Origin of the sequence: Streptacidiphilus sp. BW17 (assembly GCF_041262485.1) — a bacterium.
In the GTDB taxonomy this organism is placed as follows: Bacteria; Actinomycetota; Actinomycetes; order Streptomycetales; family Streptomycetaceae; genus Streptacidiphilus.
This window is the reverse complement of sequence record NZ_JBGCCR010000003.1, coordinates 57,672-390,834: the sequence shown is the minus strand read 5'-3', so window position 1 is coordinate 390,834 and position 333,163 is coordinate 57,672. Positions and strand designations below refer to the sequence as shown.

Annotated in this window: 287 protein-coding genes, 4 tRNA genes, 2 pseudogenes and 2 riboswitches (1 of these 295 running past the window's edge); of the genes and pseudogenes, 138 read left to right on the top strand and 155 right to left on the bottom strand. The window is 70.9% G+C overall.

The annotated features are described in order from the left end of the window. Positions 1 to 261: 261 nt before the first annotated feature. Positions 262 to 1,143 (bottom strand): fumarylacetoacetate hydrolase family protein, encoded by an 882-nt coding sequence (locus tag ABH940_RS05780; RefSeq protein WP_370104529.1) that lies wholly within the window; start codon positions 1,141 to 1,143, stop codon positions 262 to 264. 267 nt (positions 1,144 to 1,410) lie between these two features. Between ABH940_RS05780 and ABH940_RS05775 the strand changes: the two genes are divergently transcribed. Continuing rightward, positions 1,411 to 3,714, top strand: a complete 2,304-nt coding sequence (locus ABH940_RS05775) for an FdhF/YdeP family oxidoreductase (protein WP_370104527.1) — start codon at positions 1,411 to 1,413, stop codon at positions 3,712 to 3,714. 193 nt (positions 3,715 to 3,907) lie between these two features. On the opposite strand, the gene ABH940_RS05770 is transcribed toward ABH940_RS05775, so the two are convergent. After that, positions 3,908 to 5,323 carry an NlpC/P60 family protein gene (locus tag ABH940_RS05770; RefSeq protein ID WP_370060916.1) on the bottom strand — a complete coding sequence of 472 codons (1,416 nt, stop codon included), beginning with the start codon at positions 5,321 to 5,323 and terminating at the stop codon, positions 3,908 to 3,910. 411 nt (positions 5,324 to 5,734) lie between these two features. Here ABH940_RS05770 and ABH940_RS05765 point away from each other — a divergent pair, with 411 nt between their 5' ends. Both ABH940_RS05765 and ABH940_RS05760 read left to right on the top strand, forming a co-directional pair. Next, positions 5,735 to 6,907: an anion permease gene (locus ABH940_RS05765; protein ID WP_370060918.1), complete on the top strand. Its 1,173-nt coding sequence runs from the start codon at positions 5,735 to 5,737 to the stop codon at positions 6,905 to 6,907. A gap of 31 nt (positions 6,908 to 6,938) precedes the next feature. Beyond that, positions 6,939 to 7,160 (top strand): hypothetical protein, encoded by a 222-nt coding sequence (locus ABH940_RS05760; RefSeq protein ID WP_370060920.1) that lies wholly within the window; start codon positions 6,939 to 6,941, stop codon positions 7,158 to 7,160. A gap of 124 nt (positions 7,161 to 7,284) precedes the next feature. Here the strand turns inward: ABH940_RS05760 and ABH940_RS05755 are convergent, their stop codons facing one another. After that, entirely contained in the window at positions 7,285 to 8,427 is a 1,143-nt protein-coding gene (locus ABH940_RS05755) for a DUF3533 domain-containing protein (RefSeq protein WP_370104525.1), read from the bottom strand. Positions 8,428 to 8,557: 130 nt separating this feature from the next. Further along, positions 8,558 to 9,415: an enoyl-CoA hydratase/isomerase family protein gene (locus ABH940_RS05750; RefSeq protein ID WP_370104523.1), complete on the bottom strand. Its 858-nt coding sequence runs from the start codon at positions 9,413 to 9,415 to the stop codon at positions 8,558 to 8,560. 12 nt (positions 9,416 to 9,427) lie between these two features. On the opposite strand from ABH940_RS05750, the gene ABH940_RS05745 reads away from it, so the two are divergent. Together ABH940_RS05745 and ABH940_RS05740 are read left to right on the top strand one after the other, a co-directional pair. Further along, on the top strand, positions 9,428 to 10,216 hold the full coding sequence (locus ABH940_RS05745) for a polysaccharide deacetylase family protein (protein ID WP_370104521.1): 789 nt from the start codon (positions 9,428 to 9,430) through the stop codon (positions 10,214 to 10,216). 5 nt (positions 10,217 to 10,221) lie between these two features. Beyond that, complete coding sequence (locus ABH940_RS05740; protein WP_370104519.1) at positions 10,222 to 11,430, top strand: hypothetical protein; 1,209 nt, start codon at positions 10,222 to 10,224, stop codon at positions 11,428 to 11,430. Between the two features lie 25 nt (positions 11,431 to 11,455). On the opposite strand, the gene ABH940_RS05735 is transcribed toward ABH940_RS05740, so the two are convergent. Further along, positions 11,456 to 12,895 carry an FtsW/RodA/SpoVE family cell cycle protein gene (locus ABH940_RS05735; RefSeq protein WP_370060930.1) on the bottom strand — a complete coding sequence of 480 codons (1,440 nt, stop codon included), beginning with the start codon at positions 12,893 to 12,895 and terminating at the stop codon, positions 11,456 to 11,458. 288 nt (positions 12,896 to 13,183) lie between these two features. Beyond that, positions 13,184 to 15,637, bottom strand: coding sequence for an endopeptidase La (gene lon / locus ABH940_RS05730; RefSeq protein ID WP_370104517.1), 2,454 nt, complete (start codon positions 15,635 to 15,637; stop codon positions 13,184 to 13,186). 116 nt (positions 15,638 to 15,753) lie between these two features. Between lon and ABH940_RS05725 the strand changes: the two genes are divergently transcribed. The 11 genes from ABH940_RS05725 to ABH940_RS05675 all read left to right on the top strand — a co-directional run bounded on the left by ABH940_RS05725 (position 15,754) and on the right by ABH940_RS05675 (position 28,215). Continuing rightward, the gene (locus tag ABH940_RS05725; RefSeq protein WP_370104515.1) at positions 15,754 to 16,473 is read left to right on the top strand and encodes a spermidine synthase; all 720 of its coding nucleotides are present in this window, start codon (positions 15,754 to 15,756) and stop codon (positions 16,471 to 16,473) included. A 209-nt stretch (positions 16,474 to 16,682) separates the two neighbouring features. Then, the gene (locus ABH940_RS05720; RefSeq protein WP_196192708.1) at positions 16,683 to 17,411 is read left to right on the top strand and encodes a response regulator transcription factor; all 729 of its coding nucleotides are present in this window, start codon (positions 16,683 to 16,685) and stop codon (positions 17,409 to 17,411) included. After that, positions 17,408 to 18,628, top strand: coding sequence for a sensor histidine kinase (locus ABH940_RS05715; RefSeq protein WP_370060937.1), 1,221 nt, complete (start codon positions 17,408 to 17,410; stop codon positions 18,626 to 18,628). Before ABH940_RS05720 ends, ABH940_RS05715 begins: the two co-directional genes overlap by 4 nt. A 223-nt stretch (positions 18,629 to 18,851) precedes the next feature. Beyond that, entirely contained in the window at positions 18,852 to 22,706 is a 3,855-nt protein-coding gene (locus ABH940_RS05710) for a multifunctional oxoglutarate decarboxylase/oxoglutarate dehydrogenase thiamine pyrophosphate-binding subunit/dihydrolipoyllysine-residue succinyltransferase subunit (RefSeq protein ID WP_370060939.1), read from the top strand. A 141-nt stretch (positions 22,707 to 22,847) separates the two neighbouring features. Next, complete coding sequence (locus ABH940_RS05705) at positions 22,848 to 23,786, top strand: SAV_915 family protein (protein ID WP_370104513.1); 939 nt, start codon at positions 22,848 to 22,850, stop codon at positions 23,784 to 23,786. Beyond that, entirely contained in the window at positions 23,779 to 24,078 is a 300-nt protein-coding gene (locus ABH940_RS05700; protein WP_370104511.1) for a DUF6317 family protein, read from the top strand. Before ABH940_RS05705 ends, ABH940_RS05700 begins: the two co-directional genes overlap by 8 nt. Continuing rightward, positions 24,075 to 25,346 carry a WXG100 family type VII secretion target gene (locus tag ABH940_RS05695; RefSeq protein ID WP_370104509.1) on the top strand — a complete coding sequence of 424 codons (1,272 nt, stop codon included), beginning with the start codon at positions 24,075 to 24,077 and terminating at the stop codon, positions 25,344 to 25,346. The genes ABH940_RS05700 and ABH940_RS05695 overlap by 4 nt, the downstream gene beginning before the upstream one ends. A 130-nt stretch (positions 25,347 to 25,476) precedes the next feature. Beyond that, positions 25,477 to 25,884: a hypothetical protein gene (locus tag ABH940_RS05690; protein ID WP_370060950.1), complete on the top strand. Its 408-nt coding sequence runs from the start codon at positions 25,477 to 25,479 to the stop codon at positions 25,882 to 25,884. 50 nt (positions 25,885 to 25,934) lie between these two features. Further along, a complete protein-coding gene (locus tag ABH940_RS05685) occupies positions 25,935 to 26,114 on the top strand; it encodes a DUF6104 family protein (RefSeq protein ID WP_196192713.1) in 180 nt (59 codons plus the stop codon). A gap of 179 nt (positions 26,115 to 26,293) precedes the next feature. Beyond that, positions 26,294 to 27,202, top strand: coding sequence for a DUF4097 domain-containing protein (locus ABH940_RS05680; RefSeq protein WP_370060953.1), 909 nt, complete (start codon positions 26,294 to 26,296; stop codon positions 27,200 to 27,202). Then, complete coding sequence (locus tag ABH940_RS05675; RefSeq protein ID WP_370060955.1) at positions 27,199 to 28,215, top strand: helix-turn-helix transcriptional regulator; 1,017 nt, start codon at positions 27,199 to 27,201, stop codon at positions 28,213 to 28,215. Before ABH940_RS05680 ends, ABH940_RS05675 begins: the two co-directional genes overlap by 4 nt. A 116-nt stretch (positions 28,216 to 28,331) precedes the next feature. Here the strand turns inward: ABH940_RS05675 and ABH940_RS05670 are convergent, their stop codons facing one another. Together ABH940_RS05670 and ABH940_RS05665 are read right to left on the bottom strand one after the other, a co-directional pair. Further along, complete coding sequence (locus ABH940_RS05670; RefSeq protein ID WP_370060957.1) at positions 28,332 to 29,294, bottom strand: zinc-binding dehydrogenase; 963 nt, start codon at positions 29,292 to 29,294, stop codon at positions 28,332 to 28,334. A gap of 124 nt (positions 29,295 to 29,418) precedes the next feature. Further along, positions 29,419 to 30,615, bottom strand: a complete 1,197-nt coding sequence (locus ABH940_RS05665) for an NADP-dependent malic enzyme (protein WP_370060959.1) — start codon at positions 30,613 to 30,615, stop codon at positions 29,419 to 29,421. A 629-nt stretch (positions 30,616 to 31,244) separates the two neighbouring features. Here ABH940_RS05665 and ABH940_RS05660 point away from each other — a divergent pair. Continuing rightward, entirely contained in the window at positions 31,245 to 31,814 is a 570-nt protein-coding gene (locus tag ABH940_RS05660) for a CGNR zinc finger domain-containing protein (protein WP_370060961.1), read from the top strand. A gap of 48 nt (positions 31,815 to 31,862) precedes the next feature. On the opposite strand, the gene sodX is transcribed toward ABH940_RS05660, so the two are convergent. After that, complete coding sequence (gene sodX / locus ABH940_RS05655) at positions 31,863 to 32,336, bottom strand: nickel-type superoxide dismutase maturation protease (RefSeq protein WP_370060963.1); 474 nt, start codon at positions 32,334 to 32,336, stop codon at positions 31,863 to 31,865. Between the two features lie 172 nt (positions 32,337 to 32,508). On the opposite strand from sodX, the gene sodN reads away from it, so the two are divergent. Further along, a complete protein-coding gene (gene sodN, locus ABH940_RS05650; protein WP_196192719.1) occupies positions 32,509 to 32,904 on the top strand; it encodes a superoxide dismutase, Ni in 396 nt (131 codons plus the stop codon). Positions 32,905 to 33,001: 97 nt separating this feature from the next. Here the strand turns inward: sodN and ABH940_RS05645 are convergent, their stop codons facing one another. From ABH940_RS05645 to ABH940_RS05630, 4 genes are all read right to left on the bottom strand, one after another. Next, entirely contained in the window at positions 33,002 to 33,499 is a 498-nt protein-coding gene (locus tag ABH940_RS05645; RefSeq protein WP_370060966.1) for a hypothetical protein, read from the bottom strand. Between the two features lie 329 nt (positions 33,500 to 33,828). Then, positions 33,829 to 35,781 (bottom strand): putative Ig domain-containing protein, encoded by a 1,953-nt coding sequence (locus ABH940_RS05640; RefSeq protein ID WP_370104507.1) that lies wholly within the window; start codon positions 35,779 to 35,781, stop codon positions 33,829 to 33,831. 387 nt (positions 35,782 to 36,168) lie between these two features. Next, positions 36,169 to 37,557, bottom strand: a complete 1,389-nt coding sequence (locus tag ABH940_RS05635; RefSeq protein WP_370060970.1) for an FAD-dependent monooxygenase — start codon at positions 37,555 to 37,557, stop codon at positions 36,169 to 36,171. 174 nt (positions 37,558 to 37,731) lie between these two features. Further along, positions 37,732 to 39,333 (bottom strand): Na+/H+ antiporter, encoded by a 1,602-nt coding sequence (locus tag ABH940_RS05630; protein WP_370104505.1) that lies wholly within the window; start codon positions 39,331 to 39,333, stop codon positions 37,732 to 37,734. A gap of 121 nt (positions 39,334 to 39,454) precedes the next feature. On the opposite strand from ABH940_RS05630, the gene ABH940_RS05625 reads away from it, so the two are divergent. From ABH940_RS05625 to ABH940_RS05610, 4 genes are all read left to right on the top strand, one after another. Beyond that, complete coding sequence (locus tag ABH940_RS05625) at positions 39,455 to 39,724, top strand: UBP-type zinc finger domain-containing protein (RefSeq protein WP_370060974.1); 270 nt, start codon at positions 39,455 to 39,457, stop codon at positions 39,722 to 39,724. A gap of 29 nt (positions 39,725 to 39,753) precedes the next feature. Continuing rightward, the gene (locus tag ABH940_RS05620; RefSeq protein WP_370060976.1) at positions 39,754 to 40,242 is read left to right on the top strand and encodes an N-acetyltransferase family protein; all 489 of its coding nucleotides are present in this window, start codon (positions 39,754 to 39,756) and stop codon (positions 40,240 to 40,242) included. 261 nt (positions 40,243 to 40,503) lie between these two features. Further along, a complete protein-coding gene (locus ABH940_RS05615; protein ID WP_196192725.1) occupies positions 40,504 to 40,917 on the top strand; it encodes an anti-sigma regulatory factor in 414 nt (137 codons plus the stop codon). Positions 40,918 to 40,945: 28 nt separating this feature from the next. Further along, positions 40,946 to 42,082 carry an RNA polymerase sigma factor SigF gene (locus ABH940_RS05610; RefSeq protein WP_370060979.1) on the top strand — a complete coding sequence of 379 codons (1,137 nt, stop codon included), beginning with the start codon at positions 40,946 to 40,948 and terminating at the stop codon, positions 42,080 to 42,082. A 13-nt stretch (positions 42,083 to 42,095) separates the two neighbouring features. Here ABH940_RS05610 and ABH940_RS05605 read toward each other — a convergent pair whose 3' ends face one another. Continuing rightward, positions 42,096 to 42,521 (bottom strand): hypothetical protein, encoded by a 426-nt coding sequence (locus ABH940_RS05605; RefSeq protein WP_370104503.1) that lies wholly within the window; start codon positions 42,519 to 42,521, stop codon positions 42,096 to 42,098. Positions 42,522 to 42,664: 143 nt separating this feature from the next. Here ABH940_RS05605 and ABH940_RS05600 point away from each other — a divergent pair, with 143 nt between their 5' ends. Together ABH940_RS05600 and ABH940_RS05595 are read left to right on the top strand one after the other, a co-directional pair. Further along, complete coding sequence (locus tag ABH940_RS05600; RefSeq protein ID WP_370060983.1) at positions 42,665 to 43,612, top strand: diacylglycerol kinase family protein; 948 nt, start codon at positions 42,665 to 42,667, stop codon at positions 43,610 to 43,612. A gap of 336 nt (positions 43,613 to 43,948) precedes the next feature. Continuing rightward, entirely contained in the window at positions 43,949 to 44,200 is a 252-nt protein-coding gene (locus ABH940_RS05595; RefSeq protein ID WP_030257455.1) for a WhiB family transcriptional regulator, read from the top strand. A 361-nt stretch (positions 44,201 to 44,561) separates the two neighbouring features. On the opposite strand, the gene ABH940_RS05590 is transcribed toward ABH940_RS05595, so the two are convergent. The 6 genes from ABH940_RS05590 to ABH940_RS05565 all read right to left on the bottom strand — a co-directional run bounded on the left by ABH940_RS05590 (position 44,562) and on the right by ABH940_RS05565 (position 55,567). Next, positions 44,562 to 48,398: a Pls/PosA family non-ribosomal peptide synthetase gene (locus ABH940_RS05590; protein ID WP_370104541.1), complete on the bottom strand. Its 3,837-nt coding sequence runs from the start codon at positions 48,396 to 48,398 to the stop codon at positions 44,562 to 44,564. A gap of 278 nt (positions 48,399 to 48,676) precedes the next feature. Continuing rightward, complete coding sequence (locus ABH940_RS05585; protein WP_370061853.1) at positions 48,677 to 50,128, bottom strand: sensor histidine kinase; 1,452 nt, start codon at positions 50,126 to 50,128, stop codon at positions 48,677 to 48,679. A gap of 606 nt (positions 50,129 to 50,734) precedes the next feature. After that, complete coding sequence (locus tag ABH940_RS05580; RefSeq protein ID WP_370060986.1) at positions 50,735 to 52,267, bottom strand: glycoside hydrolase family 3 protein; 1,533 nt, start codon at positions 52,265 to 52,267, stop codon at positions 50,735 to 50,737. Positions 52,268 to 52,307: 40 nt separating this feature from the next. Further along, positions 52,308 to 53,138 carry a carbohydrate ABC transporter permease gene (locus tag ABH940_RS05575; RefSeq protein WP_370060988.1) on the bottom strand — a complete coding sequence of 277 codons (831 nt, stop codon included), beginning with the start codon at positions 53,136 to 53,138 and terminating at the stop codon, positions 52,308 to 52,310. Next, on the bottom strand, positions 53,135 to 54,187 hold the full coding sequence (locus tag ABH940_RS05570) for a carbohydrate ABC transporter permease (RefSeq protein ID WP_370104501.1): 1,053 nt from the start codon (positions 54,185 to 54,187) through the stop codon (positions 53,135 to 53,137). The genes ABH940_RS05575 and ABH940_RS05570 overlap by 4 nt, the downstream gene beginning before the upstream one ends. Before the next feature lie 90 nt (positions 54,188 to 54,277). Further along, positions 54,278 to 55,567, bottom strand: coding sequence for an extracellular solute-binding protein (locus tag ABH940_RS05565; RefSeq protein WP_370104499.1), 1,290 nt, complete (start codon positions 55,565 to 55,567; stop codon positions 54,278 to 54,280). 508 nt (positions 55,568 to 56,075) lie between these two features. On the opposite strand from ABH940_RS05565, the gene ABH940_RS05560 reads away from it, so the two are divergent. The 4 genes from ABH940_RS05560 (at position 56,076) to ABH940_RS05545 (ending at position 59,748) form a co-directional block, all read left to right on the top strand. Further along, the gene (locus ABH940_RS05560) at positions 56,076 to 56,849 is read left to right on the top strand and encodes a GntR family transcriptional regulator (protein WP_196192732.1); all 774 of its coding nucleotides are present in this window, start codon (positions 56,076 to 56,078) and stop codon (positions 56,847 to 56,849) included. 150 nt (positions 56,850 to 56,999) lie between these two features. Beyond that, positions 57,000 to 57,269 carry a DUF3311 domain-containing protein gene (locus ABH940_RS05555; protein ID WP_370060995.1) on the top strand — a complete coding sequence of 90 codons (270 nt, stop codon included), beginning with the start codon at positions 57,000 to 57,002 and terminating at the stop codon, positions 57,267 to 57,269. Further along, entirely contained in the window at positions 57,266 to 58,888 is a 1,623-nt protein-coding gene (gene mctP, locus ABH940_RS05550; protein WP_370104497.1) for a monocarboxylate uptake permease MctP, read from the top strand. Before ABH940_RS05555 ends, mctP begins: the two co-directional genes overlap by 4 nt. Before the next feature lie 95 nt (positions 58,889 to 58,983). Continuing rightward, on the top strand, positions 58,984 to 59,748 hold the full coding sequence (locus ABH940_RS05545; RefSeq protein WP_370104495.1) for a histidine phosphatase family protein: 765 nt from the start codon (positions 58,984 to 58,986) through the stop codon (positions 59,746 to 59,748). A 44-nt stretch (positions 59,749 to 59,792) separates the two neighbouring features. Here the strand turns inward: ABH940_RS05545 and ABH940_RS05540 are convergent, their stop codons facing one another. Then, positions 59,793 to 60,383 (bottom strand): hypothetical protein, encoded by a 591-nt coding sequence (locus tag ABH940_RS05540; protein ID WP_370061002.1) that lies wholly within the window; start codon positions 60,381 to 60,383, stop codon positions 59,793 to 59,795. A gap of 160 nt (positions 60,384 to 60,543) precedes the next feature. On the opposite strand from ABH940_RS05540, the gene ABH940_RS05535 reads away from it, so the two are divergent. The 3 genes from ABH940_RS05535 (at position 60,544) to ABH940_RS05525 (ending at position 64,868) form a co-directional block, all read left to right on the top strand. Further along, entirely contained in the window at positions 60,544 to 61,059 is a 516-nt protein-coding gene (locus ABH940_RS05535; protein ID WP_370104494.1) for a GNAT family N-acetyltransferase, read from the top strand. Between the two features lie 143 nt (positions 61,060 to 61,202). After that, a riboswitch (cobalamin riboswitch) is annotated at positions 61,203 to 61,337 on the top strand. Positions 61,338 to 61,470: 133 nt separating this feature from the next. Further along, positions 61,471 to 63,834: a ribonucleoside-diphosphate reductase subunit alpha gene (locus ABH940_RS05530; protein ID WP_370104492.1), complete on the top strand. Its 2,364-nt coding sequence runs from the start codon at positions 61,471 to 61,473 to the stop codon at positions 63,832 to 63,834. Beyond that, positions 63,834 to 64,868, top strand: coding sequence for a ribonucleotide-diphosphate reductase subunit beta (locus ABH940_RS05525; protein WP_370061008.1), 1,035 nt, complete (start codon positions 63,834 to 63,836; stop codon positions 64,866 to 64,868). The genes ABH940_RS05530 and ABH940_RS05525 overlap by 1 nt, the downstream gene beginning before the upstream one ends. 67 nt (positions 64,869 to 64,935) lie before the next feature. Here ABH940_RS05525 and def read toward each other — a convergent pair whose 3' ends face one another. The 7 genes from def to ABH940_RS05490 all read right to left on the bottom strand — a co-directional run bounded on the left by def (position 64,936) and on the right by ABH940_RS05490 (position 71,867). Further along, a complete protein-coding gene (gene def, locus ABH940_RS05520) occupies positions 64,936 to 65,541 on the bottom strand; it encodes a peptide deformylase (protein ID WP_370061010.1) in 606 nt (201 codons plus the stop codon). Between the two features lie 155 nt (positions 65,542 to 65,696). Further along, positions 65,697 to 66,659, bottom strand: coding sequence for a tetratricopeptide repeat protein (locus ABH940_RS05515; protein WP_370104490.1), 963 nt, complete (start codon positions 66,657 to 66,659; stop codon positions 65,697 to 65,699). Between the two features lie 130 nt (positions 66,660 to 66,789). Then, positions 66,790 to 68,154 (bottom strand): HD-GYP domain-containing protein, encoded by a 1,365-nt coding sequence (locus tag ABH940_RS05510; protein ID WP_370104489.1) that lies wholly within the window; start codon positions 68,152 to 68,154, stop codon positions 66,790 to 66,792. A 50-nt stretch (positions 68,155 to 68,204) separates the two neighbouring features. Next, positions 68,205 to 69,593, bottom strand: a complete 1,389-nt coding sequence (locus ABH940_RS05505) for an HD-GYP domain-containing protein (RefSeq protein ID WP_370104540.1) — start codon at positions 69,591 to 69,593, stop codon at positions 68,205 to 68,207. Positions 69,594 to 69,898: 305 nt separating this feature from the next. Further along, complete coding sequence (rsrA, locus tag ABH940_RS05500) at positions 69,899 to 70,201, bottom strand: mycothiol system anti-sigma-R factor (RefSeq protein ID WP_370061016.1); 303 nt, start codon at positions 70,199 to 70,201, stop codon at positions 69,899 to 69,901. Then, complete coding sequence (locus ABH940_RS05495; protein WP_370061019.1) at positions 70,198 to 70,971, bottom strand: sigma-70 family RNA polymerase sigma factor; 774 nt, start codon at positions 70,969 to 70,971, stop codon at positions 70,198 to 70,200. The genes rsrA and ABH940_RS05495 overlap by 4 nt, the downstream gene beginning before the upstream one ends. Positions 70,972 to 71,102: 131 nt before the next feature. Further along, positions 71,103 to 71,867 carry an SOS response-associated peptidase gene (locus ABH940_RS05490; protein WP_370104487.1) on the bottom strand — a complete coding sequence of 255 codons (765 nt, stop codon included), beginning with the start codon at positions 71,865 to 71,867 and terminating at the stop codon, positions 71,103 to 71,105. A gap of 248 nt (positions 71,868 to 72,115) precedes the next feature. On the opposite strand from ABH940_RS05490, the gene ABH940_RS05485 reads away from it, so the two are divergent. From ABH940_RS05485 to ABH940_RS05455, 7 genes are all read left to right on the top strand, one after another. Continuing rightward, entirely contained in the window at positions 72,116 to 72,826 is a 711-nt protein-coding gene (locus tag ABH940_RS05485) for a M50 family metallopeptidase (protein ID WP_370061023.1), read from the top strand. A 101-nt stretch (positions 72,827 to 72,927) separates the two neighbouring features. After that, a complete protein-coding gene (aroA, locus tag ABH940_RS05480) occupies positions 72,928 to 74,247 on the top strand; it encodes a 3-phosphoshikimate 1-carboxyvinyltransferase (RefSeq protein ID WP_370061025.1) in 1,320 nt (439 codons plus the stop codon). A gap of 10 nt (positions 74,248 to 74,257) precedes the next feature. Beyond that, a complete protein-coding gene (gene rsgA / locus ABH940_RS05475; RefSeq protein WP_370061027.1) occupies positions 74,258 to 75,289 on the top strand; it encodes a ribosome small subunit-dependent GTPase A in 1,032 nt (343 codons plus the stop codon). Positions 75,290 to 75,414: 125 nt separating this feature from the next. Further along, positions 75,415 to 75,738, top strand: a complete 324-nt coding sequence (locus ABH940_RS05470) for a multidrug efflux SMR transporter (RefSeq protein ID WP_370061029.1) — start codon at positions 75,415 to 75,417, stop codon at positions 75,736 to 75,738. Between the two features lie 77 nt (positions 75,739 to 75,815). Next, complete coding sequence (gene hisN / locus ABH940_RS05465; RefSeq protein ID WP_370061031.1) at positions 75,816 to 76,610, top strand: histidinol-phosphatase; 795 nt, start codon at positions 75,816 to 75,818, stop codon at positions 76,608 to 76,610. 106 nt (positions 76,611 to 76,716) lie between these two features. Next, the gene (locus ABH940_RS05460) at positions 76,717 to 77,379 is read left to right on the top strand and encodes a DedA family protein (protein WP_370061033.1); all 663 of its coding nucleotides are present in this window, start codon (positions 76,717 to 76,719) and stop codon (positions 77,377 to 77,379) included. 100 nt (positions 77,380 to 77,479) lie between these two features. Continuing rightward, positions 77,480 to 77,899, top strand: a complete 420-nt coding sequence (locus ABH940_RS05455) for a Fur family transcriptional regulator (RefSeq protein WP_370061035.1) — start codon at positions 77,480 to 77,482, stop codon at positions 77,897 to 77,899. 22 nt (positions 77,900 to 77,921) lie between these two features. On the opposite strand, the gene ABH940_RS05450 is transcribed toward ABH940_RS05455, so the two are convergent. The 4 genes from ABH940_RS05450 to ABH940_RS05435 form a co-directional block, all read right to left on the bottom strand. Further along, positions 77,922 to 79,925 carry a tetratricopeptide repeat protein gene (locus tag ABH940_RS05450; RefSeq protein ID WP_370061037.1) on the bottom strand — a complete coding sequence of 668 codons (2,004 nt, stop codon included), beginning with the start codon at positions 79,923 to 79,925 and terminating at the stop codon, positions 77,922 to 77,924. A gap of 407 nt (positions 79,926 to 80,332) precedes the next feature. Continuing rightward, a tRNA-Met gene (locus ABH940_RS05445) sits at positions 80,333 to 80,406 on the bottom strand. 196 nt (positions 80,407 to 80,602) lie between these two features. After that, a tRNA-Met gene (locus ABH940_RS05440) sits at positions 80,603 to 80,679 on the bottom strand. 72 nt (positions 80,680 to 80,751) lie between these two features. After that, complete coding sequence (locus ABH940_RS05435) at positions 80,752 to 81,615, bottom strand: UPF0182 family protein (RefSeq protein ID WP_370061040.1); 864 nt, start codon at positions 81,613 to 81,615, stop codon at positions 80,752 to 80,754. 141 nt (positions 81,616 to 81,756) lie between these two features. Here ABH940_RS05435 and ABH940_RS05430 point away from each other — a divergent pair, with 141 nt between their 5' ends. Further along, positions 81,757 to 82,296 (top strand): PPA1309 family protein, encoded by a 540-nt coding sequence (locus ABH940_RS05430; RefSeq protein WP_370061042.1) that lies wholly within the window; start codon positions 81,757 to 81,759, stop codon positions 82,294 to 82,296. 259 nt (positions 82,297 to 82,555) lie between these two features. On the opposite strand, the gene ABH940_RS05425 is transcribed toward ABH940_RS05430, so the two are convergent. The 4 genes from ABH940_RS05425 to ABH940_RS05410 form a co-directional block, all read right to left on the bottom strand. Continuing rightward, a complete protein-coding gene (locus ABH940_RS05425; protein ID WP_370061044.1) occupies positions 82,556 to 83,647 on the bottom strand; it encodes a PDZ domain-containing protein in 1,092 nt (363 codons plus the stop codon). Between the two features lie 42 nt (positions 83,648 to 83,689). Next, positions 83,690 to 83,875 carry a hypothetical protein gene (locus ABH940_RS05420; protein WP_370061046.1) on the bottom strand — a complete coding sequence of 62 codons (186 nt, stop codon included), beginning with the start codon at positions 83,873 to 83,875 and terminating at the stop codon, positions 83,690 to 83,692. 149 nt (positions 83,876 to 84,024) lie between these two features. Further along, positions 84,025 to 84,468: a molybdenum cofactor biosynthesis protein MoaE gene (locus tag ABH940_RS05415; protein ID WP_370104485.1), complete on the bottom strand. Its 444-nt coding sequence runs from the start codon at positions 84,466 to 84,468 to the stop codon at positions 84,025 to 84,027. Between the two features lie 77 nt (positions 84,469 to 84,545). After that, a complete protein-coding gene (locus ABH940_RS05410) occupies positions 84,546 to 85,901 on the bottom strand; it encodes an NAD-dependent epimerase/dehydratase family protein (RefSeq protein ID WP_370061051.1) in 1,356 nt (451 codons plus the stop codon). 134 nt (positions 85,902 to 86,035) lie between these two features. Here ABH940_RS05410 and ABH940_RS05405 point away from each other — a divergent pair, with 134 nt between their 5' ends. Next, complete coding sequence (locus ABH940_RS05405; RefSeq protein ID WP_370061053.1) at positions 86,036 to 87,619, top strand: zinc-dependent metalloprotease; 1,584 nt, start codon at positions 86,036 to 86,038, stop codon at positions 87,617 to 87,619. Positions 87,620 to 87,669: 50 nt separating this feature from the next. Next, complete coding sequence (locus tag ABH940_RS05400) at positions 87,670 to 88,203, top strand: NUDIX hydrolase (protein ID WP_370061055.1); 534 nt, start codon at positions 87,670 to 87,672, stop codon at positions 88,201 to 88,203. 14 nt (positions 88,204 to 88,217) lie between these two features. Here ABH940_RS05400 and ABH940_RS05395 read toward each other — a convergent pair whose 3' ends face one another. Further along, a complete protein-coding gene (locus ABH940_RS05395; RefSeq protein ID WP_370061057.1) occupies positions 88,218 to 88,784 on the bottom strand; it encodes a M48 family metallopeptidase in 567 nt (188 codons plus the stop codon). A gap of 304 nt (positions 88,785 to 89,088) precedes the next feature. Between ABH940_RS05395 and ABH940_RS05390 the strand changes: the two genes are divergently transcribed. Both ABH940_RS05390 and ABH940_RS05385 read left to right on the top strand, forming a co-directional pair. Next, entirely contained in the window at positions 89,089 to 90,150 is a 1,062-nt protein-coding gene (locus ABH940_RS05390; RefSeq protein WP_370061060.1) for a ThiF family adenylyltransferase, read from the top strand. 61 nt (positions 90,151 to 90,211) lie between these two features. Beyond that, on the top strand, positions 90,212 to 91,567 hold the full coding sequence (locus ABH940_RS05385; protein ID WP_370061062.1) for an ABC1 kinase family protein: 1,356 nt from the start codon (positions 90,212 to 90,214) through the stop codon (positions 91,565 to 91,567). Between the two features lie 118 nt (positions 91,568 to 91,685). On the opposite strand, the gene ABH940_RS05380 is transcribed toward ABH940_RS05385, so the two are convergent. The 4 genes from ABH940_RS05380 to ABH940_RS05365 form a co-directional block, all read right to left on the bottom strand. Then, positions 91,686 to 92,018, bottom strand: a complete 333-nt coding sequence (locus ABH940_RS05380; protein WP_370061064.1) for a hypothetical protein — start codon at positions 92,016 to 92,018, stop codon at positions 91,686 to 91,688. Next, positions 92,015 to 92,365: a WhiB family transcriptional regulator gene (locus ABH940_RS05375; RefSeq protein WP_370061066.1), complete on the bottom strand. Its 351-nt coding sequence runs from the start codon at positions 92,363 to 92,365 to the stop codon at positions 92,015 to 92,017. Before ABH940_RS05375 ends, ABH940_RS05380 begins: the two co-directional genes overlap by 4 nt. Positions 92,366 to 92,513: 148 nt before the next feature. Next, positions 92,514 to 92,972 (bottom strand): hypothetical protein, encoded by a 459-nt coding sequence (locus ABH940_RS05370; protein WP_370061068.1) that lies wholly within the window; start codon positions 92,970 to 92,972, stop codon positions 92,514 to 92,516. 210 nt (positions 92,973 to 93,182) lie between these two features. After that, positions 93,183 to 95,465 carry an ATP-dependent DNA helicase UvrD2 gene (locus ABH940_RS05365; RefSeq protein ID WP_370104483.1) on the bottom strand — a complete coding sequence of 761 codons (2,283 nt, stop codon included), beginning with the start codon at positions 95,463 to 95,465 and terminating at the stop codon, positions 93,183 to 93,185. 155 nt (positions 95,466 to 95,620) lie between these two features. Between ABH940_RS05365 and ABH940_RS05360 the strand changes: the two genes are divergently transcribed. Beyond that, positions 95,621 to 95,872, top strand: coding sequence for a mycoredoxin (locus tag ABH940_RS05360; RefSeq protein ID WP_370061072.1), 252 nt, complete (start codon positions 95,621 to 95,623; stop codon positions 95,870 to 95,872). A gap of 67 nt (positions 95,873 to 95,939) precedes the next feature. Here the strand turns inward: ABH940_RS05360 and ABH940_RS05355 are convergent, their stop codons facing one another. Both ABH940_RS05355 and ABH940_RS05350 read right to left on the bottom strand, forming a co-directional pair. Further along, positions 95,940 to 96,419, bottom strand: a complete 480-nt coding sequence (locus tag ABH940_RS05355; protein WP_370061857.1) for a UTRA domain-containing protein — start codon at positions 96,417 to 96,419, stop codon at positions 95,940 to 95,942. Between the two features lie 162 nt (positions 96,420 to 96,581). Continuing rightward, positions 96,582 to 96,791 (bottom strand): annotated as a pseudogene (locus ABH940_RS05350) (GntR family transcriptional regulator); the annotation flags it as partial. A 127-nt stretch (positions 96,792 to 96,918) separates the two neighbouring features. Here ABH940_RS05350 and ABH940_RS05345 point away from each other — a divergent pair. Beyond that, on the top strand, positions 96,919 to 97,380 hold the full coding sequence (locus tag ABH940_RS05345; protein WP_370061074.1) for an ATP-binding protein: 462 nt from the start codon (positions 96,919 to 96,921) through the stop codon (positions 97,378 to 97,380). Positions 97,381 to 97,485: 105 nt separating this feature from the next. On the opposite strand, the gene nudC is transcribed toward ABH940_RS05345, so the two are convergent. Together nudC and ABH940_RS05335 are read right to left on the bottom strand one after the other, a co-directional pair. Beyond that, entirely contained in the window at positions 97,486 to 98,394 is a 909-nt protein-coding gene (nudC, locus tag ABH940_RS05340) for an NAD(+) diphosphatase (protein ID WP_370104538.1), read from the bottom strand. A 100-nt stretch (positions 98,395 to 98,494) separates the two neighbouring features. Further along, positions 98,495 to 99,919, bottom strand: a complete 1,425-nt coding sequence (locus ABH940_RS05335) for a dipeptidase (RefSeq protein WP_370104481.1) — start codon at positions 99,917 to 99,919, stop codon at positions 98,495 to 98,497. Between the two features lie 182 nt (positions 99,920 to 100,101). Here ABH940_RS05335 and ABH940_RS05330 point away from each other — a divergent pair, with 182 nt between their 5' ends. Then, on the top strand, positions 100,102 to 101,058 hold the full coding sequence (locus tag ABH940_RS05330) for an endonuclease/exonuclease/phosphatase family protein (protein ID WP_370104479.1): 957 nt from the start codon (positions 100,102 to 100,104) through the stop codon (positions 101,056 to 101,058). Positions 101,059 to 101,100: 42 nt separating this feature from the next. Here the strand turns inward: ABH940_RS05330 and ABH940_RS05325 are convergent, their stop codons facing one another. From ABH940_RS05325 to ABH940_RS05310, 4 genes are all read right to left on the bottom strand, one after another. Next, the gene (locus ABH940_RS05325) at positions 101,101 to 102,288 is read right to left on the bottom strand and encodes a PP2C family protein-serine/threonine phosphatase (RefSeq protein WP_370061083.1); all 1,188 of its coding nucleotides are present in this window, start codon (positions 102,286 to 102,288) and stop codon (positions 101,101 to 101,103) included. A 163-nt stretch (positions 102,289 to 102,451) separates the two neighbouring features. Then, a complete protein-coding gene (locus ABH940_RS05320; RefSeq protein ID WP_370104476.1) occupies positions 102,452 to 105,835 on the bottom strand; it encodes an ATP-dependent helicase in 3,384 nt (1,127 codons plus the stop codon). A 147-nt stretch (positions 105,836 to 105,982) separates the two neighbouring features. Then, positions 105,983 to 109,393, bottom strand: a complete 3,411-nt coding sequence (locus ABH940_RS05315) for an ATP-dependent helicase (protein WP_370104473.1) — start codon at positions 109,391 to 109,393, stop codon at positions 105,983 to 105,985. 228 nt (positions 109,394 to 109,621) lie between these two features. Next, entirely contained in the window at positions 109,622 to 109,960 is a 339-nt protein-coding gene (locus ABH940_RS05310; protein ID WP_370061089.1) for an MGMT family protein, read from the bottom strand. Between the two features lie 269 nt (positions 109,961 to 110,229). On the opposite strand from ABH940_RS05310, the gene ABH940_RS05305 reads away from it, so the two are divergent. Further along, on the top strand, positions 110,230 to 113,019 hold the full coding sequence (locus ABH940_RS05305; RefSeq protein WP_370061091.1) for a flippase-like domain-containing protein: 2,790 nt from the start codon (positions 110,230 to 110,232) through the stop codon (positions 113,017 to 113,019). 141 nt (positions 113,020 to 113,160) lie between these two features. Here ABH940_RS05305 and moeZ read toward each other — a convergent pair whose 3' ends face one another. The 5 genes from moeZ to ABH940_RS05280 all read right to left on the bottom strand — a co-directional run bounded on the left by moeZ (position 113,161) and on the right by ABH940_RS05280 (position 119,661). Continuing rightward, the gene (moeZ, locus tag ABH940_RS05300) at positions 113,161 to 114,339 is read right to left on the bottom strand and encodes an adenylyltransferase/sulfurtransferase MoeZ (protein ID WP_370061093.1); all 1,179 of its coding nucleotides are present in this window, start codon (positions 114,337 to 114,339) and stop codon (positions 113,161 to 113,163) included. Positions 114,340 to 114,460: 121 nt separating this feature from the next. Beyond that, positions 114,461 to 115,372 (bottom strand): NAD-dependent epimerase/dehydratase family protein, encoded by a 912-nt coding sequence (locus tag ABH940_RS05295; RefSeq protein WP_370061095.1) that lies wholly within the window; start codon positions 115,370 to 115,372, stop codon positions 114,461 to 114,463. Positions 115,373 to 115,521: 149 nt separating this feature from the next. After that, positions 115,522 to 116,595 carry a hypothetical protein gene (locus tag ABH940_RS05290; RefSeq protein WP_370104471.1) on the bottom strand — a complete coding sequence of 358 codons (1,074 nt, stop codon included), beginning with the start codon at positions 116,593 to 116,595 and terminating at the stop codon, positions 115,522 to 115,524. Between the two features lie 281 nt (positions 116,596 to 116,876). Beyond that, positions 116,877 to 118,376 (bottom strand): glycosyltransferase, encoded by a 1,500-nt coding sequence (locus tag ABH940_RS05285; RefSeq protein WP_370104469.1) that lies wholly within the window; start codon positions 118,374 to 118,376, stop codon positions 116,877 to 116,879. A gap of 298 nt (positions 118,377 to 118,674) precedes the next feature. Beyond that, on the bottom strand, positions 118,675 to 119,661 hold the full coding sequence (locus ABH940_RS05280; RefSeq protein WP_370104467.1) for an alpha/beta fold hydrolase: 987 nt from the start codon (positions 119,659 to 119,661) through the stop codon (positions 118,675 to 118,677). Positions 119,662 to 119,720: 59 nt separating this feature from the next. Between ABH940_RS05280 and ABH940_RS05275 the strand changes: the two genes are divergently transcribed. The 4 genes from ABH940_RS05275 (at position 119,721) to ABH940_RS05260 (ending at position 121,543) form a co-directional block, all read left to right on the top strand. Further along, on the top strand, positions 119,721 to 119,933 hold the full coding sequence (locus ABH940_RS05275; RefSeq protein WP_370061101.1) for a hypothetical protein: 213 nt from the start codon (positions 119,721 to 119,723) through the stop codon (positions 119,931 to 119,933). Between the two features lie 154 nt (positions 119,934 to 120,087). Further along, positions 120,088 to 120,729 (top strand): TetR/AcrR family transcriptional regulator, encoded by a 642-nt coding sequence (locus ABH940_RS05270; protein WP_370061104.1) that lies wholly within the window; start codon positions 120,088 to 120,090, stop codon positions 120,727 to 120,729. A gap of 152 nt (positions 120,730 to 120,881) precedes the next feature. Further along, complete coding sequence (locus ABH940_RS05265; RefSeq protein WP_370061106.1) at positions 120,882 to 121,109, top strand: DUF3107 domain-containing protein; 228 nt, start codon at positions 120,882 to 120,884, stop codon at positions 121,107 to 121,109. Between the two features lie 161 nt (positions 121,110 to 121,270). Then, positions 121,271 to 121,543 (top strand): hypothetical protein, encoded by a 273-nt coding sequence (locus ABH940_RS05260; protein ID WP_370104465.1) that lies wholly within the window; start codon positions 121,271 to 121,273, stop codon positions 121,541 to 121,543. A gap of 175 nt (positions 121,544 to 121,718) precedes the next feature. On the opposite strand, the gene ABH940_RS05255 is transcribed toward ABH940_RS05260, so the two are convergent. After that, positions 121,719 to 122,489, bottom strand: a complete 771-nt coding sequence (locus ABH940_RS05255; RefSeq protein WP_370104463.1) for a ferritin-like fold-containing protein — start codon at positions 122,487 to 122,489, stop codon at positions 121,719 to 121,721. Positions 122,490 to 123,011: 522 nt separating this feature from the next. Between ABH940_RS05255 and ABH940_RS05250 the strand changes: the two genes are divergently transcribed. From ABH940_RS05250 to ABH940_RS05225, 6 genes are all read left to right on the top strand, one after another. Then, on the top strand, positions 123,012 to 125,972 hold the full coding sequence (locus ABH940_RS05250; RefSeq protein WP_370104461.1) for a DEAD/DEAH box helicase: 2,961 nt from the start codon (positions 123,012 to 123,014) through the stop codon (positions 125,970 to 125,972). Between the two features lie 256 nt (positions 125,973 to 126,228). Continuing rightward, complete coding sequence (locus ABH940_RS05245) at positions 126,229 to 127,113, top strand: alpha/beta fold hydrolase (RefSeq protein WP_370061114.1); 885 nt, start codon at positions 126,229 to 126,231, stop codon at positions 127,111 to 127,113. Between the two features lie 187 nt (positions 127,114 to 127,300). Further along, entirely contained in the window at positions 127,301 to 127,489 is a 189-nt protein-coding gene (locus ABH940_RS05240) for a hypothetical protein (protein ID WP_370061116.1), read from the top strand. Positions 127,490 to 127,573: 84 nt separating this feature from the next. After that, positions 127,574 to 128,212, top strand: a complete 639-nt coding sequence (locus ABH940_RS05235; RefSeq protein WP_370061118.1) for a DUF6758 family protein — start codon at positions 127,574 to 127,576, stop codon at positions 128,210 to 128,212. A gap of 96 nt (positions 128,213 to 128,308) precedes the next feature. After that, positions 128,309 to 129,166, top strand: coding sequence for a PHP domain-containing protein (locus ABH940_RS05230; RefSeq protein ID WP_370061120.1), 858 nt, complete (start codon positions 128,309 to 128,311; stop codon positions 129,164 to 129,166). 108 nt (positions 129,167 to 129,274) lie between these two features. Continuing rightward, positions 129,275 to 129,751, top strand: a complete 477-nt coding sequence (locus tag ABH940_RS05225) for a hypothetical protein (RefSeq protein WP_370061122.1) — start codon at positions 129,275 to 129,277, stop codon at positions 129,749 to 129,751. Between the two features lie 56 nt (positions 129,752 to 129,807). Here ABH940_RS05225 and ABH940_RS05220 read toward each other — a convergent pair whose 3' ends face one another. Together ABH940_RS05220 and ABH940_RS05215 are read right to left on the bottom strand one after the other, a co-directional pair. Then, the gene (locus tag ABH940_RS05220) at positions 129,808 to 130,422 is read right to left on the bottom strand and encodes a suppressor of fused domain protein (protein ID WP_370061124.1); all 615 of its coding nucleotides are present in this window, start codon (positions 130,420 to 130,422) and stop codon (positions 129,808 to 129,810) included. 64 nt (positions 130,423 to 130,486) lie between these two features. After that, entirely contained in the window at positions 130,487 to 131,437 is a 951-nt protein-coding gene (locus tag ABH940_RS05215) for a DMT family transporter (RefSeq protein ID WP_370104460.1), read from the bottom strand. Between the two features lie 132 nt (positions 131,438 to 131,569). Between ABH940_RS05215 and ABH940_RS05210 the strand changes: the two genes are divergently transcribed. The 4 genes from ABH940_RS05210 to ABH940_RS05195 all read left to right on the top strand — a co-directional run bounded on the left by ABH940_RS05210 (position 131,570) and on the right by ABH940_RS05195 (position 135,422). Then, positions 131,570 to 132,097: a hypothetical protein gene (locus tag ABH940_RS05210; protein ID WP_370061128.1), complete on the top strand. Its 528-nt coding sequence runs from the start codon at positions 131,570 to 131,572 to the stop codon at positions 132,095 to 132,097. Between the two features lie 158 nt (positions 132,098 to 132,255). Continuing rightward, positions 132,256 to 133,647 (top strand): magnesium transporter MgtE N-terminal domain-containing protein, encoded by a 1,392-nt coding sequence (locus ABH940_RS05205; RefSeq protein WP_370061130.1) that lies wholly within the window; start codon positions 132,256 to 132,258, stop codon positions 133,645 to 133,647. Then, positions 133,631 to 134,152, top strand: coding sequence for a DUF1003 domain-containing protein (locus tag ABH940_RS05200; protein WP_370061132.1), 522 nt, complete (start codon positions 133,631 to 133,633; stop codon positions 134,150 to 134,152). The genes ABH940_RS05205 and ABH940_RS05200 overlap by 17 nt, the downstream gene beginning before the upstream one ends. 115 nt (positions 134,153 to 134,267) lie before the next feature. Next, positions 134,268 to 135,422, top strand: a complete 1,155-nt coding sequence (locus ABH940_RS05195) for an Mrp/NBP35 family ATP-binding protein (RefSeq protein ID WP_370061134.1) — start codon at positions 134,268 to 134,270, stop codon at positions 135,420 to 135,422. A gap of 155 nt (positions 135,423 to 135,577) precedes the next feature. Here ABH940_RS05195 and ABH940_RS05190 read toward each other — a convergent pair whose 3' ends face one another. The 5 genes from ABH940_RS05190 to sigE form a co-directional block, all read right to left on the bottom strand. After that, positions 135,578 to 136,267, bottom strand: coding sequence for a hypothetical protein (locus ABH940_RS05190; RefSeq protein WP_370104458.1), 690 nt, complete (start codon positions 136,265 to 136,267; stop codon positions 135,578 to 135,580). Positions 136,268 to 136,422: 155 nt separating this feature from the next. Beyond that, positions 136,423 to 136,887 carry a sec-independent translocase gene (locus tag ABH940_RS05185; RefSeq protein WP_370061138.1) on the bottom strand — a complete coding sequence of 155 codons (465 nt, stop codon included), beginning with the start codon at positions 136,885 to 136,887 and terminating at the stop codon, positions 136,423 to 136,425. A 141-nt stretch (positions 136,888 to 137,028) separates the two neighbouring features. Next, on the bottom strand, positions 137,029 to 138,405 hold the full coding sequence (locus ABH940_RS05180) for a S1C family serine protease (protein WP_370104456.1): 1,377 nt from the start codon (positions 138,403 to 138,405) through the stop codon (positions 137,029 to 137,031). Between the two features lie 244 nt (positions 138,406 to 138,649). Next, complete coding sequence (locus ABH940_RS05175; protein ID WP_370061142.1) at positions 138,650 to 139,642, bottom strand: anti-sigma factor; 993 nt, start codon at positions 139,640 to 139,642, stop codon at positions 138,650 to 138,652. Beyond that, on the bottom strand, positions 139,639 to 140,361 hold the full coding sequence (sigE, locus tag ABH940_RS05170; protein ID WP_370061145.1) for an RNA polymerase sigma factor SigE: 723 nt from the start codon (positions 140,359 to 140,361) through the stop codon (positions 139,639 to 139,641). The genes ABH940_RS05175 and sigE overlap by 4 nt, the downstream gene beginning before the upstream one ends. A 348-nt stretch (positions 140,362 to 140,709) precedes the next feature. Here sigE and ABH940_RS05165 point away from each other — a divergent pair, with 348 nt between their 5' ends. After that, entirely contained in the window at positions 140,710 to 141,312 is a 603-nt protein-coding gene (locus ABH940_RS05165) for an O-methyltransferase (protein ID WP_370061861.1), read from the top strand. A gap of 139 nt (positions 141,313 to 141,451) precedes the next feature. Here ABH940_RS05165 and ABH940_RS05160 read toward each other — a convergent pair whose 3' ends face one another. After that, positions 141,452 to 141,619: a DUF3117 domain-containing protein gene (locus tag ABH940_RS05160; protein ID WP_370061147.1), complete on the bottom strand. Its 168-nt coding sequence runs from the start codon at positions 141,617 to 141,619 to the stop codon at positions 141,452 to 141,454. A 356-nt stretch (positions 141,620 to 141,975) separates the two neighbouring features. Between ABH940_RS05160 and ABH940_RS05155 the strand changes: the two genes are divergently transcribed. Then, the gene (locus ABH940_RS05155; RefSeq protein WP_370061149.1) at positions 141,976 to 142,776 is read left to right on the top strand and encodes an enoyl-CoA hydratase-related protein; all 801 of its coding nucleotides are present in this window, start codon (positions 141,976 to 141,978) and stop codon (positions 142,774 to 142,776) included. Between the two features lie 30 nt (positions 142,777 to 142,806). Here ABH940_RS05155 and ABH940_RS05150 read toward each other — a convergent pair whose 3' ends face one another. Both ABH940_RS05150 and ABH940_RS05145 read right to left on the bottom strand, forming a co-directional pair. Continuing rightward, entirely contained in the window at positions 142,807 to 143,376 is a 570-nt protein-coding gene (locus ABH940_RS05150) for a DNA-3-methyladenine glycosylase I (protein ID WP_370061151.1), read from the bottom strand. Next, positions 143,373 to 143,864 (bottom strand): DivIVA domain-containing protein, encoded by a 492-nt coding sequence (locus ABH940_RS05145; protein ID WP_370061153.1) that lies wholly within the window; start codon positions 143,862 to 143,864, stop codon positions 143,373 to 143,375. Before ABH940_RS05145 ends, ABH940_RS05150 begins: the two co-directional genes overlap by 4 nt. 86 nt (positions 143,865 to 143,950) lie before the next feature. On the opposite strand from ABH940_RS05145, the gene folP reads away from it, so the two are divergent. Further along, positions 143,951 to 144,826 (top strand): dihydropteroate synthase, encoded by an 876-nt coding sequence (gene folP, locus ABH940_RS05140; RefSeq protein ID WP_370061155.1) that lies wholly within the window; start codon positions 143,951 to 143,953, stop codon positions 144,824 to 144,826. A gap of 28 nt (positions 144,827 to 144,854) precedes the next feature. On the opposite strand, the gene ABH940_RS05135 is transcribed toward folP, so the two are convergent. Then, positions 144,855 to 145,679 carry a TIGR00730 family Rossman fold protein gene (locus ABH940_RS05135; RefSeq protein WP_370061157.1) on the bottom strand — a complete coding sequence of 275 codons (825 nt, stop codon included), beginning with the start codon at positions 145,677 to 145,679 and terminating at the stop codon, positions 144,855 to 144,857. Positions 145,680 to 145,769: 90 nt separating this feature from the next. Next, on the bottom strand, positions 145,770 to 146,870 hold the full coding sequence (dapE, locus tag ABH940_RS05130) for a succinyl-diaminopimelate desuccinylase (RefSeq protein WP_370061159.1): 1,101 nt from the start codon (positions 146,868 to 146,870) through the stop codon (positions 145,770 to 145,772). Between the two features lie 238 nt (positions 146,871 to 147,108). Between dapE and ABH940_RS05125 the strand changes: the two genes are divergently transcribed. Both ABH940_RS05125 and ABH940_RS05120 read left to right on the top strand, forming a co-directional pair. After that, positions 147,109 to 148,131, top strand: coding sequence for a heavy metal transporter (locus ABH940_RS05125; RefSeq protein WP_370061161.1), 1,023 nt, complete (start codon positions 147,109 to 147,111; stop codon positions 148,129 to 148,131). 334 nt (positions 148,132 to 148,465) lie between these two features. Beyond that, positions 148,466 to 149,155 carry an ATP-binding protein gene (locus ABH940_RS05120; RefSeq protein ID WP_370061163.1) on the top strand — a complete coding sequence of 230 codons (690 nt, stop codon included), beginning with the start codon at positions 148,466 to 148,468 and terminating at the stop codon, positions 149,153 to 149,155. A 239-nt stretch (positions 149,156 to 149,394) separates the two neighbouring features. Here ABH940_RS05120 and dapC read toward each other — a convergent pair whose 3' ends face one another. Next, positions 149,395 to 150,543: a succinyldiaminopimelate transaminase gene (dapC, locus tag ABH940_RS05115; RefSeq protein ID WP_370104454.1), complete on the bottom strand. Its 1,149-nt coding sequence runs from the start codon at positions 150,541 to 150,543 to the stop codon at positions 149,395 to 149,397. A gap of 27 nt (positions 150,544 to 150,570) precedes the next feature. Then, positions 150,571 to 150,897 carry a ferredoxin gene (gene fdxA / locus ABH940_RS05110; RefSeq protein WP_196192807.1) on the bottom strand — a complete coding sequence of 109 codons (327 nt, stop codon included), beginning with the start codon at positions 150,895 to 150,897 and terminating at the stop codon, positions 150,571 to 150,573. Positions 150,898 to 151,141: 244 nt separating this feature from the next. Between fdxA and ABH940_RS05105 the strand changes: the two genes are divergently transcribed. The 4 genes from ABH940_RS05105 (at position 151,142) to ABH940_RS05090 (ending at position 154,358) form a co-directional block, all read left to right on the top strand. Next, positions 151,142 to 152,032 (top strand): GNAT family N-acetyltransferase, encoded by an 891-nt coding sequence (locus ABH940_RS05105; protein ID WP_370104452.1) that lies wholly within the window; start codon positions 151,142 to 151,144, stop codon positions 152,030 to 152,032. A gap of 86 nt (positions 152,033 to 152,118) precedes the next feature. Further along, positions 152,119 to 152,967 (top strand): transglutaminase family protein, encoded by an 849-nt coding sequence (locus ABH940_RS05100; protein WP_370061170.1) that lies wholly within the window; start codon positions 152,119 to 152,121, stop codon positions 152,965 to 152,967. A 66-nt stretch (positions 152,968 to 153,033) separates the two neighbouring features. After that, entirely contained in the window at positions 153,034 to 153,681 is a 648-nt protein-coding gene (locus ABH940_RS05095; protein ID WP_370104450.1) for a TetR/AcrR family transcriptional regulator, read from the top strand. Continuing rightward, positions 153,678 to 154,358 carry a VC0807 family protein gene (locus ABH940_RS05090; RefSeq protein WP_370104448.1) on the top strand — a complete coding sequence of 227 codons (681 nt, stop codon included), beginning with the start codon at positions 153,678 to 153,680 and terminating at the stop codon, positions 154,356 to 154,358. Before ABH940_RS05095 ends, ABH940_RS05090 begins: the two co-directional genes overlap by 4 nt. A gap of 15 nt (positions 154,359 to 154,373) precedes the next feature. Here ABH940_RS05090 and ABH940_RS05085 read toward each other — a convergent pair whose 3' ends face one another. The 4 genes from ABH940_RS05085 to ABH940_RS05070 form a co-directional block, all read right to left on the bottom strand. Next, positions 154,374 to 154,979 (bottom strand): response regulator, encoded by a 606-nt coding sequence (locus ABH940_RS05085; RefSeq protein WP_370104447.1) that lies wholly within the window; start codon positions 154,977 to 154,979, stop codon positions 154,374 to 154,376. After that, on the bottom strand, positions 154,976 to 156,166 hold the full coding sequence (locus ABH940_RS05080) for a sensor histidine kinase (protein WP_370104445.1): 1,191 nt from the start codon (positions 156,164 to 156,166) through the stop codon (positions 154,976 to 154,978). The genes ABH940_RS05085 and ABH940_RS05080 overlap by 4 nt, the downstream gene beginning before the upstream one ends. A gap of 155 nt (positions 156,167 to 156,321) precedes the next feature. Then, complete coding sequence (locus ABH940_RS05075) at positions 156,322 to 157,038, bottom strand: ABC transporter permease (protein WP_370061181.1); 717 nt, start codon at positions 157,036 to 157,038, stop codon at positions 156,322 to 156,324. Between the two features lie 2 nt (positions 157,039 to 157,040). Beyond that, on the bottom strand, positions 157,041 to 158,027 hold the full coding sequence (locus ABH940_RS05070) for an ABC transporter ATP-binding protein (protein WP_370104443.1): 987 nt from the start codon (positions 158,025 to 158,027) through the stop codon (positions 157,041 to 157,043). A gap of 522 nt (positions 158,028 to 158,549) precedes the next feature. Here ABH940_RS05070 and ABH940_RS05065 point away from each other — a divergent pair. The 8 genes from ABH940_RS05065 to ABH940_RS05030 all read left to right on the top strand — a co-directional run bounded on the left by ABH940_RS05065 (position 158,550) and on the right by ABH940_RS05030 (position 169,740). After that, positions 158,550 to 158,744: a hypothetical protein gene (locus tag ABH940_RS05065; RefSeq protein WP_196192814.1), complete on the top strand. Its 195-nt coding sequence runs from the start codon at positions 158,550 to 158,552 to the stop codon at positions 158,742 to 158,744. A 74-nt stretch (positions 158,745 to 158,818) separates the two neighbouring features. Then, the gene (mshB, locus tag ABH940_RS05060; RefSeq protein WP_370061186.1) at positions 158,819 to 159,733 is read left to right on the top strand and encodes an N-acetyl-1-D-myo-inositol-2-amino-2-deoxy-alpha-D-glucopyranoside deacetylase; all 915 of its coding nucleotides are present in this window, start codon (positions 158,819 to 158,821) and stop codon (positions 159,731 to 159,733) included. Beyond that, entirely contained in the window at positions 159,730 to 160,269 is a 540-nt protein-coding gene (locus tag ABH940_RS05055; protein WP_370104441.1) for a DUF6113 family protein, read from the top strand. The genes mshB and ABH940_RS05055 overlap by 4 nt, the downstream gene beginning before the upstream one ends. A 147-nt stretch (positions 160,270 to 160,416) precedes the next feature. Continuing rightward, on the top strand, positions 160,417 to 162,834 hold the full coding sequence (locus ABH940_RS05050; protein ID WP_370061190.1) for a hypothetical protein: 2,418 nt from the start codon (positions 160,417 to 160,419) through the stop codon (positions 162,832 to 162,834). Positions 162,835 to 163,349: 515 nt separating this feature from the next. Continuing rightward, positions 163,350 to 165,230, top strand: coding sequence for an ABC transporter substrate-binding protein (locus ABH940_RS05045; protein ID WP_370061192.1), 1,881 nt, complete (start codon positions 163,350 to 163,352; stop codon positions 165,228 to 165,230). Between the two features lie 165 nt (positions 165,231 to 165,395). Next, positions 165,396 to 166,343, top strand: a complete 948-nt coding sequence (locus ABH940_RS05040; protein ID WP_370061195.1) for an ABC transporter permease — start codon at positions 165,396 to 165,398, stop codon at positions 166,341 to 166,343. A gap of 3 nt (positions 166,344 to 166,346) precedes the next feature. After that, positions 166,347 to 167,267: an ABC transporter permease gene (locus ABH940_RS05035; RefSeq protein WP_370061197.1), complete on the top strand. Its 921-nt coding sequence runs from the start codon at positions 166,347 to 166,349 to the stop codon at positions 167,265 to 167,267. After that, positions 167,236 to 169,740, top strand: coding sequence for a dipeptide ABC transporter ATP-binding protein (locus ABH940_RS05030; RefSeq protein ID WP_370061863.1), 2,505 nt, complete (start codon positions 167,236 to 167,238; stop codon positions 169,738 to 169,740). Before ABH940_RS05035 ends, ABH940_RS05030 begins: the two co-directional genes overlap by 32 nt. 237 nt (positions 169,741 to 169,977) lie before the next feature. Here the strand turns inward: ABH940_RS05030 and ABH940_RS05025 are convergent, their stop codons facing one another. From ABH940_RS05025 to ABH940_RS04995, 7 genes are all read right to left on the bottom strand, one after another. Further along, positions 169,978 to 171,081 carry an ABC transporter ATP-binding protein gene (locus tag ABH940_RS05025; protein ID WP_370061199.1) on the bottom strand — a complete coding sequence of 368 codons (1,104 nt, stop codon included), beginning with the start codon at positions 171,079 to 171,081 and terminating at the stop codon, positions 169,978 to 169,980. After that, a complete protein-coding gene (locus tag ABH940_RS05020; protein WP_370061865.1) occupies positions 171,074 to 172,132 on the bottom strand; it encodes an ABC transporter ATP-binding protein in 1,059 nt (352 codons plus the stop codon). The genes ABH940_RS05025 and ABH940_RS05020 overlap by 8 nt, the downstream gene beginning before the upstream one ends. 19 nt (positions 172,133 to 172,151) lie before the next feature. After that, positions 172,152 to 173,180 (bottom strand): ABC transporter permease, encoded by a 1,029-nt coding sequence (locus ABH940_RS05015; protein WP_370061202.1) that lies wholly within the window; start codon positions 173,178 to 173,180, stop codon positions 172,152 to 172,154. Further along, complete coding sequence (locus ABH940_RS05010; RefSeq protein WP_370061204.1) at positions 173,173 to 174,096, bottom strand: ABC transporter permease; 924 nt, start codon at positions 174,094 to 174,096, stop codon at positions 173,173 to 173,175. Before ABH940_RS05010 ends, ABH940_RS05015 begins: the two co-directional genes overlap by 8 nt. A gap of 96 nt (positions 174,097 to 174,192) precedes the next feature. Continuing rightward, positions 174,193 to 175,839, bottom strand: a complete 1,647-nt coding sequence (locus ABH940_RS05005; RefSeq protein ID WP_370061206.1) for an ABC transporter substrate-binding protein — start codon at positions 175,837 to 175,839, stop codon at positions 174,193 to 174,195. A 443-nt stretch (positions 175,840 to 176,282) separates the two neighbouring features. Continuing rightward, positions 176,283 to 178,187 carry a translational GTPase TypA gene (gene typA / locus ABH940_RS05000; RefSeq protein ID WP_370061208.1) on the bottom strand — a complete coding sequence of 635 codons (1,905 nt, stop codon included), beginning with the start codon at positions 178,185 to 178,187 and terminating at the stop codon, positions 176,283 to 176,285. Positions 178,188 to 178,545: 358 nt separating this feature from the next. After that, positions 178,546 to 180,288 (bottom strand): ABC transporter family substrate-binding protein, encoded by a 1,743-nt coding sequence (locus ABH940_RS04995; RefSeq protein WP_370061210.1) that lies wholly within the window; start codon positions 180,286 to 180,288, stop codon positions 178,546 to 178,548. Between the two features lie 237 nt (positions 180,289 to 180,525). On the opposite strand from ABH940_RS04995, the gene ABH940_RS04990 reads away from it, so the two are divergent. The 4 genes from ABH940_RS04990 (at position 180,526) to ABH940_RS04975 (ending at position 184,529) form a co-directional block, all read left to right on the top strand. Further along, on the top strand, positions 180,526 to 180,810 hold the full coding sequence (locus ABH940_RS04990) for a hypothetical protein (protein WP_370061212.1): 285 nt from the start codon (positions 180,526 to 180,528) through the stop codon (positions 180,808 to 180,810). Positions 180,811 to 180,908: 98 nt separating this feature from the next. Beyond that, on the top strand, positions 180,909 to 181,745 hold the full coding sequence (locus tag ABH940_RS04985; protein ID WP_370061214.1) for a hypothetical protein: 837 nt from the start codon (positions 180,909 to 180,911) through the stop codon (positions 181,743 to 181,745). A gap of 49 nt (positions 181,746 to 181,794) precedes the next feature. Beyond that, on the top strand, positions 181,795 to 183,768 hold the full coding sequence (locus ABH940_RS04980) for a fumarate reductase/succinate dehydrogenase flavoprotein subunit (protein WP_370104439.1): 1,974 nt from the start codon (positions 181,795 to 181,797) through the stop codon (positions 183,766 to 183,768). Continuing rightward, on the top strand, positions 183,765 to 184,529 hold the full coding sequence (locus tag ABH940_RS04975; protein WP_370061218.1) for a succinate dehydrogenase/fumarate reductase iron-sulfur subunit: 765 nt from the start codon (positions 183,765 to 183,767) through the stop codon (positions 184,527 to 184,529). Before ABH940_RS04980 ends, ABH940_RS04975 begins: the two co-directional genes overlap by 4 nt. 115 nt (positions 184,530 to 184,644) lie before the next feature. On the opposite strand, the gene ABH940_RS04970 is transcribed toward ABH940_RS04975, so the two are convergent. The 7 genes and pseudogenes from ABH940_RS04970 to ABH940_RS04940 form a co-directional block, all read right to left on the bottom strand. Continuing rightward, complete coding sequence (locus ABH940_RS04970) at positions 184,645 to 187,113, bottom strand: SpoIIE family protein phosphatase (protein ID WP_370061867.1); 2,469 nt, start codon at positions 187,111 to 187,113, stop codon at positions 184,645 to 184,647. Positions 187,114 to 187,477: 364 nt separating this feature from the next. Next, on the bottom strand, positions 187,478 to 190,180 hold the full coding sequence (locus tag ABH940_RS04965; protein ID WP_370104436.1) for a SpoIIE family protein phosphatase: 2,703 nt from the start codon (positions 190,178 to 190,180) through the stop codon (positions 187,478 to 187,480). Positions 190,181 to 190,435: 255 nt separating this feature from the next. Next, complete coding sequence (locus tag ABH940_RS04960; RefSeq protein ID WP_370104435.1) at positions 190,436 to 190,909, bottom strand: (deoxy)nucleoside triphosphate pyrophosphohydrolase; 474 nt, start codon at positions 190,907 to 190,909, stop codon at positions 190,436 to 190,438. A gap of 28 nt (positions 190,910 to 190,937) precedes the next feature. Beyond that, positions 190,938 to 191,513 (bottom strand): winged helix-turn-helix domain-containing protein, encoded by a 576-nt coding sequence (locus tag ABH940_RS04955; protein ID WP_370061225.1) that lies wholly within the window; start codon positions 191,511 to 191,513, stop codon positions 190,938 to 190,940. A 790-nt stretch (positions 191,514 to 192,303) separates the two neighbouring features. Continuing rightward, entirely contained in the window at positions 192,304 to 192,942 is a 639-nt protein-coding gene (locus ABH940_RS04950; protein ID WP_370061227.1) for an RNA polymerase sigma factor, read from the bottom strand. Positions 192,943 to 193,268: 326 nt separating this feature from the next. Continuing rightward, a pseudogene (locus ABH940_RS04945) lies at positions 193,269 to 193,700 on the bottom strand (RpiB/LacA/LacB family sugar-phosphate isomerase); the annotation flags it as partial. Positions 193,701 to 193,838: 138 nt separating this feature from the next. Continuing rightward, on the bottom strand, positions 193,839 to 194,840 hold the full coding sequence (locus tag ABH940_RS04940) for a LamG domain-containing protein (RefSeq protein ID WP_370061230.1): 1,002 nt from the start codon (positions 194,838 to 194,840) through the stop codon (positions 193,839 to 193,841). A gap of 358 nt (positions 194,841 to 195,198) precedes the next feature. Between ABH940_RS04940 and ABH940_RS04935 the strand changes: the two genes are divergently transcribed. Next, positions 195,199 to 195,558: a hypothetical protein gene (locus ABH940_RS04935; protein WP_370061232.1), complete on the top strand. Its 360-nt coding sequence runs from the start codon at positions 195,199 to 195,201 to the stop codon at positions 195,556 to 195,558. A gap of 235 nt (positions 195,559 to 195,793) precedes the next feature. Here ABH940_RS04935 and ABH940_RS04930 read toward each other — a convergent pair whose 3' ends face one another. The 3 genes from ABH940_RS04930 to ABH940_RS04920 form a co-directional block, all read right to left on the bottom strand. Further along, positions 195,794 to 196,063: a Txe/YoeB family addiction module toxin gene (locus ABH940_RS04930; protein ID WP_370061235.1), complete on the bottom strand. Its 270-nt coding sequence runs from the start codon at positions 196,061 to 196,063 to the stop codon at positions 195,794 to 195,796. Then, positions 196,060 to 196,320 (bottom strand): type II toxin-antitoxin system Phd/YefM family antitoxin, encoded by a 261-nt coding sequence (locus tag ABH940_RS04925; protein ID WP_370061237.1) that lies wholly within the window; start codon positions 196,318 to 196,320, stop codon positions 196,060 to 196,062. The genes ABH940_RS04930 and ABH940_RS04925 overlap by 4 nt, the downstream gene beginning before the upstream one ends. 172 nt (positions 196,321 to 196,492) lie before the next feature. Then, a complete protein-coding gene (locus tag ABH940_RS04920; RefSeq protein WP_370061240.1) occupies positions 196,493 to 197,035 on the bottom strand; it encodes a Pycsar system effector family protein in 543 nt (180 codons plus the stop codon). A gap of 293 nt (positions 197,036 to 197,328) precedes the next feature. Here ABH940_RS04920 and ABH940_RS04915 point away from each other — a divergent pair, with 293 nt between their 5' ends. Together ABH940_RS04915 and ABH940_RS04910 are read left to right on the top strand one after the other, a co-directional pair. Next, positions 197,329 to 198,096, top strand: coding sequence for a hypothetical protein (locus ABH940_RS04915; protein WP_370061242.1), 768 nt, complete (start codon positions 197,329 to 197,331; stop codon positions 198,094 to 198,096). A gap of 53 nt (positions 198,097 to 198,149) precedes the next feature. Further along, positions 198,150 to 203,333, top strand: coding sequence for a tetratricopeptide repeat protein (locus ABH940_RS04910; RefSeq protein WP_370104433.1), 5,184 nt, complete (start codon positions 198,150 to 198,152; stop codon positions 203,331 to 203,333). Positions 203,334 to 203,502: 169 nt separating this feature from the next. Here the strand turns inward: ABH940_RS04910 and ychF are convergent, their stop codons facing one another. Then, the gene (gene ychF / locus ABH940_RS04905; protein ID WP_370104431.1) at positions 203,503 to 204,576 is read right to left on the bottom strand and encodes a redox-regulated ATPase YchF; all 1,074 of its coding nucleotides are present in this window, start codon (positions 204,574 to 204,576) and stop codon (positions 203,503 to 203,505) included. 153 nt (positions 204,577 to 204,729) lie between these two features. Between ychF and ABH940_RS04900 the strand changes: the two genes are divergently transcribed. After that, a complete protein-coding gene (locus ABH940_RS04900; protein ID WP_370104429.1) occupies positions 204,730 to 205,239 on the top strand; it encodes a DUF6542 domain-containing protein in 510 nt (169 codons plus the stop codon). Between the two features lie 26 nt (positions 205,240 to 205,265). Here ABH940_RS04900 and ppgK read toward each other — a convergent pair whose 3' ends face one another. Both ppgK and ABH940_RS04890 read right to left on the bottom strand, forming a co-directional pair. Next, a complete protein-coding gene (gene ppgK, locus ABH940_RS04895) occupies positions 205,266 to 206,012 on the bottom strand; it encodes a polyphosphate--glucose phosphotransferase (protein ID WP_370061251.1) in 747 nt (248 codons plus the stop codon). Positions 206,013 to 206,049: 37 nt separating this feature from the next. Continuing rightward, entirely contained in the window at positions 206,050 to 207,027 is a 978-nt protein-coding gene (locus tag ABH940_RS04890; RefSeq protein ID WP_370061253.1) for a 4-hydroxy-3-methylbut-2-enyl diphosphate reductase, read from the bottom strand. 148 nt (positions 207,028 to 207,175) lie between these two features. Between ABH940_RS04890 and ABH940_RS04885 the strand changes: the two genes are divergently transcribed. From ABH940_RS04885 to ABH940_RS04870, 4 genes are all read left to right on the top strand, one after another. Beyond that, complete coding sequence (locus ABH940_RS04885; RefSeq protein WP_370104427.1) at positions 207,176 to 208,567, top strand: APC family permease; 1,392 nt, start codon at positions 207,176 to 207,178, stop codon at positions 208,565 to 208,567. A 54-nt stretch (positions 208,568 to 208,621) separates the two neighbouring features. Next, the gene (xseA, locus tag ABH940_RS04880) at positions 208,622 to 209,842 is read left to right on the top strand and encodes an exodeoxyribonuclease VII large subunit (protein ID WP_370104425.1); all 1,221 of its coding nucleotides are present in this window, start codon (positions 208,622 to 208,624) and stop codon (positions 209,840 to 209,842) included. Between the two features lie 75 nt (positions 209,843 to 209,917). Beyond that, on the top strand, positions 209,918 to 210,208 hold the full coding sequence (locus ABH940_RS04875) for an exodeoxyribonuclease VII small subunit (protein WP_370104423.1): 291 nt from the start codon (positions 209,918 to 209,920) through the stop codon (positions 210,206 to 210,208). A gap of 116 nt (positions 210,209 to 210,324) precedes the next feature. Next, entirely contained in the window at positions 210,325 to 210,927 is a 603-nt protein-coding gene (locus tag ABH940_RS04870; RefSeq protein WP_370104421.1) for a malonic semialdehyde reductase, read from the top strand. A gap of 118 nt (positions 210,928 to 211,045) precedes the next feature. On the opposite strand, the gene ABH940_RS04865 is transcribed toward ABH940_RS04870, so the two are convergent. Next, positions 211,046 to 211,594 (bottom strand): DUF4245 domain-containing protein, encoded by a 549-nt coding sequence (locus tag ABH940_RS04865; RefSeq protein WP_370104419.1) that lies wholly within the window; start codon positions 211,592 to 211,594, stop codon positions 211,046 to 211,048. A 207-nt stretch (positions 211,595 to 211,801) separates the two neighbouring features. Between ABH940_RS04865 and glpX the strand changes: the two genes are divergently transcribed. Further along, positions 211,802 to 212,842: a class II fructose-bisphosphatase gene (gene glpX / locus ABH940_RS04860; RefSeq protein ID WP_370104417.1), complete on the top strand. Its 1,041-nt coding sequence runs from the start codon at positions 211,802 to 211,804 to the stop codon at positions 212,840 to 212,842. Between the two features lie 187 nt (positions 212,843 to 213,029). Here the strand turns inward: glpX and ABH940_RS04855 are convergent, their stop codons facing one another. From ABH940_RS04855 to ABH940_RS04845, 3 genes are all read right to left on the bottom strand, one after another. Next, positions 213,030 to 213,383, bottom strand: coding sequence for a WhiB family transcriptional regulator (locus ABH940_RS04855; protein ID WP_370061269.1), 354 nt, complete (start codon positions 213,381 to 213,383; stop codon positions 213,030 to 213,032). A gap of 215 nt (positions 213,384 to 213,598) precedes the next feature. Continuing rightward, complete coding sequence (locus tag ABH940_RS04850) at positions 213,599 to 214,834, bottom strand: serine hydrolase domain-containing protein (RefSeq protein WP_370061272.1); 1,236 nt, start codon at positions 214,832 to 214,834, stop codon at positions 213,599 to 213,601. Between the two features lie 140 nt (positions 214,835 to 214,974). Continuing rightward, positions 214,975 to 215,730 carry a DUF1707 domain-containing protein gene (locus tag ABH940_RS04845; protein WP_370104415.1) on the bottom strand — a complete coding sequence of 252 codons (756 nt, stop codon included), beginning with the start codon at positions 215,728 to 215,730 and terminating at the stop codon, positions 214,975 to 214,977. A 159-nt stretch (positions 215,731 to 215,889) separates the two neighbouring features. Here ABH940_RS04845 and ABH940_RS04840 point away from each other — a divergent pair, with 159 nt between their 5' ends. From ABH940_RS04840 to ABH940_RS04825, 4 genes are all read left to right on the top strand, one after another. Next, the gene (locus tag ABH940_RS04840) at positions 215,890 to 217,545 is read left to right on the top strand and encodes a fumarate hydratase (protein ID WP_370104413.1); all 1,656 of its coding nucleotides are present in this window, start codon (positions 215,890 to 215,892) and stop codon (positions 217,543 to 217,545) included. Between the two features lie 48 nt (positions 217,546 to 217,593). Further along, positions 217,594 to 217,725: a hypothetical protein gene (locus ABH940_RS04835; RefSeq protein ID WP_370061278.1), complete on the top strand. Its 132-nt coding sequence runs from the start codon at positions 217,594 to 217,596 to the stop codon at positions 217,723 to 217,725. 98 nt (positions 217,726 to 217,823) lie between these two features. Beyond that, complete coding sequence (locus ABH940_RS04830; RefSeq protein WP_370061280.1) at positions 217,824 to 218,414, top strand: Uma2 family endonuclease; 591 nt, start codon at positions 217,824 to 217,826, stop codon at positions 218,412 to 218,414. A 57-nt stretch (positions 218,415 to 218,471) separates the two neighbouring features. Further along, complete coding sequence (locus ABH940_RS04825) at positions 218,472 to 219,857, top strand: class II fumarate hydratase (RefSeq protein ID WP_370061282.1); 1,386 nt, start codon at positions 218,472 to 218,474, stop codon at positions 219,855 to 219,857. 12 nt (positions 219,858 to 219,869) lie between these two features. Here ABH940_RS04825 and ABH940_RS04820 read toward each other — a convergent pair whose 3' ends face one another. Together ABH940_RS04820 and ABH940_RS04815 are read right to left on the bottom strand one after the other, a co-directional pair. Next, the gene (locus tag ABH940_RS04820) at positions 219,870 to 221,882 is read right to left on the bottom strand and encodes a glycosyl hydrolase family 18 protein (protein WP_370104412.1); all 2,013 of its coding nucleotides are present in this window, start codon (positions 221,880 to 221,882) and stop codon (positions 219,870 to 219,872) included. A 151-nt stretch (positions 221,883 to 222,033) separates the two neighbouring features. Next, entirely contained in the window at positions 222,034 to 222,372 is a 339-nt protein-coding gene (locus ABH940_RS04815) for a tetratricopeptide repeat protein (RefSeq protein ID WP_370061286.1), read from the bottom strand. A 257-nt stretch (positions 222,373 to 222,629) separates the two neighbouring features. Here ABH940_RS04815 and ABH940_RS04810 point away from each other — a divergent pair, with 257 nt between their 5' ends. From ABH940_RS04810 to ABH940_RS04800, 3 genes are all read left to right on the top strand, one after another. Then, positions 222,630 to 223,661, top strand: coding sequence for an isopenicillin N synthase family dioxygenase (locus tag ABH940_RS04810; RefSeq protein ID WP_370061288.1), 1,032 nt, complete (start codon positions 222,630 to 222,632; stop codon positions 223,659 to 223,661). A 343-nt stretch (positions 223,662 to 224,004) separates the two neighbouring features. Then, on the top strand, positions 224,005 to 225,444 hold the full coding sequence (locus tag ABH940_RS04805; RefSeq protein WP_370061290.1) for a hypothetical protein: 1,440 nt from the start codon (positions 224,005 to 224,007) through the stop codon (positions 225,442 to 225,444). Between the two features lie 219 nt (positions 225,445 to 225,663). Continuing rightward, a complete protein-coding gene (locus tag ABH940_RS04800; protein WP_370104410.1) occupies positions 225,664 to 227,172 on the top strand; it encodes a cytosine permease in 1,509 nt (502 codons plus the stop codon). A 73-nt stretch (positions 227,173 to 227,245) separates the two neighbouring features. Here the strand turns inward: ABH940_RS04800 and ABH940_RS04795 are convergent, their stop codons facing one another. Beyond that, the gene (locus ABH940_RS04795; RefSeq protein WP_370061294.1) at positions 227,246 to 228,202 is read right to left on the bottom strand and encodes a LysR family transcriptional regulator; all 957 of its coding nucleotides are present in this window, start codon (positions 228,200 to 228,202) and stop codon (positions 227,246 to 227,248) included. 138 nt (positions 228,203 to 228,340) lie between these two features. Here ABH940_RS04795 and ABH940_RS04790 point away from each other — a divergent pair, with 138 nt between their 5' ends. After that, positions 228,341 to 229,585 (top strand): MFS transporter, encoded by a 1,245-nt coding sequence (locus ABH940_RS04790; protein WP_370104408.1) that lies wholly within the window; start codon positions 228,341 to 228,343, stop codon positions 229,583 to 229,585. A 13-nt stretch (positions 229,586 to 229,598) separates the two neighbouring features. Here the strand turns inward: ABH940_RS04790 and ABH940_RS04785 are convergent, their stop codons facing one another. Continuing rightward, positions 229,599 to 230,567, bottom strand: coding sequence for a pirin family protein (locus ABH940_RS04785; protein WP_370104407.1), 969 nt, complete (start codon positions 230,565 to 230,567; stop codon positions 229,599 to 229,601). Positions 230,568 to 230,632: 65 nt separating this feature from the next. Next, on the bottom strand, positions 230,633 to 231,535 hold the full coding sequence (locus tag ABH940_RS04780; protein WP_370061300.1) for a LysR substrate-binding domain-containing protein: 903 nt from the start codon (positions 231,533 to 231,535) through the stop codon (positions 230,633 to 230,635). A gap of 122 nt (positions 231,536 to 231,657) precedes the next feature. Here ABH940_RS04780 and ABH940_RS04775 point away from each other — a divergent pair, with 122 nt between their 5' ends. Beyond that, entirely contained in the window at positions 231,658 to 232,212 is a 555-nt protein-coding gene (locus ABH940_RS04775) for a peroxiredoxin (RefSeq protein WP_370061302.1), read from the top strand. An 11-nt stretch (positions 232,213 to 232,223) separates the two neighbouring features. After that, complete coding sequence (locus tag ABH940_RS04770; RefSeq protein ID WP_370061304.1) at positions 232,224 to 232,754, top strand: alkyl hydroperoxide reductase; 531 nt, start codon at positions 232,224 to 232,226, stop codon at positions 232,752 to 232,754. 159 nt (positions 232,755 to 232,913) lie between these two features. Here the strand turns inward: ABH940_RS04770 and ABH940_RS04765 are convergent, their stop codons facing one another. The 4 genes from ABH940_RS04765 to ABH940_RS04750 all read right to left on the bottom strand — a co-directional run bounded on the left by ABH940_RS04765 (position 232,914) and on the right by ABH940_RS04750 (position 238,259). Next, positions 232,914 to 234,431, bottom strand: a complete 1,518-nt coding sequence (locus ABH940_RS04765; RefSeq protein WP_370104405.1) for an AI-2E family transporter — start codon at positions 234,429 to 234,431, stop codon at positions 232,914 to 232,916. Positions 234,432 to 234,774: 343 nt separating this feature from the next. After that, positions 234,775 to 235,431, bottom strand: a complete 657-nt coding sequence (locus ABH940_RS04760; protein ID WP_370061308.1) for a lytic transglycosylase domain-containing protein — start codon at positions 235,429 to 235,431, stop codon at positions 234,775 to 234,777. A gap of 492 nt (positions 235,432 to 235,923) precedes the next feature. Continuing rightward, positions 235,924 to 237,246 (bottom strand): PhoH family protein, encoded by a 1,323-nt coding sequence (locus ABH940_RS04755; RefSeq protein WP_370061310.1) that lies wholly within the window; start codon positions 237,244 to 237,246, stop codon positions 235,924 to 235,926. A 221-nt stretch (positions 237,247 to 237,467) separates the two neighbouring features. Beyond that, the gene (locus ABH940_RS04750) at positions 237,468 to 238,259 is read right to left on the bottom strand and encodes an isoprenyl transferase (RefSeq protein ID WP_370061312.1); all 792 of its coding nucleotides are present in this window, start codon (positions 238,257 to 238,259) and stop codon (positions 237,468 to 237,470) included. Between the two features lie 92 nt (positions 238,260 to 238,351). On the opposite strand from ABH940_RS04750, the gene mgrA reads away from it, so the two are divergent. Then, entirely contained in the window at positions 238,352 to 239,392 is a 1,041-nt protein-coding gene (mgrA, locus tag ABH940_RS04745; protein ID WP_370104403.1) for an L-glyceraldehyde 3-phosphate reductase, read from the top strand. Between the two features lie 259 nt (positions 239,393 to 239,651). Further along, positions 239,652 to 241,205: a chitinase gene (locus tag ABH940_RS04740; protein WP_370104400.1), complete on the top strand. Its 1,554-nt coding sequence runs from the start codon at positions 239,652 to 239,654 to the stop codon at positions 241,203 to 241,205. Positions 241,206 to 241,280: 75 nt separating this feature from the next. Here the strand turns inward: ABH940_RS04740 and ABH940_RS04735 are convergent, their stop codons facing one another. Beyond that, entirely contained in the window at positions 241,281 to 241,679 is a 399-nt protein-coding gene (locus tag ABH940_RS04735; RefSeq protein WP_370061318.1) for a RidA family protein, read from the bottom strand. 111 nt (positions 241,680 to 241,790) lie between these two features. Here ABH940_RS04735 and ABH940_RS04730 point away from each other — a divergent pair, with 111 nt between their 5' ends. Both ABH940_RS04730 and ABH940_RS04725 read left to right on the top strand, forming a co-directional pair. Further along, positions 241,791 to 243,062, top strand: coding sequence for an alanine racemase (locus tag ABH940_RS04730; RefSeq protein ID WP_370104398.1), 1,272 nt, complete (start codon positions 241,791 to 241,793; stop codon positions 243,060 to 243,062). A gap of 17 nt (positions 243,063 to 243,079) precedes the next feature. Next, positions 243,080 to 244,714: an amidohydrolase family protein gene (locus ABH940_RS04725; protein WP_370061320.1), complete on the top strand. Its 1,635-nt coding sequence runs from the start codon at positions 243,080 to 243,082 to the stop codon at positions 244,712 to 244,714. A gap of 3 nt (positions 244,715 to 244,717) precedes the next feature. On the opposite strand, the gene ABH940_RS04720 is transcribed toward ABH940_RS04725, so the two are convergent. Beyond that, complete coding sequence (locus ABH940_RS04720; protein WP_370104396.1) at positions 244,718 to 246,118, bottom strand: cellulase family glycosylhydrolase; 1,401 nt, start codon at positions 246,116 to 246,118, stop codon at positions 244,718 to 244,720. Between the two features lie 137 nt (positions 246,119 to 246,255). On the opposite strand from ABH940_RS04720, the gene ABH940_RS04715 reads away from it, so the two are divergent. From ABH940_RS04715 to ABH940_RS04705, 3 genes are all read left to right on the top strand, one after another. After that, on the top strand, positions 246,256 to 246,894 hold the full coding sequence (locus ABH940_RS04715) for a hypothetical protein (protein WP_370104394.1): 639 nt from the start codon (positions 246,256 to 246,258) through the stop codon (positions 246,892 to 246,894). A 25-nt stretch (positions 246,895 to 246,919) separates the two neighbouring features. After that, entirely contained in the window at positions 246,920 to 248,137 is a 1,218-nt protein-coding gene (locus ABH940_RS04710; RefSeq protein ID WP_370061871.1) for a pyridoxal phosphate-dependent aminotransferase, read from the top strand. Positions 248,138 to 248,296: 159 nt separating this feature from the next. Beyond that, positions 248,297 to 248,644 (top strand): hypothetical protein, encoded by a 348-nt coding sequence (locus tag ABH940_RS04705; RefSeq protein WP_370061326.1) that lies wholly within the window; start codon positions 248,297 to 248,299, stop codon positions 248,642 to 248,644. Between the two features lie 91 nt (positions 248,645 to 248,735). Here the strand turns inward: ABH940_RS04705 and ABH940_RS04700 are convergent, their stop codons facing one another. Next, the gene (locus tag ABH940_RS04700) at positions 248,736 to 250,553 is read right to left on the bottom strand and encodes a phosphoenolpyruvate carboxykinase (GTP) (RefSeq protein ID WP_370061328.1); all 1,818 of its coding nucleotides are present in this window, start codon (positions 250,551 to 250,553) and stop codon (positions 248,736 to 248,738) included. A 200-nt stretch (positions 250,554 to 250,753) separates the two neighbouring features. Between ABH940_RS04700 and ABH940_RS04695 the strand changes: the two genes are divergently transcribed. The 3 genes from ABH940_RS04695 (at position 250,754) to ABH940_RS04685 (ending at position 253,772) form a co-directional block, all read left to right on the top strand. Continuing rightward, complete coding sequence (locus ABH940_RS04695; protein WP_370061330.1) at positions 250,754 to 251,416, top strand: hemolysin III family protein; 663 nt, start codon at positions 250,754 to 250,756, stop codon at positions 251,414 to 251,416. An 89-nt stretch (positions 251,417 to 251,505) separates the two neighbouring features. Beyond that, the gene (locus ABH940_RS04690) at positions 251,506 to 253,140 is read left to right on the top strand and encodes an MFS transporter (protein ID WP_370104392.1); all 1,635 of its coding nucleotides are present in this window, start codon (positions 251,506 to 251,508) and stop codon (positions 253,138 to 253,140) included. Then, on the top strand, positions 253,137 to 253,772 hold the full coding sequence (locus tag ABH940_RS04685; protein WP_370061334.1) for a TetR family transcriptional regulator: 636 nt from the start codon (positions 253,137 to 253,139) through the stop codon (positions 253,770 to 253,772). Before ABH940_RS04690 ends, ABH940_RS04685 begins: the two co-directional genes overlap by 4 nt. A gap of 186 nt (positions 253,773 to 253,958) precedes the next feature. Here ABH940_RS04685 and ABH940_RS04680 read toward each other — a convergent pair whose 3' ends face one another. The 5 genes from ABH940_RS04680 to ABH940_RS04660 form a co-directional block, all read right to left on the bottom strand. Continuing rightward, positions 253,959 to 255,962, bottom strand: a complete 2,004-nt coding sequence (locus ABH940_RS04680) for a thioredoxin domain-containing protein (RefSeq protein ID WP_370061336.1) — start codon at positions 255,960 to 255,962, stop codon at positions 253,959 to 253,961. 46 nt (positions 255,963 to 256,008) lie between these two features. Then, a complete protein-coding gene (locus ABH940_RS04675; RefSeq protein WP_370061339.1) occupies positions 256,009 to 257,640 on the bottom strand; it encodes a hypothetical protein in 1,632 nt (543 codons plus the stop codon). A gap of 226 nt (positions 257,641 to 257,866) precedes the next feature. Continuing rightward, the gene (locus tag ABH940_RS04670) at positions 257,867 to 259,420 is read right to left on the bottom strand and encodes a flavin-containing monooxygenase (RefSeq protein ID WP_370061341.1); all 1,554 of its coding nucleotides are present in this window, start codon (positions 259,418 to 259,420) and stop codon (positions 257,867 to 257,869) included. Between the two features lie 180 nt (positions 259,421 to 259,600). Then, a complete protein-coding gene (locus tag ABH940_RS04665) occupies positions 259,601 to 260,617 on the bottom strand; it encodes an aldo/keto reductase (RefSeq protein ID WP_370061343.1) in 1,017 nt (338 codons plus the stop codon). An 87-nt stretch (positions 260,618 to 260,704) separates the two neighbouring features. Further along, positions 260,705 to 262,333: a peptidoglycan-binding protein gene (locus ABH940_RS04660; protein WP_370061345.1), complete on the bottom strand. Its 1,629-nt coding sequence runs from the start codon at positions 262,331 to 262,333 to the stop codon at positions 260,705 to 260,707. A gap of 246 nt (positions 262,334 to 262,579) precedes the next feature. Between ABH940_RS04660 and ABH940_RS04655 the strand changes: the two genes are divergently transcribed. Beyond that, entirely contained in the window at positions 262,580 to 263,986 is a 1,407-nt protein-coding gene (locus ABH940_RS04655) for a glutamate decarboxylase (protein WP_370061347.1), read from the top strand. 7 nt (positions 263,987 to 263,993) lie between these two features. Here ABH940_RS04655 and ABH940_RS04650 read toward each other — a convergent pair whose 3' ends face one another. From ABH940_RS04650 to mca, 3 genes are all read right to left on the bottom strand, one after another. Continuing rightward, on the bottom strand, positions 263,994 to 265,100 hold the full coding sequence (locus tag ABH940_RS04650; RefSeq protein WP_370061349.1) for a HoxN/HupN/NixA family nickel/cobalt transporter: 1,107 nt from the start codon (positions 265,098 to 265,100) through the stop codon (positions 263,994 to 263,996). 133 nt (positions 265,101 to 265,233) lie between these two features. Then, entirely contained in the window at positions 265,234 to 265,449 is a 216-nt protein-coding gene (locus tag ABH940_RS04645; RefSeq protein ID WP_370061351.1) for a hypothetical protein, read from the bottom strand. 12 nt (positions 265,450 to 265,461) lie between these two features. After that, positions 265,462 to 266,349, bottom strand: a complete 888-nt coding sequence (mca, locus tag ABH940_RS04640) for a mycothiol conjugate amidase Mca (protein WP_370061353.1) — start codon at positions 266,347 to 266,349, stop codon at positions 265,462 to 265,464. 107 nt (positions 266,350 to 266,456) lie between these two features. Here mca and ABH940_RS04635 point away from each other — a divergent pair, with 107 nt between their 5' ends. Beyond that, positions 266,457 to 266,954, top strand: coding sequence for a DUF4307 domain-containing protein (locus ABH940_RS04635; protein ID WP_370104390.1), 498 nt, complete (start codon positions 266,457 to 266,459; stop codon positions 266,952 to 266,954). A 119-nt stretch (positions 266,955 to 267,073) separates the two neighbouring features. Continuing rightward, on the top strand, positions 267,074 to 267,571 hold the full coding sequence (greA, locus tag ABH940_RS04630) for a transcription elongation factor GreA (RefSeq protein WP_370061357.1): 498 nt from the start codon (positions 267,074 to 267,076) through the stop codon (positions 267,569 to 267,571). Positions 267,572 to 267,641: 70 nt separating this feature from the next. Here the strand turns inward: greA and ABH940_RS04625 are convergent, their stop codons facing one another. The 3 genes from ABH940_RS04625 to ilvA all read right to left on the bottom strand — a co-directional run bounded on the left by ABH940_RS04625 (position 267,642) and on the right by ilvA (position 270,957). Beyond that, entirely contained in the window at positions 267,642 to 268,508 is an 867-nt protein-coding gene (locus ABH940_RS04625) for an ABC transporter permease (RefSeq protein WP_370061359.1), read from the bottom strand. Next, complete coding sequence (locus ABH940_RS04620) at positions 268,505 to 269,581, bottom strand: ATP-binding cassette domain-containing protein (protein WP_370061362.1); 1,077 nt, start codon at positions 269,579 to 269,581, stop codon at positions 268,505 to 268,507. Before ABH940_RS04620 ends, ABH940_RS04625 begins: the two co-directional genes overlap by 4 nt. A gap of 158 nt (positions 269,582 to 269,739) precedes the next feature. After that, entirely contained in the window at positions 269,740 to 270,957 is a 1,218-nt protein-coding gene (gene ilvA, locus ABH940_RS04615; protein ID WP_370061364.1) for a threonine ammonia-lyase, read from the bottom strand. 82 nt (positions 270,958 to 271,039) lie between these two features. On the opposite strand from ilvA, the gene ABH940_RS04610 reads away from it, so the two are divergent. Continuing rightward, entirely contained in the window at positions 271,040 to 271,540 is a 501-nt protein-coding gene (locus ABH940_RS04610) for a MarR family winged helix-turn-helix transcriptional regulator (protein ID WP_370061366.1), read from the top strand. Between the two features lie 58 nt (positions 271,541 to 271,598). Here ABH940_RS04610 and ABH940_RS04605 read toward each other — a convergent pair whose 3' ends face one another. Both ABH940_RS04605 and ABH940_RS04600 read right to left on the bottom strand, forming a co-directional pair. Then, positions 271,599 to 272,762, bottom strand: coding sequence for a cystathionine gamma-synthase (locus ABH940_RS04605; protein ID WP_370061368.1), 1,164 nt, complete (start codon positions 272,760 to 272,762; stop codon positions 271,599 to 271,601). 66 nt (positions 272,763 to 272,828) lie between these two features. Further along, positions 272,829 to 273,572 carry a phosphotransferase gene (locus ABH940_RS04600; RefSeq protein ID WP_370104388.1) on the bottom strand — a complete coding sequence of 248 codons (744 nt, stop codon included), beginning with the start codon at positions 273,570 to 273,572 and terminating at the stop codon, positions 272,829 to 272,831. A 116-nt stretch (positions 273,573 to 273,688) separates the two neighbouring features. On the opposite strand from ABH940_RS04600, the gene ABH940_RS04595 reads away from it, so the two are divergent. After that, entirely contained in the window at positions 273,689 to 273,979 is a 291-nt protein-coding gene (locus ABH940_RS04595; RefSeq protein WP_370061372.1) for a hypothetical protein, read from the top strand. A gap of 9 nt (positions 273,980 to 273,988) precedes the next feature. Further along, positions 273,989 to 275,014, top strand: a complete 1,026-nt coding sequence (locus ABH940_RS04590; protein ID WP_370061374.1) for a septum formation family protein — start codon at positions 273,989 to 273,991, stop codon at positions 275,012 to 275,014. 91 nt (positions 275,015 to 275,105) lie between these two features. Here ABH940_RS04590 and ABH940_RS04585 read toward each other — a convergent pair whose 3' ends face one another. Next, on the bottom strand, positions 275,106 to 276,311 hold the full coding sequence (locus ABH940_RS04585; protein WP_370104386.1) for an Ig-like domain-containing protein: 1,206 nt from the start codon (positions 276,309 to 276,311) through the stop codon (positions 275,106 to 275,108). A 251-nt stretch (positions 276,312 to 276,562) separates the two neighbouring features. After that, a complete protein-coding gene (locus ABH940_RS04580) occupies positions 276,563 to 276,907 on the bottom strand; it encodes a hypothetical protein (RefSeq protein ID WP_370061377.1) in 345 nt (114 codons plus the stop codon). Between the two features lie 114 nt (positions 276,908 to 277,021). On the opposite strand from ABH940_RS04580, the gene ABH940_RS04575 reads away from it, so the two are divergent. Further along, entirely contained in the window at positions 277,022 to 277,267 is a 246-nt protein-coding gene (locus tag ABH940_RS04575) for a hypothetical protein (protein ID WP_370061379.1), read from the top strand. A 418-nt stretch (positions 277,268 to 277,685) separates the two neighbouring features. On the opposite strand, the gene ABH940_RS04570 is transcribed toward ABH940_RS04575, so the two are convergent. Beyond that, a complete protein-coding gene (locus tag ABH940_RS04570) occupies positions 277,686 to 279,077 on the bottom strand; it encodes a cystathionine beta-synthase (RefSeq protein ID WP_370104384.1) in 1,392 nt (463 codons plus the stop codon). Between the two features lie 313 nt (positions 279,078 to 279,390). Between ABH940_RS04570 and ABH940_RS04565 the strand changes: the two genes are divergently transcribed. The 3 genes from ABH940_RS04565 to ABH940_RS04555 all read left to right on the top strand — a co-directional run bounded on the left by ABH940_RS04565 (position 279,391) and on the right by ABH940_RS04555 (position 282,879). Then, complete coding sequence (locus ABH940_RS04565) at positions 279,391 to 280,446, top strand: SGNH/GDSL hydrolase family protein (RefSeq protein ID WP_370104382.1); 1,056 nt, start codon at positions 279,391 to 279,393, stop codon at positions 280,444 to 280,446. A 77-nt stretch (positions 280,447 to 280,523) separates the two neighbouring features. Then, positions 280,524 to 281,744: an acetyl-CoA C-acetyltransferase gene (locus tag ABH940_RS04560; RefSeq protein ID WP_370061385.1), complete on the top strand. Its 1,221-nt coding sequence runs from the start codon at positions 280,524 to 280,526 to the stop codon at positions 281,742 to 281,744. 418 nt (positions 281,745 to 282,162) lie between these two features. Continuing rightward, positions 282,163 to 282,879, top strand: a complete 717-nt coding sequence (locus ABH940_RS04555; RefSeq protein WP_370104380.1) for a hypothetical protein — start codon at positions 282,163 to 282,165, stop codon at positions 282,877 to 282,879. 165 nt (positions 282,880 to 283,044) lie between these two features. Here ABH940_RS04555 and ABH940_RS04550 read toward each other — a convergent pair whose 3' ends face one another. Continuing rightward, entirely contained in the window at positions 283,045 to 283,224 is a 180-nt protein-coding gene (locus ABH940_RS04550) for a hypothetical protein (RefSeq protein WP_370061389.1), read from the bottom strand. A 257-nt stretch (positions 283,225 to 283,481) separates the two neighbouring features. Here ABH940_RS04550 and ABH940_RS04545 point away from each other — a divergent pair, with 257 nt between their 5' ends. Next, complete coding sequence (locus ABH940_RS04545; protein WP_370061873.1) at positions 283,482 to 283,706, top strand: DUF4287 domain-containing protein; 225 nt, start codon at positions 283,482 to 283,484, stop codon at positions 283,704 to 283,706. A gap of 65 nt (positions 283,707 to 283,771) precedes the next feature. Here ABH940_RS04545 and ABH940_RS04540 read toward each other — a convergent pair. Beyond that, positions 283,772 to 283,853, bottom strand: a tRNA-Leu gene (locus tag ABH940_RS04540). A 332-nt stretch (positions 283,854 to 284,185) separates the two neighbouring features. Between ABH940_RS04540 and ABH940_RS04535 the strand changes: the two genes are divergently transcribed. Then, a complete protein-coding gene (locus ABH940_RS04535) occupies positions 284,186 to 284,944 on the top strand; it encodes an ABC transporter ATP-binding protein (RefSeq protein WP_370061391.1) in 759 nt (252 codons plus the stop codon). 35 nt (positions 284,945 to 284,979) lie between these two features. Further along, on the top strand, positions 284,980 to 287,532 hold the full coding sequence (locus ABH940_RS04530; protein ID WP_370061393.1) for an ABC transporter permease: 2,553 nt from the start codon (positions 284,980 to 284,982) through the stop codon (positions 287,530 to 287,532). 175 nt (positions 287,533 to 287,707) lie between these two features. Here ABH940_RS04530 and ABH940_RS04525 read toward each other — a convergent pair whose 3' ends face one another. The 7 genes from ABH940_RS04525 to ABH940_RS04495 form a co-directional block, all read right to left on the bottom strand. Beyond that, the gene (locus tag ABH940_RS04525; protein WP_370061395.1) at positions 287,708 to 289,075 is read right to left on the bottom strand and encodes an NAD(P)/FAD-dependent oxidoreductase; all 1,368 of its coding nucleotides are present in this window, start codon (positions 289,073 to 289,075) and stop codon (positions 287,708 to 287,710) included. A gap of 383 nt (positions 289,076 to 289,458) precedes the next feature. Then, positions 289,459 to 290,358: an exopolyphosphatase gene (locus ABH940_RS04520; protein ID WP_370104537.1), complete on the bottom strand. Its 900-nt coding sequence runs from the start codon at positions 290,356 to 290,358 to the stop codon at positions 289,459 to 289,461. Between the two features lie 2 nt (positions 290,359 to 290,360). Further along, positions 290,361 to 290,993 carry a DUF501 domain-containing protein gene (locus ABH940_RS04515; RefSeq protein ID WP_370104535.1) on the bottom strand — a complete coding sequence of 211 codons (633 nt, stop codon included), beginning with the start codon at positions 290,991 to 290,993 and terminating at the stop codon, positions 290,361 to 290,363. 73 nt (positions 290,994 to 291,066) lie between these two features. Beyond that, positions 291,067 to 291,513 (bottom strand): septum formation initiator family protein, encoded by a 447-nt coding sequence (locus ABH940_RS04510; protein ID WP_370061397.1) that lies wholly within the window; start codon positions 291,511 to 291,513, stop codon positions 291,067 to 291,069. Positions 291,514 to 291,614: 101 nt separating this feature from the next. Then, the gene (eno, locus tag ABH940_RS04505) at positions 291,615 to 292,895 is read right to left on the bottom strand and encodes a phosphopyruvate hydratase (protein ID WP_370061399.1); all 1,281 of its coding nucleotides are present in this window, start codon (positions 292,893 to 292,895) and stop codon (positions 291,615 to 291,617) included. A gap of 194 nt (positions 292,896 to 293,089) precedes the next feature. Beyond that, positions 293,090 to 293,821 carry a transglycosylase family protein gene (locus ABH940_RS04500; protein ID WP_370104378.1) on the bottom strand — a complete coding sequence of 244 codons (732 nt, stop codon included), beginning with the start codon at positions 293,819 to 293,821 and terminating at the stop codon, positions 293,090 to 293,092. Then, positions 293,821 to 293,978: riboswitch (cyclic di-AMP (ydaO/yuaA leader) on the bottom strand. Its footprint overlaps the gene before it by 1 nt. A gap of 289 nt (positions 293,979 to 294,267) precedes the next feature. After that, complete coding sequence (locus tag ABH940_RS04495) at positions 294,268 to 295,191, bottom strand: GntR family transcriptional regulator (RefSeq protein WP_370061403.1); 924 nt, start codon at positions 295,189 to 295,191, stop codon at positions 294,268 to 294,270. A 137-nt stretch (positions 295,192 to 295,328) separates the two neighbouring features. On the opposite strand from ABH940_RS04495, the gene ABH940_RS04490 reads away from it, so the two are divergent. Next, positions 295,329 to 295,544, top strand: a complete 216-nt coding sequence (locus ABH940_RS04490) for a hypothetical protein (protein ID WP_370061405.1) — start codon at positions 295,329 to 295,331, stop codon at positions 295,542 to 295,544. A 33-nt stretch (positions 295,545 to 295,577) separates the two neighbouring features. Here ABH940_RS04490 and ABH940_RS04485 read toward each other — a convergent pair whose 3' ends face one another. Then, on the bottom strand, positions 295,578 to 296,837 hold the full coding sequence (locus tag ABH940_RS04485) for a cytochrome P450 (protein WP_370104377.1): 1,260 nt from the start codon (positions 296,835 to 296,837) through the stop codon (positions 295,578 to 295,580). Positions 296,838 to 296,971: 134 nt separating this feature from the next. Here ABH940_RS04485 and ABH940_RS04480 point away from each other — a divergent pair, with 134 nt between their 5' ends. Next, complete coding sequence (locus ABH940_RS04480; protein WP_370104375.1) at positions 296,972 to 297,766, top strand: SDR family oxidoreductase; 795 nt, start codon at positions 296,972 to 296,974, stop codon at positions 297,764 to 297,766. Positions 297,767 to 297,945: 179 nt separating this feature from the next. On the opposite strand, the gene ABH940_RS04475 is transcribed toward ABH940_RS04480, so the two are convergent. Next, complete coding sequence (locus tag ABH940_RS04475) at positions 297,946 to 298,947, bottom strand: LLM class F420-dependent oxidoreductase (protein ID WP_370104373.1); 1,002 nt, start codon at positions 298,945 to 298,947, stop codon at positions 297,946 to 297,948. Positions 298,948 to 298,993: 46 nt separating this feature from the next. On the opposite strand from ABH940_RS04475, the gene ABH940_RS04470 reads away from it, so the two are divergent. Together ABH940_RS04470 and ABH940_RS04465 are read left to right on the top strand one after the other, a co-directional pair. Then, positions 298,994 to 299,824 carry a hypothetical protein gene (locus tag ABH940_RS04470; protein WP_370104372.1) on the top strand — a complete coding sequence of 277 codons (831 nt, stop codon included), beginning with the start codon at positions 298,994 to 298,996 and terminating at the stop codon, positions 299,822 to 299,824. Between the two features lie 107 nt (positions 299,825 to 299,931). Beyond that, on the top strand, positions 299,932 to 300,603 hold the full coding sequence (locus tag ABH940_RS04465; protein WP_370061415.1) for a hypothetical protein: 672 nt from the start codon (positions 299,932 to 299,934) through the stop codon (positions 300,601 to 300,603). On the opposite strand, the gene ABH940_RS04460 is transcribed toward ABH940_RS04465, so the two are convergent. The 9 genes from ABH940_RS04460 to ABH940_RS04420 all read right to left on the bottom strand — a co-directional run bounded on the left by ABH940_RS04460 (position 300,590) and on the right by ABH940_RS04420 (position 312,847). Further along, the gene (locus tag ABH940_RS04460; RefSeq protein ID WP_370061417.1) at positions 300,590 to 301,303 is read right to left on the bottom strand and encodes an endonuclease V; all 714 of its coding nucleotides are present in this window, start codon (positions 301,301 to 301,303) and stop codon (positions 300,590 to 300,592) included. The genes ABH940_RS04465 and ABH940_RS04460 overlap by 14 nt on opposite strands. A gap of 58 nt (positions 301,304 to 301,361) precedes the next feature. Next, positions 301,362 to 302,405, bottom strand: a complete 1,044-nt coding sequence (locus ABH940_RS04455) for a MazG family protein (protein WP_370104370.1) — start codon at positions 302,403 to 302,405, stop codon at positions 301,362 to 301,364. A 108-nt stretch (positions 302,406 to 302,513) separates the two neighbouring features. Further along, the gene (locus ABH940_RS04450) at positions 302,514 to 303,242 is read right to left on the bottom strand and encodes a SurA N-terminal domain-containing protein (protein WP_370104368.1); all 729 of its coding nucleotides are present in this window, start codon (positions 303,240 to 303,242) and stop codon (positions 302,514 to 302,516) included. Positions 303,243 to 303,354: 112 nt separating this feature from the next. Beyond that, positions 303,355 to 304,314: a hypothetical protein gene (locus tag ABH940_RS04445; RefSeq protein ID WP_370104366.1), complete on the bottom strand. Its 960-nt coding sequence runs from the start codon at positions 304,312 to 304,314 to the stop codon at positions 303,355 to 303,357. Positions 304,315 to 304,425: 111 nt separating this feature from the next. After that, positions 304,426 to 308,010, bottom strand: a complete 3,585-nt coding sequence (gene mfd / locus ABH940_RS04440; protein WP_370061425.1) for a transcription-repair coupling factor — start codon at positions 308,008 to 308,010, stop codon at positions 304,426 to 304,428. A gap of 95 nt (positions 308,011 to 308,105) precedes the next feature. After that, positions 308,106 to 308,366 carry a hypothetical protein gene (locus ABH940_RS04435; protein ID WP_370061427.1) on the bottom strand — a complete coding sequence of 87 codons (261 nt, stop codon included), beginning with the start codon at positions 308,364 to 308,366 and terminating at the stop codon, positions 308,106 to 308,108. 26 nt (positions 308,367 to 308,392) lie between these two features. Beyond that, on the bottom strand, positions 308,393 to 309,430 hold the full coding sequence (locus ABH940_RS04430; RefSeq protein WP_370061429.1) for a hypothetical protein: 1,038 nt from the start codon (positions 309,428 to 309,430) through the stop codon (positions 308,393 to 308,395). Positions 309,431 to 309,585: 155 nt separating this feature from the next. Then, on the bottom strand, positions 309,586 to 311,784 hold the full coding sequence (locus tag ABH940_RS04425) for an SUKH-4 family immunity protein (protein WP_370104364.1): 2,199 nt from the start codon (positions 311,782 to 311,784) through the stop codon (positions 309,586 to 309,588). 7 nt (positions 311,785 to 311,791) lie between these two features. Then, a complete protein-coding gene (locus tag ABH940_RS04420) occupies positions 311,792 to 312,847 on the bottom strand; it encodes an SMI1/KNR4 family protein (protein ID WP_370061433.1) in 1,056 nt (351 codons plus the stop codon). Between the two features lie 208 nt (positions 312,848 to 313,055). Here ABH940_RS04420 and ABH940_RS04415 point away from each other — a divergent pair, with 208 nt between their 5' ends. Further along, positions 313,056 to 313,541 (top strand): YwqJ-related putative deaminase, encoded by a 486-nt coding sequence (locus ABH940_RS04415; protein ID WP_370104362.1) that lies wholly within the window; start codon positions 313,056 to 313,058, stop codon positions 313,539 to 313,541. 55 nt (positions 313,542 to 313,596) lie between these two features. Beyond that, positions 313,597 to 314,085, top strand: coding sequence for an SUKH-3 domain-containing protein (locus ABH940_RS04410; RefSeq protein WP_370061437.1), 489 nt, complete (start codon positions 313,597 to 313,599; stop codon positions 314,083 to 314,085). Positions 314,086 to 314,143: 58 nt separating this feature from the next. Here ABH940_RS04410 and ABH940_RS04405 read toward each other — a convergent pair whose 3' ends face one another. Both ABH940_RS04405 and ABH940_RS04400 read right to left on the bottom strand, forming a co-directional pair. Next, positions 314,144 to 314,512 carry a GntR family transcriptional regulator gene (locus tag ABH940_RS04405; protein ID WP_370061439.1) on the bottom strand — a complete coding sequence of 123 codons (369 nt, stop codon included), beginning with the start codon at positions 314,510 to 314,512 and terminating at the stop codon, positions 314,144 to 314,146. Between the two features lie 36 nt (positions 314,513 to 314,548). Continuing rightward, positions 314,549 to 315,901 (bottom strand): sensor histidine kinase, encoded by a 1,353-nt coding sequence (locus ABH940_RS04400; protein ID WP_370061441.1) that lies wholly within the window; start codon positions 315,899 to 315,901, stop codon positions 314,549 to 314,551. Positions 315,902 to 316,245: 344 nt separating this feature from the next. Here ABH940_RS04400 and ppc point away from each other — a divergent pair, with 344 nt between their 5' ends. Both ppc and ABH940_RS04390 read left to right on the top strand, forming a co-directional pair. Next, on the top strand, positions 316,246 to 318,945 hold the full coding sequence (ppc, locus tag ABH940_RS04395) for a phosphoenolpyruvate carboxylase (RefSeq protein ID WP_370061879.1): 2,700 nt from the start codon (positions 316,246 to 316,248) through the stop codon (positions 318,943 to 318,945). A gap of 182 nt (positions 318,946 to 319,127) precedes the next feature. Beyond that, entirely contained in the window at positions 319,128 to 320,960 is a 1,833-nt protein-coding gene (locus ABH940_RS04390; RefSeq protein ID WP_370061443.1) for a hypothetical protein, read from the top strand. Positions 320,961 to 320,988: 28 nt separating this feature from the next. Here ABH940_RS04390 and pth read toward each other — a convergent pair whose 3' ends face one another. The 5 genes from pth to ABH940_RS04365 all read right to left on the bottom strand — a co-directional run bounded on the left by pth (position 320,989) and on the right by ABH940_RS04365 (position 325,397). Next, entirely contained in the window at positions 320,989 to 321,561 is a 573-nt protein-coding gene (gene pth / locus ABH940_RS04385; protein ID WP_370061445.1) for an aminoacyl-tRNA hydrolase, read from the bottom strand. Positions 321,562 to 321,687: 126 nt separating this feature from the next. After that, entirely contained in the window at positions 321,688 to 322,287 is a 600-nt protein-coding gene (locus tag ABH940_RS04380) for a 50S ribosomal protein L25/general stress protein Ctc (protein WP_370061447.1), read from the bottom strand. A 221-nt stretch (positions 322,288 to 322,508) separates the two neighbouring features. Then, a complete protein-coding gene (locus ABH940_RS04375; RefSeq protein WP_370061449.1) occupies positions 322,509 to 323,489 on the bottom strand; it encodes a ribose-phosphate diphosphokinase in 981 nt (326 codons plus the stop codon). A gap of 226 nt (positions 323,490 to 323,715) precedes the next feature. After that, positions 323,716 to 325,179 (bottom strand): bifunctional UDP-N-acetylglucosamine diphosphorylase/glucosamine-1-phosphate N-acetyltransferase GlmU, encoded by a 1,464-nt coding sequence (gene glmU, locus ABH940_RS04370; RefSeq protein WP_370104360.1) that lies wholly within the window; start codon positions 325,177 to 325,179, stop codon positions 323,716 to 323,718. 146 nt (positions 325,180 to 325,325) lie between these two features. Further along, positions 325,326 to 325,397, bottom strand: a tRNA-Gln gene (locus ABH940_RS04365). Between the two features lie 230 nt (positions 325,398 to 325,627). Between ABH940_RS04365 and ABH940_RS04360 the strand changes: the two genes are divergently transcribed. Beyond that, a complete protein-coding gene (locus tag ABH940_RS04360; RefSeq protein ID WP_370061881.1) occupies positions 325,628 to 326,629 on the top strand; it encodes an acyl-CoA desaturase in 1,002 nt (333 codons plus the stop codon). Between the two features lie 37 nt (positions 326,630 to 326,666). Next, the gene (locus ABH940_RS04355) at positions 326,667 to 327,347 is read left to right on the top strand and encodes a TetR family transcriptional regulator (RefSeq protein WP_370061883.1); all 681 of its coding nucleotides are present in this window, start codon (positions 326,667 to 326,669) and stop codon (positions 327,345 to 327,347) included. 131 nt (positions 327,348 to 327,478) lie between these two features. On the opposite strand, the gene ABH940_RS04350 is transcribed toward ABH940_RS04355, so the two are convergent. Together ABH940_RS04350 and ABH940_RS04345 are read right to left on the bottom strand one after the other, a co-directional pair. Continuing rightward, entirely contained in the window at positions 327,479 to 327,847 is a 369-nt protein-coding gene (locus tag ABH940_RS04350) for a glyoxalase (RefSeq protein ID WP_370061453.1), read from the bottom strand. Positions 327,848 to 327,867: 20 nt separating this feature from the next. Continuing rightward, positions 327,868 to 328,647 (bottom strand): methyltransferase domain-containing protein, encoded by a 780-nt coding sequence (locus ABH940_RS04345; RefSeq protein ID WP_370104359.1) that lies wholly within the window; start codon positions 328,645 to 328,647, stop codon positions 327,868 to 327,870. A 114-nt stretch (positions 328,648 to 328,761) separates the two neighbouring features. Here ABH940_RS04345 and ABH940_RS04340 point away from each other — a divergent pair, with 114 nt between their 5' ends. The 4 genes from ABH940_RS04340 (at position 328,762) to ABH940_RS04325 (ending at position 333,163) form a co-directional block, all read left to right on the top strand. Further along, a complete protein-coding gene (locus ABH940_RS04340) occupies positions 328,762 to 329,259 on the top strand; it encodes a MarR family winged helix-turn-helix transcriptional regulator (protein ID WP_370061457.1) in 498 nt (165 codons plus the stop codon). A gap of 194 nt (positions 329,260 to 329,453) precedes the next feature. Further along, positions 329,454 to 330,398, top strand: a complete 945-nt coding sequence (locus ABH940_RS04335) for an SGNH/GDSL hydrolase family protein (RefSeq protein ID WP_370104357.1) — start codon at positions 329,454 to 329,456, stop codon at positions 330,396 to 330,398. Positions 330,399 to 330,491: 93 nt separating this feature from the next. Next, positions 330,492 to 332,321: a phosphatidylglycerol lysyltransferase domain-containing protein gene (locus ABH940_RS04330; RefSeq protein WP_370061461.1), complete on the top strand. Its 1,830-nt coding sequence runs from the start codon at positions 330,492 to 330,494 to the stop codon at positions 332,319 to 332,321. 116 nt (positions 332,322 to 332,437) lie between these two features. Beyond that, positions 332,438 to 333,163, top strand: a complete 726-nt coding sequence (locus ABH940_RS04325) for a hypothetical protein (protein ID WP_370104355.1) — start codon at positions 332,438 to 332,440, stop codon at positions 333,161 to 333,163. Next, positions 333,157 to 333,163, bottom strand: the 3' portion of a protein-coding gene (locus ABH940_RS04320; protein WP_370104353.1) for a LuxR C-terminal-related transcriptional regulator. 809 nt of this gene lie beyond the right edge of the window; only the last 7 of its 816 coding nucleotides appear in the window; the start codon falls outside the window, past its right edge; it ends in the stop codon at positions 333,157 to 333,159. The genes ABH940_RS04325 and ABH940_RS04320 overlap by 7 nt on opposite strands.

Below are 333,163 nucleotides of genomic sequence, written 5' to 3'. Positions count from 1 at the left end.
GGGGCGGGCGGCTGCCGCTCGAGTAGTACCCCCGGGGGCGCGGGGAACTGCGCGACACACCACACACAGTGGCTTGTCGCGCAGTTCCCCGCGCCCCTAAATAGTGCAACGCCTGCTCGCGCCCACGCGGCGGAGCCGCATATCAGCACAGCCCCGCGCCCCCGAGGTAGTGCAACTACCCCCTGCAGCCCGCCTGCTCGCGCCCACGCGGCGGAACCGCATATCAGCACGGCCCCGCGCCTCTAGGGCGTTGCCCCGGGGTCAGGCCTTGCCGAGCACCTGGCGCTGGCTGCCGAGGCCGTCGATCTCGAGGGTGAGGACGTCGCCCGGGTTGAGCCACGGCTGGTTCGGGAGGCCCATGGCCACGCCCGCCGGGGTGCCGGTGTTGACCACGTCGCCCGGGTGGAGGGTCATGAACTGGCTGAGGTACCAGATGACATGGCGGACGCCGAAGATCATGTTCGACGTCGAGCCGTTCTGGCGGACCTCGCCGTTGACCGTCAGGCGGAGTCCCAGTGCCTGGGGGTCCGGGATCTCGTCGGCCGTGACCAACCAGGGGCCCATGGGGTTGAAGGTGTCGCAGGACTTGCCCTTGTCCCAGGTGCCCCCGCGCTCCAACTGCCAAGCGCGCTCGGTGACGTCGTTGGTGATGGTGTAGCCCGCGATCACCGCGTCCGCGTCCTCCGGGGAGTCGAGGTACCGGGCGGTCGCGCCGATGACCACGGCCAGCTCGATCTCGTAGTCCGTCTTCTCACTGCCGCGCGGGACCAGGACCTCGTCGTCGGGGCCGACGACACAGTCGCTGGACTTGAGGAAGACCACCGGCTCAGCCGGGATCGGCTGGCCCGCCTCCTCCGCGTGGTCGCGATAGTTGAGGCCGATACAGACCACCTTGCCCGGGCGCGCCACCGGCGCGCCGACGCGCTCGCCGCCGCGACCCTGGCCGCCTGCCAGGGCGAGCCGCGGGAACTCGCCCGCCTCCGCGCGCGCGGAGATCTCCGCGCGGCGCTCGGGCGTGAGCCCAGCGAGGAACGCGGCGTCGATGTCCGGCGTGAGCGCGGACAGGTCGAAGGCACTCTCCGCGTCCGCGGCGAGCAGTGCGGGGCGCTCGGCGCCCGTCGGTCCTATGCGCAGGAAACGCACCTGCGATCACCCACTTTGCGATCGGGACGGTCCGGTCGCCCACCGTCGCTCGGAGAAAGAGCCCTACTTCTATCAAACTGTAGGATCACCCGACCATGGGCCGACCGCCATACGGACGGGTAACAACGGCTCCTACCTGCACAAATCCAAAAATCGCCGCCTGCGCTGAATAGAACGATTCACTCATACGGCGGGAGATGGAAGGATGTCCCCAGTCTCAGGACGAGGACCGTGCAGGGCGGCCCACAGGGCGAAAGGTGGAGCGCAATGGCGCGCAAGGCTCCCGTGACCGATCCGGCGCAGGACGCGCCCGCGACCGGTCAACCCCAGCACGCCGCCGCGGGCATCCCCGCCCTGCGGCACACCACGCAGATCGCCGCCGCGCAGATGGGCCTGCCCCGCGCGGTGAAGACGCTGCTCAAGCTGAACCAGCCGAACGGGTTCGACTGCCCCGGCTGCGCCTGGCCGGAGCCGGACCACACCCACACCGCCGAGTTCTGCGAGAACGGCGCCAAGGCCGTGGCCGAGGAGGCGACGGTGCGCCGCGTCGGTCCCGAGTTCTTCGCCGAGCACTCTGTGGCGGACCTGGCCGAGCGCAGCGGCTACTGGCTGGGCCAGCAGGGCCGGCTCACCGCGCCGATGCTGCTGGAGGAGGGCGCCACCCACTACACGCCCCTCTCCTGGGACGACGCGCTGCAGTTGGTCGCGGACGAGCTCAAGGAGCTGGACGACCCGGACCAGGCCGCCTTCTACACCTCCGGCCGGACGTCCAACGAGGCGGCCTTCGCCTACCAGCTCTTCGCCCGCCAGCTCGGCACCAACAACCTGCCGGACTGCTCGAACATGTGCCACGAGTCCTCCGGCTCCGCGCTGGTGGAGACGCTGGGCGTCGGCAAGGGCAGCGTCCATCTCAAGGACCTCTACCAGGCCGACCTGATCATCGTGGCCGGGCAGAACCCGGGCACCAACCACCCGCGGATGCTCTCCGCACTGGAGCGGGCCAAGCGTGCGGGCGCGACGGTCGTCAGCGTCAACCCGCTGCCGGAGGCGGGGCTGGAGCGGTTCAAGAACCCGCAGACTCCGCGCGGTCTGGTCAGCGGGACCAAGCTGACCGACCTGTTCCTGCAGATCCGTCTCGGAGGCGACCTGGCGCTGTTCCGCGCGCTCAATCTGCTGCTGCTGGAGGCCGAGGACAAGAACCCTGGCACGGTCCTGGACCGCGACTTCATCGAGAGGCACTGCGGCGGCTTCGAGGAGTTCGCCGCCGAGGCGCGGCAGACCGACTGGGACGAGGTCCACGCGGCCACCGGCCTGCCGGACAGTCAGATCCTGGAACTCTCCGAGCTGGTACTGAAGTCGGAGAAGATCATCGTTTGCTGGGCCATGGGCCTGACGCAGCACCAGCACTCTGTGCCGACCATTCGTGAGGTCGTCAACTTCCTGCTGCTGCGCGGCAATGTGGGCAGGCCGGGTGCCGGTGTCTGCCCCGTCCGCGGGCACAGCAACGTCCAGGGCGACCGGACCATGGGCATCTTCGAGCGGCCCGCTGCCGCCTTCCTGGACGCGCTCGGCAAGGAGTTCCACTTCGACCCGCCGCGCGAGCACGGGCTCGACGTGGTGGACACCATCCGCGGGATGCGGGACGGCAAGGTGAAGGTCTTCTTCGCCATGGGCGGCAACTTCGTCGCGGCCACCCCCGACACCGAGGTCACCGAGCAGGCGATGCGCGGCTGCCGCCTGACGGTGCACGTGTCGACCAAGCTGAACCGCTCGCACGTGGTCACCGGGACGCGCGCGCTGATCCTGCCCACGCTCGGCCGGACCGACCAGGACCGGCAGGCCTCCGGACCGCAGCAGGTCACCGTCGAGGACTCGATGGGCATGGTCCACGCCTCGCGCGGCTCGCTCCGGCCGCCCGCGCCGGACCTGCTCTCCGAGGTCGCCATCGTCTGCAAGCTGGCCCGGCGCACCCTCGGCCCCAAGAACACCGTGCCGTGGGAGGACTTCAACGCCTCCTACGGCAACATCCGCGACCGGATCGCCCGGGTCATCCCCGGCTTCGAGAACTACAACACGAAGATCCTGACGCCCGGCGGCTTCGCCCTCCCGCACGGCCCGCGCGACACCCGCGCGTTCCCGACGACGACGGGCAAGGCCAACTTCACCGTCAACGCGATGACCGCGCCGGTCGTCCCCGAGGGCCGCCTGCTGCTGCAGACACTGCGCTCGCACGACCAGTACAACACCACCATCTACGGCCTGGACGACCGCTACCGCGGCATCACCGGCGGACGCCGGATCGTGCTGCTCAACGCCGAGGACGCGGCGGCTCACGGCCTGACGGAGGGTCAGTACGTGGACCTGGTCAGCGAGTGGAAGGACGGCGTCGAGCGGCGCGCGCCGCACTTCCGGGTGGTGCACTACCCGACGACGCGCGGCTGCGCGGCCGCGTACTACCCGGAGACCAACGTCCTGGTCCCGCTGGACAGCACGGCCGACACCAGCAACACGCCGACCTCGAAGTCCGTGGTGATCCGCCTGGAGCCGGACTCGCAGCCCGACGCGGGCTAGGCCCTGTCGTCAAACTCGCGTCGGATCAGCCCGGGTTGTCTGGTGCGGCCAGCTGCAAGGCGGAGGGTCGCCCTCGTACTGGGCCGTACTTGGGCGATCCGACAACGCAGCAGAAGGGCGTACCAGGCAAGCCGGGCCCGGCGGGAGTTTGACGACAGGGCCTAGGCCCCTGGGCCGTCCCGACGCGGGTGCCTCAGAGGATCGCGGAGGGCGAGCCCGTCACCGACGGTGACGGGCTCGTCGACGGGCTCCCGCTCGGCGACGGCGAAGGCGAGGTGGAGGGCGAACCCGACGGCCACCCGGACGGCATGCCGGTCGGCAGACCCGTGGGCGAACCCGACGGGCTGGGCTTCGGCGTGGGCCGGGGCGTCGGCTTGGGCGTGGGCTTCGGCGTCGGCTTCGGTGTGTTCGAGGGCAGGGTCGGACCGATCGGCACCGGGCCGGTCGATCCGGGCGGCGCGGACGGCAGGGTGTAGGTGCCGCCGATCGACGGGTTCTGCGGGTCGGGCCGGACCGCGCCGAGGATCGGGTCGACGGCCATCGGTTCGATGTCGACGAACGCACCCGGATGCGGCGCCTCGACGACCATGCCGCCGCCGATGTACATCGCGACGTGGCTGGCGTCCTGGAAGTAGACGATCAGGTCGCCCGGGCGCAGCTCGTCGAGCGGGACATGGGTGAGGTCGGCCCACTGCATCTCGCTGGTGCGCGGCATGGTCGTCCCCGCGTGCAGCCAGGCCTGCGAGGTCAGACCGGAGCAGTCGTAGACGTCGGGCCCGTCGCCGCCCCAGACGTAGGGCTTGCCGAGCTGCTCGAAGGCGAAGGCGATGGCCTGCGCACCCTCGGCCGACGGCTTGGCGCCCTGGTTGCCGAGGACGCCGGAGGCCAGCAGCGCCAGCTGGGCGGCGTCGGCCTCCTTCAGCTCCAGCAGTGAGAGCTCCTGGCGCTGGGCGCCGGTCAGGCCGGAGACCAACTGCTCGACGCCGGTCAGCTGCTTGGTGATGCCGTCCTTCTGCTTGCCCTGCTGGGCGAGGAGTTGGGCCACGCGCTGCCGGGCCGCCTCGGCCGCTGTCTGCGCCTTGGCCAGGACCTCCTCGTCGGCGTGGAGCTTCCTGAGCAGCGACGCCTGCGACTGGGAGGCCGCGTCCAGCAGTTCCTTGCCGTGGAGGGCCGCCTGCGGGTCGTCGGCGAAGATCAGCTGTGCCAGCTGTGAGAAGCCACCGGCGGCGTACTGCTGCTGGGCCATCTCACCGGCGATCGCCGTTCCCGCGTCGACCTGGGCCTGGGCGCCGGCCAGCTGGACGTCCAGCTTCTGCACACCGGCCTGCGCCTGCTGCAACTGTGCGCCGAGCGAGTCGTACTGCTGGGTGGCCTGCTCCATCTGCTGGTAGAGCGCGCGCAGGTGGTCGAGGATCGGCAGCAGTGCCTGCTCGGCCTGGGTCAGCGTGACCGTCCCGGCGGGCAGGACCGTCGAAATCCCTCCGGCCGTGCCCGGGTGGGGCGCCACGGCGGCGCTCGCGCTGCCTGCGGCGGGAATGACGGCGAGTGAGGCGGCCGCGAGCATCAACCCGCAACGCAGCACCCCGCGCAGCCAAGGACGACGTTCCATGCCCCCGATACCCAACACCAGCCCGCCCCTTCGTCAGCCGCACACTGCGGCTCCGCCCCCACGACCGACCGATCGCCCGCCTACGGACAACCTCGGCGATCCTCCCATGTCCCACTGACACGCGGCAGGGGGCGTCAACGATTCTGAGGCCGCTCACACCTGGCCCTGTCACGTGATGACGGCCACCAGGTGAATGTGACACATCCCTCATACGGCGGTGCCAGAAATTGTCCTGGGACGATCGAATGCCAGGCAGCGCAAGGACCCAGTTCACACACGAAGATCAACAACGGGTGGTTTTGTCATGCTTCGGCACACTCGTCAACTCTGGATAGTCCGTCAGTTCACCTTCCGTTCATCCGGGCTCCCTACGGTCACGCTCGACCACCCCGCTGAGACGATTGTTTGGGCATGGAACACATCTCGTTCCTGGTGACCGCCGTAGTGATCACGGCTCTCGCCTTCGACTTCACCAACGGTTTTCACGACACGGCCAACGCGATGGCCACCTCGATCGCCACCGGGGCGCTGCGACCCAAGGTCGCTGTCGCCATCTCGGCGGTGCTGAACCTCTGCGGTGCCTTCCTGTCGGTCGCGGTCGCCAAGACGATCTCCGGCGGCATCATCGACGAGAAGGCGGGCATCCAGCCCCAGGTGGTCTTCGCCGCTCTGATCGGCGCGATCGTCTGGAACCTCGTCACCTGGCTGCGCGGCATCCCGTCCAGCTCCTCGCACGCCCTCTACGGTGGCCTGCTGGGCGCGACGGTCGTCTCCGTCGGCATGCACGGCGTGCACTTCGACGTGGTGGCCACCAAGATCCTGATCCCGGCCGTCGCCTCCCCGATCGTGGCGGGCATCGCCGCCTGGGGTGCGACCAAGTTGTCCTACCGCCTCACCGCCAAGGGCGACCAGGAGGTCACCCGCAAGGGCTTCAAGGTCGGCCAGGTCGCGTCGGCCATGCTCGTCTCGGTCGCGCACGGCACCAGCGACGGCCAGAAGACGATGGGCGTCATCACCCTGACCCTGATCACCGCCCACTCGCTGGCCCCCGGCTCCAACCCGCCGCTCTGGGTCATCCTGGCCGCGGGCATCACCATGGGGCTCGGCACCTACATCGGCGGCTGGCGCATCATCCGCACGATGGGCAAGGGCATCACCGAGGTCGACGCCTCGCAGGGCTTCACCGCGCAGACGGCGGCGGCGACGGTCATCCTCACCTCCTCGCACATGGGTTACGGCCTGTCCACCACCCACGTCTGCTCCGGCGGCATCATGGGCGCGGGCAAGGGCAAGGTCGGCGGCGCGGTCCACTGGAACACCGTGCGGAAGATGACGTACGCGTGGGTCCTGACGCTGCCGGCCGCGGGTCTGGTCGGTGGCGTGGGCGTGCTGCTGGCCGACCAGGGCGCGTGGGGCCAGATCGCCCTCGGCCTGATCGGCGCGGGCATCGCGGCGTGGATCTACGTGGCCTCCCGCGGCCAGCAGATCAGCGCGGCCAACGTCGTCGCCGAGGACCCGCTGACCGTCGGCACGGCAGCCGGGCAGCCGGCAGTCGCCTCCCCGTCGCCCGTGATCGCGGCCTGAGTCGGGCTTCGGCCGAAGGAGTAGCAGCACGATGAACATCAACTGGGCTGCCCTGGGCAGCACGTTCGGGGTCAGTGTCGTGATCGCCGTGGCGGTGGTCGGGGCGTTCTGCGTCGGCGTCAGCGCACTGGCCCGCCGGGAGCGGGTCTCCGGCGGCGGAGCGGGGGCGCTGTCGCTGGGCACGGCGGTCCTCAGCTTCGCGCTGTGCGCGAGCGCGGTGGGCTACGGCCTGTACCTGATCGCCGGCGGCTGAGCAGCAGCCCTGCGGAGCGGGCACAGCTGCAGGGCGCGGTAGCCGCACCATTCAGGGGCGCGGCGCGCTGCTGATGTGCGGCTCCGCCGCGTGAGCGCGACAAGCCTCCCTGGGCGGACGGTCCTCAATGGACAGGGCTGTCCGCACCTGGCGGTTGCTCGCGTAGTTCCCCGCGCCCCTGTTGTGCGCGCTCGCTCCCGTGCGATTCGCTCAGCCCGGGGCGACCGCCCCGGGGGCGGAGGGAGGCGGCGAGCATCGTCGCGGCGACGCCGACCACGCTCCAGACGACGAGGACCAGGACGGGCCGGAGGATCGTCCCGGCGTGGAAGTACGCGACGACGCGGTTCAGGTCCGTGCCCGCGCCGTTCGGGAGCCAGGGGCCGATGGCCCGCCAGAAGGACGGCAGCAGCGGGGGCGGGAAGACGCCGCCGGCGCTCGGGTTGCCCAGGATGACGAAGAGCAGCACCGCGATCCCGATGCCGATGACGTCGAAGAAGCACTGCAGCGCCATCGTCACCGCGCCGACGCCGAAGACCACCAACGTGCCCACGCCCCAGAGCGCGACCACGCTCCCCGGCAACGCGCCGAGAACCGGGCCCGCGATCACCGCCCCGCCGAGACCCGCTGCGACGGAGTACAACAGCAGCGAGCCCAACCGGATGACCGCGCGTCGCGGATTCGCGGGCCGGGTGCCCGCGCTGATGCCCAGCAGCGAGGCGACCAGGTAGCCGCCGACGCACCAGCCGATGGCGAGGTAGAAGCCCGACAGCCCCTCCGCGTCCCCGGATGCCAGCGGAACCACGTCGGTCACGGCGACAGTGCGGCCCTGCCGCTGCTCGGCGGCGGTGACGACCTGGGTGACCGCGGTCGCCAGCGCGGGACCGGCGGCGTTGGCGACCAGCAGGCGGTCCTGGGTTCCGGTCGGATTGACGACCAGCGCGGAGTAGATCTTCTGCGTCCTGATCCGGTCGACGGCCGTCGGCTCGTCGGCGACCGGACTCGCGTCCAGCTCCTGCCTGGGCAGGGCGTTGAGCCCGGCCACCGTCTGCGCGCTGACCTGCGGCGGCGCGACGACGCCGATCGAGGCCCGGTGCGGGTACGGGTGATGCAGCGCGCCGATGTAGGACACGATGAAGCCGAACTGGAGCAGCAGCACTGCCACCACCAGCATCGCCGTCCGGCCGTTGACGGCGTCCCTGAGCTCCCCGAGGAAGCCCCGCTGTCCGGTCGCCCCCGCTCGCCCGCTCGCGCTCAGTCCACTGGCCATGTGGGGTCCGTTCGTCCGTTGCTCTGCACTGGATCATGAAACGGACATCAACCTACATATCCCACTTTTCAGCACGCCGGAGCCACGCCGACGAACCCGACGCCCCGTCAGCCTGCCTGCCCGCTCAACCTCAGAACCTGGGCGCGCGCCGCTCCAGGAACGCGGCGAGGCCCTCCCGGACGTCCGGAGTGGTCCGGGAGGCGCGCTCCCAGGAGGCGACGGCCACCTGCGGGTCGCCGCCGCCCACGGTCGCGTCGACGACCGCCTTGACCGCGCCCTGCGTCTGCGCCGAGCGGGAGGCGAGGGTCCGGGCGAAGGCGAGCGCGCGGTCGGCCAGGGCCCCCGCGTCGTCCGCGACCTCGTCGACCAGACCGAAGGTCAACGCCTGGTCCGCCGTCACCAGTTCGGCGGAGTAGAGCAGGTATTTCGCACGGGCCGGGCCGAGCAGCCGGGCCAGGCGGGCGGTCGGTACCGACGGATAGACGATGCCGAGCTTCGCCGGAGTGATGCCCAGGCGCGCGCCGCGCGCGGCGAACCGCAGGTCACAGGCGACGGCGAGCTGGCAGCCACCGCCGACGCACGGGCCGTCGATCACGGCCAGCGTCGGATGCGGGAACTCGGCCAACGCGGTCTCGGCGGCGACGTTGACGGCGTGGTAGGCGTCCGCGGCGTCCGGGCTGCCGTAGACGTCGGCCAGCTCGGCGATGTCCGCGCCGGCGGAGAACGCCCCGCCCGCGCCCGCGAGCAGCAGCACCCGGACGCCCGGCTCCTCCGCCAGGCGGGCGAGCATCCCCGGGATCGCGGCCCACATCGTCCGGGTGAGCGCGTTCCTCTTCTCCGGCCGATCGAGCGTCAGAACGGCGACGCCGTCCTCCCCGAGGGCGAGCCGGAGGCCCGGGACGGAGTACGGCAGGTCCTTGCGTTCGGCGGTCAGCACGCCTCGATCATCCGTCAGATGCTCGCCGCGCGGATATGTGACCTTCTGCATATCGTCGGGACGGTGAGCCCCCTGGATCGACGTGCCCTCCTCTGCGGCGCCGCGCTCGGCGCAGCCGGCACCGTGCTCAGCGCCTGCGCGAACGGCACGGACGCCCGCCCGTCCCCGACCGGATCACGCGCATCCACCGCACCGGGCGCGTCCGGCGCGCCGGCGACGCATGCCGCCACGGCGTCCCAGGCGCTCGCCGACCTGCCCTTCGAGATCCAGTCAGGGCCGACGACCACCGACCGGGTGGCGCTCACCTTCCACGGCCAGGGCGATCCGGCGATCGCCCGCAGCGTGCTCGCCGAGGCCGAGCGCGCGCATGCCCGGATCACGGTGATGGCCGTCGGCAGCTGGCTGGACGCGTACCCCGAGATGGCGAAGCGGATCCTGGACGGCGGCCACGAGCTCGGCAACCACACCCAGAACCACCTGGCGATCTCCTCCCTCTCCCCCGACCAGGCGTACGCCGAGATCGACCGTTGCGCCCAGCGGCTGCGGCAGCTGACCGGCTCGATCGGGACGTGGTTCCGGCCGTCCCAGGCGCAGGACTGCACCGCGTCCGTCTCCGCCCAGGCACGCCGCGTCGGCTACACCCACTGCCTCTCCTACGACGTGGACTCGCTCGACTGGCAGGACCCCGGCACCGCCGCGGTGACCCGGACCGTGCTGGAGAAGACCCGGGCCGGGTCCGTCGTCTCGATGCACTTCGGGCACACCGGCACCGTCGCCGCCCTGCCCGCGATCCTTGCCGGCCTGCACCAGCGCGGACTGAGCGCGGTCACGACCTCGGAGCTGCTGAGCTGATGCCGATGCGCACCCCTCGCCGCCTTGCCACCGCCTTCGCACTGGGCGCCGCCGCGCTGCTGGTCACCACCGCCTGCTCGTCCGGCGGCGCCTCGACGCAGGACGCCGCGCAGAAGCTCGGCGGAGCTGCGGCGCGCGAGGCCGCCGAGGCCGCGGCCGCGGGACAGAGCCGGGACCCGAACGCCCTCCCGGGCATGCCCCCGCTGCTCTCCCCCACCGACCTCTACGCCGCCGACCGGCCGAACCAGCTCTCACCGGTGGTCAAGGACTTCCCGTCCCGGATCTACGTGCCCAACACGCTCTCCGACACGGTCACCGTGATCGACCCCGCCACCTACAAGGTGCTCGACACCATCCAGGTCGGCAACGAGCCGCAGCACGTGGTCCCCTCCTGGGACCTGAAGACGCTCTGGGTCAACAACGACCTCGGCAACACCCTCACCCCGATCGACCCGGCCACGGGCAAGGTCTCGGGCCGGACGCTCGACGTGCACGACCCGTACAACCTCTACTTCACCCCGGACGGCAAGTACGCGATCGTCATGGCCTCGGCCGACCACCAGCTGGTCTTCCGCGACGCGCACACCATGAAGGTGGTCAAGGCCGTCCCGTCCCAGTGCGACGGCGTCAACCACGCGGACTTCTCGCCGGACGGCCGGTACTTCATCGTCTCGTGCGAGTTCTCCGGCGACCTGCTCAAGATCGACACGGAGAAGATGGCGATCACTGCCGAGCAGAAGATCCCGTTCCAGGGCTCGATGCCGCAGGACGTGAAGATCTCCCCGGACGGCAAGGTCTGGTACATCGCGGACATGGTCGCCAACGGCGTCTGGGAGATGAACGGCGACACCTTCTCCAAGCCGACGCTGCTGAAGACCGGCGCCGGTGCGCACGGCCTCTATGTCAGCCGGGACTCGAAGTCCCTGTACATCTCCAACCGCGGCGAGGGCTCGGTCTCGGTGCTGGACTTCGCCACCGGCAAGCTGCTCCACAAGTGGTGGATCCCCGGCGGCGGCAGCCCCGACATGGGCGGTGTCTCGGCCGACGGCAAGGTGCTGTGGCTCTCCGGCCGCTACAACGGCGTCGTCTACGCGATGTCGACGACCGACGGGAAGCTCCTCGCGGAGATCCCCGTCGGCGAAGGTCCGCACGGGCTCTGCGTCTACCCGCAGCCCGGCCGGTACTCCTTGGGCCACACTGGCATCTTCCGCTGAGGGCCCCGGGCACACCGGACGCGGGTCAGCCGGCCTGCTCCATCTCGGCGCGGGCGGCAGCGATCTCCTCTGCGGAGATGGTCAGCGTCTCGTCCGGAGCCGGCTTCGGCTCGAGATCGGCCCGGCCGGAGGCGTCGCTGAGCTTGATCAGCAGGGCGACCATGATCCAGTTCGCCACGGTCGACGAACCACCCTGGGCGAGGAACGGCAGCGCCTTACCGGTCTGCGGGATCAGTCCGATGACACCACCGGTGACGACGAAGACCTGCAGCAGCAGGGCCGAGGCCAGACCGGCCGCGAGCAGCTTGCCGAACGGGTCGGTCAGCCGGACGGCGGTGCGCATGCCGCGCTGCGCCAGGAGCAGGTAGAGCACCAGCACGACCATGATCCCGGCGGTGCCGAGTTCCTCGCCGATCGTGGACAGGATCCAGTCGCTGCGGCCGGCGAAACCGATCAGCCAGGAGTCGCCCTTGCCCAGACCGGTGCCGAGCAGTCCGCCGTGTCCCAGGCTGAACAGCGACTCCGCGAGCTGCGGCGAGGAGCCCTGCGGCGGGGAGGGGTTGTAGTAGGCGAAGGGGTCGAGCCAGTTGGTGATGCGGTACTTGACGTGCGAGACCAGGGTTCCCGCCGCGACCGAGCCGCCCACGGCCATCAGCGCACCGAGGACGACCCATCCGGTCCGCTCGGTGGCCACGTAGAGCATGATGATGAAGGCACCGAAGAAGATCAGCGAGGTACCGAGGTCCGATTCGAAGACCAGGACGACCAGGCTGACCGCCCAGACGACCAGGATCGGACCCATGTTGCGCCCGCGCGGCAGTGCGATGCCCATGAACCTGCGGCCGACCAACGCGAGCGCGTCGCGGTTGGCCATCAGGTAGCTGGCGAAGAAGACGATCATGGTGAGCTTGGCGAACTCACCGGGCTGGACCTGGATCGGGCCGAGGATGACCCAGCGTCGGGCGCCGTAGGTGTCCGCGCCGAAGAAGGCGGGCGCGACCAGCGCGATCAGCGAGACCGCCATCAGCAGGTAGGTGTAGCGCGCGAGCATCCGGTGGTGCTTCACGAAGTAGATCACCGCGCCGAAGACCATGATCGCGATCGCGGTCCACATGATCTGGTTCGGCGCCATGGCCGTGGAGTTGTAGACCTTGATGTACGACGCGTCGAGCCGGTGGATCAGGACCAGGCCCAGCCCGGTCAGCACGACGGCTATCGGCAGGATCACCGGATCCGCGTAGGGCGCCCAGAACCGCACCATGACGTGCGCCAGCACCGCCAAGGCGCCCAGGCCCACGACCTGGAGCACGAAGCCGCTGGGCAGGGTGCCGTTCAGCCCCAGCTCGGCGGTGGCATCGGCGAAAGCACAGACGACGACCGCGAAGAGGAGCAGCATCAGCTCCAGGTTCCGCTTGCGTTTCGCTCCCGGTGCCACGGCTGCGCTCCGCGAGCTCCGTGCGCCCATCTTCTGCACCCACCCAACACTCTGCGACGTTCCGACTCCTGCGCTCCGCGCTCCTGGCTCGGAGAACCGTGGCATTGTCGCAGGTCTCGTTCGGAGGTGGGAACGCGCACGGGCCCGTTCCGGTTCTCTGGCGGGCAACACTGTGACGGAGTCGACGTCTGCCAGGGCCTCACCTTTGACGCGGTGGCGAACCATGCAGCACACAAGGGGCGCGGGGCTCCGCTGATATGCGGCCCCGCGCCCCTTGGTAGTTCGACTCCCTGCGGCAACAACAGCGCGTCACCGCCGTCAGGCGGCCAGCGGCTCCGGCTTGCTCAGCGACACGGCAGGCTCCAGCGCCAGATCCAGCACCTGACGGACGTCACCGACCGCGTGGACGGTGAGGCGCGCCAGGACCTCCGCCGGGACGTCGTCCAGGTCCGCCTCGTTGCGGGAGGGGATCAGGACCGTCGTGATCCCGGCCCGGTCCGCCGCCAGCAGCTTCTGCTTGACGCCGCCGATCGGCAGCACCCGCCCGGTCAGCGAGACCTCGCCGGTCATCGCGACATCCGGTCGGACCTTCCGCCCGGACAGCAGGGAGGCCAGGGCCGTGGTCATCGTCACACCCGCGCTCGGGCCGTCCTTCGGGACCGCGCCCGCAGGAACGTGGATGTGGACGCCGCGCTCACGCAACGTGGTGACCGGCAGTTCCAGCTCCGCTCCGCGCGAGCGCAGGAACGAGAGCGCGATCTGCGCGGACTCCTTCATCACCTCGCCGAGCTGGCCGGTGAGCTGCAGTCCGGTGCCGCCCGTCTCCGGGTCGGCCAGCGACGCCTCGACGAAGAGCACGTCGCCGCCCGCGCCGGTGACCGCCAGGCCCGTCGCCACGCCCGGCACCGCCGTGCGCCGCTCCTCCGGCTCCTGTGCGTGCTCCGGGGTGAACCGGGGACGGCCGATCAGGCCGCGCAGGTCCGCCTCGCCCACGGTGCGCGGCAGTTCCGCGCCCGCCTCGCCGAGCTCGTTCTGGGCCGCGACCTTGCGCAGGATCCGCCCGACCGCGCGCTCCAGCGTGCGGACGCCCGCCTCACGGGTGTACTCGGCGGCCAGCTTGCGCAGCGCGTCCTCGGCAAGGACGACCTCGTCAGCGCCCAGACCGGCACGCTCCAGCTGACGCGGGAGCAGGTGGTCACGGGCGATGACGACCTTCTCGTCCTCGGTGTAGCCGTCGAGCCGGACCAGCTCCATCCGGTCCAGCAGCGGCTCGGGGATCGCCTCCAGCACGTTGGCCGTGGCCAGGAAGACCACGTCCGACAGGTCGAGCTCGACCTCCAGGTAGTGGTCGCGGAAGGTGTGGTTCTGCGCCGGGTCCAGGACCTCGAGCAGCGCCGCCGCCGGGTCGCCCCGGTAGTCCGAGCCGACCTTGTCGATCTCGTCCAGCAGCACCACCGGGTTCATCGACCCGGCCTCCTTGATCGCCCGCACGATGCGGCCCGGCAGCGCGCCGACGTAGGTACGCCGGTGGCCGCGGATCTCCGCCTCGTCACGGACACCGCCGAGCGCGACCCGGACGAACTCGCGTCCCATCGCCCGCGCCACGGACTCGCCCAGCGAGGTCTTGCCCACACCGGGCGGACCGACCAGCGCCAGCACCGCTCCCCCGCGACGCCCGCCGACCAGGCCGAGCCCACGGTCCGAGCGCCGCTTGCGCACGGCCAGGTACTCGACGATCCGCTCCTTGACGTCGTCGAGGCCGAAGTGGTCCGCGTCCAGCACGGCACGCGCTCCGGCGATGTCGTAGGCGTCCTCGGTGCGGTCGTTCCAGGGCAGCTCAAGGACGGTGTCCAGCCAGGTGCGGATCCAGCTGCCCTCGGGCGAGGCGTCGCTGGAACGCTCCAGCTTCTCGACCTCCTTGAGCGCGGCCTCACGGACCTTCTCGGGCAGGTCGGCGGCCTGCACGCGGGCGCGGTAGTCCTCCTCCTCGGAGTCCGGCTCGCCGTTGAGGTCGGACAGCTCCTTGCGGACGGCCTCCAGCTGGCGGCGGAGCAGGAACTCCTTCTGCTGCCTCTCCATGCCCTCCTGGACGTCCTTGCTGATGGTCTCCTGGACCTCCGCCTCGGCGAGGTGGTCCTTGAGCAACTGCAGCGCGTAGCCGAGCCGGGCCACCGGGTCCAGCTCCTCCAGGACGCGCAGCTTCTGCTCGGTGGTGACGAAGGGCGCGTAGCCGATGTTGTCGGCCAGCTCGGAGACGCCCTCGATCTGCGCGAACCGGTCCACGACCTGCCACGCGCCGCGCTTCTGCAACCACGTCGTGGTCAGCGCCTTGTACTCCTTGACGGTCTCCGCGATCGCGCCCGGCAGCGGCGACGGCACCTCGGGCTCGTCGGCCGGCACCGCCTCCACCCAGAGGGCGGCGCCCGGGCCCGTCGTGCCCGTGCCGATGCGGACCCGGCGCACACCGCGGACGAGCGCGGCCGGGTCGCCGTCGGCCAAGCGGCCGACCTGCTCCACCGTCGCCAGCGTGCCGATCGCGCCGTAGGCGCCGTCGACGCGCGGCACCAGCAGCACCCGCGCCTTGCGGGCGCCCGCCACCGTACGGATTCCCGGCGCGTGCGCACCGGTCTCCCGGACCGCCGCCTGCGCGGCCTCCACGGCGGCACGGACATCCTGGTCGGACAGGTCGAGCGGGACGACCATGCCAGGGAGGACCGCATCGTCGTCGAGCGGCAGCACCGGCAGGGTGAGCGTTCCTGAAGTCGAAGCCATGATCTCTCCACGGTCATGCAAGTTGAGTTACCTGCACTAAAGGTTCATGACCCCACTATTGTTCCCCGGCGCATGTTCGCTCTGAGCGATCAGGCGTATCGGGCACGATAGGACCCATGTCCACGCATCACCACGACGCCGCGCACCCCGAGCACGCCGGCCCCGACGAAACGCCGGAACTGCTCGACCGCCGCGAGGGCCCGTTCGGCGAGGTCGCCCTGCGCCGCCGCGGCGCGGATTTCGAGATCATCGCCAACGGCACCTTCCTGATGGACACCTCCGACGGGCGCTCCGAGCGCCTCCTCATCAGCGCCGCCCTGGACGCCCTGGATTCCCCACGCGGGGCACACGTGCTGATCGGCGGACTGGGCGTCGGCTTCTCGCTCGCCGAGGCCGCGCAGGACAAGCGCCCGGGCCGGATCACCGTGGTGGAGCGGGAGAAGGCGATCATCGACTGGCACACGCAGGGTGACGCCCCGCTGGCGCCGTTCGCCGGAACAGGTCACACCGATCCGCGTATCGAGATCGTCAACGCCGACCTGCTGGACCACCTGCGCACCACCGAGCACCGGTACGACGCGCTCTGCCTCGACATCGACAACGGTCCCGACTGGACCGTCACCGAATCCAACGACTCCCTCTACAGCGAGGCCGGCCTGGACCTTCTTGAGCAAACACTTGCTGATGAAGGTGTGCTCGCGGTGTGGAGCGCGGCACATTCGCGCACCTTCGAAGCACGTCTTCGCGCCCGATTTGCCCGAATCGAAGTCATCGAAATCCCGGTACAGGTGGAACGAGGCGTTCCTGATGTCGTGTACCTGTCCTCGCGCGTCTAGTTAACGCACGGTATGGTCCTTGCCCGTGCCACCCCTCGAAGGGTCGGTTTATCCGACGACGGCCTGCCACAGCGGGCCCAGGGTCCGTACGCTGCGAGCAGTGGCGGACTGAGCGAGTCGGGGGTGGGGCACCGTACCGAAGACGACCCGGCGGCCCGAGATTCAGTTCGGGCCGGAGAACGCGAGGCCCTGGGGGCGGTGGCGTGACCGTGACGGATGTACAGCAGCAGACCAACAACGGGCTGGGTAACCAGCGCCGAGTGCTGGTAGTCGAGGACGAGCCGACGATCGCCGAGTCGATCGCGGCCAGACTCGGCGCCGAGGGCTTCCGCGTCGCGGTCTCCCACGACGGGCCGACGGCGGTCGACTGCTTCCAGACCTGGCAGCCCGACCTGGTCGTGCTGGATGTGATGCTGCCCGGCTTCGACGGGCTGGAGGTCTGCCGCCGGATCCAGGCGCAGCGCCCGGTCCCGGTGCTCATGCTCACCGCACGTGACGACGAGACGGACCTGCTGGTCGGCCTCGGCGTCGGTGCGGACGACTACATGACGAAGCCGTTCTCCATGCGCGAGCTGGCGGCCCGCGTCAACGTGCTGCTGCGCCGCATCGAGCGCGCCCAGCTGGCCGCGCGGACGCCGATGGGCGGCACGCTGCGCCTCGGCGAACTGGAGATCGACCACGTCCAGCGTCGGGTCCGGGTCACCGGCGAGGATGTGCACCTGACCCCGACCGAGTTCGACCTGCTGGCCTGCCTGGCCCAGCAGCCGCGCGCGGTGCTCACCCGGGAGCAGCTGCTGGCCGAGGTCTGGGACTGGACCGACGCGTCCGGCACCCGCACCGTCGACAGCCACGTCAAGGCGCTGCGCCGGAAGATCGGCGCCAACTGGATCCGCACCGTCCACGGCGTCGGCTACGCGCTGGAGTCCCCCGCACCGTGAGCAGGAGTGTTCCCGCACGTCGGCGCGAACTCCCGCACCAGCCCCCGCAGCCACCGAAGGCGGCGGGAGGCCGGGACGCGCACGCCAGCCGCGCGGAGCGCTTCTGGGCCGGGCTGCGCCCGTTCGACCCGCTCCGCTCGGTCAAGGCCAAGCTGAACGTGCTGGTCCTGGCCTCGGTCTGCATCTCCACGCTGATGGTGGTGCTGGCGCTGAACTCCTCCACCCAGATCCGGGTGGTGATGATCTTCTCGGTGATCGCCTCGCTGCTGATCACCCAGCTGCTCGCCCACGGCATGACCGCCGGGCTGCGCGAGATGACCGCCGCCGCGCGGGCGATGGCCGCCGGCGACTACACCCGCCGGGTGCACACCCGCTCCCTGGACGAGGTCGGCGAGCTCGCCCACGCCTTCAACACCATGGCCGACGACCTGGACGCGGCCGACCGCCAGCGCCGCGAGCTGATCGCCAACGTCTCCCACGAACTGCGCACCCCGATAGCCGCACTGCGCGCCGTGCTGGAGAACGTCGTCGACGGCGTGGTGGAGCCGAAACCGGCCACCATGGCCGCCGCGCTGGAGCAGACCGAGCGGCTGGGCCGCCTGGTCTCCCATCTGCTGGACCTGTCCAAGCTCGCCGACGGGGTGGACGCGCTGGAGCTGCGCGGCTTCGACGTCGAGCCGTTCCTGGCCGGGGTGCTGCGCGGGCTGACCGTTGACGGCTCCGTCTCCGGCGGCGCGAGCAAACGCCGCACCGACGTCTCGCTGCGCCTGGACGTCGCCGACGGGCTCACCGCGCACGCGGACCCGGAGCGCCTGCACCAGGTCGTCGCCAATCTGGTCGACAACGCCTGCCGGCACAGCCCACAGGACGGCACGGTCACCGTACGGGCCCGCTCGGCCGGTTCCGGCGGCCTGGTCGTCGACGTCGCGGACGAGGGCCCCGGCATCGCCCCCGAGGACCGGACCCGGGTCTTCGAGCGCTTCGGCCGCGGCAGCTCGGCCACCGCGCAGGGGCCCGGCGCGGACGGCGGCACCGGTCTCGGTCTGGCCATCGCCCGCTGGGCGGTCGAACTGCACCGCGGCGCCATCGCCGTCGCCGACTCACCGAAGGGCTGTCTGATCCGCGTCGAGCTCCCCGGCCCGCGCCGCGAGCCGCGCGAGGGGCGCGACCTGCGCGATCCCTGGGAACCGGCGATCCTCCCGCACATGCACCCGTGAGCCGAAAGTATGCCCGATTCGCCGGGTTTCGACCGCACGAACAGCCTCTCGTTCTCCCCAACCGCGCCCGACTTCTAACCTCTCGTTTCGGCCATTGTTTGCGGCCGGACTGTGATCTGGGCGACGCTTGCCGTGCGGGACCTGCGCGGACGTGCGGCGGAGGCGTAGCCTTACTACCCGCTGTCCACCATCCACACGGAAGCGGAAGAGGGCGGTTGCCGCCGTGTCTCCACAGTCCCCACACACCAGCTCACCTGCCACCTCGGCCGAGCCCGGCCCCGGCGCCGCGTTCGGTCCGAACGAGTGGCTCGTGGACGAGATCTACCAGCAGTACCTCCAGGATCCGAACTCGGTCGACCGGGCCTGGTGGGATTTCTTCGCCGACTACAAGACCAGCCACGCCAAGAAGGCGGGTGCCACCGCCGTCGCCGCGACCGGGACGCCCACGACGCCCCCGGTCCCGGCTGCCGCTGCGGTACCCGCCCCGGCTCCGGCTCCGGCTGTTGCTCCCGCGCCCGTAGCCACTCCGGCTCCGGCCGCTGCTCCCGCGCAGCCGGTCGCCGCGGCTCCCGCCGCCCCCTCCGTTGCAGAGCCGCTGACCCAGCTCCCTGCGACCCCTGCCGCGCCCACCCAGCGCGTGCCCGCCACTCCGGCCACCCCGGCCGAAACCGCTAAGGACAGCACCAACGTGACCGCCCCCGCCGAGGCACCGTCAGGACCCGAGCTCGTCGCGCTGAAGGGCCCGAGCGCCCGGATCGTGGCGAACATGGACGCCTCGCTCTCGATGCCGACCGCGACCAGCGTCCGCGCCGTCCCCGCGAAGCTGCTGATCGACAACCGCATCGTCATCAACAACCACCTGAAGCGCGCCCGCGGCGGCAAGGTCAGCTTCACCCACCTCATCGGCTACGCCATGGTCCAGGCCATCAAGGCGATGCCGGCGATGAACCACGGCTTCCAGGAGAAGGACGGCAAGCCCTTCCTGGTCAAGCCCGAGCACGTCAACCTCGGCCTGGCGATCGACCTGACCAAGCCGAACGGTGACCGCCAGCTCGTGGTGGCCGCGATCAAGAAGGCCGAGACCCTCGACTTCTTCGGCTTCTGGCAGGCCTACGAGGACATCGTCCGCCGCGCCCGCCAGAACAAGCTCACGGTCGACGACTTCTCCGGCGTCACCTGCTCGCTGACCAACCCCGGCGGCATCGGCACCGTCCACTCCGTCCCGCGCCTGATGCCCGGTCAGGGCACCATCCTGGGCGTCGGTTCGATGGAGTACCCGGCCGAGTTCCAGGGCGCCTCCGAGGAGACGCTGGCGGGCATGGGCATCTCCAAGGTGATGACGCTGACGTCCACCTACGACCACCGGGTCATCCAGGGCGCCCAGTCCGGCGAGTTCCTGCGCACGATCCACCAGCTGCTGCTCGGCCAGGACGGCTTCTACGACAAGATCTTCGAGTCGCTGCGGATCCCCTACGAGCCGGTCCGCTGGGCGACCGACGTGGCCCGCACCCACGACAACGAGGTCAACAAGACCGCCCGCGTGATGGAGCTGATCCACTCCTTCCGCGTCCGCGGTCACCTGATGGCCGACACCGACCCGCTCGAGTACAAGCAGCGCAAGCACCCGGACCTCGACGTCCAGGCGCACGACCTGACGCTGTGGGACCTGGAGCGCGAGTTCGCGGTGGGCGGCTTCGCCGGCCACACCATGATGAAGCTGCGCGACATCCTCGGCGTGCTGCGCGACTCGTACTGCCGTACCGTCGGCATCGAGTACATGCACATCCAGGACCCGAAGCAGCGCCGCTGGATCCAGGCCCGCGTCGAGCGCGGCACCGACCGTCCGGAGCGCGAGGAGCAGCTGCGCATCCTGCGCCGCCTCAACGCCGCCGAGGCGTTCGAGACCTTCCTGCAGACCAAGTACGTCGGCCAGAAGCGCTTCTCGCTGGAGGGCGGCGAGTCCGTCATCCCGCTGCTGGACGCGGTGCTGGACTCGGCCGCCGAGGCCCGCCTGGTCGAGGCCGTCATCGGCATGGCCCACCGCGGCCGTCTGAACGTGCTGGCCAACATCGTCGGCAAGTCCTACGCGCAGATCTTCCGCGAGTTCGAGGGCAACCTCGACCCGAAGTCGATGCACGGCTCCGGCGACGTGAAGTACCACCTCGGCTCGGACGGCACGTTCACCGGCCTGGACGGCGAGACCCTCAAGGTCTCCCTCGCGGCCAACCCGTCCCACCTGGAGGCGGTCGACCCGATCGTCGAGGGCATCGCCCGCGCCAAGCAGGACATCCTCGACAAGGCCGGCGACTCGTTCGACGTCCTGCCGATCCAGATCCACGGCGACGCGGCCTTCGCGGGCCAGGGTGTCGTGGCCGAGACGCTGAACATGTCGCAGCTGCGCGGCTACCGCACCGGCGGCACCGTGCACGTGGTGATCAACAACCAGGTCGGCTTCACCGCCGCCCCGGCCGCCTCGCGCTCGTCGATGTACTGCACCGACGTGGCCCGCATGATCGAGGCCCCGATCTTCCACGTCAACGGCGACGACCCGGAGGCCGTGGTCCGCGTAGCGCGGCTCGCCTTCGAGTTCCGCCAGGCGTTCCACAAGGACGTCGTGATCGACCTCATCTGCTACCGCCGCCGCGGTCACAACGAGGCCGACAACCCGTCGTTCACCCAGCCGCTGATGTACGACCTGATCGACAAGAAGCGCTCGGTGCGCAAGCTCTACACCGAGGGTCTGATCGGTCGCGGCGACATCACGCTGGAAGAGGCCGAGCAGGCGCTCAAGGACTACCAGGACCAGCTGGAGAAGGTCTTCGCCGAGGTCCGTGAGGCCTCCGGCACGCCGGCCCAGCCGGTCTCCGAGCGTCCGCAGGCGACCTTCCCGGTCTCGGTCGGCACCGGCATCTCCCAGGAGATGGTCAAGCGCATCGCCGAGTCCCAGGTCGCGCTGCCCGAGTGGCTGACGGTCCACCCGCGTCTGCTGCCGCAGCTGCAGCGCCGCGCGGCGATGATCGAGGACGGCACCATCGACTGGGCCATGGGCGAGACCCTCGCCATCGGCTCGCTGCTGATGGAGGGCCACCCGGTTCGCCTGGCCGGCCAGGACAGCCGTCGTGGCACCTTCGGCCAGCGCCACGCGGTGCTGATCGACAACAAGACCGGCGAGGACTACACCCCGCTGCTCTACCTGACGCAGGACCAGGCCCGCTACACCGTCTACGACTCGCTGCTCTCCGAGTACGCGGCGATGGGCTTCGAGTACGGCTACTCGCTGGCCCGCCCGGACGCGCTGGTGATGTGGGAGGCGCAGTTCGGCGACTTCGTCAACGGCGCGTCCACCGTCATCGACGAGTACATCGCCTCGTCCGAGACCAAGTGGGGCCAGAACTCCGGCGTCACGCTGCTCCTCCCGCACGGCTACGAGGGCCAGGGCCCGGACCACTCGTCCGCCCGCCCGGAGCGCTTCCTGCAGCTGTGCGCGGAGAACAACATGACGGTCGCCATGCCGACGCTGCCGTCGAACTACTTCCACCTGCTGCGCTGGCAGACGCACAACCCGCACCACAAGCCGCTGATCGTCTTCACCCCGAAGTCGATGCTGCGTCTGAAGGCCGCGGCGTCCAAGGCAGAGGAGTTCACCCAGGGCGGCTTCCGCCCGGTCATCGGCGACTCGACGGTCGACCCGGCGAACGTGCGCAAGGTCGTCATCACGGCCGGCAAGTTCTACTACGACCTTGCCGCCGCCCGCACCGAGCGCGGCATCACCGACACGGCGATCGTCCGCGTCGAGCGGCTCTACCCGCTCCCGGTCAACGAGCTCCAGGAGGAGCTCAAGCGCTACGGCACCGACGTCCAGTACGTCTGGGCCCAGGAGGAGCCCTCCAACCAGGGCGCCTGGCCGTTCATCGCGCTGAACCTGGTGGACCACATCGACGTCGTCGTCGGCCCCTCCGCCAGCCGCCAGCGCCTCCGCCGCGTCGCCCGCCCTGCCTCCTCCGCCCCGGCGGTCGGCTCGGCCAAGCGCCACGCGCAGGAGCAGCAGCAGCTGATCGACGAGGTGTACACCCTCTGATCAGCCGCTGGTGACATCCACCTGATGCGCTGAAGGGACCCGGTACCCCAGTTGGGGTGCCGGGTCCTTTGCTTTTGCCCGGTCACACCCCCGACCCACCTTTCCGACGCGAGCCGGTAGCATCGTTTCGGCTAAAGTGAGATGTACACGACACCGGGGGGCCGGATGGCCGGGGAAAGACCTACTGCGTACTGGACGTGGCAGCTGGAACTGCCCACTGGCGACGTCGTGCGCAGCAGCGTGGATGCGGTCCTCACGGTGGTCTTCCTCTTGGGCCGCGAGCACCTCGCTGTCGCTGTGCCGCACATGACCGTCCGTGCCGGTACGGTCTCCGCGGAGTTTGCCGTGCATGGGAGTTCCCTGGCCGAAAACGCGGCTCGCATCGCGGAAGAGCTACAGAACGCCGGTGGTGACTCCTCGGACCGCGGGGTGAGCATCCTCACTGACTGTGTCGGCACATGGGTCGACGCAGACGGTGAGTCACATCGCGAACCGCTGCTGACTCGCGTCCGTGCGGAAGCGCAGGACGGACGGTTGTCCATCGCCGTCGCTGCTTTCGGCGACGCCTTCCTCCCCTGGGATCTGTCCGGCGCACCGCAGCCGGCGGTCTACCAGCGCAACGCCCCACGTCTGGCCGCCGCCCTGGCGGCGATCACGGTGGCGCTGCGTTCACCGATCCACCCTGGTGACGAAACGGCACTGGCCCTGCCCACTGCGGGCGGAGCGGTGAACCGGCTCAACGCGGACGGTGAAGTACTGGACCTGACCGTCCCCCTTGCACGGCTGACGTCGAACACTCCGCTCTTCGTTCCGACGCACCCCAGCGACGATCAGATGGTCTTCGAACTGCTGGGCAGCCCCGAGGGCCCGGTGCCCGTCGCCTTCACATCCTTGGACATCCTCATCGAACGGCTGGGAACTGCGCAGCCGTGGGCTGCCGTGCGCGCAGAAAGGTTCATCACCCTAATGGATCGCCTCGGAGCCCCTCCGGTCCGCCTCGACCCGCCGGTAGTGCCAGACGCACGCCGTTGGATGGCGGACGATGTGCTGGCCTATGAGGAGGAGTTCAGTCGTGGGTAACAGCTATCAGGTCGTGTTGGCGGATTTGGCCGCCATGGCCAAGACGTACCACTCACAAGCGGACCACTACCGCTCCCTGAAGGTCCAGGTCAGCCCACCTCTGGTGGACGGCAGCGACCCAGGGTTCAACGACGCGCTGCAAACCATCATGGACTCACTCGACTCACTCCACACCAAGATGGCGGACAAGATCGACGACCACGGCGACAAGCTCAGCTACACACACGACTCCTATCAGCGTCGCGACGTGGACGTGCACGGGGTCTTCGAAGATCTGATGCCGGACTCATGAGCCCGGGAAGCGACAACTGGATCGGTGGCGACTTCACCGGCCTCCAGCACATGGGCGCCACACTGACCGGCGCCGTTGAGGCACTTCAGTCGGTGGTCGCCCCACTCGACAGCGGAGTTGACTCGCTGGTGAGCTCGGCCGGTTGGCAGGGTGACGCGGCCACCAGCTTCCGGAAGGCCTGGACAACGGACTCGATCACAGCGGGCGGCTTCTCCGATCTGGTCGGCTCGGTTGGGAAGACCCTGAGCAGTCTGGGCGACTCCCTCTCATCGCTCAACGACGCGCTTTACAACGCGGCGCAGACCGCGAAGAGCAAGGGCCTCCAAGTCGGCCCACACGGCGAACCGCTGACGACGGTGGCGAACGCGAGCGACCCCGCGCTCAACGAGTACACCCAGGTCTACGACGCGATCACGGTGCAGGCGCAGAACGCTCGGGTCAAAGCGGCGGAGGCTCTGCAGGGGTTCTACGCGGACATCGACCCGGACCAGCCGATGCAAACGAGCGACAAGATGACGGTCGCCGCCTTCCTCCGAGATCTGTATGCCACAAGAGACGACCGCAAGAGCGTGGCGGCCGACAAGGCGAACGAGGAGTTGGCTGAAGCCAAGAAGTCTCGGGACGCCGCCCAAGCAGCACTCAAGACCGAAGTCTCCTCGCTCGGCAAGAAGATGCAAGGCGTCCGCACAGACCTGAGCTCGTTCAAGGACTACAAGTCGGCTGTCACGGACTTCAAGGCGAGCGAGACCAAACTGGCTGCGGCGCTGGACAGTCGGAACGCCTTCTCGAAGCTCGTCAACTTCAAGACCGGTGACCTCGACGGCCTGAGCGAGTTGCTGTCCAAGTTCAAGTACGCGCCGGACTTCCTTAAGGACATCCCGGATTTGGACGTTGCCGCGGCGCTGACTGGCTCGGGATTCGAAGCAATAAAGGACCACGACGAAGGTTGGTCATGGACCCACTCGATCCTGGTGGACGGGGGTGCGGCCGTGGGCGGTGTGGTGGCTGGGGTTGCGCTCGTTGCAGCCGCCCCTGAAGAACTGACCGGTGCAGCCTATGTGACCGCGACTTCTTTGGAGCTCGCGGGTGCAGTCGCTGTCGGCGTCGGCATCGACAAAGCGGTACACGAGCACTGGAGCGAGGACATCCACGACCATGGGGTCGTAGGCGGGCTGGCTCACGGGAGCTGGAACGTCCTCAAGCGAACCGGAAAATCTATGTGGGGCGATGTGACGGGAGCATGGCATGGAATCACCGGCCTCTTCTGACGAGTACGCGCAGTACGCACCAAGTCCCTTGTCAGTACAGTTTGTCGGTACCACCTGGGTGGATCGGGGACCGGCGTACTGGACTCGGCGAGTCCTGCTCACCCTCGTGCGCGGGTTCATGGTCTTTCTCATGGCATTGCTGGCCGGGTCGATCTTCTACGGGATGAGCACCGAGCACCTGTCGCTGGGGACTCGCGTGCTCCTCTCCGTCGGCATGACAGTTCTGATCGCCGTGGGCTTCGCTTTCGGCGTTCGGGAATCGATCCTGATCAACCGGACCACGCTGACCCCCGAAGAGTGGCGCGAGCACCGAAGCGAGCTCCGGCGCCGCCTCCCTTGGCCGGTCAAGCTGATGATGAACTCCATCGTCCTGATCGCTCTGCTCCCGATTGTCGGGCCGTTCGTCTTGGGCTTCGCGCTCTCGTGGATCCCTGGCACCACGCTCGGTCGGGAGCTGCCGGCCGAGCGCGGTGCCCGCGCCCGCCTTGCGGCGGATCAGCAGCGCTACGACCGACTCTTTCACCGTGAGCCCGCCTGAGCTGTCGTACCCTTCGGGCGAGGACTTCAGTGAGAGGAAAAGCAACAGCCGTGTACTTCACCGACCGTGGCATCGAGGAGCTGCAGAACCGCCGGGGCGAGGAGGAGGTCAGCTTCGACTGGCTGGCCGACCGGCTGCAGGAGTTCGTGGACCTGAACCCCGAGTTCGAGGTGCCGGTGGAGCGGCTGGCGACGTGGCTGGCACGGCTCGACGACGAGGACGACGAGTAGCGGCTCAGGCGGTACCCGACTCATCCCCGAGGCGACCCCGACACGATCCCGGACGCGACCCTGAGATTCGCGATATAGCTTGACTCCTGGCGAGTGCGATATATCGTGAGGAGCAGAAGGCCGCGCCCGGTTCGGCGCGGTGCAGCCGCGGCTACGCCGCACGCATCGGGGAGACCGGTATGTCGGAGCACTGGACGATCAGCGAGCCCCAGAAACTCGTCTTCGACGAGGCGGTACGACGCCTGCGGGTGCGTACGGTCGCCGGCGCGGTCAACGTGGTCGCCGGTGAGGGCCCCGCGCGGGTCGAGGTCACCGAGATCGAGGGGCCGCCGCTGCTGGTGAGCCTCGAGGACGGCGAGTTGCTGGTCACCTACGAGGACCTCAAGGTGAAGGACTTCCAGTGGAAGGCCCTCGGCCGCTGGATCGAGGGTCTGCGGCAGAAGCGCCGCGTCGTGGTCTCCCTGGTCGTGCCGGCCGACGTCACGGTCGAGCTCGGCTCCGCCTCGTCCGACGCGGTGGTGTCCGGGGTGACCGGACGAGTCCACGCGAACACCGCCAGCGGCGATCTGACGCTGGTTCGGGTGAGCGGCCCGGTCGACGCCAACACGGTTTCGGGTGCGGTGGAGGCGCACGGCACCTCCGGCGGGCTTAAGATCAATACCGTGTCCGGCGCGCTCACCGTCTTCGCCGGTACCAGCGGCGCGCTGAAGGCCAACTCCGTCAGCGGCGCGATGACGGTCGACCTCGACCGTCCGACGGCCGCCGACGTGGAGCTGACCAATGTCTCCGGCGAGGTGGCCGTACGCATCCCCGCTCCGGCGGACGCCGAGGTCAGGGCCGACACGACGAGCGGCGACATCTCCTCCTCCTTCGACCAGTTGCAGGTCGGTGGCATGTGGGGGGCCAAGCGCATCACCGGAACGCTGGGCAAGGGCACCAGCCGTGTGAAGATCACCACGGTTTCCGGGTCCGTCGCCGTCCTGCGTCGCCCCACCGACGAGGACGACTCCGTGCAGGACACCCCCCAGGACGCCACTCCCGACTCCCCGCTCGCGATCGACTTCCAGAAGGGGGCTGACGAGGCATGAGCCGCCCTGTCTTCGCTCACGGACGCCTGCGTCTGTACCTGCTCAAGCTGTTGGACGAGGCCCCGCGCCACGGCTACGAGGTGATACGCCTGTTGGAGGAGCGCTTCCACGGCCTCTACGCGCCCTCCGCCGGAACGGTCTACCCCCGGCTGGCCAAGCTGGAGCAGGAGGGCCTGGTCGAGCACTCGGTCGAGGGCGGCCGCAAGGTCTACCGGATCACCGAGGCCGGTCGCGCCGAACTCACCTCCCGCGCGGCCGAGTTGGCCGAGCTCGAGGCCGAGATCCACGACTCGGTCTCACAGCTTGCCGACCAGATCCGTGAGGACGTCCGCGACTCCGCGCAGAATCTGCGCGAGGAGATGCGGACCGCCGCCCGGGAGTCGCGCCGTCAGGTGCGCTTCGGGGACGAGACCTGGCGTGCCGACCGCGAGTCCTGGCAGCGTGCCAAGGATGAGTGGCGCGTCGCCAAGGAGCAGGCCAAGGAGCAGACGCGGGAGGCCAAGGAGCAGGCCCGGTCCGCCCGTGAGGAGGCCCGCGAGGCCAGGGAGCAGGCCCGCGCGGTGCGCGAGCAGGCCCGTCGCGAGGCGAGCCGGATCGGCGATCAGATCCGCACCCACATCAAGAGCGGTGACTGGCCCACCGGCCTGTCCGAGGGCCTGTCCGAGTTGACCCGCACCTTGAGCGGCCTGGCGGATCCGAGCCGTTGGACTCCCCCGGGCGCCCAGACCGGCGCGTCGCACAGCGCTCCCGGCGCTCCCGAGGACCGGAAGCCAGGCCCGGACGAGCCGGTCGACTTCGGCAAGGCCGACCAGGCCGACGAGCAGCCGGCGGACCTGCCCGGGTGGGCGAGCGTCGACCCGGCGGGCGAGCCGCTGCGCGAACTGAGCGGCCTGCTCGACCGGTTCCGCGACGAGGTACGCGACCACGCGCGCGACGCGGGCGTCACCGCGGACAGCCTGCAGCGCGCCCGGTCCGCCCTGGCGGACGCCGCAGCACGACTGCGTCGGCGGTAACTCCTAAGACCAGCCCGGGGGTTAAGGCCGATCGGCCAGGGACGTGGGGCCCTGGCCGATCGGTCCCACCGCATCGCGACGCGAGCGTCACCGCGCCGCACCCCGCCACAGCCGTCCTACGGCTCCAGGACGATCTTTCCGAAGAGGTCGCCCTTCGCCATCCGCGCGAAGCCCTCGCGTGCCTCGGAGAGCGGCAGCACCGAGTCGACGACCGGGCGCACCCCCGCCGTCCGGCAGAAGTTGAGCAGGCCGGCCAGCTCCTCCTTGGTCCCCATGGTCGAGCCGACCACCTTGAGCTCCAGGAAGAAGATCCGGGTCAGCTCCGCCGCAGGCGGGTTGGGTCCGCTGGTGGCACCGGAGATGACCAGCGTCCCGCCGGGCCGGAGCGACTTGATCGAGTGCGACCAGGTCGCCGCGCCGACGGTCTCCATGACGGCATCGACGCGTTCGGGCAGCCGGGCCCCGCTGGGGAACCAGGCGTCGGCGCCCAGTTCGACCGCACGGGCGCCCTTGGCCTCGTCGCGGCTGGTCACCCAGACCCGCAGACCTGCGGCCTTGCCCAGCACGATGAGCGCCGTGGCCACGCCGCCGCCCGCGCCCTGGATCAGGACGGTGTCGCCGGGCTTCACGCCCGCGTTGGTGAAGAGCATCCGATACGCCGTCAGCCACGCCGTCGGCAGGCAGGCCGCCTCCGCGAAGGAGAGCTCGGCGGGTTTGGGCAACAGGTTCCAGGTCGGAACGGCGACCTTCTCGGCGAAGCTGCCCTGGTAGTGCTCGGTCAGGATGGACCGCGGCTCCTTGGGCCCGACGCCGTGACCGGTCTGGCCGATGACGGAGTGCAGGACGACCTCGTTGCCGTCCTCGTCGACGCCCGCGGCGTCACAGCCGAGGATCATCGGCAGCTTCTCGGCGGGGAGCCCGACCCCGCGCAGCGACCACAGATCGTGGTGGTTGAGGGAAGCGGCCTTGACGGTGACGATGCTCCAGCCGGGCCTCGCCTCGGGCTCGGGGCGCTCCCCGAGCTCGAGACCGCTCAGCGGGTCGTCCGGTGCGATACGGGCGGCATAGGCGGCGAACATGCCATGACCCTAGAACCGCGCGCGACCGTCGCGGAACCGCGCCACGATGTGATCTACGGCTCCGCGACGGTCGCGGGGTGTGCGTGCTAGGACGCCAGGGCCCATCTGACCCTGGCGCACAGCGTCAGGCGCGGGCGACGCCCTCGGCGCGGGCGGCCTCGGCGACCGCCTTGGAGACGGCCGGGGCGACCCGCGGGTCGAACGGGCTCGGGATGACCATGGCGGCGGACAGCTCGTCACCGACCAGCTCGGACAGCGCGGTGGCCGCAGCGATCTTCATGCCCTCCGTGATGCGCGAGGCGCGCACCTGGAATGCGCCGGCGAAGATGCCGGGGAAGGCCAGCACGTTGTTGATCTGGTTCGGGAAGTCCGAGCGCCCGGTGGCCACGACCGCCGCGTACTTGTGCGCGACGTCCGGGTGCACCTCGGGGTTCGGGTTGGCCATGGCGAAGATCATGCAGTCCTTGGCCATGGTCGCCACGACGTCCTCCGGCACGGTGCCGCCGGAGACGCCGATGAAGACGTCGGCGCCGGCCAGCACGTCGGCCATCGAACCGGTCAGGCCACCGCGGTTGGTGAGCTCGGCGATCTCACGCTTGACGTCGGTCAGGTCGGTGCGGCCGACGTGGACCACGCCCTTGCGGTCGCACAGGGAGACGTCGCCGATGCCCGCGCCGACCAGGATCTTGGCGATGGCGATGCCCGCCGCGCCCGCACCGGAGATGACGGCGCGCAGGTCGGCCAGGGTGCGACCGGTCAGCTTGGCGGCATTCCGCAGCGCGGCCAGGGTGACCACGGCGGTGCCGTGCTGGTCGTCGTGGAAGATCGGGATGTCGAGGGCCTCCTGCAGGCGGCGCTCGATCTCGAAGCAGCGCGGCGCGGAGATGTCCTCCAGGTTCACCCCACCGAAGGACGGCGCGAGCCGGACCACGGTCTCGACGATCTCGTCGACGTCCTTGGTGTCCAGCGCGATCGGCACCGCGTCGACGCCGCCGAACTGCTTGAACAGGATCGCCTTGCCCTCCATGACCGGGAGGGAGGCCTGCGGGCCGATGTCACCGAGGCCGAGCACGGCGGTGCCGTCGGTGACGACCGCGACCACGTTGGAGGTCCAGGTGTAGTCGTGGACCAGCTCGGGCTGCTCGGCGATGGCCGTGCAGACCCGGGCGACGCCCGGGGTGTAGGCCAGGGAAAGGTCGTCCGCGTCACGCACCGGAACGGTCGCGCTGATCTCCATCTTGCCGCCGCGGTGCAGGGCGAAGGCGGGATCGATCGGATCCTTCTCGTCGAGGGGACGGGGACTGATGATCTCGGCTGCCACGAGGACCTCTTCGTCGTCGTTCTGTGAGGGTTGGTATGTCTGGTGATGCGTCTGATGCGTCCGGTTCGGTGCCGATCTCGACACTAGTCGCGGCGCCGGCGCCACAGCTTCGTCTTTTCGTCCCCCAGGTTCGGGGTCCATGCTCGGTCGCGTCGTGAGATCCGCCCGCACAAGACGGGACGCGAACCAGCAAATATGAACGAATGGGACGAACAGTAAAAACACCGCGCGCGGCGAGAGGCCGGGTTGCGGACCGGTGCCTCGGATCCGGAGCGCTGTCGTGCTTCCGGTCCTGCACACCGCCCGGATCGGTGCCGATCCGGTGGGCCTACTCGACTGACGGGGGTCACCCGTGAGCTGATTTTGGCACAGTCGCCTCGATCCTGGGCAATGAGGCCGCTCGAGATTCGGTCTTGTTCATCACATGTTCCGTTCAACCGCCATACTGCGGACGCTGTCCGCACCCGGAGGTACGCGCATCGGAACCGATCGTAATACCCTGGCTGAGAGTACAGTCATTACCAGCGAGTACCACCCGGCACCACACTGCGCCCACCACGCGGTACCACCGACGGCAGTCGGTGCCGGTCTGTCAGCTTTCACGGGCCACGGACACCTCGGGACGACTCATGGAACTCACCACCTACGCGGAGTTCGCCGTCAGGCTGGTCAACACCGAGGAACCCGAGCGCGGCAAGGACGTACTCACCACGGTCGACGAGGTCCGCCGCCTGTTCAGCGCGGGCGGCCGGGGCACGAAGCTGGTCGAGGTGGCGGACGTCCCGCAGCTGCGGGCGGTCCGGAACCGCCTGCGGTCGGTCTTCGAGTCCGCGGCGGAGGGCGACCAGACGCGCGCCGTCGACATGCTCAACGAGCTGCTGATCGAGTACCCGGTCAGCCCGGTCATCTCGGGCCACGGCTACCTCGACGAGAACGGCCGCCCGCTGTGGCATATGCATCTGGCGGAGAACGCCTCGACCGCGACCTCGCTGTACGCGGCACTGGCCAGCATGGGCCTGGCGATGCACCTCACCGCCCACGGCGCGGACCGTCTCGGCATCTGCCAGGCGGCGCCGTGCCGCAACGCGTATCTCGACACCTCCACCAACCGCAGCCGCCGCTACTGCAGCGACCGCTGCGCGACGCGCGCGAACGTCGCGGCGTACCGCGCGCGGAAGCGCGAAGCGGCTTCCGCGTGAAGACGCACTACCGCCGATAGTCGCACTTTCAGGGGCGCGGGGCTCTGCCTACAGGCTCGGCAGGCGGCGGAAGTCGCCGAGGCGGCGGGACATCGCGTACGGCATGGCGCGGAGCGCCGGTTGCCACCAGGTGGACGGGGCGAGCCAGGCGAGGCGTGGGGCGTAGCGGAGCAGGACGCGGCCGAGGACCAGGTCCTCCGGCACCGGGCCGTAGTCACGGCTGTCGCTCTCGACGGCGCTGTTGTCGGAGAGGAGCCACCACCCGCCCGGGCGACGTTCCACCGCACGCTTGACCACGATCAGGTCCTGGCGGAGCGGGTGCTGCGCCACCACCACCGCCCCCGGCCGAAGTCGCGCGCCGTAGTGGCAGATCAGGCGATCGCCATGGGACAGCGTGGGCGCCATCGACGGTCCATCGACGACCAGCACGCCGAACCGACCGGTGACCGACCCGCCCTCCGGTGGCTCCTGTGGCAGCCGCAGCTGCGGCTGCCCGCCGGGTTCACCCATCCGCTCGGCCATTCCGTTCATCCTCGCCCACCGCTCGGGACCCGTTCGATTCCATCTTCGCAAGCCTGCGGGGCAAGTCCACCTCTCTTCTACGACCTTTGCCCTAAGCCTCCGGGGCGGACGCGAGTCCGACGCCTTTCGGCGGTAACCTCCTCCTGGGAAGACGATCACAGGAAGGACTCCCATGTTCTCTCGGCTGTTTGCACCGCGGGTCACTGTCCACGCTCACTGCGACCTCCCGTGCGGCGTGTACGACCCCGCTCAGGCGCGCATCGAGGCTGAGTCGGTCAAGGCCGTCCAGGAGAAGTACCAGGCCAACGAGGACCCGCACTTCCGCGCTCGCGCGACCGTGATCAAGGAGGAGCGCGCGGAGCTGGCGAAGCACCACGTCTCCGTGCTGTGGAGCGACTACTTCAAGGCTCCGCACTTCGAGAAGTACCCCCAGCTGAGCCAGCTGGTGAACGACACCCTGAAGGCCCTGTCCGCGGCCAAGGCCTCCACCGACCCGGCGACGGGCCAGAAGGCGCTCGACCTGATCGCGGAGATCGACAAGATCTTCTGGGAGACCAAGAAGGCCTGAGTCCACGGACTCTGAGGCTGAGACTTGTCCGCGAAGGGCCCGACCGAGCAATCGGCCGGGCCCTTCGTCGTTCCCGCGCGGCAGGCGCCTTCGCGCGTCAGCCGACGACGACCGTGACCGTGTAGGTGCCCTGGCCGTCCGTGCAGCGGCGGGCCTCGCCGCAGGAGGTGCGGGTCTCGGTGATGGTGACCGTCCCGGCCTGGCGGGCCACGAAGCGGGTGGTCTTGGTGCCGCAGCCACTGCCGGGGTGGCAGTCGGTGCCAGGGCCGATCTCGGGCAGCCCGAGCGGCGACAGGTCGGCGGCGTTGGAGACGTGCGGCGTACTCCAGGTGATGTTGTGCATGGTCAGCAGGACGGAGCCGCCGACGGGCACGTGAATCGTGGTGCCCTTGGCGTTCTCGTCGAGCTTGACCACCGTGCCGGTGGGCGTCGTGCCGCCGCTCGTTCCGGCCCCGGAGGCGGAGGCGGACGGAGACGCGACGGCGGTCGCGGAGCCGGACGCCGAGCCCGTCGCCCCGGTGGACGAGCCGGAGGACGAGCCGGAGGACGAACAGCCGGCCAGTGCCAGGCCTGCGGCGAGACCGAGGGCCGCCACCGCGACAAGACTGCGCTTCGACGACCGCGGAGCGGACGGGCTCGAAGCCCCGGGCGTACCAGCGTCAGAAGTACGGGCCTTGGTCATGTGCTTGCTCCTCTGTGCGGGCAGTATCCACTTCACGGACAACTGCCGATTGGATGCGCAGGCCTGCGCATCGGTTCCCCTCCCACTCCCTCTTTCTCCTGCGTCTCAGCAGATCAGCCGGATGAGTCGGATCACTCGGGCCGGGCCGGAGGCACCCCCCTCGAGTGCCTCCGAACCCCGGGACGCAGGCCGAGGGCCGGCCAGCGGCCGACCCCCGGGTGGTGCTGGTGACTGACTGGACGTCAGGAGACGTTCAGCGCGGTGTCGTCGAGGACGAAGCTGGTGTTCGCCGCACCGTCCTGGGTGCCCGTGAAGGTGATGGTCACGGACTTACCGGCGTAGGAGGAGAGGTCGAAGCTCTCCTGGCTGTAGCCGGTGTTGGCGTCCAGGTTGGAGAAGGAGCCGACCGTGTTGCCGTTCACCGTGACGACGAGGGTGTCGTGCGCGGTGCCGTCGGTCTGCGTGGTGTCGATGTGCTGCCAGTAGCTCAGCGTCGCCTTGCAGCCGCTCGGGATCGTCACCGTCTGGGAGACGGTGTCGGTGTGGGCGGTGCCGTAGCCGTCGAGCCAGGCGTCCCAGCTACCGGCGTGCGCCGGCTCCTGGGAGGAGTTGTTCAGCACGCCCGCGGTCGTGGTCCACGGGGCGGCGGCGCCGGTCTCGAAGCCCGGGTTGCCGAGCAGTTGGGCCGAGGTGCAGCCGGTCGGGGCGGCGGCCACGGTCCAGGAGAAGGTGGCGGTGCCCTTGGCGCCGGTGCCGTCGGTCACGGTGACCGTCACCGAGGAGGTGCCCGCGGCGGTCGGGGTGCCGGAGATCAGACCGGTCGAGGAGTTGATCGACAGGCCGGCTGGAAGACCGGTCGCTGCGTAGGCGAGGGTCTGACCCGTGGCCGAGTCCGACGCGGTGACCTTCAGCGAGGCGGCGGTGCCGACGGTGCCGGACTGGCCGGCCGGGGTCGTCACCGTGACGGTGTTGCCACCGGTGCCGCCACCGTGGGTCAGGATCGTGTGGGAGATGGCGCAGGAGTTGGTGTCGTTCGACCAGCTGGCCTGCTCGGCGAAGGAGCCGGTGCCCATGGTGACGTTGGCGGCGCCGCCGGCGGTGCCCGGCTGCAGCCAGGCGCACTCGTCCGAGTTCTCCTGGCCGTTGTAGGACGAGCCGGAGACGTGGTTGGTCCAGCCACCCGCCGGGTACGTGTCCGACATCATCTCGTGCCACTCGTGACCGAGGGTCATCGTGTAGCCGTCGAGCTCACCGGCGGACGCGCCGTTGACGAAGCCCACACCGCAGTTCTGGCCGGCGTCCATGTTGTAGGGCTGGTTGGAGAAGGCGATGTCGCCGTAGGGCGAGGTCGCCGCACCACCGCTGAGGCTGGTGTCGCCGTTCCAGTCGTGCCAGGCGCAGTAGCCGGTGTTCGGGTCCTGGTAGCCGTCCGGGTCGGTGCCGTGCGGCGACAGGATGACGTAGTACGCATAGCGGTTCGACGCGGAGGACGTGTTGCCGAAGTGGCCGGCGGCCTTGATGGCCTCCTGGGCCAGCTGGTTGCCGGTCGCGTTGCTCGGCTCGGCGGCCGAGTTGTCGTACCAGACGCCGGAGAGAACGCCGCCGCTCTGGTAGGGGACGAAGCTGGCGTTGCTCGGGCAGCTCGTCGCACCGGAGACGACGCTCGCGCCGTCGCACCACTGGGTCAGGTCGGCCGACCAGGTCTCGCCACCGGTGCCGATGCCCTTGAACATCTCCTGGGCGACCGGGGCCGCGCCGTCGACGTCGCCGGTGAAGGTGGAGTCACCCTTGGCGTTGGTGCCCTGGGTGCCCCACTGAGTACCGTCGAAGACCAGGTAGACCTTGACGTGGCCGTCCATGACGCCGACGCCGTCGGTGCCGCCGCCGTAGGAGAGGGTCTCCTGGCCGGTGGCCGCCGCGGTCGCCTGGTTCGCGAGGCGCTTGCGCTGCTGGGCCTCGTACTGCTTGAGGGCCGCGGCCTTGCTCGCGTTCAGCGAAGAGCTGTACGGGTTGAACTCGTTGTTGATGGTGGCGTTGCTGCCGACCATGGCGGCGTTGTGGTGCGCCTGGCCGGAGTCGTGGTGGCCACCGCTCGCGGCCATCGCCGGGGAGGCGGCGAAGGAGAGCCCTGCCGCGGCGAGGGACAGCGAGGCTATGCCGGCCAGCGCCGCGCCTCTGAAGCGGGTGTTGCGCATGTGGGGAGCGTTCCTCTCTCGTCGCGGGCGCTGTGGAGACCGCTCGGGGATGACCCTCGCGTGCTCAGCTGGAGCGCCCGCTTGCCCTGGGAGAACCGAAGACGTCAGACCAGCTCGCACACACCAACTCAGATGCAAACCATGCGAGTTGGCATACTGTCACCACTTGTTGTGGTGCTCTCCGTCTTCGTGGGGGACAGCAAAGCAGGGTTGTCGAATTTGGGTCAACAGGCGTCTCACAGGAAGAAATCACAAGGCGACTCACACCTGACCCGCGAGTGAACAAACGGCGAGCTCAGCGCGGTCTGACGCGCGTAGCCCGCCGCTCAGTGGTTTCTTGCCCCGCCCCTTGGGGGATTGTCGCTTCGTGTACGCCTATGGCAGATATCAAGCCTGGGAATGCACCGCATGCGCACGGGCCTTGTCCGCAACGGGCCGGGGCTGCTCGCTGACGATCTCCGACAACAGGCAAGCGGGGAGCGGGTACAGCGGCAGGTCGATCGCCTCGGCCTGCCGGGTGGTCAGGCGGTCGAAGAAGCCGCGCATCATCCGGCTGCAGAGCATCCGGTAGATCCGGTTGCGCTGCCGGAGCCTGCCCGCCGTGGCGGGGGCCAGGAACGGTCCGGCTCCCCTGCCCTGCTTCTGGCATCCCGTCACGTACGGGCGCATCCGCTCCTCGTAACGGCGGAAGGCCGTAGCCACGGCAGCCGCCGGTTCCGAACCGGCGCCGAGCTCCCTGGCCAACTCCCCGGCCAGGACGTATGCGCCGACCACCGCGAGGCCGTTGCCGAGGCCGCCGGGCGCGGGCGCCCAGGCCGCGTCGCCGAGCAGCACCACGCGCCCCTGCGACCAGCGGTCCATCACGATCTGGCTGATCGAGTCGAAGTAGAAGTCCGACGCCGTCCCGACGGACCGCAGCACCGCCGGGACGGCGGACCAGGACGCGTCGGCGTAGCGCTCGCGGACGATCTCCCGCTGCCCGGTCACGTCCCGGTGGTCGTAGCGGAGTCCCGGCTCGTGGAAGACCAGCATCGCGCCGTCCTCGCCCAGGGTGTTGGCGAGCCCGACCATCCGCCCGGGGTCGTTCCAGATCACCCCGGAGTCGCGCAGCCCGAGCGAGGCCGCCGGCTCGCCGGACGGATCGGTGGACAGCTCGCCGGACGGATCGGTGGACAGATCGGTGGAGAAGGTGGCGAAGAACCAGCCGGAGTCGCGACGGAAGCGGGACTCCTCGCCGAAGACCAGCCGCCGGGTCACCGAGTGCATCCCGTCCGCGCCGACGACCAGGTCGAACTCGCGGGTGGGGCCGTGCTCGAACTCGACGGTGACACCGTCCGCATGCTCGGTCAGGGTGCGGATGGAGTCGCCGAAGACATAGTGGGCGAACGGCAGACTGGCCTCGTAGAGGGTCCGGGCCAAGTCGCCACGGGTGACCTCCAGTTCGCCGCTCATGAAGGAGGCCGGCAGCCGCAGCCGCTCGCGGCCGTCCGGGTCGAGCAGCACCTGCTCGCCCATCCCGGTGTCCAGACCGCGCAGGGTGGTCAGGACGCCCATCCGCTCCAGCACCGTGCGGTGCACGGACCCGCGGTAGTCGACCGCGCCGCCGCCCTCGCGGAACGTCGCGGCGCGTTCCACGACGGTGACGTCGTGGCCGCAACGCCCCAGCCAGAGCGCCAGGGCAGGCCCGGCGATGCTGGCGCCGGAGATCAGGACCCGGAGGGCGGGAGTGGTGGCGCCTGTCGCAGGGGTGTGCTGCTGCATCGTGTGCTGCTGCATGGTTCACCTCGTCCGTCGTACGCGGCCTCGGCTGCCGCGCTCCGGAACGAGCGTCGCCCGCACCGCTGACCGCGCCCTTGCCGCACGCTGACCGCCGGGGCACCGGGCCCGCACCGCACACATCCGCACCCGCACCCGCATCCGCACCCGCACCCGCACCCGCGCGGCTGCCGCTCACTCCTCGACGTGGACCATCAGCGCCTCCTCGAAGTCCAGTTGACGCACCAGCCGCCGCAACGTCTCGTCGTCGATCCGCTCCTCCCCGCGCAGCCGGTCCAACGCCTGGCGCTCGGCGGCCAGCGTCTCCCGGGTCAGGCGGCGGTAGGCGCTGTCCACCGACTCGCCGGTGGACTCGTGGACGGGTGCGCCCATCCGCTCCCAGACGGCGTTGCGCCTGTGGTCCAACAATCGGCGCAGCCGTGCCTCCAGCGCCTCGGGCAGGCGGTTGCGCGGGTCCTCCAGCAACTCGTCCAGCCGCGCCTCCGCCGCCGCGCTGGCCTCGTACTGGGCCTGGGCCTCGCGCAGCGTCTCGGTCTGCCGGTCACGCTGCGGCAGCGGGAGCCGCTGCACCAGCCACGGGAGGGTGAGCCCCTGCACCAGCAACGTGCCGATGACCAGTGTGAAGACCAGGAAGAGCAGCAGATCCCGATCCGGGAAGGGGGATCCGTCGTGGGTCGTCTCCGGAATCGAGAAGGCCACCGCCAGCGAGACCACACCACGCATCCCCGCCCAGGCGACGATGAACGGGCGCGTCCACGAGGGCCGTCCCTCCCGTTCCAGGATCCGTTTGCTGAGCAGGCCCGGCAGATAGGTCGCAGGCCAGGACCAGACGAACCGCAGCCCGATCAGGGCGACCAGCAGCACCACCACCCAGACCGTCAGCTGCCCGACCGACCAACCGCCCACCTGCCGTACCACGACCGGCAGCTGGAGGCCGATCAGGGCGAAGACGGACGACTCCAGCACGAACGAGACCATGGCCCAGACCGACTCCTCCTGGAGCCGCACCGCGAAGTCCACGCAGTTCGCGTAGTGACCGAGGTAGAGGCCGACCACCACGACCGCGATCACGCCGGACGCGTGCAGCGCCTCCGCCGCCGCATAGGCGGCGAACGGGACCAGCAGCGAGAAGGTGTTGAGCAGCAGCGGATCCCGGAGCCGGGACCGCAGCCACTGCAACGGCAGCATCAGGACCAGCCCGACCGCCGTCCCGCCCAGCGCGGCCAGCAGGAACTCCCCGAGCGCGCTGCCGAACGAGAACCCCTCCCCCACGGCCGCCGCGACCGCGACCCGGTAGACGGTGATCGCGGTCGCGTCGTTGACCAGGCTCTCGCCCTGGAGGATCGAGACCAGTTGGGCCGGCAGTCCGACCTTGCGGGCGATCGCCGTCGCGGCCACGGCGTCCGGCGGCGCGATCACCGCACCGAGGACGAACGCGGCCGCCAGCGGCAGCGACGGGATCAGCGCGTGCGCGACCAGGCCCATGGTCACCGTGCAGAACAGCACGTAGCCGATGGAGAGCAGCAGCACGGGCCGCCGGTTCCGGCGCAGGCTGCGGAACGACGCGTCCTGCGCCGCCGAGTAGAGCAGCGGCGGCAGGACCAGCGGCAGCACGACGTCCGGCGCCAGCGTGTAGTCGGGCACCCCCGGCAGATACGCGGCACCCAACCCGACGACGACCAGCAACAGCGGCGCGGAGAGCCCGAAACGGCGGGCCACGCCCGCCACGGTGGCGCTGCCCGCCACCAGCACCAGCAGCGCACTCGGTCCGCTCACGGCGTCCTCACTCCTGGCGTCCTCACTCCCGGCCCGGTGCGACGCGATGTCCGAATCGTCCCGTCGTCCTCACCGGCTCACAGAACCACACGGGAACCGTCGACCGCCGTACCCTGAGGCCATGTCCCCCGCACGCGCCTGTCCGCACCTCGCCGAACTGCCGCACGAGGAGCCGACGCAGCTCAGCTCCACCTGCGAGCACTGCCGCGAGCTGGGCCAGCGGCCGGTCGCCCTGCGCAAGTGCCTGCAGTGCGGCCACATCGGTTGCTGCGACTCGACCCCGGGCCGCAGGGCCAGCGAGCACCACGCGCAGACCGGGCATCCGGTGATGCGCAGCTTCGAGCCGGGCGAGGGCTGGCGCTGGTGCTTCGAGGACCAGCGGCTGGTGTGAACGCCCCTCCGGCGTTTTAGGCTTCAAGAATGATCCGACCCGCAACGCCCGACGACGTCGCCGAGATTCACGCCATGGTGCGGGAGCTCGCCGACTACGAGAAGTCACTGCCCGAAGCCAAGGCCACCGAGCAGCACCTCCATGACGCCCTCTTCGCCGAGCACCCCGCCGCCTTCGCCCACGTCGCGGAGGACATCGAGGACGGAGCGGCCCGCACGGTCGGCTTCGCGCTCTGGTTCCGCAACTACTCGACGTGGACCGGCGTCCACGGCATCTACCTGGAGGACCTCTACGTCCGCCCGGACTCGCGCGGCGGCGGTCACGGCAAGGGGCTGCTGGCCGAGCTGGCGCGGATCTGCGTCGAGCGCGGCTACGGCCGACTGGAGTGGTCAGTGCTGGACTGGAACGAGCCCTCGATCGCGTTCTACAAGGCACTGGGCGCGGCGCAGATGGAGGAGTGGACGGTCCACCGACTCACCGGCACCGCGCTGGAGTCCCTGGCGTCACAGGCGCACTGAGCCACCGGCGTCCGGCACGTACGGGTTTTCCCTTCCCGGGACAAGATTCGGTCACCCCCATTGCCACGGTGCGTATATGGAGACCTACTATGAGTCACCACAGGGGCCTCGCTCCCAGGATGGGCGACACGACGCACGGGATCGCGATAGCGTCACCGGTCACGGGCCGGTGAGCCCGTCGCTCCCCGGCACGAGCCAGGCAGCAACGCCCGGCGAAGGCAACAGCACAGCTCCACCCAACAGCACAGCACGGAGGTGAGGGTGTCCCAGATCGACGGCGAGCCCGACGCGCAGGACTTCGTCGAGGTCCGACTGCCCGCGGCGGGTGCCTACCTCTCGGTTCTGCGAACCGCGACGGCCGGTCTTGCGGCGCGGCTGGACTTCACGCTGGACGAGATCGAGGACCTGCGCATCGCGGTCGACGAGGCCTGCGCGATCCTGCTCCAGCAGGCCGTGCCGGGCTCGGTCCTCAGCTGCGTGTTCCGCCTGGTCGGCGACTCGCTCCGGGTGACCGTGTCGGCGCCCACGACCGACGGCCGCGCGCCCGAGCGCGACACCTTCGCCTGGACGGTGCTCTCCGCACTGGCCGGCGAGGTGGAGTCGACGGTCGAGCCGGACCGGACGGTGACCATCAGCTTGCACAAGAAGCGCGGTGCCGGCCCCGGCCAGCCATGACGCGAGGAGACGGGAGCGGGGGATCGCGGTGAGAGACCTGAACCACAAGCCCGGAGCCGACCGGGCCGTCGTGCCCGCGCAGGCGGACGCAGGCGACCAGCAGCAGACGGAGGCAAGGGTGTTCGCGGACGATCCCGAACGCGCCGACGCGGCGCGGGCGTTCGTGGCGGAGTCCGACGCGCCCGAGCAGAAGGACGCGACCGACGAGACCGACGAGTTCGACCTCGCAGCCGAGGACGACGACGCGGCCGACCCGGACGTCGACGCGGAGAGCGACGTCGACGGCGAGGTCGAGGTCGTCGAGGTCCAGGTCGAGGTCGAGGTCCAGGGAGACAGCGACAGTGAGGCGCGCAAGCCCGCCGAGGCGTGGGGTCCGGGCGTCCGGGTCCCCGGGCCGCAGCGGCACGGTGCGCCGGACCGCGAGGCCGCACGGGCGCTCTTCGTCCGTCTCGCGTCGCTGCCCGACGGCTCACCGGAGCGGGTGGAACTGCGGAACCAGCTGGTGCGGATGCACATCCCGCTGGTCGAGCACCTGGCCCGCCGCTTCCGCAACCGCGGCGAGCCGCTGGACGACCTGACCCAGGTCGCCACCATCGGCCTGATCAAGTCGGTGGACCGGTTCGACCCCGAGCGCGGCGTGGAGTTCTCCACCTACGCGACTCCGACCATCGTCGGCGAGATCAAGCGCCACTTCCGCGACAAGGGTTGGGCGGTCCGGGTCCCCCGCCGTCTGCAGGAGCTGCGGCTGGCGCTGACCACGGCGACGAGCGAGCTGTCGCAGCGGCACGGGCGCTCCCCGACCGTCCACGAGCTGGCCGAGCATCTGGGCATCTCCGAGGAGGAGGTGCTGGAGGGCCTGGAGTCCGCCAACGCGTACAGCACGCTCTCGCTCGACGTGCCGGACACCGACGACGAGTCCCCCGCCGTCGCGGACACCCTGGGCGCGGAGGACGACGCGCTGGAGGGCGTGGAGTACCGCGAGTCGCTCAAGCCGCTGTTGGCTCAGCTGCCGCAGCGCGAGCAGCGGATCCTGGTGCTCCGGTTCTTCCGGAACATGACGCAGTCGCAGATCGCGTCCGAGGTCGGCATCTCGCAGATGCACGTCTCCCGGCTGTTGGCCCGCACGCTCGCCCAGCTCCGGGAGAAGCTCCTCATCGAGGAGTGAGGTTCAGCTGCTCTCACCGACCCGAGGGCCACAGCGCAGCCGTGGTCCTCGGGTGCAGCAGCAGAGCGACGCCGAGCAGGCCGGCGACGCCGATCGCCACGCCCAGCGCGAGCTGGGATCCGCCGTTCTGGACGGTGAACCAGGTCACCGCGAGGCAGAGCGTGTCGATCATGACGGCCGGACTGCGGCCCCACTTCTGCAGCTTGAGCAGCGCGCGACCCGCGGCGAGGGGCAGCAGCCCCATCAGCAGCAGGATGCTCCCGGCGTACTCGGCCATGCCGACACCGGTCTTGGCGGTGGCCGACAGCGGGCCGACCATCACGAAGATGCCGTAGGCAGCAATGATGACGCCCTGGGCAAGAGAGAAGCAGGCCCCGACAATCAACGTCCAGGGACGGACGGCAGCGGGGCTGGCGGTCACAGTGGCATTCGCGGTCACCGCACCAGGCTAGCTCGTGCCTCACGGACACCTTCTCCTGGGCAGGCAGTTGCACTGCCTCGCGTGCCGAAGGCCCCATACCCCTGGGCAGGGCAACCGCGTGCGCGTGCGAGACCTGTAGGTCCTATAGGTAATCTGTGGCCATGCGTGCCCTCCTGGTCGTCAACCCGAAAGCGACTACCACCAGCAGTCGGACCAGGGATGTTCTGACGCACGCCCTTGCCAACGACCTCAAGTTGGACGTCGCCGCGACCGGCTACCGCGGGCACGCGCGAGACCTCGCGCGCGAGGTCTCGCGGTACGGCTCGCACGATCTGGTCGTCGCCCTCGGCGGGGACGGGACCGTGAACGAGGTCGTCAACGGACTGCTCCACGACGGCCCCGGCGAACACCTGCCCAAACTAGCCGTCGTGCCGGGCGGGAGCACCAACGTCTTCGCGCGGGCGCTCGGGCTGCCCAACGATCCGGTCGAGGCCACCGGGCAACTGCTGCAGGCGCTGAGCGAGAAGCGGTCGCGCTCCATCAGCCTCGGGCGCGCCGGAGGCGAGGGGCTGCCGGACCGGTGGTTCACCTTCACCGCGGGGTTCGGGTTCGACGCCGGCGTGGTGGGCCGGGTCGAGGAGGCGCGGCGCAGCGGTCGGCGGTCGACGCACTCCCTCTATGTCGGGCAGGCGGTGCGCGCGTTCGCCGGGGAGCGGCGGCGCCGGAAGGACGGTCCGATCACTTTCCGTGCCGACGGGACGGAACCGGTCGAGGGCCTGGCGGTGTCCATAGTCTCCAACACCTCACCGTGGACCTACCTGGGGAACCGACCGGTCTACGCCTCGCCCGAGGCGGGGTTCGACACGAACCTCGACCTCTTCGGCATGACCCGGATGTCACTCCTCCAGACGCTACGCACGATCCCGCAGCTCCTGGACTCGACGGGGGTCGGTCCGCACGGCAAACACGTGGTCGCTTACCACGATCTGGCCGAATTCACCTTGCATTCGCAGGAACCGCTGCCATTCCAGGTCGACGGGGACCACCTTGGAGAGCGGAAGACCATCAGCTTCACAGGTGTATCTCGGGCACTGCGTGTGATTGTGTGAACGGAAGGGCCATCTGGCCTTGTTCTCGAACGCGCGAGTGCCTTCACTCCATCGAAGTACTGGGTGTGACCCAAGCGACACCGACGAATCAAAATTTCCTACCCGAAGGGGGTTGTATCCGGGGTCGAGGTTTGCGAACCTTTACCTGGCGATCGGGACAGTCCGTTACCGGAACCCGCCTGAGTCGCCCGAATCCACTGCAACGCCGCGAGCACCCGCGCGCCGACTCACCCGTCGGCCCTGCGCCCGCCCATGGGTTCGTGAAAGCGTTCACATTCACAAGCTGCCATTGACGCAGGTGGGGCACCCCCTGCCTTTTAGAGGAGTTGGACAATCATGGACTGGCGCCACCGTGCCGTCTGCCGGGAAGAGGACCCCGAGCTGTTCTTCCCGATCGGCAACACTGGCCCCGCCCTGCTGCAGATCGAGGAGGCGAAGGCCGTGTGCCGTCGCTGCCCCGTGATGGAGAGCTGCCTGCAGTGGGCGCTGGAGACCGGCCAGGACGCGGGCGTCTGGGGTGGCATGAGCGAGGACGAGCGTCGTGCGATGAAGCGTCGCGCCGCCCGCAACCGCGCTCGTACCGCCTGACACGCTGCGTAGTCGCAAGGCCTGCACCGCCTGCACCATCCTGCACCTGTACCACCTTTGATCAACTTGTGATCGAGTGCCGTGGCGTTTCCGTCACCACAACGTTGTGACCGCGCTCCGCACTTTCCAAAGCAACGCACACCCGTTGCGTTGCTCACCGGCCCCGCGGATTTGATACCGTCGGAGCCGAGGGCAGTCGTTCGTGCCGTGCACAGAGCGCAACCCTCACACCAGAGCCCCTGCTCCGGCCGACTCCCCCCGACGGCCGGAGCAGGTCAAGAGGCCCTGCCGAACCTCCCCCCCGTTCGGCAGGGCCTCGCTTTGTCTTCAGGCCCTTCCGCGGCGTCCCCCGCCGCCGCGGTCAGGCCCAGCGGCGGACCGGGTTGCCCAGCCAGCGCGTGCCGGCCGGGACCGACTCGCCGCGCATCACCAGCGAGGACGGGCCGACCACGGCCCCCTCTCCCAGCGTCGCGCCGAGCAGCACGATCGAGTGCGGGCCGACGGTCGCGCCCGCCTCGACGTCAATCAGGTCCATCCGCATCAGCCGGTCGTGGAAGAGGTGGGTCTGCACCACCACACCGCGGTTGACGGTGGCTCCGTCGCCGATGCGGATCAGGTCCGTCTCCGGGAACCAGTGCGACTCGCACCAGACGCCGCGGCCGATCTCGGTGCCGAGGCTGCGCAGCCAGGCCGTGAAGAAGGGGGTGCCGATCAACGAGCCGCCCAGCCACGGCATGGCCAGCTCCTCGACGAAGGTGTCGAACAGCTCGTTGCGCCAGACGAACGAGGACCACAGCGGGCGCTGGCTCTCGCGGAACCGGCCCATCAGCAACCACTTGGCCGCGGTGGTGATCAGACAGGCCGTCACCCCGAGAAGCAGTAGCAGCACCCCGGCCAGTGCGGCACAGAGCGTCAGGCCGTCCCAGTCGAACAGCGCCTGGAGTCCGGTCGCCGCCATGTCGCCCAGCAGCACCGCGATCAGCACCGGCAGCAGTCGGCACAGCTCGACGCAGGCGCGGGCCAGGACCAGTCGGCGCGGCGGGTCGTAGGTGCGGGCGGTGTCCTCGCCGCCCTCCACCACGCGCTGGACGCGCATGCCCGGACGGCCCAACCAGGAGCTGCCGGGCTCGGCGCCGGCGGGCGCGTCGGAGAGCACGCCGACCAGCGAGTCGTCGAGCAGCGCCCGGCCGGGCGCGACGATGCCGGAGTTCCCGACGAAGGACCGCTTTCCGACGCTGGACACGCCCAGCCGCAGCCAGCCGCCGCGGCTGGCGAAGGAGCCGACCATGCTGTCGTCGGCGAGGAAGGCGTGGTCGTCGACGCGCATCAGGCCGGGCAGGCCGATCACGGTCGAGGCCTCGACCTTGCGTCCCACCTTGGCACCGAGCGCGCGCAGCCACAGCGGTGTCAACAGGCTCGCGTAGAAGGGGAACAGGATGACCCGGGAGGAGGCCATCAGCCCGTGGACGGCCCAGACGCAGAAGCCGACCCTGCCGTGGGCCGGATGCAGCCCCGGCTTGATCGGGACGGACAGCACCCGGACCGTCACCACCACGCAGAGGGCGTAGACCAGCATCGTGACGACCGCGAGCGGCACCGACGCCAGCACGAGCCGGTCGAAGACGCCGCTGTAGGAGGGGTCGGTCCCTATCAGCACCCAGAGCGCGTAGACGGCGGGCAGCGCCGAGACCAGCGCAAGCAGTTGGAAGCCGGGCAGGGCCAGGGTGTAGGCGACGTTCCAGAAGCGCGAGCGCCGGTGCGCGGGCGCCGGCCACTGCTCCTCGAACGGCACGGGACGCTCGTCCGCCCGGGCCGGGTTGCCGTGGACGCGGGTGTGGGGCGGGACCTTGCCGACCACGCAACTGCCCGGCAGCACCTCGGCGTTGTAGCCGATCTCCGCGCCGGGCATCAGCATGGTGCGGGTGCCGACGCGGGCGTCGCGTCCGATCCGGACGGTGCCCAGATGCAGCAGGTCTCCGTCGAGCCACCAGCCCGCGGCGTCGACCTCGGTCTCCACCGCGCAGCCGTCGCCGTAGACGGCCATGCCGGTGACCGGGGGCATGCTGTGCAGGTCGACGTCGTCCCCGACCCGGCAGCCGAGCCAGCGCGCGTACCGGCGGGCCAGCGGAGTGCCGAGCACGGAGCCGATGTTGAACGCGCCGACCAGCCGCTCGGCGGTCCACAGCCGCAGATGGGCCGCGCCCGCGCGGCGGTAGCTGCCGGGTTTCAGACCGGCCGTCAGCAGCCGCGCGCCGAGCGCGCCGATCAGGGCGCGCCCGAAGGCGCTGGAGAGCACCAGCCAGCCGCCGCCGATCAGCCACCAGGAGGTGTACGGCGCCCAGGGCAGCGGCCCTATGACGTCGTCGACCGCCGCCAGCGCCAGCACCCAGCGCAGACCGGTGACCGTGAACAGCACGGCCAGCACCACGGCCTGGTAGAGCCCGACCCAGCGCGGCACCGGCCGCACCTCGCGGTGCTCGGCCACGTCGTCGGCCTGGCCGTCGTAGTGGTCGGCCAGGTCCTGGAGCCGGGGCTGCTGGTAGAGGTCGGCGACGGACGCGCCGGGGTAGCGGTCCCGCAGCAGCGAGACGAGCTTGGCGGCGGCGAGGCTGGTGCCACCGAGGGCGAAGAAGTCGCCGTCCGGGCCGGCCGGGACGCCGAGCACGGCCTGCCACTGCTCGGCGAGCCAGGCGGCGGTCCCGTGCAGCGGTCCGCCGGTCACGCCCGCGCCGGCGTCTCCGCCGGACAGCGGCCAGGGCAGCGCCTTGCGGTCGACCTTGCCGGAGGTGCGGGTGGGCAGTTCGGCGACCACGGCCAGCACCGGTACCAGCGCCTGCGGCAGCCGGTCCAGCAGCAGGGTGCGCAGGGCGGCCAGATCGAGCGAGCCGTCCGGGCCCTGCGCGGGGATGCCGGAAATCGGTGCCTCGGGCACCAGATAACCGACCAGTACCTGCCCGCCCGCGGGCGTCTCCTTGACCGCCGCGGCGGCGGCGCGGACGCCGGGCAGTGCCTGCAACGCCGCGTCGACCTCACCGAGTTCGATGCGTCGGCCGCCCAACTTGACCTGCTCGTCGGCACGACCGACGAAGACCAGTCCCTGCGGGTCGGCACGCACCAGGTCACCGGAGCGGTAGACGCGCTCGGGTCTGCCGTGCCAGGGCATCGCGCCGAACTTCTCGGCGTCCTTGGCCGGGTCGAGGTACCGGGCGGTGCCGACGCCGCCGATGACCAGCTCGCCGACCTCGCCCCAGGGCACCGGCCGGTTCTGCTGGTCGACCACCGCCAGCTCCCAACCGTCCAGCGGCGCACCGATCCGGACGGGCTGTCCGGCCCGCATCAGCGAGGCGCAGGCGACGACGGTGGCCTCGGTCGGGCCGTAGGTGTTCCAGAACTCACGCGCTGGCACGTCGAGTCGCTCGACGAGCTCGGCCGGGCAGGCCTCGCCGCCGACGATCAGCAGCCGCACCCGGTCCAGCGCCTCGGCGGGCCAGAGCGCGACCAGGGTCGGCACGGTGGAGACGACGGTGATGCCCTTCTCGACCAGCCACGGGCCGAGGTCGGTCCCGGCCTTGACCAGTGCGCGCGGTGCGGGCACCAGGCAGGCGCCGTGCCGCCAGGCCAGCCACATCTCCTCGCACGAGGCGTCGAAGGCGACCGACAGACCCGCCAGCACCCGGTCGCCGGGGCCGAGCGGAGCCTGGCGCAGGAAGAGCCGGGCCTCCGCGTCGACGAAGGCGGCGGCGCTGCGGTGGGTCACCGCCACGCCCTTGGGTCGGCCGGTGGTCCCGGAGGTGAAGATGATCCAGGCGTCGTCGCCGATCCGGGGCGCGCCCGGCTCGCCGCCGGTGGGGCTGGGACCTGGCCAGACCTCCAGGCCACCGTCCTCGCCCGCGCCCATGACGGCGCAGACGCCCGCGTCGGTCCAGATCATCTCGGCGCGCTCGTCCGGGTCGTCGACGTCCACCGGCACGTAGGCCGCACCGGCGCGCAGCGCGCCCAGGACGGAGAGGTAGAGGCCGGGCGTGCCGCTGGGCACGCGGACGCCGACCCGGTCACCCGGTCCGATGCCGACGCCGGCCAGCCCCGCCGCGATTCCGTCGATCTCCCGCAGCAGCTCGCGGTAGCTCAGCACGGTGCCGCCCGCGTCGAGCGCGGGCGCGTCGGGGTGGTGCCATGCCGTCTCGTCCAGGATGTCCATGAGGGTCCGGGCAACTGCCGGGTCCGCCAACGGCCAGACCGCGCCCGTCTGCCAGGCCGGAGCCAGGACGGTGCCCACGCCGTATACGGCGTGGCTTGAGGGCGCGATGAAGTTCTGTTGTTCCACGTATGTTCTCGCCAGGCGTCGGGTGGTGGTCCTGAGCGGCGCCGACGAGATCATCGTGTGATCGCCGCTGTGGCACCTGGCACGTTAGACGAGCCAATATCCCTTTTGGTTGGGGCCTTAAAGGTGAGTAACCGGTTAAAACCGTCCGACAGTCAATCAAACGGGATTTCGAGTATTACCTTTGTGCCGCCACCGGGTGCCGGGGCCATGTCGAAGCGTCCGCCCAGTTCGCCCGTCGCCAGTGTACGGACGATCTGCAGCCCCAGATTTCCCGCCGTGTGCGGGTCGAATCCGTCCGGCAGACCGGAGCCGTCGTCGGTGACGGTGATGTGCAGCACACCGTCCGCCCTGCTGGCCTCGACCTCGACGGTACCGCCCGCTTTGGGACCGTATGCGTGCTCCAGGGCATTCTGCAGGATCTCGGTAAGGATCATCGACAGCGGAGTCGCCACCTCGGCCGAGAGGATCCCGAAACTGCCGGTCCGGCGGGCGGTGACGCGGCCGTCCTGTGACAGTTCCATCACCATCGCCAGCACCCGGTCGGCGATCTCGTCGAAGGCCACGTGCTCGTCCAGCGCCATCGACAACGTCTCGTGCACGATGGCGATCGAGCCCACCCGGCGCACCGCCTCGTCGAGCGCGCCCCGGGCCGCCTCGGAGTCGAGTCGGCGCGACTGGAGCCGCAGCAGCGCGGCGACGGTCTGCAGGTTGTTCTTGACGCGGTGATGAATCTCACGGATCGTCGCGTCCTTGGTCATCAGCTCGCGCTCACGACGCCGCAGTTCGGTGACGTCGCGGAGCAGCACCAGCGAGCCGATGTGCTCGCCCTTGGGCTTGAGCGGGATGGCCCGCAGCTGGACGACCGCCTCGGGGTGCTCGACCTCGGTGGTCCGCGGGGCCCAGCCACTGGCCAGCTTGACCATCGCCTCGTCGACGGCGCCCTTGGTGGGCGGGATCAGGTCCGCGGTGGTCCGGCCGAGGTGCAGGCCGACCAGGTCCGTGCTGAGGCCGAGGCGATGGTAGGCGGAGATGGCGTTGGGGCTGGCGTAGGTGACCACGCCCTCGGCGTCCAGCCGGAGCAGGCCGTCGCCGGCGCGCGGCGAGGCGTCCATGTCCACCTGCTCGCCACGGAAGGGAAAGGTGCCCGCGGCGATCATCTGGGCCAGGTCGGACGCGCTCTGCAGGTAGGTGAGCTCCAGCCGGCTGGGCGTGCGGACGGTCAGCAGGTTGGTGTTCCGCGCGATCACCCCGAGCACGCGCCCCTCGCGCCGGACGGGAATCGACTCCACCCGAACGGGTACGTCCTCGCGCCACTCCGGGTCACCCTCACGGACGATCCTGCCCTCGTCCAGCGCCATGTCCAGCAGCGGGCGGCGGCCGCGCGGGACCAGGTGGCCGACCATGTCGTCCTGGTAGGAGGTCGGGCCGGTGTTGGGCCGCATCTGCGCCAGCGAGACGTAGCGGGTGCCGTCCCTGGTCGGCACCCAGAGCACGAGGTCGGCGAAGGAAAGGTCCGAGAGCAGCTGCCATTCGGAGATGAGTAGGTGGATCCACTCCACATCGGCGGGTTCCAGCGCGGTGTGGTGGCGCACCAGCTCGTTCAGGGAAGGCATGCTGCGAGCGTATCCCCAGGCAGGGGGAAGGACTCCGTGCGACCAGCCGGTGAACAGCACGCCTACCCTGACCGCGACCTCTGCCTTCCCCGGCTTTCCCGGTCCACTGGTCTGGACAATGGTGAATGGTCTAGTCCACAATCGAGGCAGCACCAACGGAGCGACGAACCTGCGCTATCTGCCCTGACCGCGCGGCTGCCGCTCCCCCACCGTCGGCCGAACCCGTCCCGCGTCCCGGGCCCGCACACCCGCCACGCAGGCGACGGCGTCCTCCTCCGACGAGGCCGAAGGCCGCGGCGCGCCGCGACGGGTTGAGGGTCCCGTCGCGACACCCGCGGCCTTTTGCATGCCCGTTCCGCATCGGCCGGGTGGCCATCCCTCTTGTCCCGACGGTCATGTGACTGGAATTCAGCACACAGGAAAGCTCGAAGCCGGGGAATTCTGAAATGACCCCGACAAGAGATTGCCCCGGAGAATTCCCAGGGAATTCCCAGGACAGCACCAGTCCGGAAAACGGCGCAGGGCACGGGAATTCACCCGTGCCCTGCGCTCCCCTCCTTGATTCCCCCCTGCTCCCGCCGCGGGCGGGAGCCGCTCTCACTGGTGTGCCGTCGGCTGCCCTGTCAGCACCTCCACCGCGGCCAGGCCGCAGACGCGCGCCGCGCCGTGGGTGGCGATGTGCAGCGCGCCGCGCGCGGAGGCCCGTGGGACACCCATCTCGACGACGGCGGTGTCCGGCCGGCCGGCGAGCACCCCGTCCAGCGCTCGCGACATCCACGCGTGCCGGTGCAGGTCGCGCACCACGACGACCAGCGGCCGTCCGGCCGACTCGCGCCGGATCCGTTCGACGAGCGCGGGCAGCAGCTCCGGCGTGGCGTCGTCCGGGCCGACGCTCTCGGCGTGCGTCCCCGGGAAGCGGGCGGCGAGCATCCCGGCCACGCCCCAGGGCGTCTGGTCGCCGACGGCGATGTTCGGCACCGGGCTGAACGAGAGCACGTACGGCCGCTCGGTCACCGGGGCGAAGCCCGCGCCCGGCTGCCGGGTCACCCGCAGCGCCCGCCGTGCCGCGCGCAGGCCGATGGCCAGGTCGGGCGCGAGCCGACCGCTGGCCGCCCCCTGCTCGGCGGTCCACTCCCCCAACTCCCGTACCCGGGCGGCGGCCTCGGCCAGGCGCTGCTCGGGCAGTTCGCCCTCGCGCACCGCGGCCACCAGCGCGTCGCGCAGGTGCAGCACGGTCTCCTCGTCGGCCAGCCCGCCGCCGACGCAGATCGCGTCCACGCCCGCGCCGACCGCCAGCACCGTGCCCCGGGCCACGCCGTAGGTGTCGGCGATGGCGCCCATCTCGATGCCGTCGGTGACGATCAGCCCCTGGTAGCCGAGGCCGCCGGCGGACGGCGCGAGGCGGAGCAGGTCGACCACCGCCCGGCTGAGCGTGGCCGGGCGATCGCCGTCCAGCGCCGGGACCATGATGTGAGCGGTCATCACGGCCTTGGCGCCGGCGGCGATCGCGGCCTTGAACGGGACCAGGTCGCGCGAGCGCAGCAGGTCCACGTCGATGTCCACCACCGGAAGGCCCAGGTGCGAGTCGACGGCGGTGTCCCCGTGCCCGGGGAAGTGCTTGGCGCAGGCGGCCACGCCGACGGACTGCAGCCCCTCCACCCACGCGGCGGTGTGCCGCGCGCACAGGTCCGGGTCGGCGCCGAAGGAGCGGACGCCGATGACCGGGTTGTCGGGGTTGGAGTTGACGTCCGCCGAGGGCGCCCAGTTGTAGTTGACGCCGCACTCGGCCAGCGCCCGGCCCAGCTCGCGGGCTACGTCCCGGGTCAGCGCCGGGTCGTCGACCGCGCCCAGGGCCAGGTTGCCCGGCCAGGACGAGCCGTTGCCGGCCTCCAGGCGGGTGACGTCGCCGCCCTCCTCGTCGATGGCGACCAGGACGTGCGGGTTCTCCCGGCGCAACTCGGCGGTGAGCGCCGCCAGTTGCTGCGGGTCGGTCACGTTGCGGGCGAACAGGGCCACCGAGCCGAGGCCCTCGCCGAGATGGCGTCGCAGCCAGTCCGGCGGCGTGGTCCCGACGAAGCCGGGCTGCAGCACCGTGAGCGCGTCGCGGTGCAGTCGGTCGTTCCGGTCCATCGTCCGGATCGATGATGGTTCGAGGATCCCCACGTCCACGTCAGCCCTTCACCGCGCCGGCCGTCAGGCCGCCGACGGCCCGACGCTGCATGATCATGAACAGCACCAGCACCGGCAGCGCGAACAGCGTCGAGGCCGCCATGGTGGCTCCCCAGTCGCTGCCGAACACGCTCTGGAACTGGGTCAGCCACAGGGGCAACGTGTAGTGGGCGGGGTCCTTGTTGAGCACCAGGACCAGCGGGAACTCGCCCCACGCGGTGATGAAGCCGAACAGCGAGGTGGCCATCAACCCCGGTGCCAGCAGCGGGAAGATGATCCGCCAGAAGGCGCCGAACCGGCTGCAGCCGTCGATCAGGGCCGACTCCTCCAGCTCCTTCGGGATCGCCGCGACGAAGTTGCGCAGCGTCCAGATCGTGAAGGGCAGCACCATCATCATGTAGAAGAGGAGCAGCGGGAGGATCTCGTTCAGCATGTTCGCGTCGCGGACGATCATGTAGATGGCGATCTGCATGACGGCCCAGGGGGCCATCTGCGCCACCATGATCATCAGGATGAACGCCTTGCGCCCGCGGAACCGCATCCGGGCCACGGCCACCGAGGCCAGCAGCGCGATCACCAGCGCCGCCAGCACCGCGCCGACGGTCGCGGTCAGGCTGTTGACCCAGTAGTCGCCGAAGAACTGCGCGTGCATCGCGGTGGTGAAGTGCGCCAGCGTGGGACTGGTGGGCACCCAGACCGGCGTGCTGCTGATGATCTGGTTGTTCGGCTTGAACGCCGTCGTGACCATCCAGTAGACGGGGAAGACGAACACGATGGCCAGCACCGACGCGAGGGCGTTGAAGGTGATCCGGCTGACGAGCGAGGACTTCACAGTTCGTCCTCCTGCTTCAGGATGATGCGGAAGTAGTACGACATCATCAGACAGAGCATGACGATGGTGACGACGGCCACCGCGGCGCCCATCCCGTAGGACTGTTGGCCGACGCCGACCAGGTAGGCGTAGACCGGCAGGGTGGCGGTGCTCCCCTGCGGCCCGCCACCGCTGATCGCCAGGACCTGCGGCAGTGCGCCGAAGATCCAGATGATCTCCAGGAAGGTGGTGGAGAGGAAGAACGGCTTGAGGATCGGGAAGATGACCGAGCGGAAGATCCGCCAGGCATCCGCGCCGTCGAGCCGGGCCGCCTCGTAGAGCTCGGTCGAGATGGTGGTCAGACCGGCGTAGAGGTTGAACGCCACGAAGGGGATGGACTGCCAGACCAACAGCAGGGCGATCACGGTGAAGGCCGAGAACTGGCTGTTGAGCCAGTCGTAGTGGGCCATGCTCTTCCAGCCGAGCTGGGAGAGCAGCCAGTCGACGACGCCGTAGTTCTGGTCGAAGAGCCACTGGAAGACGGTGGTCCCGGCCAGTACCGGCATGGCCCAGGCGAAGACCAGGGCCAGCGAGAGCACGAACCGCATCCTGCTGCCGAGGCGGTTGAGCAGCAGGCCGACCAGGCTGCCCAGCACCATGATCAGGAAGACGTTGACGGCGGTGAACAGGACCGACCGCTCGACCGAGTGCCAGAAGTCCGAACTGCTGAGGATCGTCTGGTAGTTCTGGAAGCCGTTCCACTCGGTGACGTGCTGGATCAGCTCGAACGCGTTGAGCCGCTGGAACGAGATGAGGATCTCGCGGATCGCCGGGTAGACCAGGAAGATCGCGGTCGCCGCCAGCGCCGGGAGCAGCAGCAGGTACGGGGTGATCCCGTCGTTGCCGGTGTCTCTCCGCTTCCCGCCGAGCTTCCCGCCGAACCGGGGCCGGAACCTGCCCGCGGTTCCGTTCCCTCCGGTCCCTCGTGCCTGGTCGCCGGAGTGCTCCGGCGACCCGACCGCGGTCCCTCCGTCGTCCCGGAGCTGAGCCGGCGCTCCCTTGGATGGCATGGCGATCTGTCTCACCTTCGTCAGGCTCTACTGGTTCAGCGGGCGGAGCTGTCCGCCCGGCCGAGGCAGGGCGGACAGCTCCAGGAGGTGCTACTGCTGCTGGTTCAGACGCGAGGCGATCTGCGCGTCCGCAGCGGAGGCGGCGGCGGCCGGGTCCTTGCCCTCGAGGATCGGGGTCAGGAAGAGCGTGGTGATCGGGTTCGGCGTGTTCTCCACGTTCGCCCAGGTCGGGACGAGCGGGGTGTAACCGGCGTACGGCGCGGCCTTCTCGTAGGCCTCGGCGTAGGCGTTGCCCGCCAGGGCGGCGTAGTCGGCCTGGTTGTTCGGCAGGAAGCCGGAGTCCTTGGCGAACATGGACTCGTTCTTGTCGCTGAGGGCGACCTTGAGGAAGCTCTCGGCCAGCGTCTTGTTTTGGCTGTTCTGCGAGATGGCCAGGTTGGAGCCGCCCATGAAGGTCTTGGCCGGCTGGGACGCGCTGGCGCCCGGGATCGGGAACCAGCCGATCTGGGAGGCCAGTGCCGGGCTGTCCTTGGTGACGGTCGCCGCCTCGTAGCCCATGGCGATCATCGCGCCCACGTTGCCCTTGGCGAAGACGTCGGCCTGGGCCGGGTGCGCCTCGTCCTGGTCCTTGGGAGCGCTGCCGAAGGACTGGAGCTGCTTGAACTGGTTGGCCGCCTGCAGTGCCTGCGGGCTGTTCAGGCCGCCGGTCCAGGAGGAGCCGCTCTGGGTGGCGATGGTGGCGCCGGCGTCCTGAAGGAAGCCGTCGAAGGCGTACCAGTCCTGGCCGGGCAGCCACATCGCGGAGGAGACGCCCGCGGTGGACTTCAACTTGGTCAGGTCGGCGATGAAGTCGGTCATCGTGGTCGGGGTGGAGGTGATCCCGGCCTTGGCCCACAGCGCCTTGTTGTACATGACCGCGCGCCCACCGGCGTACCACGGGGCGGCGTACTGCTTGCCCTGGTACAGCGTGGAGTTGGTGAACGACTGGGTCCAGTTGTCACCGCCGATGGAGGACTTGACCGAGGTCAGGTCCATCAGGCCACCACTGGCCGCGTAGAACGGGGTCTGGGTGTTGCCGATGTCGATGACGTCCGGCGGGGTGCTCTCCGAGAGGGCGGTGGTGACCTTCTGGGTGATGCCGTCCCACTGCTGGACGACGATGTTGAGCTTGGCGCCGGGGTTGGCGGCCTTGAAGTCCGCGGTGACGCTGCTGACCCAGTCGGGCGGGTTGTCACCCGTCATCAGCCAGACGGTGAGAGTCTTTCCACTCGCGGCGCTGCTCGAGCCGCCGCTCCCAGAGGAGTTGGAGCTGGAGCTACATGCGGCCACCGTGGCCAGCACGGCCGCGGTCCCTATTGCGGCGATAAGTCGACGGTTCACGCCATCCTCCTGGGATGCCCGGATTGTCCCCCATCCGTTCCGGTACGACTCCCTGCACGGAGCAGGTCGAGGGCGCCGCTTCCCAGCGATGGGTCGGGGGTTGTTGATTGGTCGCTGTGTGGTTTAGACCAGTGCCTGGAGCTTGGCCTAGACCAAAGATGACTGTCAACGGGTTGCCACGAGAAGAACGGGAGCCGTTACCAAGCCGACACCAGCCATGCCCCGCGGCGTGATCGATTGGTACACCCACTGACCTGGACCGGTCGGGCCCGCCCGAATCGAGGGTCTTGCCAAGAACGGCGTTTGAGGTCTAGACCATGCTGGTACACCTGGCCTGGACCAATCCGCGCGGGAGACCCCACTCCCCCGAGGGAACGGGCTCGCACGCCAGGTGCCGCGCATGCCCTCGCCGGGGCGGACGTGTCACCATGAGTGCCGCACGCGCGGCGACCACAGCGCCACACGGACCATCAGACACACCAACAGGGGACAGGAAGCAGGAGCGGTGATGACGACCGATGGAGGCCAGGGGACGGCCTCGGCGGAGGAGGCCCAGGCGGGGGCGTCCACCGCTCGCGTCCCGAAGTACTACCGCCTCAAGCGCCACCTGCTGCAGATCACCCAGACGCAGGCGCCCGGCACGCCGGTCCCGCCGGAGCGGACGCTCGCGCTGGAGTTCGAGACCTCGCGGACCACCGTCCGCCAGGCGCTGCAGGAGCTGGTGGTCGAGGGGCGGCTGGAGCGGATCCAGGGCAAGGGCACCTTCGTCGCCAAGCCCAAGGTCTCCCAGGCGCTGCAGCTCACCTCCTACACCGAGGACATGCGCGCCCAGGGCCTGGAGCCCACCTCCCGGTTGCTGGAGGTCGGCTACGTCACCGCCGACGACCGGCTGGCCGAGCTGCTGGACATCCGCCCCGGCGGCCGGGTGCTCCGGGTGGAGCGTCTACGCCTGGCCAATGGCGACCCGATGGCCATCGAGACCGCGCACCTCAGTGCCAAGCGGTTCCCCGCGCTGCGGCGGAACCTGGTCAAGTACAACTCGCTCTACACCGCGCTCGGCGAGGTCTACGGCGTCCACGTGGCCGAGGCCGAGGAGACCATCGAGACCTCCCTGGCCACCCCGCGCGAGGCGGGCGTCCTCGGCACGGACGTCGGCCTGCCGATGCTGCTGCTCTCCCGCCACTCCTTCGACGCGGACGGCGAACCGGTCGAATGGGTCCGCTCCGTCTACCGCGGCGACCGCTACAAGTTCACCGCCCGCCTCCGCCGCCCCGAGGCCTGAACGGCCACTCTCTGCTCGAGAGGCAGTTGCAACCCCAGGGACGCGGGACTCTGGGTGTTGCACCCTCCCGCACTGGTGACGTGAGCGCGGCGAGGGTCTAGATTCCCTTGGTCAACAGATCGTCAAAGTTGCCAGGGGGAGCCACCGTCCATGCCCGAATCCGACACCGCAACAACCCTGCCGCTCGTCACACCCGTCAGGGTGACCTGCGCCGTCCTGCTCGTCGCGCCCTTCGTCGCGCTGCTCTGGGTCAGCTCCTATTCACGGCTGACTCCCGCCTTCATCGGGATCCCCTTCTTCTACTGGTACCAACTCCTCTGGGTGATCCTCTCCGCGCTGCTGACCGGCGTCGCCTATGTCCTGTTCACCCGTGAGGAGAAGCGCCGCAAGGCCGAGGCGAAGGCAGGTGCCGCCAAGTGAAGACCAACTGGACCTCGTTGACGGTCTTTCTGCTGTTCTTCGTGCTCGTCACCGCCGTCGGCTTCGTGGCCGCCCGCTGGCGCCGCGCACAGGACGCGAACCACCTGGACGAGTGGGGCCTGGGTGGGCGCGGCTTCGGAACCGTGGTCAGCTGGTTCCTGCTCGGTGGCGACCTGTACACCGCGTACACCTTCATCGCCGTTCCCGCGCTGGTCTACGGCGTCGGCGCGGCCGGCTTCTACGCCGTGCCGTACACGATCGTCGCCTGGCCGCTGGTCTTCCTCTTCCTGCCCCGGCTCTGGTCGGTGGCGCGCAGCAAGGGCTACGTCACCCTGGCCGACTTCGCGCGCGGACGCTACGGCAGCAGGAGCGTCGCGCTCGCTGTCGCGGTGACCGGGATCGTCGCGACCATGCCCTACATCGCGCTGCAACTGGTGGGCATCCAGGCGGTCCTGACGACCATGCACGTCGGCGGCAGCAGCGGCTGGAGCAAGGACCTGCCGCTGCTGATCGCGTTCGCCGTGCTGGCCGCGTACACCTACAGCTCCGGTCTGCGGGCGCCCGCGCTGATCGCGTTCGTCAAGGACACTCTGATCTACATCGTGGTGCTGGTCGCGATCATCTACATCCCGATCCGGCTGGGCGGTTACGGCCACATCTTCCACGACGCCGCCACCGCGCTCTCCGCCAAGAACCCGACCACCGGCAAGCCGCGGGGCAGCCTGGTCTCCGGGCCGTCCGCGCAGTGGACCTACGCCACCCTCGCGCTCGGCTCGGCGATGGCGCTGTTCATGTACCCGCACTCGGCGACGGGCGTGCTGGCCGCCAAGAACCGGCTCACGGTGCGCCGCAACCTGGCCATCCTGCCCGCCTACTCGCTGATGCTGGGCCTGCTGCTGATGCTGGGCTTCATGGCCATCTCGGCGGGCGTCGGCAAGGGCGTGACCGGCTACGACAAGAACCTGGCCATCCCGCAGCTGTTCCAGCAGATGTTCCCGAGCTGGTTCGCGGGGGTCGCCTTCGCCGCGATCGGGATCGGGGCGCTGGTCCCGGCCGCGATCATGTCGATCGCCGCCGCCAACCTGTTCACCAGGAACATCTACAAGGAGTTCCTCAAGCCGAGCGCGACCCCGGCCCAGGAGGCCAAGGTCGCCAAGCTGGTCTCGCTGGTGGTGAAGTTCGGCGCACTGGCCTTCGTCCTCACCCTGGACCAGTCGTTCTCGGTCAACTACCAGCTGTTGGGCGGGATCTGGATCCTCCAGACGTTCCCGGCCATTGTCGGCGGGCTGTTCACCCGGTGGTTCCACCGCTGGGGGCTGCTGGCCGGCTGGGCCATCGGCATGGCCTACAGCACCTACGAGACCTGGGGCATCCCCGCCGCCGGCAAGCCCGGCTCGCACTTCGGCGGCAACACCGTGAACATCCCGGGCATCGGGCAGATGGGCTACATCGGCCTGATCGCGCTGGTGCTCAACCTGGCCGTCGCGGTCGTGCTGACCGTCGGGCTGCGGCTGGTCAAGTCGCCCGAGGGCGTCGACGAGACGGTCCCGGCCGACTACGTCGCCGACGTGGACGACACGGAGCACTCCGAACCGGTGATCGCCCCCGTCACCACCTGATGCGCCCTTAGAACGGGCCGCGCACTCCCGCACACTGGGGGCGCGGCCCGTTCTGCATTCCCGCGGCGGGCCAGTCGATCCCCAGGGGGCCCGACGTGGCACTGACCGAGCACTATCCGAAGGCGCAGCGGACGGCTCCGCGCCGGCTCTTCCCGGGGCTGCCGGGGCCGCTGACGCTCACCGCCGTCCGGCACGGCCAGAGCACCGCCAACGCCGCCTTCCAGGCCGCGGAGGCGGTCGGCGCCCTGGACGTCGGCATCACGTGCCGGGACGCGGACCTCTCGCTCACCACGCTGGGCCGCGCGGAGGCCCGCGCCCTCGGCCGCTGGCTGGCCACCCGCTCGGAGGACGGCGTCCCGCAGAGCCTGTGGGTCTCCCCGTACCTGCGCACCCAGGAGACCGCCGAGCTGGTCGTCGAGGAGCTGGACCGGGCCGGGCTGCCGCTCCCGGAGATCTGCACCGACGAGCGGCTCCGCGACCGCGAGCTGGGCGTGCTGGAGATGCTGACCTCGGCCGCGATCGAGCTGCGCCACCCGCAGGAGGCCGCCCGCCGCCGCCTGCTCGGCGAACTGCGCTGGCGCCCGCCCGGCGGCGAGTCCCTCACCGACGTGGCCCAGCGCCTGCGCAGCGCGCTCCGCGACCTCTACGAGGGGGAGAGCAACCGCCGGGTCCTGGTCGTCGCCCACGACGCGGTGGTCATCCTGCTCCGCCACGTCATCGACGACCTCCAGGAGGGCGAGCTCCAGGAGCTGACCGAGGGCGGCGCGGTCCGCAACACCTCGGTCACCCGCTGGATCCGCGACGCCAAGGGCGCCCTCGCCCTGGACTGCTGGAACGAGCGCCCCCACCTGGAGGGTTAGGCGTGCGGGTCAGGTGTTCTGACTGACCCGCGAGGCAGTCGGGGTCACCGGGAGTGCCTGCTGGTCACCCGGAAGTAGAGCGGGTCGGTGACCCCGACCGGCCAGGCCTGCGTCGTCGTGCCGGACGGCGCGCCCTTGGCGGGCTTGGTCTGGAGCGGCGCGTAGGCGACCGCCAGGGAGAGCCAGTCCCCCGTCGGCGCGCTGCGGGTCAGCCGCATCCGCAGCGTCAGCGCCGCCGTGGCACCGGGCCGGAGGCTCAGTCCGTTGCGCGGGCCCACCTCGCCCGCGAGCTCGCCGAGCGCGGCGTCGACCCCGACCGCCCGCCACCGTCCGGCGAGCCAGGTCTCCAGCCGCAGCGCGTCGACGCGCAGCGTGCGGGACCGCGCGCCGTAGACGAGCACCGGCTTGAGCTGCCCGCAGGCCGCCCGGGTGCGGTTGTGCAGCGTCAGCCGCAGCGTCGACCAACCCGCGCCGCGCACGTAACCGCGGTGGACCCCGGTCAGCGTGACCGCGATCGGGTTGGGCTGCGCCGCCCCTGCGCAGATCGGGGCGGTCTTGGCGGCTATGGTCTCCTTGCCCGCCGTCGCCGCGTTCGCCTGCGTCGTCGTCCCCGCCAGCAACGCGGCCGCGGTCATGACGGGGAGACAACCGAGTATCAGGGCGCGGCTGCTGCGCCCTTTCGCATCACGCTTCGCTTGGTACATCACTCAACGAACATGGCACGTCACCCTCTGCCGCGCCGCTCGGCGCACCCCCGCACGGAGCAACCGGGGAGAGGTCAGGCAGACTTCAAGGATGAGCATCATCGTCCGCCCCGCCCTGCCCGACGAGTACGACGCCGCAGGTCACCTCGTTGCCGAGGCCTTCATCCACGACGGTCACACCGAGCGGGACGGCGACTACGCCAAGCTGCTGCGCGATCCGGGCGACCGGGCCGAGAAGGCGGAGTTGCTCGTCGCGGTGGACGAGGAGACGGGCGCGGTCCTCGGCTCGGTGACCTTCGCCCCGCCCGGCTCCCCCTACGCGGACCTGGCGCAGGGTCAGGAGGGCGAGTTCCGGATGCTGGCCGTCTCCCCGGACCCGGCCGCCCGCGGACGCGGCATCGGCGAGCTGATGGTCCGTGCCGTGATCGACCGCGCCCGGGAGCTCGGACTGCCCCGGATCGTCATGTCATCACAACAGCAGATGGCTTTCGCGCACCGGATATACGGGCGTCTCGGCTTCGCCCGGACCCCCGAACGCGACTGGTCGCCGATCCCCGGCATGGTCCTCTTCACCTACGCACTGGAGCTGTCCGGCTCGCCTGCGTGATGCCCGCAGGCAGGAGCCGCGACGCCTCAGCCGGTGCCCGGAGTGCGCCGCAGCAGTGCTCCAGCGGGGCAGCCGAGTGATCGAACGGTTACTCGAACGAATCACGCCGCGACACAACATCTGGTGGTGCGTGACGCACCTGCCCCTAGATGTATGCTCATGCTCGCTGTCGAAGCAGGGGAACCCGGTGCGATTCCGGGACTGCCCCGCAACGGTGAGCGGCTGCCGATCCGGCCTGTCCGCGAGTCCGATGACCTGCCGTCAGCGCGTCCTCGGCCTGCCCGGCCGCGGGCGCTGCAACCGGGCCTCGTGGGTGGGCCGACGGGCTGCTTCGCGCTGCTCTGCTCCCGCCTGCCTTCTCACGCGACCCGTGCCTCAGCCACCGGCCGCCAACGAGGAGCGTGCGCGTACATGACGGACATCGCCGTCCCCACCCTGCCCCAGCCCACCCGTGAGCCCGACGCCCGTGGTGGCGCCGCCGACGCTCCCGGCACCGCGCTGCTGGTCACGCTCACCGAGCGGTCCGCAGACCTGACCCAGGTCGACCCGGGCCGCGTCGCCGCCGCCGCGCTGCGTGGCCGCAGCGCCCAGGCCGACTACGCGGAGCTGCGCGGGCTGGCCATCGGGGCCGCCGCCGCGCTGATCGCCGAGGACCCGCAGTACTCGCGTCTGGCGGCCCGGCTGCTGGCCGAGGAGGTCCGCGAGGAGGCGGCTGGTCAGGGCTCGTCCTGCTTCGCCGAGTCCGTGGCCGTCGGCCACCGCGAGGGTCTGATCGGCGACGCCACCGCCGCCTTCGTCGCCGCGCACGCCGACGCACTGGACGCCGTCGTCGACCAGCAGGCCGACGACCGCTTCGAGTACTTCGGCCTGCGCACGCTCTACTCCCGCTACCTGCTGCGCCACCCGATCACCCGTCAGGTGATCGAGACGCCGCAGCAGTTCATGCTGCGGGTGGCGTGCGGGCTGGAGGTCGGGGGCAACGAGAAGTCGGTGGCCGAGGTCGCCGAGCTGTACGGGCTGATGAGCCGCCTGGAGTACCTGCCCAGCTCGCCGACGCTGTTCAACTCCGGCACCCGGCACCCGCAGATGTCCTCCTGCTACCTGCTGGACTCGCCGCTGGACGAGCTGGACTCGATCTACAGCCGCTACGCGCAGATCGCCCGGCTCTCCAAGCACGCGGGCGGCATCGGTCTGTCCTACTCCCGGATCCGCTCGCGCGGCTCGCTGATCCGCGGCACCAACGGCCAGTCCAACGGCATCGTCCCGTTCCTGCGCACCCTCGACTCCTCCGTCGCCGCGGTCAACCAGGGCGGTCGCCGCAAGGGCGCGGCCTGCGTCTACCTGGAGACCTGGCACGCCGACATCGAGGAGTTCCTGGAGCTCCGCGACAACACCGGTGAGGAGGCGCGCCGCACGCACAACCTCAACCTGGCGCACTGGATCCCGGACGAGTTCATGCGCCGCGTCGAGACCGACGGCGACTGGTCGCTCTTCTCCCCCGGCGACGTCCCCGAGCTGGTCGACCTGTGGGGCGCCGAGTTCGACGCCGCCTACGTCAAGGCCGAGCAGGACGGCAAGGCCGTCCGCAGCATCCCGGCCCGGACCCTGTACGCGCGGATGATGCGCACCCTGGCCCAGACCGGCAACGGCTGGATGACCTTCAAGGACGCCTCCAACCGCGCCGCCAACCAGACCGCGCTGCCCGGCCGCACGGTCCACTCCTCGAACCTCTGCACCGAGATCCTGGAGATCACGGACGACTCCGAGACGGCCGTCTGCAACCTGGGTTCGGTCAACCTCGGGGCGCACGTGCTGCCGAACGGCGAGATCGACTGGGAGCGCCTGGACGCCACCGTGCGCACCGCGGTGACCTTCCTGGACCGGGTCATCGACATCAACTTCTACCCGACCCCCGAGGCGGGCACGTCCAACTCCCGCTGGCGCCCGGTGGGTCTGGGCATGATGGGCCTGCAGGACGTCTTCTTCAAGCTCCGCCTGGACTTCGACTCCGCCGAGGCCAAGGCGCTCTCGACGAAGCTCTCCGAGCGGATCATGCTGGCCGCCTACGAGACCAGCTGCGAGCTGGCCGAGCGCTTCGGCCGGCACGCCGCCTACGAGGAGACCCGCGCCGCCCGCGGCAAGCTGCACATCGACCACTTCGACGTGGCCCCTGCCTGGCCGGAGCGCTGGGACGCACTGCGCGCCCGCATCGCCGAGACCGGCCTGCGCAACGCCCTGCTGCTGGCCATCGCGCCGACCGCGACCATCGCCTCCATCGCCGGCGTCTACGAGTGCATCGAGCCGCAGGTCTCCAACCTCTTCAAGCGGGAGACCCTCTCCGGCGAGTTCCTCCAGGTCAACCCGTACCTGGTGGCCGACCTGAAGAACCTCGGCCTCTGGAATGCGATCACCCGCGAGGAACTGCGCGAGGGCAACGGCTCCGCCCAGGAGATCACCGACCTGCCGGAGGACTACAAGCGCCTCTACCGCACCGCCTGGGAGCTCCCGCAGCGCGCGCTGATCGACCTGGCCGCCGCCCGCATGCCGTACCTGGACCAGAGCCAGTCCCTCAACCTCTTCATGGCCGCGCCCACCATCGGCAAGCTCAGCTCGATGTACGCGTACGCCTGGAAGGTCGGCCTGAAGACCACGTACTACCTGCGCTCCCGCCCGGCGACCCGGATCGCCCGCGCGGCCACCGCCCAGGCGGTGCAGGAGACGGAAGCCGTCGCCTGCTCCCTGGAGAACCCTGAGTCCTGCGAGGCCTGCCAGTAATGACCAGCACCGCCGACACGAGCACCACCCAGAAGAAGAACATCCTCGACCCGGGCTTCGAGCTGACGCTCCGCCCGATGCGCTACCCGGACTTCTACGAGCACTACCGGAACGCGATCAAGAACACCTGGACCGTGGAGGAGGTCGACCTCCACTCCGACGTCGCCGACCTGGCCAAGCTCAGTGCCGGTGAGCGTCACATGATCGGCCGGCTGGTCGCGTTCTTCGCGACGGGCGACTCGATCGTGTCCAACAACCTGGTGCTGACGCTGTACAAGCACATCAACTCCCCGGAGGCGCGGCTCTACCTCTCGCGCCAGCTCTTCGAGGAGGCCGTGCACGTCCAGTTCTACCTGACCCTGCTGGACACGTACCTGCCCGACCCGGAGGACCGCACGGCGGCCTTCGCGGCGGTGGAGAACATCCCGTCCATCCGCGAGAAGGCGCAGTTCTGCTTCCGCTGGATGGACAGCGTCGAGAAGATCGACCGGTTGGAGTCCAAGGAGGACCGCCGCCGGTTCCTGCTCAACCTGATCTGCTTCGCGGCGTGCATCGAGGGCCTGTTCTTCTACGGCGCCTTCGCGTACGTCTACTGGTTCCGCAGCCGCGGCCTGCTGCACGGTCTGGCGACCGGCACCAACTGGGTCTTCCGCGACGAGTCCATGCACATGGACTTCGCCTTCCAGGTCGTCGACACGGTCCGGGCCGAGGAGCCCGACCTGTGGGACGAGGAGATGGGCGAGCGGGTGACCGCGATGCTGGAGGAGGCCGTCGAGGCCGAGCTCCAGTTCGCCGGCGACCTGTGCGGTGAGGGCCTGCCCGGCATGAACACGGACTCCATGCGGGAGTACCTGCAGTGCGTCGCCGACCAGCGCCTGGCCCGCCTGGGCCTGCCGGTCCGCTACGGCTCGGAGAACCCGTTCGCGTTCATGGAGCTGCAGAACGTCCAGGAGCTGACCAACTTCTTCGAGCGCCGGGTCTCCGCGTACCAGATGGCCGTCGAGGGCTCGGTCTCCTTCGACGACGACTTCTAGTCACCCGGCTGGTCACAACGGAGGGCGTTCACCCACGCGGGTGAACGCCCTCCGTTCCGTCATGCTGTCACTCGTTCGGAACGACCTCGTACCGCGGCGTCAGCTCCGCCATCTGCCGCAGCGCGTCCTTGCGGTCCCGCTTGGAGAGCCGGTCGATGTAGAGGTACCCGTTCAGGTGATCCGTCTCGTGCTGCAGGCAGCGCGCGAAGAAGCCGGTGCCCTCCACGACGACGTCCTTGCCGTCCTTGTCCTGGCCGCGCACGACGGCGAAGTCCGGCCGCGGCAGCTCGGCGTACGCGCCGGGCACGGAGAGGCAGCCCTCGTTGCCGTCGTCGAGGTTCCGCTGCGCCGGGTCCAGGTCGTCCAGCACCGGGTTCACCAGGACGCCGATGTGACGCACGTTGTCGTCGTCCGGGCAGTCGTAGACGAAGACCCGCTGTGCCACGCCGATCTGGTTGGCGGCGAGGCCGACACCCTCGGCGGCGTACATGCTCACGAACATGTCGTCGATCAGCGCCTGCAGCTCCGGCCCGAACTCCGTCACCGTGGCACACGGGTGATGCAGGACCGGGTTCCCGACCACCGTGATCGCCCGCACGGTCCCGCGCGAGGTGTCCGGCTCCTCACCGACGACCTGCTGCGGCTCGGCGGCTTCCAACTGCTGTTCCGACATGCTCTCGCCTTCAACTCTGCTCAGCTACTCGCTCAAAGGGTAACCACCTCAGGGGCGCGAGGAACTGCGCGAGGCACTGCGCGAGCAACCACCCACGCACCTGGCAGGCCGAACGTGCCGGACCATCCGCCCAGGGTGGTTTCGGACAAAGCCCCTCAGCAGACCTCTTCCAGGTCCCGGTACGCCCGCCGCGCAGGCGACTGCGCCACCCACCGGTCGAGCAGCTGCTCGACCAGCCCGGCCGGAGCGGCGACGCCGCATTCGCGTTCGGGGACCCACAGTTCCCCCTGCGCGTGGTGGCTCAGCCGTCCCAGCGGGCCGTCGTCGTGGGGGTCGTGGGCGTCGCTGTGGCCGTCGTCCGAGGCCATCCGGCTCTCACTGCAGGCCCGGCAGAGCAGCCGCACCGAGGAGGTCCAGTCCTCCGCCGCGTAGCCGGCCTCGGAGACGATCCGCTCCAGCGCGTCACGGTCACTCTCGGTGCTCGCCTGCAGCAGCACCACATGCGTCGGCACGGGTGAGGGCGCCCACAGTTCGATCTCGTCGAAGACCGGGTAGGGAACCCCGTCCGCGACCCGCTCGCCGTGCGGCGAGCCGTCGTGCAGCACGACCTCGCCCCATCTGCGGCCGGAGGACGGCAGCGGGATGCTCAGCACCTCGACGCGTGCCGGGTCCAGGCGTCTGCCCCAGACGACCTCGGACTCGCCCTCCGGCGACAGTCTGACCGGCGTCATGCCGTAGTCGATCCGGACCGGACCGTCGCCGGGCGGGACGCGCAGGCCGTACGCCTGCCACGCGCGGCGGGCCAGCGCCCAGTCCTGGAGGGCGGTCGCTGCGATGCCCAGGTTCCACCAGTCCGGCGCGCCGGTACCGGTGCCACGGTCCAGCAGCGCCACGGCGCGCAGACCGGCCGCGCGGGCCTGGTCCCAGTCCCGGCGGAACTTGTGCAGCAATGCCAGGTTGAACCAGGAGTCGGACAACCACGGCTCCAGGTCCGTCGCCCGGACCAGGAGTGCTCCCGCGTCGTCGAGCCGACCGTCACCGATGAGCGTGAAGGCGCGGTCGGTGGTCTGCCGCCAGGTGGCGGACGGCCTCTGCCGTGCTCGATTGAAGATCTTCACCTCAGCCTGCCGCTTGTCGGTCCCCTGCACTGTCGCGTGCACATGTGGCGTTGCTTCATCCATAGGTCGACACATGGACCCGCAAGGCCCTGCATCAGCATCCAACCATGAGCGCACCCTCGCTCGCTGCCTACCCAGGCATCCTTTGGCAAACACGGGCCAATGCCTCGACCACACGGGGTTCGTACTCCTGCGCGGTCTCCTCCCGCAACTGCACGAGCACCTCCTCGCGCCGGGCCGGTCCCGGGTCGTCGCACGCCAGGTCGTCGAAGGCGTTGGCAACGCGGACAATGCGCGCGGCAAGCGGGACATCACCGTCCCGGGTGCCGTCCGGACGACGGTAGGGCTCGGCCAGCCGGGCCACGATCTCGGCGACTTCGGGCGGAACGCCGGTCCTGCGGATCACCTCGCTGCCCAACTGCCCGATCCGCCGCTGCTCCGCCCGCGAGAGCAGGGCCGTCGCGCCGCCGGGAATCGGGTCCACCAACGAGAGTTGGCCGATGTCGTGCATCAGCGCCGCGTACTCGAGCAGCAGCAGTTCGCCTTCGGTCAGCGCGAGTTCACGTCCGACCCGGCAGGCCAACAGGGTGACGCGCTGCGCGTGGCCCGGCAGGGTGTATCCGGCGACCTCGGTGGCGCGGGCCAGGCTCGCGATGGTCTGCCGCTGGGTGGCCCGGATCGCGGCATAGCGGCGGAAACCCGCCTGGGTCAGCAGCAGCGGCACGGAGAAGAGCGGCAGCGCCCAGAGCCCGATCTCTCCTGCCGCGATGGCGATCACGACACCGGTCGCGACTATCGCCGAGCCGATCCGCAGCAGCGCGCAGCACTCGTCGCGCAAGGCGTGCGCGAATCGCGCGCCGGAGTGCGACCCGGCCAACAGCGCCGCCAACCCCATGTCGGTCAGCGCCGCGACCCCGGCGCACAACGCGAGATAGGCGCCGTTGGCCGGACCGTGCTCCAAGCCGTACCGCAGCAGCATCCCCCGGTTGTAGAAGGGCTGGAACAGCAGCGCGGCCACCCCGACCGAGAGCACCCGCCGGGCCACCGAGTCCCAGCACGGCTGCCGCCCCCGCGCCACCCTCGGCACCATGCCGACCATCGCCGCACCCGTGGTCACCACCACGACCTGCGCCACCCCGTGATGCGTCCGCTCCCCCGCCAGCGCGCCGAGCAGCGCGTACGCCAGCGCAGCCGCCGCGCCGAGCGGTGCCTGCACCCGGTCGCCCGGCAGCGTCGTCCGCAACAGCTCGCCGACCGCCACCAACGTCCCGAAGCCCAGGGCGATCCACGCCTCGACGAAGCCGTAGACCGCGAGCCAGACGCCCGACGCGAGGACGAGCAGCACCGCGGCGGCGTAGACGGCCACGACCCGACGCGGCAGTCGGCCGACCCGCGCCGCATCGACGGTGGCCGGCGCACCGGCGCCCCCGCTGCGCCGACCGCTCCTGCCGCGCGTCGACACGGCCTGCTGCATCGGCACAGCCGGTCTGCGCACCTCCCACTCCTGCGCCAGGCCCCCCCGTGCCAGGGCCCGATCACGACGACTCAACGCGCCACCCTGGTGGCCGCGTTCTTCACCCCGGCGGCACCCGCGCCCGAGGCACCGGCCCCGGCCGGACGCCTCGGCTCGCGGATGCCGAGCGGCACGTCCGGGGCGTCCTCGTCGGCCGCCGTCGGAGCCGCCGGCTGCCAGCCGTGGCGACGCACCGCACGCACCAGCGCCTCCACCATCACCGGGTCGAACTGGCTCCCGGCGCACCGCTCCAGCTCCACCACCGCCTCGGTGACCGGCCGACCGCGCCGGTACGACCGGGTGGACGTCATCGAGTCGAAGGCGTCCGCCACCGCGATCACGCGGGCGAACTCCGGGATCTCCTCCCCCGCCAGGCCGGTCGGGTAGCCGCGCCCGTCCATCCGCTCGTGGTGGTGCAGGATGCCCTCGCGCGCCTCGCCCAGGAAGCCGATGCCGCGCACCATCTCGTGCCCGAAGGTCGGGTGCAGCTGCACCGCCTCGTGCTCGTCGTCGGTCAGCGGACCGTTCTTGCGCAGCACCCGCGTCGGCACGCCCAACTTGCCGATGTCGTGCAGGATCCCGGCCACCCGCAGCGAGGCGACACGCTCCTCCGCCATCCGCAGCTCCCGCGCCATCAGCACCGACGCGCGGCTGACGCGCTCGCTGTGGCCCCGGGTGTACTCGTCCTTGATCTCCACCGCCTGCACCAACGCGCTGACCGTCGCCTGGTGCGCGGCCTCCTCCTGCTGGAACTGGGCGTAGACCCACGAGGACACCGTCAGCGGCAGCAGCACGAGCACGGCAGCCAGGCCGCCGTAGGAGCTCCAGAGGACGGCCATCATCAGCCCGATCAGCCCGTACCCCAGGCAGGGCAGCAGCGATCGGAGCAGCGCTCCGCGCCACACCGTGTAGGGGTCCGCCCGCTCCGCGGCGACCCTGATCCCGCCGACCAGCAGCGCCGTCACCACGCAGAACGCCAGCGCGGCGAGCAGCGTCGGCCCCAGCACCTCAGGGAACTGACGCCGGGTCAGCTCACTGCTGCCACCGGTCGCATCGAACACCTCGGCCGCCGCGCAGGCGGCCAGCGCCAACTGCGCCGCGTTCCAGGCACGCCGCAGCGCACGCGGCGGCTCGGCGGGCGCGAGCACCGCGCCCAGCACCGGCACAAGCGCCGCCGCCCCGGGCCGCAGCAGGGTCGCTGCCGCGAGCAGCACCGGGAAGAACGCGGTCCATCGCGTCTGCGTCTCCACCCCGCCTGCGGCGCTGAGCGCCTGACGCCGCACCAGCCACTCGCACGCGACGTACAGCGCGGCCAGCACGAGCACCTGGCTCCACGGGCCGCCGCCCACCCCGAGCTCCAGCGGGCAGACCAGCGCCGCCGTGATCACCGCGACCGCGTAGCAGCGCCCCACGAGCCCCAGAGGTTCCCCGCCCCCGCCCGCAGTCGAGCCCGCGATCTCCGCATCCGCCACCGACTCCGACTCCGCTCCGCCTTCGCCAGGTCCGGGCCTCAGTTCATCGCACAGCGCCCGCACAGGGGCAGACGTTCCACGAAAAACTCCACGATCGGGTGACTGGATACCCCTGGGCCTCCGGTTTGAAGCACGCGATGCGGCACGTTTTCTTCACACCGGGGAGGGGCCAGTTTTTCGCTTCCGCAGGGAGTTGCAATCGCACGGGGCGTGGGGCTCCGCCGAGCGGAACCCCACGCCCCTGAACAGTGCGATTACTCCTGCGCGGTCGGGCGGGCGAGCAACTCGCCCTCCACCGGCAGCCCCGCACGGATCCGCTCGATCCGCGCCAGCACCTTGCCGCGGAGATCCGCCGGCGCGGTGTCACAACCGCAGGACCGCTTCACCAGGGCCTTGATCGCCTGCTCCAGACCGTACTTGTCGAGGCAGGGCGAGCACTCGTCCAAGTGCTCGCGCAGTCGGGCGCAGTCGCCCTCGCCCATCTCGTTGTCGAGGTACTCGTAGAGGTGGTCGAGTACGTCGTCGCACGAAGTGTCGTGGTGGTTGCCGCAGCTCATGAGTCCGCGCCTTTCCGGTCATCCCCCGCACCGCTCCCGGCCGGGACCAACCCGCGGTCACGGGCGTAGTCCTCCAGCAGCGACCGCAGTTGGCGGCGTCCGCGGTGGAGGCGGGACATCACCGTTCCGATGGGTGTCCCCATGATGTCGGCAATCTCCTTGTACGCGAAGCCCTCGACGTCCGCGAGATACACCGCGATCCGGAACTCCTCCGGGATCGCCTGCAGGGCTTCCTTCACGTCGCTGTCCGGGAGGTGGTCCAGCGCCTGCGTCTCCGCCGAGCGCAGGCCGGTCGACATGTGCGACTCGGCCCGTGCCAGCTGCCAGTCCTCGATCTCGTCCGCACCGGTGCGCTGCGGCTCGCGCTGCTTCTTCCGGTAGGAGTTGATGAACGTGTTGGTCAGGATGCGGTACAGCCAGGCCTTGAGGTTGGTGCCCTCACGGAACTGGTGGAACGAGGCGAACGCCTTCGCGAACGTCTCCTGCAGCAGGTCCTCCGCGTCCGCGGGGTTGCGGGTCATCCGCAACGCAGCGGAGTACAGCTGGTCCAGGTATGCCAAGGCGTCCCGTTCGAAGCGCTGCACGCGCTCCGTCTCGGTCTCCTCGGTGTCCTTCGCGGCGACCGGACCCACCTCCTCGGCGCTGAATGGCTTGCTCGCCAAGGAGACTATCGGGCTCGGAGAGGAATCGCCCGCGACGGGCCATGCGGCCCAGCCAAGGAACGACTCCGCCGCGTCCTCCGGGCGGGCCTGGCATGCGGCTGCGACCATGAGCTGCCTTCCACTGACGTGTTCGATCCTGACAGTGGCGACAACCAGCGGGCCCGGCTGTTCATTCCCCGACCGGACCTCACGTCGTCAGCGGGTCCCGCCCTCGGAGGAGCGTCCTCGGAGGTGCCTCCTCAGAAGAGCGTTCCGGCCTCCTCCGGCTCGGGTTCGACCCGCTCCAGCAGTTCGGGGGCGTTGTTGCGGAAGTTGCCGACCGCCGGGCCGATCGGACGGAGCTCCATCAGTCCCGGAGCCGGTGGTGCCAGCAGCGCGGCGAGTTCGTCCTCTTCGGTGAGCGACCGGTCCAGCCAGTCGTCCCAGCGGTCGCGCGGCAGGATCAGCGGCATCCGCGGATGGACGTGCGCCAGCTCCTCCTCCGCGGCGACGGTGATGACCGTGCAGGTGGTGAGCCAGGCCGCCGGGTCGTCCTCGGGGATGTTCCGGTCCCGCCAGAACTCGTAGAGCCCGGCGAAGGCGACCTCCGCGCCGTCCTTCGGTGTCACGTAGTACGGCTGCTTCTTCGGTGCCTTCTCCCCGGGGCGCTTCTCGGGGGTGTGCCACTCGAAGTAGCCGTCGGCGGGGAGCAGGCAGCGACGGGTGCTGAAGGCGCGGCGGTAGGCGGGCTTCTCGTGGACGGTCTCGCTGCGCGCGTTGAACATCTTCACGCCGACGCCCGGCTCCTTGGCCCAGGACGGCACCAGGCCCCAGCGCAGCACCCGCAACTGCCGGACCGGGTCCGGCCCCTGCTCGCGTATCGGCCGCTCCAGGACCGCGAAGACGTCCTTGGTCGGCGCGACGTTGTAGTCCGCCGCGAGGGTCTCCTTCGGGTCCCACGAGGCGACCTCGAAGAGCTCGACCAGGTCCTCGGGCTTACGACTCGACGCGTACCGTCCGCACATGTGTCCCACCTTGCCAGGTCGACGCTCCCGGCCGGGGACCGGTCCCAACCGCCGGACCGCCACCGGCTGCCCAGCAACCGGTACCCGCCGCCCGGTTCCCGGTACACCGCCCGAACCGGGAACTGGTCGCGCGGCGTCCCCTTGTGCGAGGCTGCACGCCTCGCTCGGAGCCTTGTTCGGTGCGTCGTTCGGCGCCGCGGTCCATGGCCCGCCGTCCCCGTCCCCGTGTCCCCCGGAGTGCAGTCCGCATGCAGCCCCACAGCATCAGCCAGGTCTGGGACCAGCTGACCGGCACCCAGGCCCTGCCCAGCGGAGCCGTGATCTGGGCCACGGCCGCCGTCGCCCTGCTCGCCGTGGGCTGGCGGATGGTGTGGCAACTGAGCCGCAACGTGGTCACCATCGCTCACGAGGGCGGCCACGCCCTGGTCGCGCTGCTGATGCGGCGTCGGCTGCACGGCATCCGGCTGCACTCCGACACCAGCGGCCTGACCGTCTCCTCCGGCAAGCCGCACGGCCCCGGCATGGTGCTGACCGCTGCCGCCGGATATGTCGCGCCCTCGCTGCTGGGCCTGGGCGGGGCGTGGATGCTCGCGGCCGGACACACCACGGGCCTGCTCTGGGCGGTCGTGGCGCTGCTGCTCTGCGTGCTGATCGAGGTGCGCAACGCCTACGGCGTGCTGACGGTGCTGCTGACCGGCGGGCTCTGCTTCGCCGTCTCCTGGTTCGGCAGCGCGCAGCTGCAGGGCGCGTTCGCCTATCTCTGTGTCTGGTTCCTGCTGCTGGCGGGCGTGCGGCCGGTGCTGGAGCTGCAGACCAAGCGCGCCCGTGGCCAGGCCCGTGACTCGGACGCGGACCAGCTGGCCCGGCTCACCCGCCTGCCCGGCCTGTTCTGGGTCGGCGTCTTCCTCGCGGTCTCCCTCGGCTCCCTGCTCGTCGGTGCCCGCTGGCTGATTCCCTGAACCAACCCGGGCCGGCCCATCAGCCCGGCCCATCGACCGAACCCGTCGGCCCAGCCCGCCGTTCTGAACCGAACCGGGCGCGGACCGTAAGCTTTGTGACCATGACCGAGCTGCACTGGCCTGCCCCGACCGCGACCGATCCCGTCGACGCGGTGGTCACCGTGCCCGGATCCAAGTCCGCGACCAACCGTGCGCTGGTGCTTGCCGCCCTCGCCGCGCAACCCGGCTACGTGCGCCGCCCGCTGCGCAGCCGCGACAGCCTGCTGATGGCCGACGGCCTGCGCGCCTTGGGGGTCGGCGTCGAGGACACGCTCAACTCCACCAGCGGCGTCAGCGGCGGCGGCGACGCCTGGCGGGTGCTGCCCGCGCCGCTCGGCGGCCCGGCCCGGATCGACGTCGGCAACGCCGGCACGGTGATGCGCTTCCTCCCTCCGGTCGCCGCCCTCGCCGACGGCGACATCGCCTTCGACGGCGACCCGCGCTCCCACGAGCGCCCGCTCGGCGGCGTGATCGACGCGCTGCGCGCCCTCGGCGCCCGGATCGAGGACGGCGGACGCGGCGCGCTGCCGCTGACCGTCCACGGCACCGGCGGCCTGGTCGGCGGCACGGTCACCGTGGACGCGTCCAGCTCCTCGCAGTTCGTCAGCGCGCTGCTGCTCTCCGGTCCCCGGTTCCAGCACGGCGTCGAGGTCCGCCACGTCGGCGAACCGGTGCCGTCGCTGCCGCACATCCGGATGACGGTCGAGATGCTGCGCGCCGCAGGCGCCCAGGTCGACGCCCCCGAGGACGGCGGTGAGCCGGACGTCTGGCGCGTGACTCCGGGCGCGCTGCTCGGCCGCGACGTGGTGGTCGAGCCCGACCTCTCCAACGCCGCGCCGTTCCTGGCCGCCGCCCTGGTCACCGGCGGTACCGTCACCGTCCGTGACTGGCCCGAGCGGACCAGCCAGCCAGGTGACCAGCTCCGTGACCTCTTCACCCGGATGGGTGGCTCCTGCGAGCTGACCGAGGAGGGCCTCCACTTCACCGGAACCGGCCGCGTCCACGGCATCGACGCCGACCTGCACGCGGTCGGCGAGCTCACCCCCGTCGTCGCGGCCGTCGCCGCGCTGGCCGACTCGCCGTCGACCCTGAGCGGCATCGCCCACCTGCGGATGCACGAGACCGACCGCCTGGCCGCCCTGGCCCGCGAGCTGAACGCGCTCGGCGGCGACGTCACCGAGACCGAGGACGGCCTGCGGATCAAGCCGCGCCCGCTGCGCGGCGGTGTCTTCCACACCTACGAGGACCACCGGTTGGCCACGGCCGCTGCCGTGCTCGGCCTGGTCGTGCCGGGCGTGGAGGTGGAGAACGTGGCGACGACCGCGAAGACCCTGCCCGACTTCCCCGATCTCTGGGCAGGCCTGCTCGGAGCGAAGGGCTAGGGGCCCCGCCATGCGCCGCTACGGCAAGGACGCCGACGAGGACGACATCCGCAACCGCCCCTCCCGGCGCGGTTCCCGCCCTCGCACCCGGATCCGCCCGACCCACGAGGACGCCGCCGAAGGCATGATCCTCACGATCGACCGGGGGCGCTTCACCTGCCTGATCGACGCGGGCACCAAGCGCGAACGCGAGATCACCGCGATGAAGGCCCGCGAACTGGGCCGCAAGGGCGTCGTCGTGGGCGACCTGGTCGCCCTGGTCGGCGACCTCTCCGGCGAGGCGGGCTCGCTGGCCCGGATCGTCCGCGTCGAGGAACGCACCTCCGTGCTGCGCCGCACCGCGGACGACGACGACCCGTACGAGCGGATCGTCGTCGCCAACGCGGACCAGCTGGCCATCGTCACCGCCCTCGCCGACCCCGAACCGCGCCCACGCCTGATCGACCGCTGCCTGGTCGCCGCGTACGACGCGGGCATGGAACCGCTCCTGGTCCTGACCAAGGCCGATCTCGCTTCGGCGGAACCGATGCTGGAGACCTACGCCCCGCTGGGCGTCCGGTATGTGGTGACCAGTCGGGACGAACTCGCCGGAGAGGGCGCGGAGGCCGTCCGCGAGCTGCTGCGCGGGCTGGTCACGGTCTTCATCGGCCACAGCGGCGTCGGCAAGACGACCCTGGTCAACGCGCTGGTCCCGGACCACCAGCGCCTCACCGGCCACGTCAACGCGGTCACCGGCCGCGGTCGGCACACCACCACGTCGGCGCTGGCGCTGCGGCTGCCGGCGAAGAAGGGCGAGGAGACGGGTTGGGTGGTCGACACCCCGGGCTTCCGGTCCTTCGGCCTCTCCCACATCGAGCCGTCCCGCGTGATCCACGCCTTCCCGGACCTCGAACCGGGCACGGAGGGCTGCCCACGTGCGTGCTCGCACGACGAACCTGACTGCGCGTTGGACGCGTGGGTGGCCGACGGCCACGCGGACCAGGCCCGGCTGTACTCCCTCCGCCGCCTGCTCTCCACCCGCGAGGCCCGCGAAGGGGACTGAGAGTCAGTTCCACCCCCAGGGGCCCCGTGCCCCTGAGGTAAGCGCAACTGCCCCGGATGCCAAAAGTGCACCGCTCGCTGATCATGGAAGCCGAGTGATCATTCCCTCAGCGAGAGGTGCACTGCGTGGCCTGGGTGTTCGTGGTCGTCGCCGGGATCCTGGAAACAGGTTTCGCCATCTGCCTCAAGCTCAGCGACGGATTCTCCAAGGTCTGGCCCACCGTCGGGTTCGCCTGCTTCGCACTCGGCAGCTTCGGTCTGCTGACCCTCTCGCTGAAGACCCTCGACGTCGGCCCCGCCTACGCCGTCTGGACCGGAATCGGCGCCGCCGGGACCGCCGTGGTCGGGATGATCTGGCTCGGTGACCTGGTCTCCGCGCTCAAGTTGGTGTCCATCGGTCTCGTCCTGATCGGCGTCATCGGACTCCAGCTCAGCGGCTCGGGCCACTGAACCCCCGCTGAACTCCCACGCGCCGCGCGCGGCCACGCGCTGGCCCCGCACCCCCCACGATCGTTACTGTTCGGGGCATGGCCGACTACTCCGACGATCTGCGCCTTGCCCACGTTCTGGCTGACCACGCCGACTCGGTGACCCTCGAGCGCTTCCGTGCGCTGGACCTCACCGTGGAGACCAAGCCGGACCTCACCCCGGTGAGCGACGCGGACAAGGCCGTCGAGGACCTCATCCGCGGCGACCTGCACCGGGCCCGTCCACGCGACTCCGTCCTGGGCGAGGAGTACGGCACCACGACCGGCCAGAGCCCGCGCCGTTGGGTGATCGACCCGATCGACGGGACCAAGAACTTCATCCGCGGCGTCCCGGTCTGGGCCACCCTGATCTCCCTGGTGGAGCTGGGCCCCGGCGGCGAGCAGCCCGTCGTCGGCCTGGTGTCGGCGCCCGCACTGGGTCGGCGTTGGTGGGCCGCGCGCGGCACCGGCGCGTTCACCGGCCGGAGCCTCACCCGCGCGGCCAGGATCCGGGTCTCCGAGGTGTCCCGTCTCGAGGACGCCTCGTTCTCCTACTCCTCCCTCAGCGGCTGGGAGGAGCGCGGCAAGCTCGACGACTTCCTCGACCTCACCCGCGCCTGCTGGCGCACCCGCGCCTACGGCGACTTCTGGTCCTACATGATGGTCGCCGAGGGCGCGGTCGACATCGCCGCCGAGCCCGAGCTCAGCCTCTGGGACATGGCCGCCAACTGCGTCATCGTCGAGGAGGCCGGCGGCCGTTTCACCGGCCTGGACGGCATCCCGGGTGTCCGCAGCGGCAACGCCGTCGCGAGCAACGGCCTGCTGCACGGCGAGGCACTGAGCCGCCTCGGGTGACGCACCGTCGGGTGACGCACCGTCGGGTGACGGCTGATCCACTCCTTACCCCTGGGGACGGTACGGTACGAACGTCCGTTCTTGCCCTCCTGCCTGAGGACTGCCTGTGTCCTGGATCAGCGACCACCTGATGGGGCTCAACGCCACGCTGGTGCTGATCGCCGTGTTCCTGCTGCCCGCGCTGGAGTCGAGCGTCTTCCTCGGCTTCGTCATCCCGGGCGAGACCGCCGTCGTGATCGGCGGCGTGACGGCCTTCAACGGGCGGACGGCGCTGTGGGAGGTACTGGTCGCGGCGATCCTCGGCGCGGTGATCGGCGACAGCATCGGCTACGCGGTCGGCAAGCGCTGGGGCGACACCCTCCTGGGACGTCTGCCGGCCAAGGTGATCAAGCCGTCCAGCGTCCGGCAGAGCAAGGAGCTGATCCAGCGTCTCGGCGGCAAGGCCGTCTTCGCCGGTCGCTTCGCCGCCGCCCTGCGGGCCCTGGTCCCGGGGCTGTGCGGAGTCTCCGAGATGCCGTACCGGACGTTCCTGACCTGGAACATGCTCGGCGGCGCGCTCTGGGCGACCGGCTTCTCGCTGCTCGGCTACTTCGCGGGCGCGGGCTGGCACCAGGTGGAGCACTACGCCTCGGTGGCGAGCTGGATCTTCGTCGGCGTGATCGTCGTCGCCCTGGCCGGGCTGATCCTGCTCAAGCGCCGCGCTGAGAAGAAGGCGGAGCAGTGGCTGGACACCCCGAAGGCGACCGAGGCCGAGCAGTCCACCGTCTGAGCCGTCCCGCTCAGCAGCCGCTCTGCGCGGCCTGGACGTGGTCCATTTCACGATTCGGGCCATCTCCGTACGGCATCCAACCCCTTGATACCCTCATCGCATGAGTGACCTGCTGGAACGTCTTCGTACCCGCGGCTGGCGGCTGACCGCGCAGCGGCGGGTCGTCGCGCAGGTCCTGGACGGTGACCACGTCCACTTCACCGCGGACGAGGTGCACGCGCGCGCCGTCGAGCTGCTGCCGGAGATCAGCCGGGCCACCGTCTACAACACGCTCGGCGAGATGGTCGGCCTCGGCGAGGTCCTCGAAGTCAGCACGGACGGCCGGGCCAAGCGCTACGACCCGAACGCGCACCACGCCCACCAGCACCTGGTCTGCCAGTCCTGCGGGACCATCCGCGACGTCCATCCCTTGGGTGACCCGCTCGGCGCGCTGCCGACGGCCGAGCGCTTCGGCTTCGCGATCTCCGGCGTCGAGGTCACCTACCGCGGCCTCTGCCCGGACTGCGCCGCCAAGGCCTGACGTCGCCGGACAGGCCCGAGCCTTACGCCGACAGCTCCGCACGGAGTGCCGCAAGCAGCCGCTCCGCGCGCTCCGTCACCGCCTCCGGGCCCAGCTCCGCCGCGCGCACGCACCAACCGCGCGCCTCCCGCAGCTCACCGCGGCGTGCCGCGATCAGCGCCAACCGGAGCGCCGCGCGTCCGTGTCCGGCCTCCGCCGCCGCCGCGTACCACCGCATCGCCTCGGACTCGCCGCCCTCGCGCGCCAGCAGCAGGCCGAGGTTGAACGCGCCGCTGCGGCTGCCGCCCTCGGCCGCCCGCCGGTACCAGTGCTCAGCCTCACGGACCTCACCACGCTCCGCCGCGCGCACACCGATCCGGACGGCCGCCCGGCCGTGGCCCGCCTCCGCCGCCCGTCGATACCACTGCTCCACGTCCTCGCCGCGCAGCCCGGTCTCGTCCTCGCGTCGCTCCAGCAGCACCGCCAGCCGGAACGCGCCCTCCGCCGAACCTCCGTCAGCAGCCTGCCGGTAGCGGACGATCGCGGTGCCGAAGTCACCACGCCGCTCCTTGGCGACGCCGAGCTGCAGCGCCGCCGCCGCATGGCCCTCGGCCGCCGCGCGGGCGTACCACGCCTGGGCCGAGTGGAGCTCGCCGCGCTCGGAGTGGAGGATGCCGAGGTTGTAGGCGGCATCGACCGAGCCGGCCTCGGCGGCCTTGGAGAACCACGGCTCCGCGCCGGGGGTGTCGCCGCGCTGGAGCAGCATCACGGCCAGCGCGTTGCTGGCCTCCCGGTGCCCTGCGTAGGCGGCCCGGCGGTACCACTGCTCCGCCGTGGCCTCCTTGCCCTGCGCGGCGGCCATCAGTCCGAGGTTGAACGCGCCGTTGTGGTCCCCGGCCTCCAACGCGGTGCGGTACCACTGCTCGGCCATCTCGGTCTCGCCCCACTCGTCGTGGAGCGCGCCCAGCGCGTTGGCGGCGTTGCCGTCACCCGTCTCCGCGGCCTCGCGCCACCAGTCGGCCGCGCCGACGGCGTCGCCCTGGTCCCGGAGCAGGAAGCCCATGGCGCAGGCCGCGCGGGTCTCCCCCGCCTGGGCGGCCTGGCGGTACCAGCGGGCGGCCTCCTCCCGGTCGCCGCGCGCCTCCAGCAGGCTGCCCAGCCGCAACGCGGCTGCGGCGTGGCTGCGCGCCGCCGCCTGTCGGTACCACGGCTCCGCGCCGGAGGGGTCCTTCACCGTCTCGCGCAGACGGCCCAGCCGGTAGGCGGCCTCGCGATGGCCGACCTCGGCCGCCACGCGGAACCACTTCTCGGCCCGGACGGAGTCGCGACGGTGTTCGAGCAGGTCCCCCAGGGCGTAGGCACCGCCGGTGTGGCCCTGCTCGGCGGCCTGGAGCAGCCAGTACTCCGCGCCGGGCTCGTCACCGTGGTCGCGCAGGTGCAGGCCGAGCGCGTGCGCCGCGGGCGCGCTGCCGGCCACCGCGGCGGCTCGCCACCACTGTCCGGCCTCCTCGCGGTGGCCGCGCTGGTGCAGCAGCACCCCGAGGTTGTTGGCTCCCGCCCGCAGCCCGGCCGCCGCCGCGCGACGGAGGTGGGACTCGGCCGCGTCCAGGTCCCCGCGTCTCAGCAGCAGCGCACCGAGCAGGCTGGCCGCGGCGGCATCGCCCTCGTCGGCGGCCTTGCGGTAGCGGGCCTCCAGCGCGCTCTCCTCCTGCGCGGCGAGGACGGACTCGAAGCTCCCCACGGCTGTCGGCGGCTCGCACGCGGGCTGGTCGTCGAACCGACCGATCCGGTGGAGCGGGCCCGGCGCCGAGTCGGCGGCGTCCGCCTCGCCAGGATGGGTAGGCGCGGCGGGACCGGAAGCGTCGGCGAGGTCGGTGGGATCGGCGAGGTCGGTCGCACGGCCCGGGCCGGAAGGCTCTGTCAGGGCCGTCAGGCGAAACCTGACGGAGGACCAGACGGAGGACGTCGACTGGGCGACGACGGGCGCGGCGAGGTCGGGGGCCGACGCCTCGTCCTCGTCCGGCTGGGCCTCGTCCGCTCGCTGCATCGGCAGCTGCCCCGCTTGCTCGGCCCCTACTGGGCCTCCCGCCTTTACCGACATGTCGACTCCCGCGTCCGCCGGGGCTGCGGGCGCCCCCGGTACGCAATCTCCCCCATCGAGCTCATCGTGGCACCATCCGCAACCCGCGTACACCTGGTATACCGCAGCTTGCGAGGCTACTTCAGCGCTTTGTCGATTTCGCGACACGTCTACTGTGAAACATTCGTGCGAGACCCTGACGCCCTCGGCCCCATGACGTCCCACAACGTCCGGTGAGCCCCCACCTTCCCCACCGCGGACGGCATAAGACTGCGCGTCAGATTCCGTACCCGTTCGGACGAGCAGGCCACACGGGCCTCGCCCGGACGGGCGCACGAAGAAGGCCCGGTGCTTGCACCGGGCCTTCTTCTTCGTAGCGGGGACAGGATTTGAACCTGCGACCTCTGGGTTATGAGCCCAGCGAGCTACCGAGCTGCTCCACCCCGCGTCGTTGTGTCTTAACCGTACGACATCCAGGGTGATCAGAGCAAATCGCTATAGCCCCGAGGTGAACGGCAGGATCCCCGCACGGGAGAGCCGGGCATGCAGGAGCCGGATGGGCGGGAATCGGGCATGCGGGGGTCGGGCATGCGGGGGTCGGGCATGCAAGAAGGCCCGGTGCCATGGGCACCGGGCCTTCTTTTTGGTAGCGGGGACAGGATTTGAACCTGCGACCTCTGGGTTATGAGCCCAGCGAGCTACCGAGCTGCTCCACCCCGCGTCGTTGTGTCTTAACCATAGCACGGGCCCGGCGTCGCCCCTGACCAGCCCCGCAGCGCCACTCGGCGGCCGCTCAACCGAGATAGCCGACCAGCGTCGGATACAGCCCGTCGACCAGCACCTCGCACAGCCCCAACAGCAGCAGCCCGGTCACCGCCGGCAGCCAGCGGCGGCGCACCGGCACGGCCAGGAACAGCGCCGCACAGATCAGCGCCACGACGCAGAGCAGCGACTTGGCCTGCAGCCAGGCGGTCAGCTCACGCGGACCGAGCTCCGCGGCACGCCCGACCACGTCGAAGCGATCGAGCCAGTACGCGACGGCCTTGAGTGCGAGCAGCAGCGCCAGCAGCAGCGACATCTGCACCCGCGCCGCGTCCGTACTCCGTCTTCGCCGATCCTGGAGCTGGAGCCCGCCGTAGAGGTAGTGCACCGCCCCCGAGGCCACCAGCGAGGCGAAGGCGGCGGCGAAGCCGAAGTCCACCAGGAACCGGTACCAGGGCACGGTCGTCAGGTAGAAGCTGTAGTCCAGGTGGAAGTACGGATCCCGCGCCCCCCAAGGGACCTGGTGCACCGTCTCCTGCCACAGCTCGGCATGCGTCGCCGCCGCCGCGCCCGCCAGGACGCCGGGCACCCCGGCGACCGTGGCCAGCAGCATCGGCTTGCGCCCGACGACCAGCTGCCGACACGGGTCCAGGCTCACCTGCTCGGGTGACATCACACTGAGCGGCTGCCGCAGCCGGTGCGCCAGCCAGCAGTTCACCCCGACCATGACCGCCATCACCGAACCGAACACCAGGAACAGGAACAGCTGTCCCCAGGTCGGGGCCACCAGCACGACCAGCGCCGCAAGCACCACGCCGCCCGAGATCGCCGAGGCCAGTGGCAGCACCCGGGGTCGACGCCGGGTCGGGCCTGGCGTCGGCATCTGGAAAACCACGGCGGATCCTCGGGCTCGTCGTCGTTCGGTGCGGGCGGGGCGTTCGGAGCGGTTCGGTGCGGGCAGAGCGGTACAGCGGTCGGTATGTCCAACTCCGACGACGATTATTTGAGTTCCCGGCGACGTGTGAGGATAGGTTCCATGTCCGACGCCACTCCCCCCGCCGCCCGCCCGCTGACCCGCGCCGCGCTTGAGATCGACGAGTACGTCGCAGGCCTGGGCTGGGACCAGCCCGCCCGCCTCTTCGCGCTGGTGGACACCTCGCACCTGCTGGCCGACGAGCCGGCCCTGGCCCGCCAGCTCGGCCTGGAGCCGGGCGCGGAGGGCGAGCTCACCCCGATCGAACAGGAGGAGCTGCCGCGCGGCGCGAAGCTGGACGAGTTCCTCGGCACGATCGCCTGGCCGGACGCGGTCGCGGGCTGCGCGCTGGTCGTCGAGCGCCTGTTCCTGCCGCCGTCGGCGGAGTCGAGCATGCCCAAGGGCAAGAGCGAGAAGGAGCTGTCGGCGTTCGTCGCCCAGCATCCGGAACGGCAGGAGGTCCGCATGACCGTCGCGGTCCTCCGCGACGGCACCCGCGAGACGGCACTCCGCCTCCGCGAGAAGGACTCCCCCCGCGAGGTCCTCACCGGCCCCGCCCTCGTCCCCGGCCTCGCCGACGCCCTCCTGACGACGTTCAGCTGACCGCCTCCGGCGCCACCAGGGGCGCGGGGCTCTGCCGATATGCGGCTCCGCTGCGGGGCGCGAGACACCACCCTGTGCGGATGGCCCTGAACGTTCGGTGCTCCACCTGCGTGGGATGGGGGTCCCCCCGCCGAAGGCAGGGGGATTGTCGGCGCCCACGCGGCGGAGCCGCAGCGCAGCAGAGCCCCGCGCCCCTGAGGTGTTGCAGCTACCTCGCTTGCAGAATCTGAACCGCTGAGCGCGTCAGAGCTACTTGCTGCTACTTGCTGCTACAGCTCGGCAGCGCCGCCGTGTCCCCGGTGCGGATGTCCGCGAGCGCGGCGAGCGCGCCCTTGAGCGTCGTCTCCTTGACGAGCGTCAGGCCCGACGGCGTCGCCGACGCCGCCTCCGCACAGTTGTCCGCCGGAGTCATGAAGTACTGCGCCCCGGCGTTGCGCGCAGCGATCATCTTCATGCTGATGCCGCCGATCGGCCCGACATTGCCCTGGTCGTCGATCGTCCCGGTCCCGGCGACGAACTTCCCGTCGGTGAGGTTCGTCGGCTGGAGCTTGTCGATGATGCCCAGGGCGAACATGAGCCCGGCGCTCGGGCCACCGACGTCGCCCAGGTTGATCTCCACGTCGAACGGGAAGGTGTGCTCGACGTCCGGCTGGATACCGACCATCGCCTTCTTGGTGCTCGGGTTCTCCGCCGTGGTGACGGTGACCTGCTGCTCCACCGCCGCACGCTGCGCCGCCGTCTCGGTGACGTCCGAGCTCTTCTGCACCGGGATCACCGTGAAGACCACGTTCTGCCCGGGCTGGTGCTTGGTGACCAGCGCGCCGACCTGGTTCGGGTCGGTGACCGGCGTGCCGTCCACCGCGACGATCACGTCGCCCGCGTGCAGCTTGCCGATGGAGGGGCTGTCCTCGACCACGGCCGCGACCACGACCTCCGCCTCGACCTTGTAGCCGAGTTGGGTCAGCGCAGCGGTCCTCGCGCTGTCCTGCGAGGAGGAGAACTCCTCGGCATTCTGCTGCTGGGCCTGCTGCTCGGTCTGGCCTTCGGGGTAGAGGGTGTCGTGCGGGACGATCGCCATGCTGCTGTCGAACCAGCCGGCGAGTGCCGAGATCAGGTTCGGCTGGTAGTCCGCGCTGCTGACCTCGACCGTGGTCATGTTGAGGTTGCCCGACGTCGGGTAGGTCTTCTGACCGTTGATCACGATGACCGGCTTGCCGTTCTGGTCGCCGAGCGTGTTGTACGTCGGCCCGGGACTCATCTCCGCGTAGGGCGCGGGGACGAGCAGGGCGACGCAGAACAGCGCTATCAGCAGCAGCGTGGAGGCGAGCATCGTCGCGGAACGGCGTGGCATGGCACGACAGTACGGGACGCGATCGCCGTCGCGCCCCCTGGACTACGCTTCCGGCCCGTCAGCCTTGCGTTCCATCGCCTCGCGGAAGCGCTCGTAGCCCTGCAGCGAGTCGTAGTCGCCCGTAGTACGGGTCCGGGACGACCAGGTCACCCAGAGCGCGGCCAGGACCCCGCCCACCAACGGGATGATCCACCAGGCGAGCACACTCATGTCGTTCTCCCAGCTCATCGTGGTATCAGCAGACTAGCCGTTGATACGCACAACGATCAGCGAACAGCCCCGGTCACGCGCGACGACTTCGTCCGAGCCGGCAGGTTCTCATCGCCTTCTCACCGGCTCGTCCGACATGATCGCGCCTGCGGGCCCGGCCCCGCGACTCAGCAGGCTGCGACCCACTCGTCGGTGCCGTCGGCGAAGCGCTGGTGCTTCCAGATCGGCACGTCGTGCTTGAGCGTGTCGATCAGCTTGCGGCAGGCCTCGAAGGCCTCACCCCGATGGGCGCAGGAGACGGCCACGATCACCGCGACGTCGTTGATCTCCAGCAGCCCGACGCGGTGCACGGCGGCGAGCGCGAGCACCTGGTGGTCGGCGCAGATCTTCTCCGCGATCCGCCGCAGCTCGTCCTCCGCGGTCGGGTGAGCGCTGTACTCCAGGGCGGTGACGCCCTTGCCCCCGTCGTGGTCCCGCACGGTGCCGACGAAGATGTCGGTGCCACCCGCGGCGTCGTGCTCGACGGCCGCGTACACCTCGTCGAGCGAGAGAGGGGTGTCGCGCAGCGCGAGCAGACGGATCGGGTCGTCGTTGGTGCTCATGCCGTCCATGATGGCGGATCGGCCGCCGGGTTCAACCCCCTGATTCCGCATCGTGACACTGGACTTCCGCGAATTCGGCTCCGCACTCAGCCGCGTCGCCGCTTCCGGGCCCGCCGGACCAACGCCGCGGTGCCGACCAGTGCGACCGTCGCACCCGCGGCACCCAGGCTGGTCGCCGCGTCCTTGCCACTGAGCCGACGCCCGGCGACCGCGTGGTTGCCGGAGACCTGGGTCAGCAACTCGGCCAGGACCTGGTCGTTGCCGTAACGGGGACGCCAGCCTGCCTCGTGCAGCCGACTGCCGGAGACCACCCACGGGTACATCGTGTAGGCCAGGTCGCCCGCGGGGGCCGGGGTCAGGCCGAGGCGGTGCAGCCGGGCGGCCGTGCCGAGGGCGAGGGTGGCGGGCAGCTCCATCCGTCGGATGCCGGTGATCTGCTCCACCTCCTCCTGCTCCAGCCAGCCGTCGCAGCCGACCGTGACCTCCCCCTCCACCAGGCCCAACACCGCGTACTCCAGCGCCGCGGTGAGGTCGTCGACATGGCAGAACTGCCAGCACGGCCGGGATCCCGCCACCACCAGCAGTCGTGGTGCCTCGAAGTGCCGGGTCAGCACGGTGTCCACGCCGGGGCCGACCACCACGGCCGGGCGCAGCACGGTCACCGAGAGGCCGGGATGGACGTGGGGTGCGCGGGCGGCCAGGCGCTCGATCTCCAGCAGGTCCCCGACCAACGTGGCCTCCTCGGTGGCGCGCAGCGGCGCGTCCTCCGCCAGCGGGACCTCGTTGTCGGCGAGCGCGCCGTAGACCATCGCCGAAGTGCAGAGCACCACCCGGTGCACACCCGCCGCAGCGGCGGCGGTGATCACCGTCTGGGTGCCGCGCACGTTGTAGGCCGACCGCGCCTTGGGATCGGACTCCATGCCGAGGTCCAACGCGAGGTGCACCACCACGTCGACTCCGGCCAGCCGCTCGGCGACGGCCGGGTCGCGCACGTCCAGCACCCGCCACTGGACGCCCTTGGTCTCGCCACGGCGTTCGTCGATCGCCAGCACCCGACGGACGCCCTGGGACTCGGCCAGGCGTCGGACCAGGCGCTCGCCCATGCCCGAGGCCGCGCCGGTCACGGCGACGACCAACGACGGACCGTCGTAGGCGGGGCTTTCGATCTCCGGCTCGGGACGCGGGGCCACCACGACGGCCGACGCGCCCGCGACCGAGTCCGGGACAGCGTCCTGCGCTTCCCACTGCACGGCGTCCGGCGCATCCAGCGGCACGTCCTTCGCCGCGTCCTCCGCCATGCCGTCCTGGAGTTCCTCGGCGGCTTCCGGCGCGGCCGCCGTGGCGTCCTCGTACTCGGCGGCCGGTTCGGTCCCGTCCGCGCCCGCCGGGCCGCCCCGGTCGCCGGTCAGCCCAGAGCGAAAGTGCGAAGCTGGGGAACTCACCGGCTACCCTCCACGGTTAGTTTTGATGCGTACGTAAGTGTCACGTACCGGTCCATCCTGCCCGAGCCCAGGGCATGGCGGTGCACCAGGCACCCGCTGTGTTTCCGGCGCGGCCTATCAGATCGAGGCGACTCGTGAGCGACAACCCCTTCGGCTTCGGCCTTCCCCCTGAGGAGCCCGAGGAGGGCAAGGGGGGGAAGCAGGGCGGCTCCGGCGGCTCTGGCGACACTGGTGGCTCCCAGGAGTCCGGCAAGGGCGACAAGCCTGGCGGCGACAACCCCGGCGGTGACAACCCGTTCGGCTTCGGCCTTCCCGGTTTCCCGGGCATGCCCGGCCTGCCCGGCGGTCCCGGCGGCGCGGGCGGGTCCGGCGACAATCCCTTCGCGGCACTGTTCGGCGGCATGAACCCCGGCGACATCGGCGCTGCCTTCCAGCAGCTCGGCCAGATGCTCTCCTTCGACGGCGGCCCCGTCAACTGGGAGCTGGCCAAGAACATCGCCCGCCAGGCGGTCGTCCAGGGCACCGGCGAGGAGGGGTCCAAGGACCGCTCCGTCTCGCAGTCGGAGCAGACCGCCGTCGCCGAGGCGATGCGTCTGGCCGAGCTCTGGCTCGACTCCGCCACGGCGTTCCCGACGGGCGCCACCTCGGCCACGGCCTGGAGCCGCGCCGAGTGGATCGAGGCTACCCAGCCCGTCTGGCAGGAGCTGGTCGACCCCGTCGCCGAGCGCGTCGGCGCGGCCATGGGCGGCGTCGTGCCCGAGGAGATGCAGGCCATGGCCGGCCCGCTGCTCGGCGTGATGCGCTCCATGGGCGGCGCCATGTTCGGCACCCAGATCGGCCAGGCGCTCGGCGCGCTCGCCGCCGAGGTGCTGAGCTCGACCGACATCGGCCTGCCGTTGGCCCCGGTCGGCAAGGCGGCGCTGCTGCCCCAGAACATCGAGACCTTCGGCGACGGCCTCTCCGTCCCGGCCGACGAGGTGCGGCTGTACCTGGCCCTGCGCGAGGCCGCGCACCAGCGCCTCTTCATGCACGTGCCGTGGCTGCGCCAGCACCTGTTCGGCGCGGTCGACGCGTACGCGCGCGGCATCAAGGTCGACACCTCCCGCCTCGAGGATCTGGTCGGCCAGATCGACCCGACGAACCCCGAGTCACTGCAGGAGGCGATGAGCGGCGGTCTCTTCCAGCCCGAGGACACCCCCGAGCAGAAGGCCGCACTGGCCCGACTGGAGACGGCGCTGGCACTGGTCGAGGGCTGGGTCGACGCGGTCGTCCACGCCGCCGCCTCACCGCACCTGCCGCACGCCGCCGCGCTGCGCGAGACGCTGCGCCGCCGTCGCGCCTCCGGCGGCCCGGCGGAACAGACCTTCGCCACGCTGGTCGGCCTGGAGCTGCGTCCGCGCCGGCTCCGCGACGCCTCCCGCCTGTGGGCCTCGCTGGCCGACGCCCGCGGCACCGACGGCCGCGACGACCTCTGGGAGCACCCGGACATGCTCCCGACCGCAGCCGACCTGGACGACCCGGACGGCTTCGTGCACGGCGGCGACGCCCCGGAGCTGTCCGAGGGCGGCATCGACTTCACCAAGCTGGACGAGTTGCTCAACGAGGCCGCTGGCGGCCGGCCCAAGCAGCAGCCGGAAGACGCCGACAGCGAAACGGACGGCAAAGACAGCGGGGACGACGTGGATGGCGACGACAAGAAGTCGGACGGGGACAAGTGAGTTCCTCCCTTCACGTGACTCTCGGTGACTCGACTCTTCACACGGACGCGGTGCGCGTCCTGACCGACTGGGACGCGCCTGACGCGGAGCAGGACCTGCTCCGCCACGACTATCTGGACCACCTGGCCGCCCGCGCGGACGGCGTCTGGCGCAGCTGCCGTCCGGCGCACATCACGGCCAGCGCGCTGGTCGTCGACGCCGAGCGCGGCCGGGCGCTGCTCACCCTGCACCCCAAGGTCGGGCGCTGGCTCCAACTCGGCGGCCACTGCGAACCGGAGGACAGCACCCTCGCGGAGGCGGCGCTCCGCGAGGCCCGCGAGGAGTCGGGCATCGACACCGGCCTGACCCTGCTCGGCGACGGTCCGGTCAAGCTCGACCGCCACGCGGTGCGCTGCGCGGGCAAGGACGCCCCGGAGAACACTCACCTCGACGTGCAGTACCTCGTCCTGGCCCCGACGGGAGCCGTCGCCGAGATCAGCGACGAATCCCTGGATCTCCGTTGGTTCGACCTCTCCGAGCTCCCCGACCCGACGGACGACTCCGTCCGCGCCCTCGCCCGCCGGGCACAGTTGGCGCTGGCCTGATCCATAAGACAGGCCTAGTGGTCGCAGCCTTCCCGCGGAGCGGGGAGGCGGGCGGCGACGACGCCCTCGAGGTACCCGCGGGCCCGTTCGGTCCGCGGGTACGCGTCCAGCAGGGCCCAGAAGCGGCGCCCGTGATCGGGCACCAGCAGGTGGGCCAACTCGTGCAGCAGGACGTAGTCGACGACGTACTCCGGCATCCCCTGCAGGCGGTGCGAGAGCCGTATCGTGCCGTCGGAGGGGGTGCAGGAACCCCAGCGCGTGTTCTGGTTCGTCACCCAGCGGACGGTTCGCGGCCTGGCCCGGCCGCCGAGGTACTTCCGGGACAGCTCGCCAGCGCGCTCGGCCAGCTCGTCGTCACCGCGCGGCTGCTGCTTGCTCTCCCTGGCGTCCAGGCGGTCCAGCATCTGGGCCACCCAGCGCTTCTCCTCCGCCTCCGACATCCGCGCCGGGATGAGGATGACGGTGCGTCCGTCCTCGCGGTAGGCGGACACGGTGCGGCTTCGCCGAGTACTCCTGCGCACCTCGACGGCCTGCGCCGCGGACCGGCTCTTGGCTGCTGCCAGAACAGACCTGCGCGGCACAGCAGGACGTTCTTCCGAACCCGCAGCCACGTCGGAGACGCTACCTGCCGATGCTGACAAATGTCCCGACCTGCTGGCCGAAAATCTCCTATCGGGTGGTCATCACCACATCGGGAATATGCCTAACTCCGAGCAAAACCGGACCAAGTGGCGCCGCACAGCACCCCATGATCGTCGATCATCGGACAATATCCACAGCCCTGTGGATAACTTTTCGCGCTTGTCGCATCCCCGCGCGACGATGCTGCTCCCACCTCCCGGCGGCCCGACGCCGGAGACCTCACGCGAGGGAACGGAGCCAACGATGCGCCCCTGCCTCAAGCCCGCCCTGCGCCGAGCCTGGCGCGACCGCGAGACCCTCCAGTTCGGTGTCGGTCCGGGGCACGGCGGCGTGCTCGCCGCCTGCCCCGAGGAGGCCGAGTTCCTCGACCTCCTCGACGGCACCCGCGAGTTCCCCGCGCTCGTGGCCGAGGCGGCGCGGATCGGGATCAGTCAGGATCGGGTGGACGAGCTGCTGAGCGGGCTGCGCGCGTGCGACGCCCTGGACGACAGCACGACACACCGCCCACTGCTCTCGCTGCCACCCGGTGAGCGGGCCAGGCTCGCCCCGGATCTGGCCGCCCTCTCCCTCGCCAGACCCGGCCCGGGCGCGGCCCCTGCGGCGCTGCTGGCGCGACGGAGGGCGCGGGTCGAGGTGCGCGGCGCCGGCCGCGTCGGAGCGGCCGTGGCATCGCTCCTCGCCGCGGCCGGGGTGGGGAGGGTCCGCGTCCGGGACAGCGGTCGGGCGCTGCCCGAGGACGCCTCCCCCGCCGGGTTGCGTCCCCATGACGCCGGGCGGCTGCGCACCGATGCGGCCCGGGCCGCCGTACGCCGGGCCGCGCCCGGCCAGCCCGACGAGACGGCCGGCGCCCAGCGCCCGCCCGATCTGGTCGTGGTCGCACCGCGCGGCCTGCCCGATCCGGAGCTCGGCCAGGCGCTGCAACAGGCGGCACTGCCGCATCTCTACGCCGGGGTCGTGGAGACGGTCGGTTCGGTGGGCCCACTGGTGCTCCCCGGGGTGAGCCCCTGCGGGCGGTGCCGGTCCTGCCACCGTTCGGACGCCGACCCGAGCTGGCCGCTGCTGCTGGCCCAGCACTGCAGCAGCCGGAGCGGGCTGGGCAGCGGCCCGGGTGCCGCCTGTGACGCCACGCTGGCCGCCACGGTCGCGGCAACCGCCGCCATGCACGCGCTGATCTTCCTGGACGGTGGCACACCGCCTAGCCTTGGCGGGTGGGTCGACATCTCGATGGTCGACGGCTCTATGCGCCGTCGCCCGCTCGATCCCCACCCCGATTGCGGCTGTTGCTGGCATGCGGGGGCAGAATGACGAGGACCAGGCGCGACGCCGGCAGGGCGTCGGCAACCGCCCTTGAGGCTGGGAGGCATCCGTGAGCGATCTTCCGCGGAAGGCAGTGACCCGCACCGCCAAGCTCGCTGCCCTGCCGCTGGGGATAGCCGGACGCGCAACCCTCGGCCTGGGCAAGCGGATCGGCGGGCGTCCCGCCGACGTCGTCGCCGCCGAGCTCCAACAGCGCACGGCCGACCAGCTGTTCAAGGTCCTGGGCGAGTTGAAGGGCGGGGCCATGAAGTTCGGCCAGGCCCTGTCCGTCTTCGAGGCCGCCCTCCCGGAGGAGGTCGCCAGCCCCTACCGGGCCGCCCTGACGAAGCTTCAGGAGGCGGCCCCGCCGATGCCTGCGGCCTCCGTGCACGCCGCCCTGACCGAGCGGATCGGGCCCGACTGGCGGGAGTTGTTCTCCTCGTTCGAGGACAAGCCGGCCGCCGCCGCATCCATCGGCCAGGTGCACCGGGCGGTCTGGCACGACGGCCGCGAGGTCGCGGTCAAGGTGCAGTACCCGGGCGCGGGCGACGCGCTCCTCTCCGACCTGACCCAACTCGGCCGGGTCGCGCGGCTGATCGGTCCGCTGATCCCCGGTCTGGACGTCAAGCCGCTGATCGCCGAGCTGCGCAACCGGATCGCCGAGGAGCTGGACTACGCCCTGGAGGCCGAGTCCCAGCAGATCCACGCCGAGGAGTTCGCCGACGACCCGGAGATCCGGGTCCCGGCCGTGGTCCACCATGCCGACCAGGTGCTGGTCACCGAGTGGCTCGAAGGCATCCCGCTGTCGGAGATCATCGCCTCCGGCAGCCAGGAGCAGCGCGACCGCGCGGGCAAGTTGCTGGCCCGGTTCCTCTTCGCCGGTCCCGCGCGCACCGGCCTGCTCCACGCCGACCCGCACCCGGGGAACTTCCGGCTGGTCGTCGACGACGGCCCTGCGGAGGGCTGGCAGCTCGGCGTCCTGGACTTCGGCACGGTCGACCGGCTGCCGGAGGGCCTGCCGGTGCCCATAGGGGCCGCGTTGCGGATGGCGCTGGCGGGCGACGCCTCCGGGGTTCTGGAGATGCTGCGCCAGGAGGGCTTCGTCAAGCCCACCATCGACCTGGACCCGGACGCGGTGCTGGACTACGTGCTGCCGATCATCGAGCCGGCCGCGGTGCCGGAGTTCCGCTTCACGCGCAGCTGGATGCGCGCCCAGGCGGCCCGGATCGGTGATCCGCGCTCCCCCGCCTACGCGCTGGGTCGGCAGCTCAACCTGCCTCCGTCCTACCTGCTCATCCACCGGGTCACCCTGAGCACCATCGGCGTGCTGTGCCAGCTGGACGCGACCGCGCCGTTCCGCGACGAACTCCTCGACTGGCTCCCCGGCTTCGCCGGAGAGCCGGACGCCGACCAGGACAGTCCCTGAGTCACCGTTCGCCGATCGCGGCCGGAAAGCCCTCGGGCCCGCCCCCGTTGCGGGAGCGGGCCCGATCGATGTCTGCTGTGTACTTCTGAACTCAGTTGTTGCAGCTACTGCTTACTGCTCAGAGAAGAGCGCCGGCCAGAGCGCGCCGCGCACGGAGCGTGGCGCGCTCGGCCCTTCGCTTGAGTCGGAGCGCGCGGACAATTCGTTCGCGGTCCGCGACGTCCAGGCGTTCTTGGTGTTGGACTCGAGCCAGGGCTTCGGGCATGAGTTGCATTGCGAGGGTCCTGTTCTGGGTGTTCTCGACGCGGCTTGTGCTGCGGGGGCGCTGATCGGCGGGACGGTTCATCGAAGGGACCTGCTTGTCGGTGGTAGGGACGGGGTGGTTGCGAAGATCTCCGGACGGATCGGCGATCTCGCGAATGGAGTCGCGCAGCGCGCTTGCCGCGGTCACACCAGAGCCTCGTTCTTGCGCGGACGGCCACGCGGCCGCTTCCGGGCCACCACCACGCCCTGGACGAAGAGCTCCCCACCCCAGACGCCCCACGGCTCACGCCGCTCCAGCGCACCGGCGAGGCAGGCGGCCTTCACCGGGCAGGCGCCGCAGAGGGTCTTGGCGTACTCGACATCGGCCGGGGTCTCGGCGAAGAAGACCTCGGGGTCGAGGGTCCGGCAGGGGATCGGGACGCCGAGCGTCTCGGCCTCCTCGAAAGCGGTGAGCTGCATCAGGGATACCTCCGGGGGGTGGGAGTCGTCGAAGTGGTCGGCAGGGGCTGCGGACGGGGCGTGTGGGCTGGTCACCGATGACACGTTCGCGTCGTCTTCCTCTTGTGAGTCGATGTGCTCTGACTGGCTGTTGCGTTCGGACTGGTCTGCCCGGAGCAAACAGAAGGGCCGCGGATCCCGATTCGGGATTCCGCGGCCCTGGAAGTGCCGACCTGATGCAGGTTCAGGTTCGTTCTATCCAGGGACGTGGGCCGCGGAAGGCCCGCATCGTGATCGCCTGTGCGGCGATCTGGTGCTGCAGGTGCTGCGTGTGCTTCTGGCTGGCAAAGGACTGCTGGTGCTTGATCGAGCCGGCTCCGGCACCCGCGACGTCGCCATAACCGCCGGGGAAGGCGGCCAGCAGTGCTACGGATGCCTCGGTCGGTCGCTCGTCACGGCGCGCATCCCAGGCTCCGGAGCCATTGCCGACAAGGGCAGCGGCCGGGCGCACACGGGTGGCGTCGGCACCAGCACCGACGGAGGACAGACCCAGACCCTCGAAGCCCAGACCCTCGAAACCGAGAGCCTCGAAGCCGAGAGCTTCGGAACCACGAGCATCGACAGCGGTGGCGTCGAGGCAGGGCATGCCGAGGGCTTCGGCGGCCAGGGTCCGCCCAGTCAGTTTGGTGATCATGGTCTTCACAATGTCCGCCTCCCTTCGACGTGCTCGGGGTCTGCTGGCGTCGCAGACCCGCTGGTGGTCAACTTCCTTCGTCCTGCTGTGCGCAGTCAGTCGTGCTGCCACGACTGCTGGTGCAGCAGAGATGCCCGCTACAGGTGGGACCTGAGTGGGCCAGGTCTCGTTTCCTTGACCTTGCTGGCACGCTAGTAGGCTCCGCACTGCGCGCGCAAACTATTTTTCAGGCGAGTCTTCAGGTGATCCTTCAGAGGTGCCGTTCTCGTCCCACAGGTCCGAGATGTCCCCCTGATCGGGCCGTTCCGACGGTGTGGCCGCCGGGTCGACTCCCCCGCACAACGACAGCACGGCGTCCCCGTACTTGTCCAGCTTCGCGCGGCCGACACCGGAGATCTGGCCGAGCTCCCCAGCCGAGCCGGGCGGCTGCTCGGCGATCGCGATCAGCGTGGCGTCGGTGAAGACGCAGTACGCGGGCAGCCCCTGCTCGCGCGCCTCCCGGCTGCGCCAGTCGCGCAGGCGCTCGTACAGGGCCTCGTCCAGGCTCGACGGGCACTCCTCGCAGCGGCGCAGCTTGCGCTCCACCGCCTCGGTCAGCACCCGTCCGCAGACACGGCACTTGATCGGCGACCTGGACCGGGACGCGCGCCCCTCGCGTCCGGCCCCTGCCGCACCCGCGCGCCCCGTGCCCCGAGCGCCGCCGCGCGTGGCCGATCCCGGACGCAGGCCGTCCAGGAACCGCGAGGGGTTGCGCGAGGCGCGCCCGCCGGGTGAACGGGCCAGTGCCCAGGAGAGCCCGAGGTGCTCCCGGGCCCGGGTGACACCGACGTAGAGGAGGCGGCGCTCCTCCTCGACCTGCTCGTCGGTCTTGGCGTAGGTGATCGGCATCATCCCCTCGGTCAGACCGACCAGGAACACCGCATCCCACTCCAGGCCCTTGGCCGAGTGCAGCGAGGCGAGAGTGACGCCCTCCACCGCCGGGGCGTGCTGGGCCGCCGCACGGGCGTCCAGCTCGGCGACGTACTCGGCGAGGTCGGCGGGCTGCTGCGCCGCGTGCCGGGCGGTCTCGAAGTCCTCGGCCAGCCGGACCAGCGCGGCCAGCGACTCCCAGCGCTCGCGCACCGCGCCCGACCCCGACGGCGGCTGCGGGGTGAAGCCGCGCGAGGAGAGGACGGCGCGGACCTGGTCGGCCAGCCGCTCCGGCGTCTCCTCCAGCAGCGGGTCGACCGCGCCGCCCCCGGCCCGGGCCGCGCCGCGCAGCAGCATGCCCGCCTCGCGCACCTCGGGCCGTTCGAAGAACCGCTCGGCGCCGCGCAGCTGGTAGGCGATGCCCTGGTCGGCCAGGGCCTGCTCGTAGACCTCGGACTGGGCGTTGACCCGGAACAGCACCGCGACCTCGCTCGCCCGCACGCCGGAATCCAGCAGCGCGCGGATGCGCTTGGCCGTGCCCTCGGCCTCGGCGGGCTCGTCCGGGTACTCGACGTAGGCCGGCTCGGGACCCGGGTCACGCTGGGAGACCAGCTCCAGCCGGTGCTGGGCGGCCTGGCCGCGGGCCTGGGAGAGCAGCCCGTTGGCGAGATGCACCACCTGGGGGCTGGACCGGTAGTCGCGGACCAGCTTGATCACCTCGGCGTCGGGATGCCGGGCCCGGAAGCCCAGCAGGTAGTCCGGGGTGGCGCCGGTGAAGGAGTAGATCGTCTGGCTGGCGTCGCCGACCACGCAGATGCTGGAGCGCGGGCCGAGCCAGAGGTCGAGCAGCCGCTGCTGGAGCGGCGAGACGTCCTGGTACTCGTCCACGACGAAGTGCTGGTACTGCGACCGGACCTGCTCGGCGACCTCCGGCCGCTCGTCGAGCACACCCACCGCGAGCAGCAGCACGTCCTCGAAGTCGATCACCCCGCGGTCGCGCTTGAGCTCCTCGTAGACCTTGTAGACCTGGCGGATCTCGGCCGGGTCGCGCGGGGTCTCCCGACCGGCCTTCACCGCCGCGGCCGGGTAGTCCTCGGGAACCGTCTGGGTGACCTTGGCCCACTCGATCTCACCGGTGAGGTCGCGCAGCTCGGTGCGCTCCAGCCGGAGCCGGCAGCGCCCGGCGGCCTCGGCGACCAGCTGGACCTTGCGCTCGATCAGCCGGGGCAGCTCCCCGCCGATCACGCGCGGCCAGAAGTACTGGAGCTGGCGCAGGGCGGCGGCGTGGAAGGTGCGTGCCTGGACGCCCTCGACGCCGAGCTGGCGGAGCCGCCCGCGCATCTCCCCCGCCGCGCGGGCGGTGAAGGTGACCGCGAGCACCCGCTGCGGCTGCATCACCCCGCTGCGGACGCCGTAGGCGATCCGGTGGGTGATGGCGCGGGTCTTGCCCGTGCCCGCACCCGCGAGCACGCAGACGGGCCCCTGCAGCGCCGTGGCGACGGCCCGCTGCTCCGGATCGAGCCCGTCGAGGACGGCCTCGGCGTCGCGCGGTGCGGTGGGGAAGGGCGATGCGCCCGGGAGCTCTGCCTGCATGCCGCCCATCCTCTCAAGCCGCAGCGACAACCCGGGCCACGTTGTCCACAGGCCCGGTGTGCTGATACGACCAGCGCCCGAAGGCCAGGGAATCCCGAGCGGTCGCACGACGTTGGATCCTGCGGCAGCAGCCTCAGACCGAAGGAGCGAAAGCGATGTCCGCGACAGTCACCATGTACAGCACCACCTGGTGCGGCTACTGCCAGCGCCTCAAGTCGCAGCTGAAGCGCGAGGGCATCGCGTTCAACGAGATCAACATCGAGCAGGACCCGGAGTCCGCGAACTTCGTCGAGAAGGTCAACAACGGCAACCAGACGGTCCCGACCGTGCTGGCGATCTCGTCCACGGGTGAGCAGACGGTGATGACCAACCCGTCCCTCGCCCAGGTCAAGGCTGCCCTCGCCTGAGACCGTCCGGCAGGCGCTCAGCGCCGCCGCAGGGCCCTCGGCCGCGTACCGCGCAGCCGAGGGCCCTTCAGATTTCCGCGGGCGCGCCCAGGTTCCCGATCCCGCCGAGAGATGCGAGCGAACCGTCCAGGCCGCTGAGCGAACCGAGCGAGTAGATCAGCCGGTTGCGGTCCGCGGAGTAGCGCGTCTCGGTCACCCGGACCGGGCCCGACTCGGTGTACCCGGTGCGGAGTTGGACCAGCAGCGGCACCCCGGGACCGGCCTGGAACCACTGCGCCTCCTCCGGGTTGGGCATCCGCGCGCACAACTCGTCCACGCAGCCGGTCTCCACGTGCCCGGCGTCCGCAAGCGCGACCTCGTCCCCGCCGACCACCGGGTCGGGGGCCATCAACGCGGTGCTGGCGGCCAGCCCGACCGGATAGTGACTCTCCTCGACGGACCACGGTTCGCCGTCCATGTAGCGAAGCATCCGACGCAGCACCACGGCCTCACCCGGTTCGATCCGTAGGCGATCGGTGATGTCAGTGGTGGCCCGTACGATCAGCATCTGAAAGTCGGATGTCAATTTCCGACCGGCTGCGGCAGCTTCTTCGGCATAGGCTGCAAAGGCGGACCGAAGGGGGGTTCCAGGGCTTCCGAGTTCGGGATCACCCGGTGCACGATAGGCGTGATGATCCAGCACAGGGTGGTCCTTGAGATAGGTGCCTTTTCCTTGCACCCGAACCAGCAGACCCTCATTGACCAGAACATCAACGGCAAGTCGGACAGTATTACGAGCAACCCCGTACTGGTTCTCCAACTCGCTTTCCACCGGGAGCGGCGTACCGCCCTGCCACTCCCCACCCATGATCCGCCGCCGTAGATCGGCAGCGAGTCGCTGATATTTGGGGGCCTGCCCTGGCCCTCGGGAAATGTTCACCCCGAGAATGTAGCCATTCCACTTGCGCGGCCTCGGGGAAACGAGCCAACATCGGTCAAGGCTGGCTCGATCCGGATAATCCCAACTACTTGCGCCGCACCACGATCCTGCCCCGGAGGCACGAACGATGAACGACCGGAGAGCCTGGGCGGCTATCGCCTCCTTCCCGCCGCACCCGCGGAACGTGCGGCATGCCCGCCGGATCACCAGGACCGCGCTGGCCGCCTGGGGTGCGAGCGAACTGGTCGACAGCGCCGAGATGGTGGTCTCCGAGCTGGTCACCAACGCCCTGCGGTACGGCAGCGGCCCGGTCGATCTGACGCTCGCGCTGACGGAGGCGGGCCTCCGGATCTCCGTCACCGACGAGGGCACGTCGCTTCCCACGACCCGCGACGCCGAGCCGGACGCCCAGGGTGGCCGTGGGCTCCACATCGTCGAACTGCTGGCGAAGAGCTGGGAGGTGATCGTCCGCCTGACCGGTAAGACGGTCACCTGTGTGCTGGAGCTCGACCAGTGCGATCCACACCAGCGTCTGGCGCACGTGGAACCCGTGACAGCGTTCCACCCTTCGAGTGAAGCCAGCGCGTGAAGCGAAGCGGGGGCGCGGGGAGGGAAGTTGCAACACGCCAGGGGCGCGAGGAACCTCCCCGCCCGCCCCACTGGGAGTGGCGCAACTTCCCGTCTGCCGAAGGCCCTACCAGCTGACGTCCGGGAGCGCGCCGCCGTACCAGAGTTCGACCAGGCGGCGGGCGATGGAGATGCCCGAGGGCGGGAGCGTCGTCCCGTTCTGCATACCGGTCAGCAGCTCCTCGCGGGTGAACCAGCGGGCCTCGTCCAACTCCTCGCCGTCGACGCGGATCTCCGCGCCGCCGTCGCGCATGTCCGCGCGGGCCATGAAGCCCAGCATCAGGCTGGAGGGGAAGGGCCAGGGCTGCGAGGCCACGTACTCCACGGAGTCGAGGTCCACGCGGACGCCGGCCTCCTCGGAGACCTCGCGGGCCACCGCCTGTTCCAGGGACTCCCCCGGCTCCACGAATCCGGCCAGGGTCGAGTACCGACCCTCCGGCCAGAGCGCCTGGCGGCCCAGCAGCGCGCGGTCCTGGTCGTCGGTGACCAGCATGATCACCGCGGGGTCGGTGCGCGGGTAGTGCTCACGGGCGCAGGACGTGCAGCGCCGCACGTGGCCCGCCGCAGCGACGTCCGTCGCGTGCCCGCACTGCGCGCAGAAGCGGTTGGCCTGGTGCCAGTTCTCCAGCGCCACCGCGTGGACCAGCAGGCCGGAGTCGCGGTCGCCGAGCACGCCCCCGACCTCGCGCAGGCCGGCCGGCCGCTCGGGGCCGTCCAGGCGGCCGGGCAACTGGGCGCAGGCGACGGCGAAGTACGCCGCGCCGTCCTCGCCGCAGCCGAGGAAGTAGCGCTCGCCCTCGTCGGGTGCGTCGAAGGTCGACAGCAGTACCAGTTCGGTGCCCTGCTCCGTGTCGGCGACGAAGGCCTTGCCCTCGCTTATCGCCAGCACCCGGGTGCTGGGGTGGCTCCAGGCGGCGGCGAGCCACGGCTCGTCCAGCCGGTGCTCGGCTGCGCGGTCCACGCCGGCGCGCGACAGCGCGAGCGGGCGGTCGAGGTGCTGCTGCTCCTGCTGCGGATCCTGCTTCTGCTGCTTCTGCTGCTTCTGCTGCTGAACCGTCACGGTTCGTCCCCCCTGGTCAGTTGGCGGCGTTGCTGGTGGTCCAGTGCGCGGCGAGGTCGGCCCACAGATAGGCAGAGGCCTCCACGCCCTTGTCGAGCAGGGCCAGCTCGACCTTCTCGTTGATGGAGTGCCATCCGTCGGACGGGATGGAGATGCCGAGGAAGAGCACCGGCGCCCCGAGCACGTCCTGCAGATCGGCCGCAGGCCCGGATCCACCCTCACGGGTGAAGCGGATCTCCTGCTCGAACGCGCGACCCATCGAACGGGCAAGCGACTGCAGCGCCGGGTGGTCGAGCGGCGTCAGGCAGGGACGGGTGCTGCCGCGGAACTCGATCTCGTGCCGGATGCCCGGCGTGACCTGCCCGGCGACCCAGTCGGTGACCGCCTGACGGACCTTGTCCGCGTCCTGGCCGGCGACCATCCGGAAGGAGAGCTTGAGGTGCGCCTCGGCGGGGACGATGGTCTTGCCGCCGGGGCCGGTGTAGCCGCCCCAGATGCCGTTGACCTCGGCCGTCGGGCGGGCCCAGATCCGCTCCAGCGTGGTGAAGCCCTCCTCCCCCTGGGTGGCACGGGACTTGGCGACGCCCAGCCAGACGTCCTCGTCGAAGGGCAGCTCGGCGAAGAGCTCCCGCTCACGCTCGGTCAGCTCGATCACGCCGTCGTAGAAACCGGGGATGTCGACCCTGCGGTCCGCGTCGTGCAGTGCGGCGACCAGGCGGGCCGCCTCGTCGGCGGGGTTGGGCACGGCGCCACCGAAAGAGCCGGAGTGGATGTCGGTGTCCGGGCCGTAGAGGCTGATCTCCGCGTCGGCGAGGCCGCGCATGCCGGTGCAGACGCTCGGGGTGTCCGCGGCCCACATGCCGGTGTCCGAGATGATGACGACGTCGGCAGCCAACCGGTCCGCGTGACGGCGGATCAGGTCGCCGAAGTTGGGCGAGCCCGACTCCTCCTCGCCCTCGATCAGCAGCTTGAGGTTGACGGCGGGGGCGGTCCGGCCGGTCGCGGCCAGGTGGGCCCGGACACCGAGGGTGTGGAAGAAGACCTGGCCCTTGTCGTCGGCGGCGCCGCGTGCGTACATCCGGCCGTCGACGACGGTCGGCTCGAACGGGTCGGTGTCCCAGCCGTCCTCACGCGCGGCGGGCTGGACGTCGTGGTGGCCGTAGACGAGCACGGTCGGCGCGGCGGCGTCCCCCGACGGCCACTCCGCGAAGACGGCGGGGAGGCCACCATCGGCTGTCTCCCATACCTCGGCGACCGGGAAGCCGGTCTCCCTGAGCTTGGCCGTGAGCCAGTCCGCCGACCGGCGGACCTCGCCCTCGCGGTCCGGGTCGGCCGAGACCGAGGGGATGCGCAGCCAGTCCGCGAGATCGTCGCGGAAGGCGGCACTGTGCTGGGCGATGTACGCACGGACGACGCTGTCCGGGGCTTCGGTGGTGCTCATGGCACCCACCCTAGTTCGAAGCCTGCACGCTCCGGGAACCGCCCGACGGCTGAGACCTGCCCGTCCGTGTGCCCGGACGGGCGTCGGGGCGGGTGTCCGCCTGGGCGGGCGTCCTGGCGGGCGTCCGGGCGGGTTCGACGAGGTGAGCGCGGCGGGGTGCCCCGCTGGCGTAGGTTCGACCCGTGAGCCAGCTGCGCGTCGCGACCTTCAACCTGCTGCACGGCCAAGCCATGACCCCGGACGGGAGGCCGCTCCCCGACCTCGTCTCCGGAGCCGACCCCGGCGCCCCGCTGGCGGAGGCCGTCGCCGGACTCGACGCGGACGTGCTCGCGCTGCAGGAGGTCGACCGGTACCAGCCCCGCTCGGGCCTGGTGGACCAGGCCGCGGTCGCGGCGAAGGCGATGGCCGCGCAGGACTTCCGCTTCGCCGCCGCGGTGGTGGGGCGTCCCGCACCGGTGGCCGGCTGGGTCCACGCACCGGGCGGGGCGTCGCTGCGCGTCTACGGCCCCGACGACACTGCCCGGGACACCGACCAATCCGCCTACGGCACCGCGCTGGTCACCCGGCTGCCGGTGCTGCACTGGCGTGCCCGGCGTTTTCCGGCCGCGCCCTTCGGACTGCCGCTGCGGGTGGCCGGGCGACGCGGGCTGACTCCCGTGCCGGACGAGCCGCGTGCCGCGCTGGCGGCGGTGCTGGACGGACCGAACGGGCCGATCACCGTGCTGGCGGCGCACCTGTCCTTCGTGCCCGGCTGGAACATGGGCCAGCTGGCCGGGATGCGGCGCTGGATCTCCGACCTGCCCGCGCCCTACCTCCTGCTCGGCGACTTCAACCTGATCGGGCCGGTACCGCGCACCGTGCTGGGCGGGGCGTCGGTGGTCGACCGCAGCCGGCTCCGGGTGCGGCGGCGGACCCACCGCCCGACGACCAGCCCGCACCGCAGGCTCCAGGGCTGGCGCGATCTAGCCCGGACGCCCACGTATCCGGCGCACCGACCCGCGGTGCAGTTCGACCACGTGCTCGCGGTGGGCGTGCCGCGCAGCGCGGTGGCGTCGGTGCGGACCCCGACGACGGGGGTGTCGGACCACCGGCCGCTGGTGGTGGACCTCCGCCTCGGCGGTGACTGGGCGGGGCACTAACCGCGTCAGGGCCTGTCCGGCGGGACTTTCCGGGCCCGGACCTCACCCCTGCGGCGTCGCCCGGTCGTTGACCACACGCGGGTGGACCACCGAGCGGGCCGCCACCGCGGCGCCCGCGGTGGGCACGGGCGCGTACTGGAGCAGCAGCATCGCCGCGTCGTCGCCGAGTTGGTGGCCGACGTGCCTGCGGACGTCCTCGTGGATGCGGTCCAGCACCTCGGACGGAACGTCCGAACTGGCGCAGTCCGGGACCCGCTCCGCCAGCGGGTAGAAGACACCCCAGCTGTTGCGCGCCTCGATGACCCCGTCGGTGTAGAGCAGCAGCCGGTCCTCGGCCTGCAACGGGAGCTGCAGGATCGGCGGGGCGACGTCCTCGGGTTCCAGGACGCCCAGCGGCGGGACGTTGGCGGGCGGGTCGAGGAAGCGCACCGGGGCACCTCTGCGGAGCAGCAGCGGCGCGGGGTGACCGCAGTTGACGATCTCCACCACCGAGTCGGCGCGGAGTCCGATCAGCACCAGGGTCACGAACTCCTCCTCGCTTCCCTCGTGCTCGTCACCGTTCTCGTGTAGCGCGCGGCCGAGGCTGTCGGCGAGCCAGGAGGCGACCCGGTCCAACGCCTGCTCCTGGTGCGCGGCTTCGCGGAACGCGCCCAGGATGGCCGCCGCCGTCTCGACCGCCGCCAGGCCCTTGCCGCGGACGTCGCCGATGACCGCGCGCACCCCGTAGCGGGTCTGCACCACTTCATAGAGATCCCCGCCGATCCGGGCGTGGGCGGCGGCTGCGGCGTAGTGGACGGCGGCCCGGACCGGGCCGATCCGCTCGGGGATGGAGCGGAGCAGGATCCGCTGGGCGACCTCGGAGACCAGCCGGGCGTCCGCGAGGGCCCGCTCCTGGCGGTTCCGCAGCAGCACGCTGGTCGCGCCGATCGCGCTGATCAGGATGATCGCCAGCACCGACGCCGTGTGGACCGACTGCGACAGCGTCCGGTCCTCGGCGGCGATGCCGAAGGCCTCGCCCACCGTGACCGCGCCGACGGCCAGCGGGAACCAGATGCTGTTGCTGACCACGGCCGCGAGCGCCGGGCCTGCGGTCAGCGCGGGCTCGAAGGTGACGTTGGGGTTGTTGCTGGCGCGGTCGAGGATGAAGACCAGGATCACCCCGACGAACGGCAGCAGCAGAATCGCACGACCCCAGCGGCTGTGGAGGCGGAACCTTCCGGCGGCAGTCAACGTCGTCTCTCCTGCGGGCGCTGTGCAACGAAGGATGGGTGTCGAGTCGGGCAGCCCGAGGACGGGTGCCCCCTCCCGCGGCCGAATTAGTTCAAAGTTGGATCGAAGTTGACTGGTTAATGACCCCACATTAGGCGCGAATTGGACAGACCGCACCGTCCTTTCACGAATCCCCGGTGGTCACGTCAGCGACTCCGTCCTCGCTCGGGGCGACGGCGCCGATCAAGGCGGCCAAGCCCTTGCGGTCCGGAAACGAATCAGGACGCACCACAGTGCCGCTTCGAACATACAGAAATGCGGCGCCGACGCGATCAAGAGGAACGCCCTGCTGCTCGGCCCAGGCCAACCGGTAGACCGCCAACTGCAGCGGATCGGCCGTCTCGCGCTGGTTGGTCTTCCAGTCGACGACCTCGAAACCACCGTCGTCGGTCGCGTAGACCGCGTCGATACGTCCACGGATCACCCGCCCCGCCAGCATCAACTGGAACGGCGCCTCGACCGTGACAGGGGTGCGCGAGGCGTACTCGCTGCGTAGGAAGGCCTCCTTGAGCTGGGCGAGATCGCGTTCGTCGGCGATCCCCGAGTCGTCCGCGCCCGGCAGTTCGTCCTCGCCAAGGAGCAGCAGCGGCTCGACCGCGAGCCGGGACTCCACCCAGGCGTGGAACCGCGTGCCGCGCCGCGCGGCGGGCTGCGGCGGACGCGGCATCGGGCGGGCCAGCTCGCGGGCGAAACCCGCCGGATCGGCGGCGACGCGCAGCAGTTGGGAGGCGGAGAGCGAGCGCGGCAGCGGCACGTCGCGCACCCGGCTGCGGGAGCGGCGCAGCTCCCCGGCGAGCAGCTCCAGATCCCGGTCCCAGGAGGCGACCAGACGTCGCTCCTCCGGTGTCTCCAGCGGGGGCTCCGGCGGCAGTTCGCCCGCCGCTCCGGTCAACGGTCCGGTCGCCGGTCCAGGTGAGAGGCCTGGTCCGGCGGCGGGCCCGTTCCCGGTTGCGGGTTCACCCGCGACGGCGCCGCTCGGGGACCAGGCCCAGCGCGGCCCCGCCAGCACCCGTTCGCCCGCCGCGCGGCGCGCCCGCTGGGCCGGGAGGTCCAGCGGCAGCGGCCAGGCGTGCTCGACGTCCGTGTCCAGCGCGGGGTTGGCCGCGCCGGGAGCCGGTGCCTCGGCCCAGGCCTCGATCTCGACACCGGACCCGGGACGCTGCTCGCCGAACTCGCGCAGCGCGGTCAGGAACGCGGACGGTCCGCGCGGGCGCTTCTGCGTCGGGCCCCACCAATGGCCGGAGGCGTAGAGCTGCGCACGCGGGCGGGTGAAGGCGACGTAGCCGAGGCGCAGCTCCTCCGTGGCGGAGTGGTGCTTCATCTCGGTGTCGAAGGCGGTCAGTCCCTTACTCGTCCACTGTGGGTCGGCGGCCAGCGAGGCCGCGTCGCCGCGCAGGGCGTGCGGCAGCACCTCGGGGCGCGAAGTCCACTTCTCCCGCCCGGTGTTGCTCGGGAAGGCACCCTTGACCAGGCCGGGGACGAAGACGACGTCCCACTCCAGGCCCTTGGACTTGTGCGCGGTGAGCACCTTCACGGTGTCCTCGCCGCCCGGAAGCGTGTTGTCGAGGCCCCGGTCGTACTCCTGGGCCGTGCGCAGGAAGCCGAGGAACGCGCCGAGCGACGGGTCGCCGTCCAGGTCGGCGAAGCCGGCGGCGATGTCGAGGAAGGCCGAGAGCGTCTCGCGGCGGCGGGCGGCCAGCGCGTGCGGGGAAGCGGAGAGTTCGACCTCCAGGCCGGTGACCGCGAGCACCCGGTGCAGCACGTCCATCAGCGGCTCAGCCAGCACCCGGCGCAGCTCGCGGATCTCCGCCGCGAACCGCTCGAAGCGCAGCGCGGCCTGCTCCGAGAAGGGCAGCTCCGGCTCCCCGGCCTGGCCCGGGTAGAGGAAGGACTCGAGCCCATCGGCCAGGGAGACGATCTCCGTCGGGTCCGCCTCGGCCACGGCTTCGCTGAGCTTGTCCCGCTCCCCCGGCGCTGCGGACGCGACGCGGACCAAGTCCCGGGCGCGGCGGCCGAGCAGGGCCAGGTCACGCGGACCGATCCGCCAGCGCGGACCGATCAGCAGCCGCACCAGCGCCGCGTTGGCCGTCGGGTCCTGAAGCACCTCACAGGTGGCGACCAGGTCGGCGACCTCCGGCAGGTGGAGCAGCCCGGACAGACCCACCACCTCGACCGGGACGTCGCGCGCCACCAACGCGGCGTGCACATCGGGGAAGAGCTCCCGCCCGCCGCGGCAGAGCACGGCGATCCGTCCGGGCGACGTGCCCGTGCGGACCAGGTGCGCGACGGAGTCGGCGACCCAGGCGACCTCCGCCTCGTGCGACTCCAGCAACGCGCCGCGCAGCCCCCCGGCCTGCTCCTCGCCGCGAGCGGGACGCAGCGCCTCGACGCCCTCGTGCATGGCCCGCAACGGCGACGCCAGCTCGTTGGCGAAGGCCAGCAGCCGCCCGCCCGAGCGACGGTTCTCGCTGAGTGCGTAGCGCGCGGCGGAGGTGTCGTCGGCATGGCGGAAGTGGCGCGGGAACTCGTCCAGGTTGGCGACGGACGCGCCACGCCAGCCGTAGATGGCCTGACAGGGGTCGCCCACCGCGGTGACGGGGTGTCCGGTGCCGTCACCGAAGAGGCCGGAGAGCAGCAACCGCTGGGCGACGGAGGTGTCCTGGTACTCGTCGAGAAGGACGACCCGGTACTGCTCGCGCAGCAGCGCGCCGACCTCGGGCCGGGTCTGCGCGAGCCGGGCACAGGCGGCGATCTGGTCGCCGAAGTCCATCAGCCGGGCCTCGCGCTTGCGAGCGCGGTAGCGGGTGACCAGCTCGGTCAACTCACGCCGGGCCATGGCCGCGGCGGGGACCTTGCGCAGCTCCTCGTTGCTGAGCTTCACCGAGGCGAGCTCGTCGAGCAGCGCCGTGTCGAACCCGACCAGCCGCTCGGGTTCGACCAGGTGCTCGGCGAGCTCACCGTCGAGCTTGACCAGCTTGGCCACCAACGAGGAGACGCCGTCGGTCAGCGCCGGGAACGGGCCCGGCGCCTGCCGCAACACCCGCGCGGCGAGCTGGAACCTGGTCGCGTCGGCGAGCAACCGGACGTCCGGCTCCAGGCCGATGCGCAGGCCGTGGTCGGTCAACAGCCGCCCAGCGAAGGCGTGGTAGGTGGAGATCTCGGGCTCGCCGGGATCGTCGCCATGGTGTCCGCCCGGCCCGTGCAGAGCCTCGGCCGGCTCGGCGGAGGCACCGATCCCGGCCAGGGCCAGCGCCTTGCGGACGCGCTCGGACAGCTCGGCGGCGGCCTTGTTGGTGAAGGTCAGCCCGAGCACCTGGTCCGGCCGGACCTGCCCGGTGCCGACCAGCCAGACGACACGCGCCGCCATCACCGTCGTCTTGCCCGACCCCGCGCCCGCGACGATCACCGCCGGGGCGAGCGGCGCGGTGATCGCGCGCAGCTGCTCGGCGGTGAAAGGGATCCCGAGCAGCTCCTTGAGCTCCTCGGGACCGGAGAGGGGTCCAGGCATGCGGTCCACGCTAGCGGGGACGACTGACAGATCCCGAAGAAACGGAAGGGAACTCTCTCACATCCCACTCACGTCGTCCGGGCTCGTAGCCGGGGTGGGCCCCGGCCGGACGCCAGTCGCTCCTCGCCCGGCTACTCCATCGCCTGGCTACTCCACCACCTGGCGGCCCTCCGGCCGGGCCGAGCAGCTGCCGTGGAAGGAACAGTGGCCGCACTGGTCACCGGTCGTCGGCACGAACCGCTCGTTGACGATCCGGTCGGCCGCCTCGACCAGCAGGCCCTCGATCCACTCGCCGCCCTCGGTGAGCGAGGCCTGGCTCTGCACCTTGGGCGCGTCCGGAGCGGTACGGGACGCCTGCTGACGCAGCTGGACCAGCTCCGCGCCGCCGGGACCCGGTCGGTCACCGTCGAAGACGTCGTCCACCGCGCCCTCCCGGACCGCGAGTTGATAGACGCCCAGCTGCGGATGGGCCCCCCCCTGCGCCGCGGTCACCGTCCTGCGGCCGGTCTTGAAGTCGACCACGTACGCCGCGCCGGTCGACGCCTCCTGCTCGACCCGGTCCATGGTGCCGCGGATGCGGACCGCGTACGGGCCTGCCTTGAGCTCGACGTCGAAGGGCTGCTCGGTGGCCACCGGGACCCGGCCCCGCTCGGCGACATGCCAGGTCAGGAACCGTTCAAGCGCGGCGCGCGCCTCGCCCTTCTCCTGCTCGGACTTCCACGGCGCGTCGAAGGCGAGCGCGTCCCAGACCCGGTCCAGCCGGGCCATCAGCACGTCCAGGTCGGCCGGGGTCCGGCCGGCGCCGACCTCCTCGGCGAGCACGTGGACGACGTTGCCGAAGCCCTGCGCCCCGCTGGACGCCTCCTGCGCCCGGACCTCGCGGCCGAGGAACCACTGCAGCGCGCACGCGTCGACGGACTCCAGCGCGCTGCCGGACAGTTCCACCGCACGCTCGGGATCGCGGACCGGCACCTCGTTCTCGGTCGGGTCGGCCATGCCCCACCAACGGTGCGGGTCGGCGGCCGGGACCAGCGGAAACCCGTCGTCGTCGGTCAGCGAGACCAGCCTGGCCAGCCGCTCGGCCGCGGCCTCGCGCAGCCTCGGCGAGGCATCCGCGTCGACGGTGGTGGCCCGCAGCTCGGCGACCAGCGCGGCGACGGCCAGCGGACGGCGCGGCCGGTGACCGATGTCGTCGACCCGGACCTCCGGGTGGCGACTGCCGTCCGCACGCTGCCGGTACAGCTCGCGCAGGAAGCGGGACGGCTCGTCCCCGTCCTCGGCCGGGGCCTGCACCGCCGTGACCACCAGCCGCTCCTTGGCACGGGTGACGGCGACATAGAAGAGGCGTCGCTCCTCGGCGAGAAGCGCCGTGGACGGCATCGGCTCGGCCAGTCCGTCCTGCCCGATCCGGTCGGCCTCCAGCAGCGAGCCGCGACGGCGCAGGTCCGGCCAGAGGCCCTGCTGCACTCCGGCGACGACGACCAACGGCCACTCCAGGCCCTTGGAGCGGTGCGCGGTCATCAGCCGGACGGCATCGGGGCGAACCAGACGGCCGGAGAGGGTGTCCGCGGCGATGTCCTGCTGCTCCAGCTCGGCGAGGAAGTTCAACGCGCCGCGCGGGCCCTCGGCGTGGGACTCGGCGCGTGCGGCCGTCTCGAACAGTGCGCAGAGCGCGTCCAGGTCCCGGTCGGCGTTGCGTCCGGCGGCGCCACCGCGCAGCGCCCCACGTTCCAGGCGTTCCCGCCAGGAGGAACTCGCCTCCCAGAGCGCCCAGAGCGCTTCCTCGGCGCTCACACCGCTGAGGAGCAGCTCGCGCACCTTGCGCAGCAGCAGACCCAGCTCGCGCGCGCGGCGGGCGGGCTGACCGGCGAGCAGCACCAGACGCTCGGGCTCGGCCAGCGCCTCGCGGATCAGCAGCTCCGCGCCGCGGACGGCGTGTTGGCGCTCCGGCGGGAGCGCGCGGAGCTCGGTGCGCTCCTCCTCGCGCAGGAGTCGGCCCAGCCGCCGCAGGTCGGCGCCGTCCAGCCCGCCGAGCGGGCCGGTGAGCAGGTTCCGGGCGACCTCCGGAGTCAAGGGGTCGTCATCCACCGGCACCGGACGCGCCGGAGCCTCGCCCGACGGGTCGTCGTCCGGAGCCTCGGGGGCTTCCGCAAGCACGTCCTCAGGCAGCGGCAGCCCGGCCGCGCGTCGGCGGGCGCGGACCGCGCCGACCGCGCAGACGCGCAGCGCGGCGAGCAGCGGGGCCACGGCGGGCTCGGCGTGCAGTGGCAGGTCGTCGCCGTCGATGTCGACCGGGACGCCCGCCGAGGTCAGGGCCCGGCGCAGCGACGGGAGCGAGCGGGCGCCCGCGCGGACCAGCACCGCCATGTCGCTCCACGGCATGCCCTGCTCCAGATGCGCGCGGCGGAGCAGGTCGGCGATGTTGTCCAGTTCGGCGCCGGGAGTGGGGAAGGTGAGAATCTCGACCGTCCCGCCCTCGCGGGAGGGCAGCAGCCCACGGTGCTCCGCGAGCGCTGCGGCGGGCAGTCGGCCCGTCGGCAGCCGCTCCGCCAGCACCCGGCTCGACGCGAGCAGTCGCGAGCCCGCGCGCCGCGAGACGCGCAGCACCTCGACCGGCGCCGGCGAACCGTCGGCCTGCGGGAACGCGTGCGGGAAGTCGAGGATGCCGTTGACGTCCGCGCCGCGGAAGGCGTAGATCGACTGGTCCGGGTCGCCGACCGCGACCAGCTCCCGCCCGTCCCCCGCGAGCGCCCGCAGCAACCGCACCTGCGACGGGTCGGTGTCCTGGTACTCGTCGACGAAGACCACCCGGAAGGTGCGCCGCAGCTCCGCGCCCACCTGCTGTTCCTCGGCCAGCAGCACGGCGCGGTGGACCAGCTCGGCGTAGTCGAGCAGGCCCTGGCCGTCCAGGACGTCCAGGTACTCGCCGAGGAACGACGACGCCGCCTGCCAGTCCGGGCGACCGACCTGGGCCGCGAAGCGCTCCAGCGCCGTGTCGTTCAGGCCCAGCTCGCGGGCACGGGCCAGCACCGCACGGACCTCGTCGGCGAAGCCGCGCGTGGTCAGCGCCGCACGCAGCTCGGTAGGCCAGGCCGGACCGCCCGCGCGTCCGCTGCGGGCGTCCTCCGCACCGCCGGCCAGCAGCTCGCGCACCATGACGTCCTGCTCCGGGCCGGAGAGCAGCCGCAGCGGCTCGGCATAGAGGTCGGGCTCCTGGTGCGCGCGGAGCAGGGCGTAGCAGAAGGAGTGGAAGGTCGTCGCCTGCGGGGCGACCGCGCCGCCGACCCGCGCGGTGATCCGGTCCCGCAGCTCGACCGCGGCCTTGCGGCTGAAGGTCAGGACCAGGATCTCCTCGGCCGGGACGCCCTCGGCGATCCGGGTCGCTACCGCCTCGACCAGGGTCGTCGTCTTGCCCGTGCCCGGACCGGCCAGCACCAGCAGCGGACCGCCCCGGTGGTCCACCACGGCCTGCTGGTAGCGGTCCAGGACAGGCGGCACCACGGGCGCGACGGGCTCGCGCACCAGGCGGTACGCGCCTGCGGGGACAGAGGTGGTCATGGGCGTGATCCAGGGGAGAACAGCGGGCGGTGCGACGAAACGGCGTACACCGGAACGGCGCGCGCCTCACGCACTCCGTCCGGTGACGAGCCTACGATCCTGCCCCGACAACCCCACCTTTGTCCCCCGCTTCGCGGGATCGATCAGCCCCACCGGCGCCACGCAACCCCACCGGTGCCACCCCAGCGCGGTATGCGGCTCCGGATGCGGCGCCGTGCCCCGCTCACCTCAGCGGGAACGGCCGTCCCAGCGGGCCTGCCGCAGATCGACGCGCGGCATGTGGTCCGCGCCGGCGTGACGCAGCGGAGTGCCCTCCACTCTGTACTGCTCCAGTGCGCGCAGCTCGTGCCCCGGCAGCAGCCGCCCGTCCGCACGGATCACCCGCCACCACGGGACCGCTCCGCCGTAGAGCGCCATGACCCGTCCCACCTGACGAGGGCCCCCCTCACCGACGAATTCGGCCACGTCGCCGTAGGTCATCACCCGTCCGGCCGGAATGAGTTCCGCCGCCTCCAGCACACGCTCCGCATACGGCGGAATCCCGGCCCCAGGCTCCTCTTCGTTCACACCCGGCATTCTGGCGCATGCCCCTGACAGCGACGAGAGCGGAACGTGAGAACGGTGCGTGGGAACACGGTGCGAACGGCGACACTGACGAGTGGCAGCACAAGGGAACGTCCTCGCTCACCCGGCCGGGGGAATGTAGCATCCGGCTGGGGTCGGCACGGGGACACCTCACCGCCGCGCGCTCGATCCGACCATGCCACCCTTGAATGACCTGAGGGGACCCTGAGGGGACGATGGCGGGCGGACGGACAGAAGGCATACAGGTAGAGATGACCGGATCGAGCGCGAGCGCGGATCAAGGCGCCGGCGCGACCAGCGGCACGCCCGGATTCGGGGCACCGCCGACCGAGCCGGGTCAGTCCAGCACGCCCGCGCGACCCTCCGTGCTGCAGGAACCGGTCACCGACGACCCGGTGCCCACGGAGCCGCCCTCCGAGCCGGTCGCCCCTGTCGCGCCCGCGACGCCCGCTCCCACGTCGGCCGGTGTCGACCTGGTGAAGCGTTCCGCCACGGCGACAGCGGTCACCCCGAGCGCGCGCGGGAAGGGCGGGCACCACCTCGTGCACCGCGGCGCCCGCCACGAGGCCCCGCACGGGTCCGAGCAGGGCAGCGTCGCCATCGACGAGCCACTGCTCTCGGCGCGCGCCCACCGTCCCTCGGACCTGATCCGGTTCCTGCTCGGCCTGCTGGGCATCGCCGCCGTGCTGGTGCTGACCAGCGTCGCCAAATCCACCACGACCGGTCTGACCAGCGACATCACCTCGGGCGCGACCAAGCTCCCCAGCGTCCTGGTCACGCTGACCAGCTTCTTCTCCACTGCGGCCGTCCTGGTCGTGCCCGTCGCCTTCGCGGTCGAACGGCTGATCAAACGGGACGGCCTGCGCGTCGCCGACGGCGTGCTCGCCGCCGTACTGGCCCACGGGCTCTCGCTCGGCATGGACGTCTGGGTGATGCATGCGGCGCCCTCGCAGATCCGCGACGCGCTGACCATCAACAACCAGACCGACGCCGTCCACGGCTATCTGACGCCCGTCATCGCCTACATGACCGCGGTCGGCATGGCCAGCCGACCACGATGGCGGGTCGCGCTGTGGACGGTCGTGCTGCTGGACAGCGTCTCCCAACTGGTCGGCGGGTCCACCACCCCGCTCTCCATCGCGATCACCATCCTGCTCGGCCTGACCGTCGCCTACGGCACCCTCTACGCGGTCGGCAGCCCCAACGTCCGGCCGACCGGCGAGCACCTGCTGGCAGGTCTGCGCAAGGTCGGCTTCGACCCGATCAGCGCCCACCGCTCCCCCGACGGCCCCGAGGGCACCCGGCGCTACCTGGTCGTCCAGCAGGTCGGCCCGCCGCTGGACGTCCACGTCATCGACCGGGAGCAGCAGGCCTCCGGCTTCTTCTACCGGATGTGGCGTCGACTGCGGCTGCGCGCCGTGGCCACCCGGTCCAGCCCGCAGTCGCTGCGCCAGGCGCTGGAGCAGGAGGCGCTGATCGCCTACGCGGCCAACGCCGCAGGCGCCCACTCGCCGCACCTGATCGCGACCTCGGAGCTGGGCCCGGACGCGATGATCCTGGTCTACGAGCGGATCGAGGGCCGCGGCTTCGCGGACATCCCGGACGACGGGATCACCGACAAGATCCTGCGCGACACCTGGACCTCCGTCCGCACCCTCCACGACCGCCGGATCGCGCACCGCCAGCTGACCTCCAAGGCGCTGCTGGTCACCGAGGACGGCAGCACCTGCCTGGTCAACCTGGCCGGTGGCGACATCGCGGCCGGTGACCTGGCGCTGCGCATGGACGTCGCCCAGCTGCTGACCACCTTCGCGCTACGGGTCGGCGCCGAACGCGCGGTCACCTCGGCGACCGAGGTGCTGGGCACCAGCCGGACCGCCGCTGCGCTGCCGATGCTCCAACCGGTCGGCCTGAGCCGGTCGACCCGGCAGGACCTGGGCGCCTACCACCGCCAGCGCAAGGCGGAGGTCCAGGCCGCCCGGGACGCGCACATCGCCTCCGGTGCGAAGCTGGAGGAGGCGCTGGAGGTCCACCCGGACCCGACCGACCTGCTCTCCCAGATCCGCGAGGAGATCCTCCAGCTGGTGCCGCAGGCCCCGGTCGAGCCGGCCAAGCTGGAACGGCTGCGGCCGAAGACGCTGATCAGTCTGATCGCCGGTGCGTTCGCCGCCTACCTGCTGGTCGGCCAGCTGACCAACAACCCGCTGGCCAAGGTCGCCCACGCGCAGTGGGGCTGGATCGCGGTGGCCGTCGGCGCCTCGGTGGCCAGCTACGTCGGCGCGACGATGAGCCTCTCCGGCTTCGTCCCCGAACGGCTGCCCTTCGGGCGCACCTTCGCCGCCCAGGTGGCCGGCTCCTTCGTGAAGCTGGTGGCTCCGGCGGCGGTCGGCGGCGTGGCGCTCAACGCCCGGTTCCTGCAACGGGAGGGTGTCCGCCCGGGCCAGGCCGTGGCCTCCGTCGGCGCCTCACAGCTGGTCGGCCTGGGCATGCACATCCTGTTGCTGCTGGGCTTCGGCTTCATCGCGGGTACGGCCAACAGCTCAGACGTGCCGTCGGCGCGCACGGTGATCACCGTGCTGCTGATCGCGGCCGTGGTGGTGCTGATCGTCGCCGCGATCCCGCGGCTGCGGCGCTGGGTCGTGCTGCAGCTGCGCACGCTCTTCATCGGCGTCATCCCGCGCATGCTCGACCTGCTCCGCACCCCCTCCAAGCTGGCGACGGGCTTCGGCGGGATCATCCTGGTGTCGATCGCGTTCATCGCCTGCCTGGACGCCTGCGTCATGGCGTTCGGCGGCTCGGCGGGCTTCGCGGCCATCGCCGTCGTCTACCTCGCGGGCAACGCGGCGGGCTCGGCGGTGCCGGTGCCCGGCGGCATCGGAACCATCGACACCGCCCTGATCCTGCTGCTCACCAGCGCAGCGGGCGTCCCGGCGCTGATCGCCGGACCGGCGGTGCTGATGTTCCGCATCCTGACGTTCTGGTTCCCCGTCCTGCCGGGGTGGCTCTGCTTCAGCTATCTGCAGCGCAAGGGTGCCCTGTAGGCAGAGGGGACGTTGCAAACGTCCAGGGGCGCGGGGAACTGCGCGACAAGCCATCCTGTGTGGTGACTCGCCGAACGAGCAGGGCCATCCGCATGTCGGTGGTTGCTCGCGCAGTTCCCCGCGCCCCTGAGAGGTTCAGGCTTAGTAGGTCGGCTTCTCGGGCTCGATCTGGTTGACCCAGCCGATGACGCCGCCACCGACGTGGACCGCGTCGGCAAAGCCCGCGGAGTGCAGGACGGCGAGGACCTCGGCCGAGCGGACGCCGGTCTTGCAGTGCAGGACGATCTTCTTGTCCTGCGGCATCTTCTCCAGCGCGTTCCCCATCAGGAACTCGTTCTTCGGGATCAGCGTCGCGCCCGGGATGCTGACGATCTCGTACTCGGCCGGCTCACGCACGTCGACGAGGAAGATGTCCTCGTCGGTGTCCTGCCACTCCTTCAGCTGCTTCGGGGTGATCGTGTTGCCCACCGCCGCCGCCTGCGCCTCCTCCGAGACGACACCGCAGAACGCCTCGTAGTCGATCAGGTCGGTGACCGTCGGGTTCTCGCCGCAGAGCGCGCAGTTCGGGTCCTTGCGGACCTTGACCGTGCGGTACTGCATCTCCAGGGCGTCGTAGATCATCAGGCGGCCGACCAGCGGCTCACCGATGCCCGCGAGGAGCTTGATGGCCTCGTTGACCTGGATCGAACCGATCGAGGCGCACAGCACGCCCAGCACGCCGCCCTCGGCGCAGGAGGGGACCATGCCGGGCGGCGGGGCCTCCGGGTACAGGCAGCGGTAGCACGGGCCGTGCTCGGCCCAGAACACCGACGCCTGACCGTCGAAGCGGTAGATCGAGCCCCACACGTAGGGCTTGCCCAGCAGCACGGCCGCGTCGTTGACCAGGTAACGAGTCGCGAAGTTGTCCGTGCCGTCCACGATCAGGTCGTACTGGGCGAAGATCTCCTTGACGTTGTCGACGTCCAGGCGCTCCTCGTGGAGGATCACGTCCACGTAGGGGTTGATCTCCTTGACCGAGTCCCGGGCGGACTCGGCCTTGGAGCGGCCCACGTCGGACTGGCCGTGGATGATCTGGCGCTGCAGGTTCGACTCGTCGACGGTGTCGAACTCCACGATGCCCAGCGTGCCGACACCGGCGGCGGCCAGGTACATCAGGGTGGGCGAGCCCAGACCGCCGGCGCCCACACAGAGCACCTTGCTGTTCTTCAACCGCTTCTGCCCGTCCATCCCGACATCCGGGATGATCAGGTGGCGGGAGTACCTGCGGACCTCGTCCACGCTGAGCTCAGCAGCGGGCTCAACCAGGGGTGGCAGCGACACGGGGGACTCCGGTGGTGGTCAGACGGTGTGGTCTCTCGCCCAACAGTGCCACGCGCGGGCGTATTCCAGAGCCTCTGGTCCAGCGTGCGAGACACCGCGTGAGACGGATCACGCCCCGCCGTCAGACCCGACAGGCGGTCTCCATCCAGATGTCGGCCAGCGACTCCTCCAGGGGGACCCGCGGACGCCAGCCCAGACGCTCCCGGGCGGTACGGATGTCGGCCTGGCGCCACAGGACTTCGAGCGGGCGGTCCGCCGCGTCCGCGCCCGGGATCGGGCCGCGGCTCTCCTCCATCAGGCGCCCCTCGAAGCCCGAGGCCCGGACCAGCAGCGCAGCCGCGTCGCGCATCCGTACGCCCGAGCCGCCGCCGATGTTGATCACGCCCGTCGCCGCCGAGACCGCGGCCGACTGGACCGCCCGCGCCACGTCCCTGACGTCGACGAAATCTCGGAATGCGGACAGGTCCGCGGTACGGATGTGCGGCTCGCCGCGTTCCAGCGCCCGGCGCAGGCCCTCGGACAGGCGACCGAAGAGGGAGCCCGCTGGGACGCCCGGGCCGACCACGTCGAAGATCCGCAGGACCACGGCGTCCAGGCCGGAGGAGAGTGCGAGCTCCGTGCCCGCGAGCTTGGTGACGCCGTAGGGGCCGACCGGCCGGGGCTCGGCGGTCTCCGCCGTCGCCGTGCCGATCGGGACCGGGCCGTACTCGGCCGCCGAGCCGACGTGGACGAGCCGCGCCGGATCGTGGCTCCGCCGGATCGCCTCGCAGACGGTGGCGACCGCCTGGGTGTTGGCCCGGACCAGATCGCGCGGGGAGCCGTAGGTGGCTCCGGCGCAGTTGACCACCACGCGCGGCATCACCGCGTCGAGGAACCGGGCCAGCGCGCCGGGGCTCCCGGCAGCCAGGTCGAAGCGGATGTCCGCGGAGTCACGCCGGCCGAGGACGGTGACCTGGAGCTCCGGGTCGGCGAAGAGTCGGTCGGCGACGCGGCGGCCGATGAAGCCGTCGGCGCCCAGCAGCAGCACCCTCATCAGGTGGTCCTTCCGTTGTGCAGGTTGATGCTCGGTGGTTGGGATCGGGCACGCCCGAAGCAGGGGCGGGTCCGAAGCGGAGGGTCGGCGCGGGCACAGGGACGGCTCACGCCGCCCTGCTCGGCCCCACCGGTCCGTGACAGGTGCGCTCAGGCCCGATGCCCTGCCCGGCGCTGGGGTCGCCACCCGTCCGGACGCGCGGTCCGGTGCTCGGGTCGGACGGTGCCGACGGGACCGTCGGGCGCGCGGTGGGAGACAGGGCGGTGGGAGACGGGGCTGAGCAGGGTGGTCCAGGCGCAGGAAGCCACCACCGCGATGGCGAGCCCGCAGGCCCAGGCGACGAGGCCCGCGTGCCCCGATATCGCCCGGGCGGTCGCAGCCCCGACACAGGCCAGGGCCAGCACACCGAAGCCGGAGGGGCTCCGGCCACAGCGTCGGAGGAGGAACGCGAACAGCAGCGCCACCCCGGCCAGCCCCTGGGCCAGCCACGACGCGGAGGTGAGCCCCCACGCCCCGGTCTGCGCCAGCTGCGCCGCCTGCCCGTGCCCGCCGTGCCCGACGTAAACGGACTCCAGCACCGAGGCGGTGGCGGTGAGACCGGCGAGCAGGCCGAGGAAGCACAGGACCGTGATCGGCAGCACCGGCCGCATCCGCGACCGGAACTCGCGCGTCGAGCGGGCCTGGAGGTGACTGCCGCCGATATGGCGGAACCAGCGGGCGCACCCCTCCGCCACACCAACGCCGAGAGCCAGCGCGATCTGGGCCGCGCCGACCGGTTGGGCCAGGGCGAGCAGCGCTCCGACACCCAGCGCGAGGGCGCCGCGCGTCGCCCAGGAACCCCGGCGGGCAGCGCCGCCGAACGCGGGCACGAAGGCAACCGCTGCCGTGTAGACAACGATCGGCACGACCAGCGGCAGTGGCAGGCCCAGCCCGGCGACAACCCGGAGCAGCAGCGCGGGCAGCAGGAACAGCAATCCGGCTGCGGCTGCGGGAAGCAGTCGGCGCTGCGTCGGGGCCTCGTCCTGCTCGGGTGCCAGCGCATGGCGCGGCACCCGGGCGTACAGCTCCTCGGCGAGCGAGAAGACGTCGGAGTGGCGGTAGCGCCCGGCCGTGCTGGGCCCCACGCCGTCGCGTTCCAGCTCCACGGCGATGTCGAGCGGGTCCACCGCGTCGGCGTAGAAAGATCGGTGACGCTCCATCAGCGCGTGCACCGGGTCGGCCACCCCGCGCGGACGCGGCGGCGCGGCCGGACGCGGAGACGGTCGCTGCAATGCGGCGTGACGCGCAGGCCCCGGACGGGCTGCGGAGCCGCCGGGGGCCACAGCCGCCGGCCCGCCCCCTGCGTCACCTCGCGCGCCGCCCTGCGCAGCGCGCCGGGACGCGTGACCACCCTGGGCACCGCGTGACGCGCCGTTGGCGCCGCGCTCCTGTGCCCCGCGTCCCTGGGCGCCGCGCCCGCGCCCGCCCGGGCTCTGGCCGCCTCCGTGGGCGGCATGACGACGTGTCACTGTGCGGGCACCCCCTTCGGGATGGCGCCGACCCAGTACTCGGCGGGGCGGCTGAACGGCTGGGCGACCGGTTCGGGCGCGCTCTGCGGGACCTCCGCGGCCAGCTCCAGGTAGAGCGTGCGGAACGCGTCTATGGCCGGCTCGACGGCGTAGAGCTCCTGGGCGCGTTGCCGACCGGCGTTTCCCAGCCGGACGCGACGCTCCTCGTCGCCGAGCAGCGCGGAGCAGGCGGCAGCGAGCGCAATGGGATCGCCGGGCGGGACCAGCAGCCCCGTCGGACCGAGCAGCTCGCGTGCCGCGCCGACGTCGGTGGCGACCACTGGACGGCCACTGAGCTGCGACTCGGCGAGCAGGTGTGGACGGACGCCCTCGGTGCCCGCGAAGACCAGGACGGTGGCGTCCTCGTGGACCGTACGCAGGCGCTGGGACGTGCTGTCGAAGCCGTCGAAGGAGACCGCCTCGGTGACGGCGTCGCCGAACAGGTCGTGGGCCAGCTCGCGGCAGTGCCCCTGGTAGGCGGCGGCACCGGACGGTGCTGTCCGGCCGTACACCCGGAGCTCGGCCTCCGGCTGCTCCTCGCGCACCAGCGCGAAGGCGCGGAGCATCGGCTCCAGCCCACCGCACGGCTCCATCGCTCCGAGCCAGGCGAGGGTGGGACGCTCCGGCTCGGCGCCGACGGGCGGCCGATCGGCCAACGGCGTGGCCTCGTAGACGACTCGGATCCGCTCCCGCTGGGCCCCGCAGTGCTCCTGCCAGCGCTGGTCGAAGGCGCTGCCCGGGGTGATCACCCCGGCCTGGGCGTAGCCCTCGCCCGCGAGAAGGCGATGAAAGGCGAGCATCAGCGCCCGCACCGGGTGGCGGTAGCGCGAGGCGCGGTATCCGCGGTAACGCTCGCGCAGATGCAGACTGTGCTCGGTCAGCAGGAAGGGCAACCCGAGCTGACGCTTCGCCACCAGGGCGGGGAGTGCGGCGGCCGACCCGCCCACGACATGGCAGACGTCAGCTCCGGCCAGCGCGGCCCTCCCGGCCCGCCCCTGGTACCAGGGCAGGGAGAGCGGACGCAGCGCCCGTTCGAGCAGATCGGCGGCGACCAGGACGTCGTGGAGCAGTGGGACACCGGCGTCACCGGCCCCGGCCGCTATCACCGCGCCTGACCCCAGCCACGCGTGCTCCAGCGATCGGACGGCAGCGCCGGACCGCAGCAGGGCGGCGAGCCCGCCCCCGCGCCCGGCCTCCGCGAGGGCGTACAGCGCGGGCCCGAACCCGGCTGCCGCGCGAGCGGGGTTGGTGTCGACCAGCGTGCGGACCAACTCGCCGTACGCGGCGAGGGCCCGCCCTCTCCGGCCACCCCAGGGAGGCGTGGCTCGCCTCCTCTCCCCTACGCGGACTGCGTCGGCGGTCGAGAGCCGGAGGAACTCGTGCTCCGCCAGGGAGCCGACCAGGCGCTCGCCCCATGCATCCGTGGCGGCACTCTCTGTGACCAGTGCGATGCGCATGGGACCTCCGGCCCGAAAGGATGGACGACGTCAGCGTGCGGGAGAGAGCAGACGGAGAGGCCTCACCCGGTCGACCAGCCCGACCGCAGACTCCCCCACCACGCGTGCGGCCGCCGCGCAGAACCCCTGCTCGGGGGACGCGTGTTCGGCCAACGCCAAGAAACTACGTCCCGCCGCTGACAGAGCGTCGGCCTTCCCGGGCGCTACCACCCGAAGGAGTGAAGCGCGACCACACTCCGTCCCGAACTGCCGCCGAACCCCCTCCAGCAACGGGTCTCAGCCGCCGGTCCGCACGGGCTCACTCACCACGCGCGCTCTGCGGCTGCCCGTCGATCCCCGTGCCGATCTTCGTATTGATCTTCGTATTGATCTCGGTCAGGAACTCCACGAAGCGGTCGGCGACCAGCTCCGGGTACTCCATCATCGCGACGTGACCGGCCTGCGGCAGCACCAGCAGCCGGGAGTCGCCGAAGGCAAGCGAGGCACGCCGCGCCATCCGGTAGCCGACCAGCTTGTCCCGCAGCCCGTAGACCAGCAGCGTCGGCGCGGTCACCCGCTCCGCCTGCCGCCACAGCGCCTGCTCGCCGCGCTCGGTGTACGCGCGGACGATGCCGCGGGCGCTGCGCGAGAGCACGTCCAGCGCGTACGGAAGCTGCGCACGGCGCCGGTACTCCGCGACCATCAGCGCCCGGCGCTCCGGCGGGATCCGTCCCGGGTCGCCGTAGCAGAGCTCCAGCAGCGCCCGGGTCTGGTGCTCGACCGCCCGACCGCGCGAGGCCCGGCGGATCAGACCCGCGGCTCCGGGCATCGCCAGCAGGGTGGTGGGCAGGGCGGTCCGCTGCGGCGGCAGCTCCGGCAGGGCGGGCGAGATCAGCGTCAGCGTCCGGACCAGGTCGGGCCGGAGCGCGGCCAGGCGGGTCGCCACCGCGCCGCCGAGGGAGTTGCCGAACAGGTGCACCGGGCCGCGCCCGGTGAGCTCGATGAAGTCGCCCACCGCGCGCACGTGCGCGCCGAGAGAGAGGTCGGCGTCGTCCGGCGGCGGGGACTGGCCGAAGCCGGGCAGGTCGACCGCCTGCCCGTCGACCGTGTCGGCCAGCCCGGCCATCAGCAGTTCCCAGTTGCGGGTGGAGCCGCCCAGGCCGTGCACGAAGAGCGCGGGAGGCAGGTCCGCGCGGCGCGGCGGCTGCGCCTCGGCGAAGAGCGGACTCCCGGCGACCCGCAGCTCGTACAACCCGTCGCTGCCGGCGGCGGTCTCGGCCTCGAACGTCTCGCGCAGTCCACTCATGAGGACGATGCTAGGAGGCAGCGCCGTTACAGCATCGAGACCCACGCCGGGGAGGCAGCATGTCCGAACTCAACGAGGCCGCGCTCGACTCCCTCGCCGTGATCGAATCGGACGATTCGGAGGGGCTCACGCCCGTGGAAGAGAACGAGACAGAGCAGAGCACGAGCTTCGAGGAAGACGATCTCGCCCTCGAGTCGCCCGAGGCCGACTCCGTCGAGCAGAAGGTCGGTGTACCGATCGGGGACGACGAATACCCCGACGAGTTCCGGTGACCCCACCTCTTGTGGAATCCTCACAAGCCGGAGACCGTACTTTCTGGTCGCGACCTGCGGCGCTGGGGATTACCCACAAGTAGGATGGCGATCAAAGAGTTCCAGCACGGCCCGGGTCCGCCCCGGAGCCACGTATCGCCCAGTGAGGAGCACCGTGACGGCCATCCAGGACACGGCTGAGCGCCCCCGCGGCACTCGCCTGCCGCGCAGTGCCCGCCGCAACCAGCTGCTGGGCGCCGCCCAGGAGGTCTTCGTCGCCCAGGGGTACCACGCGGCGGCGATGGACGACATCGCGGAGCGCGCCGGCGTCAGCAAGCCCGTGCTCTACCAGCACTTCCCCGGAAAGCTGGAGCTCTACCTGGCGCTGCTCGACAAGCACTGCGACGCGCTGGTCGACGCGATCCGCGACGCGCTGGAGTCGACCACCGTCAACAAGAACCGAGTCCTGGCCACGACCGAGGCGTACTTCGCCTATGTCGCCTCGGAGTCGGGCGCGTTCCGGTTGGTCTTCGAGTCCGACCTGACGAACGAGGAGGCCGTGCGCGAGCGCGTCGAGCGCGTCACGCGCGACACCGCGACGCTGGTCAGCAAGGTGATCGCGGAGGACACCGACCTCCCCGAGGAGGAGGCCATGCTGCTCGCCGTCGGCGTCTGCGGCCTCTGCCAGATCACCGCCCGCTTCTGGCTCGCCCAGGGCAGCACCATCCCGCAGGACGAGGCGGTCCGCCTGGTCTCCAGCCTCTCCTGGCGCGGCCTCAAGGGCTTCCCGATGCACGGGGGCGACGGCGCGCACTGAGGGTCGCGCCGCAGCGCAGGTCGTGAGCTGGGGGCGAGCGCCCTCGGAATGATCGCGCAAGCCGTATCGTTGGCCCGGTACGGCACGCGGCCGGGTTGGCCGACCGCGTGTGAACGACGAACGCCTGTTGATGGGGCCGGAGGGACGAAGCCGTGGAGGTCAAGATCGGCGTGCAGAACGCGGCTCGGGAGATCGTTCTCGAGAGCGCGCAGTCTGCCGACGAGGTCGAGAGCGCGGTCGCCGCGGCGCTGAGTGGCACCGAGAAGCTGCTGAAGCTGTCCGACGAGCACGGCCGCAAGGTCCTGGTCCCGGCCGAGCGCCTGGCGTACGTCGAGATCGGCGAGCAGGCGCCGCGGAAGGTCGGCTTCGGCACGCTCTGACCCGCCGTCGGGATGACGTGAGACGCCCCGGTCTCCTCCTCAGGGAGGAAACCGGGGCGTTCTGCGTGTCCGGGCAGGTTGGGGGTATGGCGCGGACGGGTTCTGGGTAGGGCTTCTGCAGCAGCACAGGGTTCGGACAGGCAGCGCGGAGGAGGCCCGGGATGGTCGTCGAGTTGATCGCCTTCACTCTGGTCGGCCTGGCGATCGGCGTGGGCGCGGCGGTACTGCTCGCGGATCTCTTCCCGGCGCCGAAGATCGTGACAATCCTGACCGGACTGTGCTCGGCCCTGCTGTTGGGCGGGATCGCCCACACCGCGTTCGGGGCGGGCCACCCCGTCGAGACGGTCGCCTGCGCGGCGATCGGCTCCGGCCTCCTCGTCTCCGTCCTCGCCCGCCCCGACAAGCGCTCAACCCACCACCCGCGCCACGCCTGATCCCCACCGAGGGACGTTGCACGACGCAGGGGCGCGAAGCGCTGCGTGGGAACCACTGACGAGCGAATGGCCCCGAACGTTCGGGGCTCTACCTCTCAGAGTGGCTTGTCACGCAGTTCCTCGCGCCCCTGGGTCGGGCAACCACCTGCGGGAGCGAAAGCCCCATGCCGCAGAACTACGACGCCAGGCCCAGCGCAGCCATGCGGCGGGTGTGGGCCTCGGTGATGCGGTTGAACATCTTGCCGACCTCCACGAGGTCGAACCCGCGGACCTCGACCCCGCCGATCAGCAGGTTGCTGAGCGCGTCCCGCTCCGCGACGACCCGCTGGGCCTGGCTGAGCGCCTCGCCCATCAGGCGGCGGCCCCACAGGGCCAGCCGGCCACCGATCCGCGGCTCCGCTGCGATCGCCTCGCGGACCTTCTCCACCGCGAACTCCGCATGGCCCGTGTCGGCCATCACGCCGAGGACCAACTCGCGGGTGTCGTCGTCCAGGCGGACCGCCACCTCGCGGTAGAAGTCCGCCGCGATCGAGTCGCCGACGTACGCCTTGACCAGGCCCTCCGCCCAGTCCGCCGGAGCGGTCATCCGGTGGAAGGAGTCCAGCGGCTCGGCGAACGGCGTCATCGCCGCCGTCGGGTCCTCGCCGATCTCGGCGAGCCGGTCGCGCAGGCGGCGGTAGTGCCCGAACTCCGCGGCGGCCATACCCGCCAGCGCGGCCTTGTCCTCCAGGCCGGGGGCCAGCTTCGCGTCCTCCGCAAGGCGCTCGAACGCGCTCAGCTCGCCGTAGGCCAACGCACCGAGCAGGTCGACCACGGCCGCGCGGTACTCCGGGTCGGCCGAGCAACTCGCCCAGTCGCCGATCGACGGGTACGTCTCGGCCTGGGCGTCGGCGCTGCCGGTGGAGGTGTCGGTGGACTGGTCCTTGGGGGCTTCAGGCGTCTCCATACGCCGCACCTTAGTGGCCGTGGACGACCTCGGAATGCACGGAAGCGGGCAGGAACACGTCCGATGTCGTCCGCGTCACATGTTCGATCTTCGCCTTGACGGTATGGTGGTAGTGAAGTTCGGCGTAATGCATCATCTGGATGCGCGCCGGCCTCACGTACGCGGATGCCCGGTCGGTCGCACGATCGGCTCCGACCGACCCCGCAGTGGCCGAGCGAGGGCCGCCGCAGACCGCGCAGTCGCGGTCCCGCGCCGGGCCTCCATCAACGCCTTCCACTGTGCTCCGTCGCGTCCGCTCTCCCCAGGGGATGCAGCGACGCCGCAGCGCGTGGAAAAGCCATGAGGTAGCCGGTAGTGGTCAGCGCCCCCGTCCAGGACGGGTGCCCGGCCGCCCCCGCGATCGGCCGCACCACTTCCGGAAGAGGCACAGCCCTGACTACGTTCCGTGAACTCGGAATCCTTTCCGAGACCGCAGAGGCCCTCGAGGCCGTCGGTATCATCACTCCCTTCCCGATCCAGGAGATGACCCTGCCCGTGGCCATGACCGGCCACGACGTCATCGGCCAGGCCAAGACCGGCACCGGCAAGACCCTGGGCTTCGGGCTTCCCATCATCGACTCCGTCCGCGTCGCCGCCGACGTGGACGCCGGCCGCATCACCGCCGCCGAGGTCCCGACCGCGCCGCAGGCGCTCGTCGTCGTCCCGACCCGCGAGCTCTGCACCCAGGTCACCAACGACCTGCTGGTCGCCGGCAAGGTGCGCAACGTGCGCGTGCTGTCCATCTACGGCGGACGCGGCTACGAGACCCAGATCGAGGCGCTGGAGCGCGGCATCGACGTGATCGTCGGCACGCCGGGCCGTCTGCTCGACCTGGCCCGTCAGCGCAAGCTGAACCTCTCGGCCGTCCGCACCCTGGTGCTGGACGAGGCCGACGAGATGCTCGACCTGGGCTTCCTGCCCGACGTCGAGAAGATCATCGACATGCTGCCGACGCAGCGCCAGACCATGCTGTTCTCGGCGACCATGCCGGGCGCGGTCATCAGCCTGGCCCGCCGCTACATGAACCGCCCGACGCACATCCGCGCCACCGCGCCGGACGACCAGGGCGCGACGGTCGCGAACACCTCGCAGCACATCTACCGCGCCCACTCGCTCGACAAGGTCGAGATGGTCGCCCGCCTCCTGCAGGCCGAGGGCCGCAACCTGGCGATGGTCTTCTGCCGGACCAAGCGCACCACCGCCGACGTCGCCGAGCAGCTGACCAAGCGCGGCTTCGCGGCCGGCGCGGTCCACGGTGACCTGGGCCAGGGCGCGCGCGAGCAGGCGCTGCGCGCGTTCCGCAACGGCAAGGTCGACGTGCTGGTCTGCACCGACGTGGCCGCGCGTGGCATCGACGTCGAGGGCGTCACCCACGTGGTGAACTACCAGTGCCCCGAGGACGAGAAGACCTACCTGCACCGCATCGGCCGCACCGGCCGCGCGGGCGCGTCGGGCACCGCGGTCACGCTGGTCGACTGGGACGACATCCCGCGCTGGCAGCTGATCAACAAGGCGCTCGAGCTGTCGTTCAACGACCCGGAGGAGACCTACTCGTCCTCCGCGCACTTCTACGAGCAGTTGCACATCCCCGCCGGGACCAAGGGCATCCTGCCGCGCGCCGAGCGCACCCGCGCCGGTCTGGACGCGGAGGAGATCGAGGACCTCGGCGAGCCGGGCGGCGGCCGTCGCCGTCCCGCCCGCGACGCGGGCGGACGCGGTCGTGACCGTGACCGCGAGAAGGACCGGGATCGCGAGAAGGACCGGGATCGCGAGAAGGACCGGGACGAGGACCGTCCGGCCGGTCGCCGCGAGCGGAGCCGTCGTCGCACCCGTGGTGGTGCGACCTCCGGCGCCGAGGTCGAGACGCAGGCGCAGGCCACGACCGTCGAGCCCGCAGCCGCCGTCGAGGGCGGCGAGGCCGTGGACAGCGCGCCCAAGCGTCGTCGTCGCCGCACCCGCAACAGCGCGGACGGCCCGGCGGACGCGGTCCAGGCCGCGGCCACCGCGACGCCCGAGGCACCGGTCGTCGAGGCCGTCGAGGTCGAGGCCCAGGCCGAGGCACCGACGGTGGCTGCGGAGGCCACCGAGGCGCCGGCCCCGCGTCGCCGCACCCGCGCAGCGAAGGCCACCGCCACTCCGGTCGCCGAGGCCGTGACTGAGGCCGTCGAGGTCGCTGCGCCCGTGATGGAGGAGGCCGTCGAGGCCCCCGCACCGCGTCGCACCCGCGCAAAGAAGGCCGCTGCGACCCCCGAGGTGGAGGTTGCCGAGCAGCCGGTCGCGACCGAGGAGCCCGCCGAGGCTCCGACCCCGCGTCGCCGCACCCGCGCTGCCAAGGCCACCGCCACGCCGGTCGCCGAGGCCGTGGCTGAGGCCGTCGAGGTCGCTGCGCCCGTGGTGGAGGAGGCCGTCGAGGCCCCCGCACCGCGTCGCACCCGTGCGAAGAAGGCCGCTGCCGCTGTGGTCGAGGCGCCGACGGCTGCGGAGGCAGCGGACGCCCCCGCGCCGAGCCGCCGCACCCGGGCCAAGAAGGTCGCCGCCCCGGTGGCGGACACCGCTGTGGTCGAGGCTCCGGTCGAAGCTGCTCCGGTCGAGACGCCGCAGCCCGAGGCGGAGGCTCCGGCCCCGCGCCGCCGCACCCGCGCCACGAAGGTCTCTGCGACTGAGGTTGCCGAGGCCGTCGAGGTCAGCGCGCCCGTGGCGGGGGAGGCCGTCGAGGCTCCCGCGCCGCGCCGTGCTCGGGCGAAGCAGGCGACCGCTCCGGTTGCCGAGACGGAGCAGATCGAGACCCCGCAGGTCGAGGAGGCTCCGGCCCCGCGTCGCCGTGCCCGCGCTGCCAAGGCCACTGCCGCCCCGGTCGCAGCGGCCCCGGTCGCGGAGACCGTGGTCGTCGAGGCTGCGGAGGCGGAAGAGGCCCCCGCGCCGCGCCGCCGGTCCCGGGCCAAGAAGGCCGCTGCCGCTCCGGTGGCGGAGACCGTGGCCGTGGCCGTCGAGGCCCCGGTCGCGGCGGCCGAGCCCCGGGTCACGCAGCCCGAGGTCGCACAGCCCGTCGCCACCGCGTCGGCCGTCACGCCGCGCAAGCGTCGCCGGGCGACCTCCGCGGTGACGGACGCGGCGGCCAAGGCCGCTGGGCAGGACGCGCCGCAGCCCGTCGCCGAGCCGGAGCCCGGGCCGGAGACCACGTCCGTACCCGCGCCGCGCAAGCGTCGCCGGGCGACCTCCGCGGTGACGGACGCGTCCGCGAAGGCCCGTCAGGTCGTCACCGAGCCTGCGAGCACCGGGGACGTCCCGTCGCAGCGCGCGTCCGCGCCGGCCAAGGCCGCAGCGGGCTCGGTGGACGAGGCGGAGCCGCCCAAGCGCAAGCGTCGCAGCGTCCGCCTCGCCGAGGCCGCCGCTGCCACCGCGGCCGCCGAGGCGGCGGCCACGGGTCGCAAGGCGCGCGCGTGACACCGCGTCAGTAGCCGACCCGGCGAACACATCAGGCGCGGCGGCGCGTCGCAGGCCCCAGGGCTTGCGGCGCGCCGCCGCGCTTTTCTGCGTGCGCGGCACCCGATCCTGTTTGCTCCTTCTTGCTCCCGCTTGCTCCCGCTTGCTCCTTGGCGCTGCCGGGACGCGCCCCGTGCGCCACGTCGTCGTCAGCCGTGCTGGTTAGGCTCGGAGTGAGGGCAGCAACCGCACCCGCACCGCCAGGAGGACCCGACCGATGAGCACCCCGCCGTTCCTGACCCTGCCCGGCTGCGCCCGCGCCGTCCGCCTGGAGACGGCCCGTGGCTCGTTCGCCGCGCTCCATGCGGTGCCGCAGGGACGTCCCCCTGCTGCGACCGCGCTGCTGGTTCCCGGATTCACCGGCAGCAAGGAGGACTTCATCGCGCTGCTCGAACCGCTCGCCCAGGAGGGCGTGGAGGTCCTCGCCGTCGACCAGCGCGGCCAGTACGAGACGGGCGGACCGGACGACGTCGACGCGTACGCGCTGGAGGAGCTCGGCCTGGACCTGCTGGGGGTGACCGCCGAGCTGAAGAGCGCGGCTCCGGAACGCCCGCTGCACCTGCTCGGCCACTCCTTCGCGGGGTACGTCGTCCGCGACGCGGTCCTGCGGGCGACCGGATCCCCCCTTCCCTGGGCATCGTTGACGCTGCTCAGCACCGGACCGGCCGCACTGGAGGACGCGGAGACCGAGCGGGCGAAGCTGCTGCTCGCAGCACTGCCGACGATGTCGCTGGAGGAGATCTGGCGTGCGATGAAGGACATGGAGGAGGCCTCCGGAGCGACGCCCGAGCTGATCGCTCCGGAGGTCGCGGAGTTCCTGCACCGGCGTTGGGTGTCCAACGTCCCTTCCTCGATGACGGCGATGGCCCGGCAGTTGATCGCCGAACCGGACCGCGTGGACGGACTCGCCAAGGTCGCACTGCCCAAACTCGTCCTGTCGGGCGAGCGCGACTACGCGTGGCCGGTGGAGCTCCAGGCGCAGATGGCGCTGCGGCTCTCCGCCGAGCACATCGTCGTTCCCGGCGCGGGGCACTCGCCGAACGCGGAACGCCCGGAGGGCACGGCGGTGTCGCTGTCGGCGTTCTGGTCGAACGTCAGCTGACGTTTCGTCAGGGATACCGCACTTCACGTGGGAACAGGGGAATAGGCGCGCCCCTCCCTTCGTTCCTTCTGGACGGACAGACTCGCGCGGCGTGCGGGGAGCTTCGTCACCGACCTTTAACGGCCCGGTGACCGCGACGAAGCAGGCCGGACCGAGTCTGGTTGTCCGAAGAGGAAGGGAGACGCCCGTGCACTTCGAAATCCTCCGCCTGAACGAGACCGACGGCCGCGCCCAGAATTCCGTGATCGCCGAGGCGAGCGCGGTCCGCGACATCATCGACCGCGCCGCCGCCAGCGGCGCACGCCTCTACATCCGCCCGCACGTACGCCCGCTGGAGACCCCGGCCACGACGTCGGCGGCGCTGCCCGGCGCGTGAGGCCCGCGCGGGCTTCAATGCGCCGTCCCTCGGGCGGGTGATCGTCCTTGACGAGGCGGGTCCGAGGGAGGACCGTGGTCGTCTATGAGGGGCGAGCCCAGTTGCCCTAGGTGCGGGGGCCGAGTCCGCGCCCCGGGGTTGTTCACGGACACCTGGCAGTGCGACGCCCACGGCACCGTCTATCCCTTGCAGCCCATCGTGCCTCCCAGCGTCGAGGCACTGGGCGCGGCGGTGGCGCGAGCCGAGGTTCCCGTCTGGCTGCCCTGGCCGCTGCCTGTCGGCTGGCTGTTCACCGGGATCGCCCACGCGGGCAACGACGTCTCCGGCACGCGGGCAACCGCTGTCGCCTGCTCAGGCCCGGGCCCGCTCGGCGGGCCGGGCGAGCTGCTGCTGATCGCCGAGGAGCTCGGCGTGGGCTTGGGCGCGCGCTACGCGGGGCTCTCCGGCCCGGACCCGGGCGAGGCGATCGCCGTCCATCGCGCACCACACGCCAAGGTGCACGCGGCCGGTCGGCCGACCCCGCTCTGGCACGTCCCGGACGCGCCGGACGACCGCGCGGTCTTCGTGGGCGAGGCACGCGGGCTCTGGCTCTGGGCCGTGATCTGGCCGGAGCGGTCGGGCCTGCTGATGTACGACGAGCTGGTCCTGACGGACCTCCGGGACGCGGGCGCGGAGCTGGACCTGTTGCCCTGCGGGGCGCTGTCGCCCCGGCTCCTGAAGTAGGTGCAACGCGCCTGGGGGCGCAGCTTCCCAGGTAGCAAACGTGCTCCCGTACCCTGGCGTTGAAGACCGTCCCCCTCGTGCCAGGAGTTCCCGCCCGTGCGCATCGATCTGCACGCACACAGCAACGCCTCCGACGGGACCGACTCCCCCGCCGAGCTGGTGCGGAACGCCGTCCTCGCCGGGCTCGACGTGGTCGCGCTGACCGATCACGACACCACCGGCGGTTACGCGGAGGCGTTCGACGCCGTGCGCGGCACCGCGCTGACGCTGGTGCCCGGGGCGGAGCTGTCCTGCCGGGTCGAGGGGATCTCGATGCACATGCTGGCGTACCTCTTCGACCCGGAGGAGCCCGAGTTCGCGCACGAACGCGAGCTGGTCCGCACGGACCGGGTGCGGCGCGCGCAGGCGGTCATCGAGCGGTGCGCGGAGCTCGGCGCACCCATCACGTGGGAGCAGGTGCGCCGGATCGCCGGTCACGGCGCGGTCGGACGGCCGCACATCGCCTCCGCGCTGGTCGAGGCGGGCGTGGTGGACAGCGTGGACCAGGCGTTCACCGCCGACTGGCTGGCGAACGGCGGCCGGGCCGACGTGCCGAAGCGGGAGACCGATCCGGTCGAGGCGATCCGCCTGGTCCGCGCGGCCGGCGGGGTGCCGGTGTTCGCGCACCCGGGTGCGTCCAAGCGCGGGCGGACGGTGTCGGACGCGACCATCGCCAAGTTGGCCGCCGCCGGGCTCGCCGGGCTCGAGGTCGACCACATGGACCACGACGACGAGACCCGCATGCATCTGCGCGGGCTGGCGGCGGAGCTGGGGCTGCTGGTCACCGGTTCGTCGGACTACCACGGCTCCCGAAAGACCGTCAGGCTCGGTGCGGACACGACCGATCCGACCGTCTACGAGGCCCTGGTCGCCCAGGCGACGGGCGCGGCGCCGGTCTCGGGCAAGGACCGCTGAAGTCGGGCATGCAGGCGGCTCCCCGGAGCCGCAGGCGGACTGCTAGCCTCTGGGCTTCTCTGCGAGCGCCACGAGACGCGCTCGCGTTCTTTCTGGGGTGGACAGTTCGTGGCAATCCGTCGCGCAAAGCAGAAGCAGCAGGTCATAGAGAAGCTGTCGCAGGTGGCTCCGGCCGGTGAGACCTTCATCGCCTGTGTGCACGTGGAAACCGGGCCGAGCCCGTGGCTCAACGCCGTCTTCGACGAGATCCCGCTTCTCGGCCTGATCGTCGCGTTCACGCGGAAGTTCTACTTCCTGACGCTGACCAACACCTCGATCGTGGTCAACTCGGCCAGCCGGTGGACCAACCGGCCGGGCGAGGTCGTCATGGCGTTCCCGCGCGAGGCGTTCCCGGTGAGCAACATAAAGCGGGCGTCGGTATGGAGCTCGATGTACGTCCAGCTCAACCCGGGCAGCAAGCCGACCCGGCTCAACATCCACCGTTACTGGCGGTCCGAGATGGACCAGCTGCTGGCGGTGCTGCCGCAGGCCCAGATCCCGGGTCAGGGCCAGCCGGCGCAGATGCCGAACCAGGCCCAGTACTAGGGACAGGCCCAAGCCCCTCGGCGCCGGCCAGTCGGCGCCGGTCAGTCGGTGAGCGGTCAGTCGGTGAGCGGTACGGACGTGCGGGCGGGGTCCCGGAGGTCCGTACCGTGCCGGAGCCAGCGTTCCTGGAGCTCGGCGGCGCCGTGCACGCGCTTGTACGCGGCCTCGTTCGGCGTCATCGGGAGCAGCGGCAGGAAGCGGACCGGGTCGGCCGGCTCGGGCAGGTCCAGGTCCTCGACCAGGCCGCCGGGCTCGGCCACCAGGAAGCCGGTGAACGGCGCGCCCGGCCACAGCGGATCACCCAGGTCGAGCGACGCGCCGGGGGCTACCACCAATCCCTCCACCTGCGGCGATGCCGCCAACGTGGCCAGCGGGCGGAGCAGTTCGTCGCGGCCTCCGCGCACGGTGACCACCAGCTCCGCGCGCGGACCGCTGACGGGGTCGGCGACGGCACTGGTCGGATCGGCCATCGGCGCGGTGGACATGCCGAGCGTGGCGTAGCGGTAGAGGCCCTCGGCCTGCGGGAAGCGCAGCACCTCGATCCGCTCGGTGCCCAGGAAGGTGACCGAGGCGCGGCCGTCCGGCTCGCCGAAGGTGCTGATCAGGCGGGCTTCGACGGCGGCGAGGACGGCGTCCGGCTGGTCGGTTCCGAAGGCGTGCGGCAGTGACATGGATCAGAGCCTAATGCCGTGTCCGGCGCGCCCTGCGGCCCGTCGGCCCCGCAGCCCGTCGGGATCAGGAGGCTCCCGCCCTGCGTCCGGCGCGGACGATCAGGAGCAGGCCCGCCAGGATCATCGCCACCGCCGGATAGACCGCGACGGGCGGCAGTTGGCCCAGCCAGACCGCGGCGATCAGGGTGGCGCCAGGGGTCTCCAGCAGGATCGCGGTCGAGACGAAGGACGGGCCGAGGGTCCGCACCACCCGGTTGCTCAGCGAGTGCCCGAGGAACTGCGCGCACCCGGTCAGCAGCACGATCTGCCACCACGCCGTGGCGCTGTAGCCGGTCAGCGACTGCCCGGAGAGCAGGCAGGCCACCAGCAGCAGCACGGCCGTCGTGGCGTAGCAGACAAAGGTGTACGCCGTGGTGCTGACGGTGCGTCGGACCTCGCTGCCGAGCAGGAAGTAGGCGGAGGCCGCCATGCCCGCGCCCAGCGCGAGGACGTCGCCGAGCACGGCGCGGGAGCTCAGCGTCAGGTCGAAGCCGGTCAGCAGCACGACGCCCGCGAAGGCGAGGCTGATCCCGACCCAGACGATCCGCGGCGGCCGGTGGCCACGCAGCCGCAGGTAGAGCGTGGTCCACAGCGGCGTGGCGGTGCAGAGCGCGGTGGACGTCGCGACGTCGGTCAGCCGGAGACTCGGCAGCCAGAGCGCGAAGTGCAGCGCGAGGAACGCGCCCGCCGCGAGCGAGAGCAGCACCGAACGCCGCGTCATCGCCCGGAGTTCGGCGCGATGGCGGAGCAGGGCGATCGGGGCGAGGACGCCGGTGGCGATGCAGTTGCGCCAGAACGCGATCGCCACGGCGGGCGCGGCGATGGCGCTGATCAGCGGCGCGGAGAAGGCGACGCCGCTGACCGCGAGGGCGAGCAGCAGGAAGTCGATCCTCGGCACGGCGGCGAGGTCCGGCGTCGCGGAAACCGTTGCGGAGGCCGTCCCCGACGCGGGCGCGGTCTCGGCGGTGCTCGTCACGTGCTCTCCTCAAGGTGTGCCCCTGAGGACCCGAGCAGGGTAAGGGGCGTAGTGATGGTACGGGAATGACCCGTTCCGGAGCCATGACCGTCCACCCTCTGGGACCTCGCCGGAACGCCATACCCTGTGTCCATGACTGCTGAGCCGAGTGCCTCGCTGCTGGACCGCGCCCTGGTGGAGGAGGCCGCCAAGAAGTCCGGCCTGCTCTGGGTGCGCCAGGGCGACGGCCGCGACCGCGCGCTGTGGCACGCGTGGGTGGACGGCGCCGTCGTCGTGGTCGGCGACGGCGGCGAGCAGCCGCTCCCGCCCCAGCTGCAGGACGGCGCCGAGGTGGTCGTGACGCTGCGCAGCAAGGACAAGTGGGGTCGCCTGGTGGCCTTCACCGCGCGGGTCGAGACGATGAGCCCGCGCGGCGACGCGTGGGAGGCCGCCGTCGAGGAGCTGAAGTCCAAGCGCCTGAACGCCCTCGACCACGACGGTGTCACCGACCGCTGGGCCACGGAGAGCCGTGTGCTGCGGCTGGTCCCGCAGGGGTTCAGCGTCGAGCGGCCGGGCGCGATGCCCGACTCCGCGCACACCGCCGCCCCCGTGCCGACGAGCGCGACGACGCGGCGGCCGATCCCCAAGGCGCTGCCGCGACTGCTCTTCCGTCGGAAGTAGCTCCGCAGCCGGGGCTGAGCTGAACCCTCGGTCCACGCCACAGCTCGCCAGGTAGCCTGAACGCCTGAGCCTGCGTATGGGATCCGCTAAGACCGTGGCCTCGGTGGTCGTGTCCGTCGGGCGCGGGAGCAAGTCGGGAGAAGTCGGGAGGTCAGTGGGTGAGCGGGAGCACCTCTCGCGTGTTCGTCTCGCACCTGTCGGGCGTGGCGGTGTTCGACCCGAACGGCGACCAGGTCGGCCGGGTGCGCGACGTGGTTGTGTCGCTGCGCCTGCGCAGCCAACCGCCACGGGTGCTCGGCTTCGTGGTCGAGGTCGTGGGCAAGCGGCGCGTCTTCCTGGCGACGAACCGCGTCACCAGCGTCGAGTCCGGCCAGGTGCTGATGACCGGCGTGATCAACCTGCGCCGCTTCGAGCAGCGCCCGACCGAGACGCTCTGCCTCGCCGAACTGCTCGACCGCCGCGTCGCGCTCAATCCCGGCACCCCCTACGGCGAGGCCGGTGAGACGGTCACCGTGCTGGACGTCGGCATGGTCCGGGTGCGCGGGCGCGAGTGGGAGATCGACAAGGTCTTCGTCGAGAAGGGCAAGGCCGGGCGGCTGCGGCGGCGGGGCGAGGCGCTGACGGTCGAGTGGTCGGCGGTCACCGGTTTCGCGCTCCGCGAGGAGGACCAGGGCGCGGCCAACCTGCTCGCCACCTTCGACCAGCTGCGCGCTGCCGACCTGGCCAGCGTGCTGCACCACCTCTCCCCCAAGCGTCGTGGTGAGGTCGCCGCCGCGCTGGACGACGAGCGCCTCGCCGACGTCATGGAGGAGCTGCCCGAGGACGACCAGGTGGCCATCCTCGCGGGCCTGCACCAGGAGCGCGCCGCCGACGTCCTGGAGGCGATGGACCCGGACGACGCCGCCGACCTGCTCTCCGAACTCCCCGGTGACGAGGCCGAGAACCTGCTCCAGCTGATGGAGCCCGAAGAGGCCGCCCCGCTGCGCCGCCTGCTCAGCTACGAGGAGCACACCGCCGGTGGTCTGATGACCACCGAACCCGTCGTGCTGCCCCCGAACGCCACCGTCGCCGAGGCGTTGGCGAAGGTCCGCAACGAGGACCTCAAGCCCGCGCAGGCCTCCGTCGTCTACGTGTGCCGCCCGCCGCTGGACACGCCGACCGGCAAGTACCTGGGGCTGGTCCACTTCCAGCGGCTGCTGCGCGAGCCCCCGTACACGCTGCTCGGCGGGCTGGTCGACCACGACCTGGACCCGCTCGCGCCGGACACCGAGCTGCCGCGGATCACCAGCTGGCTGGCCACCTACAACATGGTCTGTGTGCCGGTGGTCGACGAACTGGGCAACCTGCTCGGCTCGGTGACCGTCGACGACGTCCTCGACCACCTGCTGCCCGACGACTGGCGCGAGGGCGTGCTGCACGCGGGCGACGACTGGAACCGCCGGAACGACACGGCAGTCCAGGACGACGCGGCAGAGCAGGACGACGCGGCAGACCAGGACGAACAGGACGACCAGGAGAGGGTGGTGGGCGCTCATGGCCGCGTCCGTTGAGAGCAAGCGTCCACGGCTGGACCAACCGCGGCGTCGTCGCGCCCTGGTGACACTGCCTCAGCCCGACCCCGACGCCTTCGGCCGGTTGTCGGAGCGGTTCGCCCGGTTCATGGGCACCGGACGGTTCCTGGTCTGGATGACCGTGCTCATCCTGATCTGGGTCGCCTGGAACGTCTTCGCCCCGCCGTCGGTGCGGTTCGACGAGTACCCCTTCATCTTCCTGACCCTGGTCCTCTCGCTCCAGGCCTCCTACGCGGCCCCGCTGATCCTGCTCGCGCAGAACCGGCAGGACGACCGCGACCGGGTCAACATGGAACAGGACCGCGACCGGTCCAACCGCACCGTCGCCGACACCGAGTACCTCACCCGCGAGGTCGCCGCACTGCGCCAGGGCCTCGGCGAGGTCGCCACCCGCGACTTCCTCCGCTCGGAGCTGCAGCAGCTGCTCAAGGAGCTGGACAACGGCCGCCGCCCGTACGAGGAGCGCGACGAGGAACTCGTCTGAACCTGCGGCCGCGAAACTGTGGCCACAGACCTGCGGCCGGGCTGACCTGCCGATGTGACCCGCTGCACGCTACTGACGGGTCAGCGGGCCCGCCCCGCCGCCGTACCATTCCGTTATGGCTTCCGACACACAGGCGACCCCCATCGAGGAGTCCGTGCACGCCGCCCTGGCGACTGTGCAGGACCCAGAGATCAACCGGCCCATCACCGAGCTCGGGATGGTGAAATCGGTCGCCGTCGACGAGGCGGGCGCGGCCAAGGTCGCCGTCTACCTCACGGTGTCCGGCTGCCCGATGCGGGAGACCATCACCAACCGGGTCAGCGACGCGGTCGGTCGCGTGCCCGGCATCTCCTCGGTCGAGGTCGAGCTCGACGTGATGAGCGCCGAGCAGCGCAAGGAGCTGGCAACGTCGCTCCGCGGTGGCCAGGCCGAGAAGGAGATCCCCTTCGCCAAGCCCGGCTCGCTGACCCGCGTCTACGCGGTCGCGTCCGGCAAGGGCGGCGTCGGCAAGTCCTCGGTGACGGTCAACCTGGCCGCGGCGCTGGCCGACCAGGGCCTCAAGGTCGCCGTGGTCGACGCCGACATCTACGGCCACAGCGTGCCGCGCATGCTGGGCGCGGAGGGCCGCCCGACCCAGGTCGAGAACATGATCATGCCGCCGTCGGCGAACGGCGTGAAGGTCATCTCGATCGGCATGTTCACCCCGGGCAACGCCCCGGTCGTCTGGCGCGGCCCGATGCTGCACCGCGCGCTGCAGCAGTTCCTGGCCGACGTCTACTGGGGCGACCTGGACGTGCTGCTGCTCGACCTGCCGCCCGGCACCGGCGACATCGCCATCTCGGTGGCCCAGCTGGTCCCGAACGCGGAGATCCTGCTGGTCACCACCCCGCAGCAGGCCGCGGCGGAGGTGGCGGAGCGGGCCGGCACGATCGCGCTGCAGACGCACCAGACCATCGTCGGCGTCATCGAGAACATGTCGGGCATGCCGTGCCCGCACTGCGGCGAGATGGTCGACGTCTTCGGCACCGGCGGCGGCCAGACCGTCGCGGACGCGCTCACCCGCGCGACCGGCGCGAAGGTCCCGGTCCTCGGCAACATCCCGATCGACATCCAGCTCCGCCAGGGCGGCGACGAGGGCAAGCCCGTCGTCCTCTCCGACCCGGACTCCCCGGCGGGCGCGGCGCTCCGCGCGATCGCCACGAAGCTGGGCAACCGCCAGCGCGGCCTCTCGGGCATGTCGCTCGGACTGACGCCCAAGAACAAGTTCTGACCGGCCGGGTCGTTTCCCCGACCCGCCACGCCGCCACTCACAACGCCGACCGCTCCCCTGACCTGCGGGGGAACGGTCGGCGTTCATCGTCAGACGCGTCGCGAGGGCGGTCGCGAGGGCTGTCGCGAGGGCGGTCGCGAGGGCGGTCGCGAGGGCTACTGCCCGTACGACCCGAGGTCGGTGACCGTGGTGAAGCCGAGGCCGTAGGCGCTGACGCCGCGGCCGTAGGCGCCGAGGTGGACGCCGGGGGCGTCCCCGGCGAGGACCCAGCCGTACTCGGACTCGCGGTAGCGGAACGCCTGCGGGGTTCCGTTGACCGGGAGGGTGAGCGAGGACCAGGCCGGGCCGTCGATGTCGTCGGCGAGGTCCCAGGCGAGGGCGGTCTGCTGGTCGAGCCAGTCCTGACGGAGCGTCCGCTCCATCGGGGCGTGCTCGGTGGCGGCCAGGAGTCCCGAGCCGGCCAGCCAGGCGGCGGAGGCGATGGAGGTGGCCTCCAGCATGCCGGTGCCGTCGTCCAGGCGACGGGCCGTACGGCTGGCGACCGTCACCACGACGGCGAAGCGTCGGCCCTCGGACGGATCCTGGGAGAGGTACGAGCGGACGGGCTCCTCGCCGTGGCCCAGCGAGCCGTAATCCACGACCCTGCCGTCCGGCGAGGTGCCGACCGTGCCGAACCAGCGGCGGCCGGTCCAGGCGTCGTCCAGGCCGTACCAGGGGAACTCCGCGTCCGGGAAGCCCGGCGCGATGGCCGTGGCACCAGCCGTCGCACCGGCAGTACCGCCCGACGCCGCTGCGGCGTTCTCCCCCATGACGGCGTCTCCCACGGCGTGGCTCGTGGCGTCCATACCGGCCTCCTCTTCCTGGTCCGCCCCGGCAGAACCATACCGGGGAGGAGGGAGGCGATCGTGTACCGCAGGCGGCTACGCGCCCACCGGGTCGCCGAAGGGCGGGCCCGCTGGTCCGTTCGAGCAGGCCGGGTCAGACCCCGCCGTGCGGGAGATCAGGTGGCGTCGAGGTCGTACGGCGCGCTCTCGTCGCTGGTCAGCGGCGGCTGCGCGGGGCGGTTGCCGGAGGTCGACGACGGCGTGGCGGAGCCGGACTCGCCCGGGGCGACCTTGGCCAGCGGGTCGGCGCGGACCGCCCGCACGGCGGCACTGGCGTCGGCGGCGTCGCGGGTGAAGCCGTTCTTCAGCTCCTGGAGCTCGTCCAGACCGAACTCGTCGCCGTGCTTGGTCAGCTGCTTCCGCACGAAGTTCTTCGGGTGCAGGTCCTGGAACTCGAAGTCCTGGTACTCGGGGCCGAGCTCGTTGCGGATGTCCTGCTTGGCGCTGTCCGAGAACTCGCGCACCTTGCGGATGAAGCCCATCACGTCCTGGACGATCTTCGGCAGCTTGTCCGGGCCGAAGATGACCACGGCAAGGACCACGAGCACCACCATCTCGAGTGGGCTTATGTCGAAGAACATGTCGTGGGCTCCCCTGATGACGTGGTGACGGCTCCAGACTAATCGCCCGGGGCGCGGGACGGACCAGCGCCCGCGGAACCGCAGGTGTGAATCCTCCCTCCGGCCGCGTCGGAGCGGTCATGTCCGGCATGTCCGGAGCGGTCAGGCCCGGGTGGACGTCGTGTCGGACGGGCCCGAGGTGAGGTGGACCACCACCGGCAGGCTGTCGCCGTCGCGCAGCACGGTGAGGACCGTCTCCGCGTTCTCCTTGCGGCCGCGGACCAGCGCGATCAGGTCGTCCGCGTCGGTGACCGCGATGCCGTCGTCCGCCGTGACGATGTCGCCGACGTGCAGCGGCGACTTCCGCTGGGCCACTGCGGTGATCTTCGCCCCGCCCTGGAAGGAGCGGTCCAGGGTCACCCCGATCATCGGCGGGTCGGCGTGTCCGGTGCCGATCAGCTGGGCGGCGACGGCGGCGGCCTGGTCGATCGGGATGGCGAAACCGAGGCCGATGCTGCCGCTGTCGCTGCTGTTGCCGTAGGGGTCCGTGCTGTCCGGGTCGGCGGAGCGGATCACCGTGTTGATGCCGATCACGGTGCCGCTGGCGTCCAGCAGCGGGCCGCCGGAGTTGCCGGGGTTGATCGCGGCGTCGGTCTGCACGGCGTCCAGGTACGAAGGACCGCCGGGCATGCCGGGGCCGGAGACGATCGGGCGGTCCAGCGCGCTCACGATGCCGGAGGTGACCGTGCCGCGCAGGCCGTAGGGGTCGCCGACAGCCATCACCGGGTCGCCCACCTGGATGTCGTCCGAGTCACCGAGGACCGCCGGGGTCAGCCCGGAGACGCCGGTGACCCGCAGCACCGCCAGATCGGTGCCGACGTCACGCCCGACCAGGGTGGCCGGGTGGCGCTGGCCTGTGTTGAAGGTCACAGTGACCGTGCCGGGGGTGCCGTCGGGGGCGACGACATGGCTGTTGGTCAGGATGTGGCCGTCGGCGTCGAGCAGCACGCCGGTGCCCGTCGTCTGCTGGCCGTCCGCCACCACCTGCAGGTAGACGATGCCGGGCAGGACCGCGTGCAGCACCTCGGCCGTGTGGCTGGGCGTCTTGGACGTGGCGGGCGCCTTCGACAGCGTCAGCCGACCGCCCTGCCGGGCACCCTCGACGGCGACGCCGAGACCGCCGCCGATCAGGCTGGCGACGACCACGACCACGGTGACGATCAGGATCCCGCGCGGCGAGGCCAGCCTCGGACCGAACGGCGGGGTCCGGCGCTTGGTCCGCGCGGTCCGCTGGGGCCGCAGCGTCCGCGAGCGCCGCGACACCGAGCCGCGGGCCGCGCGCTGGGCCGGGATGTGCAGCAGTCGCCGCAGGCCACGGGCGCGTCCGCGCACGGCGTCGCCATCCCGCGGCTCCTCGCGCCGCCTGAAGATCGGCTCCCGGCCGGGGCCCGGCCCGTCGGGGTGACTCCACCACGCGGGCGCGCATCGGCGGCTCTGCCGGGGAGTCGGGGATTCCTCCACCTGCTGCTCCGCTGCCATGCCGAACTGCTCCTCAACGCCTTGCTGCCATGGCGATTGAAACAGGAACCGACGGCTCGGGGCTACCGTTCGCGCACATTCTCAGTCAGCGAACAGTTGCTGTTCGGCCACGCGTGAGCATCGGAAGCAACGCCACGGGCGGGCCGGACCGGAGTCCGACCCGCCCGCACGCAGAGGGTTCAGCGCAGGGTTGCTGCGAGATCCTGCCGAGATCCGTCAGCGTTCCTGCCGGGGAGTGCAGAGGTCAGGGCAGCAGCCGACGGGCCGGGACCACCGAGGGATCCGACATCGGGTGGAACGCCGTGGTGCGGTGCATGACCTCCTGCGCGGCGCTGTCGTTGCCGTGGAGGTTCTCCAGCGCCAGCTGACTCCCGGCGGGGGCGTAGTTGCCCGTGCCGGACAGCGGGGAGACGTCCGCGGGGGCGTCGGAGGAGGCGGAGACGCCCGTCAACGCGGTGCTCAGGGTCACCGCCGCGACCGAGAAGGCGCCCGCCGCGGCGAAGACCAGACGTCGGCCACGCTGCGTGCCCATGGGCGCCGCCGCCGCGGCCAGCACGCCGGACAGTGGCTGGCTCGGCATCAGCCCGCCCCCGACCCCGGCGCGGAGCCGGGCGGCTATCGGACGGGGCTCCTCGCGTCGGGAGCCCTCGCTCCCACCGTCGTTGCCTGCGTGGCCGCCGGAATCCCGCGGCTCGCGTACCTCGCGCAGGGCGCGGGAGGAGCGCTCACGGCGGGCGCGCGGGTCCACGCCGGGCACCGGATGGTCGGCGCCCAACGCGCCGGAGCCGAAGCTGCTGCCCCGCAGACCGCCACCGCCCAGGCCGCCGGCGGAGCCGAAGCCCGAACCCGAGCCGCCGAACAACGACCGCACGCCGCGCGCGGCACCGGCGACCGGCTGACCCGACGACGGCCCCTCGCCGTCGTCGCCCGCCCCGGGCGCGGCGATGGAGAGCAACCGGGTCATGAAGACCGGGCTGGGGTCCGGAGGGAGCACCTCGCGCAGGCGCGACTTGAGCTGCCGGGCCTCCTCAGCCTCGGCCAGACAGGTGGGACAGGTGGCCAGGTGGGCCTGGACGCGCTCGCGGGCGCCGTGGTCCAGCTCGCCGTCGATGAAGGCGGCCAGGCGGTCGCCCAGGTGGTGCTCCTGCGCAGGAGACGCGGGCACGGCCACGGAGACCGGGGTCACCCGCAGCTCTGCTGCCTCCGACCGCGCGGCGCGGCGGGGCCGCTCGCTCACGAGGACCGCCTCCCGTCCAACGCCTCGGCGGCCAACAGCTGTGCCTCGGCATCGACGTCCACACCGGCCCGGCGCTCACGGCCCTCGCTCGCGCCGGGGGCGCGGTGCTGCAGGGCGGCGCGCAGGTGCGCCCGGCCACGGTGGATGCGGCTGCGCACGGTGCCGAGCTTGACGCCCAGGGTGGCGGCGATCTCCTCGTAGGAGAGGCCCTCGATGTCACAGAGCACGACGGCGGCGCGGAACTCCGGGGCAAGGGTGTCCAGGGCCTGCTGCACGTCGGCGTCGAAGTGGGTGTCGTGGAACTGCTGCGCGGGCGACGGCTCACGGCTGGGCAGCCGCTCGGCGGCGTCCTCGGCCAGCGCGTCGAAGCGGATCCGCTGCTTGCGGCGGACCATGTCCAGGAAGAGGTTGGTGGTGATCCGGTGCAGCCAGCCCTCGAAGGTGCCGGGCGTGTACGTGGACAGCGAACGGAACACCCGGACGAAGACCTCCTGGGTGAGGTCCTCGGCGTCGTGCTGGTTGCCGGTCAGGCGGTAGGCGAGGCGGTACACCCGGGCGCTGTGGGTCTGGACGATCTCCTCCCAACTGGGCGGAGTCCATGCAGCCGTGGCGCTCTGGTCGTCGAAGGTGGCGGTCTGACCGTCGGACACGGTCTCACCGGGCTGGCCGTTCGAAGCCGTCTCGTCGACGGGCGCGTACTCGGGCTGCGACTCACTCATCACGGGCTTTGGCGTACGGATCGGCGCGGGGCCGCGAAAGTGCCGCGATCGAGCGCCCCCCTCAGCCACACCTCCTCGATCGGCTCTTCTGCCTAGCAGGGCCACCACCATATCCGCACCACCCGTTAGCACCGGATAAAAAGCCAATCACCATACGACCCACCTGGGGCGTTGTGTATACGCCCGGTGCGCCGTTCTCGTTCCGCCGCGCTCGCACGCGGCGTTCATCTGTTTCCAACGGCCGGGCCTTGATCCCGGTTCCGCTCCACTCCACTAACCTGTGGCCAGAAATCGACACAGTTCAGGCGTCGGGCACACTCGGGCACACTCGGGGCACAGGAGGAAGGCATCAGCGGCTACGGGGAACAGGCGGACGCCGCCCTCGCCGACGCCTATGCCGTCGAGGACGCGGTGCTCGAACGCGCCCGTGAGCTGTCGCTCGCGGCCACGGTCCGTCCGGTCTCCCCCGGCAGCGGCGCGGCGCTGCGTCTGCTGGCGGCGGCGACGGCCGCCCGCGCGGTGGCCGAGATCGGGACCGGCACCGGCGTGTCGGGCATCTGCCTGCTGCGCGGAATGCGCCCGGACGGGGTACTGACCACCGTCGACATCCACCCCGGCCTGCAACGCCAGGCCCGCGAGGGGTTCGCGGCGGCGGGCTTCGCCTCCAGCCGCGCACGGCTGATCCCGGGCCCGGCGCTGGACGTGCTGCCACGGCTGGCGGACAGCCAGTACGACCTCGTCTTCTGCGACGGCGATCCGGCGGAGTCGACGGGCTACCTTGCTGAATCGTTGCGCCTGCTCCGACCTGGGGGAACGGTCTGCTTCGAGGGCGCGCTGGGCGTGGGTGCGCTCGCGGTCAGAGAGCTGGTGCGGACCGTCCGCGAGCATCCGGACCTGGTCCCGGCGCTGCTGCCGGTCGGCGACGGACTGCTCGCCGCGGTGAAGCGGTGACGAGCCACGACGCGGTGGCGTGGCGAAGCAGTCGGCGGCGCCCCGGTTGAGGAAGCGCTGACGGGCGAAGGCCCTGTCCCGAACGGGACAGGGCCTTCGTCGTGGAGCTCCTGGAGCTCGTGGAGCTGAGGGTGTGCGGTCAGCCGCACACGTCCTTCAGGGCGTCGCCGAGCGCCTGCGCCTCGTCGGGCGTCAGCTCGACCACGAGCCGTCCGCCGCCTTCGAGCGGAACTCGCATGACGATGCCCCGCCCCTCCTTGGTCACCTCGAGCGGGCCGTCGCCCGTCCGCGGCTTCATGGCCGCCATGCTCGTTCCCCTTCCTGCACCTGGTCCTAGCCGAACCCCACGGCCCGTCCACCGCCGGTTTCGAACGCACTGATCGGAGTACCAGTATCCCGCATCTGACCGTCCGATGACCAACGTCACGCATCACCCCAGCCCCAGCGGCCTCTCGGTGCACCTCCGACTGCACTCGAACACGCCTTCCGACCGCACCTCAGTTCCCCTCTCTCGCGGGCAGGCTGCCGCCGTGTGAGGTGCCCCTGTTCCGCTCGTGGAAACCGAGGGAAAGTGGGCTACGTCACATCTACGCCGGTAGGTGGCATCCGTCATGCTGACCAGGGACATCTGGGACGACCAGTGACGACCAGGAGGAGCCGGACGTGGCCGACAGCGTGCTGTACGAGATCGAGGACGGGCTCGCGACCCTCACCATCAACCGCCCCGAGGCGATGAACGCGCTCGACACCGCGACCAAGGTGGCCCTGCGCGACGCCGCGCAGGACGCCGCGGAGAACGCCTCGGTCCGCGCGGTCCTGCTGACCGGCGCGGGCGACCGCGCGTTCTGCGTGGGCCAGGACCTCAAGGAGCACGTCGGCAACCTGAGCGCTGCCAGGGAGTCGGGCGGCTCGGCGCTCTCGACGGTCCACGAGCACTACAACCCGCTGGTCACCGCGCTCACGACGATGCGCAAGCCGGTCGTCGCCGCGATCAACGGCGTGGCGGCGGGCGCGGGCGCGGCGCTGGCCTGGGCCTGCGACTTCCGGCTGCTCGCCGAGCACGGCGGGTTCAACACGTCCTTCGCCGGGGTCGCCCTGACGGCGGACTCCGGCGCGTCGTGGACCCTGCCGCGCCTGGTCGGCCACGCCAAGGCCACCGAGTTGCTGATGTTCCCTCAGACCATCAAGGCCGAGCAGGCGTTGACCCTCGGCCTGACCAACCGCGTGGTCCCGAGCGCGGAACTCGCCACGGAGGCACGGGCGTTCGCCCGCACCTTGGCCGACGGCCCGACGGTCGCCTACGGCGCGATCAAGTCCTCGCTGGCGTACGGCTCGTCCCACTCGCTGGTGGAGACGCTGGCGAAGGAGGACGAACTCCAGACCCTCGCCGGCGCGTCGGCGGACCACTGGATCGCGGTCCAGGCCTTCCTGGCCAAGGAGAAGCCGCGATTCACCGGAGCCTGATCCGGCGTTCGGTGACGCCGGACAGGGCAACTACCTCGCGAAGCAGTCCGCAAGGTGGTCGTTGACGAGGCCGCAGGCCTGCATCATCGCGTAGGCCGTCGTGGGGCCGACGAAGCGGAAACCCTTCCGCTTCAGCTCCTTGGCCAGGGCCGTCGACTCCGGCGTCACCGCCGGGACCTCCACGAGGGAGGTGGGTGCCTTCGGAGCGGGGTCCGGGGCGAAGCCCCAGATCAGGGCGTCCAACGAGGTGCCGTCCAGCTCCAGCAGGGCACGGGCGTTGGCGATGGTCGCCAGGATCTTCGCGCGGTTGCGGATGATCCCCTCGTCCGCGAGCAGGCGCTCGACGTTCGCGTCGTCGTAGGCCGCGACCTTGGCCGGGTCGAACCCGTCGAAGGCCCGCCGGAAGCCCTCCCTGCGGCGCAGGATGGTGATCCAGGACAGGCCCGACTGGAACGCCTCCAGGCAGAGCCGCTCGTACAGCGCGGAGTCGCCGTGGACCGGCTTTCCCCACTCGCTGTCGTGGTACTCGACGTAGTCCGGAGCCGACAGACCCCAGGGACACCGGAGCAGACCGTCCTCGCCCCGAACCGCCTCACTCATCGCTGTTCGTCCTCCGGCTCGTCGGGCTCGTGGTCGCCTGCACCGTCTTCGGCCTTCTCCGTCGCGGCCTTCTCGGTCTCGGCCTTCTCTTCCGGCCCGGTCGGTATCTCGACCTTCCCGAGCTGGATCGTCGGCTGGTACCCCTCGGCCACCGCCTCCGGAGTCGCGCCCGCGCCCGCGCTCGCGCCACGCGCGGGTGCCAGCGCGGCGGAGAGCGCGTGCTCCAGCTCCGCGACGCGGTGGTCGCGCTGGGAGAGCTCCGCGGCCAGGCGGTCCAGGGTGTCGTCCACCTCGTCCATCCGGTAGCCGCGCAGCGCCATCGGGAAGCGCAGTTCGTCGATGTCGTCGTGGGCCACGGACCGGTCCTTGGGCAGGCCGGCCGCCAGCCGGTCCCGCTCGGCGTCCGGGAGGGAACCGCCCGCGCCGAGCGCGGCCAGCGCGGCCGCGCCGACGACCAGCACCATCAGGACGAGGATCAACCAGAACACGGGCCCACTCCAGGCTGCCGGTGGGGGATCATGGACGAGCCCCAAACGTTTGACAGCCATCATGGCGTACCAGCCTGGGAGGACGCATGGCCCGCAGGCCCTTGAAGCTCGGCACCCGCAGTTTCGCTCCGGACGAGCTCGTGATCATGGCCATCGTCAACCGCACCCCGGACTCGTTCTTCGACCGGGGCGCGACCTTCACCGACGAGGCCGCCTTCGCCGCAGCCGACAAGGCGGTGGCCGAGGGCGCGGCCATCCTCGACATCGGCGGCGTCAAGGCCGGGCCCGGGGACGAGGTCACGGTCGAGGAGGAGCTGCGCCGCACCGTCCCCTTCGTCGCCGCACTGCGGGAGCGGCATCCGGACGTGGTGCTCAGCGTGGACACCTGGCGGCACGAGGTCGGCGAGGCCGTCTGCGAGGTGGGCGCGGACCTGATCAACGACGCCTGGGGCGGCGTCGATCCGCTGCTGGCCGAGGTCGCCGCGAAGCACCGGGTCGGCCTGGTCTGCACCCACGCCGGAGGTACGGAGCCGCGGACGCGTCCGCACCGGGTCGAGTACGCGGACGTCATGGCGGACATCATGGAGCGCACGGTCGCCGGTGAGGCGGAGCGGGCGCTGGCGCTGGGCGTCCCGCGCGAGGGCATCCTGATCGATCCGGGCCACGACTTCGGCAAGAACACCCGCCACTCGCTGGAGGCGACCCGCCGCCTGCCGGAGATGACCGAGACCGGCTGGCCGGTGTTGGTCTCGCTCTCCAACAAGGACTTCGTCGGCGAGACGCTGGACAAGCCGGTCGGTGAGCGGCTGCTCGGCACCCTCGCGACCACGGCGGTCTCGGCCTGGCTGGGGGCCCAGGTGTACCGGGTCCACCAGGTCGCCGAGACCCGGCAGGTGCTCGACATGGTCGCCTCGATCCGTGGCACCCGTCCCCCGGCGGTCGCCCGCCGGGGGCTGGCCTGAGCGACCTCCCGCGCGCTGCCGCCGACCCCTACTCCGGGTTGTGGGCGGGCTGCGGGTGGCCGTTGGTGCGGCTGGCCTCCAGGATCTTGACGGCCTCCTCGACGGAGTCGGTGCACTGGACCAGCTCCAGATCGCCCGCGGAGGCCTTGCCCTCGGCGATGAGGGTGTTCCTGATCCAGTCCAGCAGGCCGGACCAGTACGCGGTGCCGAAGAGGATCACCGGGAACCTGGTGACCTTGTGCGTCTGGACCAGTGTGAGCGCCTCGAACAGCTCGTCCAGCGTGCCGAAGCCACCCGGCAGCACGATGAAGCCCTGGCTGTACTTGACGAACATGGTCTTCCGGACGAAGAAGTACCGGAAGTTCAGCCCGAGGTGGATGTAGTCGTTGAGGCCCTGCTCGAAGGGCAGCTCGATGCCGAGGCCGACGGAGGTGCCGCCCGCCTCGAACGCGCCGCGGTTGGCAGACTCCATCGCGCCCGGCCCGCCGCCGGTGATCACCGCGTAGCCGGCCTCGACCAGCGCGCGGCCGATCCGGACCCCGGCCTTGTACTCGACGGAGTCGACGGGCGTCCGGGCCGAGCCGAAGACGCTGACCGCCGGTCCGAGTTCGGCGAGGGCGCCGAAGCCCTCGACGAACTCGGACTGGATCCGCATGACCCGCCACGGGTCGGTGTGCAGCCAGTCGGACGGACCGGCGGAGTCCAGCAGACGCTGGTCGGTGGTACTGGAGTCGACCTGGTCCCCGCGCAGCAGCACCGGCCCTCGGTGCTTGACGCGCACCTTGCCGCGCAGGCGGACCTGCTCGGGGCCGTTGACGTGATCGTTTGGCTGGTGGCTGCGGTCGTCTGTCATACCTCCGCAGCGTACGTCGGGAGATCAACGCGCGGGTGGATTTCCGTTGGCCGTCCGCCACCGGCCTCACGTCAGCCGCATGGGCTCCGGTCAGGCGGTCAGCCAGGCGCGGACCCGCTTCTCGCACTCCTCGATCGCGGAGAGCGAGCAGTGCTCGTCCCGCTTGTGGGCGTAGTTCGGGTCGCCCGGACCGTAGTTGACCGCCGGGATGCCCAGCTCGGAGAAGCGCGCCACGTCGGTCCAGCCGAACTTGGCCGTCGGGGTGGTCGCGGTCGCCTCGACGAATGCCGCGGCGGCCGGGGCCGACAGGCCGGGCAGCGCTCCGGCGGCGAAGTCGGTGACCACGACGTCGAAGCCCGCGAAGACCTCGCGGACGTGCGCCGTCGCCTCCTCCGGCGTGCGGTTGGGGGCGTAGCGGAAGTTGACCACGACCAGGCACTCGTCCGGGATCACGTTGTTGGCGACGCCGCCCTCGATCCGGACCGCGTTCAGGCCCTCGTGGTACTCCAGGCCGTCGATCTCGACCCGCGCAGCCTCGTAGGCGGCCAGGCGGGTAAGGATCGGCGAGGCCTTGTGGATCGCGTTCTCGCCCAGCCAGCTGCGGGCGGAGTGTGCGCGGGTGCCCTTGGTGCGGATCTCGGCGCGCAGGGTGCCCTGGCAGCCGCCCTCGACCTGGGCGCTGCTCGGTTCCATCAGCACCGCGAAGTCGCCCGTCAGCCACTCCGGGTGGTTGCGGGCCAGGCGGCCGAGGCCGTTGCGGCTCGCCTCGACCTCCTCGTGGTCGTAGAAGACGAAGGTCAGGTCCCGGTTGGGCTCGGGCACGGTGGCCGCGATGCGCAGCTGGACGGCTACGCCGGACTTCATGTCCGAGGTGCCGCAGCCCCAGAGCAGGTCGCCCTCCACGCGCGAGGGCAGGTTGTCGGCGATCGGCACAGTGTCCAGGTGACCGGCCAGGATGACCCGCTCCGAGCGGCCGAGGTCGGTCCGGGCCACGATCGCGTCACCGTCCCGCTCCACGGTCAGGTGCGGGAGCTTCCGCAGGGCGACCTCTACGGCGTCGGCGATCTGCTGCTCCGAACCGCTCACGGAGGGGATGTCGACCAGGCGGGCGGTGAGCTCCGCCCCGGTCAGACTCAGATCCAGCTCGGGCACGGCGGGCGCGGCGGGCGCGGAAGCGACATGGCGACTCATGGACAGCCAGCCTACGTGGCTTTGCCTGCCGGTTAACCCGAGACCTGCTGAGCGGCGCAGCTCACAGGTACGCAGGCGAACCGTAGTCCCAACAGCACCGTCCCAGTCGGTAGGGTGCCAGTCGGCCTAATTGGGGCGAGTCGAACGGATCGACGGTTGTCGACGAGCGCTGAGTGACGAGCACCGGGCAGGGACCGGCCGAGGCCGGCGGCAGCGACACCGGGGAAGGGACGGCGGGGTGAGTCTGAGCGAGATGATGAGCGCGGGGCACGAGGAGGCCCGTCCGCCGCGACGTCGACGCCGACGCTGGTTGGCCTGCCTTCCTGCGCTGGCCATCCTGGCGGTGCTCGCGGTGGTCGTGGTGGTGCTCATCGGCAAGGGCCGTGGCCTGCTGCCCGGCCCGCTCTCCGAGGGCTGCCAGGCGGACACCCCGGACGGCATCGTCCAACTCGACCTGGACCAGATGGAGAACGCCAGCACCATCGCCGCCGTCGCCACCGCGCGCAACCTGCCGGAGCGCGCGGTCACCATCTCGCTGGCCACGGCGATGCAGGAGTCGCAGCTGGTCAACCTCAACGGCGGCGACCGCGACTCCATCGGCCTGTTCCAGCAGCGTCCTTCGCAGGGCTGGGGCACACCGCAGCAGATCGCGGACCCGGTCTACGCGACCAACAGGTTCCTCGACAAGCTGGTCCAGATCCCGGGCTACGCCCAACTCCCGCTCACCCAGGCCGCGCAGGACGTTCAGCACAGCGCCTACCCGGACGCCTACGCCCAGCACGAGGCGGACGCGACCACGCTGTCCGGCGCGCTGACGGGCCGCGTCCAGGCGGGGCTCAGCTGCACGGTCGACGGCGTCGGCGCCGCGAGCGCCGGGACCGGCACGTCCGACGTGTCGGCGGCACTGTCCAAGGACTTCGGCCACGTGGTCAGCACCACGCCGCTGGGCGCGGCGGGCGCCTCCTCGTCCGACTCCTCCGGCGCGTCCCCGTCCGGCCCGACCCAGGACCGGCTCGACGTCCAGGTGCACGGCGGCGCGTATCCGACGGAGCACGGCTGGGCGGTGGCGCAGTGGGCGGTCGCGCACGCCAAGGACCTGCACATCACCGGCGTCACGTACGCGGGCAAGGCGTGGACGGCCGACGCCTCCGACAAGGGCTGGGTCGCGGCCGACGGCTCCGCGTCGGCGTCCGCCGCCCCGGCGTCCGACGTGTCGTCGAGCTCGCCGACCGACGTCCGGCTGACCGTTGCCTCGTCCTGACGGAGCCTCAGATCTCCGGACAGGGCGGCAACTTCGGAGCCCACAGGGCTCCCCAGAAGAGTTAACCGAACCGCCACAGGTTGACGAATTGGGCCATTCGGGTCGGCTCCGCCGAAATCTCTCGCGACCGAACAGAAAACCCGTGCGGGGACTGTGAGGAAACCTTTCACCCGAAGGCCTGACGGCGCTTCTTATATGTAGACAAATACGGACATTGCATCGATGTCGTTGGGGAACTCTTTACCCGGAACGGCCGCAACCTTCTTGCTCCTGGGGCGGTAATCACCACGTCCGCCCGGCGGACGGGTCCTGTCGTCCCATCACTAGGAGCACCATGTCTCTCCCCCTCTCGCGTCGGATCGTCCAGGCCGCCCTCGTCGTCGCGGCCGGTGCGGCCCCGGTGATCGCTGCGGGTGCGGCGCAGGCCGCCCCTGCACTGCCGACGGTGCCCGACCTGGGCGGTGTCAGCAGCCTGGACACGGCGGGTCTGGGCAGCCAGCTCCAGAGCGCCACGCACCAGACCGGCGAGCTGGCCGGCACGGGCGCGGGCCGGGCCGTCAGCGACGGTGTCCCGGTGGTCGCCGACGCGGCCGGCAGCACGGCGGGCCAGGCCGTCCCGATCGCCAACCGCTCGCTGGGCGAGTCCGCCCTCCAGGTCGTCGGCCTGGCCGGCCAGGCCGTCACCGCGACCCACGGCACGGGCGCGCTGACCGGCACCCGGGCGATGCCCGCGGCTGCGACCGACGGCACGGCGGCCGCGCCGGCCGGGGCGCCCCTGTCGGCGCCGATTCAGGCCCCGGCGGCGGCTCCGGCCCCCGCCTCGGGTCCGCTCGGTGCGCTGCCGCTCCAGAGCCTGCCCGTCAACACCCCGCTGACGGCAGCTCAGGGCGCGCTCGGCGGCGTCACCCGCGAGGCCCCGGCCCAGCGTCTCGGCAGCCTCCCCGGCCTGGGCGGCGCGGCCAACTCCCCGCTGAGCACGGTCACCAACGTCCTCCCGGGCGTCGGCGGCCTCCCGCTGGGGTAGCACGGCTCCTGCGCAGCGTCAGTCCCCGGGACGGGAGCGGCTGGGCAGGCGAGCAACCATGCAAGAAGGGGCACGAGGAACTGCACGAGCAACCACCCTGTCCGGATGGCCCTGCTCGTTCGGCGACACACCACTCACAATGGCTTGTCGCGCAGTTCCTCGCGCCCCCGGCTGTGCAACTACCTGCTCAGCAGAGCCTCGCGCCCCTGGACGTTGGCAACGTCCCGAGGCAGTAAGGGTTACGCCCGCAAACGGGCGACCGCGGCCGCGACCCTCTCGTCCGTCGCCGTGAAGGCCACGCGGACGAAGTTCGCGCCCGCCTCGCCGTAGAACTCGCCCGGCGCGGCCAGGATGCCGTGCTTGGCGAGGTCGGCGATGGTGTCCCAGCACGGCTCGTCCCGGGTCGCCCACAGGTAGAGGCTCGCCTCGGAGTGCTCGATCCGGAAGCCGTAGGCCGTAAGCGCCGTACGCAGCGACGCGCGCCGCGCGGCATAGCGCTCGCGCTGCTCCGCCACGTGGGCCGTGTCGCCCAGGGCGGCGACGGTCGCGGCCTGGACGGGGGCCGGGACCATGAAGCCGCTGTGCTTGCGCACCTCCAGCAGCTCGCCCAGGACGTCCGCGTCGCCCGCGGCGAACGCCGAGCGGTAACCGGCGAGGTTGGACCGCTTCGACAGCGAGTGGATCGCGACCAGACCGGCCATCGACCCGCCGCAGACGTCCGGGTGCAGCACCGAGACCGGCTCCGCCTCCCAGCCCAGCTCCAGGTAGCACTCGTCGCTGACGACGAGCACGCCGTGCTGCCGCGCCCAGGCCACGATCCGGCGCAGCTCGTCCACGCCGAGCACCCGACCGGTCGGGTTGGAGGGCGAGTTGAGCCAGAGCAGCCGCAGACCCTCCGGGTCCAGCTCGGTCGGGTCGTCGTAGACGACGTAGTCCGCGCGGGCCAGGCGGGCGCCCACCTCGTACGTCGGGTACGCGAGCCGCGGGAGGGCGACCCGGTCGCCTGCGCCGAGGCCGAGCTGCCACGGCAGCAGGGCGACGAGCTCCTTGGAGCCGACCAGCGGCAGGACGTTGTGGTGCGTGACGCCCTCCGCGCCGAGGCGGCCCTCGACCCAGCCGACCAGGGCGTCCTTCAGGGCCGTGGTGCCCCAGACCGTCGGATAGCCCGGACTGTCCGACGCCGCGGCCAGTGCGTCCTGCACCAGCTTCGGGACCGGGTCGACCGGTGTGCCGACCGAGAGGTCGACCAGGCCGTTGGCGTGGGCCGAGGCGGTGGCCTTGTACGGCTCCAGGCGGTCCCAGGGGAACGCCGGAAGAAGTGCTGAGACGCGGCGCGCCGCCCCTCCGAGGAGGGACGGCGCGGCGGTGCTGTCGTGCGACGAGGTCACTTGAGTGGTCCCCAGTGGTCCGTGGTCCTAGTGGTCCTGATTCTGCGGCGGCAGCGCGGCGATGAACGGGTGGTCCTTGTCGATCACACCGAGCTTGGAGGCACCACCGGGCGAACCGAGGTCGTCGAAGAAGTCGACGTTCGCCTTGTAGTAGTCCTTCCACTCGTCCGGAGTGTCGTCCTCGTAGAAGATCGCCTCGACCGGGCAGACCGGCTCACACGCGCCGCAGTCGACGCACTCGTCCGGGTGGATGTACAAGGACCGCTTGCCCTCGTAGATGCAGTCGACCGGGCACTCTTCGATGCACGCCTTGTCCTTCACGTCGACACAAGGCTGCGCGATGACGTAGGTCACGCTGTCATTCCTCCTCGTAGGGGCTACATACGCGCAAGGGAAGCGCGGCGTCGTCGATGCCCGCCCCTAGTATCGCCGGTCGAAGGCACTGGATGTAACGGAGGTGGCGGTCATGACGTCCCAAGGTATCGGACACGCGGGCGCTGGAGTCCGGCTCAACCCGTCTGACCTGGGACGACGCGTGATGATCCGGCGTGTTGCCGGGTTCCGGGAAGGTCGCCCGCTGTTCACGGATGTGCTCGGTGTGTTCACATCCTGGGACAACGGGGTACTGACCGTCGTGAACCGGGCCGGTGAGGCGGTCGCGGTTCCCGTGGCCGAGGTCGTGGCGGGCAAGCCCGTCCCGCCCGCGCCGGTGCGCCGGTCCGCAAGCGCGCCCGAGTCGCCGACCCCGGCCGAACTGCAGCGGATCGCCGCCCGCGGCTGGGCCGCACTGGAGCAGGAGCCGCTGGGCGAGTGGATGCTGCGGGCGTCCTCCGGCTTCACCCGGCGCGGCAACTCCGCGCAGACGCTCGGGGATCCGGGCCTGCCGCTGCCGGAGGCGCTTACCCACGTCCAGGCCTGGTACGCGGAGCGCGGTCTGCCCGGCTACGTCGAGGTCACCGAGCCGGGCTCCCCCGAGGGGCTGGGCGCGGCGCTGGCGGAGCGGGGCGCGTCGGAGGCGGAGACGCTGGTCCGGACCGCGCCGCTGGCCGACCTGGTCCGGGCCACCCGCCACGCCGACGCGGACGTGCGGCTGTTCCGCACGGCCGGTCCAGAGTGGCTGGCCCGCTACCAGCGGGTGGGCGGGGACCCGGCGAAGGTGAAGGCAGCAACGTCACTGCTGCACAGCGGGCCCTCGGTGTGGTTCGCCTCGGTCTCGCTGCCGGAGATCAGCGGCGGGCCGGCCGCGATCGGCCGCGCCGTGGTGGACGGCGCGTGGGTCGGGATGGCCGCCATAGAGGTAGCGCCGGAGGCGCGGCGGCGCGGCCTGGCCACGGCGCTGATGTCCGTGCTGGCGGCGCGGGCGGCGGAGGAGGGCGCCACGGCCGCGTATCTGCAGGTCGAGGCCGAGAACGAGGGTGCGCAGGCGCTGTACGACAAGCTCGGCTTCGACGTCGTCTACCGGTACCGCTACGCCCGACTCGGGTCCTGATCCAGGGCCTTCGGGCAACGCGCCCGCCCGTTCGATCCGTCGACGATGCAGGTTCGTCACACGCAGCGCGCATAGAATCCTCGCCCGTGAGCGAGGAGAGCAGAGCGCGGTTCGCCGAAGAGGCCCGCGCGGAACGGCCGGACCTCGCACAACTGTGCCTGCTCATGGGCTTCGAGGTGGATCTGGTCGCCGAACCGGGCGGCATCGAGGAGGCCCTCGCCCCGGCGCTGCGCGCTCTGGATCGCCTGGCGGCGTCGGTCGCCTCGGCCGTCCGGGAGGCGCCGCCAGGCTCGGCGGCGGAGACCGCCGCGCTGCTGGCGGGCGTCCTGGCCGGCTCCGCCGATCTGCGCGGCGGCCAGGGCGTCTACAACCGGCTGGAGTCCTCGCTGCTGCACGAGGTGCTGCGGCGCGGGCGAGGGCTGCCGATCACGGTCAGCGCGGTCTGGATCGCGGTCGGCGCGCGGACCGGGCTCCCGGTCTACGGGCTCGGCCTGCCGGGGCACTTCGTGGTCGGCGTGGGCGATCCGCAGGGCGAGCACGTCCTGGTCGACCCGTTCCACGGCGGTCAACTGCTCACCCCCGACGACGCCTCCGACCTGGCCCGCGAGGCGGGCTACCGGCTGACCCCCGACCTGCTGCGACCTGCGGAGCCGCACGAGATCGTGCTCCGCATCCTCGCCAACATCCGCAACTGGGCCTCGGCGAGGCCCGAACACGCGCGCACCCAGCTGTGGGCCACGGAGCTGGCCCTGCTGCTCCCCCGCCACCCGGCGCAGTTGCGCCTGGAACGCGCGGAACTCCTGGTCAAGACGGGCCACTTCCTGGAGGGCGCCGAGCAGATGGACGAGTACGCGACCATCCTGGACGCCTTCGACCCGGAGTCGGCGGCGCGGGTTCGCCTCGAAGCGAAGGCCGCCCGGCACCGGCTGAACTGATCCCTCGACCGGGACGTTGCACCGTCCCCTCTTGTTTTCGTTACTCAGTCGACGTACTTTTTACTCATGCCAGTAAACGACGCCAGTCGTACTCGCTCCGTCGCCGCCACCGCGCGGCGCGCGCAGATCATTGCGGCGACGATCGAGACCATCGCCGAACTCGGCTACGGCCAGGCCTCCTTCGCGCGGATCGCGGAGCGGGCGCAGCTCAGCAGTACGCGGCTCATCTCGTACCACTTCGCCGGCAAGGACGAGCTGATCGAGGCCGTCATGGCCCAGGTCTACGGCGAGATCAGCGCCTTCATGGCCGAGCGGATGCGTGACGCCACGGATCCGCCGAGCGCGCTCGCCGCGTACATCCGTGGGGTGGTGGCGTTCGTCGCGACGCACCGGAAGCAGATGGACGCGCTGATGTCCGTCTTCCTCGGCGTGGGAGCCGAGGTCGACGACGGGGGCCACGACGGGGACGGCGAGCGGAGGGTCTTCTCGCCGCTGCAGCAGATCCTCGAATCCGGCCAGCAGAGCGGCGACTTCCGGACATTCGACAGCTTCGTGCTGGCCGCGACGATCCAGCGCTCACTGGACGGGCTGCCGTACCTGCTGCGTACCGCGCCGGACCTCGATCTCGACGCCTACGCCGAGGAGTTGGTGACGCTCTTCGGCCTCGGCACAGCTGCCGCGGTCACCACCGCACAGGGGGCGAAGCTGTCATGAAGGCACGTCAGATCATGCGTTTCGTGGGCGACTTCGCCGCGCCGACCGCCATGTTCTACGTCCTGCGGGCGGCCGGAGTCGGCCTCTACCTGACGCTGGTCCTCTCGGCCGTCCTGCCCGCCGGCTTCGCGGTCGTACGGTGGCTGCGGTCGCGCGAGACCGACGGGTTGGCGCTCTACATGCTCTCGATGCTGGTGCTCAGCGCGCTGGTCTCGCTGATCAGCGGCAGCCCGCGGTTCCTGCTGGCCCGCGAGGGATGGCTGACCGGGGTCACCGGGGCCTGGTTCATCGCATCGGTGTGGGCGACCCGGCCGCTGGCCTTCCTGTACACCCGGCCGATACTGGAGGGACGCCGCCGCATGGCCGACATCCCCGGTGACTGGGACGAGTTGTGGGAGCGACTCCCCCGGTTCCGACGGGTCTGGAAGGTCGGCAGCGTGCTCTGGGGGATCGCCCTGCTCGGCGACTCCGCGGTGCGGGTGATCATGGCCTACACGCTGCCGGTCGACTCCGTCCCCGGGCTCGGCACCCTGCTCTACGTGGTCACGTCGGTGGTGCTCATCGTGATCACCAACATCTACTACGTCGTCTCCGGGCTCTACTACAGCGGCTCCCGCCTCTACGACCCCCTCCGCGAGGCAGGATTGCTGCCACGACCCCAACGCCAGCAGGCATAGGGCCGGAAGCAGGCCCTAGAGCCAGCCCTTCTCCAGCGCTATCCGCACGGCCTCCGTGCGGTTGCGCGCGCCGGTCTTCTGGATCGCCGCCGACAGGTAGTTGCGCACCGTCCCCTCGGACAGGTGCAGGTGGCGGCTGATCTCCGCGTTGGCGGAGCCGTCGGCCGCCGCGGCCAGCACGTCGCGTTCGCGGGAGGTGAGCGGGTTGGCGCCCTCGGCCAACGCCGCGGCGGCGAGGGTCGGGTCGATGACCCGCTCGCCGCGGAGCACCCGGCGGACCGCCTCGGCGAGTTGGGCCGCCGGGGCGTCCTTGACCAGGAAGGCGTCCGCACCCGACTCCATGGCGCGGCGCAGGTAGCCGGGGCGACCGAAGGTGGTCAGCACCACGATCTTCACTCCCGGGCAGGCGCGCCGGAGTTGGGCCGCCGCCTCGATCCCGGTGAGGCCGGGCATCTCGATGTCCAGCAGTGCCACGTCGACGTCGTGGGCCTTGGCCGCGGCCACCACCTCGTCGCCGCGCGCCAACTGGACCGCGACGTCGATGTCGCCCTCGAGGCCGAGCAGAGCGGCCAACGCCTCGCGGACCATGCCCTGGTCCTCGGCGAGCAGAACTTTGATCACTCCTGCACGGTACCGGCCACCGGCTCGTGATCGGCATCGATCCGCTGACGCAGCGGCACGGTCGCGCGGAGGGTGAACCCCTTGCCGCGCTTGGCCGGCCCGGCGTCGAGCGATCCGTCGGCCAGCGCGAGCCGCTCGCCGAGGCCGGTCAGCCCGTTGCCCGGAGTGCTGTGCTTGCCGCTCGAACCGTTGTCGGCGACCTCCAGCGTCAGCACCCGGCCGACCGCGCCCTCCGGCGCGAAGTCCTCGATCAGGCGGATCCGGCAGAGCGCGGCGCCGCTGTGCCGGACGACGTTGGTGACCGCCTCGCGCAGCGCCCAGCCGAGCGCCCCCTCCTGTTCCAGGCCCAGCCCGGGACGTGGATCGGCCAGGTCGAGCGGCGCGTCGATCTGGATGTCCGCCGCGCTGAGCGCGGTGCGCGCCGCGGCCAGCTCCACGGCCAGCTTCGGCCGCCGATACCCGCCGATCGCCTCGCGGACGTCGACCAGGGCCTGCCGGGAGACCTTCTCGATGTCGCCGACCTGGGCCCGCGCCTCCTCGTAGCGCTCCTGGTCGAGGAAACGGGCGGTCAGCTCGGTCTTGAGGGTGATCAGCGACAGCGAGTGGCCGAGCAGGTCGTGCAGGTCGCGGGCGAGGCGCAGCCGTTCGTCGGAGGCGGCGAGTGCGGCCACCGCCTGTCGTGCCTCGCGCAGTTCGCGCATGGTGGCGACCAACTGCATGAGGCTGGTCATGGCCAGGCCACCGAGCAGCCCGCCCAGGGTGATGCCGACCAGCGCACCACCGTCCGCGTGCGTCACCAGGCCCAACGTGACCAGCAGCCCGGAGACCCCGATCACGCCGTAGAACCCGTACGGCGACGGCAGCACGGCACCGGACGAGACGGCCGTGTAGGCGAAGAGCGCGAGCCAGGCGCTGTCGAGCGACAGGGTCGTGGTCACGGCGATCGCCAGCATGGCGGCCAGCACCCAGCCGAACCACGGCTGCCAGGGGTCGAGCCGCGCCTGGCGGCGCATGATCAGCGTCACGTAGCAGGCGAGGAAGGCGGCGAGCATCACCCAGCCGTAGACGTCGCCGGCCACCGTGTGGTCGCCGTTGAGCAGGTCCGTGACCGGATAGGCCAGGTAGACCAGCCAGAGCAGCATCCAGCACAGCTTGATGAACATCTGCCGCCGGTTGTCGGGGGGCATCCCGACCCTCACCGGGTTCGGCGGCCCCGACTCGCACTCGCTCATATCGCCTTCTTACCCCCGTCCGTGCCTGGATGCGGCCGCGGTGGACCGGGCGGCCTCCCGACCGTCCTGTCCACCCGCCGCACTCTCCGCACCGCTGTCCTGCCTTGTCCTCAGAGGGCCTTGCGGTCCCGCTGGTAGAGCCATGCTGCCAGGGCGCCGAAGACGGCCAGGTAGGCGAGCAGTCCGGCGACCTGGGAGACGCTCACGCTCACCCCGTTGACGGGGTACTTGGCGATCTCGTTGTACAGGTAGACCGGGGTGTACTGCCCGATCGACTTCAGGCCGCCGGTGATCGGGAACCAGGAGCCGCCGAGGAACGCCATGCCCATATAGGCGATCATGGTGATCGGCTGCACCGCGTCCGGCGCGGCCGCGTAGCCCAGCGCGACACCGGCCGCGGCGAAGACGAAGCCGCCGCCCCAGACCGCGAGGCCCATGCCGACCCAGGTCAGCGGGGCGAAGTGGACGCCCTGGACCGCGCCCAGTGCGAAGACGGCCAGCACCGACGGCAGCGTCAGCGCACCCGCCGCGGCGACCTTGGAGAGCAGGTAGCCCCAGCCCGGCAGCGCGGTCAGGCGCAGTTGGCGCGTCCAACCGCTCTTGCGCTCCAGCGAGATCCGCATCCCGGTGTTGAGCGCGGCCCCGAGGGTGCCGAAGGTCGCCATCGAGACCATGTAGTAGGTCCGGTACGAGATGCCGTCGAAGGTCTCGTTCTTGAACTGCGACGAGTACAGCAGGAACATCATCACCGGGAAGACCACGGTGAAGAACAGGTAGCGCTTGTTCCGCAGCACCCGCAGGATCTCGAGCTTCACCAGCTGGGACATCGTCAGTTCTCCTCGGCCGCTGCGGTGATGGTGATGAACGCCTGCTCCAGGCCGACCCCGGAGACCTCCAGGCCGCGCGGGTAGAAGCCGGCCCGGTAGACCGCGGCCATGGTGGCATCGGCGTCGGCGGTGGAGATGCGGACCGTCTGGCCGCTGAGGTCCAGCGTGGTGACGCCCGGCAGGGTGTGGAGCAGGGAGGTGTCGGCGGTGCCGTCCTGCGGGTGCAGGTCGAAGGAGATCCGGCGCTGACCGGCCCGGGCCTTGATCTCGGCGGCGGTGCCGTCGGCGATCAGGCGGCCCTTGTGCATCACCAGGACGCGGTCGGCGATCGCGTCGGCCTCCTCCAGGTAGTGCGTGGCGAAGAGGATGGTCCGGCCGGCGTCGGCCTGGGACTTCATCACCGACCAGAAGGCCTGGCGGGCGGTGACGTCCATGCCGGTGGTCGGCTCGTCGAGGACGATCAGGTCGCTGTCGCCCGCCGTGGCAAGGGCGAAGCGGACCCGCTGCTCCTGACCGCCGGAGAGCTTGTCGACCTTGCGGTCGGCGATGTCCAGGATCTGCGCGGTGGTGAGCACCGCGTCGACGTCGTAACCGCGCGGGTGGACCTTGCAGGCGAAGGTGACCAGCTCACGCACGGTCACCTCGGGCAGCAGCCCGCCGCTCTGCAGCATGACGCCGACCCGGCCGTCGACGATCGCCTGGCGGGGCGTGCCGCCGAAGAGGCTGACCTGCCCGGCGCTCGGGTCCTTGAGGCCCAGCAGCATGTCGATGCTGGTGGACTTCCCGGCCCCGTTCGGGCCGAGGAAGGCGACGGTCTCGCCGCGGTGCAGCGTGAAGGAACTGTCACGGACGGCCTGGACGCTGCCGAAGCTCTTGCTGACGCCGCGGAACGCGGCGACCTCGGCGGACCCGTCGGCGCGCCCACCGCGGTCGGAGCCCGCGGCGACCTTCCGGTCCGCCCCCGTGTACTGCTCGGTGGAAGTTGTCATGGAAGAAGACTCGCCGATCCCGAGGGCCGACGTCAGTGTCTCCGCTCCTCTGCCGCCCATGACGGATGTCACGGTCGCTGCCGTGACCACCGGTCCGGACGCCCGCGACGCCCGCGCTCACGTCAACCGTTCGGCGCAGCGTCGTTCGAACGGTCGAGCACGAACGACAGGTTCGCTCGTTCGGCCGCAGTGAGCCCCCACCGGAACCGCGTCCGACGACGTCAGCGGGGGTGCGAGGCCGCTCCGGACCGTGCGCCGCACCGAACAGGCGGACGAACGCGCGGGCTCTTCGCGCAAACCCGGCACACCCACCCGCCACTCGTTCGGCCCTCGTACGGCTGTCCGCCGCCCCCGCGTCCGCGCGCCACCCGCGCGCCGGGGCCGTGCATCGGCACGACCGGCCTTGCATGATGACGGAAAGTGACTCGATCGTCACCCCACGGGTAACACCCGGGTGCGTTCGTCGCACGGGGCGGCAGTCCCCGCCGTCCTCAACCGCACGACCGAGAGGTGTGACACGCGATGGTTCTGCCCATTTCCGCAGCGGTGCTGTTGCTGATCATCGTGGTGGTACTGATGAGGCGTTCCGGGCTGAAGGGCTGGCACGCCTTCGCCTGCACCCTGCTCGGTTTCTATCTGGCGTCCAGCTCGATCGCCCCGTCGATCAAGACCGTGACCACCAGCGTCGCGGGCATGCTGACCGGCCTCAAGCTGTAGGGCCGGTTCGGCCCCCGCTGTGGCGCGGCGGTGCCGTGTCCGTCGCTGTCGGAGCCACCGCCTACGCTGACCCCATGACGGATTCACCCTCGGCAGCTCGCGCCGACCGGCGCCTGCTTCTCGTCCACGCCCACCCCGACGACGAGTCGATCGGCAACGGCGCGACGATGGCCCGCTACGCCGCCGAGGGGGTCGGCGTCACGCTGGTCACCTGCACCCTCGGCGAGGAGGGCGAGGTCATCGGCGACGAGCTGGCCCACCTCGCCGCGCACCGCGAGGACGCGCTCGGCCCGCACCGGATCACCGAGCTGGCCGACGCGATGGGCGAGCTCGGCGTCACCGACCACCGCTTCCTCGGCGGGCCGGGCCGCTGGCGCGACTCGGGGATGATGGGCGTGGCCAGCAACGGCCATCCCGAGGCGTTCTGGCAGGCCGATCCGGACGAGGCCGCGGCCGAGCTGGTCCCGGTGATCCGCGAGGTCCGCCCCCAGGTCCTGGTCACCTACGACCCCAACGGCGGCTACGGCCACCCCGACCACATCCAGGCGCACCGGGTGGCCATGCGCGGCGCCGAGCTCGCCGCCGACCCGGCCTTCCGGCCGGAGCTCGGCACGCCGCACCACATCGCCAAGGTCTACTGGAACGTCATCCCGCGTTCCGTGGTCGAGGCGGGCTTCGCCGCGCTGCGGGCCGCGGGCAAGGAGTCGCCGTTCCCCGGCATCGCCTCCGCCGACGACATCCCCGGCGTGGTCGACGACGCCGAGGTGACGGCCGCCGTCGACGGCAGCGCCTTTGCTGCGGCCAAGGCCGCCGCGATGCGCGCGCACGCCACCCAGATCTCGGTCGACGGACCGTTCTTCGCGCTCTCCAACGACCTGGGCCAGCCGCTGCCCGCGGTCGAGTACTACCGCCTGGTCCGCGGCGACGCGGGCCCGCGTGACGCCGCGTCGGGCTGGGAGCTCGACCTCTTCGCCGGGGTGACCGAGTGAGCCGGCCTCAGAATCCTGACAACAACGGCCGGGACGACGACGGCAAGGACGCACGGAAGGGCCAGCCCGCCCGGGGCCGGGCGACCGGCAAGCCGAGCGTGCCCGCGCCGCGCAGCGGTACCTCGCTGCCGCCCGGGCGCCGCTACCCGATCGGTCGCGGCGCCCGGATGGTCAGCTATGTCGGCCTGGCCGTGCTCGGCGTCGTCATCGGCCTGGCCGGTGCGCTGATCGTCGACCTGTGGAGCGGCGGCGGTCTGGTCCTCGGCGCGGCCGGAGTGCTCGCACTCACCTACGGCGGCAGCGTTCTGACGGGCACGAAGACGGGCGCGGCGCTGCCGACGCTGACGTGGCTGGTCACGCTGCTGCTGGCCAGCCTCACCACACCGGTGGGCAGTCAACTCCTGGACGGCAGTGCGACGGGAGTGGCCCTGCTCTTCCTCGGCCTGCTCGGATCCGTGCTCTGCATCGCACGTCCGTCCCTCTCACCTCTTACCTCACTCCCTCCGGCAGGACCGCGCCACGACCGCTCCCAGTAAGGTGGTCCCCGCAACGCTGGAGACCGCGGTTCCACACACCGCAACCGCAGCCCCACGGGACGCGGGGAACAACGATCCACAACCGCCCCTCGCCCTGCCGGCGGGGCGCGAACCGGAGCAGCAGTGAGTCGAGAATCTGACAATCCGATGTCGCCTCGTCAGGGCGGCGACTCCTACCCTTCGGGCACGCCTCCGTACGGCGTGCCGGGCGACCCGTTCTCGCGAGCGGGCCAGACTCCTGGGGCCGGGCAGTCCGGCCAGCCGGGGCATGCCGGGTCGGGTCAGCCCGCGCCGAGTGGCGAAGAACCGCGCACGGAAACCACGCTCACCACCCGTATCAAGATCAACATTCCGGGATCCCGCCCGATCCCGCCGGTCGTCGTGCGCAGCCCGATCAGCGAGGACACGGGCGAGCAGCCCGCACCGCGCCGTCACCGCGCGGAGGACACGGACGAGCAGGCCGTGCCGCGCCGACACCGCGCCGACAGCTCCGGCTCGCCGGTCCTCGGCGTGATGGACTCCGGCCAGGGCACCGCGCCTCCGCCGGATCTCCCCGCCGAGTGGCGCACCCCGGACCAGGCGGCACCGGCCCAGGACAGCCAGTCGCAGAGCACCAGTGAGTGGTTCGCTCCGCGCAAGAAGTCCTCCCCGCCTCCGCCGCCCGCTGCTCCGGCCGCGCCTGCGCCGCCCGCCCAGTCCGGGCCGCCGGCGCCTCCCGCGCCGCCATGGCAGACCCAGGAGTTCCAGGCGCCGCCTCAGCAGACGCAGAGCCCCTCGCAGACCACGGCGCAGGGCCCGCTGCCGACCGCACCGGCCGGCCCGCTGCCGAACCCGCAGCAGACCGGGGAGCAGCCACTCCCCCAGCGGCCGTCGAAGGGGAAGCAGCAGCCGCAGCAGCCCGCACGCACCCTGCAGTTCCCGACCGCGGATCTGCAACAGCAGTCGCCGCTGGGCTACGACACGCAGTCCTCCACGCCGTGGGCCCAGGGCCCGGGCCAAGGACCGGGACAGGGTTCCGGTCAGGGCCCCGCCCAGGCGTCGACGGGATCGCAGACGCTTCCGCCCCGACCGGTCCCGAACGCCGGGCGCCCGCGCGGCTCCCAGGGCTTCGGCACCGGCAGCGGCATCGGCGGCGAGCCCGGCCCCATGAGCGGGCCGATAGGCGCCGGCCCGTCAGCTGATCGCCCCGGCGTCGTCGGCGGCGCGGAAGGCGGGATCCCGCGGACCCTGCAGTTCCCCAGCCTGACGGACCCGCAGGCCCCCGCCGGTTTCGGCGCGGTGGCACCCCCCGTCGGTCCGGGTGCGCCCGCTCCGGCCCAGCCGGACGCGCAGCCCAAGCCGTCCAAGCAGCGCAAGCAGAAGCGCGGCGGACAGAACAGCCAGACCGGCCAGAACCCCCAGGGCGGCCCGGGCGGCCAGAGTGCCGCCGAGCAGACCGCGGCCATGCCGGCCTTCCGTCCAGTGACCGACGCGGGCGGCCGTCCGTCCGGCGACGGCTTCGCGGGCGGTACGGGCGGCGCCGGTGCGCCGCCGCGCCCGGAGCCCTCGGCGGACGGCTCCGGCGGTGCCGCCACCGGCTCCGCGTCACCCAAGGCGGGCTCCTCCGCCAAGGCCGCCGCGCCCGCCAAGAAGCGCGGCGGCGGCAAGGTCCGCAAGCTGGCCGGGACCGGCATCGGCGCCGTCGTGGTGTTGGGTGCCGTGGCCTACGGCGCGGGCCTGATGCTCAATCAGACCGACGTGCCGAAGGGCACCACGGTGCTCGGCCAGTCGATCGGCGGCGACACCCGCGACCAGGCGGTCACCGCGCTGGACGGCAGCCTCGGCAAGCTGGCCGCACAGCCGATCCAGGTCACGATCGGCGGCAGGGCCACCACGCTCAACCCCTCCGTCGCGGGCCTCACCATCGACACCGGTGCGACCGTACAGAACGTGGCGCAGCACAGCTACAACCCGGTCACCGTGGTCGAGTCGATCTGGAGCGGCAGCAAGGCGGTCGCCCCCGTCGTCGTCATCGACGAGGACAAGCTGCGCTCCGCCCTGCAGCAGCTCGGCGGTTCCGGCGCCGTCGGCGCGCAGCCGTACGTCCACTTCTCGTCCAGCGGCAAGGTGGAGGTCTCCCTGCCGAAGGCAAGCGGCAGCGCGCTGGACGTCAACGCCGCTGTCCCACTGGTCGAGCAGGCGTTCCGGAGCCGGGCCGCGGGCCACCCGGACCAGGTGGTCGCCCTGCCGACGACCACGGGAGCGTCCAGCGGCGACCCTGCGGCGGCGCAGCAGGCTGCGCAGACGCTCGGGGCCTGGGCCATGAAGCAGTCGTTCAAGGTGGTTGCGGGTGGCTCGCCGGTGCTCTTCGGCAAGAACACGTTCAGCCATGCGCTCACCCTGCGTCCCAACGCCTCCGGTCAGTTCACGCCGGTGTTCAACCTGACCGAGCTGGCCAACGCCTACGGCACGGCCTTCGTCGGCGTCAACCTCAAGAACGGACAGCCGGTCACCCCCGAGGCCGTCGCCGCAGCACTGACGTCCCTGCTCAGCTCGCCGGGCGGGGCCACCTCGACCAGCATCTGAGCCACCGGCCGCAAGGCCCGACCCGAGGCCCCGGACAAGCGCCACCGAGCGCGCGTCCGGGGCCTCGCGCATGCCCGGGAATGCTCCGACTAACGGCGGATTGCAATACCGGTCTACGCGGGTTTTTGCAATCGACAATTACCCGGCAGTGAGCCGTCCGTGTGCTGAATTTCTCCGATAGTTTTCTTCGGATCGATCACGTCTTGCCCTCGCCTGGTGGCCTTTGTCCGTTATGGACGTTACGTCATCAATACTGTTCGATTATCGGACGCTTGACCCCAGGTGCGCTGCTCTCTCCAGAGATGCCTGCCACCCGCTTCCGGGGTGGCACGGTAATGGCCATAGCCAAAATTGGGCATTACCGCAGCTCATAGCGTTATCAATCTTTGATCCGTCTACCGTCGACAGGTGCACCAATTGCCCATCAGGATGAGCGTCAAGCTGCGTTGATGGTGGTTTCGGCTGAACATCTGCGAGCGGCTATGTCACCTTGACTGTTCCTAGGGAGTGGGAAGATGAGCAGAAGGAACCTTCGGGTCCTGCAGGGAGCCGCCCTCGTGGCGGTCGGCGCCATGGCCCTCACGGCGTGCAGCAGCAGCGGAAGCAGCAGCGGCACCAAGCTGGCGACCGACTACTCCTACGGGTCGATCCCGGCGGCGAGCACCTCCGTCAAGGCCGGCGGCACCTTCACGTACGCCGAGTCGCCCGGTGGGGCCCCGAACTGGATCTTCCCGGTCACCCCTGCCGCCAACTCCTCGGTGTTCACCGCGTACGAGTTCCAGTACCTGAGCTGGCGGACGCTGTTCTGGTCGCCGAAGGGTTCCACCCCGGACTGGGACTACTCCCGCTCGATGACCGACGGCAAGCCCACCGTGTCGGCCGACGGCAAGACCTTCACCATCAAGCTGAACGGCAAGTACACCTGGTCTGACGGTCAGAAGCTGACCTCCCAGGACGTGCTGTTCTTCTACTACCTCTACAAGGCCGCGGTCGGCGAGAACCCTGCCAACGCGGGCAACTACTCGCCGGGTCAGTTCCCGGACAACGTCACCTCGGTGTCCGCGCCGGACGCGCAGACGGTGACCTTCACCTTCAACAAGGCCTACAACCCGGACTTCGTCCTGTCCACGGACTTCGCCCAGCTGATCCCGCTCCCGGAGCACGCCTGGGCCAAGTCCTCGGCCAACGGCCCGATCCTGGACCCGAGCAAGCCGGCCAACGCCAAGGCGATCTACGACTTCCTGGCCTCGCAGTCCAAGGACCTCGCCAGCTACGGCACGAACCCGCTGTGGCAGGTCGTCGACGGCGCGTACAAGATCAAGAGCTACAACACCTCCACCGGCGCGGCCGACTTCGCGGCCAACACCGCCTACACCGGTGAGGGCAAGCCGAACTTCACCGAGGTCGACGAGCTCGCGTACACCTCGTACACCGCGATCTTCAACGACCTGCTCAGCGGCAAGCTGGACATGGGCCCGGTCGACTACTCGGTGCTGCCGCAGGCCAGCAAGCTGAAGGCGAAGAAGTACAACGTCTACGGCCTGCCGGACTTCGGCAACAACGAGATCTTCATCAACTTCAAGAACACCACCAACAACTGGGACAAGGCCGTCTCCCAGCTGTACATCCGTCAGGCCTTCGCGTACCTGCAGGACCAGAGCGCGGAGATCAAGGGTGCCTTCGACGGCGCCGGCGCCCCGGCCTACGGCTCCGTCCCGGCCGCGCCGAAGTCGCCGTACGCCCCGTCAAGCGTGCTGAACAACCCGTACCCGTTCTCGCCCACCAAGGCCAAGCAGCTGCTGACCTCGCACGGCTGGTCCGTGGTCCCGAACGGCGAGACCACCTGCACCAGCCCGGGCACCGCCGCCAACCAGTGCGGCGCGGGCGTCACCAAGGGCCAGAACCTCGACTTCTCGCTGTACTACAGCACCCAGCCCGACGCCCTGAGCAAGGAGGACACCGCGTTCGCCGGTAACCTCAAGACGCTCGGCATCAACGTCACGCTGAAGCCCGACACGTTCAACAACGTGCTGCAGAACGAGTCCACGGTCTCCAGCCCGAAGAACGACAACAGCTGGGGCATGGCCGACTTCGGCGGCAACACCAACAACATCTACCCGAGCACGGACAACCTGCTCAACACGGGTGGCTCGTACAACGCGGGCGGCTTCTCCGACCCGACCGTCGACGCCGACATCAACAACTCGATGAACTCGGCCGACCCGATGGCGATCCAGAAGGAGCTGACGGACGTCTCCGCGCAGGAGCCGGTCATCTGGCAGCCCGTCCCGGACCTGGTCATGGCCTGGGCCCCGAACGTCTCCGGCAGCACCGACGCCTTCGGCGCCACCACGCAGTACATGTTCAACCCTGAGGACATGTACTTCACCAACTAGTCCGACCGTCGGGGCGGCCCCACCCGGCCGCCCCGACATCCGGCGTTTGCCCAGCCCACTCCTGCCGAGCGCCGAGTGGGCTGAGCAGTACCCGGCCCCCGCACATTTCGCAGGGGGCCCACCCCCCTCCCCCCGCGAACCACTACTGAGGAGGAGACCCCGGACATGGCGGGCTATCTCATCCGACGCCTGGGCACGGCGATCATCGTCGTCCTCGGCATCGCCCTGGTGACGTTCCTGATGCTGCACATCATCTCGCCGTCACCTGCCACAGACGTCCTCGGCCAGAAGGCGACCCCCACGGCCATCAAGGCGTGGAACCACGCGAACGGCTTCGACCGGCCCTGGTACGACCAGTTCTGGACGTACATCAGCAACCTGCTGCACGGGGACTTCGGCTGGTCGTACAAGAACAACCAGACGGTGAACTCGATGTTCGCCGAGAAGACGCCGCTGAGCGCCTTCCTGTCGATCTCCTCCGTCGTGGTCGCCATCCTGGTCGCGCTGCCCCTCGGCATCTACCAGGCCATCAAGCGCAACACCGCCGGTGACGTCACCGCCACCACGCTGGCGTTCGTCTTCTACTCCATGCCCACCTTCATGGTGGCGCTGCTGCTGATCCAGCTCTTCGCCCTGAACCTCGGCTGGGTCGACCCGAACGTCTCGCAGAACCAGTCGCTGAGCGGTGCGCTCGGGCAGTGGCAGGACCTGATCCTGCCGATCGTCTCGCTGTCGATCACCCAGGTCGCCTCGTTCTCGCGCTACCAGCGGTCCGCCGCCCTCGACGTGCTCGCGCAGGACTACATCAAGGTCGCGCGCGCCAAGGGTCTGCCGGAGCGTCTGGTCCACACGCGCCACCTGGTGCGCAACTCGGCACTGCCGATGATCACGCTGATCGGTCTCTCGCTGCCCATCGTCATCGGCGGCAACGTGCTGATCGAGTACGCGTTCAACATCAACGGCCTGGGCCTGATGTTCATCAACGCGCTGCAGAACGACGACTACAACGTCCTGATGGCATACACGCTGCTGACGGCCATCCTCACCGTCGTGGGGAACCTGATCGCGGACATCCTGCTCTCCGTTTCCGACCCGCGCATCAAGTTGGTGTGAGACATGACTCAGACGACCACCGCTCCCGCCGCTGAGCCGCGTGCCAGCGATGCCGGCGACCTCAGCGCCGCCCCCTCCGCGTCCGGCTGGAAGCTGACGCTGCGTGAGTTCCTGCAGAACAAGCTGGCCGTGGCCGGCATGCTGATCCTCATCTTCTTCGTGCTTTTCGCCTTCCTGGGCCCGATGATCTACCACTCGGACCAGACCAACACCAACCTGCTCAGCACCGACCAGGGCCCGGGTTCCGGAGCGCCGCTCGGCACCGACAGCAGGGGCTTCGACGTCCTCGGCCGCCTGATGCTCGGCGGTCAGACCTCCCTCGAGATCGGCTTCCTGGCCGCCCTGATCGCCACCGTCATCGGCACCCTGTGGGGCGCCGTGGCCGGTCTGATCGGCGGCATCGTCGACGCGGTGATGATGCGTGTCGTCGACATCCTGCTGGCCATCCCGTTCCTGCTGGTCGTGCTGATCGTCGCGCACCGCTACGGCTCCAACACCTGGAACCTGAGCCTGATCCTCGGTGTCTTCTCCTGGCTGATCCCGGCCCGTCTGGTCCGCGGCGAGACGCTCACGCTCCGCGTTCGCGACTTCGTCTCCGCGGCCCGCGTCATGGGTGGCAGCCGGACCCGGCTGATCTTCCGTCACCTGATCCCCAACGCGATGGGGACGGTGATCGTCAACATCACCTTCCAGATCGCCGACGCCATCCTCGCCCTGGCCGCCCTCGGCTTCCTCGGCTTCGGCATCCAGTACCCCAACACCGACTGGGGTTCGCAGATCTCCGACGCCCAGACCGCTCTGCTGAACGGTTACTGGTGGGAGGTCTACCCGGTCGGCATCGCCCTGGTGCTGGTGGTCATGGCCTTCAACCTGATCGGTGACGGCCTTCGCGATGCCGTCGACGTCCGCCTGCGCAAGCGCTGACGCCGCCGCAGCAAAGACGACAGCGACGAAATCGAGGAACACGATGGCTCACCTCCTTGAGGTCAACGACCTCACCACTCACATCCAGATCAGCCGCGGCGTCGTGCAGGCCGTGGACGGCGTCTCGTTCCACCTGGAGGCCGGGGAGACCCTCGGCCTGGTGGGCGAGTCCGGCTGCGGCAAGTCCATGACCGGCCTCTCGCTGATGGGCCTGCTGCCCCCGGGCGGTCGTCTGGTCAACAACTCCTCCGTCCAGCTCGCCGGCCGTGAGCTGGTCGGCCTGTCCGACGGCGAGCTGCGCAAGATCCGCGGCAACGAGATCGCCATGGTCTTCCAGGACCCGATGAGCTCCCTGGACCCGACCAAGACGATCGGCTACCAGGTCGCCGAGCCGGTGCTGCTGCACCGCAAGGTCACCAAGGCCGAGGCGATGGACCGCGCCGCCGAGGTGCTCGGGCTGGTCGGTCTGCCCAAGCCCAAGGAGCGGCTGAAGGACTACCCGCACCAGCTCTCCGGCGGTCTGCGTCAGCGCGTGATGATCGCCATGGCGCTCGCGTGCGAGCCCAAGGTGCTGATCGCCGACGAGCCGACCACCGCGCTCGACGTCACCATCCAGGCCCAGATCCTGACCCTCCTGAACGACCTCAAGGAGCGGCTGGGGATGGCGATCATCCTGGTCACCCACGACATGGGCGTGGTGGCCGGGCACTCGGACCGGATCAACGTCATGTACGCCGGCCGGATCGTCGAGAGCACCGAGACGGTCAAGCTCTTCGACGGCATGCGTCACCCCTACACCCAGGGTCTGCTGGCCTCCATCCCGCGCCTGGCCCAGGACAACACGCAGAAGCTGTTCACCGTGCCCGGCCTGCCGCCGGACCTGTCGAACCCGCCGACCGGCTGCCGCTTCGCCGCGCGCTGCCGCTACGTCACCGACCAGTGCCGCGACCAGGACCCGGAGCTGAAGGGCCCGGAGGGCCACGTCTTCGCGTGCTTCCACCCGGTCTCCGGCCCGCTCGACCTGAACCTCCTCGCCGTGCCGCCGGTCACGGCGGAGGAGGCTGCGGCCGTGGCCGCGGAGGCGGAGGAGAAGGCGGAGAAGACCGAGCTGACCAAGGCCACCGACGAGGCCGAGCCCGCCGCGGACACCGAGTCCGCTGAGCCGGCCGAGTCCGCCGAGAATGGTGAGGACGGCGAGGCCGAGGCCTCGGACGCCACCGCTGAGGCCGAGGCCGAGACGTCGGAGACCGCCGACGAGGCCGAGACCAAGAGCGACGCGAGGGACGAGGCGAAGACCGAGGCCGACGCCGAGGCGGAGTCGGAGGCGGAGGCCGCGGTGGTCGCCAAGGCCACCGCCGTGGTCGAGGCCGCCGAGGCCGGGGCCGTGGCCGCCACCATCGCCACACCGCGCGAGGAGCCGAAGGCCGCTCCGGCGGCCAAGGCCTCGCGTCCGTTGCTCGAAGTCGTCGACCTGGTCAAGGAGTTCCCGGTCGGCGGGGGCGCGTTCAGCCGCAACAAGGCCGTCGTGCACGCCGTTTCCGGCGTCTCGCTGTCGCTCGGCTACGGCGAGACCTTCGGTCTGGTCGGCGAGTCCGGCTGTGGCAAGACCACGCTGGGCCGCATGATCGTCGGTCTGGAGAAGCCCAACTCCGGCAAGGTGACCCTGGACGGCACCGAGGTCGGCTCGCTGCGCGGCAAGGAGCTGCGCCGCCACCGCCGCGACCTGCAGATGATGTTCCAGGACCCGTACGCCTCGCTCGACCCGCGTATGCGCGTCAGCGCGATCCTGCGTGAGCCGCTGCAGATCCAGGGCATCGGCAGCGCGCAGGAGCAGCTGGCCCGGGTCAGCGAGCTGCTGGACGAGGTCGGTCTGCCCAAGTCGGCGCTGGAGCGTTTCCCGCACGAGTTCTCCGGCGGTCAGCGTCAGCGCATCGGCCTGGCCCGCGCTCTGGCGCTGCACCCGAAGGTGATCGTCGCCGACGAGCCGGTCTCCGCGCTCGACGTCTCGATCCGTGCCCAGGTGCTCAACCTGATGAAGCGTCTGCAGGCCTCGCACGACCTGTCCTACGTGGTCATCTCGCACGACCTGGCGGTGGTCAAGTACCTCGCCGACCGGATCGGCGTGATGTACCTCGGCAAGATGGTCGAGGTCGGCTCCGGCCAGGACATCTACGAGCGTGCGGCGCACCCGTACACCGCCGGTCTGCTGGAGGCCATCCCGGTCCCCGTGCCGGAGGTCGAGCGGGCCAAGCGCGGCGGCGGCATCAAGGGCGAGCTGCCCAGCCCGGTCGCCCCGCCGTCCGGCTGCCGCTTCCGCACCCGCTGCCCCCTCGCCCAGGACCGCTGCGCGGTCGAGGAGCCGGCGATGCGCCTCTTCGGCGACGGCCACGCCGCCGCCTGCCACTTCCCGCTGCAGACGCCGGTCTCGGACACTCCGGTGACCGTCGCCACGCCTGCCGGCACGGCGGAGTGACGCTGCGTCAGGTCTAGCTGTAGCACAGGGCCCGTCCGGTCGACCTCGACCGGACGGGCCCTCGGCTTTCCGAGCAGAAACGGACGTCCGGACCGGCTACGGCTTCGTCCTCTTCGCCGTCACCAAGCGGTAGCCGCGTACGGCGGAACGTTTCACCTGCCGAACCCGCCCATGAGCCATGTGAAAGGGCCGCCCCGAAGGGCGGCCCTTTCTCGCGCGTGTGTTCAGCGCCGAACGTTACTCCGCTCCCGCCGTACCGACCACGTCGATGTCCTCGGCGAAGTGGCACGCGGACTCGTGCGCCGCCGGGGTGTCCTTGCCGCGGAAGACCTCGGGGATCGCCAGCAGCGGGACCTCGACCGCGCACTTCTCCTGCGCCTTGAAGCAGCGCGTGCGGAAGCGGCAGCCGGACGGCGGGTTGGCCGGGGAGGGGATGTCGCCCTGCAGGATGATCCGCTCGCGGCCCTCGCGACCCTCCGGGTTGGGCACCGGCACGGCGGAGAGCAGCGCCTGGGTGTACGGGTGAGTCGGGTGCTCGTAGATCTGCTCGTCCGTGCCGATCTCGACCATCTTGCCGAGGTACATCACGCCGACGCGGTCGGAGATGTGACGCACGATCGACAGGTCGTGGGCGATGAACATGTAGGAGAGGTTGAACTCCTGCTGCAGCTGCTCCAGCAGGTTGATCACCTGCGCCTGCACCGAGACGTCCAGCGCCGAGACGGGCTCGTCACAGATGATGACCTCGGGCTTGAGCGCCAGGCCGCGCGCGATGCCGATGCGCTGGCGCTGACCGCCGGAGAACTGGTGCGGGTACCGGTTGATGTACTCCGGGTTGAGGCCGACGACGTCCAACAGGTCCTGGACGGCCTTGCGGCGGTCGCCCTTGGGAGCCACCTCGGGGTGGATCTCGAAGGGCTCGCCGATGATGTCGCCGACCGTCATACGCGGGTTGAGCGAGGTGTACGGGTCCTGGAAGACCATCTGGATGTTCCGGCGGATCGCCTTGAGCGCCCGGCCGGAGACCTTGGAGATGTCCTCGCCCTTGTACAGCACCTGGCCGCCGGTGGCCGGCTCCAGGCTCATCAGCACCTTGGCCAGCGTCGACTTGCCGCAGCCGGACTCGCCGACAATGCCCAGGGTCTCGCCCTGGTGCAGGTCGAAGGAGACGCCGTCGACGGCCTTGACCGCGCCGACCTGCTTCTTGATCAGGATGCCCTGGGTCAGCGGGAAGTGCTTCTCCAGGTCGCGGACCTGGAGAAGCGGCTCACCCCGGTCGACCTGCTTGTCCAGCACGGCCTCGATGGCTGCGACCTCGGCTGCCTCCTGCGCCTCAGCCATGGATGGTCTCCTTCCAGAAGTGGCAGGCGCTGCCACGGCCCTCGAGCGGCGTGCCGTCGGCCTCGGTCACCGCGTGCAGCGGCGGGATCTCCGAGCGGCAGATCTCCTGGGCCATCGGGCAGCGCGGGTTGAACGCACAACCGGAGGGGATGCGCAGCAGGTTGGGCGGCAGGCCCTTGATCGCGTAGAGCTCCTGGCCCTTCTGGTCCAGGCGCGGGATCGAGTCCAGCAGACCGCGGGTGTAGGGGTGGGCCGGGCGCTTGTAGAGCTCGTGCACCGGGGCGGTCTCGACGATCCGCCCGGCGTACATGACCGCGATCTTGTCCGCGACGTCGGCGACCACGCCGAGGTCGTGGGTGATCAGGATCAGGCCCATGTTGTACTCGCGCTGGAGATCGGCGAGCAGCTCCATCACCTGGGCCTGGACGGTGACGTCCAGGGCGGTGGTGGGCTCGTCGGCGATGATCAGGTCCGGCTCCAGGGCCAGCGCCATGGCGATCATGATGCGCTGGCGCATACCCCCGGAGAACTGGTGCGGGTACTGGTTGACCCGCTCCCTGGCGGCGGGGATGCCGACGCGCTCCATCAGCTCGACGGCCTTCTTCTTGGCGTCGCCCCTGGAGGTGCCGCGGTGGACCCGGAACATCTCGGCAAGCTGCGTCCCCACGGTGTGCACCGGGTTCAGCGAGGAGAGCGCGTCCTGGAAGATCATGGCCATCTGGGTGCCACGGATCTTGCGGCGCTGCTCCTTCGAGAGCTTGAGCAGGTCCTGGCCCTTGAAGAGGATCTCGCCGCCGGTGACGAAGCCGGGCGGGCTGTCCAGGATGCCCATGACGGCCTGCGAGGAGACCGACTTGCCGGAGCCCGACTCGCCCAGGATGGCGAGGGTCTCACCGGCGCGGACGCTGTAGTTCACGCCGTTGACGGCCTTGGCGAGACCGTCGCGGGTGCGGAACTCCACCTGGAGGTTCTTCACTTGGAGCAGCGGGGCGTCCTCGCTGTCTGCGGTGCGGCCGCGCCCGCTGGTGGCGGTGACTTCGGTTGCATGAATACTCACGGTTCCGCCTCTCTCAGCGCAGCTTGGGGTCGAGAGCGTCGCGGACCGCGTCGCCGAGCATGATGAACGCCAGGATGGTGATGCAGAGCGCACCGGCCGGGAAGAGCAGCATGTGCGGCGCGTTGCGGAAGGTGTCCGCGGCGGCCGAGATGTCGATGCCCCACGAGACGGTCGGCGGCTTCAGACCCACACCCAGGTAGGAGAGCGTCGCCTCCAACGAGATGTACGTGCCAAGGGCGATCGTCGCCACGACGATGATCGGCGCCAGGGAGTTCGGCAGGATGTGACGCAGCATCAGCCGCACGTTGCCCGCTCCGAGGGCCCGCGCCGCGGTGACGTAGTCCTGCTGCCGGGCGGTGATCACCGCGCCACGGGCGATACGCGCGAGCTGCGGCCAGCCCAGCACCACGATGAACGCGACAACGATCCAGACCGATCGGCTCGGGATGACCGAGAGGAAGACCAGGCCGCCGAGCAGGATCGGGATGCCGAAGAAGATGTCCGCGATGCGGGAGACGACCGCGTCCAGCCAGCCGCCGAAGAAGCCGGCCAGGCCGCCCAGGAGCGTGCCGAGCAGCGCGGTACCGAGGGTGGCGAAGACGCCGACGGTGATGGACGCGCGGGCGCCGTAGATGGTGCGCGCGTACACGTCGCAGCCCTGCGTGTCGAAGCCGAAGGGGTGTCCGGAGGTCGGCCCCTGCTGGGACTTCGACAGGTCGCACTGGAGCGGGCTGGTCGAGTCGAACAGACCCGGGAAGATCGCGACGACGACCAGGAAGATGATCAGGATGCCCGAGATGATGAAGATCGGGTTGCGTCGCAGCTCACGCCAGGCGTCCTGCCACAGGCTGCGGGGCACCTCGCGGTCGGTGACGCCCACCGACTCGCTGGACTGCTCCGGCGCGTGGGTGAGGTCTTCCTTCTCGAGCATGTCCTCCACCTCCATGGCACCCAGGGTGGGGGTCTGGGCGAAGGCACTGGACAGCTCGGTGTTCGCGTCGTCGGGGACGCCGTTCGGCTTGTCCGGCTGGTGGTCAGGCATAACGGATCCTCGGGTCCAGGACCGCGTAGAGCAGGTCGACGAGCAGGTTGGCGAGGAGGAAGACGATCACCAGGACGGTCACGAAGCCGACGACGGTCGGCGTGTTCTGACGCAGGATGCCCTGGTACAGGTAGTAGCCCACGCCGTGGATGTTGAAGATGCGCTCGGTGACCAGCGCGCCACCCATCAGGGCGCCGAGGTCGGTGCCGAGGAAGGTGATGACCGGGATCAGCGAGTTGCGCAGCAGGTGGTGGGTGACCACCCGGCGGCGCGGCAGGCCCTTGGCGACGGCCGTGCGCACGTAGTCGGCCTTGCTGTTCTCCGCGATGGTGGTGCGGGTCAGGCGGGCTACGTAGGCGAGGGAGACCGAGGCGAGCACGAAGCCCGGTAGGAGCAGTGACTGGATGGGCGCACCCTCCGGCACGGTCGCGTCAGCGATGCCCCACTTCACTCCGAACAGGTACTGCAGCACGTAACCGATCACGAAGGTCGGGATCGAGATGACGATCAGCGTCATCACCATCACGCCGGTGTCGGCGAGGTGGCCGCGGCGGATGCCGCTGATGACGCCGAGTCCGATGCCGATGACCACCTCGAAGACGAAGGCCACCAGGGCGAGCTTCAGGGTGGTCGGGTAGGCGATCTTCAACAGGTCCGTGACGGCCTGACCGCTGAAGGTGGTCCCGAGATCCCCGGTGAAGATCCCCTTCATGTAGTGGCCGTACTGGACGATGAGCGGATCGTTGAGCCCGAGCTGCTGCCGGATCTGCGCGGCAACGGCGGGGTCGGGAGCCTTGTCGCCGAAGAGTGCGGCAACCGGGTCACCGAGAGCGTGCACCATCGCGAAGATGATGAACGTTGTCCCGATGAACACCGGGATCATCTGGAGCAGTCGTCGGATGACGTAGCGCCCCATGGAACCTCCAGGGATTCGTCGCGGCGGCGGCCGGGAATCCTGTCGATTCCCGGCCGCCGTCCGGCTCGCGCGGCGGTCGGCCGGCGGACCGACGACTTACTTGTTGACGGTGATGTTCGTGTAGACCGGGACGCTGAACGGGTCGAGCATCACGTTCGAAACGTTCGAGGACCAGCCGACGGTGCCGTTCTGGTACCACAGCGGGATCGACGGCAGGTCGGTGACCAGCAGCTTCTCGGCCTGCTGGAAGGTCGAGACGGCCGTGGCCTTGTTGCTGGCCGCGTTGGCCTGGTTGACCAGGCTGTCGAACTGCGGGTTGCTGTAGTGCGAGTCGTTCGACGCCGCGTTGGTGTAGAAGAGCGGCTGCAGGAAGTCCTGAATCAGCGGGTAGTCCATCTGCCAGCCGGTGCGGAAGGCGGAGGTCATCTGCTTGTTCTGGATCTGGTTGCGGAAGTCCGCGAAGGTGCCGATCGGCTTGCCGACACAGGCGTTGGTGTTGCCCAGCGCGTTGTTGATGCTGTTGCAGACCGCGTCGACCCACTCCTTGTGCGGGCCGTCGGCGTTGTAGCTGATGGTCAGCTGGCCGCCGGGGATGCCGCCGCCCTGCTGGATCAGCTGCTTGGCCTTGGTCGGGTTGTACGTGCAGACGGAACCGCAGAGCGTGCTGCTGTAGCCGCCCGCGGCACCGAGCACCGGGGAGGTCCAGTCCGTGGCCGGGGTGCGGGTGTTCTGGAAGATCACCTTGGTGATGGTCGGGCGGTCGATGGCCATCGAGATGCCCTCACGGACCAGCTTGGCGCCTGCGGTGTTCCACTGCGGCTGGTTCAGCGGGAAGGAGATCGTCTGGTTGATGCCGGCCGGCTGGTTGAGGTAACGGCCGTTCAGGTCGGACTGGACCGTCTGCAGTGCGGTGTTGGACAGACCGTTGTCGATGTCCAGGTTGCCCGCCTGCAGGTCCGCGTAGGCGGCGTTCGGGTCGGTGTAGACCTTGAGGTTGATGCCGCCGTTCTTCGGCTTGTAGGCGCCGGAGTAGAGCGAGTTCGGGCGCAACTGCATGCCCGTGCCCTTGGTCCAGGACTGGATGACGTACGGGCCGTTGCCGACCGGCTTGGCCTCCCACGCGGTGGGGTTCGTGAAGAACGACTGCGGCAGCGGGTAGAAGGCCGAGTAGCCGAGGGTGTCCGGCCACAGCGAGAACTTCTGGGTCAGCGCGACGGTGAAGGTGGTGTCGTTGACGACCTTCAGACCGGACATGGTCGTCGCGGTCGGGCTGCCGGTGGCCGGGTGGACGGCGCTGTAGCCCTGGATGGAGGTGAAGAACGGGTCGGTGTTGTTCTGCGCGTGCGGCAGGTACGCGCCCCAGTTCCAGGCGTCCACGTAGGAGCTGGCGGTCACCGGGGTGCCGTCGCTGAACTTCCAGCCCGACTTCAGCGTGATGGTGAAGTGCTGCTGGTCGGTGGTCGTGATCGACTGGGCGTTGGCCAGCTCAGCGGCACCCGTGGTCGGGTTGTAGTGCTGCAGGCCCTCGAAGATCATGTTCAGGACCGCTCCGCCGTTCACCTCGTTGGTGTCGGTCGGGACGAGCGGGTTCTGGGGGTCACCCCACCACGCAGACACGACGCCGCTGGCGTTGCTGCCGGAGCTGGACCCGCTGGAGCTGCCGGAGCTGCTGCTGCATGCCGTGGCAGCCAGGGCGATGGCGATGGCCCCGGCGGCGAACTTCGCTTGCGTGGCTCCACGCATGGACGTGCCTCCTCAGACGTGCGACGTGCTGGTTGCCGTCGTTCGTGGCAGCAGCCGCCCACCCCTGGGCAGCGCTGCCTGAGCTCGCGAGTCGGCGGCCGGGTTCGGCCGCCGCCTGGGTGACCCGAGCGTCGTGGTCTCTACTATCCGTCACTGTCGGCGATGGTTATGACCAAATGACATTTCGGTTTGATCACACGCCCGTGAGCTGGGTCTCGCAACTTGGACGTCACCAGGTGGGTGCAACAGCTGTCGAATCGGACATGAAACACCGCCAGAAGTAATACTGACACCGATATTCGTACACTCCGGCACTGACACTCGGCCGGACCGTCATCACAATGAGTGACAGCCGAACGGCACGGAAAAGCCGCCGGAAGCAGTGCTTCCGGCGGCTCGGTCCTGCTGTCAGCTCGGGCCTTGGCGGCTCAACTGTCGACGGCTCAGCCCTTGGCGGCGCGGCCGCGGGTGCGGGCGCGGGTCTGCGCGTCCAGGATCACCTTGCGGATGCGGACCGACTCCGGCGTCACCTCGATGCACTCGTCCTCGCGGCAGAACTCCAGCGACTGCTCCAGCGAGAGCTTGCGCGGCGGGACGATCGACTCGGTCACGTCGGCGGTCGAGGACCGCATGTTGGTGAGCTTCTTCTCCTTGGTGATGTTCACGTCCATGTCGTCGGCGCGGGAGTTCTCGCCGACGATCATGCCCTCGTACACCTCGGTGCCGGGGTCGGTGAAGAGCACGCCGCGCTCCTGCAGGTTGGTCATCGCGAAGGCGGTGACGGCACCTGCGCGGTCGGCGACCAGGGAGCCGTTGTTACGGGTGGTCAGCACGCCGAACCAGGGCTCGTAGCCCTCGTGGATCGAGTGCGCGATACCGGTGCCGCGGGTCGAGGTGAGGAACTCCGTGCGGAAGCCGATCAGGCCACGCGACGGGACGACGAACTCCATGCGGACCCAGCCGGAGCCGTGGTTCGACATGTTGTCCATCCGGCCCTTGCGGACGCCCATGAGCTGGGTGACGGCGCCCATGTGCTCCTCGGGCACGTCGACCGTCAGGCGCTCGACCGGCTCGTGGGTCTTACCGTTGACCTCGCGGGTGACGACCTGCGGCTTGCCGACGGTCAGCTCGAAGCCCTCGCGACGCATGGTCTCGATGAGGATGGCCAGCGCCAGCTCGCCACGACCCTGCACCTCCCAGGCGTCCGGACGCTCGGTCTCCAGGACGCGGAGCGAGACGTTACCGATCAGCTCGCGGTCCAGGCGGTCCTTGACCTGACGGGCGGTGACCTTGCGGTCCACCTTGGCCGCGGACTTGGCGTCCGCGCCCTTGCCGGTGCCGCCCTTGCCGACCAGCGGCGAGGTGTTGGTACCGATGGTCATCGAGATGGCCGGCTCGTCGACCGTGATCAGCGGCAGCGCGATCGGGTTCTCCGGGTCGGCCAGGGTCTCGCCGATCATGATGTCGCCGATGCCGGAGACGGCGCAGATGTCGCCCGGACCGGCCTGTTCGGCCGGCTTGCGGGTGAGCGCCTCGGTCATCAGCAGCTCGCTGATGCGGACGTTCTGGATCGTGCCGTCGCGCTTGATCCACGCGACGGTCTGGCCCTTCTTCAGGTAGCCCTGCTCGACGCGGAGCAGAGCGATACGGCCGAGGAAGTTGTCGGCGTCCAGGTTGGTGACGTGGGCCTGGAGCGGCGCGTCCTCGTCGTAGGTCGGGGCCGGGACGGACTCCAGAATGGTGGAGAAGAACGGCTCCAGGCTGTCGCTGTCGGCCGGGACGGTGCCGTCCTCCGGCTTGGTCAGCGAGGCGATGCCGTCACGCGCGCAGGCGTAGACGATCGGGAACTCGATCTGCTCCTCGTCCGCGTCCAGGTCGAGGAAGAGGTCGTAGGCCTCGTTGACGACCTCGTCGATCCGGGAGTCCGGACGGTCGGTCTTGTTGATGCAGAGGATGACCGGCAGCTTGGCCTGCAGCGCCTTGCGCAGCACGAAGCGGGTCTGCGGCAGGGGGCCCTCGGAGGCGTCCACGAGGAGCACGACCGCGTCGACCATCGACAGACCGCGCTCCACCTCGCCACCGAAGTCGGCGTGGCCGGGGGTGTCGATGATGTTGATCGTGATCGGGTCGCCACCACCCTTGGGGTGGTACTTGACCGCGGTGTTCTTCGCGAGAATGGTGATGCCCTTCTCGCGCTCCAGGTCGTTGGAGTCCATCATGCGGTCGTCCAGATGCTGGTGGGCGGCGAAGGCGCCGGCCTGCTTCAGCATCGCGTCGACCAGCGTGGTCTTGCCGTGGTCGACGTGCGCGACGATGGCGACGTTCCGGATGTCATTGCGCGTGGGCATACGGAGTACAGTTCTCCCGAATCGACTGGGCGTGGCACCCGCCGAGCACGCTCCGTGCCGCCGGTCCACCCACCGGGCATCTGAACATGCCACGGCTTTGTCCTATGGTACGTGGTTGCGCGCTGACGCTCGCGCGCTGGCTGGCGAACGCCCGATGAAGAGCCCTCTCGCTGCACGGTCGAGCGCAGCGGAAATTGCACAACCCAGGGGCGCGGGGAACTGCGCGACAGGCCACCCACGCGGGTAGAACCCCGAACGCGCAGGGCCATCCGCATGTCAGTGGCCTCTCGCGCAGTTCCCCGCGCCCCTGATGGTGGAGCTTGCCCGTCTGCCGAAAAATGAGCGTCCGTGCCGAAGGCTAGTGCGGCTGCCCCTGGTAGCCGATGTCCTGCCACCTCGGGCTGGCAAGGCCGAACGCACCGATGTTGACGAGGTTGAGACGGGTGCCGACCAGTTCCGGGGTCTGGAAGAGGGGGACGGACGGCGCCGCCTGCCAGATGCGGATGTCCGCCTCGTTGGCCAGCCGGGTGGCGTCCGCCGTGTCCGTGCTGGCCACCGCCTTACTCAGTAGGCCGTCGATCTCGTCGGTGCCCGTGCCGGACAGGTTCTGGCCCACGTTGAGCGAGCCGTCCGGGTTGACCTGGGGCTTCTCGTAGAGCGCGGACTCGTCCGCGATCGGGAAGCGGGAGGCCGGCCAGGTCACCAGGGCCAGGTCGAAGTCTCCGGAGGCGACGTGCTGGGTAAAGAAGGCCGACGCCGGAACGGGCTTCGTGGTCAGGGTGATCCCGATCTGTCCCAGCTGGGACGCAAGCAGCCGGGCGATCGTCGCATCCCGGGCCGAACCGGCGCGGGTGAGCAGGGTCAGGCTCAGCGTGCGGGTGTCCTTGGCCCGGACGGGCGACGCCGCGGCGTTGGCCGCGTCACCGTGGGGGGCCAGCTTCCAGCCCGCCGCGTCCAGCAGCTTCGTCGCCGCGTCCGCGCCCGCTCCGAGCGCCGCGGCGTCGTCCTGGTAGCCGGGCTGGTCGGCGAGGAGCAGGTGATTGCCGAGCGGGACGGCGGGCAGCCGCAGCGGCTTGAGGACCGCGTTCGCGATCGCCTGCCGGTCGATCGCGTCCGCGACGGCGCGGCGCACGTCGGGGTCGGCGAGCAGTCCGTTGGCTCCGTTGAAGGCGAGCTGGAGGTCGTCGGGACCGGCGGCGCGGAGGATCTGGGTGCCGGAGGTCGCCTCGGGCGAGTAGCCGGTGTCGTCGGCGGCCTGACTGAGGTCGGCGATGTCGACCCGGTGCGCGGCGAGTGCGGACGCGGCGGTGTCCGGGGCGACGACGGTGAAGGCGACGGCGTCGAGCTTGGCCCGGTCGCCCCACCAGTGCGGGTTGCGGACGACGGTGAGAGCCTGCGTGTTCTCGTTCTTGAAGGTGAACGGGCCCGCGTCGGCGGTGAGCGCGGTGCGCTGGCTCTGGCTGAAGCTCTGCGGGGTGGCCGTCGCCGCGGCCGGGTAGAGAGGGGTGAACAGGCTCCGCCAGGGCGCGTAGGGCTTGGCGAAGACGACCTTGACCGAGTCCGGCGCTCCGCCCGCGGTGACCGAGGCGATGCTGTCGTAGCCGTCGGTGCGGGCGGTCCCGGCCGCCGCGAACGCGGGGTCGCGTCCGCTCAGCGCCTGCCACTGGCCGACGAAGTCGGCGAGGCCGAGGTGCTTGCCGTCACTCCAGACCGCCTTGGGGTTGAGCCGGTAGACGACGGTCTGCGGCGAGGTGACGGTCTGGTCGGCCGAGACCAGGTAGTCGGGGTCGGTGTTCGCCTTCCCCTGCGCGTCGACCGTGAACAGGGTCGGCAGGACCGCGCTCGCGACCAGTTGGCTGGTGGCGTTCGCGTCGGACTGGAACACGTTGAGAGTGGACGGGACGGCGTCCACCGCCCAGCGCAGGGAGCCGCCGTCGCTGACGGAGGCGCGGTCGGCACGGATCAGGTCGTCGGCGCGGACGGACTGCGCGCCGCCTGAGCAGGCCGCCACCGCGACAGCGACGGCCGCGGCCAGGACGGCGGCGACGGTCTCGCGGTGCGGCACGGAGGAAGCGGGGAAGAGCCGATTGCGGTACACCACGGCCCCACTCAAGAGCCGTTGGCCCCACGATGACTGACGACACGTCGGAAAACACCGCGCGAGCCACTCGATCGGGGCAGCGGATTGCGCCGCCCGGGGGCGCGCAGCCGGATCACCTAATCCGCCAATCGTGAACCAGGCCTTTCCAACTGACGGTGATGAGGGCCACACTCGCTTGCGCGCATTCCTGACACGACATCAGGAATCGATCTTCCATCGCGCGGAGGGAGCACAGGCATGCCCTCGGACATCACCGGCACGACCGGAACCACTGGCACCACCGGAACCGACAGCGCAGGCGCCACCGGACCGGTCGCGCTCACGGAGGCGCACCGGCGCCTGGACGAACTGGACCGCGCCGTGGACGCGACCCGGCAGGCACTGGCGCAGCTGCGCGCCTGCCTCCCGTCGCCGTGCCCGAGCAGGCAGGAGCTCCGTCCGGTCGAGGTCTCCGACACCCCGTACGACCCGGCCATGTGGTGGGACGCGGAGGACGAGGGCATCGGCGGCCACCGCCGCTGACCCCGGCCGACCGGCCCGGCCGACGCCACCCCGGCACCGGAGCCCCACCGCAGCCTGCCGTCAGGCAGCCGCCGCCCAGGAGAGGACGTAGAAGAGCAGTGACCACGGAGATCAGGCCCCCCGAGGCCGCCGATAAAGCCGGCCGGGGGGTCCACTCCCCTGGGCGCGCGACGATCGAGCAACGGCATCTGCGGATCGACCGCTGGTGGGTTCCGCAGCTGGCGACGGCCCTGGGTCTGCTGGCGTTCATCGGCTACTCGACCTGGCGGGCGTTCTTCGGCGTGCACACCGCCTACGCCGCTCCCTACGTCTCGCCGTTCTACTCCCCCTGCCTGGCCGCCAACTGCCCGGCCATGAACGGCGGCGCGGACTGGGCGCTGTTCGGGAGCTGGTGGCGGCTGTCGCCGGCGCTGATCGTGCTGATCTTCCCGCTGGGCTTCCGGCTCACCTGCTACTACTACCGCAAGGCCTACTACCGCTCGTTCTGGAACTCGCCGCCGGCCTGCGCGGTGGCCGAGCCGCACGCGAAGTACAGCGGTGAGACGAAGTTCCCGCTGATCCTGCAGAACATCCACCGCTACTTCTTCTACTTCGCGATCGTGGTCGCCGGGATCCTGACCTACGACGCGGTGCTCGGGTTCCGTGACGCCCAGGGGCACTGGGGCCACATGGGCCTCGGCACGCTGGTGCTGCTCGCCAACATCGTGCTGATCTGGGCGTACACGGCCTCCTGCCACTCCTGCCGGCACATCGTCGGCGGACGCCTGCGGCACTTCTCCAAGCACCCCGTGCGCTACCGGCTGTGGACCTGGGTCGGCAAGCTGAACGCCCGTCACATGCAGCTCGCCTGGGCCTCGCTGATCAGCGTGGGCGTCGCGGACCTGTACGTGTACCTGCTGGCCAGCGGCGCGTTCACCGATCCCCGCTTCTTCTGACCGAGATCCCGAAGACTGAGATCCCGAAGACCTCCGAAGGACTTACGCAATGACCGAGGTGGAGCGCCACGTCTACGACGTGGTGGTGGTGGGCGCCGGCGGCGCAGGGCTGCGGGCGGCCATCGAGGCCCGCGCCCAGGGCAAGCGGACGGCGATCATCTGCAAGTCGCTGTTCGGCAAGGCCCACACGGTGATGGCCGAGGGCGGCATCGCCGCCAGCATGGGCAACGTCAACGACCAGGACAACTGGCAGGTCCACTTCCGCGACACGATGCGCGGCGGCAAGTTCCTCAACCACTGGCGGATGGCCGAGCTGCACGCCAAGGAGGCGCCCGAGCGGGTCTGGGAGCTGGAGACCTGGGGCGCGCTCTTCGACCGCACCAAGGACGGCCGGATCTCGCAGCGCAACTTCGGCGGCCACGAGTACCCGCGCCTGGCGCACGTCGGCGACCGGACCGGCCTGGAGCTGATCCGCACCCTGCAGCAGAAGATCGTCAGCCTGCAGCAGGAGGACTTCAAGGAGACCGGCGACTACGAGTCGAAGATCAAGGTCTTCCAGGAGCACACCATCACCCGCATCCTGAAGGAGCGCAGCCTCAAGGACGGGGAGCGGGTCAGCGGCGTCTTCGGCTACCAGCGCGAGTCGGGCCGCTTCTTCGTCATCGAGGCGCCCGCGGTGGTGCTGGCGACCGGCGGTATCGGCAAGTCGTTCAAAGTGACCTCCAACTCCTGGGAGTACACCGGCGACGGCCACGCGCTGGCGCTGCTGGCCGGGGCGACGCTGCTCAACATGGAGTTCGTCCAGTTCCACCCCACCGGTATGGTCTGGCCGCCGTCCGTGAAGGGCATCCTGGTCACCGAGTCGGTCCGCGGCGACGGCGGCGTGCTGCGCAACAGCGACGGCAAGCGGTTCATGTTCGACTACATCCCCGACGTCTTCCGGGAGAAGTACGCGGAGACGGAGGAGGAGGGCGACCGCTGGTACCAGGACCAGGCCAACAACCGCCGTCCCCCGGAGCTGCTGCCGCGCGACGAGGTGGCCCGCGCCATCAACAGCGAGGTCAAGGCCGGTCGCGGCACCCCGCACGGCGGCGTCTTCCTGGACGTCTCCACCCGGCTGCCCGCGGAGGAGATCAAGCGGCGGCTGCCGTCGATGCACCACCAGTTCAAGGAGCTGGCCGACGTCGACATCACCGCCGAGCCGATGGAGGTCGGTCCGACCTGCCACTACGTCATGGGCGGCGTCGAGGTCGACCCGGACACCGCGTCCTCGTCCGTACCCGGCCTCTACGCGGCCGGTGAGGTTGCGGGCGGGATGCACGGCTCCAACCGCCTGGGCGGCAACTCCCTGTCCGACCTGCTGGTCTTCGGCCGCCGGGCCGGTCTGCACGCGGCCGAGTACGCCGAGGAGCACACGGCGAACCGTCCGGTGGTGGACCAGGAGCAGATCGACGCGGCGGCGGCCGAGGCGCTGGCGCCCTTCGAGGGCAACGGCACCGACGGTGCGGAGAACCCGTACGCGCTCCACCAGGAGCTGCAGCAGTCGATGAACGACCTGGTCGGCATCATCCGGCGAGAGGGTGAGATGGCCGAGGCGCTGCACCGGCTCTCCGGGCTGCGGGAGCGCGCCGAGAACGCCGGGGTCGAGGGCCACCGGCAGTTCAACCCCGGCTGGCACCTCTCGCTCGACCTCCGCAACATGCTCCTGGTCAGCGAGTGCGTCGCGCGCGCGGCGCTGGAGCGCACGGAGAGCCGGGGCGGCCACACCCGCGAGGACCACCCCGACATGGTCGCCGACTGGCGGCGCGTCAACCTGATCTGCTCGCTGGCCGAGAAGCCCGGCCCGGACGGTGCGATCACCGTGCAGCGCAAGGCGAACCCGCCGATCCGCGAGGACCTGCTGGCGCTGTTCGCCGCCGACGAGCTGAAGAAGTACCTGACCGAGGACGAGATGCCGGCCACGGGGCTGCCGCCACAGCGCGCGGAGACCGAGAAGAAGACCGAGAACGGAGCGGAACAGTGAGCTACGAGGCCAAGTTCCGTGTCTGGCGCGGCGACGCCGAGGGCGGCGAGCTGACGGACTTCGCCGTCGAGGTCAACGACGGCGAGGTCGTCCTCGACGTGGTCCACCGCATCCAGGCCACCCAGGCTCCGGACCTCGCGGTCCGCTGGAACTGCAAGGCCGGCAAGTGCGGCTCCTGCAGCGCGGAGATCAACGGCCGCCCACGGCTGATGTGCATGACCCGGATGTCCACCCTCCCGGCGGACGAGACGGTCACCATCACCCCGATGCGCACCTTCCCGGTGCTGCGGGACCTGGTGACGGACGTGGGCTTCAACTACCAGAAGGCACGCGAGATCCCGTCGTTCGTCCCACCGCAGGGGGTCGGTCCGGGCGAGTACCGGATGCAGCAGGAGGATGTGAACCGCTCGCAGGAGTTCCGGAAGTGCATCGAGTGCTTCCTCTGCCAGAACACCTGCCACGTGGTCCGCGACCACGAGGAGAACAAGCCCGCCTTCGCGGGGCCGCGCTTTCTGATGCGGGTCGCGGAGCTGGACATGCACCCGCTGGACGCGGCGTCGGAGTCCGGCCTCGACCGGAAGGCCACGGCCCAGGAGGAGCACGGGCTGGGCTACTGCAACATCACCAAGTGCTGCACGGAGGTCTGCCCGGAGGGCATCAAGATCACGGACAACGCGCTGATTCCCTTGAAGGAACGGGCGGTTGACCGGAAGTACGACCCGCTGGTCTGGCTGGGGTCGAAGATCTCCCGAAGGAAGTAGCGGGGAACACAGAAGCAAGCGGAAGTTGCACCACTCAGGGGCGCGGGGAACTGCGCCCCTGAGTGGTGCAACTTCCCGCTTGCACAGGCTGTAACGTCGCCGAGCACCCCAAGCACTAGGACGGCACCGCGAGTTCGAACCAGACCGCCTTGCCGTTGGGAGTCCTCCTGCTCCCCCACCGGTCGGCGAGCAGGCTGACCAGCTGCAGCCCGCGCCCGCCCTCGTCCGTGTCGCGAGCCCGCCGCTGCCGCGGTTGCGCGTAGCCGTTGTCCCAGACCTCGCAGACCAGGACGGAGTCCCGCAGCAGGCGGAGCCGGATGTCCCCGCGGCCGTGCCGCAGCGCGTTCGTCGCCAGCTCGCTGACCAGCAGTTCGACCGTGTCGACCAAGTCGTCCAGGCCGCACTCGAGCAGCCAGCCGCAGGCGAGTTCGCGGGCGCGGGCCACCGACGTCGGCTCCGAGGGCAGGACCCAGTCGCCCACCGAGTTGCCCGGCAGCGCGAAGACCCGTGCCATCAGCAGGGCGATGTCGTCCTCGCCGTAGTGGGGGTCGAGCTCCGTCAGGAGCTGGTCGCAGAGTTCCTCCAGCGGGCGGTCCGCGCTGCCGAGCGCGGTGCGGAGGGCGGTGAGGCCCTCCTCCAGGTGGTGCTTGCGGGACTCGACCAGGCCGTCCGTGTAGAGGCCGATCAGCGCGCCGTCCGGGAGTTCGACGACGACCTCCTCGAACGGCTCGCCGCCCACGCCGAGCGGGACGCCCTCGGGGACGTCCAGCATCAGCGCCGGGGTCGGGCCGCCCGCCGTGGGGTCGACCACGACCGGGGGGAGGTGACCCGCGTTGGCGATGGTGCAGCGCATGGTGACCGCGTCGTAGACCGCGTAGACGCAGGTGGCGAGGTAGAGCTCGGCGGACTCGCCGTCGTCGGAGTCCGGGTCGGCGCTCAGGCCGCGGGCGATCTCGTCGAGCTGGGTGAGCACCTCGGCCGGGTCGAGGTCCAGCATGGCCAGGGTTCTTACCGCCGTGCGGAGTTGGCCCATCGCGACGGCCGCGCGCAGGCCACGGCCCATCACGTCGCCGACGACCAGCGCGGTGCGGTTGCCGGGCAGCGGGATGACGTCGAACCAGTCGCCGCCGACCTGCGTGCCGCTGCCCGCGGGGCGGTAGCGGCAGGCGATCTCCAGACCGGACGCGGCCGGGTTGCCGGGCGGCAGCAGCGACCGCTGCAGGATCAGCGCGCGCTCGTGCTCGCGGCGGTAGAGCCGGGCGTTGTCGATGCAGACGGCGGCGCGGGCGACCAGCTCGGTCGCGATCGCCACGTCACGGGTGTCGAAGGTCTCGCTGCCCTTGGCCCGGGAGAGCTGGACCAGGCCGAGGACCTTCTCGCGGGCGACGATCGGGATCACGATGGCGCTGTGGATCAGCGGGTTGGGGTCCGGGTTGCCCGGACCGGAGAGGGTGAGGCTCCGACCGGTGCGCAGCGCCTTGGCGTACGGCGAGCGCGGCGGGTAGCAGAACGTTCCGCCGACCTCCGGCGCGGGCGTGACCGCGGCCTCGTGGTGGACGGTGCTGGCGGAGGCGACCCGGCGCAGGTCGCCGGTACCGTCTCCGTCGTCCACCCGACGGCCCTCGGCGTCGGCGGTCAGCACACCGTTGTAGAGGTCGACGGTGGCGACGTCGCAGAAGGCGGGGACAGCGATGTCGAGCAGTTCGCGAGCGGTGATCTCCAAGTCCAGGGTCGAACCGATGTGGGCGCTGGCCTCGTTGAGCAGGGCGAGGCTGCGCCGGGCGCTGGCCGCCTCGCGCTCGGCCCTGGCTCGGCCGGTGACGTCGACGATCTGACCGGCCACGCCCATCGGCCGGTCGGCGGCGCTGAGCAGCCGGTAGAGCGAGATGGACCAGCGACGGCGGCCGGGACGGCTCGGCAGTTCGCCGGTGAAGCTGAGGTCGACCACCGGGTCGCCGGTCCGCAGCACCTCGGTCAGGGCGCGGGCGATCCGGGCGGCGTCCTTGGCGGGCATCAGCTCCTGGACCGTCATGCCGGCGAGCGTCCCCGGGTCCACGCCGAGTGCGGCGGCGAAGCTGTCGTTGACGCGCTGGACCCGGCCGTCCTGGTCGAAGAGGACGAAGCCGGTCGGGGCCTGGCCGAAGATCGCCTCCGAGGCGGCGATCTCGGTCTCCAGGGTTCGCAGCTTGCGCAGGTCGACGGCCATGCAGACGACACCGGACCGGCCGTCGGCGCCCTGGGAAGGCATCAGGTAGAGCTCGGCGAGACGCTCCTCGCCGTCACTGTCGCGGTAGGGCGCGGTGCCGACCCACTCCTTGCCGGCCAGGACCTCCGTCATCCGCTCGCGCCCCTGCCGCCACTGCTCGCGCGGGGCGAAGGTGGTCACCGGGTCGCAGCCGATGGCGTCCTCGGCCGAGAGGCCGAAGAACTGCTCGGCCCGGGAGCTCCACTGGCTGATCAGGCCGTCCTCGTCGAGCGAGAACGCGGCGATCCGTATGTAGTCGTAGATCGTCCCGAGTTCGTCGTGTCCCCACTGGGCGGACACCGCGGAACCAACGGGCGCCTCACCGGCAGGGTGCGGGATCCCCGAAGCGGCGTCCGGCGCCGGCGCGGTGACGGGCCTCGGCGCGAACGCGTCAGCCACCGCTGCGTCGGGTGCTGTGCGGGCCTGGTCTGCCTCGCGTGACGGCGTGTCGCTCAACTACCGACTCCTCCGGCGATCGGCGCGTGGGTGTCGCGTTCCGAGTATTCATCATCCCGGCGGCGCCGCATACGCCCCGAGCGCACCCAACATCAATTCGAGCGACGATGCGTCACACGTGCTGGCTGCGCGGGTGTTCATACGACCGCCCGGCACCGGAACCTTACGCCTCGCCGGTGAGCAACGGGAGGGTTGTTGATCAACTAGCGGGTGTATCGGGTGCCACGTTCGGGGGTGACAGCAGTCGTCAGCGGCCCGGACCGTCCGGCAGCGTCTGCTCGAACCAGACGACCTTGCCGCCGCCCTCGGCGCGCGTGCCCCACCGGTACGCCAGCCGGTGGACCAGCTGAAGGCCGCGACCGCCCTCGTCGGTACCGGCCGCCTCACGCTCGCGCGGCGGGTCCGGCAGCGGGTCCGCGACCTCGACGACCAGTGTCGTGCCCTGCAGCAACCGCAGCCCGATCGGGGCGCTCGCGTATCGGACGGCATTCGTCACCAGCTCACTGACCAGCAGTTCCGCCGTGTCCAGCAGCGGTTCGAGGCCCCACTCGCGCAGCGTGGCGCGGACCCGGCGGCGGGCCAGCGCGGGTGCGGACGGTTCGGCGCACAGCGTCCACTCGACCTGCCGCTCGGCGGCCGGTCCGGGTACGCCGCCCAGGCGCGCCAGCAGCAGTGCCACGTCGTCCGGCTCCTGTCCCTGGTCGAGCGTCCGTACCACCGCTTCGCACGCGTCCTCGACGGAGGCGTGCGGAAGCTCAAGGACGGCGCTCAGTCGGCGCGTGCCCACGTCGATGTCCTCCGTGCGCGACTCGACCAGGCCGTCGGTGTAGAGCGCGAGCAGCGACCCCTCCGGCACGGTCAGTTCGGTCAGTTCGAACGGCACCCCGCCCACGCCGAGCGGAGCGCCGGACGGCAACGCCAGCACGTGCGCCGTCCCGCCCGTCAGCGCCATGCGCCCGCCGTCGGTCTTCCGCGCGTCATCGGTCTTCCGCGCGTCCCCGCTCCGGGCCGCGTCCCCGCGTGGGGCAGCGGTTTCGGCCGGGGCCGCGGCTTCCGCCGGGGTGATCAGCAGCGGCTCGGTGTGACCGGCCTTGGCCAGGTGCAGGGCGCGGGTCGCCGGATCGTAGACGGCGTAGACGCAGGTGGCGATGAGCGCCTCCTCCGGCCCCTGGGCAAGGTCGTCGGCCAGGTCGTGAACGTGCTGGAGCAGCCGGTCCGGTGGCAGGTCGAGTCCGGCCAGCGTGCGCACGGCCGTGCGCAGCCGTCCCATGGTCGCGGCGGCGCGCAGCCCGTGGCCCATCACGTCGCCGACCACCAGCGCGGTCCGCCCCTGCGGCAGCGGGATGACGTCGAACCAGTCGCCGCCAACCTCCGTGCCACTGCTGCCCGGGACATAGCGGTAGCCGACCTCCATGCCCGGCGGCTGGGCCAGCGACTGCGGCAGCAGGCTGCGCTGCAGCATCAGCGCGGCAGCGCGCTCACGGGCGTAGAGCCGGGCGTTGTCCAGCGACGCACCCGCGCGGTCGGCCAGCTCCGACGCGAAGGCGACGTCGTCCTGGTCGAAGCCCTCGCGCCGCCCTGCCCGGTCCAGGACCAGCAGTCCGAGCACGATGCCGCGGGCCCGGAGCGGCACCACCAGCAACGAGTGCACGCCGAGCCGGTACGCGGCGCGGACGCGTGGATCGCCCTGCGCGGCCGTGTCGTCCAGCTGCGCCGAGGCGTCCAACTGCTCCGGCAGGCCGCTCTGCATGACGCGGGCGAAGAGCGAGCCCTCGGTCATGGTGATCTGGCCGCCGGGTGTCTGCATGGTCTCGGCGTCCGGGCCGGGGTCGATCGCCGCGGTGCCCGACATGACCAGCCGGGCAAGCCGGGTCTGCCGGTGGCGGGGCAGGTCCGCGCCGTCGACGACCGCCTCCAGCAGCGCCACACCGGCGTGGTCGGCCAGTCGCGGCACCAGGGCCTCGGCCAGCTCCTGGGCGATCAGCTCGCCGTCGAGCAGGTCGCCGATCCGCGAGCCGACCTCGTTGAGCAGCGCCAGCCGCTGCCGGGCGCGTTCGACCCTGGCCACGGCGCGGTACCGGTCCGTGACGTCCATGACCATGCCGGTCAGCCCGAGGACGTTCCCGGCCCGGTCCTGCAGCCGCGAGTAGGACGCCGAGCGGTAGCCGGGCTCCGACGGGTCGGCGCTGGTGACGGTCAGGTCGATCACCGGCTCCCCCGTCGCCAGCACCTGACGCTGGATGGCCATCACCTCGTCGGCGGCCAGTTGTGGCAGCGTCTCCCCTGTGGTCCGGCCGAGATGGTCCGCCACGGGGAGGCCGTTCATCCGGGCCAGCGTCTCGTTGACCCGGACGTAGCGCAGCTCCCGGTCGAAGATCGCCAGCCCGAGCGGGGACTGCTCGAAGAGCGCGTCCTGGACCGCGAGTCCCTGCTCGACGTCGCCCAGCGCGGCGGCGTCGGCGAGACGGCAGAGCAGGTAGGGGACTCCGTCGCCGTTCTCCAGCAGTGAGAGCCGGCACTCCAGCCGGACGCCGTGCCCGTCGTGGTGCCGCAGCACGACCGTCCCGACCCAGGACTCCCCGTCCCGCAGGACGCCCGCGATCGCCTCGTGGACCTGTTTGGTCAGCTCCGCGTCGTCGTCGAAGAGAATGTCCAGGCCGCGACCGACCAGGGCGTCGCTGGGCCAGCCGACCAGCTCCTCGGCTGCCTGGCTCCAGAGCATCACCCGGCCCTGCTCGTCCAGCAGCGCGATGGCGACCCGCACCACGTCCAGCAGGCTGCCGCGGCGGGCGCGCTGCTGCGCCGCGTCGGCCTCCCGGCCGACCGCGAGCGGGTCCGGGAACGGTGCGGGCCCCTGGCCGCGCGAGCCTGCCCCGCCCGCGACCGGCCGGCCCCCGCCGCCCGTCGCCGGCCTGCGGCGCAGGCGCGCACGCGCGTCAGCTTGCCTCACGTCTCCCCGTCCCGGCCGCCTACTCGGGAAGGCGGCCGGATACTGACATACCCAGCCAAACCTCGCCGTACCCCGCCGTACGGGTCAACTTGGGGAAGAAAAACGATCATGGGGTGATGGGCTTCGCGCTGGGCTCGGTCGGGGTTCGTTCGGGGCTCTGCAGAGGGGGCGTGACCTGGGCGTTCGGTCTGTCTCTGACTCTTTCGGAGAACTCTCTCGGAGAACTTCTTCGGAGCACCCGCCCAGAGCACTCTCTCAGGGCGCTCCCTCGTGGCTGATCGCGGGTCCGCTCCCGAGCAGGCTTCGGACGTGTGGCAGGGCGAAGCGGTCCTGTCGGAGCCAGTCGACCGTGTCGAGCTCGTCCGCCGTCACCCAGCGCAGTTCGTCGTGGTCCTGCAGCGGCTCCGGCTCGCCGCCGACCAGCCGGGCGGACCAGATGTGCAGTTCCAGCCCCGGCCGGACCTCCCAGGCGCCGGGCAGCCGGGAGAGCGCCCGCGCCTCGACGCCCAGTTCCTCGCGCAGCTCCCGCTCCAGCGCGGCGGGAACCGTCTCACCCGGCTCGACCTTCCCGCCGGGGAACTCCCACCGGCCCACCAGCGCCTCCGGCGCGGACCGCCGCGCGGCCAGCACCCGCCCGCGCCCGTCCAGCAGCGCGGCGCCGACGACGACCCGCGGCACGGCGGCGTCCGGGGTCTGCGGGCCGCGCGCGGGCCGGTCGGAAAGGGTCACGACAGCGGAGTCTAGTGCGCCGCTCTGGTCAGCTCCCTGCCTCGGACGGGACGAAGCGGTAGCCCGAGCGGCGGACCGTCTCGATCACGCCGCGGTGGGTGGGGCCGAGTTTCCGCCGCAGCCGGGCGACCAGCACGTCGACCGCGCGGCCGGAGCCGATCGGCTCGAAGTCCCACACCGTCTCGATCAGCAACTCGCGGCTCTGGACCTGGTGGGGATAGGCCATCAGATGGGCCAGCAGCTCGAATTCGAGGAAGGTCAGCGGCTGGCTCCGGCCGTCGAGCACGACGGAGCGGTGGTCGGGGTCGAGCCGGATCCGCAGCGACGGCCGTGCCGAATCCCTAGCGGAGGTCGTGGTCGTGGTCCTGGTCCTGGTCGTCGGCGAGGTCGCGGGCGAGGTGGGGCTCAGCGAAGGCAAGAGCGCGGAGCGCACGAGCTCGGCGGGAAGGCCCGACCGGTCCGTCAGACCGATCAACTCCCCTGACCGCAACCGGTCCAGCAGTTCCGCCGGGAGCTGGTCGGCCGGTATGAGCATCAGGACGCCGACCAGCGGCGGCGCTGCGGACGCCAGGTCCGGCGCGGTCGGCTTCTGTGGCCGGCCCACCGGATCCAGGACGGGAACCAGTGCGGCGAACGGAGACCGCGACTCGGCCCGCGCCCGCCTCGACCGCTCAGAGATCCTCATCTCGCACCGCCCTTCCGATAGGCCGGGCCGGAACGCTCAGCCCTGCTGACCCTGACCCTGACCTTGCCCCTGCTGCCTCTGGTTGCCGTTCCCGCCGCTCTTCCGACCGCTTTTCCGGCCGCCTCCCCCGTGCGCCCCATGGACACCCGTGTGCTTCCCGGAGTTCGCGCCCGGTCCGTGAGACGCGTTCCTTCCCGCCGCGCTCGACGCACCGGACCGCTGCTGCGATGAGGCCGACGGCGTCGACCCTGCTGCGGACCCGGGCGACCGCGTCGATCGGGTCGACCGGGTCGACCGTGGTCCCGACGGGGCGGTGGTGGGCCGCTGGGGTGGTTGTGACCGGCCCGCCGGCAGCGACGTCGGGGCCGTCACCGAGACGCCCGGGTGCCGCGACGTCCGTGCAGCGCCCACGAGTTGCGTGCCGAGCAGACCCACGCCCGCCGCGATCACGGCGACCGCCGCCGAGGCCGGGATCACGCGCGACCATCGCCACGCCCCTCGCTCGCGCCCATGCCCATAGCCCTGCCCATGCCCGTGCTCGCGCTCGGACGAAGACCGCCACGGACCGGCCGGGTTCCGTGCCGCCGACTGCTGCCGGGAAGCAGCGAGGAAGGCTGCGAGGGCCGCATCCTCGCCGTCGAGCTCGTCCTGGTGTGCTGGTGCGGCTGCTGCGGCGAGCAGTCGGGCCAGCATGCTGTCGTCGTCCATGTCACTCTCTTTCAGCGCCACCGGCCCGAAAAACGTCACTCGGCACCGATCGCACCACCTGCACAGCCGAAAGGGCACGTGCTGCGGGCCCGGCCTGAGCGCCGCCCGGCGCCGGATCGAGCAGCGTGGCGAGGCGACGCAGCCCCCGGTGCGCCGCGGTCCGCACCGCGCCCGGCCGCTTGCCCAGGACCCGCGCCGCGTGCCGGGCGTCGAGGCCGAGGACCACCCGCAGGTAGACGGCCTCCGCCTGGTCGGCCGGGAGGCACGCGATCAGCTCCAGTGCGCTCGTCGTGGCCAGCGCGTCCAGTGCGGATCCGGCGGTGTCGTCCGGACCGGGCCACTGGATCAACGCCTCGGGCCCCGCCACTGTCAGCGGCCTGCGGCGGCAGGTGCGGAGGTGGTCCAGCGCGCGGTGCCGGGCGACGGTCAGGCACCAGGCCTGTAACCGCTCCCCGTCGCCCCGGAAGCGCGGCAGGTCCCGCACGATCTGCAGCCACGTCTCGGACGCGACGTCCTCGGCGTCCTCTCCGACCAGCACCCGCAGGTAGCGCAGCAGCGGTGGGTGCACGGCGCGGTAGAGGACGCGGAACGCCTGTTCGTCACCGTGCCGGGCGCCGTCCAGTGCCGAGGCCAGGTCCACGACGCATCACGGTCCCCCCTGCGCGGACTTCTCCCCGACGGCCGTCGCACGCAACGCTGCTGATCAGGCATCAGATCACGACTGTAGCCCAGGAGTCGGCGCACTGGGCACCCCTCGACGTCGCCGTCTCGGGACGTGGGCTACGCCTGCTCCTCCGCGCGCGCCTGCCCGTCGCGTTCGACCCAGTACAGCTGCTTGTGCCCGCGCGCCTCGAACACCGCCGCGTCGGCCTCGGCCTGCGCGCGGTCGGCATGGCGGGCGACGACGTAGCGGTTGCCGTTGTCGTCCTGCCGCATCAGCACCCACTCGTCCGCGTGGTCCTGCCCGATCTGGCCGAGGTGGCGGATGTTCTCCTGGTCGTCCGGCTCCTCGCTCGGCGTCCCGTCGAACCATGCGTCGAGAATCTCCGCCAGCACGGCGGGCGAGGTCAGCCGGAGGCTCAGCGCCAGCACGTTGGCGTCGTTCCAGCGCCGCGCGCCGCCCGCGGTGTAGGCGTCCGTGCAGAGCGCGGCCCGGACGCCGGGCACCTTGTTGGCCGCGATGGACGCGCCGGTGCCGGTCCAGCAGCAGACGACGGCCTGGTCCGCGCGCCCCTCGACGACGTCGAGCGCGGCGACCTCGGTGCAGTACGCCCAGTCGTCCTTCTCGTCCGGCTGCAGCGCGCCGTGAGGCGTCACCACGTGCCCGCGCCGGCGCAGCTCGCTCACCAACTGCCGGGCGATGCCTTCGTCCATGTCCGAGGAGACGGAGATCCGCATGGCGGCAGCGTAGCGATCGGTCGGCGGCCCGCAAGTCCGGGCCGCAAGCCGACGGCTCGCAAGTCCGGGCCACAAGCCGGCGGCTCGCAGGTCCGGGCCACAGGTCCGGGACCCGCCGACCACCGTGGCGCCGGAGGGCTACGCGGCGGTGAGCCATCCTGCCGTCGCGGGGACCGGGGCCGGGGTACCGGCCGTGTCGGCCTGCGCCTGCGCGGCGACCTCGGCCGGGGAGAGCGTCCGCGGCCAGACCTGGATGTCGGCCAGCGCGCCCTGCCAGTCGTCGGCCCACTGGTTCGAGTAGCGGGCGCGGCCTAGCTCCACCGGGGTGCGTGAGGCGATCATGCCCGGCACGCGTGCCGTGGCCGCCTGGACGCCGTCGACGTAGAGGGCGATGGTGTGCGCCTTGGCGTCGAAGACGCCGGCCAAGGTGGTCCAACGGCCGGTCGCCACCTGGCTCTTGGAGAGAGCCATGACCGTCTTCCCGGCAGCCGCCGCGGTCTGCACCTTGAAGACCCAGCAGTTGTGGGCGGCGCCCGTGGAGTTCTCGCGGCCCAGGAAGAAGGAGTAGAACGCCCCGTTGCCCTGCGAGACGGCCGCCTCGGACTTCGCGGGCCCGTCACCGCGGACGACCGACGCGACGGTGAAGCCTGCGGCCGTGTCGACCGTCGCCGTCACCGCTTGGGCGTAGCTGGTGTCCTTACCGGCCAACGCCATTGCCGGGCCGGTGTGTCCGGCCTGAACGCCCACCGTGGCCGCCGGGCCGAGGAGGAGACCGGCCGTCGGCGAGATGCTGCTGGGCACGGACGGCGACGGCGAGACCGGAGCAGTCGACGCGGTCGGTGAAGCGGTGGCCGAAGGCGAACCGCTCGTCACGGACGGCTGCGGGTCGGCAACGGCCTTGCTGTTTCCCGGCCCCCGCAGGACCAGCCCGGCAGCGACCCCTCCCACGACGACGAGCACGCCCACCGCGCCGGCCACGATGCGCAGCATCGACTTCCGCCGCACCGCTCGGTCGTGCTCATCGGCCAGCGTGGCCCAGTCCGGCTGCGGCGCGGGACGAGGCGACGTCGCCGGCCTCCCCGGGTCCCACCCGCCCTGCTGGCCACCCCAACCGCCCTGCCCGCCCCAGTCCCCGCTCACGCCCGTCCCCGTTTCCCCTCGCCTTGCACCTGCCCGCCGCACTATAGGCGGCCGACCCCTCAGGGGTCCTCCCCGGACCGGAAGGTGAGGCAGGCCCTCCGCACCCGTGGATCGCCACCGGGGCGGCAGCCCTGCGGCGCGGCGCGCCAAGTCCGGCTGTTCGACGATCTGCACCTTTTCGCATGCGCCGAGACTTCACACAACCTCCGTGCTCTGCACACAGATCGCGTTGTTCTGCTTACCGGAGCTCTGACAGCCTTGAACGAGTTGCCGGGCTGGCCGGAGCGGCCGACCGCTGTGCCGAAGTCCTCCGAACAGCGCCGACCGGACATCCACGATCGAGAACACGGGGGGCACCATGCGATGGACCGACAAGAACGGAGTCCGGTGGCGGATACGCCGTCACCGCCTGGCCGGACAACGACGCATCAAGCCCGAGTGGGCCTTCGACCTGATGCCCGGCGGGCCGACGGACGATCCGATCTCGATGATCCTCGCCCTGCCCGGAATGCTGGTTCTCGTCGCACTGCTCCCCCTCTGGCTGACCGAGTGGCTGATCCGACTCCTGCTGACGCCGTTCGCAGCACTGCTGCGGCTCACCGGGCAAGTCCCCTACCGCGTCGAGCTGGTACGCAACCGCGACGGCGTCTCCGCCCACACCCCCCGCGGCTACCGCGAACTCCGCCGCACTCTGACCGCCCTGCGGCAGCGGAGCTGACGGATCATCAAAGTCGGAGCCGTGCCCGCGCCACACCGAACCGGACGAGCGCCGAGTGTCGCAGCCGTGCGACTCCCCATTTCAGGACGACCAAAGCCCCGACGGAACCAAAAGAGGCCGCTGTATCCAGCACGGAGCCAGCACCGTCGGCGCGTTCGCGAGGCTGGTCGGGACACAGACGTGCTGCACACCCGTTCCCCAAGCCGACGCCGATTTCCTGCGCCAGCGTCACGCCTCAACGGTCGGCGTAGTGGCCGTAGACCCGGGCGATCTCCAGTACGTCGCCGTTCACCCGATACACGAGCCGGTGTTCCTCCGTGATGCGCCGCGAGCACCAGCCCTTCAGTGCGCCCTTCAGCAGCTCGGGCTTTCCGAGGCCGTTGCCATCGTCCGGGTTCCGCTGGATGTCCGCGATCAGGAGGTTCACGCGCTTGAGCGTGCGCCGGTCGGTCATGGCCCACTGCGCATACTGCTCCCACGCGCGGGTGGAGAACATGACCTTCACTCCGTCGCCTCCGGGTCGATCAGGTCGCGCATCGTCCCGCGCCCGGCATCCAGCTCGGCAACGGACTCCATCAGCTCAGCCGCGGTGCGCGCATTGCTGAGCAGATACATGGTCTCTATCCACGCCTCATAGTCCGACTCCGCCATGAGGACGGCGTTCCCCTGCTTGGAAGCGATCCGCACCGGCGCGTGATCGTCGTTGACCTTCTTGAGCAACGGAAAGAAGTCCCGCCGCGCCTCGGTTCCAGTGATCGTCATGAGTGTCGCCCCTCTCGCGCCAATCGCTCCCACGCCTTGTACCTAAAACAGTACACTCCCGGTACCGAATTCGGTACCTCACGACGAGACGAGCCGTGAGGCAGCAAGCCGACGGACAACACCCAGGCGTTCCGCACGCGGTTGACGCCGCGTCCGCCCGGTGCCGGTGTCGTCAGACCATCACCCGCAAGAGCACCACTCCCAGTCCCCCGGTCGCGCCCATGACCGCCGTGCACACCACCGCCACCCTCAGCCAGCGGTGCTTGCGTACGGCCACGCGCGCGAGAAACCGTACAGTGTGCGACAGCTCCCGCCGGTCCGCGGACTCGTCCGGCTGCACCCCGTCGGCAGGCAGCACGTCGAGCCCCGCCGCGAGCTGGACGAAGCTGTAGCGGTTGAGGTCGGGATCCCGCAGCAACCGCGGGCTCAAGGCAGCCGCCAGGCTCACCACGCCGCCGACCAGCCCGCAGACGAACAGGGCGAGGAGTACACCGGCGAACACCCCGGCGGCGCCGCCCCGTTCCCAGGCGACCGCGGCCCGCTGACTCCATGCCCCCGCCGTACCGGCTAGCGCCGCCTGCGCTGCTGCCAGAATACCGGCCTTCGTGTCCGCGTGCTGGTGCGTGGCGTGCAGCGCGGTGAACATGTACTGCGCGGGGCGGTCAGCGCTTCCCCGTTCGGTTTCCCTCCGGGCATCGTGTCGCGCGGAGCCCATGGAGACCTCCTTCGTTCGGTGACGGCGCGTTCCGTCCGGTAGGGCAATTAGGCACCGACCTCCCGACTCGAACCAGTCACTTCTGAGGGTTCTCGGCATCACGCATGCGTCAGGATCGACGGCATTCCGTACTTCCACCGGGTTTACTTCGGGGCCGCGGGTGTACGACAGCAGTGTCGGTGCCTGCGGAAGGGGAAGCGGGCGCCGATCTGACGCGGAACAACTCTGCCGGTCATGGCAGATCAGGACGACAAGGGGATCTGCGCCTTGAAGTACGCGGGCCGAGAGGTGTCATGACTGCGAACCATGAGGAAGTACGGGGCGGCCCGGCGGAGTTCGGGCGCCGGCTGCTGCTGGCGGTCGATGCACAGGGCTACGGCGGCCACGATGTGGTGACACAGCATCAGTTCCAGGACGAGATCCGGCGGTTGCTCGATCTGGCCGCTGACACCGCCCGCCTCGACCGCGCGGGGTGGCTCACCCAGGAGGGCGGCGACTCGGTGTTCGCCGTCCTGCCCGAATCAGCATACGAGCCGGCTCTGATCGACCCCTTCATGCGTGAACTGGACGCCGGTCTGCGGGTGTTCAACCAGAACCGGATCCCCCAGGCACGGCTCAGACTGCGGGCAGCCGTCCACTTCGGCCCCGCGGCGCCGGGCGCCAACGGTTTCGTCGGCCCGGCCCCCGTGGAGATCGGCCGGATCCTCGACAGCGCGGCCCTGCGTGCGGCCCTCGCCGAGTCCCCGGAGGCCGCTCTTGCCGTAGGCGTGTCGGCAGTCGTCTTCCACGACGTGGTGAAAGCCGCACACACCACCTTCCGGGAGGCGGAGTTTCGGCGGGTGTCCGTCACGGAGAAGGAGTACCGGGGAGAGGCATGGATCTGGGTGGCGGGGGCCGGTGCCGGACGGCCGGCCCCGGAGGTGCCCCCGCCGGGCGACGCGGTGCAGCCGCAGCCGGCCGCCCGGTTCGTGCAGAACATCACCGGCGGTACGGGCATTCAGTCGGAGAACGCCACGGTGACCATCACGCAGCACCCGGGAACCGTGGGTGATCAGCAGTGACCGGGGTTCCCGGGAGCCCTCGGACACCGGATCCGCAGACGTTCGTTCAGAACGTGGGGCCCAAGGGCTGGGGCGTCCAGAGCCAGAGTGCGACGATCAACGTGTACGGCTCGCGCTTGCCCGCCGTCGAGGATCTTCCCGTGCCGGCCGCCCCCGACCCAGCCTGGCTGATGAGGCAGCCCAGCCGACTGCTGGACGCCCGCAGCCAGATCGTGCCGTTCGTGGGCCGGGAGGCCGAACTGGAACAGCTGCGGCAATGGCGGGACGCCGACGCACCGGCGCTGTCGGTCCTGCTGCTGCACGCTCCCGGTGGACAGGGCAAGACCCGGCTCGCCCTGGAGTTCGCCGAGCGCTCCCGTGGCCGGGCCGGTTCGGACGCGCCTGCCGCGCGGCCGTGGCAGGTCCTGCACGCGGGTTTCCAGGGCGCCTCCCCGGGGCCCTTCCCGCAGGGCAACGGCGCCGCCGCGCCGGGCGACACCGCCGGAGTGCTCCTCGTCGTCGACTACGCCGACCGGTGGGCGCACAGCGAGTTGACCCGCCTGCTGTCCACCACCGTCCTGACCCAGTCGCGGCCCACGCGGGTACTACTGATCGGCCGCACCGTCCGCTGGTTCGCCGCCCTGCGCGCGGAACTCGGCGAGCGCCGCGCCGCTGCCGACGACCTGCTCCTGCCCTCGCTGGCTGGAGACCGGCTGCGGATGTTCACCTCCGCCCGCGACCGCTACGCCGCGAGCGACCTGTACGGCGTGACCGATGCCGCGAGCATCCGGCCGCCCGCCTCCCTCGGCGAGAGCGACTTCGGCCTGCCCCTGAACCTGCAGATGGCCGCGCTGGTCGCGGTCGACGCCCGCAAGCACGGCACGACGCCGTCCCGCTACGAGCCGCACCAGCTGTCGGCATATCTGCTGGACCGCGAACGCCTGGCGTGGCAGCGGCTCGTCGACGCCGGGCGGCACGGGCAGGATTACCGCACCGGGCAGTCCGTCATGGCCAAGACCGTGTTCACCGCCGTCCTCACCGGGGCGGTGGGCCACCGGACCGGAAGGCGGGCCCTGCGCAGACTGGAGCTGCCGGAGCCGCACGACCACCTGCTGGACGATCACCGCTTCTGCTATCCGCCCGCCGACCGTGCCACGGTCCTGGAGCCCCTGTATCCCGACCGGCTCGCGGAGGACTTCCTCGGTCTGCTCACTCCCGGGCACGACATCAGCTCGTACGAACCCGACCCCTGGGCGAACGACGCCCCCGCACTGCTGATCGCGCAGCCCTCCGGGACGTCCGCCGAAGAGGATCTCCGGGCGGTCATCGCTCCCCGTACCGTGACCTTCCTGGCCTCGGCCGCCAGCCGGTGGGCGCATCTCGGCAAGGACGTCCTGTACCCGCTGCTGCGCTGCGATCCCGGTCTCGCGATCGCCGCCGGCAGTTCCGCCCTGACCGCGCTGGCTGCCCTCGCCGACCCGGACGACGCTGGCGACGACGGAGACGGCGGTCTCGACCCGGACCTGCTGGCCGTACTGGAGGCGGTCGAGGCCCGGCTGCCCGAGGGCAGCGACGTCGACCTGGACATCGGCGCCCTCGCGGTTATGGAGGTTCTGATCGCCCACCGCCTGTCCCTGACGACCGACCCCGGCGACCGGGCGGGGCTGTACGCGACGCTGTCGTGGCGCCGCGGCAACGCGGGCCGACACCAGGACGCGATCGCGCCGGGCGAGGAGGCCGTCCGGCTGCGCCGACAGCTCGTCAAGGCTGCCCCCGACCGTCCGGAGGACCCCGAACACCTCGACCTCCTACGCCAGTTGGCGGTCGCGCTGGACGACCTCGCCGGGACGCTGTCCGCTGTGGGTCGCACGGAGGAGGCACTGTTCCTCTCCGAGGAGTCCGTGACGATCTGCCGCCGACTGGTCGCCAGCGACCCAGCCAACCACCTTCCCACCCTGCTGAGGTCCCTGACCGACCTCAGCCACCGGCTCTCCGGGCACGGCCGCACCGAGGAAGCGGCGGCCACCACCCAGGAGGCCCTCTCCCTCTACCGCGACCTGGCCGCCGGCATCCCGGTCAGCCGACGCGGCGGGCTCGCGGCCCAACTGGGCAACCTCGGCGCGAGGCTGCTGGAGATGAACCATGGCGAGGAGGCGCTGGCCGCCAACCGGGAGGCCGTCGGCCTCGCCCGTGAACTGGCCGCAACGAACCCCGGAGCCGAAACCCCCGGCCTGGCCATCGCGCTGGGCAACCTTGGGGGCGCACTGTCGGCGGCGGACCGCACTGAGGAGGCCTTGACGGTCACCCGGGAGGCCGTCGGCCTCTACCGCGACCTGGCCGCCGCGAATCCAGCAGCCCACCAGCCCGGCCTGGCGCTCGCCCTGCACAACCTCACCCTGAGCCTCGCACAGGTGGGGCGCACTCAGGAGGCGCTGGGGTGTGCTGAGGAGGCCGTGGCCATACAACGGCAGCTGGCCGAGACGGACTTCGGCGCCCATCACTTCGACCTCGCCCGGTCGTTGCACCTGCTCGGCGACCGACTCGCCGATCTGGACCGCCAGGAGCAAGCCCGGACCACGTACCGGCAAGCCGCCGAGCTGTACCGACAGTTGATGGTCGCTCATCCCTCCCTCGAGCTTCCCGAGAGCGCGGTGGCCCTGACCCGCAGGGCCTTCGCCCCGCCGGCACCGCCCGAGGAGATCCTGGCGGCGACGGAGCGGGTCGCCGATCTGCACCGCCGCCTGGCTGACGCGGGCCCCGGCACCGACCTCCTCCCCGGGCTGGTCACGGAACTGTCCCAGGCCGCCGAATCCCTGGTCGCACTCGGGAAGTTCAAGGAAGCCGTCACTGCTTTCCGGCGAGCCGCAGCCGTCCGGCTCGAGGCAGGCGACCGGAGCAGCGCCGCGAACCTGCTCAACAACCTTGCCAACACCTTGGAGGGGGCAGGCCGGCTCACGGAGGCGGCCACGGTGGGCGAACGTGCCGCCACCCTCTTCCAAGAGACCGGCGAGCACCACCTGGAGGCCATGGCACTGACCAATCTCAGCCGCACCCTGTCCCGCCTCGACCGAGCCGACGAGGCGGCCGACGCCTCCGGGCGGGCGGCGGCCTCCTACCGGGAAATGGGCGACCGGACCCTCGAAGCCGCGGCCCTGGTCAACCAGAGCTACGCGCTGACTGCGGCAGACCGGCACGAGGAAGTCGTCACCATCAGCCGACGAGCCCTCGCCCTCCTGGAGGAGAACGGCCCCTCTCATGGCGCCTCATCGGGCCCTCCGTGGCACAACCTCGGCCATGCCTTCTTGAAACTGGGGCGGTTCGAGGAGTCCCTGGCTCCCTTGCGGCAGGCCGCCGACATCTACCGGGAGAGGGAGAGTCACGCCCGTGAGGCGGACTCCCTGAGCAGGCTGGGTTTCGCCCTGTACAACCTCGAGCAGCACGAGGAGTCGGCCACCGCCTACGAGCGGGCCGCGGCTCTCCTGCGCGAGACGGGCGACCGCCCTGAGGAAGGCGAGGTACTCGGCCAGCTGGGCGGCGTTCTCGCGCGTCTGCAGCGGGACGAGGAGGCCATCGCTGTCTGCCGACGGGCCGTCGCCCTCCTGCGGGGGGCCGGCTTCCGCAGGGGCGAAGCCGCGGCCCTGGTCAACCTGGGCGGCGTCTGCGCCCACTTGGGCCTGTTCGCGGACGCCGCCGCCGCATGCGGGAGGGCCGCGGCCCTCTTCCGCGAGGAGGGCGATCAGGCTCACGAAGCCGACGCGCTGTCCAACCGCAGCGAGGCCCTGATGAGCGCCGAACGCTACGAGGAGGCCATCCCGGTCTGTGAGCAGACCGCCGCCCTCTACCGCGCCGTGGGCAACCGCTCACGCGAATGCCTCATGCTGCACAGACTGGGCGGCAGCCACCTCGCACTGCGCCGCTACGAGCAGGCCAACAAGGCGTACGAGCGGGAGAGCGAGGTCCGCCGGGAGACCGGCGATCGTGAGGCCGAGGGTGCGGCGCTCCTCGGCGTCGGCGTGACACTCTCGTACCTCAAGCGACCCGAGCAGGCCGTCTTGGTCTGGCAGCAGGCCATCGGTGTCTACCGCGAAGCCGGCGACCGGGGCGGAGAGGCGTCCGCATGGTCGGGCCTCGGCACCGAACTCTCGCAGCTGGAACGTACCGGCGAGGCCATCGCCGCCCGCCGACAGGCCGTAGCGGCGTACCGCGACGCGGGTGATGCCGGCGGCGAAGCCGCAACGTCCACCCACCTCGGCGCCGACCTGCGCACGATGGGCCGACACGCGGAGTCCACCGCCGTCCATGTGCGCGAAGCCGGACTCCACCGGCACCTCGGGGACCTCCCGAGGGAGGGCCGGGCCTGGAGCAACGCGGGCATCGGCCTGGAGCACGAGCAGCACCACGAGGAGGCGGCCTCCTGCTTCTCGCAGGCTGCGGATGCCTTCCGCCAGGCCGGGGACCACGTGGGCCGGGGCAAGGCCCTGCGCCTCCTGGCCGATTGCATGCAGTCGCTGGGGCAGGCCGACGAGTCCTTCGCCGCCTGGCAGGAGTCAGTGGCCTGCTGCCAGGCGGCGGGGGACGAGCGAGAGGAGGCCATCAGCCAGTACGGCTTCGGCCAAGCCCTGTTCACGGCAGCACGCCACGACGCGGCCGTCCCCGCCCTGCGGCGAGCCGCCGACATCCTGGGGCGCCTCGGATTCCCCGCCGCGGAGGCGTCCGCGCTGCTCGACCTCGCCCGCGCTCAACTGGCCCTGAACCGGCCGGAAGAGGCCATCACCCCCCTCACCCGGGCCGCCCCCGCATTCGCCGAAGCCGGCGACTACGGCCGACGGGGCGCGGCGCTGCTCGACCTCGGCAAGGCGCTGGCCACGACGGGCCGGGACGAGCAGGCCTCCGCGGTCGCCTTGAGCTGCGCCGACGTGTACCGCGGGATGCGCAGACCCGATCTCGAACAGCAGGTCCTGTTCCAGATCGGCGTCGACATCGTGCAAGCAGGACGAGCCGAATACACCCTCCCCCTGTTTCGGCGCCTCCATGAGTCCTACGCGGAAAGCGGGGATCCGGTGAAGGAGGCCTGGGGCCTGGTCCTGTGGGCCGGCGCCCTGGTGGACGCCGGGCACTACGCGAAGGCTGTCCCCGCCAACCGGCGGGCCGCCGAGTTCTGCCGCGCGACAGGCAACTCCGCTGCCTTGGAACTGGCCCTGAGCCAACTGAAGAAGGCCGAGCGCGGCCTGCGACGAGGCGATCACCGCCTGCCCTGACCCCATGTCTCAGCAAGGACGGGCTTCGCCGAGTACCGTCTCACGCATCAGCCACGGCAAGCATCCGAAAGTCCCGTCGAACATTCCAGCAGAATTCCACCACTTCCGAACACCAAAAACCCCTCCGACCTGTGCAAACACAAGCCAGAGGGGTCCTCGTTCGAACAGTTCAGACGTTGAAGCGGAACTCCACCACGTCGCCGTCCTGCATGACGTAGTCCTTGCCCTCCATGCGGGCGCGGCCCTTGGCGCGGGCGTCGGCGATGGAGCCGTACTCGACGAGGTCCTCGAAGGAGACGACCTCGGCCTTGATGAAGCCGCGCTGGAAGTCGGTGTGGATCACGCCGGCCGCCTCCGGGGCGGTGGCGCCCTTCTTGATCGTCCAGGCGCGGGCCTCCTTGGGGCCGGCCGTGAGGTAGGTCTGGAGGCCGAGGGTCTCGAAGCCGACGCGGGCGAGGGTGGCCAGGCCGGGCTCGTTCTGGCCCATGGACTGGAGCAGTTCGAGGGCCTCGTCGTCCTCCAGCTCGATCAGCTCGGACTCGATCTTGGCGTTGAGGAAGATGGCCTCCGCCGGGGCGACCAGCGCGCGCTGGGCGTCCTTGAAGTCCTCGTCCGCCAGCTCCGCCTCATCCACGTTGAAGACGTAGAGGAACGGCTTGGCCGTCAGCAGGTGCAGCTCGCGCAGCGGGGCCGGGTCGAGGCGGGCGGCGAAGACGGTCTGGCCGGACTCCAGGACCTTCTGCGCCTCCTCGACGGCGGCCAGCACCGTGGCGGTGTCCTTCTTCAGGCGCGCCTCCTTCTGCAGGCGCGGCAGGACCTTCTCGATGGTCTGCAGGTCGGCCAGGATCAGCTCGGTGTTGATGGTCTCGATGTCGCTCGCGGGCGACACCTTGCCGTCGACGTGGACCACGTCCGGGTCGCTGAAGGCGCGGATGACCTGGCAGATCGCGTCGGCCTCACGGATGTTGGCCAGGAACTTGTTGCCCAGCCCCTCGCCCTCGCTCGCACCGCGCACGATGCCCGCGATGTCGACGAAGTCGACGGTCGCCGGGAGGGTGCGCTGGGACTCGAAGATCTCGGTCAGCTTGTTCAGGCGCGGGTCGGGGACGCCGACGACGCCGACATTGGGCTCGATGGTGGCGAACGGGTAGTTCGCCGCCAGGACGTCGTTCTTGGTCAGGGCGTTGAACAGGGTCGACTTACCGACATTCGGCAGGCCGACGATTCCGATCGAGAGCGACATGTGGCGGAGTCCCGGGTCCAGAGGGGTGAGCGTACAGCCCCCCAGTCTACGGTTCGCCGGGAACACCCCCGAACGGCTCAATCGGGTGACCCCACGGAATTACCGGCGTGTCCGTGCACTTATGTGGCATTAATCCGACCTTACGTTGGTGACGTGGAGTACCGACGCAGCAGCACCCAGCCGGAGCGGAACGTGGCCGTGCCCAAGCCCGCGCGCTCGCCCGAAGCTGCCTCACGCTCGCGCCAGCCGCGCTTCCCGGCGCCGAGCGGCGGTGGGCGAAGCCCGCAGCGGTTGACGGCGGTGGGCTGCGGCGTGCTGGTCCTCGCCGTGACACTGACCGCCGGGGCCCTGGACTCGCTGCTCTTCGGCAGCTCCGGGTGGCTGCTCGGGTTGGCCTACGTGGCGGTCTGCTTCCACGCGTCGGTGCGCGTGCGTTCCACCGACCTGGCGGCGGCGCCGATCAGCGGACCGATCTGCTTCGCGATCGCGCTGTTCTTCTTCGGCAGGGCCGCCGGTGACGGCTGGAGCGGCCATGTGATCGGCCTGGCCGAGTCGCTGGCCCTCGACGCGGGGTGGCTCTTCGCCGGGACGGCGCTCAGCGTCATGATCGCCGTGGCCCGGCACTTCTCGCTGACCCGCGCCCGGCGCAAGGGAGCGCAGTAGGCGCTCCCCCGCACCTCACGGGCGAGTCAGGCGGAGTGCTGCGCCGCCTGCATCGCCGCGCCGATGATCCCCGCGTCGTTCTGCAACTGCGCCGGCACCACCTCGGCGCGCAGCGGCTTGAGCAGCGGCAGGAACTTGTCCGCCTTCCGGCTCACTCCGCCGCCGATGATGATCAGCTTCGGATGGAAGAGCATCTCCACCATCGCGAAGTACTCGTCCAGCCGCTCGGCCCACTGCGCCCAGGTCCAGTCGTGCCTCTCGCGGGCCGCCGAACTTGTGTGCTTCTCCGCGTCCTTGCCGTTGAGCTCCAGGTGGCCGAGCTCGGTGTTCGGCACCAGTGCGCCGTCGACGAAGAGCGCGCTGCCGATCCCGGTACCCAGCGTCAGCATCAGCACCACGCCGTCGCGCCCGCGTCCGGCGCCGTAGCGGACCTCCGCCAGGCCCGCCGCGTCGGCGTCGTTGAGGACGGCGACCGGCAGGCCGCCGAGCCCGTCGCGAAAGAGGGAGGCCGCGTCCGCGTCGATCCAACCCTTGTCGACGTTGGCCGCGGTGAGGGTCCTTCCGTCGACGACGACACCCGGGAAGGTGAGCCCGACCGGGCCCTTCCACTCGAAGTGCTGCACCACCTCGCGCACCGACTCGACCACCGCCGCCGGTTCGGAAGGCTGCGGCGTCAGCACCTTGTGCCGCTCGCTCACCAACGCGCCGCGGTCGAGATCCGCGGGAGCGCCCTTGATGCCGGAACCACCGATGTCCACTCCGAAGACATTCACGCGACCCACGCTACGACGGGCGCTCCCCGCCCGCCCGTTACTCGGGCAGACTGCCCGCCTCCGCGCGCAGGTCGCGGCGCAGCTCCTTGGGGAGCGAGAACTGCAGGTGCTCCTCGACCGAGTGGACCGTCTCGACGTCGCCGAACCCGCGCTCGGCCAGCCACTCCAGCACGCCGGTGACCAGGATCTCCGGCACGGACGCGCCGCTGGTGACACCGACGGTGGACACGCCCGCGAGCCACGCCTCGTCGATCTCGTCGGCGAAGTCGACCAGGTGGGCGTCCTTGGCACCGGCCTCCAGCGAGACCTCGACCAGGCGCACCGAGTTGGAGGAGTTCTTCGAGCCGACGACGATGACCAGGTCGGACTCGGCCGCGATCTGCTTGATGATCACCTGACGGTTCTGCGTGGCGTAGCAGATGTCGTCGCTCGGCGGGCTGGTCAGCAGCGGGAAGCGCTGCTTGAGGGCGTCGACGGTCTGCATCGTCTCGTCGACGGAGAGGGTGGTCTGCGACAGCCAGACGACCTTGGACTCGTCCTTGACCTTGACCTTGGCCGCGTCCTCGGCACCGTCGACCAGGTGGGTGCGCTCGGGCGCCTCACCCATGGTGCCGACGACCTCCTCGTGGCCCTCGTGGCCGATCAGGAGGATGTCGTAGTCCTCCTCGGCGAACCGCACGGCCTCCTTGTGGACCTTGGTCACCAGCGGGCAGGTGGCGTCGATGGTCGCCAACCTGCCGGCCTTGGCCTCGTCGTGGACGGACGGGGCGACTCCGTGCGCGGAGAAGACGACGATGTTGCCCTCGGGCACCTCCTCCGTCTCGTCGACGAAGATCGCGCCCTTCTTCTCCAGGGTCTGCACCACGTACGTGTTGTGGACGATCTGCTTGCGGACGTAGATCGGCGCCCCGTACTGCTCAAGGGCCTTCTCGACGGCGATGACGGCACGGTCGACGCCCGCGCAGTAGCCGCGCGGAGAGGCGAGCAGGACACGGCGTGCAGCAGTTGCAGACATGTGCACCAGCCTACCGGCAGGGCGCTGCGCGACACGGCGTGGAGGGCGGATGCCGAGACCGGTGGTCGCACTGCTTCAGCGGCACCCAGCGGCACCAGCTCTGGCGCGTCCCCTGCGCGGACGCGCTCTCCGCACCGATGATCGGACCATGGACTCCGTCAGGCCCGCCGTCGAGCCGGAACAGCCGTACCCGAACGCCGACGACACCCGGCTCCGCCGCACGCTCGGCTTCCGCGAGCTCGTGGTCTTCGGGATGCTCTTCATGGCGCCGATGGCCCCCGTCGGGATCTTCGGCGTGCTGGACGCCAAGAGCCACGGCGCGGTGGCCACCGTCTACCTCGTGGCGACCGTGGCGATGGCGTTCACCGCGCTCTCGTACGCGTGGATGCTGCGCGTCGTGCCGCAGGCGGGCTCGGTCTACGCCTACGCCCGGGCCGGGCTCGGCAGCGGGGCGGGGTTCGCCGCCGGGTGGATGGCGATGCTGGACTACCTGTTGATCCCCGCCGTCGCCTACGTCTTCTCCGGGATCGCGCTGCACTCGCTCGTCCCCTCCGTCGACCAGTGGATCTGGACGGCGATCGCCGTGGTGGTGACCACCGCGCTCAACCTCTCCGGCGTGCGGATGGCCGCGCAGGTGGGGACGGTCGTACTGCTCTTCGAGCTGGTGGTGCTGGTGGTCTTTGTCGCCGCCGCGACCGAGGCACTGGTCACCGGCAGCCCGCACCGGCCGCTCGGCTCGCCGTTCACCGGGGTCGGCGGCTTCTCGCTCGGCGCGGTGATGTCGGCCGTCTCGGTCGCGGTGCTCTCCTTCCTCGGGTTCGACGCCATCGCCTCGTTCGCCGAGGAGCACGCGGGGCCCTCGGCCAAGGTGGGCAAGGCGGTGCTGTTCTGCCTCGCGCTCGCTGGCGTCCTCTTCATCGCGCAGTCCTACCTCGCCGCGCTGCTGGAACCGGACTCGCCGCAGTACCTGGCGGCCAACCCGGGCGCCCAGGGCAGCGCCTTCTACGACACCGTCGAGTCGGCGATCGGGCACTGGCTGCATCCGCTGGTCGCGGTCAGCAAGGCGATCGGCGCGGCGTTCGCGGCGCTGGCCGGGCAGGCGGCGGCCGGACGGCTGGTCTTCGCGATGGCCAGGGACGGCCGCCTGCCGCGCCCGCTGGGCAAGGTCGACCCGCGCAGCGGCGTACCGCGCGCCGCGCTGCTGGTCACCGCGACGATCACACTGATCGCGGCGGTCTGGTCGGCGTCCCGCTCGGACGGGCTGGACCAGCTCACCTCGGTGGTGAACGTCGGCGCGCTGACGGCGTTCTTCCTGCTGCACGCGTCGGTGATCGCCTGGTACGTGCTGCGCAACGACAGCCGGAGGTGGGTCGTGCACCTGGTGCTGCCGCTGCTCGGCGCGGCGGTGATCGTGTGGGTGCTGGTCGCCGCGACGCACACGGCCCAGATCGTCGGCGCGGTCTGGCTGGCGGTCGGCCTCGGCGTGCTGTTCACGGAGCGGGCGCGGGCGCGAGGGCGTTCAGCATCGCGACAGCGTTGAGCAATGCGGCGGCGGTGAGGGTGGACTGTCGGCGGCTGCCCGTAGGCTCGGTCCATGCCTCTCGAGACCTCGCCCGACGCCCCGATCCCGGTCAGTCGCGTCTCCCAGCTGATCGGCGGCTGGGTCAGCCGCCTCGGCGCGGTGTGGGTCGAGGGCCAGATCACCCAGCTGAGCCGTCGACCGGGTGCCGGTGTCGTCTTTCTGACGCTCCGTGACCCGTCGGCGGACGTCTCGCTCTCGGTCACCTGCTATCGCTCGGTCTTCGACGCGGTCGCCGACCTCGTCCAGGAGGGTTCGCGCGTCGTCGTCCAGGCCAAACCCGAGTGGTACGCGCCGCGTGGCACGTTGTCGCTGCGGGCGACGGAGATCCGGCTGGTCGGCCTCGGCGACCTGCTGGCCCGGCTGGAGCTGCTCAAGCGGAGCCTCGCCGCCGAAGGCCTCTTCGCCGCCGAGCGCAAGCGTCCGCTGCCGTTCCTGCCGCACTGCGTCGGCCTGGTCACGGGCCGGGCCAGCGCGGCCGAGCGGGACGTGCTGCAGAACGCGCGCCGCCGCTGGCCGGCGGTGCGGTTCGAGGTGCGCAACGTGCCGGTACAGGGCGTGCGGGCGGTGCCGGAGGTGGTCACCGCGATCAAGGACCTCGACGAGCATCCCGAGGTGGACGTGATCATCGTCGCCCGTGGCGGCGGCAGCGTGGAGGACCTGCTCCCCTTCTCGGACGAGGCCCTGATCCGGGCGGTGGCCGAGGCGCGCACGCCCGTCGTCAGCGCCATCGGCCACGAGCCGGACCAGCCCCTGCTCGACTTCGTCGCCGACCTGCGCGCCTCGACCCCGACGGACGCGGCCAAGCGCGTCGTCCCCGACGTGCGCGAGGAGTTGGCGCGCGTCCACGCCCTGCGGGACCGGGCGCGGCTGACGATCGAGTCCCGGCTGCGGCACGAGTTCGCCGGGCTGGCGAACGTCCGCAGCCGACCCGTGCTGGCCGCGCCGCACCGGCTGGTCGACGAGCGCGCACACGAGGTCGGCGCGCTGGTCGACCGTGCCCGCCGCACGCTGGGCCACCGGCTCGACCGCGCGGAGACCGAGCTGCACCACACCCTGGCCCGGGTGGTGGCGCTCTCCCCCGCGGCGACGCTGGAGCGCGGGTACGCGGTCCTGCAACGGACGGCGGACGGCGCGGTGGTCCGCGCCCCGGGCGACGTCACCGCAGGCGACACGCTGCGGGCCCGCGTCGCCGAGGGCGAGTTCACCGTGACGGTCGCGGACGAGCAGGGCTGATCCGGCGGCCTGCCGGCGGGCTGCCGGCAGGCCGGTTCCGCACGCGCTGTCGGTTGGATTTCCTAAGCTGGTCGCATGGCGACCAAGCAGGCGAAGCAGGACCTCTCCGCGGACAACGCGATGGGCTACGAGCAGGCCAGGGACGAACTGCTCGACGTGGTGCGCAGGTTGGAGACGGGCGGCGGCACCCTGGAGGAGTCGCTGGCGCTCTGGGAGCGCGGCGAGCAGCTGGCCAAGGTCTGCGAGCGCTGGCTGAACGGCGCCCGGGCCCGCCTCGACGCCGCCCTCGCCGCGGAGGAGGACGCCGAGGCGACGGACGAAGCGGCGAGGGCGGACGACGACACAGCAGAGGACGAGGAGGAGTAACGGACGTCACATCTTCAACCTCTGCTTTGGAAATAGTTGAAGCATCATCTATGTTGGATCTCGAAGACGGCGCGCCCCGAGCCGCCTTCCTTCCAGATCTCCCAGAGGTGTGACTCATGACTGCCGACGCTCTCGTCCTCGACTCCGCCGCCCAGGACCTGCTCTTCCGTGAGGCCCGCACGGCGAACACGTTCTCCGACGAGCCGGTCACCGACGAGCAGGTCCAGGCCATCTACGACCTGGTCAAGTACGGCCCGACCTCGATGAACATGCAGCCGCTGCGTGTCGTCCTGGTCCGCTCGGCCGAGGCTCGCGAGCGCCTGGTGTCGCACATGATGGACGGCAACAAGGAGAAGACCGCCGGCGCCCCGCTGGTCGCCATCCTGGCCACCGACCACGAGTTCCACGAGGAGATGCCGGCCCAGTTCCCGCACTTCCCGCAGGCGAAGGACACCGTCTTCGCCGAGCGCCCGGTGCGTGAGGCGGCCGGCTCCTTCAACGCCTCGCTCCAGGTCGGCTACTTCATCATCGGCGTCCGCGCCGCCGGTCTGGCCGCCGGTCCGATGACGGGCTTCGACGCCGAGGCGATCAACAAGGAGTTCTTCACCGACGGCGAGCACTCCGTGCTGGCCGTGGTCAACATCGGCAAGCCGGGCGAGAACGCCTGGTTCCCGCGTAGCCCGCGCCTCTCCTACGACGAGGTCGTCACCACCGTCTGAGTCGTCACCACCGTCTGACCCGTCTGATCCGTCAGATCAGGACCGCACGCCGGTTCCCCGGAACCAGAAGGCCCCGACCGAGCACCGCCCGGTCGGGGCCTTCTGCGTCTTCCGCAGCTCAGTGGTCGCTGAGCCTGGCGGCGAAGTCGCCGAGCTTGGCGAAGGTCTCGGTGCCGAAGACGACGGTGGTGCCCTTGGCGCCCGGCAGGACCAGCGCCTGGTAGCGGCTGCCCTGGTAGTGCGTCCACGCGACGCCGTTCACGAGGGTCGTGGCCGACTGCTTGACGGCGTCGACGGTGGCGTTCTGCACCACGGTGTTGAGCGGCGCGTTGCTCTGCTCCAGGGCCACGTACTGGGTGGACGGGTCGATGAAGCCCAGCGTCCAGGTGTCCGCGTTCGTACCGTCGTAGTTCACCGAGGTCGCGTTCCAGCCGGACGGCAGGCTGCCCGGGGCCGGGGCGAGCAGCGGGTACGGAGCCGCACGGCGGGCCGAGGGCACCGAGTCCTCGTACTGCACCGGGTGCACTCCGTTGCCGCCGCTGTGCGGGATGAACAGATAGATCACTATGCCCGCCGCCAGCACCGCGGCCAGCGACAACACCATGTCGCGGACGGATTTGGCGGCCATCCCCGGCCGCTTGCGCACAGTCACTGTCTCGGTTGCCACGCATCCATGGTGGCCCATGGCCTGTGGATCACTGTCGGTGGGGGCGGGTTCCGCGCGGCGCGGGCCGGTGGGGGAGGATGGAGGGGCTGTGCGAGGCTGCACTGGCAGGCGCACGTGCCGGGCGCCACAGACATTCGCCCAGGTCGAAGATACGATCGCAGCACCCTCATTCCGGCCGTCGGCGTACAGAGAGGTACGAAAACATCGATGACCGATCAGCATTCGCATCGCCTGCCCTCGTCTCTGGAGGTTGCCCCCGAGGCACCCGACCGCAACCTCGCCCTTGAACTGGTCCGCGTCACCGAAGCAGCCGCCATGGCTGCCGGTCGCTGGGTCGGCAAGGGCGACAAGAACGGAGCGGACGGCGCCGCCGTCCGTGCCATGCGCACCCTCGTCCACACCGTCTCGATGAACGGCGTCGTCGTCATCGGTGAAGGGGAGAAGGACGAGGCTCCCATGCTCTTCAACGGCGAGCGGATCGGCGACGGCACCGGTGCGGAGTGCGACGTCGCCGTGGACCCGATCGACGGGACCACCCTGACGGCGAAGGGCATGCCCAACGCCATCGCCGTGCTCGCTGTCGCCGACCGCGGCACGATGTTCGACCCGAGCGCCGTCTTCTACATGGACAAGCTCGTCGCGGGTCCGGAAGCGGCGGGCCTGGTCGACATCAACGCCCCGGTCGCGCACAACATCCAGGCGGTCGCCCGCGCCAAGGGCACCGCCCCGGAGGACGTCACCGTCGTCCTGCTGGACCGCCCGCGCCACGAGAAGCTGGCGCAGGAGATCCGCGAAGCGGGCGCCCGGATCAAGTTCATCTCCGACGGCGACGTCGCAGGCGCGATCATGGCTGTCCGCGAGGGCACCGGCGTCGACCTGCTGCTCGGCGTCGGCGGGACGCCCGAGGGCATCATCACCGCCTGCGCCATAAAGTGCCTGGGCGGCGTGATCCAGGGCAAGCTCTGGCCGAAGGACGACGCCGAGCGGCAGAAGGCGCTGGACGCCGGGCACGACCTGGACCGTGTGCTGTCGACGGACGACCTGGTCAGCGGCGACAACGTGTTCTTCGTCGCGACCGGAATCACCGACGGCGAGCTGCTCCGCGGCGTGCGCTACCGCTCCGAGACGGCCACGACCAGCTCGCTGGTCATGCGTTCGAAGAGTGGCACGATCCGTCAGATCGACAGCGAGCACAAGCTGTCGAAGCTGCGGGCCTACAGCGCGGTGGACTTCGACCGCGCCAACTGAAGGCCATCGGTTGAGGGCTGCCCACCAGGGCCGCCTGCCGAAGGCCGACCGAAGCGCCCGAGGGGCGCGAGGAACGAGGCGAAACGCCGACGCCGTTCCTCGCGCCCCTCAGCCGTTCCGTCGACCGTTCAGTCGGCCGTCGCGTCGACCGTTCCGTCGGCCGTTGGGTCCCACGAGTCCGGTCGGCTCAGCCCGCGATCCGCAGGTCCTGCTCCTGGTCGTGGCGGCGACGGCGGGCCAGGACGACGCGGCGCTCCGCCGCGGTCAGGCCGCCCCAGACGCCGTAGGGCTCGGGCAGCAGCAGCGCGTGGTCCCGGCACGCCAGCAGCACCGGGCAGCGGGCGCAGACGCGCTTCGCCTGCTCCTCGCGTGCGAGCCGCGCGGCGGTCGGCTCCTTGGAGGGGGCGAAGAACAGACCCGCCTCGTCACGTCGGCAGGCGGCACCCGTGTGCCAGGGGTTGTCCTCCGCATCCGGACCGCCACGCTGTGCGGGGACACGGGGGCGGAGGCCCACCTGACTGGCTTCGATCGGATGCAGCACAGCGCACTCCTGACGACGGGCCGGGGGAGGGTACGCGCTCGCCTGTCGTCAATCGCGGCGAGCCGATGTGCACCGGGATCTACCCCGGTGCGAACCGATTCATGCACCCGCCACACAATCCGATCGCCGGTTCGTCGTACTCACCGGAAGCTGACCAGAATTCCCACGAACCATGACGTCGCGTCATATTCCTGTCCGCTCAAGCACGGACGCGATCAGGCCAGCGGCTGGTTGGGAACCAGCAGGTGGGAGAGTGCGGTGGCGATCGTGTCCGCCTGGTTCACGTTCTGGTTCGTCTTCGGCGAGTTGGTGACCGACACCGCGATCGCGATCCCCTTGTTCGGCAGGTAGGCCTGGATCGCCGCATAACCGGAGAACGACGGGTTCGACAGCACCCATCCGTTCACCACCAGCGTGGACAGCCCGAAGTGGATGGCCTCGGTCTGCGGCATGCAGACCGTCGCCGGGCACTTCTTGGTCGGCTTGCCGAGGCCGACCGTGCCCGGGTTGAGGAGCGTCTTGTAGCCGCGGGCGGACAGCGTCTGTCCCGAACCGATCCCGACGGCCGAGCGGGCCAGGTCGCAGATGTCCTGGGTGATCACGGCGCCCGGCGCGGTGGTCCACGAGGGGTTCCAGAACGTCGACTCCTCGTACTTGCCGCGCTCCGAGGTGAACGCGTGCAGCACCGGCGTCGGGATGTCCGGGGTGTAGCTGTTCGAGGTCGCGTGCAGCTTGAAGGGGCGGTAGATCCGCTGTTCCAGCAGCCGGTCGAGGCGGGTGTGGGTGATCCGCTCCAACGCGGCGCCCATCAGCACGAAATTGAGGTGCGAGTAGCTGAAGTCGGTCCCGGGCTTGTAGAGCAGCTTGTCGCGGAAGCGGAACGGGAAGGCCGCGAGCTCGGCGGGCGTCCACTGCTTGAACGGGTGGGCCTCCAGCTCGGCCAGGAACGTCGGGTCGGTCACGTAGTCGCGGAAGCCGGTGGTGCTGTCGGCGAGCTGCCGCAGCGTGATCTGCTTCGCGTACGGGACGTCCGGGAGCCAGCGCGCGATGGGGTCGTCCAGGCCGACCTTCTTCTCGTCCACCAGCTGGAGCAGGATCGTGCCCATGTAGGCGATGCCCACGGAACCTGTCCGGAAGCGCATGTCCGGGCGGGCCGGCACCTCGGTCATCGACGGCCCGAGCGCGCCGGTCCACACGTCCCGCCCGTGATCGGTCACCCGGACGACGACGGCACGGAGATCCAGGGCGCGCCGCTGCTGCCGGACGAGGTCGAGGACGGCGCGGGCCCGGCCCCGAACGGGGCCGGGCGAGGAGACGCAGTGACCGGCGCGGTCGGACCCGGCGCGGTCGACGGCGGTGGCGGGCGCGGCGGCCCCCGCGAGGAGCGGGGCCTGGGCGAGGATCAGGGTGGAGGCGCAGAGCAGCGCGGTCCGGGTACGGGTATGCGTCATAGCCCACGGTCTGCGCGCCCTCGACGGAAACCCGCGCAGGACACCCGCGCAGCCACCCCGACGGGGGACCGTCCGTAGGCCGTTGGCACCCGCGACTCCCGTCGGGTCAGCGCCCTGGCCGTGTCAGCGCCCTCGCCGGATCAGTCCGATCCCAGTTGCTTCCGCAGCCGGTCCTTCAGCTTGGGCTTCTTGTGCCGTGCGGAGACCCCGCCGAAGATCGCGCCGCCGCGGATCGTCACCACCGGCCCGCCGGGGGTCTGCGACTCCTCCTCCTGGACGTCGAAGCCGCCGAAGACGGCCACTCCCCCGCCGCGGACGCTCGCGGTGGCCGGGACGGTGATGTCGATGCCGCCGAAGACCGTCCAGGCGTTGATCACCAGCTCGGGGCCCTCGATGACCGCGTCCGAGAGATCGATCTCCACGCCGCCGAAGACGGCGACCGCCGTGAGCAGCCCACGCGTGCGGAAGCGGCCCTTGCGCTGGGCGCCGCCGAAGACCGCGATCGCGTGGTCCGTCGTCGTCCCCGCGAACGGCTCGGGCTGCGGCTGGGCCGGAGCGGGAGCCGGGGTCGGGGTCGGCTGACCGGAGACCGGGAGGTCCTTGGTGAGCGGGACCAGCTCGCCCATGGTCTTCGCCGCGTAGGCGGCCTCCAGCCGCTCCGCGTGCTCCTCCGCGTCGAGACGGCCCTCGGCGTACGCGTCGCGCAGCGCCTCGGCGACGCGCTCGCGGTCGGCGTCGGAGGCGCGCAGGTCGTCCGGCCCGGCGGGGTCGGCGTACGGCCTGGCGGCGGGCTTGGCCACGGGCTGCGGCTTGTCGAAGGACGGCTTCGCCTGCGGCAGGCGCTCCGATCCCGACTCGGGCGGCTGATGGGACGACGAAGACGAGGAGTTGTCCACGCGCCGAGAATAGTCAGCGGACGCGGACCGGGACCAGTGACTCGGCCCTCTGCTGTGATCCGGGGCACCTCCCCCGCACCGCCCGACGGCTTCCGCGCACCGCTCGATACCCTGGAGGGCGCGCCGACGACGACGCCTGACCGTGAGGATTGTCCGCTGATGCCCGAGTTCGCCTACACCGACCTGCTGCCGTTGGGGAAGGACGAGACCCCCTACCGCCTGATCACCTCCGAGGGCGTCAGCACCTTCGAGGCGAACGGGCGCACCTTCCTCCAGGTCGAGCCGGAGGCCCTGCGGCTGCTGGCCGCCGAGGCCATGCACGACATCTCCCACTACCTGCGCCCGGCCCACCTGGCCCAGCTGCGCCGGATCCTGGACGACCCGGAGGCCAGCCCGAACGACAAGTTCGTCGCGCTGGACCTGCTGAAGAACGCCAACATCGCCGCGGCCGGCGTGCTGCCGATGTGCCAGGACACCGGCACGGCGATCGTCATGGGCAAGCGCGGCCAGGGCGTCCTGACGGAGGGCGGTGACGAGGAGGCGCTGTCGCGCGGCGTGTACGACGCGTACACCAAGCTGAACCTGCGCTACTCGCAGATGGCCCCGCTGACCATGTGGGACGAGAAGAACACGGGCTCCAACCTGCCGGCGCAGATCGAGCTCTACGCGACCGACGGCGACGCGTACAAGTTCCTCTTCATGGCCAAGGGCGGCGGCTCGGCCAACAAGTCGTTCCTGTTCCAGGAGACCAAGGCGGTCCTGAACGAGGCCTCGATGATGGCCTTCCTGGAGCAGAAGATCCGCTCCCTCGGCACGGCCGCCTGCCCGCCGTACCACCTGGCCATCGTCGTCGGCGGAACCAGCGCCGAGTACGCGCTGAAGACCGCGAAGTACGCCTCCGCGCACTACCTGGACACGCTCCCGACCGAGGGCTCCGCGACCGGCCACGGCTTCCGTGACGTCGAGCTGGAGCAGAAGGTCTTCGAGCTGACCCAGAAGCTGGGCATCGGCGCGCAGTTCGGCGGCAAGTACTTCTGCCACGACGTGCGCGTGGTCCGGCTGCCGCGTCACGGCGCGTCCTGCCCGGTGGCCATCGCGGTCTCCTGCTCGGCCGACCGCCAGGCGCAGGCGAAGATCACCGCCGAGGGCGTCTTCCTGGAGCAGCTGGAGCGCGACCCGGCCCGCTTCCTGCCGGACACCACGGACGAGCACCTGTCCGACGACGTGGTGAAGATCGACCTCAACCGGCCGATGGCCGACATCCGCGCCGAACTGAGCAAGCACCCGGTCAAGACCCGCCTGTCGCTGACCGGCACCCTGGTCGTGGCGCGCGACATCGCGCACGCCAAGCTCAAGGAGCGCCTGGACGCCGGCGACGGCATGCCGGAGTACCTGAAGAACCACCCGGTCTACTACGCGGGCCCGGCCAAGACCCCCGAGGGCTACGCCTCCGGCTCGTTCGGCCCGACCACGGCCGGCCGGATGGACTCCTACGTCGACCAGTTCCAGGCGGCGGGCGGCTCCATGGTCATGCTGGCCAAGGGCAACCGCTCCCAGCAGGTCACCGACGCCTGCGCCAAGCACGGCGGCTTCTACCTCGGCTCCATCGGCGGCCCGGCGGCGCGCCTCGCCCAGGACTGCATCAAGAAGGTCGAGGTCCTGGAGTACGCCGAGCTCGGCATGGAGGCCGTCTGGCGCATCGAGGTCGAGGACTTCCCGGCGTTCATCGTGGTCGATGACAAGGGGAACGACTTCTTTGCTTCGCCGGAACCGACGCCGACCTTCACCTCCATCCAGGTCCGCGCGGGTGCCTAGAGCCACCAGGCAGGCCGACGGACGGAGTCCGGCGCAGCCGGTCGAAGCTTGAGAGGCCCCCAGGGGCCGAGCAATGCGAGACCGGCCATCGGCACAGGTGTCAAGGGCAACGACTTCTTCACCGACCCGGGCCCGGTCCAGCCGCTGATCACCAACATCCCGGTCGGACCGAAGGCCTGACGGCCAGGCTGTTCACTCGTCAGGAGGCCCTCGCACACTGCGGGGGCCTTCTGTCGTACCGCTGCGGTAGCGTTTCTGGTGGCGAAGGAGGTTGGCGGATGACCGTCCTGCACGAGCGCGAGTCGGACCATGCTGCCTCACGGCTGCCCGTCGACGCCTTCGAGGAGATCGCGCGCGTCGCGGCCCGCGAGGACGTCAGTCTTGAGTTCATCGACGGCAGGCTGTGCGAGAAGCCCGTGCCCGACGGCGACCATGCCATGATCATCCAGTGGCTGCTTCGGATCTGCATCCAAGCGCGACCCGAGCTTTATCTCTTCCCTGAGCAGGGGCTGCGCATCCGAGGCCATCGGAACGGCTTCGCCCGGCCCGACGGCGTCCTTGCTCCGTCCATCGCGGGTCAGGGCGAGTGGGCCGCCACCGACGGGGTGCTTCTCGTCGCCGAGGTGACGTCCTACGACACGGACACGGACCGGCGCGACCGCATCGAGAAACCCCGTGCCTACGCCGAGGCGCGCATCCCCGTCTACCTGCTGATCGACCGGGACAGCTGCGAGGTCGTCGTCCATTCCGACCCGGACGGCACCCGCTACGAGACCGTCCACCGCCGCCCGTTCGGCAAGCGGGTCGATCTCCCTGAGCCCGTGGGGTTCGAGCTCGACACCGAGCCGCTCAAGGACTGGGTTCGCTGACCGCAGCGGCGTGTCCGGGGCGGGAACAACGTCCCGTGCTGGGACGCTGAGCGGGATATGGACGACTTCCGGATCGAGCACGACTCGATGGGCGAGGTGCGCGTTCCCGCCGAGGCGAAGTGGCGGGCGCAGACGCAGCGGGCGGTGGAGAACTTCCCGATCTCCGGTCAGCGGCTGGAGCGGGCGCACATTGCGGCGCTGGCGCAGATCAAGGCTGCGGCCGCGGCGGTGAACGCGAAGCTCGGGGTGCTGGACGCGGAGACCGCGGAGGCGATCCGGGCGGCGGCCGAGGAGGTCGAGGAGGGGCGCTGGGACGCGGAGTTCCCGATCGACGTCTTCCAGACCGGGTCCGGGACGTCGTCGAACATGAACGCCAACGAGGTCATCGCGACGCTCGCGAGCGAGCGGCTGGGGCGTCCGGTCCACCCCAACGACCAGGTCAACGCCAGCCAGTCGTCCAACGACGTCTTCCCCAGCTCGATCCACATCGCCGCCACCGCGGCGGTCGCCCACGAGCTGATCCCCGCGCTCAACCACCTCGCCGACGCGCTCGCGCGCAAGGCGGAGGAGTTCGCGGTGACGGTGAAGTCGGGCCGGACGCACCTGATGGACGCCACGCCGGTCACCCTCGGCCAGGAGTTCGGCGGCTACGCCGCCCAGGTCCGGTACGGGGTGGAGCGGCTGCGGGCGACGCTGCCGCGGGTGGCCGAGCTGCCGCTCGGCGGGACGGCGGTCGGGACGGGCATCAACACCCCGCCCGGCTTCTCCGCCGCCGTGATCGAGGAGGTGGCGCGCGCCACCGGGCTGCCGCTGACCGAGGCGCGGGACCACTTCGAGGCGCAGGGCGCCCGGGACGGGCTGGTGGAGCTGAGCGGTCAGCTGCGGACCATCGCCGTCGGGTTCACGAAGATCTCCAACGACCTGCGCTGGATGGGTTCCGGGCCGCGTACGGGGCTGGGTGAGATCAACCTGCCCGACCTCCAGCCGGGTTCGTCGATCATGCCGGGCAAGGTCAACCCGGTGATCCCGGAGGCGACGCTGATGGTCGCCGCCCAGGTGGCCGGCAACGACACCACCGTCGCGATCGCGGGCGCGAGCGGCAGCTTCGAGCTGAACGTGATGCTGCCGGTGATCGCCCGCAACGTGCTGGAGTCGGTGCGGCTGCTGGCCGCCGTCGCCCGACTGCTGGCTGACCGGACGGTCGACGGCATCACCGCCAACACCGAGCGGCTCCGCGAGTACGCGGAGTCCTCGCCCTCGGTGGTGACGCCGCTCAACCGCTACCTCGGTTACGAGGAGGCCGCGAAGATCGCCAAGCAGGCCCTGGCGGAGCGCAAGACGATCCGTCAGGTCGTGCTCGAGCGCGGCCATGTGGCGGAGGGGCGGATCACCGAGCAGCAGTTGGACGAGGCCCTGGACGTGCTGCGGATGACCCACCCCTGAGAGGTCGACGGCTCAGCTCAGGGCGAGGTCGTCGGCGAAGACGTTGCCCTGGCCGTACCAGCCGTGGACGTAGACCGTCACCGTGCCGCTGGAGCCGGTGGTGAACGGCACGTTCAGCTGGTTCCAGCCGCTGTTGCTGGACCAGGTGCTTGCCGTCGCGCCCCCGCTCACGCCGACGTACGCGTAGTTGCCCTGGACCCAACCGGACAGCGTGTAGCTGGTGTCGGGCTTCAGGGTGACCGTCTGGTCGCACTCACCCGTGGCGGACGAGGTGGGTGTGACCTGGAGCGCGTGCGAGCCGCTGTGCGTGGGCGAGGTCACCACCTGGCTGCCGGACTGGCAGGTCCACGGGCTCAGGCTGCCGCTCTCGAACCCGCCGTTGACCAGCGCACCCGAGCCGCCGGACCCGGTCGGGCTGGACGAGGGCGAGGTGGACGGCGACGTGGACGGCGACGTCGAGGGAGAAGTGGAGGGGGACGCGGACGGCGAGCCGCTCGCGCTGGACGACGCCGTGGCAGTCGGGCTGCCCGTGGGCGGCGTCGGGCAGGTGCTCGCCGACCCGTTGATGTCGTTGACCGCGTCGTTGAAGAGCGTGGTCGCGGGATCGAGGTCGTAGAGCGAGAACATCATGAAGCCGGCGAGGCCGTTGCAGTGCGCGTAGTCGGCCCTGGTCTGGATCGACTGCGCGGACTCACCGCCGTAGAAGTTGGTCCCGTCGTAGAAGTACGCGGAGTCGGTGACGGGATCCCAGTAGGTGTCGGCCGGATTGTCGACCGTCCCGGTCAACTCCTTGTACATGGCCACGCCTGGCACGTTGCCGGAGTCGGTCTGCCCCGCCGACGCGCCCGTCGCGGTCTGATAGAGACCGTGGTTGCTCCCCGCCGGTACCCCGGTCCAGCCGCGATAGTAGAACGGCAGGCCGATAGTGAGTTTGTTCGCCGGGAAGCCGCCTGGTATCCCGTACTGCGAATCCCCTACGGTCCAGGCCTTGATGGCGTTGTCGACGCTGTACGTCTCGTTGCCGGGGGCGACCTTGGACTCGGGCGAGTTGGGGTTGGCGTAGAGCGGGTCCTGCTCGTCCGTCGGCCCGGTGGCGTTCCACGCGCCGTACATGTCGTACGACATGACGTCGCCGAAGGTCAGGTACTGGGCGATCTGGTTGGTCTGGATCAGGCTGATCTTGTCCTGACCGGACGGCAGCGCGGCCGAGAGCGCGTAAGTGTGGCCGTCGGCGGCACCCTGGGCGTTCAGCTCGTTGCGGAACTCGGCCAGCAGCGCGGTGTAGTCGGCGGTGTCGTTCGGCGAGTAGTGGTTGCCGAGGTGGCCGCCGCTGGAGGCCGGGTACTCCCAGTCGATGTCGAAGCCGCTGAAGATGCCGGCCGCGGTGCCGGTGCCGCCGTAGCCGTTCTCGACGGGCAGGTTGCCCTTGATGAACATGTCGATGCAGGACGAGACGAACTTCTGCCGGGAGGCCGCGGTGGCGGCCACGTCGGAGAAGTACTTCGAGTAGGTCCAACCGCCGATCGACAGCAGGATCTTGAGGTTCGGGTACTTCTTCTTCAGCTCCTGGAGCTGGTGGAAGTTGCCCACGATCGGCTGGTTGTAGACGTCGGACGTGCCGTCGACGCTGATGCTGGAGTCGTAGGACTTCCCGTAGTCGGCGAAGGCGTCCTCGGCGCCGTCACCGGCGTTGGGGTCGCTCTCGCCACCCGGGTCCGGGTCGGTGGCCTTGGTGTTCTCGAAGCAGGTCAGGTTGGTGGGGTCGATGTTCTCGAAGTCGTAGATGAGGTAGTCGACCTTGCCCGCGATCCCTTCGGTGTCGAGGTTCTTGGGGTAGAAGGCGTTCTGGTAGATCGACCACTGGTCGTAGTAGGCGACCTTGATGCCGCCGCTGGTGGCCGCCGCCTTGGTGGTGTTCGTCGCGGCAGCCGCGCCTGCGGGACTGCCGAGCAGGGAGGCGGCCAGGCCGAGCAAGGCCGTGGCCGCCCCCGCGAGTGTGAGTCCGATCCGTCTGGAGCGTGGCATGACGCATCCTCCGCATGGTCGTGTACCCGACACCGCATCAGATTGGTACGTACCAATAGGAGCGTCAAGGGTCTGGACCAATTTGGACTGACAGATCGTCAAAGTCCGTGGTGGCACGGATCGTCCGCCCAGAGCGAAGACGGACGAGGACTCAGATCAGCGACTGGCCGAGCGACTCGGCGAGGCGCAGCTGGGTCGCTGCCTCCTCGGCACGGCCGCCCTGGCGCTCCAGGGTGCGGCCGAGCAACAGACGGGCGTAGCCGTCCACCGGGTCGCGCTCGACCACCTGCGCAAGCACCTCCTCCGCGCGGCGCAGCTGCGCGGAGTGGTAGTAGGACCGGGCCAGCAGCATCCGCGCGGCGGCGTGCGTCGGCTCGGCGGCCACGATCGGGGCCAGGATCAACGCGGCGTCGCTGTACGCCTTGGAGTCGAAGAAGAGCTGCGCGCGGGCGTACTCCTCGGCAAGTGTGTGGTTGATATTCACGGGCATCCCCTTTCGATTTCGATGCCGCTCTGGCGTGTCGGCCGTAGAACACCGGGGAGCATCCCGCACATTCCCTGAGAAGTGTCGGCTTCCTCACCTCCGCCACAGCGGGAAGCGGAAGCGCTCGGCGTTACGCTCGTTCCATGACTCTGCTCGTCTCCCGACGCCACGTGGACTACGTCCGCGTCACGAGCATGTCCTGTCGTGCCGAGGCCTGACCCCAGCGTCCCCTCCCCTCCTGCGCGCACTCCCCGAGGACCGTCATGACCGCCACCGCTCGCCCCTCCCTCTCCCGCACCGACCTCCCCGTCGTCGACCTCTCCGACCTGGACCGCGAGGCGCTCCACCGGGCGGCCCGCGACGTCGGCTTCTTCCAGCTCGTCGGCCACGGCATCGGTCCCGAGGAGAGCGACGAACTGCTGCGCGTCTCCCGCACCTTCTTCGAACTGCCCGAGGCCGACCGGGTGGCCCTGGACAACCGCAACTCCCCGCACTTCCGCGGTTACACGCGGATCGGCAAGGAGCTGACCCGCGGCACCCGCGACTGGCGTGACCAGCTGGACATCGGCGAGGAGTTGCCGCCGCACGTCCCCGCCGAGGGCGAGCCCGCGTACTGGTGGCTGGAGGGCCCGAACCAGTGGCCCGGCGCACAGCCGGAGCTGCGCGAGGTCACCCAGCGCTGGATCGCCCGGCTGAGCGCGGTCGCCGACCATCTGCTGCACGAGCTGCTCGCCTCGATCGGCGCGCCGCCGGACTTCTACGACGCGGCGTTCGCCGGTCATCCGCGCAGCCATCTCAAGCTGATCCGCTATCCCGGCCGCGCCCCCGTCGGCGACGACCAGGGCGTGGGCGTGCACAAGGACTACGGCTTCCTGACGCTGCTGCTCACCGACGGCGTCGGCGGGCTGCAGGTGGAGTCGCCGGAGGGGCCCGAGGCCGGCTTCATCGACGTGCCGCACATCCCCGGCGCGTTCGTGGTGAACCTGGGCGAGCTGCTTGAGGTGGCGACCAACGGCTACCTCAAGGCCACCAACCACCGTGTGGTGAGCCCGCCGGGAGCGCGTGAGCGCTTCTCCGCGCCGTTCTTCTACAACCCGCGCCTGGACGCCCGGATCGAGCCGCTCCCCTTCCCGCACGCCGCGAAGGCCACCGGCGTGACGGAGGACCCGGACAACCCGCTCTTTGCCGAGTTCGGCTGGAACGAGCTCAAGGGCTGGGTGCGTGCCCACCCGGAGGTCACCGCCCGCCAGCACCCCGAGCTGCTGTCTGCTGCGGACCCCGGCACGGCCGCCTGACCATCGCGCGGGACCGCACCACGGGCCCTGCCCACCAGGCGGACAGGCCCTGTCCCGCCGTCGGCCGCGCCGCTACGGTGTCGGCATGACCCTGCTGGTGAGCCGCCGCCATGTGGACCATGGCCTGGCCACCACCACGAGTTGTCGCCGCGTCAGCTGACGCGGCCCGCCACCTCACTCTCCCTTCGAGGGCCGCTCACCTTCCGAGCCGAGCGGCCCTCACGCATGTCCACCCGCCGACCCACCGCCGACCCCCCGGTCCGCGTGCGGGTCCGCGTCCGCTGCTGCGCGACCGGCCGCCTGGCGTCCCTTCCTTCCGCCGAGCCACGGAACAGGACCTGCCATGCGCCTGCGCACCTCTCTCACCTTCACCGCCGCCGCGCTCTGCCTCGCGGTCGGAAACGCCTTCGCGGCAACGCCGTCGTCCCCGACCGGATTCGGGCCGCTGCCGCCACAGAACCCGGCCACCGCGGCCGACGGCACCGCGACGATGCACGGCGACAGCGCCTCCAGCGACACCACCCCGTACCCGGGCCCCGGGATCGGTCCGATCAGCTGGACCCGGACCGCGCTCGCCTCCGCCTGCCCGACCGTGGTGATCGGCAGCGACCGCATGCCCGTCGCGCTCTGCACCACGATCTTCGGGCGGACGCCGACGGTGCACCTGCTCGACCCGTCCACCGGGGGCGACCTCGCCTCACTCGCGCTGCCGAAGGGCAGTCTCTTCGGCGGCGTGTACGCCTACCTGGACAACACCGACGCGCTGGTGGTCGTCGACGGCGACGACAACCTGCTGCGCATCGGCCACCACCGGTCGGCGGGAGGCGGCTGGACGCTCACGGTCGACCAGTCCACGTCGCTGGCGGGCGCGATCCCGGCCGGTGACAGCATCGTCGGCCTCAGCCCCGGGTGGGACGGCCGGATCTGGTTCGCGACCGCCGGCGGCGTGATCGGGACCGCCGACACGACGACGGGCGCGGTGCGGACCATCAGCACCGGCGAGGGCGTGGAGAACAGCATCTCCACCGTCCCCGGCCACACCGCCGTCGCCACCGACCACGCCCTCTACCTGCTCGGCGAGGCCCCGGACGGCACCCCTCGGATCCAGTGGCGCGCCCCCTACGACCGGGGGCCCGGTCGCAAGCCCGGCCAGCTCAGTCGGGGCACCGGAGCGACCCCCAGCTTCTTCGGGCCCGGCGACGGCACCGCCTACGTGACCATCACCGACAACGCGGCCCCGCACGAGAACCTGCTGGTCTGGAAGGTCTCCGCCGGGCCGACGCCGGTCTGCACCACGCCGGTGCTGACGCAGTTCCCGGAGAGCGGCACCGAGGACGCGGTCATCGCCTCCGGACACAGCGTCTTCGTCACCGACACCTACGGCTACCCGTACCCGGCCCTGCCCGCCGGCGCTCCCGCGAGCCTGCCGTCCTCGGCCGACTTCGCGGGCGGCCTGAGCCGGGTGGACCTGGACGCCGACGGCAACGGCTGCCATCCGGTCTGGAACAGCGACGTCCGCTCCGCGGCACTCCCCCGCCTCTCGCTCGCCGACGACCGGATCTACACGGTCGCGGTCAGCGGCCCGACCGGCCTGGTCGGCAGCGACACCTTCGCCCGCTACTCCTACGCGGTGATCGACCCCGCGACCGGCGCCCAGCTGTCCAGCACTCCGATCGGCCTGGGCCTGCTCTACAACCCGCTGCAGATGACCGGCACGACCGCACCCGACGGCACCCTCTACCAGGGCACCGAGACGGGTGTGCTGCGGATCACCCGAGGCTGAACCGGCCGAGGGGGGTGCCGACGAGGGCGCGGACACCCGGGCCACACGCGGGTGACATGCCGGTGCCTCGGACGTCTTGGGCCGAAGTGGAGTAATCGAAACGCGTTCTTCGTCTGATTTCACCATGGTCAGGGCGTATTCATCCGCCAAAGATGTCCAGGACCTTTATCGGGGCCTGCGTCGCCTGTGCCCCGGATGTCCCAGCGCAGAGGCACTCGCATGCAGCACACCTCGACCGCCGACGGAGCGGGCGGCAACGGAGCAGCCCAAGCCGGCCACAGCCTGATCGAGCAGTACGGCGTCGACACCATCCCGGACGCCGAGCGGACCAGCTCGCCCAAGGACATCGTCCACATCCTGGTCGGCTCCAACCTCGCCTTCGGCGTGGTCGTCTTCGGCTGGCTGCCGGTCTCCTTCGGCCTGTCCTTCTGGGGCAGCATGACCTCGCTGGTGCTCGGCACGGCGCTGGGCATCGTGCTGACCGCGCCGCTCGCGCTGGTCTCGCTGCGGACCGCGACCAACCTCTCGACCAGCTCCGGAGCGTTCTTCGGGGTGCGCGGGCGGTTGATCGGCTCGCTGGTCGGTCTGCTGCTCTCGCTCGGCTACACCGCGCTGGCGCTCTGGGTCGGCGGCGACGTCGTGGTCGGCTCGCTCAACCGGATGCTGGGACTGCCCGCCGACGGGCCCGCCTACATCGTCACCTACTCGGTGCTGGCCGTGCTCAGCGCGACCGCGGCCGTCTTCGGCTACCGGATGCTGCTCAAGCTGGAGCGGCTGCTGATGTGGGCGATGGGCGTGCTGCTGATCGCCGGACTCTTCGCCTTCGCACCGCACTTCGACCCGTCGACGCACGGCAGCTACCTGCTCGGCGGCTTCTGGCCGACCTGGCTGCTCTCGGTCGTCGCGGCCGGTCTGAGCGGGCCGATCGCGTTCATCACCCTGCTCGGCGACTACACCCGCTACGTCTCGCCCACCCGCCACGCGCGGGGACGGGTGCTGTGGTCCACCGGTCTCGGGCTCTTCCTCGGCCTGCTGATCCCGCAGCTGTTCGGCACGTTCACGGCCGTGGCGACGCATGCCGGGAACAGCTACGTACACAGCCTGATCCTCGGCTCCCCGGCGTGGTTCCTGCTGCCGTTGCTGGTCAACGGCCTGATGGGCAGCGCGGGTAACACCGGCCTGATGCTCTACAGCATGGGCCTCGACCTCGACGCCATCCTGCCGCGCGCGACCCGGCTCCAGGCCACCTACGTGGTCGCCGCGATGGCGACCGTGCTGGTCTTCCTCGGCCACTTCGTCTGGAACGCGCAGGACGCGGTCACCTCGTTCGTGCTGATCCTCACCGCGATCGGCACCCCCTGGGCCGTGATCACCCTGATCGGTCACTTCCGCTGCCGCGGCGACTACGACCAGCACTCGCTCCAGGTGCTCAACCAGCGCACCCGCGGCGGCATCTACTGGTACCGCGCGGGCTGGAACACGGCCGCGACCGTCGCCTGGGCGGGCGGCAGCGCCCTCGGCCTCTGCGCCGTCGACACCCCCGTCTACCAGGGCCCGCTGCTCCCGTACACGGGCGGCATCGACATCAGCTTCCTGCTCTCCGGCGCCTTCGCCGCAGGCCTCTACCTGCTGCTCTCCCGCGGCGCCCGTGGCCGCGCCGGCCACCTCCCGGGCGGCTCGGCCCGCACGATGGGGACCACGGCGCCGCTCACCCGCGTGGTGGACTAGGCCCTGTCTGACTATTCCCGTCGGATCAGCCCGGGTCGGCTGGCGCGGTCAGCTGCAAGGCGGAGGATCGCCCTCAGGGCCTGGGCCTGTCCGGCGGATCCTTCCGGGCCCAGGTCGGTGTCCAGACGTCGGCGTCGGTCGAAGCGGTTCGCCTGGAGGTGAGGAAGCCGCGAAGTTCGCGGAGTGCGGGATGAGGGTTGTCGTCGCGCCAGATCAGTGACATCGGATAGACCGGCGCCGGGTCACTGATCGGGATGCGCCGCAGGTCGTAGCTGTCCGGCCACAGGTATCGAGAGCCTTCGCCGACCAGCGTCGCCAGGTCCTTCGAGTCGGCGATCTCGTCCAGCAGTGCCTCGTTCCCGAAGACGGGGCCGACCATGTCGATGGTGAGGTCGAAGGCGTCAGCGAGTTCGTAGTAGTAGACGGCCACTTCGCCGCGGGCGTCCAGGCCCGGCATCCAGATGCGGTGTCCGGCGAGTTGTCCCGGCGTGACCGTACGGGCGTTGGCGAGCGGGTGGCGCGGTCCGACGAGCAGTTGGTGCCGGTCGTCGATCACTCGGGCCGTGTTGATCGCGTCCGGCACGAGACGCTGCGGGGGAACCGCGTGGAAGGTGGCGTCGATCGTCCCGGCTTCGACAGCGGCGATCGCGCCGTCGAGGTCGGCGTCCAGCGTCACGACGTCCAGTTCGATCTCGGGATGCGCGCGGTAGAAGTCCTGGACCAGCCCCGCTGTGGCGATCCGCCGGTTGACGACGTCGACGCGTAGGGCGCGGCGGCCGGGACGGACAGACGCGTCGGCCCGCTCCGCCACCCGGAGAAGTTCACGGGCATGGGGCAGGAACGCCTGGCCGTCGATGGTGAGCCGGGCGCCCCGGGCCGTGCGGATGAACAGGCGCACATCCAGGTCCTTCTCCAGCCCGGCGATGCGCTTGGAGACGGCCTGCTGGGTGATCGACAGGCCGGCGGCGGCTTCCTGGAACTGACCGGCTTCCGCGGCGGCGACGAAGGTGCGTACGGCTTCGAGATCCACGCCGAGCCACCCTAGTGGACAACGGACGGTTGTGACTCGCTGGCAGAATCGTTGTTTGACCCGCTGGCGCGTTGCTCGGTTAGCTCTCACCGGTCAACTTCCGTCTGTTCGAGTGGGGCATCAAGGGGGGCGCTGGGCATGCTGCGCAGGCGAGCGTTGGGCCGGCAGTTCGGCTGGCTGTGGGCGGCGTACGCGGTCAGCGCCTACGGGTCCGGGCTGGGATTCGGCGCGTTCCCGCTGATCGCCGTGCTGGCGTTGCACGCCGGCCCCGCCGAGGTGTCCGCGCTGTCCGCGGTGGGGCCCGCCGTGGGCGCGCTGATCGCGCTGCCGCTCGCGCCGTGGGTGGAGTTCCGGCGCAAGCGCCCGGTCATGATCGCGATGGACCTGACCCGGTTCGCGGCCATGATGACGATCCCGGTCGCCTACGCGTTCGGTCTGCTCAGCATCGTCCAGTTGCTCGTGGTCTCGGCCGTCGTCGCCACCGCCAAGATCGCCTTCAACGCGGCCAGCGGCTCCTACCTCAAGGCCCTCGTCAGGCCGGACGACCTGCTGGTGGCCAACGCGCGCTTCGAGTCGACGAACTGGAGCTCCATCGCGATCGGGCCACCGCTGGGCGGAGCGGCGATCGGGCTGTTCGGGCCGGTCACCACCGTGGTGGCCGACGCGCTCAGCTATCTGTTCTCCGCACTGGGCATCACCGCGATTCGCGGCCGGGAGGAGGCGTCACAACCGACGGGCAAGAGCCCGACCCGGGCGGGCGCGCTGCTCGACGGCTGGCGACACATCCTGGGCCATCCCGGCTTGCGGGCGCTCTACCTCAACAACATGCTCGTCGGCGGTCTGATCATGGCCACCGAGCCGTTGCTGTCCGTGCTCCTCCTTCGCCAACTCGGGTTCCCGCCATGGCAGTACGGGCTCGCCTTCGCCGTCCCGTGCGTCGGCGGACTCATCGGCTCGCGACTCGCCCGCCGCGTGGTGGTCCGCTACGGAGAGCAGGCGGTGTTCCGCACCGTCGGCACCCTGCGCTGCGTCTGGCTGATCGGCCTGGCGTTCATCCGTCCCGGCATCGTCGGCCTGGTCACCGTGATGGCGGTCGAACTGGCGATCATCATCAACATGAGCCTGTACGCCCCGGTCGTCGCCACCTACCGGCTCGAACACACCCCCAAGCACCTCGTCGCCCGCACCCTGTCCGCCTGGTCCATCGGCCAGCAGGCGTGCATCGCCGTCCTCACCGCGCTCGCCGGGCTGCTCGCCGACGCCACCAGCCCACGCACCGCTCTCACGGCCGCGGGACTGCTCATCCTGGCCACCCCGCTGCTGCTTCCCCGGAACGTCCACACGGCGCAGCACGAACCGGCCCTGGCCCGCAGCAACTCGTGACCCACCTCGTCGGTCAGCGCGCGCGGCCGCGCGGCTTGAGGCGGAGGGACGGGAGTTCGGGGGCCGGGATCGGGTGGCCGTCGTAGCCGTGGACCTCGCCGAAGCGGTCGCCGGCCATCCAGTCCTGGCGGGCGGCGGCGATCTCCTCGTGCGAGCGGCCGACAAAGTTCCACCACATGACCAGCTTCTCGGCGAAGGGCTCACCGCCCAGCAGCATCACGCTCGCCGGACCGTCGTCCGCGCGCAGCGGGAGGGAGCGGCGACCGCAGCCGAGGTAGAGCAGCGAGCCGGGCTCGATCCGGACGCCGTCGACCTCGGCGGCTCCGGACATGGCCAGGGCCGCGTACTCGAAGTCGGGTTGGAGCGGGAGTCGGGCCTCCGCGCCGGCGGCGATGGTGAGGTCGGCACCCAGCAGCGGCGTGAAGGTCCGGCCCGGGGAGGTCGCGCCGTCCAGGCTGCCGAGGATCACCGTGGCGTCCACGCCCTGGCCCTGGACCCGGGGCAGCTGCGGATGGTGGTCGAAGCTCGGCTCGGTGAAACGGTCGCCGTCCGGCAGCGCCACCCACAACTGCGCTCCGTGCAGCCACTTTCCGTGCGCCTTGGGCGAGCTCTCGGAGTGGGAGACGGCGTGACCCGCCGTCATCAGGCCCAGCTCGCGCGGGTGCACGGTCTGCACGGACCCGAGGCTGTCGCGGTGCTCGACGAATCCCTCGTGCAGCCAACTGACCGTCTGCAGGCCCATGTGCGGGTGCGGTGCGACCCGCATGCCGGACTCGTGCTCGATGTCGTCGGGACCGTAGTGGTCGACGAAGCACCACGCACCGATCATGCGCCGACCCAGGTTCGGCAGCAGCCGGCGGACCACCGTGCTCTCGCCGAGCTGGACCGGCTTGCCGGTCAGCAGCTCCCGGACGGGCTGCGCGGAGACGTCCTCACGTCCGCCGCAGAGCGTGGGCTGGGGCTTAACGTCGAGGTTGCTCATGCCGGTTCCTCCAGATCATCGCTGCCTCCACATCGCTGCCGCCGCATCGCTGTCTGCCCGGCAGCCTACGGCTCGATGATCCGGACCGGGAGTTCGCGCACCGCGACACGCAACGACTCGGCGAAGCGCTCGTACTCGGCCGTGCGCGGCGACGAGTTGCGGTGCGACAGGCCGATTCGCCGCCCCGGCGGAGGATCACTGAACCGGGTCGCGGCCAGCCCCGACGCGCGTCCGGTCTCCACCTGCACCGCCGTGGCCGGGAGCAGCGTCACCCCGAGGCCGCCCGCGACCAGTTGCACCAGCGTCGACAGCCCCGCCGCCCGCGTCGCGCCCGGCTCCGCACCGACCTCACGGCAGAGGTCGAGCGCCTGGTCCCGCAGGCAGTGGCCCTCCTCCAGCAGCAGCACGTCGAGGTCGAGCAGCACGTCGCGCGGCACGTCCACGCGTCCGGCGAGCTCGTGGTCGGGCGGGGTGACCAGCACGAAGTCTTCGTCGTAGAGGGGGATGTCGACCAGCCCCGCGCCACCGGGCAGCGCGAGCAGCAGCAGGTCGAGCCGACCGGACTGCAGCCCGTCGACCAGCTGGTGGGTGCGCTCCTCGTGGACGTGCAGGTCCAGGTCCGGGTAGTGGTCGCGGGCCAGCCGCAGCACGGTGGGCAGCAGGTAGGGCGCTATCGTCGGGATCACGCCGAGGTGCAGCGGCCCGGTGAACGGGCGTCGTGCGGCGTCGACCTCCTCCGTCAGCGCGTTGAGCTCGCCGAGCACGCACCGCGCCCGGACGGCGACACGCTCGCCGACGGGTGTGATGATGACCTTGCGGGTGGTGCGCTCCACCAGCTGGACGCCGAGCGCCTCTTCGAGCGCCGCGACGGCTCCGGACAACGCCGGCTGGCTCATCCGCAGCGAGGCCGCCGCCTCGCGGAAGTGCCGGAGCTCGGCCACCGCCACGAACGCGCGCAGCTGGGCCACGCTGGGGGTCTTACTGATAGCTTCCTCCGATCAACGGGTTCGATTGTAGCTATTTCCCTGATCAAAGCCGGTTGTGCGAGGTTGGCGGGGTACGTCACGCAACCCCCTGAGGAGACCCCTCCGTGCTGACCATCGGCGACAAGTTCCCCGAGTACGACCTCACTGCCTGCGTCTCGATCGAGTCCGGCAATGAGTTCGAGGCCATCAACCACAAGTCCTACGAGGGCAAGTGGCGCGTGGTGTTCTTCTGGCCGATGGACTTCACCTTCGTCTGCCCGACCGAGATCGCCGCCTTCGGCAAGCTGAACGACGAGTTCGCCGACCGCGACGCCCAGATCCTCGGCGTCTCCGGCGACTCCGAGTTCGTGCACCACGCCTGGCGCAAGGACCACAAGGACCTGCGCGACCTGCCCTTCCCGATGCTGGCCGACATCAAGCACGAGCTGATGCGCGACTGCGGCGTCGAGGGCGCGGACGGCACCGCCCAGCGCGCGGTCTTCATCGTCGACCCGAACAACGAGATACAGTTCGTGATGGTCACCGCCGGTTCCGTGGGCCGCAACCCCAAGGAGGTCCTCCGGGTCCTCGACGCGCTGCAGACCGACGAGCTGTGCCCGTGCAACTGGAACAAGGGCGAGCAGACCCTGGACGCGGGCGCGCTGCTCGCGGCCGAGTGAGCAGGTAGTCGATGGCACTCGACGAACTGAAGGCAGCCCTCCCGGACTACGCCAAGGACCTCAAGCTCAACCTGGGCTCGGTCATCGGCAACGCGGACCTGCCCGAGCAGCAGCTCTGGGGCACGGTCCTGGCCTGCGCGATCGCCTCGCGCAGCGAGCGGGTGCTGGCCGAGCTGGAGCCGGAGGCCCGCGCCAACCTCAAGCCTGAGGCGTACGAGGCGGCGAAGGCCGCGGCGGCGATCATGGCGATGAACAACGTCTACTACCGGACGCTGCATCTGCTCTCCGACAAGGAGTACAGCACGATGCGGGCCGGCCTGCGGATGAACGTCATCGGCAACCCGGGCGTGGAGAAGGTCGACTTCGAGCTCTGGTCCCTGGCCGTCTCGGCGATCAACGGCTGCGGGCAGTGCCTGGACTCCCACGAGCAGGTGCTGCGCGCCGCGGGCGTCGACCGCGAGGTCGTCCAGGCCGCAGTCAAGATCGCCGCGGTCGTCCAGGCCGTCGGCGTGACGCTGGAGGCCGAAGGCCGCCTGGCCTGACGCTGACAGGAAGCTGCAACTTCCTTAGGGGCGCGAGGAACTGCGCGAGCAACCACCCAATGCGGATGGCCCTGTTCGTTCGATGAGTCACCACACAGGGGTGGCTTGTCGCGCAGTTCCCCGCGCCCCTGACGTTTGCAACGATCCCTCTGCGAACAACTACTCGCTCGCCGCAGCGCTCAGCGCCGCGCGGATGTCCTCGTCGACGTGGTAGCGCTGGCGGAGGTAGCCGACCGTGGTGTTGGTGACAGCCACCAGCGGGACCGCGACAATCGCCCCGCCGATGCCGCCGACGATCGAGCCGCAGGTCACTGCGAGGATCACCGCGAGCGGGTGGATCCGGACCGCGCGGCCGAGGATGAGGGGCTGGAGCAGGTGGCCCTCGATCTGCTGGACACCCAGCAGGATGGCCAGGACCAGCCCCGCAGTCACGATCCCGTGCGTCACCAGGCCGATCAGGACCGCGATGGTCCCCGTCACCAGCGCGCCCACCAGCGGGACGAACGCGCCGAGGAAGATGATCACCGCGATCGGCATCGCCAGCGGGACGCCCAGCAGGTAGATCCCGATACCGATCGACACCGCGTCGATGAACGCGACCATCACCGTGCCGCGCACGTACGCGGTCAGCGTCGCCCACGCGCGCGGGCCCGCGCCCGACATCGCCATGCGGGAGCGCAGCGGCAGCAACCGGAGCGTCCAGCCCCAGATCCGCTCGCCGTCGTAGAGCAGGAAGAACGTGCAGAAGGCGGCCAGGAAGACGCCGGTCACGATCTCCACCACGATGCCGACCGTGGAGAAGCCGAACGAGGTGATCTGGTCGCTGTTGGTGCCCACGACCTTGGTCAGCTGGTTGGCGAACTCGTTGATCTGCTTGTCGGTGAGGTGCATCGGCCCGGTCTCGAGCCAGTGCTTGATCTGCAGGATGCCGGTCTGGACGTGGTCGGTGACCTGGTTGAGGTTGGTGCTGACCTGCCAGACCACGAACCAGGCGACCAGCGCGATGCCGATCAGCCCGCCGAGGAAGGTCATCGCGGTGGCCAGGCCGCGGGGGACGCCGTGGCGGCGGAACCACGAGACGGTCGGCTGCAGCAGCGCGCTGATCAGCAGCGCCGCGACGAAGGCGAAGGCGACGATCCGCAGCGTGCCGATGATCCGGAACAGGAAGTACAGGCCCGCGCCGACGATCAGCAGGCGCGCGATGCCCTCGGCGGCCACCCGCAGCGTCCACGGGACGGCCTCGGAGGGGTGCGCGGGGCGCGCCGGATACGGCGGCTGGCCGTTCACCGCGCCGCCGTTCACGCCGCCGTTGACGCCGCCGTTCACCGCGCCGCCGTTGACGCCACCGGTCACGCCGCCGTTCACGCCGCCGTTGACGCCGCCGTTCACCGCGCCGCCGTTGACGCCACCGGTCACGCCGCCGTTCACGCCGCCGTTCACGCCGCCGTTGGCGCCGTTCACCGCGCCCGCGGGCAGCCCGCCGGATCCGTCCGCAGTGCCCTCGACCGAGGCGGCCGGCACCGGGATCGGATGCGGCTCGGCCGCGCGCACCTCGATCGGGTGCGGCTCGATCGGGACGTGGACGACCGGGTCCGGCTGCGGGGACGCCTCGGCCTCGGCGCGCCTACGGGCGAGACGCCCGATCAACGCCGACCATCCGCCGCCCTCGCCCGTCATTCCGTCCGCCCCTTCTCCCTGTCGCACGTACCGGTGTCGCACATGCCTGTGTCGCACCTGTCGGTACGGCCTCGAACGCTACCGGGTGCAGCGGGTCACCGGGGCAACGGCACCCGTGGATCGGGGAGACATCAGGGAGATGTCGGGGATCAGATCAAAATCTTTCGGACAAATCAGGAGAAAGAGGTTTAGCCCTGCTGGGGCGCGGGGACGGTGGTTCACGAGGCCGTCCCGCACACGCGGCCTCTCCGTGGGAGAAGTAGGAAGCCCCCGATCGGACAGGGATCGGGGGCTTCCACACGTTCAGCGCCAGGCCGGAACCGGCAACGCCGGCTGGACCGGATCAGTACCAGCTGTGGGCCTGCCAGAAGGACCACGCGCCGCAGGGGCTGCCGTAGCGGGAGTTCATGTAGTTCAGGCCCCACCGTATCTGCGTGGCCGGGTTCGTCTGCCAGTCGGCGCCGGCAGAGGCCATCTTGTCGCCGGGCAGCGCCTGGACCAGGCCGTACGCGCCGGATGACGCGTTGGTCGCCTGGTAGTTCCAGCCGCTCTCACGGGTGACGATCTGGCTGAAGCACTCGAACTGGGTGGTGCTCCCGATGATCGACGCGGCCAGCGCCTGGACGGAGCCGGGGCTGTAGGAGACCAGTTGGGCACGCTGCGCCGCAGCCTCGCGGCTGGCGGCCTCCTGCGCTGCCGCGGCGGCGGCACGAGCAGCCGCTGCGGCCTCCGCTTCCGCCTTGGCGTGGGCAGTCTTGGCGGCCTGCAGGCGGGCTTCCTGGGCGGCGACCTTCTGTGCGGTGACAGTGGCCGCTGCCTGCTGGGCGTCACTCTGGCGGTACAGGTTGTCACTGACGACCTGAGCCGAGTTGCCCGACGGGATTGCGGAGAGGAGGGTCGAGCCTGCGACGTCGGACACCTGGGCAGGCTTCGCCTCACCCGAGGCGACGCCGACAACGGCGCCGACGGCAGTCACGGCAGTGGCGGAGGCCACGGCCATCCCCCGAACCGAAATCCGGTTCACATGGTTTCCTTCCAGCGTCGCCCGCGTGGTGACCGAACGGACGAACCCCGCCCTTGACGCTGGCCTCCCCGGTGCACTGGTCACGGAAGACGCGGGCCCGCTCGCGCCCCGGTTTCCCGGAGCACGTTTCAAAATCGGGCGGCGTGCGGCCTCACGATGTTCAGTTGTTGTGTGTGGATTGCGAGCGGATGGTGCATGTTCCGCTTGCAAGTCGTGCCGCACGCAGGGCCTGACAGATCCCACACACTGCCGCACGGCGGCGCGCAAGCGCAATTCCCCTCTGCGTGGCGAAGCTCACATGGCTCATTGAGCCACCAATTCACGCCAGTCACTCGCCTGACAGATGACGAATCGTTACGCTGCTGTGCCCTCCCGGCGCGGAACCGGGAGGGCACAGGGGTTATGGGCGACTGACATGCGGTTCGGCGGTTTTGAGGCCGCCTCAGCTGCTTCGGGCGCTTCAGGTGGTTAGGGCTGAATGTCCTCCAGCATCTCGGTCACCAGTGCGGCGATCGGCGAACGCTCCGAACGGTTGAGCGTCACGTGGGCGAAGAGCGGATGCCCCTTCAGCTTCTCCACGACGGCCACAACCCCGTCGTACCGACCAACCCTCAGGTTGTCGCGCTGCGCGACGTCGTGGGTGAGCACGACCCGCGAACCCTGCCCGATTCGGGACAGAACGGTCAGCAGGACGTTGCGTTCCAGCGACTGCGCCTCGTCGACGATGACGTAGGCGTCGTGCAGCGAGCGCCCGCGGATGTGAGTGAGCGGCAGTACCTCCAGCATCCCGCGGGAGAGCACCTCCTCGATCACGTCCGGGGTGGTCACCGCGGAGAGGGTGTCGAAGACGGCCTGAGCCCAGGGGCTCATCTTCTCCGACTCGGAGCCCGGGAGGTAGCCCAGCTCCTGCCCGCCGACCGCGTAGAGAGGCCGGAAGACCATCACCTTGCGGTGCTGACGCCGCTCCAGCACGGCCTCCAGACCCGCGCAGAGCGCCAGCGCGGACTTGCCGGTGCCGGCCCGACCGCCCAGCGAGACGATCCCCACCTCCTGGTCCAGCAGCAGGTCCAGCGCCACCCGCTGCTCCGCGCTGCGCCCGCGCAGCCCGAAGGCCTCGCGGTCACCGCGCACCAGCCGGACCCGACCGTCGGCGGTCACCCGTCCCAGCGCGCGCCCGCGCTCGGAGGTGATCACCAACCCGGTGTGCACGGGAAGCTCCCGCGCCGCCGGGATGTCGATCGGATCGCCCGTGAACAGGCCGTCAACCTCCTCAGCACTGACGGCCAGATCGGACATTCCGGTCCAACCGGAGGTGATGGCCAGCTCCGCGCGGTACTCCTCGGCCAACAGGCCGACGGAGGAGGCCTTGACGCGCAGCGGCAGGTCCTTGGAGACGACGGTGACGTCGAACCCCTCGGCCTGGAGGTTCCTCGCCACGGCGAGGATCCGGGTGTCGGCGTCTCCCAGCCGGTATCCGGCGGGGAGGACGGCGGGGTCGGTGTGGTTCAGCTCGACCCTGATCGTGCCGCCGAGTTCGCCCACCGGGATCGGGGCGTCCAACCGGCCGTAGCGGACCCGGTAGTCGTCCAGCAGACGCAGCGCCTGCCGGGCGAAGTAGCCGAGCTCAGGGTGGTGCCTCTTGGCTTCCAACTCGGTCACCACGACCACGGGAAGCACGACCTCGTGCTCCTCGAACCTGGTCATGGCGCTCGGGTCAGCCAGCAGGACACTGGTGTCGAGGACGTACGTGCGCCGGTCGTGCGTACTCCGGCGGCTCTTCGAACTGACCACAGGGCCTCCCGGGCGAGTGGCCCGCTGCCACCCGCGGTTCACCGTCGCCCTCGGCCCCGATGGCCGAGGTCACGGTCTGACTCCGGTTATTCCCCAGGCGTCTCATTCCATGCAGGACGCATGCGGTTGTCGACGGATCTTCACCATGCCGTCATGCTTCGGGGGCGCGTCGCGCGGGTCTCCGACGTGGTGCGACGTCCCCAACGTGCCCTGAGCGGGAATCAGCCGCCGTAGCGGCGGTTGCGGGCGGCGTAGTCGCGGAGGGCGCGGAGGAAGTCGACTTTGCGGAAGGCCGGCCAGTACGCCTCGCAGAAGTAGAACTCCGAGTGCGCCGACTGCCACAGCAGGAAGCCGGAGAGCCGCTGCTCACCCGACGTGCGGATGACCAGGTCCGGGTCCGGCTGGCCGCTGGTGTAGAGGTGGCGGGCGATCTGCTCGACGTCGATCATCTCGGCGACCTGCTCCAGCGGCGTCCCCGCCGCTGCCTGCTCCTGGAGCAGCTTCCGCACCGCCTCGGCGATCTCGTGCCGACCGCCGTAGCCGACGGCCACGTTGACCAGCAGGCCCTTGTGGTCCGCGGTGTCCTGGTCCGCCGCCTTCAGCACCGACGCCGTCGACTCCGGCAGGAGATCCAGCGCGCCGACCGGGTGGACCCGCCAGCGGCCGGAGGCGGCGAGACCGCGGACGGCCTCCTCGATGATGCCGAGCAGCGGCACCAGCTCCTCGGCCGGCCGGGTCAGGTTGTCCGTGGACAGCAGCCACAGGGTGACCACCTCGACGCCGGTCTCCTCGCACCAACCGAGGAACTCCGGGATCTTGTCCGCGCCGGTCTGGTGCCCGTCCGCCGTCGACATGCCCGCCGCGCGGGCCCAGCGGCGGTTGCCGTCGAGCATGACCCCGACGTGGCGCGGCCCGCGCCTGCGGTCCAGATGCGCCTCGACGCGGTATCCGTAGAGGCCGTAGACGACGTTCCGGAGCAGCGGGGAACGCCGGACCCATCCTCCGAGATCCATGTCGGCCCCTCCGTGTGCTCGCCGGTGCGGGGCCACCCTACTCCCCACCGGTTAATGTTCCGTGAGGAGACAAAACCCACGGAGAGGCCCCCATGATCCCCGCTCCCTACCGGCCTGCCGAGAACCGCTACGACGGTTCGATGAAGTACCGCCGGACCGGCCGCAGCGGCCTCAAGCTGCCCGAGATCTCGCTCGGCCTGTGGCACAACTTCGGCGACGACCGGACGCTCGCCTCCCAGCGTGCCATCCTGCGCCGGGCGTTCGACCTGGGCGTGACCCACTTCGACCTGGCCAACAACTACGGCCCGCCGTACGGCTCGGCCGAGGCCAACTTCGGCCGCCACCTGGCGGCCGACTTCCGACCGTTCCGCGACGAGCTGGTGATCTCGACCAAGGCGGGCTACGACATGTGGCCCGGCCCGTACGGCGAGTGGGGCTCGCGCAAGTACCTGACCGCCAGCCTGGACCAGTCGCTGACGCGGATGGGCCTCGACTACGTCGACATCTTCTACTCGCACCGGTTCGACCCGGAGACGCCACTGGAGGAGACGATGGGCGCGCTGGCGTCCGCCGTCCGGCAGGGCAAGGCGCTCTATGTCGGCATCTCCTCCTACAGCGCCGAGAAGACCCGCGAGGCCGCCGCGATCCTGCGCGACCTGGGCGTCCCGCTGCTGATCCATCAGCCGTCCTACTCGATGCTGAACCGCTGGATCGAGGACGACTCCCTGCTGGACACGCTGGAGGCCGAGGGCGCGGGCTGCATCGGCTTCGCGCCGCTGTCCCAGGGCATCCTGACGGACCGTTATCTGCACGGCGTCCCCGCCGACTCGCGTGCGGCGCAGGGCAAGTCGCTGGATCCGGCGTCCATCGACGAGCGGACGCTCGCCAAGCTGCGCGGCCTCAACGAGATCGGGGCCGGACGCGGCCAGTCGCTGGCCCAGCTGGCGCTGAGCTGGCTGCTGCGCGACCCGCGGATGACCTCGGCGCTGATCGGAGCCTCCTCGGTGGCCCAGCTGGAGTCGAACGTCGCCGCGGTGCAGGGCGCTCCGCTGAGCGACGAGGAATTGGCCGAAATCGATCGCTACGCGACCGACGCGGACCTCAACCTCTGGGCGAAGTCCAGCGAGGACTGAGTCGCGAGGGCATTTCTGCACGCCACTGGTCCAGGCCCCGACTGAAGCGAACGCTCCAGTTGTGGTCTGGACCATATGTATGCGGGTCGGCGGCCCAGTCACCCGCACTGAACAGCCAATTTCCTTACGCACCGCGACCTTAACCACGCCTTAAGCGCGTTTCTGACCTCTTGACAGGAGAACTGGTCTAGTCCAACTTGTGTGGCGGGTTTCACTTCCTGTCTTCCCCCGCTTCCCCCACAGTTGAGGACAGACCGCCATGCCATCCCCCCGTACTGTGAACGCCGCGCTGGCCTCCGTGGCCGCGCTGGGACTCGGCCTCACCGGCCTGGTCGCGCTGAGCGGCGGCGCCTCCGCCGCCACCATCAACCTCGTGGTCAATCCCGGTTTCGAGACCGGGACCCTGGCCAACTGGACCTGTGACCCCGGCACCGCCGCGGTCACCACGACCACCGTCCACTCCGGCTCCCACGCGCTGGCGGCGACCCCCACCGCCTCCGACGACGCCCAGTGCACGCAGACCATCAGCGTCCAGCCCAACTCGTCCTACACGCTGAGCGCGTGGGTCAACGGGCCGTACGCCTACCTCGGCACCCAGGGCGACGGCACCACGGACGTCAGCACCTGGTCGAACACCAACTCCTGGAACCAGCTGAGCACCAGCTTCACCACCGGGGCGTCCACCAGCAGCGTCACCATCTACCTGCACGGCTGGTACGGGGAGTCGACGTACTACGCGGACGACGTGGTGCTGAGCGGCGCGGCCGGTCCCAGCCCGAGCCCGACGCAGAGCGGCAGCCCGTCGCCGAGCGCCAGCGCGTCCCCATCGTCGAGCCCGAGTTCCTCTCCGACGCCGACGGCCACGGCCACGACGCCGACCCCCACGTCCACGGCGACCGGCAGCGGTGGCGGGGGCAACCCGAAGCACTGGGTGACCGGCTACTGGCAGGACTTCGACAACGGCGCGACCGACCAGACGATCGCCGACGTCAACCCGGAGTACAACCTGATCGCGGTGGCCTTCGCCAACGCGGACTCGGCCGGGGACGGCGGCATCACCTTCGCGCTCGACCCGACGCTGCAGAGCAAGCTCGGCGGCTACACCGACGCGCAGTTCAAGGCGGACATCGCCGCCAAGCAGGCGGCCGGCGACAAGGTGATCCTCTCGGTGGGCGGCCAGAACGGCACCATCTCTATCACCAGCGCCGCGCAGGCCACCGCCTTCGCGGACAGCGCGTACTCGATCATCCAGCAGTACGGCTTCAACGGCGTGGACATCGACCTGGAGAACGGGCTCAACCCGACCTACATGTCCTCGGCACTGCACCAGCTGGCAGCAAAGGTGGGGTCGGGCTTCATCCTGACCATGGCCCCGCAGACGATCGACGTGCTGAACTCCTCGTCCGACTACCTGGCCACCGCGCTGCAGGTGAAGGACATCCTGACGATCATGAACACCCAGTACTACAACTCGGGTTCCATGAACGGCTGTGACGGCGGCGTCTACTCCGAGGGCAGCGTCGACTTCATCACCTCGCTCGCCTGCACCGCGATCCAGGCGGGCCTGAGCCCGAACCAGGTCGGCATCGGCGTCCCCGCGTCGAGCAGCGCGGCGGGCAGCGGTTACGTCGCGCCGAGCGTGGTCGAGAACGCCCTGAACTGCCTGGCCAAGGGCACCGGCTGCGGCACCTTCAAGCCCAGCACCACGTGGCCGACCATCGGCGGCGTGATGACCTGGTCGACCGCCTGGGACGCCAGCAACGGCAACCAGTTCGCCACCAACGAGGGCGCGTTCGTCCACGCGATGCCGTAACGCGGCACAGGACGGAGGACTGCCCGCCGTAGCCTGCCCGCCGTGCTTCACGAAGCGCGGCGGGCAGTCGCGCGCTCAGTCGGTCACGGCCAGGGCGTCGATCTCGACCAGCAGACCGGCCGGGAGGCCCACGTAGACCGTGGTGCGGGCCGGGACGTCGCCGTCCGGCAGCTCCTTGGCGAACCACGCGTCGTACACGGCGTTGAGCTCGGCGAAGTGCGCGGTGTCGGTGAGGTAGACGCGCATCATCACCAGGTCGCCCCAGCTCGCGCCGCCCTCGCTGAGCACGGCTCCGATGTTGCGCAGCGTCTGCTCGACCTGCTCGGTGAGGCCGGGGCCGACGGGGGCGCCGGTGGCGGGATCGGCGCCGACCTGCCCGGCGACCTGCAACAGACCGCCCTTGGCCACGCCCTGCGAGAAACTGGCGACCGGGGTCGGGGCGTGCTCGGTCCGGATCACTCGCTTGCTGCTCATGCGGCTTGCTCCTCGGCGCTCTGGGGGTACTCCGACGGACTGCTGTCAGGCAGGATATGCAACGGATGTTGCACACGGTGCAACCACATCGGCATCCGAGGGAGTCGCTTCATGGGCATGGACCAGGCCGCGCTCGACACGCTGGGCGAGACCGCTGTCGACTGGCGCTTCAAGGGCATGCCGCTGGGCACGTCGACGACGACCGTCGACCGGATGCGGGACGCCAAGCTGAACCTCTTCGAGGACGGTTTCGTCACTCCCCTGCTCACGCTTGAGTCGACGGCGCTGGCCCACAACCTGGAGCTGATGGCCTCCTGGGCAGCACGCCACGGCCTGGCCCACGCTCCGCACGGCAAGACGCCGCTGGCCCCGCAGCTGATGCAGCGTCAGCTGGAGCTCGGCGCCTGGGGCATCACCGCGGCCACGCCCTCGCACGTCCGGATGTACCGGCACTTCGGCGTCCAGCGGATCTTCCTCGGCAACGAGCTGGTCGACGCGCCCGCGCTGCGCTGGCTGAGCGACGAGCTGGCGGCGGACCCGGAGTTCCGGTTCGTCTGCTACGTCGACTCGGTGCGCGGCGTCGAGCTGATGGACGCGGCGCTCAGCCACCGCATGGACGTGGTGGTCGAGCTGGGCGCGACCGGCTCGCGCACCGGCGTGCGGACGGCGGCGGAGGCGGACGAGGTGGCGCAGGCGGTCCGCGCCTCGCGCCGGCTGCGGCTGTTCGGCGTCGCGGGCTACGAGGGCACGCTGCCCGACGTGGACGCGGCCCGGACGGTCGTGGCCGCCTGGATGGCGAACCTGGTGGCGACGGCCCACCGCTTCGACGCGGCAGGGCACTTCGCCGACGCCGACGAGATCGTCGTCAGTGCGGGCGGCAGCGAGCACTTCGACCTGGTCGCCGCCGCGCTGACCGAGGAAGCGCTGACACTCTCCCGTCCGGTGCTGCGCCTGTTGCGCTCCGGCGCGTACGTCACGCACGACCACCTCCACTACGCCCGGATCACCCCGCTCACCGACGAGTCGGAGCACTTCCTCCCCGCCCTGAAGCTCTGGGCGCAGGTCGTCTCCCGCCCCGAGCCGGGGCTCGCACTGGTGAACGCGGGCAAGCGGGACGTGCCGTACGACCTCGGCCTCCCGGTCCCACTGCAGATCCGCACGCCGACAGGGCTGCTGCGCAAGGCCGACGGCCTGACCGTGACCAAGCTGTCCGACCAGCACGCCTTCGTCGAACTCGCCCCGGACGCGGCCCCGCTGGAGGTCGGCGACTGGCTCGCTCTCGGGTTGTCCCACCCCTGCACGGCCTTCGAGAAGTGGCAGTTGATCCCCGAGGTCTCCGCCGACGGACAGACGGTCGTCGACTACATCCGCACCTTCTTCTGAGCCCGGCCACCCACCCCATGCGAACGGTCCTGCGCGGCGCGCTCGTCGTCGACGGCAGCGGCGGCGCGCCCTACCGCGCCGACGCCGTCCTCGACGACGGCCCCGAGGGCGGCCAGATCGCCCGGCTGCACCGCGAGGGCGCGCCCGGTCCCCGGCCGGGCGCGGCACCGGGCAACGGTCGGGTGATCGACGCGGACGGACTCGCGCTCGCGCCCGGCTTCGTCGACATGCACGCGCACTCCGATCTGGCACTGCTCACCGATCCCGGGCACGAGGCCAAGGTCGCCCAGGGCGTGACGCTGGAGGTGCTGGGCCAGGACGGCCTCTCCTACGCACCCGTGGACGACACGACGCTGGCCGGGCTGCGCCGCCAGCTGGCCGGCTGGAACGGCGATCCGGACCCCGCCGATCTGGACTGGAACTGGCGCACCGTCGGCGAGTACCTGGACCGGCTCGACCAGGGCATCGCCGTCAACGCCGCCTACCTCGTCCCGCAGGGCACGCTCCGCGCCCTCGTCCTGGGCTGGGAGGACCGCCCCGCGACGGCCGCCGAGCTGCAGCGGATGCGCGGGCTGCTCGCGCAGGGGCTGACCGAGGGCGCGGTCGGCATGTCGTCCGGGCTGACCTACACCCCGGGGATGTACGCCGACACCGCCGAACTCACCACGCTCTGCGAGGTGGTGGCCGCGTACGGCGGCTACTACTGCCCGCACCACCGCTCCTACGGCGCGGGCGCGCTCGACGCCTACGCGGAGATGGTCGCGGTGGCCGGCGCCTCCGGCTGCGCGCTGCACCTGGCCCACGCCACCATGAACTTCGAGGTCAACCGGGGCCGCGCGGGCGAGCTGCTGACGCTGGTCGACGCGGCGCTCGCGAACGGCGTGGACCTGACTCTCGACAGCTACCCCTACCTCCCGGGGTCCACCACCCTGGCCGCGCTGTTGCCCGGTTGGGCGACCGCGGGCGGACCGGAGCAGACCCTGCGCCGGCTCGGCGATCCGGCGGCACTGACCCGGATCCGCGCCGACCTGGAGGTGCACGGTTCGGACGGCTGCCACGGCGTCGTCGCCGACTGGGACACCGTGCAGGTCAGCGGCGTCCGCACGGCCTCGCTGCGCTCCTGCGTCTCCCTGACGGTCAGTCAACTTGCGGCGCGGGACGGCGTCGAGCCGTTCGCGGCGTTCACGCGCCTGCTGGTCGAGGACGGCCTCGGTACGACGATCCTCCAGCATGTCGGCGACGAGGCGAACGTGCGCGCGATCATGCGGCATCCGGTGCACTGCGGCGGCAGCGACGGCCTGCTGGTCGGCGACCGGCCGCATCCACGCGCCCACGGCACGTTCCCACGCTATCTCGGCCACTACGTAGGCGAGTTGGGCGTGCTCGGGCTGGCGGAGTGCGTCCGGCACCTGGCCGCGACCCCGGCGCGGCGGCTGGGCCTGCACGACCGCGGGCAGGTCCGCGAGGGGTGGCGGGCCGACCTGGTCCTCTTCGACCCGACGGAGGTCGCGGACGAGGCCACCTACGACCAGCCCCGGCGGCTGCCGCGCGGCATCCCGTACGTCTTCGTCGACGGCGTCGCGGTGCTGGACGACGGGCGGCGGACCGCTGCCCTGCCGGGCCGCTCGGTGCGGCGGTCCGTCATGCGGTAGACCTCAACCCACGTTCTGCGTCGGCGTCGACGGGGTCAGTTGGAGCGTGTGCAGGGTGCCGGGGACGGGCTTCTTCTCGGTGAGCGACAGGATGTGCCGCACCGGGTCCCAGGTGTAGCTGCACGCGGCGTCGAACTCGATCTGCGGCCCGTTCGGGAAGTCCGACGGCGGCAGGTAGACGTCGGTGGAGCCGGTCACCCCGGCCGCGTCGCGGAACTGGAGGGTGAAGACCAGCGTGCCCTTGTCGTAGTCGAACTCCACCGGCACCCCGGCCACCGCACGGGGATAGGCGGTCTGCAGCACACCCGCCAGGTCCGCCTGCCTGCCGGGCGCGGCCCAGGGCGACCACGGGCCGGGCGCGGCGCTCCAGTACGCGGAGCCGACCATCATCTGGTCGAACAGCGCCTGCGTGTGGTCGACGTAGAGGTGCGCGCCGACGGCGTTGCTGTTCACCGTCCAGCCGCCGACCAGCACCGGCGCGTCCAGCCGGGCCGCGGTCCTGGCCACCTGGATCTGCCAGGACGCCGCCGCCCGGTCCGTCATGAAGGCGCTGGTGCCGCTGTACGAGCCGGACGGGTCCAGCGGAGCCGGGTAGAACTGCGGCGCGTAGCCGATCCGCGCGCCCCCCGACCGGGGGTCGGTGAGCGCGGGCAGCGCGCTCGGCAGGCCCCAGTCCGTGGCGACCGCCTCGGGCTCGACGAAGAGCCAGCGCTCGGAGTCGACCGCACGGATGTCGTCGATGACGCGCTGGTAGAAGTGCGCCAGCGGTCCGGACTCGAACGCCGCGCCCTGGACGGAGCCGCCCCAGGGACGGTCGATCAGGTCGAAGCCGAGGATCGGGTCGACGCCCTTCATCCCGCGCTGGTCGAGGTAGTCGGCGATGTGCACCCAGGCGGCGGCGTAGCGCTGCTGCAGGTCGGGCCGGTCGCCGCGGGTGCCCCAGAACTCGTCGGCCGCCTGCGTGGACGCGGCGTCGACGGTCGCGGGCGCGACGGGCGTACCCGGCGGCGGGCCGTAGGCGTCCTGCTCCATGGCCAGCACGACGTGGTCGCCCTGGGCCGCGTACCAGCCGATGCGCTGGACGATCCCGGCCAGGTAGGCGTCGTCGTACCGGCCGGGCCGGGGCTCGACCCTGCTCCAACTCAGCATGATGCGGGCGTAGTCGTCGCCGAGCGCGTTGTACTCGGCCGCCGCGGCCTGCCCGGAGCTCACCGCGCTGCCGCCGTCGGCGTCCAGGCCGTCGAGGATCAGCGCACGCCCCTGACTATCCGTCAGAAATGGCGGCGCTATGGACACTCCCTGCGCGGCGGGCGTACCGACGTGCACCAGCAACCCGGCCGCGCACGCGATCACGACCAGCGTCACCAGCAGTCGGAGCAGCCGACCACGTCTCCGCCTCCGCATGACGCCTCCCCCCCGGACCAGGCAACTGCAGTGATCCTAGATCGCGTTCCTGGGCGCCCACAGGGAGAGGGGTACTGATCGGGTATCAACATCGCCTTGTCGCCCGCACGCATGAACACCCGCGCTACAGTCCGGCCATGTCCGCGTTGCCGCACACCACGCGCTCCCCGCATCCACAACTGGACCGCCCTCGCCTGGTGCTGACCGCAGGCGTCGCCACCGCCCTGCTGCTGGTGCTCGCGCTGGGCACGGACACCGTCTGGCTGGCCCTGACCGACGCGTACGGCGGGCGACTGCTTCGGCCCGCCGCGCTCGGACTGCCGCTCTTCCTGCCCGGCCTGCGCCCGGACCCGCGCGGCGACACCACCTGGGCCTACCTGTGGTGCGAGGACTTCGCGGCTCTGCTGCTGGTCGGCGCGGTCGCGCTGGTGCTGCGGCGGCACGTGCTGCTGCACCCGTACGCGTCCCGACTGCACCGGCTGATCACCGGCTGGGGAGCGGTGGTGCTCGGCGGCGCGGTGGCGGGCCTCTTCCGGGGGCTGATCGAGGCGCGGATGACGGGCGACGGCCCGATCGGCTGGACCGGGTACCCGGTCACCGGGGCGGTCGCCGGAGCACTCTGGGGTGTCGCGCTGGGCTGGACCGTCGGCGTGACCGTCGCGGCGGTCTCGCGCGGCGCGACGCTGCGCCGGATCGCGCGCGGGGTGGTGCGCCTGGGCGGTGTGGGCGGCAGGCGGGCGGGGGTCAGGATGGCGGAAATCACCCGGCGTCCCTGATCGCCAGGCACTAAGGTGCATGAGTATGCAGCCGGTGCTTCAGTCCTCCAAGCTCGCCAACGTCTGTTACGACATCCGCGGCCCGATCCTCGACGAGGCGATGCGCCTCGAGGATGAGGGCCACCGGATCCTGAAGCTGAACACCGGCAACCCGGCACCCTTCGGTTTCGACGCACCGCCGGAGATCCTCCAGGACATCGTGCGCAACCTCGCCGGCGCCCACGGCTACGGCGACTCCAAGGGCCTGCTCTCCGCCCGCCGCGCGGTGGTCATGCACTACGAGGAGCGCGGGCTGCCCGGCCTGAGCGTGGACGACGTCTACATCGGCAACGGCGTCTCCGAGCTGATCCAGATGGCGATGCAGGCGCTGCTCGACAACGGCGACGAGGTGCTCGTCCCTGCCCCCGACTACCCGCTGTGGACGGCCTCGATCAGCCTGTCCGGCGGCACCGCGGTGCACTACCGCTGCGACGAGCAGGCCGAGTGGTTCCCGGACCTGGCCGACATCGAGGCGAAGATCACCGACCGCACCCGCGGCATCGTGATCATCAACCCGAACAACCCGACCGGCGCGGTCTACCCGGTGGAGTTGCTGGAGGGCATGGTCGAGATCGCCCGCCGGCACGGCCTGATCATCTACTCGGACGAGATCTACGACAAGATCCTCTACGACGACGCCGTCCACACCTCCACCGCGTCGCTCGCCCCGGACCTGCTCTGCCTGACCTTCAACGGCATGTCCAAGGCCTACCGGGTGGCCGGCTTCCGCTCCGGCTGGATGACCATCTCCGGCCCCAAGGAGGACGCCCGCAGCTACATCGAGGGCCTGACCACGCTGGCCACGATGCGTCTGTGCGCCAACATGCCCTCGCAGCACGCGATCGCGGCGGCGCTCGGCGGACGTCAGTCGATCAAGGACCTGATCCTTCCGGGCGGACGACTGCGCGAACAGCGGGACATCGCCTGGAAGATGCTCAACGACATCCCGGGCGTCTCCTGCGTGAAGCCGAAGGGCGCGCTCTACGCCTTCCCGCGGCTCGACCCGAAGGTCTTCAAGATCAAGGACGACGCCCAGATGGTGCTGGACCTGCTCAAGCAGCAGCACATCTACGTGGTCCAGGGCACCGGCTTCAACTGGCCCGACCCGGACCACTTCCGCCTGGTCACCCTGCCGCACGCGGAGGATCTGACCGAGGCCATCGAGCGGATCGGCGTCTTCCTGAGCGACTACAGCCAGCCGTAGTGCGGCCGTGGTCCAGCCGCAGTCCAGCCGTAGCCCGAGCAGGGCGCCGACCGACACGCGAGACAGGCGCTTGTTTTAGACAGAGTCCAAGTTAGGCTGTTCTCCATGTACGAGCAGCCGAGGACTCATCCTGCGCCGCGCCGCGTCCGCGTGAGCCAGATGTCGAACGCTCCCGTGCGCCCGCAGAGCGGACGGGCCGGACAGCTGGCCGGTCATCTGTCGGCGCTGCTCGACGTCACCAGCGAACTGCACCGCCGGACCGGCGACTCGGCGCTGGAGAGCGCCGTCGCCGCACTCACGGCGCGGATAGCGGAGATCGGCGCGGGCCTGCCTCAGCGCGCCGCCACCGCGTACCCGGACGACCTCGCCACCCTGCACGCCCAGGCCTTCGACCTGGCGGGCCGGGTGCTGGTGGTCGCCGCCGCCCAGCAGGACACCCGGACGGCAGTACTCGCGTGCCGCCGCATGGATGTCCACACGGCGGCACGGGAGTCGGTTGCCTCGTAGCCCCACAGGGGCTCAGCAGCTCAGCAACAAGCTCAGCTCAGTCGCTCGGCGCTGTTGCGCGACTTCCGCTTCGGCTCCGCTGCGCTTCGCCTCAGCTCAGTCGCTCGGTGAGCTTGTTGTACTCGTCCCACAGCGCCTTCGGCGTGTGCTCGCCGAACAGCTCCAGGTGCTCGGGGATGAGCGCGGCCTCCTGCTTCCAGATGTCGCGGTCGACGGTGAGCAGCAGGTCCAGGTCGGCCTGGTCGATGGTCAGACCGTCCAGGTCCAGCGCGTCCTGGGTGGGCAGGACGCCGATCGGCGACTCGACACCCTCGGCGGTGCCCGCAAGGCGCTCGACGATCCACTTCAGCACGCGGCTGTTCTCGCCGAAGCCCGGCCAGACGAACTTGCCGTCGGCGTTCTTGCGGAACCAGTTGACGTAGTAGATCTTCGGCAGCTTGGCGGCGTCGGCGTTCTCGCCGACCTCCAGCCAGTGGCCGAAGTAGTCACCCATGTTGTAGCCGCAGAAGGGCAGCATCGCGAACGGGTCGCGACGCAGCTTGCCGACGGTGCCCTCGGCGGCGGCCGTCTGCTCCGAGGCGACGTTGGCGCCCAGGAAGACGCCGTGCTGCCAGTCGAAGGACTCGGTCACCAGCGGAACCGCGCTGGCGCGGCGACCGCCGAAGAGGATGGCCGAGATCGGCACACCCGCCTGGTCCTCCCACTCCGGGGCGATGGTCGGGCACTGGGCGGCCGGGACGGTGAACCGGGCGTTGGGGTGCGCCGCCGGGGTCTCCGACTCGGGGGTCCAGTCGTTGCCCTTCCAGTCGATCAGGTGGGCGGGCTTCTCGTCGGTCATGCCCTCCCACCAGACGTCACCGTCGTCGGTGAGCGCCACGTTGGTGAAGACCGTGTTGGCGTACATCGAGTCGATGGCGTTGGCGTTGGTGTCGCGACCGGTGCCGGGGGCGACGCCGAAGAAGCCGGCCTCCGGGTTGATCGCGTAGAGGCGGCCGTCCGCACCGAACCGCATCCAGGCGATGTCGTCGCCGATCGTCTCGACCTTCCAGCCCGGGATGGTCGGCTGGAGCATGGCCAGGTTGGTCTTGCCGCACGCGCTGGGGAACGCGGCGGCGACGTACTTGGCCTCGCCCGACGGCGGGGTGAGCTTGAGGACGAGCATGTGCTCGGCCAGCCAACCCTCGTCACGGGCCATGGTCGAGGCGATGCGCAGCGCGTAGCACTTCTTGCCGAGCAGCGCGTTGCCGCCGTAGCCGGAGCCGTACGACCAGATCTCCTTGGACTCCGGGAAGTGCGAGATGTACTTGGTCTCGTTGCACGGCCACGACACGTCGGCCTCGCCCTCGGCGAGCGGGGCGCCGAGGGTGTGCACGGCCTTGACGAACTCGCCGTCCTCACCTAGGAAGTCGAGCACGGCCTGCCCCATGCGGGTCATGGTGCGCATCGACACGGCGACGTAGGCGGAGTCGGTGATCTCGACACCGTAGGCAGCCAGCGGCGAGCCCACGGGACCCATGGAGAACGGCACCACGTACATGGTGCGACCCTTCATGGAGCCCTTGAAGATGTCGCCGAAGATCGCCCGCATCTCTGCAGGCGCCTTCCAGTGGTTCGTCGGACCGGCGTCCTTCTCCTCCTCGGAGCAGATGAACGTACGGTCCTCGACCCGCGCGACATCGCGCGGGTCGGAGGCAGCGTAGTAGGAGTTGGGCCGCTTCTCCGGGTTGAGCTTGCGGAAGGTGCCCTTCTCGACAAGCAGGTCACACAGACGCTGGTACTCGGCTTCAGAGCCGTCGCACCACTCGATCCGATCCGGCTGGGTGAGCTCTGCGATCTCCTGAACCCACGCCAGCAGCTTCTTGTGCCGGGTCGGGGCAGCGTTGACCTGGGCAGAGTTCTCGTACGGCACGATCGCTCCGTTTCACATCCGATCGTCCTTGAACGGATGGTGAGGGGTTGAGGGTCTTCGCAGGGTATCTCGCATGTCGGAGAAGTGACATACCGCCCCCCTTGTGAGACCGACAACACTGCAGGTCAGCGTCACAGTGACGAGAAGCTCGACCGACCTACCAGTAGGTAACCTACGGGTCCGTAGCTACACTTCGGAGCATGACAGCTGGGGTGGAAATGACGGAGCGCAATTCCCTGCAAAAACCGGCTATGCGCGGTTGGTTGCACGCGGGCATGTTCCCGGCGACGGTTGCCGCAGGAATCGTGCTGATTTGCCTGGCCACGACCACAGCGGCGCGGGTCGCGTGCGCGATCTACGCCGCAAGCGCTTGGATGCTGTTCGGCATCAGCGCGCTCTACCACCGCTTCTCCTGGGGTCCGCGCGGCGAGGCGGTGCTGCGCCGGCTCGACCACAGCAACATCTTCCTGATCATCGCCGGGACTTACACCCCCGTCACCATCCTGCTGTTGCGCGGCGGCCAGCAGCAGGTGCTGCTCTGGCTGGTCTGGGCAGGCGCTTTGGCCGGGATCGCCTTCCGGGTCTTCTGGGTCGGCGCGCCGCGCTGGCTCTACACCCCCTGCTACCTCGCCCTCGGGTGGGCCGCCGTCTTCTTCCTCCCCGACTTCTTCCGGACCGGCGGCGTCGCGGTGACTGTGCTGATCATCGTCGGCGGCCTGCTCTACAGCGTCGGCGGCGTGATCTACGGCCTGAAGCGGCCCAACCCCTCACCGCGCTGGTTCGGCTTCCACGAGGTCTTCCACGCCTGCACGCTGGCGGCGTTCACGGTCCAGTTCGTGGGGGTGTCCCTGGTCGCCATGTGACACAGCCGCCTTCCGGCAGCTGATAGCGATTGACAGCTCCTAGATTTTGAGAGTTACTGTCAGAAGACAGTAACTCTTAGGGGGCTGCCATGAGCACGCACGCGACCGTGAGCACCACCGCACCACCCGACTCCCCGCCCGTCGACCGCCGCCGCTGGTGGGCACTGGCTGCCATCTGCCTGAGCGTGCTGGTGCTCGGCTTCGACGGCACCATCCTCAACGTGGCGCTGCCCGACCTGGCCGTCCAACTGCACGCGACCACCGACCAGTTGCAGTGGATCGTCGACGCCTACCTGGTCGTCTTCGCCGCCGCGATGCTCCCCGCCGGGCTGCTCGGCGACCGCTTCGGCCGCCGGAGGCTGCTGGTCGGCGGCCTGGTCCTGTTCGGCGCGGCGTCCCTGGTCGGCACGCTGGTGCACTCCGCGGACACGCTGATCGCGGTCCGCGCCGTGATGGGTCTCGGCGGGGCGTTCATCATGCCGCTGGGCATCGCGATCCTGCCGAGCCTCTTCGCCCCGGCCGAACGGCCGCGCGCGGTCGCCGTGATGACGGCGGGCATGGCCGTCGGCATGCCGCTCGGCCCGATGCTGGGCGGACTGCTGCTCAACCACTTCTGGTGGGGCTCGATCTTCCTGATCAACGTGCCGCTGATCGTCGTGGGCATCGTCGCCTGCCTCTGGCTGGTCCCCGAGTCCCGCGACCCCTCCGTCCCGAGGGTCGACATGCTGAGCGCGGCGATCGGCGTCGTCGGTCTGGCCGCGCTGACCTTCGGCATCATCCAGGGCCCGACGGACGGTTGGGGCTCGGCGACCGTGGTCGGCTCGCTGGTCGCCGCGGTCCTGCTGCTCGGCGGTCTGGTCTGGCGTGAGCGCAGCCAGCCGCACCCGATGGTCGACTTCGCCTTGCTGGCCGACCGGGTCTACCGGTGGAGCACGATCGCCTCCGTGCTCGTCTCGTTCTCGCTGATGGGCGCGCTGTTCGTGCTGCCGCAGTACCTCCAGTCGGTCCTCGGCAACGACGCGTTGGGTACCGGGATCCGGCTGATGCCGCTGATGGGCGGCCTGCTGGTGGCGGCGCGGGCCGCCGAGAAGCTGGTGGAGAAGCTGTCGGTGCGGTGGGTGGTCTCGGTCGGGATGCTGATCGTGGCGGGCGCGCTGCTGCTCGGCGCGACCACGGGCGTCAGCGACGGCTACGGGCTCACCGCGACGTGGCTCTCGCTGCTCGGCTTCGGCATGGGCTTCACCATGGTCCCCGCGATGGGCGCGGCGATGGCCGCGCTGCCGGACGACCGGGCCGGCGTCGGCTCCGGTCTGCTCCAGACGCTGCGTCAGTCCGCCAGCGCCATCGGCGTCGCCCTGCTCGGCAGCCTGCTGGCCGGCGCGTACACCGCCCGGCTGGACACGGGCCACCTCCCGGCGGCGCTCGCGAAGACCGCCCAGGGCTCCGTCTCGGCGGCCCAGGCCGTCGCCACCCAGCTCCACGACACCGCGCTGGCCGCGAGCGCGCACGCGGCGTTCGTCCACGGCATGGACCTGGTGCTGCTGGCCTGCGGCATCGGCTCGGCGCTCTCCGCCGCGCTGCTGGCCCTGCGGATGCCGGGCGTGCGACCTGCGGCGAGGACGGAGGAGGAGGTGGGTACGGACACGGCGGGTACGGACACGGCGGGTACGGAGGAGGTGGCCGGGGCAGCCGGGACGGGCGGTGCGGGACAATTCCTGACATGAGTGCCGCCGCCCCTCCTCCCCGTCCTGCAAGCACCGAGCTGGAACACATGCTGGAGGCTCCGCTCGGCCTGCGGGAACGCAAGAAGCTGAAGACCCGCCGGGCCATCCGCTCGGCGGCCTTCAGCCTTTTCGCCGACCAGGGCTACGAGGCGACCACCGTCGACCAGATCGCGGCGGTGGCGGAGGTCTCCCCGAGCACCTTCTTCCGCTACTTCCCGACCAAGGAAGACCTGGTCATCAGCGACGACTACGACCCGCTGCTGGAGGCCGCGTTCCGGGCCCGCCCGAAGGACGAGCCGCTACGGCAGGCCCTGCGGACGGCCATGGTCGGCCCCCTCCGCCAGGTGCTCGCCGCAGAACGCGACGAGATGCTGCTCCGGATGGAGCTGTACCGGCAGGTCCCGGCGATCCGCGCGCGGGCCATGACGGAACAGCAGCAGACCTCCGCCCGCCTCTGTCGACTGATCGCCGAACGCACCGGCGAGGACCCGGCCGGCCTGCACCTCCGTGTCCTGGTCACCACGATCGTCGCCGCCGCGGGCGAGGCGGTCCTCTACTGGTCGGAACGCGGCGGGGTGGACGACATGACGGAACTCCTCGACCAGGCGCTGGACGTGGTCATCGGCCCATGACTTGAGGGCGAGCGCTCTCCGCAAAGGGGACGTTGCACTACCCAGGGGGCGCGGGGAACTGCGCGAGATACCACCCCATGCGGATGGCCCTGAACGTTCGGCCTGCTACCTGCTTGGGTGGCTTGTCGCGCAGTTCCCCGCGCCCCCTGGGTAGTGCAACTACGCCGTCTGCGGAAAGAGAGAGAGCTACTCCCCCGGCCTGGCGTTCAGGCCCTCACGGAGCCACTCCGGGTCGGTGACCGGGGCGTCGCAGGTGAAGCGGCGGCAGACGTACGCGGTGGGCCTACCGTCCACCGTGGGCTTCTCCTCGTCCGGGGTGATCACCAGCCCCGGCGCGGTAGCGCCCAGCGCCGCCGCCCGCAGGGCGAGCGTCTCCGGCGCGTCCGGCTCGCCCGCCAGGGCCACGCGGCGGGGGCCGTCCAAGAGGGCCTGGGCCACCGTCAGGCCCCAGCCGATGAACCGGGGCGCGCGGCTCGCGAGCGGGGTGACCACCGTCAACGCCCGCTCCGCGGCCTCGCGGTGGCGTTCGGACTCGGTGAGCGCCGCATACGACAGCAGCGCACCGGCCGCCGCCGACCACCCGGAGGGCGCCGCGTTGTCGGTCGGGTCCTGGGGGCGGCGGATCAGTTGCTCCGCGTCGGCCGCCGTGTCGAAGAGCGCGCCGGACGTCTCGTCGGTGAACTGTGTCAGCACGACCTCCAGCAACTCGCCGGCGGCGTCCAGCCAGCGTCGGTCGCCGGTCACGTTGTGCAGCGTCAACAGGCCCTCGGCGACGTCGCCGTAGTCCTCCAGCACCCCCACGTTCGTGCCCGGACGCTCGTCGCGTGAGGTGCGCAGCAGGCGGCCGGACGCGTCCCGGTGGACGTCGAGCAGCAGCGCCGCGGCGACCACCGCCGCGTCCAGGAAATCCGGACGGTCCAGCAGAGCCCCGGCCTCGGACAGCGCCGCGACGGCGAGGCCGTTCCACGCGGCGACGACCTTGTCGTCCCGTGCCGGACGCGGCCGCAGCTCGCGGGTCGCGAACAGCCGCGCCCGCAGCTCCGGTTCCGGCTCGTCGCCGGGGAGTTGCAGGACGGAGGCGCCCTCCTCGAAGGTGCCCTCCGCCGTCACGCCGAACAGCCCGGCCGCCCGCGCACCGTCCTCAGCGCCGAGCGCGTCGACAAGCTGTTCCGGCGTCCAGACGTAGAACGCGCCCTCGCGGCTGTGGCCCTCCGCGTCGGCGCTGTCCGCGTCCAGCGCGGAGGCGAACCCGCCCTCGGCGGTGCGCAGTTCACGCAGCAGGAACTCGCCGGTCTCCACCGCCACCCGGCGGGCGAGCGCACTGCCGGTGGCCCGCCACAGGTGGGTGTAGACGCGGAGCAGCAGCGCGTTGTCGTAGAGCATCTTCTCGAAGTGCGGCACGACCCACGCCGCGTCGACCGAGTAGCGGGCGAAGCCGCCACCGAGTTGGTCGTAGATGCCGCCGCGGGCCATCGCCTCGCAGGCGTGGACGGCCATCTCCAGCGCCGGGTCGCTGCCGGTCGCGGCGTGGTGGCGGAGCAGGAACTCCAGCACCATCGAGGGCGGGAACTTGGGCGCGCCGCCGAACCCACCACGGCTGCCGTCGTACTCGCGGGCCAGCGCGGCCACCGCGTGGCGCAGCGCGTCCGGTCCGGGCGTCTCGGCACCGGCCAGCCCGGCGTAGACACCGCCGCGTTGGGTCAGCTCGGCCACGATCCGCCCCGCGACCTCGGCGACCTCGTCACGCCGCCCGCTCCAGGCGTCGGCCACGCCGCCCAGCACCTGCCGGAACGACGGCATGCCGTGCCGCGGCTCGGGCGGGAAGTAGGTGCCGAAGTAGAACGGATCCCGCTCCGGGGTCAGGAACACCGTCATCGGCCAACCGCCCTGGCCGGTCGCGGCCTGCACCGCCTCCATGTAGACGGCGTCCACGTCGGGCCGCTCCTCGCGGTCGACCTTGATCGCCACGAAGTTCTCGTTGACGACGCGCGCCGTCTCCTCGTCCTCGAAGCTCTCGTGCGCCATCACGTGGCACCAGTGACACGCCGCGTACCCGACGGACAGCAGGACGGGGACATCCCGTCGCCGCGCCTCCTCGAAGGCCTCCGGCGACCAGGGCCACCAGTCGACCGGGTTGTCGGCGTGCTGGAGCAGGTACGGGGAGGTGGCCTGCGCGAGTCGGTTCGCCATGGTCCCATCCTTGCGCATCCGCCCGACGGAAGCGGGACGACAGGGCCTAGGACGCGAGCTTCGCGGCGATCAGCTTCTTCGCGCTCTCGGGTTCGTCGCTCATCGCCAACTCGTCCCAGTCCAGGCCGAGGGCGGCGATGGTGTCGCGGGCCTCCCTCGTCCTGACGGGGTCGGCGTCGGGGCTGTTCTGGGCCATCCCGTACAGGGCGGCGGCGTACTCCTGACGCTTGCTCGGTCCGGTCCGCTTCCAGAAGGCGAGCGTGCTGCCGAGCCGGTCGCGGACGGCCCGGGTGGGTTTGCCCTCGGCGTCGGGTTCGGCGGTCTGGTCCCAGCGCTTGGCGAAGAACTTCCAGGCCTTGTACGAGGCGAGGCCCAACCCGACGAGGGCGGCGGCTCCGGCGAGCGCCCAGCCGATCGGGGAGGCGACGAAGAGGCCTGCACCGGCGGCCGTTCCCGCCGCGACCGCGATCGAGGTGACGAGGGCGGCGACGCTGCCGCTCGCCCCCAGCGCCCCGCCTGTCGCGGCGATGATCTTCTTGATCCGGCCACGCTGGTTCTTGCGCACCGCGTAGGCCTGGATCATCCGCAGCGAGATCTGCCGGGGCGCACCTGACGTGTGCTGGTTGACCTCCTCGGCGGCCTCCGCGAGCGCGTGGTCCATGGCCCGCCGCACGTCCTCACGTTGCTGCTGCCTCGCCAGGGCCTGCGTCAGTCCCTCCTGGGCCGCGTCGAGCCGGCGCGACCATTCGTGGACCTCCAGCCGGGCCTCCTTCAGGCTCCCGAGGTCGGTTCCGAGCGGGCGGTCGAGGGGCGAGCGGCCCATCTCCGCGAGGTGTGCCTGGTACGTCGCGCTCTTGGACGCGACCAACTCGGTGAGCGCGGCGGCCAGTTCACGGCAGGCGGCGACCTCGCCCGCGGCGGCTTCCAGCGCCTGCTTCGGCTGATCGTCCTCGGTGCTCATCAGCGCGCGCAGCGCCTCGACGCGGGTCTGCGCCTTGGCCGCCTTGCGTGCGTAGCGGGCCGTCTGCACCAGGGTCGCAGGGAGCGCGACCGCACCGCCGGCGGAGAACATGGCGTTGTAGACCGGGGTCGGATAGCCGAGGTAGTTCATCACGCCGCCGGCCCCGCTGATCACGTTGCCGGCCAGCCCGGAGACGCCCTGGCCGACCTCCGCGCGGGCACTGCTCTGCTCGCGGGCGGCCTCCCGGTGCGGTGCGCTGCCCTCCGCGTGCTCGGACAGCTCGTGCTCCGCATGGTGCATCGCCATCGCCCCGGTGACGATCCCGGCCCCGGCGGTAAGGACGGAGCTGAACGGACCCACCATGCCGCCCGCATAGGAGGCGGGCGTGCTGACGCTGGGGTCGACGTACTGTGCTCCCACCGTCGGCGCGGTCCCGGCCGCCACGTTCTGTGCGGCGTTGTCGAGGGTGTCCTTCAGCCTGCCGGTCGTGGTCTCGCCGTCCTCGGTCTCCCGCTGAACGCTGACGTCGGCATGGACGCCGGCATGGGCGTCGGCGTCAACGTCCGCGCCGGCACCCGCGCCGGCGCTGCCGGGTGCCGACCGGAGTGCGGCCGTCACGGCGGTGTTCCCCGCCGTCCGCTGCATGGAGATGACGTCGGCTGCCGACAGGCCGCCACCGCCGCTCAACCGGCGCGTCGGTGTGGTGCTCCTGCGCACGGCCGACGCGCTGCCCCCACGACGTAAGGGTTCGTCCCGTTCCAGACGCCCGCGCACGCTGCCCTCCAAGACGACGCGCCGCGCGCCCTTCGCGGCCGATGCCCCGATCCTCCTTTCGCGCTCCACCGGGGGCAAGGCATTCCCTCGGGGAAAGGGATCAATGTTTCGCTAAGGGGGCAACGCGCTCTTAACACCCCATGCCGCCAGGGGCGTTGGAGGGCGTCCGTCAGGCGGTCGCGCGCGCCTCCCCCGACTCGGCCGTGTCCGCCGCCCTCGCCCGGCGGAGTGCGCTGCGCGGGGTCGGGGCGAGGGTGCGGTCGAGCCGGGTGCGCATGGTGGTGGCCGCGTCGAGGATGTAGTTCTGCCGGACCTGCCAGGGACGCCGGTCACCTTGCTTCGGGAAGGCCGAGATGGACCGCTGGACGTAGCCGGCCGCCAGGTCCAACAGCGGATGCTCGCCGAGCGGGCCGTCCGGGCGCGGAACGACCGCCGCGTAGTCGCGCCTCTCCATGTGGTTGAGCACCTTGCAGACCAGACGGGACGTCAGATCCGCGCGCAGCGTCCAGGAGGCGTTGGTGTAGCCGATGCAGATCGCGAAGTTGGGCAGCCCGGTCAGCATCGCGCCGTTCCAGACGAACTGCCGGGTCAGGTCCACCGCTTCGCCGTCCACGGACGGGTGGATGCCGCCGAAGGCGAGCAGTCGCAGGCCGGTGGCGCTTACGACGATGTCCGCTTCCACCAGCTTGCCGGACTTCAGCCGGACGCCCTCCGGCACGAAGGTGTCGATGTGGTCGGTGACGATCGACGCCCGGCCGGACCGCATCGTCTTGAACAGGTCCGCGTCCGGCACCGCGCAGAGCCGCTGGTCCCAAGGGTTGTAACTGGGCGTCAGATGCTCGCGCACCGCGTCCGCGTCGCCGAGGATCCGGGTGCTGAGGCCGGTCAGCAGCTTGCGCGCGGCCTCCGGGCGTCGGCGGCAGAACTGGTAGAAGCCGACCGCGAAGAGGATGTTCTTGGTCCGCGCCAGTTTGTACGCGGTCCGAGCGGGCAGCACCGAGCGGAGCACGTCCGCGACCTTGTCCCGGCCGGGCACCGCGCCGATCCAGCTCGGCGTGCGCTGGAGCATGGTGACGTGCGCGGCGCGGTCCGCCATCGAGGGGACCAGGGTCACCGCCGTGGCGCCGCTGCCGATGACCACGACGCGCTTGCCGGTCCAGTCCAGGCCCTCGGGCCAGAACTGCGGATGCACCATCCGGCCGCCGTTCTCCGTGAACGACTCGACGCCGGGGAAGTCCGGGGCGTGGCCCTGGTCGTAGTCGTAGTAGCCCGCGCAGGTGTAGAGGAAGTCGCAGGTCAGCGTGGAGAGTTGGTCGCCGCGGCGGACGGTCAGGGTCCACCGCGCCTCGGCGGAGGACCAGTCGGCGGCGACCACCCTGGTGCCGTAGCGGATCTTGCGGTCGATGCCGTACTCGGCCGCCGTCCGCTGCAGGTAGCGCAGGATCGAGGAGCCGTCCGCGATCGACTTCTCGCCGTCCCAGGGCCGGAACGGGAAGCCGAGGGTGAACATGTCGGAGTCCGAGCGGATGCCGGGGTAGCGGAAGAGGTCCCAGGTGCCGCCGAGCGCGTCCCTGGCTTCCAGGATCGCGTAGGAGCGGCCGGGGCACTCGGTCTGCAGCCGGTAGCCCGCGTCGATGCCGGACAGGCCGGCGCCGACCACGATCACGTCGAGGTGCTCGGTCCGGCCGTGGTCCCCTGCGGCTGCCTGTTCCTGCTGCGTCATTGCTCCAGTGTGCGGGCAGGCGTCCGATACGCCTTGACTCTGGACGACAGGTATGTGCCCCTGGGCGACATGCCGGTGATCCGTTCCGCGGCACTGCGCGGCTTCCGCGCCACCGTCGCCGAGCTCGGCGGGAACGCAGACAGTCTGGCGCAACGTCCCACCCGGACGATCAGGCTTCCCTCACCAGGCGAACGCCTCCGGCGCCGGACCCGGGCCGGGGAAGATCTCGTCGAGGGAGGCCAGCAGCTCGGCCGAGAGCGTCAGGTCCAGCGCCCGAAGCGCGGAGTCGAGCTGCTCCTGGGTGCGGGGGCCGACGATCGGGCCGGTGACGCCGGGCCGCGTCAGCAGCCAGCCCAGGGCGACCTCGCCGGGCTCCAGCCCGTGCTTCTCCAGCAGGTCCTCGTATGCCTGCACCTTGGCACGTATCTCCGGGTCGGCCAGCCCTGTCGCCGAGCGGCCCATCTTCGTGCGCGCACCCGAGCCCTCCGCCTCCTTGCGCAGCGCGCCGCCGAGCAGGCCCTGGTGCAGCGGCGACCACGGGATGACGCCGAGCCCGTACTCCTGCGCCGCCGGCATCACCTCCATCTCGGCCCGGCGCTCGAACAGGTTGTAGAGGCACTGCTCGCTGACCAGCCCGAGCCCGACGCGTCCGCCGCGCGTCGCAGTCTCGTTGGCCTGGGCGATCTTGTAGCCGGGGAAGTTGGACGAGCCGACGTAGAGGACCTTGCCCTGCTGGATCAGCACGTCCATCGCCTGCCAGATCTCGTCGAACGGCGTTGCCCGGTCGACGTGGTGGAACTGGTAGACGTCGATGTGGTCCGTCTGCAGTCGCCGCAGGCTGGCGTCGACGGCGCGGCGGATGTTCACCGCGGAGAGCCGGTCGTGGTTCGGCCAGGAGGACTCGAAGAGGGAGCGGCCGTCGTTGGTGGCGTTGGCATAGACCTTGGTGGCCAGCACCACCTTGTCGCGCCGGTCGCCGCCCTGCGCGAACCAGCGGCCGATGACCTCCTCGGTCAGGCCCTTGTGTGCGTCGCGGCCGTAGACGTTCGCCGTGTCGAAGAAGTTGACGCCCGCGTCGAGCGCGGAGTCCATGAGGGCGTGGCTGGTGGCCTCGTCGGCCAGCCCGCCGAAGTTCATCGTGCCGAGGACCAGGCGACTGACCTTGAGTCCGGTGCGTCCGAGCTGCGTGTACTCCATGGCGTTCATCCAACGCGCCTGGAGTGCACTTCAAGCAAGCCCCGAGCGCACCGGACCACAGGTCCTGATGCTGTCAACACCCGGCCGTCAGCTCAGCGGCGTGAAGCCGCGCTCGCGCAGTTGCTCGGCGTAGAGGCTCTGCGGCAGCTGCGGCTTGCCCGAGCCGGTGACCTCGCCGTCGGAGCCGCTCAGCAGCTTGCCGGTACAGCCGAACGCCCAGTTGTGCGCGGTCGGCGGGTTCTGCACCTCGTAGCCGCCGGTGGTCACGCAGTTCCACGCGGTGCTGTTGGCGTCGGACCAACCGTGGCCGGTGCCGCGACTGCCGTTGTTCACCATCAGCAGCGTGCCGTCGACGGACACGTTGTCGTACAACGTGCCGCTGCCCCACCGCTGGTGACCACCCGAGTCGTACGGGGTCTGCAACAGCACGGCGCTGCAGTCGGAGTAGACGTTCGGGCCGGACTGGCGGGCCTCGGTGGTGAAGGCGTGGATCTTGTCCGCTGTCACCTTGCAGTCCTGGATCAGGTTCTCCTGCCCCATCAGCGTGTAGCCGTCGGAGCGGGCGGAGGTGGCGGTGTTGGTGATCATGTCCAGCGTGGCGGTGTGCAGCACGGTGATCCGGCGGCTCTGCCCGCCGAGGCGGGTGACGCCGTCCTGGCCGTAGTCGTACGAGACCACGTCACGGACCCAGGAGTCCTGCACGGCGTCGAACGAGGAGAACGTCGAGTTGTAGAAGTCGGAGGCGTACTTCGGGTCGGCCGCCATGGCCTGGCCGTCCGTGCTCAGCGACTCGATGCCGACGTGGTCGATCCGCGGGAAGCTGTCCCTGAAGACCGTGGCCTGCGTGTACTGCGCCTCCAACGCGGTGGTCAGCGGCGCGTCCAGGGTGAGCTGCCTGCCGTGGATCGCTGTGACGGTTCGCTCGGAGTAGAGGCTCCAGTTGGGCTTCCACAGGCTCTGCATTCCGATGGCGTCGAGCCACGCCTGCGTGGTCGGACGCTGCACCACCACGGACGAACCGACGCCCAGCCCGGACGTGGAGGCGACATCCACCGTGGTGCCGCCGACCGGGACATAACGGTCCGTCACCTTGGTGGGCGTGGTCAGCGCGCGGTAGGAGGAGCTGCCGCCGATGGTCAGGACGGTCCGGGCCGTGGCGCCCTCGGCGACCAGCCGGGTGCCGTTCGTACCGCTGCCGCTGCCGCGCAGCACCACGCCGGAGGCGTCGATGTGCAGCGATCCGGCCATCCGGTACGAGCCCGGGCCGAGCAGCACCGCGCCGCGCAGGCCCTGGGAGTTGGCCGGCAGCTTGGACACCGCGTCGATAGCGGCCTGGATCTGCGTGGTGTCGTCGCCGCCGCTGGGCTTGGCGACGCGGTCACGGACGGCCGCGGTCGGCAGCGGGACACCGCCGCCCTCGTAGCCGGCGTGGGAGTAGTCGGGAACCCGGTTGCCCTGTGCGTCGTGCCCGTACGCGAGCTTGCCGCCGCTGTAGCTCAGCCAGGCGGTCGTGGCGCCGGTCGCCGTGGCTCCGGCGGCCGTGCTCGCCGCGCCGGTCGCCGTGCTTGCGGCGGCACCTGCCGTGGACGCCTGAGGCTCGACCGAGGTGCCGGCCTCGGCGTCGGAGACCGCGAGTGCGATGCCGCCCGCCGCGAGCGCGGCGGCTGCGGAGACGAGGGTGAGGCGCCTGGCGCGGCGCCGGTGACGGATGTTCACAAGGCGGATCCTGTCAAGCACCCACAAGCAAGTAAAGCTTCTTTACCACGTTCGGTGGCACTTCATGCACAGCCTGCGTGGATGTCCCGCACTTGTCACATGGACTCACGTGTCCGGTGCACGGCGGCAAGGGCCGGACCCGTAGGGTCTTGGCGGACAGTCAACGGCCCCATCGACCGCCACCGGCCCGCCACCAGCCATCAACGGCCCGTCACCGGCTATCAACGGCCCGCAAGGAGAACCGGCATGCCACTGCATCAGGGACGCAACGGACACCACAAGCTGCACCTTCCGCCGCTCGTCGGCGATCCCGACATACTGGGCGCGATGGAGCAGCTCGTCCCCAAGGGCCACCTCGGCGAGATGCCGCTGCCGCCCACGGTCGCCCAGCGCCTGATCCGCGACGAGCTGATGCTCGACGGCAACGCCCGGCTCAACCTCGCCACCTTCGTGACCACCTGGATGGAGCCGCAGGCCCAGGAGTTGATCGCGGAGTGCCTCGACAAGAACATGATCGACAAGGACGAGTACCCGCAGACGGCCGAGGTCGAGCGCCGCTGCGTGTCGATCCTGGCCGACCTGTGGCACGCGCCCGATGTGTCCAAGGCCGTCGGCTGCTCCACCACCGGCTCCAGCGAGGCCTGCATGCTCGCCGGGCTCGCCCTCAAGCGCCGCTGGATGATCCGCAACAAGGACCGCTACGCGGCGGGCGCGAAGCCCAACCTGGTGATGGGCGCCAACGTCCAGGTCTGTTGGGAGAAGTTCTGCAACTTCTGGGAGGTCGAGTGCCGACTCGCCCCGATGGAGGGCGACCGCTACCACCTGGACGCCGAGTCGGCGCTGGCCCTGGTCGACGAGAACACCATCGGCGTGGTCGGCGTCCTCGGCTCGACCTTCGACGGCAGCTACGAGCCGGTCGCGGAGATCTGCTCGGCGCTGGACGACCTGCAGCAGCGGACCGGACTCGACATCCCCGTGCACGTGGACGGTGCGTCCGGCGGCATGATCGCCCCGTTCCTCGACCCCGACCTGGTCTGGGACTTCCGGCTCCCGCGCGTCGCCTCGATCAACACCTCCGGCCACAAGTACGGCCTGGTCTACCCGGGCGTCGGCTGGGCGCTGTGGCGGGACGCGGAGGCGCTGCCGGAGGAGCTGGTCTTCCGGGTCAACTACCTGGGCGGCGACATGCCGACCTTCGCGCTCAACTTCTCACGCCCCGGCGCGCAGGTCATCGCCCAGTACTACGCGTTCCTGCGGCTCGGCCGCGCCGGCTACACCGCTGTGCAGCAGGCGACGCGTGACGTGGCCCGTCGGCTCGCCGACGGCATCGAGGAGATCGGCCCGTTCCGGCTGCTGACGCGCGGCGACGAACTGCCGGTCTTCGCGTTCACCCTCAAGGACGACGTGACGAACTTCGACGTCTTCGACGTCTCCCGCCGCCTGCGGGAACGCGGTTGGCTCGTCCCGGCGTACACCTTCCCGGAGAACCGGACCGATCTGGCGGTGCTGCGCATCGTCTGCCGCAACGGCTTCTCCCTGGACCTCGCCAACCTCCTCCTGGAGGACCTCTGCAGGCTCCTCCCGGAGCTCCAGTCCCAACCGGCCCCGGCCAGCAACATCGGCATCCAGCCGCGGACCGGCTTCCACCACTGAGTTGTGACTAGTCCTCGACCGCGACGGGCACCGTCGCGGTCGAGGGCGTCCACTTCTCCTCGACACGGGCGAAGCGCCAGATCAGCAGTGAGACGGCCCAGGTGACCACGAACAGGCCGACGATCACGAAGCCGACGTTGTTGAGGTTGAGCCCGGCGATCCAGCCGATCACGCCGCCCGTGATGTTCAACTTCTGTGCCAGCAGGCCCACCAGCTCGATGCCGCCGATGAGCACGGCCACCGCGACCGACAGGCCGGTGATGGTGATGTTGTAGTAGACCTTGCGGACCGGCCGCGAAAAGGCCCACTCGTAGGCGAAGTTCATGAACGAGCCGTCGATGGTGTCCAGCAGCGACATGCCCGCCGCGAAGAGGATCGGCAGCGTCAGGATCGCGTACCAGGGCAGCGAGAAGGCCGACGCGCCGCCCGCCAGGACCAGCAGCGAGACCTCCGTCGCGGTGTCGAAGCCGAGGCCGAAGAGGAAGCCCACCGGGTACATGTGCCACGGCTTGTCCACGGCCTTGGTGACCCGGCCGAGAATGCGGTTCATGAAGCCGCGCTTGCTGAGGTGCTCCTCGAGCTCCGCCTCGCTGTAGCTGCCGGACTTCATCCTCCGGAACACCTTGACGATGCCGACCAGCACCACCGCGTTGATCACGGCGATCAGCATCAGGAAGACCCCGGAGACGGTGGTCCCGACGGTGCCGGCGACGGTCTGCAGCGTGGAGCTGCCGTTCTGCACCTGGCCTGCCAGCGCGCGGACGCCGAAGGAGAGCAGCAGGCAGAGACCGAAGACCACGGACGAGTGGCCGAGCGAGAACCAGAAGCCGACCGAAAGCGGTCGCTGCTTCTGGCTCATCAACTTGCGCGTGGTGTTGTCGATCGCCGCGATGTGGTCGGCGTCGAAGGCATGGCGCATCCCCAGCGTGTACGCGGTCAGTCCCATGCCGAGGCCGAAGAACTGCCCGTTCACGTTGTAGTGGCGCGGGGCGACGATCAGGAGGAGCACCCCCCAGCCGACGATGTGCAGGGCGGCCACAAACGCCGCCATGCCACCGAGCCGGGCCCACTCGCCTCGGGTCAGAGCTCCCCTGATACGCGCGATCGTCCCCATGCGACACCCCTCCTGGATCCGTACTGCCGATCCAAGGTAGGGGCTGGTCATATTTAGTTGCAAGTCGTTCGCAATAACGAGTGAAAGGCAGGAACCTTGCCGCAGAAGGATCGGCCTCGCTTCGGCGGAGGGGTTACTTCTCCGCCGAGACGCTCGCTACTGCCGCCTCACCGGCCTCCGGCTCCTCGGCGAAGTCGACCTTGCCCAGGGAGCGGTTCATCGCCTTCAAGATCCACCAGGTGCCCGCGCCGAGCGCGGCGAAGATCAGGAAGCCGAGGATGCCCGGGGTGACCTTGTTCTCGTCGAGGGCCAGCAGAACCGTGGCAGCGGGGTGCATCGCAGTGTTCACTCGTCCATCGTCTCAGGAGGCGTTCGGGATCTTGGCGGCGATCCCCTCGAAGAGGTCGTCCTCGGGCAGCGAGGAGTCGACCAGGGAGCGCGCCAGCTCGTAGTCCTCGGTCGGCCAGACCTCGCGCTGGAGCTCCAGCGGCACCCGGAACCACGGGCCGTCCGGGTCGATCTGGGTGGCGTGGGCGAGCAGCGCCTTGTCCCTGATCTCGAAGAAGTCACCGCAGGGAACGTGGGTGGTGATCTCGCGCGGGGTGCGGTCGGACTCCTCCCAGCGGGCGATCCACTCCTTGTAGGGGGACTCCATGCCGCGCTCGTTCATCGCCGCGTCCAGGGCCTTGATCCGCGCCAGCGAGATGCCCTGGTTGTAGTAGAGCTTGAGCGGCTGCCACGGCTCGCCGGACTCCGGGTACGCGTCCGGATCACCGGCGGCGTCGAAGGCGGCCATGCTGATCTTGTGGGTCATGATGTGGTCCGGGTGCGGGTACCCGCCGTTCTCGTCGTACGTGGTGATCACGTGCGGACGGAACTCGCGGATCAGCCGGACCAGCGGCTCCGCGGCCTCCTCGACCGTCTTCAGCGCGAAGCAGCCCTCGGGGAGCGGCGGCAGCGGGTCGCCCTCCGGCAGCCCCGAGTCGACGAACCCCAGCCAGGCCTGCTTGACGCCGAGGATCTCCCGCGCGGCGTCCATCTCCTTGGCGCGGACCTCGTGGATGTTCTCCTCGATCCATGCGTCGCCCTGGAGCTTCGGGTTCAGCACCGACCCCCGCTCGCCCCCCGTACAGGTGGCGACCAGCACGTCGACGCCACGCGACACGTACATCGCCATGGTCGCCGCACCCTTGCTGGACTCGTCGTCCGGATGCGCGTGCACTGCCATCAGTCGCAACTGCTCAGTCACTGCCCCTGTGCCCTTCGTCTTCGGTACCGACTCCTATAGTGACGGACGAGGGTGTGCGGTTGATTCCGCGAGGAGCCCCCGTTGCCCCTGAAGGAGGCCAAAGTCCGATGGCGGATACAACCCAGGGCGTACGCCCCGCCGAGCAGCCTGCCGACGACCGACCTGCCGACGGGCAGCCCGCCGAGCAGCCCGCCGAGCAGTCCGCCGGCCGGCCCGGCACCCCGCTGCGCCCCCCGGCCGGCCGCTACGGCACCCGGGACGTGGCGAAGGCGCGTCGCCGCGGCAAGCGCATCTACTACGTGACCGTCAGCCTGGCGCTCGCGCTGGTTGCCGCCATCGCCTACAAGTACATCTCCGGCTCCTCCGTCAGCGGCGAGGTGCAGACCTTCCAGGTGGTCTCCGCCCACGAGGTGCGGATCACCCTGGATGTGAGCAAGCCCAGCGGCCAGGCCGCCAGCTGCACCGTCCGCTCCCGCGACGAGAACGGCAGCGAGGTCGGCCGGGTCACCGTCGCCATCCCGGCGAGCGGCGGCGAGCAGCTCGCCACAGTGCTGCTGAAGACCACCTCCCGCGGCACCACCGGCGAGCTCGTCGGCTGCTCCTGAGTCCACGCCCGAGGGGTCGGACTCCTGACTCCTGGCGTCGGAATTGTTAGGGTTGGGGTTTCGCCCGTTCCCACCGGACGGGCGATGATTTGTATCCCCAGTACCTACGAGGAGCACCAGTGACCCAGACCAGCGACAACGTCACCTGGCTCACCCAGGAGGCGTACGACCAGCTCCGTGCCGAGCTGGAGCACCTGTCGGGTCCCGCACGCACCGAGATCGCCCAGAAGATCGAGCAGGCCCGCGAGGAAGGCGACCTCAAGGAGAACGCCGGCTACCACGCCGCCCGCGAAGAGCAGGGCAAGATGGAGCTGCGTATCCGCCAGCTGACCCAGCTGCTCGAGCGCGCCAAGGTCGGCGAGGCCCCTGCGGACAACGGCGTGGTCGGCCCCGGCATGGTCGTCACCGTCGCCTTCGACGGCGACAAGGACGACACCATGAACTTCCTGCTCGGCTCGCGCGAGGCGGCCTCAGGCGACCTGGAGACCTACTCCCCGCAGTCGCCCCTGGGCCGCGCCATCGACGGCCGCAAGGTCGGCGACGACGTGACCTACGAGCTGCCGAACGGCCGCAAGGCGAACGTCACCATCATCGAGGCCAAGCCCTACACCGGCTGACGTCCGCCTCGCCGCATCGTTCCAGGTACCGCTCCGCACCCCACGCCGACCCCCGGCAGACCACCCGGGGTCAGCCGGTGGCGGAGCGGTACCTGCGTACGGCCAGCCACGAGAAGACGGCCATGATCAGCAGCGACCAGCCTATGGACACCCAGACCGCGTGCTCCATCGGCCAGACCTTGGCCGGGGCTCCCGTCGGGTTGCCGAAGAGCTCACGGCAGGCCTGCACGGTGGCGCTGAACGGGTTCCAGTAGGCGATCGCCTGGAGCCAGCCCGGCATGCCCGCGACCGGCACGAAGGCGTTGGAGACGAAGGTCAGCGGGAAAAGCCAGATCAGCCCGGCCGAGGTGGCCGCCTCGGGGCTGCGCACCGAGAGCCCGATCAGCGCGCCGATCCAGGAGAAGGCGTAGCCGAGCAACAGGAGCAGCCCGAACGCGGCCAGGGCCTTGGGGACGCCGTTGTTGATCCGCCAGCCGACGATGAACGCGACCACGGCCAGCACCAGCACGGTGAACCCGGTCTGCACCAGGTCCGCCCAGGTACGGCCGACCAGCACCGACGAGCGGGTCATCGGCAGCGAGCGGAACCGGTCGACCAGGCCCTTGGTCATGTCCTCCGCGAGCCCGGCCGAGGCCCCGGCCACCGCGAAGGTGACCGTCTGCGCGAAGATGCCCGCCATCAGGTACTGCTTGTAGGCGTCGGCCCCGGCCGCCCCGCTCATGCCGGGCACCGCGATCGCGCCGCCCATCACGTAGGTGAAGAGCAGCACGAACATGACCGGCTGCATCAGCCCGAAGACCACGATCTCGGGGATCCGGGTCATCCGCCGCAGGTTGCGCTTCGCCACGACCCAGGAGTCGTGCGCCATCTGCCCGAGGCCGCCCTTGGCGGGACGCGGCAGCGCGCCCGTGGCGAGGGCGGAGGTGGTCACGGTCATACCCGGGCCTTCTTCCTGCGCGCGTCGGCGCCCTCGTCCCCGTCCCCGGACGGGCGCTCGCCGTCGGCGGAGCGGTCGCCGGAGCCGTCGCCTGCGCCCGCCCCGGAGCCCGTGCCGGAGTCGTCGTCCTCGCTGAAGGTGGCGTGACCGGTCAGCGAGAGGAAGACGTCGTCCAGCGTCGGGCGGCGCAGGCCGATGTCGTGGATGACGATGTCCCGCGCGTCCAGCTCCCGGATCACGTCGGCCAGCACCCGCGCGCCGCCGCTGACCGGGACGGTGATCCGCCGGGTGTGCGGCTCCAGCGTCGCCTCGCCGATGGCGAACGGCGCCAGCGCGTCCATCGCCACCGTCAGCACCGCCGGATCGTTCACCACGACCTCGACGCGCTCACCGCCGATCTGCGCCTTGAGCTGGTCGGCCGTGCCACGCGCGATCACCTTGCCGTGGTCGACCACGGCGATGTCGTGGGCGAGACGGTCGGCCTCCTCCAGGTACTGCGTCGTCAGCAGCAGCGTGGTGCCCTCGGCGACCAGCGTCTCGATGACCTCCCACAGCGCCATCCGGTTGCGCGGGTCGAGGCCGGTGGTGGGCTCGTCCATGAACATCACCGGGGGCCGCACCACCAGCGCGGCTGCCAGGTCGAGGCGGCGGCGCATGCCGCCGGAGTACGTCTTGGCGATGCGCCCGGCCGCGTCGGTGAGGTTGAACCACTCCAGCAGCTCCTTGGCGCGGGCCTTCGCGTCGCGCGCGGACATCTGGTAGAGCTCGCCGACCATCTGGAGGTTCTCCTGGCCGGTCAGGTACTCGTCCACGGCGGCGTACTGGCCGGAGAGGCCCATCAGGCTGCGTACCTCGTTCGGATGTTTCAGCACGTCGACGCCGGCGACCGTGGCCCGCCCCGCGTCGGGCTTGAGCAACGTCGTCAACACGCGGACGGTGGTGGTCTTCCCCGCGCCGTTCGGGCCCAGCAGCCCGAGCACGGTGCCCTCCGGCACGTCCAGGTCCACGCCGTCGAGCGCTCGGACGTCACCGAAGGTCTTCACCAGACCCTCGGCCGTGATCGCCCCTGTCATCGGCCTCGCCTCCCGCCGGGATCGTCACAGGTTCTCCCAGCCTCACCCGTTTGCGATCCTTTGGCACCTCGGACGGTGTGTGGATCACTCCCGGACAGGCTGCTCACAACCTACGGCACAGCACTGACAATCCGGCGGGCTTTTCCGCAGGTGCGGCACTACGCCTGGCTCAGCACCCGATAGCCCTCGGCGCGCAGCTCAGCGACGACCGCCGCGCAGTGCTCCGGGCCCTTGGTCTCCAGCCGCAGGTCGACGTCCGCCTCGCCGAGGCCGAGCTTCGGGTCGGTGCGCACGTGCGCCACGTCGACCACGTTGGCGTCGGTGCGGGAGAGCACCTCCAGCAGCCCGGCCAGGACGCCGGGGCGGTCGTTGATCCGCAGCCGCAGCGACATGTAGCGGCCCGCCGCAGCCATGCCGTGGCGCAGCACCCGCTGCATCAGCAGCGGGTCGATGTTGCCGCCGGAGAGCACCGCGACGACCGGGCCCTCGATCTCGTCGCCGTGCTCCAGCAGCGCCGCGACCGTGCTCGCGCCCGCCGGTTCGACCACCAGTTTGGCCCGCTCCAGGCAGAGCAGCAGCGCCCGTGCCAGCGCGTCCTCACTGACCGTCAGCACCCCGTCGGCGAGCTGGTTGATGATCTCGAAGGGCACGTCGCCCGGGCGGCCGACCTGGATGCCGTCGGCCATGGTCGCGAACCGGTCCAGCGTCACCGGCCGTCCGGCGCGCAGCGACGGCGGGTAGGCCGCCGCGCCCTCCGCCTGGACGCCGATCACCCGCACGTCCGGCCGCACGGACTTGACCGCCGCAGCGATCCCGGCCAGCAGGCCGCCTCCTCCGGTGCCGACCAGGATGGTCCGCACCTCGGGGCACTGCTCCAGGATCTCCAGGCCGACCGTGCCCTGCCCGGCGATGATGTCCGGGTGGTCGAAGGGGTGGATGAAGACCGCGCCGGTCGTCTCCGCGTACTCCAGCGCGGCGGCCAGCGTCGCGTCGAAGTTCTCGCCGACCAACCGGACGTCCGCGCCGTAGTCGCGGGTCGCGGCGACCTTCGGGAGCGGTGCGACGACCGGCATGAAGACCGTCGAGCGGACGCCCAGGGTGCTCGCCGCCAGCGCCACGCCCTGCGCGTGGTTGCCCGCGCTGGCCGCGACCACGCCCGCCGCCCGCTCGACCGGCGACAGCCCGGCGATCCGGACGTACGCGCCACGCAGCTTGAACGAGCCGGTGCGCTGGAGGTTCTCGCACTTCAGCTGAACGGGCGACCCGATCAACTCGGAGAGATGGCGGCTGCTCTCCATCGGAGTGACCCGAGCGACCCCGGCGAGCATCTTGTGTGCGCCGCGGACGTCGTCAAGGGTGATGGGCCAGACGCTCATAGGGTTCAGCCTAGGGCCTGGCGGGGCTAGGCTCGGAAAGCTCAGTCGAACGAGAGATCGCGATTCTCCGATGCCAACGCCGATGCCCGAGAACGACCGCCTCGACCCCGCGGAGGGGCCCGCCGATCCCGGCACCCCTGCGGATCTGCACGACCAGTTGCAGTACCAGGTGGCCATCTTCGCCCGCCGGGTCGAGCAGGCACGCATCGGCGGCCTGGGCGAGCAGCGCAACTCGATGGACCGGGCGGCGTTCCTGCTGCTCAACCGGCTCAACTGGAGCGGCCCGGTGGGCGTCAAGGCGCTGGCGCAGGCGATGGGCATCGACTCGTCGACGGTCACCCGGCAGGTTGCGCCGCTCGTCGACTGCGGCCTGGTGGAGCGCGTCCCCAACCCGGACGACGGCCGCGCGGTGCTGCTGGAGCTCTCCGAGCAGGGCCGCGCCCGGCTGGAGGAGGTCCGGGCCTCGCGCCGGGAGCTGATGCGGATGCTGACGGACGACTGGTCCGAGGAGGACCAGCAGGCCTTCTGCACCCTGCTGACGCGGTTCAACCTCGCGATCAAGGCGCATCACCGGACGTCCTGACCAGCCCTGACCAGCCCTGACGTCCGGCGGCACGCCGGATGTCGTACGAAGGCGCGCGTCAGCCCAACGCGCGCTGCAGGTCGCCCAGCAGGTCGTCGACCGACTCGATGCCGACGGAGAGACGGACCAGGTCGGCGGGGACCTCCAGCGCCGAGCCCGCGGCGGAGGCGTGCGTCATCCGACCCGGGTGCTCGATCAGCGACTCGACGCCGCCCAGCGACTCGCCGAGGGTGAAGAGCTGGGCACGGTTGCAGACCTCGACCGCCGCCTCCTCGCCGTCCCGGTGCCGGAACGACACCATGCCGCCGAAGGCGCGCATCTGCTTGGCGGCGATCTCGTGGCCGGGGTGCTCCGGCAGACCCGGGTAGAGCACCTGGGCGACCTTCGGGTGGCCGGTCAGGAACTCCGCGACGCGGGCGGCGTTGGCGCTGTGACGGTCCATCCGGACGCCCAGCGTCTTGATGCCGCGCATCACCAGCCAGGCGTCGAACGGCCCGGCGACGGCGCCCATCGCGTTCTGGTGGTAGGTCAGCTCCTCGCCGAGCGCGGCGTCGTCGGTGACCAGGGCGCCGCCGACCACGTCGGAGTGGCCGCCCATGTACTTGGTGGTCGAGTAGACGACCACGTCCGCGCCGAGCGCCAGCGGCTGCTGCAGGTAGGGGCTCGCGAAGGTGTTGTCGACCACCAGCAGCGCGCCGGTCTCGTGCGCGATGTGGGCGAGCGCGGCGATGTCGGCGATGCCGAGCAGCGGGTTGCTGGGCGTCTCGGTCCAGATCACCTTGGTGTTCGGACGGATCGCGGCGCGCACGCTGGCCGGGTCGTGGGTGTTGGCGACGGACCACTCGACGCCCCAGCGGCTCAGCACCTTGGCGAAGAGCCGGAAGGTGCCGCCGTAGGCGTCGTTGGGGATGACGATGTGGTCGCCGGGCTTGGTGACCGTGCGGAGCAGGGTGTCCTCGGCCGCCAGTCCGGACGCGAAGGCGAGGCCTCTCCGGCCGCCGTCCAGCGCGGCGAGGTTCTCCTCCAGCGCGGTGCGGGTGGGGTTGGCGGAGCGGCTGTACTCGTAGCCGCCGCGAAGTCCGCCGACGCCGTCCTGCTTGTAGGTGGAGACCTGGTAGATGGGGGTGACCACCGCCCCGGTCTGCGGGTCCGCCTCCTGACCGGCATGGATGGCCAGGGTCTCGAAGGCGTAGTGCTGCTGGTGCTCGCTGTGCTCGCTCATGAGGCCTGAGCGTAGTCCGGGTTGGTCGCGTGACGCCTGATCTGGGGCGACTCCACAAACTTCGGCCTAGGTCAACTCCCAGACCCGGCGGTAGAACGCCGTGCGCACCGGATCGGGGTCGACGCCGTAGGCGTCGAGCAGCAGCGCGTCCCACCCGGGGCCGTAGTTCCACTCCAGGCTCCAGGTCGCCACGGCCAGATCGGCCCAGCGGTTGGCGACACCCAACCGGTCCAGGTCGACGTGTGCGGAGAAGCTGCCGTCGGGGTGGATGAGGGTGTTGGGCGAACACGGGTCACCGTGGCAGACCACCAGCCCGTCGACCGGCGGCGGGTCGGCAAGCTCCGGGTGGGCGGCCGGGTCGACGCCCGCGTCGGCCAGGCGGTCCGCGACGGACCAGGAGAACGGGCAGTCGTCCACCGGCAGCCGGTCGTGCAGCGCGCGCAGCCCGACTCCGATGGCGCGGACGGCGGTGGCCGGGTCGGCCGTCCAGCGCGGCGCGACCGCGCTCTCCCCCGGCAGTCCGGCGGTGACGAGCCACGCGCCGTCGGCGTTCCCGCCCGCATCGAGCACCTTCGGCACGGTCACGTACCGGGCGGCCCAGCGCAGGCGCACGGCCTCCGCGTCGAGGCTCAGGCCGGAGCCGGTCGGTGCCCACTTCACGAAGGTCCGCGCCTCCCCCTCGCCCAGTTGGAAGGCCACTCCCCCGGCCAGGTTGACCCAGACCGGCGTGACCGGCAGGTCCCCGGCGAGCGCCGCGACGGGCGCGGGGACGGCGACGGGGGTGACGGGCAGTCCCGAGGAGACGGTCATCTGCGCATCGTGCCCGCACGGCCCGTCGGCAAGCCACCGTATTTCCGCCGCCACCCCAGGATCCGGCGGGCGCCGACCCCTCGACTCGTGCCACAGAATGTGCCCCGCTATGAGGTATGGCCACATCGATCGAAGAACCCATGCAGAACGCGGTCGACACCCGTCGCGTCGCCCAGACGGCGATCGCCCTGGCCGTCCGCGAGGCCCGCGCTGCGGACTGGTCCTGGGACCGCATCTCCACCGCCCTGGGCGGCTCCCCCAACGGCGAGACCCTGCGCCGCAACTTCGGCGGCGAGGCCGGAGGCCGCCTGGAGCAGCTGATCCCCTTCGGGGCGAGCACCGCTCGGCCGGGCACCGCCCGGGCGACGTGCGCCGAGTGTTCGATGCGACGCCGAGCCATCGGCTAGTCTCACGCGGTGACCCTGACTCCCGCTCCGCCGGCCGCCGGGCAGCCGACCGTTCCGGTCGAACGCCCCAGGACCAGCGCCGCCGCCGTCATCGCCCTGATCGCCGGGGTCCTGGCCCTGGTCCCGGTGGCTGTCGTGCTGGGGATCGTCGCGCTCTTCCGGACCCAGCGCCGGGGACTGCGCGGCAAGCGGCTCGCGGTCGTCGCACTGTCGTTCAGCGCGGCGTGGACCGCGCTGGCCATGATCGGGATCATCGGCACGGCGGCCTACGTCGGGTCGCAGTCCGGACCGGTGGAGACCTTCTCGACCGGCACCTGCTTCAGCTACAGCGACGGCGTCGACGCCAACTCCGGGGTCGACGTCGACGCCTGCGGCAAGCCCCACGACGGCGAGATCGTGGGCGTCTACGGCCTGGGCGGCAGCTTCCCCGGCGCCTCGGCGTCCGAGGTGCAGTCCGCACTCGGCTGCGTCCGGACCGCGGCCCAGGTCGTCGCCGACCCCGGCGGGTTCGGCACCGCGGCCCGGCTCAACGTCTACTTCCCGCCGTCGCAGGCGGCTTGGGACTCCGGCATCCGCTCGGCCACCTGCGTGCTCAGCAACGCCGACGGCAGCGCGCTGACCGGCGACGCGCGCGACGGAAGCAGGCTGACGGCGCAGCAGAAGCAGGTGCTGGCGCTCACCGCGGAGTCGGTGCTGCTGCGGATGAAGCTCGACTACCTCCCCAGCGCGCACTGGCAGATCGCCGCAGCCCTGGAGTCCCGCCTGGCTGCGGTCGACCGCAGCGAAGCGCCGGCGCTGCAGGGCCTCGCGGCCCAGTCCCCTGGCGGCGCGAACGCGGACGGCCTTCCGTCGCTCCTCGCCGCGCTGGCCGAGGCTGAGTCGACCGAAGCCGGGCACGCGAGCGCGAACGCGACGGCGACGACGAGCGCGGCGGCGTGGCAGCGGATCTCGAACGCCCGCACCGCGACGGACCAGGCCGCGGAGAACGCATACGCGGATCTGCGCACCGGCCTCGGGCTCAGCGACCCGGACTGAGCAATCCGGACTGAGCAACCCTTTGCCGAGAGGGGAGTTGCAACCGTCGGGGCCCGCGCCCCGCACGGTTGCGACTCCCCCGCCCGTGCAGCTAGACCGCGCTGCCGGCCTTCCAGCTGGCCCAGTCCACGTTCCAGCCGTTGAGGCCGTTGGACGGGTCGACCGTGCGGTCGCCGGAGTTACGGACCACGACCACGTCGCCCACCATCGAGCTGTTGTAGAACTGCGCCGCGGCCGTCTCCGGGTCGCCCGCGCCCCGGACGTCATGGAGGCCGACGCAGCCGTGGCTGGTGTTAACGACGCCGAAGATCCCGGAGGACCAGTAGTTGCCGTGGATGAACGTGCCCGAGTTGGTCAGCCGCTGGGCGTGGGGGACGTCGGGGATGTCGTACTCGCCGCCGAGGTTGACGGTGCGTGAGTCCATCCGGGTCTGCAGCAGCTTCTCGGATATCACCATCGTGCCCGCCCAGGTGGTGTGCTGGGGACTGCCGCCGGATATCGGGAAGGTCTGGGTGACCTTGCCGTCGCGGGTGACCGTGAGCTGATGGCTGGACAGGTCGGCGACGCTGGTCTGGCTGCGGCCGATCGTGAAGGTGGCCGTGCGGGTCTGGGTGCCGAAGCGGTCCGGTGCGCCCTGGACGTCCTTGAGCGCGATCTTCACGGTGACCCTGGTGCCGGGCTTCCAGTACTCCTGCGGGCGGAAGTCGATGCGGTTGTCGCCGAACCAGTGGCCGACGATCTCGACGGGCGGCTGCGAGGTGACCGTGATGGCCCGCTGCACCGCCTTGCGGTCGGTTATGGGGTTGTCGAAGCGGATCGAGACCGGCATCCCCACGCCCACCGTGGCCTTGTCGTCCGGCGTGTAGGTGCCGACGAAGGTCTTGGCCGGCTTGCCGGTGGTGAAACCGGCGGCCGTCGTGCCGCTGGTGCCGGAGCTGTCCTTGGCGAGGGCGGAGACCTTGTACGAGGTCAGCGACGACAGCGGGGCGTGGCTCGTCCACGCGGTCCGTTCGGCGTTGAGCTGACCGGGTATCTGCCTGCCGTCGGGGCCGGTCAGTGTGACCGACTCCAGGGTGCCCTGAGCAACCCTCACGCTGACCGGGACGGTCATGTCCGCACCGGTCGTGCCGTCCTTCGGGGTGATGGTCACCGAGGCCTGGGAGGCCTTGGGTGAACTGCCGCCGGACCCCGATCCGGAGCCGGAACCTCCGCCGGTGCACGCCGCAAGCAGCAGCACCGGAGTCCCCACCATCCCGGCCACCACCGAACGCCGGGTCCACTGTGCCGCCGTCGTCATGCCGCCTCACTCCTGCCCTCGACCGTCGCTTCTTTCGCCTCTCGGCACATCACCCTAAAACGGACAATTGAAAGAAGCCCAATCCGGACTTTCCAGGCCAAGCACAACGGATCCGGCAGCAAGCGGCAACAGGCGAACGGATGATTCGACGGAGCGTCACCAACCACCCGCCCGCCAACAGCCAGGAGGAGGGCCCACTCAAGGCCCTCCTCCTGGCCCTGCTCGGGCCCTGATCGAGCCCTACTCGCGGCTTACTCGTCGTCCTCGCCGAGCAGCTCCCAGTCCTCGTTCTCCTCGTCGTAGTCGACCGGCTGGGTCTCCCAGCCCGCCTCGGCGAGCTCGACGCCGGGGATGGCCTCCAACATCGCCACCGGGTCGATGAAGTGGGCGATCGCGCCGCTGGGGTCGACGTTGATCGCCTCGACCGCCTCCGCGCGCTCGTCGTCCTCGAGGTACCCGTCCTTCTCGACCTGCTCAAGCGCCGCTGCCTGCAGCGCCTTCTCATCCACGATCTCCACGATCAGCTCGATCTGGAGGCGGATGTACCGCGGTCCGCCCTCGTCCGGCAGACCGGCCGCGCTGCTCTCAGTAGTCATGGCCCGAGCCTATCCAAACCCGACGACGCTGATTAGCATCGTTCGCGTCGGTACTGGCATGGTCAGTGCAGGAGCACAGCGACGTACGACGCACCTCAAGGAACGGGAGCGCCCGTGGGCGGCCGTCACCTCACCACCACCGCGGTAGCCGCGGGAATCGGCATCGCCGCCTCGGTGGCGCTCATCCCCTTCGCCTCCGCCGCCGCGCAGGGCGACAACCCCACCCACGTACAGGCCGTGACGACGGCAGCGGCCGTCCAAGGGGCGACCCGGGCGCCGGACGCCGTCCCCTACATCGGCGGAGCGGCGGGCTTCCTGCTGGCCGGTGCGGGCCTGATCCTGGTCCGCCGCAACACCTGACGCGGCGTCGGGCGTTCGAACAGCACCAGCTGCAGAAAGCACCAGCAGGGCCGGCCCGATGGGCCGGCCCTGCTGTCTCCGTCCATCCCCCACCCGGGAATGCGGAGCTGGTGCCGCGGGGCCGCCGCACCCCGTCGGCGTAACCGACAGGGGCGGGACGACGGCGTTCCCCGCGGGCGGACGCGGCCAGCCGGGTCAGGGCCGTCCGACGCGTCCTGGTGGCCGCGGGATCCGGGAGCCGCTCCGGACCTTCGCCGCCACCACGCTCGGCTTTCTTGCCGTCGAGAAGAACAATGCCGGAGCCTTGTTAACCACGTGCTGCCGGAACATGACGCCTACGTACCGTTTGAACTTATTTCTCGATCCTGCGTCCGGCTCACGTCGGCGGGCTCAGGTCTCCGAGCTCACTTTGCCGAGCTCACTTCTCCGACATGAACGTCAACAGGTCCTGGCGGGTCACGATGCCCTGCGGCTTGCCCTCGACCAGGACCACCGCGGCGTCCGCATGACCCAGCACCGCCATCAGGCTGGTGACGGACTCTCCGGAGCCGACCACCGGCAGAGGCGCGGACATGTGGGCGCCCAGCGGGTCGTCCAGACCGAAGGACTTGGCGAACAGACCCTCCAGCAGGTCGCGCTCCACGATGGAGCCGATGACCTCGCCCGCCATGACGTCCGGGTGACCGGCGCCCTGGGAGACGACCGGCATCTGCGAGACGCCGTACTCGCGCAGGATCTGAACCGCCTCGCCGACCGTCTCGTTCGGGTGGACGTGGACGAACTGCGGGATGCCGCCGTGCTCCAGCGCGTCCTTGCGGACCAGCACGTCGCCGGCGACGGCCTCGTCGCCGCCCTCCTCCAGGAAGCCGTAGTCCTGCATCCAGTCGTCGTTGAAGATCTTGCTCAGGTAGCCGCGCCCGGAGTCCGGCAGCAGCACCACGACGACGTCGTCCGGACCGAGGCGCTTGGCCACCTCCAGCGCGGCCACGACGGCCATGCCGCAGGAGCCGCCGACCAGCAGGCCCTCCTCCTTGGCCAGGCGGCGGGTCATTTGGAAGGAGTCCTTGTCGGAGACCGCCACGATCTCGTCCGCGACCGTGCGGTCGTAGGCGGTCGGCCAGAAGTCCTCGCCGACGCCCTCGACCAGGTACGGACGGCCGCTGCCGCCGGAGTAGACGGAGCCCTCCGGGTCCGCGCCGACGACCGTGACCTTGCCGTCGGAGATGTCCTTCAGGTACCGGCCGGTGCCGGAGATGGTGCCGCCGGTGCCGACGCCCGCGACGAAGTGCGTGATCCGGCCGTCGGTCTGCTCCCACAGCTCGGGGCCGGTGGACTCGTAGTGCGAGGCCGGGTTGTTCGGGTTGGAGTACTGGTCCGGCTTCCAGGCACCCGGCGTCTCCCGGACCAGGCGGTCGGAGACGTTGTAGTAGGAGTCCGGGTGCTCCGGCGCGACCGCGGTCGGGCAGACCACGACCTCGGCGCCGTAGGCGCGCAGGACGTTGATCTTGTCAGTGGACACCTTGTCCGGGCAGACGAAGATGCACTTGTAGCCCTTCTGCTGGGCCACGATGGCCAGGCCGACACCGGTGTTGCCGCTGGTCGGCTCGACGATGGTGCCGCCCGGCTTGAGCGCGCCCGAGGCCTCGGCGGCCTCGATCATCTTCATGGCGATGCGGTCCTTCACGGAGCCGCCGGGGTTGAAGTACTCCACCTTGGCCAGGACCGTGGCGGAAATGCCTTCGGCCACCTTGTTCAGCTTGACCAGGGGGGTGTTCCCGACCAGGTCGATGATCGAGTCGTGGTACCGCACGGGGTCCTCCGCGGATGCATGACGGAAATACGCGGGACCAGTCGGTTTGTCGACCCCGCGAGAGCCAGCGTAGTGGGGGAGACTCGGTCAGGCGGAGGAGCAAGGGCCTGGACATCGGACGAACGGCACCGGACGAACGACACTGAACGAACGGCACCGGACGGACACCGGTACGTCCGGGCCGAAACCCGAGCGAGTCCGTGCACGTTACCGGGTATTGACGCAGTGATGCACTGATACCGGGTCGCCCGGCCGTGCGGGACCGGCACCACCCGCGGCCGAACGATCCGGACCGACCCACATGGGGGTGGTCATGTCTCGTGAACGAGTCGCCCGACGGATCGCCGCAGCGGCGGCCTACGGCGGAGGAGGTATCGGCCTGCTCGGCGTGGGATTCGTCGGGCTGCTGCTGGCCGAGGCGAAGATCGCCGAACACACACTGGACTCCCTCAAGGGTCAGCCGCCGCATGCCGACGGCCGGTACGGCACCGCCTTCGCGGCGCAGGACGCCGAACCGCTGCGCTTCGCGGTGCTCGGCGACTCCACGGCGGCCGGCTTCGGCGTCGACCGGGGCCGCGAGACGCCGGGCGCCCTGCTGGCCCAGGCGATCGCCTCGGTCGCCGAGCGGCCGGTGGACCTGATGGTCACCGCCGCCAACGGGGTGACCTCGCAGGACCTGGCCCGCCAGGTCGACACGGTCCTCGAAGCCTTCGGCCCGGACGGTCCGGAGGTCGCGCTGATCATGATCGGCGCCAACGACGTGACCCAGATGGTGAAGCCCGCCGCCTCGGTCCGGTTGCTCGGCGACGCGCTCAAGCGGCTGCGGGCCAACGGCACCGAGGTGGTGGTGGGCACCTGCCCGGATCTCGGCACCATCGAGCCGGTACGCCCGCCGCTGCGCTGGCTGGCGCGGCGGGCCAGCCGTCAGCTGGCGGCGGCCCAGTCGATCACGGTGGTCGAGGCGGGCGCGCGCAGTGTCTCCCTCGGTGACCTGCTGGGTCGGGAGTTCCGCGGGCGGCACGAGATGTTCGCCTCCGACCGCTACCACCCCTCCGCGCGCGGCTACTCGACGGCGGCGATGGCCATGCTGCCCACGCTCTGCGCGGCGCTGGGGATCTGGCCCGAGCTCCCGGTCAAGGCCCGGACCGAGGGCCTGCACACACTCGCCAAGGCGGCGGCCGTCGCCGCAGGTCACGGCGGCACGGAGGTCGCCCCCGCCGGCCACTGGGCGCAGCTGCTGCGCCGGGCCCGACGTCCGCTGAACGCGACCGGCGCCAACGGGGCCCACGTGGAGGGGACCGCTCCCGCGCCGGGCGTGTCTACGTCAGACACCTCACACGTGGGCAGCGCTGACGCGGCGGCTACCTGAGAGTAGCTTTCTCAGGTGGTCTGCCTGCCCGGCGGCTCCACCCACACGTTCACTCCCCCAGCAGCTCAGGAGCAACGATGCCCGAAGCCGTAATCGTCAGCGCCGCCCGTTCGCCGATCGGCCGGGCGGGAAAGGGCTCCCTGAAGGACATTCGCCCGGACGACCTGACCGCGCAGATCGTCGCCGCCGCACTCGCCAAGGTGCCGCAGCTCGACCCGCGTGACATCGACGACCTGATGCTGGGCTGCGGCCTGCCCGGCGGCGAGGCCGGACACAACCTGGGCCGCGTGGTCGCGGTGCAGCTGGGCATGGACCACCTGCCCGGCTGCACCATCACCCGCTACTGCTCCTCCTCGCTGCAGACGAGCCGGATGGCGCTGCACGCGATCAAGGCGGGCGAGGGCGACGTTTTCATCTCGGCCGGTGTCGAGACCGTCTCGCGCTACGTCAAGGGCAGCTCTGACGGCCTGCCGGACACCAAGAACCCGCTCTTCGCCTCCGCCGAGGAGCGGACCGTGACCCGCGCCGGGGCCGGCGCGCCGATCTGGCGCGACCCGCGCGAGGACGGCGAGCTGCCTGACGTCTACATCGCCATGGGCCAGACCGCGGAGAACCTCGCCCAGGTCAAGGGCGTCACCCGCCGCGACATGGACGAGTTCGGCGTCCGCAGCCAGAACCTGGCCGAAAAGGCCATCGCCGACGGCTTCTGGGCCCGCGAGATCACCCCGGTGACGACGCCGGACGGCACGGTCGTCAGCAAGGACGACGGCCCGCGTGCGGGCGTCACCCTGGAGGGCGTCGAGGGCCTCAAGCCGGTCTTCCGCCCCGACGGCCTGGTGACCGCGGGCAACTGCTGCCCGCTGAACGACGGTGCGGCGGCGCTGGTGATCATGTCCGACACCAAGGCGAAGCAGCTCGGCCTGACCCCGCTGGCCCGGATCGTCTCCACCGGTGTCTCCGGCCTCTCCCCCGAGATCATGGGCCTCGGCCCGGTCGAGGCCTCCAAGCAGGCCCTCAAGCGCGCCGGTCTGTCGATCTCGGACATCGACCTGGTCGAGATCAACGAGGCCTTCGCGGCCCAGGTGATCCCCTCCTACCGCGACCTCGGCATCGACCTGGACCGCCTGAACGTCAACGGCGGCGCGATCGCGGTCGGCCACCCCTTCGGCATGACCGGCGCCCGCATCACCACGACGCTGATCAACTCCCTGCAGTGGCACGACAAGCAGTTCGGCCTGGAGACCATGTGCGTGGGTGGCGGGCAGGGCATGGCGATGGTCATCGAGCGACTGAGCTGAGGCGTAGCGCAGCGGAGCCGAAGCGGAAGCGCGCACCAGCATCGAGCGACTGAGCTGAGGCGTAGCGCAGCGGAGCCGAAGCGGAAGCGCGCACCAGCATCGAGCGACTGAGCTGAGGCGCAGCGCAGCGTCCGAGGCTTCTCAGATTTCTCTCATAATGACCCGTTTGGGCCAATAGCACGTGGGTAAGGGTTGGGTCACGTTCCGACGCGACCCAACCCGTTTTCTTTATACAACGCTCACAACCGATCGACAGAGTGCAACCGAGCGACTGCATTCCGTCGACTTCTGCGTTCCGGGCAATTCCTGCAATGTCGGACGTCACAAATTAAAAGGACATTACGCACTGCCAGGATTGGCCTCGGTGGGGCACTGTTGTCGTGACCGCTCGTACGACTCCTCGCAAGGGGTGCCTCCCGTGATCGTCGCCCTTCTCGTTCTGCTCGCGCTGGTTGCCGCCCTCGCCGCTGCCGCGCTGCTTTCTGTGCGCGCCATGTCCCGGCGCCTGGAGTCGACCGTCCGTCGCGCGGTCGGCATCGCGCTCGCCGAGGACCGGGAAAGGGAAATAGCCGAGGCCCGCACGTTCTGGGCCGAGCAGGAGGCCCGCGCCGCGGAGGATTCCGTGGACATGGACCCGGTGTCCGTGGACACGCTGATGGCGGAGAACACCATGTTCCTGCCCGCCCCGCGCGGATTCGTCGACGAGACCGGTGAAATGGACCCGGAGTTCGCCGACGCACTGCGCTCCGCGCTGGAGGAGATGATCTCCGAGGGCGACCGCGCCCCGCTCCCCGCCCACCCTGCGCAGCCCGGCTTCGTCCCGCAGCCCACCCCCACCCCCGAGTGGACCGACCTGCGCCTGCTGGAGCTGGTCGAGGTCGGCACCACGCTGAAGGACGTCCGTCCCGGTCCGATGGGCACGCTCGACGTGTACGTCTTCGAGGACGAGACCACGCTCTGTATCGCGCCTGGTGATCAGGCGACAGGCCGTCGCATCCGCGAGGCCGTCGCCGACGGCACCGACGTCCGCCTCCTCGGCACCTCGCGCCTCCCCGGCGCGCACGCCCTGACCTTCGCCCTCTCGGACACGGAGACGGTCTACGTCCTGGCGGACCGCGTCGTCGCGAGCCTGTAGCAGGAGTTCTCCAGCACAGGGGAAGGTGCAGTATCCAGGGGCGCGGGGAACTGCGCGACAAGCCACCCGGTCAGGTAGGGCCCCGAACGAACAGGGCCATCCGCTCATCGATGGTTGTTCGCGCAGTTCCCCGCGCCCCTGAGGTGCTGCAACGCACCGAACTGCCTACAGTGCGGCGACCTCGGCTATCTCAGCCAACGTGTCGGCCAGCACCCGCTCCGCGTCCGGCACCGCGCCCGCGGCCAGCGCGAGCGCCAGATCGTGGGCCGTCGCCGCGATCTGATCCCCCACCACGAACGCCCCCGCGTCCGGCACCTCCGTCGGCGCGCCGGCTGCCGAAGCCATCGCGCGGGCCAGCGCGAGCCCGGCGGGCGCGGTGCGCGCGAGCCTACTCTGGGGGAGCGAGCGGAAACGGTCCGCCAAACGCTCAGCGGCAGCGACAAGTGGAGTCGGATCGAGCATGGAGCGAGCGTATCCGCGCATCAGGGATGGAGCCACGCGCCCCTGGGTACGCAAGCCTCGACGCAGACTGTTGCCATCGCCCCCACCCTGCGGCACAGTCGTGAAACGGACCGCTCCATCGGAGGCGCCTTGTGACCCTCATGTACTCCGCAGAGACCCACCAGAACCTGATCTCCCGCATCCCCGGCGTGACCGGCCGCACCATGGACGACTGGCTCCACGTCGTCGCCGACGGCCCCTCCCTCATCCGCTGTGAGGAAAAGATCGAATGGCTCCGCCGCGAGTACGAGCTCTCGTACGGCTACGCCAAGGCGATCATCCACGAGTTCGACCTGCGCCGGGCCGCCGCGCGGATGACGCACTGAGCCTGCTCCGCCAGCCGGCCGCGCAGCACCATGGCCTGACCATGTCAGGCCATGGTGTGCACACGTGCCCGGAGCCGGATTCGAACCGGCACGGCCTGGCGGCCAGCGAGGTTTAAGCTCGCCGTGTCTGCGTTCCACCATCCGGGCGCAACCCCACGGGGAGAGCCTATCCGGAGCAAGCCTGACCTTGCTCCCGCATGGGTGGAAGTTGACTTGATTTGCTGGACTCTGACAAATCGTCAGGCCTGAACGAGGGTCTGGAGCGGTGCGGGTCAGCGCGTTCGACGCTGACCCACACCCTGACCCACGCCGGCGTCCGGCCCTGAGGGGATCCCCGAGGAGACGGAGTCGGGGTCATCCCGGAGAAGGAGCATCGGTCAGGTCCTCGGAGCGACTTCCGGGGCGGTCGGGACCACGAGGATGAAGAAGCGGTGAGAAGCCGCCTTCCCTCTGTTGTCCCGAACCTCGGAGATTCCACCGTGACGACCACCGCTCTGCGCACCGCCGCAGCCCGGGCCACGGACCTGTCGAAGGTCTACGGCACGGGCGACACCCGCGTCACCGCACTGGACCACGTCTCGGTGGAGTTCTACCGAGGCGAGTTCACCGCCATCATGGGCCCCTCGGGCTCCGGCAAGTCCACCCTGATGCACTGCCTGGCCGGCCTCGACTCGGTCAGTTCCGGCTCGGCCCGGATCGGCGAGGTCGAGTTGGGCGGGCTGAAGGACAAGCAGCTGACCAAGCTGCGCCGGGATCAGATCGGCTTCGTCTTCCAGGCGTTCAACCTGTTGCCGACGCTGACGGCGCTGGAGAACATCACGCTGCCGATGGACATCGCCGGTCGCAAGCCCGACCAGGCGTGGATGCAGCAGGTCATCGCGGCCGTCGGCCTGGCCGACCGCCTCGGTCACCGGCCCAGCCAACTCTCCGGCGGCCAGCAGCAGCGTGTGGCCTGCGCCCGCGCCCTGGCCTCCAAGCCGGAGATCATCTTCGCCGACGAGCCCACCGGCAACCTCGACTCCCGCTCCGGCGCGGAGATCCTGGGCTTCCTGCGCTCGTCCGTGCGCGACCTCGGCCAGACCATCGTGATGGTCACCCACGACCCGGTCGCCGCCTCGTACGCGGACCGGGTGGTCTTCCTCGCCGACGGCCGCATCGTCGACGAGCTGCACGGCCCCACCGCCGACGGCGTGCTGGACCGGATGCGCCGGTTCGACGCCAAGGGCCGGACCAGCTGAGGCGCGAGACGCCGCGAGACGAGAGCCCATCACCCATGTTCAAGACCGCACTGCGCAACGTGCTGTCCCACAAGGGACGCCTGCTGATGACGATGCTCGCCGTCGTCCTGGGGACCGCCTTCGTGGCCGGGACCCTGGTCTTCTCCGACTCGGTCAGCACCGCGCTGAAGAACAGCCTTTCCCACGACTACGACAACGTCTCCGTCCGGGTGGACAACCAGGCCACCGGTATCGAGCGGAGCGAGAAGAACAACAACAGCGCCGCCGATCCGCTCACCGCGCAGACGCTGCACCGGATACAGGCTCTGCCCGGCACGGCCTCGGCCGTGGGCACGGTCAGCGGCTTCGCCGGGATCGCCGACGCGAACGGCAACCTGGTCGGCGACGCTGGCAGCACCAACGGCGCCAACTGGAGCCCGGGCAGCGGCGGTAGCGACCCGCGCTACCCGATGGTCCAGGGCACCGGCCCGGCCACCGCGGGCCAGGTCGCCGTCGACCAGAAGACCGCCGCCAAGAACGGCGACAAGGTCGGTGACACGATCCGGATCGCCGTCAACGGCCCGGTCATGCGGCTGACGGTCACCGGCATCTTCACCACCACCGACCCGCAGGTCACCTCGGGCGGCTCGCTGGTGCTCTTCGACACCCCGCTGGCGCAGCAGCTCTACGCCAAGGCCGGGCAGTTCGGCACCATCGACGCCACCGCCAGGCCCGGCACCAGCCAGGACGCGCTGGCGAGCGAGATCGAGCAGGTGGTCCCGCGCAGCGCCAACATCACCGTGCACACCGGCGCGCAGCTGACCGCCGACGCCAAGACGATGGTCGAGAACGGCACGTCCACCATGAAGACGGCGCTGCTGTTCTTCGCCGGGATCGCGCTCTTCGTCGGCGTGTTCCTGATCTCCAACACCTTCACCATGCTGATCGCCCAACGCACCCGTGAGCTGGCACTGTTGCGCGCGCTCGGGGCGAGCCGGCGTCAGGTGCGGCGCTCGGTGCTGATCGAGGCACTGCTGGTCGGGTTCACCGCCTCTGTGGTCGGCCTCGGCGCCGGGGTCGGGATCGGCGCGGCGCTCAAGGCCTGGGCCGGGACCAGCGGCAACCTGCCGGGCGGCGGCCTGACGGTCAGCGCCTCCACCGTCGTGACCACGCTGCTGGTCGGCACGGTGGTCACCTCGCTGGCGGCGCTCTTCCCCGCGCTGCGCGCCTCCCGGGTCGCCCCGGTCGCGGCGATGAGCAGCAACGAACAGCCGTCCTCGCAGCGCAGCCTGGTGATCCGGAACAGCCTCGGCGGCGTGCTCGCCGGTCTCGGCATCGCCGCGGTGCTGATGGGCGTGAACCAGGGCGGCAGCAACGGCCGGCTGCCGGTCGGACTCGGCGCGGCGCTGCTGGTGCTCGGCGTCTTCGTGCTGACGCCGCTGCTCTCCCGCCCGATCATCGCGGCCACCGGCCCGGTCTTCCGCGGCCTGTTCGGCGTCAGCGGCAAGCTGGCCAAGCAGAACGCGATCCGCAACCCGCGTCGCACGGCGGCGACCGCGTCCGCGCTGACCATCGGCGTCACGCTGATCTCGGCGCTGACCGTCATCGGCTCCTCGGTCAACTCGGCCGTGGCGGGCCAGGTCACCGCCAACATGAAGGCGGACTACGCGGTCGAGATGCAGATGGGCTTCCCGGTCTCCCCCACGCTGGCCGACGAGCTCCGGAGCGCCCACGGCGTCACGGCCAGCAGCGTGATGGACAGCCAGTACCTGCAGACCGCCGGTGGAGCGCTCTCCGTCAACGGCTTCGACGAGACCACGTTCGACCAGCTGGTCGCACCGGTGATGACCACGGGCTCCGCGACCTCGCTGAGTCAGGGTCAGATACTGCTCTCCGCCGACGAGGCGAGCACGCGTCACCTCGGCGTCGGCAGCACGATGCAGGTGCAGTACCCGAACGGCACCAGCGGCACGGTCACCGTCGGCGGCGTCTACCAGAAGAGCGGTCTGCTCGGCCCGGCGATCCTCGGCGAGCAGGCACTCGCCCCGCACACCACGGCGCCGCTCTACAACGCCGTCCTGGTGAAGTCCGACGGCGGCGCCACCACCGCCAACGAGCAGGCCCTGCGGGACGCGACCGGCCGCAACCCGCTGGTCAAGGTCGAGTCGCAGCAGCAGATGATCGACCAGTTCAGCTCGACCATCTCGATGATGCTCACCATCCTCTACGCGCTGCTGGGCATGGCGGTCCTGATCGCCGTCCTCGGCGTGGTCAACACGCTGGCGATGTCGGTCTTCGAGCGCAAGCGCGAGCTGGGCATGCTGCGGGCCATCGGCTTGGACCGCCGCGGCGTCAAGCGGATGGTCCGGCTGGAGTCGGTGGTGATCGCCGTCTTCGGCGCGGCGATGGGCGTCGCCATCGGCACGTTCCTCGCGTGGGCGGCGAACCGTCTCCTCGCGGCGGACCTGTCCGGGCTCACCACGGTCCTGCCGTGGGGCCAGTTCGTCCTCTTCATCGGCATCGGCGCGAGCGTCGGCCTGCTGGCCGCGCTCTGGCCCGCGCGTCGGGCGGCGAGGCTCGACATCCTCGGGGCGATCAAGACCGACTGAGGGACGTTGCCAATGCCTCGCCCCTGGAAGTGAAAATGCCAGTGCCCCTGCCCGTCGATGACGGGCAGGGGCACTTCTTTTTACGGCAGCGGTGCCGGTTATGAGCACCACGGGCTGTGGTCCGGCGACGCTGCCGGGCTTGGGGAGCAGCTGACCCGTGAGGGGTCGGCCGGCGTCAGGCGGAGACGGTTTCCTTGGCGGGCGCAGCCGGCGCCGCGGGGAGCGTCTTCGCGGGACCAGCCGCCTCGACGAACACCTCGCGCGGCTTCTCCATCTCCACCAGGGAGACGGTCTCACGCTTGAGGAACATGGCCAGCGTCCAGTCGGCGAACACGCGCACCTTGCGGTTCATGGTGGGCACGCGGCTGCCGTGGTACAGGCGGTGGAACCACCAGGCGGGGCGGCCCTTCAGCTTGTACTTGCCGAAGAGGATCGCCACACCCTTGTGCAGGCCGAGACCGGCGACCGCACCCAGGTTCTTGTGCTTGTACTCCTTCTGCGGGAAGCCCCGCATGCCGGAGATGACGTTGTCACCCAGCACGAGGGCCTGACGCACGGCGTGCTGCGCGTTCGGCGGGCACCAGGCGCCCTCACCGACGGCGAGGTCCGGCACCTGGGCGTTGTCGCCCGCGGACCAGACGTTGTCGAAGCCCTGGACCTGCAGGGTCGGCGCGGTGTCGACGTGGCCGCGCGGGCCCAGCGGGAGGCCGAAGTTGGCCAGCGCCGGGTTCGGCTTGACGCCCGCCGTCCACACGATGGTGGAGGCGTCGACCTCGACACCGTTCTTCAGGACGACGTGCTTGTCGACGCAGGACTCCATCGAGGTCTCGATGTAGATCTCGATCCCGCGCTCCTCGAGCTTCTCCTTGGTCCACAGACCGAGGTCCGGGCCCATCTCGGGGAGGATGCGGTTGGCTGCCTCGACCACGATGAAGCGCATGTCCTCGCGCTTCACGTTGTGGTAGATCTTCGCCGAGTCGCGGGCCATGTCCTCGACCTCGGCGATGGTCTCGATACCGGCGAAGCCGCCACCGATGACCACGAAGGTCAGCGCCTGCTTGCGCACGGCCTCGTCCGTGGTGGACTCGGCCATGTCGAGCTGGGCCACGACGTGGTTCCGGAGGCTGATGGCCTCCTCGACCGACTTCATGCCGATGCCGTGCTCCGCCAGACCCGGGATCGGGAAGGTGCGGGACACCGAGCCCATCGCGACGACGAGGTAGTCGAAGGGGATCTCGTAGGAGTCGCCGGCTGCGGGCTGCACGGTGGCCACCTTGCGGTCCTGGTCGACCGTGGTGACGTGACCCGTGAGGACCTCGGCCTTCTTCAGGACGCGGCGCAGCGGGGCGACGAGGTTGCGGGGCGCGACGTTGCCGCCGGCCGCCTCGGGGAGGAAGGGCAGGTACGTCATGTACGACCGCGGGTCGACGACCGTGACGGTCGCCTCTCCGTAGCGCATCTTCTTGAGGATGCGCATCGCGGCATACAGGCCGACATAGCCACCGCCGACAATCAGGATGCGAGGACGCTCCGTGGTGCTCATATCCGAAAGTATCCACCCCCTCCTTGCCTGGCATTTGTCGGCCTACTCACAGGGGTCTGGACAGCACCTGCTACACTTCGCGCCCCCACGTGCGCGGCCGATGCCCCTCCTCACGCACCCCACCCGGCAACCGTGAGAATCCGCAGCTCGACGGCCACATTGCGATTGTGTGTGCGACTGGGACGCGCGACCTGGGATCGGGCTGGTCAGCCCGCCGGAGCGCCTTCAGTCCCACAATTCGGACGAAGTGCCCCGAGAGGTCATCCCTGGGACGGGAACTCCATGTGAAGAAATTCACGAACATTTCCGCGCGACACGAACCCGACCGGTCCGACAGGCCCTGATGTAGCCCCGATGTGGGCCTGCCGAACCGTCAGAGCCCCTCAGAGCACCGTGCTCCAAGCGATGCCGTCGAGGATGTCGTGCTCGCTGACGACCACCTCTGCCGCGCCGGTCCGCTCCATGATCGCGAGCAGCACCAGCGCCCCCGCCGTGATCACGTCGACGCGCCCCGGGTGCAGCACCGGGATCGCCGCCCGCTGCTCGTGAGTGGACCCCAACAGCCGCTCGGTGACGGCCCGGACGTCGGCCAGCGGGATCCGGGAGTGGTGCACCGCCTCACGGTCGTAGGCGGGCAGGCCCAGCGCGATGGCCGCCACCGTGGTGACCGTTCCGGCCAGGCCGACCAGAGTCGCTCCTGTGTCGAGCGGGACGACCTCGGCCGCCTGGTCCAGCGCCTTCTTGATGTCGGCGCGCATCGACACGAAGTCGTCGCCGTGCCGCTCGGTCATCCGCACGCAGCCGATGTCGACCGAGCGGGCCGCCTCGACCCGGTCGGTGCCCAGCACGAACTCGGTCGAGCCGCCGCCCAGGTCGAAGACCAGGTAGGGGCCGTGCTCCCCGCTCAGCTCCTTGGTCGCGCCGGTGAAGGAGAGCTGGGCCTCCTCGTCGCCGCTGATGACCTCCGGGTCCACGCCGAGGATCTCGCGGACCCCGGCGGTGAACTCGTCCCGGTTCTCCGCGTCCCGGGAGGCGCTGGTGGCGACGAAGCGGAGCCGGGCGGCGCCCAGCTCGCGGATCACCGTCGCGTAGTCGCGGCAGGCGGCGAAGGTGCGCTCCAGCGCCTCCGGGGCCAGGCGGCCGGTGCGGTCGACGCCCTGGCCGAGCCGGACGATGGTCATCCGCCGGTCCAGCTCGTGCAGCTCGCCCGTGGCCGGGTCGAGGTCCGCGACGAGCAGACGGATAGAGTTGGTGCCGCAGTCGACGCTGGCGACTCGGGTCAGGCTCACGCGGTCTCCCCCGCTTCCTCGGTCTCAGCGTTCTCGGTGTCCTCGGCCCCGCCCACGTTCTCGGCCCCGTCCACGTTCTCGGCCCCGTTCTCGGCCCCGTCCACGTTCTCGGCCCCGTTCTCGGCCCCGTCCACGCAGACGCACGGGCCCTTGCGCCACCACTCCGGCAGCGCGGCCAACGCCTCGTCGCCCAGCGGGTTCACGCCCGGACCGGCCGCCAGCGAGTGGCCGACCAGCACGTGCAGGCACTTGACCCGGTCCGGCATGCCGCCGGCGCTCGGGAAGCCCTCCAGCACCTCGATGGCGTCGCGGCGGGCGATGTAGTCCTCGTGGGCCCTGCGGTAGCCGTCGGCGAGCTCCGGGTCCTCGGCGAGCCGGGCGGTCTGCTCCTTCATCATCCCGTCCGCCTCCAGGGTGCCGATCAGCGAGGCGGCCCGGGGGCAGGTCAGGTAGTAGAGCGTCGGGAACGGCGTGCCGTCCTCCAGCCGTGGGGCCGTCTCGACGACGTCCGGCAGGCCGCAGGGGCAGCGGTGGGCGACGGCGCGGAGGCCGCGCGGCACTCGGCCGAGCTGGGCCTCGACGGCGGCGCGGTCGGCCTCCGACACGGGTGCGACGGGCTCGGCCGGCATTGCGGAGGTGGACTGGGCGGGACTCTGAGGGTCGTGCGACATGTCTCTATTCTTCAATGTTTGTCGGGGTTCCTCAGCGTCCCGGCTGCGTGGTCCGGTCGGCGGAGTCGAGCGAGCCGAGCAGGCTCTGGTACCAGGGCTGCGCCGCCGCCTGCTGCTGCGCCGAGGGCGAGGCGGTCGCGGTCGGGGTGGGCAGCACGGAGCTGAACGGGGTGTCGCCGGGGAAGCCGTAGTGCAGCCGCTGCCGCGCCTGGGCCTCGACATACGCCGGGTCCTCCCAGCGGGCCCGCTCCCGGCGCAGCTCGTCGACCTGCTGCTGCGCCTGCTGCTGGGCGGCGCGCTGCTGGTCGATCTGCGAGCGCTGGGCGATGAACTGCCGCATCGGATACGCCAACGCCGCGACCAGGGCGCAGACCACGAGCGCGAGCACCGCCGCACGGCCGGTCAGCTTCGGCCGCCGCCGTGCCTGCTTCTGCCCGTCCTGCTTGTGCTCGGCCTGCCGCTGCTTGGCCACCGCCACCCTCGTCGTCCCTCCCTGGCTGTCGGGCGCTCAGACGCCCCACCGCCCCCACCCTAGAGGGTGAAGACAGCGGGGCGTCGGAGGAACCGGGTGAGCTTCGGTCAGCCGTTGAAGCGCGGGAAGGCGCCGCGGCCGGCGTACTCGGCGGCGTCGTCGAGGATCTCCTCGATGCGCAGCAGCTGGTTGTACTTGGCGACGCGCTCGGAGCGGGCCGGGGCACCGGTCTTGATCTGGCCGCAGTTGGTGGCGACGGCCAGGTCGGCGATGGTGACGTCCTCGGTCTCGCCGGAGCGGTGCGACATCATGCAGCGGAAGCCGTTGCGCTGGGCCATCTCGACGGCGTCCAGGGTCTCGGTCAGCGAGCCGATCTGGTTGACCTTCACCAGCAGGGCGTTGGCGGCGCCCTCCTTGATGCCGCGGGCCAGACGCTCCGGGTTGGTGACGAACAGGTCGTCACCGACCAGCTGGACCTTGTCGCCCAGCTCGGCGGTGATGGTCTTCCAGCCCTCCCAGTCGTCCTCGAACAGCGGGTCCTCGATGGAGACCAGCGGGTACGCGGCGACGAGCTCGGCGTAGTAGGCCGTCATCTCGGCGGCGGTGCGGGACTTGCCCTCGAACTCGTAGGCGCCGTCCTTGTAGAACTCGGACGCGGCGCAGTCCAGGGCCAGGGCGATGTCGCGGCCGGGGGTGTAGCCGGCCTCCTTGATCGCCTCGAGGATCAGGTCCAGGGCCTCACGGTTGGAGTCGAGGTTCGGCGCGAAGCCGCCCTCGTCGCCCAGACCGGTGGAAAGGCCACGGGCCTTCAGCACGGCCTTGAGCGTGTGGTAGACCTCGACGCCCCAGCGCAGCGCCTCGGAGAAGGACTCCGCGCCGATCGGAGCGATCATGAACTCCTGGATGTCGACGTTGGAGTCCGCGTGCGAACCGCCGTTGAGGATGTTCATCATCGGGACCGGCAGCACGTGGGCGTTCGGGCCGCCCAGGTAGCGGAAGAGCGGCAGGTCGCTGGCCTCGGAGGCGGCGTGCGCGACGGCCAGGGAGACGCCCAGGATCGCGTTGGCGCCGAGCGAGGACTTGTCGGCGGTGGCGTCCAGGTCCAGCATCGCCTGGTCGATCAGCCGCTGCTCGGTGGCGTCGTAGCCGACCAGCTCCGGGCCGATCTGCTCGATGACGGCGAGCACCGCCTTCTCCACACCCTTGCCGCCGTAACGGGACTTGTCACCGTCACGCAGTTCCAGAGCCTCGAACGCGCCGGTGGAGGCGCCGGACGGCACGGCCGCACGACCGGTGCTGCCGTCGTCGAGGCCGACCTCGACCTCGACCGTGGGGTTGCCTCGTGAGTCGAGGATCTCCCGGGCTACGACGACGTCGATGGAGGGCACAACTGTCTCCTCAGGGGGATGCGGGTTGTTACGCACTGAGCCTAGCCGCATTGTCCGTGCGAACCACTCAGGACCTTTGCACCGTCTTGACTGACGAACACCAAGGACAAAACGGGCGGGCAATACGGACGGAGCCCCTACCCGCCGGTAGGAGCTCCGTCCACCGCTCAAGTGGCGCCTCAGAACAAGGTGCTTCAGAACGAGAGCCTCTCGCCGACGAGGATCAGGTTCGGATTGCCGCCGACCGTGGCGCGGTTCTTCGCGTAGAGCGCGTGCCAGCCGCCCTGGATGTCATGGGACGCGGCGATGCCGGAGAGGGTGTCGCCCGGCTTGACGGTGTAGTCGCCCGTGCCGCCACCGGACGTGTGGCTCGGGGCGTACTGCGGCGTATCGCTCGTCGGCGCACTGCGGTGGTGCGTCGTGTGGTGGGTGCTCGACGTGCCGCCCGAGGACGAGGACGAGGACGACGTGTAGGACGAGTCCGAGCTCGAAGAGTGCGACGACGAGGACGAGGAGGTGTTGGTCGCGGGGGCCGGGCCGCCCTGGCTCAGACCGGCCTGCGGGCCGCAGACAGGCCAGGCGCCAGGCCCCTGACTGGCCAGCACCTTCTCGGCGACGGATATCTGCGCGCCCTCGCTCGCCTGGTCGGCGGTCGACGCATAGGCCCCACCGCCGTAGGCACGCCAGGTGCTCGCGGAGAACTGCAGGCCGCCGTAGTAGCCGTTGCCGGTGTTGATGGACCAGTCGCCGCCGCTCTCGCACTGGGCGACCTTGTCCCAGATGGAGACCGAGGCGGCGTGGGCGCTCGAAGCGCCGAGGACGGGAGCGCGACGGCCGCGCCTGCCACGCCGGTGGTGGCGACGATGGCCTTGGCCTTGTTGACACGGATGCGGCGATGACGGCCGGTGCCGGAGAACCCCATGCAAATGTTCCTCTCCGACGCCTGCGAGGTGAGCTGTCGGGTTCGGGCCGTGAGGTAGCCCGGGCGCTCTCGCGCCTTCACCCCTAGCCGTGAACCGAGTTCACGGCGACTTACCTGGGTCCCCCGCTCCTGTCCGGTCGTCAACTCGACGTTGCCGCCTCGCGGTGGACAGGACTCGGCGTCCCGCGCGGCGGTGTCCGCTTACGCGGACGACAGGGAGGCTAGGCAGATCTTCATACGAATCTCAACCTCCGACACCGGGACGTATGTTGGCGAACCACCCGTTCCTACGGCGGCTCGCTCGACGCTGACCAGCCGCTTCACGGCCGCCGTGACGTCGAATCGGGCCGGATGGGGAGCCCGTGTGAGGTCCGTTACCCCGCTGTTATTTGACTTTCCGACAGACCTGACGACGTCGCAGGTCAGCGCGTCGGTACGGACTGACACGGGTCAGCGATGCAGGGAAACGCCGTACGGCTCGCCCTGGGACCACCACGAGTCGAAGAAGACCTGGGCGGCGTCGACATACGCGGAGTCGACGTGATTGGGCAGCGAGTGGCGGGTCCTGACGAAGAGCGGAGTGCTCAACCCGGTCAGGTCGGCCAGCCTGCGCCGGTGACCGCCGACCTCCACCTGACGCTCCCGCAGTTCGTACCAACCCTCCAGCACCTCGTCGTCGTTGACCAGGTAGAGCTGGGCCATCGGCGGGAACGGCAGCGTCCGCGCCTCGATCAGCGGCTCGTTCTCGACCAGTCGGAAGGTCTGCAGCGAGTTCGCGGCGGAGCGCAGCATGGTCACCTGGTCCTGTCCGATCCGCCGCAGCCGGGCGATCGGCCGGTGGTCGTCCGGATCACCCAGCACTCGGGGGAAGGTCGGCAGCCCGCTGAAGTCGCAGAAGAGCAGACGTACCCGGAACTCCTCCAGCACCGGCCCGCGACGGGCACGCAGCCCGAGCAACTGCTGCTGGAGGGCAGCGACGAAGGACTCGGAGGTCGCGGAGAGCACGTCCACCCGGAGCCTGCGGCTGCGCAGCGCACGACCGAGCCGACGCTCCAGGACATCGACCACATCGACCGCGCCGTCGGAGGGTCCGCCCGCGTATCCGTCCGCGGGCCCGTTCGTCTCCTCCTCCGTGCCGGCGTCCGCGTCGGCTGCGGGTCGGCGCGGGCGGGCGCCGGTGAGGACGGCGGGCTTGCCGGCCCGGGTGACGATCAGGCCGTCGCGCGCGAGCGCGGTCAGCGCCTTCTGCACCGTGAGCCGGGACACCTTGAGGTCCTCGGCGAGCTGCTGCGCCGAGGGCAGGGACTCGCCGGGCTGCCACGTGCCCTCGGCGATCCGCTGCTCCAACTGCTCCTGCACGCGCTTCGAGACCATCGGAGCACCACCCCCTCCGCCGACCGACCCGCAGCGTACTCCCGTGCTGCGGACGGAACTTGTCTACCCGTCAGTTTTACAGGTTCCCATCCTCCATTACCTGGAAATCATCTTGTACATACACAGGAGGTGGATAGATGGAGATACGAGACAGGCTGTTCGAGTGGCTGACAGGCCTGCTCTTCCAGAACGTCGGCGTGCAGACGTCGTTGGTCCTGGTCGCGCTCGTCGCGCTGCTCGTCCCGCGCGACCGGCGCTCGGTCAGCAGCGTGATCCTGGCCATCGGCATGGTGATGTTCTTCGGAGGCCACCTGGTGCTCCGGATCACCCTGCCGGGCGAGCGCGCGGCCTGAGCCGCAACACCGGCCGGGCCGGGCCCTTTCCCCCTACGCCTGCACCCCCGAAGCGCCACCGACAGGCTCGAACTCCACCGGCAGTTGCCGCAACCCCCGCATGATGAGGCCGCCGCGCCAGCGCAGTTCCGCTGGGTCGGCGGCCAACGTGATGTCAGGGAGCCTGCGCAGCAGCTCGCCGATCGCGTACTGGGCTTCGAGGCGGGCCAGCGGCGCGCCGATGCAGTAGTGGACGCCGAGACCGAAGGCGATGTGCGGGTTGTCCCGCCGGGCCAGGTCGAGCAGGTCCGGGTCCGCGAAGCGGGAGGGGTCGCGGTCGGCGGCGGCGAGCACGACGAGGACCGGGTCGCCCGGGGCGATCTCCTGGCCGCCGACGGTCAGCGGCTCGGTCGCGAACCGCCAGGTGGCGATCTCCACCGGCCCGTCGTAGCGCAGCAGTTCCTCGACGGCGGACTCCAGCAGCGCGGTCTCACCCCGGTCGAGCGAGGCCTGGAGCAGCGCCCGCTGCTCGGGGTGGGTCAGCAGCGCGTACATGCCGTTGCCGATCAGGTTGACCGTGGTCTCGAAGCCGGCGAAGAGCAGGATGAAGGCCATCGCCGCGGCCTCGTTCTCGGTCAGGTGCTCACCGTGGTCACTGGCGCGGATCAGGCCGGAGATCAGGTCGTCGCCGAGGTCGGCGCGCTTGCGGTGGATCAGCTCGGCCAGATAGCCGCGCATCTTCTTCACCGCCCGCCCGACGCCGCCGCGCGGCGCCTGGCCCATGTGGATCATCATCCCCGCCCAGTCGCGGAAGTCGTCCTGGTCCTCCGGCGGGACGCCGAGCAGGTCGCAGATCGCGTAGATGGGCAGCGGGAAGGCGAACTCGTGGATCAGGTCCGCGTGCCCGCGCTCCGCGAAGGCGTCGATCAGCCGGTCCGTGATCTCGCGCACACGCGGCTCGAAGGCCGCGACCCGGCGCGGGGTGAACGCCTTCGACACCAGACTGCGCAGCCTGGTGTGGTCCGGCGGGTCGATGTTGAGCAGGTGCGTCATCAGGTCCGCGTTGCGCTCGCCCGGGATGCCGACCCGGCCGCTGCGGTGCGCCTGCCCGCTGTGGCGGGCGGGGTTCTTGCTCAGCCTGGCGTCCGCCAGCGCCTGGCGCGCGTCGGCGTACCGGGTCACCAACCACGCGTCGACCCCGCTCGGCAGGGTGGTCCAGTGGACCGGCGCATGGTCGCGCAGCCAGGCGTACGCCGGGTAGGGATCGGCTGCGAACGCGGGCGAGAAGAGCGGGGGCTGGGCGAGATCGGGCACGTCTCGACGTTAACGGTTCGGAAAGGTGGGCAGAGACACACTGTCGTACCAACGGGTAGTGAGCTTACGATCGCCCGCAGCGATCGGGCCGTGCGGGGGTCCGATCCGTCGAGTGCGGACAAAGGGGTTCGGGCATGGAGCTGGAAGGCGCGGTAGTCGTCGTCACGGGCGCGGCCGGGGGCATCGGCACGGCACTGGCGCGGCGGTTCGCCGCAGAGGGCGCACGGGGCCTGCTGTTGGCCGACCTGGACGGGTCGAAGGTCGAGGACCTCGCCCAGGAGCTGGACCGCCACGGCTGCCACACCGTCGGAGTGGCCAGCGACGTCAGCCGCGAGAGCGACGTGCGGGCGCTGGTCGACACGGCCGAGAAGCACCTCGGCCAGGTCGACCTGTTCTGCAGCAACGCGGGTATCGGCAGCGGCGCGGGCATCGACGCGTCCAACGAGCTGTGGCAGGCCAACTGGGACATCAACGTCATGTCCCACGTCTACGCGGCGCGTGCGGTCCTGCCCGGGATGCTGAAGCGCGGCCACGGCTACCTGCTCAACACCGCGAGCGCGGCGGGCCTGCTGCAGATGCCCGGCGACGCGGCGTACACGGCGACCAAGCACGCGGCGGTCGCCTTCGCGGAATGGCTCTCCGTCACCTACGGCGCGCAGGGCATCCGCGTCAGCGCGCTGTGCCCGCAGGGCGTGCGCACGGCGATGACCGCGCGCGAGGACGTCCGCGCGGTCCTGACGGCGTTCGGCCCGCTGCTGGAGCCGGAGGACGTGGCGGAGTCGGTCGTCCGCGGCCTGGCGGAGGAGCGGTTCCTGATCCTCCCCCACGAGGAGGTCGCCACCTACGAACAGCAGCGCGTCTCCGACCGGGACGGCTGGCTCTCCGGTATGCGCAAGGCGGTCGCCTCGCTCCCGCAGTTGGGCGCGTAGGGACGCCGTTCGCCGTTCTGCAGATGAGGTCGTTGCAACCTCCGGGGGCGCGGGGAACTGCGCGATAAGCCACCCACGGACGTGGCAGGCCGAACGAGCAGGGCCATCCGCTCGTCAGTGGTTGTTCGCGCAGTTCCCCGCGCCCCCAGGTAGGTGCAACATCCCGTCTGCAGAAGGGCTCAGGCCGGGCTGACGGCCTTGATGGCCGCCGCCAAGGCGTTCGCGCCCTGCTCGGGCACGGGCAGCAGCGCCGGGACCGGGACGGTGACACCGTTGGCGACGTACTCGTGGAGTCGCTCGCGGACCCGCTCGGCGGGACCGTGGACGATCAGGTCGTCGACCACCTCGTCCGGGACCGACGCGGCCGCGGCCTTCCGCTCGCCCGCGGCCCAGTTCTCCCACAGCGGCTTGAGAGCGTTCCCGCGGCCGAGCCAGTGGTGGAACTCGGCGTAGGCCGGGACCGTCAGGTACGCCGCGATCAGGCGGCGGCCCAGGGCACGGGCGTACTCCGCGTCCTCGGTCGGACAGACGAAGACCCGCGCGACCACGTCCTTGCCGTGGTCGGGGCCCGCCGCGGCGTCGAACTCCGCGCGTGCGGTACGAACGTCGTCCGGGGAGAGCCAGTTGAGGATCACGCCGTCCGCCTCGCGGCCCGCGAGCCGCAGCATGCCGGAGCGCAGCGCGGCCAGCAGCACCGGCGGCACCTGCGCGGGCACGCGGTCCAGCCGGAAGCGCCGGACGGCGAAGGTCTCGTACTCCTCCGTCACCGGCTGACCGGTGAACGCCGCACGCAGGAACCGCAGTACGTCGCGGCTGCGCTGGAACGGCTGCTCGAAGGGCACCGCGTTCCAGTCCTGCACGATCACCGGCGACGACGACCCGAGACCGAGGGCGAACCGTCCCGGCGCTGCCTCCGCCAGTGCCGCGGCCTGCATCGCCAGCAGCGCCGGACCGCGCGTGTGCACGGGGACGATCGCCGTGCCGAGGTTGAGCGTCGGGGCCCAGACGGACGCCAGCGCCAGGGGCGTGAAAGCGTCGGCTCCGGCGGTCTCCATCGACCAGAGGTCGGTGAACCCGAGATCCGGCAGCGATTCGACGAGCGCGCGCTGCGCGCCCAGGGGGATCCCGTCCAGCGGGAAGGTGAGGCCCCAGCGCGAGGGGGAGGGTGGCGTCACTGTCATGGGGCGATGCCACCATGTCCCTGGGCGGCGGACAAGAGGGGGAATCATGAAGGGCACCCAGTCGGACGATTTCGAGCAGGGCCAGGCCCGACCGGGGTGGGGCCCGCCACCGCAGGGTGCCTACCCGCCTCCGCCGCCCGGCGCGTATCCCCCGCCCGGTTGGCCGCGGGCGCCCGAGCCGACGTCCGCACGGCAGCATCCCGTGCTCGCCGTGGTGGTGGCACTGCTGGCCGCCGCGTTCACCGTGTTCTTCCTGGTGACCGGTGCCGGGAGCAACTTCGCCTACGACGCCGGGCTGGCCGGGACGCCTGGCACCTACACGGCGACCAGTTGTCAGAAGGTCGGCTCCGCCAGGAGTTACAGCATCTACTGTCAGGGCACCTTCACCTCGACCGACGGCTCCGTGGTGGTGCGTGATCTCCAGCTGAAGAACACCCGTGCCTCCGTCGGCCACCCCGTCACCCTCCGACGCGAGGCGGACGGCGCCGAATACGCCCAACCCGGCTTCGCCAACGCCACGATCGACATCGCCGTGGGCCTCGCGGCCCTGACCGTTCTGGGCCTCGTGCTGTTCCGGATCGGCGTCGGACGCCGGTACGTCAACGCCGCAGAGCGGCGACGTCAACAGCAACTGCGGCAGCAGCGGCGGCTGGAGAGACGTAAGCAGCCGATCGATCAAGCAGCTGTGAGGAACGTGATCCTGGGCAAGGACCAGGTGCCCGGGCAGAAGCCCGAGAAGCGCTCCCTGGCCTCGACGCGCCCGACACCGTGGCGGCAGATCGCCAATGCCGGCCTGTGGCTGATCGCGTTGTCGTTGCCCTTCGCCCTCCTGGTGGGCGCGGTCGGCGTGATCGCCGAGGTCGTCAGTGGCAACTGACCTCCTGCCACGCGACACAGTCCCCGGGCCGCGCGGGAGGGGCGGGTGACGGCGCGGATCAGCGGCGATGGCAGCATGGTGGGGCAAATCGCACACGGGGGAAGCAGATGACGAACACCCAGCCCAGCCAGCTCACGACCGATGCGCGCCCCGCGCCCTCCTTGACGACCACGGCGTTCGGCCTGCTGGCAGCAGCGGTCGCCGTGGCGTTCGCGGGGTGGGTGATGCTGGTCGGCCCGTTGGCGAACCTGCCCTACGACGTCGGCCACGCCGGGACCCCGGGCAGCTTCACCGCCACCAAGTGCTGGACCACCGGCGGCGGGAAGAGCTCGCACAACTTCTGCGACGGCACCTTCACCTCGACCGACGGCTCGGTCGTGGTGCGGGATCTCCAGCTGGAGGACACCCGGGCATCCGTGGGCCACTCCCTCACTGTCCGACGTGAGGCCGACGGCACCGACTACGCCCAACCCGGCCTCGACAACGCGGCGATGGACGTGGCGCTGTGCCTGCTGATCCTGGTCTGCCTGGGCTGCGCCCTGGCGGTGATCGGTGGGTGGCCGAGCTCCGTCGGTGTCGGCGTCGGCGCCGGGAAGAACAGGACCGCCCCCCACGGCAACCATCGCGCCCCCGGCACCGACGAGAAGCCGAAGTCGCAGAGCCCATCGCCCTGGTGGCAGATCGGCGCCATCGGCTTCGTGCTGGTGATCGTCACGCTTCCGCTCAGCCTCATCGCCGGCGTGGTCGGCTTCGTCGCCAAACTCTTCATTCGCTACTGACGCCTGTGCCGGCTCCGGACTCCTGCAGGGCGACGCGGCAGAGCCGGTCGGCGAGGCGCGTCGTCTCGGGCAGGCGGTAGCGCGGCGCGGCCTGCAGCACCAGGTCTGTCGCGCCGTCGAGGTCGATCAGGTGGCCGATCGAGACCGTCACCGGCTTGACGCCGGTCTGGGTGCGCACGACGCGGGCGACGACCTCCCCGCCGTCCGTGACCTCCGACGTGGACCCGCGCTCGGCGGCCGGCTCCGACCACTCCCCCAGCAGCGGCGTCTTGGCGACGCCGAGCGTCGGGCGGCCGGTCAGCACGCCGAGGTGGCAGGCGAGGCCGAAGCGGCGTGGGTGGGCCAGACCCTGGCCGTCGCAGAGGAAGACGTCCGGGGTGACGGTCAACTGCTCCAGTGCCCGGAGCAGCACCGGCAGCTCGCGGAAGGCGAACAGGCCGGGCAGGTACGGGAATCCGGCCCGCCCGACCGCCGTGGCCTGCTCGACCGGTTCCAGCGTCTCCGCGTCCAGGACTACGACGGCCGCGGCCACCTCGTCGTCCGCGCCGCCGTGCGCACCCGCGTATGCGACATCCAGCCCGGCGAGCGTGCGCGGACGCGGGCCGAGCGGGACGGCACGCACCAGCGGGCGCAGCTCGGCCTGGACCGCCAGCGCCGCGTCCTGCGTCGTCGGCCAGGCGTGCAGCGGCCGGATCTCCATCTGTCCTCCGTGATCCGCGAGTTCGCGGGCTTCGGTCAAGGGCGGGCTTCGGGCAGGATCAGGCGTCGGACTCGGCCGCGCGGATCGCGTCCCGGTAGACGCGCGCGGCGGCGCGCAGCGCGGCCTCCGGGTCGACCCCGGCCTCCTGCGCCTCGACGGCGAGCCGGAGCAGCCGGGCACCGAAGTCGCCGGCGCCCGCTCCCTGGTCCAGCAGAGCAGCGGAGACGCCCGCCTTGGTGGCGCGGGAGTGCAGCTTGGCGGCCAGGGCCAGCGCGGGCTGGGCCAGCGGGACACCGTCCACCGCCGAATCGCGCTGCTTCTCGGCGGCCTTGAGCTCCTCCCAGTTGGCCTCGACCTGCTCGGACGTGGTGGCGTCGGAATCGCCGAAGACGTGCGGGTGACGGTACATCAGCTTCTCGACGATGCCGCCGGCCACGTCGTCGATCGAGAACGGCTCCGTCTCGTGCTCCTGCGCGATCCGGGCGTGGAAGAAGACCTGGAGCAGCACGTCGCCGAGCTCCTCGCGGAGCATCGTGCGGTCGTCCTCCTCGATCGCCTCGACCAGCTCGTAGGCCTCCTCGACCAGGTACTTCACCAGCGACTCGTGCGTCTGCTCGGCGTCCCAGGGACAGCCGCCGGGCGAGCGGAGCCGGTCCATCACCCAGGCCAGATCGAGCAGCCGCGCGCCGGGCAAGTCGTAGGAGCCGGGCAACAGCTCCAGCTCCGGAACGACCACGCCGGGCGTCTGCGCGCCCTCGACGGCCAGCCGCGCGAGCGAGTCGGTCAGCCCGGGATCGCCGTCCGGCCCGACCACCCAGACCACCACGGCCCCAGCCGCCGCCACGGCCAGCGTGCGGGCCAGCGCGTACGAGGGGACGTCGAGCACCTCCGCCGTGACACCGGCCTGCGCCAGCGGCGCGAGCTGTGGATGCGCCGCGTCGCCGACCAGGACCCGGTCGGCCGCGTGCAGCGCCTGCCAGGCGGGCCAGGACAGCAGGCCGGGAGCGACCCGGTGGGTGCTGCCGAGCAGGATCAACCGGCCCGGCGCGGCGGGGAGGTCAGGGGCGGGGACGTCAGGGGCATGGGTCTCGTTCTGTGCCACGCCCCGAACCTACCTCGCCGGACCGACAGCTCGGCTACCCGCTTCCTCGCCTGTGGACAACTTCTCGGAGAACTTCCCGGGCAACTTCTCGGGCAACTCCTCGTGTCCTCAGGTGGCCTTGAGCCACGGGCGCGCGACCGCGCCCAGACCGCCCGTCGCGGCATCCCAACTGCCGTAGCGGGGGTTCACGTCCAAACCGATCTTCGCCACCTGCGCGTCGAGCGCCTTGGCCACGTCGGCGTCGTACTCCTGCTTGGTCGCCTGGCTCACGCCGGTCGCCTGGACCAGCTTCGTCTCGCCGACCACCGTCCGGAAGTACGCGTCGAGGTCGCTCGGCGGCAGCCCGGTCCCGGCGACGAACGCGGACGACAGCTGGGCCGACCCGCCGAGCTGGGCGGCGTTCTGCGACTCCACGGCGGTCACCTCACTGGCCGAGACCGAGAGCCCCTTCGCGTTCAGCGCCGACTGGACCACCTGCGACTGGATCAGGAACTGCAGCACGGCGGTCGGCACACCGGGCGAGTCCTGCCCGTACACCTGCCCCTGCCCCGCCGTCGCCGGCTGCCCCTGCGCGGGCGCCGCCGCGCGGAACGCGTTCACCTGGTCCTGGACCGTGGCCACGCTGATCCGCTGGCCCCCGACGACTGCCGCCGAACCGGTGTGAGCGGTCCCACCGTCCGCCGATCCGCCGGAACACGCGGAGAGCCCGGCCATCGCGGTGACCGCGAGCAGAGCAGCGACCGCCGCGCGACTCGCGCGCCGAGGGCGCGCCCGGGGCGGCGCAACCGCAGGATTCACGCGCTCTGCGGTGCTCACGGCGTTGCTCACGAGGTTCACAGGGCCTCCTGCGACTGACGATCCGTCCGATGCACGTGCCGGAGATCACCGTGCCACGCGCACGCCCCGCGCACCAGAGCGTCGACCGGATGCCTCGCGCGCGTCGCTCGTCTCAGTGGTGCTGGTGCTCCACCCGGGCGCGGGTTGCGCCGACCGGGCCGTGGCTGTCCGGGGCGACGGAGGGGCTGGTCGGGCTGGTCCGGCCGTCGAGGGGCGCCTCTTCGGCGTCCCCCTCCGGTGGGGCGACCTCGCCGAAGCGGGCCAGGGCCAGGGCGCCCGCCACGGCTACGGCGAAGCCGAGGACGGCGAGCCAGACCAGCCCCGGGCGGGTGCGGTCGCCGAGGAGGATCACGCCGAGCAGCGCCGGCAGGGCCGTCTCGCCGAGGACCATCGCGGCCGTGGCCGTGGTGACCTTGCCGCCGCGGACGCCCTCGGTCATGAAGACGAACGCCACCGCGCCGCCCGCCAGCAGCGCGTACGTCGCCGGATCCTTGAACAGCGGGGTCAGGTCCATGCCGTGGAAGGAGGGCAGCAGTCGGACGGAGATGCCGACGACGCCGAAGCCCAGGCCGCAGAGCGCGCCCATCACGGCCGCGCGGGCCGGTTCGCGCACGCGCCAGACGGCCGCACCGGCGACGGCGATGACCAGGATCGAGGCGAGCAGGATCCAGTGCAGCTCGCTGCCGGGATGCTTGGTGCCCTCCTTGCCCGCGGTCGCGCCGAGCACGGCGAGGCCGACGCAGACCCCGGCCACGCCCATCCACTCGGCGCGTCCCAGCCGCAGGCGCAGCATGGCCGCGCCCAGCACCGCCGTCACCGCGAGCGCGCCCGCCAGCGCCGCCTGGACGACGTAGAGCGGCAGCGAGCGGAGCGCGACCAACTGGGCGCAGAAGCCGAACAGGTCCAGCAGCAGACCGGCGGCGAACGGCAGGTTGACCATCGCCTTGACCGTGCCGAGCAGGCCGGAGTTCGGGTCCGCAGGCGAGTGCTTCTGCGCGCCCAGCGCCTGGAGCACCATCGCGGTGCCGAAACAGAGGGCGGCGAGCAGGGCCATGCAGAGTCCGAGGAGCATGTTTCGAGCGTAGCGGGACCGGGCACGCGACGACGCCTCGACCGGGCGTGATGCCCGCCCGAGGCGTCGCGTACGTGCGCGTCGCGGCTGGTGCCGCGCCCGCCGCCGGCCTCACCGCTTGGCGGCGAGCTCCTCGAACATCGTGGAGAGGAACTCCGCGCACCAGGTCAGCAGCTCGCGGCCGACGACCGGCTTGCCGCCGATCCGCGCCGTGCTCGGACGCGGGACCAGCACCAGCTTGGTCGCCGCCTTGACCTGGCTGCGCGGGTAGAGCCGGGTGAGCCGCAGCTCCTGCGACTCACGCAGCTCGATCGGGCCGAAGCGGATGAACTGCCCCTGCAGCGTGATGTCGGAGATACCGCACCGCCGGGCGAACAGCCGCAGGCCCGCCACCAGCAGCAGGTTCTCCACCGGCTCGGGAAGCTTGCCGTAACGGTCCGTCAGCTCGGCCCGGACCTGGGCGATGTCCTCCTCGGAGTTGACCGCCGCGATCGACCGGTAGGCCTGGAGCCGCAGCCGCTCACCCGGCGCGTAGTCGTGCGGGACGTGGGCGTCGACCGGCAGCTCGATCTTGACCTCGAGCGGCGCCTCCTCCGGGGCCTCGCCGCCGTTGGCCAGCTGGTCGCGGAACTCGGCCACGGCCTCGCCGACCATCCGCATGTAGAGGTCGAAGCCGACCCCGGCGATATGCCCGGACTGCTCGCCTCCCAGCAGGTTGCCCGCGCCGCGGATCTCCAGGTCCTTCATCGCCACATACATGCCCGCGCCCATCTCGGTGTGCTGGGCGATGGTGGCGAGCCGCTCGTGGGCGGTCTCGGTCAGCGGCTTCTCCGGCGGGTAGAGCATGTAGGCGTAGCCGCGCTCGCGGCCACGCCCGACGCGCCCGCGCAGCTGGTGCAGCTGGCTCAGGCCGAAGGTGTCGCCGCGCTCCACGATCAGTGTGTTGGCGTTGGAGATATCAATGCCGGACTCGACGATGGTGGTGGAGACGAGGACGTCGAACTCCTTCTCCCAGAAGTCGACGACGACCTTCTCCAGCAGCTGCTCCCCCATCTGGCCGTGGGCCGTGGCGACCCGCGCCTCGGGGACCAGCTCCTTCAAGCGGGCAGCCGCCTTGTCGATCGACTCGACCCGGTTGTGGATGTAGAAGACCTGGCCCTCGCGCAGCAGTTCACGCCGGATGGCGGCGGCGATCTGCTTCTCCTCGTAGGGGCCGACGAAGGTCAGCACCGGGTGGCGCTCCTCCGGCGGGGTGGTGATCGTCGACATCTCGCGGATACCCGTGACGGCCATCTCCAGCGTGCGCGGGATCGGCGTCGCGGACATCGTCAGCACGTCGACGTTGGCCCGGAGCTTCTTCAGCTGCTCCTTGTGCTCGACGCCGAAGCGCTGCTCCTCGTCGACGATGACCAGGCCCAGGTCCTTGAACCGGGTCTCTGCGGAGAAGAGACGGTGGGTGCCGATGACCACGTCCACGCTGCCCTCGCGCAGCCCCTCCAGCACGGCCTTGGCCTCGCTGTCGGTCTGGAACCGGGACAGCGCCTTCACCACGACCGGGAAGTTGGCGTACCGCTCGGAGAAGGTGGAGAAGTGCTGCTGCACCAGCAGCGTCGTCGGCACCAGCACGGCCACCTGCTTGCCGTCCTGCACCGCCTTGAACGCCGCGCGCACCGCGATCTCGGTCTTGCCGTAACCCACGTCGCCGCAGATCAGCCGGTCCATCGGGACCGTCTTCTCCATGTCCTCCTTGACCTCGGCGATGGTGGAGAGCTGGTCGGGCGTCTCCGCGTAGGGGAAGGCGTCCTCCAGCTCGCGCTGCCACGGGGTGTCCGTGCCGAAGGCGTGGCCCGGCGAGGCCATGCGCGCGGAGTAGAGCTTGATCAGGTCGGCGGCGATCTCCTTGACCGCCTTCTTGGCCCGTGCCTTGGTCTTGGTCCAGTCCGCGCCGCCGAGCCGGTGCAGCGTCGGGGCCTCGCCGCCGACGTACTTGGTGACCTGCTCCAGCTGGTCGGTCGGCACGAAGAGCCGGTCGCCCGGCTGGCCACGCTTGGCGGGGGCGTACTCCAGTACCAGGTACTCACGGGTCGCGCCCTGGACGGTGCGCTGCACCATCTCGATGTAGCGGCCGACGCCGTGCGCCTCGTGGACCACGAAGTCGCCCGCCTTGAGCGCGAGCGGGTCGATCGCGTTGCGGCGGCGCGAGGGCATCCGGCGCATGTCCTTGGTGGAGGACTTCTGGCCGGACAGGTCGGTCTCGGTGATCACGCAGAGCTTGAGGCCCTCGTGCACCAGGCCGTGCTCGAGCGCGCCGCAGGCCACCTGGATCACGTCGGTGGCGGGCTCGGTGGTCAGGTCCGGCGTCAGCCGGGCGCCGATGCCCTCGCTGCCGAGCATCTCGGCGATACGCGCGGCCGGGCCCTGGCCCTCGGTCACCAGGACCACGCGCCAGCCCTCGGCCAGGCGGCCCTTGCAGTCGGCGATGGCGCGGGCGGTGTCCCCGCGGTAGGCCTCGACCGGGTGCATGCCCAGGTGCAGCACGTCCGGCCCGGTCGCCTCCGCCTCATCGGCGGCAAAGGGGCTGACCGACCACCAGGGCAGGCTGATCTCGGCGGCGTGCTCGCGGATGTCCGCGATCGACCAGAGCGAGGCCGCGCCGACGTCCAGCGGCGCCTTGCCGCCCGAGGCGGCGGCCACCCAGGAGGCCTGCAGGAACTCGGCGCTGGTGGCCACCAGGTCGGCGGCCCGGGTCCGCACCCGCTCCGGGTCGCAGACGACGGCGACGCTGCCCTGCGGCAGCACGTCCATCAGCAGTTCCATGTCGTCGACCAGGACCGGCGCCAGCGACTCCATGCCCTCGACGGCGATGCCCTGGGCGATCTTGTCCAGGATCTCGCTGAGCTCCGGGTGCTCCTCCGCCAGCTCCGCCGCGCGGGCGCGGACCTCGTCGGTCAGCAGCAGCTCACGGCAGGGCGGAGCCCACAGTCCGTGCGGCGCGATCTCCAGCGAGCGCTGGTCGGCGACCTTGAAGTAACGGATCTCCTCGACCTCGTCGCCCCAGAACTCGACGCGGAGCGGGTGCTCCTCGGTCGGCGGGAAGACGTCCAGGATCCCGCCGCGCACGGCGAACTCACCGCGCTTCTCCACCAGCTCGACGCGCTGGTACGCGGCGGCGGCGAGGCGCTGGACGAGGTCGTCGAGGTCGACCTCCTGACGCTGCTTCAGACTGACCGGCTCCAGCTCGGCCAGCCCCTTGACCTGCGGCTGCAGCACGCTGCGCACCGGCGCGACGACCACCTGCAGCGGACCGGCCGCGGGGTCGTCCACCGCCGGGTGCGCGATCCGGCGCAGCACGGCGATCCGGCGGCCGACCGTGTCCGAGCGCGGCGAGAGCCGCTCGTGCGGCAGCGTCTCCCAGGCCGGGAACTCGGCGACGGAGTCCGGCGGCAGCAGCGAGCCGAGCGCCGCGGCCAGGTCCTCGGCCTCGCGCCCGGTGGCGGTGACGGCGAGGACGGGACGGCCCCGGCCCCCCTTGGCGGCGTCCGCGAGCGCACGCGCCAGCGCGGCCACGGCGAACGGGCGGGCGGCCGGGGGGCCGACGAGGTCCAGGTGCCGGCGATCCCCGGCGAGTGCGGCTTCAGCGGCCTCGGCGAGCGCCGAGTCCGAGGCGACGATGTCGAGCAGGCCGGTCAGGCTCATCTACTTCTCTCAGCCGAAGGCAACGCGAACACCCGGACAGCGCGGCGGCCCGGGGGTTTCCAGCGTACGCCGCCGACTCGAACAACGCGTGGCGGTCAGACATGCGCGATCAGAGAGTCGTCGAACACCTCGATCACGGCCACCACCATGAGCGCGTGCGCGATCAGGTACTCGATCATTATCCCGGGCGCGACCTGCGCCTTCCGGTCCGCTTCATTGATCCCGACATGCGTCGTGGCCTCGTGGTAGGGATCCTTCGCCAGCACTGCGAGACCCTGATCGAGCAACTGCTGCCGCTCGTGTGAGAGCGCGTCGCGGGTCGCCTGGGCCTCGACCGTGTAGGTGACTCGGTACATGCCGCCAGTCTGGTGGACCGGAGCCCTCAGTGGTGTCCCTCGTTCGGGTTATCCACAGCCTCGGGGATGGTCGGGAGCTCCGAGGTGTCCGACTCGCTGTCGACCTGCGGGGTGCCCGCGTCCTCCGCCTCGGCCTCGACGTCCGCCTCGTCCGCCTCGTCGGCCTCGGCCTCGCCGCCCGCGACCGTTCCCGTCAGGGCGATGAGCGTCTGGCGGATGTGGTCGAGCTGACCCTGGATCTGGTCGCGGCGTTCCTCGAACGCCCGCTGCTCGCGGTCCGAGCCCTCGGCGATGCGCGCGGCCTCGCGGCGCGCGGCCTCCAGCAGGCGCTCGGCCTGGGTCGCCGCGTCGGCGTCCATCTCCGCCGCCTTGGCCTCCATCGCCTTGTGGTGGCGCTCGCTCTCGTTGAGCTTGCGGTCGCCGACCGCGGTGATCTCGGCCTCCCAGGCCACTACCTTGACGTCGTGTGCGGCGAACTCCTGTGCCGCGGCACGCTGCTGGCCGGTCAGCCAGGTCTGCGCGTCCTCCGTGTGGTTTTCCGCCCGCGAGCGGACGTCGCCCGCGTACGCTGCGGCGTCCTCGCGCACCGCACGGCCCTCGCGGTCGGCCTCGGCGCGCTCCGCCTCCGCGCGGGAGCGGGCGCGGTCGAGCTCGCGGCGGTGGGACTCGTCGGACGCCGCGCGGAGCTGCTCCGCGTACTGCCCGGCGGCAGTGGCCTCGCGCCGCGAGGCCGTGCGGGCCTCGGCGTCGATCCGGGCGGCCTCCTGGACCGCTCCGGCGCGGACCGCCTCGGCCTCCTCCTCCGCGGTGACCAGCAGGCCGGCGGCGCGCGGGCTGAGCACCTCGAAGTCCGGGACGGTGGCGTCGGCCACGCCCTGGGCCTCGCGCATGTCCATCAGCTGGCGCTCCAGGCCCCGCATCCGGTCGCCGAGCGACGAAAGGCCTTGCCAGGCCTCGTCGCGGGCGGCCGTCAACCGGACGAGAGCCTGCTCCACCTGATCGACGTCGTAGCCCCGGCGCGTCAGGGTGAACTCTGTGGCGTTGGGAGTCGTCGGTTCGCTCATACTCTGCTTCCGTTCCTCCGCTGGCCGGGCCTGATCGGTCGTCGTCCTATTTTGAGCAGATTAATTCTTCTTCAGACGGTACCGACACAGCAACGGAGGTCGGCCACCGGGCCGACCCCCGTCAGCTGCGGACAGCCGGCGACGGCTGCAGCGTGCTACAGCAGCCCGTCCCAGAACTGCTCCAGCACCACGGCCCACCAGTTCTCCGGCGACGAGAGCGCCGCCGGGTCGATGGTGGCCAGCTCGTTCTGGAAGTCCGTGGTCCAGTGCCCGGCCTGCTCCTGCGTCAGCCCGTAGCGGAACCGCCAGAGTCGACCGAGCACGGCCAGGCTTCGGACGAACTCGGGCACGCCGCTGTTGACGAAGCGCGGCTGGCTCGCCTCGGGGCCGGCGGGCTGACCCGGCGACCCCAGGTCCACCGCGACGACCGCGTTGGTGCCGTACTGCACGCACAGCTGGCGGCCGTAGTCGTTGCCCAGGACCAGGTAGGTCGCCGCGTCCGGCCCGGCCGTCAGACCCCGCTCCGCAGCGAGCTCGGCCAGCGTCGGCACCGGGCGCCCCGGCTCGGCCTGCGCCCAGAAGAAGGGACCGAAGTCACGCGGCAGGCCGACCCAGGTCAGCGTCCCGGAGACGACCTCGGGCAGGCCCGGACGGGCGACCGCCTGCGCCTCGTAGCGGAACAGGTTCTGGTCGCCGAAGGCCGCCTGGACCTCCTGCGCCAGCATCTGCGGGGGCGGTGGCGGGGTCGGCGCACCGGCCGGAGGCAGCGGCGCGCGCGAGGGTGCGACCGGCTCCGGTCCGGCGGCATGCGTGTGCAGCTCCCTCAGGTGGTCCAGCAGGTGCTCGACGCCGGAGCGCCGGGCCGCAGCGTCCCGCCCGTAGGGGGCGGTGTGCGTGATCCGGACGTTGGGCCAGGCCTCCTTGACCATCCGCGCGCAGTAACCGGCCGGCAGGTCGCAGCACTCCAGCTCGGTGTGCAGCTCCAGCACCTGCTCCGGCGGCACGTTGAGCCGACGGACCTCCTGCAGGATCTGCCACTCCGGGTGCGGCAGACCGAGCGCGGAACGCTGGATGACCTGCTGCTCGGAGCCGTCCGGCCCGCGGTAGCGAAGCACGGCCATGTAGCCGGGCCCGACGGCCGGCGCACCGCTCGGCGCGCCGGGGGCGCCTGGCATGCCGGGAGCACCGGGCAGTCCGGGCATGGGCTGGCCGCCCATGGAGGCTCCGGGGGGCGGAGGCGGCATACCGGGCCCGCCCATCGGCGCACCGGGCGGCGGGGGCGGAGGCATACCGGGGCCACCGGCCGGGGGCGCCCCGGGCACGACGGCGGGGCCGGACAGCATCGTCGGCGCGAACGCGATCCCGGCGTCGTCCATACCCCCGGGCGGAGGCGGCGGCATACCTGGGCCGCCCATGGGCGCTCCAGGCGGAGGCGGGGGCATCCCCGGACCACCCATCGGCGCACCAGGCGGAGGCGGAGGCATGCCGGGGCCACCCATGGGCGCGCCCGGCGGAGGCGGCGGAATCGGCGGCCCACCAGCCGGTGCCTGCAACGCCGGACCCGACAACATCGTCGGCGCGTACGCAATCCCGTCAGCATCCGGACCCGCACCCGGACCACCCGGGAATCCATACCCACCGGAACCGCCCGGACCACCCGGCGGAGGCGGCGGCATACCCGGCCCACCCATCGGCGCACCCGGCGGAGGCGGAGGCATACCCGGGCCACCCATCGGCGCACCGGGGAAGCCGCCCTGCGACGGACCCGACGATCCGTCAGCGCCGAACGGCGGAGGCGGCGCAGAAGGTCCCGGGAGGCTGGCCGCAGACGGCACCGGCGGAGCAGGCGGCGCGGACGGCGCCGCGTCGGGCTCGGGCAGGGAGTGCACAGCGGGGGGTGCCGAGAGCATCGTCGGCACCTCGGCGGGCGGGCCCGTCGAGACCGGAGGGGCGACCTGGAGGCTGGCGGCCTCCGCCTCACGGGCCTTGGCGGCCGCCTCCTCCAGCCACTGCGGCGGGCTGAGCAGGAAGGACGTCGCCTCCATCAAGTCCATGTCCGGCGGGGCCGGGTTCTGGGTGGGCGTCGCGCCGACCGGGCGGCCGTAGGCCTCCTCGTAGCGCTTGACCACCTCGTTGATCGGCAGGCCGGGCCAGAGCGTGGTCGTGCCGGTGTCCCGGGCGATCACCATCCGGGCCGCGCCACCGTCCGACGACGGCCCGTCGGTGCGGTCGACGGCCCAGGCCACGAAGCCCAGGTCGAACTCGCGCACCCGCACCTCGCGGCGCCGGTATCCGGGCACGCCGCCGTTGATCCACTCCTCGGCGCGCTCCTGCGCCTCCGCGTACGTCACCACGTCGACGTCATCCCTCCACCGGAACGGCGCGGGCGAAGCCGCCGTCCACCATCAGTTCCGCGACCGTCTGCAGCTCGGGCGGGCTGCCCGCCAGGCGCAGCAGGAACGCGTCGAAGTCCTCGCCGCACGGCAGCAGCAGGCGGTCGACGCGCTGCTGCGGCGTCAGCCCGGCGTCGCCGTCGTCGCGGGCGTCGTCGTAGGGGAGGAACCCGACCGTGCCGATCCGGTCGCCGCGCACCTTGAGCGCCAGCAGGCCGCCCTGGACGTAGGCGATGCCCAGGTAGTCCTTGGTGATGTGGTCGCGCAGACACTTGTTGACGTACGCGAGGTCGTCCAGCGAGCGCTCGTCGCGGAACGTGAAGAAGGGCTGGTCGACCAGGACGCCCAGCTCGGTGTCCAGGCCGAGCCCCTTGGGGGCCCGGCCGCCGGCCGCCTTGAGGAAGGTCCGGTACGGGCCCGGGAGGGTGTAGCCGAGGGACTCCTCGACCCCCTGGATCCGCTGCTCGACCTCGGCCGGAGTCGCCTCGGCGACCTGCGGCTCCGACTGCCCGTCGGCGCCTGTGCCGCCGTCAGCGCCCTCGGCCGCCTCGGCCGCAGGCGACGGCAGCTCGAAGTGGACCGGGCGCCGCTCCTGCAGCGGACGCGTGCCGCGCTTGGCGTGGTCCGCACCGGAGGTGGCCAACCCGGCGTGGTGCCGCAGCAGTGCCTTCACCTCGACCGGGACGAGCTCCAGTCGGCGACTGCCGGGCGTGGCCGCGGTCACCGAGTGGTGCCACGTCCAGCCGACGGGCGTGCCGACCGGGCTGTCGACGTCCGCCCAGAGCTCATGGCCCTGGGCGCGCAACGCGGCGTTGGCCGACACGTAGTCGGTCAGCCGCAGCTCGTCGACGCCGAAGCCCGCGGGCGGGTCGGCGACCTCGGCGGCGGCGCGCGCGTAGGGACCGAGGTCGGGGTAACCCCCTGCGTCGACCTTCACCCCCGAGGGATAGCGCTGCGCCCGCAATGGATCGGGAAAGTGCACGACCTGCCTGGCGTAGGCCGCGTTCGGTCGACCTGTCGTCATGGAGATTGCCCCCTGCTGGAACTGGCTGCCGGGAGCCAAGCCTAGGGGTTGGGCGCGCCTGGCGGATCTCCCCGGTCGTCACAGCGCCCGTGACGACTGGAATCCGAGCTTGAACAGACCCCCGATTTCGTGACCCTCCAGGGTATTTGGCACTCTGATCATCGCTGGGTTCACGGGGGTTCACACGGGGGAAGGGCAGAACGCGATCATGGAAACGCTGGGTAACCAACGCAGACCTTCCCCGGCGCCGCTGCTGCGGCACCGCCGGGACAGCCTCATGCCCATCGTCGCGGCGGCGTTGTCGGTGCAGGGTGATACGTATACGCATGTGAGCGAGAAGGGGGATCCGCCGCGGCTGCACCCGCTGGTCGGCGGGTTCCTGGACGGGCTGCCGGTGGAGGCGCTGGAGCGGTTCACCGGACGCTGCCCGGAGGCGGTGCTGCTGTCGCAGTTCCTCGACCAGGCCGAGGCGGACCGTTCGGGACGCGCGGCCCGCAAGGTCTTCGGCGAGGGCGAGGCACGCAAGGCGCTGCGCGGCGCGAAGATGACGACGGTCCGGATCCGCGAGGAGGGCGACCCCGCCCACGGCACCCACCAGCCGCCGTGCCGGTCGTGCACGCCGCTGCTGGAACACTTCGGGGTGAAGACGATCTCGTTGCAGGAGAAGTCCGGAGGCAGGCTCAAGCGGCGCTGAGCAGGCGCGGGAGAGGGGAAATCGGGGGAGATGTCGGGGAGAAGAGGAGAAGGACATGGAGGCTCGGTTCCCGGCGGAGGTCGCGTCGGTACTGACCAAGTCCGGCTGGTTCCCCGGCCGCAAGCGCTTGGACCGCGCGGCGGAGTGGGCGCAGGCGCTCGACGGTTACGCCTCGCCGGAGGGCCACCGTCACACGGTCTTCCCGGCCGCGGTCGAGGCGTGGGCGGAGTTCGGCGACGTCACGGTGGGCCTGGAGGGCGCGGGCGCGCAGGTCGCCCGTACGTCCTTCGTCATCGACCCCCTCCGCGGGCTGCACCAGCCACGCACCCTCGCGGACCTGGGACGCGCGCTGGAACTGCCGGTCTGCCCCCTGGGCGAGGAACGCGACGGCCAGGCCCTGCTCGCGCTGGACGCGGCGGGACGCGTCTACAGCCTGGACCACACGGGCGAGTGGTTCCTCGGCCACTCCATGGACCAGGCTCTGACCACCCTGATCTCCGGCTTGCGCGCGGAGCGCCTGCGCTTTCTGACCGACGCGCTCTGACTGCCGGCGGGCAGAGCCCCGCGCCCCTAACGGTGCAACGCGCTCGCGACAAGAAGAGCTAAGCGCCGTAGATCTCGCGGAGCGCCGTCTCCACCAGCGTCCGCGCCTCCGGCGCGGAGAGGCCGAGCGCTTTGGCTCGACGTGCGTACGCCGCCGCGGACTTGGCGATCTCGCCGTGCGCCGCATGGCCCGCCGCAGTGATGACCGTGCCGGCGCGGCCACGGGTCTCGACCACGCCCGCCGTTTCGAGCTCGCGGTAGGCCTTGGCCACGGTGTTGACCGCGAGACCCAGCTCCTCGGCCAGCCCGCGGACCGTCGGCAGCCGCATGCCGACCGGTGCCTCACCGCTCGCCGCCGCCTCGGCGACCCGCGCGCGGATCTGTTCGTACGGCGGAACACCGGACGCCGGGTCGAGCACGATCCGCACGGGCTACCTCCTAGGACAAGCGCAGGGACAGCCTAGCTACCGCGCGGCCAGCAGCCGTGCCTCCACGCGGAAGCCGCCCTCCGCCGTGGGGCCCGCGGTGAACGCACCGCCCAGCGCGGTGACCCGCTCCCGCATGCCGACCAGGCCGTTGCCGCCGCCGGGCAGGACTGCCGCGTCCCGCTCCTCCCCCGCCTGCTCGGGCGAGGGGCAGGTGTTGGAGACCGCCAGGGCGACGCCGCCGGGCACATACGCCACCACGACCTCGACGTCCGCGCCGGGTGCGTGCTTCAGCACGTTGGTCAGCGCCTCCTGGACCACGCGGTACGCGGTCTGCTCCGCCTCGGAGGTAAGCGCGCGGCGGGCGCCGCCCAGGGTGAACCGCACCCCGAGGCCCGCCGCGCGCGACTCGTCCACCAGCTTGGGCAGGTCCGCCAACCCCATCGGCACGTACGCCGAACCTGAACGCGAGGCCGAGGCCGACGACGAGGCGGCCGACGCACCTGCGGTCGACGCCGCCTGACCAGCGTCGGCGACGGCCTCGGCGGCATCGTCGTCGGCGTCGGCGTCCGGCTCGACCGTGCGCAGCACGCCCAGGATCTGGCGGAGTTCGTCCAGCGCCTGGCGGCCGATGTCGCCCATCAGCTTGGCGCTGGCCGCCGCCTTCTCCGGGTCCTTGTGGACCACCCGTTCGAGCGCGCCCGCGTGCACCACCATCAGGCTCACCCGGTGGGCGACGACGTCGTGCATGTCGCGGGCGATCCGGGTCCGCTCCTCGACGCGGGCGCGGAGGGCGCGTTCACGGGCCTGGTCGGCGAGCAGGCCCAGCTCCGTCTCCAGGCCCTCGGCACGTTCGGTCAGGGCGACCCAGAGTCGGCGCTTCGCCCCCGTGTAGAGGCCGAGCATGGTGGGCGGGACGGTGATCGCGATGGCCGCCAGCGCCGAGAAGAGGATCAGCACCCACTCCGGCACGCCCTGGTGCAGCGCGTCCTGGTGCTGCGTGCCCAGGGTGAGGGTCGAGACGAGGACCGTCTCGCAGATGGCCACCGCGCAGAGCGCGCTCATGGCGCGGCGTTCGGCGAAACGTCCCGCCGCGCCCTCCGGGCGGTACGCGCCGAGCGTGTAGAGGCCGATCATCAGCAGCAGGTAGCCCGCCGACAGCGGGATCGTCGACAGCGCCGCCGCGACCGGGACCAGCGGCCAACGCCGCCGGACCACCAGCGTGGCACCGGCGATCAGCGCGTACACCGCCACCGCGACACGCGCGGCGGGGCCCAGCCCCTGGTGGGCGGTGAAGGTGTACGCCGAAGCGGCACACTCCAGCGCTGCGGCGGCGGCCAACGCCAGATCCAGCCACATGCTCCGTCGTCGCTGCCACGCTCCCACCCTCATGGCGTCAAGCGTAGACAAGAGGAGCCGACGGTCCGCCGCACACTCCCGTACCCGCCCCATACGCGCCCCGTGCCCGCCACGTACCCGTGAACGCGGCACCCTGTCCCACGCGGAGTGTCCGCATGGCGGCATGGTCATGGACGGTCACGCCCCGCAACCTATGCTGGACCGCGAAAGATCAGAAGGATCAGCAGCACGCAACAGGGGCGGACAACGTGGTCCGCGCACGTCCTTGTCGTCCCCACTCCACCCCGCAAGGGAGTACCAGCGTGAGCGACGCACGCGAGGCAACCGTCCCCGCCGTCCCACCGACCGTCCGGTCGACCGAGCCCGACAACAGCGCTCTGCGCGCCGACATCCGGCGTCTGGGTGAGCTGCTCGGCGAGACCCTGGTCCGGCAGGACGGGCCCGAGCTGCTCGACCTGGTCGAGCGGGTCCGGCTCCTGACCCGCACCGACGGCGCCGCCGCCGCGCGGCTGCTGGAGCAGACCGACCTGACCACCGCGAGCAAGCTGGTGCGGGCCTTCTCCACCTACTTCCACCTGGCCAACGTCACCGAACAGGTGCACCGCGGTCGCGAGCTCAACGCCAACCGCGCGGACAACGGCTCGCTCCTCGCCCAGGCCGTCGACAAGCTCGTCGACGCGGACCCGGAGCACCTGAACGCGGCGCTCGCGCACCTCAACGTCCGCCCGGTCTTCACCGCGCACCCGACCGAGGCCGCCCGCCGCAGCGTGCTGCAGAAGCTGCGCCGGCTGGCAGAGCTGCTGGAGCAGGAGGACACCCCCTCGCGTCCCACCGGCCGTCGCCAGGCCGACCGGCGGCTGGCCGAGGTGATCGACCTGCTGTGGCAGACGGACGAGCTGCGCATCGCCCGTCCCGAGCCGACCGACGAGGCCCGCAACGCCGTCTACTACCTGGACGAGCTCTACAAGCGCGCGGTCCCCGACGTGCTGGAGGAGCTGAACGAGGAGCTGGCCCGGGTCGGCGTCACCCTCCCTGAGGGCGTGCGTCCGCTCACCTTCGGCACCTGGATCGGCGGCGACCGCGACGGCAACCCGAACGTCACCCCGGCGGTGACGCGCGACGTGCTGCTGCTCCAGCACGAGTACGGCATCAACGACGCGCTCGACGTGGTCGACGAGCTGCGCGCCACCCTCTCGTCCTCGGTCCGGCTCTCCGGTGCCAGCGAGGAGCTGCTGCAGAGCCTGGCCGCCGACCTCGAGCGGCTGCCCGAGATCAGCCCGCGCTACAAGCGGATGAACGCCGAGGAGCCCTACCGGCTCAAGGCCACCTGCGTGCGCCAGAAGCTGATCAACACCAAGGACCGGCTGGCCGCCGGCACCCCGCACGTGCCGGGCTGCGACTACCTCGGCACCAGCGAGCTGCTGGCCGACCTGGAGCTGATCCAGGCCTCGCTGCGGGCCCACAAGGGCGAGTTGATCGCGGACGGCCGGATCAGTCGCGCCATCCGCACCATCGCCGCGTTCGGTCTGCAGCTGGCGACGATGGACGTGCGCGAGCACGCCGAGGCGCACCACCACGCGCTGGGCCAGCTCTTCGACCGGCTCGGCGAGGAGGCCTGGCGCTACACCGACATGCCGCGCGAGTACCGGCAGCGGCTGCTCGCCAAGGAGCTCAAGTCGCGCCGCCCGCTGGCGCCGACCCCGGCCCCGCTGGACGCGGCGGGCGCCAAGACGCTGGGCGTCTTCCAGACCGTCCGCGACGCGTTCGAGCGCTTCGGGCCGGAGGTCGTGGAGAGCTACATCATCTCCATGTGCCAGGGCGCGGACGACGTCTTCGCGGCGGCGGTGCTGGCCCGCGAGGCCGGGCTGATCGACCTGCACGCCGGTGTCGCCAAGATCGGCATCGTGCCGCTGCTGGAGACCACCGACGAGCTGCGCGCCGCGGACACCATCCTCGACGAGATGCTGCGCGACCCCTCCTACCGCCTGCTGGTCTCGCTCCGCGGGGACGTGCAGGAGGTCATGCTGGGCTACTCGGACTCGTCCAAGTTCGGCGGCATCACCACCTCGCAGTGGGAGATCCACCGCGCCCAGCGCCGGCTGCGCGACGTCGCGCACCGCTACGGCGTCCGGCTGCGGCTCTTCCACGGCCGCGGCGGCACCGTCGGCCGCGGCGGCGGCCCCTCGCACGAGGCGATCCTGGCCCAGCCCTACGGGACGCTGGAGGGTGAGATCAAGGTCACCGAGCAGGGCGAGGTGATCTCCGACAAGTACCTGATCCCCTCCCTGGCCCGGGAGAACCTGGAGTTGACGGTCTCCGCGACGCTGGAGGCCTCCGCGCTGCACACCTCCCCGCGCCAGTCGGACGAGGCGCTGGCCCGCTGGGACGCCACCATGGACACGGTCTCGGACGGCGCGCACTCCGCCTACCGGCGCCTGGTCGAGGACCCGGACCTGCCCGCCTACTTCTTCGCCTCGACCCCGGTCGACCAGCTCGCGTCGCTGCACCTGGGCTCGCGACCGTCGCGCCGCCCCGACTCCGGCGCGGGCCTGGACGGTCTGCGGGCGATCCCGTGGGTCTTCGGCTGGACGCAGTCCCGGCAGATCGTGCCGGGCTGGTACGGCGTCGGCTCGGGCCTCGCGGCGGCCCGAGAGGCGGGACTCGGCGACATCCTCGACGAGATGCACGCCGAGTGGCACTTCTTCCGCAACTTCCTCTCCAACGTCGCGATGACGCTGGCCAAGACGGACCTGCGGATCGCCCGCCACTACGTCGAGCAGTTGGTGCCGGAGGAGCTGCAGCACGTCTTCGGGCAGATCGAGGCCGAGCACGCGCTGACCCTGAAGGAGGTGCTGCGGGTCACCGGCGAGTCCGAACTGCTGGAGCACAGCCCGGTGCTGAAGCAGACCTTCGCCATCCGCGACGCCTACCTGGACCCGATCTCGTACCTCCAGGTCGCCCTGCTGCGCCGTCAGCGCGAGGACGACGCCAACGGCGTCGCCGAGGACCCGCTCCGCTCGCGCGCGCTGCTGCTGACCGTCAACGGCGTCGCGGCGGGCCTGCGCAACACCGGCTGACGCCGGGCCAGGTGCTGCGCGACAGATAACGATTCAACGTTCAGCTGCGGCCGTTGTCCCCACCAAAACGGGACAACGGCCGCGGCATTTCACGGGGTGATCACTAGGCTCACACGCACACCACCCAGGTGGCCCACAGACGGCCGACATGGGTTCCTTTTTCCATCAGGGGGACTCTCAGCGTGAGACTCCGCTCCACCCTTCCCGTCGCCGCAGCAGCGCTGCTGGCGGCGACCCTCGCGGTTCCGGCCCAAGCGATGGCCGACACCTCCGCGAGCCCGACTCCGGCCGACACCTCGTCAGCCACCCCGGCTCCCACGGACTCGGCCACGCCGACTCCGACGCCGACGGACAGCTCGACCCCGTCCCCGACGGACAGCGCCTCGGCCACGCCGACGGCTTCGCCGAGCGACACTCCGTCACCGACCGCCGCTGCCCCGACTGTCAGCGGCATCACCACGGTCCGCACGGCCACCGGTGCCGAACTGGGACTGGCGATCTCCGCACCCAGTGACGTCACCCAGGTCAGCGCGACCTTCACGCCTGTTCAGGGCAACGGCTCGCCCGGCACCGTCGGGCCGGCCACGGTCACCACGTTCTCGCTGATCAGCGGAACGGCACAGAACGGCGACTGGCAGTCGACGGGCGACCTGGCCCTGGCGCGCGGCGTCTACGACGTCTCGGTCACCGCGACCGACCAGGACGGACTGCAGGGCACCGCGACCGCGAGCCGTGGCATGTCCTACGTGCCGTCGCCGGACTTCCACAACGTCACCTTCGCCCCGACCCACCTCGGTCTGGGCAACGAGGCGTTGACGGTGACGGGCAACGCCACCCTGTTCGACCCCGCCAAGGGCGACACCGGGACCCCGTTCCACGACACCACCGGCTCCTTCGGCGTCTACCTCACCTGGTCCAAGGGCGAGGTGACCGGCTTCCCCGACTGGAACACCGGGAACTTCACCCTCGTCGCCCACCCGGGCCCGATCGGCAGCGACACCTTCACCGTGTCGTCCGACCCGTACTGGGTGACCTTCGACGGCCCCTCCGCCGTGGTGACGACCGACCCCGCGTCCGCCACCCGGATCGTGCTCGACCGGACGTCCGCGAGCGGCCTGATCAACGGCAGCAGCGTCAACGTCACCGGCACGGTGCAGATCCAGGCCGTGGACGGGACCTGGCACCCGCTGCCCGACACCCCGATCACCTGGACGGACGGCACCACCCCCTGGGGCGGCCAGATCTCCGCGACCTCGGGGGCCGACGGGCGCTTCTCGATCCCGATGACGGTTCCGGCCGCCGCGACCACCTGGCACTTCGCCACGCCGGCCGCCGGTGGTGCGGGACTCGACGGGTTCGCGACGGCGTCCTCGGCGGCCTTCGCCGTGCAGAACGTCGAGCAGCAGGTCTCCCTGCAGCTCAGCAACCCGAGCATCGACGAGTACTCCGACCTGACCTTCTCGTACTACGTCGGGAGCACCACCACGGCGGTGCCCGGCAACAAGATCTACGTCCTGCAGTCGAACGACGGCCGGACCGGGTGGACCAACCTCGGCTACATCCCGATCAACGGGCCGGTCTACTCCGCGCAGATCAAGGCGTGGGTGAACAACCCGCACGGGTACTGGAGGCTCTGGTACCCCGGGGCGCCCGGATACCCGGCCGCCTACAGCGGCGTGATCCACACGTTCCGGTTCGGCACCCTGATCACCGGTGCCAAGCCCAACACCACGTGGGCGAACAAGGGCCAGGTGCTCCGCTTCAGCGGCGGCCTGTGGGACCAGGGCTACGGCGCCTGGGGCGCGATGCGGTCCACCCCGGTCTACCTGTACTTCCGGCCCTACCGCAGCACGACGTGGACCTACGAGGGCTCCGGCTGGACGAACAGCGCCGGCTACTTCAACCTCTACGGCCGCGCCGAGACCGGCGGGACCTGGGAGGTCGCCTGGTTCACGGGTAGCAGCCCGTGGTACGTCGACGCCTACGGTCCCGGGACCTACGTCCACGTCGGGTAACTGAAGGTCCGCCAAAAGAGGAGCGCGTTCAGCCGTTGTAGACGGACTGGGCCCGCTCCAGGCCTTCCTGGACCAGCGACTCGACCGCGTCCGCGGCACGGTCCACGAACCACGGGAGTTCCTTGCGCTCCGTCGACGAGAAGTCGCGCAGGACAAAGTCGGCGACGTCCATCCGGCCCGGCGGGCGGCCGATGCCGGCGCGGACGCGGAGGTAGTCCGGACCCAGGGACTTGGTGATGGACTTGAGGCCGTTGTGGCCGTTGTCGCCGCCGCCTCGCTTGAGGCGCAGGGTGGCGTAGTCGACGTCCAGTTCGTCGTGGATCACGATCAGCCGGTCCACGCCCGACTTGTAGAAGTCGCGGAGCGCGACCACCGGGCCGCCGGAGAGGTTCATGAAGGACATCGGCTTGGCCAGCACCACCCGCTGACCCGCCAATCGGCCCTCGACGACCTGCGCACGGCTCTTGTGCGTCTTGAACTTCCCGCCGACGCGCTCGGCGAGCAGGTCGGCGACCATGAAGCCGATGTTGTGCCGGTTGCCCTCGTACTGCCCACCGGGGTTGCCGAGGCCGACCACCAGCCAGGGACCCTGCTCGCTCATCTGCGAAGACTCCTGTCGGGATGTGAACGCGTGTCAGTGTCGGTTCAGTGCCAGGATGCGGCACTGCCCCGGCCATCAGCGCGGACGACCGGGGCAGTGTCGGAGGAACTACAGCTGCGTCGAGGCTCAGGCCTCGGCGGCCGCCTCGCCCTCGGCGCCCTCCTCGGCCTCCTCAGCGGGGGCCTCGGCCTGGGCACCGATGATCTGCAGGACGACGGTCTCGCCGTCGACCGCCAGGGAGGAGCCCTTCGGGAGCACGATGTCCTGGGCGAGGACGGAGGCGCCGGCCTCCAGGCCCTCGACGGAGACGGTGACCGACTCGGGGAGGTGGGTGGCCTCGGCCTCGATCGGCAGCGTGTTCAGGACGTGCTCAAGCAGGTTGCCGCCCGGGGCCAGCTCGCCCTCGGTGTGGACCGGAACCTCGACGGTGACCTTCTCGCCACGCTTGACCAGCAGCAGGTCGACGTGCTTGATGGTGCGCTTGATGGCGTCACGCTGGACGGCCTTCGGCAGCACGAACTCCTGCTTGCCGTCGATCGGCAGGGAGATGAGCGCGTTCGAGGTCTTCAGCGCCAGCATCAGGTCGTGGCCCGGCAGGTTCAGGTGGACCGGGGCGTGGCCGTGGCCGTAGACGACGGCGGGGACCAGGCCGGCGCGACGGGCGCGGCGGGCGGCACCCTTGCCGAAGTCGTTACGGGGCTCGGCGGCAAGGCGGATCTCAGACATGAAGCGCTCCTTGAAGTGCGTGAAACGGGCGAGCGCTCGGCGGCCATCTCACACATCTTGGAACAAGAAGCGCGTCGATAACGGAGCTCACGCATGCACAGGCATGCAAAAGGCTCCCTCGCCGGGCAGGATTCAGAGTCTACCCAGGCCCGGCGAAGGAGCCAAAACGATCACGCAGTCACACCCGGGCAGTCACACCCGAGCAGTCACCCCGGCAACGCTCAGGCGTTGTCGAAGAGGCTGGTCACCGAGCCGTCGTCGAAGACCTCGCGGATGGCGCGGGCGATCAGCGGGGCGATGGAGAGCGTGGTGACCTTGTCGATCTCCTGGGCCAGCTCGCCCGGGGTCGGCAGGGTGTTGGTGAAGACGAACTCGCTGGCGCGCGAGTTCTTCAGGCGGTCCGCGGCCGGACCGGAGAGCACGCCGTGGGTGGCGGCGACGATGACGTCCTCCGCGCCCTGGTCGAACAGGGCGTCCGCCGCCGCGACGATGGTGCCGCCGGTGTCGATCATGTCGTCGACCAGGACGCAGACGCGGCCCTTGACGTCACCGACGACCTCGGCGGACATGACCTTGTTGGCGACGTTCGGGTCGCGGCGCTTGTGGATGATGGCCAGCGGCGCACCCAGGCGGTCCGACCACTGGTCGGCGACGCGCACGCGACCGGCGTCCGGGGAGACCACGGTGAGCTTGTCGCGGTCCACCTTGGAGCCGACGTAGTCGGCCAGTATCGGCAGCGCGAAGAGGTGGTCGACCGGGCCGTCGAAGAAGCCCTGGATCTGCGCGGTGTGCAGGTCCACGGAGATCAGCCGGTCGGCGCCGGCCGTCTTCAGCAGATCGGCTATCAGGCGGGCGGAGATGGGCTCACGACCGAGGTGCTTCTTGTCCTGACGGGCGTACCCGTAGAACGGCATGATCACGGTGATGGTCTTGACTGACGCCCGCTTGAGAGCGTCGATCATGATCAGCTGCTCCATGATCCACTGGTTGATCGGCGCGGTGTGGCTCTGCAGCACGAAGGCGTGCGCACCGCGGACCGACTCCTCGTAACGGACGTAGATCTCGCCGTTCGCGAAGTCCAGCGCCTTGGTGGGGACCAACTCGACACCCAGCTGCTCGGCCACCTCCCGCGCGAGGGCGGGGTGGGCACGGCCGGAGAAGAGCATCATCTTCCGCGAGCCGGACGATTTGATCCCGGTCACTGCAACCGTCTCCTTGTTGCTGGTTCGCCGCAGGCGGACGTCTGGCCTGCTGCGGGCCTGCTGCGTGTGGATGTCCACAAGGTTACGCGTCCGTGGGCATCGCCGTCGCCCTCGGGTCCGGCGAAGGAGTGGTCCGGGCAGGTCCGGATGGTGGCGCCGGGGGCACCCGACGTGCTCCGAGCGCCCCCGTCCGCGCCGGTTGCCGCCCGCTCCGGGCGGCGCACGCCTAGGCCCTGTCGTCGGCCTCGGCGGCGTCCGCGCGCTCCTTGGCCGCAGCGGCGGCCTCCGCCGAGACCGTGCCGGGACGCTTGCGCCCGACCCAGCCCTCGATGTTGCGCTGCTGCGCCCGCGCGACGCCCAACGCCCCTGCGGGGACGTCCTGGTAGATGACCGAGCCGGCCGCCGTGTAGGCGCCGTCCCCGACCGTCACCGGGGCCACGAACATGTTGTCGGAGCCGGTCCGGCAGTGCGCACCGATGGTCGAGCGGTGCTTGTTGACGCCGTCGTAGTTGACGAAGACCGAGGCCGCGCCGATGTTGCTGCCCTCGCCGATCGTGGCGTCGCCCACATAGCTGAGGTGCGGCACCTTGGCGCCGTCGCCGAGCTCGGCGTTCTTCGTCTCGACGTAGGTGCCGACCTTGGCCTTGGTGCCGAGGACTGTGCCCGGACGCAGGTAGGCGTAGGGGCCGACGCTCGCGCCCGCGCCGATCACCGCACCGTTGGCTGTGGCGTTGCTCACAACCGCGCCCGCGCCGACCTCGGTGTCCCGAAGTGTGCAGTTCGGACCGATCTCGGCGCCCTCGCCGACGACCGTGGTGCCGTGCAGTTGCGTGTTCGGGTGGATCACCGCGTCGCGGTCGTAGGAGACCTGCACGTCCACCCAGGTGGTGCCCGGGTCGACCACAGTCACGCCGGAGCGCATGGCGGTCTCGAGCAGACGGTCGTTCATGATGCGGCGGGCCTCGGCCAGCTGCACCCGGTCGTTGATGCCGAGGATGTCGCGGTAGTCGGCGGCGACGACCGCTCCGACGCGGTGGCCCGCCTCACGCAGGATGCCGAGCACGTCGGTGAGGTACTCCTCACCCTGGCTGTTGTCCGTGCGCACCTCGGCCAGGCCCTGGACCAGCAGCTTGCCGTCGAAGGCGAAGACGCCCGAGTTGATCTCGGCGACGGCGCGCTGCTCGGCAGTGGCGTCCTTGTGCTCGACGATCGCCTGGACCGAACCGTCCGCGCCGCGCAGGATCCGGCCGTAGCCGGTCGCGTCGGGGACCTCGGCCGTGAGCACCGTCACGGCGTTGCCGTCGGCGGCGTGGGTGGCGGCGAGCGCCTGGAGGGTGGCACCGGTGAGCAGCGGGGTGTCGCCGGTGGTGACCACGACCGTGCCGTCCAGGGCGATGCCGTCGGCGGCGAGCGCCTCCAGCGCCACGCGGACGGCGTTGCCGGTGCCCTTCTGCTCCTCCTGGACGACGGTGCGCACGCCCGGGTCCACCTCGGCGAGGTGCGCGGCGACCTTGTCGCGCATGTGGCCGATGACCACGACCAGGTGCTCCGGCGTCAGCTCCCGCCCCGCGGCCACGGCGTGGCCGACGAGCGTGCGCCCGCTGAGCGGATGCAACACCTTGGGCAGCACGGCCGACTTCATCCGGGTGCCCTCGCCGGCGGCGAGGACGATCACGGCGGTGGGAGACATGGAAGCAGGCTCCTCTGCAGGGGAACGGTGAGGGTCCGCCGGGCTCGCCGAACACCCGACCTAGGGATCCGCACAAACGCGCCCGAACACTGTGAGGATAGCCAGCCGTCACGAGGGAGAGCCTTCGGAGGCTGTGAGAGACCGTGCTCCGCCGCAAGGACTCGAACCTTGAATACTGACACCAAAAGACAGCGTGTTGCCAATTACACTACGGCGGATCGCCCGTCCGCGGCTCACCGCCGGACGGCCGCTCCTACTATGCCGTACCACCGGCCCTCCACGCGACGGTATAGCGCGACACCGCGTCGTCCATCGACGGGCCCAACCGCCTGGCCTCGCGAATTCACCCTCCCGCCACGCCCGGGCGGGGTGTACTTCCTCAGGGACGGGAAGAGAACCTACGATGCCGTAAGTTACGGTTCCGTAGGCCGAGGGGCGACCTGTGACCATCCCGACCAGCAGCACCGCCGAAAGCAGCGGCACCGCCCGGACCATTGCCGCGTCCGCTGACGCGTCCGCCAGTGTTCCCGGCACCCGTGAGCCCGTACCGGGGACCAGGGGCGGTGAGAAGCAGAGCGTGGCGCAGCGGATCGCGCTGGGGCTCTTCATCGTCGTCCCGTTCCTCGCCGTGCTCGCCGCGGTCCCGGTCGCCTGGGGCTGGGGCATCGGCTGGCACGACATCGTGATCGCGGTGGCGATGTACTTCACCGCCTGCCACGGCGTCACCGTCGGATTCCACCGCTACTTCACCCACGGCTCGTTCAAGACCGGCCGGGTGCTGCGGATCGCCATGGCCGTCGCCGGCAGCCTGGCCGTCGAGGGTCCGGTGGTGCGCTGGGTCGCCGACCACCGTCGGCACCACAAGTTCTCCGACCGCGAGGGCGACCCGCACTCCCCCTGGCGCTACGGCGAGTCCGTCCCCGCGCTGCTGCGCGGCCTGTGGTGGGCGCACATGGGCTGGCTCTTCGACGAGGAGCAGACGCCGCAGCAGCAGTACGCGCCGGACCTGGTCCAGGACCGGGACATCACCTGGATCTCGCGGCAGTTCTTCCTCTTCACGCTGGTCTCGCTGCTGCTGCCGCCACTGGTCGGCGGCCTGTGGTCGTGGTCCTGGCAGGGGGCGCTGACGGCGTTCTTCTGGGGTTCGCTGGTCCGGATCGCGCTGCTGCACCACGTCACCTGGTCGATCAACTCCATCTGCCACGCGATGGGCAACCGGCCGTTCCGCTCGCGCGACCGCAGCGGCAACGTCTGGTGGCTGGCCGTCCTCTCCTGCGGCGAGTCCTGGCACAACCTGCACCACGCGGACCCCACCTCCGCGCGCCACGGCGTGCTCCGCGGTCAGGTGGACTCCTCGGCCCGATTGATCCGCTGGTTCGAGCAGTTCGGCTGGGCCCACGACGTCCGCTGGCCCAGCCGGGATCGGTTGGCGGCGCGGCGCGCGGCATGATGGTCCTGTGAACGAGAGCAGTGGCGACAGGGATCCGGTGACCGACGCGCCCTCGTCCAAGCGGGGGGCAGCGGGAAACAGTGCACGCACCACACGCCGGGCCACCCGCGTGCGGATGAGCGGCAAGGAGCGCCGCGAGCAACTGCTCGACATCGGCCGCACGCTCTTCGCGGAGCGCGGCTACGACGCGACCTCGGTGGAGGAGATCGCGGCGAAGGCGGGCGTCTCCAAGCCGGTCGTCTACGAGCACTTCGGTGGCAAGGAGGGCCTGTACGCGGTCGTGGTCGACCGTGAGATGCAGCTCCTGCTGGACATGGTCACCGGCTCGCTGACGGGCGGTCACCCGCGCGAACTCTGCGAGGAGGCGGCCTTCGCCCTGCTCGACTACATCGAGACCTCGACGGACGGCTTCCGGATCCTGACCCGCGACTCGCCGGTGACGCAGTCGACGGGGACGTTCGCGTCGCTGATCGGCGACATCGCGAACCAGGTCGAGGACATCCTGGGCCTGGAGTTCAAGTCGCGCGGCTACGACCCGAAGCTGGCGCCGATGTACGCGCAGATGCTCGTCGGCATGGTGGCCCTGACGGGCCAGTGGTGGCTCGACGTCCGCAAGCCGAAGAAGGCGGAGGTCGTCGCCCACCTGGTCAACCTGGCCTGGCACGGCCTGGAGGGGATGGAGCGGAGGCCACAGCTCGTCGGCCGCCGCAAGTCCTGACAGACGTTGCACCATCAGGGGCGCGGGGAACTGCGCGACAAGCCACCGCGGGCGGATGGTCCTCACTGAACAGGGCCATCCGCGCAGGGTGGTTTCTCGCGCCCCTGGGGTGGTGCAACGTCCCGCTTGCTTCAGCTGAACGGTTCGAGGAACTCGATCCGGTTGCCGACCGGGTCGAAGCTGTAGAAGCGGTCATGGCCCGGGAGGTTGTCGTCCCAGACGACCTCCGCGCCCTTCGCGGCGATCTCCTCCGCGAACCCACGGATCCCCCGCACGCGCACAGCAGGATGCGCCTTCTTCGCCGGGACGAAGGGGTCCTCGACCCCCACGTGGATCTGGACCGAGCCGTCCCCCGTGGCGAACCACGCCCCACCGCGGGCAGCCAGCACCGGCGGCTTGGGGATCTCGGTCAGGCCGAGGACGCCGATGTAGAAGGCCCGCAGCGTGTCCTCCGTGCCGGGAGGCGCGGCCAGCTGGACATGGTCGAGTGCGACGATCATGGTCTTTTCCCTTACATCTTCTACATCTTCACGGCCACCGCGAACACGCGGCGGAAGGGCAGAACGGTGCCGAAGTCCTGACGCGGGTACGCCGCGTCGAGCAGTGCCGCGTACTCCGCGAGGAACGCCTCGCGCTGCTGCGGGTCGGGGAGGAGGTCGAGGGTGGGCCGCAGGCCGGTGCCGAGCATCCAGTCGAGGACCGACTGCTCCCCGTGGAGGACCTGGTGGTACGTGGTCTCCCACGCGTCCACCGCGCAGCCCAGCCCCGACAGCGTCGCCAGGTACTGGGCGGGCTCGGGGATCGCCGCCCGGTGCGGGCCGCCGACCGTGTCGCGCCAGCGCGGGCTGTTGCGCAGCTCGGTGAGGAGCGCGTGCGAGGGCTGGTCGAAGTTGCCCGGGACCTGGAAGGCCAGCACCCCGCCCTGCGGCAGCGCCTCGATCCAGCCCGGGAAGAGCTTCAGATGTCCGGGCACCCACTGCAGCGCGGCGTTGGAGAGGATCAGGTCGGGCTCGTCCTCGGCCGGGTCGTAGGTGACGATGTCGCCGACCCGGAACGCGACGCCGCTCTCGGCGTGGTCGCGGCGGGCCTGCTCGATCATCTCGGGTGAGCTGTCGACGCCGACGAGGGTCGCGTCCGGCCACCGCTCGGTCAGGCTGATCGTCACGTTGCCCGGGCCGCAGCCGAGGTCGACGACGCGTCGCGGGGTGCCGGGCACCCGGTCGACGAGTTCGAAGAACGGTCGACTGCGCAGGTCGGCGTGCCGGAGGTACTGCTTCGGGTCCCACGAGACGGCGTTCATCGGTCGTCCCTCCACTTCATTTATCTTGACGTCAAGATACTTCTAGCATGCCGTCCAGAAATTCTTGATGTCAAGAGACTTCATGTCGATAGATATCCGACTACACTGATCACCATGGAGGACGAGGTCGATCGGCTGGTCGCAGCATGGCGTCGCGAGCGCCCCGACCTCGACGTGGAGCCACTGGAGGTGCTGAGCCGGATCAGCAGGCTCGCCCGCCACCTCGACCGCGCCCGCCGCACCGCCTTCGCCGAGCACGCGCTGGAGCCGTGGGAGTTCGACGTGCTCACCGCACTGCGCCGGGCGGGCACGCCCTACCAGCTCTCCCCCGGCCAGCTGCTGACGCAGACGCTGGTCACCTCGGGCACGATGACCAACCGGATCGACCGCCTGGCCGGCAAGGGCCTGGTCCAGCGGCTGCCCGATCCCGACGACCGCCGCGGCGTCCTGGTCAGGCTGACCCAGGCCGGGCAGGAGCGGGCTGACGCCGCGTTGTCCGGGCTGCTCGACCACGAGCGGCAGATCCTCGCCGAACTGCCCGACGGCCAGCGCAAGGAGCTGGCCTCGCTGCTGCGCCAGCTGGTCGCACCGTTCGACAACGACCCGGACTGACCCGGGCCGACCTGGGCTGAACCGGTCTGAGCCGGACCGCCCCGGACTGGGCCGAGCCCTCCGGGTTCTGACGGTGCTTCAACTTCCGCCTCGTCAACTGCCGTCTGCACAGGTATTGCCAGGCGTTACCGACGGGTTGTCTACTCCGTTGCCGGGGACCGCAAACGGCGGCCTCCGGAAGGGGGGACCGCCCGATGACCGCACGCAGCAGGCTCCCGCGCCTCGCGCGCACCCTCGGCGCCGTGACCGGTGCCGCACTACTGGCGTTCAGTCTGGCCGGCCCGGCCACAGCCGCGACGCACACCACGACCCTGGGCCTCACTACCCAGCCGGCGGCCGCCGACCACCACGGCGCACCCGACTACTACGTCTCGCTCGGCGACTCCCTCGCCGCCGGGTACCAGCCGAACGTCGGCCACAACACCGACGTCTCCTACACCGACCAGCTCTACGCCCAGCTCAAGCAACACGACCCGAACCTGGTCCACGTCAAGCTCGGCTGCAGCGGCGAGACCACCGAGACGATGATCGACGGCGGCATCTGCAGCTACCCCGGCGCGAAGTCCCAGCTCGACGCCGCGGTTCAGTTCCTGCGCGCCCATCGCGGGCACGTCCGCTACGTCACCCTGGACATCGGCGCCAACGACGTCGACGGCTGCCTCGCCGGCGGCTCGATCGACCTCGCCTGCGCCGCCAAGGGCATCGCCACGGTCGCGGTGCAGGTGCCGGAGATCACCGCGGCACTGCACGCCGCGGGCGGCGGACGGCCGCAGTACGCGGGGATGAACTACTACGACCCGTTCCTGGCCGTCTGGCTGACCGGCCCGTCCGGGCAGCAGGCCGCGCGGCTCTCGGCCACGCTGGGCGTGGCGCTGAACGGCGCGATCGAGGTCGGCCTGAAGCTCGGCGGATTCCACGTCGCGGACGTGGCCACCGCGTTCTCCACGCTCGACTTCACCGACCAGGCGACCCTGCCCGGCGTCGGCCAGGTCCCGCTGAACGTGGCCCGGATCTGTGAGTGGACCTGGGAGTGCACGCCCTACCACGACATCCACGCCACCCCGACCGGTCACGCGGTGATCGCGGGCGTCTTCCGCGACGTCTTCCGCGACGTGTTCCGCCAGGACCAGCACCACTGAGCCGAGCGGCCCAGGCACACACTAAAGCTCGCCTATTCGTCCCGTTCTGGTGTGTAATCATGAGGATTCGCCCAGAACGGGATGGATGCGTACGTGCCTACCGAGAACCCTCCCCAGACCAGCGAAACGACCCGCGACAAGACCCCCAGCAAGAACCGCGAGGCCTGGCAACGGCGAGCCGCCTGGGTGGCTGTCTGGTATCTGCGCATCGCCGCCGCGCTCAACCTGCTCGGCGCCATCTCCGCCCCGTTCCGACGGCAGGTCACCGAGCACAACACCGGGGACCTGTTCACGCCCTACCTGCTGACCGCCGGCTTCACCTCGGCCGCGCTGGCCTGGTTCCTGGCGATCATGATGCGGCGCGGCAAGCGGGCCGCCTGGATCTTCAACCTGATCCTCTCCGGCGCGTACATCGTCCTGGTCATCCTGCTGATGGCGGTCGACTCCGACGTCCGCGGCCACAGCTTCAACTGGGTCTCCACCGGGATCAGCCTGGTCTTCCTGCTCGCCCTGGTCGTCGGGCGGCGTGAGTTCCACGCCAAGGGCGACCGGTCCAACCCGCTGCTCGCACTCGGCACGCTGATCATCGGCGGGGCGGTCGGCATCCTGATCGGCACCGCGCTCGTCACCATCACCAACACCGCCGCCGGTTCCACCTTCTGGGACCGGATGGACTACGCGATCATGCGCGTCTACACGCTGGCCCCGGCCGGCTCCGGGCACGCGGGCGTGCGGATCCCGCACTGGGTCGACATCGCCATCAACGTGCTGAGCGTGATCCTCTTCCTGCTGGTCCTCTACGCGCTCTTCCGCGCCCCGAAGGGCAAGGAGTACCTCTGCCCCGAGGACGAGGCCCGACTGCGCGAGCTGCTCGACCGGAACGGCGAACGCGACTCGCTCGGCTACTTCGCGCTGCGCCGGGACAAGAGCGTGGTCTTCTCCCCCACCGGCAAGGCCGCCGTCGCCTTCCGCGTCGTCGGGGGCGTCTCGCTCGCCTCGGGCGACCCGATCGGGGACGTCGAGGCGTGGCCCGGGGCCATCGACCAGTGGCTGGCGCAGGCCGAACTGCACGCCTGGACACCGGCCGTGATGGGCGCCAGTGAGGAGGGCGGCACCGTGTACGCCCGCCACGGGCTCAACGCGCTGGAGCTGGGCGACGAGGCGATCGTCGAGGTCGAGGACTTCAGCCTGGACGGCCGCGCCATGCGCGGCGTCCGGCAGGCACACAAGCGCGTCGGGCGTGCCGGGTACACCGTCCGGATCCGGCGGCACGGCGACATCCCCGAGCAGGAGATGGACTCGCTGCTCAGCCTCGCCGACCATTGGCGCGACGGAGAGACCGAGCGCGGCTTCTCCATGGCGCTCGGCCGTCTCGGCGACCCGGACGACGGCCAGTGCATGATGCTCGAGTGCCACGACGGCGAGGAGGAGCTGCGGGCGCTGCTCAGCTTCGTCCCCTGGGGACGCGAAGGCCTGTCGCTGGACCTGATGCGCCGCGACCGCGAGTCCGACAACGGCCTGATGGAGTTCATGGTCATCGAACTGATCCAGCAGGCCGAGAAGCTGGGCGTGCAGCGGATCTCGCTCAACTTCGCCATGTTCCGGGCGGTCTTCGAGCGCGGCGGACGCCTGGGTGCCGGGCCGGTGCTGCGGCTCTGGCGGGAGGTGCTGATCTTCTTCTCGCGCTGGTGGCAGATCGAGTCCCTCTATCGGGCGAACGCCAAGTACCGGCCCATCTGGGAGCCGCGCTACCTGCTCTTCGAGCGCACCAGCGACCTACCGCGGATCGGCATCGCCTCGGCGCGGGCCGAGGGGTTCATCACCGCGCCGAGCCTGCCCGCGCTCTTCAAGCGGCGGCACGCTCCGCCGCCGCTCCCCGCCGAGCTTCCGGAAGCGACGTCCGAAACTCCTTCATCCGAATGATCCTGGTTTCGACCCTCTGACCCACAGGCTGCACTTATTTCAGGCTTAACGTGGAATACGTACGAATTCTGTGGACGACTACGGACGAACCAGAAATTCCGTCGGAGGACGTGCGCATGCCTTCGATACCTTCGATACGCACCGCCGTCGAGCGGGAGTTTGGCGCGCTGGCCCGGGCGATACGGGACGGGGTACGCCGCAACGGCTTCCCCGCGATCCCGATGACCCTGGCCGCGACCCTGGCCATCGTGCTCTTCCAGCTCTGGCAGCGGACGTCCTCCGGCGCGGGGATCGTCGAACGGCTGGGCGTCGTCCGCGCTTCGCTCCCCCTCGGCGTCGAACTCGCCCGGACTCCCCTCTCGCTCTTCGTCCCCGCGCCCGACCTGCCGGTCTGGGGCGCGGCGGCGCAGGTCTTCTTCGTCTTCGGCATCGCCGAACTCTCCCTCGGCCGCCTGCGCACCCTCGGCATCGCGTACGCGTCCACCCTGGCCGCGACCATGTACGCGCGGCAGGGCATCGAAATGGGCCACGGCCGCTTCTTCGGCCTCTCCTACGCGGCGGAGTTCGGCCGCGACACCGGCCCCTCCGTCGCCGTCGTCGCACTCGCGATCTGCATCGCCTGGCGCTACCGCACCGTCGTGACCGGCTGCCTGGTGGGCGGCGCGATGCTGGTGGAGGCCTTGCTGGTGCCCAACCTGGCCGGGCAGGAGCACCTGGTCGCCATCCTCACCGCGCTCACCTTCTCCGTCGGCGCCGAGCTGCTGCGCCGCCAGGCGCTGCGCACGGGCGCGGCGCTGGACGCGCTGGAAGGGCTCGACGGACTGGAGCACGTGCCTCACTGA

Bases quoted from the DNA above. Each gene is read 5' to 3' on its own strand.
- ABH940_RS05595 (WP_030257455.1), top strand. From the start codon at position 43,949: ATGGACTGGCGCCACCGTGCCGTCTGCCGGGAAGAGGACCCCGAGCTG.
- ABH940_RS05025 (WP_370061199.1), bottom strand. From the start codon at position 171,081: ATGGCTGAGGCGCAGGAGGCAGCCGAGGTCGCAGCCATCGAGGCCGTG.
- ABH940_RS04460 (WP_370061417.1), bottom strand. From the start codon at position 301,303: ATGGAGATCCGGCCGCTGCACGCCTGGCCGACGACGCAGGACGCGGCG.
- ABH940_RS05045 (WP_370061192.1), top strand. From the start codon at position 163,350: ATGAGCAGAAGGAACCTTCGGGTCCTGCAGGGAGCCGCCCTCGTGGCG.
- ABH940_RS05305 (WP_370061091.1), top strand. From the start codon at position 110,230: ATGACCGGATCGAGCGCGAGCGCGGATCAAGGCGCCGGCGCGACCAGC.
- ABH940_RS05680 (WP_370060953.1), top strand. From the start codon at position 26,294: ATGTCGGAGCACTGGACGATCAGCGAGCCCCAGAAACTCGTCTTCGAC.
- ABH940_RS05760 (WP_370060920.1), top strand. From the start codon at position 6,939: ATGAACATCAACTGGGCTGCCCTGGGCAGCACGTTCGGGGTCAGTGTC.
- ABH940_RS04490 (WP_370061405.1), top strand. From the start codon at position 295,329: ATGGAGATACGAGACAGGCTGTTCGAGTGGCTGACAGGCCTGCTCTTC.
- ABH940_RS05080 (WP_370104445.1), bottom strand. From the start codon at position 156,166: ATGCCCCCCGACAACCGGCGGCAGATGTTCATCAAGCTGTGCTGGATG.
- ABH940_RS05195 (WP_370061134.1), top strand. From the start codon at position 134,268: ATGGCTTCCGACACACAGGCGACCCCCATCGAGGAGTCCGTGCACGCC.
- ABH940_RS05425 (WP_370061044.1), bottom strand. From the start codon at position 83,647: ATGCCACGCCGTTCCGCGACGATGCTCGCCTCCACGCTGCTGCTGATA.
- ABH940_RS04885 (WP_370104427.1), top strand. From the start codon at position 207,176: ATGGACTCCGTCAGGCCCGCCGTCGAGCCGGAACAGCCGTACCCGAAC.
- ABH940_RS04465 (WP_370061415.1), top strand. From the start codon at position 299,932: ATGACGAACACCCAGCCCAGCCAGCTCACGACCGATGCGCGCCCCGCG.
- ABH940_RS04430 (WP_370061429.1), bottom strand. From the start codon at position 309,430: ATGAGCGAACCGACGACTCCCAACGCCACAGAGTTCACCCTGACGCGC.
- ABH940_RS05695 (WP_370104509.1), top strand. From the start codon at position 24,075: ATGAGCCCGGGAAGCGACAACTGGATCGGTGGCGACTTCACCGGCCTC.
- ABH940_RS05015 (WP_370061202.1), bottom strand. From the start codon at position 173,180: ATGCCTGACCACCAGCCGGACAAGCCGAACGGCGTCCCCGACGACGCG.
- ABH940_RS05660 (WP_370060961.1), top strand. From the start codon at position 31,245: ATGGAACTCACCACCTACGCGGAGTTCGCCGTCAGGCTGGTCAACACC.
- ABH940_RS04750 (WP_370061312.1), bottom strand. From the start codon at position 238,259: ATGGATCTCGGAGGATGGGTCCGGCGTTCCCCGCTGCTCCGGAACGTC.
- ABH940_RS04345 (WP_370104359.1), bottom strand. From the start codon at position 328,647: ATGAACGCCGTCTCGTGGGACCCGAAGCAGTACCTCCGGCACGCCGAC.
- ABH940_RS04400 (WP_370061441.1), bottom strand. From the start codon at position 315,901: ATGAGGGTGGGAGCGTGGCAGCGACGACGGAGCATGTGGCTGGATCTG.
- ABH940_RS04380 (WP_370061447.1), bottom strand. From the start codon at position 322,287: ATGTCTGAGATCCGCCTTGCCGCCGAGCCCCGTAACGACTTCGGCAAG.
- ABH940_RS04935 (WP_370061232.1), top strand. From the start codon at position 195,199: ATGCGATGGACCGACAAGAACGGAGTCCGGTGGCGGATACGCCGTCAC.
- ABH940_RS04600 (WP_370104388.1), bottom strand. From the start codon at position 273,572: ATGACCGTCTCCTCGGGACTGCCCGTCACCCCCGTCGCCGTCCCCGCG.
- ABH940_RS04690 (WP_370104392.1), top strand. From the start codon at position 251,506: ATGAGCACGCACGCGACCGTGAGCACCACCGCACCACCCGACTCCCCG.
- ABH940_RS05090 (WP_370104448.1), top strand. From the start codon at position 153,678: ATGAAGGCACGTCAGATCATGCGTTTCGTGGGCGACTTCGCCGCGCCG.
- ABH940_RS04740 (WP_370104400.1), top strand. From the start codon at position 239,652: ATGCCATCCCCCCGTACTGTGAACGCCGCGCTGGCCTCCGTGGCCGCG.
- ABH940_RS05740 (WP_370104519.1), top strand. From the start codon at position 10,222: ATGCGCACCCCTCGCCGCCTTGCCACCGCCTTCGCACTGGGCGCCGCC.
- ABH940_RS05525 (WP_370061008.1), top strand. From the start codon at position 63,834: ATGACCAGCACCGCCGACACGAGCACCACCCAGAAGAAGAACATCCTC.
- ABH940_RS05010 (WP_370061204.1), bottom strand. From the start codon at position 174,096: ATGGGGCGCTACGTCATCCGACGACTGCTCCAGATGATCCCGGTGTTC.
- ABH940_RS04420 (WP_370061433.1), bottom strand. From the start codon at position 312,847: ATGACGACAGGTCGACCGAACGCGGCCTACGCCAGGCAGGTCGTGCAC.
- ABH940_RS04730 (WP_370104398.1), top strand. From the start codon at position 241,791: ATGGGCATGGACCAGGCCGCGCTCGACACGCTGGGCGAGACCGCTGTC.
- ABH940_RS04560 (WP_370061385.1), top strand. From the start codon at position 280,524: ATGCCCGAAGCCGTAATCGTCAGCGCCGCCCGTTCGCCGATCGGCCGG.
- ABH940_RS04870 (WP_370104421.1), top strand. From the start codon at position 210,325: ATGACTGCCGACGCTCTCGTCCTCGACTCCGCCGCCCAGGACCTGCTC.
- ABH940_RS05600 (WP_370060983.1), top strand. From the start codon at position 42,665: ATGCGTGCCCTCCTGGTCGTCAACCCGAAAGCGACTACCACCAGCAGT.
- ABH940_RS05180 (WP_370104456.1), bottom strand. From the start codon at position 138,405: ATGGCAGCGGAGCAGCAGGTGGAGGAATCCCCGACTCCCCGGCAGAGC.
- ABH940_RS05450 (WP_370061037.1), bottom strand. From the start codon at position 79,925: ATGCAGCGAGCGGACGAGGCCCAGCCGGACGAGGACGAGGCGTCGGCC.
- ABH940_RS04515 (WP_370104535.1), bottom strand. From the start codon at position 290,993: ATGCCGGCCGAGCCCGTCGCACCCGTGTCGGAGGCCGACCGCGCCGCC.
- ABH940_RS05335 (WP_370104481.1), bottom strand. From the start codon at position 99,919: ATGAGCACCACCGAAGCCCCGGACAGCGTCGTCCGTGCGTACATCGCC.
- ychF (WP_370104431.1), bottom strand. From the start codon at position 204,576: ATGTCGCTCTCGATCGGAATCGTCGGCCTGCCGAATGTCGGTAAGTCG.
- ABH940_RS04920 (WP_370061240.1), bottom strand. From the start codon at position 197,035: ATGGGCTCCGCGCGACACGATGCCCGGAGGGAAACCGAACGGGGAAGC.
- ABH940_RS05255 (WP_370104463.1), bottom strand. From the start codon at position 122,489: ATGGAGACGCCTGAAGCCCCCAAGGACCAGTCCACCGACACCTCCACC.
- ABH940_RS04470 (WP_370104372.1), top strand. From the start codon at position 298,994: ATGAAGGGCACCCAGTCGGACGATTTCGAGCAGGGCCAGGCCCGACCG.
- ABH940_RS05050 (WP_370061190.1), top strand. From the start codon at position 160,417: ATGTCGCCTCGTCAGGGCGGCGACTCCTACCCTTCGGGCACGCCTCCG.
- ABH940_RS04810 (WP_370061288.1), top strand. From the start codon at position 222,630: ATGACCGCCACCGCTCGCCCCTCCCTCTCCCGCACCGACCTCCCCGTC.
- ABH940_RS05095 (WP_370104450.1), top strand. From the start codon at position 153,034: ATGCCAGTAAACGACGCCAGTCGTACTCGCTCCGTCGCCGCCACCGCG.
- ABH940_RS04530 (WP_370061393.1), top strand. From the start codon at position 284,980: ATGTTCAAGACCGCACTGCGCAACGTGCTGTCCCACAAGGGACGCCTG.
- aroA (WP_370061025.1), top strand. From the start codon at position 72,928: ATGACCGAGCTGCACTGGCCTGCCCCGACCGCGACCGATCCCGTCGAC.
- ABH940_RS04825 (WP_370061282.1), top strand. From the start codon at position 218,472: ATGGACGACTTCCGGATCGAGCACGACTCGATGGGCGAGGTGCGCGTT.
- ABH940_RS05620 (WP_370060976.1), top strand. From the start codon at position 39,754: ATGATCCGACCCGCAACGCCCGACGACGTCGCCGAGATTCACGCCATG.
- ABH940_RS04820 (WP_370104412.1), bottom strand. From the start codon at position 221,882: ATGCCACGCTCCAGACGGATCGGACTCACACTCGCGGGGGCGGCCACG.
- ABH940_RS04655 (WP_370061347.1), top strand. From the start codon at position 262,580: ATGCCACTGCATCAGGGACGCAACGGACACCACAAGCTGCACCTTCCG.
- ABH940_RS05285 (WP_370104469.1), bottom strand. From the start codon at position 118,376: ATGCGCATCGCACTGGTCACAGAGAGTGCCGCCACGGATGCATGGGGC.
- ABH940_RS05220 (WP_370061124.1), bottom strand. From the start codon at position 130,422: ATGTCACTGCCGCACGCCTTCGGAACCGACCAGCCGGACGCCGTCCTC.
- ABH940_RS04735 (WP_370061318.1), bottom strand. From the start codon at position 241,679: ATGAGCAGCAAGCGAGTGATCCGGACCGAGCACGCCCCGACCCCGGTC.
- ABH940_RS04415 (WP_370104362.1), top strand. From the start codon at position 313,056: ATGGAAACGCTGGGTAACCAACGCAGACCTTCCCCGGCGCCGCTGCTG.
- ABH940_RS04925 (WP_370061237.1), bottom strand. From the start codon at position 196,320: ATGACGATCACTGGAACCGAGGCGCGGCGGGACTTCTTTCCGTTGCTC.
- ABH940_RS04410 (WP_370061437.1), top strand. From the start codon at position 313,597: ATGGAGGCTCGGTTCCCGGCGGAGGTCGCGTCGGTACTGACCAAGTCC.
- rsgA (WP_370061027.1), top strand. From the start codon at position 74,258: ATGCGCCGCTACGGCAAGGACGCCGACGAGGACGACATCCGCAACCGC.
- ABH940_RS04760 (WP_370061308.1), bottom strand. From the start codon at position 235,431: ATGGCCGTGGCCTCCGCCACTGCCGTGACTGCCGTCGGCGCCGTTGTC.
- ABH940_RS05560 (WP_196192732.1), top strand. From the start codon at position 56,076: ATGACGACCGATGGAGGCCAGGGGACGGCCTCGGCGGAGGAGGCCCAG.
- ABH940_RS05420 (WP_370061046.1), bottom strand. From the start codon at position 83,875: ATGAGCTGGGAGAACGACATGAGTGTGCTCGCCTGGTGGATCATCCCG.
- sodN (WP_196192719.1), top strand. From the start codon at position 32,509: ATGTTCTCTCGGCTGTTTGCACCGCGGGTCACTGTCCACGCTCACTGC.
- ABH940_RS05040 (WP_370061195.1), top strand. From the start codon at position 165,396: ATGGCGGGCTATCTCATCCGACGCCTGGGCACGGCGATCATCGTCGTC.
- ABH940_RS04815 (WP_370061286.1), bottom strand. From the start codon at position 222,372: ATGCCCGTGAATATCAACCACACACTTGCCGAGGAGTACGCCCGCGCG.
- ABH940_RS04350 (WP_370061453.1), bottom strand. From the start codon at position 327,847: ATGATCGTCGCACTCGACCATGTCCAGCTGGCCGCGCCTCCCGGCACG.
- ABH940_RS04480 (WP_370104375.1), top strand. From the start codon at position 296,972: ATGGAGCTGGAAGGCGCGGTAGTCGTCGTCACGGGCGCGGCCGGGGGC.
- ABH940_RS05490 (WP_370104487.1), bottom strand. From the start codon at position 71,867: ATGTGCGGACGGTACGCGTCGAGTCGTAAGCCCGAGGACCTGGTCGAG.
- ABH940_RS05750 (WP_370104523.1), bottom strand. From the start codon at position 9,415: ATGCAGAAGGTCACATATCCGCGCGGCGAGCATCTGACGGATGATCGA.
- ABH940_RS04790 (WP_370104408.1), top strand. From the start codon at position 228,341: ATGCTGCGCAGGCGAGCGTTGGGCCGGCAGTTCGGCTGGCTGTGGGCG.
- ABH940_RS05755 (WP_370104525.1), bottom strand. From the start codon at position 8,427: ATGGCCAGTGGACTGAGCGCGAGCGGGCGAGCGGGGGCGACCGGACAG.
- ABH940_RS04585 (WP_370104386.1), bottom strand. From the start codon at position 276,311: ATGACGACGGCGGCACAGTGGACCCGGCGTTCGGTGGTGGCCGGGATG.
- mfd (WP_370061425.1), bottom strand. From the start codon at position 308,010: ATGAGCCTGACCGGCCTGCTCGACATCGTCGCCTCGGACTCGGCGCTC.
- mgrA (WP_370104403.1), top strand. From the start codon at position 238,352: ATGATCCCCGCTCCCTACCGGCCTGCCGAGAACCGCTACGACGGTTCG.
- ABH940_RS04635 (WP_370104390.1), top strand. From the start codon at position 266,457: ATGGCGGATACAACCCAGGGCGTACGCCCCGCCGAGCAGCCTGCCGAC.
- lon (WP_370104517.1), bottom strand. From the start codon at position 15,637: ATGGCTTCGACTTCAGGAACGCTCACCCTGCCGGTGCTGCCGCTCGAC.
- ABH940_RS04840 (WP_370104413.1), top strand. From the start codon at position 215,890: ATGCCCGAGTTCGCCTACACCGACCTGCTGCCGTTGGGGAAGGACGAG.
- folP (WP_370061155.1), top strand. From the start codon at position 143,951: ATGGCCCGCAGGCCCTTGAAGCTCGGCACCCGCAGTTTCGCTCCGGAC.
- ABH940_RS04990 (WP_370061212.1), top strand. From the start codon at position 180,526: ATGCCCTCGGACATCACCGGCACGACCGGAACCACTGGCACCACCGGA.
- ABH940_RS04625 (WP_370061359.1), bottom strand. From the start codon at position 268,508: ATGACCGTGACCACCTCCGCCCTCGCCACGGGCGCGCTGCCGCGTCCC.
- ABH940_RS05035 (WP_370061197.1), top strand. From the start codon at position 166,347: ATGACTCAGACGACCACCGCTCCCGCCGCTGAGCCGCGTGCCAGCGAT.
- ABH940_RS05345 (WP_370061074.1), top strand. From the start codon at position 96,919: ATGAACGACCGGAGAGCCTGGGCGGCTATCGCCTCCTTCCCGCCGCAC.
- glpX (WP_370104417.1), top strand. From the start codon at position 211,802: ATGACCGATCAGCATTCGCATCGCCTGCCCTCGTCTCTGGAGGTTGCC.
- ABH940_RS04850 (WP_370061272.1), bottom strand. From the start codon at position 214,834: ATGACGCATACCCGTACCCGGACCGCGCTGCTCTGCGCCTCCACCCTG.
- sigE (WP_370061145.1), bottom strand. From the start codon at position 140,361: ATGAGTGAGTCGCAGCCCGAGTACGCGCCCGTCGACGAGACGGCTTCG.
- ABH940_RS05005 (WP_370061206.1), bottom strand. From the start codon at position 175,839: ATGCGTGGAGCCACGCAAGCGAAGTTCGCCGCCGGGGCCATCGCCATC.
- ABH940_RS04875 (WP_370104423.1), top strand. From the start codon at position 209,918: ATGGCGACCAAGCAGGCGAAGCAGGACCTCTCCGCGGACAACGCGATG.
- ABH940_RS04605 (WP_370061368.1), bottom strand. From the start codon at position 272,762: ATGAGCGAGCACAGCGAGCACCAGCAGCACTACGCCTTCGAGACCCTG.
- ABH940_RS05315 (WP_370104473.1), bottom strand. From the start codon at position 109,393: ATGACCACCTCTGTCCCCGCAGGCGCGTACCGCCTGGTGCGCGAGCCC.
- ABH940_RS04580 (WP_370061377.1), bottom strand. From the start codon at position 276,907: ATGACTACTGAGAGCAGCGCGGCCGGTCTGCCGGACGAGGGCGGACCG.
- hisN (WP_370061031.1), top strand. From the start codon at position 75,816: ATGGCCGACTACTCCGACGATCTGCGCCTTGCCCACGTTCTGGCTGAC.
- ABH940_RS04325 (WP_370104355.1), top strand. From the start codon at position 332,438: ATGCCTTCGATACCTTCGATACGCACCGCCGTCGAGCGGGAGTTTGGC.
- pth (WP_370061445.1), bottom strand. From the start codon at position 321,561: ATGAGCGAGCAGGGTCCCTGGCTGGTGGTCGGCCTCGGCAACCCCGGT.
- ABH940_RS05210 (WP_370061128.1), top strand. From the start codon at position 131,570: ATGACTGCTGAGCCGAGTGCCTCGCTGCTGGACCGCGCCCTGGTGGAG.
- typA (WP_370061208.1), bottom strand. From the start codon at position 178,187: ATGCCCACGCGCAATGACATCCGGAACGTCGCCATCGTCGCGCACGTC.
- ABH940_RS04435 (WP_370061427.1), bottom strand. From the start codon at position 308,366: ATGTACCGAGTCACCTACACGGTCGAGGCCCAGGCGACCCGCGACGCG.
- def (WP_370061010.1), bottom strand. From the start codon at position 65,541: ATGTCGGAACAGCAGTTGGAAGCCGCCGAGCCGCAGCAGGTCGTCGGT.
- ABH940_RS05735 (WP_370060930.1), bottom strand. From the start codon at position 12,895: ATGGGCGCACGGAGCTCGCGGAGCGCAGCCGTGGCACCGGGAGCGAAA.
- ABH940_RS04665 (WP_370061343.1), bottom strand. From the start codon at position 260,617: ATGGAGTACACGCAGCTCGGACGCACCGGACTCAAGGTCAGTCGCCTG.
- ABH940_RS05770 (WP_370060916.1), bottom strand. From the start codon at position 5,323: ATGGAACGTCGTCCTTGGCTGCGCGGGGTGCTGCGTTGCGGGTTGATG.
- ABH940_RS05635 (WP_370060970.1), bottom strand. From the start codon at position 37,557: ATGCAGCAGCACACGATGCAGCAGCACACCCCTGCGACAGGCGCCACC.
- ABH940_RS05260 (WP_370104465.1), top strand. From the start codon at position 121,271: ATGGTCGTCGAGTTGATCGCCTTCACTCTGGTCGGCCTGGCGATCGGC.
- ABH940_RS05670 (WP_370060957.1), bottom strand. From the start codon at position 29,294: ATGTTCGCCGCCTATGCCGCCCGTATCGCACCGGACGACCCGCTGAGC.
- ABH940_RS05535 (WP_370104494.1), top strand. From the start codon at position 60,544: ATGAGCATCATCGTCCGCCCCGCCCTGCCCGACGAGTACGACGCCGCA.
- ABH940_RS04830 (WP_370061280.1), top strand. From the start codon at position 217,824: ATGACCGTCCTGCACGAGCGCGAGTCGGACCATGCTGCCTCACGGCTG.
- ABH940_RS04805 (WP_370061290.1), top strand. From the start codon at position 224,005: ATGCGCCTGCGCACCTCTCTCACCTTCACCGCCGCCGCGCTCTGCCTC.
- ABH940_RS04785 (WP_370104407.1), bottom strand. From the start codon at position 230,567: ATGAGCAACCTCGACGTTAAGCCCCAGCCCACGCTCTGCGGCGGACGT.
- ABH940_RS04890 (WP_370061253.1), bottom strand. From the start codon at position 207,027: ATGTCTGCAACTGCTGCACGCCGTGTCCTGCTCGCCTCTCCGCGCGGC.
- ABH940_RS04720 (WP_370104396.1), bottom strand. From the start codon at position 246,118: ATGCGGAGGCGGAGACGTGGTCGGCTGCTCCGACTGCTGGTGACGCTG.
- ABH940_RS04715 (WP_370104394.1), top strand. From the start codon at position 246,256: ATGTCCGCGTTGCCGCACACCACGCGCTCCCCGCATCCACAACTGGAC.
- ABH940_RS04710 (WP_370061871.1), top strand. From the start codon at position 246,920: ATGCAGCCGGTGCTTCAGTCCTCCAAGCTCGCCAACGTCTGTTACGAC.
- mshB (WP_370061186.1), top strand. From the start codon at position 158,819: ATGACGGATTCACCCTCGGCAGCTCGCGCCGACCGGCGCCTGCTTCTC.
- ABH940_RS04340 (WP_370061457.1), top strand. From the start codon at position 328,762: ATGGAGGACGAGGTCGATCGGCTGGTCGCAGCATGGCGTCGCGAGCGC.
- ABH940_RS05765 (WP_370060918.1), top strand. From the start codon at position 5,735: ATGGAACACATCTCGTTCCTGGTGACCGCCGTAGTGATCACGGCTCTC.
- ABH940_RS04610 (WP_370061366.1), top strand. From the start codon at position 271,040: ATGCCCGAGAACGACCGCCTCGACCCCGCGGAGGGGCCCGCCGATCCC.
- ABH940_RS05675 (WP_370060955.1), top strand. From the start codon at position 27,199: ATGAGCCGCCCTGTCTTCGCTCACGGACGCCTGCGTCTGTACCTGCTC.
- ABH940_RS04800 (WP_370104410.1), top strand. From the start codon at position 225,664: ATGCAGCACACCTCGACCGCCGACGGAGCGGGCGGCAACGGAGCAGCC.
- ABH940_RS05280 (WP_370104467.1), bottom strand. From the start codon at position 119,661: ATGAGTGGACTGCGCGAGACGTTCGAGGCCGAGACCGCCGCCGGCAGC.
- ABH940_RS05580 (WP_370060986.1), bottom strand. From the start codon at position 52,267: ATGGACCGGAACGACCGACTGCACCGCGACGCGCTCACGGTGCTGCAG.
- xseA (WP_370104425.1), top strand. From the start codon at position 208,622: ATGCCTCTCGAGACCTCGCCCGACGCCCCGATCCCGGTCAGTCGCGTC.
- ABH940_RS04770 (WP_370061304.1), top strand. From the start codon at position 232,224: ATGGCACTCGACGAACTGAAGGCAGCCCTCCCGGACTACGCCAAGGAC.
- ABH940_RS05150 (WP_370061151.1), bottom strand. From the start codon at position 143,376: ATGAGTGAGGCGGTTCGGGGCGAGGACGGTCTGCTCCGGTGTCCCTGG.
- ABH940_RS05065 (WP_196192814.1), top strand. From the start codon at position 158,550: ATGGTTCTGCCCATTTCCGCAGCGGTGCTGTTGCTGATCATCGTGGTG.
- ABH940_RS04725 (WP_370061320.1), top strand. From the start codon at position 243,080: ATGCGAACGGTCCTGCGCGGCGCGCTCGTCGTCGACGGCAGCGGCGGC.
- ABH940_RS05235 (WP_370061118.1), top strand. From the start codon at position 127,574: ATGAGGGGCGAGCCCAGTTGCCCTAGGTGCGGGGGCCGAGTCCGCGCC.
- ABH940_RS04545 (WP_370061873.1), top strand. From the start codon at position 283,482: ATGTACTCCGCAGAGACCCACCAGAACCTGATCTCCCGCATCCCCGGC.
- ABH940_RS04765 (WP_370104405.1), bottom strand. From the start codon at position 234,431: ATGACGGGCGAGGGCGGCGGATGGTCGGCGTTGATCGGGCGTCTCGCC.
- ABH940_RS05485 (WP_370061023.1), top strand. From the start codon at position 72,116: ATGCAGCCCCACAGCATCAGCCAGGTCTGGGACCAGCTGACCGGCACC.
- ABH940_RS05455 (WP_370061035.1), top strand. From the start codon at position 77,480: ATGAGTGACCTGCTGGAACGTCTTCGTACCCGCGGCTGGCGGCTGACC.
- ABH940_RS04915 (WP_370061242.1), top strand. From the start codon at position 197,329: ATGACTGCGAACCATGAGGAAGTACGGGGCGGCCCGGCGGAGTTCGGG.
- rsrA (WP_370061016.1), bottom strand. From the start codon at position 70,201: ATGAGCTGCGGCAACCACCACGACACTTCGTGCGACGACGTACTCGAC.
- ABH940_RS05030 (WP_370061863.1), top strand. From the start codon at position 167,236: ATGCCGTCGACGTCCGCCTGCGCAAGCGCTGACGCCGCCGCAGCAAAG.
- ABH940_RS04620 (WP_370061362.1), bottom strand. From the start codon at position 269,581: ATGACAGGGGCGATCACGGCCGAGGGTCTGGTGAAGACCTTCGGTGAC.
- ABH940_RS05120 (WP_370061163.1), top strand. From the start codon at position 148,466: ATGTCTCTCCCCCTCTCGCGTCGGATCGTCCAGGCCGCCCTCGTCGTC.
- ABH940_RS04525 (WP_370061395.1), bottom strand. From the start codon at position 289,075: ATGAGCACCACGGAGCGTCCTCGCATCCTGATTGTCGGCGGTGGCTAT.
- ABH940_RS05625 (WP_370060974.1), top strand. From the start codon at position 39,455: ATGTCCCCCGCACGCGCCTGTCCGCACCTCGCCGAACTGCCGCACGAG.
- ABH940_RS04550 (WP_370061389.1), bottom strand. From the start codon at position 283,224: ATGGCTTCGGCAGCCGGCGCGCCGACGGAGGTGCCGGACGCGGGGGCG.
- ABH940_RS04445 (WP_370104366.1), bottom strand. From the start codon at position 304,314: ATGCTCCTCGGACTCTGCATGGCCCTGCTCGCCGCCCTCTGTTTCGGC.
- ABH940_RS05245 (WP_370061114.1), top strand. From the start codon at position 126,229: ATGAGCACCCCGCCGTTCCTGACCCTGCCCGGCTGCGCCCGCGCCGTC.
- ABH940_RS04595 (WP_370061372.1), top strand. From the start codon at position 273,689: ATGGCCACATCGATCGAAGAACCCATGCAGAACGCGGTCGACACCCGT.
- ABH940_RS05640 (WP_370104507.1), bottom strand. From the start codon at position 35,781: ATGCGCAACACCCGCTTCAGAGGCGCGGCGCTGGCCGGCATAGCCTCG.
- ABH940_RS05390 (WP_370061060.1), top strand. From the start codon at position 89,089: ATGCGCCCCTGCCTCAAGCCCGCCCTGCGCCGAGCCTGGCGCGACCGC.
- sodX (WP_370060963.1), bottom strand. From the start codon at position 32,336: ATGGCCGAGCGGATGGGTGAACCCGGCGGGCAGCCGCAGCTGCGGCTG.
- ABH940_RS05190 (WP_370104458.1), bottom strand. From the start codon at position 136,267: ATGGACGCCACGAGCCACGCCGTGGGAGACGCCGTCATGGGGGAGAAC.
- ABH940_RS05320 (WP_370104476.1), bottom strand. From the start codon at position 105,835: ATGCCTGGACCCCTCTCCGGTCCCGAGGAGCTCAAGGAGCTGCTCGGG.
- glmU (WP_370104360.1), bottom strand. From the start codon at position 325,179: ATGTCTCCCACCGCCGTGATCGTCCTCGCCGCCGGCGAGGGCACCCGG.
- ABH940_RS05555 (WP_370060995.1), top strand. From the start codon at position 57,000: ATGCCCGAATCCGACACCGCAACAACCCTGCCGCTCGTCACACCCGTC.
- ABH940_RS05430 (WP_370061042.1), top strand. From the start codon at position 81,757: ATGTCCGACGCCACTCCCCCCGCCGCCCGCCCGCTGACCCGCGCCGCG.
- ABH940_RS04495 (WP_370061403.1), bottom strand. From the start codon at position 295,191: ATGGTCTCGAAGCGCGTGCAGGAGCAGTTGGAGCAGCGGATCGCCGAG.
- ABH940_RS05725 (WP_370104515.1), top strand. From the start codon at position 15,754: ATGTCCACGCATCACCACGACGCCGCGCACCCCGAGCACGCCGGCCCC.
- ABH940_RS05070 (WP_370104443.1), bottom strand. From the start codon at position 158,027: ATGACAACTTCCACCGAGCAGTACACGGGGGCGGACCGGAAGGTCGCC.
- ABH940_RS05690 (WP_370060950.1), top strand. From the start codon at position 25,477: ATGGCATTGCTGGCCGGGTCGATCTTCTACGGGATGAGCACCGAGCAC.
- ABH940_RS05540 (WP_370061002.1), bottom strand. From the start codon at position 60,383: ATGACCGCGGCCGCGTTGCTGGCGGGGACGACGACGCAGGCGAACGCG.
- ABH940_RS04335 (WP_370104357.1), top strand. From the start codon at position 329,454: ATGACCGCACGCAGCAGGCTCCCGCGCCTCGCGCGCACCCTCGGCGCC.
- ABH940_RS05495 (WP_370061019.1), bottom strand. From the start codon at position 70,971: ATGGTCGCAGCCGCATGCCAGGCCCGCCCGGAGGACGCGGCGGAGTCG.
- ABH940_RS05360 (WP_370061072.1), top strand. From the start codon at position 95,621: ATGTCCGCGACAGTCACCATGTACAGCACCACCTGGTGCGGCTACTGC.
- ABH940_RS05075 (WP_370061181.1), bottom strand. From the start codon at position 157,038: ATGTCCCAGCTGGTGAAGCTCGAGATCCTGCGGGTGCTGCGGAACAAG.
- ABH940_RS05185 (WP_370061138.1), bottom strand. From the start codon at position 136,887: ATGTTCTTCGACATAAGCCCACTCGAGATGGTGGTGCTCGTGGTCCTT.
- ABH940_RS05365 (WP_370104483.1), bottom strand. From the start codon at position 95,465: ATGCAGGCAGAGCTCCCGGGCGCATCGCCCTTCCCCACCGCACCGCGC.
- ABH940_RS05355 (WP_370061857.1), bottom strand. From the start codon at position 96,419: ATGCTGATCGTACGGGCCACCACTGACATCACCGATCGCCTACGGATC.
- ABH940_RS05570 (WP_370104501.1), bottom strand. From the start codon at position 54,187: ATGCCATCCAAGGGAGCGCCGGCTCAGCTCCGGGACGACGGAGGGACC.
- ABH940_RS04705 (WP_370061326.1), top strand. From the start codon at position 248,297: ATGTCGAACGCTCCCGTGCGCCCGCAGAGCGGACGGGCCGGACAGCTG.
- ilvA (WP_370061364.1), bottom strand. From the start codon at position 270,957: ATGAGCGTCTGGCCCATCACCCTTGACGACGTCCGCGGCGCACACAAG.
- ABH940_RS04565 (WP_370104382.1), top strand. From the start codon at position 279,391: ATGTCTCGTGAACGAGTCGCCCGACGGATCGCCGCAGCGGCGGCCTAC.
- ABH940_RS05275 (WP_370061101.1), top strand. From the start codon at position 119,721: ATGTCCGAACTCAACGAGGCCGCGCTCGACTCCCTCGCCGTGATCGAA.
- ABH940_RS05530 (WP_370104492.1), top strand. From the start codon at position 61,471: ATGACGGACATCGCCGTCCCCACCCTGCCCCAGCCCACCCGTGAGCCC.
- ABH940_RS04670 (WP_370061341.1), bottom strand. From the start codon at position 259,420: ATGACGCAGCAGGAACAGGCAGCCGCAGGGGACCACGGCCGGACCGAG.
- ABH940_RS04695 (WP_370061330.1), top strand. From the start codon at position 250,754: ATGACAGCTGGGGTGGAAATGACGGAGCGCAATTCCCTGCAAAAACCG.
- ABH940_RS04475 (WP_370104373.1), bottom strand. From the start codon at position 298,947: ATGACAGTGACGCCACCCTCCCCCTCGCGCTGGGGCCTCACCTTCCCG.
- ABH940_RS05705 (WP_370104513.1), top strand. From the start codon at position 22,848: ATGTACACGACACCGGGGGGCCGGATGGCCGGGGAAAGACCTACTGCG.
- ABH940_RS05160 (WP_370061147.1), bottom strand. From the start codon at position 141,619: ATGGCGGCCATGAAGCCGCGGACGGGCGACGGCCCGCTCGAGGTGACC.
- ABH940_RS05415 (WP_370104485.1), bottom strand. From the start codon at position 84,468: ATGGACGGCATGAGCACCAACGACGACCCGATCCGTCTGCTCGCGCTG.
- ABH940_RS04685 (WP_370061334.1), top strand. From the start codon at position 253,137: ATGAGTGCCGCCGCCCCTCCTCCCCGTCCTGCAAGCACCGAGCTGGAA.
- ABH940_RS05135 (WP_370061157.1), bottom strand. From the start codon at position 145,679: ATGACAGACGACCGCAGCCACCAGCCAAACGATCACGTCAACGGCCCC.
- ABH940_RS04980 (WP_370104439.1), top strand. From the start codon at position 181,795: ATGACCGAGGTGGAGCGCCACGTCTACGACGTGGTGGTGGTGGGCGCC.
- ABH940_RS05250 (WP_370104461.1), top strand. From the start codon at position 123,012: ATGACCCTGCCCGTGGCCATGACCGGCCACGACGTCATCGGCCAGGCC.
- ABH940_RS05590 (WP_370104541.1), bottom strand. From the start codon at position 48,398: ATGGACATCCTGGACGAGACGGCATGGCACCACCCCGACGCGCCCGCG.
- dapE (WP_370061159.1), bottom strand. From the start codon at position 146,870: ATGAGTCGCCATGTCGCTTCCGCGCCCGCCGCGCCCGCCGTGCCCGAG.
- ABH940_RS04680 (WP_370061336.1), bottom strand. From the start codon at position 255,962: ATGGCGAACCGACTCGCGCAGGCCACCTCCCCGTACCTGCTCCAGCAC.
- ABH940_RS05200 (WP_370061132.1), top strand. From the start codon at position 133,631: ATGGCCGCGTCCGTTGAGAGCAAGCGTCCACGGCTGGACCAACCGCGG.
- ABH940_RS04650 (WP_370061349.1), bottom strand. From the start codon at position 265,100: ATGGGGACGATCGCGCGTATCAGGGGAGCTCTGACCCGAGGCGAGTGG.
- ABH940_RS05295 (WP_370061095.1), bottom strand. From the start codon at position 115,372: ATGAGGGTGCTGCTGCTGGGCGCCGACGGCTTCATCGGCCGCCGCGTC.
- ABH940_RS05775 (WP_370104527.1), top strand. From the start codon at position 1,411: ATGGCGCGCAAGGCTCCCGTGACCGATCCGGCGCAGGACGCGCCCGCG.